The 396,161-nt window shown below is 64.5% G+C and carries 366 protein-coding genes, 3 tRNA genes, 3 pseudogenes and 1 riboswitch (1 of these 373 running past the window's edge); of the genes and pseudogenes, 184 read left to right on the forward strand and 188 right to left on the reverse strand.

Annotation, left to right across the window (positions count from 1 at the left end):
• From ACOQFP_RS18060 to ACOQFP_RS18070, 3 genes are all read left to right on the forward strand, one after another.
• On the forward strand, positions 1 to 1,066 hold the 3' portion of the coding sequence (locus ACOQFP_RS18060) for a helicase-related protein (RefSeq protein ID WP_421585082.1). Its footprint begins 875 nt before the window's first position; only the last 1,066 of its 1,941 coding nucleotides appear in the window; its start codon lies beyond the left edge, outside the window; the stop codon is at positions 1,064 to 1,066.
• Between the two features lie 103 nt (positions 1,067 to 1,169).
• The gene (locus ACOQFP_RS18065; RefSeq protein ID WP_206487274.1) at positions 1,170 to 1,325 is read left to right on the forward strand and encodes a DUF6131 family protein; all 156 of its coding nucleotides are present in this window, start codon (positions 1,170 to 1,172) and stop codon (positions 1,323 to 1,325) included.
• 424 nt (positions 1,326 to 1,749) lie between these two features.
• Entirely contained in the window at positions 1,750 to 2,508 is a 759-nt protein-coding gene (locus ACOQFP_RS18070) for a GTP pyrophosphokinase family protein (protein WP_341244545.1), read from the forward strand.
• 68 nt (positions 2,509 to 2,576) lie between these two features.
• Here the strand turns inward: ACOQFP_RS18070 and ACOQFP_RS18075 are convergent, their stop codons facing one another.
• On the reverse strand, positions 2,577 to 4,160 hold the full coding sequence (locus tag ACOQFP_RS18075; RefSeq protein ID WP_341244544.1) for an MFS transporter: 1,584 nt from the start codon (positions 4,158 to 4,160) through the stop codon (positions 2,577 to 2,579).
• 117 nt (positions 4,161 to 4,277) lie between these two features.
• Here ACOQFP_RS18075 and ACOQFP_RS18080 point away from each other — a divergent pair, with 117 nt between their 5' ends.
• Positions 4,278 to 4,844, forward strand: a complete 567-nt coding sequence (locus ACOQFP_RS18080) for a TetR family transcriptional regulator (protein ID WP_206487270.1) — start codon at positions 4,278 to 4,280, stop codon at positions 4,842 to 4,844.
• 22 nt (positions 4,845 to 4,866) lie between these two features.
• Here the strand turns inward: ACOQFP_RS18080 and ACOQFP_RS18085 are convergent, their stop codons facing one another.
• Positions 4,867 to 5,892 (reverse strand): YafY family protein, encoded by a 1,026-nt coding sequence (locus ACOQFP_RS18085; RefSeq protein ID WP_341244543.1) that lies wholly within the window; start codon positions 5,890 to 5,892, stop codon positions 4,867 to 4,869.
• A 62-nt stretch (positions 5,893 to 5,954) separates the two neighbouring features.
• Between ACOQFP_RS18085 and ACOQFP_RS18090 the strand changes: the two genes are divergently transcribed.
• Positions 5,955 to 6,383 carry a VOC family protein gene (locus tag ACOQFP_RS18090; RefSeq protein ID WP_206487266.1) on the forward strand — a complete coding sequence of 143 codons (429 nt, stop codon included), beginning with the start codon at positions 5,955 to 5,957 and terminating at the stop codon, positions 6,381 to 6,383.
• 35 nt (positions 6,384 to 6,418) lie between these two features.
• Here ACOQFP_RS18090 and ACOQFP_RS18095 read toward each other — a convergent pair whose 3' ends face one another.
• Positions 6,419 to 7,390: an NAD-dependent epimerase/dehydratase family protein gene (locus ACOQFP_RS18095; RefSeq protein WP_421585083.1), complete on the reverse strand. Its 972-nt coding sequence runs from the start codon at positions 7,388 to 7,390 to the stop codon at positions 6,419 to 6,421.
• A 126-nt stretch (positions 7,391 to 7,516) separates the two neighbouring features.
• A complete protein-coding gene (locus ACOQFP_RS18100) occupies positions 7,517 to 8,350 on the reverse strand; it encodes a DUF72 domain-containing protein (protein WP_341244551.1) in 834 nt (277 codons plus the stop codon).
• A gap of 34 nt (positions 8,351 to 8,384) precedes the next feature.
• On the opposite strand from ACOQFP_RS18100, the gene ACOQFP_RS18105 reads away from it, so the two are divergent.
• A complete protein-coding gene (locus ACOQFP_RS18105) occupies positions 8,385 to 8,771 on the forward strand; it encodes a hypothetical protein (RefSeq protein WP_421585084.1) in 387 nt (128 codons plus the stop codon).
• An 8-nt stretch (positions 8,772 to 8,779) separates the two neighbouring features.
• On the opposite strand, the gene ACOQFP_RS18110 is transcribed toward ACOQFP_RS18105, so the two are convergent.
• Positions 8,780 to 9,445 (reverse strand): LuxR C-terminal-related transcriptional regulator, encoded by a 666-nt coding sequence (locus ACOQFP_RS18110; protein ID WP_421585085.1) that lies wholly within the window; start codon positions 9,443 to 9,445, stop codon positions 8,780 to 8,782.
• A complete protein-coding gene (locus tag ACOQFP_RS18115) occupies positions 9,442 to 10,764 on the reverse strand; it encodes a sensor histidine kinase (RefSeq protein ID WP_421585086.1) in 1,323 nt (440 codons plus the stop codon). Before ACOQFP_RS18115 ends, ACOQFP_RS18110 begins: the two co-directional genes overlap by 4 nt.
• Before the next feature lie 103 nt (positions 10,765 to 10,867).
• On the opposite strand from ACOQFP_RS18115, the gene ACOQFP_RS18120 reads away from it, so the two are divergent.
• A complete protein-coding gene (locus tag ACOQFP_RS18120) occupies positions 10,868 to 11,968 on the forward strand; it encodes a S1C family serine protease (RefSeq protein ID WP_421585087.1) in 1,101 nt (366 codons plus the stop codon).
• 41 nt (positions 11,969 to 12,009) lie between these two features.
• On the opposite strand, the gene ACOQFP_RS18125 is transcribed toward ACOQFP_RS18120, so the two are convergent.
• The gene (locus ACOQFP_RS18125) at positions 12,010 to 12,390 is read right to left on the reverse strand and encodes a VOC family protein (RefSeq protein WP_421585088.1); all 381 of its coding nucleotides are present in this window, start codon (positions 12,388 to 12,390) and stop codon (positions 12,010 to 12,012) included.
• A 59-nt stretch (positions 12,391 to 12,449) separates the two neighbouring features.
• Between ACOQFP_RS18125 and ACOQFP_RS18130 the strand changes: the two genes are divergently transcribed.
• From ACOQFP_RS18130 to ACOQFP_RS18145, 4 genes are all read left to right on the forward strand, one after another.
• On the forward strand, positions 12,450 to 13,427 hold the full coding sequence (locus tag ACOQFP_RS18130) for an LLM class F420-dependent oxidoreductase (RefSeq protein ID WP_341244936.1): 978 nt from the start codon (positions 12,450 to 12,452) through the stop codon (positions 13,425 to 13,427).
• A gap of 67 nt (positions 13,428 to 13,494) precedes the next feature.
• A complete protein-coding gene (locus ACOQFP_RS18135; RefSeq protein WP_206487458.1) occupies positions 13,495 to 14,103 on the forward strand; it encodes an AIM24 family protein in 609 nt (202 codons plus the stop codon).
• Position 14,104: 1 nt separating this feature from the next.
• Complete coding sequence (locus tag ACOQFP_RS18140; protein ID WP_206487244.1) at positions 14,105 to 14,782, forward strand: AIM24 family protein; 678 nt, start codon at positions 14,105 to 14,107, stop codon at positions 14,780 to 14,782.
• Positions 14,783 to 14,791: 9 nt separating this feature from the next.
• A complete protein-coding gene (locus ACOQFP_RS18145) occupies positions 14,792 to 15,535 on the forward strand; it encodes an AIM24 family protein (protein WP_341244935.1) in 744 nt (247 codons plus the stop codon).
• Here the strand turns inward: ACOQFP_RS18145 and ACOQFP_RS18150 are convergent.
• Positions 15,524 to 16,276, reverse strand: a complete 753-nt coding sequence (locus tag ACOQFP_RS18150; protein ID WP_421585089.1) for an alpha/beta fold hydrolase — start codon at positions 16,274 to 16,276, stop codon at positions 15,524 to 15,526. The genes ACOQFP_RS18145 and ACOQFP_RS18150 overlap by 12 nt on opposite strands.
• Before the next feature lie 30 nt (positions 16,277 to 16,306).
• Between ACOQFP_RS18150 and ACOQFP_RS18155 the strand changes: the two genes are divergently transcribed.
• Positions 16,307 to 16,633 (forward strand): hypothetical protein, encoded by a 327-nt coding sequence (locus ACOQFP_RS18155; RefSeq protein WP_206487238.1) that lies wholly within the window; start codon positions 16,307 to 16,309, stop codon positions 16,631 to 16,633.
• A gap of 64 nt (positions 16,634 to 16,697) precedes the next feature.
• On the opposite strand, the gene ACOQFP_RS18160 is transcribed toward ACOQFP_RS18155, so the two are convergent.
• From ACOQFP_RS18160 to ACOQFP_RS18170, 3 genes are all read right to left on the reverse strand, one after another.
• Positions 16,698 to 17,546: an alpha/beta fold hydrolase gene (locus ACOQFP_RS18160; RefSeq protein ID WP_421585090.1), complete on the reverse strand. Its 849-nt coding sequence runs from the start codon at positions 17,544 to 17,546 to the stop codon at positions 16,698 to 16,700.
• Positions 17,547 to 17,610: 64 nt separating this feature from the next.
• Positions 17,611 to 18,759 (reverse strand): macrolide family glycosyltransferase, encoded by a 1,149-nt coding sequence (locus ACOQFP_RS18165; protein WP_421585091.1) that lies wholly within the window; start codon positions 18,757 to 18,759, stop codon positions 17,611 to 17,613.
• 33 nt (positions 18,760 to 18,792) lie between these two features.
• On the reverse strand, positions 18,793 to 19,107 hold the full coding sequence (locus tag ACOQFP_RS18170) for an ArsR/SmtB family transcription factor (RefSeq protein WP_421585092.1): 315 nt from the start codon (positions 19,105 to 19,107) through the stop codon (positions 18,793 to 18,795).
• 92 nt (positions 19,108 to 19,199) lie between these two features.
• On the opposite strand from ACOQFP_RS18170, the gene ACOQFP_RS18175 reads away from it, so the two are divergent.
• The 4 genes from ACOQFP_RS18175 to ACOQFP_RS18190 all read left to right on the forward strand — a co-directional run bounded on the left by ACOQFP_RS18175 (position 19,200) and on the right by ACOQFP_RS18190 (position 25,363).
• Positions 19,200 to 20,483, forward strand: a complete 1,284-nt coding sequence (locus ACOQFP_RS18175) for an MFS transporter (protein WP_421585093.1) — start codon at positions 19,200 to 19,202, stop codon at positions 20,481 to 20,483.
• Positions 20,452 to 21,039, forward strand: a complete 588-nt coding sequence (locus ACOQFP_RS18180) for a GNAT family N-acetyltransferase (RefSeq protein ID WP_206487228.1) — start codon at positions 20,452 to 20,454, stop codon at positions 21,037 to 21,039. Before ACOQFP_RS18175 ends, ACOQFP_RS18180 begins: the two co-directional genes overlap by 32 nt.
• Positions 21,040 to 21,048: 9 nt before the next feature.
• Positions 21,049 to 23,418, forward strand: a complete 2,370-nt coding sequence (locus tag ACOQFP_RS18185; RefSeq protein ID WP_421585094.1) for a lysylphosphatidylglycerol synthase transmembrane domain-containing protein — start codon at positions 21,049 to 21,051, stop codon at positions 23,416 to 23,418.
• An 82-nt stretch (positions 23,419 to 23,500) separates the two neighbouring features.
• Positions 23,501 to 25,363 (forward strand): EAL domain-containing protein, encoded by a 1,863-nt coding sequence (locus ACOQFP_RS18190; RefSeq protein ID WP_421585095.1) that lies wholly within the window; start codon positions 23,501 to 23,503, stop codon positions 25,361 to 25,363.
• Here ACOQFP_RS18190 and ACOQFP_RS18195 read toward each other — a convergent pair.
• A complete protein-coding gene (locus ACOQFP_RS18195) occupies positions 25,339 to 26,844 on the reverse strand; it encodes a PucR family transcriptional regulator (RefSeq protein ID WP_421585096.1) in 1,506 nt (501 codons plus the stop codon). The genes ACOQFP_RS18190 and ACOQFP_RS18195 overlap by 25 nt on opposite strands.
• Positions 26,845 to 26,990: 146 nt before the next feature.
• Between ACOQFP_RS18195 and ACOQFP_RS18200 the strand changes: the two genes are divergently transcribed.
• The 9 genes from ACOQFP_RS18200 to ACOQFP_RS18240 all read left to right on the forward strand — a co-directional run bounded on the left by ACOQFP_RS18200 (position 26,991) and on the right by ACOQFP_RS18240 (position 36,403).
• Positions 26,991 to 27,857 (forward strand): FAD binding domain-containing protein, encoded by an 867-nt coding sequence (locus tag ACOQFP_RS18200; protein WP_341244432.1) that lies wholly within the window; start codon positions 26,991 to 26,993, stop codon positions 27,855 to 27,857.
• Positions 27,858 to 27,860: 3 nt separating this feature from the next.
• Positions 27,861 to 28,334 carry a (2Fe-2S)-binding protein gene (locus ACOQFP_RS18205; RefSeq protein ID WP_421585097.1) on the forward strand — a complete coding sequence of 158 codons (474 nt, stop codon included), beginning with the start codon at positions 27,861 to 27,863 and terminating at the stop codon, positions 28,332 to 28,334.
• Positions 28,331 to 29,683 (forward strand): 8-oxoguanine deaminase, encoded by a 1,353-nt coding sequence (locus ACOQFP_RS18210; RefSeq protein WP_421585098.1) that lies wholly within the window; start codon positions 28,331 to 28,333, stop codon positions 29,681 to 29,683. Before ACOQFP_RS18205 ends, ACOQFP_RS18210 begins: the two co-directional genes overlap by 4 nt.
• Positions 29,680 to 32,004: a molybdopterin cofactor-binding domain-containing protein gene (locus tag ACOQFP_RS18215; protein ID WP_341244431.1), complete on the forward strand. Its 2,325-nt coding sequence runs from the start codon at positions 29,680 to 29,682 to the stop codon at positions 32,002 to 32,004. The genes ACOQFP_RS18210 and ACOQFP_RS18215 overlap by 4 nt, the downstream gene beginning before the upstream one ends.
• 119 nt (positions 32,005 to 32,123) lie before the next feature.
• Positions 32,124 to 33,566, forward strand: a complete 1,443-nt coding sequence (locus ACOQFP_RS18220) for an NCS2 family permease (protein ID WP_421585099.1) — start codon at positions 32,124 to 32,126, stop codon at positions 33,564 to 33,566.
• Position 33,567: 1 nt separating this feature from the next.
• Positions 33,568 to 34,650, forward strand: a complete 1,083-nt coding sequence (locus ACOQFP_RS18225) for an XdhC family protein (RefSeq protein WP_421585100.1) — start codon at positions 33,568 to 33,570, stop codon at positions 34,648 to 34,650.
• An 85-nt stretch (positions 34,651 to 34,735) separates the two neighbouring features.
• Positions 34,736 to 35,065 carry a hypothetical protein gene (locus tag ACOQFP_RS18230; protein ID WP_421585101.1) on the forward strand — a complete coding sequence of 110 codons (330 nt, stop codon included), beginning with the start codon at positions 34,736 to 34,738 and terminating at the stop codon, positions 35,063 to 35,065.
• Between the two features lie 238 nt (positions 35,066 to 35,303).
• Entirely contained in the window at positions 35,304 to 35,609 is a 306-nt protein-coding gene (locus tag ACOQFP_RS18235) for a hypothetical protein (RefSeq protein ID WP_421585102.1), read from the forward strand.
• Between the two features lie 560 nt (positions 35,610 to 36,169).
• Positions 36,170 to 36,403, forward strand: a complete 234-nt coding sequence (locus tag ACOQFP_RS18240; RefSeq protein ID WP_421585103.1) for a hypothetical protein — start codon at positions 36,170 to 36,172, stop codon at positions 36,401 to 36,403.
• A gap of 105 nt (positions 36,404 to 36,508) precedes the next feature.
• On the opposite strand, the gene allB is transcribed toward ACOQFP_RS18240, so the two are convergent.
• The 7 genes from allB to ACOQFP_RS18275 are packed head-to-tail and all read right to left on the reverse strand — an operon-like array spanning position 36,509 to position 43,930.
• Positions 36,509 to 37,834, reverse strand: a complete 1,326-nt coding sequence (allB, locus tag ACOQFP_RS18245) for an allantoinase AllB (RefSeq protein WP_421585104.1) — start codon at positions 37,832 to 37,834, stop codon at positions 36,509 to 36,511.
• Positions 37,824 to 38,867 (reverse strand): allantoicase, encoded by a 1,044-nt coding sequence (gene alc / locus ACOQFP_RS18250; RefSeq protein WP_421585105.1) that lies wholly within the window; start codon positions 38,865 to 38,867, stop codon positions 37,824 to 37,826. Before alc ends, allB begins: the two co-directional genes overlap by 11 nt.
• Complete coding sequence (locus ACOQFP_RS18255) at positions 38,864 to 39,997, reverse strand: glycerate kinase (protein ID WP_421585106.1); 1,134 nt, start codon at positions 39,995 to 39,997, stop codon at positions 38,864 to 38,866. The genes alc and ACOQFP_RS18255 overlap by 4 nt, the downstream gene beginning before the upstream one ends.
• A 2-nt stretch (positions 39,998 to 39,999) precedes the next feature.
• Positions 40,000 to 41,799, reverse strand: coding sequence for a glyoxylate carboligase (gene gcl, locus ACOQFP_RS18260; protein ID WP_421585107.1), 1,800 nt, complete (start codon positions 41,797 to 41,799; stop codon positions 40,000 to 40,002).
• Position 41,800: 1 nt separating this feature from the next.
• Positions 41,801 to 42,682: a 2-hydroxy-3-oxopropionate reductase gene (locus ACOQFP_RS18265; protein ID WP_206487193.1), complete on the reverse strand. Its 882-nt coding sequence runs from the start codon at positions 42,680 to 42,682 to the stop codon at positions 41,801 to 41,803.
• A 9-nt stretch (positions 42,683 to 42,691) separates the two neighbouring features.
• Entirely contained in the window at positions 42,692 to 43,522 is an 831-nt protein-coding gene (locus ACOQFP_RS18270) for a TIM barrel protein (protein ID WP_341243508.1), read from the reverse strand.
• A 12-nt stretch (positions 43,523 to 43,534) separates the two neighbouring features.
• Positions 43,535 to 43,930, reverse strand: coding sequence for an allophanate hydrolase-related protein (locus ACOQFP_RS18275; protein WP_206487447.1), 396 nt, complete (start codon positions 43,928 to 43,930; stop codon positions 43,535 to 43,537).
• A 220-nt stretch (positions 43,931 to 44,150) separates the two neighbouring features.
• On the opposite strand from ACOQFP_RS18275, the gene uraD reads away from it, so the two are divergent.
• From uraD to ACOQFP_RS18300, 5 genes are read left to right on the forward strand one after another with little or no spacing between them, the layout of a single operon-like run.
• The gene (gene uraD, locus ACOQFP_RS18280; protein WP_421585108.1) at positions 44,151 to 44,690 is read left to right on the forward strand and encodes a 2-oxo-4-hydroxy-4-carboxy-5-ureidoimidazoline decarboxylase; all 540 of its coding nucleotides are present in this window, start codon (positions 44,151 to 44,153) and stop codon (positions 44,688 to 44,690) included.
• A complete protein-coding gene (uraH, locus tag ACOQFP_RS18285; protein WP_206487182.1) occupies positions 44,687 to 45,016 on the forward strand; it encodes a hydroxyisourate hydrolase in 330 nt (109 codons plus the stop codon). The genes uraD and uraH overlap by 4 nt, the downstream gene beginning before the upstream one ends.
• A 5-nt stretch (positions 45,017 to 45,021) precedes the next feature.
• A complete protein-coding gene (pucL, locus tag ACOQFP_RS18290) occupies positions 45,022 to 45,921 on the forward strand; it encodes a factor-independent urate hydroxylase (protein WP_421585109.1) in 900 nt (299 codons plus the stop codon).
• Between the two features lie 11 nt (positions 45,922 to 45,932).
• Positions 45,933 to 47,336, forward strand: a complete 1,404-nt coding sequence (locus ACOQFP_RS18295; RefSeq protein ID WP_206487178.1) for a nucleobase:cation symporter-2 family protein — start codon at positions 45,933 to 45,935, stop codon at positions 47,334 to 47,336.
• Between the two features lie 44 nt (positions 47,337 to 47,380).
• Positions 47,381 to 48,142, forward strand: a complete 762-nt coding sequence (locus ACOQFP_RS18300) for an IclR family transcriptional regulator (RefSeq protein WP_206487177.1) — start codon at positions 47,381 to 47,383, stop codon at positions 48,140 to 48,142.
• On the opposite strand, the gene ACOQFP_RS18305 is transcribed toward ACOQFP_RS18300, so the two are convergent.
• The 3 genes from ACOQFP_RS18305 to ACOQFP_RS18315 are packed head-to-tail and all read right to left on the reverse strand — an operon-like array spanning position 48,139 to position 50,097.
• Positions 48,139 to 48,957, reverse strand: a complete 819-nt coding sequence (locus ACOQFP_RS18305; protein WP_421585110.1) for a spermidine synthase — start codon at positions 48,955 to 48,957, stop codon at positions 48,139 to 48,141. The two genes, ACOQFP_RS18300 and ACOQFP_RS18305, sit on opposite strands and share 4 nt — an antisense overlap.
• Positions 48,950 to 49,399, reverse strand: coding sequence for a cupin domain-containing protein (locus tag ACOQFP_RS18310; RefSeq protein WP_421585111.1), 450 nt, complete (start codon positions 49,397 to 49,399; stop codon positions 48,950 to 48,952). Before ACOQFP_RS18310 ends, ACOQFP_RS18305 begins: the two co-directional genes overlap by 8 nt.
• Positions 49,396 to 50,097: a TetR/AcrR family transcriptional regulator gene (locus ACOQFP_RS18315; protein ID WP_421585112.1), complete on the reverse strand. Its 702-nt coding sequence runs from the start codon at positions 50,095 to 50,097 to the stop codon at positions 49,396 to 49,398. Before ACOQFP_RS18315 ends, ACOQFP_RS18310 begins: the two co-directional genes overlap by 4 nt.
• A gap of 187 nt (positions 50,098 to 50,284) precedes the next feature.
• Between ACOQFP_RS18315 and ACOQFP_RS18320 the strand changes: the two genes are divergently transcribed.
• Genes ACOQFP_RS18320 through atzF form a run of 5 tightly spaced genes read left to right on the forward strand, consistent with a single transcriptional unit; the run spans position 50,285 to position 57,009 of the window.
• Positions 50,285 to 51,832 carry an amino acid permease gene (locus tag ACOQFP_RS18320; RefSeq protein WP_206487166.1) on the forward strand — a complete coding sequence of 516 codons (1,548 nt, stop codon included), beginning with the start codon at positions 50,285 to 50,287 and terminating at the stop codon, positions 51,830 to 51,832.
• A 6-nt stretch (positions 51,833 to 51,838) separates the two neighbouring features.
• Entirely contained in the window at positions 51,839 to 52,630 is a 792-nt protein-coding gene (locus ACOQFP_RS18325; RefSeq protein WP_421585113.1) for an urea amidolyase associated protein UAAP1, read from the forward strand.
• The gene (locus tag ACOQFP_RS18330; protein WP_421585114.1) at positions 52,627 to 53,265 is read left to right on the forward strand and encodes an urea amidolyase associated protein UAAP2; all 639 of its coding nucleotides are present in this window, start codon (positions 52,627 to 52,629) and stop codon (positions 53,263 to 53,265) included. The genes ACOQFP_RS18325 and ACOQFP_RS18330 overlap by 4 nt, the downstream gene beginning before the upstream one ends.
• Positions 53,262 to 55,274 (forward strand): 5-oxoprolinase/urea amidolyase family protein, encoded by a 2,013-nt coding sequence (locus ACOQFP_RS18335; protein ID WP_341243512.1) that lies wholly within the window; start codon positions 53,262 to 53,264, stop codon positions 55,272 to 55,274. The genes ACOQFP_RS18330 and ACOQFP_RS18335 overlap by 4 nt, the downstream gene beginning before the upstream one ends.
• Positions 55,264 to 57,009 (forward strand): allophanate hydrolase, encoded by a 1,746-nt coding sequence (atzF, locus tag ACOQFP_RS18340; protein ID WP_421585115.1) that lies wholly within the window; start codon positions 55,264 to 55,266, stop codon positions 57,007 to 57,009. Before ACOQFP_RS18335 ends, atzF begins: the two co-directional genes overlap by 11 nt.
• On the opposite strand, the gene ACOQFP_RS18345 is transcribed toward atzF, so the two are convergent.
• Both ACOQFP_RS18345 and ACOQFP_RS18350 read right to left on the reverse strand, forming a co-directional pair.
• The gene (locus ACOQFP_RS18345) at positions 56,943 to 57,575 is read right to left on the reverse strand and encodes a LysE family translocator (protein WP_206487146.1); all 633 of its coding nucleotides are present in this window, start codon (positions 57,573 to 57,575) and stop codon (positions 56,943 to 56,945) included. The genes atzF and ACOQFP_RS18345 overlap by 67 nt on opposite strands.
• An 81-nt stretch (positions 57,576 to 57,656) precedes the next feature.
• Positions 57,657 to 58,541: an SGNH/GDSL hydrolase family protein gene (locus ACOQFP_RS18350; protein ID WP_421585116.1), complete on the reverse strand. Its 885-nt coding sequence runs from the start codon at positions 58,539 to 58,541 to the stop codon at positions 57,657 to 57,659.
• Between the two features lie 253 nt (positions 58,542 to 58,794).
• On the opposite strand from ACOQFP_RS18350, the gene ACOQFP_RS18355 reads away from it, so the two are divergent.
• The gene (locus tag ACOQFP_RS18355; protein WP_206487140.1) at positions 58,795 to 58,953 is read left to right on the forward strand and encodes a hypothetical protein; all 159 of its coding nucleotides are present in this window, start codon (positions 58,795 to 58,797) and stop codon (positions 58,951 to 58,953) included.
• On the opposite strand, the gene ACOQFP_RS18360 is transcribed toward ACOQFP_RS18355, so the two are convergent.
• Positions 58,950 to 59,192: a hypothetical protein gene (locus ACOQFP_RS18360; RefSeq protein ID WP_206487138.1), complete on the reverse strand. Its 243-nt coding sequence runs from the start codon at positions 59,190 to 59,192 to the stop codon at positions 58,950 to 58,952. The two genes, ACOQFP_RS18355 and ACOQFP_RS18360, sit on opposite strands and share 4 nt — an antisense overlap.
• A 238-nt stretch (positions 59,193 to 59,430) precedes the next feature.
• Here ACOQFP_RS18360 and ACOQFP_RS18365 point away from each other — a divergent pair, with 238 nt between their 5' ends.
• Positions 59,431 to 60,405: an NAD(P)/FAD-dependent oxidoreductase gene (locus ACOQFP_RS18365; RefSeq protein ID WP_421585117.1), complete on the forward strand. Its 975-nt coding sequence runs from the start codon at positions 59,431 to 59,433 to the stop codon at positions 60,403 to 60,405.
• A gap of 19 nt (positions 60,406 to 60,424) precedes the next feature.
• On the opposite strand, the gene ACOQFP_RS18370 is transcribed toward ACOQFP_RS18365, so the two are convergent.
• Positions 60,425 to 61,144 carry a Clp protease N-terminal domain-containing protein gene (locus ACOQFP_RS18370; RefSeq protein ID WP_421585118.1) on the reverse strand — a complete coding sequence of 240 codons (720 nt, stop codon included), beginning with the start codon at positions 61,142 to 61,144 and terminating at the stop codon, positions 60,425 to 60,427.
• A 198-nt stretch (positions 61,145 to 61,342) separates the two neighbouring features.
• On the opposite strand from ACOQFP_RS18370, the gene ACOQFP_RS18375 reads away from it, so the two are divergent.
• The gene (locus ACOQFP_RS18375; protein WP_421585119.1) at positions 61,343 to 63,565 is read left to right on the forward strand and encodes a putative bifunctional diguanylate cyclase/phosphodiesterase; all 2,223 of its coding nucleotides are present in this window, start codon (positions 61,343 to 61,345) and stop codon (positions 63,563 to 63,565) included.
• A 36-nt stretch (positions 63,566 to 63,601) separates the two neighbouring features.
• Positions 63,602 to 65,524 carry a gamma-glutamyltransferase gene (gene ggt, locus ACOQFP_RS18380; protein WP_374222343.1) on the forward strand — a complete coding sequence of 641 codons (1,923 nt, stop codon included), beginning with the start codon at positions 63,602 to 63,604 and terminating at the stop codon, positions 65,522 to 65,524.
• 3 nt (positions 65,525 to 65,527) lie between these two features.
• On the opposite strand, the gene ACOQFP_RS18385 is transcribed toward ggt, so the two are convergent.
• Positions 65,528 to 66,907, reverse strand: a complete 1,380-nt coding sequence (locus ACOQFP_RS18385) for a PLP-dependent aminotransferase family protein (RefSeq protein WP_421585120.1) — start codon at positions 66,905 to 66,907, stop codon at positions 65,528 to 65,530.
• A gap of 47 nt (positions 66,908 to 66,954) precedes the next feature.
• Between ACOQFP_RS18385 and ACOQFP_RS18390 the strand changes: the two genes are divergently transcribed.
• Positions 66,955 to 67,413, forward strand: coding sequence for a carboxymuconolactone decarboxylase family protein (locus tag ACOQFP_RS18390; RefSeq protein ID WP_421585121.1), 459 nt, complete (start codon positions 66,955 to 66,957; stop codon positions 67,411 to 67,413).
• Here the strand turns inward: ACOQFP_RS18390 and ACOQFP_RS18395 are convergent.
• The 8 genes from ACOQFP_RS18395 to ACOQFP_RS18430 form a co-directional block, all read right to left on the reverse strand.
• Entirely contained in the window at positions 67,395 to 68,072 is a 678-nt protein-coding gene (locus ACOQFP_RS18395; RefSeq protein WP_421585122.1) for a response regulator, read from the reverse strand. The genes ACOQFP_RS18390 and ACOQFP_RS18395 overlap by 19 nt on opposite strands.
• Positions 68,069 to 70,522, reverse strand: a complete 2,454-nt coding sequence (locus ACOQFP_RS18400) for a DUF4118 domain-containing protein (protein WP_421585123.1) — start codon at positions 70,520 to 70,522, stop codon at positions 68,069 to 68,071. The genes ACOQFP_RS18395 and ACOQFP_RS18400 overlap by 4 nt, the downstream gene beginning before the upstream one ends.
• Positions 70,506 to 71,129: a potassium-transporting ATPase subunit C gene (locus ACOQFP_RS18405; protein WP_341243515.1), complete on the reverse strand. Its 624-nt coding sequence runs from the start codon at positions 71,127 to 71,129 to the stop codon at positions 70,506 to 70,508. Before ACOQFP_RS18405 ends, ACOQFP_RS18400 begins: the two co-directional genes overlap by 17 nt.
• Positions 71,130 to 71,131: 2 nt before the next feature.
• Positions 71,132 to 73,129, reverse strand: coding sequence for a potassium-transporting ATPase subunit KdpB (gene kdpB / locus ACOQFP_RS18410; protein WP_421585124.1), 1,998 nt, complete (start codon positions 73,127 to 73,129; stop codon positions 71,132 to 71,134).
• Positions 73,126 to 74,790 (reverse strand): potassium-transporting ATPase subunit KdpA, encoded by a 1,665-nt coding sequence (gene kdpA / locus ACOQFP_RS18415; protein WP_421585125.1) that lies wholly within the window; start codon positions 74,788 to 74,790, stop codon positions 73,126 to 73,128. Before kdpA ends, kdpB begins: the two co-directional genes overlap by 4 nt.
• A 7-nt stretch (positions 74,791 to 74,797) precedes the next feature.
• On the reverse strand, positions 74,798 to 74,881 hold the full coding sequence (locus ACOQFP_RS18420) for a potassium-transporting ATPase subunit F (RefSeq protein WP_082898670.1): 84 nt from the start codon (positions 74,879 to 74,881) through the stop codon (positions 74,798 to 74,800).
• An 89-nt stretch (positions 74,882 to 74,970) separates the two neighbouring features.
• Complete coding sequence (locus ACOQFP_RS18425) at positions 74,971 to 75,429, reverse strand: hypothetical protein (RefSeq protein WP_421585126.1); 459 nt, start codon at positions 75,427 to 75,429, stop codon at positions 74,971 to 74,973.
• The gene (locus ACOQFP_RS18430) at positions 75,414 to 75,971 is read right to left on the reverse strand and encodes an RNA polymerase sigma factor (protein ID WP_206487105.1); all 558 of its coding nucleotides are present in this window, start codon (positions 75,969 to 75,971) and stop codon (positions 75,414 to 75,416) included. Before ACOQFP_RS18430 ends, ACOQFP_RS18425 begins: the two co-directional genes overlap by 16 nt.
• A gap of 120 nt (positions 75,972 to 76,091) precedes the next feature.
• Here ACOQFP_RS18430 and ACOQFP_RS18435 point away from each other — a divergent pair, with 120 nt between their 5' ends.
• The 7 genes from ACOQFP_RS18435 to ACOQFP_RS18465 are packed head-to-tail and all read left to right on the forward strand — an operon-like array spanning position 76,092 to position 78,892.
• Positions 76,092 to 76,580: an Asp23/Gls24 family envelope stress response protein gene (locus ACOQFP_RS18435; protein WP_206487103.1), complete on the forward strand. Its 489-nt coding sequence runs from the start codon at positions 76,092 to 76,094 to the stop codon at positions 76,578 to 76,580.
• Positions 76,577 to 76,867, forward strand: a complete 291-nt coding sequence (locus tag ACOQFP_RS18440) for an Asp23/Gls24 family envelope stress response protein (protein WP_206487101.1) — start codon at positions 76,577 to 76,579, stop codon at positions 76,865 to 76,867. The genes ACOQFP_RS18435 and ACOQFP_RS18440 overlap by 4 nt, the downstream gene beginning before the upstream one ends.
• A 4-nt stretch (positions 76,868 to 76,871) precedes the next feature.
• On the forward strand, positions 76,872 to 77,156 hold the full coding sequence (locus tag ACOQFP_RS18445) for a hypothetical protein (RefSeq protein WP_206487477.1): 285 nt from the start codon (positions 76,872 to 76,874) through the stop codon (positions 77,154 to 77,156).
• A 51-nt stretch (positions 77,157 to 77,207) separates the two neighbouring features.
• Entirely contained in the window at positions 77,208 to 77,387 is a 180-nt protein-coding gene (locus tag ACOQFP_RS18450; protein ID WP_008711278.1) for a hypothetical protein, read from the forward strand.
• A complete protein-coding gene (locus ACOQFP_RS18455) occupies positions 77,380 to 77,763 on the forward strand; it encodes an Asp23/Gls24 family envelope stress response protein (protein ID WP_421585127.1) in 384 nt (127 codons plus the stop codon). The genes ACOQFP_RS18450 and ACOQFP_RS18455 overlap by 8 nt, the downstream gene beginning before the upstream one ends.
• The gene (locus ACOQFP_RS18460) at positions 77,760 to 78,317 is read left to right on the forward strand and encodes a DUF6286 domain-containing protein (protein WP_341243519.1); all 558 of its coding nucleotides are present in this window, start codon (positions 77,760 to 77,762) and stop codon (positions 78,315 to 78,317) included. The genes ACOQFP_RS18455 and ACOQFP_RS18460 overlap by 4 nt, the downstream gene beginning before the upstream one ends.
• Positions 78,314 to 78,892 (forward strand): hypothetical protein, encoded by a 579-nt coding sequence (locus tag ACOQFP_RS18465; protein ID WP_421585128.1) that lies wholly within the window; start codon positions 78,314 to 78,316, stop codon positions 78,890 to 78,892. Before ACOQFP_RS18460 ends, ACOQFP_RS18465 begins: the two co-directional genes overlap by 4 nt.
• A 17-nt stretch (positions 78,893 to 78,909) precedes the next feature.
• Here ACOQFP_RS18465 and ACOQFP_RS18470 read toward each other — a convergent pair whose 3' ends face one another.
• Genes ACOQFP_RS18470 through ACOQFP_RS18480 form a run of 3 tightly spaced genes read right to left on the reverse strand, consistent with a single transcriptional unit; the run spans position 78,910 to position 82,525 of the window.
• Complete coding sequence (locus ACOQFP_RS18470) at positions 78,910 to 79,824, reverse strand: endonuclease/exonuclease/phosphatase family protein (RefSeq protein WP_421585308.1); 915 nt, start codon at positions 79,822 to 79,824, stop codon at positions 78,910 to 78,912.
• A gap of 59 nt (positions 79,825 to 79,883) precedes the next feature.
• Positions 79,884 to 81,182 (reverse strand): lipase family protein, encoded by a 1,299-nt coding sequence (locus ACOQFP_RS18475; protein WP_421585129.1) that lies wholly within the window; start codon positions 81,180 to 81,182, stop codon positions 79,884 to 79,886.
• Positions 81,183 to 81,241: 59 nt separating this feature from the next.
• The gene (locus ACOQFP_RS18480) at positions 81,242 to 82,525 is read right to left on the reverse strand and encodes an HNH endonuclease (RefSeq protein ID WP_421585130.1); all 1,284 of its coding nucleotides are present in this window, start codon (positions 82,523 to 82,525) and stop codon (positions 81,242 to 81,244) included.
• A gap of 151 nt (positions 82,526 to 82,676) precedes the next feature.
• On the opposite strand from ACOQFP_RS18480, the gene ACOQFP_RS18485 reads away from it, so the two are divergent.
• A complete protein-coding gene (locus tag ACOQFP_RS18485) occupies positions 82,677 to 83,909 on the forward strand; it encodes a molybdopterin-dependent oxidoreductase (protein ID WP_206487434.1) in 1,233 nt (410 codons plus the stop codon).
• A gap of 32 nt (positions 83,910 to 83,941) precedes the next feature.
• On the opposite strand, the gene ACOQFP_RS18490 is transcribed toward ACOQFP_RS18485, so the two are convergent.
• Genes ACOQFP_RS18490 through ACOQFP_RS18500 form a run of 3 tightly spaced genes read right to left on the reverse strand, consistent with a single transcriptional unit; the run spans position 83,942 to position 86,148 of the window.
• Entirely contained in the window at positions 83,942 to 84,703 is a 762-nt protein-coding gene (locus tag ACOQFP_RS18490; RefSeq protein ID WP_421585131.1) for a class I SAM-dependent methyltransferase, read from the reverse strand.
• A gap of 27 nt (positions 84,704 to 84,730) precedes the next feature.
• Positions 84,731 to 85,180, reverse strand: coding sequence for an SRPBCC family protein (locus ACOQFP_RS18495; RefSeq protein WP_206487085.1), 450 nt, complete (start codon positions 85,178 to 85,180; stop codon positions 84,731 to 84,733).
• A 53-nt stretch (positions 85,181 to 85,233) separates the two neighbouring features.
• A complete protein-coding gene (locus tag ACOQFP_RS18500) occupies positions 85,234 to 86,148 on the reverse strand; it encodes a D-2-hydroxyacid dehydrogenase (RefSeq protein WP_421585132.1) in 915 nt (304 codons plus the stop codon).
• Positions 86,149 to 86,216: 68 nt separating this feature from the next.
• Here ACOQFP_RS18500 and ACOQFP_RS18505 point away from each other — a divergent pair, with 68 nt between their 5' ends.
• Together ACOQFP_RS18505 and ACOQFP_RS18510 are read left to right on the forward strand one after the other, a co-directional pair.
• Positions 86,217 to 86,723: a GNAT family N-acetyltransferase gene (locus ACOQFP_RS18505; protein WP_421585133.1), complete on the forward strand. Its 507-nt coding sequence runs from the start codon at positions 86,217 to 86,219 to the stop codon at positions 86,721 to 86,723.
• A gap of 11 nt (positions 86,724 to 86,734) precedes the next feature.
• Positions 86,735 to 87,295 carry a sugar O-acetyltransferase gene (locus tag ACOQFP_RS18510; RefSeq protein ID WP_421585134.1) on the forward strand — a complete coding sequence of 187 codons (561 nt, stop codon included), beginning with the start codon at positions 86,735 to 86,737 and terminating at the stop codon, positions 87,293 to 87,295.
• Here the strand turns inward: ACOQFP_RS18510 and ACOQFP_RS18515 are convergent.
• Positions 87,287 to 88,870: an ABC transporter permease gene (locus ACOQFP_RS18515; protein ID WP_421585135.1), complete on the reverse strand. Its 1,584-nt coding sequence runs from the start codon at positions 88,868 to 88,870 to the stop codon at positions 87,287 to 87,289. The genes ACOQFP_RS18510 and ACOQFP_RS18515 overlap by 9 nt on opposite strands.
• Complete coding sequence (locus tag ACOQFP_RS18520; protein WP_421585136.1) at positions 88,867 to 89,667, reverse strand: ABC transporter ATP-binding protein; 801 nt, start codon at positions 89,665 to 89,667, stop codon at positions 88,867 to 88,869. The genes ACOQFP_RS18515 and ACOQFP_RS18520 overlap by 4 nt, the downstream gene beginning before the upstream one ends.
• Before the next feature lie 34 nt (positions 89,668 to 89,701).
• Here ACOQFP_RS18520 and ACOQFP_RS18525 point away from each other — a divergent pair, with 34 nt between their 5' ends.
• The gene (locus ACOQFP_RS18525) at positions 89,702 to 90,505 is read left to right on the forward strand and encodes an SDR family oxidoreductase (protein WP_206487075.1); all 804 of its coding nucleotides are present in this window, start codon (positions 89,702 to 89,704) and stop codon (positions 90,503 to 90,505) included.
• Between the two features lie 6 nt (positions 90,506 to 90,511).
• On the opposite strand, the gene ACOQFP_RS18530 is transcribed toward ACOQFP_RS18525, so the two are convergent.
• The gene (locus ACOQFP_RS18530; RefSeq protein ID WP_421585137.1) at positions 90,512 to 91,294 is read right to left on the reverse strand and encodes a pirin family protein; all 783 of its coding nucleotides are present in this window, start codon (positions 91,292 to 91,294) and stop codon (positions 90,512 to 90,514) included.
• A gap of 29 nt (positions 91,295 to 91,323) precedes the next feature.
• Positions 91,324 to 91,815: a VOC family protein gene (locus tag ACOQFP_RS18535; protein ID WP_206487065.1), complete on the reverse strand. Its 492-nt coding sequence runs from the start codon at positions 91,813 to 91,815 to the stop codon at positions 91,324 to 91,326.
• A gap of 86 nt (positions 91,816 to 91,901) precedes the next feature.
• Here ACOQFP_RS18535 and ACOQFP_RS18540 point away from each other — a divergent pair, with 86 nt between their 5' ends.
• The 5 genes from ACOQFP_RS18540 to ACOQFP_RS18560 all read left to right on the forward strand — a co-directional run bounded on the left by ACOQFP_RS18540 (position 91,902) and on the right by ACOQFP_RS18560 (position 94,820).
• Positions 91,902 to 92,354, forward strand: a complete 453-nt coding sequence (locus ACOQFP_RS18540) for a MarR family winged helix-turn-helix transcriptional regulator (protein ID WP_206487058.1) — start codon at positions 91,902 to 91,904, stop codon at positions 92,352 to 92,354.
• Positions 92,351 to 93,073 carry a pirin family protein gene (locus ACOQFP_RS18545; protein WP_421585138.1) on the forward strand — a complete coding sequence of 241 codons (723 nt, stop codon included), beginning with the start codon at positions 92,351 to 92,353 and terminating at the stop codon, positions 93,071 to 93,073. The genes ACOQFP_RS18540 and ACOQFP_RS18545 overlap by 4 nt, the downstream gene beginning before the upstream one ends.
• 13 nt (positions 93,074 to 93,086) lie before the next feature.
• Positions 93,087 to 93,896 (forward strand): alpha/beta fold hydrolase, encoded by an 810-nt coding sequence (locus ACOQFP_RS18550; RefSeq protein WP_421585139.1) that lies wholly within the window; start codon positions 93,087 to 93,089, stop codon positions 93,894 to 93,896.
• Between the two features lie 115 nt (positions 93,897 to 94,011).
• Complete coding sequence (locus ACOQFP_RS18555; RefSeq protein WP_421585140.1) at positions 94,012 to 94,599, forward strand: ArsR/SmtB family transcription factor; 588 nt, start codon at positions 94,012 to 94,014, stop codon at positions 94,597 to 94,599.
• A gap of 8 nt (positions 94,600 to 94,607) precedes the next feature.
• Positions 94,608 to 94,820, forward strand: a complete 213-nt coding sequence (locus ACOQFP_RS18560) for a hypothetical protein (protein ID WP_421585141.1) — start codon at positions 94,608 to 94,610, stop codon at positions 94,818 to 94,820.
• A gap of 93 nt (positions 94,821 to 94,913) precedes the next feature.
• Here ACOQFP_RS18560 and ACOQFP_RS18565 read toward each other — a convergent pair whose 3' ends face one another.
• Entirely contained in the window at positions 94,914 to 95,855 is a 942-nt protein-coding gene (locus ACOQFP_RS18565) for a DUF808 domain-containing protein (RefSeq protein WP_206487046.1), read from the reverse strand.
• 183 nt (positions 95,856 to 96,038) lie between these two features.
• On the opposite strand from ACOQFP_RS18565, the gene ACOQFP_RS18570 reads away from it, so the two are divergent.
• Positions 96,039 to 96,446, forward strand: coding sequence for a hypothetical protein (locus ACOQFP_RS18570; RefSeq protein WP_421585142.1), 408 nt, complete (start codon positions 96,039 to 96,041; stop codon positions 96,444 to 96,446).
• Positions 96,443 to 96,640, forward strand: coding sequence for a helix-turn-helix transcriptional regulator (locus tag ACOQFP_RS18575; protein WP_206487044.1), 198 nt, complete (start codon positions 96,443 to 96,445; stop codon positions 96,638 to 96,640). Before ACOQFP_RS18570 ends, ACOQFP_RS18575 begins: the two co-directional genes overlap by 4 nt.
• A 3-nt stretch (positions 96,641 to 96,643) precedes the next feature.
• Here the strand turns inward: ACOQFP_RS18575 and ACOQFP_RS18580 are convergent, their stop codons facing one another.
• Both ACOQFP_RS18580 and ACOQFP_RS18585 read right to left on the reverse strand, forming a co-directional pair.
• Entirely contained in the window at positions 96,644 to 97,864 is a 1,221-nt protein-coding gene (locus ACOQFP_RS18580) for a pyridoxal phosphate-dependent aminotransferase (RefSeq protein ID WP_421585143.1), read from the reverse strand.
• A complete protein-coding gene (locus tag ACOQFP_RS18585; RefSeq protein ID WP_421585144.1) occupies positions 97,861 to 98,802 on the reverse strand; it encodes a DMT family transporter in 942 nt (313 codons plus the stop codon). The genes ACOQFP_RS18580 and ACOQFP_RS18585 overlap by 4 nt, the downstream gene beginning before the upstream one ends.
• On the opposite strand from ACOQFP_RS18585, the gene ACOQFP_RS18590 reads away from it, so the two are divergent.
• Positions 98,801 to 100,195 (forward strand): PLP-dependent aminotransferase family protein, encoded by a 1,395-nt coding sequence (locus ACOQFP_RS18590; protein ID WP_421585145.1) that lies wholly within the window; start codon positions 98,801 to 98,803, stop codon positions 100,193 to 100,195. The genes ACOQFP_RS18585 and ACOQFP_RS18590 overlap by 2 nt on opposite strands.
• Here ACOQFP_RS18590 and ACOQFP_RS18595 read toward each other — a convergent pair.
• Positions 100,188 to 100,475, reverse strand: a complete 288-nt coding sequence (locus ACOQFP_RS18595; protein ID WP_241256229.1) for a PLD nuclease N-terminal domain-containing protein — start codon at positions 100,473 to 100,475, stop codon at positions 100,188 to 100,190. The genes ACOQFP_RS18590 and ACOQFP_RS18595 overlap by 8 nt on opposite strands.
• A 151-nt stretch (positions 100,476 to 100,626) precedes the next feature.
• Between ACOQFP_RS18595 and ACOQFP_RS18600 the strand changes: the two genes are divergently transcribed.
• Together ACOQFP_RS18600 and ACOQFP_RS18605 are read left to right on the forward strand one after the other, a co-directional pair.
• Positions 100,627 to 101,250, forward strand: a complete 624-nt coding sequence (locus ACOQFP_RS18600) for a hypothetical protein (RefSeq protein ID WP_341244598.1) — start codon at positions 100,627 to 100,629, stop codon at positions 101,248 to 101,250.
• Between the two features lie 62 nt (positions 101,251 to 101,312).
• Positions 101,313 to 101,774, forward strand: a complete 462-nt coding sequence (locus tag ACOQFP_RS18605; RefSeq protein WP_421585146.1) for a DUF6194 family protein — start codon at positions 101,313 to 101,315, stop codon at positions 101,772 to 101,774.
• Here ACOQFP_RS18605 and ACOQFP_RS18610 read toward each other — a convergent pair whose 3' ends face one another.
• The 3 genes from ACOQFP_RS18610 to ACOQFP_RS18620 are packed head-to-tail and all read right to left on the reverse strand — an operon-like array spanning position 101,775 to position 103,995.
• Positions 101,775 to 102,674 (reverse strand): transketolase family protein, encoded by a 900-nt coding sequence (locus ACOQFP_RS18610; RefSeq protein ID WP_421585147.1) that lies wholly within the window; start codon positions 102,672 to 102,674, stop codon positions 101,775 to 101,777.
• On the reverse strand, positions 102,674 to 103,354 hold the full coding sequence (locus ACOQFP_RS18615; protein ID WP_421585148.1) for a thiamine pyrophosphate-dependent enzyme: 681 nt from the start codon (positions 103,352 to 103,354) through the stop codon (positions 102,674 to 102,676). Before ACOQFP_RS18615 ends, ACOQFP_RS18610 begins: the two co-directional genes overlap by 1 nt.
• Before the next feature lie 47 nt (positions 103,355 to 103,401).
• The gene (locus tag ACOQFP_RS18620) at positions 103,402 to 103,995 is read right to left on the reverse strand and encodes a TIGR03086 family metal-binding protein (RefSeq protein ID WP_421585149.1); all 594 of its coding nucleotides are present in this window, start codon (positions 103,993 to 103,995) and stop codon (positions 103,402 to 103,404) included.
• Positions 103,996 to 104,098: 103 nt separating this feature from the next.
• On the opposite strand from ACOQFP_RS18620, the gene ACOQFP_RS18625 reads away from it, so the two are divergent.
• From ACOQFP_RS18625 to ACOQFP_RS18660, 8 genes are all read left to right on the forward strand, one after another.
• Positions 104,099 to 105,031, forward strand: a complete 933-nt coding sequence (locus ACOQFP_RS18625) for a helix-turn-helix transcriptional regulator (RefSeq protein ID WP_421585150.1) — start codon at positions 104,099 to 104,101, stop codon at positions 105,029 to 105,031.
• Between the two features lie 117 nt (positions 105,032 to 105,148).
• Positions 105,149 to 105,520: a VOC family protein gene (locus ACOQFP_RS18630; RefSeq protein WP_421585151.1), complete on the forward strand. Its 372-nt coding sequence runs from the start codon at positions 105,149 to 105,151 to the stop codon at positions 105,518 to 105,520.
• Between the two features lie 126 nt (positions 105,521 to 105,646).
• Entirely contained in the window at positions 105,647 to 105,982 is a 336-nt protein-coding gene (locus ACOQFP_RS18635; RefSeq protein WP_206487015.1) for a hypothetical protein, read from the forward strand.
• A gap of 12 nt (positions 105,983 to 105,994) precedes the next feature.
• A complete protein-coding gene (locus ACOQFP_RS18640; protein ID WP_341245249.1) occupies positions 105,995 to 106,468 on the forward strand; it encodes a GNAT family N-acetyltransferase in 474 nt (157 codons plus the stop codon).
• A gap of 131 nt (positions 106,469 to 106,599) precedes the next feature.
• The gene (locus ACOQFP_RS18645) at positions 106,600 to 106,884 is read left to right on the forward strand and encodes a DUF1490 family protein (RefSeq protein WP_421585152.1); all 285 of its coding nucleotides are present in this window, start codon (positions 106,600 to 106,602) and stop codon (positions 106,882 to 106,884) included.
• A 19-nt stretch (positions 106,885 to 106,903) separates the two neighbouring features.
• Positions 106,904 to 109,084 (forward strand): heavy metal translocating P-type ATPase, encoded by a 2,181-nt coding sequence (locus ACOQFP_RS18650; protein WP_421585153.1) that lies wholly within the window; start codon positions 106,904 to 106,906, stop codon positions 109,082 to 109,084.
• 99 nt (positions 109,085 to 109,183) lie between these two features.
• Positions 109,184 to 110,176 (forward strand): aldo/keto reductase, encoded by a 993-nt coding sequence (locus ACOQFP_RS18655; RefSeq protein ID WP_421585154.1) that lies wholly within the window; start codon positions 109,184 to 109,186, stop codon positions 110,174 to 110,176.
• Position 110,177: 1 nt separating this feature from the next.
• Positions 110,178 to 110,660 carry a cysteine hydrolase family protein gene (locus ACOQFP_RS18660; protein WP_421585155.1) on the forward strand — a complete coding sequence of 161 codons (483 nt, stop codon included), beginning with the start codon at positions 110,178 to 110,180 and terminating at the stop codon, positions 110,658 to 110,660.
• A gap of 17 nt (positions 110,661 to 110,677) precedes the next feature.
• On the opposite strand, the gene ACOQFP_RS18665 is transcribed toward ACOQFP_RS18660, so the two are convergent.
• The 7 genes from ACOQFP_RS18665 to rpsF form a co-directional block, all read right to left on the reverse strand.
• Positions 110,678 to 110,935, reverse strand: a complete 258-nt coding sequence (locus ACOQFP_RS18665) for a DUF3297 family protein (protein ID WP_206486991.1) — start codon at positions 110,933 to 110,935, stop codon at positions 110,678 to 110,680.
• Positions 110,936 to 111,024: 89 nt separating this feature from the next.
• Positions 111,025 to 112,419: a replicative DNA helicase gene (gene dnaB, locus ACOQFP_RS18670; RefSeq protein ID WP_421585156.1), complete on the reverse strand. Its 1,395-nt coding sequence runs from the start codon at positions 112,417 to 112,419 to the stop codon at positions 111,025 to 111,027.
• A 522-nt stretch (positions 112,420 to 112,941) separates the two neighbouring features.
• The gene (locus ACOQFP_RS18675; RefSeq protein WP_341244193.1) at positions 112,942 to 115,182 is read right to left on the reverse strand and encodes a SulP family inorganic anion transporter; all 2,241 of its coding nucleotides are present in this window, start codon (positions 115,180 to 115,182) and stop codon (positions 112,942 to 112,944) included.
• Positions 115,183 to 115,457: 275 nt separating this feature from the next.
• Positions 115,458 to 115,913, reverse strand: coding sequence for a 50S ribosomal protein L9 (gene rplI / locus ACOQFP_RS18680; RefSeq protein WP_206486987.1), 456 nt, complete (start codon positions 115,911 to 115,913; stop codon positions 115,458 to 115,460).
• A gap of 15 nt (positions 115,914 to 115,928) precedes the next feature.
• Positions 115,929 to 116,171 (reverse strand): 30S ribosomal protein S18, encoded by a 243-nt coding sequence (rpsR, locus tag ACOQFP_RS18685; protein ID WP_008711381.1) that lies wholly within the window; start codon positions 116,169 to 116,171, stop codon positions 115,929 to 115,931.
• 42 nt (positions 116,172 to 116,213) lie between these two features.
• Positions 116,214 to 116,759 (reverse strand): single-stranded DNA-binding protein, encoded by a 546-nt coding sequence (locus ACOQFP_RS18690; protein WP_206486983.1) that lies wholly within the window; start codon positions 116,757 to 116,759, stop codon positions 116,214 to 116,216.
• A gap of 58 nt (positions 116,760 to 116,817) precedes the next feature.
• Complete coding sequence (gene rpsF / locus ACOQFP_RS18695) at positions 116,818 to 117,105, reverse strand: 30S ribosomal protein S6 (protein ID WP_206486981.1); 288 nt, start codon at positions 117,103 to 117,105, stop codon at positions 116,818 to 116,820.
• A 161-nt stretch (positions 117,106 to 117,266) separates the two neighbouring features.
• Here rpsF and ACOQFP_RS18700 point away from each other — a divergent pair, with 161 nt between their 5' ends.
• The 3 genes from ACOQFP_RS18700 (at position 117,267) to ACOQFP_RS18710 (ending at position 119,901) form a co-directional block, all read left to right on the forward strand.
• Positions 117,267 to 118,670 carry a hypothetical protein gene (locus ACOQFP_RS18700; RefSeq protein WP_421585157.1) on the forward strand — a complete coding sequence of 468 codons (1,404 nt, stop codon included), beginning with the start codon at positions 117,267 to 117,269 and terminating at the stop codon, positions 118,668 to 118,670.
• 23 nt (positions 118,671 to 118,693) lie between these two features.
• Positions 118,694 to 119,392, forward strand: a complete 699-nt coding sequence (locus tag ACOQFP_RS18705) for a response regulator (protein ID WP_206486978.1) — start codon at positions 118,694 to 118,696, stop codon at positions 119,390 to 119,392.
• A 173-nt stretch (positions 119,393 to 119,565) separates the two neighbouring features.
• The gene (locus ACOQFP_RS18710; RefSeq protein WP_206486976.1) at positions 119,566 to 119,901 is read left to right on the forward strand and encodes a response regulator transcription factor; all 336 of its coding nucleotides are present in this window, start codon (positions 119,566 to 119,568) and stop codon (positions 119,899 to 119,901) included.
• 18 nt (positions 119,902 to 119,919) lie between these two features.
• Here the strand turns inward: ACOQFP_RS18710 and ACOQFP_RS18715 are convergent, their stop codons facing one another.
• A complete protein-coding gene (locus ACOQFP_RS18715; protein ID WP_421585158.1) occupies positions 119,920 to 121,017 on the reverse strand; it encodes a DUF475 domain-containing protein in 1,098 nt (365 codons plus the stop codon).
• A 91-nt stretch (positions 121,018 to 121,108) separates the two neighbouring features.
• Complete coding sequence (locus ACOQFP_RS18720) at positions 121,109 to 121,684, reverse strand: TerD family protein (RefSeq protein WP_206486972.1); 576 nt, start codon at positions 121,682 to 121,684, stop codon at positions 121,109 to 121,111.
• 220 nt (positions 121,685 to 121,904) lie between these two features.
• On the opposite strand from ACOQFP_RS18720, the gene ACOQFP_RS18725 reads away from it, so the two are divergent.
• The 9 genes from ACOQFP_RS18725 to ACOQFP_RS18765 all read left to right on the forward strand — a co-directional run bounded on the left by ACOQFP_RS18725 (position 121,905) and on the right by ACOQFP_RS18765 (position 131,687).
• Positions 121,905 to 122,990, forward strand: a complete 1,086-nt coding sequence (locus tag ACOQFP_RS18725) for a hypothetical protein (RefSeq protein WP_421585309.1) — start codon at positions 121,905 to 121,907, stop codon at positions 122,988 to 122,990.
• A 24-nt stretch (positions 122,991 to 123,014) separates the two neighbouring features.
• A complete protein-coding gene (locus ACOQFP_RS18730) occupies positions 123,015 to 124,163 on the forward strand; it encodes an HpcH/HpaI aldolase/citrate lyase family protein (RefSeq protein ID WP_421585310.1) in 1,149 nt (382 codons plus the stop codon).
• Positions 124,160 to 126,493: a phosphoribosyltransferase gene (locus ACOQFP_RS18735; protein ID WP_421585159.1), complete on the forward strand. Its 2,334-nt coding sequence runs from the start codon at positions 124,160 to 124,162 to the stop codon at positions 126,491 to 126,493. The genes ACOQFP_RS18730 and ACOQFP_RS18735 overlap by 4 nt, the downstream gene beginning before the upstream one ends.
• Positions 126,490 to 127,293, forward strand: a complete 804-nt coding sequence (locus ACOQFP_RS18740) for an HAD family hydrolase (protein ID WP_421585160.1) — start codon at positions 126,490 to 126,492, stop codon at positions 127,291 to 127,293. The genes ACOQFP_RS18735 and ACOQFP_RS18740 overlap by 4 nt, the downstream gene beginning before the upstream one ends.
• A gap of 39 nt (positions 127,294 to 127,332) precedes the next feature.
• Positions 127,333 to 128,706, forward strand: a complete 1,374-nt coding sequence (locus tag ACOQFP_RS18745) for a WXG100 family type VII secretion target (RefSeq protein WP_421585161.1) — start codon at positions 127,333 to 127,335, stop codon at positions 128,704 to 128,706.
• A 2-nt stretch (positions 128,707 to 128,708) separates the two neighbouring features.
• On the forward strand, positions 128,709 to 129,455 hold the full coding sequence (locus tag ACOQFP_RS18750) for an ESX secretion-associated protein EspG (RefSeq protein WP_421585162.1): 747 nt from the start codon (positions 128,709 to 128,711) through the stop codon (positions 129,453 to 129,455).
• A gap of 85 nt (positions 129,456 to 129,540) precedes the next feature.
• Positions 129,541 to 130,140 carry a hypothetical protein gene (locus ACOQFP_RS18755; RefSeq protein WP_421585163.1) on the forward strand — a complete coding sequence of 200 codons (600 nt, stop codon included), beginning with the start codon at positions 129,541 to 129,543 and terminating at the stop codon, positions 130,138 to 130,140.
• The gene (locus ACOQFP_RS18760) at positions 130,140 to 130,367 is read left to right on the forward strand and encodes a helix-turn-helix domain-containing protein (protein WP_421585164.1); all 228 of its coding nucleotides are present in this window, start codon (positions 130,140 to 130,142) and stop codon (positions 130,365 to 130,367) included. Before ACOQFP_RS18755 ends, ACOQFP_RS18760 begins: the two co-directional genes overlap by 1 nt.
• A gap of 90 nt (positions 130,368 to 130,457) precedes the next feature.
• Positions 130,458 to 131,687 (forward strand): TerD family protein, encoded by a 1,230-nt coding sequence (locus ACOQFP_RS18765; protein ID WP_421585165.1) that lies wholly within the window; start codon positions 130,458 to 130,460, stop codon positions 131,685 to 131,687.
• Here the strand turns inward: ACOQFP_RS18765 and ACOQFP_RS18770 are convergent.
• The 4 genes from ACOQFP_RS18770 to ACOQFP_RS18785 all read right to left on the reverse strand — a co-directional run bounded on the left by ACOQFP_RS18770 (position 131,662) and on the right by ACOQFP_RS18785 (position 138,441).
• Positions 131,662 to 133,125 carry a glycosyltransferase family 87 protein gene (locus ACOQFP_RS18770; protein ID WP_341244195.1) on the reverse strand — a complete coding sequence of 488 codons (1,464 nt, stop codon included), beginning with the start codon at positions 133,123 to 133,125 and terminating at the stop codon, positions 131,662 to 131,664. The two genes, ACOQFP_RS18765 and ACOQFP_RS18770, sit on opposite strands and share 26 nt — an antisense overlap.
• Positions 133,126 to 133,238: 113 nt before the next feature.
• Positions 133,239 to 135,833 carry a transglycosylase domain-containing protein gene (locus ACOQFP_RS18775; RefSeq protein WP_421585311.1) on the reverse strand — a complete coding sequence of 865 codons (2,595 nt, stop codon included), beginning with the start codon at positions 135,831 to 135,833 and terminating at the stop codon, positions 133,239 to 133,241.
• A gap of 234 nt (positions 135,834 to 136,067) precedes the next feature.
• The gene (locus ACOQFP_RS18780) at positions 136,068 to 136,499 is read right to left on the reverse strand and encodes a DUF5318 domain-containing protein (RefSeq protein WP_206486843.1); all 432 of its coding nucleotides are present in this window, start codon (positions 136,497 to 136,499) and stop codon (positions 136,068 to 136,070) included.
• Positions 136,500 to 136,908: 409 nt separating this feature from the next.
• Positions 136,909 to 138,441 (reverse strand): class I adenylate-forming enzyme family protein, encoded by a 1,533-nt coding sequence (locus ACOQFP_RS18785; protein ID WP_421585166.1) that lies wholly within the window; start codon positions 138,439 to 138,441, stop codon positions 136,909 to 136,911.
• 188 nt (positions 138,442 to 138,629) lie between these two features.
• Here ACOQFP_RS18785 and ACOQFP_RS18790 point away from each other — a divergent pair, with 188 nt between their 5' ends.
• From ACOQFP_RS18790 to ACOQFP_RS18825, 8 genes are all read left to right on the forward strand, one after another.
• Entirely contained in the window at positions 138,630 to 139,580 is a 951-nt protein-coding gene (locus ACOQFP_RS18790; protein WP_421585167.1) for a helix-turn-helix domain-containing protein, read from the forward strand.
• A 193-nt stretch (positions 139,581 to 139,773) separates the two neighbouring features.
• Positions 139,774 to 140,067 (forward strand): hypothetical protein, encoded by a 294-nt coding sequence (locus ACOQFP_RS18795; protein WP_421585168.1) that lies wholly within the window; start codon positions 139,774 to 139,776, stop codon positions 140,065 to 140,067.
• On the forward strand, positions 140,060 to 141,133 hold the full coding sequence (locus ACOQFP_RS18800) for an alpha/beta fold hydrolase (RefSeq protein ID WP_421585169.1): 1,074 nt from the start codon (positions 140,060 to 140,062) through the stop codon (positions 141,131 to 141,133). Before ACOQFP_RS18795 ends, ACOQFP_RS18800 begins: the two co-directional genes overlap by 8 nt.
• Positions 141,130 to 141,657, forward strand: a complete 528-nt coding sequence (locus ACOQFP_RS18805) for a GNAT family N-acetyltransferase (RefSeq protein WP_421585170.1) — start codon at positions 141,130 to 141,132, stop codon at positions 141,655 to 141,657. Before ACOQFP_RS18800 ends, ACOQFP_RS18805 begins: the two co-directional genes overlap by 4 nt.
• 14 nt (positions 141,658 to 141,671) lie before the next feature.
• A complete protein-coding gene (locus tag ACOQFP_RS18810) occupies positions 141,672 to 142,493 on the forward strand; it encodes a lipase family alpha/beta hydrolase (RefSeq protein ID WP_421585171.1) in 822 nt (273 codons plus the stop codon).
• A 57-nt stretch (positions 142,494 to 142,550) separates the two neighbouring features.
• The gene (locus ACOQFP_RS18815) at positions 142,551 to 143,429 is read left to right on the forward strand and encodes an SMP-30/gluconolactonase/LRE family protein (protein WP_421585172.1); all 879 of its coding nucleotides are present in this window, start codon (positions 142,551 to 142,553) and stop codon (positions 143,427 to 143,429) included.
• Between the two features lie 268 nt (positions 143,430 to 143,697).
• Positions 143,698 to 144,288 (forward strand): PadR family transcriptional regulator, encoded by a 591-nt coding sequence (locus ACOQFP_RS18820; RefSeq protein ID WP_206486836.1) that lies wholly within the window; start codon positions 143,698 to 143,700, stop codon positions 144,286 to 144,288.
• Positions 144,281 to 145,363 (forward strand): inositol-3-phosphate synthase, encoded by a 1,083-nt coding sequence (locus ACOQFP_RS18825; RefSeq protein WP_206486835.1) that lies wholly within the window; start codon positions 144,281 to 144,283, stop codon positions 145,361 to 145,363. Before ACOQFP_RS18820 ends, ACOQFP_RS18825 begins: the two co-directional genes overlap by 8 nt.
• 99 nt (positions 145,364 to 145,462) lie before the next feature.
• Here ACOQFP_RS18825 and ACOQFP_RS18830 read toward each other — a convergent pair whose 3' ends face one another.
• Complete coding sequence (locus ACOQFP_RS18830; RefSeq protein WP_206486834.1) at positions 145,463 to 145,813, reverse strand: nuclear transport factor 2 family protein; 351 nt, start codon at positions 145,811 to 145,813, stop codon at positions 145,463 to 145,465.
• Between the two features lie 103 nt (positions 145,814 to 145,916).
• Between ACOQFP_RS18830 and ACOQFP_RS18835 the strand changes: the two genes are divergently transcribed.
• Together ACOQFP_RS18835 and ACOQFP_RS18840 are read left to right on the forward strand one after the other, a co-directional pair.
• Positions 145,917 to 146,336, forward strand: a complete 420-nt coding sequence (locus tag ACOQFP_RS18835; protein ID WP_421585173.1) for an MmcQ/YjbR family DNA-binding protein — start codon at positions 145,917 to 145,919, stop codon at positions 146,334 to 146,336.
• Positions 146,327 to 147,208, forward strand: a complete 882-nt coding sequence (locus ACOQFP_RS18840) for a LysR family transcriptional regulator (RefSeq protein ID WP_421585174.1) — start codon at positions 146,327 to 146,329, stop codon at positions 147,206 to 147,208. Before ACOQFP_RS18835 ends, ACOQFP_RS18840 begins: the two co-directional genes overlap by 10 nt.
• A 79-nt stretch (positions 147,209 to 147,287) precedes the next feature.
• On the opposite strand, the gene ACOQFP_RS18845 is transcribed toward ACOQFP_RS18840, so the two are convergent.
• The 4 genes from ACOQFP_RS18845 to ACOQFP_RS18860 are packed head-to-tail and all read right to left on the reverse strand — an operon-like array spanning position 147,288 to position 150,617.
• Entirely contained in the window at positions 147,288 to 147,461 is a 174-nt protein-coding gene (locus ACOQFP_RS18845; RefSeq protein ID WP_206486830.1) for a hypothetical protein, read from the reverse strand.
• Complete coding sequence (locus ACOQFP_RS18850) at positions 147,458 to 148,279, reverse strand: carbohydrate ABC transporter permease (RefSeq protein ID WP_206486829.1); 822 nt, start codon at positions 148,277 to 148,279, stop codon at positions 147,458 to 147,460. The genes ACOQFP_RS18845 and ACOQFP_RS18850 overlap by 4 nt, the downstream gene beginning before the upstream one ends.
• The gene (locus tag ACOQFP_RS18855; protein WP_421585175.1) at positions 148,276 to 149,322 is read right to left on the reverse strand and encodes a carbohydrate ABC transporter permease; all 1,047 of its coding nucleotides are present in this window, start codon (positions 149,320 to 149,322) and stop codon (positions 148,276 to 148,278) included. Before ACOQFP_RS18855 ends, ACOQFP_RS18850 begins: the two co-directional genes overlap by 4 nt.
• 14 nt (positions 149,323 to 149,336) lie before the next feature.
• Positions 149,337 to 150,617, reverse strand: a complete 1,281-nt coding sequence (locus ACOQFP_RS18860; protein WP_206486827.1) for an ABC transporter substrate-binding protein — start codon at positions 150,615 to 150,617, stop codon at positions 149,337 to 149,339.
• A gap of 186 nt (positions 150,618 to 150,803) precedes the next feature.
• On the opposite strand from ACOQFP_RS18860, the gene ACOQFP_RS18865 reads away from it, so the two are divergent.
• Positions 150,804 to 151,622, forward strand: a complete 819-nt coding sequence (locus tag ACOQFP_RS18865) for a DUF2786 domain-containing protein (protein WP_421585177.1) — start codon at positions 150,804 to 150,806, stop codon at positions 151,620 to 151,622.
• Here the strand turns inward: ACOQFP_RS18865 and ACOQFP_RS18870 are convergent, their stop codons facing one another.
• Positions 151,623 to 152,435, reverse strand: coding sequence for a MerR family transcriptional regulator (locus tag ACOQFP_RS18870; protein ID WP_421585178.1), 813 nt, complete (start codon positions 152,433 to 152,435; stop codon positions 151,623 to 151,625).
• A 70-nt stretch (positions 152,436 to 152,505) separates the two neighbouring features.
• On the opposite strand from ACOQFP_RS18870, the gene ACOQFP_RS18875 reads away from it, so the two are divergent.
• Positions 152,506 to 152,823, forward strand: coding sequence for a nuclear transport factor 2 family protein (locus tag ACOQFP_RS18875; protein ID WP_421585179.1), 318 nt, complete (start codon positions 152,506 to 152,508; stop codon positions 152,821 to 152,823).
• Positions 152,824 to 152,998: 175 nt separating this feature from the next.
• Here ACOQFP_RS18875 and ACOQFP_RS18880 read toward each other — a convergent pair whose 3' ends face one another.
• From ACOQFP_RS18880 to ACOQFP_RS18900, 5 genes are read right to left on the reverse strand one after another with little or no spacing between them, the layout of a single operon-like run.
• Positions 152,999 to 154,264, reverse strand: coding sequence for an MDR family MFS transporter (locus tag ACOQFP_RS18880; protein ID WP_421585180.1), 1,266 nt, complete (start codon positions 154,262 to 154,264; stop codon positions 152,999 to 153,001).
• The gene (locus tag ACOQFP_RS18885; protein WP_421585181.1) at positions 154,245 to 156,008 is read right to left on the reverse strand and encodes an ABC transporter permease subunit; all 1,764 of its coding nucleotides are present in this window, start codon (positions 156,006 to 156,008) and stop codon (positions 154,245 to 154,247) included. The genes ACOQFP_RS18880 and ACOQFP_RS18885 overlap by 20 nt, the downstream gene beginning before the upstream one ends.
• A 3-nt stretch (positions 156,009 to 156,011) precedes the next feature.
• Entirely contained in the window at positions 156,012 to 157,493 is a 1,482-nt protein-coding gene (locus ACOQFP_RS18890; RefSeq protein WP_421585182.1) for an ABC transporter substrate-binding protein, read from the reverse strand.
• 17 nt (positions 157,494 to 157,510) lie between these two features.
• Positions 157,511 to 158,260, reverse strand: coding sequence for an ABC transporter ATP-binding protein (locus tag ACOQFP_RS18895; protein ID WP_421585183.1), 750 nt, complete (start codon positions 158,258 to 158,260; stop codon positions 157,511 to 157,513).
• Positions 158,257 to 158,982 (reverse strand): ATP-binding cassette domain-containing protein, encoded by a 726-nt coding sequence (locus ACOQFP_RS18900; protein WP_421585184.1) that lies wholly within the window; start codon positions 158,980 to 158,982, stop codon positions 158,257 to 158,259. Before ACOQFP_RS18900 ends, ACOQFP_RS18895 begins: the two co-directional genes overlap by 4 nt.
• 108 nt (positions 158,983 to 159,090) lie before the next feature.
• Between ACOQFP_RS18900 and ACOQFP_RS18905 the strand changes: the two genes are divergently transcribed.
• The 4 genes from ACOQFP_RS18905 to ACOQFP_RS18920 all read left to right on the forward strand — a co-directional run bounded on the left by ACOQFP_RS18905 (position 159,091) and on the right by ACOQFP_RS18920 (position 163,034).
• Positions 159,091 to 159,600, forward strand: a complete 510-nt coding sequence (locus ACOQFP_RS18905; protein WP_421585185.1) for a TIGR04338 family metallohydrolase — start codon at positions 159,091 to 159,093, stop codon at positions 159,598 to 159,600.
• A gap of 53 nt (positions 159,601 to 159,653) precedes the next feature.
• Positions 159,654 to 160,418 (forward strand): LLM class F420-dependent oxidoreductase, encoded by a 765-nt coding sequence (locus tag ACOQFP_RS18910; RefSeq protein ID WP_421585186.1) that lies wholly within the window; start codon positions 159,654 to 159,656, stop codon positions 160,416 to 160,418.
• A gap of 77 nt (positions 160,419 to 160,495) precedes the next feature.
• Positions 160,496 to 162,304, forward strand: a complete 1,809-nt coding sequence (locus ACOQFP_RS18915; protein ID WP_421585187.1) for an ABC transporter substrate-binding protein/permease — start codon at positions 160,496 to 160,498, stop codon at positions 162,302 to 162,304.
• Position 162,305: 1 nt separating this feature from the next.
• Complete coding sequence (locus ACOQFP_RS18920; RefSeq protein WP_421585188.1) at positions 162,306 to 163,034, forward strand: amino acid ABC transporter ATP-binding protein; 729 nt, start codon at positions 162,306 to 162,308, stop codon at positions 163,032 to 163,034.
• A gap of 9 nt (positions 163,035 to 163,043) precedes the next feature.
• Here ACOQFP_RS18920 and ACOQFP_RS18925 read toward each other — a convergent pair whose 3' ends face one another.
• Genes ACOQFP_RS18925 through ACOQFP_RS18940 form a run of 4 tightly spaced genes read right to left on the reverse strand, consistent with a single transcriptional unit; the run spans position 163,044 to position 169,652 of the window.
• Complete coding sequence (locus ACOQFP_RS18925) at positions 163,044 to 164,690, reverse strand: ABC transporter (RefSeq protein WP_421585189.1); 1,647 nt, start codon at positions 164,688 to 164,690, stop codon at positions 163,044 to 163,046.
• Positions 164,687 to 166,195: a glycosyltransferase gene (locus ACOQFP_RS18930; protein ID WP_421585190.1), complete on the reverse strand. Its 1,509-nt coding sequence runs from the start codon at positions 166,193 to 166,195 to the stop codon at positions 164,687 to 164,689. The genes ACOQFP_RS18925 and ACOQFP_RS18930 overlap by 4 nt, the downstream gene beginning before the upstream one ends.
• On the reverse strand, positions 166,192 to 167,700 hold the full coding sequence (locus tag ACOQFP_RS18935) for a hypothetical protein (RefSeq protein ID WP_421585192.1): 1,509 nt from the start codon (positions 167,698 to 167,700) through the stop codon (positions 166,192 to 166,194). Before ACOQFP_RS18935 ends, ACOQFP_RS18930 begins: the two co-directional genes overlap by 4 nt.
• Entirely contained in the window at positions 167,697 to 169,652 is a 1,956-nt protein-coding gene (locus ACOQFP_RS18940) for a hypothetical protein (RefSeq protein WP_421585193.1), read from the reverse strand. Before ACOQFP_RS18940 ends, ACOQFP_RS18935 begins: the two co-directional genes overlap by 4 nt.
• A 325-nt stretch (positions 169,653 to 169,977) precedes the next feature.
• On the opposite strand from ACOQFP_RS18940, the gene ACOQFP_RS18945 reads away from it, so the two are divergent.
• From ACOQFP_RS18945 to ACOQFP_RS18960, 4 genes are all read left to right on the forward strand, one after another.
• Complete coding sequence (locus tag ACOQFP_RS18945; protein WP_241257279.1) at positions 169,978 to 171,084, forward strand: beta-mannosidase; 1,107 nt, start codon at positions 169,978 to 169,980, stop codon at positions 171,082 to 171,084.
• A 72-nt stretch (positions 171,085 to 171,156) separates the two neighbouring features.
• The gene (locus ACOQFP_RS18950) at positions 171,157 to 173,208 is read left to right on the forward strand and encodes a PhoX family protein (protein WP_421585194.1); all 2,052 of its coding nucleotides are present in this window, start codon (positions 171,157 to 171,159) and stop codon (positions 173,206 to 173,208) included.
• A gap of 348 nt (positions 173,209 to 173,556) precedes the next feature.
• A complete protein-coding gene (locus ACOQFP_RS18955; RefSeq protein WP_421585195.1) occupies positions 173,557 to 188,160 on the forward strand; it encodes an amino acid adenylation domain-containing protein in 14,604 nt (4,867 codons plus the stop codon).
• The gene (locus ACOQFP_RS18960) at positions 188,157 to 189,170 is read left to right on the forward strand and encodes an alpha/beta hydrolase (RefSeq protein ID WP_421585196.1); all 1,014 of its coding nucleotides are present in this window, start codon (positions 188,157 to 188,159) and stop codon (positions 189,168 to 189,170) included. The genes ACOQFP_RS18955 and ACOQFP_RS18960 overlap by 4 nt, the downstream gene beginning before the upstream one ends.
• Positions 189,171 to 189,191: 21 nt before the next feature.
• Here the strand turns inward: ACOQFP_RS18960 and ACOQFP_RS18965 are convergent, their stop codons facing one another.
• A complete protein-coding gene (locus ACOQFP_RS18965; protein ID WP_341244339.1) occupies positions 189,192 to 189,866 on the reverse strand; it encodes a glycoside hydrolase family 25 protein in 675 nt (224 codons plus the stop codon).
• Between the two features lie 229 nt (positions 189,867 to 190,095).
• Between ACOQFP_RS18965 and ACOQFP_RS18970 the strand changes: the two genes are divergently transcribed.
• Entirely contained in the window at positions 190,096 to 190,782 is a 687-nt protein-coding gene (locus ACOQFP_RS18970; RefSeq protein ID WP_206491497.1) for a thioesterase domain-containing protein, read from the forward strand.
• Between the two features lie 10 nt (positions 190,783 to 190,792).
• Here the strand turns inward: ACOQFP_RS18970 and ggh are convergent, their stop codons facing one another.
• Positions 190,793 to 192,130 carry a glucosylglycerate hydrolase gene (gene ggh / locus ACOQFP_RS18975; protein WP_206491498.1) on the reverse strand — a complete coding sequence of 446 codons (1,338 nt, stop codon included), beginning with the start codon at positions 192,128 to 192,130 and terminating at the stop codon, positions 190,793 to 190,795.
• A 107-nt stretch (positions 192,131 to 192,237) separates the two neighbouring features.
• On the opposite strand from ggh, the gene ACOQFP_RS18980 reads away from it, so the two are divergent.
• Positions 192,238 to 192,753: a DinB family protein gene (locus ACOQFP_RS18980; RefSeq protein WP_421585197.1), complete on the forward strand. Its 516-nt coding sequence runs from the start codon at positions 192,238 to 192,240 to the stop codon at positions 192,751 to 192,753.
• On the opposite strand, the gene ACOQFP_RS18985 is transcribed toward ACOQFP_RS18980, so the two are convergent.
• The 7 genes from ACOQFP_RS18985 to ACOQFP_RS19015 all read right to left on the reverse strand — a co-directional run bounded on the left by ACOQFP_RS18985 (position 192,750) and on the right by ACOQFP_RS19015 (position 200,333).
• Positions 192,750 to 194,003, reverse strand: a complete 1,254-nt coding sequence (locus ACOQFP_RS18985) for an allantoate amidohydrolase (protein WP_421585198.1) — start codon at positions 194,001 to 194,003, stop codon at positions 192,750 to 192,752. The genes ACOQFP_RS18980 and ACOQFP_RS18985 overlap by 4 nt on opposite strands.
• Before the next feature lie 51 nt (positions 194,004 to 194,054).
• Positions 194,055 to 195,371 carry an FMN-binding glutamate synthase family protein gene (locus ACOQFP_RS18990; protein ID WP_206491502.1) on the reverse strand — a complete coding sequence of 439 codons (1,317 nt, stop codon included), beginning with the start codon at positions 195,369 to 195,371 and terminating at the stop codon, positions 194,055 to 194,057.
• Between the two features lie 9 nt (positions 195,372 to 195,380).
• The gene (locus ACOQFP_RS18995; protein WP_421585199.1) at positions 195,381 to 196,091 is read right to left on the reverse strand and encodes a protein glxC; all 711 of its coding nucleotides are present in this window, start codon (positions 196,089 to 196,091) and stop codon (positions 195,381 to 195,383) included.
• Positions 196,076 to 196,975 carry a class II glutamine amidotransferase gene (locus ACOQFP_RS19000; protein ID WP_206491507.1) on the reverse strand — a complete coding sequence of 300 codons (900 nt, stop codon included), beginning with the start codon at positions 196,973 to 196,975 and terminating at the stop codon, positions 196,076 to 196,078. Before ACOQFP_RS19000 ends, ACOQFP_RS18995 begins: the two co-directional genes overlap by 16 nt.
• Positions 196,976 to 197,002: 27 nt before the next feature.
• Positions 197,003 to 198,358 (reverse strand): type III glutamate--ammonia ligase, encoded by a 1,356-nt coding sequence (glnT, locus tag ACOQFP_RS19005; RefSeq protein ID WP_421585312.1) that lies wholly within the window; start codon positions 198,356 to 198,358, stop codon positions 197,003 to 197,005.
• Positions 198,359 to 198,393: 35 nt separating this feature from the next.
• Positions 198,394 to 199,584, reverse strand: coding sequence for an NAD(P)/FAD-dependent oxidoreductase (locus ACOQFP_RS19010; RefSeq protein ID WP_421585200.1), 1,191 nt, complete (start codon positions 199,582 to 199,584; stop codon positions 198,394 to 198,396).
• Between the two features lie 149 nt (positions 199,585 to 199,733).
• On the reverse strand, positions 199,734 to 200,333 hold the full coding sequence (locus tag ACOQFP_RS19015; RefSeq protein WP_421585201.1) for a HutD family protein: 600 nt from the start codon (positions 200,331 to 200,333) through the stop codon (positions 199,734 to 199,736).
• Between the two features lie 152 nt (positions 200,334 to 200,485).
• Here ACOQFP_RS19015 and ACOQFP_RS19020 point away from each other — a divergent pair, with 152 nt between their 5' ends.
• Positions 200,486 to 201,841, forward strand: a complete 1,356-nt coding sequence (locus tag ACOQFP_RS19020) for an ammonium transporter (RefSeq protein WP_421585202.1) — start codon at positions 200,486 to 200,488, stop codon at positions 201,839 to 201,841.
• A gap of 66 nt (positions 201,842 to 201,907) precedes the next feature.
• Here ACOQFP_RS19020 and ACOQFP_RS19025 read toward each other — a convergent pair whose 3' ends face one another.
• Positions 201,908 to 202,573: a helix-turn-helix domain-containing protein gene (locus ACOQFP_RS19025; RefSeq protein ID WP_206491516.1), complete on the reverse strand. Its 666-nt coding sequence runs from the start codon at positions 202,571 to 202,573 to the stop codon at positions 201,908 to 201,910.
• Between the two features lie 85 nt (positions 202,574 to 202,658).
• Here ACOQFP_RS19025 and ACOQFP_RS19030 point away from each other — a divergent pair, with 85 nt between their 5' ends.
• The 4 genes from ACOQFP_RS19030 to ACOQFP_RS19045 all read left to right on the forward strand — a co-directional run bounded on the left by ACOQFP_RS19030 (position 202,659) and on the right by ACOQFP_RS19045 (position 208,127).
• Positions 202,659 to 203,330 (forward strand): SDR family oxidoreductase, encoded by a 672-nt coding sequence (locus tag ACOQFP_RS19030; protein WP_341244330.1) that lies wholly within the window; start codon positions 202,659 to 202,661, stop codon positions 203,328 to 203,330.
• 879 nt (positions 203,331 to 204,209) lie between these two features.
• Entirely contained in the window at positions 204,210 to 204,629 is a 420-nt protein-coding gene (locus ACOQFP_RS19035; protein WP_421585203.1) for a tyrosine-type recombinase/integrase, read from the forward strand.
• A 208-nt stretch (positions 204,630 to 204,837) separates the two neighbouring features.
• Positions 204,838 to 206,457 carry an ATP-dependent nuclease gene (locus tag ACOQFP_RS19040; protein WP_421585204.1) on the forward strand — a complete coding sequence of 540 codons (1,620 nt, stop codon included), beginning with the start codon at positions 204,838 to 204,840 and terminating at the stop codon, positions 206,455 to 206,457.
• Positions 206,454 to 208,127 carry a UvrD-helicase domain-containing protein gene (locus ACOQFP_RS19045; protein ID WP_421585205.1) on the forward strand — a complete coding sequence of 558 codons (1,674 nt, stop codon included), beginning with the start codon at positions 206,454 to 206,456 and terminating at the stop codon, positions 208,125 to 208,127. The genes ACOQFP_RS19040 and ACOQFP_RS19045 overlap by 4 nt, the downstream gene beginning before the upstream one ends.
• A gap of 207 nt (positions 208,128 to 208,334) precedes the next feature.
• On the opposite strand, the pseudogene ACOQFP_RS19050 reads toward ACOQFP_RS19045, so the two are convergent.
• Positions 208,335 to 208,466, reverse strand: a pseudogene (locus tag ACOQFP_RS19050) (ATP-binding protein); the annotation flags it as partial.
• A 166-nt stretch (positions 208,467 to 208,632) separates the two neighbouring features.
• Here ACOQFP_RS19050 and istA point away from each other — a divergent pair.
• Together istA and istB (ACOQFP_RS19060) are read left to right on the forward strand one after the other, a co-directional pair.
• Positions 208,633 to 210,150 (forward strand): IS21 family transposase, encoded by a 1,518-nt coding sequence (gene istA / locus ACOQFP_RS19055; RefSeq protein ID WP_421585206.1) that lies wholly within the window; start codon positions 208,633 to 208,635, stop codon positions 210,148 to 210,150.
• Entirely contained in the window at positions 210,147 to 210,959 is an 813-nt protein-coding gene (gene istB, locus ACOQFP_RS19060) for an IS21-like element helper ATPase IstB (protein WP_421585207.1), read from the forward strand. The genes istA and istB (ACOQFP_RS19060) overlap by 4 nt, the downstream gene beginning before the upstream one ends.
• Before the next feature lie 33 nt (positions 210,960 to 210,992).
• On the opposite strand, the gene istB (ACOQFP_RS19065) is transcribed toward istB (ACOQFP_RS19060), so the two are convergent.
• The 4 genes from istB (ACOQFP_RS19065) to ACOQFP_RS19080 form a co-directional block, all read right to left on the reverse strand.
• Positions 210,993 to 211,748, reverse strand: a complete 756-nt coding sequence (istB, locus tag ACOQFP_RS19065; RefSeq protein WP_421585208.1) for an IS21-like element helper ATPase IstB — start codon at positions 211,746 to 211,748, stop codon at positions 210,993 to 210,995.
• On the reverse strand, positions 211,748 to 213,136 hold the full coding sequence (locus ACOQFP_RS19070; RefSeq protein ID WP_421585209.1) for an IS21/IS408/IS1162 family transposase: 1,389 nt from the start codon (positions 213,134 to 213,136) through the stop codon (positions 211,748 to 211,750). Before ACOQFP_RS19070 ends, istB (ACOQFP_RS19065) begins: the two co-directional genes overlap by 1 nt.
• Positions 213,137 to 213,289: 153 nt before the next feature.
• Complete coding sequence (locus tag ACOQFP_RS19075; protein WP_421585210.1) at positions 213,290 to 214,123, reverse strand: hypothetical protein; 834 nt, start codon at positions 214,121 to 214,123, stop codon at positions 213,290 to 213,292.
• Positions 214,101 to 215,177: a type IV toxin-antitoxin system AbiEi family antitoxin gene (locus tag ACOQFP_RS19080; protein ID WP_421585211.1), complete on the reverse strand. Its 1,077-nt coding sequence runs from the start codon at positions 215,175 to 215,177 to the stop codon at positions 214,101 to 214,103. Before ACOQFP_RS19080 ends, ACOQFP_RS19075 begins: the two co-directional genes overlap by 23 nt.
• Before the next feature lie 353 nt (positions 215,178 to 215,530).
• Here ACOQFP_RS19080 and ACOQFP_RS19085 point away from each other — a divergent pair, with 353 nt between their 5' ends.
• Positions 215,531 to 217,876, forward strand: a complete 2,346-nt coding sequence (locus ACOQFP_RS19085; RefSeq protein WP_421585212.1) for an AAA family ATPase — start codon at positions 215,531 to 215,533, stop codon at positions 217,874 to 217,876.
• Between the two features lie 236 nt (positions 217,877 to 218,112).
• Here ACOQFP_RS19085 and ACOQFP_RS19090 read toward each other — a convergent pair whose 3' ends face one another.
• Positions 218,113 to 218,508 carry a LuxR C-terminal-related transcriptional regulator gene (locus ACOQFP_RS19090; protein WP_206491526.1) on the reverse strand — a complete coding sequence of 132 codons (396 nt, stop codon included), beginning with the start codon at positions 218,506 to 218,508 and terminating at the stop codon, positions 218,113 to 218,115.
• A gap of 173 nt (positions 218,509 to 218,681) precedes the next feature.
• Here ACOQFP_RS19090 and ACOQFP_RS19095 point away from each other — a divergent pair, with 173 nt between their 5' ends.
• The 3 genes from ACOQFP_RS19095 (at position 218,682) to ACOQFP_RS19105 (ending at position 223,379) form a co-directional block, all read left to right on the forward strand.
• On the forward strand, positions 218,682 to 219,938 hold the full coding sequence (locus ACOQFP_RS19095; RefSeq protein ID WP_421585213.1) for a TetR/AcrR family transcriptional regulator: 1,257 nt from the start codon (positions 218,682 to 218,684) through the stop codon (positions 219,936 to 219,938).
• 46 nt (positions 219,939 to 219,984) lie between these two features.
• Positions 219,985 to 221,877 carry a hypothetical protein gene (locus ACOQFP_RS19100; RefSeq protein ID WP_421585214.1) on the forward strand — a complete coding sequence of 631 codons (1,893 nt, stop codon included), beginning with the start codon at positions 219,985 to 219,987 and terminating at the stop codon, positions 221,875 to 221,877.
• A 77-nt stretch (positions 221,878 to 221,954) separates the two neighbouring features.
• Positions 221,955 to 223,379, forward strand: coding sequence for a phenylacetate--CoA ligase family protein (locus ACOQFP_RS19105; protein WP_421585215.1), 1,425 nt, complete (start codon positions 221,955 to 221,957; stop codon positions 223,377 to 223,379).
• A gap of 32 nt (positions 223,380 to 223,411) precedes the next feature.
• On the opposite strand, the gene ACOQFP_RS19110 is transcribed toward ACOQFP_RS19105, so the two are convergent.
• From ACOQFP_RS19110 to ACOQFP_RS19160, 11 genes are all read right to left on the reverse strand, one after another.
• On the reverse strand, positions 223,412 to 224,017 hold the full coding sequence (locus ACOQFP_RS19110) for a cytochrome b/b6 domain-containing protein (protein ID WP_421585216.1): 606 nt from the start codon (positions 224,015 to 224,017) through the stop codon (positions 223,412 to 223,414).
• The gene (locus ACOQFP_RS19115) at positions 224,001 to 224,726 is read right to left on the reverse strand and encodes a molybdopterin-dependent oxidoreductase (RefSeq protein WP_341244652.1); all 726 of its coding nucleotides are present in this window, start codon (positions 224,724 to 224,726) and stop codon (positions 224,001 to 224,003) included. The genes ACOQFP_RS19110 and ACOQFP_RS19115 overlap by 17 nt, the downstream gene beginning before the upstream one ends.
• 46 nt (positions 224,727 to 224,772) lie before the next feature.
• The gene (locus ACOQFP_RS19120) at positions 224,773 to 226,131 is read right to left on the reverse strand and encodes an aminotransferase class III-fold pyridoxal phosphate-dependent enzyme (RefSeq protein WP_341244653.1); all 1,359 of its coding nucleotides are present in this window, start codon (positions 226,129 to 226,131) and stop codon (positions 224,773 to 224,775) included.
• A 63-nt stretch (positions 226,132 to 226,194) separates the two neighbouring features.
• Positions 226,195 to 227,502, reverse strand: a complete 1,308-nt coding sequence (locus ACOQFP_RS19125) for a M20 family metallo-hydrolase (RefSeq protein ID WP_421585217.1) — start codon at positions 227,500 to 227,502, stop codon at positions 226,195 to 226,197.
• A gap of 37 nt (positions 227,503 to 227,539) precedes the next feature.
• Positions 227,540 to 228,562: a TIGR03842 family LLM class F420-dependent oxidoreductase gene (locus ACOQFP_RS19130; protein ID WP_341244655.1), complete on the reverse strand. Its 1,023-nt coding sequence runs from the start codon at positions 228,560 to 228,562 to the stop codon at positions 227,540 to 227,542.
• A 33-nt stretch (positions 228,563 to 228,595) separates the two neighbouring features.
• Entirely contained in the window at positions 228,596 to 230,017 is a 1,422-nt protein-coding gene (gene hydA, locus ACOQFP_RS19135) for a dihydropyrimidinase (protein ID WP_206491540.1), read from the reverse strand.
• The gene (locus ACOQFP_RS19140; protein ID WP_206491541.1) at positions 230,017 to 231,327 is read right to left on the reverse strand and encodes a uracil-xanthine permease family protein; all 1,311 of its coding nucleotides are present in this window, start codon (positions 231,325 to 231,327) and stop codon (positions 230,017 to 230,019) included. The genes hydA and ACOQFP_RS19140 overlap by 1 nt, the downstream gene beginning before the upstream one ends.
• Before the next feature lie 80 nt (positions 231,328 to 231,407).
• Positions 231,408 to 231,812 (reverse strand): VOC family protein, encoded by a 405-nt coding sequence (locus ACOQFP_RS19145; protein ID WP_206491542.1) that lies wholly within the window; start codon positions 231,810 to 231,812, stop codon positions 231,408 to 231,410.
• Between the two features lie 20 nt (positions 231,813 to 231,832).
• On the reverse strand, positions 231,833 to 232,123 hold the full coding sequence (locus tag ACOQFP_RS19150) for a 2Fe-2S iron-sulfur cluster-binding protein (RefSeq protein ID WP_206491543.1): 291 nt from the start codon (positions 232,121 to 232,123) through the stop codon (positions 231,833 to 231,835).
• A complete protein-coding gene (locus ACOQFP_RS19155; protein ID WP_206491544.1) occupies positions 232,120 to 233,112 on the reverse strand; it encodes an isopenicillin N synthase family dioxygenase in 993 nt (330 codons plus the stop codon). The genes ACOQFP_RS19150 and ACOQFP_RS19155 overlap by 4 nt, the downstream gene beginning before the upstream one ends.
• A 195-nt stretch (positions 233,113 to 233,307) precedes the next feature.
• Positions 233,308 to 234,285 carry a 2-oxoglutarate and iron-dependent oxygenase domain-containing protein gene (locus ACOQFP_RS19160; RefSeq protein WP_341244657.1) on the reverse strand — a complete coding sequence of 326 codons (978 nt, stop codon included), beginning with the start codon at positions 234,283 to 234,285 and terminating at the stop codon, positions 233,308 to 233,310.
• Positions 234,286 to 234,336: 51 nt separating this feature from the next.
• Between ACOQFP_RS19160 and ACOQFP_RS19165 the strand changes: the two genes are divergently transcribed.
• On the forward strand, positions 234,337 to 235,794 hold the full coding sequence (locus ACOQFP_RS19165; protein ID WP_341244658.1) for a helix-turn-helix domain-containing protein: 1,458 nt from the start codon (positions 234,337 to 234,339) through the stop codon (positions 235,792 to 235,794).
• A 17-nt stretch (positions 235,795 to 235,811) separates the two neighbouring features.
• Here ACOQFP_RS19165 and leuS read toward each other — a convergent pair whose 3' ends face one another.
• Positions 235,812 to 238,634: a leucine--tRNA ligase gene (leuS, locus tag ACOQFP_RS19170; protein ID WP_206491547.1), complete on the reverse strand. Its 2,823-nt coding sequence runs from the start codon at positions 238,632 to 238,634 to the stop codon at positions 235,812 to 235,814.
• A 68-nt stretch (positions 238,635 to 238,702) separates the two neighbouring features.
• Between leuS and ACOQFP_RS19175 the strand changes: the two genes are divergently transcribed.
• From ACOQFP_RS19175 to ACOQFP_RS19190, 4 genes are read left to right on the forward strand one after another with little or no spacing between them, the layout of a single operon-like run.
• Positions 238,703 to 239,107, forward strand: coding sequence for an SdpI family protein (locus tag ACOQFP_RS19175; protein WP_421585218.1), 405 nt, complete (start codon positions 238,703 to 238,705; stop codon positions 239,105 to 239,107).
• Positions 239,108 to 239,113: 6 nt separating this feature from the next.
• On the forward strand, positions 239,114 to 240,091 hold the full coding sequence (locus ACOQFP_RS19180) for a DUF1648 domain-containing protein (protein WP_341244458.1): 978 nt from the start codon (positions 239,114 to 239,116) through the stop codon (positions 240,089 to 240,091).
• Between the two features lie 9 nt (positions 240,092 to 240,100).
• Positions 240,101 to 241,090 (forward strand): bile acid:sodium symporter family protein, encoded by a 990-nt coding sequence (locus ACOQFP_RS19185; protein WP_206491550.1) that lies wholly within the window; start codon positions 240,101 to 240,103, stop codon positions 241,088 to 241,090.
• 34 nt (positions 241,091 to 241,124) lie between these two features.
• Positions 241,125 to 242,486 (forward strand): glutamate decarboxylase, encoded by a 1,362-nt coding sequence (locus ACOQFP_RS19190; protein ID WP_421585219.1) that lies wholly within the window; start codon positions 241,125 to 241,127, stop codon positions 242,484 to 242,486.
• Positions 242,487 to 242,553: 67 nt separating this feature from the next.
• Here the strand turns inward: ACOQFP_RS19190 and ACOQFP_RS19195 are convergent, their stop codons facing one another.
• Both ACOQFP_RS19195 and ACOQFP_RS19200 read right to left on the reverse strand, forming a co-directional pair.
• The gene (locus tag ACOQFP_RS19195; protein ID WP_206491552.1) at positions 242,554 to 243,171 is read right to left on the reverse strand and encodes a YqgE/AlgH family protein; all 618 of its coding nucleotides are present in this window, start codon (positions 243,169 to 243,171) and stop codon (positions 242,554 to 242,556) included.
• A gap of 80 nt (positions 243,172 to 243,251) precedes the next feature.
• A complete protein-coding gene (locus tag ACOQFP_RS19200; protein WP_341244460.1) occupies positions 243,252 to 243,947 on the reverse strand; it encodes a WHG domain-containing protein in 696 nt (231 codons plus the stop codon).
• A gap of 117 nt (positions 243,948 to 244,064) precedes the next feature.
• Here ACOQFP_RS19200 and ACOQFP_RS19205 point away from each other — a divergent pair, with 117 nt between their 5' ends.
• Genes ACOQFP_RS19205 through ACOQFP_RS19215 form a run of 3 tightly spaced genes read left to right on the forward strand, consistent with a single transcriptional unit; the run spans position 244,065 to position 247,858 of the window.
• Positions 244,065 to 245,003 (forward strand): NAD-dependent epimerase/dehydratase family protein, encoded by a 939-nt coding sequence (locus ACOQFP_RS19205; RefSeq protein WP_421585220.1) that lies wholly within the window; start codon positions 244,065 to 244,067, stop codon positions 245,001 to 245,003.
• 10 nt (positions 245,004 to 245,013) lie between these two features.
• A complete protein-coding gene (locus ACOQFP_RS19210) occupies positions 245,014 to 246,300 on the forward strand; it encodes an MFS transporter (RefSeq protein ID WP_341244462.1) in 1,287 nt (428 codons plus the stop codon).
• 55 nt (positions 246,301 to 246,355) lie between these two features.
• Positions 246,356 to 247,858 (forward strand): DUF4185 domain-containing protein, encoded by a 1,503-nt coding sequence (locus tag ACOQFP_RS19215; protein ID WP_421585221.1) that lies wholly within the window; start codon positions 246,356 to 246,358, stop codon positions 247,856 to 247,858.
• A 20-nt stretch (positions 247,859 to 247,878) separates the two neighbouring features.
• On the opposite strand, the gene ACOQFP_RS19220 is transcribed toward ACOQFP_RS19215, so the two are convergent.
• A complete protein-coding gene (locus ACOQFP_RS19220) occupies positions 247,879 to 249,345 on the reverse strand; it encodes a CCA tRNA nucleotidyltransferase (protein ID WP_307830889.1) in 1,467 nt (488 codons plus the stop codon).
• A gap of 96 nt (positions 249,346 to 249,441) precedes the next feature.
• Here ACOQFP_RS19220 and ACOQFP_RS19225 point away from each other — a divergent pair, with 96 nt between their 5' ends.
• The 8 genes from ACOQFP_RS19225 to ACOQFP_RS19260 all read left to right on the forward strand — a co-directional run bounded on the left by ACOQFP_RS19225 (position 249,442) and on the right by ACOQFP_RS19260 (position 261,008).
• Positions 249,442 to 250,047 (forward strand): NUDIX hydrolase, encoded by a 606-nt coding sequence (locus ACOQFP_RS19225; protein ID WP_206491561.1) that lies wholly within the window; start codon positions 249,442 to 249,444, stop codon positions 250,045 to 250,047.
• Positions 250,044 to 252,425, forward strand: coding sequence for a glycoprotein (locus ACOQFP_RS19230; protein ID WP_421585222.1), 2,382 nt, complete (start codon positions 250,044 to 250,046; stop codon positions 252,423 to 252,425). The genes ACOQFP_RS19225 and ACOQFP_RS19230 overlap by 4 nt, the downstream gene beginning before the upstream one ends.
• Entirely contained in the window at positions 252,422 to 256,702 is a 4,281-nt protein-coding gene (locus ACOQFP_RS19235) for a lipid II flippase MurJ (protein WP_421585223.1), read from the forward strand. Before ACOQFP_RS19230 ends, ACOQFP_RS19235 begins: the two co-directional genes overlap by 4 nt.
• A gap of 99 nt (positions 256,703 to 256,801) precedes the next feature.
• A complete protein-coding gene (sigM, locus tag ACOQFP_RS19240) occupies positions 256,802 to 257,383 on the forward strand; it encodes an RNA polymerase sigma factor SigM (RefSeq protein WP_421585224.1) in 582 nt (193 codons plus the stop codon).
• Between the two features lie 59 nt (positions 257,384 to 257,442).
• Positions 257,443 to 258,180, forward strand: a complete 738-nt coding sequence (locus ACOQFP_RS19245) for a hypothetical protein (RefSeq protein ID WP_421585225.1) — start codon at positions 257,443 to 257,445, stop codon at positions 258,178 to 258,180.
• A gap of 127 nt (positions 258,181 to 258,307) precedes the next feature.
• On the forward strand, positions 258,308 to 259,297 hold the full coding sequence (trxB, locus tag ACOQFP_RS19250) for a thioredoxin-disulfide reductase (protein WP_421585226.1): 990 nt from the start codon (positions 258,308 to 258,310) through the stop codon (positions 259,295 to 259,297).
• 47 nt (positions 259,298 to 259,344) lie between these two features.
• A complete protein-coding gene (gene trxA / locus ACOQFP_RS19255) occupies positions 259,345 to 259,677 on the forward strand; it encodes a thioredoxin (RefSeq protein WP_008711582.1) in 333 nt (110 codons plus the stop codon).
• 137 nt (positions 259,678 to 259,814) lie between these two features.
• A complete protein-coding gene (locus ACOQFP_RS19260; RefSeq protein WP_206491585.1) occupies positions 259,815 to 261,008 on the forward strand; it encodes an N-acetylmuramoyl-L-alanine amidase in 1,194 nt (397 codons plus the stop codon).
• A 25-nt stretch (positions 261,009 to 261,033) separates the two neighbouring features.
• Here the strand turns inward: ACOQFP_RS19260 and ACOQFP_RS19265 are convergent, their stop codons facing one another.
• The 9 genes from ACOQFP_RS19265 to rpmH form a co-directional block, all read right to left on the reverse strand.
• Positions 261,034 to 261,714 (reverse strand): GNAT family N-acetyltransferase, encoded by a 681-nt coding sequence (locus tag ACOQFP_RS19265; protein ID WP_421585227.1) that lies wholly within the window; start codon positions 261,712 to 261,714, stop codon positions 261,034 to 261,036.
• 224 nt (positions 261,715 to 261,938) lie between these two features.
• A complete protein-coding gene (locus ACOQFP_RS19270) occupies positions 261,939 to 263,015 on the reverse strand; it encodes a ParB/RepB/Spo0J family partition protein (protein ID WP_421585228.1) in 1,077 nt (358 codons plus the stop codon).
• A 4-nt stretch (positions 263,016 to 263,019) separates the two neighbouring features.
• Complete coding sequence (locus ACOQFP_RS19275) at positions 263,020 to 264,030, reverse strand: ParA family protein (protein ID WP_241257287.1); 1,011 nt, start codon at positions 264,028 to 264,030, stop codon at positions 263,020 to 263,022.
• Between the two features lie 82 nt (positions 264,031 to 264,112).
• Positions 264,113 to 264,790 carry a 16S rRNA (guanine(527)-N(7))-methyltransferase RsmG gene (gene rsmG / locus ACOQFP_RS19280; protein ID WP_206491570.1) on the reverse strand — a complete coding sequence of 226 codons (678 nt, stop codon included), beginning with the start codon at positions 264,788 to 264,790 and terminating at the stop codon, positions 264,113 to 264,115.
• 2,991 nt (positions 264,791 to 267,781) lie between these two features.
• Complete coding sequence (locus ACOQFP_RS19285) at positions 267,782 to 268,480, reverse strand: protein jag (RefSeq protein ID WP_241257156.1); 699 nt, start codon at positions 268,478 to 268,480, stop codon at positions 267,782 to 267,784.
• 25 nt (positions 268,481 to 268,505) lie between these two features.
• A complete protein-coding gene (gene yidC, locus ACOQFP_RS19290) occupies positions 268,506 to 269,594 on the reverse strand; it encodes a membrane protein insertase YidC (RefSeq protein WP_421585229.1) in 1,089 nt (362 codons plus the stop codon).
• 4 nt (positions 269,595 to 269,598) lie between these two features.
• A complete protein-coding gene (yidD, locus tag ACOQFP_RS19295) occupies positions 269,599 to 269,928 on the reverse strand; it encodes a membrane protein insertion efficiency factor YidD (protein ID WP_206491365.1) in 330 nt (109 codons plus the stop codon).
• Complete coding sequence (gene rnpA / locus ACOQFP_RS19300; RefSeq protein WP_421585230.1) at positions 269,925 to 270,305, reverse strand: ribonuclease P protein component; 381 nt, start codon at positions 270,303 to 270,305, stop codon at positions 269,925 to 269,927. Before rnpA ends, yidD begins: the two co-directional genes overlap by 4 nt.
• Positions 270,306 to 270,335: 30 nt before the next feature.
• Complete coding sequence (gene rpmH / locus ACOQFP_RS19305; protein ID WP_026347786.1) at positions 270,336 to 270,479, reverse strand: 50S ribosomal protein L34; 144 nt, start codon at positions 270,477 to 270,479, stop codon at positions 270,336 to 270,338.
• A gap of 611 nt (positions 270,480 to 271,090) precedes the next feature.
• Here rpmH and dnaA point away from each other — a divergent pair.
• The 15 genes from dnaA to ACOQFP_RS19380 all read left to right on the forward strand — a co-directional run bounded on the left by dnaA (position 271,091) and on the right by ACOQFP_RS19380 (position 290,482).
• Positions 271,091 to 272,623 carry a chromosomal replication initiator protein DnaA gene (gene dnaA / locus ACOQFP_RS19310; RefSeq protein ID WP_206491361.1) on the forward strand — a complete coding sequence of 511 codons (1,533 nt, stop codon included), beginning with the start codon at positions 271,091 to 271,093 and terminating at the stop codon, positions 272,621 to 272,623.
• Between the two features lie 596 nt (positions 272,624 to 273,219).
• Positions 273,220 to 274,404 (forward strand): DNA polymerase III subunit beta, encoded by a 1,185-nt coding sequence (gene dnaN / locus ACOQFP_RS19315; RefSeq protein ID WP_206491359.1) that lies wholly within the window; start codon positions 273,220 to 273,222, stop codon positions 274,402 to 274,404.
• Positions 274,405 to 274,500: 96 nt separating this feature from the next.
• Complete coding sequence (gene gnd / locus ACOQFP_RS19320; protein WP_206491357.1) at positions 274,501 to 275,427, forward strand: phosphogluconate dehydrogenase (NAD(+)-dependent, decarboxylating); 927 nt, start codon at positions 274,501 to 274,503, stop codon at positions 275,425 to 275,427.
• Positions 275,428 to 276,678 (forward strand): DNA replication/repair protein RecF, encoded by a 1,251-nt coding sequence (recF, locus tag ACOQFP_RS19325; protein ID WP_206491355.1) that lies wholly within the window; start codon positions 275,428 to 275,430, stop codon positions 276,676 to 276,678. It abuts the gene before it with no gap.
• Positions 276,675 to 277,235, forward strand: a complete 561-nt coding sequence (locus ACOQFP_RS19330; RefSeq protein WP_206491354.1) for a DUF721 family protein — start codon at positions 276,675 to 276,677, stop codon at positions 277,233 to 277,235. Before recF ends, ACOQFP_RS19330 begins: the two co-directional genes overlap by 4 nt.
• Before the next feature lie 168 nt (positions 277,236 to 277,403).
• The gene (locus ACOQFP_RS19335) at positions 277,404 to 278,321 is read left to right on the forward strand and encodes a metal-dependent hydrolase (protein ID WP_341244575.1); all 918 of its coding nucleotides are present in this window, start codon (positions 277,404 to 277,406) and stop codon (positions 278,319 to 278,321) included.
• Positions 278,318 to 279,451: a PDR/VanB family oxidoreductase gene (locus tag ACOQFP_RS19340; RefSeq protein WP_421585231.1), complete on the forward strand. Its 1,134-nt coding sequence runs from the start codon at positions 278,318 to 278,320 to the stop codon at positions 279,449 to 279,451. Before ACOQFP_RS19335 ends, ACOQFP_RS19340 begins: the two co-directional genes overlap by 4 nt.
• A 254-nt stretch (positions 279,452 to 279,705) precedes the next feature.
• Entirely contained in the window at positions 279,706 to 281,751 is a 2,046-nt protein-coding gene (gene gyrB / locus ACOQFP_RS19345; protein ID WP_421585232.1) for a DNA topoisomerase (ATP-hydrolyzing) subunit B, read from the forward strand.
• Positions 281,752 to 281,818: 67 nt separating this feature from the next.
• Entirely contained in the window at positions 281,819 to 284,362 is a 2,544-nt protein-coding gene (gene gyrA / locus ACOQFP_RS19350) for a DNA gyrase subunit A (protein ID WP_206491349.1), read from the forward strand.
• A gap of 591 nt (positions 284,363 to 284,953) precedes the next feature.
• A complete protein-coding gene (locus ACOQFP_RS19355) occupies positions 284,954 to 285,721 on the forward strand; it encodes a DUF3566 domain-containing protein (protein ID WP_421585233.1) in 768 nt (255 codons plus the stop codon).
• Positions 285,722 to 285,830: 109 nt separating this feature from the next.
• A tRNA-Ile gene (locus ACOQFP_RS19360) sits at positions 285,831 to 285,904 on the forward strand.
• Positions 285,905 to 286,094: 190 nt separating this feature from the next.
• Positions 286,095 to 286,167, forward strand: a tRNA-Ala gene (locus ACOQFP_RS19365).
• 400 nt (positions 286,168 to 286,567) lie between these two features.
• Positions 286,568 to 287,518 carry an acyl-ACP desaturase gene (locus ACOQFP_RS19370; protein ID WP_206491347.1) on the forward strand — a complete coding sequence of 317 codons (951 nt, stop codon included), beginning with the start codon at positions 286,568 to 286,570 and terminating at the stop codon, positions 287,516 to 287,518.
• Between the two features lie 203 nt (positions 287,519 to 287,721).
• A complete protein-coding gene (locus tag ACOQFP_RS19375) occupies positions 287,722 to 288,732 on the forward strand; it encodes a GGDEF domain-containing protein (RefSeq protein ID WP_307830879.1) in 1,011 nt (336 codons plus the stop codon).
• Positions 288,733 to 288,850: 118 nt separating this feature from the next.
• Positions 288,851 to 290,482, forward strand: coding sequence for an alpha/beta hydrolase (locus tag ACOQFP_RS19380; RefSeq protein ID WP_421585234.1), 1,632 nt, complete (start codon positions 288,851 to 288,853; stop codon positions 290,480 to 290,482).
• Between the two features lie 10 nt (positions 290,483 to 290,492).
• Here the strand turns inward: ACOQFP_RS19380 and ACOQFP_RS19385 are convergent, their stop codons facing one another.
• A complete protein-coding gene (locus ACOQFP_RS19385; RefSeq protein WP_206491345.1) occupies positions 290,493 to 290,864 on the reverse strand; it encodes a hypothetical protein in 372 nt (123 codons plus the stop codon).
• Positions 290,865 to 290,960: 96 nt separating this feature from the next.
• Between ACOQFP_RS19385 and ACOQFP_RS19390 the strand changes: the two genes are divergently transcribed.
• On the forward strand, positions 290,961 to 291,497 hold the full coding sequence (locus ACOQFP_RS19390) for a peptidylprolyl isomerase (protein WP_341244397.1): 537 nt from the start codon (positions 290,961 to 290,963) through the stop codon (positions 291,495 to 291,497).
• A gap of 25 nt (positions 291,498 to 291,522) precedes the next feature.
• Positions 291,523 to 292,449: a rhomboid family intramembrane serine protease gene (locus ACOQFP_RS19395; protein WP_421585235.1), complete on the forward strand. Its 927-nt coding sequence runs from the start codon at positions 291,523 to 291,525 to the stop codon at positions 292,447 to 292,449.
• A 76-nt stretch (positions 292,450 to 292,525) separates the two neighbouring features.
• Here the strand turns inward: ACOQFP_RS19395 and ACOQFP_RS19400 are convergent, their stop codons facing one another.
• Positions 292,526 to 293,011, reverse strand: coding sequence for a PH domain-containing protein (locus tag ACOQFP_RS19400; RefSeq protein ID WP_421585236.1), 486 nt, complete (start codon positions 293,009 to 293,011; stop codon positions 292,526 to 292,528).
• Between the two features lie 36 nt (positions 293,012 to 293,047).
• Positions 293,048 to 293,311, reverse strand: a complete 264-nt coding sequence (gene crgA, locus ACOQFP_RS19405; protein WP_206491338.1) for a cell division protein CrgA — start codon at positions 293,309 to 293,311, stop codon at positions 293,048 to 293,050.
• A gap of 201 nt (positions 293,312 to 293,512) precedes the next feature.
• Here crgA and ACOQFP_RS19410 point away from each other — a divergent pair, with 201 nt between their 5' ends.
• Positions 293,513 to 294,259 carry a DUF881 domain-containing protein gene (locus ACOQFP_RS19410; RefSeq protein WP_341244394.1) on the forward strand — a complete coding sequence of 249 codons (747 nt, stop codon included), beginning with the start codon at positions 293,513 to 293,515 and terminating at the stop codon, positions 294,257 to 294,259.
• 13 nt (positions 294,260 to 294,272) lie between these two features.
• Positions 294,273 to 294,914: an aminodeoxychorismate/anthranilate synthase component II gene (locus ACOQFP_RS19415; RefSeq protein WP_421585237.1), complete on the forward strand. Its 642-nt coding sequence runs from the start codon at positions 294,273 to 294,275 to the stop codon at positions 294,912 to 294,914.
• Positions 294,915 to 294,923: 9 nt separating this feature from the next.
• On the opposite strand, the gene pknB is transcribed toward ACOQFP_RS19415, so the two are convergent.
• From pknB to ACOQFP_RS19450, 7 genes are all read right to left on the reverse strand, one after another.
• Positions 294,924 to 296,861 (reverse strand): Stk1 family PASTA domain-containing Ser/Thr kinase, encoded by a 1,938-nt coding sequence (gene pknB / locus ACOQFP_RS19420; protein ID WP_421585238.1) that lies wholly within the window; start codon positions 296,859 to 296,861, stop codon positions 294,924 to 294,926.
• Positions 296,858 to 298,231 carry a serine/threonine-protein kinase gene (locus ACOQFP_RS19425; protein WP_421585239.1) on the reverse strand — a complete coding sequence of 458 codons (1,374 nt, stop codon included), beginning with the start codon at positions 298,229 to 298,231 and terminating at the stop codon, positions 296,858 to 296,860. Before ACOQFP_RS19425 ends, pknB begins: the two co-directional genes overlap by 4 nt.
• A 5-nt stretch (positions 298,232 to 298,236) precedes the next feature.
• Positions 298,237 to 299,721, reverse strand: coding sequence for a peptidoglycan D,D-transpeptidase FtsI family protein (locus tag ACOQFP_RS19430; protein WP_206491329.1), 1,485 nt, complete (start codon positions 299,719 to 299,721; stop codon positions 298,237 to 298,239).
• Positions 299,718 to 301,175: an FtsW/RodA/SpoVE family cell cycle protein gene (locus ACOQFP_RS19435; protein ID WP_341245350.1), complete on the reverse strand. Its 1,458-nt coding sequence runs from the start codon at positions 301,173 to 301,175 to the stop codon at positions 299,718 to 299,720. The genes ACOQFP_RS19430 and ACOQFP_RS19435 overlap by 4 nt, the downstream gene beginning before the upstream one ends.
• The gene (locus ACOQFP_RS19440) at positions 301,172 to 302,614 is read right to left on the reverse strand and encodes a PP2C family serine/threonine-protein phosphatase (RefSeq protein ID WP_341245349.1); all 1,443 of its coding nucleotides are present in this window, start codon (positions 302,612 to 302,614) and stop codon (positions 301,172 to 301,174) included. Before ACOQFP_RS19440 ends, ACOQFP_RS19435 begins: the two co-directional genes overlap by 4 nt.
• Positions 302,611 to 303,075, reverse strand: a complete 465-nt coding sequence (locus ACOQFP_RS19445; RefSeq protein WP_027494977.1) for an FHA domain-containing protein FhaB/FipA — start codon at positions 303,073 to 303,075, stop codon at positions 302,611 to 302,613. Before ACOQFP_RS19445 ends, ACOQFP_RS19440 begins: the two co-directional genes overlap by 4 nt.
• Before the next feature lie 202 nt (positions 303,076 to 303,277).
• Entirely contained in the window at positions 303,278 to 304,702 is a 1,425-nt protein-coding gene (locus ACOQFP_RS19450) for an FhaA domain-containing protein (protein ID WP_421585240.1), read from the reverse strand.
• A gap of 207 nt (positions 304,703 to 304,909) precedes the next feature.
• On the opposite strand from ACOQFP_RS19450, the gene ACOQFP_RS19455 reads away from it, so the two are divergent.
• The 4 genes from ACOQFP_RS19455 to ACOQFP_RS19470 all read left to right on the forward strand — a co-directional run bounded on the left by ACOQFP_RS19455 (position 304,910) and on the right by ACOQFP_RS19470 (position 312,536).
• Positions 304,910 to 304,995: transfer RNA gene (locus tag ACOQFP_RS19455), tRNA-Leu, on the forward strand.
• Positions 304,996 to 305,398: 403 nt separating this feature from the next.
• Positions 305,399 to 309,988, forward strand: a complete 4,590-nt coding sequence (gltB, locus tag ACOQFP_RS19460; protein WP_421585241.1) for a glutamate synthase large subunit — start codon at positions 305,399 to 305,401, stop codon at positions 309,986 to 309,988.
• Entirely contained in the window at positions 309,981 to 311,432 is a 1,452-nt protein-coding gene (locus tag ACOQFP_RS19465; protein ID WP_341244902.1) for a glutamate synthase subunit beta, read from the forward strand. The genes gltB and ACOQFP_RS19465 overlap by 8 nt, the downstream gene beginning before the upstream one ends.
• Positions 311,433 to 311,630: 198 nt before the next feature.
• Complete coding sequence (locus ACOQFP_RS19470; protein ID WP_421585242.1) at positions 311,631 to 312,536, forward strand: cutinase family protein; 906 nt, start codon at positions 311,631 to 311,633, stop codon at positions 312,534 to 312,536.
• Here the strand turns inward: ACOQFP_RS19470 and ACOQFP_RS19475 are convergent.
• Positions 312,515 to 314,041 (reverse strand): MFS transporter, encoded by a 1,527-nt coding sequence (locus ACOQFP_RS19475; RefSeq protein WP_421585243.1) that lies wholly within the window; start codon positions 314,039 to 314,041, stop codon positions 312,515 to 312,517. The genes ACOQFP_RS19470 and ACOQFP_RS19475 overlap by 22 nt on opposite strands.
• Before the next feature lie 97 nt (positions 314,042 to 314,138).
• On the opposite strand from ACOQFP_RS19475, the gene ACOQFP_RS19480 reads away from it, so the two are divergent.
• A complete protein-coding gene (locus ACOQFP_RS19480; RefSeq protein ID WP_421585244.1) occupies positions 314,139 to 314,435 on the forward strand; it encodes a putative quinol monooxygenase in 297 nt (98 codons plus the stop codon).
• Here the strand turns inward: ACOQFP_RS19480 and ACOQFP_RS19485 are convergent.
• The 3 genes from ACOQFP_RS19485 to ACOQFP_RS19495 form a co-directional block, all read right to left on the reverse strand.
• On the reverse strand, positions 314,370 to 315,881 hold the full coding sequence (locus ACOQFP_RS19485) for a phage infection protein (RefSeq protein ID WP_421585245.1): 1,512 nt from the start codon (positions 315,879 to 315,881) through the stop codon (positions 314,370 to 314,372). The two genes, ACOQFP_RS19480 and ACOQFP_RS19485, sit on opposite strands and share 66 nt — an antisense overlap.
• Positions 315,882 to 315,968: 87 nt before the next feature.
• Positions 315,969 to 316,583, reverse strand: a complete 615-nt coding sequence (locus ACOQFP_RS19490; RefSeq protein ID WP_421585246.1) for a histidine phosphatase family protein — start codon at positions 316,581 to 316,583, stop codon at positions 315,969 to 315,971.
• Positions 316,584 to 316,587: 4 nt separating this feature from the next.
• Positions 316,588 to 317,499, reverse strand: a complete 912-nt coding sequence (locus ACOQFP_RS19495; RefSeq protein ID WP_341244903.1) for a LysR family transcriptional regulator — start codon at positions 317,497 to 317,499, stop codon at positions 316,588 to 316,590.
• An 82-nt stretch (positions 317,500 to 317,581) separates the two neighbouring features.
• On the opposite strand from ACOQFP_RS19495, the gene ACOQFP_RS19500 reads away from it, so the two are divergent.
• A complete protein-coding gene (locus tag ACOQFP_RS19500; RefSeq protein WP_421585247.1) occupies positions 317,582 to 318,823 on the forward strand; it encodes an MFS transporter in 1,242 nt (413 codons plus the stop codon).
• A gap of 33 nt (positions 318,824 to 318,856) precedes the next feature.
• Here ACOQFP_RS19500 and ACOQFP_RS19505 read toward each other — a convergent pair whose 3' ends face one another.
• The 5 genes from ACOQFP_RS19505 to lysX form a co-directional block, all read right to left on the reverse strand.
• Positions 318,857 to 319,294: a DUF4190 domain-containing protein gene (locus tag ACOQFP_RS19505; RefSeq protein WP_206491308.1), complete on the reverse strand. Its 438-nt coding sequence runs from the start codon at positions 319,292 to 319,294 to the stop codon at positions 318,857 to 318,859.
• Between the two features lie 51 nt (positions 319,295 to 319,345).
• Complete coding sequence (locus ACOQFP_RS19510) at positions 319,346 to 319,747, reverse strand: PPOX class F420-dependent oxidoreductase (RefSeq protein WP_421585248.1); 402 nt, start codon at positions 319,745 to 319,747, stop codon at positions 319,346 to 319,348.
• A gap of 174 nt (positions 319,748 to 319,921) precedes the next feature.
• Positions 319,922 to 320,926: a beta-ketoacyl-ACP synthase III gene (locus ACOQFP_RS19515; protein ID WP_421585249.1), complete on the reverse strand. Its 1,005-nt coding sequence runs from the start codon at positions 320,924 to 320,926 to the stop codon at positions 319,922 to 319,924.
• Positions 320,927 to 321,026: 100 nt separating this feature from the next.
• Complete coding sequence (locus tag ACOQFP_RS19520) at positions 321,027 to 321,890, reverse strand: alpha/beta fold hydrolase (RefSeq protein ID WP_421585250.1); 864 nt, start codon at positions 321,888 to 321,890, stop codon at positions 321,027 to 321,029.
• A gap of 102 nt (positions 321,891 to 321,992) precedes the next feature.
• Complete coding sequence (gene lysX / locus ACOQFP_RS19525) at positions 321,993 to 325,304, reverse strand: bifunctional lysylphosphatidylglycerol synthetase/lysine--tRNA ligase LysX (protein WP_421585251.1); 3,312 nt, start codon at positions 325,302 to 325,304, stop codon at positions 321,993 to 321,995.
• Between the two features lie 303 nt (positions 325,305 to 325,607).
• On the opposite strand from lysX, the gene ACOQFP_RS19530 reads away from it, so the two are divergent.
• Positions 325,608 to 326,591, forward strand: a complete 984-nt coding sequence (locus ACOQFP_RS19530) for a hypothetical protein (RefSeq protein ID WP_421585252.1) — start codon at positions 325,608 to 325,610, stop codon at positions 326,589 to 326,591.
• On the opposite strand, the gene ACOQFP_RS19535 is transcribed toward ACOQFP_RS19530, so the two are convergent.
• The 4 genes from ACOQFP_RS19535 to ACOQFP_RS19550 form a co-directional block, all read right to left on the reverse strand.
• Positions 326,573 to 327,127, reverse strand: coding sequence for a GNAT family N-acetyltransferase (locus ACOQFP_RS19535; RefSeq protein ID WP_421585253.1), 555 nt, complete (start codon positions 327,125 to 327,127; stop codon positions 326,573 to 326,575). The two genes, ACOQFP_RS19530 and ACOQFP_RS19535, sit on opposite strands and share 19 nt — an antisense overlap.
• A gap of 171 nt (positions 327,128 to 327,298) precedes the next feature.
• Positions 327,299 to 327,718 (reverse strand): TIGR03668 family PPOX class F420-dependent oxidoreductase, encoded by a 420-nt coding sequence (locus tag ACOQFP_RS19540; RefSeq protein ID WP_421585254.1) that lies wholly within the window; start codon positions 327,716 to 327,718, stop codon positions 327,299 to 327,301.
• A gap of 14 nt (positions 327,719 to 327,732) precedes the next feature.
• Positions 327,733 to 329,091, reverse strand: a complete 1,359-nt coding sequence (locus ACOQFP_RS19545; RefSeq protein WP_421585255.1) for a putative bifunctional diguanylate cyclase/phosphodiesterase — start codon at positions 329,089 to 329,091, stop codon at positions 327,733 to 327,735.
• Between the two features lie 93 nt (positions 329,092 to 329,184).
• Complete coding sequence (locus tag ACOQFP_RS19550; protein WP_421585256.1) at positions 329,185 to 330,249, reverse strand: substrate-binding domain-containing protein; 1,065 nt, start codon at positions 330,247 to 330,249, stop codon at positions 329,185 to 329,187.
• A gap of 47 nt (positions 330,250 to 330,296) precedes the next feature.
• On the opposite strand from ACOQFP_RS19550, the gene ACOQFP_RS19555 reads away from it, so the two are divergent.
• The 4 genes from ACOQFP_RS19555 (at position 330,297) to ACOQFP_RS19570 (ending at position 334,476) form a co-directional block, all read left to right on the forward strand.
• On the forward strand, positions 330,297 to 331,496 hold the full coding sequence (locus ACOQFP_RS19555) for an MFS transporter (RefSeq protein WP_421585257.1): 1,200 nt from the start codon (positions 330,297 to 330,299) through the stop codon (positions 331,494 to 331,496).
• Between the two features lie 45 nt (positions 331,497 to 331,541).
• Positions 331,542 to 331,664: riboswitch (cobalamin riboswitch) on the forward strand.
• 6 nt (positions 331,665 to 331,670) lie between these two features.
• Positions 331,671 to 332,699 carry an ABC transporter substrate-binding protein gene (locus ACOQFP_RS19560; RefSeq protein ID WP_206491296.1) on the forward strand — a complete coding sequence of 343 codons (1,029 nt, stop codon included), beginning with the start codon at positions 331,671 to 331,673 and terminating at the stop codon, positions 332,697 to 332,699.
• A complete protein-coding gene (locus ACOQFP_RS19565; protein ID WP_206491295.1) occupies positions 332,696 to 333,721 on the forward strand; it encodes a FecCD family ABC transporter permease in 1,026 nt (341 codons plus the stop codon). The genes ACOQFP_RS19560 and ACOQFP_RS19565 overlap by 4 nt, the downstream gene beginning before the upstream one ends.
• Entirely contained in the window at positions 333,718 to 334,476 is a 759-nt protein-coding gene (locus tag ACOQFP_RS19570; RefSeq protein ID WP_421585258.1) for an ABC transporter ATP-binding protein, read from the forward strand. Before ACOQFP_RS19565 ends, ACOQFP_RS19570 begins: the two co-directional genes overlap by 4 nt.
• Before the next feature lie 140 nt (positions 334,477 to 334,616).
• On the opposite strand, the gene ACOQFP_RS19575 is transcribed toward ACOQFP_RS19570, so the two are convergent.
• Complete coding sequence (locus tag ACOQFP_RS19575; RefSeq protein ID WP_421585259.1) at positions 334,617 to 335,093, reverse strand: nuclear transport factor 2 family protein; 477 nt, start codon at positions 335,091 to 335,093, stop codon at positions 334,617 to 334,619.
• Between the two features lie 54 nt (positions 335,094 to 335,147).
• On the opposite strand from ACOQFP_RS19575, the gene ACOQFP_RS19580 reads away from it, so the two are divergent.
• The 3 genes from ACOQFP_RS19580 to ACOQFP_RS19590 all read left to right on the forward strand — a co-directional run bounded on the left by ACOQFP_RS19580 (position 335,148) and on the right by ACOQFP_RS19590 (position 336,640).
• Entirely contained in the window at positions 335,148 to 335,513 is a 366-nt protein-coding gene (locus ACOQFP_RS19580) for a glyoxalase (protein ID WP_421585260.1), read from the forward strand.
• Positions 335,514 to 335,637: 124 nt separating this feature from the next.
• On the forward strand, positions 335,638 to 336,123 hold the full coding sequence (locus ACOQFP_RS19585; RefSeq protein ID WP_206491292.1) for a tetratricopeptide repeat protein: 486 nt from the start codon (positions 335,638 to 335,640) through the stop codon (positions 336,121 to 336,123).
• 85 nt (positions 336,124 to 336,208) lie between these two features.
• Positions 336,209 to 336,640 (forward strand): PPOX class F420-dependent oxidoreductase, encoded by a 432-nt coding sequence (locus ACOQFP_RS19590; RefSeq protein WP_206491291.1) that lies wholly within the window; start codon positions 336,209 to 336,211, stop codon positions 336,638 to 336,640.
• 109 nt (positions 336,641 to 336,749) lie between these two features.
• Here the strand turns inward: ACOQFP_RS19590 and ACOQFP_RS19595 are convergent, their stop codons facing one another.
• Both ACOQFP_RS19595 and ACOQFP_RS19600 read right to left on the reverse strand, forming a co-directional pair.
• Positions 336,750 to 337,619 (reverse strand): AraC family transcriptional regulator, encoded by an 870-nt coding sequence (locus ACOQFP_RS19595; protein ID WP_421585261.1) that lies wholly within the window; start codon positions 337,617 to 337,619, stop codon positions 336,750 to 336,752.
• Positions 337,620 to 337,707: 88 nt separating this feature from the next.
• Entirely contained in the window at positions 337,708 to 338,577 is an 870-nt protein-coding gene (locus tag ACOQFP_RS19600; protein WP_307830876.1) for a helix-turn-helix transcriptional regulator, read from the reverse strand.
• Between the two features lie 129 nt (positions 338,578 to 338,706).
• Between ACOQFP_RS19600 and ACOQFP_RS19605 the strand changes: the two genes are divergently transcribed.
• Complete coding sequence (locus ACOQFP_RS19605; RefSeq protein ID WP_421585262.1) at positions 338,707 to 339,780, forward strand: aldo/keto reductase; 1,074 nt, start codon at positions 338,707 to 338,709, stop codon at positions 339,778 to 339,780.
• 84 nt (positions 339,781 to 339,864) lie between these two features.
• Here the strand turns inward: ACOQFP_RS19605 and ACOQFP_RS19610 are convergent, their stop codons facing one another.
• On the reverse strand, positions 339,865 to 340,239 hold the full coding sequence (locus tag ACOQFP_RS19610; RefSeq protein WP_421585263.1) for a cupin domain-containing protein: 375 nt from the start codon (positions 340,237 to 340,239) through the stop codon (positions 339,865 to 339,867).
• Between the two features lie 253 nt (positions 340,240 to 340,492).
• Here ACOQFP_RS19610 and ACOQFP_RS19615 point away from each other — a divergent pair, with 253 nt between their 5' ends.
• A complete protein-coding gene (locus tag ACOQFP_RS19615) occupies positions 340,493 to 341,218 on the forward strand; it encodes an HAD-IA family hydrolase (RefSeq protein WP_341244537.1) in 726 nt (241 codons plus the stop codon).
• Positions 341,219 to 341,273: 55 nt separating this feature from the next.
• Here ACOQFP_RS19615 and ACOQFP_RS19620 read toward each other — a convergent pair whose 3' ends face one another.
• The 5 genes from ACOQFP_RS19620 to ACOQFP_RS19640 form a co-directional block, all read right to left on the reverse strand.
• On the reverse strand, positions 341,274 to 341,714 hold the full coding sequence (locus tag ACOQFP_RS19620; RefSeq protein ID WP_421585264.1) for a hypothetical protein: 441 nt from the start codon (positions 341,712 to 341,714) through the stop codon (positions 341,274 to 341,276).
• A gap of 50 nt (positions 341,715 to 341,764) precedes the next feature.
• Positions 341,765 to 342,214, reverse strand: coding sequence for a MarR family winged helix-turn-helix transcriptional regulator (locus tag ACOQFP_RS19625; RefSeq protein WP_421585265.1), 450 nt, complete (start codon positions 342,212 to 342,214; stop codon positions 341,765 to 341,767).
• 114 nt (positions 342,215 to 342,328) lie between these two features.
• Positions 342,329 to 342,541, reverse strand: a complete 213-nt coding sequence (locus tag ACOQFP_RS19630) for an oxidoreductase (protein WP_206491284.1) — start codon at positions 342,539 to 342,541, stop codon at positions 342,329 to 342,331.
• Positions 342,542 to 342,557: 16 nt separating this feature from the next.
• Complete coding sequence (gene mraY, locus ACOQFP_RS19635; RefSeq protein ID WP_421585266.1) at positions 342,558 to 343,628, reverse strand: phospho-N-acetylmuramoyl-pentapeptide-transferase; 1,071 nt, start codon at positions 343,626 to 343,628, stop codon at positions 342,558 to 342,560.
• A 115-nt stretch (positions 343,629 to 343,743) separates the two neighbouring features.
• Positions 343,744 to 344,568, reverse strand: a complete 825-nt coding sequence (locus ACOQFP_RS19640) for a DUF6597 domain-containing transcriptional factor (protein WP_421585267.1) — start codon at positions 344,566 to 344,568, stop codon at positions 343,744 to 343,746.
• A 51-nt stretch (positions 344,569 to 344,619) separates the two neighbouring features.
• Between ACOQFP_RS19640 and ACOQFP_RS19645 the strand changes: the two genes are divergently transcribed.
• Together ACOQFP_RS19645 and ACOQFP_RS19650 are read left to right on the forward strand one after the other, a co-directional pair.
• Complete coding sequence (locus ACOQFP_RS19645; RefSeq protein WP_341244247.1) at positions 344,620 to 344,997, forward strand: VOC family protein; 378 nt, start codon at positions 344,620 to 344,622, stop codon at positions 344,995 to 344,997.
• Positions 344,978 to 345,403 (forward strand): VOC family protein, encoded by a 426-nt coding sequence (locus ACOQFP_RS19650; RefSeq protein WP_421585268.1) that lies wholly within the window; start codon positions 344,978 to 344,980, stop codon positions 345,401 to 345,403. The genes ACOQFP_RS19645 and ACOQFP_RS19650 overlap by 20 nt, the downstream gene beginning before the upstream one ends.
• Positions 345,404 to 345,407: 4 nt before the next feature.
• Here ACOQFP_RS19650 and ACOQFP_RS19655 read toward each other — a convergent pair whose 3' ends face one another.
• The 4 genes from ACOQFP_RS19655 to ACOQFP_RS19670 form a co-directional block, all read right to left on the reverse strand.
• Positions 345,408 to 345,800 carry a VOC family protein gene (locus ACOQFP_RS19655; protein WP_341244249.1) on the reverse strand — a complete coding sequence of 131 codons (393 nt, stop codon included), beginning with the start codon at positions 345,798 to 345,800 and terminating at the stop codon, positions 345,408 to 345,410.
• Entirely contained in the window at positions 345,797 to 346,318 is a 522-nt protein-coding gene (locus ACOQFP_RS19660) for a DUF664 domain-containing protein (RefSeq protein ID WP_421585269.1), read from the reverse strand. The genes ACOQFP_RS19655 and ACOQFP_RS19660 overlap by 4 nt, the downstream gene beginning before the upstream one ends.
• Positions 346,319 to 346,355: 37 nt before the next feature.
• The gene (locus tag ACOQFP_RS19665) at positions 346,356 to 346,709 is read right to left on the reverse strand and encodes a PLD nuclease N-terminal domain-containing protein (RefSeq protein WP_421585270.1); all 354 of its coding nucleotides are present in this window, start codon (positions 346,707 to 346,709) and stop codon (positions 346,356 to 346,358) included.
• Between the two features lie 94 nt (positions 346,710 to 346,803).
• Entirely contained in the window at positions 346,804 to 347,421 is a 618-nt protein-coding gene (locus tag ACOQFP_RS19670; protein ID WP_206491277.1) for a LysE/ArgO family amino acid transporter, read from the reverse strand.
• 75 nt (positions 347,422 to 347,496) lie between these two features.
• Here ACOQFP_RS19670 and ACOQFP_RS19675 point away from each other — a divergent pair, with 75 nt between their 5' ends.
• Positions 347,497 to 348,351: a LysR family transcriptional regulator ArgP gene (locus tag ACOQFP_RS19675; protein WP_421585271.1), complete on the forward strand. Its 855-nt coding sequence runs from the start codon at positions 347,497 to 347,499 to the stop codon at positions 348,349 to 348,351.
• Between the two features lies 1 nt (position 348,352).
• On the opposite strand, the gene ACOQFP_RS19680 is transcribed toward ACOQFP_RS19675, so the two are convergent.
• Together ACOQFP_RS19680 and lat are read right to left on the reverse strand one after the other, a co-directional pair.
• Entirely contained in the window at positions 348,353 to 348,757 is a 405-nt protein-coding gene (locus tag ACOQFP_RS19680) for a hypothetical protein (protein WP_421585272.1), read from the reverse strand.
• A gap of 69 nt (positions 348,758 to 348,826) precedes the next feature.
• Positions 348,827 to 350,155: an L-lysine 6-transaminase gene (gene lat, locus ACOQFP_RS19685; RefSeq protein WP_421585273.1), complete on the reverse strand. Its 1,329-nt coding sequence runs from the start codon at positions 350,153 to 350,155 to the stop codon at positions 348,827 to 348,829.
• A gap of 124 nt (positions 350,156 to 350,279) precedes the next feature.
• On the opposite strand from lat, the gene ACOQFP_RS19690 reads away from it, so the two are divergent.
• The 5 genes from ACOQFP_RS19690 to ACOQFP_RS19710 all read left to right on the forward strand — a co-directional run bounded on the left by ACOQFP_RS19690 (position 350,280) and on the right by ACOQFP_RS19710 (position 355,020).
• Positions 350,280 to 351,815: an aldehyde dehydrogenase family protein gene (locus ACOQFP_RS19690; protein ID WP_206491273.1), complete on the forward strand. Its 1,536-nt coding sequence runs from the start codon at positions 350,280 to 350,282 to the stop codon at positions 351,813 to 351,815.
• Between the two features lie 16 nt (positions 351,816 to 351,831).
• The gene (locus ACOQFP_RS19695; protein WP_421585274.1) at positions 351,832 to 353,040 is read left to right on the forward strand and encodes a hypothetical protein; all 1,209 of its coding nucleotides are present in this window, start codon (positions 351,832 to 351,834) and stop codon (positions 353,038 to 353,040) included.
• A gap of 193 nt (positions 353,041 to 353,233) precedes the next feature.
• On the forward strand, positions 353,234 to 353,482 hold the full coding sequence (locus ACOQFP_RS19700) for a hypothetical protein (protein ID WP_206491271.1): 249 nt from the start codon (positions 353,234 to 353,236) through the stop codon (positions 353,480 to 353,482).
• Entirely contained in the window at positions 353,482 to 353,913 is a 432-nt protein-coding gene (locus ACOQFP_RS19705) for a hypothetical protein (protein ID WP_341244254.1), read from the forward strand. Before ACOQFP_RS19700 ends, ACOQFP_RS19705 begins: the two co-directional genes overlap by 1 nt.
• Positions 353,914 to 354,021: 108 nt before the next feature.
• Positions 354,022 to 355,020, forward strand: a complete 999-nt coding sequence (locus ACOQFP_RS19710) for a GAF domain-containing protein (protein WP_421585275.1) — start codon at positions 354,022 to 354,024, stop codon at positions 355,018 to 355,020.
• Between the two features lie 138 nt (positions 355,021 to 355,158).
• Here ACOQFP_RS19710 and ACOQFP_RS19715 read toward each other — a convergent pair whose 3' ends face one another.
• Positions 355,159 to 356,841, reverse strand: coding sequence for a cutinase family protein (locus tag ACOQFP_RS19715; protein WP_421585276.1), 1,683 nt, complete (start codon positions 356,839 to 356,841; stop codon positions 355,159 to 355,161).
• 264 nt (positions 356,842 to 357,105) lie between these two features.
• Between ACOQFP_RS19715 and ACOQFP_RS19720 the strand changes: the two genes are divergently transcribed.
• The 5 genes from ACOQFP_RS19720 to ACOQFP_RS19740 are packed head-to-tail and all read left to right on the forward strand — an operon-like array spanning position 357,106 to position 362,290.
• Positions 357,106 to 359,313 (forward strand): heavy metal translocating P-type ATPase, encoded by a 2,208-nt coding sequence (locus ACOQFP_RS19720; protein WP_421585277.1) that lies wholly within the window; start codon positions 357,106 to 357,108, stop codon positions 359,311 to 359,313.
• A gap of 43 nt (positions 359,314 to 359,356) precedes the next feature.
• Positions 359,357 to 359,590 (forward strand): RNA-binding S4 domain-containing protein, encoded by a 234-nt coding sequence (locus ACOQFP_RS19725; protein WP_032397061.1) that lies wholly within the window; start codon positions 359,357 to 359,359, stop codon positions 359,588 to 359,590.
• Positions 359,587 to 360,324 carry a class I SAM-dependent methyltransferase gene (locus ACOQFP_RS19730; RefSeq protein WP_421585278.1) on the forward strand — a complete coding sequence of 246 codons (738 nt, stop codon included), beginning with the start codon at positions 359,587 to 359,589 and terminating at the stop codon, positions 360,322 to 360,324. The genes ACOQFP_RS19725 and ACOQFP_RS19730 overlap by 4 nt, the downstream gene beginning before the upstream one ends.
• Entirely contained in the window at positions 360,321 to 361,838 is a 1,518-nt protein-coding gene (locus ACOQFP_RS19735) for an FAD-dependent oxidoreductase (protein ID WP_421585279.1), read from the forward strand. The genes ACOQFP_RS19730 and ACOQFP_RS19735 overlap by 4 nt, the downstream gene beginning before the upstream one ends.
• A 5-nt stretch (positions 361,839 to 361,843) precedes the next feature.
• On the forward strand, positions 361,844 to 362,290 hold the full coding sequence (locus ACOQFP_RS19740; RefSeq protein WP_421585280.1) for a GNAT family N-acetyltransferase: 447 nt from the start codon (positions 361,844 to 361,846) through the stop codon (positions 362,288 to 362,290).
• 51 nt (positions 362,291 to 362,341) lie between these two features.
• Here ACOQFP_RS19740 and ACOQFP_RS19745 read toward each other — a convergent pair whose 3' ends face one another.
• Positions 362,342 to 362,515: a hypothetical protein gene (locus tag ACOQFP_RS19745; RefSeq protein WP_206491265.1), complete on the reverse strand. Its 174-nt coding sequence runs from the start codon at positions 362,513 to 362,515 to the stop codon at positions 362,342 to 362,344.
• Positions 362,516 to 362,553: 38 nt separating this feature from the next.
• The gene (locus ACOQFP_RS19750; RefSeq protein WP_421585281.1) at positions 362,554 to 363,003 is read right to left on the reverse strand and encodes an Hsp20/alpha crystallin family protein; all 450 of its coding nucleotides are present in this window, start codon (positions 363,001 to 363,003) and stop codon (positions 362,554 to 362,556) included.
• A gap of 228 nt (positions 363,004 to 363,231) precedes the next feature.
• Between ACOQFP_RS19750 and ACOQFP_RS19755 the strand changes: the two genes are divergently transcribed.
• The 3 genes and pseudogenes from ACOQFP_RS19755 to ACOQFP_RS19765 all read left to right on the forward strand — a co-directional run bounded on the left by ACOQFP_RS19755 (position 363,232) and on the right by ACOQFP_RS19765 (position 364,508).
• Complete coding sequence (locus tag ACOQFP_RS19755) at positions 363,232 to 363,726, forward strand: GNAT family N-acetyltransferase (RefSeq protein WP_421585282.1); 495 nt, start codon at positions 363,232 to 363,234, stop codon at positions 363,724 to 363,726.
• Between the two features lie 22 nt (positions 363,727 to 363,748).
• Positions 363,749 to 364,015: pseudogene (locus ACOQFP_RS19760) on the forward strand (ArsR/SmtB family transcription factor); the annotation flags it as partial.
• A gap of 6 nt (positions 364,016 to 364,021) precedes the next feature.
• A pseudogene (locus ACOQFP_RS19765) lies at positions 364,022 to 364,508 on the forward strand (SRPBCC family protein).
• On the opposite strand, the gene ACOQFP_RS19770 reads toward ACOQFP_RS19765, so the two are convergent.
• From ACOQFP_RS19770 to ACOQFP_RS19785, 4 genes are all read right to left on the reverse strand, one after another.
• On the reverse strand, positions 364,492 to 364,896 hold the full coding sequence (locus tag ACOQFP_RS19770) for a VOC family protein (RefSeq protein ID WP_421585283.1): 405 nt from the start codon (positions 364,894 to 364,896) through the stop codon (positions 364,492 to 364,494). The pseudogene ACOQFP_RS19765 and the gene ACOQFP_RS19770 overlap by 17 nt on opposite strands.
• Positions 364,897 to 365,916: a DUF5914 domain-containing protein gene (locus ACOQFP_RS19775; RefSeq protein ID WP_421585284.1), complete on the reverse strand. Its 1,020-nt coding sequence runs from the start codon at positions 365,914 to 365,916 to the stop codon at positions 364,897 to 364,899.
• 522 nt (positions 365,917 to 366,438) lie between these two features.
• The gene (locus tag ACOQFP_RS19780; RefSeq protein WP_421585285.1) at positions 366,439 to 366,750 is read right to left on the reverse strand and encodes an AzlD domain-containing protein; all 312 of its coding nucleotides are present in this window, start codon (positions 366,748 to 366,750) and stop codon (positions 366,439 to 366,441) included.
• Entirely contained in the window at positions 366,747 to 367,445 is a 699-nt protein-coding gene (locus ACOQFP_RS19785) for an AzlC family ABC transporter permease (protein WP_421585286.1), read from the reverse strand. The genes ACOQFP_RS19780 and ACOQFP_RS19785 overlap by 4 nt, the downstream gene beginning before the upstream one ends.
• 66 nt (positions 367,446 to 367,511) lie before the next feature.
• On the opposite strand from ACOQFP_RS19785, the gene ACOQFP_RS19790 reads away from it, so the two are divergent.
• Entirely contained in the window at positions 367,512 to 368,069 is a 558-nt protein-coding gene (locus tag ACOQFP_RS19790) for a helix-turn-helix domain-containing protein (protein WP_421585287.1), read from the forward strand.
• 167 nt (positions 368,070 to 368,236) lie between these two features.
• On the forward strand, positions 368,237 to 369,064 hold the full coding sequence (locus tag ACOQFP_RS19795) for an SDR family oxidoreductase (RefSeq protein ID WP_421585288.1): 828 nt from the start codon (positions 368,237 to 368,239) through the stop codon (positions 369,062 to 369,064).
• Between the two features lie 19 nt (positions 369,065 to 369,083).
• Here ACOQFP_RS19795 and ACOQFP_RS19800 read toward each other — a convergent pair whose 3' ends face one another.
• The 21 genes from ACOQFP_RS19800 to ACOQFP_RS19900 form a co-directional block, all read right to left on the reverse strand.
• Positions 369,084 to 369,692 (reverse strand): response regulator, encoded by a 609-nt coding sequence (locus tag ACOQFP_RS19800; protein WP_421585289.1) that lies wholly within the window; start codon positions 369,690 to 369,692, stop codon positions 369,084 to 369,086.
• Entirely contained in the window at positions 369,693 to 370,829 is a 1,137-nt protein-coding gene (locus ACOQFP_RS19805) for a sensor histidine kinase (protein WP_421585290.1), read from the reverse strand.
• Between the two features lie 346 nt (positions 370,830 to 371,175).
• Complete coding sequence (locus ACOQFP_RS19810) at positions 371,176 to 373,569, reverse strand: phosphotransferase (RefSeq protein ID WP_421585291.1); 2,394 nt, start codon at positions 373,567 to 373,569, stop codon at positions 371,176 to 371,178.
• Between the two features lie 60 nt (positions 373,570 to 373,629).
• Positions 373,630 to 375,057 (reverse strand): DHA2 family efflux MFS transporter permease subunit, encoded by a 1,428-nt coding sequence (locus tag ACOQFP_RS19815; RefSeq protein WP_421585292.1) that lies wholly within the window; start codon positions 375,055 to 375,057, stop codon positions 373,630 to 373,632.
• Positions 375,054 to 376,298, reverse strand: a complete 1,245-nt coding sequence (locus ACOQFP_RS19820; protein WP_421585293.1) for a hypothetical protein — start codon at positions 376,296 to 376,298, stop codon at positions 375,054 to 375,056. The genes ACOQFP_RS19815 and ACOQFP_RS19820 overlap by 4 nt, the downstream gene beginning before the upstream one ends.
• The gene (locus ACOQFP_RS19825) at positions 376,295 to 376,876 is read right to left on the reverse strand and encodes a hypothetical protein (protein WP_421585294.1); all 582 of its coding nucleotides are present in this window, start codon (positions 376,874 to 376,876) and stop codon (positions 376,295 to 376,297) included. Before ACOQFP_RS19825 ends, ACOQFP_RS19820 begins: the two co-directional genes overlap by 4 nt.
• Entirely contained in the window at positions 376,873 to 379,218 is a 2,346-nt protein-coding gene (locus ACOQFP_RS19830; RefSeq protein WP_421585295.1) for a beta-ketoacyl synthase N-terminal-like domain-containing protein, read from the reverse strand. Before ACOQFP_RS19830 ends, ACOQFP_RS19825 begins: the two co-directional genes overlap by 4 nt.
• Before the next feature lie 34 nt (positions 379,219 to 379,252).
• Positions 379,253 to 380,248, reverse strand: coding sequence for an aminomethyltransferase family protein (locus ACOQFP_RS19835; protein WP_206492778.1), 996 nt, complete (start codon positions 380,246 to 380,248; stop codon positions 379,253 to 379,255).
• 60 nt (positions 380,249 to 380,308) lie between these two features.
• Entirely contained in the window at positions 380,309 to 382,396 is a 2,088-nt protein-coding gene (locus ACOQFP_RS19840; protein WP_421585296.1) for a GNAT family N-acetyltransferase, read from the reverse strand.
• A 1-nt stretch (position 382,397) separates the two neighbouring features.
• Positions 382,398 to 382,913 carry a 3-hydroxyacyl-ACP dehydratase FabZ gene (gene fabZ / locus ACOQFP_RS19845; RefSeq protein ID WP_206492780.1) on the reverse strand — a complete coding sequence of 172 codons (516 nt, stop codon included), beginning with the start codon at positions 382,911 to 382,913 and terminating at the stop codon, positions 382,398 to 382,400.
• Positions 382,913 to 383,203 (reverse strand): acyl carrier protein, encoded by a 291-nt coding sequence (locus ACOQFP_RS19850; protein ID WP_206492781.1) that lies wholly within the window; start codon positions 383,201 to 383,203, stop codon positions 382,913 to 382,915. Before ACOQFP_RS19850 ends, fabZ begins: the two co-directional genes overlap by 1 nt.
• Before the next feature lie 52 nt (positions 383,204 to 383,255).
• A complete protein-coding gene (gene fabG, locus ACOQFP_RS19855) occupies positions 383,256 to 384,014 on the reverse strand; it encodes a 3-oxoacyl-ACP reductase FabG (protein WP_421585297.1) in 759 nt (252 codons plus the stop codon).
• Positions 384,011 to 385,051: a 2,3-diaminopropionate biosynthesis protein SbnB gene (locus ACOQFP_RS19860; RefSeq protein WP_421585298.1), complete on the reverse strand. Its 1,041-nt coding sequence runs from the start codon at positions 385,049 to 385,051 to the stop codon at positions 384,011 to 384,013. The genes fabG and ACOQFP_RS19860 overlap by 4 nt, the downstream gene beginning before the upstream one ends.
• A complete protein-coding gene (gene sbnA, locus ACOQFP_RS19865; RefSeq protein ID WP_206492784.1) occupies positions 385,048 to 386,106 on the reverse strand; it encodes a 2,3-diaminopropionate biosynthesis protein SbnA in 1,059 nt (352 codons plus the stop codon). Before sbnA ends, ACOQFP_RS19860 begins: the two co-directional genes overlap by 4 nt.
• Positions 386,103 to 388,397, reverse strand: coding sequence for a lantibiotic dehydratase (locus ACOQFP_RS19870; protein ID WP_421585299.1), 2,295 nt, complete (start codon positions 388,395 to 388,397; stop codon positions 386,103 to 386,105). The genes sbnA and ACOQFP_RS19870 overlap by 4 nt, the downstream gene beginning before the upstream one ends.
• Complete coding sequence (locus tag ACOQFP_RS19875) at positions 388,394 to 389,629, reverse strand: PLP-dependent aminotransferase family protein (protein WP_421585300.1); 1,236 nt, start codon at positions 389,627 to 389,629, stop codon at positions 388,394 to 388,396. Before ACOQFP_RS19875 ends, ACOQFP_RS19870 begins: the two co-directional genes overlap by 4 nt.
• A 44-nt stretch (positions 389,630 to 389,673) precedes the next feature.
• Positions 389,674 to 389,904, reverse strand: a complete 231-nt coding sequence (locus ACOQFP_RS19880) for a phosphopantetheine-binding protein (protein WP_206492787.1) — start codon at positions 389,902 to 389,904, stop codon at positions 389,674 to 389,676.
• Positions 389,885 to 391,375 carry a class I adenylate-forming enzyme family protein gene (locus tag ACOQFP_RS19885; RefSeq protein WP_421585301.1) on the reverse strand — a complete coding sequence of 497 codons (1,491 nt, stop codon included), beginning with the start codon at positions 391,373 to 391,375 and terminating at the stop codon, positions 389,885 to 389,887. Before ACOQFP_RS19885 ends, ACOQFP_RS19880 begins: the two co-directional genes overlap by 20 nt.
• The gene (locus tag ACOQFP_RS19890) at positions 391,362 to 392,303 is read right to left on the reverse strand and encodes an ACP S-malonyltransferase (protein WP_421585302.1); all 942 of its coding nucleotides are present in this window, start codon (positions 392,301 to 392,303) and stop codon (positions 391,362 to 391,364) included. Before ACOQFP_RS19890 ends, ACOQFP_RS19885 begins: the two co-directional genes overlap by 14 nt.
• 100 nt (positions 392,304 to 392,403) lie before the next feature.
• A complete protein-coding gene (locus ACOQFP_RS19895) occupies positions 392,404 to 393,186 on the reverse strand; it encodes an ABC transporter permease (protein ID WP_206492790.1) in 783 nt (260 codons plus the stop codon).
• Positions 393,187 to 393,195: 9 nt separating this feature from the next.
• On the reverse strand, positions 393,196 to 394,143 hold the full coding sequence (locus tag ACOQFP_RS19900; RefSeq protein WP_206492791.1) for an ABC transporter ATP-binding protein: 948 nt from the start codon (positions 394,141 to 394,143) through the stop codon (positions 393,196 to 393,198).
• A gap of 204 nt (positions 394,144 to 394,347) precedes the next feature.
• Here ACOQFP_RS19900 and ACOQFP_RS19905 point away from each other — a divergent pair, with 204 nt between their 5' ends.
• Positions 394,348 to 394,887 (forward strand): hypothetical protein, encoded by a 540-nt coding sequence (locus tag ACOQFP_RS19905; protein WP_421585303.1) that lies wholly within the window; start codon positions 394,348 to 394,350, stop codon positions 394,885 to 394,887.
• Here ACOQFP_RS19905 and ACOQFP_RS19910 read toward each other — a convergent pair.
• Entirely contained in the window at positions 394,862 to 395,248 is a 387-nt protein-coding gene (locus tag ACOQFP_RS19910; RefSeq protein WP_421585304.1) for a hypothetical protein, read from the reverse strand. The genes ACOQFP_RS19905 and ACOQFP_RS19910 overlap by 26 nt on opposite strands.
• Positions 395,249 to 395,275: 27 nt before the next feature.
• A complete protein-coding gene (locus ACOQFP_RS19915; RefSeq protein ID WP_421585305.1) occupies positions 395,276 to 395,809 on the reverse strand; it encodes a DUF3558 family protein in 534 nt (177 codons plus the stop codon).
• Positions 395,810 to 396,161 lie beyond the last annotated feature (352 nt).

Raw genomic sequence — 396,161 nt, forward strand, 5'->3', positions numbered from 1 at the left:
GTGGCGCTACCAGGAGGCGGCGCGGTCGGTGGTGTGGATGTCTGCCACTCCCGGGTACCAGCCGTTGCACTTCGCGTACATGGCTCGGGCGGTGGAGCGCAGTCTCGGTGTCGAGATCCTCGGCGAGGACGACTATCTCGGTTACGCGGTCACGATGAAGTGGGCGGAGTTCCTCATCGAATCCGGGTTCGCGGTCAAGGCAGGTAAGGCATCTACCGGCTTGACGACGTGGCGCTGGGAGCCCGAGGACGTTGCCCGACGCGAACGCGATATCGCCACCGTGCACAGATGGCTCTCGGGAGGTGCTGCAGCGTGGTCGATTTCGCGGCCGTCCCCGCCGACACCTCGGGAGCCACTCGGCCAGGAACTCACCGCCACACAGAAGCGGTTGTACAACTCGGCGTGGGTGGACTACCGCAAGGAATTGGGTCTACCGATCTGGAAGGCCGTCGGTGGGAAGCGCGTGTTGCAGAAGAACCCGAGTACCCGTGCGGCAACCTTGCGTTTCCGCCAGAAATGTTCTTACCTGCGCATTCCCGCGTCGGCCGATCAGGTGCGCACGTGGGTCAAGGCGGGCAATCAGGTGTTCGTCTCGATGTTCTACCGCGAGTCGGTCGCGGCCCTTGCCCAGACGCTGCGAGATGAGGGACTCGATGTCGCCGTGGTCGACGGCAGTATGAGCAGCCCCGAGCAGGAGGAGTCCATCCGGCGTTTTCAGACCGGGAAAGTTTCGGTCATCGTCTCGACCACCACCAGCGCGATCAACCTGCACACCAACGAGTTACTGCTGCCCGAAGGCACCGTCTCCACACTCGCACCGCGGGTGACGCTGATTCACGATCCGCGGTGGACGCCCATCGACATTCGGCAGATCGAGGGGCGTGCGAACCGTATCGACAAGGATCACAACCACACGACTTCGACCTGCTATTACGGGTACGCCGAGGGCACCGTCGAGGAGGAGATGGTGCTCACCGGGATCGAGCGCATCGCGGATCTGGGATCGATCGTCGGGCAGTCTGATCTCATCGACCCGGAGGCTTTCCTCGCAGCGCTGGCGCAGTGACGAGAACATTGAACAATCGTGACCAATCTGCCACCTGACGGGCGTAACTTCGGTGGTACCGGCATCCGCCGTTATCGGGCTCGTCTCGACGCCAGGAGTGGTCATGATCGTTCTCGGATTGATTCTCGCCATCATCGGATACTTCGCAAGTATCCAGATCTTGTGGGTTCTCGGCATCATTCTCGTGGTCGTCGGGGCCGTATTGGCACTACTGGGTAGCACCGGACGCGCGATCGGTGGCCGCAAACACTGGTACTGACCCCCTCCGACAGGAATAGAACATACGTTCGATTTTCTGCTAGTCTGATCCGGCCCTCGAAGTTGGCGATGCGGCCAGCGGAGCCACTTCGGGCGGTCCAGAGCGGACTCGGTGGATTCTCGAAGGCGGTCGCGCGTGATGACAGTCGGAGGGGACGAACCGACGGCTGGGTCGCTGTATCGCGTCGGGGACCGATGGGCCGAGAGAGCACCGAGGCGGTGTGGCAACGGTCATCGGCTCGTCGCCGGTTCGGTTCTCGTCGGTTCACGAGCGTGTTCGTGTGAACTGGGGCATCACCGCACGCATCAGTGCCAGTCCTGTGGCGTCGTGATATTCACTCCCGAACTCGGCCCGTCGTGCAGTGATGCGAGCTTCGATTCGCGCGCCGCGCGGGCCCGACCTGCCGTCGTGGACAATCGTGATCATGAACGAGGTCATGAAGAACGGTGAGACTGCGGTCGATCTGGGACGGCTGAGACACGATTTCACGCGATTCATGATGAGTTACAAGTTCGGGATCGACGAGCTGATCACCAAGATCAACATCCTGAAGCAGGAATTCACTCACATTCACCGCTACAGCCCCATCGAACACGTCTCGTCGAGGTTGAAGACGCCCGAGAGCATCATCGACAAGGCCCAGCGCAAGAAGTGCGCGCTGAACCTCGATGCGATCCGGGAGAACATCCTCGACGTCGCAGGGGTCCGCATCACCTGCAGTTTCATCTCCGACACGTACCGCATCGCGGACATGCTCAGCAGTCAGACCGACATTCGGGTCGTCGAGATCAAGGACTACATCGCGAACCCGAAACCCAACGGCTACAAGAGTTTGCACCTGATCGTCGAGATTCCGGTGTTCATGTCCGACGGCGTCCAGCCGGTGCTCGTCGAACTGCAGATCCGAACCATTGCAATGGACTTCTGGGCAAGCTTGGAACACAAGATCTTCTACAAGTACCGCAAGCAGATTCCGCCGACTCTGCTGGCCGAACTGACCGAGGCAGCCGAGAGCGCGAACAAGCTCGACGAGAAGATGGAAAGACTGCACGACGAGGTGACGGAGCTGAACGGCGATGCCGAGAACTCCATCACCCTCGGTTCGATGCCACCGTTGGCTCTACCTCCCGAGTTGCTGCACATGCTGCTCACCGCGCAGGCCGATGCCATCGATCCGGACTGACAGGGCCTCGAGAACGAAGAACCCCGCTGCTCGACGGCTGAGCAGCGGGGTTCTTCGTTTCGCGAGGACTATCCGATGTGGACCGGAGTGTCCCCGACGGGCAGGTCGTCCTTCTTCGCGCGGACGAGCCCGAGCACGACCGGGCACACCAACGCGACCAGGATCGCAGCGGTGCCGAAGGCCCAGGCGTAGCCCGACACCTCGGCTGCGAAGGCGTGATCGATGGTCGCCAGAACGAACTCTCGGATCGGCTCCGGCAGCGCGGCCAGTACCTCGTCGCTCGGGATCTGCTGGCCGGCGAGGGCCTCGGCTGGAACTCCTGCGGGTGGAGTCGGGGCGGGGTTGTCGGCAAGGTACGACGTCTTGGACGAGGTGTACACCGTGGTGAACACTGCTGCGCCGAGTGCACCGCCGACCTGCAGGGTGGCGTTGATCAGAGCGGATGCGGCACCTGCGTCGTGATCCGGGACGCCGATGAGCGCGACGTTCTGCATCGGCACCATCAACAGGCCCAGGCCGAGGCCGAGCAGCACGACGCCGGGAAGGACGTGTGTCCAGTAGGAGGTGTCGACGCCGATCTGCGTCAGCAGGAGCAGACCGATCGCCGAGACGACGGGTCCGACGGCCATCAGTGGCTTGGGCCCGATCCTCGGAACGAGAGCGGACGCGATCGCGGCAGTGATCAGGATTCCGCCGGTCATCGGCAGTGATGCGACGCCGGCGATCACCGGGCTCATCTCGAGCACGATCTGGAAGTAGAAGGTGAGGTACAACGTGCCGCCCAGCAATGCGGCACCGATCACGGCCGATCCGATGTACGCCGCACCGCGGTCACGATCCAGTAGCACACTCATCGGAAGCAGCGGGTTGTCGGACTTGGTCTCGACGACGACGAACGCGGCGAGCAGAGCCAGGCCGAGCACGATGAAGGAGATGGTGGGTACCGTCGCCCAGCCGTCTTCGGCTTCGGTGAAGCCGTAGACCAGCGACGCCAGTCCGAGTGCTACGAGGATCGCGCCGGGCAGGTCGTAGCGAGTGTCTCCGTGCGCCTTGCTTTCCTTGACCAGCGGAACAGCGGCCGCAATGGCAACGATCGCAACGGGGATGTTGACGAGCAGGCACCAGCGCCAGTTCGCGTATTCGGTGAGTACTCCACCGAGGAGCAAGCCGACGGCTGCGCCGCCTCCGGCAATGGCTCCGAACACACCGAATGCTTTGGCGCGTTCCTTGGTGTCGGTGAACGTGACGGTCAGGATGGCCAGTGCTGCAGGTGCGAGCAGCGCGGCGAAGACTCCTTGGCCTGCGCGTGCGATGAACAGCTGCCACCCCTCTTGGGCGAGTCCGCCGACTGCGGAGGCGACGGCGAAGCCGGCCATGCCGACGATGAACGAGCGCTTGCGTCCCCAGTAGTCGGCGATGCGTCCGCCGAGCAGCAGGAGTGCGCCGAACGACAACGCGTAGGCGGTGATGACCCAGGCGCGGCTGCTGTCACTGATACCCAGGTCCAGCTGAGCCTGCGGCAGCGCAATGTTGACGATGGTGCCGTCCAGCACGATCGTGAGCTGCGTGATGGCGACGATGCAGAGCACCAACCACCTGCGCTCGTAGTTCGGATTCGGATCCGACGCTTCGCGCTCGGAGACCTGCGACATGTTTCTACCCCACTCGTACTCGTTGATTCTCGGGCCCGAAAGATGTCCCGACGAAAACCTAAGCGACGCCGCACCGAGAGTCAAACGAACTAGTTGGTAGGAGGTATGGTGGCCGATATGAAGCCAGACGCCAGCGCAACCCGCGCCCGCATCGTCGTCGCCGCACGCGCAGAGTTCTCCGAGCACGGACTGGCCGGGGCACGGGTGGACCGCATCGCGGTCTCGGCGAAGGCGAGCAAGGAACGCCTGTACGCATACTTCGGAGACAAGGAAGCACTGTTCCGGGCCGTTGTGGAAGACGGATTCGCACGCTTTCTGGAGGCGGTTCCCTTCACCGTCGATGATCTCGGTGAATACGCCGCACGCGAATATCTGCACCTCGCAGCCAATCCCCAGGAACACCGACTGCTGCTGTGGACGCAGCTTCAAGGCGGCACGGCGGTCGCAGGTGCCGACGACATCCATGCGGTGATCGCCGAGCGGCGAAATGTCATGGCAGCCGCGCAGCAGGACGGATTGATATCCGACGCCTTCACCGTCGACGATCTGTTCACCATGATCTTCGGCATCACCTCGTCCTGGATGACAGCTCCCGGTAGCGACTGCGGCCCGATCGACGACGCGGAACACCAGCGTCGGGCATCGATCATCGAGGGCGCGGTACGACGACTTTGCGCTCCGTAGCGTTTTCTATCGTTCTCTAGCGTCAGGTCGAGAGTGGATCTCCAGGCGGAAGCGGGTCGTCACCGCACGCAGCAAGCAAACGCCCGGCCAGAATCCGGACCTGCTCTCGAAGCTCGCCTGGTTCTTCGATGAACAGGTCGCGGCCGAGTCCGGCGAAATACGGGACCACCCAGTCGAGGCGCTCGGCGCGCAGGCGAACGCGGGTCCACGGCTCCGTGTCGACGGACGCGGCCGGCTCCAGCGTCGCCAGGCCGGCGGGAAACTGCGAGCGTAGGTCGTCGATGGTGCCGGCTACGCGGACCGATACCCGATAGCGCCACGGGGTGGCGGCCAGGCTCGCCAGAACGATCGCGCTCGCGTCGAAGTCGCCGGGAACGTTGAACGATCCGGGCAACGCCACAGGGTTGGTGATCCGATCGACACGGAAGGTCCGGACCTCACCGGTAGCCGACTCGTGGCCTGTGACGTACCAGCGTCCGGAGCGGGCGACGATGCCGTAGGGGAGGATCGTGCGCCGGCTGGCTTGCCCGTCCTTGCGGGTGTAGCCGATCTCGACGGGGTGGCGATCGCGGGTGGCCTCGGCGATGACCATCAACACCTTCGGATCGGTGTCACCGACAGTGTCCGTGCTCCTGCTTCCGAGCGGACCGAGGAGCGCCAGGTCCGCGGAGGACAGCAGCGCGTCCAGCCGTGCCGCCGTTCCTCGCGGTAGGACGCGCCGCAACTTGCCGACAGCGCTCTCCACGGTCTCGCTGTCGATCGGCAACCCGCCGCCACGGCTGCCCACGACCAGCCCCAAGAGCAGCGTGAGTGCCTCCTCGTCGGTCAACATCAGCGGTGGCATCCGGTAGCCGCGCGCCAAGCGGTAACCACCGTGCCGCCCGCGGATCGACTCGACCGGCACCTCCATCTCGACCAGCTGCGCGACATAGCGGCGCACGGTCCGCTCGTCGACGCCCAGCCGGGTGGCGAGAGTGGCGACCGACTGAATCCCTCCGGACTGGAGAGACTCCAGGAGGGTCAACACACGAGCAGTCGAGCGGGCCACGTGAACAGATTCCCACGAATACCGGGCGGATTCAGCCCTGTATCGGCCATATCGTCACAGCCATGACCAACTCACATGCCACCGCATTCGTCTCGACCCGCGTCATCACCGACAACCTCGACGCGATGGTCGAGTTCTACGAGAAGCTCACCGGCACCACCGCCGTACGCCCCGCGCCGGTCTTCGCCGAGATCCTCACCCCGACCGCGACCCTCGCGATCGGCAGCACCGCCACGGTGCCGATGTTCGCACCCGGCTCTGCCGAGGCAGCCGCCAACCGGTCGGCGATCTTCGAGTTCCTCGTCGACGACGTCGACGCCGAGTACGCCCGCCTGACCGCCCTGGGCGCGGAGTTCGTCGCCGAGCCGGCACTCATGCCGTGGGGCAACCGGGTCTTCTTCCTTCGTGACCCCGACCAGAACCTCGTTGGCGTGTTCAGCCCGGTGAGCGCGGAGGCGATCGACCGCTTCTCCGGCCGCTACGACCGCTGAGAGCGCGGGGCACACGCCCCGGACCGTCTGCCGAGTCACCGACCCGCCAGAATTGCCGCCTCCCGATCAGCCGGGAGCCCGACGGGCGGCCGATCACCCCTGATGGGCGTCCGCCCGTTCAGCGATTGCAGCCACTTCCACGTGTCCACGACGGTCTCCTGAATCGGACGTGTCCGAAGCCCTGCGGCCGATGCCTTCGACACGTCGGATGCGTGCAGCGAATCATGATCCGCACCAGGCGGAATCCAGATCGGTAGCTCCGTCCACGGCTGCACGCCCGCAGCGCTGAGAACGTCCGGTTCCACCCAGCACAAGCGAGCCTCGGATTCGGTCGCGGCGATGCAGCACTGCAGCAGTTCGCCCATCGTCGCGTGACCGGGCCGGCTCACCACGTCGTACGCCCCGCCCAGCCCTCGCGCCGCTGCATCGAGACTCCACGCGACGAGATCGCGGACATCGATGTACTGCAGTGCCAGGACGGCGGGACCGGGTGCCAGCACGTCACCCGCCCGATCGATTCTGTTCAGCCACCAGGGAAGTCGGCCGATATTTTCGTACGGCCCGAGGATCAGCCCCGCCCGCACCAGTAGTGCTCGATCGCCGAATGCCGCGTGGGCGGCCTGCTCACCGCCGAGCTTGCATCGGGCATAGTCCTCGCCCGGCCCCTGCACCGTCGGCCAGGTTTCGCTCGCTCCCTCCGTCGGCGCGTCGTACACCGATCGGCTCGAGACATAGACGTAGCTGCCCACTCGATCGGCGAGCGCAGCAGCCGAACGCTCCACCACGCCAGGTTCCCAGGACCAGGTATCGAACACGATGTCCCAGCTGCCTTCTCGAATGGAATCCAGCCCATCGGCCGCACGCCGGTCTCCCCGAAGTCGGGTGACACGCGCATCCGATGGTGCCGTTCCACGATTGAGCACCGTGACGTCCCACTGCAGCGCAAGGGCATGTTCGACGGCAGTGCGCCCGACGAAGTCGCCGCCGCCGAGAACAAGTAGTTTCATGAACCCAGTGTGCCGGTGAACGGGCTGCCATCGCAGCGGATCGACAGTGGTCCGCTCCGCTCACAGCAGCGAGACCCGCTAGCGTTCACTAGCGCCGTATTCGTCACACGCTAGAGAGCCGAATATCTATCTACCGACTCGCTCGATCAGTTTCATTGCATCGGACGGCGCGTAACCTTTGACATCGTTGTCGAAGTACACGTAGACGTCGCGTCCCGTCGACGTCCAGTCCGCGATCTTCTCGGCCCATCGATCCAGGGCGGCGTCTGTGTACCCGCTGGCATACAGCTCCTGATCGCCGTGCAACCTGGCATACATGAAATCGGCTGTCGCAGTCTCGACATAGGGATACTTGCCCGCGGTATCGGCGACAACAAACGCAACATCGTTGCGCCGCAACAACTCCACCGCGTCATCGGAGGCGAAGCTGGCATGCCTGGCTTCGACACAGTGCCGCAACGGCCTCGCCGAAGCATCAGGTAACAACACTCGATCCTCCGCCAACTTGTCATCGCGCGATTGCGCCAGAGTCACTGCAGCAGTGACGGTTCGAGGCAGCAGAGCACAGAAGTCCGCCACCTTCTGCGCGTCGAACTCGAGGTTCGGCGGCAACTGCCACAGAAACGGCCCCAGCTTGTCGCCCAAGGTCAGCACTCCGGTGGCGAAGAAGTTCGCGAGTGCACTCTCGACACCCACCAGGCGCTTGATGTGCGTGACGTAGCGGCCACCCTTGATGGAGAAAACGAACTCGTCCGGCGTCTCCTCGCGCCACTTGGTGAAGCTCGACGGCTTCTGCATCGCGTAGAACGTCCCGTTGATCTCGATCGACGTCACATGCTCCGAGGCGTACTCGAGCTCCTTGCGGTGCGCCAGGCCCGCCGGATAGAAATCGCCGCGCCACGGCGCGTAGGTCCAGCCGGAAATACCGATCAGAACTCGGGGGCGATGAGGCGCGGGCATGAGCAGACTGTAGACGGCGCGTACCGTCGTTTCCGTGCGATCCGCCCCACGGCACGTCCACGTGCTGACGTACCTGTTCACAGCGGTGTTCGCGTACGGCACGGCCGTGCATCTTGTACAGCTGATCGGCGGCGCAGGGCATCCCTATCCAGGCACACCTGCAGTAATCGCATGGTTTTTCGTCGCCCTCGTCGTACTCGATCCGCTCGCGGCGGTGCTCATCGCGCGACGCAGGCGAATCGGACTACTGCTCGGTACCACGACCCTGATCCTCGATGCGGCAGCCAACGCCGTGGTGAACTACCCACCTCACGATCCGGCCGGCGGTGTGACGGCAGCACGCGTCGGCCAGGCCGTGGTCACTGTTCTGGCACTCCTGCTGGTGACGGTGGCACCACGGTTATGGCGTTGGTATCGGTGATCGTGAAGTCACGGCGAGGTCGAGCTCGACGGGCGACCGAGATAGTGCAGGACCGCCATCACGCGCCGGTGATTGATGTCCGACGGTGGTAGCCCGAGCTTGCCGAAGATGTTTCCCACGTGCTTCTCGATCGCTCGTTCCGAAACGTGCAGCGCCGCAGCGAGAGCAGCGTTCGTCAAACCCTGGGCCATCAGGTCCAGCACCTCCTTTTCGCGGGTCGTCAGCGTGTTCAGAATCGCGCGTCGAGCACTCGACCCGACCCACTGCGCCACCACCTCCGGATCCAGCGCAGTACCACCCGAGGCGACGCGGGTCAGGGCCTCGACGAACTCGGCCACATCGGCCACTCGATCCTTGAGCAGGTAGCCCACCCCGGATGCACTTCCGGACAAAAGCTCAGCGGCATAACGGGTTTCGATCCACTGAGAGAACACCATGACTCCCACGTCCGGATGGCGACGCCGCAGCTGTACCGCTGCGACCAGCCCCTCGTCCGTGAAGCTCGGCGGCATTCGCACATCGACGATCGCAACGTCCGGCGACAATTCCTCGACGGCAACCCCGAGCGCTTCGGCGTCGCCCACCGAGGCGGCCACCTCGTGACCACGGTCGATCAGCAACTGTGCCAATCCATCTCGAAGAATCACACTGTCTTCGGCAATGACGACCTTCACAATCGACTTCCTTCCGAGGTCATCGGCAGCTGCACCGTCACCACCGTCGGCCCGCCCAGCGGGCTGTCCACACGCAGTGTGCCGTCGACGGATCCGGCTCTGGCCAGCAGACCCGTCAGACCCGTCCCGCCACCGATTTTTGCGCCTCCGATACCGTTGTCTCGCACCGTGATCACCATCGTCGTACCGTCGGCGTGGACGTCGACCCAGATCGACGACGCGCTCGCATGCTTGGCCACGTTGGTCAGCAACTCGGCCACGGTGAAATATGCGATGGTCTCGATACTCTGGCCGGGTCGATACGGTAGCAACACCGACAGTTCCACCGGCACGGTACTGCGCGAGCACAGGGTCTGCAGCGCGGCCTCGATACCCACATCCAGTGCAGGAGGGTGAATACCGCGAACCACCTCACGTAGATCGGCCAACGCCTCCTTCGCTGTGCCGTGTGCCGCCGCCACCAACTCCGACGCGTCCTCCCCCCGTGCGATCTTCTCCTCGGCGCGGCCCAACGCCATCGCCATCGTGACCAATCGCGCCTGCGCACCGTCGTGCAGATCCCGTTCGACACGGCGCAGCGTGGCCGCGGAATCGTCGACGAAGGCCGCGCGTGAGGATTCCAGGTGCTCCACCCTCGCATCGTCCTCGGTAGCTCCGAGGAGCGCACCGATCAGAAATCGTTCCACCGAAGCCAGTGCCCGAACAGGCCACGGCGCAAAGAACAGACCGACAATGCCCACCACCGCCAGCGCCGACATTTGCGGAAGCGTGTCGAAGTAGACCGAGCCGATCTGCATCACCGACTGGTGTGCGACGCCGTCGGAGTCGTAGTTGATCGGCGCAACCACCAGCCACACGACCGGCGACACGACAAGGAATGCAGGAAACGCGACAAAGGTGAGGATCACGAGGGCACTGACCCACGACAGAACCGATTCGATGGCCAGAAAGATCAGCGCACGCCAGCCGGCTCGATCCGACAGGCCCGATCGCACGACACCGAACATCCCACCGGCCCGAAACTGCGGCGGCGGCGGCACCGGGGAGCGCAGCATCGACTCCGACAGCGCCCGATACAGAGCCCCCCAACTACGCCCGCCGACGATCACCAGGGCGAGAAGAGGTATCCCCACCAGGACCACCACCAGGGAAAGACCGGTGACGAACCCGAGGAGGAGGTACATCGCGCCGAGGAACCCCACCATCGAACTGACCATCAGATAGCAGCCCTCGCGCCAGGTTCGCGCCTCGAACGGTGCCCGCAGGATCGCGTTCCACACCTTGTCCTCCGTGTACCCGGTACGTTCGATGAAAGCCATACGTGAAGTTTGTCGGTCCCAGCGCGGCAAATCGATGGTGCCAACCCTTCGATTCGCCGGTGTAGCTGGCACCACCATCGTCATCGGACCATAATCGATTGCTATGCGGTCGGGCGGACGGGCGGTGATGCTGACGCTGGTCGCCGCCGGACTGGCGCTGTTCACGGCCCCGACGCTCGGCCCAGGAACAGCGGACTTCGCTGCCGCGCCGACACCCGTGGCTCCCGTCGTCGAACCGCCGCCGCTGACACTCGACGAACTCTCGGCTCGGGTCGATCCAGCCGTCGTCACCCTCTCCGCGTCGGCCGGCTTCTCCGGAGTCGCCGGCACCGGTTTCGTCGTGGCACCCGACGGAATCGTGCTCACCAACTTCCACGTCGTCGAGCATGCCACCGACATCAGCGCAGTACACATGGGCAACGGACTCATATACGACGCCACCGTGTTGGGTTACGACAAATCCCGCGACGTGGCGGTCGTGCAGTTGATCACCGCGGCCGACCTGCCGGTGGTCGAGCTTGCCCCGGACGCACTTCCCGAGGTGGGTGATGCGGTGACCGCCATCGGGAATGCCTCGGGCGCAGGGGTGCTGGTGCCTGCGCCCGGTGCAGTGACTGCACTCGACCAGCGGGTGCTCACCCGCAGTTCTGTGGACGGCTCGCGGAACACTCTCGAACGGATGATTCGGGTCGATGCCGATGTGCGAGCCGGGGATTCGGGCGGCCCACTGTTCGACGCCTGGGGCCGGGTGATCGGGGTGAACACCGCGGGTCTGTCGGAGGACGCGCGCAACGGCACCGAGTACTCACCGCCACAGGCACCCGAAGCGTATGCCGTTCCCATCGCCGAGGCCGTCGCCGTGCTCGATCAGGTTGTCTCCGGAAGATCGGGTGGCACAGTACATGTGGGTCCGACGCCGTACTTCGGAGTGTCCGTGCGTGATGTATCGGTCTTCGAGAACAAGCCTGCACTCGGCGCGGCAGTCGTATCGGTCGCCCCTGATTCCCCGGCCCAGACGTTGGGATTGTCGAGCACAGACATCATCGTGAAGTTCGACGGCACCGATGTCCGATCCGCCTCGGACCTGTCGGAAGCACTCATCGGCCGCGTGCCGGGCGAATCGGCCGCCGTCGAATGGGTGGACGACAGCGGCATCAGAAGTTCCGGCACAGTCACTCTGGCGCAAGGAATGCCGTCAGCCTAGGGTCGTTCCGCAGGCTCCACTCCCGCAGCCTGAGGGCTCGCTCAGCCCTCCAGCACCGACAACACGTTCCCTGCCGGATCCGTGAACCAGGCGATCAACGGGCCGCCGTGTCGAAACACTCCCTTCTCATCGGTGCCCATGTCCGGATACTGCTGAAAAACAATTCCTTTCGCGACCAACGCGTCGACTGCGGTCTCGATATCGGCAACCGGAAAGTTCAAGATCGTGTACTGCGCTGGTACATGTCCGGGCCTCGGATAGATCAGCACGATCGCCCCGGTCCCCAGGTGCAACTCCAGCATGCCCATGTCGTTCTCGGCGACCGTCAGTCCGAGCGTCTCGGCGTAGAAGGCGCGCGCCGCCGGGAGATCGTCGACGGCAAATCCGGAGAACGGTGCCCTGGTCAGGTCCATGATTGTCATCGTCGAATTATCGTCCTCTCACACGCAGCACGGGCCGAAATCCGAGTAGCGTGGATCAGGTGACTATTCGCCTCGGTTACCAGATGCCCAACTTCAGCTACGACGGTTCGGTCGCGGAACTCTTTCCCCAGGTCATCGCGCAAGCGCGCGAGGCCGAAGCGGCCGGGTTCGACACCGCGTTCGTGATGGATCACTTCTACCAACTTCCCGGAATCGGCAAGCCCGACGAGCCGATGCTCGAGGCCTACTCTGCCCTGTCCGCTCTCGCCACGGCCACCGACACCATCCAGCTCTCTGCCCTGGTCACCGGCAACACCTACCGGAACCCCGCGATCCTGGCCAAGACCGTCACCACGCTCGACGTCGTCAGCGGCGGTCGCGCGATTCTCGGCATCGGAGCGGGATGGTTCGAGCTCGAACATCAGAGCTTCGGACTCGAGTTCGGCACGTTCACCGACCGATTCGAGCGGCTCGACGAGGCCCTGCAGATCATCGAACCGATGCTGCGCGGCCAGCGCCCCACGTTCGACGGCCTCTGGTACCAGGTCGAGAACGCGATGAACGAGCCGCGCGTCCGTGACGATCTGCCGATCATGCTCGGCGGCGGCGGCGAGAAGAAGACCTTCGGCCTGGCTGCACAGTTCGCCGATCATCTCAACATCATCTGCGATGCAACCGAATTGCCGCGCAAGATCGCTGCCGTCCAGGCACGCTGCGAGGAGGTCGACCGCGACCCGAAGGACCTCGAGACCAGTTTCCTCGCCTTCGTCATCATCGACGAGGACGGCGACAAGGCCAAGGAACTGCAACGCGAGTTCGTGCTGAAGCAGGGTCTCGATCTGACGAACCTCTCGGACGAGGATGCGGCGAAAGCAACCGATCGCCATTTCTGCGGAACACCCGATGACGTCGCCGAGCAGGTCCAGCGGCGCGTCCTCGATCGGGGCGTCGACGGCATCATCATCAACCTCGTCGCCAACGGACATCAGCCCGGTGTCGTCGAACTCGCAGGTAAGGCACTGAAGCCGCTCGTCTAGATTTTTTCTCCAGCAGTAGCCGCGGGGGCGCGAGCGGTGGCATAGTTCCCCCGTGGCTCAGCTGAGGATGAACGGGCACCGCGTCTTGGTCGCAGACCTGACCGGAGATTCCCTGCGCGCGCTGTCGGGTTCAATGGTCGCGTACGAGGGCGACGTGACCTTCAAGAACGCAGGGGTGGGTGGCGGCGGCGGTTTTCGTGCCGCACTCAAGCAGAAGGTGACCGGCGAATCACTGTCGCTGATGGACGTGTCCGGTAAGGGCACTGTCTACTTCGCCGTCGACGCCCAGGACATCACTCTCGTCGAGGTGCAGGGCGACAACCTCCACGTCGAGTCCTCTCAGCTGCTCGCTCTCGCAGGCCAACTGCGCACCGATATCAAATTCTCCGGCCTACGCGGTGCAACCTCGGGCCAGGGCTTGTTCACTACCGTGGTCGGCGGATCGGGCACGGTGGCGCTGCTGTCCAAAGGTGGGCCCCTCATCGCCCTCGCCGTCGATCCGCAGTACCCCCTCGTCGTCGATCCCGACGCATTCGTCGCCCACCGCGGACAGCTCAACCAGAGTTTCGTCACCGATGTCACGTGGCGTTCGGCCATCGGCGGCGGCAGCGGCGAGGCGTTCTCCCTCCGCTTCGACGGCCAGGGCGTCGTCTACATCCAACCCGAGGAGCGCTGACGTGCCGCTCGAACTCGTCAACAGCAAAGTCGTCAAATCCGTTCTGGCACCGCATCAGAACGTGCTGGCACGTCGTGGATCGATGCTGTATTACACCGGCGACGTCCGGTTCGTTCCGCAGTCGATGGGCGGAAGCGCCGGGGCCATGCCGGGTGTGGGCGGCGTTGCCGGGATGGCCGGACGAATGATGGCAGGCGAACACGTCGCCATGATGGCAGCCGAGGGGCAGGGCGAGGTCTTCTACGGGCACGCCGGCCTGTATGTCGAGGTGATCGAACTCGACGGTTCCTCGATGCTCACTGTCGAAGCCGACCGCCTGTTGGTGCACGACGGGTACCTGCAGAGTTCCATCGTGGCGCTGACCTCTCAGGGTGGAGTCCGCGGAGCGGTGCGCGGCGCGATGACGGGCCAAGGTTTGTTCACCACCCAACTCACCGGGCAGGGCAGCGTCGCCGTGCTGTCGCATGGGGGAGCGATTGCGCTGCAAGTGGGCCCCGATCACCCTCAGGTGGTGGTGGATCCGCAGGCGTACGTCTGCCATATCGGCAACATCGCCGTCGAGATCTCCGCCAACGTCGGATGGCGGGACGCCGTCGGCAGAGGCAGCGGCGAGGCAATCCAGTTGAAGATGACCGGCATGGGCACGGTGTGGGTCCAGGCGTCCGAGCAGAAGTTCTGAGGAGCAGCGATGAGCCTGGACATTCATACCCCGTACACCCTGCCTGCCGACGAGAACGTCCCCGGCAACGACTACGCGTTCTGCGTCGAACTGTCCGGCCAGCCGTGGTTCACCTCGAAGGGCGCGATGATCGCGTACTACGGCAATGTTCGCTTCGAGCCGCTCGGGCAGACATCCATGCCTGCCATCGTGGCGGCGCGGTTCTCGTCACCGCTGTATTCCAACGACTGGGTGCTCGCGCAAGGACAGGGAAAGCTGATTCTGGGCGACCGCGGATTCAACATCAACAGCTACGACCTCGACGACGGCAACCTCACCATCCGGGCCGCGAACCTTCTTGCGTTCGAGCCGACTCTGGATCTCAAGCAGTCCATCGTGCCGGGATTCCTGACCCTGCTCGGCACCGGAAAGTTCCTGGCGTCATCCAACGGCCCCGTGATGTTCGCCGAGCCGCCGCTTCGTATCGACCCGGAAGCCCTTGTGGGATGGGCAGATTGCCCCTCACCGTCCCATCACTTCGATGCAGACTGGATGCAGAACTTCCTCGGAGCGGCGCGCGGATTTCTCGGGGCGAACAGCGGCGAGGAGCGGCAGTTCGATTTCACCGGCGCCGGCACGGTGCTGATCCAGTCGAGCGAAAAGGTGCTCAACGATTCGCACCTGTTGCGCTACATAGAATCCCAGACGGTCTCGCTCGGACAGAACTCACTGCGGGCACTGCACACCACCATCGGCTCACGCCTACAGCAGTAGCCCTGCTCGCAGTGCCTCCACGACGCCTTCGCGATTATCGGCCATCATGACGTGCCCGGCATCGGCGATCCATGCGAAATGCACTCCGGCCGAGGCCAATCGGTGCTCCTGACTCGGCGCGCCGGTGCGCTCCCCGTAGACGAACGATCGCGGTACGGTCAGCGACTCCAGCATGGACTGCACCGTCGGCTCCGGCCCGACGCACAGTCCGACGGCGGTGCGATGCAGCGCAACGGGGTCGGTGATGCGCAGCGTGGACGCCCACTCGGGATCGGCGTCGGCGATGAGCGCGGCGAGTCCGGATTGGACGAACCGGGCCTCGGACTGCCGGGCGATGTCGACACTCGCAGTACCGTCCCACGGCAGCAGATTGGGTTCGAGCACGATCAGCCGTCCCACCAAATCAGGTCGACGGTATGCGAGCACGACGGCGATCGAACCACCCAGGCTGTGGCCGACCAGATCGACGGAGGTCAAGTGCTGTCGATCGAGTAGGTCTGCCACGGCAGCGGCATGGTCGTCGAGCGAATAGCCGAGATGATGTGGACGGTCGCTGTAACCGCAGCCGAGCAGGTCCGGCAGTACCCGCGTTCGCCCCTCGAACGCGGGGTCGACGGCGAGGGCACCGAATGCCGGGACCCCCGCCGAGCCGAGTCCGTGAAGAAACACCAGGGCCGGGTCGGAGTTGCCCGGCACCACGAACGTGCGAAGCCGCGGCGGCTGTTCGGAGAAAACGCGCATACTGGAGTATCACCTTCAGGAGGTACTGCCATGGCCAACCAAGGACCCTTCGGCTTCGGATCCGACGACTTCGACAAGTTCGCCCGGGAAGCGACCGAGGGCTTACGCGAGGTGGTCGGGTCACTGTTCGCCGCCAACGTCGGGGCACCCAAAGCGCCGCCGGAGCCCGAAACCACAGGTCAGAGGGGTGACGGAGTCTGGGCGATCTACAGCGTCGACGATGCTGGGTCACCGCAGGTCGACCAGCTCTACGCCACCGAACTCGATGCGCTCCGCGCGCACAAGGACAACACCGACCCGCACCGACGCGTCCGCTTCCTGCCCTATGGCGTGAGCGTCAGCGTTCTGGAGGACTGAATCGGGTGCAGCTGCCCGCGCTGAGCGCGGCTGGCTGCACCCGATTTCGCACATGTGCCTGCGGTCAGGCGAGCACTTCCCGCAGAGCGGCCGCGAACTCCTCCGCCCGCTCCCCTGAGAAATCGGCGTGACCGCCCGGAAAGACCACGGCATCCGTGCCCAGCAGCTCGGCGACGGCGTACGCGGAGCGAGCGGCCAGTTCGCCGTCCGAGGGCCCGCCGGAATCCGCGCCGACCGCGACCACCGTTCGGGTCCTCGCAGCTTTCACGGCCTCGACATCGGGTACGAATTCCACGACGCCGCCGCGCATGTTTGCCATCAGCGGGTCCGTGCGATCGCCGTCGTCCTCGGTGGGAAGACCGAATGCCGACGGGTCTGGTACCGGGCGCGCGAGGTACTCCGAGTCGAGTTCGCCCCTGTGCATCACCAGGGCGATGAACTGCGCCATGGCCGGTCCCAGTCCCGAGGAGTTGTAGGTCGATACCATCGCCGAGCACACCGATTCGAGTGCGGCTCGATCCGCAAGCGCGCCTCCCGCAGGGGGTTCGTGGGCAACGAGTACACGAAGATCGTCTGGATAGCGCGCGACCAATTCGAGGGCGTTCACTGCTCCGCCGCTGGAGGCGAACATGTCGACCGGTCCAGAACCCAGTGCCCCCAACAGCGCATGCAGGTCATCCGCGTGCTGGGCTACGGTGACCGCCGCCGTCGGATCGTCCCGCGTGCTGCGGCCGGTGTTGCGCGGGTCGTAGGTGACCACCGTCCGATCCGGGAAGTGCGCGGCAAGGGTGGCGAAGCCGCCTGCGTCCATCGGTGACCCGATCAACAACAGCGGTATCGAGCCGGCCGTCAGCTCACCGTGGATGTCGTAGGTGATGGATGCGCCGGGAACATTCTTCGTGAAGGTGCTCATGCAGGTACCGACTACTCACGCACCGGAATCTCACCGGCACCTGGACGCCTCTCGGCAGTACTCGTCACGCGAGAAATGCCTCGACCGCATCGGCTGCCGATTCGACGCCCCCGTGCGCTCGCACCTCGGCGCTCACCGCCGTTGCGCGCGGAGTCGATTCACGAGCGGCTGCGACGGCCTCGAGGAGCCTGTCCGCAGTCACGTTCTCGCAGTCCAGATGAACGCCGACCCCGAGTTCGGCGAGCATCGCGGCGTTGCCGAATTGATCGACTGCTTGCGGCACCGCCACGGTCGGCACGCCGAACCACAGGGCCTCGACGGCGCTGCCCATCCCGGCGTGGGTGATGAAGACCTCGGCAGAGGCCAGCACGCTGAGTTGCGGAACATGTTCGTGTACTTCGATATTCGCGGGTATCTCACCGAGCACCGCCGGGTCGACGCGTGCACCGATGGACATCACCACATGCCAGTCGGTATCGCCGAAGGTCTCGATACAGAGCCGGTAGAACTCGGGGCGATCGTTGTATCCGGTACCGAGCGAGATATACAGATTCGACGCATCGGGTGCGGTCCAACTGCGGTCGTTCAGACGTACGGGGTCCAGGCACGGTCCGACGAACTGCACGGAGTCGGCCACTCGATCGGCATTCGGTTGCATCTGCCGAGGAATCAGCGAAAGGCAGTGCGCCGGATACGTGATCCACTCCCACGGATCGGCGTCGATGTCGTTGTTTCGCAACCAGGTTGCGTAGGCCTGCCGGTACGCGACGCCGGTGGGTGACTGTCGAATGGCCGTCATCGCATCACCGAGATCGTCGGCGTATCCGTCCCAGGCCACGTATGTCGGCGAGAGTTGCACGGCAGGCACCCCGTAACGCACACCGAGGACGGGTGCGGTCATGCCGCCGATGTCGTACAGGAACAGGTCCGGCTGGTCATCGTCGTAGAACGCGGTGAGCCGTGGAAACGACCGGATCGCCTCGTCGAGGAACACGTGCATCGACGCTGCCGGATCGTCCGGCCACGAAGCCTCGCCGTCCGGCAGCATCGACTCGAACGAGACCACCTCCACCCCTGCGGGTTCCACCAGATGCGACATCGATTTCCCGACTGCGTAGGTGACGCGATGCCCTCTGCGCACCAAGTCGGCGATCACGGCCAGTGATGGGTAGATGTGGCTGGGAGCCGTCGTTCCGATCATGGCGATGTGCATGGACCCACCGTATGACGGATGCTCCGCGCTGGGCTAGCGGATTTCGTTTGCTATCAGATCGAGCAGGCCGGGAAAGCGTTGCTCGAGTTCGTGGCGTCGCAGCCTGACCTTACGACTGTTGCCGCGATCGACCTGAAACACCAGGCCCGACTCTCGTAGCACTCGAAAGTGATGCGTCAGAGTTGATTTGGTGACGCCGAGCTCGAACGACATGCAGGTCCGTTCGGCACCGTCGTCCTCGCCGACCAGCTCGGTGACCACTTTGCGGCGCAGTGGATCGGCCAGGGCAGACATCACCGCACCGAGTTGCATTTCCGCGGGCTCGGGATGCCCGTGCTCGTCCGCCATGTGTTCCTCCCGGCACAAGGTACGACTTGCATCGTACCTCCGAATCTGTTTTAGTACGAAAATCATCGTACCTACTGTGTGCAGGGGGATTCATGAGGGCAGTACTACCGGTCGTACTCGCAGCGCAGTTCGTGGTGCCGATGTCCATCTCGGGCACCGCCATCGCGCTCCCGGTGATCGCGGCGGACCTCGGCTCGGATCCAGCGCCGCTGCAGTGGGTCGTCAACGGCTTCAATCTCGCGTTCGCCCTGTTCACCGTCGTCTGGGGTGCAGTATCCGATCGCATCGGGCACCGCGCGTCATTCCGTAGCGGTGTAGTGCTCGCCGCCGCAGCCAGCGTGATCAGCGCGTCCGCGCCGTCGCTGCTGTGGCTCGACGCGGCACGGGTGTTCGCAGGCATCGGTGCCGCTGCGGTCCTGGTGGGTTCCACCTCGATTCTGTCGCTGCATTTTCAGGGGACCGAACGGGCCACGGCATTCGCCCTGTTCGGCACCGTGAACGGTCTCGGGTTGGCGCTCGGGCCCACGATCTCCGGGTTGCTCGTCGCAGCATTCGATTGGCGCGGAGTATTCGCCGCCCATGCACTCGTCCTGGCCCTCGCGGCCATCGGCACTGCGGCCCTGCCTGTACTCCGGGCAGAATCCACCTCCGACCGCCTCCTGGATTTCACGCTGCTGCGCAACCGCCGGTTCCTCGCGCTGTGCCTGGTCCCGGTCGCCGGAGCCCTCGGATTCGTCACACTGCTCACCTACCTGCCCGCAGCCCTCAGCGGCGTTGCGTCCCTGAGTCCCGGACGAGCCGGACTGTTCATGCTGGCGATGACCATCCCGGTTCTGCTCGCCCCGCTCACTGTCGCTCGACTGAGCAGCAGGTTCGACACCCTGACCCCCGACCGCGTCATCCTTACGAGCCTCGGCTGCCTCGTACTCGGCAACCTCGGCATGCTGTTCCTGCAGCCCGGGCTCCCTTTGCCTGCTCTGGTGATCCCGATGATCCTGGTGGGGCTCGGGTTCGGGCTCCCCATCGGTTTGGTCGACGGCCAGGCGCTTGCCGCGGTGCCTGCGCACAGCAACGGCACCGCCGCCGGGGTGCTCAACCTGTTCCGCATCGGCAGCGAGGCCGCTGCAGTCGCCGGTTATGCCTGGCTACTGACTCTCCTGGTCCGGCGTCAGGTTCCGGACGGAGCCGACGCAGACGCCGCCGCATCCGGCCAACCTGGATTCGCCGACGCCTATGCCCACGCTTTCTCCGAGGTCATCGCCCTCGTGGCCGTGTCCGTCGCCGTCACCGCTGCCGTCATCATCGTGCTTTCCCGGACGGCACGATCCAACGTATCGTCTGCGAATGCCCTTTCTGCAACAGGTGACCCTCGCTGACGATCTCGTGACCCTCGAGCCGCTGAGCCACGACCATCTCGAAGGACTGTGCGACGCCGCCCGCGATGGCGAGCTGTGGAACCTCTGGTACACCAGCGTGCCGAAACCCGAGGACATGGCGGCCGAGATCGATCGACGGCTCGGCCTGCTCGAGGCAGGCACCATGCTTCCGTTCACTCTGCGCCGCAACGACACCGGCCAGATCATCGGCGCGACGACGTTCTGCAACGTGGATCCGAACAACCGGCGCGTCGAGATCGGCTACACCTTCAATGCCCGTTCCGCGCACGGAACCGGCACCAACGCCGCGAGCAAACTGCTCCTGCTGACGCATGCCTTCGAAACGCTCGGCTGCATCGCCGTCGAGTTCCGCACCCACTGGATGAACCTGCAGTCGCGGACGGCCATCGCAAAGCTCGGGGCCAAGCAGGACGGCATTCTGCGCAATCATCAACGGATGCCCGACGGTTCACTGCGCGACACCGTGGTGTTCTCGATCATCGAATCCGAATGGCCCGCCGTCCGCAACGAGCTCCGCAGGCGTACCGCACGGTAGGTTGACCCCATGCGTGTGGATGGGCGGGACATTCCCGTAGCGGGAAACCTGCTTCAACCGCTGGTCCGAAGAACCAGCGACATCGTCCGGGTCGTAGCGGCATCGGTACTGCTGGGCGTGGTCGTTGCCGGTTCGCTGATCACCAGGAATCAGTGGGATGCGCTCGAGCAATCGGTGTCGAACATCGTCGGCGTGCTCAGCCCCGACCAGTCCAATGCCGTGTACATCGTCTACGGCGTCGCCATCCTCGCGTTGCCCTTCGGCGTACTGATCGGACTCGTCGCCGGCCGCAAATGGAAGCTGCTTGCAGGCTACGCGGCAGCAGCGTTGCTGGCGGCATTGGCGCTCTCGATCACCGGCACCGGAATCTCCACTCCCACCTGGGACCTCGACGTTCCCGAACGACTCGACACATTCCTGTCGCAATTCCTCGACGACTCGCGATGGATCGCCATGTTGGCCGCGGCACTGACGGTGTCCGGCCCGGGCCTGCCCGCGCGGTGGCGTCGGGCATGGTGGACGCTGTTGCTCGCGTTCGTACCGATCCACCTCGTCGTCTCCACCGTCGTCCCGGCCCGCTCGATGCTCGGGCTTGCTGCGGGGTGGCTCGTCGGAGCGGTCATCGTGTTGTTGGTCGGCACGCCTGCGCTCGAAGTTCCATTGGACGCGGCGGTACGCATGTTCCGTGGTCGAGGCGTCACCGTCGCCAGCTTCACCGTCGTCCGGCCGGCGGGCCCGGGCCCGCTGGTGCTCAACGCACACACGCCCGACGGCGACGTGGTGGTCGAGTTGTACGGCCAGAATCAGCGTAGCGGCGGCGCGCTGAGACAGTTCTGGCGCTGGATCACGATGCGCGGCAGCGAGACTGCGCCACTGCACGCATCCATGCGCAGAGCCGTCGAGCATCGTGCGTTGATGGGTCTGGCCATCGAGGGTCTGGGTGCGGCAGGCAGTCATCCGCTGGCAGTCGCGGCACTCGATCGAGGGTGGACCCTGTACGCCCACAGCCCGCCACTGGGCGAGCCGATCGAGGCCGAACACGACGACGCCACCCTCAGCGCGCTGTGGACCTCGCTGGCGACGCTGCACGAGAACCGGATCTCCCACGGCGATCTGCGTCGAGACGAGCTCCGAATCCTCGACGGCCGAGCCTTGTTCTGTGGCTACGTCCATGCCGAACTCGGGGCCTCGGATGCCCAGATGCAGTCCGACGTGGCGCAGTTGTTGCTCACCACGGCACACCTTTTCGGCCCCACGCGCGCGGTGGCCACTGCGATCGAGGTTCTCGGTTTCGATGTTGTGATCGCGGCGTCGGGTCGATTGACCAAGTCCGCCATCGAGCCTCGCGTTCGACAGTCGGTTCCGGATGCGCGCTCGATCATGAAAGAGGTTCGACTCGAGGTTCTCGATCAGACCGGTGCCGCCAAGATCGAAGCCGAACAGGTCACCCGGTTCAGCCGGAACCAGATCATCTCGCTCGTCCTGCTGATCGGGTTGGTCTACGTTGCATACCCGTTCATCAGCGCAGTGCCGGCATTCGTCACCGAACTCGGTTCGGCCAATTGGTGGTGGGCGCTGCTCGGTCTGGCGGTCTCCGCCCTGACGTACATCGGTGCCGGAGCCGCGTTGTGGGCATGCGCGTTCGGCAAGGTCAGTTTCTGGAATCTGACGGTCATGCAGGTAGCCAACACTTTTGCGGCGACAACGACTCCAGCGGGTGTCGGCGGTCTCGCGCTGAGCGTGCGATTCCTGCAGAAGGGCGGGTTGGGCGCCATTCGTGCGACCGCAGCCGTGGCGTTGCAGCAGTCGGTCCAGGTGATCACGCATGTGAGCCTGTTGATCTTCTTCAGCGTCGTCGCCGGCACCTCCTCCGGATTGTCGAACATGGTGCCCGGCAACACTGTGCTGTATCTGATTGCCGGTGCCGCATTCGGCGTGGTCGGGACGTTCATGTTCGTTCCCAAGCTCCGACGGTGGCTCCGAGTCGCTGTGCGACCGCAGATCAAGGAGGTCCTCACCGAACTCGGAGAGCTCGCCCGAGATCCCAAACGCTTCTCCGTCATCATCCTCGGTTGTGCAGCAACGACATTGGGCGCGGCTCTCGCCCTGTGGGCGAGTATCGAGGCCTTCGGCGGCGGAACCACGTTCGTGACGGTGACCGTCGTGACGATGATCGGTGGCACGTTGGCTTCCGCCGCGCCGACTCCCGGCGGCGTCGGTGCCGTGGAGGCCGCCCTGATCGGTGGTCTCGCCGCATTCGGCCTGCCAGCCTCGATCGCCGTGCCGTCGGTGTTGCTCTACCGGGTCCTGACCTGCTGGTTGCCGGTATTTCTCGGGTGGCCGACGCTGCGCTGGCTGACCCGCAAAGACATGGTCTGAGCGGAGCGTCCATCCGATTCCGACTCCGATCTCGGCGGCACTGGTAGCGTTCGTGGTGGCCGGGGACCTGCCCACGAGAGGTATGCCCATTTCCGATCCGGGGATCGTTCCGGCGGCCGAGGGCCGTACGCGTTACAGACCTGGGCTCGACGCCCCGCACGAGGACGCCGCGGACGATCACACCTTCTTCGCCAATACCACCCGCGAGCGTTGGGTGCGCTACTTCATCGGATGTCTGACACTGCTGTTCGGCCTGTCCGGGGTGTTGATGGCACCGAGCGGCATCTACTACGGCGGTGTGCCCGTCTTCGTTCTGATCGGCTCACTGACGGCGATTCCGGTAGCCATTGCCTGGTTCGTGCGGCCGTGGCCCTCGCCGCCGCTGGCCAACGCCTTCGTGCTCTATGCCGACGTCAGCATCGTGGCCATCCTGTTCAGCAGCGTCGACAGCTTCGTCCCATTGACCGGATGCATGATGTTCACGATCGTGGGCGTGTTCACCGTCATCGCCAGCTCCAGCCGAGTGATGTGGACCCACCTGGCCGTATCCGTGGCGACGGTGCTCACGCTCGGTGTCCTTGCGGTGCGGCAGGGAACGAACCCGTGGCTGGTGAGCGCAACCGCAGTCACCGTGGCCACGTTGTATCTCACCCCGCTGATGATGCGAACCTACCTTCGGTACCTGCGCTCTCGGGCATCGGGCGCGGTCATCGATTCGCTGACGGGCCTGTACAACCGGCGCGGATTGCTCGAAGCAATCGACGGCGTCAACGACGCGTACGCCGACACCACAACCGATCGAACCATCGGAGTGACGGTTCTCGACGTCGACCGATTCAAGGACATCAACGACCGCTTCGGTCATCCCACCGGCGACGCGGTGCTGATCGATATCGCCTCGCGGCTCGTCTCGGCCGTTCCGGAGACCTCCGTGGTCTCGCGCCTGAGCGGAGACGAGTTCGTCATCGTGCACATCGGTTCCGCCGAGCAGATCGCGTCGAGCGACCACAGGATCCGAGTCGGCCTCGACGAGAGCTACTCGGGGCCGCCTTACACCGCCAGTGTCGGATCTGCCTCCGAGTTTCTCGCCGGGGAACCCGTCACTCCGGCCGTGGTTCGCAAGCTGATCGCGCTGGCAGACATCGAGATGTACCGCAGCAAGTCTCGACTGTCCGAGGACGATGGCAGATCCCGCGGTAGCACCACCGGAACCCGAGCCGATGTGCGAACGCGCATCGAGGGCTTGATCTCGGCAGGCGGACCGGACGTGGTGTTCCAACCCATATGCGACACCGTCACCAGAGAGGTCGTCGGCTACGAGGCACTCTCACGCTTTCCGTTCGGCTACGGCTCACCGACGATGTGGTTCCGCGATGCGACCAATGCCGGAATCGGGCCGCTTCTCGAAGTCGCCGCCATCGACCGTGCACTTGCCGCTTCCGAGTCACTTCCCGCCGGGACCTTTCTCTCCCTCAACGCATCGGCGAACACCATCCGCAGTACCGATCTGCCTACCAAACTTCGCCCGTTCCAGAAGGATCGACAGTTTCACCTCGAGATCACCGAGCACGAGCGGGTCGACGACTATCGTGCGGTCACCCGAAGCATCGAATCCTTGCGCGCGGTAGGAATCTTCATCTCCGTCGACGACGTGGGTGCCGGTTTCGCCGGACTTCGTCAGGTGGTCGAATTGCGGCCCGACACACTCAAGGTCGATTACGCGCTGGTGCACGGAATCGACACCGACCCGGTCCGCAGGGCCGCTGCCGCGTCGGTGATCGAATTCGCTCACGAGATCGGGTCGAGGGTCATCATGGAGGGCATCGAGACCGAGGCGGAACTGCGTGTGGCCGTAGAACTCGGAGCAGACATGGTGCAGGGCTTCCTCACCGGGCGACCTGGTGCATCCACCCGGACCGGTCATCTCAAGCGCAGAGCGACGTAGAACTCGATTCTGTCCTCCAGACGAGACAGATCTCGCCCGGTCAGTTCCTCGACCCGCTGGATGCGGTAGCGGACGGAGTTGACGTGCATGTGCAGTTGCTCGGCGCATCGCGTCCAGGCCCCGTTGGTGTCGAGGTACATCGACAGCGTGGCGATGAGATCGCTGTGGTGCTGTGCGTCGTATTCGGCGAGAGGAGTGAGTAGGCGAGAGGTGAACATGCGTCGAACGTCGTCGGGAACGTTTGCCAGAAGTATTGTGAGCGTTGCTAGTTCATCATGACCGACGACGTTGCAGTCCGCGCCTCGCCCCTCGGCGAGCCTGCGGGCGTAGCGCGCTTCCTCGATCGCGCTTCTGATGTCCGCGGGTGCGGTGGGAGCACTGACTCCTATCGAGGTGCCACTGCCGATCAATCCGGGGGCCAGCGATCTGACCGCGTTCCGAACGGAGTCGGTCTTGTCGGTACGAGCCGGCACCAACGCGATGGCCTCGGTGCCGACCACTCCGAGCGTGATCTCGAGCGGTGCCAACACTTCTCGCAGAAGTGGGCGCAGCTCACCGAGCCGTAGAGTCTCTCCCGAGGTGGCGGCGACGACGGCCGCGTAGTGCGCATCGGTATCGAGTCCGATGACCTGCATCTGTGCCAGTATGTCGTTCGGCGTGGCACCGCCGGCGATCGAGCGGAAGAATTCCTGTGCCAGGATGCCCGATCCGGACACTCGGTCGTCGACTCGACTGCGCTCGACGGCGACGATGGACGCCAGCTGCCCAGCAAGCGACAGTCTCGGTGAATCCCATGTCTGCCAATCGCTTTCGAAGGCCAGAAACCAGTCGACGACGCGTGGTGAGGCCTCGCCGTCGACCGGGAAGATCGACACTCGCTGAGCCCTGCAGTATCGCGGCAGGTGCGGCGAGGTCAGGAACTCCCGTCCGATCGCCTCGGTATCGGTCAGATCCTCGGAGCCGGCGAGGACCCGCCCCGAGGCGGAGATCACCCAGCAGTTCATGCCCAGATCAGAGCTCACCATCTCCAGCAGCGCCCCCAGACCGCCTCCCGGGCCTGCGCTCGCCACCAGCCGTCGATGCCGATCCAGCACGAGGCTCAGATCGGACGCACGCGCCGAGGACAGTTGCCGAACGACACTCTCGGTCACCGTGGCGAAGGCGACGTCGGCGGGAACCCGGAAGAGCGGTAGTCCGTGTTCGCGGCAGGCCTCGATCAGATCGTCCGGCACCACACCGCCATCGGAGGCCGCGAGCGCCGATATGCCCGCCTTGGACACCGCGTGCACGAAGGTGCTCGAGTCCTCCGGGCCTGTTCGCCACATCAGACCGGTCAAGACCAGTTCTCCCCCACTGAGGTAGCGGCTCGGATCGAGCATGTCGGTGGTCACGACCCATCTGATGGACGGATCGAAATGCTCGGGTGTCACCATCGGCTGCAGTTTCAAGTCGGGAAGATCGGCCAGATCACGTAGTCGCACGGTGCATCGACCTCCTCTTCGTAGGATCCTCCAAAACCTACACTGTGATCGGCGTCATACTTCGTCGTTCCTGTCTCTCGTTCGCGGTGCGCCCGGCGGCTGTACTGGGTGAACACAGAACATGAACAGCGAGCGGAGCACCGAACATGGACTTTCTGCGACCACAGACCTGGAGCGACGCGTTGGCCGCAAAGGCCGACGATGTCGACGTGGTGCCCATCCAGGGCGGCACCGACGTCATGGTCGAGATGAACTTCGATCTGCACCGGCCGGGCGCATTGCTCGATCTGAACCCGATCACCGAACTGACCGAATGGGAACAGCTGCCCGACGGGACACTGCGGGTCGGTGCCGGTGTGCCCTACGTCCGCATCATCGCCGAGCTCGGAGATGCGCTTCCCGGCATCGCCCAGGCGTCCCGCACCGTCGGCTCACCGCAGATCCGCAACCGGGGCACCGTCGGCGGCAATCTCGGTGGGGCATCACCAGCAGGTGATCTACATGCGCCCTTGCTCGCGGCGGGTGCGACCGTGGAGGTCGAATCGGCCGAGCGCGGTGCCCGCATGATTCCCGCGACCGAGTTCTACCTCGGCGTCAAGCGAAACTCCTGTCTACCGGACGAACTCATCCGCGCCTTCCACGTCGCACCGGCAGCGGGACCGCAGTACTTCTCGAAGATCGGCACGCGCAACGCGATGGTCATCGCCGTCTGCTCGTTCTCGCTCGCACTGTTCCCGCAGGAAGGTCGCGTCGGTACCGGTCTCGGTTCCGCTGCACCGACGCCGCGCCGGGCTTACGATGCCGAGAACTACCTCGCGGCCGAACTCGACTGGGACGGTGCCCTCGATCCGCGGGTGTCGGAGGAATTCGGCCGATTGGTCAGTGCAGCAGCGAGTCCCATCGACGACGTACGGGGCACAGCCGACTACCGGAAACACGCCCTGTCCGTCATGGCCCGCCGCACGCTCGGCTGGGCATGGCGAGACCTCACAGCCGCACGGAAGGTGGCCTGACACATGCGAGTGAACTGCACCGTCAACGGAAAGAACATGGAAGCCGACGACGTCTGGGAGGGCGAGAGTCTGCTGTATCTGTTGCGTGAGCGTCTGGGACTTCCTGGATCGAAGAACGCCTGCGAGCAGGGTGAATGCGGTTCGTGCACGGTGTATCTCGACGGTATCCCGGCGTGCGCCTGCCTGGTGGCCGCCGGCCAGGTCGAGGGCCGCGAGATCCGTACGGTCGAGGGCCTCGCCGAGGGCGAGAAGCTGGACCCCATGCAAGAAGCGTTCGTCGAGTGTGGAGCCGTTCAATGCGGATTCTGCACCCCTGGGCTCGTGGTGCAAGCGCACGATCTGATCGAGCGCGTTCCCAACCCGTCCGATGTGGAGATTCGCGAATCTCTCGCTGGAAACCTCTGCCGCTGTACCGGATACGAAAAGATCCTCGATGCCGTCCGGCTGGCAGCAACTCGAAAGGCCGAAGCCAAATGACCACGGTGATCTCGGGTGCCTACATCGCACCCATCGTCGGTGCCGAGATCCCCGACGGATATCTCGTCGTCGAGGGCACCACCATCAGCGCCATCGGATCGGGCCCGGCCCCTGTCATCGACGGGGCGCAGACGATCGACGCGTCCGGCTGCCTCGTCACCCCCGGACTGGTGAACACCCACCACCACCTGTACCAATGGGCCTCACAGGGCCTCGCCAAGGACAACACCCTGTTCGAATGGCTTGTTGCACTGTACAAGCCGTGGTCCAAGATGGATGCCGAGGTGGTCGGGGGTGCCGCTGCGGCAGGGCTCGGTTGGCTCGCCAAGTCGGGCTGCACCACCAGCACCGATCACCACTACATCTTCCCCAAGGGCCGGGGCGATCTGTTCGCGGCCGAGATCGACGCGGCACGGCGCATCGGAGTCCGATTCCAGCCGTGTCGTGGCTCGATGGACCGGGGCGTGTCCGACGGCGGTCTGCCACCGGATGAGGTCGTCGAGTCGCTCGACGACATCCTCACCGCCACAGCAGAGGCCATCGACAGCTACCACGACGGATCCTTCGGTTCGATGCTGCGCATCGCGGTCGCTCCCTGTTCGCCGTTCTCCATCAGCAAGGAGCTGCTCGTCGAATCCGCCGCGCTCGCTCGCGCGAAAGGCGTTCGGCTGCACAGCCACCTGGCCGAAACTCTGGACGAGGAAGAGCACTGCCTCGCTCAGATGAACTGCACCCCGGTCGAATACATGGAACAGGTCGGCTGGCTGGGTGACGATGTGTGGTTCGCGCACGCGGTTCACCTGCACGATTCCGATATCGCGAAGATGGCGGCCACCGGCACCGGCACCGCCCACTGCCCGAGCTCCAATGCTCGCCTCGGCGCGGGAATCGCTCGAATCTCGGACCTGCTGTCCGCCGGCGCTCCCGTCGGCCTCGGAGTCGACGGCTCGGCCTCGGCAGAGATGGTGCCACTTGCAGGTGAGGTTCGTCAGGCGATGTACATGCAGCGCGCCAAGTACGGGCCGACCGCACTGACGGCGCGTCAAGCCCTCGAGATCGGAACCCTCGGCGGAGCAACGGTACTCGGACGACAGAGCGAGATCGGATCGCTCGAGGTCGGCAAGCTGGCAGACATCGCGATCTGGCGGACGGACGGCTTCTACTCGGCCGTGGACGACCCGGTCGTGGCCTTCGCCTACGGGCAGACCCCGCCGCTCGCTCGCTTGATGGTGGGCGGTCGAACGATCGTCGAGAACGACATCTTGACCAGTGCACCGCAGGACGAAATAGGTCGCGCCGGAGCCGATGCGCACCGTCGCCTGATGAAACTCGCAGAGGACGTATTGTGAGCACACCGACCACCACCCCCAGGCAAGTTCCGGTCGATACTCCGGCTCCCGGTCGCGGACGCGTCGGAGACAGCCCGCTGCGGCCGGACGGCACGCTGAAAGTGAAAGGCGAGTTCGCCTATTCCTCGGACCTGTTCATCGACGGAATGCTCTGGGGCGCAACGCTCCGCAGTCCGCACCCTCGCGCGAAGATCGTCTCGGTCGACATCTCGCAGGCGCTCGCCACACCGGGAGTAGAAGCTGTACTCACCCACGAGGACGTGCCAGGACGCAAGTGCTTCGGACTCGATCACACCTGGGATCAACCGGTACTCGCCTTCGACGAGGTGCGGCACGAGGGTGAGCCGATCGCATTGATCGCCGCAGATCATCCCGAGACAGCCCGCCGCGCAATGGAAAAGATCGTCGTGATCTACGACGTACTCGAGCCCCTCACCGATGCGCGACGCGCAGCCCTCGACCCGGACTACCCGAAAGTGCAGGAACGCGGCGGAGTGGCGCGGCATCAGCCGGTACGGGTCGGCAACGTCGCCGCTGCCCGCGCGAGTGCAGAGGTGATCGTCAGCAGCGATTTCACCGTCGGTATTCAGGACCAGGCCTTTCTCGGGCCCGAGTCCGGGTTGGCCGTACCCGCCGAGGACGGCGGCATCGACCTCTACGTCGCTACTCAGTGGATGCACAACGACCTCGCACAGATCGGCCCGTGCCTCGGCCTGCCCGAGGAGAAGATTCGGATGACCCTCGCCGGTGTCGGTGGAGCGTTCGGCGGCCGGGAGGACCTGTCCATGCAGATCCACGCGGCGATGCTGGCGATGCACACCGGCAAACCGGTCAAGATCGTCTACAACCGCTACGAGTCGTTCTTCGGGCACGTTCACCGCCATCCCGCACAGATGCACTACGAATACGGTGCCACCCGCGACGGCAAGTTGGTGTTCGCAGATGTGGAGATCATCCTCGACGGCGGTGCGTACACCTCCGCCACTCTCAATGTCGTCGGCAACGCCGCATCGCTCGGCGTCGGACCGTATGTCATTCCCAACATCGAGATCGACGCCTACGGGGTGTACACCAACAATCCACCGTGCGGTGCGATGCGTGGATTCGGCGCTGTACAAGCCTGTTTCGCGTACGAATCGATGATGGACAAACTCGGCGAGGCCTGCGGCATCGGCCCGGTTGCGATCCGGCAGATCAACGCCGTCAGTCAGGGATCCGTCCTGGCGACCGGCCAGGTCATCGAGGCTCCGGCACCGCTCGCCGAGATGCTCGCCCGAGCCGAAGCGATGGAACTGCCTGCCCCCATGGACGCGTCGGACATCCGAAACCTGCCCGGCGGTGCCTCGCAGACCACGCACGGCGAGGGCGTCGTACGTGGGATCGGTTACGGCGTCGGCATCAAGAACATCTGCTTCTCCGAGAACTACGACGACTACTCCACTGCTCGCGTCCGGCTCGAAGTCATCGGCGGTGAGGCAACGGTATTGGTACATACCGCTGCCGCCGAGGTGGGCCAGGGGCTGGTGACACTGGAGGCACAGATCGCGCGCACCGAACTCGGTGTCACAAAGGTGGTCATCCACCCCGCCGACACCAAGGTCGGCAACGCCGGGTCGTCCTCGGCCTCGCGGCAGTCGTACATGACCGGCGGCGCCGTCAAGGCCGCCTGCGAGGCCGTTCGGGAGGCGGTGTTCGTGCTGGCGGGCCTGTACCTCGGCCGAGCCGTGGCCGATCTGAGCCTCGACGGCGGCAAGATCGTCTCGGCCACCGATGGCGTCCTGGCCACGATCGAGGACGTGCTCGGCGATCGCGTCGTCGAGCAGACCCGCGAGTTCCACCATCGTCCCACCAGCGGAATGGATCCGGTGACCGGTCAGGGAGCGAGCCACACCCAGCTCGCCCTGTGTGTCCATCGCGCCGTGGTGGATGTCGATGTCGATCTCGGGCTGGTGAAAGTGGTCGAGATGGCCGCTGTTCAGGACGTCGGAAAGATCCTCAACCGCCTGTCCCTGGAGGGCCAGATCCACGGCGGCACAGCCCAAGGGCTCGGTCTCGCGGTGATGGAGGAGATCGTCGTCGTGGACGGCTTGGTGAAGAATCCGTCGTTCACCGACTACCTGATCCCGACGATTCTCGATATGCCGCCCATGAAGCTGGACATCCTCGAGAATCCGGATCCATTGGCACCCTACGGCCTTCGTGGCGCTGGCGAACCACCCACTTTGTCGTCCACGCCCGCCGTCATCGCTGCCATCCGCAATGCCACCGGCCTCGCGTTGACGCGGGTGCCGGTTCGCCCCGAACACATCGTCAACAGCTAGACCATCTCATTCCCACTCGACGAAACCCTCTCCCGCACAGCGGTACCTGACGCCAACTCCCCCGGCACGGTCACCGTCGACGCTCGAGACAGGTTGATCACGCCCTGGGAGGGCCGATCATGACCGATGTACGCACGACAAGCACAGATCGACGAGGACGCGGTCGATCCCAGATCGACAGGTTCTTCGACATCACCGGCCGTGGCTCCACGGTATCGCGTGAGATACGCGGTGGTGTCACCACATTCGTGGCCATGGCATACCTGATCGTCCTCATCCCGCTCATCATCGGCGATGCCCGTGACGTCACTGGTGCCACCCTCGATCCGGCTCAGTTGTCGACCATGGTGGCGCTGTCCGCCGGCCTGACGACGATACTGATGGGTGTGGTCGGCAACGCCCCGCTCGCCATGGCGGCGGGCCTGGGGGTGACGCCGATCGTGGTGTTCCAGGCCGCTCCGTTCATGACCTGGCCGCAGGCGATGGGTCTGGTGGTCCTCGAGGGTGTCGTCATCGTCGTCTTCGCACTCACCGGCATTCGGCAGCTCATCATGGATGCGATTCCGCTGGTGCTCAAGCAGGCCATCGGCGTCGGCATCGGCGCGTTCATCGCTCTCATCGGACTGGTCGACGCCGGTTTCGTCGGCCACCACGAGGCGGCATCGACCGCAGTGACCCTCGGTACGTTCGGCAAACTCGCAGGGTGGCCGGTGTTCGTCTTCTGCGTCGGACTCGTCCTGATGATCATGCTGTTCGTCCGAAAAGTTCCGGGCGCGATGCTGATCGGGATCTTCGTCGCCACCAATCTCGCGATCACCGTGAACTCGGTGTTCGAAGTCGACCCGAAAGCGTGGGGACCGGTGGTACCGAAAGTCCCCGATTCCATCGTCGCCACACCACAATTCGATCTGCTGTTCAATGTCGATCTGTTCGGTGGATTCGCCCGTGCAGGGGTGGTGACAGCCTCGGTCGTGCTGTTCACACTCGTACTCTCCGGCTTCTTCGACGCCATGGGCACCATCCTCGGCGTCGGTGAAGAGGCAGGTCTGGTCGACAAGCAGGGCAAGATGCCAGGGCTGAGCCGTATCCTCACCGTCGACGGCATCGGTGCCATCGTCGGAGGCGCGATCAACGGCTCTGCCAATACAGCGGTGGTCGAATCGGCGGCAGGCGTCACCGAAGGTGCCCGAACCGGTCTGGCCAGCATCGTCACCGGCGGATTACTGACCAGCCTGATCTTCTTCACACCGTTGGCCGGGGTGGTTCCGGTGGGAGCTGCAGCACCGGCGCTGGTCCTGGTCGGGGCGCTGATGATGACGCACGTGCGCAAGATCGACTGGCAGAACACCGATATCGCGATACCTGCCTTCCTCACCATCGTGCTGATGCCGTTCACCTATTCGATCACCGTCGGCGTTGCCGCGGGCGTGATCTCCTACACGATCGTTCGCCTCGCCAAAGGCAAAGCACGCCAGACGCATTGGCTGCTGTACCTGATGACGAGCATCTTCCTGATCTACTTCGCCCTGCACCCCATCGAAGAAGCTTTGGGAATCTCGTAACGTGAAAGACATCGTCGACCGTCTCTCGGCCTGGGACCAGTCAGGCATTCCCTATGCGGTAGCGACCGTCATCGCGGTATCCGGAAGCGCTCCAAGGCTTCCGGGTGCCGCCATGGCGGTCTGCGCTGACGGTGAAGCCGTCGGCAGCGTCTCCGGCGGGTGCGTCGAAGGCGCGGTGTACGAACTGTGTCGCGAGGTCCTCGAGTCCGGTAGGTCCACGCGGGAATCGTTCGGGTACAGCGACGTCGACGCATTCGCGGTCGGCTTGACCTGCGGAGGGGTGATTGAGGTGTTCGTACGGCCCGGCCCGCCGAGGGCAGTGCTCGCGGCCATCGCGTCGGACACTGCGGTGGCGACGGTGACGGTCCTCGACGACGCAGGGCAGTCGCTCGCCGTCTCGTCCTCGACAACGATGGGTACTACCGAATTCGCGGACGTGGATTCAGCGGTCGTCGGAGAGGCGTTGGCGATGCTGGACTCCGGCGGCACCGGCATCAGGTCGCTGCGGTGCCGGCCAGAACTCGAGATCTTCGTACAGTCGTACGCCACCGCCCCGCGGCTGCTGATCTTCGGGGCAATCGACTACGCCGGCGCGCTCGCCCGCGTAGGCAAATTCCTGGGATACCACGTGACGGTTTGTGATGCACGGCCGGTATTCGCCACTGCTGCACGGTTTCCCGACGCCGATGAGGTGGTCACCGAATGGCCGCACTCCTACTTGGCACGGACGACGGTCGATGCCCGCTCGGTGATCTGCGTACTCACCCATGACGCCAAATTCGATGTACCGCTGCTCGAGGTCGCCCTGCGGTTGCCCGTGGCCTTCGTGGGGGCCATGGGATCGCGTAGGACCCACGACGATCGCGCGGCACGGTTGCGCGAGGTGGGGTTGACCGAGCAGGAGCTCGCACGCTTGAAGTCGCCGATCGGCCTGGACCTGGGTGCGAGAACTCCAGAGGAAACTGCGTTGGCGATCGCTGCGGAATTCGTGGCTGTGCGACGTGGGGGTAGCGCGCTGCCACTGACTCGCACCGCCGGCCCGATCCACCACGACGGGGCTACGGCGGAGTCGAAATACGCATAGGTACCCTGGTTCTCGAGACATCGTCCGCATCAGCGAAGGAGTTCAGTTGATTCGCGGCCTACCTCGGTACCGGCAACTGAACCTGGTGAGCATTGCGCTTCTGAGCGCCATGGCTGCTGTCGCCACACTCCAGGGTCTCGATCCATCCGATAGTGCACGTACCGCTGGGCACTTACTGGTCCTGGTGTCCGTGGCTGCGGTCGCTGTGTTCGGCATTCGCCGGAGCGCCTGCAAGCCAACGTGGTTGCTACCGCGGATGACGCTGGCCTGCTACGCGCTGGGTTCCGTGGCGTCACTGGTCGCAGGCAACTACGTAGTAGCAGCGTCCGGCGCACTCACGGCCGCCATCCTTCCACTGTTCTTGACAGACGAACGGTGGAACACGCTGTTCAGGTACGGCATCCACACAGCCTGACGTCTGCACTTCCGACACCGAATCCCCAGTTCAACTCGGTAGTTTCACGGCATTGGATTCCCGTCCACCGTTTGTGTCGGTGGCGTCGTCTACTCTCACCATCAGTTCGAGCATATGTTCTAGTTCGGTTCACTGGGGGGTGACGATCATGGCGGTACCGACGGTGTCGTTGCAGGCGTTGACCGCTGCCGCGCGGGTGAGGCCTGCGCAGCATCAACGAGCATGACATGGTGGCGTGGTGGCGGAGAAGAACGGTTGGTTGCTTATCGATGTGATCGAGCCGCGGCAGATGTCGGTGGTGATGGTCGGAGGCCGTGTGAGATCCGGTGTGGCGCTGTCTTCGGTGGTGGCCAAGAATCCGATTTCTCACTGTCGATGGTGGGTACGAGCCCATCGACCTGTCGGCGTCGATGATCGACCTCGACGCCGGACAGTCCGCTTTGCTGGTCGTGATGACCGTGAAGTAAACGACTTCTCGAATACGAGCATGCACTATGCCGGGCTGTTTGGTAACTTTCGTATCAATACACCTCGGTGTATGTGAAGACTTATATTCCTGGTCCACGTCGGGACGGTCTTCCTCCGACCCACCACCGTGTGGGTTGATGGGCACACTCCGACCCGAGCGTGCCACGTTCCGATCAACTCGGCCCCGGTGACTTGCTCGCAGCGAGCCCCGGGTCTCAGTCTTGCCTGAATCGAACGTCTCCTCGCCAGAGCGAGGGACATTGAGCACTGGAGTGAGAACCATCCGCGTAATAGATGTTCTTGTGTCCTCAGGATTGCCTGCCGCGATCACATTGACAATGTTCGCAGTGCCCGCGACTGCTCACCCGAGCGAAGGCTCGGCACCCACGCCGGGTGCGGCTCGAGACGAACCCGTGGACAAGGATCGCATCGAGCAGATCGATGCGCTGTCAGTTGCGCCGGAGGAATTATTTGGGAGTACATCTGATGAGTGAGCCCCTACTGAAGGCCGATCGGCGTACGAGAGAGTTCTTCGGCGGCCCCGGCCTTGGGGTGATTGCCCTCGTAGTTGTTGCGGCGGTAGTTATTCCGGTTTCAGTCTCAGCATCTGGATGGTCAACATTCAGCGCTGCTGCGGTGCTGTATTCAGTCGCTATCGCAGCAGTAGTTATCGCTGTCAGCGTCCGTAACCATGCCGTACGGGCGGGTAAAGTCGCCGCAGCGGGAAGCGTCGCGGTATTGATTCTGTTCGTCGTCGGCGGCACCGGAATCTTTACCATGTCCGATAGCTTTCGGTGGTCTGGGTTGAGCGCGGCCACGGGGATGGCCCTCGGATCCCTGGCGCTGGGCGCACTGATCCGCCGAGCCTGACCTAGCCAGACATCCAGTGCACCACCAGAGCACAGTGTGATCAACCCCAGAGACAGTCAGCTTCAGAACACGACCCAACCCCGATGACACAACGACACCACCGTTTTAGTCGCGCGTCAGCAGACGTCCCGTCGAGGATTCCGATCCTGCGATCCACGACCGCCGCACCACACCCGACAGGCCGAGTCGATCGTATGCAGTGACCGGGTTGCGGTGGTACAGCTGTGCCACGTCGACGGTGAACTGCTCGTCGGGGGCGAACACCACCAGATCTGCAGCGCAACCGACCTCGATGCGCCCTCGCTCGGCCATTCCCACCTGGTCGGCCGTATTCGTTGCCATCCACCGCACGATGTCGGCCAGTGCACAGCCGCGAGCCCGCGCCTCGGTCCACACCGCGGCCAACGAAACCTGCAGCGACGCGATCCCACCCCAGGCCTCACCGAAGTCCCCGGTGTCGAATCGCTTCAGATCCGGCGTACACGGGGAGTGGTCGGTGACAATGGTATCGATCGTGCCGTCGAGCAACCCCTGCCACAGTGCCTCTCGGTTGCCGGCCTCGCGGATCGGCGGGCAGCACTTGAACTGAGTCGCCCCCGCGGGCACGGCCTCGGCGTCGAAACACAGGTAATGCGGGCAGGTTTCGACCGTCACCCGCACGCCGTCGCGTTTCGCCGCTGCGATCATCGGCAGAGCATCCGCGCTCGAGAGATGCAGAATGTGCACTCGGCACCCCGTCTGGCGGGACAACGCGATCACCTGCTCGATGGCTTTGTTCTCGGCCGCACGCGGACGCGATTCCAGGAACCCCGCGTACTCACGGCCCTCCGCAGACGGTGCCTCGGCGATCAGCTCCGCGTTCTCGGCATGGACGATCATCAAACCGTCGAACGATGCGATCTCGACCAGGGCCTTCTCCAATTCCGGCACCGTCAGCGGCGGAAACTCGTCCACCCCCGACGCGAGCAGAAAGCATTTGAAGCCGAAGACACCGGCATCGTGCAACGGCCGCAGCTGATCGACATTTCCGGGGACCGCCCCGCCCCAGAATCCGATGTTGACCACCGACTGGTCGGCCGCCACCCGGCGCTTGACGTCCAGCGCCGCAACATCGACCGTCGGCGGAATACTGTTGAGCGGCATATCGACAATGGTCGTGATACCACCCGCGGCGGCAGCCCGGGTTGCGCTGGCAAACCCTTCCCACTCGGTGCGCCCTGGCTCGTTGACGTGGACGTGGGTGTCGACGAGCCCGGGTAGCAACACCTCGTCGGCACCGAGCACGATCTCGGTTTCGGCGCGCACCGCCGCATCGGGCGGGTCGATCGCCACGATCCGGCCGTCGACCACAGAAACGGACGCGGACACCTCACGCCCACCGATCACCGCACGAGACGCCCGAACGACCAGGTCGACCGAATCAGACTGCACTGGAAACACTCTCCAGCTCGGACGCCCTCCACGCGATGTCCGCCGAATCGAGCGCCGCGGCATCGAGTTCGCCGAACAGCCGCAATCGTGACAGTCCGCCGTCGGGGTACACATCCAGCCGCAGATGGGTGTACGCCTGCGACTCGTTCAAGAGAAAACGGTGTCGGGTATCGGGCTGCACCGCGGTGCGGGGAAGAATCTCGGTCCACGCTGTCGGGTCGGCGAGGTGTCGATGACGAGAATCCACGGCGCTGAGCCGAATCCAGCCCGGTGCGTTTCCGACGTAGTAGCTCGTGTCCACTTCCACGTGGCGTGGTGCACCGGGGGCCGCCAGAGCGAAGACGGCGAAGTCGTTGCCCCCGCCTCGGCGACGGGAGTTCTCCCAGCCCTCGCCCATGTTTCTGGCGCGCCCGGGCAGGATGATGTTGGCGGGCGAGGAGTAGAACGCATCGGAACAATCGGTCAGTCGTGCGCCGTTCTCGGCCGCGAGCAGATCGATGGTGCCGGCCAGAAAATGCGGATCCTGCACCACCTGGCCGTGCACCCGGAACCGAGCGACGCCGCCGTCGGGATAGATGGACAGGCGCACGTGCGTCCACCGGTGTCGGTCTGCCACCTCGTAGGTGTTCGCAGTATCTCCCTGTGCCGCAGCCTTGTCGACAATGGTGTGCCACTGCGCATTCAGTACGTCCTCGATGGACGGATAGCCCTCGATCGACGCAGCTTCGACGGAGACGAACGGCGGATAGTTGCCGGTGAAGTGAGCGGTGTCCACGACGACACCGTGCACGATTCCCGGAGCTCCGAGTCGCACGATCGCCCAGTCGTGACCACCCTCGTCACGGCGACGCCGCGTCTCCCACCCGTCGTACACCTTTCCCTTGTGGCCGAAGTCGGCGGGATCGAACAGCGGCGCATCGGGCTTGATCAGGTTCTCTCGCTGGGCGAACAGTTCGTCGTTGGCCGCGGACACGCTACCGCCGAGAGACCTCGACGCGAGGTCGGTGAGTGCTCGAAAATCTGTACTGGTCATGACGTTCCTTCCAAAATGTGTGTGGTGGCGATTGTTCGGCCGACCTCGCGCAGCAGTCCGGCTGCGTCGCGCATGGAGATTCGGGGGTCCGGCTCGAGATCGGACAGCGCGTAGGAGGCAACGATCCCGTGCGTGCGCAATCGGTCGATGCCGACGGCGCTTCGACCCGCGACGGTGATCACCGGCACCCCCGCCGCGCGCGCGGCGTGCGCGACTCCGATGGGTGCCTTGCCGTAGAGGCTTTGCTCATCGAGTGATCCCTCGCCGGTGAGAACCAGATCGGCCGACTCCAGAGCGCTGTCGAAATCGATGAGCCCGAGCACCGTGCCGATACCCGGTTTCGCGACGGCACCCAGTACAGCCATGGCTCCGAAGGCGGTGCCACCTGCGGCCCCGGTACCGGCCACGCCGCTGACGTCACGACCGATTGCGTTGCGCACCACATGCGCCCACTGCCGCATCCCGTGTTCGAGGTACAGCAACTCCTGCGGTCCCGCGCCTTTCTGTGGGCCGTAGACGGCCGCGGCCCCGGTGACACCGAGCAACGGGTTGTCCACATCGCAGGCCAACTCGAACTCGGCAGCCCTCGCCGCCGGCAGCAGGCCGGACAGGTCCAGGCGCACCGCACCGCGCATTGCACCACCGCCGGGCGCGACATCGTCACCGTCCGCATCGAGCACACGCACACCGAGCGCCACGAGCATGCCCGCTCCGCCATCGGTGGAAGCGCTGCCTCCGAGTCCGATGACGATACGCTCCGCACCGGCCTCCAGCGCATGCGCGATGACCGTACCCAAGCCGAAGGTGCTCGCCCCCAACGCATCCAATTCTCCGCCGGGCAACAGCTCGAGCCCCACCGCCGACGCCAACTCCACGACCGCGTCGTTGCCGCGGCGAGCGTACGAGGTCTCCACCGGTTCACCGGTCGGTCCCGAGCAGGTCACCGCCACTCGGTCCCAACCGGCGGTGACGGCGGCATCGACGGTGCCGTCACCTCCGTCGGCGACAGGAAGGCTCACCGTCTCGAGCGAACGATCGACCGAGGCCATCCCCGAGGCCAACGCCCGAGCGACCTCCGCCGCCGACAGCGAGCCCTTGAACTTGTCGGGAGCGAGCAGTATGCGCGTCATCTCTAGTCCAGCAGTAGCAACGCGGTGGGTGCGTCGGCCGAGGTGGTTGCCAGCTCCTCGAATTCACCGACGTTGTCGATTTCGGTGCCCATCGAGATGTTCGTGACCCGCTCGAGGATGATCTCGACGACCACGGGAACCTTGTGCTCGTTGGCGAGGGTCCGGGCGCGAACGAGCGCCTCGCCGATGAGCTCCGGCTCGGTGACCCGAAGTGCCTTGCAGCCCAGACCTTCTGCCACCTGAACGTGGTCGACGCCGTAGCCCTTGGGGATGCCGGGTTGGGTGTCCTGCGCCTCCTGGGTGTTGATGTTGTCGAATCCCAGCTGCACACAGAAGTCCATGTCGAAGGCGCGTTGCGCCTGCCGGATCAATCCGAGGTACGAGTTGTTCACCACCACATGCACGTACGGCAGATTGAATTGTGCACCGACGGCCAACTCCTCGATCATGAACTGGAAGTCGTAATCACCGGACAGAGCAACGACATTCGCGCTCGGATCCGCCGCCGCCGCGCCCAGGGCCGAGGGTATGGTCCAGCCGAGCGGGCCGGCCTGGCCGCAGTTGATCCAGTTGCGAGGTGAGTAGACGTGCAAGAACTGCCCACCCGCGATCTGCGAGAGTCCGATGGTGCTGACGTAGCGGGTGTCGCGGTCGAAGACCTTGTTCATCTCCTCGTAGACGCGCTGCGGCTTGATCGGCACGTTGTCGAAATGGGTACGGCGATGCATAGTGCGCTTGCGCGTCGCGCAGTCCTCGACCCAGCCGGACAGGTCACGCAGAGTCCCTGCCGCGCGCCGCTCCTCGGCGACGGCCACGAACTGCTCGAGCGCTGCCTTGGCGTCGGAGATGATGCCGTAGTCCGGTGCGAAGACGCGTCCGATCTGGGTCGGTTCGATGTCGACGTGAACGAACTTGCGACCCTTCCGGTACGTCTCGAGCCCACCGGTATGCCGGTTGGCCCAACGGTTTCCGATGCCGAGCACGAAGTCCGAGGCCAACAGGGTCGCGTTGCCGTAGCGATGCGCGGTCTGCAAACCGACCATTCCCGCCGCGAGGCGGTGATCGTCCGGGATGGTGCCCCAGCCCATCAGCGTCGGGATGACCGGTACATCGAGGATCTCGGCGAGCTGCACCAGCAAGTCGGAGGCATCGGCATTGATGATGCCGCCGCCGGCGACGATCAACGGACGCTCCGACGCGAGCAGCATGTCGATGGCCTTCTCTGCCTGAGCGCGGGAGGCGACGGGCTTGTGAACCGGCAGCGACTGGTACGTCTCGGGGTCGAACTCGATCTCGGCCATCTGCACGTCGATGGGCAGATCGATCAGAACCGGGCCGGGTCGACCGGACCTCATCAGATGAAAGGCCTGCGCGAACGCACCGGGAACCTGGGCGGGTTCGAGCACCGTCATCGCCATTTTGGTGACCGGGGCAGCGATCGACGCGATGTCGACGGCCTGGAAGTCCTCCTTGTGCAACCGCGCGACCGGGGCCTGACCGGTGATGGCGAGGATCGGGATCGAGTCGGCCATGGCCGAATACAGACCGGTGATCATGTCGGTTCCGGCGGGACCGGAGGTGCCGATGCAGACGCCGATGTTGCCCGGTGCGGCGCGGGTGAAGCCTTCCGCCATATGCGAGGCACCTTCGACGTGCCGGGCCAGCACGTGCCGGATGCCCCCGTGGTTGCGCATCGCCGCGTAGAACGGGTTGATCGCCGCGCCGGGGAGTCCGAATGCGGTTGTCGCGCCTTCGAGTTCGAGGATCTTGACTGCGGCATCGGCCGCGCGCATCGTCGCCACGTCAGTTCTCCTTGCCCGAGAGCCGGGCCACGCCGCGGTACAGTGCCGAATGGTCCAGTCCTCCATCGCCATTGGCTCGCGCGGAGGCCATGAGCTGGCCCAGCACCGCGCCCATGGGGATCACCACTCCTGCCTCACGTGCGGCCGAGGTGACGATGCCGAGATCCTTGTGATGCAGATCGATACGGAATCCCGGCTCGAACGAGCGATCCAACATCTTCTGCGCCTTCTGGTTCAGTACTGCCGAGCCCGCGAGACCCCCGCCCAGAACCTCGACGGAGGCCGCAAGATCGACACCGTAGGCCTCGAGGAACGCGATCGCCTCGGCGAGCACCTGAATGTTGCCTGCGACGATCAGCTGATTGGCAGCCTTGACCGTCTGACCGGAACCGTTGGGGCCCACGTGCACGACTGTCTTACCGACGACATCGAGAATCGGCTTGGCACTGGCGAAGTCCTCGGCGCTACCGCCGACCATGATCGACAGGGTCGCGTTCTCGGCTCCGGCCTGGCCGCCGGAGACCGGGGCGTCGAGGATGCGGAAGCCGCGTGAGGCGGCGTCGGCAGCCAACGTGGCGGTGACGTCGGGACGGATGCTGGAGAAGTCGATGATCAGCGCGTCGCGTCGCGCATTGTCGAACACCCCGCCCTCACCGGTGAGGACGTCCTGCACGTCCGGTGAGTCCGGGACCATGATCGCGACGATGTCGGCGTCGTGCACTGCCTTGGCGATGGAGTCGGCCGCGGTGCCGCCCGCCTCCACGAGGGGGCCGGTGCGATCGGGTGTCAGGTTGTAGCCGACCACGTGGTGGCCCGCCTTGGCGAGGTGGACGGACATGGGGCTGCCCATGATTCCGAGTCCGATGAATGCAATGGTGCTCATGAAGATTCCCTACTTGGTAGTGGTGACGCGGTCCGACTGGAGCCAGTCGAACGTGTCCTGGCGGGTGGCCTTGTATTCGAGTCCGACATAGCCGTCGTAACCCCGTGCCGAGAGTGCGGCGAGCTGCCCGCCCAGGTCGAGTGTTCCGGTTCCTGGTTCGCCGCGGCCCGGGGAGTCGGCGATCTGTACGTGCCCGATCAGATCGTGGTGTGCATCGAGTACCGCGGGCACGTCGTCTCCATTGACGGCGAGGTGATAGAGATCGGCGAGCAGACGAAGGTTGTGTACGTCCTGCTCACGCGCTACGCGTCGGATGGTGGCGACGGCACCGGCGGCGGTCGTGATCGGGTATGCGGGCGCGCCGCTGACCGGCTCGAGCAGTACGACGCCACCGATCCTCGCTGCTGCTCTCCCTGCTGCGGCAAGGTTCTCGATTGCGACGTCGTCCTGTTGCATCGGGTCCACTCCGTCGAGCCGGTTGCCGTACAGAGCGTTGAAGGCTTTGGTGCCCAACTGTTCTCCGATTGCGACAGCGACATCGATGTTGTCTCGGAAGGCCCGAACCTGCGCAGGGTCGGAAAGTATGCCGCGATCACCGGCGGGCATATCGCCGGCGGCGAAGTTCAGTCCTGTCAGCTGCACCCCGGCATCGCGAATCGCGGACACGAAGGTATCGATCTCGGCGTCGGAGGGGACCGGTGTCGAGAACGGCCACCAGAACTCGACGGCCTCGAAGCCTGCGTCTTTGGCCCGTTGCGGCCGATCGAGCAAGGGAACGTCGGCGAAGAGAATGGAGCAGTTGACGGTGTAGTTGACATGTGTGTCAGCAATATTGTTCATGCACATGACCTTTCAGTTCTGCGGTGCTGGAAGTCCGCGGTACCGACGCCAGCTGCCGGTGTAGGTGATGTCGGTGAGCTCGCCTGGCCGGGCCTCGAGCACTCCTGGCCGTAGTCCGACACCGAGGACGGATCGTCCGTCGTCGAGTGCGACTACCGTCAGCTCCAGCTCCGGCGGTTCGTCCGGCAGGAACGTGGTCCGGATGGCGTCGAGGGGGATGTCGTACAACTCGCCTTCGATCGCCGCGCCTGCGGTGTGGTCGAGCAGCAGCGCGGGGAATTCGTCCCGCACCGAATAGAAGCGGTAATGCGGGGTGGTGCGCACCGTGCCCACGAATGGGTGTGACGAGACGTTGTGGTGCAGGCTTCCGCCGCGCATGGCACCACCGTTACAGAAGAGCTCCGCCATGAAGTCGTTCCTCTCGGGGTCGAGCATACCGGTCAAAGTCCGTATTATGGAATCGGTATTCCGTTGGATGGATCGAGTGTGGCGTGCGCCACGGAGTCCTGTCAAGACCCGATCCGTCTTGCATGCCGAATCATCCTTCGCCGCAACGCTGGAACATCGGACGCACAGTCGACGCCAATCCACCCTTGACAGTTGTTGTGATCGGTGTCACGCTCGATTGGTGGAATCATCATTTCGTATTGCGGAATCACACATCGGCGGCGATGTCGTCGCCGAATTGAATGCGGCCTCCGAGGTCGACGCGGCTCGAATGCTCTCGCACTGCCTGGACGTTCCCCGCTGGATCGAGGAGGTTCTCCAGCACAGACCCTTCACCGACGCCCAGTCCCTGCGTCGAACGATCGCGCACGCTGCCGCTCCGCTGACCGAGGACGAGATACGCCGTGCACTCGCGGTGCATCCTCGCATCGGGGAACGCCCGAGCGGCGAGGATCTCGCTGCGCGCCACGCGAGCGCCGAACAATCCGGCGTCGACATCTCGGTCGAGGGCATCGAGCAACGCCTGCGAGCAGGGAACCTGGCCTACGAGAACCGGTTCGGGCAGGTTTTTCTGATCCGAGCAGCAGGCAGGAACGCCGAGGACGTGCTGCGCGCCCTGGGCGACCGCCTCGGCAACGATCGGCAGACCGAAGCTGCGGTCGTCGAGCACGAGCTGCGTGAGATCGCCGCCGTGCGGGCAACGGGAAGCCTGGAACCATGACCAGCCACGTCACCGCGCACGTTCTCGATGCAGCGAGAGGCATCCCTGCACAAGGTCTCTCGATCGAACTCAGCGATGCGGACGGCAATGCGATAGCACGGTCCACTACCGACGAACAGGGCCGCGTCTCCTCGCTCGGCCCGGAGGAACTGACGCCGGGAACCTATCGCCTCATCTTCGCCACCGGTGCGTACTTCGCGGCCCAGCACACCGAGTGTTTTCACCCCGAAGTAGTCGTCACCTTCGCGATCACCGCATCCGATCAGCACTATCACATCCCACTTCTGTTGAGCCCGTTCGCTTTCACCACCTATCGAGGGAGCTAGAAACCATGACCATCGTGCTCGGAGCAAACCAGTACGGCAAGGCCGAATGCAGACTCGTCCGCATCGACCGCGAGACCCCACGGCACCGGATCACCGACGTCAACGTCAGCTCACAGCTGCGCGGAGATCTCGACGCCGTACACGCAGAGGGCGACAACGCCCACGTCGTTCCCACCGACACCCAGAAGAACACCGTGTACGCCTTCGCTCGGGACGGCATCGGGGCCATCGAGCATTTCGCGCTCCGCCTCGGCGCTCACTTCACCGAGAGCTTCGATTGGATCACCGGCGGCCGTTGGGAGGTCGAGCAATACCAGTGGTCCCGCATCGGAAGCAACGGTACGCCCGGCGACGGCTACGACCACTCGTTCGTCAAATCGAGCGACGAGAAGCGAAACACGATCGTCACCGTCGACGGCGACGACATCTCCATCGTCTCGGGAATCAGCGACCTCGTGGTGCTCAATTCGACGGCCTCCGAGTTCTGGGGCTACCCGAAAGACCGGTACACCACGTTGCAGGAGACGACGGACCGAATCTTGGCCACGTCGGTCAGCGCCCGCTGGCGGTACCTTTCCACCGATCTCGACTTCGACAAGACCTTCGACGACGTCCGTTCCATCATGCTCGACGCCTTCGCGACCACTCACTCTCTCGCGTTGCAGCAGAGCCTGTTCCAGATGGGCAAGCAAGTACTCGAGGCGCATCCGGAGATTGCCGAGATCAAATTCTCGATGCCCAATATCCACCACTTCCTCGTCGATCTCGAGCCATTCGGACTCGACAATCCCGGTGAGGTCTTCTTCGTCGCCGACCGCCCCTACGGTCTGATCGAGGCGACGGTGGAGCGCGACGACGCCCCGGACGCGGGTCGCGCCTGGGATACCGTGCCCGGATTCTGCTAGGGGAGGCGGCCATGAAGCTGACGACTTCGAAGCTCACGAAGCGAGCCACCACGCCGCACGATCCCGCCCGTCCCGAGGACGAGCGGTTGTCGATCGGCCGGTCGTACGTCTACGGGTTGCAGCACATCCTGACGATGTACGGCGGCGTCATCGCCCCACCCCTGATCGTCGGGGGCGCGGCCGGATTGAGCGGCACCGAGATCGCACTGCTGGTCTCGGCAGCGTTGTTCGTCAGCGGAGCGGCCACCTTGCTGCAGACCCTGGGACTGCCGTACTTCGGCGCAAAATTGCCGTTGGTACAGGGAATCTCGTTTGCGTCGGTGTCGACGATGGTGGCGATCGCGAGCGGTCCTGGTGGATTGAACTCGGTGTTCGGGGCCATCATCGCCGCCGGTGCCATCGGTATTCTCATCACCCCGTTCTTCAGCAAGATCGTGCGCTTCTTCCCTCCCGTGGTGACCGGAACGATCATCACGGTCATCGGCATCTCGCTCCTGCCGGTTGCGGTTCGGTGGGCGATGGGCGGCGATCAACAGGCCACCGACTGGGGCTCGATGTCCAATATCGGACTCGCAGCATTCAGCCTGTTCATCGTGCTCCTCGTCAGCAGGCTGGTGCAGGGCACGCTCTCGCGCCTGTCGATTCTGATCGGCATCGTCGTCGGCACGCTCTTCGCCATCCTGATCGGCAAGGCCGATTTCTCCGAGGTCGGGAACGGCGCCGTCTTCAGGTTCCCCGAGCCGTTCGCCTTCGGCGCGCCGACATTTCAGATCGCGGCGATCATGTCGATGGTTGTGGTCATCCTCGTGATCATGACCGAGACCACCGCGGACATCCTGGCCGTCGGTGAGATCGTGGGCACCGACGTCGATGCGCGACGCGTCGGTGACGGACTGCGCGCAGACATGGTTGCCACCACCATCGCTCCCGTGTTCGGCACGTTCCCGGCCAGTGCCTTCGCACAGAACGTCGGGCTCGTGGCCGTGACCGGGATCAAGAGTCGCTACGTCGTCGCGGCCGGCGGCTCGGTGTTGCTCTTCCTCGGTCTGTTTCCCATCCTCGGGCTCGTCGTGGCTTCGGTTCCGCTTCCAGTGCTCGGCGGCGCGGGCATCGTATTGTTCGGCTCGGTGGCGGCGAGCGGTATCCGGACGCTGTCCAAGGTGGAATTCGAGGGCAATCTGAACCTCGTCATCGTGGCGGTGGCCATCGGATTCGGCGTCATCCCCATCGCTGTGCCTGGCTTCTACGCGGCCTTCCCCGATTGGGTCCATGTGGTGCTGGACTCGGGCATCAGTGCGGCGAGCATCGTCGCCGTCCTGCTGAACATCGCGTTCAACGTGATCACGCGAGGCCAGAAACCCTCGCCCTCGGTGGTGACCGCGGCACCGCCGGTGGCAACCCGGCATCACCAGTAGAGTTCTCCGGGAGAGACGGCGACTACGAAGGTGCGAGGTGGACTGTGGCGGCAGGTGGCGGTGTGCAGTCCGTGGAACGTGCGTTCGAGTTGCTCGACATCATGGCCGCGTCGGGCGGGTCCATCGGAATCAGCGAACTGGCCGAGGCCACCGATCTGCCGATGCCGACCGTGCACCGACTGATCGGAACCCTGGTCTCTCTCGGCTACGTCCGCCGGTTGCCGTCACGTCGATATGCTCTGGGTACCAAGCTCATTCGATTGGGCGACAGCGCATCCAAGCTGATCGGCGGATGGGCGAAGCCCTATCTGGCCGAGCTCGTCCGGATCACGCACGAGACCTCGAACATGGCGTTTCTCGAGGACGACATGGCGGTCTACGTCGCGCAGGTGCCGTCGGAGCACGCTATGCGGATGTTCAACGAGGTGGGCCAGCGCGTGCTGCCGCACTCGACCGGCGTCGGCAAGGCCCTGCTCGCGCAGTTGGACGACGATGCCGTCCGTGCCATCGTCGATCGGCTCGGCATGGCGCCCCGCACCGTCCACACCCTCACCACTCTCGATGCGTTGCTCGCGGATCTCGCGCTGACCCGCGAACGCGGTTACGCCGTGGACGACGGTGAACAGGAAGTGGGAGTGCGATGCTTCGCCGTGCCGGTGCTCGGTGCCCCGACGCTCACGGCGATGTCGATTGCCGGGCCAACCGCCCGAGTCACCGCCGAGTCGGCCGAGCAATTCGTGCCGTTGTTGATCTCGGCCGCCGAGCGACTGTCCAAGGATCTCGCGAGCAACGTTCCGGCACCTTAGTCTCGCAACACTTTCGCGTCTTTCGAGAACGTCTTCACCTGGTCGGTCAGCCACACGTGCGCCGGGACTGCGCCGCCGAGCAGCTCGCGAGCCAATGACGGGGATTCCCCGATCGGGACGTCACTGCCGGCGATGATGATGTTTCCGTAGCGTCTGCCTTTGAGCATCGCCGGATCGGCGACGATCGCCGTGTGTGGGAACACACTGCGAATGGTCGACGCCTCCTGCTTCGCGAGCGAGAGGTCGCGCCGGTCACCACAGTTGACGACGTACATACCGCCGGGTGAGAGGACGCGTCGAACATGCGCGGTGAACTCGGCGGTGAGTAGCGACGCGGGAGTTGTGGCTCCGGCGAAGACATCTCGCACGATCAGGTCACGGCTGTTCTCGCTGAGTGTTTCGGTGACCGCTCGCGCCTCGCCGACGCGGATCCGCAGCAGCGGTGCCCGCGGTAGATCGAACCACTCGCGAACCAGTTCCGAGAGCCTGCCGTCGAGTTCCACGACCACCTGACGGGCACCGGGAAACTCGGTGGTGAACGATCGGGCCAGCGTGCAGGCCCCGCCCCCGAGATGCAGAGCCCTCAGCGCGAAGCTCGAATCCCACTGCGCTCGAACCAGTCCCGATATCCACCGCATGTATTCGAACTCGAGGACGGTGGGGTCGCTCATGTCGATGTGTGAGCTGGGCACATCGTTGACGTTGACGATCCAGCCGTCGCCGGAGAACGTATCGCGAACCAATTCGCAGGTGCCCGAGTCGATCTCGAACACCCCGGGTTGCAGCCCGCCCGCCGGTGCCCGCTTCCTACCCATGGCCGATCTCGAGCTTGAAGTCTTCGAAATCGAATCCCGGAGTGACGACGCAGCTGACGAGGCTCGGCTCGTCACCCACCGGCCGCGCCCGCTGCCACTGCGACGGTGGCACGATCTGCTGCGGGGAATCGGCGCTCACCAGCAGCGAGGTCACCGCCCCCGGCTCGGCGTCGGCACCACCGAGGTCGAGTTGCACCGGGCTACCGCGGTGGTAGAGCCACATCTCGGTACCCCTCACGGTGTGCCAGGCCGATTGTTGGCCGGGCATGAGCAGGAACAGTATTGCCGTACCGGCTGCGCGTGGACCGGGGTACCCCTCGGGCAGCCCCGCCTGGGCGATGGTGATCTCGCTGCGCCAGGTCTCGCGGAACCACCCACCTTCCGGGTGGGGCTCGAGGTCGAGGCTCTGGGCCCAGTCGGGCAGTGACGTCCTGGAAGTCATGGTCGGTCCAATGGCTGAGCATCGACTGCTATTCCGGCGACCGCCTCGAGCAGGGCCTCCGCGTCCTCGTGCACGGGCCCGAGATCCCCGGTCCAGCCGAGCACTCGCACCGCGGCTGCCGCGATCCCTGCTGCATCCGCTGTCGGGTCGTGGCGTCCGTTCTCGACATCGGCCCGAGCGTTCACCACGGTCTCGACCAGACGAAACGGCAGATCTTCGGTGCCCGGCCTGCGCTCGGAACCGAGTTGGACGAGGGTGTCCGAGGCGATGGCCGCGTACAGCCGCATCAGTCGGTAGCGATGGTCACGGAAGGTCTCGAAACGCTCGCTGCGCAGTTCGGGCAGCAGATAGAGCGCGCCCAGATTCCACGTCGATGCACCCAGTTGCCCCGCGTCGAAGTAGGCCAGCGCGTACATCTGGGTGGCGGGGTCGGCCCGCGAGTCCCGAATCCGCTGCGCAACGGCGAGCGGTTCGTCGACGGTGCCGCTGAGCAGCGCGTCGAGGATGTCGTCCTTGGTGGCGAAGTGGTGGTAGAGCGAGGCCTGACGCAACCCGACGGCCTCGGCGATGACGCGGGTCGAGGTGTTGGTGAATCCGCGGGTGGTGAAGAGCTCGGCCGAGGCGTCGAGTATCTCCTCGCGTGCGGTGTCGCCGGGCCGCTTCTTCGTGCTCAGTCTCGGTCTGCCTGCGCCGGTCATGTCCTCATCCTGTCAGGTCTGCATGCGGGTGAGATTTCTGTCATCTGATCGAAATAGAGGAAACGAGTTCGTTGCACGACGGTCACCGACAGGGAACGACGGTGCCGAAAACTATCAACTGACAGAAACCCGCCTCGGCGATGCAGCGGGTGATCGCTCACCACCCACCTCGCCCGGAGGAGACCTCATGAGCTCGACGACATTGCCTGCCCCCGGTACCGGTTCCGAACCGGGTCACCCCTCGGACCATTCGGATCTCGCTGCCCTCGGTTACGACCAGCAACTGCACCGAAGCCTCGGCAAGTACGCATCCTTCGCCGCCGGCTTCTCGTTCGTCTCGATTCTCACCACCATCTTCCAACTCTTCGGCCTCGGCTTCAGCTTCGGCGGACCCGCCTTCTTCCTCACCTGGCCACTGGTGTTTCTCGGTCAGTTCATGGTGGCGCTCAACTTCGCCGAACTCGCTGCCCGCTATCCCATCTCGGGTGCCATCTATCACTGGTCCCGCCGCATGGGCGGTGAACTGGTCGGATGGTTCGCCGGATGGTTCATGATCATCGCGCAGATCGTCACCGCCTCCGCGGCGGCGATCGCCCTCCAGGTCGTGCTGCCCAGCATCTGGAGCGGGTTCCAGATGATCGGCGAGGACACCGCACTCACCTCGCCCAGCGGTGCCGCGAATGCCGTTGTGCTCGGCTCGATTCTGTTGGTGCTCACCACCACCATCAACTGCATCGGCGTCGACTGGATGTCGCGCATCAACAGCATCGGCGTCACCTGCGAGATCGTCGGCGTCATCGCCCTGGTCCTGGTGTTCTTCACCCACGCCGAGCGCGGACCCCAGGTGGTCCTCGATACCGGCAGCGCCGGTGCCGAGCCCGGATACATCGGGGCATGGATCGTCTCCGGCCTGATGGCCGCCTACGTCATGGTCGGCTTCGGCTCGGCGGGCGAACTCGCCGAGGAAACCCGCAATCCCCGACGCGTCGCACCTCGCACCATCCGACTCGCTCTCTCCGCCTCGGCGCTGGGCGGCGGACTGATGATCGTCGGCGCATTGATGGCCGCGCCGAGCCTCACCGACGGCCAGTTGGCAACGCAGGGCCTGCCGTACGTGATCGACTCGATCCTCACCTCTCCGTGGGGCACGATCCTGCTGATCGACGTCTCGATCGCCGTGTTCATCTGCACCCTCGCGATCCAGACCGCGGCTTCGCGGCTGATGTTCTCGATGGCCCGCGACGGTCGACTGCCTGCCTCCGCAGCTCTCGCAAAGGTCAACTCGCGCACCGGCACCCCTATCGCCCCCTCGGTACTGATCGGCCTCGCCTGCATCGCGATCCTGGCCGTCAACGTCGGCAACTCCGCGATATTCACCACGCTGTCCAGCGTCTGCATCGTGTTGATCTACCTCGCCTACATGATGGTGACCGTCCCGCTGCTGATCCAGCGGCTCAAAGGCTGGCCGCGCGGTGGAGTGCAGCACGACGCGGACGGGCAGAAGCTGTTCACCCTCGGCCGCCTCGGCGTGCCCGTCAACATCGCCGCAGTTCTGTACGGCGGGCTGATGGTGATCAACCTGTCGTGGCCGCGGGCCGAGATCTTCGACCCCACCGGCGAATTCCCACTGCTGCGATGGGCAGCACCCCTGACCGTCCTCGCCGTGATCCTCGTGGGAATTGCCTGCCTTCCGCACGGAAAAGCCCACCCGAAGCCCGTCACGATCGGAGCCTGAACCCACATGAGCTCAGCAACCGCAACCACGCAATCGGCCAAAGCGCACGCCCGATCTCAGGCGACCGTCGCGCCCGCACCCACCGCACCGGAGGGGATATCGGAGCTCACCTGGGCAGAGTCGGTACCCGGCGGCAGCTACACCTCCGCGGTCCTCGCCCGCGGAACCCGGCTCCGGCTACTCGACGTCGACGGCAGCGCCTGCGCGCATCTGCTGCTCTACCGCGCCGAAGCACCGTGGGAACGACTCAACACCGCAGATACCGTGAAGGTTCCGTGGCAGGCGTACCTCGGTGCAGGCCACCCGCTCCTCTCGGATCAAGGCCGCGTTCTGGCCACCATCGTCGACGACACCTCCGGTCGTCACGACGCACTGTGCGGCACGACGTCCACCTCGACCAACACCGCGAAATACGGAGTCAGCGGACCACATTCGGCCGCGCCGGCGGGGCGCGAGCTGTTCACGCTCGCCGCGGCAAAGCACGGACTCCAACCGCGGGACGTCGCGCCGTCCCTGTCGTTCTTCCACGGCGTCACGGTCGGAGCAGATGGCGCGCTCACCAGTACCGGTTCGGCCGGGCCGGGGCGATCGGTGGATCTACTCATCCACCTGCCGGTGATCGTGTTGCTCGCCAACACCGCTCATCCACTCGATCCGCGCCCCGAGTACCCCACGACATCCCTCGACGTGCTCGCCTGGCGAGCAACGGAGGAACTGCTCCAGCTGACCAACACCGAGCCGGAATATCAACGCGCAGTGACGAACACCGAGAACGCATGGAAGGCAGCAGCACAATGACCACCAGCACCCTCGAGAGCACGATCGTGCGGGACGAGATCGCCCCTGCGTTCGGCCCCTGGTCCGCCGTCGTCGAAGTGGGAGATGTTCTGACCATCGTCGACCTGTGCGGCAATCAAGCAGTCGACACCCTGCTGTACAGCGCACACGACCACTCGATTCGCTACTCGGCCGCCTCGACGATCGCCGCGCAGCAGAACCTGTTCCTGACCACCGGAACCGTTCTGCGCAGCGATGATTCAACACCACTGATGACGATCGTCCGGGACGAGGTGGGTAACCACGACACCGTCGGCGGGGCGTGCTCGAAGGAATCGAACACCCTGCGCTACGGCCACCACACCCGGCATCAGCACGCCTGCGTCGAGAACTTCCTCATCGAGGGCTCCAAGTGGGGACTCGGCAAACGAGACCTGGCCCCCAACATCAACTTCTTCATGAACGTCCCCGTCGACTCCGACGGCACTCTCGGCATCGTCGACGGTCTGTCGGCTCCCGGCAAGACGCTCTCGCTGCGTGCCGAGATCGACACCCTGGTACTGGTGTCGAACTGCCCGCAGATCAACAACCCCTGCAACGGATTCGACCCCACCGCAGTGCGCATGATCGTGACGCGAGAGTCGGCTCCGGCATGAACGCGACCAAGATGACCGTGCAGCGGCCCGGGATGCTCACCACGGTGCAGGACTGGCCGGGACGCATCGGGTACTGGAAGGTGGGCGTACCGCCGTCCGGACCGATGGACGATCTGTCGTTCCGTCTCGGCAACACCGCGCTGGGCAATGCGGAGGGCGCACCGGGACTCGAATCCACCATGGCCGGTCCGGCATTGACCTTCGATGCCGATACCTACGTCTGTGTCACCGGTGCCGCGGTGCCGGTGACGATCGACGCAATACCTGCCCCGCAGTGGCGGCCGGTGCTGGTTCCCGCCGGGTCGACCCTGGACGTCGGCACCACCACCGGGCATGGCCTCCGGGTCTACGTTCTGATCCAGGGCAGCCTCGAGGTCGAGGACTATCTGGGTAGCGCAGCGACGTTCACGCTCGGCAAGTTCGGCGGACATCGCGGCGGCACCCTCGGTGAGGGCGACGTGATCGGGCTGGCAGGGCGCTCGGACGACCCCGGCATTCTCGGGCCGATCCCGATGGAACACCTACCGGTACTGACGTCGAGCTGGGACATCGCCGTCACCGAGGGGCCGCACGGGGCCCCGGAGTTCTTCACCCGCGCCGATATCGACACCCTCTACGCCACGCGCTACGAGGTGCATTTCAACTCCGACCGCACCGGTGTCCGGTTGATCGGACCGAAGCCGCAATGGGCCAGGACCGACGGCGGTGAAGCCGGGCTGCATCCGTCCAACATCCACGACAACGCCTACAGCGTCGGCGCACTCGATTTCACCGGCGACACCCCGATCCTGCTCGGCCCCGACGGCCCGAGTCTCGGCGGATTCGTCTGCCCCGTCACCGTGGTTGCCGCCGAACGCTGGAAGCTCGGCCAACTCCGGCCCGGGGACACCATCCGATTCGTTCCGGTCCGGGCCGCGGCGACCGCACCGCTCGGCTCGCTGGGTCTGGCCCGACGCGCGTCACTACCTGCCGTCTTCTCCGCAGGCGGCGACGGTGACGACGGGGTCATCGCCCGCCGCGACGCCGACACCTGCGTCACCTATCGGCGCTCGGGAGACGACAACGTTCTCGTCGAGTACGGCGATATGAAACTCGATCTGTCCCTGCGCGCGCGGGTGCACGCCCTGCATCAGCGCATCGAGGCGATCGCACCGCGCGGGCTGGTGGACCTGACCCCCGGCATCCGTTCGTTGCAGGTGAAGGTGAATCCCGATGTCCTGTCGATCGACTCGTTGATGGGGCTGCTCGCCGAGGTCGAGGACGATCTGCCCGCCGCCTCCGAGCTGATCGTCCCCAGTCGCCGGGTTCGGCTGCCGCTGTCCTGGGACGACCCGTCGACGAGGGAGGCCATCGCGCGATACATGCACGGGGTGCGCGCCGACGCCCCCTGGTGCCCGTGGAACATCGAGTTCATCCGGCGCATGAACGGCCTCGATTCCGTGGCCGAGGTGTTCGACACCGTCTTCGCCGCCGACTACATGGTGCTCGGGCTGGGGGATGTGTATCTGGGCGCACCGGTGGCGACCCCGCTCGATCCACGACACCGACTGGTGACGACCAAGTACAACCCCGCTCGCACGTGGACACCGGAGAATGCCGTCGGCATCGGCGGGGCCTACCTGTGCATCTACGGTATGGAAGGCCCCGGCGGCTACCAGTTCGTCGGCCGCACGACGCAGGTGTGGAACCACAGCGCCACCTACAGCGGTGGACCGTTCGAGGAGGGCACCCCGTGGTTGCTCCGGTTCTTCGACCGCATCTCCTGGTACTCGGTCGAACCCGAGGAGCTGATGGACCTGCGCGCAGATCTGGCCGCCGGACGCGGCGGCGGAGTGCAGATCACCGACGGTGAGTTCTCCCTCGCCGAACACGAGAGCTTCCTCGAGACCAACGCCGACTCGATCGCCCGATTCCGCGCGACACAGGCCGTGGCCTTCGGAGCCGAGCGGGACGCATGGTCGGCAGCAGGAGAATTCGACACGAAGAAGGGCAGAACCGATGCGGCCTGAGGTACGAGAGCGAGTTCTACAGGCGTACAAGCGTATTGCCGAAGTGGACCGCCCCGAGGTGTGGATCACGCTCCGCGACGAGGACGAGGTGCTGGCCGAGGCCGTCACGATCGACGAGGCGATCGCGGCCGGTGCGGAGCTACCGCTCGCGGGCACACTGGTCGCGGTCAAGGACAACATCGACGTGGCGGGGCTGCCCACTACCGCTGCCTGCCCCGAATTCGCCTACACACCCGAGGTATCCGCGGCTGCGGTCGAACGGCTGACCAGCCGCGGCGCGCTGGTGCTCGGCAAGACCAACCTGGATCAGTTCGCCACCGGACTGGTCGGCACCCGCAGCCCCTACGGAGCGGTGCGTTGCGCCTGGGACCCCACCTTGATCGCGGGCGGTTCGAGTTCGGGCTCCGCAGCCGCCGTGGCCCTGGGAATAGTCGACATCGGAATCGGCACCGACACAGCCGGTTCGGGTCGAGTTCCGGCCGCGTTCCACGGCCTGGTAGGCATCAAGAGCACGCTGGGGATCGTACCGACCAGCGGGGTCGTGCCCGCCTGCGCCGACTACGATTGCGTCACCGTACTGGCCCAGGACCTCGACAGTGCCACTGCAGCAATGAAAGTCATGAGCGGACCTGCTGTCACCGACCCCAGGAGCCGATCCTGGCCGAGCGACGTCCGGCTGGCTGCCGCACCGCAGCCACGCCTCGCCGTCCCCCGAGCCGGGGATCTCGCATCGTTGAGCCCGGCGTACCGTCGGGCATTCGCCGATACTGTCGCGGGTCTGGCCGACAAGGGCTTCACCCACGTCGAGGTCGACATCGCCGCCCTGCTCGACGCGGCAACACTGCTGTACGACGGAGCTATTGTGGCGCAGCGCTATTCGGCGGTGGGGCCGTTTCTCGACTCGGCACCGGCCGGAGCAGATCCCACGGTCGCCGCGATCGTCGGAGCTGCGGCCGAACCCTCCGCGCACCGCTACGTGGACGATCTCGACGCTCTTGCACGAGCGAAAACCGCTGCGCGGGAACTCCTGTGCGATACCGACGGTCTGCTTCTGCCCACCACCACCGAGCATCCCACCATCGCGGCGGTGCAGTCCGATCCGATCGGAATCAATCGCCGTCTGGGTACCTTCACCAACTTCTGCAATCTGCTCGATATGGCGGCGGTGGCTGTTCCCGGTGCCGCGACGGCCGACGGCGCTCCGTTCGGAGTGATGTTCGTCGTGCCCGCCTTCGAGGATCAGGTCGCGATCGATCTCGCCGCGCGACTGATCGGCACATCGTCACCCGCACTGATCGACGACGGCATCGAGGTGCTCGCCGTGGGGGCGCACCTGCGCGGCTTCCCGGTGCACCGTCAGTTGATCGATCGCGGTGCCCGGTTCAGTGGAGAGGTGACCACGTCTGCGGACTATCGGCTGGTCGATCTGCACACCACCCCGCCCAAGCCGGGCCTGGTACGGCGGTCGGGCGGCGGCGCGCCAATCGCCGGAGAGCTGTATCGAATGTCTGCCGCAGCGCTCGGCACCTTCCTGGCAGAGTTGCCCGCTCCGATGGGGCTGGGTCCGGTCGAGTTGTCCGACGGTAGATGGGTCACCGGATTCTGCTGCGCGCACGACGCAGCGGAACGGGGTACCGACATCACCGAGTACGGCGGCTGGCGTGCGTATCAGGGCCTACCGCCATCGGCGGCGACCCGCACAGCGAGGAACCCGAGCACCGTACCCATGACGTAGCGCTGCACCTTCAGCCACGTCGGTCGCAGGGCGAGAAAGCGGGCGATCGATCCGGCCAGCACCACGATCGCCAGATTGATCGCCACCGCGACGACGATCTGCACCCCGCCGAGTGTGAAGCCCTGCAGCACAAGGTGTCCGGCTGCAGGGTCGACGAACTGCGGGATGACCGAGATGTACATGATCGCTATTTTCGGATTGAGCAGATTCGTCACCAAGCCCATGGTGAACAGTCGACCGGTCGAATCCTGTTGCAGTTCGGCCGGTTCGAATGCCGAGACCGTCCCCCGCAGCGCCTGCACCGCCAGCCAGGCGAGGTAGGCGGCCCCGGCCAGCTTGACCGCTGTGTACAGCGCAGGAACGGCGGTGAACACCGCGGCCAAGCCCAGATTGGTGGCCGTGAGATAGATCAGGAACCCGAGTGCGACGCCGGCCAACGACACCATTCCCGCGCGCCTGCCTTGCGAGATGCTGCGCGAGACGAGGTAGATCATGTTGGGTCCCGGGGTCAGCACCAACGCGAGAGCTACAGCGAACACGCCGATCACAGCGGAATACGAGACCATGCGGTCGAGACTTCACGACGACCCGACCGCGTGAGAAGAGCCAGTTCCCGGCTGATGGCCTCTACTGGTCGGTTGTTCGGCTCAGTTCCCTCGCACGACGAGGGCGACACCGTCTGCGATCGCTGCCATCCCCGCCGCCGTCGGGTGCAGTGGCGCAGCAGGATTCTGCGGGATGACTCCTTCGAAGTAGCGCTGGTCAGGAGCTGCGCAGACATCATGGCCGATGCTCAATGGTTCGGTGTCGACGAACTCGGCACCGTGCTCGTTCGCCTGCATCTTCAGAGCCTCGTTCATCGCGGTGATGCTGCTCTGGATGTAGTCGGCATCCTCGGGCAACATCGGCTGCGTGGGAAAGCAGCCACCGTCGGGCAAGTAGGTGCCGTAGCCGACGACGAGGATCCTCGCGTCGGGCGCGCGCTCTGCCACCGCGTCGAGCATCGCTCCCCAGGTCGGTGCGTGCTCGGCGATGGCGGCGGCGACCGAGTCGACCCCGCCGGCAGTGAGCCGGTCCTTGCAGACGTTGGTCGCCGAGGTGCTCGTGAAGGTCAGGCACTGTACGGCCGTCGACACCAGCCCGATGTCGTTTCCGCCGATCGTGACCGTCACCAGGTCGGTGTCGGCACTCAGCGCGTCGAGCTGCACGGGGACCTCGCCACTGGACGTGCCTTGCGGAGCGGAGACGATGTTCTCGGTGACGGCCCCCGAACAGGTGACGTCGACGAACGAGGCGGCCGCCAGTTCCTGTGCGAGAACATGCGGGTAGTTGGAGTCCGACCGCTGGCATCCCGGTTCGCCCACCTGATCGGGGATACGTGGTCCCGACGCAGCGGAGTCTCCGAGCGCAACGTAGTTCAGCGGTGCGGGAGGAGCGGTCGCGAGGGCTTCCTGCGCTGGAGAATCCGTGCTGCAGGCCGTGAGCACACCGGCGATGACAGCGAGACCGACGCCGATTCGATGTCTTCTCACAGCTTCGACGCTACCGGTACCGGTAATCTCGACCGGGTTGTCCAGAGAAATGCATCTACACCACGAAGGCAGGCACAATTCATGATCACCAATTTCATCAACGCGATCCTCAGCGGCTTCGGTTCGATCTCTGCCGGCAGCAGCGGCTTCGAGCTGGCACCGGGCACGCTGCCCTTCGGGCTGTAGAGACCGCACGCAGCTCACCCGTGCGGTGCCGACGGTTCGATCGGCTCCGCACGGGTAACCCGCAAGCATGACTACCCCGAACAACGACAGCACATCGTCCCCCGACGCCAAGGAAGACGTTCAGTCGGATCCGGCTGCGGCTCCCGAGGGCAACGATTGGTCGAGCGAAGGCGGAGCAACCAAAGCCGGCCCCGCTACCGACGACGAGCGAACCGACAACGGCTAGCCGATCCGACGGCGGGGAGCGGCACGCAGTATGCGGACATCGTCCGCCGTGACGATGTGTTCGACCGACTCCCCGCGGTCCGGCTTCGATGCGCCGACGGCGAAGTTCACTCGCGCGTCACCGAGCCAATCGACTCCGACGACGACGCCCACGGTTCCCCTCGGGATGCCGCTTCGCCATCGCACGCGCCCAAGATCGCGAACCGCAATGACGGTCGCTCCGATCTCGAAGTGCCCCATGAGCCCCCCTGGCTTGATTTTTACCGACCAGTAGACCTCGAATGAACACCCTGTTCAAGCGGTAGATCCGCGCTTATCGAGGCCATTGCCGACCCCGAAGTCGGCCGTCGGGAAACTAAATCGGATCTCGCCCCGCTATCGCGTCCGAGAATCTTCCGACGGTATTTTCAGTGTCTAACATTTGCCGATATCGCAAACTTTCTTGTCGTTTTCTCGGCAGTCGTCGCACACTCTCCGCATGACTTCACTCACTTCTCAGCAGGCACCGGTCGAGGTGATCATCGTCGGCGGCGGCGTCGCCGGACTCAGCGCTGCGGTGGCCCTCGGCCGCTCCCGGCGATCCGTAGTCGTCATCGACGCCGGCGACCCGCGCAATGCGCCCGCTGCACATTCGCACAACTACCTCACCCGCGATGGCGAGTCGCCGCTGGAACTGGTTCGGCTCGGCCGTGCCGAGGCGCAGCACTACGGCGCGCACATTCTCGAGGGCACTGCCCGGTCGGCATCCAGGACCGAAACAGGTTTCGAGGTGACACTCGCGGACGGTTCCACCGTCGAAGGCCGCCGCCTGCTGGTCACCACCGGCCTGACGGACGTCCTGCCGAGCATCCCCGGCCTCTCCGAGCGTTGGGGCCGCGATGTGTTGCACTGCCCGTACTGTCACGGATGGGAAGTGCGAGACCGCGCGATCGGGATCATCGGCAGCGCCATGACCGCGCACCAGGCGCAGATGTGGCGTCAGCTCACGGACCGCGTCACGGTGTTCTCCCACACCGCACCGGAGTTCACCGCGGAACAAACGCAGAGATTCACCGCACGCGGTATCGAGGTCGTCGACGAGGCGATCGCGCGCGTGGACGTCGAGAACGACGCCATCGTCGGCGTCACGCTGGGCAGTGGGCGCCAGGTTCGACTGGAGGCGCTGGTCGTGGGACCCGCCTTCAGCTCACGCGCGGACATCCTGGTCTCACTCGGGCTCGACACCACCGAGATGGTGATGAACGACCATGTTCTCGGCACGTACATCGAGGCCGACCCCGTCGGTGCCACCTCGGTGCCCGGCGTCTGGGTCGCAGGTAATGTCGCGACACCGATGGACACCGTGGTCGCAGCATCTGCAGCGGGAGTCAAAGCAGGTGCCGCGATCAACGGCGATCTGATCGAGGAGGAGGTGCGCGCAGCCGTGGAGTCGGCGAGAGCCACGGTGCGTTGACCTTCCAGCGTTCAGGTGCTCAGTTGCCCAGGTTGTTCAGCGCCGCCGCCAGGCCTTCCTCGACCATTTCCTTGCGGACTCCGAGCGAGAGCAGAGTTGCGTCCTCGTTCTCCAGCAACGCCAGCAGGATATGTTCGGTTCCGATGTAGTTGTGCCCCAATCGCAGGGCCTCCCGGAAGGTCAGCTCCAAGGCCTTCTTGGCACCGGCGTCGAACGGGATGAGGGCGGGTAGCTCGGCAGCCGGTTCCGGTAGCGATGCCGTCGCCGCCGCGCGGATCTGTTCGGCAGTCAGCCCGTGGGCAACCAGGAGCTTCGCCCCGATCCCCTCTGGTTCACCGAGCAATCCCAGGATCAGATGCGCGCTGGTGATCTGATCCTGTCCGGTCGCGCGCGCCTCGTTCTGCGCTCCCACCACCACATTGCGCGCCCGCGGGGTGAAGCGCGAGAAGCCCTGACTGGCATCGAGATCTGCGGGGCCGTCGCCGCCCTTGGCGACGAATCGTTTCTGCACTGCCTGCTTGCTCACACCCATCGATGCACCGATGTCGGTCCACGACGCTCCTGACCGTCGTGCGCGGTCGACGAAATGGCCGATCAGATGATCGGCGATCTCACCGAGAGAGTCGGCGGCGATCACCGCATCGGACAGTTGATCGAGTGCATCGGTATGCACTTTCTCGATCGCCTCGATGAGGTCGTCGAGTCGGACGGGGTTCGTCATTTTCTTCGGTTCGATCATTCGTCAACCGTAGGTTGACGAACCCTGGTCGTCAACCCCAGGTTGACGCATTCGTGCGGCGCAACATCCGTTGTGAAATCTGCATCTCCACATCGAACTTGGTCACCGTGCGCAGTGCTGCAAGACGTATATTCACCGGTGGAGGCACCGCCGAGAATCCGCGCGGACGCCGCGAGCGAGAAGGAAGTGGGTCCTTCGATGAACACGAAGGTCGCTGCGCCCTTTGCCATGCACACGACACGGACCACACTGCTGGCCGCCGTGGTCGTGATCGTGTCCACTGTCTTCCTTCTCGGTGACGCCGCAGTAAGGACGGGCGTCATGGCCACCGTCGCCATCGGCTCCGTTCTGGTCATCAGCTTCGCGATTCGCAGATACCGGCCCGATGACTCACGCTGCTGGTGGGCACTGTTCGGAGCCTCCGTCGTGTTCATTTTCGGAGTTTCGCTACGCAGCGATCCCAGCGCACTGGCCCATTCCTTTCCGCTACTGCCGGACGTCTTCACCCTCACCGGCTACGGACTCGTCACCTACGCCCTGTCTCGGTGGATCCGAGATCGCAAGTCGATCGACGACATCACTCCACTGGTCGACGCGGGGCTGATCTTCCTCGGCTCGCTGTTTCTGTCCTGGTTGCTGTTCATCTCCCCGGCCCTCGAATCGCCACGCTCGTCGGCATCGACGGTGATGAACGGCGTGTATCCCGCCATCGACGCCGCTCTGATCACCCTCACCACCTATCTGGTCTTCTCGTCCAAACCGCGCACGCCTGCGCTGCAATGGGCCCTCGCCGCGCTCATCGCAACGCTCGTCGGCGACGTCTCGTATGCCTTCGCTGCCACGACCGACGACGCGCCGTCCTCGGGCCTGCTCGACGGCATCTACCTCTTCGCCTACCTCTCCCTGGCAATGGCAGCACTCGATCCATCGATGCGTACCGTTTCGCACCGGCAGCCGCCGGCACCGGCCCACAGCAACCGCCGGGTCGTGTTCGTGGTGCTGCTGCTGGTGGTGTGCGGAACCGTGCCGCTGCTGGGCTCCGCGGGCTCCACCGGCGACCTGGTCGTGCGTTCGCTGTTACTCGCGTCGATCCTGGTGGGCGCATTCCTGCGCGGCGAAAGTGCTCTCGCCAGGGTGCAGACCGGCAAAGATCAGGCCAAGTACCGAGCTGCACACGATCTGTTGACCGGGCTACCGAATCGAACGATGCTCGACGAGGAATTCGCGCGGCACGAGCACTCGCAGGCTCCGGGGCGCACCTGCGTCCTGTTCGTCGATCTCGACAATTTCAAGATGGTCAACGACTCGTACGGCCACCGCGTCGGCGACGAGCTGATCACCGCTGCCGCGCGCCGCATCCGGGCGGCCGTCGGTGCCGCCGACTCCGTCATTCGATACGCGGGCGACGAATTCATCGTGTTGACCCGGCGCGATCGGGCAGGCGCCGAGGCGTTGGCCTGCCGCATCATCGATCGAATGAACGAGCCGTTCCCGCTCAGTGCCGCAACGGCATACGTCACTGCCTCGGTCGGCATCGCCGATGCGGACCGGTTGCACGATGCCATTCGCGAGTCGGACACCGCGATGTATCACGCCAAGTCTCTCGGAGCGGCACGCTACGCGTTCTTCGACGAATCCTTGCGCGCGCGTGCAACGTCTGCGATCGAGACCGCCACCGCCCTGCGCGGCGCGATTCGACGCGGTGAGCTCGAGGTCTACTACCAGCCGATCGTCGACACCGCATCGCGCACCACCGTCGTCTACGAGGCACTCGTTCGCTGGAACTGGCAGGGCCGGGTGCGCGCCCCCAACGAGTTCATCCCGATTGCAGAATCGACCAATCTCATCAAGGAGATCGGCGAATGGGTGTTGCGCACTGCAATCGCGGACCTGGTGACGCTGCGCGCGAACGGGCAGAACGTCACGATGTCGGTGAACGTGTCCCCGATGCAGTTGCGCGACGAGTCACTGCCCGTGGTCGTGGAAGGACTGCTCGCGAGGTACGGCATCGCCGGCTCGGATCTGGCTCTCGAGATCACCGAGAGCGACCTGATCGACGACATCGGCACCGCGAAGACCGTTCTCGACCGACTCGCTGCAATGGGCGTGCTCATCGTTCTCGACGACTTCGGCATCGGCTACTCCTCGTTGAGCAGGCTGCGTGCGATGCCGATCGCGCTACTGAAGATCGACAAGTCCTTCGTGCACGAGATCGGCCGTTCCGAGTCCGACACCCAGTTCATCGCCGCAATCGTCGCCATGGCGTCAGCGCTTCCGGTCACCACGGTCGCCGAGGGCGTCGAGACCGAAGAACAAGCCGCCGTCGTCGAGGCACTCGAATGCCGCTTCGCGCAGGGCTTTCTGTTCGGCCGACCCGCCCCCATCGCACACTGGCTCCTCGAATCGGCGCGCCGACGGTGATCGCGGTGTTAGCGTCGGTCGGTGTCTGCACTCGCGCTGCGCCCAGTCCGCTCCACCGCTCTTGCCTGCGCCCTGCTGCTGGTACCGCTGACTGCGTGCAGCAGCACCGACAGCACCGGCACCGACTCCGCCGCCGCGAACAGCTGCGTGCTCGGTGCCAGTGGCGGCACCCCGGTAGGTACGACGGCCGGCACCGGCTCAGGGGATATCTCCACCAATCCGGAAGTGGCGACCGGATATCGATCGGACATGACCCCGGTGGAGACGCCCTCGTACTCGGTCTCGACGGCCAATCCGGTCTCCACCGAGGCAGCCTGCGAGGTGCTGCGCGAGGGCGGCACAGCTGCCGATGCGCTCATCGTTGCGCAGACGGTGCTCGGCCTCGTCGAACCACAATCCTCGGGCATCGGCGGCGGGGCCTTCCTGATGTACTACGACGCCGCCACCGGCGAAGTGCAGGCCTACGACGGGCGTGAGAAAGCCCCCATGAGCGCCACCGGTGACTACCTTCGATACATCGATGACGTCAACCGCACTGTGCCGCAACCCGATGCGCGTTCGAGCGGTAGATCGATCGGCGTCCCCGGTGTGCTGCGCATGCTCGAGCAGGCCCACGCCGATCACGGCACCGAGCAGTGGGGCGAGCTCTTCCGACCCGCAATCGATCTCGCCGACAACGGAATCGAGATCAGCCCCCGCATGGCCTCGTCCATCTCCGACTCGGCCCCGAAGCTCGCCCTCGATCCGGCATCCAAGGACTACTTCCTCCAGCCGGACGGTTCCGGCAAGCCTGCCGGAACGGTGTTGACCAACCCGGCGATGTCGAAGACGTTGTCGACCATCGCAACCGACGGTGCCGACGCGTTCTACACCGGTGACATAGCGCAGGCGATCGTCGACGCAACAGCCGACACCACCGCCGGGCGCACCGCCGGACAGATCACTCTCGACGACCTCGCCGCGTACCGACCGAAGATCCGAACGGCAGTGTGCACGCAGTACCGCGATCACGACATCTGCGGTATGCCGGGGCCGTCCTCGGGCGGTATCGCGGTGGCATCAGCGATGGGCATTCTGTCGAACTTCGATCTCGCGCAGTACGCGCCCACGGGCATGGACGCCAACGGCGGAACCCCGACGGCCGAGGGGGTGCACCTGATCTCGGAGGCCGAGCGCCTCGCCTACGCCGATCGCGACAAGTACGTGGCCGATCCGGATTTCGTGCCACTGCCCGGCGGTTCCCCCGACGCCCTGCTCGACCCCGAATATCTCAGTGAGCGAGCCGGACTGATCGACGAGTCCACGTCGATGGGCACCGCCGAGCCCGGCGACTTCGGTCCGGTGCAGTTCGCATCGTCCACCGATCCCGAGCACGGCACCAGCCACATCTCCATCGTCGACAGCGAGGGCAATGCGGCCTCGATGACCACCACCGTCGAGTCGGCCTTCGGCTCGTTCCACATGGTCGACGGCTTCCTGCTCAACAATCAGCTCACCGACTTCTCGGCTTCTCCGGTGGACGAGGACGGGACGCCGGTGGCCAATCGCGTCGAACCGGGCAAGCGTCCGCGCAGCTCGATGGCACCGACCCTGGTCTTCGACCGCGACGACGACGGTGCGCGTGGAGATCTGGTACTCGTCACCGGCTCGCCCGGCGGTTCGGTGATCATTCAGTTCGTGATCAAAACACTGGTAGGACTTCTCGATTGGGGCATGGATCCACAGCAGGCCGTCTCGATGGTCGATTTCGGTGCAGCCAACACTCCGTCGACCAATTACGGGGGCGAGCATCCGAACGTCTCGGGCGAGAACGATCCTGTCGTGGTGCGGCTCCGCGAGATGGGGCATCAGGTTTCGGTCAAAGACCAGTCCAGTGGCCTGAGTGCGCTGCAGCGCACCGACGGGGGTTGGATCGGGGGAGCGGACCCCCGCCGCGAGGGTGAAGTATTGGGCGGTTAGCGCTCAGCTCAGCACCGAGACGAGCGCACGGATCGTCTCGGGGTATGCGTGCTCGGTCGGTGCCGAGAACCCGACGACGAGACCGTCGTAGACCGCATCCTCGGCGGCCGGGTGTCGAAAGGTCGAGAGCCCTTCCATGGCCAGTCCGATCCGTGCCGCCCTGGCCGACACCTCGGCTTCACGCCCGGGTGGCAGCGCGAGCACGGCCTGCAGCCCGGCATCGATTCCGGTGATGACCACCTCTGGTCTGTGCTGGGTAAGGCTGCGCTGCAGAAGGTCTCGCCGCGCCCGATAGCGCATTCGCATCGTACGGACGTGCCGGTCGTACCGACCCGACACGATCATCTCTGCCAGCGTCAACTGGTCGCCGGTCGACACCGTCGCCTCACGGACCCCCTTTACCGCGATCACCGCGTCGAGCAGACGCTCCGGGACCACCATCCACCCGATACGTACTGCAGGAGAGAGGCTTTTGGACACCGACCCCACATACATCACCCGTTCCGGGTCCAGCCCCTGCATCGCCCCGATCGGCTTTCGGTCGTAGCGAAACTCTCCGTCGTAATCGTCCTCGATCACCGTGCCACCGGTGTCACGGGCCCACTGGACTGCCGCAGTCCGACGCGCCGGATTCAACACCACCCCGGTGGGAAACTGATGGCTCGGCGTCAGGATCGCCACCGAGGCCGCAGTGGAATCGAGTTCGTCTGCGACGCAACCCTCGTCGTCGACGCCGAGTGCCACCGTCGTCCGAGATCGCTCGATGATGCTGCGATGGAACGGTAGCCCGAAGGATTCGAGCGCAACCGGCCCTGCCGGCGCAGTATAGGACAGCATCGTCAGCGCCTGGGAAAAGCCCGAACACACCACGATTCGCTGCGGATCTGCTCGCACGCCGCGGGCCCGCGCGAGATAGTCCGACAATGCCGTCCTCAGTTCGATCCGGCCGCGCGGATCGCCGGGGCCGAAGGCATCCGATGGGGCAGCGTTGATCGCGCGCCGAGCCGAGGCCAACCAGACCGACCGTGGGAACGAGGTCGGATCGGGTCGGCCGGGCCGCAGATCGAACGCCGGTCGAGGGTCCGCCTCCCTCGACGCGCCGGCGACCGGGGCGGGCTGGGCCCGATGTGCGACGCGCGTCGCCGATCCACGCCGCGCGGTCAGCCAGCCTTCGGCGACCAGCTCCGCGTAGGTCTCGGCGACAGTGTTTCTGGCCAGTCCCAGGTCGGCCGAGAGCGCGCGGTAGGACGGGAGCGCCACACCCGGCTCCAGTCTCCCGCTGCGCACGGCGTCCCGCAGCGCCGTCGACAGCGCAGCTCGGCGGGAACCCGATGGATCCAGATCGAGATGCAGATCGACCGAAGTGACCCTGTGAAGTGCCATGAAAGTGAACCCTAGACCGGTTCGCCTGGACTCATACAGTGGACGGCATGACACGAATCCTCATGCAGAAAGCAGCTCCAGCCACCTACAAGGCGCTGATAGCACTGGACACTGCCGTTCGCGACGGTATCGATCCCGCTCTTGCGGAACTGATTCGAATCCGAGCATCCCAGCTGAACGGATGCGCCTATTGCTTGCAGCGCCACACAGCGGACGCCCGCGCCGCAGGCGAAAGCGAGGAACGGCTGACCCTGCTCTCGGTGTGGCACGACGCTCCGAACTACTTCACCGAGGCCGAGCGGGCCGTACTCGCCCTCACCGAGGCCGTCACGACACTGCCGCCCGGCGGCATCCCGGACGAGATCTACGACCGCGTCGCAGACCACTTCGACGAGTACCGCACCGGGCAGCTGATCGGGCTCATCTTCACCATCAATGCCTGGAACCGCATCGGCGTCGCCACCGGTCGAGTTCCCGAATCGGCGGGTCAGCTCACGAATCGATAACCCATCCCGGTTTCGGTGATCAGGTGAACCGGGGTCGCCGGGTCCGGCTCGAGCTTCTGCCGCAATTGGCCGAGATATATTCGTAGATAGTGTGTTTCGCGCTCGTGGCCGGGTCCCCAGACGGTGCGCAGGATCTCCTTCTGCGACACGAGCTTGCCCTCGTTGCGCACGAGCAGTTCCAGAACTCCCCATTCGGTACGTGTCAGATGCACGCTCTCACCGCCTCGCACAACGGTTTTGGAAGCAAGATCGACGGTGAAGTCCGCGGTCTCGACGATGGGGTCGGCCACCGCCTGCGGGCCTCGTCGTAGGGCTGCGCGTAGTCGGGCCAGCAGTTCGTCCATGCCGAAGGGCTTGGTGACGAAGTCGTCGGCACCGGCGTCGAGCGCCTCGACCGTATCGGCCGAGTCGGTTCGTGCCGAGAGCACCAGAATCGGTACCTCGGTCCAGCCTCGCAGTCCCGCGATGACGTCGATACCGTCGATATCGGGGAGACCGAGGTCGAGAACGACGATGTCGGGATGAAAGTTCGCGGCCACCCGCAGCGCCTCACCGCCACTCGACGCGCTGACCACCTCGAAACCGCGCACGTTGAGATTGATCCGCAGCGCCCGCACGATCTGTGGCTCGTCGTCGACGACGAGCACCCGCACCTTCACCTGCCCGCCGCCTTCAACTCGACCGTCATCGTCAACCCTCCGCCGACGGTATTCGACGCCGTGACGGTGCCGCCCATCGCCCGCACGAACCCCCGCACCACCGACAGACCCAATCCGACGCCTACCGAGTTGTCACGATCGCCGAGACGTTGGAACGCATCGAAGACGGTCTCCTCTGCTCCCTCGCCGATGCCAGGACCGTGGTCGGAAACAGAGATCGTCGCCCGCTCGCCGTGTAGCGCGGCACTGACGGTGATATCCCCGGTGGGAGCGTATCGGGCACTGTTGTTCACCAGGTTCGCCAGCACACGCTCGAGCAGCCCTGGGTCGGCGAGTACCTCGACATCACCGACCTCGACGCGCACCCGGTCATCGGTCCCGACCAACGCGCCGCCGAGCACATCGTCGACGTACACCGGACGCAGGCTCGGTTGGACCACGCCGGCCTGCAGCCGCGAGGAGTCGAGCAGATTGCTCACCAGGGCAGTCAGCTGATCGGCCGATTCGTCGATGGTGGCCAGCAACTCCTCGGTGTCCTCGGGTGAGAACTGGACGTCGGTGCTGCGCAGCGACGAGGACGCCGCCTTGACCGCAGACAACGGAGTCCGCAGATCGTGGCTGACGGCCGAGAGCAATGCTCGACGCAACGCGTCGGCCTCGGCGAGTGCATTCGCTCGACTGGCTTCCTCGGCGAGCCGGGTCTGACGAACCATGCCTGCGGCCTGATTGGCTACCGCCGCCAGTACCCGACGATCGTGTGCGCGGGTGCGTTCACCGACGAGCAGCAGCGTGAAGTCACCGGCGTCGATCTCGGTATCCGCCTCGGAGCGGTCGGTCGGTACGTGGACCCCCGCGCTACCGACCGTGGCCGCCGCCTCGTTGTCCCACAGCGCCACCGAACTCTGCCGGTAGGTCTCGCGAGCGCGTTCGAGCAACGCGGTCAGATCCGCTCCGCGGAGCACCGATCCGGCGAACAACGTCAGCAGCTCCGCTTCCTGGGTTGCTCGGCGTGCCTGACGCGTCCGCCGGGCAGCGGCGTCGACGAGCGCGGCGACCGCCACGGCCACCAGGAGCAGCACGACGGTGACGACGAAGTTCTCGGGCTCGGCGATGGTCAGGCTGTAGCGCGGTGTCGTGAAGAAGTAGTTGAGCAGAAATCCCGCGATCAGCGCCGAGAGTGCCGCCGGCGCAACACCTCCCAGCAGTGCGACGCAGAGCACCACCATGAAGAACAGTGCGCTTTCGCCGCTGGAGTCGAACTTCGGCCCCACCGTGCTCAATACGGCGGCGGCTAGGCACGGCACCAGCACGGCGGCGACCCAGGCGAGGATCCGACGCCGTCCCGAGCCGACCTGCACTCCCCATCGACGGGCCTGCTCGGCGTGGGTGACCATGTGCACGTCGATCTTTCCCGAGTTCTGCACCACCGCCGCGCCGATTCCCTCGTCCAGGATTCGGGCGGCACGCGAGCGCCGCGAGGTTCCGATCACCAGCTGCGTCGCATTCACCCCGCGCGCGAAGTCGAGCAGAGTCGACGGCACATCGTCGCCGACGACGCTGTGCACGCTGGCGCCGAGGCCGGCCGCGAGCTTCCGTACCGCACCCATCTGCGGTGCCGAGACACCCATCAGACCGTCACCGCGGACGATGTGCAACACCATCAGCTCCGCACTGGACTTCGAGGCGATCCGACTGGCGCGGCGCAGCAGAGTCTCCGACTCCGGGCCGCCGGTCACCGCCACCACCACACGCTCGCGCGCTTCCCAGGTCTCGGTGATGCGATTGTCCTTGCGGTACTTCACCAGTGCCGCATCGACCTGATCGGCGATCCACAGCAGCGCCAGCTCACGCAGAGCCGTCAGGTTGCCGCCGCGAAAGTAGTTGCTCAGCGCCGCGTCGACCTTCTCGGCGGAATAGACATAGCCGTGCCGAAGTCTGCTGCGCAGCGCCTCCGGAGTGATGTCGACCAATTCGACCTCGTCGGCAGCTCGAACCACACTGTCGGGCACGGTCTCTCGTTGAGGTACACCGGTGATCTGCTGCACCACGTCGTTGAGGGACTCGAGATGCTGAACGTTGAGGGTGGAGATGACATCGATGCCGGCGTCGAGCAGCACCTCGACATCCTGCCACCGCTTACCGTGCACACTGCCGGGAGTGTTGGTGTGCGCCAGTTCGTCGACGAGCACCACCTCCGGCCTTCGCGCCAGGACGGCATCGAGGTCGATTTCCTGGGCCGAGGATCCTCGGTAGTCGACCGTCGCCATCGGCAACATTTCGATACCGTCGAGTGCTTCGATCGTCCGCGCGCGACCGTGCGTCTCGACCACCGCGGCCACGACATCGCAGCCTCGGCCGCGCAGTCTGTGCGCCTCGCCGAGCATCGCAAAGGTCTTGCCGACGCCGGGTGCCGCGCCGAGATAGATCCGCAGCTCACCCCTGTCCGCCACAGCCCGTCTCCTCACCCGGCCGGTATGTGTCCCGCAGTGCCAGGTTCAACTCCGGGACGTTCACCGCTTCGGCACCGAGTACACCGTACTGCGGCCCGTGGGTGTACCGGGCGACCAGCGCCTGAACGTCGCTTACCGGCACGCCGTTGACCCGCGCTACCCGCGCCACCTGGATGGCTGCGTAGGCCGGGCTGATATCGGGATCGACCCCCGAGCCGGACCCGGTGACTGCATCGGGCGGTACCGCCGAGGGGTCGACGTTCTCGCGGGCGGCGATGACGGCACGGCGCTGCTCGACGGTGGCGGCCAACACCTCGCTCGACGGCCCGAGATTGCTGGGTACCGCGGCGGCGGGGTCCGCACCGGCGCGGTTGTGGAAGAACGGATCCGGATCTCCCGGATCGACCTGCGGGTCGACGCCGATCAGCGCGCTTCCCACGACGCATCCCTGTGCGTCGCGCAGCGGGCTGCCCTCTGCGGAGTGGGCATCGATCCGGCTGATCCCCCAGACCACGGCCGGGTAGCCGATCCCGAGAACGACCGTCAGCGCCAGCAGCACTGCGAAGCCGGCCACGACCTGTCGAAGAAACCCTTGTACGTAGCGCATGGTCAGCCTATCCCTGGAATGTGCCGAACGAGTAGATCGATGAGCCAGATTCCGACGAACGGACTGATGACGCCGCCGACGCCGTAAACCAGCAGGTTTCGCCGCAGCAATGCTGCCGCCGATGCCGGGGTGTATCGAACACCTTTGAGCGCCAACGGAATCAAGGCAACTATCACGAGTGCATTGAAGATCACCGCGGACAGGATCGCAGATTGCGGAGTCGCCAGGTGCATGATGTTGAGCCCACCGAGCTGGGGATAGACGGTGGAGAACATCGCCGGCAGAATCGCGAAGTACTTCGCCAGATCGTTTGCCAGCGAGAAGGTCGTCAGTGCTCCGCGGGTGATGAGCAACTGCTTGCCGATCTCGACGATCTCGATCAGTTTGGTGGGATCCGAGTCGAGATCGACCATGTTTCCGGCTTCCTTGGCCGCCGAGGTTCCGGTGTTCATGGCGACACCGACATCGGCCTGCGCCAGCGCCGGAGCATCGTTGGTGCCGTCACCGGTCATCGCCACCAGCCTGCCGCCCTCCTGCTCCTGCCGGATGAGCGTCAGCTTGTCTTCCGGCGTCGCCTCGGCCAGATAGTCGTCCACCCCGGCTTCGGCGGCGATGGCCTTGGCAGTGAGGGGATTGTCACCGGTCACCATCACCGTCCGAATTCCCATGGCGCGCAGCTGAGCAAATCGCTCCGCGATCCCCGGCTTCACCACATCGGACAACTCCACGACGCCGAGAGCCCTGGCAGCGGAATCTGTTTCGCATACGGCCACCACCAGCGGAGTACCGCCGTTCTGTGCGATGTCATCGACGGTGCCGCCCAGATCTGCGGTGCCGCCACCTGCCCGGATCCATTCGTACACCGAATCCGCTGCACCCTTGCGGATCTCGACGCCCGGTAGATCGAGTCCGCTCATCCGGGTCTGCGCGGTGAAGGCCACGAACTCGCCGCGAGCATCCGGCTCCGCCGCGGCATCTGCGAAATCGCGCTCGACCAGCTCGACGATACTGCGGCCTTCGGGAGTGCCGTCGGCGAGCGAGGACGCCCTGGCAGCACGAGCCAACTCCACGGCGTCGACACCGGTCGCCGGGTGCAGTCCGGTGGCACGACGGTTACCGAACGTGATGGTTCCGGTCTTGTCCATCAGCAGCGTATCGATATCGCCCGCGGCCTCGACGGCACGCCCGGACATCGCCAGTACGTTTCGTTGTACAAGCCTGTCCATGCCCGCAATACCGATCGCGGAGAGCAGCGCGCCGATCGTGGTGGGTATCAGGCAAACGAGCAGCGCGATCAACTGGATCGGATCCTGTTGCCGACCTGCGTAGTTCGACATCGGACCGATAGCCACCACCGCGAAGAGGAATACGATCGTCAGGGACGCCAGCAGGATATTGAGAGCGATCTCGTTGGGTGTCTTCTGCCGAGCGGCACCCTCCACCAGGGCGATCATTCGGTCCACGAACGTCTCACCCTGGGCCGCAGTAATTTTGACGACCACCTCGTCGGAGAGCACGATCGTGCCGCCGGTGACCGCGGAACGGTCACCGCCCGATTCGCGCACCACAGGAGCCGACTCACCGGTGATCGCCGACTCGTCGACCGTCGCGATTCCCTCGATGACGTCGCCGTCACCGGGTATGACCTCGCCCGCCGAGACGACCACCTCATCACCGACCTGCAATTCGGCACCGGCCACGGCCTCGATTCCGCCGCTCGTCCGGCGTCGGGCAACAGTGTCCTGCTTCACCTTTCGCAGGCTGGCGGCCTGAGCCTTGCCTCGACCCTCGGCAACGGATTCGGCGAGATTGGCGAACAACACCGTGAACCAGAGCCATCCGGTGACGAACCAGGCGAACACCGACGGCTGAGCGATCGACAGAACAGTCGTGACAACAGAGCCGAGAAAGACGACGAACATCACCGGGTTGCGGGCGAGGTGCCGCGGATCGAGTTTGCGGAACGCGCCGGGGACGGCCGTGGACAGTGACAGGTTCATTGCATGGCCTCTGCTATGGGTCCGAGAGCGAGTGCGGGAAAGAAGGTCAGGGCCGCAACCAGGGTCGAGGTACCGATCAGCAAAGCGGCGAACAAGGGTCCGTCGGTGGGGAGGGTGCCTGCGTTCGGTGCGCTGCGCTTCGTCGTTGCCAGCGACCCGGCCAGCGCCAGCACGAAGACGATCGGCAGGAAGCGGCCGAGGAGCATCGCCACGCCGAGGGAGATCTGGAACCAGTCACTGGTCACCGTCAATCCACCGAATGCGCTGCCGTTGTTGTTCGACGCCGATGCGTAGGCATACAGCACCTCGGTGAAACCGTGGATTCCCGGATTGCCCTGATAGCCGGTCGTCGACTTCAGCAGCACGGTCACCGAGGTGCCGACGAGCACGAGGATGGGCATCACCAGTACCGACAGCGCTGCCATCGTGATGGCCCGTCGGCCCAGCTTCTTGCCGAGAAACTCCGGTGTTCGGCCCACGAGCAGCCCTCCGACGAACACCGCGACAACGGCCAGTACCAGCAGTCCGTACAGGCCGGTACCGACGCCGCCGGGTGCGATCTCGCCGAACAACATGTTCAGCAACACCGTTCCGCCGCCCAGAGCCGACATACTGTCGTGCGCGGAATTGACTGCACCGGTTGATGTTCCGGTCGTGGACACGGCGAACAGCACCGACCCTGGGATGCCGAAGCGAACCTCCTTGCCCTCCATCATCGCACCCGCAGCCGTAGCCGCGACTCCGCGAGTCCTGGACTCGGCGAACAACGTCACCGCCAACATCGTTGCCCACAGCGTTGCCATGACCGCGAGCAGCGTCAGCCCCTGCTTGCGGTTGCCGATCATCGTTCCGAACGTGCGCGTGAGCGCCACCGGGATGAGGAGCAGTGAGATGATCTCGACGACATTGGACAACGGTGTCGGATTCTCGAACGGGTGCGCCGAGTTGGCCGCGAGGATGCCCCCACCATTGGTACCGATCTCCTTGATCGCCTCCTGGGAGGCAACGGGCGCAAGAGCATTGGTGACGGTCTGGCCGTCGAGACCGGTCGAGACGAAACCGGAGGACAACGACATCACCACGCCCTGCGTCAGCAGGATGATCGCAACGAGCAAGGACAGTGGAAGCAGGATGCGCAGCGTTCCACGGATCAGGTCGACCCAGAAGTTGCCCAGTTCGCCGCCGGTGGACACGCGAACGAAGCCGCGGATGACCGCTATCGCCACTGCGATACCCACTGCGGCAGAGAGGAAGTTCTGCACGGCCAGTCCCAGCGGCTGCGTCAGATTGGACATCGTCGTCTCCGGTACGTACGACTGCCAATTGGTGTTCGTCACGAACGAGGCCGCAGTGTTGAATGCCATTGCGGGACTGACACCCGACAGGCCATCGTTCAGCGGCAGGACACCTTGAATGCGCTGCAGCACGAACAGCAGCACCACTCCTGCGAACGAGAACCCGAGCAGGCTCATCGTGTAGCCGACCCAGGTCTGCTCGGATTCGGGATCGACCCTCGCGATCCGATACAGAATTCGTTCCACACTCGAGTCCCGGGTGCGGGTGTACACCCGAGCCATGTAGTCACCGAGCGGCACGTACACCGCCGCCAGCACCACGATCACGGTGGCGATCTGAAGACCGGCCAGCAGAGCAGGATTCATAGCGGCGTCAGAACCTCTCCGGATCGAGGAGAGCGACGAACAGGTACACCGCGACGCATGCGGCCACCACGAGACAGAGCAATTCGGTCATTGCTCGATCCTGCGACCGGCTACCGAGCCGAACCGCGTTCCTTACGCTTTCTTACGCCAGTGACCAGCGGTTATGACGGATTTTTTACGCTAACGCTCCTCGATGTCGTCGACGCGTACGTCGACGGCCTCCCGATCGAGGGTGACTGCCAGCAGGTCAGACAGGACACCGATCGCAATGGTCGCCAGTTCGTCTCCCGCAGCTTGCAGATCGTCGCCGTAGACGCCGATCACCGCGATCGACATTCCGATGCAGGCGTGGTCGTCGAGGTCGAGGTCGATCTCGGTGGGCTGCGCGCCGCGGACCCCCGCGAGCGCACGCCGCACCGTCGTCTTGACGATGTGGTCGCTGATGCGCAGCGTGTCCGCACGGCCGGATCCGGAGCCACTGGGAAATGCACTGTCCAAGGGCCAGGTACGCCTGGTGGTGTTCCGCACCTTGGACAGGATGGACGAGCTGATGTCCACCCAGTTCGTCTCCTGCGGTGCGCCCCGAAGTTCGGTGGCAGCACGCGCGAGAACCGAATTCGGCTCTACTGGGTTCGCCATGTTGCCAACCTTTCGCTCAATGTTGCTCGTGCTCTTGTCAACTGACCACGTACCGCTCCTGCCGACAAGGTCATGATCTGGCCGATCTCGGGGTGCGTCATACCCTCGACCTCACGGAGCAGCCAGCAGGCCCGCTGCCGGTAAGGCAGCTCGGCGAGTGCAGCCCCCAGCTCGGTCATGAAACTGTCGGCCTCCACATCGGCCTCCGGGTCACTGCCCGCGCCGGTGCTCTTGCGCTCGAACACCCAATCTTCTGCAGGTGGAACGCTACGCCGACGTCGATGGTCGATCACCTTGTGCGAAACCATCGAGAACAACCAGGTCCGCAGCGCCGAATCGCCGCGGAAGTGGTCGAGCCCCTTCCAGGCTGCCACGAACGCGTCCTGCACCACTTCCTCTGCGGCACCCTGATCGGACAACATGTTCCGCGCGTACCGAAACATCTCCGGACCGTACCGCCGGACGATCTCCTCGAACGCATCGGTCTCGCCGAGCGCAGCAGCGCCGACGAGAACTCGGTCCGACGCGTCAACCCACTGCATCGAGCCCCCAGACATATTGTATGACATAGATCACTTTGTTCGGGCGTACGTTTCACCGATCGAGCTACGACCAACTCCTGACACACACTCTGCACCACAACTCAACGAGGAGAGGTATCCATGAGCACCACGACGGACAACAAGTCGACCGTAACCACCTCGGGCGAAGGAAAGACCGACATCGCAAGCAAGTCGGATTCCGTACTGCTCAGCTCGCAGGGCCGCACCACCATCGCCGATACCGTCGTCTCCAAGATCGCCGGCATCGCCACCCGTGAGGTCCAGGGCGTTCATGCCGTCGGCGGCGGAGCCAGCCGCGCGATCGGTGCACTGCGCGAGCGCATCCCCGGTGCCCGCGTCAACCAGTCGCAGGGCGTCTCGGTCGAGGTCGGCGAGCGTCAGGCAGCGGTCGACATCGACATCGTCGCCGACTACGGCGTCTCGATCGGAGACCTCGCCGCAGGCATCCGACGCAACGTCATCAATGCCGTCGAGCGTATGACGGGCCTCGAGGTCACCGAGGTCAACATCGTCGTCCACGACATCTACCTCGATGACGGTTCGGACGACGAGGAGACCACCGAGGCCCCCTCCACCCGAGTGCAGTGACCGACCCGAACACGACGGACCGTGACCAGTCCGAGGACATCGCGGACGCCGTTCTGGCGATCGACGGTGTCGTCGGGCTGCACGGCGGCATGTTCGGTGAAGCCGCTACGTATCTGCCCGGGCGCCGAGTCGCCGGCATCCGCGTCGGTGACGGTGGAACCGAGGTACACGTCACACTGCAGTTCGGGGTCTCCGTCCGGGAGACAGCCGACGCCGTGCGTAACACCGTTGCCGCCATGATCGACGGACCTGTGCACGTCACCGTCGAGGACATTGTGCGAGTCTGACCAGGTGGACCATCACTCAGCGCACGACCGAGCCGCCGCCTACAAGGCGGCTCGGCGCGCGGTGGCGCGAGAACATCATCCCGACATCGGCGGCGATCCGGCCCGGTACATGGCCGAGCTCGCCGCGGTCGAACGACGGTTCTCCGTTCTGCCTTCTGCTCCGAACAATGCGGCCAGTGCGCCGACCGCCTTCCGAGCCTCGTCTGTGCCGGCCACCCTGCGCGCGCTGCCCAGAAAAATCGCACGCATGCGCAGACGCGTCACGCAGCGCAACTACTTCGACATCTGACGCCTCTGAATCTGACACCTCTGAATCTGACTCTGACTGGAGATCAAGACAATGACCACTGCAACCATCGGATTGTTCGTGGGACTCCTGCTCGCCATCGCGGCGGCCGCCGGCGGTTTCACCGGCTTCCTCATCGCCATCGTTCTCGGCGGACTCGGGTTCTTCGTCGGGCGTTACCTCGACGGCGAGCTGGACCTGAACTCGATCATGCGTGGTCGCGGTCGTGACTGACACAGCAGCCGAGGCCGACGCACTGAACGACCCGGGCCAACGTGGCTCGCTGGAGATCAAGCACAAGGCCGTCGAGCACCTGGCCGTACTCGCGGCGCGCAGCACTGACTCGGTCACCGACCGCCATCCGGGCCTGCGGGTCCTCGGCGGGCGTGATCTGCCCAAGGCAGATGTGACGGTCAACGGCTCACGCGTCCGCGCGCAGGTCGTTGTGGCTGTCACCTGGCCGTCCCCGCTGGCGAAGGTCGCCGCCGAGGTCCGCGCCGCGGTGGCCCGAGACCTGTCCGAACTGGGCCTGTACTCAGTCGACCGCGTCGATGTCACCGTCGAATGCGTCTCTGCCGAAGCCGCCGAAGAAGAAGGGAGAGTGCAGTGACCGCACCCGCAGTGACCGAAAAGCCCAGCAAGAAGCCGGTAGCAAACCCGACAGCGGCCGTGCCGGCCGTGCTGTTCGCACTCGTTCTGATCGGGGCCGGCGTAGTCCTCGGCCGGGAGGCACTGCTCGATCTCGGTGCGATCGACGGACCGGATTGGGTAGGACCTGCAGCTCGGCATCTGGATGGACTCACCGCGCAGCAGTGGATGCTGCCTGCGGGCATCGCCGCAGTCGTCGTCGGGTTCATCCTGGTGTTCGTCGCCGTTCGCCCACGCCGCCGTACCCATCGCGCCCTCACCGAACAGGACGTGTGGCTGCGCAAGGATGATGTCGTCGCCGTCGCGCGCGCCGCGGCCCTCGACAATGTCGGCGTCGATTCCGCGTCGGCAAAAGCCAGCAACAAGAAAGTCACGGTGTCCGTGTCGGCCGTCTACGGTACCGACACCACCGCCCTGAAATCCTCACTCGTCGGCTCCGTGGACGACGCCCTCCGCCCACTCGCGTCGGCCCCGAAAGTCCGCACCCGAGTGCGCACGACAGGACAGGCCTCATGAAACGCGCTACCGCTTCCGTCGATCGCACCAGCACAGCCGTTGTCGGGCTCGCCCTGATCGCCCTCGGTGGCGGAGCCATCGCGTGGGAGCGCGGCAAATTCCCGGGCCGCGAACGCATCGATGCCGCCTTCGTCGACACCGCCGTCGACGCCGGTTGGTGGCCATGGGCTCTGGCCGCGGCCGCGATCCTGCTCGTCCTGCTCGGACTCTGGTGGCTTCTCGCGCACCTACCCCGCCGTTCGATCGGCACCGTCGCCTTCGCATCCACCCCGGATGCCGACGTCGACGGCAGGCTCAGTGTCGATCTGAGCACCGCGGCTCGAAGTGCCGCGAAGTCTCTCGCCGCCCACGACGGTGTCGTGTCCGCATCCGGGCGCTCGGTGTCCGACCGCGGACAGCGCGTTGTCGAGATCACCGCGACTGTCGACCCCTCCGTGACGTCCCTCGACAAGGTTGCCGACGCGGCAGCGCACACGCGCAGCGACGTCGTGACCTCGCTGGAGGGATCGCCGACCGCAGTCCGAATCTTGCTGCAATGCGGTAAGTCTCGGAAGGAATCCGCTCGGGTGAACTGACCGGTCGTCCCCGATGCTCAGGAGAACTCGATCTCCCCGATCAGGCCGTGATGGTCCGATCCGGGGAGATCGATCCTCTCCAACGATCGCGCGTGACCACTGTTGGTGAGGATATGGTCGATTCCGACCACTGCGGGTGTGCCCTTGTCCGTGGGATACGTCGGTATCAGACCTTTCCCCAATTGTGCTGCGGCATCGGAGTATCCGGCATCGAGCAGGTTGCGGAACTTCTTGTGTGAATAGGTCGTGTTGAAGTCGCCACTGACTATCACAGGGCCCGTTCCGGCTGCGGCGGCGAGATCGTCACGTAGCGTGTCCAATTCAGCGGTCCAGGTATCTGCCGGCGTGATGTACGCCGGAACCGGATGGACAGCCAGCAGCGAGATCGGCTCGAAATCGGGCACCTCGACCTTGGTTGCCAAGTTCACCGGACCATAACCGTCGAGTTCGCGGTTGTCGGATATCGGTAACCGGCTGTAGATACCGGCACCGCCACCGCCACCCGCGTACGGCCGCAGATAGCGGTACGGGAAAAGCTGTTCCATGCCGGCGTTCCGCAAACCGATCACCGCCTCGTCGGTGAGTTCCTGCACGGTGACGACGTCGACGGAGTTCTCGCGTGCCTGGCCGGCCACCGCCGTCGGGTCGGCTTGTCCGACCATCAGATTTGCCTGCATCACCCGTAGCCGAACACCGTCGGAGTTCGGAGCGGCGTCCGCGACGTAGAGCGGTGCGTAGGAGAACGCGCCGACCGCCAGTACGACGGCCGAGACGCCGGCCAGAATCCAGCGTCGCCCGATCAGCGCCACGAGAGCGCCCACCGCGACCGCGAGAAACATCAGTGGGACGAACGACGCCAACCCGATCAGCACGTTGACTCGGGTGTCGGTGTAGAAGGCGCCCAGACCCACCAGCCCGGTGACAATCCCCATCGTGGCGATGGCGCCGGTCAAGATCCGTATCCAGGTTCGCTGCACCCGCCCGAGGATAGCTACACCCGCACGCCGATGGTGAGCGCCCGGATGGTCGTCCAGGTCAAGGACGCCACACCGCGTACAGCAGCGAGCGAGAAGGCGGTGGACCACACCGTCCGAATCGAGGGTTCGGGTACCGGAATGCCTTCGAAGCGATCTGCCAACCAGTCCAACGTCGTGGGCGCGCTGAGCGGGTGCAAAGACAAGTGTTCGCTCAGTCGATCCCGCAGATAGGTCACGTGAGCGCCTGCCTCGACATACCGATCTACCTGGCCGTCCACGTCGTCGATGGCAATGATCTGATCGTGCACCGACTGGATCACCAGCAGCGGCATCGACGGTGCCGTGCGTCCCGGCTGAATGTCGCGAAAGATCTCCACGATCTCGGGCAATGCCAGTAGATCGGCCAACGGAACGTCGATGTAGTCGTCCAGATCATGGCGCGCCAGCCGGGCGACCGCACGGACGGTCGTCATCGACTCGACGGAATCGAGGATGCGCATTCCGTCCTCGTTGACGTACTGGCGAACGATGCGATCGAGCTCCGGATATGTACGCCGCAGACCGGCCACCACCAAGGTGGGCAATGCCGCGTGCAGCGTCGCATTGAGCCGAGTGAACGCCGAGCCCGGATCTCCAACGGGCGAACCGAGCGCAGCACCGACCAGTTCGAGCTCCGGTGCGTAATCCTGAGCCATCTCCGCTGCCCAGGACGTCGCGAGACCGCCACCCGAGTACCCCCAGAGTGCGACCGGCGTGTGTGCATGCAGCGCCAACGGCTCGAACGACAGCGCCGCACGGATGCCGTCGAGCGTGCAGAATCCGGGTTCCTGCGGAGAACCCCAGTGCCCGTCGGGGCCCTCGTGATCGGGAATCGAGATGGTCCATCCGCGCCGCAGGGCATGCAGAACCAGCAAGAACTCGAATTGCGGAACGGCACCGAACGCCCGCGCGCCGCGGCGAAGCGCGTACGACGGGAAACATGAGGACGCGACACCGTCGATCGCACATTGGTAGGACAGCAGTACCGGTTCCGCATTGTGTGGACGCAACACAGTGGTGACGCCGGCCTGTGCGAACCCGCCGAGATCGGTGGTGCGATAGAGCAGTTGCCAGGCATCGACTTGCTGTCGGAGGCGACCGAACATTGCGATTTCAACCGGCCGGACCCTGAGAATCGTTCCCGGCGGAACCGCTTCGTAACCCGATGGTGCAGCGTAGAAAGGATCGTCTTCGGGTCTGATCGCGTCGACCCGCCCAGGTGCCTGCTCTACAGGCCAGGGCTGTTGGTCCCCCGTTGATCTGTCGACGCTCATATTCACCGCTTCTTGTCCGAGTCTCCTCGTCACACTAACTTGCCCTCGATGACGGCATGTCATGCAGCCTGCTGCCAGTTGGTGATCAGGACGTCGGTCGCGTAGCTCAGGTCGAGGCCTTCCCCACCCCAGTCGGGGACGATGGCGTCGCGCTCGACCTCGCTGTGCCGTCGTCGAAGATCTTCGGCATCTCCGGCTGTCGCAGGCGCATGCAGAACCTTGGCACCCGACGGATGAAAGAACGAGAATCGTTGATCCCCAAGGGCTTCGATCACAAAGTAGCCGTCGTGCAGTGCCCGATGATGTTCGCCACAGAGCAGTACCAGGTTGTCGAGCGAGGTCTCGCCGCCACGAGAGCGATACGTGACGTGATGCGCATGCAAGAATCGCGTGCGCCCGCATCCGGGCACCGTGCAGCAGCGATCTCGAATGATCAACTGCCGCATCTGAGTTCGGCACGGACTACTGGACGTGGTACTCCATCGCACAGTCTTGCCCAGACGACCGTGCCCGACAGTTCGCATCACTGCCGAACAGAGCACCTGAGCCAACGTCTCGTCGTCGAGCCCGGGCCCGTCGTCGAAATGAGCATGATCACCGCCAGCTTCTTCGCTGTCTCCGACATGCACCAGCACCTCCGCCGCGGGTGAGACCACCGGAGATTTCACGGCGTCGCACACCATCTCCGCCATCGCAATCATCGCCGGCACGGGATCGGCGGGAGCAGGCGCGGCCCTATCGGCAACCGCGTCATCATCGGTTCGGGTGCGCTCGTACTCCGCCCTGGTCAGCGCGGCCAGCAATCGCTTACCGTCCTCCGGACGCAGCCGGGCACTGATGACGAGGGAACCGTCTTGTTCGTCCCAGCGCCAACGCCCGACGCATGGATCGACGTCCACACCATTTCGCCGACTCGGACGCATAGCCTTCTTCAGTCCACGGCACAGGCGCTCGACGTGCGCCGCGGGCGCATCGAGCGCTTTCTGCAGCAATGACGCCTCGTTCGCGGCCGTGGCCACCCGAGTCATCGCCCGCACCTTGGAATACGAGACCGTTCCGCTCAGATACGCCGAAGTGATCAACGGTAGTTCTCGCATCGCCTTGGCCACTCGCACCTGCTCACGAGCGGTGTGCAGATCGACTCCCGCTCGCCAGGACAACCAGTGCGCACAGGAACACACCTCCCAGCCGGCCCAACCGCGTCGCACGTCGAACTCACCCACCAGAATCAGATACTGCGCCGACGCCGCCGCGATCTGACCGGCCAGCGCGCAGATCTCGGACTCGATTTCTCCTGTCTCGATCCGCCCCGCCTCGGATCCCAGCTCTGCCATATCGATCATGAACGCCCCCGCTCGTCGAATATCTGTTCGACAAACGTAGGCCACGGCACCGACAAGATCGTTTGGGACCGGCCACGCGTCCCCGCGGGGACGCACATTCTCGCTGGCTGGGGGAGTCGCCATGACACATCCGGCACCGAGTGGGCTGCGAATGTTCTACATGGCCGATGCACCCAACCCCCTCGCGCGCTTTCGCAGTCCGGTGCGCAGCACGTGGTTGACGTCGCTGTTCGGCGCAGTCCTTCTCGTCGCGCTACCGATCATCATCGTGACCGGCCTGCTCTCCTACATCGCGTACGGACCACAGTTCGGTCAGGCCAGGCCGGGGTCCGTCGGGTGGCTGCGGTTGCCGTTCTTCGATTGGCCGACAAATCCTGCGTGGCTGTATCAGCTCACTCAGGGCCTGCACGTCGGGTTGGGTTTGATCATCGTGCCGCTCGTCATCGCCAAACTGTGGTCGGTGATGCCCAAGCTCGTCGAACTACCACCCGTGCGATCTCCTGCGCATGCCCTCGAACGTCTTTCACTCCTCGCTCTCGTGGGCGGTCTTCTCTTCGAGATCGTCACCGGTGTTCTCAACATCCAGTACGACTACGTCTTCGGTTTCGATTTCTACGCAGCACACTATTTCGGTGCCTGGGTGTTCATCGCGGGATTTCTGGTGCACCTCGGTCTCAAGGTTCCGCTGATGTGGCGAACCTTGCGATCGGAGTCGTTGATGGATGTACTGCACGCCCGCAACGAAGCTGCGGAACAGACGCCGTCGGCGACCATGACTCGACGCGGTGCGATCGGACTGGTCGCTGCAGGAATGGGTTTCGTTGCCGTCTTGACCGCCGGCCAGACCATCGGTGGAGTCCTGCGCAAGGCCGCCATTCTTCTTCCTCGTGGACGCTCCTACGGCAACGGCCCCAACGACTTTCAGGTCAACCGAACTGCCGAAGCGGCAGGGATCACCGAGGCGCAGACCGGTGCAGACTGGCAGCTGACGATCAGCAGCGCAGCCGACGATGCCACCGCGGTGGTGTTGTCGCGCGGCCGGCTGCTGTCGATGACGCAACGCACTGCCGATCTTCCGATCGCCTGCGTCGAAGGATGGTCGACGACGCAGACCTGGACGGGCGTTCCGCTGGCCGAACTGGCTGCCCTTGCCGGTGTGCCTACACCACGCTCGGCCGAGGTGATCTCGCTCGAACGGAACGGTGCCTTCGGCCGCGCGGTCCTGCAGGGCAATCAAGCGGCGCATCCGGACTCGTTGTTGGCGTTGAGCGTCAACGGCGCAGAGCTCTCACCCGATCACGGGTATCCGGCGCGGGTGATCGTGCCTGCACTGCCAGGCGTCCACAACACGAAGTGGGTCGAGCGCATCGTGTTCCGTTCCTGAGCCGCCCGCGCAGATCAGATCGAGCACAGTCTCTACTCGAGCTGCGCTGTCATCATCTGTGTGACGTAGCGGTATTCGAGGTACCCATGGTCGGTGATCGCCGCATGCACGGCGGCGAGGACCTCTGCGCGGCGCACGTCGCCGAGGACGAGGTGGCTCGAATACGTTGCGGCCATTGCGCAGAATTCATCGGCTGTGTAGCGCTGCACCCAGTCGTAGGTCGTTGTCGCCCATGGGCCGAAGCCGTCGGCCGCAGGCATGACTGTGTCCGGTTGCGCGCCCAGCGATTGCGCCAGCAGGGGTGCCGCTCCCGGTTCCGTTGCCGAGTAAGCGGCTCGCACTGCCTCCCATGCCGCACCGTCGAGGTCGCCCGGCATGTTCCACCACAGCCGAAGAAGACCGCCGGGGACCAACGCGCGCGACGCCACCGCGACCCCCAGCTCATGGTCCACCCAGTGCCACGCTTGTGCGGCGACGACGACGTCGAAGGACGACGGCGGGACGACGCAGTCCTCGAACCGAGACACCTGCACCTCGACGTCGAATTCCTCGGTTCGACGCCGAACGATCCGAGCCATCCCTGGATCCGGTTCCACCGCAACAACCGACGCGCCGCGTTCTGCCAATGCCACCGTGGCTTTGCCGGTGCCTGCTCCGGCCTCGAGCACTCGCAGTCTGCGGCCGGTCGCGATATCGGCGTACAACTCGGCCGGGTAACCCGGTCGGGCTCGGTCGTAGTTCTCGGCGACCCGCCCGAAACTCAATGCTCGGGGTGGTTTCGCGTCGTCGGCCACGTCGGCCAGACTACCGACCTGGCCACGCTACCGCCCCTGAGCCGCTTCCAGCTGGGACCGAAGGGCCGACTCGGTATGACGAATCGCTTGTCCGACGACGGGTTCCACGACGGCTCCGAGCAGTTTGCCTGCCATGCCACCGGGCAGGCTGTAGCGGAATACGACGTCGAGGCGGGTCTGCCCATCGGGGGTGTCGGCAAGAGACCACGTGGACGAGTTCGACAGGCCCTCCACCGACTCCAGCGTCAGTCTCTCGTCGGGAACCCACTCGGTTACGTGCACAACCGATGTGAGTGCCTTCGGGCCGATCTGCATGGTCGCGTCGTACGTGGCACCGAGACCGGATGTGGCCTCCGTCCTCGGCTCGAACCGGGTGATGCCGAACATCCATTTGGGCACGTTCCGGTAGTCGTCGAGATAGGCGAAAGCGGCCTCGCGGCTGGTGGACGCGATCGCCGAACGATTGATTTCACGCACCACCACACCCTAGTACACGCTACGTCGTGTTACACACACTTTCTCTCATCGGCTCACCGGCGAACGTAACCCAGCTGCTTGTCGACCACATTGACCAGCGCCAATCCTTGCAAGTACCGCTGCAGATTGTCCTCGAACAACTGCCACAAGCGTTCGGCGAAATCGTCGGCGTCACCGGCCAGATGCGCGGTCACTATCACGTTGTCCATGCCCCACAGCGGGCTCGATTCCGGCAGCGGCTCCACCTCGAACACGTCGAGCACCGCCCACCCGATCGCACCAGCGGCCAAGGCAGCGCACAGCGCAGCTTCGTCGACGACGGGTCCGCGGGAAATGTTGACCAGGCCCGCGTCCGAATGCATAGCCTCGAGCACCTCGGCGTCGACGAGACCGCGAGTTCGTTCGGTCAACGGGGCGGCGAGAACGATCACGTCGTATTCCCCTGCGTACGAGGGCAATCGACCCACGTCGCGGATACGCGCGAACTCGGCATCGCCCGGACGCTCGGACGTTGCCGACGCATCGACGCTCATACCGAGTGCGCCGAGCACCCCACCGATCGCACGTCCGATAGAGCCCGGTCCGACGACGAGAGCGTGTCGACCGTGTACTCCGCTGGTGCCTCGATGTTCCCAGACCCGCTCGCGCTGTCGACGGATCGCCTGGGGCAGCTTCTTGACCGACGCCAGAATTCCGGCGGCGACGTATTCGGCTATCGCACGGTCGAGGATGCCGCCGGAGTTGGTGAGTAGCCAGTCACTCTCGCGCAGAGCCGGATCAAGGATTCGGTCCACTCCCGCGCTCGAGGCGTGGATCCATCGGAGGTTCGTGGCATTCGGCCACACGGACCGCAGGTCCACGGTCTCGAACGTTCGAAACAACAGCACCTCCGCCCACGAGACCGCGTCGGCGAGTTCGGCGATGACGCAACTCCGAAAGTGCACCCCTTGCACAGCGGGAAAGGACATACGATCCGAATCACTCTCGACCACAAGCACGTTCACCACTACGATCACCACCTCCGTAATATGGACTCGTGCTCACCGTTGAACTCGCATCCGCCGCCGACGCAGCAACGATACTCGGCCTCCGTCACGCCGCCGAGGACTGGCTGGCAGCGCGGGAAATAGACCAGTGGACTCCGCGCGAGGTTCCCCTGTCCACCATCACCGCTCAAGTCGAAGCAGGCGAGTTCTACATCGCTCGACGCGAACCCGGTGGCCCCATTGTCGCTGCGCTGCGGCTGATCTGGTCCGATCCGACCATCTGGCCCGAACGGAGCGAACCAGCCGGTTACGTGCACGGATTGGTGGTCGACCGGGCCGCTGCAGGCACCGGAGTCGGAGCCTCGATGCTCGCGTGGGCAGCGGAGAGGACTCGTGGGGAAGGGCGAGCGCTGCTACGACTCGATTGCGCAGAGTCCAACTCCGCCCTGTGTAGCTACTACCTGCGGCAGGGGTTTCGCCACGTCGGACGCCACGAATTCGCCGACGGTAGTTCGTGGTTCAGCGTCGCACTGTTCGAGAGGTCGACCGGCTTGTAGCGTGTTCGCCCATGGGCGAGAATCGAGACCGAATGCTGCGCGGCGAACTCTACCGAGACAGTGACCCCGACCTGGTGGCGTCTCGAATCTCCTGCGGAAAGCTACTCGACAGATTCAACGCGATCGAGGCCGACCGGGCCGAGGAACGACGCGACCTGCTCGGCGAGTTGCTCGGCTCCATCGGAGCGGATTCGTGGATCATGCCCCGATTCCAATGTGACTACGGCACATACATCTCCATCGGATCCAACAGCTTTCTCAACTACGACGCGATTCTCCTGGACTGCGCACCCATCACCATCGGCGACGACGTATCGATAGGACCACGGGCGCAACTGCTGACAGCTCTGCATCCGATGGAGGACCATCAGGCACGCCGAACACGCTGGGAGAGCGCTCAGCCCATCACCATCGGCAACAACGTCTGGTTGGGCGGGGGTGTGATCGTCTGCCCGGGAGTCACCATCGGCGAGAACTCGGTGATCGGTGCCGGGAGCGTCGTCACTCGCGACGTGCCGCCGCACACCTTCGCCGCCGGCAACCCGTGTCGGACCATTCGCGCCCTACCGTGAAATCACCGCGTTCAAGATCTTGTCGGAGTCGCGGACCAGCGTGGTGACTGCCTTTCTGGCTCCCCACCACATTCCCAGCCAGCCGATTGCGATGGCCACGAGAATCGACAGGTATGCGAACGCACCGGGAAGGAGCAGCGCGAGTAGCAGACCAGGCAGGACCGACACTGCCAGAAGAACGATCCCGATCAGAAAGTACGCGAATGCACCGCCGGTGAACGATCCCCGTGTGTTCATCGAGAATGCCTTGGTAGCTTCGGGCACCGGGTAGGCCGCGCATACGGAGTTCACCGCTGTGAGCCCGGCGCTCACTCCGAGCATCGAGATCGTCACTGCGATAGGGATCTGCAGTCGGTCGAGCCCGAGGTCGCCGAACACTCGAACCACCAGGACAGGCACTATCGCGAAGGGTGCCGCGACGAGCAGCCAGGCGATCTGACGACCACGGATGTCGTCCGAGAGGGCCTGCGGAATCATCACCAGGTGCCACATCGAACTACCGTCGAGACCGTAGAAATTCGATCCAGCAACCATCGCCATGAGGATGACGATCCATGCGCCCCAGGCCGCATCGAACGGAATCGAATCCGACACCAACGGTCCGATTCCGCCGAGTACGGCGAAGATCAGGGCCGACAGCAGCTGACTTCGACGACGCATGTCACCGCGCCACAAGGACAGCTCTCGGGTCACCACCGCGCCGACCCGCGTTGTCCGCCACCCCGTCGCTCCGTCGCGGCCGTTGGCTGTCGTCTGCTTGCGCGATGCCCCCGACGAGGCGGACACCCGTCCCTCGAACAGCCGCAGCACCAGTCGCTGCCACGCCCACACCAACACGCCGTCGATCAGCAGCAATCCGGCCACTGCGCCGACAGCTAGTAGCCAATTGCCCTCCAGCGCAGCGTCTACGCTCGTGATGCCCCAGCTGAACGGAATGGAATGCGCCAACGTGAGCGGCCATGTCACCTCACCGGACAGCACTCGCCCGAAGTTCTGGGTGATAGGAAATTGAAGAAAGTACAGGCCGCCGAAGATCGCACTGAAGGCCAGCAGCGCCAACTCGCGGCTACGCCGACTCTTGAGAAGCTGTGACATCGCCAGCGTCATAACTCTGGACAACGACACGAACAGCACCACCGTGGCGGGCCACGCCACCAATGCCAAGGGGAATGCGGCGATGGAACGAGAGAGCGCGTATATCGGGATGGACGCGGCCGCGATCGTGGTCAGCGGTACCACGATGCCGAGAGCCGAGGTGCTCAGCAGAGCCCGGGCCAGCCCACGGGGTTCGACCGACAACAACTGAAAGTGCCGGGGCTGAATATTGTCGTCCGAGATGCCCGAGAGCACCGGAAACAGCACCCAACTCAGACCCAGCAGGGTCAGCCCGAGACTCGCCGTGCCGCCGACCAGCACCGACGATGCGTCGCCCTGCGCCGCCATCACACAGGCGAGCACTGCGAGAATCAGTCCCAGCAATCCGAACACGATCTTCACTGCCGCGCGTCCGCCACTGAATTGCCTGCGGTAGAGAGTGATTCGCATCTGCAGGACCGTCCGGCCAAGGGAGGTCACGAGCGCATCCACGACAGACCGTCCGGGTTCTGCGCCCGGGTTCCGACGAGTCGAACGAAGGCGTCGTCGAGGGTTCCGCCACCACGCACCTCGTCGACCGTTCCGGCCGCCACGACGCGGCCGCCGGTGATGACGCCGACGTGGGTGCACAGTTGCTCGACGAGCGCCATGACGTGGCTCGACAGAATCACCGATCCGCCGGACCGGACGAACTGAACGAGGATGGTGCGAATGGTGGTGGAGGAGATGGGATCGACGGCCTCGAAAGGCTCGTCCAACACCAGTAGCCGTGGCCCGTGCAGCAGTGCCGAAGCAAGTCCGATCTTCTTGGTCATTCCGGCGGAGTAATCGGCGATGACGGTTCCTCCGGCGTCGGTCAGATCCAACGCATCCAGCAGCTCGTCTCGACGCTGCGCGATGACGTCCTCCGGCATCGCGCGCAGTCGCCCGAAGTAGGTGAGGAGCTCGTGGCCGGTGAATTGCGAGGGCAACGTCAGCCCGTCGGGGAGCACCCCGAGTAACTCCTTCGCCGCGACCGGATCGGCCCAGACGTCTCTCCCGAACACCATGCTTCGCCCATACTGTGGCCGAAGTAGTCCCACTGCCATGGACAACGAGGTCGTCTTTCCCGCGCCGTTGGGTCCGACCAACCCGAACATCGAGCCTGGGGGGACGGTCAAGGACAGGTCGTCGACGGCGATCTTGGGGCCGAAGGCCATGCACAGGTGCTCGAGCAGCAGGGCGGCAGGATTCGTATGCACAGGTAACAGACTATCCGGTATGGGCCGTTTCGTCATCCGTCCGGATCGGGCACCCCGGTACCATCTGGGCATGAATCGCACCGCAGTGGTTACCGGAGCATCATCGGGAATTGGACGCGCCGTTGCGGCGGTATTGGTCGCCCGCGGCTACCGAGTCATCGGCACCTCGCGCAATCCGGATTCGATGACCGACGCTCAGCGGCTGACAGGGGTCGAATATCGAGCACTCGACCTGACCGAGACCGCGTCGATCAGCAGCTTCGTGGCCGAACTCGGCGACGTCGATGTCCTGGTCAACAACGCAGGCGAGAGTCAGTCAGGGCCGTTCGAGGAGCTGCCGACCGAAGCCATCGAACGCCTCTTCCAACTCAACGTCTTCGGCGCAGTAACGCTGTCGCAGAGCGTCATTCCAGGTATGCGCGAGCGTGGGTACGGCCGCATCGTCATGGTCGGCTCGATGCTGGCGAGCTTCCCCCTCGCCTACCGATCGTCGTACGCGTCGACGAAAGCAGCGATCAAAGGCTTCTCCGACGCTGCCCGACTGGAACTCTCGCCCTTCGGTGTGTGGATGACCACCGTCGAGCCAGGGTCGATCAACACCGGAATCAGCGAGCGCCGAAGCAAATACATCGCGCCGGATTCGATACACCGAGAAGACTTCCACACCACGATCTCTTCCTTGGATCGCAAGGAAGGAAGCGGCATCTCCGCCGAGGAAGTCGCTGAGGTGGTACTGAAGGCCATCGAGGCGGACAAGCCGAAACCCTTGTACGCCAGAGGAAGCAATGCACCGGTGGTGTTCCTCGCTCGCCGGTTGTTGCCTGCGACCTTCATGGAGAAGACAATCGCGAAGATGTTCGGGCTGAAGAGGTAGTCGACCTCAGCCGGCGATCGCGGCGTGCATCTCCCAGACGATCACTTCGGCACCGGCGACGGTGCTCAGCTTCTGCCCGCCGCCTCCGGAGATGCGCACGGCGTCGCCCTCGCCGAGTACGCCGACACCCTCGAGCATCGCTTCGCCCTCGGCGACGAACACGTGCAGGAACGGGGCGTCGGGAAGATCGACTGGGGCTTGTCCGGGACGCAGACGTGCAGCATGCATGGCGGCGTACTTGTTCTTGATACGGATCGCCGCATGGTCGCAGTGGTGAGCCATCCCTGATGCCACGGGAACCAGACCACCACCGAGCAACTCGTCGTCGATCTCGAGCTGTTCGTAGCCCGGGGTGATGCCCTGCTCGTCGGGGACGACCCACATCTGGACGAACCGAACGGGATCACCGTGCCTGCCCGAGTACGAGCCGGCGGTCTCGCCGAGCCGCCACGAGTCGTTCTTCTCCGAGTGCAGGATGCCGGTGCCTGCACTCATGCGCTGCGCGAGACCGGGATAGATGACGCCGGAGTGGCCCATCGAATCCTGGTGTACCAGCGAACCCTGCAGCACCCAGGTGACGATCTCCATGTCGCGGTGCGGGTGAGTGTCGAATCCCTGCCCAGGAGTGACGATGTCGTCGTTGTTGACCATCAGGACGCCGTGATGGGTGTTGCCACGATCGAAGTGGTTGCCGAACGAGAAAGAGTGCTTGGAGTCCAGCCAGCCGATGCGCGTCGTGAAGCGGTCTGCGGCCCGTCGGACGTCGAGAGTGGTTGCTGCAGCAGCCATGTCATTGCCTCTAATCGCGAAGTATGTGGTCATAGGACGTGCGAGCCGTACATCTCACCGAGTGGATCGGCGATCAGTTCGAGGCGCGCACCGTCGGGGTCGCGGAAGTACAGCGAGACCTCGCTGTGCTCGATCAGTTCGACTCCGGCGTCGATCAGCTTGGTACGCAGGTGTTCCCATCGGTCGGGCTCGACACTGATCGCCACATGGTGGAGGCCGCCGAGCACCTCTGCATACGGCCCGACGTCGAGTCCGGGAAAGTCGAAGAATGCCAACAGGTTGCTGTTGCCTATGTCGAAGAAGAAGTGCGAAGACCCAGGGTAGTCACGGTTCTCGATGAGCTCGGTGAGCGGGAACTCGAGCAGATCCTGATAGAAGCGAACCGTCGCCTCTACGTCGCTGCTGACCAACGCGGTGTGATGGAGACCGCGAGCCGATGACGCCGGGCGCTCCTCGGCCGGCTTCAGGTGCTCGGCGCGGATCCGGTCACGCGCGACGGTGTGCTGATCTACCTCGGTCATCGCTTTACCCTCCGGTCAAGTAGTTGCTTCGTCAACTACAAGCTCACAGTACACCTAGTAGTTGCGCTGTCAACTACCATGGGTGCATGGAAAATCCACGGTGGCTCAACCAGGAAGAACAGCTGGCCTGGCGCGCATACCTCGACGCCACGCGGCTGCTGCTTCGCGATCTCGACAACCAACTCACGCGCGATTCCGGAATCTCGTTCACCGACTTCGAGCTGCTCGTGGTGCTGTCCGAATCTTCCGATCGCCGACGCCGCATGAGCGAACTCGCCGACGCCGTCACCACCACTCGCAGCGGAGTGACGAGGGCCATCAGCCGGCTGGTCGAGTGCGGTTGGGTTCGGCGCGTCAAATGCGACGACGACAAACGGGGCATGTCCGCCGAACTCACCGACTCCGGTCTGCGCACCCTCGCCGAGGCCAGTCCTCAGCATGTGGACGCGGTGCGACGGAACATGTTCGATCTGGTGGACCCGAACGATCTCGCGGCCCTCACCCGCACGTTCTCGGCAATGCGAAACCACGCGTCGTGACTGTCACCCACATTCCCGGCGATCGACGGCATCACTGGTGGAACGAATGGCTCGATTCCAAGCAATCGTTTCCCGCCACCGGCAACTACGATCTCGCAGCGAACGCACACGGGCTGCTGATGGTGCACAACGAGGACACCGTCTCTCCCGGCGAAGGATTCGATTCGCACGAGCACCGGAACATGGAGATCCTCACCTGGGTACTCGAGGGCACGCTCGAACACACCGATTCCCAGGGCCACAGTGGGCTGATCCGCCCGGGACTGATCCAGCGCATGAGTGCGGGCACGGGCATTCGCCACACCGAACGAAATGCATCGAGCCGTACCAGCCGCGACACGCTACGCGTCGTGCAGATGTGGATTCCGCCCGATGCCGACGGACGGGTGCCCTCGTACGCCGAACTGGACGTGCGCGACGAGTTGGCGTCCGGTGAACTCGTCTGCGTGGCATCAGGCATGCCGGGTGGAGGTGGAGTGCGCATCGGCAATCGGTATGCAGCACTGCACGTTGCACGGCTCGCACCGGGACAATCCATAGCCGTTCCCGACGCGCCTTTCGGTCATGTCTTCGTGGCCGACGGTTCCGCTGCGTTCGAGGATGTCGGCGATCTCGCCCAGGGTGACGCGGTGCGACTGACCTCCACCGGCGGACACCGTGTGACAGCATCGACTGCCAGCGAGATCATGATCTGGGAAATGCACGCCACCTTCGCCTGAGGGAGTTACAGCCATGCCGACTGTCATCACCGACGATGCCGTCACCCTGAATTATCTCGACGAGGGCACCGGTCCGGCTGTAGTCCTCATCGCCGGTTTCTGTGCGCCCGCGACAACCTGGGTACTGCAGCAGAAAGTGTTGGTGCACGCCGGATATCGGGTACTGGCGCTCGATCGACGAGGACACGGGGCCTCGGAGGCTCCGACGTACGGGGCGTCCATGGAGCGGCACGGACGCGATGTTGCCGACTTCCTCGCGGCCGTGGGCGTCACGGACGCCGTCCTGATCGGTGGTTCGATGGGAGCGAGCACCATCTGGTCGTACGTTTCTCAATTCGGCACCGAGCACGTGCGAGCCATCGTATCGGTCGATCAGACTCCGAAGATGGTCAACAGCGACGACTGGTCCAACGGTTTCTACGGTCTCACCGAGGACAACCGAGGGACATTCTTCGACAACGGAATACCCGATACCGGACACGGCCTCCCCAAGTGGAAGTCCGTGCCCTCGCTACTCAAGCTCGCACTCGCACTACGCGCGATGCCGAAAATGGCGTCGCCCGACACCCCACCGATGAAGGCTCTGCTGGCCGATCATGCGGCGCAGGATTGGCGCGCAACCATTGCCGGTACCGACAATCCGTACCTGATGGTCGCCGGGCGCGACAGCCAGTTCTGGCCTGCTGCACACGCTTTCGAGTCCGTCGAAAACAATCCTCGCGGTCGATCGGTGGTGTTGGAACAGTGCGGTCACGCCGCGAACATGGACCGTCCGAACGAGTTCAACACGGCGATGCTGGAGTTCCTCGAATCGGTCTGGTGAGGTCACGACTTCGGGGGTCACCGACGTCGAGGTTCGATCGGAAGGACTGACACCCACCCCAATCCAAATCCGAAAGAACTATTGCGAAATATTTGTTTCGGGTTATGGTTACTGCATGAGCCCACCACCGCCCGATACGACGCCCCGGAAGCTGACGGACATGTCAGAGCTCAAGGCGCTGACGCATCCCATTCGACTGCGATTGCTGTACGCGCTGCGCGCCAACAAGTCGATGACAGCCACCCAGCTCGGCGATCTCGTGGACGAATCGCCCGCGTCGGTGAGCTATCACCTGCGCAAACTCGCCGAACACGGGTTCGTCAAGGAGGTCGAGAACGGCTCGGACAGGCGTCAGCGCTGGTGGTCGGAGGCCAACGAGAACGGGTTCAGCTGGTCCGAGAACGACTTCTCCAACTCACCCGAATCGCTGCAGGTGGCGAAAGCCTCCAAGAATTCCTGGCTGGCGCACCAGTGGTCTCGACTGAGCGACTTCGATCGAACATCCGAATCCTGGGGACCGGAGTGGATAGCCGCGGCGTTCAGCTCGGACGATGTCCTGCGGCTCACTGCCGAGGAAACGGAGGCCATGGGCAAGGAAATGCTCGCCGTTGTCGACAAATGGCGTCGGCACGGCGAGAACGCGACCTCAGGGGAGCGTGAACACGTGATGGTACTGATGCACGGATTTCCCACCACACCTTAGGAGTTGGCATGTATCCGTTCGACCCGCACACGTACCTGTTCCTTACCCGGCACGAGCGCGAACTGCGCTCACTGCGGGCCGACCGCCGCAGACTCGCTGCTGCTCAACGCCGTCTGCGCCGCGACGAACTCCGAGTACAGCGAGCTTGGGACGAGTTGACGACGTCGCTCGCCGACGTCTCGGCATCGGAACGTCGTGTACTCGAACTGGCCACGCGATGACTCAGATCAGAGACTTCTTGAGCCAGACCTGCGCGTAGGGTTCGTCGTTGAACGCGGGCACCTCTCGGTAGCCGAGCTTGGCCGGAACAGCCATTATTTCGCGGCAGCCCGCCTCGCGAAAACCTTCGAGATTCCCAGCTGTGCAGCGACGATGATGCCACCCACGATCGCACCGATGACCGCCGACGCGAGGGTGTTGACGATCCAGGCCAGGACTCCGCCGACGCCTGCGACCCCGCGCACTGCGTCTTCGCCATGGTGAACCAGTTCGTAGATGGGATGAAATCCGAGCTCGTCGATGCCGACGAGCAGGATATGTCCGCCGACCCACAACATCGCTGCAGTCCCGACGACCGACAGCACCGACATGACCTTGGGCATGGCCCTGACCAGCCCCCGGCCGAATTTCTCGATGAAGCCGGTGGAGCCGTCGGCCAATTTCAGACCGATGTCGTCCATCTTGACGATCAGTGCGACGACTCCGTAGACGACTACAGTGATGACAACGGCAACGACCGCGAGGATGATCAGCCGGCTCCAGAAACCCTCTGCAGCAATGGTGTCCAGTGCGATGACCATGATTTCGGCGGACAGAATCAGATCGGTGCGCACTGCGCCGGATACAACGGTGTCCTCGTCGCGCGGCTCGTCTTCGGCGGCGGCGTGATGCTCGCCGTGGCCGAACAGTGCACCCCAGATCTTGTGTGCGGCCTCGTAGCTCAGGTAGCAGCCGCCGAGCATCAAAATAGGCGTCAACAGCCACGGTACGAACTGACTGAGCAGCAACGCGATGGGAAGAATGATCAGCAGCTTGTTCCGCAGCGAGCCCACCGCGATGCGCTTGATGATCGGGAGTTCACGTTCGGCCGCGAGACCGCGGACGTATTGGGGCGTCACCGCAGCGTCGTCGATGACGACACCAGCCGCTTTGGCAGTCGCCCGCCCGGTCGCGGCACCGATGTCGTCGATCGATGCGGCAGCCAGACGCGACAGCGCTGCCACGTCGTCGAGCAGAGCTACGAGTCCGCCTGCCATCACAGACCTCCGAGTGAAGACGAGTGCACGGGCAGGCTCCTTGGTCTCGGTACGACGCCGAATCCCGACGATCTACGCATCGAAACCATACCGCCAGAGCGGCGACTACCACCACACACGACCACAGGACGATGTATGGTTTCCTATACGTATAGTCACCTATACCTCAGAACGGAGTTGCTCATGACGATCAAATGGCTGTTGGCGGCCGCCGTCGGGCTCGCCGCCGCAGCGACGACGGCAGTGCTGGCCTGGCTCGTCTCGCCCGTCGCACCAGGTGTTTCGGCGGCGGTGTTCGGTTTCATCGCCCTTCCGTTCGGGGCAACGCTGGGCTGGATTCTCTTCGTCGCCCCTGCCACGGCGGACCAGGCCTACGCCTCGGATGAGAGCGTCGAGAGCCACTGGGCAACAGCTGCATCGAGTGGCACGGCCACCGATCTGGTGACTGTCCTGGGTCTGACTCTGGCCGTGGTATCCATCGCCCGCGTCGATCCTCCGGCCACAGTGCTGCTGACCGGCCTCTTGCTGGCCGCGTTCGCGTCGTTCACCACGCGGTACGCCCTCGCACGCCGCCGGGCATTGTCCGAGTGAAGAACAATGTTCGACGGCGTCGCACCGAAATGGGTTGGTCTCAACAGGAACTGGCCGAGCGCATCGAGGTCACCCGTCTGACCATCATCTCCATCGAGAAGGAGCGATTCGACCCGAGCCTGCCGGTCGCCTTCCGCCTCGCGGCGGCCTTCGACTGCTCCATCGAGGAGCTGTTCGTGCCGGACCGGACCTGATCGCTACTGCGTGTACGAACTCAGAAAATTGCCGAGTCGTTCGAGCGCTGTCGCCAGATCGTCGACATTGGGCAGCGTGACGAGACGAAAGTGATCAGGTACATCCCAATTGAACGCGCGACCGTGACTGACGAGGATCTTCTCCGATTCGAGGAGATCGAGCACGAACTTTTCGTCGTCGACGATCCCGAAACGTTCGGTGTCGAGTTTCGGGAACATGTAGAGCGCGCCCGCTGCCTGCACGCAACTGACTCCGTCGATGGAATTGAGCACGCGATGCGCCAGATCACGCTGCGCCGTCAGTCTTCCCGAGGGCAGCAGCAGATCCTCGATCGACTGCCTGCCACCGAGCGCCGTCTGAATAGCGTGTTGCGCCGGCACATTTGCGCACATACGCATGTTGGACAGCAAGGTGATGCCCTCGATGAAACTCGCCGCGCGACGACGCGGCCCGGTGATCGCCAGCCAGCCGGCGCGAAATCCACACACTCGGTATGCCTTGGACAGACCCGAATAGGTCAAGCACAGAACATCTTTGCCGGCCAGCGTCGCAAGATTCGTCATGACCGCACCCTCGTAGACGATCTTCTCGTAAATTTCGTCGGCGAGCAGCGCCAGATCGTGCTGACGCGCCAGATCGACGAACCGCTGCAGCGCCTCCCGTGGGTACACCGCCCCGGTCGGATTGTTCGGATTGATCACCACGATCGCGCGGGTCCTGGGCGTGATCTTCGATTCGAGATCATCGAAGTCCGGTGCCCAGCCCTGATTCTCGTCTGCAAGATAGTGAACGGGGGTACCACCGGCGAGTGCCACCGAGCCCGTCCACAACGGGTAATCGGGCGAGGGAATCAGAATCTCGTCTTCCGGATTGCACAGAGCCTGCATCGTCATCGTGATCAGTTCCGATACCCCGTTGCCGAGGTAGACGTCGCCGACGTCGAGATCGGTCAGTCCTTTGGTCTGGTAGTACTGCACCACCGCCGTCCGGGCCGAGAACAGCCCCCGCGAATCGGAATATCCCTGCGCCGTCGGCAGATTGCGAATCATCGCCATCATGATCTCGTCCGGTGCCTCGAAGCCGAAGGGTGCCGGATTGCCGACGTTGAGGCGCAGAATCGCGTGGCCCTGCTCCTCGAGCTCCTCGGTCTTGTCCAGAATTCGGCCACGAATGTCGTAGCGAACATTCTCGAGCTTGCGCGCCTGATCGATCGATCTCGTCATGATGAGAGTTCCTCCTGTCGGACGGACGGCGACATCCGGGTTCGGACCGCCACTGTTGCACACACGATCACCGCCGCTCCACCCACCACCACCGGCAACGTCAACCCTTCGCGGAGGATCATCGCGGCCCAGCACATGGTCAAGACCGGTTGGATCAGCTGAATCTGACTGACACTCGACATCGGGCCGATGGCAAGGCCCCGATACCAGGCGAAGAAGCCCAGATACATGCTCACCACCGACAGGTAGGCGAAGGCGGCCCACTCGGATACACCCGCGGAGGACGGCTGCTGCCACCATGCGAACCCCGCCAGCGCACCGGTCACCGGAACGGACACCACCAGCGCCCAGGAGACCGTCTGCCAAGCACCGAGTTCGCGCGCCATCAGGCCGCCCTCGGCGTATCCGATGGCTGCGGCGAGTACTGCTCCGAGCAGCAACAGATCCGACCACTGCAACCCGATCAGCTGTCCGCCTTGCAGGGCAGCGAACCCGACGGCGACGACAGCTCCCATTGCCGCGACCAGCCAGAACATCGGCCGAACCGGTTGCCGTTCGCGGACAACCGCGGTGGCGGCGGTGGCAGCCGGAAGCAAGGCGATGACGACGGCGCTGTGTCCCGCCGATGCGGTGGTGAGGGCGTACGAGGTGAGAACCGGAAAGCCGACGACGACACCGGCCGCGATCACCGCGAGCCGAATCCACTGCCGCCCCCGCGGGAGCCGTTGCCCGGTAGCGGCGAGCGCTACCGCAGCCAGCGCGGCGGCGACCACAGCTCGTCCGCAGCCGACGAAGAGCGGGGACAGACCTCCGGTGACTGCGACGCGGGTCAGTGGCACTGTGAACGAGAAGGCCGTGACGCCCGCAACTCCCCAGAGCAGTCCTGCGCGGGATAGCAGACCCACGTCAGTCCGAGTAGCGCTACTATGCTGTGTCATGTCCGACGATAGCAGTTCCCGAATTGTGGCTGCACTGAGATCATGGATCGACACCGCGCCACCCGAGGCCAGGCTGCCGTCCACCCGGACCCTTGTCGCCGAGCATTCCGCCAGTCCGGTCACCGTGCAGAAAGCACTGCGCACCCTGATCGCGCAGGGTGTCATCGAAAGCAGACCCGGCGTCGGCACTTTCGTCCGTACTGTGCGCACGGCCCGCCCCAACGACTACGGCTGGCAGACTGCAGCATTGGGGGCACCGAACAATCGACTGCAACTCCCGGCGGCTCTTCAGTCGACCTCCAGCGACGTGATCGCCTTGCATTCCGGCTACCCAGCCCGAGAGTTGTTGCCAGAAAAGCTTGTTCACGCCGCCTTCACCCGCGCCGCCCGCACCGACTCGGTGATCGCCCGACCACCGACAGCAGGCCTGCCGGAATTACGCGCATGGTTCGCGGCCGAGTTGGGGGCGTCGACGCCGTTGGGCATCACACCACCGTCAGCCAGTGACGTCGTCATCATCCCCGGCAGCCAGACCGGACTCAGCACAGCATTTCGAGCGCTCGTCGGTGCCGGTCGGCCGTTGCTCATGGAGTCCCCGACGTACTGGGGCGCGATCCTGGCTGCCACGCAGGCAGGGGTGGACGTCGTGCCGATACCCAGCGGCGTCGACGGCCCTGATCCCGACGGACTCGCCCGCGCATTCGCGCACACCGGCGCTCGGGCGTTCTATGCGCAACCGACCTTCGCGAGCCCCACCGGGGCACAGTGGTCGCACGCTCTGTCCGAGCAGGTCCTCGCCACCGTTCGACGCCACGGCGCGTTTCTGATCGAGGACGACTCTGCCCACGATTTCGGCATCACCGCCGAGCCGAGCCCGCTGGCAGCACAGGACGATGCCGGGCACGTCGTATATCTCCGATCGCTCACCAAGACGGTGTCACCTTCGGTTCGGTTGGCGGGCTTGATCGCTCGCGGTCCCGCTCACGAGCGGATTCTCGCCGATACCGGTGCCGAATCCATGTACGTCAGCGGCATCCTGCAGGCAGTAGCCCTCGATGTGGTGACGCAACCTGCCTGGCGAACTCATCTTCGCCGTCTACGTACACAACTGTCCTCGCGTCGAGACTTGTTGGCGAACAGCCTGATCGAGTTCGCGCCCCGGGGGCACCTCGATGCGGTACCACGCGGTGGACTCAATTTGTGGATGCGTCTGCGTGACGATGCCGATCTGGAAGACATTGTTCGGCAGTGCAGATCGGCTGGTGTGATCGTCGGGGCAGGGGACGACTACTTCCCGGCCGAACCCACCGGAAAGTACCTTCGCTTGAACTATGCGGGTCCCAACCCAGGTGAGTTCCCCGATGCAGCACGCACGATCGGTTCGATCATCTGAGGCCGTTGGAGACATCTGCGGCGAACGAGGACTTACGTCCCACGATGAACCACACCAGGGGACCGAGGAACGGGAACGCCAGGACGACGAAGATCCACACTGCGCGGCCGGCAACGCTGTAGTTGGGCGAGCGAACGATACTGACCACGGCGGCGACGAACAGAAGTACCGCACCGAACGTCACCACGAGCGCGATCACCAGGCCCAGGGTTCCCAATCCGATCCCGAGCACCTGCTCGGCGGTCGACTGCTGCTGAGACAGGATTGTTGCGACGTCCATGACGGTCCTTCCGCGTGTGCCGTTTCGTTGACCCTCACCACGCTACGAAGCGTCGGCCCGGACCACATCGGCCTACACGGGTAGTTCGGCATACATCGCGAGATGTACGACAGGCCTACCGCCGAGGCCCACCGACAGCTACGTTGATCGGGTGCGAAAGGTCAAGAACGACTACGCCGCGTGGATGGCCCTGGGGCCGGGAGGACTTCCAGCAAACATCGGAGGATGGCTGATCGCAACCGCCTTGCGTCCCTTTGCTCGAGCCGACCCGTTGACTGTCGGCGGCGCGGACCACCCCGGTCTGCACTGGCACCTCGAGCATCGACGTGGACCTCGCCCGACGATCGCGCCGTACCCGATACCCCACCGTCAACTCACCGATCGCGGACACTCGACGCTGATCGAGCGATTGAATGACGCCGTCGCCGCCGAAGCCCGACCGGACGGGCCGTTTCACATGGAGCGCAGCCACTTCGAGCGCAGAGGCGACGCCTTGTACGTCACGGATATCAGTACTGCGGCACCGTGGATTGCCCGGACCAAGGGCGAGATTCTGCACGTGCACGAGAGCGAAGGTTCGCTGCACGTGGTGCTGCAACCGGACGACGCTCAGACCGTCATCTCCGCGGGGTGGGGAGAGCTGCACCCGCTGGCCGGACGCCCCCTACTCGCGCTACCCGAGACCTACGTCTTCCTGTACGCCCCACGAGATACCGACGACGCCGACCGTATCGAACAGATCATCCACCGCGCAGTCTCTACCGCGAGAACGTGAACAGTTGCGTGTAGATCGGCTGAAGTCTGGGCAGACGCTGCCGAACATGTGACCATCGATGCATGACACTCGACGACATCGTAGATCTGGTCGGCAGCTTCGAGGGCACGGTGGCGCAGCGCCCCCGAGAGGGTGACGGAACTCCGGAGCTCGCCTGGGGCGACGTGTTCTTCTACTACTCGCCCGACGGGACCATCCCGACCACTGTTCAGCCGTTCGCAACCATCGTGACCAAGAACTATCCGGGCGACGAGCTGTCCCGATTGGAACGGTCCGACGCCTTCCGTGTCAATGTCGTTGCAAGCAAGCAGGATTTCGAGCAGCTTCTGGGCGTTCCTCCGCGCGAGGCTGCTCGCGCACCTCAGGCCGACGCCGACGACACCCTTGCCTCCCATCCCCAGTACGGCACTGCGGGGTGGATCTGCGTGGTCAACCCGGCTTCGCAGACCCAATCGCAGGTCCGGGAACTACTCGCGTCTGCGTATGCCGTCGCCAAAGGCAGGTACGAACGCCATCAGCCCTGATCAGCCGAAGAACTCCGCCATGGATCGCGCCAGCCCTTCGACATCCAGGCCGTTGGCGTGGTCGTGTTCGGCCACTGTGCCGTACTTACGCCGTTCTCCTGCCTCGACCCCGACTCCCAGCACCCGGTGTCGCACATCGGCCAAGGCCCGATCGACCTGCGGCACCGAGGTTCCGGCGAGATACGGTTCGACGAGCATCACGTCGGGCTCGGAGAGGGTCTCGCGCAGCGTGTGGATGTCGAAGGGCCTGATTGTCGACGCGTGCAACACCGTCACGTCACGACCTTCCGCCGCGGCAAGGACGCGATCCGTCATCGGTCCGACGCTGACCACCGTTCCCGAATCACCCTCCTGCAGAACAGTCATCGACCCGCCGGGGTGCGCGTAGGATCGGTCGTTCGAGACGCCGTCGAGCCTGATGTACACGCGGTCCTCGGACGACGCCGCGCTGCGCAGCATCCACTCGACCTCCTCCACGTGCCCGGGCACGTGAACCGTCCACCCGTCGAGAGTGTCCAGCAGCGCGACATCCCGCTGGCCGAAGTGCGTCTCGCCGCCTTGTGGCCAACCGTACGAGCCACCGGAGCTGACGAGGACCGCCCCGACATCCTGATGCCCCAGGTCGAGCTTCACCTGCTCGAAAGGCCGCTCGATCAGGAACGGCGGGAAGGTGTGCACGATCGGACGCAGACCGGCGAGCGCCAGGCCGCCCGCGACACCTATCATCGCCTGCTCGCGAATTCCTACGTTGATCACCCGCGGCTCGATATCCGGAGTGAGATGAGGTTCGAGATAGGCCACGCCGATCTCGGCCAATACCAGCGCAATTCGTTCGTCCTGCGCCAACAACTCGGGCACCAGGCGATAGAAGCATTCGCGTTGGTCCACGGTCCCGTTCATCAGCTCTCCTTCGTTTCGACGTGCGCGACCACCACGTGCGGCCGCTCGGCGTGGTCGAGACGAAACGCGCCCCTGAGCGCGCTGTGATCTCGGCCGTCGACATCGGATGTCGACCACCCCTCGACCGCGAACCGCACCGAGATACCGCCGGGCCACCCCAGACCGGCAGAATCGTTGTCGATCACCACAGCGGTCAGGTTGCCGAGCTGCGATCGCGCAGCGAATTGAATGGCTTCCATATTGCTGCCCTCGTCGAGTTCCGCGTCGCCGATCAGCACGAAGACTCGGGCAGTGCTCTGCTGAATACGCAGCGCAGCAGCAGTTCCGGCGGCCAGCGCCATACCGTGTCCGAGCGATCCCGATCCGATATCGACACCGCGGACCAATGTTCGGTCCGGATGACTGCCCAGGGCCGAGTCGTAACTGCCGAAGGATTCGAGATCGCTGCGCGTCAAGAACCCCCGTGCCGCGAGCACCGCGTAGTACGCCATGGGGCCGTGCCCTTTGGAGAGGTAGAACCGATCACGTTCGGGGTCTTCGGGATTGGCCACATCGAGCCGAAGTATGTCGGAGTATAACACCCACAACACATCGAGCGTGGATGTGGCACTCGCACCGTGCTTTTCGTCGCCCGTCATCAGGGTCATGAGCTGAGGCAGCTCGCCGTATGTCATCTGCATGCTGCCAGCCTGCAACCTCGAGTGCACTCGAGGTCAAGTGGCAGACGCTATACCCAACCATCCGAGGAACGCCCGGAGAAATTCGCAAGTCGTTCCAACGCTCCCGCCTCTGGACGCGGTTCCACGACGGCACCGAACGGCACTCCCGGAACCCGGGCGTCCGGCGGGAGCATCGCCCGGAATTCCTCGGCCACGGGTTCGACCAGTGCGGGATCGACGTCGGCCGGCTGTCCCGTCGCCACAGCAAGGTCCCATCCGTGCAGCAACAGCTCCCGGGCGTACCCCCACACCGCGGATCGGCCAGGGACCGCGCCCCACGGAACCACGACCGGGGCGTCGAGCGCTGCGTCGTCGGCCCACGCTGCACGCGCCTGCTCTACGAGTGCGTCGAAAGAGCCCGCATCGTGAACCGAGGACCAGGGCGAGACCGAATCCGGACTTCCGAGTTCGGCAATCGCGATCAGCCGACGGACCGTCGAGACGAGGTGTCCCGCGAGGTGTAGGACGTCCAACTCGTCGCAGGGGGTAGGTAGTTCGAGCTGCTCGGGACGGACCCCGCCGAGAAGTGCGCTCACCCATGTTGCGGCCGTGAAATACACAGTCCGAGGATCCGTCTGCTGTGCGCTGTCTGTGGTGGTCATGGAGGAGCCTTCCGTTCTACGACCACCCGTCGTGGCCTGCTGCACTGAAGTAAACCGCTTGAACATGACACCTTCTGTCATGTTTTGGCGAGACACTTTTCGGGTGCGCGCAGACCGGTTGCTGTCCATCGTCATGCTGCTCCAACACCGGGGCAGACTGAACGCTGCCGACATCGCCGCACAACTCGAAGTGTCGACCCGGACGGTATTGCGCGATATCGAAGCGCTGTCCGCGGCAGGGGTGCCGGTGTACACCGACCGGGGTCGCGGCGGCGGGATCAGCCTGCTGCCCGGCTACCGCACCGAGTTGACCGGTCTGACATCGGAGGAGGCGACGGCGCTGCTTGCCTCCGGATCCGGGCGCGTGGCCACCCCCGCCTACGCCAGTGCCATGCGCAAGGTCGCCGCCGCGATACCGGATGCACACCGAGCAGTCGCGAGCACTGCATCACAGCGAATCCTGGTGCGGCCCGAGGGTTTCGCCTTTCCACGCGAACCCGAGTTGCACCTGGTGACGTTGCACCGGGCCGTCATCGACGCTCTGCGAATACACGTGTCGTATCGCAATCGCGCAGGCGCGGCGGCCGATCGAATCCTCGACCCCATCGGGCTCGTGTACGCCGGCGATCACTGGTACCTGCTCGCCGCGCGCGACGGCAACGAACGTGTCTACCGAGTCTCACGAATCGACAGCCTGGAGGTATTGGAGGAGTCCGCGCGGCGCAGCGCGGTAGTGGACCTCGAAGCGGCATTCACTGCGCACTGGAAATCTTTCCGCGCGACCTTGGACCAGCTCGACGTCACCTGCCTCGTGGACCAATCATCGTGGCTCTCGTTGACGAAGAACGCAATTCGGGTGATCAGTGACGACGTGCAGCGCGACGGGCGGCACCTGGCAACCATCACGTTCTCCGGCCGCAATCATGCGACGGGCGTGATATGGCAATGCGGTCCAGGAGTAACAGTGCTGCAGCCGAACATGATTCGAGACGAGCTGGCCGCGCGTGCCAGCGCGACTGCGCGGTTGTACTCGTGAGATCTGCGCCCGGGCGGCAGTCCCCTCAGCGTCCACTATTTCCACGCCGACACGCTTTCCCGATTCTCGAGCTCAATTGTGGACACTGAGAGCACCACCTGACCGTATTGTCATGACATGCCGCGAACACACCTCGCTGTAGCGGGGACGTCCATCGACTGCGCGGACCCGGGGGAACTCGCGCAGTTCTATCTCGCGCTTCTCGGCGGTGAGTTGTTGTGGGAGAACTCCGAAAGCGTTGGACTGCGCACACAATCCGGCCTGAACATCGTTGCGCAGACGGTTGAGAACTACATCCCTCCCGTCTGGCCATCGACATCCATCGTGCATTTCGACGTGGATGCGGGAGGAGACCTTGCCGGAGCTGTCGCCTACGCAGTCGAATGCGGTGCCAGGGAAGCAGCAGAGCAACCGGACCACCGATGGCGAGTTCTCCTCGACCCCGCCGGCCACCCCTTCTGCATCACCACGGAGGTGTACGACGGTTGAGGAGGGCAGTAACCCCGTGTGCACAGTGCCCGGCGCGCGAAGTTCGGCGCGGTCCTGGTTCAACTCGATACTGAATTACGACGCTGAACCGTTGCCCCGATCAGAGCCCGCTGACAGCATGGACGTATGAAGGCCGAAGAACGCCCCTGGAAGCGTTACGGGTATGCCGCGTTGCTGGCCATTCTCGCGTTCCTGACGATCAGCGACCTGGTGTCCGATCCTTCTGCGTGGAACTGGTCGAAGCTGGTAGTACTGGCATTGGCCGCTCTGCTCTTCTTGTACGGAGAGAGCCGAACCCAGAACTCTCCCGAGAAGATCGAGCCCGAGGCCGTACCCGCCGCGGATGTCGACGCGGTTGTCGCAGAACTCGGCAGAACTGTTCGCGCCATCAAGGCGCTACGAGAGATGCATCCCGGTCTCGGACTGCGCGACGCCAAGGATCTCGTTCAACCGAATCACTGACTGGAGGAGTCGATGACATCGGTCAGCGGTACACGCGCCGTCCAGGATCCCGCCGAATTCACCGAAGCCGCAACTCTGTTGGTCGATTTCAATCGCGAGTACAACTATCCCGCACCTGAGCCGGATTGGCTTGCAACACATCTCGACACTCTGGTGAAGTCCGGCGACACCAGCGTGCTGATATTCGGCACGCCCGCCACCGGCGTTGCCGTTCTTCGATTTCGGATCGGTACGCTGACCGCAGACACCGAGGCCTACCTCGCCGAGTTCTACATCGAGCCCGGATCACGCGGGAAGGGGCACGGCACAATTTTTCTCGACGAGATCATCGAGCACGCACGCAGTAGGGGTGCCACCTACATGGATCTCAATACATCCGAGGACGACGAGGCGGCCCGGCACGTGTACGAGAAGCGTGGCTTCGATTGCCACGAAGGGCACGGAGAGGGACCGAAAGCGATCTATTACGAACTCGAACTGGACTGATCCGGACCGAGCGTTCCGCACCACGAAGCCGATCCGGTGACACTTCCCGCGCGCATGGAAGTCGCCACAGCCGAGCAAAACGAATATGATTCCCAATAAGTGGGTACAGGTTCGAATCGAGGAGCTACAACATGGCATTTCCGGTCATCGTCGCGAAGGCAATATCGACGGTCGTGACGGGCGCAGTCGGCGTCGCCGCATACAACGGTGCCAAGAAGCTGTACGACAAGGCCCCCGTGCGCAAGGCTGCGGTATCGGCAACCGAACTCGGTCTTCGCGCCGCACGCAAGGCCGAGATCCAAGCCGAGTCCGCGCGTCTGGCCATGTCGGATGTCGTCGCCGAGGCACGCGATCGGCTCGGCGAAGAAGTACCGCCGCCGTCGGCCACCGAAGTCGGCCACGGTCACTCGCACTGATCACGGCAGTCGACCGCACATGACGACCCTCGTCGAACACTCCCTCGACACGATTCCCGGCCGCACGGATGGCATCGAGATCCTGTCCGATGCCGCCGGCCGCATGCGGCTTCGCGTCGACTGGCTGCGCTCGAGTCCGGGCCGAGCGGTCGCGGTCGAAGACCATGTGGACAAGATCCGCGGCGTCCGGGCTGTCCACGCGTATCCCCGTACCGCATCGGTGGTGGTCTGGTACTCCCGTACCCGCATCGACCGGGACGAACTGTTCGACGCTGTGAACGCCGGGCGCACGACCGACTGGGCATCGATACCCGTTCGTAGCCCACGGTCTGCGGACGTCACCAACGGTGACGTCCTCCGTATGACGATCGGCGGGGCGGCACTGGTCCTGCTCGGCTTCCGTCGCTATGCCTTCCGACGGCCACCCCTTCTCGGCCCCACCAGCAGAGTGGTCGCCACCGGGGTCACCATCTTCACCGGCTACCCGTTCCTGAAGGGAGCGCTGCGCTCCCTCGCTGGAAACCGATCCGCCGGCACCGACGCGCTCGTCAGCGCCGCCACTGTGGCAAGCCTCGTCCTTCGCGAGAATGTCGTGGCCCTGACCGTGCTGTGGCTGCTCAACATCGGCGAGTACCTGCAGGAGCTGACGCTCAAGCGCACTCGTCGCGCAATCTCCGACCTACTGTCCGGCACGCAGGACACCGCGTGGATTCGGCTTCCAGACGGTTCCGAGATCTCCGTCGACGTCGATCGGTTGGAGATCGGCGACGAGGTCGTCGTGCACGATCACGTCGGGGTGCCGGTGGACGGGATCGTCGTCGACGGTGACGCGGTGGTCGACCAGTCGGCGATCACCGGTGAGACATTGCCGGTGTCGATCGTCGCAGGTGACCGGATCCACGCCGGATCCGTCGTGGTCCGTGGACGCATCGTCATCCGCGCGTCCGCGGTGGGCCGCGATACGACGATCGGACGCATCATTTCCCGCGTCGAGGAGGCACAGGAGGATCGCGCCCCGATTCAGACTGTGGGAGAGAACTTCTCACGACGCTTCGTACCGGCGTCGTTCATCCTCTCGGCCCTCACCCTCTTCGTCACCCGCGATGTCCGACGAGCGATGACCATGCTGCTCGTCGCATGCCCGTGCGCGGTGGGTCTGTCGACTCCGACGGCCATCAGCGCCGCCATCGGAAACGGTGCTCGCCGTGGGATTCTGATCAAGGGTGGCTCGCACCTGGAACAGGCAGGCAGAGTCGATGCCTTCGTGTTCGACAAGACCGGGACACTCACCGTCGGGCGTCCCGTCGTCACCAATGTCGTGTCCTTCCACGACGACTGGGAGCCGGAGCAGGTATTGGCGTATGCGGCCAGCTCCGAGATTCACTCGCGACATCCGTTGGCCGAGGCCGTCATTCGTAGTACCGAGGAACGCCACATCGTCATTCCTCCCCACGAGGAGTGCGAGGTCCTCGTCGGTCTCGGCATGCGTACCGTCGCGGACGGCCGGACCTTGCTGCTGGGCAGTCCTTCGCTGCTGCGCAGTGAGGACGTCGATGTTTCCGACCATGCGGCCGAATGGGTTTCCCGACTGCAGCGTCAGGCCGAGACCCCGTTGTTGCTCGCCGTCGACGGGGTATTGGTCGGGTTGATCAGTCTGCGCGACGAGGTCCGCTCGAACGCTCGGGAGGTATTGAATGCCCTTCGCGCCGACGGTGTGGAGCGCATCGTCATGCTCACCGGAGATCACCCCGAGACCGCCGCGGCCGTAGCCGCCGAACTGGACATCGCCGAGTGGAGAGCCGAGGTGATGCCCGATGACAAACTCGAAGCCGTGCGCACGCTTCAACAGCAGGGGTATGTCGTTGCGATGGTCGGAGACGGCACCAACGACGCTCCCGCCCTCGCCGTCGCCGATATCGGCATCGCAATGGGGTTGGCGGGCACCGATGTTGCCGTCGAAACGGCGGACGTTGCCCTGGCCAGCGACGACCTGACACGGCTGCTCGACGTTCGCGATCTCGGCCGACACTCGGTGGCCGTCATCCGGCAGAACTACGGAATGTCGATCGCGGTCAATGCCCTCGGCCTCGTGGTCAGCGCTGGCGGAGCACTCTCTCCTGTGCTCGCCGCGATTCTGCACAACGCGTCCTCGGTCGCGGTGGTCGGCAACAGCTCGCGACTGATCCGATACCGGATCTGAGCAACGCCAGGCCGAACGCGGCGATCTCGGCTTGCGTTGGAGTGCGCTCGAAGGCATACCTTCTGATCCATGCCTCATCCAACGAGCTCAGGAGCGTCCATGTCGATTCCCACGCGTCACGTCCCGGCCCTGGGACGCACTGTCGGTGCCATCGGTCTCGGTTGCATGGGTATCAGCTGGGCCTACAGCGGTGCCGATACCTCCTCGGACACAGCCGGGGCACCCATCCTGGCGCACGCACTCGCGTCGGGCATCGACTTCTTCGACACCAGCGACGCGTACGCAGCCGGACACAACGAGAGGGTCGTCGGACGCGCCCTGGCCGGGACCGATGCCGTGATCGCCACGAAAGCCGGGTTGATCGGCAACGACGACGGCGGCGGCCCTGTCCTGACTCGCAACGGCACCCCGGAACACCTGGCGCAGGCCTGCGATTCGAGCCTGCGGAACCTTGGGGTGGACACCATCGACCTCTATTACCTGCACCGCGTCGACGACCAGGTACCCATCGAGGATTCGTGGGGAGCGCTGTCCGAGTTGGTGGCGGCAGGCAAGGTGCGCGCGCTGGGTCTGAGCGAGGTCACCGTCGAGCAGGCACGGGTGGCCCACAGTATTCATCCGGTCGCTGCGGTGCAGTCCGAATTGTCCCTGTGGACTCGAAACGCGTTGGGGCAGGGCACCACACACGACGGTGAACCGGTAGGAAACATGGTGGAGTGGACGGGTGAGAACGACGCGGTGTTCGTGCCGTTCTCCCCGCTGGGTCGAGGATTCCTCACCGGTTCACTCGACCCCACCGCACTTCCGGCGACGGACATGCGGTCGGCACTTCCCAGATTCTCCGGAGCTGCGGCCGAACAGAACCGGTCGATCGTCGAGGTCGTCTCTGCGGTTGCATCGAGGCACAACTCCACCCCTGCCGCAGTGGCACTGGCATGGGTGCTCGCCCAAGGTCCCCACGTGATTCCCATTCCCGGCACCACCGACATCGGGCACTTCGACGCCAACCTCGCCGCACTCGGGCTCTCGCTCACCGAGGAGGATCTCACCTCGCTCGAAGCTGCACCCGCCGCAGTGGGAACTCGATACTGATATGCCGCGTACGGCTTTGTTGGAGATCGACTTTCAGCCCTGGATAATCGAACTCGGGCATGATTCCGGCACCCTGGCTCGCGCCGGGTCGGTTCGTGAAGCTCAGCGCTCCGCCGGAGCTCTGGTGGTGTGCACTCGCTATCTGAGCCGGGATTCGGCCGACCCGCTGCGTTCCGACCCGGCCGGTGTCGGTGCTCGGTTCCATCCGGCGATGGCACCTCTGCCGGGGGACCTCATTGCCACGAAGTTCGACCGGGACATCTGGTCCAATCCCGATCTGCATGCCCAACTCGGACTCATCGGGGTCGACCGGTTGGTGATCACCGGGTACCTCACGGACTTCGGGGTTCGGATTGCCGCGGAGCGTGCCTGCTCACTGGGCTATCACGTCACGGTACCCTCGGCCGCGTGCGCGGGATCGACCGAGGACGAGCACCGCCTCGCCCTCGAATCGATGGTGGCGGCCGGTGTCAGGGTCGACTAGGCCCCGGGCGACGTCCGCTATTTCGCGCCGCGGAAATACGGTTCGACCGTGCCCTTGAGCTTGACGAGCATCGGATTGCCGTAGCGGTCCTTGGCGGTGGGCACCTCTACGCGTACCCAACCCTCGTCCACGTTGTATTCACGGACACTGTTCTTCTCGACGCCATTGAAGCGAATGCCCACGTCCCGCTGAAGAACCTCTTCGTCGTAGAAGGCGCTGCGTGGATCGATCGAGAGGTGATTCGGTGGGACGTCTTGGTTCTGATCCTCGGGCATGATTACTTTCGTCGGATGCTGCGTCGAATGCTCTGGTTGATTCGTGAAGAATATACGTGACCGCGTACTGGTGGGCCAGCGCCCGTGCCCTACCCTCGCGCCATATCGACGAACCTGGACAGGTGAAGCTGGTGTGCCACAGTGATTGTCGCGGTCGGGCCGTTACGGTGCTTACCGAGAATCAAGTCTGCCTCACCGCCGCGGGGGTCGTCGCGCTCGATTGCGTCGGGGCGATGCAGCAGGATCACCATGTCGGCGTCCTGCTCGAGTGAGCCGGACTCACGGAGGTCGGACACCATCGGCTTCTTGTCGGTTCGCTGCTCAGGACCACGGTTGAGCTGGCAGACCGCGACCACCGGGCATTCGAGTTCCTTGGCAAGAAGCTTGAGCTGACGCGAGAAGTCGGAGACCTCCTGCTGACGCGATTCGACCTTCTTACCGGACGACATCAGCTGAAGGTAGTCCACCACAATGAGTTTGAGTCCGTTGCGCTGCTTCAGTCGACGCGCCTTGGCGCGGATCTCCATCATCGTCAGGTTCGGGGAATCGTCGACGAACAGCGGTGCCTCGCTGATCTCACTCATGCGCCGGGCCAGCTTGGTCCAGTCGTCGTCGGTCATCTTTCCCGAACGCATGTCGCCGAGCTTGATCTTGGCCTCGGCGGACAGAAGGCGCATGACGATCTCGGTACGACTCATCTCCAGAGAGAAGATGACGCTGGGCATGCCGTGCTTGATGGAGCACGAACGCATGAAATCCATACTTAGGGTCGACTTACCCACGCCAGGCCTTGCCGCCACGATGATCATCTGGCCCGGGTGCAACCCGTTGGTGATTTCGTCGAGCTCGGCGAATCCTGTTGGTACACCGAGGGAAATACCGCCTCGGCTGGCGATGGAGTCGATTTCGTCCATCGTGGGCTGCAGCAACTCTTCGAGGGGAAGGAAGTCCTCGGAGGTGCGGCGCTCGGTGACCTCGTACACCTCGGCCTGCGCTCGATCGACGACCTCGGCGACGTCCTGCCCGTCGGAGCCGGCGTAACCGAACTGAACGATGCGGGTGCCTGCCTGCACGAGCCGACGCAGAATCGACTTCTCGGCAACGATCTCGGCGTAATACCCGGCGTTGGCTGCCGTTGGCGTCGTCTGGGTGAGCGTGATCAGGTACGGAGGTCCTCCGATCCGCTTGAGTTCGCCGCGTCGATCCAACTCGGCCGAGACGGTCACCGGGTCGGCGGGCTCGCCGCGACTGTAGAGATCCAGGATCGCGTCGTACACGTTCTGGTGGGCGGGCCGATAGAAGTCACCCGGGCGGAGCACCTCGAGCACATCGGCGATGGCGTCCTTGCTCAGCAACATGCCACCCAGTACGGACTGCTCGGCGGCCATGTCCTGCGGTGGCTGGCGACCGAAATCCTCACCCGGGCCCTCCCCGGACGGGGAGCCGGAGTAGTCGGACTGTCCTCGATCGTCCACAACTGCCACGTGACTCGGCCGTCCTCTCCCCATCGCGGTGCGCACGGCCGAGTACCACCCAACCGTGCGGTGTAGCAAGTTCTACCCCCGGGCACCGACAAGTTCTGTTCGGCACCGGATCCGTCCCGTCGCGACGCCGCAGAGCGGCATCGAGAGAGACGCTGCAGGGACGTTAAGCGGTATCGGACGGAGTCACAACACGGCCTGTGCATGGATCTGTGGAAGGAATGTGTATGGGCTTGAACAACAGTGTTGACCACCTGTGGACAACCTGGGTATAAGTTCCACAGTTTTGACCGTTTCGCCAGGTCAAAGGGTGTACATAGAAATTTCTTCCTGTGCATTGTTTCTGAATCGGCGTGTCGGCCGAGTTGACAGCTCGGGCGTGTTGAGTAAATACGAGGTGAAGTCCAGGGTGAATTGGGTCACAATGGCTGGGATCGGTCACATAAACAGACCACCCTCCCGTTTCGATGCCAAGGGCCCGATCCTCGGCTGGGAATCGGGCCCCTGGTCCGCGGCGTCCGAGGCTCAGGCGTCGACGGTCTGCGGGCAATCCGCAGGGTCGAGCACAGTGATCTCTCTGGTGCCGATCTGCAGCACTCTGGCGGTCGGGATGTCGAAGAACAGCCCGGTGATGCGCAAGCGGCCCTCGGCATTGGCGCGGCCGACCACCCGGTGGCGCGTGAGCGTCTGCAATTGCACCGCCACATTCACCATCGCGAGCTGATCGGCCTCACAGAAGCCGAGTTCTGCCGCCTGACGGCCGACGACGTGACCGCTGCGGTACGCCTCCAGGCTCGCCACCGCATGACCGAGCCATTCCTCCACGGACTCGTCTGCGGCGTTCTCCGGGCCACTGAGAACTGCCTTCATCGCTCCACAACCCGAGTGCCCACACACCACCACCGACGAGGTGCCCAGCTGATCGACACCGAACGCCAGCGCCGCCTCCACCGAGCAGTCCTGGCCCTGGACCGGCACGAGGTTGCCCATGTTGCGGACGGTGAACAGATCTCCCGGGCCGCTGCTGGTGATCGTGTTCGGCATGACTCGCGAATCCACACAGCAGAGGAAGAGAGTGTCCGGATCCTGGAACTCGGTCAGACCCTCGAGGTGCGGGCGAATACTGGACGCATGGGTGCGGTGGTATTCGGCCACACCGCTCAACACCGCACGCAGAGCCACGGGCGAATCCTCCTGCGCGTCATGGTTCTTGAGCTGCCATGCGCGCCACGGAGCCAGCGAACTGCGCACGGTCGCAGATCCACGCTTGGGCGGACCCTCGGCGGCAGCGGCCATCGATGCCGTACCTGCTTCCACGACTTTCACAGTGCCGCCGCCGAGTTCGTGCTGACGGATCCACTCGTTGAGCGCATCGTGCACGGCGTGATCGAGGAAATCCACTTCCAGGTGAACCGCGACGGCCGTACCGGCCGGGACGGTGGAGAGCACATGCGTCAATCGCGGTAGCGCGAGGAAGCTCAATGACCCCTCGGTGGTCACCCGCCAGGTACCGTCGACCGTCTCCTCCGCGCGAACCTTGGCCCACACCACTCGGCGAAGCACCAGGATGATCGACAATGCCAAGCCGATGAGGACACCCTCGAGCAGATTGAGGGCCACCACGCCGACGACCGTGACCGCGTAGACCGCGATGTCTCCCGTCTTGTTCGCAATCTTGATGTCCGCCAACTTGACCAACTGCACGCCGATCATCACCAGCAGACCGGCCAGTGCCGCGAAGGGAACCAGTTCGACGATCGAGATGAACAGAACCGAGAAGATCAGAATCCACACTCCGTGCAGAATCGCCGACGCACGAGACTTGGCACCGACCTTGACGTTGGTGGCGCTGCGGACGATCACGCCGGTGATCGGCAGTCCGCCGATGGCGCCGGATGCCATGTTGCCCGCGCCCTGAGCCATCAATTCGCGGTCGAAGTTGGTGCGCTCCCCGCTGTGCATCTTGTCGACGGCCACCGCGGAAAGCAGACTCTCGACACTGGCGATCAACGCGATCGTGATGACGCCGGTGACGAAGGCGCTCCATTGCCCATCCGGCATGATCGGGAAGCTCAGCGACTCGATCAGGTTGCCCGGCAGGTTGATTCGCTCGACGTCGAGGGAGAAGAAGATCGAGACGGCGGTGGCGGCGACGACCGCAACGAGTGCGGCAGGCACCTTGGTCACCTTCGCCAGCACTCCGGAGAACTGAGCCAATCTCGGCCAGACGATCATGAGAGCGACCACGATGCCGCCGACGACGACGGACGGCCACTGACCGTTCGCCACGGATGTGGGGATCGACAGGAGATTGCGCACAGCCGAACTCTCGGACTCACCACCGAGCAGGACGTGAATCTGCTGCAGCGCAATGGTGATACCGATTCCGGCGAGCATGGCGTGGACCACCACCGGGGAGATGGCCAACGCGCTACGCGCAATTCGACTCATCCCCAACAGGATCTGTACTGCACCCGCAAGAACGGTGATGGCACACGTTATGCCCCAACCGAATTGATTGACCAGCTCGGCAACGACCACTGTCAGCCCGGCGGCCGGACCGCTGACCTGTAGCGGTGATCCGCCGAGAATTCCGGCGAGAATTCCGCCGACGACCGCGGCGATGAGGCCGGCCATGATCGGCGCTCCGGATGCGACGGCGATGCCGATCGACAGTGGCACGGCCACCAGGAACACGACCAGGGAGGCCGGTACGTCGTACTTCAGGATCGACCCGACTCGAGACGGCTGCTCGGGTCGGGTCATAGTGCTGTGGTCCGAATCGGGTTCTGCAGTGGTGGTCACGGCAGCGTTCCTCCAGAATCTTAGTAATCGGGTCGGTCGGTCTTTTTTTGCGATGCTCTTCTGTGTCGCTCCCCAACTAAAGAGTACGCAAAGCTCCGGCTATCTCGCCGCCAAGAGAGATCCTTCACAATTCGGAACCCTTTGCGGCCGTTCATCATTGTGAGAAAGCACGAAAAAGCCCCACGAACCGAGATTCGTGGGGCTTTTTCGTAGCCGTACCGGGCCGAAAGGCCGGATCAGCTACCGACGACCTCCAGCTTGAACTTGGCGGTCACGTCGGGGTGCAGGTTCACGACGATGTCGTGCTGCCCCGTGTTCTTCACGTGCGCCTTCGGCAGATCGATGCTGCGCTTGTCGACGACCGGTCCACCGGCAGCCTTGAGGGCAGAAGCGACGTCCGACGCGGTGACCGAGCCGAACAGCTTGCCCGAGTCGCCCGCGGTCTTGACGGATAGCGTGACGCTCTCGAGGCCTTCGATGGCCTGCTTGAGCTCGTTGGCGTGCTCGAGTCCGCGAACGGCACGAGCTTCCTGAGCGCGGCGAATGCCGTCGACCTGCTTCTGAGCTCCACGGGTGGCCTGGATGGCCAGTCCGCGGGGCAGCAGGAAGTTACGGCCGTAGCCGTCCTTGACCTCCACGGTGTCGCCAGGCGCACCGAGGTTGTCCACATCAGCGGTGAGGATCAGTTTCATACCAATCGCCCCTTTCTATCGAGCCGTCGCGGCGTAAGGCAGCAGTGCTACCTCACGCGAGTTCTTCACGGCAACGGCCACGTCACGCTGATGCTGGACGCAGTTGCCGGTGACACGGCGAGCACGGATCTTTCCGCGATCGCTGACGTACTTACGCAGCAACGTCGTGTCCTTGTAATCGATCGACGCGTTCTTTTCCTTGCAGAAGGAACACGCTTTCTTCTTGAGCACCTTGTCGCGCAATGGCGGTTTGGGCATGGGTCTTTCTCCGTTACATCTGGATGTTCTCGATCGAAGGATCTAGAACGGTGGCTCTTCGTCTCCGCCACGCCCACCGAAGGAGCCCGAGGCCGCCGGGGCACTGCCCCAGGGATCGTCTCCGCCGGAACCGGCGTTGGAATTGGAGTTCGAGCGGCCGCCGCCCGATCCACCTGAGGAACCAGAACCGGAGTTGAAGCCTCCGCCTCCACCTCCGCCGCCGCGGTTGGCCTTGTTGACCTTCGCAGTGGCGTAGCGCAGAGAAGGCCCGATCTCGTCGACCTCGAGTTCGACGACAGTCCGCTTCTCGCCTTCACGCGTTTCGTACGAACGCTGCCTGAGCCTGCCGCTCACGATCACTCGTGCGCCGCGGGTCAAACTCTCGGCCACGTTCTCCGCAGCTTCACGCCAGATGTTGCAGCGCATGAAGAGTGCGTCGCCGTCTTTCCATTCGTTGGTCTGACGGTCGAACGTGCGCGGAGTGGACGCAACGGTGAAGTTGGCCACAGCCGCACCGGCCGGGGTGAAGCGAAGTTCTGGATCTGCCGTCAAGTTCCCGACGACGGTGATGACGGTCTCGCCTGCCATGGTTCCTCTTTCAGTAGTAAGTCTTTGTTGATGCCAGCCTAGAGGCGAGCAACGACAATTACTTGCCCTGTCGCAGGACCTTCGTGCGCAGCACGGACTCGTTGAGCCCGAGCTGACGATCCAGCTCGCTGACGGTGGCAGGCTCGGCGTTGATGTTCACAACGGCGTAGATGCCCTCGGCGTGCTTGAGGATTTCGTAGGCCAGACGACGCTTGCCCCACACATCGACCTTGTCGACGGTGCCGCCGTCCTTGCGAACGACGTTGAGGAACGTATCGAGCGACGGAGCGACAGTGCGCTCGTCCAGATTGGGGTCGAGAATGACCATCAATTCGTAATGACGCATAAGACCTCATCACCTCCTGTGGACTAGTGAAAACGGCCACGGACTATCCGTGGCAGGAGGGTCGTTGCGTCAGCAACCCCTCGAAGATACACGACAGGGCGCTGACCTGCTAATTCCCGTCGGAGGTACGGTCGACGGCACGCGCGTCATAGTCTTGCATCATGCGATCCGCGGTCCGCACCAATCCGACGACGGTGATCGTGGTCGTCGCGATGGCTGCAATAGGACTGATTCTGGGGTATCTGAACAAGGCTCGCTGCGCCGTCGCGCCGTTCGACGCTTCCGGTCGCAGCACGGTGTTCGACGCGATCAAGGACTCCTCGGTCTGCTACTCCGACATCCAATTCCTCTGGCTCGGTCGAGACATCGACAATCACATCTTCCCGTACATCCACGGAGCGATCACCAGCGACGGAATCCTCACCGGCGGGACTGTGGAGTACCCCGTTCTCAGTGGATTGCTGATGTGGCTCGGTGCCATCCCCGCGCACACCGACGCACAGTTTCTGCTGACCTCGGCACTGATCCTCGCGCCCTTCGGCCTGCTCACCGCCTGGATGCTCGGCCGACTGGCCGGTTGGCCGGCACTGCTGTGGTCGATCGGCCCACCACTGGTGATGTACGCCTTCCACAACTGGGAACTACCGGTCGTGGCATCGGCCGTCGGCGCGATCTTCGTCATGACGTTGCCGATGCCCCTGCGCCGACGCGCGATGCTCGCATCGGTCCTGCTGGCAGTCGGCTTCTGTCTCAAGATCTATCCCGGAGCTTTCGTACTGCCCCTGATCGCGTACGTGGTCACCGGCGGGATCGGCGGCCGCGAATCCGCCGATTCCGGACGAGGTCGCTACGACATCCTCGGCGGGCTGATGGTCGCAGGTACCGCGATCGCCACGGCTGTTGCGGTGAACCTGCCGTTCGCCGTCCTCGGCTACGAAGGTTGGCGCGCGTCGTTCACGTTCCAGTCGATGCGGCAGGCAGATCTGACGACCAACTCCATCTGGTACTGGGGCCTGCGCCACTTCTACATCACCGACCAGATGACCCCCGACGCCTACACCGAAGCCGAGGCGAACTTCCAGGACGTGGTGGACATCGCGTCGCCGCTGCTGGTGTTCGCCGCCTTCCTGCTGGCTCTGTGGCTGGGTTGGCGTCGCGCGGCGGTGGTCGGAACCTATCCGTGGGTGGCGGTGAGCGGGTCGATGCTGTGCGGCTTCATGCTGCTGCACAAAGTGCATTCGCCGCAGTACACCCTGTGGCTGCTGCCGTTCCTGGTGCTGCTTCGCGTTCCGTGGAGCGTGGTCGGTGCCTATCTCGTGGTCGATCTGTCGATGGGAATCGGCGTCTTCAAGTATTTCGCAGCCCTCGCCTCCGGCGCCGATGCCAGCGACGAGGAGTTCTTCGTCCTGGTCGGAGTGTGGGGCAGAGCCCTGTTGCTGGTGGTGCTGTTCGTGCTGTTCCTCAGGGCTCGGATGCGCGTCCCGTTCCCGGGCGACACAGACCGCGCTGATACACCATCGCGCCGACCAGCGGCGACATCTCTGACAGCATCATCGGGGCAGTAGGACCTGAGAGCGAGGCGGGGGACATGACACAGGTGCCGCAATCTCCGGAGAGCTCAGCACAGGAGAGCACCTCGATACGACGCATCGGCCTGGTCGAAGACCACGAGTCGGTGGCACTGGGGCTCGCGGCCATGCTCGCCGACGAACCCGACCTGGACCTGGTGTCGATGGCCGCCACGGTCGGCGAACTGTTGGAACGGCAGCAGGCACTCGATCTGGTGGTCCTCGACCTTCGACTGGGAGACGGCTCGTCTCCTCGCTCGAACGTGGAACAACTGCATGCAGCCGGCACCCGGGTGCTGGTGTACACCGGTGCCGAGAACCCGTTTCTGGTTCGCTCCGCGGCCCGCGCAGGGGTACTGGGCGTGGTGCGCAAGTCCGCACCTGCCGCGGCGATCGTCTCGGCGATCAGGCGCGCCGCGAGCGGCGGTCAGGTCGTCACGACGGACTGGGCTGCTGCGATCGACGGCGATCCGCAGCTTCCCGACGTCGGCCTCAGCCCACGCCAACGCGAGGTCCTCGCGCTGTACGCATCGGGCGAGAAGGCCGGACGCGTTGCCCGCCTGGCGGGCCTGTCCGAGCAGACGGTCAACGACTACCTCGTCCGCATCCGGCACAAGTACGCCGAGGCCGGGCGCCCCGCACCGACCAAAACCGATCTGTACAAGCGTGCGGTCGAAGACGGGTGGCTGCCGATGCCGGAACCACCGCCACAGCAGTGACACCGTGCCACTGTGCTCTCACCGAACTCTGTCGTAGCGCCATGGCATCCTGAGCACCGAGTTGACGGTTCAATGCCCATGGAATTCAGGGCAGAAATCCGCGGCCGTGCCTGTGAGAATTACTCGGACTGGTGCGGCCGATCTCGCCCACCTTCGGCACCCCGGGAGATGTGATGTCTGCACTGCTCGAACCTTTGCCCTCTGCACACGAGTCGGCGGCACCGGTGACGCGTCGTTCACGCGGGCCCATCAGCCTGGTGCCTCCTGCGAGCGCGTTTCCCACGCGGCCTGGCCTCACCGAGCGCGAGATCGAGGTGCTGCTCTGCTGGATTCGACAGGACTCCAAGACCGAGGTGGCCAAGTCCTTGTTTCTCTCACTCGGCACCGTCAACACACACCTCACTCGGATCCGGGCCAAGTACACCTCGGTCGGCCGCCCCGCACCGACCAAGGCCGGCCTGGTCGCGCGGGCCCTGCAGGACGGCCTGATCGATATCGAGGATCTCTGAACCTGCCGACACCTCGGGTCAGACGGTCATTTCGGTCTCCACACCCCGCTCTTCGAGGCGCTTGTTTCGCCGGAGACTGCTCAGGAATGCCGCTCCGATGAACAAGATGCCGACGAAACCGGTGATCAGCTCGTTGATGTGCACTCCGATCGAGACCAGCAGAATGACCGACAACGCGCCGATCGCCCAGTGCGCCCCGTGTTCGAGGTAGACGTAATCGGACAACGTTCCCTTGCGCACCAGGAAGACCGTGATCGACCGGACGAACATCGCCCCGATGAAGCCGAGACCGAGCGCGATGATGATCGGGTCCGCCGTGATTGCGAATGCCCCGATGACGCCGTCGAACGAGAACGACGCGTCGAGCACCTCGAGGTAGAGGAACAGGAAGAAGCCTGCCTTACCGGTCGCCTTGGCGAGATCGCTCGGACCGCCGGAGGGTTCTTCGCCTTCTTCCTCGATGTGGAAGAGCTCGCCGAGCCCGTTGACGGCGATGTAGGTGATCATGCCGAGCACGCCGGACACCATCACCGTGGAGATCTTGTCGTCGGCGGCGAGGAATTCCGCGCTGAGTACCAGCAGCAGACCTGCCACGACCACCGAGAGCTGATCGAGCTTGCCGATCCGTGCAAGCGGCTTCTCGAGCCAGCTGAGCCAGGTGATCTCTCGGTCCTCGAAGATGAACCCGAGGAACAGCATCAGCAGGAACATGCCTCCGAATGCCGCGATCTGTGGATGCGCGTCGGTCAGCAACGTCTCGTAGCTCGGATCACCGTTGGGGAAGTAGGCAGCGCCGTCCGCAGGAGGATTGAGCGCGAGGTCGATGGCCGCGACGGGCCCCTTGCCTGACGCGGCCCAGACGATGACGAGCGGGAACAGCAGGCGCATGCCGAACACGGCGATGACGATGCCGATGGTGAGAAATATCTTCTGCCAGAACTCGCTCATGCGGCGGAGCACTGTGGCGTTGATGACGGCGTTGTCGAAGGACAGAGACACTTCGAGGACACCCAGTATGAGAACGAGGATCATTGCCTCGAGCCCGCCGTACAGGAACGCAACGATGACGGCGACGATGGTGACCGCGATCGACCATCCGAAGATCTTCACAACCACAGACGTGGCCCTTCTCGAGACAGATACGGAAAAACCCCCGCCCATCATGAATGACGAGGCGGGGGTATCCCCAATCTTGAGAACGTCTTTACTAGACGTTGACTCCGAAGTCGCGAGCGATTCCGGCGAGGCCCGATGCGTAGCCCTGGCCGACGGCGCGGAACTTCCACTCTGCGCCGTTGCGGTACAGCTCGCCGAAGACCATGGCGGTCTCGGTCGATGCGTCCTCGCTGAGGTCGTAGCGAGCGAGTTCGGAGTTGTCGGCCTGGTTGACCACGCGGATGAACGCGTTGCGGACCTGACCGAACGACTGCGAACGTGCGTCCGCATCGTAGATCGACACGGGAAACACGATGGTCTCGATCTCCGGCGGCACGGCAGCGAGATCGACCTTGATCGCCTCGTCGTCACCGTCGCCCTCACCGGTCAGGTTGTCGCCTGTGTGCTCGATGGAGCCATCGGGGGACTTGAGGTTGTTGAAGAACACGAAGTGCGTGTCGCTCAGAGCCTTCTTCGTCGAATTCAGGGCGATGGCGCTGGCATCGAGATCGAAGTCGGTACCGGTCGTCGTGCGGATGTCCCACCCGAGTCCTACCGTGACCGCGGTCAGGTTCGGAGCTGCCTTGGTGAGCGAGACATTGCCACCCTTGCTGAGGCTGACGCCCATGGAGAGGTCCTTTCGCAAATGGTTTCCCGTTACGGCTACAACCGTAGTGGGAATGTCCGGTTTCTGGACGTACTCGACCAACGAGCGCGGCATCGCCAGGGTTCCCGCCAGTACTATCGAGCAGGTGACAAGTCGCTGGCCTGGGGTGTTCCGCCGGGGTGCCGAATCGGACGCCGCCGCGCGTCGTTCCCAGGACAACGCCGTCGCTGCTTTTCTCGATATGGACAAGCGTCAATCGATCGCCTCCGCAGGCGTCGAGGCCTCGACGGCACTGCGCCCGGGCGATCGACTCGCGTCGCAGTGGACCCAGACCGAAAAGCAATGTTTCGACGCCGGGGCGACGTATCTCGCCGCTGTCGATCAGTACGACGGAATCACCACCGCTGCCGCCAGATCGGCCTTCGATCGCGCAACCGCGCAGCTACACGACGCCAGCGTGGCCGTCGATAGGTTCTACGACGCCCATCGTCAGAGCCTCGAGCATGCGTCCGCTCAATTCGCCGCAACACCGCGCCTGGTCCAGGACGCGCTCGGCGAGGCCGATGCCGCCCGATCCACCGTCGACGAGCAATACGCAGGCTATCCGTCACTCCGCCGGGCGTGGCACGAACTCGACGCAGCCACAACGACATTGCAGAACGACCAACGCGATCCCCTGCGCGCCCGTGAGCATGCTGCCCTGGTCCGTGAACGCGCTGCGACGCTGCGCGCCGCCGTGGAGTCGGCCCCGGGAAAGCTCCGCGAAGCCCACACAGCGCTGTCCTCGGTGCGCACCAGAATGCAAGCCGTGCGAACGCGATCGGAGGGTATCGCGCCCGCCTTCTCGGCTTTGCTCCGCGAGTTCAATGCCAAGAGCTCGGCGGATCTGTCGCACAACGAACGATCGAGTGCTCGCCACATCGAGCAGGCCGACGAGGATCTGCGGGCGGCGCGCTCGGCCCTCGACGCGGGAAACCCCGAGCAAGCACTGGAGTTGGTGGGCCAGGCGCGCAGTCACCTCGGCGACGCCGAACACTTGGTCGACGCGGTCACCGACCGAGTTCGGCTGCTCCGCGCAGTGAAGGCAGATCCGAAAGAGACCGAGAACAAGGTGCGGTTCACGCTCCGGGACGCGCAACAACTCGCGGTCAATCGGGGTCTGGTTGCCGAATGGGGCTCGGTGTTGGATGCTCAGCTCGCCCGGATCGACAGGGCGGGCAGCGCTTTGACCGGTGCCCACCCCGACTACTGGTCATACTTGCAGGATCTCGATGCCATCTCGGACTTCATCGCAGGCGTGATCGAACGCATGCGCAGCTCGCACTGACTCACAAACACACAAAGGACAGTGGTGCAACACTTTCGCCATCTCGACGCAGACACCCGTGAACGAGTGTTCTTCCTGCAGCCGGAAGACATCGAGACGAGCGACGAAAACAACGTTCTGGCAACAGCTCTCGGCGCAACACTGTACATCCCAGCGACCCGACCCGATCTGACCGCGACGGTGAACAAACGAACCGACGAGGGGGTGCGATCGGTCGTCGTCGATCTCGAAGACGCTGTGGCAGACGGCGATGTGGATGCGGCATTGGCCAACACCGTACAAACTCTCAATGAACTCTCGGGTTCGAGATCGCTCGTGTTCGTGCGGGCCCGCACGGCCGCCCACATCCGCGCCATCTGCGCGGGACTCGACCCCGGTGCGAACGGGCTCAACGGATTCGTGGTGCCGAAATTCACCGCAGCCGGCGGAGGCGAGTTCCTCGAAGAGATCGTCTCGGCATCGCGCCGACACGGCACCCGGCTGTTCGCGATGCCGGTCCTCGAATCGCCCGAGGTGGTGCACCGCGAGACGCGCGACGCAGAGCTGATCGCCATCCGCGAACTACTCGGCAACTACCACGACACCGTGCTCGCAGTACGTATCGGAGCCACCGACATGTGCGCGACCTTCGGCATCCGCCGAGACCGCGATCTGACGATCTACGACGTCCGCGTCGTCGCCGACGCCATCAGCGCGATCGTCAACCACCTCGGCCGCTACGACGGTTCCGGGTACATCATCACCGGACCGGTATGGGAGTACTTCGCAGACCACGAACGCATGTTTCGTCCACTGCTGCGGCAAACTCCGTTCGCCGATCAGGACGCGGTGCGCTTCCGTCAGCAGCTGGTGAGCAGTGACCTCGACGCACTACTGCGTGAAGTTGCCCTCGACCGCGCCAACGGCATCCAAGGCAAGACCGTCATCCACCCCTCGCACGTCCCCGCCGTGCATGCACTGTCTGCCGTGACACACGAGGAGTACCACGACGCTCTCGATATATTGTCCTCCGACCAGGGCGGCGTGCAGGCGTCCGGGTACCGCAACAAGATGAACGAGCTGGGACCCCACCGCAATTGGGCCAAGCAGACACTGGTCCGCGCCAGGGCGTTCGGCGTCACCAACGAAGGAATCACGTTCGTGGATCTATTGACTGCGCTGGCACAGCGATGACCGACAATCCGGCCGACGGTGTCGTCTTGACCGACACCGGCTCGTCGTCCTCCTGGACGGCCACACAGTTGGTTCGACCCGGCCTGCGCCGCAATCCCCGCCGCGCGCACCTACTGGTATCGACAGTGCTCGGCAAACACATACCCGTCGACCCCGATGTCGTCCTCTCGGCAGGACAGGAACTGGCGGCCCTCGTCGCGAACGCGGTGGACGGCTCCGACGTCGACGTACTCGGATTCGCCGAGACGGCAACAGGATTGGGGCACACCGTTGCGGCTGCGCTGGGGGCACGCTGCTATCTGCACTCCACGCGGCGCACAGTCCCGGGGATGACCGTGTACGGCCAGTTCCAGGAAGGCCACTCTCACGCCACCGATCACCTCCTGATGCCCACCTCGCCCGATCTCCTCGGCGGCCACCTGCCGTTGATTCTGGTGGACGACGAGATCTCCACTGGAGCTACAGCGCTCGATGCGCTGCGGCAGATCCACTCTTCGGCCGACCGCACGCACTACGTCATCGCGTCCCTGGTCGACATGCGCACCGCCGAGCACCTCGATGCCGCCGAGTCGGTGGCCACCGAGCTCGGTATCCGGATCGACAATGTGAGTCTTGCGCAGGGATCGGTGCAGCTCGCTGCCGGCCTGACGGAGACGGTACTCGGCCTTCCCGATCCGAGGTTCAATCCCCGTGCAGCACAACCGGGTTCTGTTGAACGAGTCGATGCACGATGGCCTGCGGCTCTGCCCGACGGCGGCCGCCACGGCTTTCTGCGTTCGGATTCTGCCGGTTTCGACGCGGCGATCGACGCCGTCGCCGCAACCGTCGATTCCGCTCTCGAAGCATCGGGTCCCGTGGTGGTCGTCGGTCACGAGGAACTGATGTATCTGCCGTTGAGGCTGGCTGCGGCCCTGCAGAACCTGGGCCACCCCGCACTGTTCCAGACCACCACCAGGTCGCCCACCTACGTCCTCGACGTGCCGGGCTATCCGCTGCGGCGCGGTTTCGAGTTCACCGCACCCGAGGACGAATCGGCAGTGCGGTACCTCTACAACGCATCCGCACCGAACGACGCGACACTGGTTCTGGTCGCCGATGCCCCCGCCGACACCGATGCTCTCGCAGCAGCCGCCGAAACGTTCGCCGCGTCGGGCACCGACGTTCTGACGGTCGTCGTATCCGGTGCCGACCCGGCGGCGCTCGAGATCGCTCGGCGCGCGCGTCCACTGCGGGGTCCCGAATTCGGTTCTTATGCACCCGATGAAGTCACCTGGTTGCTCAAAGATCTCTCGGCGGTATCGCTCGAGGCCGATATCGACGAGCGTGAGAAGGCGATTCAGGCCGGCACAGCGCACTACGCGGAGTCACTGCCGGTCGAGTATCAACCGGATCTCGCCTACCGTGAACTGTTCGAGAAAGTACTGCAGGAGAGCGCGTCACGGCTGGCGGTCGCGGTCGGAACCGTCACCGAGATCGTCCTGGCCGAGCGCGGACACGACATCGCACTCGCATCGTTGGCCCGCGCAGGCACACCAGTGGGAATCCTGATGCGCCGCTGGGCATCGGCCGCCCATGGCCTCGAGATCCCGCATTACGCAGTCTCGATCGTTCGCGACAGAGGTATCGACAGTGTGGCGCTGCGGTATCTCGCCGAGCATCACGACCCGCGCTCGGTGGTGTTCGTCGATGGCTGGACCGGAAAGGGCGCGATAGCTCGTGAACTCACCGCAGCCTTGCGAGACTTTCCGGAAGCGGAATTCGACGACGATCTGGCCGTACTGGCAGATCCGGGCAACTGTGCTCGCACGTACGGCACCCGAGACGACTTTCTGATCGCGTCGGCATGCCTGAACTCGACGGTCTCGGGGCTGGTGTCGCGAACCGTGCTCAACGACAGTCTGATTCGCCCCGGCGACTTTCACGGCGCGAAGTACTACGCCGACCTCGCTCCCGCCGACGTCTCCCGCCACCTGCTCGATACCGTCGCCGCACGTTTCGACAACGTGCGCGGGGACGTCGATGCCTCGGTGGCCGCAGTGCGCGGCTCCGACCGAACCCCCACCTGGTCCGGCTGGGCGTCGGTGGAGAAAGTCCGCCGTGAGTACGGCATCTCGCACGTCAACTTCGTCAAACCCGGGGTCGGTGAAACCACCCGGGTGCTGCTTCGGCGCGTTCCGTGGCGGGTGCTGGTGCGCGACGGGGATGCGCCCGAACACGAACACATCAGAATGCTCGCTGCGGCCAGGGGGGTGCCGGTGGACGTGGTACCCGACCTCGCCTACTCGTGCATGGGACTGATCAAGAACGTCTCCGACGGGCATGCGTCGTGAACACTCAGATTGCCGTCGACCTCGACCGCACGATGATCTACTCCGAGGGCGCACTGGGGGTGTCGCTGGACGAGACGTTCGAGTGCGTGGAGATGTACGAGGGAAAGCCGTTGTCGTACATGAGCGCTCGATCCGTCTCGCTACTACGCGAGCTGACCGAGACCGCAGCCGTCGTACCGACCACGACGCGCACCATCGAGCAGTTCCAGCGCATCTCACTACCAGGAGCCCCGTGGCGCTACGCCATTACCAGCAACGGTGGCAACATCCTCGTCGATGGCATTCCGGATACCCGGTGGCGCAATGGTTTCGATGTCGATCTGGCCGGTGTCGGTGCCGAGCTGAGATCGCGAATTTCCGAGGAATGGGTCCTCAAGTACCGCGAGGCGGACGGACTGTTCTGCTACCTGGTGGTGAACACGGCCGCCGTGCCGAAGAACTTCGTCACCGAATGGTCGCAGTGGTGCGCCGCCCACGGCTGGAACGTCTCGCAGCAGGGTCGCAAGATCTACACGATGCCCAACGCTGTGTGCAAGAGCGCTGCGGTGGCCGAGGTTCGCGCCAGGCTGATCCAGGACGGCACCCTCGACACCGAGGCTCATCTGCTCGCCGCCGGTGACGGAGCCCTCGACGCCGAGATGCTCATCGCCGCCGACGCAGCGATCCGGCCACGACACGGCGAGCTCGAACTCATCCGATTCGCCCGCCCCTGGTTGACGGTCACCGATACTTCCGGCGTCCGGGCCGGCGAGGAGATACTCGAGTGGTTGCGGAACCGAACCGCCGTGCGCCGCGTCTAACTTGTCGTCGGGGAGACAGACGCAGGGCAAGGGGTGGGTATGGCGGATCCGTACGAGGAACTTCAACAGCAGGTACAGGCCATCATCGAACACGGTCCTGAGGCCGGGTTCGGTCCCGAGGCCGTCAACTCGTTGATCGAGAACACGTTCTCCAAGAAGAACGGTTCGTACGGCTACGCGGGCGAGTACGAGCCGAACGAGGTGGTGGTCACCGAGCCGTTCGAGGTGATGAAGCACGCGGACATCATCGCGAAGGTCAACACACTGGCGTCCGAGTCGATCTCGACGTCCTCGCAGAACTGGAACGACCTGGCCGCAGCAGCCGCCGAGGGATCCGAGAGCTTCAGAACCGGAATCGAATCCGCGTTCGATGCCGGGTGGTCGGGGCCCACCGCCACCGCCGTTCAGGCCGGGGTGGCCGACTACACGTCCTCGGCGACCGCGCTGTCCACCGCGATGACGATGATCAGCAACAAACTCCTCGAAGCGCATGCAGGATTCACCCAGACCAGGGCGGCAGTACCGCCGATCGTGGACTTCGGTCTCGGTGCCGACATGCTCGCCTCGACGTTTCCGAGCGGGCTGCCGTTCGCCGACGCTGTCAAGGAGATAGCGCGCCTGCACGACGAGCAGGAAGAGCAGGCGCGACTGGTCATGCGCTCGGTGTACGTGCCGGGGGTCTTGCAATCCGATGCGCGGGTTCCGGTGCTGCCGGCCGCACACAACCCCGTCAGCGACGGCGGCGGTTCCGTCACGAATTCGGGACTCGGTAGCGGCGGGACCTCAGGTCTCGGTGGGGCCGGCGCGCCGGGCGGTGCATCCGATCCGGCCTCGGAGGCGGCAGCCGCACAGACGCAGCCCGGTGGCCCGGACCACGCCGGAACCGGGCAGGCCGATGCACGATCAGGCAGCTCCGGCTCGGGTGGATCCGGCGTGTCGCCGGACGCCGACGGTGCCGGTGCGACCCGCGCGGCCTCGGTATCCGGGCCCGGATACGCCAGCGGTGGTACCGGTACGGGATCCGGAAGTGGCCACGGTGGGTCCGGCACCGGCGGTTTGGGCTACGGCGGTGCCGGTTCGGCGGGTGGGTCGGGTTACGGCGCGGGCTCGGCCGGTGGATCGGGCGGCGGTTCCGGCGCGGCCTACGGCGGGTCTGTTCTCGGACCACCGATCGGCGGCAACGGGACGACCGGGGGCGGCGGCCTCGGCGGCGGTGCTGCTGCCGCGTCGACTGCAGGACGTGCGGGTGCGCACGGTTTGCCGGGGATGGGCGGCGTCGGCGCAGGAGGGGCTCGCGGAGCAGGCGACAACGACGGTGAACATGCCACCCCCGGCTATCTGGTCGATGTGAGCAACGGCAGCGAACTGATCGGCGAGCTGCCGCTCGTCGCACCACCGGTGTTGGGCGGCTGAGGATGACGAGCTGGACCATGGCCGGAATCGACTTCATGCTGCTGTGCAGTCGATTCGGTCGAGACAGACTGCCGTATCCCCTCGTCGTTGCCATCGATGTCGATACCGAGGACCAACACCAACGCGTACGTCGGGAGGCGTCGGCGAGGATCGATGCGCTGATGGACGACGACCTCGGTGCGGCGATGCGCACGCTCGTCGACCCGATAGCGCGAATCGAATGTCGAGGTGACGCACGTGATCCGCGCTACCGGGCCATCCGCGCCCATGCTGCGGTCCGGCACGACATGGCGGTGGTACTGATACAGGAGCCCGGTCCCGACGCGACGTCCGGCGGGGCGGTCACGATCGAGTTGACCGATCCGTCCCTCGCGCCCGCACGTGTCCTCGCGTCCATGCCTGCCGACACGGCGGGGAACCTACCGGCGACACGACTCGAACGTGCCGGTACGCCGGCACTATCGGGTGGATCTCACCTGTCCACCGCGACGCGAGGAGCAACGGAGTCCGAAAAGTTCCGAACCTTCTTCGAGCGCCCCCGGTCGGCGGTGGGGGAGATCATCGTTGCGCGCGGTAAGACCTACGACAACCGACGCGACACCGATGCCGTCGCGTTCTTCTGGATGGACTTCGAAAGAGACGGCCGGTACATCGTCTACTCCGAGGATTCCATCGACATCCTGCCCGCCGATACTGCCGGTCTCGCATCGGAGATCGGTCAGCACATGGCGGTCGCGCTCCGCAGGTGAGGATGGATCGCCGGTTGACACCATATCGATTTTCGATATCCTATCGATATTCGTTGTTATCGACTATCGATATGGAGGCGGCGGGATGGGACACGGGCTGGGCTCTGCACGAGCCAACGCATGGTTGATGGCATATTTCGCGGTGATCGCCGCAGTGTGGTCCGGGATCCGACTGTGGCGATACCACTCGTCGGACTACGTCATGGCCACGGTGGTGCCGCTGGAGAACACCCCGCCCCGAGAGCTTTTCGGGGGACAGTTGAAGCCAGGCAACGTCATCGAACTCAGTGTCGCCAAGAGCGATGTCCACAGACTCATCGGGATGATCGACTTCATGAGGTACGGCGAGATCATCTCCGGCGGAATCCTCCTTCTGGTGGGAATCTTCTTCGCGCACCGATTCTTCCGAAACGTCATCGAGGAGACCCCGTTCAGCACAAGTGCCAGTATCGATCTGGCCGTCGTTGCCCTCTGCCTGGTTCTGTACCCGGTGGTCACCGGAGGCCTCCGAGTGATGAGTACCAACGCCATCCAGGGCGCGCTGGAGACGACCGAGCTCACCGACACGGCACGCAGTCTCGGATCCTTCTGGCTGGCCGTCATCGTTGCGATAGTTCTCCAGTTCGTCTATGCAGTTCTCCGTCAAGGCTCGAAGCTTGCTCGCGACGCCGACGGGCTGGTCTGATGGCGGATGAGTTCGTCGACCACCTCGTGGTCTGCCATCTAGGAGCCATTCTCGATGCCCGCGGCATGACGCTGGCCGAGCTTTCGCGTCTCGCCGGCGTCAGCGTCGTCAACCTGTCGGTACTCAAGAACGACCGGGCCAAGGCCATCCGGTTCTCGACGCTCACAGCGGTATGCCGCGCCCTCGGGTGTTCGCCGGGCGAGCTGTTCACACTGCGCCAGATCTGACCGGCCTCGACCGCGCGGCCGCCCAGCCGGACAAATCGAACAAGTACATTGGATGACGGTAACCAGCACTTCGAGAGAGAGTCCATCACATTGTCTGCTCCGGCCGGTCAACCGTTGTCCAAGGGCCAGAACGGCCCCCTCACCGCCGGTGACGTCCTCGTCTCCATCGCGCTGGCTGCACCCGCGGACCTGTCTGCGCTGCTGGTCACCGCCGCCGGCAAGGTACGCACGGATGCCGACTTCGTGTTCTTCAACCAGCCCACCGGCCCCGGCGTGCGACTCGAGCCCGCCCAGGGTGGACCGGCTCGGCTGGCCGTCTCCCTCGCCGCCGTCCCCGCCGATATCGAGCAGATCCGTGCGGTGATCACCCTCGACGACGCGTCGAGCAACTTCGGTCGATCCGCAGCTCCCGTCGCGCGAATCAGCGACACTGCAGGAAATGTGTTGTACGAGTACACGATCGACGGATTGTCCTCGGAGTCCATCGTGATCGCGCTCGAGATCTACCGCCGGCAGGGCAGCTGGAAGGTCCGAGCCGTCGGGCAGGGTTATGCAGGCGGATTCGCCGCACTGGTGACCGATCACGGCGTGTCCGTGGACGATGCACCGGCTGCCGCGCCGACGCCGCCCCCGGCTGCGCCGGCAATGCCACCGGCTGCGCCGGCAACCCCGCCCCCACCTCCCGCCCCGTCCGTACGCACCGAGGCACCCGAGGTCAGTCTCACCAAGTCCAAGCCCGTCAGCCTCACCAAGGGCCAGAAGGTCACCCTCCGCAAGGACGGCGGCGTGGCGTTGACGGTCATTCGCATGGGACTGGGCTGGGACCCGGTGACCACACCGAAAAGGGGTGGACTGTTCGGCGGCGGCGGCCGGGCGACGAACATCGACTTGGACGCGTCGGCGATCATGCTGGCCGATCGCAGCGTCAACGACGTCGTCTACTACGGGCAGCTCAAAGCCAAAGACGGTTCGATTCTGCACCAGGGCGACAACCTCACCGGTGAGGGCGAGGGCGATGACGAGGTGATCGTGGTCGACCTGACGCGAGTGCCACAGCACGTCACCGGCATCATCTTCACGGTCACCTCGTACCGCGGGCAGACGTTCGAACAGGTGGACAACGCATTCTGCCGGTTGGTGGACAACACCACCAACACCGAACTGGCCCGCTTCACCCTCCAAGGCGGAATGCCCTTCACCGGCTTGGTGATGGCCAAGGTGTATCGCCAGGGCAGTGAATGGAAGCTGCAGGCCATCGGCGACGGCATTCAGGCCAAGCACGCCGGTGAAGCCGTCAAACAGCTCGGCCGCTATATGTGACCTTGCGGGCCGGGGCCTTTCGAGCCGGGGCCCGATCTGCAGCGCCGTCGAGTACGCCACCGAGCGGATCGACGGCGCTGCCGTTTCGAATGAGATCCTCGGACGGGCGATAGATCTGCCGAACAATCAACGCGCACAACCCGATCACGGCGATATCGCGCAACACGACGGCCGCGGTGAACCACTGCTCGGGCACGCCCTTGTTCTCCACCCCCAGGTAGTAGTACATCCGCGGAAACCAGACGAACGCGTCGATTGCCATCCACGCCAACAGGATTCGGCGGTGCGGAAGTGCAAGCACGGCCAGCGGAACCAACCACAGCGAGTACTGCGGACTCCACACCTTGTTGGTGAGCAAGAATCCGGCCACCACCAGGAACACCAATTGCGCCAGGCGTGGCCGCGTCGGAGCCGTCGTGCCGATGTACGCGATCACCGCACACACGATGGCGAACAGCACCAGCGTCACGGCATTGAGGATCAACGGCTTGTCGCCGGGGTAGAGCGGACCGTCGAAGCCTGACCAACCGGTGAACGACGAGACGACGTTGTACAGCGAATCCGGGTCGGCACCACGCTCGGAGTTGAGCCTGAAGAACTCGTACCAACCCGACGGATAGAGCAGGGCGAGAGGAAGATTGACCGCCAGCCAGGCTCCGAGCGCACCACCTGCTGTGAGCCCCCACTCCCGCATCCGGCCGGTGCGCCAGCACAGCACCAACAGCGGTCCGAGGAACAACAGGGGGTAGAGCTTGGTGGCACCGCCGAGGCCGATCAGCACACCGGCGAGCACCGGCCGTTTCTTGGCCCACGCCAGCAGTCCGGTAAGCGCGAATGCTGTTGCGAGGGCATCGAAATTAGTGAAACCGTGCACGATCACCAACGGTGATGCTGCCACCAGGGCCGCATCCCAGATTCGGCGTCCGGCAGCTATCGCCGTCGCCCAGACGGTGACCAACCAGGCCACCGCCAACCCAAGGGCGACCACATTGAAGTAGACGACGACGGGCAGCGCCTGCGGTAGGAAACTCACCGAGTTCCACATCTTGCCGACCACCATCGAGCCGTACTGGTACAGACCCGCGAGCACCGGGTATTCCATGTAGCGAACCTGGCTCGACCCATCGGCCTTGGTCTCTTCCCAGGACTTCTTGTACGGGAATGCACCTTGATCGAGTCTTTCGGCACCGTAGAGCGGCACGGTGTCCGAGTAGCACATCGCCACGTACTGGCGGCTGCCGCTCCAGTCCAAGCCCAGCTCACCGTTGGCCCCGACCGGTGCCTGTTGAATGCACGCGGCTTTCGCGAACCAACCGAAGCTCAGGAAGATCACCGCAAGCAACAAGATCACTCGCAGCGCCGTGAACCAGCGCTGCCGTCCGATCAACGCGTGCCGTCCGACCGGACCACCGATGACCGAGGACAGTTCCCCGGTCATCGGATCGGTCCGGCTGGGGGCATCGCGATCCGCTGCGCCTGCCGTGTCGAGGCGACCAGGGCTCGCCAGCGCGCGACCTGTGCGCTCGGGTTCGGTCGTCACCGGTGAAGTCGCTACTGGCCGGGTGTCGCCGGTTCAGGCGCTGCCGGTGCTGGAGCTGGCGCCGGCTCGGCCGGAGCCAATCCCGGAAGTGGAATGGTGACTCCGGGCAGAATCTCGACCTGACGCGGGGTGATGACGACCGGCGGTGAGATCTCCGTCGGAATCGGCAGGGTTATCGGCGGCGGAGCGGTGGTCGGGGCCACCGTTGCAGTCGGTGCGGGCGCGGTGTACTGCGGCACGCCTGCCTGACCGGCGATGGCCTCGGGCGTCGGGAAGCTCTCGTTCGAGGTGCCTTGCAGCGCCCCGTCCATCGTCGCCTTCCAGATGTCCGACGGTATGCCGGATCCGTAGATCTGCCCGCCGTAGCTGTTCTCCAGCGCCACGCCCTGTTCGGTGCCGACCCAGACGGCCGTGGACAGCGACGGCGTGTAGCCGACCATCCAGGCGTCCTTGTTCTCGCCGGTATCGCCGAGCTGCGCGGTACCGGTCTTGGCCGCGGACTGGCGGCCGCCTGCGAGGTTGTGACCGTTGGAGTATCCCGCGATCGGACGCATCGCCGAGGTCACGTTGTCTGCGACTGCGGCCGAGACCACCTGCTGGCCCGCATCGGGCGCTCGATCGAGCAGCACAGTGCCGTCGGCGGTGACGACTTTCTGCACGAAGTGCGGTGCGTGATAGACCCCGGACGCCGCGAGCGTCGCATAGGCCGAGGCCATGTCGATGACGCGGGACTGGTACTGGCCGAGCACGATTCCGTAGTTCGGGCCGGCGTTGTCGGGCTCGGTGAGAGTGGGCCCGACCCCCGGGATCTCCTCCGGGATACCGAGCTTGTGCGCCATGTCCGCGATGGCCTGCGGACCATCGTCCATGCCGAGCATCATGCGGTAGAAGCTCGTGTTGAGCGAGCGCTTGAGTGCCTCGGCGATGGTGCAGGTGCCGCAGGACTCGCCTTCGACGTTGCTGATCTGGATGCCGTTGACGTCGAGCGGGGAGCTGTCGTACATCTTCGACAGCGGAATGCCCTGATCGAGCGCAGCGGCCAGCCCGAACACCTTGAACGACGATCCGGTCTGGAGGCCGGACTGCGCGAAGTCGAATCCACGCCCGTCCGCTCCGCCGTAGTACGAACGGACCGCGCCGGTACGCGGATCGATCGACACCGAGGCCGTCCGCAGATCCGAGGGCTCACCTTCGAGACTGTTGTTCACGGCATCGACGGCCGCGGCCTGAGCCTTCGGGTCGATGGTGGTGGTGATCTGCAGCCCCTCGGTGTTGAGGTCCTGATCGCTGACCCCGACCGCCGAGAGCTCCTTGAGCACCTGGGACTTGATCAGGCCGTTGGGGCCGGCATCGTCGGCATCTCCCGAGTCGATCTGCGAGGTGGGAATCCAGGCCGGGTACTGCATCGTGGCGCGCTGGGCGGGATCGAGAGTGCCCTGCGACACCATGCCGTCGAGCACGTAGTCCCACCGGGCCCGCGCACCGGTCGGATTGTTCTCGGGATCCAAACCGGAGGGCTGCTGGATGGTCGCAGCGAGAACTGCACCCTCCTCGATCGAGAGCTGATCGACGGACTTTCCGAAATACGCTTTCGACGCGGCAGCGATGCCGTAGGCACCGCGACCGAAGTAGATGGTGTTGAGGTAGGCCGCCAGGATGTCGTCCTTGGACCACTGCCGCGCCATCTTCGAGGAGATGACGAGCTCGCGCATCTTTCGCGTCAGGGTCCGATCGGTACCGACCAGTGCGTTCTTCACGTACTGCTGGGTGATGGTCGAGCCGCCACCTGCGCTGTCACGTCCGAGCATGTTGTCGCGCAGGGCTCGGCCGAATCCGGTGACCGAGAATCCGGGATTGGAATAGAAGTCACGGTCCTCGGCCGAGAGCACCGCATCGCGCACGTGCACAGGAATCTGGTCGATCGTCACGTCGGTCCTGTTGCCCTCGGGGGGTACGACCTTGCCGAGCACAGTCGAACCGTCGGACGCGAAGATCGTCGCAACCTGGTTCGTTCTGAGGTCACCCGGCCGCGGGACGTCCACCAACGTGTACGCCACCATGAATCCCAGAATCGGCACGATCATGCCCAGGGCGATGAACGCGTAGAGCGTGCGTCGGACGACCCGCCACTTGGACCTCTTCTTCGTATTCGCGGCGGTACCTCTCTCGGGTGGCTCGGGCGGTTCACTGCCCGAGTAGCTGACTGATGGATCGTTCGGTTCGTCCGGTGGTGGCACAGAGCCGGACCGAGTGACACCCGACGCGGCCGCAGTCCGTGCTGCGGGCGTGATCGGCGGCTCGCCGTAGCGGCGTTCGCCGTAGGGGCGGTCGGCGACGGGACGTCCGGTGGCCGGATCCACCGGGGGTCTGCCCTGTGGTGGTCTGCCCTGTGTGGGTCGACCCTGCGGCGGCATCGGCCGCTGACCGGGAGGAGGTCCAGGGCGTTGGCCGGGGGGAGGTCCAGGGCGTTGGCCGGGCGGAGGCCCAGGACGCTGACCAGGGGGAGGTCCAGGGCGTTGGCCGGGAGGGGGACCCGGCCGTTGGCCCGGGGGAGGGCCGGGTCGCTGCCCGGGGGGCGGCATCGGCGGACGGCCCTGCGGCGGCATCGGTCGCTGACCAGGAGGAGGCCCTGGACGCTGACCGGGCGGGGGGCCGGGCCGACGCCCGGGGGGATCGGAGTGTCGACTGCCACGTGGAGTCTCGGGTACGTCGGGACGCCGTCCGGAGTCGCTACGGCCAGGTTCGTTGCTACCCGGGTTGTCGTCGTAGGAACTCACGTACAAATCTCCAGTAATTTCGGCGGCCGCGTCTCACGCGAGGGCATCAGAAGAGCGATTGTGTCATTCACTCGCGGTTCGACGGTTCGGTTGGCGGGAACCCGATCGGGAACGACGGGGTTGCTTCGGTGCGGGGACGGCCCCGAGGACATACGACTGGACGAGATGGTTCCAGCTGCACGAGCGGCAGACCTCGACCACATGGACCGAGAACTCCTCCTGGGTCGACGCGAGACGGACCAGTTCGTCGGCCGTTCTCGCTGACCCGGACAGCGGACCGAGCTTCTCCCCGAAAACCCAAGAAACCAGGGTGAGCTGCTCTTTGCGACAGATGGGGCACACCAGATCGCTACCGCGTCCGTGGAACTTGGCAGCGCGGAGCAGATAGGGGTCTGCATCGCAGACCGCTGCGACGCCGGTCCTACCGGAGTAGACCTCGGCCAGCAGCGACCGACGCTGAAGGGCGTAGTCCACCACCTGTCGCTGAAGTCGCACGAGAACCAGAGTACGTGCGCCCCTTTCGGCGGGACTCTGCGAACCCCCGCCTCGCGGGCGAAGGCGGTCCGTTTCGACACCGGGAAACTGACCTTCACCTGCGCCGACGTGGTCTTCCCCTCGACACGGGCGAGAGACACAAATCGCACGCCGGCCGCACTGCGGGCTCGGTCTCGAACACTCTCGGCTCGGCTGCAGGAGGTGCAGTCGGCAACTACCACGGACCGATCAAGCGATGACCGCACAGCTCGGGGCCCCGTACGAGCCGCCGATCTACTCGGCAGGCAACCGACCACAGAGCACGTTCGTGTTCGGACTGCCGACGAAGGTCATCGCCTCCAACGGCCGAACCCTCTACGAGAGAGAACAACTGAGCAATGCATCGGCTTTCGAACCAATCGAGTCCGGCTCAACGCGGCAACTCGCTCCAGGCATCCGAACGGCGGAGTTCGGCCTTGAGTAGCTTTCCACCCGCATTACGCGGAAGGGGCTGCGCCAGGATCCGCACGAACTGAGGCACTTTGTAGTCGGCGAGCACCGTTCGACAGTGCGCGATCACGTCGTCGAGCACTATGTGACCACTGTCCGCATACAGAACTGCGCCCACTTTCTCGCCCATGACCTCGTCGGGCACCGCGATGGCTGCCGCGTCCGCGACCCCGGGTGCGCTCAGCAAAGCGGCCTCGACTTCGAGGCTGGAGATGTTCTCGCCGCCCCGAATGATGATGTCCTTGTTCCGATCGATGATGTGCACGCGTCCCGCCTCGTCGACCCGCACGACGTCTCCGGTATGCAGCCAGCCGTCGACAAAGGTCTCGCGGTTGGCCTCGGGACGGTTCCAGTAGCCGGCGGTCACGTTGGCACCTCGGGCGACCAGCTCACCGGTCATCGGGTCGTCGTCGCTCAGCGGGATCACGCCGAGTTCGATCGAGGGCACCGCGTAGCCGATCGAGTCGGCGTGCTCGATCGAATCCTCGTGCGGCAGGACCGTCATCAGCGAGGCCGACTCGGTCATCCCGTAGCCGTTGAAAACCCTGGCATCGGGGAATCCTCGCTGGATCTGGGCGACCAGGGCCGGAGCAACCGGAGCGCCGCCATAGCCCACCCATCGGACGCGGGAAACATCGGTGGCGGCAAAGTTCGGGTTGCGCAGGATCAGCGCGTAGATCGCCGGCACCGACACCATGAAGGTGATCTGCTCGGTGACGAGCGTGTCGAGGAGCAGGCTCTGATCGAACGTCGGCAGGATCACCGCGGTGCCACCGACATAGAGGGCGGCGAGCAGCTGCGTGTTGCACCCGGTGACGTGGAAGAGTGGCACCGAGATCAGCGTCCGCATCTCCGCGCCGGAGTCGGCCGGGATACCGATGCAGCGAGAGACGTTGACGGCGTTGGTGAGAAAGGCCGCATGGGTCGTCGGCACGGCCTTGGGGTGCCCGGTTGTTCCCGAGGTGTAGAAGAAGGCCGCGACGTCGTTGTTCCCCAGGCTTTCTTCCACGTGGGCAGGCCCATCGGGCAGCGACGAGTCGGCCGCGAGATCGAGCTTCACCCCGGCGTCCTCGAGCATGAAGGCCGTCTCCGGCTCCGAGGAGCGGATGTTGGTCGCGACGACGATTGCGCCGGCCATCAGCGTTCCCCAGAACGCGAGCACCCAGTTGGTCCCAGCGGGGTAGCGGACGCCGACCCGGTCCCCCCGCGTGATCCCTGCGTGGCGCAGGCCACCGGCGACGCGGGACGCACGGTCCCACAGCTGGCTGTAGGTCATTCGCTCGCCGCCGATCTCCGCGACCGCCTCCACGTCGGGGGTCTGCTCGGCCCGCGTCCTGAGCAGCTCGACCAGCGAGGCGGGCAGCGCGTCGTAATACGGCCCCGACTGGTCGGTGCTGACGCCGTGGCGGACGAATGGGTTGTGCGTGCGGGGGATCTCGATGATCGCGGTCATGGACGGGTTCCTCTCGGCTGTGGTCGACGGGAGTCGTACGACAAGTTCACGGCCGAGGACCCACGGCGGTCTGCCTGCCGAGCGCACTGCACTGTCGCCAACGCGCACAGGCTGACCGCGGGAGTCCGTCTCATCGATGATGGTGACTGGCGTCACTCTCTAAGGTAGTTTCACCGCCAAGGAGACACATGTACCAGCTCGACACCTTCACGGCGCAGGCATCGGACGCCCAGTCGATAGACGCGTGGCGCGAGTGGTGCTCCAGTATCCACGGAGCACTGCAGATCTCCTTCGGCGATCAGGCCTTCGAAGGGCACACAACCCGGCAGCGCACGGACACCTACGAGTTGGTGAACTGGTGCAGCGGCGAGGAGGTCGTCGCTCGCTCGCGTCGCCACATCCGCACCGACGAGCGTGGACACTACGAACTCCTGGTGCCACTGCACGGAGACCAGCACGTCGGCTCAGCGAACCCCGAGCAGCAGCTGACACCCGGGACCATCGCGCTGCTGCCGATCGACTCCCCGTTCCATCTCGCCCACCGCAGGGGTGCATCGGCGCTCACCCTGATCGTTCCGGCGTCCCGCCTGGACGATCGACTCTCTCGCTCCCATTGCCAGACCGATCTGAGGATCCTGGGGGACAGCGGTTTGCCGCGCGTGTGCCGCGACCTCCTGGTCAGCCTCAACACCTCCCGCGAGGAGATCTCGGCCAGTCAGTTCGACCTGATCTGCGACCAAGTCGTCGACCTTGCCAGCATCGCGATGACAGGCGAGCTCGACATCGCTGAAGAGACCGGCACCGAGGCCGTCTTCCAGGCCGTACGCCGCCACATCCGCGAGAACGTCACCGACCCGGATCTGTCCGTCGCGACACTGGCAACGGCCGTCAACTGGTCGGGCCGCTACATCCAGGCCGCGCTCACCCGTCACGGCACCACCGCCACCGAGCTGATCCGCACCGAACGCCTGGAGCTGGCCCGGATCCGGCTGACGAGCGCCTCGTTCTCGGGCCACAACGTCGCAGCCGTTGGTGCCTCTGTCGGATTCGGTTCTGCCAGCGCTTTCGCGGCTGCCTTCCGCCGCCAGTTCGGTGTCAGCCCCCGCGACGTACGCGCCGGCACCTCCAACTCTGCGTAGCCCACCCGTCGTACCGGGCGGACGGAGCGCACTCGGTACATATGCGCGTCCGCGACAGTCGTGTGCGCATCCGCGCGAGACGGCGAACCTCGCGGTGGGATCAACTTGATCCATCGCGCCGACGATGGTCGTCAGCCACTCCGGCCGACCCGATGACCATCGATCCGCGCTGAGGAGAGAGGAGATCGCAACAATGCCGCGACTGTCGCCCTTTGCTCTCTACTCGACCATCGAGCAACACGTGAACCCGCGTCTGCAAGACGCCCTCGACACCGACGAGTTCGCGCAGGCCCTGCGCGTCGTCCACACGTGCAGGAGGACCGTCCGCCGGATAGTCGGCAATGCCAATACCTGGGCCCTGCACGCCGTGAACATGCCGGCGAGATCCGACATCAGCCGCCTGACCCGACACGTCGGCGAGCTCGACCGCGAGGTCAGGAAGCTACGCCTCGCGCTCTCTACCCGGGAGGACGGTTCCCATGTCTGAACAGGAATCGACCCTCGACCGCGTGCGCCGTGAGATCGAGCGCACAGGGCAGCGTGCCCGCAACGGGATCCGTTTGGTCACGGGCGGGGCGACCACCCCCACCGGACAGACACCGAAGACCACCGTGTGGACCTTCGGTCGTGCTGAGCTGTGGCACTACAGCGGCAATGCGCAGTACGGCACCCCGATCCTGATCGTGCCGAGCCTGGTGAGCCGGAGCTACCTCATCGACCTCACTCCGGGCAACAGCTTCATCGAGTCGCTGGTCGACGCCGGCCTCGACGTCTACATGCTCGACTGGGGCGTTCCCGACGAGCGTGACGCAGCCAATCGCCTCGAGGACTACGTGGACCTCGCCATTCCTGGTGCCTTGGAGCAGATCCGTCGCCGCTCTCGGGCGGAGAGCGTCAACCTGCTGGGCTACTGCTTCGGCGGGGTGCTGACGCTGCTGCACGCAGCGCACCATCCCGAGTCCCCGCTGCGCAGCCTCTCCGTCATCGCCTGCCCCGTGGATTTCACTCGACTCGGGCCGCTGGTGGACATCATGGGCCGCACGGAACTCGACGTCGACGAGCTTGTCGGCGAGGACGGGAACGTCCCCGCAAGCGTCATCCGCCAGGGGTTTCGCTCACTCTCGCCAATGGGTGACCTGACCAACTACGTCAACCTGCTGGACCGAATGTGGTGCGCTGACTTCGTTGCGGCCCACCAGATGATGACTCGCTGGGCGACCGATCACATCCCCTTCCCCGGGTCCACGATGCGTCAGGCCCACACGATGCTGGTCCGCGACAACGGGCTCATGAACGACAGGATCGAACTCGGCGGCGACCGAGTGACCCTTCGCGACATCACGGTGCCGTTCCTCGCAGTGCTCGGCACCCGGGACACGATCATCCCCGAGACCGCGACCGCTCCCGTGATGGAACTCGTGGGCTCGAAGGAGAAGGAACTCCTGCGGCTCGACGGCGGCCACGTGGGGCTCATCGTCGGCAAGAGTGCCCAGAGGAAAACCATCCCGACCATTGTCGATTTTCTGAAACAGCGAAGCGAGACCCACTCATGAGCATCCGGCCTCTCGGCCCGGCCGACGCCGACCACTTGAGAGCGTTCTTCGCGACATTGTCCGCGCGGGACCTGACCTTGATCCGCGAGGAGCTGTCCGACCCGAGAACGGTCGAGGATCTGATCCGAGGTGGGTCCTGCTGGGTCGCGGTCGACGAGTCCGCGCACATCACCGGCTACGTCGGTGTGGCTCGGTTGCCCGGATGGTCGGATCACGTCGGTGAGCTGCGGTTGGTCGTGGGGCCCTCCCACCGAGGCCAGGGGCTCGGAAGGTCCCTCGCCCAGCATGCGCTGACGCGCAGCCTCGCGCGCGGCATCAGCAAGGTCGTCATCGAGCTGGCAGTCGACCAGGAGGGCGCGGCAAGCATGTTCGCGAACCTCGGTTTCACCGGCGAGGCTCTCCTGCAAGGTCACATCCGCGACCGCGACGGGCGACTTCACGACGTCATCGTGCTCGCCCACCACGCACATGACACCTGGTCCGCCATAGATGCCGTCGGAATAGCCGACGCGCTTCAACCGTGATGGGAATTCCTGATATGACATCGAGCTCCACTCTGCGCGATCCTTCGCCCGTCACCGCACCCGACAGGGCGCCCGGGAAGCTCCTGCTCGGCACCGACTTCCTCAGGGGCCTCGCCGATCTCGGCTCGATGTCGGTGACTTGGCCAGTGCTGCTGAGCGCGCCGCGCGGCGATGGTCAACCCGTCCTCGTCATCCCCGGCCTGGGGACCGGCGACGTGTCCACCATGGCGCTGCGCAATTATCTGACCGTCCTGGGCTACGACGCGTACGGCTGGGGCCTCGGCGTCAATGTCGGACCCACCGCGAAGATCGCCGAAGGAGCCCCGACCAAGCTGCGAGCGATTCACGACAAGCATGGCCGGCCGGTCACCCTCATCGGCTGGAGCCTGGGCGGGCTCATCGCGCGCCGGCTTGCCCGAGAGATGCCCGAGATGGTCCGTCAAGTGATCACCCTGGGCAGCCCGATCCGAATCCGAACCCACGATCACAGCCACGGTCGCCGTCTGTACGCGATGTTCGGCAAGCGCCACGTCGAGCAGTTCGACATGCCGCTCGAGGAGGGGCTGCCGCCGCTTCCGATGCCGACCACGTCGATCTACAGCCGCCTCGACGGCATCGTCTCCTGGCACGCCTGCCTGGACGTCGTGACCCAGCGGTCGGAGAACATCGAGGTCCACGCCGCACACCTCGGCCTCGGTTACCAGCCGGCGGCTCTGTATGCCGTCGCCGATCGACTGGCGCAGCCCGAGGGCGGCTGGACTCCGTTCGTCCCCCCTCGTTGGGCTCGCGCCGCCTATCCGCGGCCGACAGTGCGCATCGCGCCGACCCCCGACTGAACCCCGGTCACAGCACATCCCGCAAGACAACCTCAACCCGAAAGGCGCATGATCACCATGGCCACACGCGAGTTCACCACCGTCGTCACCGACCAGTCGTTCACCGAAGGGCCACGCTGGCGAGACGGAAGACTGTGGTTCTCCGATTTCTACACCAACCGAACGATGTCCGTCTTCGAAGATGGCTCCGACCTGCGGGTCGAGGCCGAGGTTCCGGGCCAACCGTCCGGACTCGGATGGCTGCCCGACGGTCGCCTGCTGATTGCCTCGCAGCACGACCGCCTCGTCGTACGACGTGAAAGCGATGGCTCCCTCGCGACCCACGCAGATCTCTCCGACCTGTTCTCGCATCACGTCAACGACATGGTCGTCGACGACCGTGGCCGGGCCTTCGTCGGCAACTTCGGCTTCGATCTCATGGCCGGGGACTCCGTGACCTCGACCAACCTGGTGCGGGTCGATACCGACGGCAGCGCCACCGAGGTTGCCGACAACCTGTGGTTCCCCAACGGCATGGTCGTGACCACCGACGGTCGTCTGCTGGTCGGGGAGTCCTTCGGTAACCGGGTGACCTCCTTCGACATCGCCGAGGACGGGTCGCTCTCCAACCGTACGAACTGGGCAACCTTCGGCCCGGATCCGGTCGCGGACGCGCTCGAACCGGCCATGGCGCGCCTCGTGATTGCTCCCGACGGTTGCGACCTCGAGGCCGACGGCACCCTGTGGATCGCCGACGCCATCGGCGCGAGGGTCGTGCACGTCGCCGAGGGTGGCGAGATTATCGAAGAGATCGCCACCCCCACAGGTGTTTTCGCTTGCGCGCTGGGTGGAGAGGACGGTCGAACCCTGTTCCTGTGCACGGCCCCCGACTTCTCCGAGTCCAACCGCCGGCCGGTGCGCGAGGCCCAGATACTCTCCACGCGTCTCGACGCGTAGCTCCCGAAACACACGCTGAGCTACTGCGGCTGACGTTCGCTGCCCATCAGTCCGGCTCGCCCATGCCACGCATGGGGGAGCCGGACTTTTTGGTTGGCGCGCACCGCCGCTACTGACGACCTCGCCCCCGAACAGCCACCTTCCGGTCGATTCCCCGTGGGCTGTCGGACACCGGTTTGTCACACAATGTATCGGCGCGATACATTGTTCGATAGTGTGGTCAATCGCATCGCATGGATGCGATCCGGATTCGAGAAGGGGGAGTTGCATGCTCGAGCTCGCAATTCTCGGTTTGCTTCTCGAATCACCCATGCACGGCTACGAGCTCCGCAAGAGGCTGACCGGCCTACTCGGTGCTTTCAGAGCGTTTTCGTACGGATCGCTGTACCCGGCACTCCGTCGACTCCAGAACGACGGCCTCATCGCCGAGGACGCCGGGCCCGATTTACTCGTGAAAAGACGAGCGAAACGGGTGTACGAACTCACCCCACTCGGCAGGGAACGATTTGCCGAATTGGTGGCCGACACCGGACCGCAGAACTACACCGACGACGGATTCGGCGTACATCTCGCCTTCTTCAGTCGTACCCCGGCAGAAGCTCGGGTTCGCATTCTCGAAGGCAGACGTCGCCAGGTCGAGGAGCGCCGCGAAGGCCTCCGCGACGCTGTGGCCAAGGCGAACGGGACTCTCGACCGCTACACCCGACAGCTACACCAGCTCGGTCTCGAATCGAGTGAACGCGAGGTGCGGTGGCTCAACGAAGTCATCGCAGCCGAGCAGGCCGACCCCAACCCAGCACCGTCCAACACAGCACCAAACAGGACAGTCAAGACAGAAGGAGAACCCGACCATGGGTGAGAACAACAACGCAATCCGCGTGGCCATCGTGGGTGTGGGCAACTGCGCCTCATCTTTGGTCCAGGGTGTCGAGTACTACAAGGACGCGGACGAGAACGCCAACGTTCCCGGCCTCATGCACGTCACGTTCGGCCAGTACCACGTCCGCGACGTCGAGTTCGTCGCCGCGTTCGACGTGGACGCCAAGAAGGTCGGCTTCGATCTCTCCGAGGCCATCTTCTCCAGCGAGAACAACACCATCAAGATCGCCGACGTACCCCCGTCCGACGTGACCGTTCAGCGCGGCCCGACCCTCGACGGCCTCGGCAAGTACTACCGCGAGACCATCACCGAGGCCGACGGTGACGCAGTCGACGTAGCGCAGGCCCTGCGTGACGCCAAGGTGGACGTGCTCGTGTCCTACCTGCCCGTCGGATCCGAAGAAGCCGACAAGTTCTACGCACAGGCCTCCATCGACGCAGGCGTCGCCTTCGTCAACGCCCTGCCCGTCTTCATCGCATCGGACCCCGTCTGGGCCAAGAAGTTCGAGGACGCAGGCGTCCCCATCGTCGGCGACGACATCAAGAGCCAGGTCGGAGCCACCATCACCCACCGCGTCATGGCCAAGCTCTTCGAAGACCGCGGCGTGCAGCTCGACCGCACCATGCAGCTCAACGTCGGCGGCAACATGGACTTCCTCAACATGCTCGAGCGCACCCGCCTCGAGTCCAAGAAGATCTCCAAGACCCAGGCCGTCACGTCGAACCTCCAGAAGGAGTTCAACGCCAAGGACGTCCACATCGGACCGTCCGACCACGTCGGCTGGCTCGACGACCGCAAGTGGGCCTACGTCCGCCTCGAAGGCCGCGCCTTCGGTGACGTTCCCCTCAACCTCGAATACAAGCTCGAGGTCTGGGACTCCCCCAACTCCGCCGGCGTCATCATCGACGCAGTGCGCGCCGCCAAGATCGCCAAGGACCGCGGCATCGGTGGACCGGTCATCCCGGCCTCGGCATACCTGATGAAGAGCCCGCCGAAGCAGCTCGCGGACGACGTCGCTCGTGAGCAGCTCGAAGCGTTCATCATCGACGCGTAGTCCCGCAGGGCCCGCAACAACGCCCGCCGGTCCACTCGATGTGACATTGACCCCCTAAAAGGCCACCAAATGTCACATTGAGTACCGGCGGGCGTTCGCTTATCCGGCCGCGAGGATCTCTCGCGGATCGAATGTCACCTTGATCTCCACAATTTTGCCGTTCTCGATTCGCTGCCAGTTCGCGGTGCTCGCGGGCGGTGCAATCGACGTGTGCAGGTCGAACCACGTCAGTACGTTCTCGCCGTCCACGAACACGTGCGCGATATCGATGTCGGTGATGATCTGCGACATTCCTTTCAGCCCGGCCACGCATTCCGCCCCGCTGGCCGCGGTGCCGAGTGGTCCCCGAAACGTCGCGTTCTCGTCCAGGATCGAGGCCAATGTGTCGAAGTCCTTGCCTTTCCAGGCCTCGAAGTAGGTCGCTGCAATGTCTTTCGGTGTCTGTGTCATGACATCGAGTCTCGAACCCGCGTCGCCAGAAGTCCAACAGCTGGTTCAGATCGGCTCTACAACTTTTGCTGATAGTCGCAGCGTGTAGCGCTACCCTGTGTGGGTGGCCATCGACCCCACCTCGAAGCATCCCTGCCTCGAACGCGTCCGCGCGCTCGCGTTCGCCTATCCCCAGGTCTCCGAAAAGATCTCCCATGGCCGGCCGACCTTCCGCACGGCCTCGGTGTTCGTCTACTTCGGCGGTGGCGTCAAGGGCGGCGAGCAGTACGACCTGTCGATTCTCGTCAAATGCGAGAACGCCGAGGAGCAGCGCGCCTGCGAGCTCGAACCCCGCTACTTCCACCCCGCCTACCTCGGACCGGCCGGTTGGGTGGGCTTCGATCTCTCCGATGCCGACGACGATGTCTGGGCCGAGGCGGCAGAGTTGATCGACTGCAGCTACCGCGTCACCGCCCCGAGGCGTGCCGTGGCACGCCTCGACGCCGGCGAAGGCCCGAATATCGGTGTTCAGCAGTGGAATTGAGACAGCTCGAGTACTTCGTCGCCGTCGCGGAAGAAGCAAACTTCACCCGCGCCGCAGCCCGAGTGCACATCAGCCAATCCGGTGTCAGCGCCCAGATCCGCGCCCTCGAACGCGAACTCGGTGCCGAACTGATCGACAGATCAGGCGGCACAGCAACATTGACCACCGCGGGCCAGGCCGCGCTGGCCCAAGCGCGGGCGACTCTCGCGGCAGCAGGTTCGGTTCGACAATCCGTCGACGACGTCACTGGGCTTCTGCGCGGATCGCTGCGAGTCGGCATGGTCACCGCATGCACCGTCCCACAATTGTTCGACGCGTTGGCGGGGTTCCATTCGAGACATCCCGGCATCGAACTTTCTCTGCAGGAGGGCAATTCGGACTCGCTGGTCGACAAAGTCCGCACCGGGGTGCTCGATCTCGCGCTCGTCGGCGTCGCAGCCCGTGCCCCCGACGGACTGACGTCGATGGTGGTGATCGATGAGCGGATCGTTGCAGCCGTACCGCCTGAGCATCCGCTGGTGTCACAGAAACGGGTGACGCTCGAGCAGGTCAACGAATACCCCATCGTCTCCCTTCCCGTGGGCACAGGAGTGCGGACGGTGTTCGATCGCGACTGCGGCGGCGTCGGGATCACCCCGTCGATCGCGTTGGAGGCCAGCGCTCCGGACGCTGTTGCAGATCTCGCTGCTCGCGGTGTCGGCGTCGCAATCCTCAGCGCATCGATGCTCGGTGCCTACCGGAATCGGTTGACCGCTGTGGAACTGACGGACTCGACTACGTCGGCCCTGCTGGCTCTCGTCTGGGCACCGAACCCGAGCGCCGCGTCGGCGAGATTGGTGTCGATGGCGCAGAGGGCCTTCGGATTGGCCTGATCGAGACACCGAAGCCTGCCGACGCGTTCGACGCTGCGGGGCCGGTCGACGGCAGGCTGTTCCGACACCATGCCGAGCCTCAGCGAATCCTCTTGACCGTGAACCACAATGCGACGAGCAGACCGAGCAGGGCCACCGACGGCACCACGCCGGGATCACCTCCGATGATCCCGGCGACGGCAAAGCCGAGCGCTACGAGCGCAAAGAAACCCAGAATGCCTGCCAGCAACTGGAGATGATCCTGCGCCGTCACGACTTGACACCACCAGCGGTGAGGCCGGAGATGATTCGGCGCTGGAACAGCAGCACCATGATCACCAGCGGAATGGCAACGATCGTTCCCGCTGCCATGATCGCCGCATACGGCACCACGTGTGGGTCGTTACCGGAGAATCGAGCAATGGCCACTGTCACCGGCTCGGTCTTGTCGCTCGAGAGCTGACTTGCGAGCAAGTATTCGTTCACGGCCGCGATGAAGGCGAGGATGGCGGTGGTGAACAAGGCAGGCGCAGCCAGTGGCAACATCACCAGACGGAACGCCTGGAAGCGTCCGGCCCCGTCGATTCGTGCGGCTTCTTCCAGCTCCCAGGGCAATTCGGCAAAAAATGCCGCCAGCGTGTAGATCGTCAGAGGCAGGACGAAAGAGATGTTCGGAATGATCATCGCCTGGTAGCCGCCGATCCAGCCGATATTGGTGAAGAACTGGAACAGCGGAGTCACCAACGCCACGACCGGGAACATCGAGGCTCCGAGAATGACGCCTGTCACCACGTACTTGAAACGAAAGTCGATGCGCGAGAGTGCATACGCGGTGAAGATACCGATCACCAACGCGATCAGAGTCGTCGCTCCGCCCACGATGAGACTGTTACCGACCGCCCGAAGGAAATTGTTGCCGTTCGCGGTCGAGAGAGCGTTGTCGAAGTTCTCCCACGTGACATGCGTCGGCCACGGCGTCGTATCGAAGGTGTAGCGCGGGTCACGGAACGCGGTGACGACCATCCAATAGAACGGTGCCAAGCCCCAGACGAGGATGACGACGACACCGAGATAGATGCGGGCCTGCTTCATCGACCGGCCCCCTTACGCTGATCCTCCTGCGTGGCAACGGCATTGGCACCGAGGAATTTAACCAGGATGAACGCCACGACGAAGATCATGACGAACGAGATCGTCGACAGCGAGGCAGCACTGTTGAAGCCCTGCCGGATCTGCTCGACCACCAGGATCGACACGGTGCGCGTCGCGGGGTTGCCCTCGGTGAGGATGGCCGGCAGGTCGTACATGCGCAGCGCATCCATCGTGCGAAACAGAATCGCCACCATCAGCGCAGGCTTGACCAGTGGCAACGTGATCTTGGTGAAGCGCTGCCACGCCGATGCGCCGTCGACCCGCGCCGCCTCGTAGACGTCGGCGGGAATCATCTGCAGACCGGCCAGTATCAGCAGCGCCATGAACGGCGTCGTCTTCCATACGTCGGCGATGATGACTGCGAATCGCGCGGGCCACGCGTCGCCGGTCCACAGAATGTTCGTTCCCAGAAGGCGATTGGCGATGCCGTCGTACGCGAAGATGAAGTACCACAGCTTGGCGGTGACCGCTGTGGGGATGGCCCAGGGGATCAGGATCGCGGCGCGCAGCAGAGCGCGTCCAGCGAAGGTCTTGCCCATGATCACTGCCATACCGAAGCCGATGACCACCTCGATGGACACCGTCACGACGGTGAAGAACGCGGTGTTCCCGACTGCGCCCCAGAACTGGGACCCGAGCGTCCCCGGCGGGCAGGGCACCAATGTGCCCGACGCCGAGGTGCACTGTTGCAGGATCCAGTGCAAGTAGTTGTCGAAACCTGCTGAGCCACCCGAGACGAACATTCCGGTATCGGGGTCGAGACCGGGATCCTTGGAGAAAGACATCACCAGCGCTCGGATCACTGGGTAGACGATGACGATCGCGAGGATCACCAACGTCGGTGCGATCAGCAGCCAAGCCCTACCCGGCGTCAGGCCGAATCGCTTGTTCTTGGACCGCACATGCCGACCGCGGCCGGGGGACGAGCCCCCGGCCGCGGTGGTTGCGCCGGCCCCACTGGTTTTCCCAGCAGGTACAGCCATTGGTTCTCCCGATATCAGTTGGCGCCGGCGGTTTCGATACCGGCCTGCATGTCAGAGATCGCCTGATCCACGTTCTTCTCGCCCTTGATGGCAGCAAAAACGTTGTCCTGCACAGCCTTCGACACAGCCGGGTAGAACGGAGTGACGGGACGCGGAATTGCGTTCTCGATGGACGACTTCAACGCGGGAAGGTACGGCATCTCTGCGATCAGCGTGGGATCGTCGTACAGCGAGGACAGGACGGGCGGCAGTGCACCCTCGGCGATGATGCGCTGAGCCTGCTCACTCTGCAGGAACCGCAGGAAGTCGGCAGCAGTTGCCTTGTGCTCGGAGTACGCGCTGATCGCGGCGTTGTAGCCGCCGAGCGTCGAGGTTCCGACGCCGGTCGATCCGGGAAGCGGTGCGACGGAGTACTTGCCCACCACCTCGGAGCCTTCCTGGGAGGCGGTGCCGTAGACGTACGGCCAGTTGCGCAGGAACAGAACCTTGCCGTCCTCGAAGGCCTGCTGGCTCTCGGGCTCCTTGAACGTGGTGTCCTGGGCCGGGATGACGCCGGTCTCGAAGGCGGTGACCAGAGTCTGCAGTCCGGCCTTGGCCTCGGGGCTGTCGACGGTGGGGGTCTTACCGTCCTCGGCGACGAACGATCCGCCGTAGGCGTTGATGATCTCCGACGCGTTGACGGTCAAGCCCTCGTAGGACGCGAACTGTCCGGCGTAGCAATCGATGTTGTTCTCGGTCGCGACCTGGCAGTCTTCGGTCAGCTCGGACCAGGTGGTCGGGGCCTCGGGGATCAGATCGCTGCGGTAGAACAGCAGGCCACCGTTGGTGTTCTTCGGTGCGGCGTACTGCTTGCCGTTGTACGTGGCGCTGGCGACGGTCGCGGGCAGAATGCCCGAGTTGTCGAGGGCGAACTCGCCCTCGAGCGGCACGAGCCAGCCTTTCGCCGCGAACTCTGCGGTCCAGATGACGTCGAGCGCCATCACGTCGTAGTTGCTCTGCTGAGCCTGGAGCTGCTGGACGAAGTCGTCGTGCGCCTGATCGGCGTCGTTGGACTGCTCCTTGAAGGTGACCTGCTCATCCGGGTGGGTGGAGTTCCACTCCGCCACGATCTGCTGGACGACCCCGGTCTCGGTGGTGTCCTTGCCCTCGACGTACGTGATGGGCCCGCGGCCGTCGGCGGATTCGGATGCGCCACCGGAATCGCCGCTCGTTCCGCTGTCGCTCGAACATCCGGTGAGCGTCAGCAGCGTGGCCGCCGTTGCAACCACCGCCACCTTCGTGATCAAAGACGCCATGTGTTCTCTCCACTACTTCTACGCGGTTGTATGCGCCCGGAGATCAGCATGCAGAAACGTGCAACGAACCCCCCGACACATATGTCGCTGCGTACTGTGGCACACAACTCACCCCACCGTGGCCATTATCGCGTTCCTGAATCGGTCAACCCGGACACGTCGGAGGCTGCCGGTAGCCTCTCGCTCATGAGTTCGGACAAGATGCTGACGCGGATCGGCGGGTTGTTGCGCCAGGCCGAGTCCACCGACAATCCACACGAGGCCGAGGCCTTCATGGAGGCGGCTCAGCGGTTGGCCACGTCGGCATCGGTCGATCTCGCGGTGGCGCGCTCGCACAGCGCATCACGGGAGCGCCAGGCCACGCCGAGCCAGAAGGTGATCCCCATCGGAGAGCCGGGCAAGCGCGGGCTCAAGACCTACGTGCAGTTGTTCGTGTCCATCGCACACGCCAACGACGTTCAGTGCGATGTCGCCCGATCATCGACGCAGGTGTTCGCCTACGGTTTCGACTCCGACATCGAGACCACCGAGGCGCTCTACTCCTCCCTGCTCATCCAGATGGTGCGAGCATCGGATGCGTACATCAAATCCGGTGCCTACAAATCGGAGACCGCGATCCGAACCGTGACCGAGGTCAAGAATCGCCGACGCTACACACGACGCGAGGAAGTTCCCGTCGCTGCCGTGACCGCGCGGCTGAACTTTCAGACCGCATTCGCGTCGCGCATCGGTGTACGACTGAGCGAGGTCAAGAAGGAGACCGAAGCCAAGGCGATCGAACAGGAGCAGCAGGGGGCAGGGACGGCGCTGGTGCTGCGCAACAAAGAGATCGAGCTCCGTGACTACTACCGACAGACATCGACGGCCCGCGGACACTGGCGGAGTCAGAGCGCGAACGCCGGGTACTCGGAGGGAGCCCGTAAGGCCGGAGATCGTGCCGGGCGAAACGCGAAGATCGGCGCACACGCCGAAATCGACGGAGCAAGCAGGCAGCTGGGTCGCTGACTATTGACTGTTCGGTGATGCCGCGAACACCGGCCACCCGATTTCCGTGCGCCACAGCGTCGAGTTCTCGGTATCGCGCGGACCGACGGCGTAGACCTCCTGTACCGGACCCGCGATCGCCAAGCCATTTGTTTCGACATACACCCCGAGTGCGCCGTACGTGACATCGATATCGTCGTGCGGGCCATCATGGACTGTGACCGCAAGCTCTGTGGGTGGCAGCGTCATCGGTCGAATCCTGTTGCTTGACGGCACATCTGTGGTGGGTACGTACACAGTCATGACACCGCGACCCTCCGTGAACAACTCGTTGTCGTACAGACCACCCGGCGGTCCGGTGGTTTCGGGAACCGCGGAGTCGATCTCGGCCATCGCATCGGAGTACCACCCCAGCACATCGGACGCATCGACCACCTCGGACATCGCTGCTACAGAACACTGTTGGGTGAGAACGCGTCGAACCTCGATGTTCGACGGGGTTGGATCGAGTAGGCGACGCAGCGCAGTCACCGCAGATCGAGTGTCATCCAACTGACGCTCGAGTCGGGCCAGATGTTCGGTGATCAACCGGGCTCGTGCGTCGGGGTCCGGGGTGTGCACGATCGCCCGCACCTCACGCTCGGGCATCTGCATGCCTCGAAATCGGCTGATGATCTGCGCGGTCGCGACCTGATCTGTGCAGTAGTACCGGTAGCCGGAAAATCCGTCGACTGTCGCAGGCTCGAGCAGACCGGACTCGTGATAGCGCCGCAGCGTCTTCACCGACAGGTGCGTGATGCGGGAGAACTCGCCGATCGTCAGCAATCCGTTCATGTCGACATTCTGACCCCTCCCCCTGGGGGAGACTGGACTCTCCCTCTGGGGGAGGGGTGACGCTGAGTTCATGAACGAATCACAGATCATCGAACGCTACTTCGAGCTCGCAACCCTGGCGGACTCCGAGCCCTACTTCGCCCAGTTCACACCCGACGCCGTCGTCGAGGATGAAGGGCGCGAGCACCACGGCATCGACGAGATCCGTCGCTGGCGAACCGAGGTGCCGCAGGTGCACTACGACGTGCTCTCCACCGTCGAATCTGGGCCCGGACGGGTGGCGACGGCGGAGATCTCGGGTGACTTTCCCGGCAGCCCGGTGAACCTGAGCTACTACTTCGAGACAGCTGAGGACGGGCGGATCTCGGTGCTGCGCATCAGGGTGTAGCCCGCGGCGGGTCACAAACGCGCGCGCACTTGCCAGGTGCGCGCGGAATCGCCCCGAATCGAGAGCGAATCTGCGCGCGTATGACGAACGCGCGCGCGTTTGCGGGGCGGGGGCAGGGGAAACCGGGGCGGGGCGGGGGAAACCGGGCCTGGCGGCGGGGGAAACCGGGCGGCACTCAGTCGAGGCGGGCGAGCACCACGCGAAGACCGAGAACACTGGCGATGGGGAACAGCGCAGCGACCAGCCATGGGATGGCCGCACCCCAGCCCGTGTCGGGTGAGGCATCGATGACGGCACCGAGGGCGATGGATCCGATGAGGACTCCGATGCCGCCGAGCGAGGCCATGAAGCCGTAGTAGGACCCCAGTCGACGTTCGGCTGCCATCCGCGGCACCAGATCCCTGGCCTGGGGCATGGCGATCATTTGTCCCAGCGCGAGCAGGAGCACGAACAGTGCGGCCGGGATCAACCCGACCAGGCCTTCCAACTCCAAGGGACTGAAGACCGCCACCAGGACGAAAGATGCTGCCATGACGGCGAATCCGACGGGAAGCGTGATGCGTGGTGCCACATTCGCGATGCGTCGGGTGATCGGCATTTGGGTCGAGACCACCAGTACTGCCGAGATCGCGAAAAACCAACCGAGCACCGTCTGCGATCCCCAGGCGCGCTCCACTTCGAGGGGAAGCAGCAGATACAGCTGGTTGTAGGCCACCAGTTGCGCGCTCATCGCCACGGCGAACAGCACGAAGGTTCTGTTGCGCACCACGTCGGTCCAGCCCGAAAGCCAGGGGTCGTCACGATGCTCACCGGGTTCGCGCGGCAACCACACCGCGTGGGCGAGGATGACCAGGACGAAGATCGCGGCAGCGACCAGGCACGCGACGCGAAAGTCGGCCAGCAGCAACATCGATCCGACGAGGGGGCCGGTGAACGAGCCGATCTGACTGCACACCGAGAGCAGCGCGAACGACTCCACCCGCGTCGGCCCGCCGTCACGTTCGCTCTTGCCTGCTTCGATCGCTACGGCGGATTCGACTGCGGGAGAGAACAATGCCGCCGCAAATCCCACCAGCACGGTGGCCGCCAGGACGCCGGCAAGAGAATCGAACACCGCCAATCCGAGAAATCCCAGCACCCGCAACACACAGCCGACGAGGACGACCGGTTTGATACCCCACCGATCGGCGAGGGTGCCACCGACGAAGAACAGTCCCTGCTGCGAGAAGGTCCTGATTCCGAGGACCACCCCGACGAGCGCGGCCCCGAGGCCGAGATCGCTCGTCAGATGCACGGACAGGTACGGCAACACCATGAAAAAGCCGATGTTGAAGGTCATCTGGGTGAGTACGAGCAGCCGGACGGTGGGAGTGGCCCGCCTCAGATCGACGAGAAACGACCACCGCCATCGCGTCGGCGATTCATCGGTTCTCGTGCTCATGTACTGCGTCCTCCCGCGTCGACTGTCTCGATGACGGTACCTGTCGCGTCTGCCCCGAGGTGGCCGCGGAGAGCGATACCGCGAGAACAGCGAGCGCGATCAGCGATGCGAGCGGAGCCGCCGTCACCCAGGGCGCGCGTTCGACGGCGGATACCCCGTCGGACAGGATCAAGCCCCAATCTGCCGTGGGCGGCTGCGGACCGAGACCGAGGAAACCGAGCGCCGCAAGAGCCAGTGCAACACCGGGCAGTCGAATCATGGCGTGCCGCAGTACTACCGGAAGGACGCTGGGCACGATGGAGCCGAACAGAATGCGCGCATTGCTGGCACCGAGCGTCGGCAGGATCGAAATGTACGGCCGCGCCCGAGCCTCCTCGACGAGCGCGGCGGTGTGCGCGGCCAGCGGAGCCCACGTCACGATCAGTACGGCGACGGCGGCACCGCCCGCCGACGGTCCCCAGACGGCGGCGATGAGGATGCCGGTCACCACGGGAGGTGCCGCGTTGGTGACCTCGACCAAACCCCGCGACGCTTTCGGTGCCAGTCCCAACAGCACCCCGACGAACAGTGCCGCAACAGTCACGGCGAGGGACAACCCGATCGAGCGCAGCGCACCGTCGGCGACCCTGGCCAACAGATCCCGCCCCGAGGCGTCCGTGCCGAAGAGGTGGGTCAGGGAGGGTGCGGCGAACTTCTCTCGCCTCGTCACCTGCCCGTCCCGCGGAAGACCGACGAGGACGACGATCACCAGCACCGATGCTGCGGCACTCGGCACCACCCAGCGTCGCGGTGACCGGTGGAAGACCCCGGCCGGGATCGGCATGGCCTTCTCGCGCAGCGCGCTGCCCAGCAGCAGGCGCCGGACGAGTTCGGCCGCGATGCCGAGGGCTGCACTGACGGCCAGCAGGAGCAGGATGTCGATCTGCAGGGCCGGCAGGTCCTGCGATTGCGCATCACCGAGGGTGGTGCGCCCCAATCCCGGTATGGCGAAAACCTTTTCGACGGCGACCGCGCCACCGGTGATGGCCACCATGATCAGTCCGATCTGCGACGCGATGCCGGTGAGGGCTCGGCGCAACACCGCGGCGGCGATCTGCGCTCGGGTGAATCCGGCGACGGTCCACGTGGTGACCCATCCCTCGGTGAACGTGACGGCGACGGCGTCGGCGAGCAACCGCCCGATCAACCCTCCGGCTGGAAGTCCGAGAGCAAGTGCAGGCAGCACTGCGTACTCGGGGCCGTTCCAGCCGTAGGCAGGGAACGACAGCCAGACCGCGCCGAGCACAACGAGTACCGAGGCGAGTAGGAACTCCGGCAACGAGGTGAGCGCGGCCGCGACACCGCCCGCGGTGCGCTTGGGGGTACCGCGCAATCCGGCACGCATGCTGGGCAGCACCACCAATCCGGCCGTCAGGATCGCAACCGCCATTGCGAAACCCATCAGCGTCAGCGATACCGCCAATGCGTCGAGTGCCCCGGGAAGTACCGGTTTTCCGGTGTTCCAGGACGTTCCGGGATTGCCCGACGCGATCCCGGTGAGCCAGTCCCAGAACATCCGGATCGGGCCTGCGTCGAGGCCCAGATCGCGTCGAATCGCGTCGAGGGCCTCCGGGGTCGGCTCCTGCTCGGCCGAACGAGCCCGCAGAATGCTCAGTGCGGGATCGCGATTGGACAACCACGGCAGCATCCCGACCACGAATACGACCCCACAGACCGCGAGCAGACGTGAGGCGGTTGTTCGCATCGATTACTCGAAGGAGGTCTGGTTGGTGATGAGTATCCGCTCCCGCGGGTCCCGTGCGACACCGGTGATGGCCTCGGATTCACCTTGAACGACGCGCTCGTGCAGCATCGGGATGGCGGCATCGCGTTCGAGAATCAGCTTCTCGGCGGCGAGGATCGCGGCGCGGCGCTCGTTCCCCGGCTCGGTTGCCGAGGCGTCGTCCAGAGCTGCGTCCACCTGCGGGTCGCAGAACTGGGAGATGTTGAACGACCCGTCGCAGGCGAAGTCGGAATACATGTACGCCACCGGATCGCCGGAATCGAGCACCGTTGCGCGGGAGAGGATGAAGGCATCGAATGCGCCACTGAGCGCATCGGTTTCGATGAACTGATACTCCCGCACCACCTGGTTGACGACGAAGCCCTTCGCTTCGAGTTCCTGCTGCAGCAGTACCGCGACCTCGGGGAGTTCGGCCCGGTCGGTGAAGGTGGCCAACGTGATCGTCTTGCCGGTGGCATCGCCCGCTGGGGTTTCGGTGCGTGCGGGGCGATCCGCGGCCCAGGGCAGCGCTGGTCCGAGCAGACCGTTCGCGATGTCGGCCCGGCCCTCGTAGACCTGGTCGACCAGACGATCCTCGTCCACCGCCTCTCGGGCGACGGCGCGCATGGCCGGGTCGCGGAACACGCCGGACGCCGTGTTCAGGTACAGGGTGTTGGTGCGCGGCATCGGCACCTCGTGCACCAGCGATCGGTCGATGTTGTCGGCTTGCGAGACCGGAATGGCCTCCACCACATCGGCGGTCCCGTTGCGTAGCGCGGCAGCGCGGGCGGTTCCGTCGGGCACGAAATCGACATCGATGCCCGAGAGTTTCGCCGGTTCGCCCCAGTAGTCGTCGTTGCGATCGAGGGTGGCCCCGGAGGTGCCGTCCACGGCGGTGAGGACGAAGGGCCCGGTGCCGGTGCCGACGGGGTCGCTGCCGCCGCCGGAGTACGCCTCGGGGGCAAGGATGGACAGCTGCGGGCTCGACAGTCGCTGTGGCACCAGCGGATCGATGTCTTTGGTGGAGACGGCTACGGTGTCGTCGTCGGTGGCGGAGACGGTCAGCTCGACGCCGTCGAGGATGCGCGGTTTGGGCGCGGACGTGGTGGCTGCGGTGAGCGCGGTGACGACTGCGGAAGCATCGAGTGGCGTCCCGTTGTGGAATCTGACGTCGGGTCGGAGGTCGAAGCTCCAGGTGCGATCGTCGACGCGATTCCAGCCGGTGGCGAGACCGGGTTCGGCGTCGCCGAGGTCGTCGAGGGTGATCAGAGTTTCGGCTGTCGACCATCGTGAGAGTTTGAAGGCGTCGTCGCTGAACTGCGACAGTCCCGAGCGCGGCGGTTGCAGCATCGCCACGCGCGCGCGGTTCTCGGTGTCGCCGGAGGCCGCTCCGGAGGAGAAGCAGGCGGTGAGGGTCAATGTTCCTACTGCCGCCAGCGCGCCGAGGCGAAAGGTGTTCGTGGTCAAGACAACTCCTGTGGGTTTCATGCAAGCCGGGGGATGGCGTCGATCAGGTCTCGGGTGTGTTCGTGTTGTGGTTCGGTGAGAATGCCCTGAGCACTTCCGGTTTCGATGATCCGGCCGTCGTGCATCATCAGGACTTCGGTGCACAGCCGCACCACGGCGGACAGGTCGTGGCTGACCATCAGAACGGCGCTCGGCAGCGCTGCCAGCACCGAGAGGATCTGTTCTCGCAGGTCCGGGTCGAGCCCACTGACCGGCTCGTCCGCCAGGAGATACTGCGGTTCGCACGCGAGCGCTCGGGCAATGGCGACCCGCTGATTCTGGCCGCCGGACAGTTCGGTGGGTCGACGTTCCAGGTACCGCGCATCCAGTCCGACGGCCGTCAGTGCGGCGCTCGCCTTGGCTCGATGATCGCCGTCGACGCCGAGCAGGCGCAACGGCGTCGCCACCGAGTCCAGCACACTGCGGCGCGGATCGAGGCTGGTCGCGGGGTCCTGCGGCACGTACTGCACCCGCCGCCGAAACCACCGCAACGATCGCGTCGAACCGGGACGCACTGTGCGACCGTCGAGTTGGACGGTCCCGCCACTGACCTCGGTCAAAGCCAACAGCACCCGAAGCAGAGTTGTTTTTCCCGAACCGGACTCACCCACCAGGCCGATCCGACCGCTCGGGGACAGGGCGACGCTCACGCCGTCCACTGCGGTTCGCGCGGAGCCGTGGAGGTCGTGCCGCCGGGTGACGTTCGAGCACACGAGGCCCGCAGTCATCGCATGACCACCTGACGGAACGGATCTGCCGCCCGGGCCGCGTCGATCATCCGTCTCGTTCGATCCGATACGGGGTTGTCGAGCACCGTTGCGGTGGAACCGGATTCGATTATGCGGCCGGAATCGATGATCAGCAGGTGGTCGCACAGGTGCGCGGCGACGGCGATGTCGTGGGTGATGAACAGCAGCGACGCCGCCTCACGAAGCGCATCGAGCACGCGAGCCTGACTGATCACGTCCAGGGCGGTTGTCGGCTCGTCCGCGATCACCAGTGAACTCTCGCGGGCCAATGCCAATGCAATACAGACACGTTGGCGCTGCCCGCCCGAGAGTTCGAGTGGATGCGAGGCCAGGATGCGGGCGGAATCTCGCAGTCCGACTCGCTCGAGCAGCGCGGGTGCGTCCGGTGTGCGCAGCTGCCGCCCGACGGTGACCATCGGATTCAGGGCCGTTGCCGAATCCTGGAAAACCATTGCCGGACGGGCTGAACGTGGACGCCGAGGTGTCGGAACTCCGGCGACCTCGTGACCGTCGACGAGGACACGGCCGGTGCAGGTGATACCCGGGGGCAGCTGCCCGACGAGGGCGGATGCGATCAGCGACTTACCCGATCCCGACGCCCCCAGCAGGCCGAGGCGTCGTCCATCAGGGATCTCGAAGCAGGCGTGATCGACGATGCGGGTGCGGCCGGCATCGATGCTGAGGTCATCGACGACGAGCACGGAAACTCCTGAACACATAGAAAATGGCAATGACTTCGACAACCGTTGTCGATAGGACAGTAGGCGAGTCGGACAATCGGCACAACTTCGCCCCCTTAAGCTGACTGTGTGGGCAAGGCGAGGGATGCACAGCGATCGGCGGTGTACGACGCCGAACACTGGGTGCGCACCATGTTCGACCGCGCCGAGGAACGCGACATCCGCGTCGTGCACGTAGCGGGCTCGCAGATCACGCTGCCGATAGAGCGCAAATTCGCCTCACTCGAGTCGGTCCAGCGGTATGTCGATGCAGTGCTGGCTCTGGACTGGGTCAGAGCAATGTGGCCCGATGCAGGCCGCACGATCACCGTCCGGGCTCGGTCGGGTGCGGGCGCGGCCCACTACGAACGCGACACCGCCACCATTGCCGTGCCACTGCATCGCGGAAACACCGCGTGGGCGTTACGCGAACTGGTGGTGTTGCACGAGCTGGCACACCACTTCGGAGACGAGGTCGAGCCGCAGCACGGCGGCGCATTCGTCGATCGCTACATCACCCTCGTCGGTGAGATCGTCGGCTCCGAGGCGGCCTTCGTCCTGCGGGCCACGATGGCCGAGAGCGGCGTCCGAATCGGCTGACTCCGAGTGAGGTGCATCATGGGAGAGACAGCCCACTCGACGAGGAGACGCGCATGACCGTCAAGATCGGTGTTCAGCTTCAGCCCCAGCACGCACCCGACTACCAGTTGATCCGTGACGCGGTGCTGCGCTCGGAGGACGCGGGCGTCGACATCGTCTTCAACTGGGACCACTTCTACCCGCTGTACGGCGATCTCGACGGTGCGCATTTCGAGTGTTGGACCATGCTCGGTGCCTGGGCCGAGCAGACCTCGAACGTCGAAATCGGTGCCCTCGTCACCGGCGGCGGCTACCGCAACCCCGACCTGCTGGCCGATATGGCGCGCACCGTCGACCACATCAGCGGCGGTCGATTGATCCTCGGAATCGGTGCCGGCTGGAACGAGAAGGACTACGAGAACTTCGGCTACGAATTCGGCACAGCAGGTTCCCGTCTGGCATTGCTGAAAGAGAGCCTCGCCAGAATCAGGCATCGCCTCGACGTCGGCAACCCGGCACCCACCCGCGACATCCCGATCCTCATCGGCGGAGGCGGCGAGAAGAAGACACTGAAAATGGTGGCCGAGTACGCACACATCTGGCACAGCTTCGCCGATCTCGAGGCGTTGAAGCGCAAGTCGGAGATCCTCGCCGAGCACGGCACCACCGTCGGCCGCGACGTCTCGGTCATCACCAGATCGGTCTCGTGGCCGGGGGCCGACACTGCTGCGGATTTCGTCGACGCCGGAGCCACCCTGTTCACCGTCGGCGTCAACGGCCCCGAGTACGACCTGACCGAACTGAATCAGGCCATCGCGTGGCGGGACACACACAAGTAGTAGCCAGTTCGATGAGCGAAACCCTTGCGTGACGGTCGTTTGGGTGAGTGGGCCCCGGTCCGCTTAGGGTTTCGTCCATGGTTGCCGTACGCGCTTCACGCGCGCTCGTGGTTCTCGTTCTCGGACTGTTGATGGCTCTCACACTCGCATCGTGTGGCACGTCCTCCTCCGACGATCAGGCGTCCGCAGGTCCGACCGACCTGTGCTCACCTCCGGGAGTCGACAGCGCCTCGTCCACACCGACGAACTTCGACGCCGCCGGTGCCGCGGCAACAGAGGACAAGTACACGACGGCGAACGTCACCCCGCTGGACCGGATCGACACGAGCACACTGGGCTTGGTGACGCCGGGGGTGCTGACCGTCGGCACCCTGTCCGACGCCCCGCCCAGCATCTGCTTGGATGCATCCGGCCAGTACACCGGATACGACAACGAACTGTTGAAGGCCGTCGCCGCGAAACTGGGGCTGCAGATCAACTTCTCGGGCACCGAGTTCTCGGGTCTGCTCGCCCAGGTCGCCGGGCACCGCTTCGACGTCGGATCGTCCTCGATCACGACGACGGACGAGCGCCGCAACACCGTCGGGTTCACCAACGGTTACGACTTCGGCTACTTCTCCCTCGTGGCCACTGCCGGCGGTCCGATCACCACGTTCGAGGATCTGAACGCTAGCACCAGAATCGGCGTCGTTCAGGGCACTGTGCAGGACGACTACGTGGTGAACACCCTCGGCCTGGACCCCGTGAAATTCCCTGACTACAACACCGCGTACGCCAATCTGCGTACCGGTCAGATCGACGCATGGGTGGCTCCGTCGCAGCAGGCCGAGGGTTTGGTCAAGGCCGAGGACGGGACCGCGATCACGCAGAACACGTTCTCGCTGAACAACTTCATCGGCTGGGCCGTCGCCCGCGACAATCAACCGCTGATCGACGCCTTGAACTCCGGTCTCGACGCGGTGATCGCAGACGGCACCTGGGCAAACCTGTACTCAGACTGGGTTCCTCGCGAGTTGCCCGAGGGCTTCGAGCCGGGCAGCAAGGCCGCCCCCGAGCCGACACTGCCGGACTTCGCCGCCATTGCGGCCGAGAACGACTCGAATTCCACCGAAGCGGTTGCTCCGCAACAGAAGTCGACCCTCGCTCAACTCGGCGACACGTTCTTCGACTGGTCGCTGTACAAGGCGGCCATCCCCGACCTGCTCCGGGTGGGCCTGCCGAACACGCTGATTCTGGCATTGGCGTCGGGCATCATCGGCACTGTGCTGGGCATGTTGCTGGCCTTGGCCGGTCTGTCTCGCACGCGATGGCTACGCTGGCCCGCCCGGGTGTACACCGACATCTTCCGCGGGTTGCCCGCGGTGGTGGTCATTCTGATCATCGGGCTCGGCATCGGTCCGGTGGTGCAGAGTGTGACCGGAGGCAATCCGTACTGGCTGGGTGCGGCGGCACTGTCGCTGCTGGCCGCGGCGTACATCGGTGAGATCTTCCGATCCGGCATCCAGAGCGTGGAGGCCGGGCAGATGGAAGCCGCACGGGCACTGGGCTTCAGCCGTCGTCGCTCGATGAACCTCGTGGTCGTTCCCCAGGGTGTCAGACGCGTGCTGCCTGCGCTGATGAACCAGTTCATCTCACTGATCAAGGACTCGTCGTTGATCTACTTCCTCGGACTGCTCGCCACCCAGCGTGAACTGTTCGCAGTCGGCCGAGACCTCAACGCACAGACCGGAAACCTGTCGCCACTCGTCGCGGCGGGACTGTTCTATCTCGCGTTGACCGTGCCGCTCACCCATCTTGTGAACTACATCGACAAGCGATTGCGCACCGGTAAGGCCGAGCAAACGCTGGACCCGGTGGAGCAGGCTACCGTCGTGGAAAGAGGCTGACATGAGTTCTGTTTCATTGCAAGGCAGGGACATTCATCTCTCGTTCGGCACCAACAAGGTGTTGCGCGGGGTGAGCATCGACGTTCCGGCAGGAACGACGACGACGGTCATCGGGCCCTCGGGCTCGGGCAAGTCCACCTTGCTGCGGGCTCTCAATCGACTGCACGAGCCGGAACAGGGTGACATCCTGCTCGACGGCAAGTCGGTCCTGAAGGACAACCCGGACGTGCTGCGTCAGCGCATCGGCATGGTGTTCCAGCAGTTCAACCTGTTCCCGCACAAGAGCGTCGCCGACAACATCGCGCTCGGTCCACACAAGTTGCTCGGTCTGTCCAAGGACTCGGCGCGAGCTGCGGCGCTGGAGCAACTCGAGCTGGTCGGCTTGGCCGACAAGGCTGATTCGCGGCCGGGCAACCTCTCCGGTGGACAGCAGCAGCGCGTGGCCATCGCCCGCGCACTCGCGATGAAGCCGGAGGTGATGTTCTTCGACGAGGCGACCTCCGCGCTCGATCCCGAGCTGGTCAAGGGCGTGTTGGCGCTGATGGCCGACCTCGCACAGGGCGGCATGACCATGGTCGTGGTGACCCACGAAATGGGCTTCGCGCGATCGGTGTCGAACAAGGTGCTGTTCATGGACCACGGCAGCGCAGTCGAAACCGGAACGCCGGAGCAGTTGTTCGACGATCCGCACACCGATCGACTCAAAACGTTCCTTTCCCAGGTGCTCTGAGGAACTTCCTCAGGAGGGCACCCGGTACAGACGCCAATCCGGTTGGTCGGCACCGGTGTTGGGTACCTCGAGTTCCAACGGGTACAGCTGCGCACCGTTGTCGTAGATCGTGGGGTATCGCCGGTTGATGGCATCCGATACTCCGCGCCCTTCGTTGGGCACCGTCAACAGGTACCGAACCCCGGCCGCCGCTGGATCGTTGAGGATCTGTGTGAAGTCCAGATCCGATGGAATCACGAAGCGTCTCGGATACTCCGAAGCGGCCAGAACGGCGAATCCGTAGACGGAGTCGACCAGTATCGAACCGTCGGGAAGTGCCTGTCCGTCGAGATACGCCGCGAGTTCCCTTTCGGTGGCGAAGGAGTCGATCACTCGCCGTGCCGTCGTGGCCTCCGAGTCGGCCGCGGAGGGATCCCCCGCGAGCAGGTAGCCGAGGGCGTACTGCTGACTGGACAACGAGGGCTGCAGCATCGCCCAGGCCGTGACCGGCAGCGCGGATACGCACAGTACCGCCGCGGCCACTGCCGCCGCGGTACGCATCGGCGGGCACGACGGACGATGTCTGCGGTATGCGCCTGCGCGCCGGGTCGGCAGATCCCCCGCTGCGGGAAACAACTGCACGACGACGACGGCGGCCAGCGGAATGGCACAGATGAAGAACCGCAGGAATCCGAAGGTCGAGCCGGTGATGTAGCTGCCGGCCTGGAACGCCAGCACGCCGCCGAACAGCAAGGGAGCCACCACGAACTCGAGATCTCGCCGACGCGTGGCCAGTACCACCGCGAGCGGAAATGTCACCAGCAACGTCGGCCCCAATGCGATGAAGGCACCGAGTGAGAACGCGGTGGTCTGCACCAGATCACCGCTCGCCCCACCGGACTGCGTCAGAATCGCGGTGTTTCCGTAGCTCGACGACAATTGGGCGAGCGCCTCACCGGTGATCAACCAACTGGTGGTGATCCACACCAGGAACATCGCCGTCCCCGGGCCGGAGATGAGCACGGCATCGAGAACAGCTCTGCGCCGCATGTCTTTCCAGTGCTCGCGTCCCCGGCGACATGCGGTGACGACCGCCACCAGCACCGCTGCCAGCGCGATGGGGACCACGCCCTCGTAGCGGGCCAGGAAGGCCAGGCCCAGCGCAATACCGGCCAGCAGCAGATCGTGGACGTCGTCGGTGCCGACCCAGCGAATCAATCTCCTCACGGCCCAACAGAGCAGGAACAGGAAGCCTGCCTCGCTCATCCCGTTGGCACCGTAGAAGACGATCATCGGGTTGATCGCGAACACGACGGTGATCAGGATCCTGTATCGACCGGGCAGTCCGCGATCGCGGCAGATGCCGTGCACCATCACCACGGCACCGGCCATGAACGCCGCAGAAACGGTGATGCCGGAGATGTTCCACCGGGTGATCGCCGGCCACCACGACGCGAACGCAACCATGGGGAGTTGGGCCAGGCCGGTCAACGGGGTGAAGATGAAGCCGATCGCCGATACGTGCGGATCACGGCTGAGCAGCACCGCCTGCGCCGCTGCGGTACGCGAGAGCGCGTCGCCCAGGATGAAGCCGAAACGCAGGCTCAGCGTGATGCCGACGGCCAGGTATCCCGCCAGAGCACTGCCGAACACGATCCACGGTGCCCGCGAGCTCATGTGGCTTCGTCCTCGGCCGGCTCGGCAGCTACCGCAGGCCCGGACAACCCGTGAAAGGTCTTCTCCCAGTACGACGGGTTGCGCACGAGCTGCCAGCAGCCCTTGATGGATGCCACACTCATCATCACCCAGTACAGCGGCATCGTCAGGCTCGGAACCAGGAGGTAGGCGTTGTCGCTCTCCCTACTGGCGATCAGATACATGTAGACCGTGGCGATGTTGCCGACCACCAGTGACAACAGCGAGAAGTAGTAGATGTACGGCGGAAAGAGCTGAGCGATCAACCCGGGCTGGCCGAGAATCCATGCCGCCGTGGTGAACCAGAAAATCATGTTGATGCAGGCGGTGACGGGCGTCCCGGCAAGGAGCAAGGTGAAGCGATAGGTGCCGACCGGGCCGAGGGCACGAACGGTCACCATCGGCCTGCGCATATGCACCAGCCAGGTCTGCAGGTATCCCTTGTACCAGCGGGACCGCTGGCGCACCCAGTTGATCGGATCGCTGTTGGCCTCCTCGAGAGTCGTGGAGTCCAGCACGGCCGTCGAGTAGCCGGATGCTGCGATGCGCACACCGAGATCTGCGTCCTCGGTGACATTGAAGCCGTCCCAGGCACCTACTTGGTCGATCACGTCGCGGCGCAGATGATTGGAGGTTCCACCGAGTGGGATCGGTGACGTGCTCGCCATCAACCCTGGAAGTAGGTAGCCGAACCACAGTGCGTAGTCCGCGGTGAACCACCCGGTGAGCAAGTTCTGAGATCCATTGTGAAAGGCCAACTTCGCCTGGACACACGCGACCGTGTCCGGCAACCTGGCGAAGGCGGCCACGACGCGTCGGAGTTGCAGCTTCTCGGGGAGGTCCTCGGCATCGAAGATCGTCACGATCGTCCCGGTCGCGAAATGCAGTCCGTAGTTGCACGCCTTCGGCTTGGTGCGTGGATCACCGGCGGGCACCAGGACCACGTCCACCAGATCACTGACGCCGCTCTGCGCTGCCGCTTCGATGGTGACCTCGTCGTCCTCTTCGAGCAACAGCAGAACCTGCAACTTCTCGGAGGGATAGTCCAGGCCGGTCATCGCCGCGATGAGATCGCCGACCACCTCGGGTTCGTCGTAGGCCGGAACCAGGATCGTATAGAGCGGCAACAGGTCATCGGGGATCGAGAGCGCCTGCTCGTCGGTGACCGTGACGATCGCCGATGCGTCCAGCCCTCGGGAGAACAGCAACACGCGGTCGATCATCGCGAGGAGGTATCCGACGGTGCAGACGACGGTGACCGCCAGCAGCGTCCCGACGGGGACGACGACCGCGCACGCAAGCAGTAGCAGGGCGCTGCCGATCGCCGTGTACTTCTGCCAGGGTACGAAGGCAACGGCCGCCGAGGCCAACGGGTTTCGGTCGGCCAGCCCGTTGATGGCGTCATCGAGCGCAGCTGCTCGAAACTCTGCGGACTCGGTACCGACCCGCGGCGGATGCGGTCTCCGGCCTGCCGGAGTTGCGGTCATCGTCTCGAACCGTTCGTGAGATCCCATTGCTCGCGAACGAGCCCTTTTCCGAAGCTCGTCAGCAGTTCGCGATCCTTGTACTCCGGGTCCCCGTCGATGGAAATGGCGTTGCCGCGCAGGAAGGTACCGATCGCCGTACCGAGGTTCGACGCCATGGACGGCATCGGTTGTGGAAACGCCGCATCCGCATCGTGGTTGTCGACGCTGATGATCGTCACTCGCTGAGTGAATTCTCCGCGCTGCCAGACGAATACCAGTTTGGTCCAGGTCACCAGCAGAGCGTCGCTCACCGATGTGTAGAGCGAACCGGTCACGCCACGGCCGAGGTCCACGGGCAACGAACGACTCGTTCGGGTATCGGACAGACGGTAGAGCGTGCTCTCCGGATACACGGCAAGACTGGCCCGATTCGTGGTGGACAACACATCGACCACCACCGTCCGCGGGCGCGCCCGGACGTCCCACGCCGAATTACCCTCGTCGGCGCGCATGGTTTGCCGCACCAGTGTGGCCCTGGTGCCGAAGAAGGCACGGACCCAATCGAACTCCACGATTCCGGTGCTGCTGAATCCGGCCGGAGCCGCGAACGGCGTCGATACAGATCCCGTCGGCCCCATCACAGTCGGCAGTTCAGGACGGTCGGGAAGCGGGATGAAGAACAGGACCACTGCGGCCGCGACCGCGACGAGGACCGAGCTCGGCGACCACTTCGCCGATGGGGCAGCAAGACGATGTGGACGGCGCGGCTCCCATCGGCCACGACGGGCAACGAGATAGAACACGCTGCCGGTGACCGCCGCAGCGCCGACGGTCGGAACGAGTTGGAGCCAGACGATATCGATCTGCGGCGACAGTTGCAGCATGATCTCTGCGACGAGTAGTCCGGTCAGGACCGTGCATCCGAAACCAAGCCACCCCCGGCGTGCTGTTCGGCCGACGGCGATAGCGCCCGCGACGCCCGCCAACAGCACCATCACCGAGGCGTAGGCCAATCGGCTGCCGCCGAGTCCGACAGCGACGAGTCGATAACCCAACGGACTCAGGGCGATCAGCAGTAGCCAGACCGACCAGAAACGGCCGACCGGCCGAAGACCGAACATCAGGATGGAACCACCGAAGAAGAAGGTCAATGCTGCAAGCACGTCCAGGTGCGAGAGTTCGTACTGATCGGCGTATCGAGGCAGCCACAGCGCCTTGACCGCGAACGAGATCAGCAAGAAGATGCCGCCGACGATGTTGTCGGTCTGGCGATCGTGGATCGGCAACTCGTCGGCTCGTCGACGGGCTACGCCTTGCGCCGCCACGACAGCAAGCAGCGGAAGCACGAAGATGTACGCGGTGATCGCGCCGTCCGCCGACTCCTGCGCCAAACGCACCCAGGTCGGGAAGAACGCGAGGGCGACTCCGCCGAGGAGAACCACCCAGCGCACCGTCAGAATGCCGGCCGGGTGGCGTGACTGCTTCCAGCGAGCGAGCGCCTGCGTCGGCTCGGTGGCCACGGTCATTGTGCGCCGGTGTGCCGACTGGGAGCGCGCGCTGAACGGCGCGATCGAATCGCGAACACGAGGGCGGCCGCCACCGCGAGAGCCAGGACGACCAGGCCCGCACCGACGAGCGCTGCCGTCGAACGGTCGGAGCTCCCGTCTTCGGTGGCGGCAGCGGAGTCCGCGGCCCCCGACAGAACCGAGCTGGACAACGAGACGGGGTCGGTGTTCGGCGCGGCGAACAGGATGTCGCCGTCGAGTGCGAACCATCGGGCGGGGTCGGCGTCGAGCCACGCCAGCATCGTGTCCACCGTCTCGGGTGCCGAGTTCCACGACGCAACGACGACGGCCTTGTTCTGCACCGATGTCACTTGGAGGGTTGCGAAGGGTTGGGCGGTGTCTACGGTGAGTTCGGTTGCCTCGGTGTCGTTCTCGGGGTCGTTGATACGGAAGGTCGTCTCGTCGTACGAGGACAGCGGCAGGGTCATCGCGTCCGGGAGATCTGCCACCGGTGCAATCACCACTGCCGGGGTCGAACCGTCGAGAGCTCGATCCATGGACACGACCTCGGGCAGGAGTGGCCGACTGGACAAACGCTGCAGTCCGGCCACCATCGTGACCGCCCGGACGGCACCGGCGTAGGACTCGTCGGTGAGGGCAATATCGAACTGCGGCATCAGTGCCTGCGGTATCGACCGCATACCGAGCGGTGCCGGTGTCGAGGAATCGGCCGAGCGCACGAGCGTCGAACCGTCCACGGTCACGGTGAAAGCGGCTGCGGACGAGCAGCCACCGGTGGTCGTCGACGGATGGTCGACGGAGACCTCGAGCGTGTCGATTCGAGACAGAGCCGAATTCGGAATATCGATCCACTGGTCGAGCCGGCCGCTCTCCTCCGCCGGCCAGACCGCGACCGGCGATCCGTTCACGGTGGCCCGGACCGATCCGACCCCTGGGGTGTAGCTGCCGATCAGGTGCACGGACAGATTCGAGGCAGAGCGGCCGAGCCGCGTCTGATCGATCGGGACGGAGGCTGTTGCCGTCCTGGCGCCCGTTCCGGTCACCGTTCCGATGCCGAGCTCGTCGAGTGTGGCCGAATCGGGGGCGAGCTGGGCTTTGGGTGCAGATGGCCCGGCAACGGCCGCGGTGGCGACAGCGATATCGGCGAGGTTGCTGGTGATCAGACGAGCCTGATCGGTCAGGTCGGATCCGGTCCCGGTGAGGTACATCCGTGGCGGAGCCGGTTCCACCGGATAGATCAGCTCGGCACCGGCGTCGGAGTTCTCGGCCAGCACGACCGACCGCTCGAACGGACCGTCGGGTGCGGCTCCTTGAAGTGCACTGTCCGGCTGTACTCGAACCTGAACCGGCTGCGACCCGTAGTGATGCACCACCGACGTCGCGACAAGTGTGGCTGCAGTGATCGTCTCGCGGTCCGGCTCGGCTGGAACGAACACCGTCAGCGCGCGCAGCACGGCCGGGAGGAACTCCGCGATGGTGGAGGGCACGGTCGGTTCGCCGCGATAGTCGACTGTTGCATCGATCAGTCGAACCGCACCGGCGTCCGGATCCGGGCAGAACCGATCGTCGGGTATCAGCGAGGGAATCAGATCGAGGCCGATCGCCCCGTCGACGGTCGGTGCAGCATCGAGTGGAATCGAGACCGGAGTCGTCGACGCGGCGTTGTCGAGGGAAATGCGGGCAATTGGCCGTCCGCCGGATTCGACATCGACCCAGCCGCGGTCGAGCCAGGCGGGCGTGGTCAGCACTCCCGTCAGCATTGCGGGCACGGAACCGGCGGGTGATGGCACGGTCACCCGCGTACGCGGTCCGGTCAGGTCGATGGTGGTGGAGTCGCCGAGACCCAGCTGCGCGAACGTGAAGCGATCGGGCTCGGCGGTGTCCGAGGACTGTGGTCGCTCCGGATCGCTCGGCTGCGCCGAGGCCACCGAAGCCGACAGCACGAGCGTCACGAGAAGAAGAGCTGCACAGGGAACAACACGCTCGGTCCGCATAGGGAATTGACCAACCTTCTCTTCTCGAACTGACACTCGGACAATAGCGTGAGTTTCACTGCACCATTCCCCTTGCTGCACAGAAATGAAACCGTCCGGCTATTTCGCTCGGGAGTAAACCAACTGCACGACAGGAAAACTCACGAATTGCTCCCCATAATTCTGTACCAGCGGCTTTCATCGATCGATTTTTTGTTCGGGCGCGCATTTCGTTCTTTTCGCCGGGTCGGTGACGTGAGAACAACGTCTCGACTCACGGCCCCCGGCGTCTACCATTGCTCGAATGCCGAGTGTCTCGAAATTCTTGTGTCGCGCTCTCGCTGTGGTGGCACTCCTGGCGTCGAGTGCCGGCATTCCCTCGGCTGTTGCGGCCTCGGACGACGGGGCTCGCGTGACCGCGGGGGCGGACGGGTTGGCCCTCGACGGCGAGCCCTGGTGGCCAACCGGTTTCAATGCCTACCAGCTCGCAACCGATTGGTCGGTCAATGCCGGCTGCGGTGCGATGGTCGATCTCGACAGCTATTTCGGGGCACTCCCTCCCCATTCGCTGACCCGATTCGATGCTTTCCAGGCGTTGGCGATCAATCGATTCACCGGTCTACTCGATTTCGGACCGATGGATGCGGTGTTCGCGGCGGCTGCGGCGCACGATCAGCTACTCGTCCCGGTGCTGTCCCCACAGGACGGAGCATGCGAGGGCAACGTGTTCAAGGACCGGCAGTGGTACGTCGACGGTTGGACGACGCCTCCTGCCGTCCCCAGCGCCAACGCCGTGATCAGTTTTCGGCAGTGGATGCTCACTGCGGTGACGCGATGGAAGGACTCGCCTGCGCTGGCCGCATGGGAGTTGGTCGGCGAGCCCGAAACCAGCACGTGTACCGATACCTCGTGCTCGTGGACCACCCGTACCTGCGCGGCCGGTGCCGCACAGGTGTTGCGCGAGTTCTTCGACACCGCTGGGGAACAGCTCCGCGCGATCGATCCCCGCACCCTGATCACCGCCGGCCTGACGGGCGGCGGGCAGTGCGGAAGCCAGGGCGAGGAATACGAGTATCTCGCCGGATCACCGTTCGTCGACGTCGTGCAATATCACGACTACGGTGCCGACGGCGTGCCCCTCCCCGGCGACCAATGGAACGGGCTGCAGCGCCGCATCACTCAGGCCGCCGAGGTGGGCAAGCCGCTGCTGGTCGGGGAGATCGGCGAGTTGGCCGGTTCCTGCGGCGACCTCGGCGCTCGCGCGGGCAGTATCGGGACGAAGATCGACGGCCAGCGAGCTGCCGGCACCGCGGGGGCCCTCCTGTGGGCTTTCGTCCCGGATCCTCGTCCCGGTGAGTGCACCTACGACATCGGGCCCGCGGATCCGCTGTGGCAGACGATCGGATCTTAGGACAACCTCGTTATCCCCAACTTCATCTGAACGTTCCTTTACTTTCGCTTTTGGGTGACACCGTGCCGTGTCATGAAGCCACTACCCTTGTTCGCCGTCCACGACGGAAGCTCCAAGCGATCAGCACTGACGTGCAAGTACAAGTGCGGTGATGCGTGCTTCCACGAAATCCCCAATACCTCGACGGGCGAGTACTTCGGCGACATCGTCAAGACCGCGATGTCGCGGCGAGGCGTCATCAAGGGCGGTGCCATGGCAGTGCTCGCCGTTGGCGCCGGTAGCGCTTTGGCGGCGTGCTCCACCGACGAACCCGCCAGCACCGGAGCTTCCGGCACCTCGGGCACGGACGCTCCGACCGTCGACGGAGTGGATTTCGTTGCGGTGGAACCGAACACCGAAGACGCCGTGGTGATCCCCGAGGGCTACGAGCAGGCAATCGTCATCCGCTGGGGCGACGCGGTAGTCGACGGAGCCCCGGAGTTCGACTTCGACAATCAGTCCGCTGCCGCGCAGGCGAAGCAGTTCGGCTTCAACAACGACTTCGCCGGCCTGTTGGCGATCGACGGCACACCCAATGCGCACCTGCTGGTGGTCAACCACGAGTACACCACCGAACCGGCCATGTTCAAGGGCTACGACGCCGAGAACCCCACCCGCGAGCAGTTCGACGTTGCCCTTGCTGCACATGGCCTTTCGGTGGTACAGGTCCAGGGCGAGTCGGGTACGGGCAAGTTGACCCCGGCGATGGGTGAGTACAACCGCCGCATCACCGGCACCACCGAGTTCGTCGTCACCGGCCCGGCCGCGGGAAGTGACTTGCTCAAGACGAGCGTCGACCCCACCGGAACCAAGGTGTTCGGCACGTTCAACAACTGCTCGGGCGGCCTGACGCCGTGGGGCACCGTGCTCTCCGGCGAGGAGAACTTCAACCAGTACTTCGGTAACGCAGAATCCATCACCGATCCCACTGCGGCCGAGCGGCTTTCGCGCTACGGCGTCAAGGGTGCCGCGAGCGAACGCCTGTGGGAACGCTTCGACAAGCGCTTCGACCTGGCGCAGGAGCCCAACGAGGTCAACCGCTTCGGTTATGTCGTCGAGGTGAACCCGTGGGACGCGCAGTCGACCCCCATCAAGCACACCGCGCTCGGACGATTCAAGCACGAGGCGGCGACGATCTACGTCACCGACGACGGCACCGTGGTGGCGTACAGCGGCGACGACGAGCGCTTCGACTACCTGTACAAGTTCGTGTCGAGCCGAAAGATGATGCCCGGGACCGGCCAGGCCGCGATGCGCCACAACCTGACGTTGCTGGACGCAGGAACGTTGTACGTTGCCACCCTCACCGGTGATTCCCCCGACGAGATCGACGGCTCGGGCACCCTGCCCTCCAATGGTGAGTTCCGCGGCACCGGCACGTGGATCCCGCTGCTCGAGACGGGTGAGGACGGCCGAGGAAGGTCGCTGGTGGACGGCATGTCCGCCGAGGAAGTCGCGGTGTTCACCCGCCAGGCAGGCGACAAGGTGGGCGCTACCAAGATGGACCGCCCGGAGGACTTCGAGCCCAACCCGGTCACCGGCAAGGTCTACGTTGCGCTGACCAACAACTCCAATCGCGGCACCGAGGGCAAACCGGCAGCCGACGAGGCCAATCCCCGCAACACCAACAAGAACGGGCAGGTGCTCGAGCTCGACGACGACCACGCGGGCACGTCGTTCACCTGGAACCTGCTGTTGGTCTGTGGTGATCCGAACGAAGCCGACACGTACTTCGGCGGCTTCGACAAGACACAGGTCAGTCCGATCTCGTGCCCGGACAATCTCGCGTTCGACTCCAAGGGCAACCTGTGGATCTCCACCGACGGAAATGCCCTCGATTCCAACGACGGCCTGTTCGCCGTGGTACTCGACGGCGCGCGCCGTGGAGAGACCCGGCAGTTCCTGACGGTTCCCGCCGGTGCCGAGACCTGCGGCCCGATCATCAGCGACGATCGCGTCACGGTGTGTGTACAGCACCCGGGTGAGAGCGACGATGCGACGGCCGATGCACCGGTTTCACATTGGCCCGACGGTGGCGACACCCAGCCGCGCCCCTCCGTGGTTGCGGTCTGGAAGTCCGCATAGAGCGGAAATCTGCGTAGCCGTTGCTCTTTCGCTCAACCGAGGCGCTCATAGTCGATGCAGGTCGACTGTGAGCGCCTTTCGGCGTTGTCAGATGTCATGACATGATCGGCGCCGATTCTGGGTATTCACAGGGCCCTCTGCGAATACCGCACGGCCGGTTGACCCGTCGATGAGGGATGTGCAAACCTACCTCGATACGCCGGTATCCGGAACTCCATGGCGGGCATTGCCCCGAGATGGAGGACGTGTCGGGGCAACGTCGAATTCCATTCACCGCAGCACGATGTACCGTTACTCGCTCCCTCGAGTGCACGAAGAGGCCAGTCATTGGAATCCGTTGATTCACTGATGATTCGGGAAGAGACGCTAGATCGGACGTCCATCGCGGACACCGAGCCTTTTCCCCTCACACCGGCCCAACGCGGACTCTGGTTTGCTCAACATTTGTTGAGTTCCGTGCCGATCACGATCGCGAATTACCTCGATATTCGCGGTGCCGTGGATTTCGATCTGATGCGGTACGCCGGCCGCCGCACCGCGCGCGAGTTCGGAGCGGGTTCACTGAGACTGCTCGAGATCGACGGAGAACCGCACCAGTACATCGACGTCGAGCAGGGCGACGACACCCTCGTGCTCGATTTCCGTCGCGAGGCCGATCCCGAGGCCGCCGCGCACGCATGGATGCGCGAGGCCTACAGCACCGCCATCGATCTGACCCACGGACGCCTGATCAAGGGCGCGGTGCTTCGCATCGACGACGACCGGACGTTCTGGTACTCCCACGTCCACCACATCGTGCTCGACGGTTACGGCGCCGTGCAGTTCATGCGACGCGTCGCGTCGATCTACACCGAGGTCAGCGCGGGCCGCGAGCCCACCCCGTCCCGAGCCGGCTCGCTCGCGGAGGTCTACGCCGCAGAGGCACACTATCGGCAGTCCCCACGATTGGCGAAGGACCGCCAGTACTGGCAGGACAAGACGACCGACCTACCGCCGCCGCCGTCCATCACCGGCGTTGTCGCGCCCCCAGCGGCTCGGGCCCACCTGTGCGGTGGGTACCTACCGGAGAACATCGAACGCGCCGTGGACGAAGCGACGCGCCGGCTCGGCTCGGCCTTCGCTCCGCTCGCGATCGCTGCCGTGGCCACCTTTCTGGCACGGATGACCGGAACCACCGACCTGGTGCTGAGTCTGCCGGTGGCCGGCCGCACGACAGCGGTGCTGCGCCGATCCGGCGGCATGGTCTCCAATGTGCTCCCCATCCGGGTGCGCATCACCCCGCAGTGCACGCTCGAGACGCTGGTGAACGACGTCCAGTTGGAGCTGACCGGTGCCCTTCGGCACCAGCGTTATCGAGCCGAGGACATTCGCCGCGACGCCGGGCGCGGCGGCGATACCCGCGGATTCTTCGGCCCGGCGATCAACATCATGGCCTACGAAACCGAGGTTCCGTTCGGTCAGCTGACGGGTGAGTTCAACGTGCTCTCCACCGGGCCGGTGGAGGATCTGTCGATCAACATCTACCCGGCGGCGGACGGGTCCCGCTCCCGCTTGGAGTTCGAAGGCAATCCCAATATCTACGGCAGCGAGCAGTTCGCCGTTCTGCACCGACGGTTTCTGACGTTGTTCGAGCGCTTTCTCACCACCGCATCCGACGCACCGGTTCTGGGTCTCGACGTACTCGACGCCATCGAGCGGTCGACGCTCGTACCGCTGTCCGGCCCCGATGCCGTTGTTCCCGAGCTCTTTCCGAATCTGCTTCGCCGCGGCGTGGACACGGCACCAGGCAACGTAGCGGTCGAATTCGGTGAGGAATCGCTGACCTACCGCGAACTCGACGACCGCGCCAACGCCCTCGCACGGGCACTGATCGCGCGGGGAGCCGGGCCGGGACGCGTGGTGGCCGTGGCGCTACCCCGAGGAGCGGCATCCATCCTGGCGCTGTGGGCCGTCGCCGCATCCGGTGCCACCTTCTTGCCGATCGATCCGGAATATCCGTCCGAGCGCATCACGCACATGCTCCTCGACTCCGCCGTGACGATCGGAATCAGCGAACACGAATTTTCGCACAGGCTTCCGCAGCGAGTGCACTGGCTCGAACTCGACGACGCAGACCTCCGCGAGGAATGTGCCGCCCGATCCAGCGCACCCGTCACCGATGCCGATCGACGCCTCGACCTCACCGAACAACACGCCGCGTACATGATCTACACCTCCGGCTCCACCGGTACTCCCAAGGGGGTACTGGTCACCCATGCCGGACTCGCGACGTTCGCCGCCGACGCGAGAGCCGAACTGCACGTTCGCAGCTCGTCCCGAGTGCTGCGGTTCTCGTCCGCGAGTTTCGACGCATCACTGTTCGAGATGATCCAGGCGTTCAGCGCGGGAGCGACGATGGTTCTCGCCCCGCCCGCCGTCATCGGCGGCACCGAGCTCACCCGTTTCCTGCGGGAGCGGAGCGTCACCCACATCATCTGCGCACCCGCGCTGCTGACCACCGTCGATGCAACCGAGCTCGCGCAGCTCGAGGCCGTCGTCGTGGGCGGGGACGTCATGCCGCCCGATCTGGTCACCCGCTTCGGCTCGAAAGCACTGCTGTTCAACAGCTACGGGCCCACCGAGACGACCATCGTGGTGACCGTGACGGCGCCGCAGACCGATCCGCGGGCCATCACGATCGGCCGGCCGGTGCAGGGCTCCCACGTTCTGGTGCTCGATCGGCTGCTGCGACCGGTTCCGCCCGGCTCGGCAGGCGAGCTCTACCTGGGCGGACCTGGCCTGGCCCGCGGTTATCACCGGCGGCACGGTTTGACCGCGGCGCGCTTCGTCGCCGATCCGTTCGGCCACGGGCAGCGGCTCTATCGCACCGGAGACATCGTGCGGTGGACGGGCCCGCTCGACTCCGCCGAGCTCGAGTTTCTCGGCCGCAGCGACTTTCAGGTGCAAGTCCACGGCCAGCGCATCGAACTCGGCGAGATCGACGCGGTCCTGTCGCGACACGAGTCCGTCGACTTCGCGGTATCGGTGGTCCATCACCGCGGCGATGCCGCGATCCTGGTCTCGTACGTCAAACCGGCGCATGCCGTCGATCACAATGCGTTGCGCACCTTCGCTTCCGGATTCCTTCCCACCCATATGGTGCCGGGAATGTTCGTCGAACTCGACGCCATCCCACTGACTCCCACCGGCAAAGTCGATCGATCCGCACTGCCGGAGCCGTCGTTCGAGTCCGACACCACCGCCTACCGGGCCCCGGTCACACCGGTCGAGAAGAGCCTCGCCGACGCGATGGCCGCGGTCCTGCAACGTGACTCGGTGGGCGTCGACGACTCGTTCTTCGCGCTCGGCGGCGACAGCATCGTCGCCATCGCGCTGGTCGCTCGTGCGAAATCGCTCGGCGTCGTGATCACCGCTCGCGACGTGTTCGAGCGTCGCACCGTGGCGGGGCTGGCGGAAGTGGCGACGGACACCGCGCACCAGAAGACCCTCGACGAGTTGCCGGGTGGCGGCGTCGGCGATATGCCGTTGACCCCCATCATGCGTCAGACCGTGCAATCGCAGATCCTGGCCGACGGCATCGATGCGTTTCACCAGACCATGGTGTTGACAGCACCCGTCGATCTCGAACTCGACGGGCTGCGGCGGACGGTGGCAGCACTACTGGACCATCATGACGCGTTGCGCTCGGTCCTGACCGAGGACGGCCTGAATATTCGGCCCATCGGAAGCGTGGATCTCGACGAGGTCGTCACCCGAGTGTCGACGGCCAGCAAGCCCGGAAGCCGCGAATTCGCCTCTGTGCTCTCCGAATCCGCTCGAGTTTTCGCGAGGCGGCTACGGCCACGTGCGGGCGTCATGCTGCAGGTGGTCTGGGTGGCCCCCGACACCGGCCGTCCCGAGATCATCGACACCCACGGCATCGGGCGCATCATCGTCATCGCACACCATCTGGTGATCGACGGGGTCTCGTGGCGGATTCTGGTTCCCGACCTGGCTGCGGCATGGCATCAGGTGCAGGCGAAGTCCGCGGTGGTCCTGCAGCCGGTGGCGACCTCGATGCGCCGCTGGGCCCATGGACTGGTCGAGGTATCCGCTGCGGCCGAATCGGAATTGGCCAGTTGGACAGCACTTCTGGACGGTCCCCACGATCTTGTCGGTTCTCGCCCGCTCGATCCGAGCATCGACGTCGGTGCGACCCGTGATCAGGTGGAGGTCGAGCTCACCGCCGAGATCACCGAGGCGTTGATCGGTCCGTTGACACGCGCCTACCGAGGCACCGTCAACGACGTTCTGCTCACCGCTCTGGCGCTCGCGATCTGGACCGAACGACCGTCCTCGTTCCTCGTATCGATCGAAAGTCACGGCCGCGACGAGGATCTCGTGCCCGGAGCCGATCTGTCGCGGACGGTCGGCTGGTTCACCTCGACGCATCCGGTACGGCTGTCACTCGACGGAATCGATGCCGACCGCATCCTCGCAGGCGAGGCGACGGTGAGCGAGGCGATCAAGCGGATCAAGGAACAGCTGCGCGCGATACCGGGCGCGGGCTCCGGCTTCGGTCTGCTGCGATACCTGAACGACAGCACCGCCGCCGTACTCGCCGAGTGCAACAGTCCTCAGATCAGCGTCAACTATCTGGGTCGGATCGACACCGACATTCCCGATGCCCTGCGCGGACGCGGCTGGATACCGGACGCATCGACGCAGATCGGGCAGGGCAGTGGCGATCGACTGCCGGTTCCGGTGGCACTGGACATCAACGCGGTCGTCACCAACGGACAGCTGCGTGCGACGTTCGCATTCCCGCGGGGCGTGCTCGATCACGACGCCGTCGGCGACATTGCCGAACGGTGGACCACCGCACTGACTCTTCTGGCCGAGCACGCAGGTGCCGCGGACGCGGGTGGACTGACACCGAGCGACGTTCCGTTGGTCCGCATCGATCAGGACCAGATCGGTCGGTGGGAGCGGTCCTTCGGCGAACTCGAGGACATCTGGCCGCTGTCTCCGCTGCAGCAGGGGTTGATGTTCCACTCCGAACTCGTGCGTGGGCACGTCGATGTCTACACCGCCCAGCTGGTGTTCGATCTCGGCGGCGATATCGATACCGCCCGCTTGCACCGAGCGGCGCGCCGACTCCTCTCCCGGCACGACAGCCTGCGCACGGCGTTCGTTCGAGACAACCAGGGTGCTCCGGCGCAACTGGTGCTCACCGATCCCGAACTACCCTGGCGCACCGTCGATGCCGATGCGGATGACGTCCCGGCCATCGCCCACGCCGAACGGACCGCGGCATTCGATCTGGCGGCGCCGCCCCTGCTGCGATTCGTACTGGTCAACACCGAGGACGGGGCATCGCTGGTGGTCACCAACCACCACATCCTGTTCGACGGGTGGTCGATGCCGATCTTCGTCAAAGAACTGCTGGTGCTCTACGCCGCCGATCAACCCATCCCGGTACCGGCGCGGACGTACCGGGACTATCTCGAGTGGCTCGGCTCACGCGATCACGAAGGCGCACTGGACAAATGGGCGCAGGCCTTGGAGGGCCTCGACGAAGCAACCCTGCTCGCACCCGGCCACGGCGCAGAGCACGATCTGCCGGTCGAGCTGCCGGTGCCTTTCGATGACGACGCCGTCGCGGCACTGAAGGACGCCGCACGGAGCCTCTCGGTCACCGTCAACACCATCGTCGAGACGGCGTGGTCGCTGGTGCTCGCCGCCGAACTCGGCAGGCACGACGTCGTGTTCGGCGCGACGGTATCGGGCCGACCGGCCGACCTGACTGGCGTCGAGGACACCCTCGGTCTGTTCATCAACACCGTTCCGGTGCGGGTGCGGATCCACCGGGACGACACCGTCGCCTCGATCCTGACCCGTGTACAGGCCCACAGCGTGGATCTGCTGGACGCCCATCACGTGGGTCTGCCCGAGGTTCGCTCCCGAGTGGGCAGCGGGGCCGGATTCGACACGCTGACGGTGTTCGAGTCCTATCCGGTAGACCACTCCGCACTCGACCGCGATACCGACATAGCCGGGATGCGCGTGCGCGATCTCCGCGTCGCCGATGCCACCCACTACCCACTGACGCTGATCACCGTCCTCGAACCGAGGATGAGCCTGACCGTGAAGTACGCGGCCGCCGCGATCGATTCGCATCGAGCGGCCGCGATCACCGAACGTGTCGCCGCGGCGCTGAACGCACTGATCGGTGATCCGCAAACGCCGGTGGCGCGCCTCGACCTGCTGTCCGAGGACGAGCATTCGCGTCGGGCAGCCTGGAATCGCACCGAACACCCGGTGGCCGAGCACAATCTCGTGGACCTGCTCGCGGCAGCAGCAGTCGAGCATGCCGCGGCCACCGCTGTGGTCTTCGAGGACAAGAGTCTGACGTACGAGAACTTCTGGGCCAGAGTGCGATGCCTGGCGCGGTACCTGCGCCACACCGGAGTCGGGCCCGAGAACGTGGTGGGTGTGGCGATGGATCGCTCACTCGATCAACTCGTCGCCGTGCATGCGGTGGTGGCCGCAGGCGGTGTCTACCTCCCGATCGACGCCTCGATGCCACGTGCGCGCATCGCTCACCTGGTTCGCACCGCATCACCGTCGCTGATTCTCGGCACGCTGGCCGACGCTCCGGTGCAGGTGGTCGATCCCGCGGAGCTGGACCTGAGGAAGTTCAGCACCGCACCTCTCGGCCCGCCGCCAGGGCTACGGCCGGACCACGGCGCGTACCTGCTGTTCACCTCCGGCTCCACCGGACAGCCCAAGGGCGTCACCGTCTCCCACCGTGCGATCGTCAACCGACTGCTGTGGATGCAACACCAGTATCCACTCGGCACCCGAGACGTCGTGCTGTACAAAACTCCGGCCACGTTCGACGTCTCGGTGTGGGAATTGTTCTGGCCGCTGATGACCGGGGCCCGCACAGTCGTCGCCGAGCCGGTCGGCCATCGCGACCCGATGTACCTGTCGTCCCTGGTACGCGAACACCGCATCACGACAGCGCATTTCGTGCCGTCGATGCTGGAGCTGTTCCTCACCTACGGCGCACCCGAGTTCTGCACCTCACTGCAGCAGGTCTTCGTCAGCGGCGAGGCACTGCCCCGAGCCGTCGCCGACCGGTTCCACGGCGTGATCGATGCCGAGTTGCACAATCTCTACGGACCGACCGAGGCAGCTGTCGACGTCACGTACCACCGCACCGGTGCCGGCGAGCCGGGTCCTGTCCCGATCGGCGTCCCGGTGTGGAACACCACTGTGCACGTACTCGATTCGCTGCTTCGCCCCGTCCCCGTCGGCGTCCGCGGCGAGCTCTACCTCGGCGGCGTGCAGTTGGCCCGTGGCTACGCCGCCCGCCCAGACCTCACGGCCGCCCGGTTCGTCGCGGCGGACGCGGGCAGCCGGCTGTACCGCACCGGAGACCTCGTCCGATGGTCCGAGGATGGATCTCTACACTACCTGGGCCGCAACGATTTCCAGGTCAAACTCCGTGGCCAGCGCCTCGAACTCGGAGAAGTGGAAGCCGCGCTGCTCGCGGCCGACGGCGTGCAGTCAGCGGTGGCAGTGGTGCGCTCGGATCGCTTGATCGCCTACATCGTCGGCACCGCGAGCTCCGAATCGGTGACGGCACAGGCGGTGCGCACCCTGCCCGAGTACATGGTGCCGTCGAGCATCCTCGTGCTCGACGCGATGCCACTGGGTACCACCGGGAAGCTCGATCGCACCGCTCTCCCGGAACCGTTCGAGTCCGCCGAGGAGTTCGTCGAACCTACCGGGGACGCCGAACAGGCAGTTGCACAGATATTTTCCGATGTCCTCGGCGTCCAACGGGTGAGCGTGACCCGGTCGTGGTTCGGCCTCGGCGGCGACTCACTGACCGCCACCCAGGTGATCGCGCGGATCAACGCAGAACTCGACTCCGACCTCGGCGTCCGAGACCTGTTCGAGGCCCCGACGGTCCGGGCACTGACAGATCGTCTCGGGCGCGGGGGAGGTAGTCGGATCGTCCTCGCCGGCCCTCGCCCCCCACGGATTCCGCTGTCCCCGGCTCAACATCGGATGTGGCTGCTCAACAGATTCGACCCCGCGTCGGGCGCGTACAACATCGCGGGTGCCTTCCGCATCGCCGGAGCCCTCGACGTCGACGCGTTGCGGGCCGCAGTGGTCGATGTCGTCGAGCGTCACGAGATCCTGCGTACCGTGTATCCCGACGGTCCGGACGGTCCCGAGCAGGTCGTCACCACGCAGTACCCGGACGTGACCCTCGGCCACACCACCGAACCGATGCTCGACGGTGCCCTGTATTCCCTCGCAGCACAGGGTTTCGAGGTGACCGCGACCCCGCCGCTGCGCGTGGCAGTGCTCGAGATCTCCGCCGAGGACCACGTACTGGTCGTGGTGGCCCACCACATCGCCGCCGACGGGTGGTCGATGACCCCGTTGGCCCGCGATGTCATGATCGCCTACCAATCGCGTTCCGCGGGCCGCCCGCCGCAGTGGACGCCGCTTCCGGTGCAGTACGCCGACTACACGCTGTGGACCCTCGATCGTCTCGGCGACGAGGACGATGCGGATTCGGTTGCTTCTCAACAGATCCGATACTGGAAGGCGATTCTCGGTGACACCCCCGAGCGGCTCGCGCTGCCGACCGATCGTCCCCATCCACCGGTGGCCTCCCATCGCGGTGACCGTCTGTCGATCGATCTGGACGCCGGAACCGTCGCAGCGCTGACTGCTCTGGCCGAGCGCACCGGAACCACCCGTTTCATGATCGTGCACGCGGCCCTGGCGGTGACGCTCGCCCGTGTCTCGGGCAGTGCCGACATCACCGTCGGCACACCGATAGCCGGACGCGGGCAACGCGCCCTCGACGACCTCGTCGGCATGTTCGTCGGCACGTTGGTGCTGCGTACTCCGATCGACCCGTCACAGACGTTCACCGAGGTGCTGGGCTCGGTGCGTGAGCGCGATCTCGACGCGTACGCCAACGCCGACATACCCTTCGAGCGGCTCGTCGAGATCCTCGCGCCACCGCGTTCGACGGCGTATCACCCGCTCTTCCAGGTGATGCTGTCGTTCGAGGATGCCAGGCCACCGTCGGTGGAGCTGGCGAACCTGTCCATCCGCCCCCTCGACACCTCACATGTGGCGGCAAAATTCGATCTGCACGTCACCGTCTACTCGTCACCGGACGGGGGATCTATCGAGTTCGTCTATGCGACGGACATATTCGATGCCCGAACTGTCACCGATCTCGCGGAGCGGTATCGCACCGTGCTCGACTCTGCCGTGGCGGAGCCGAATCGGCCGGTCGGCGATATTGCGATTCTCACCGCGAGCGAGACACCACGACTGCACGGTGCACCCGAGCTCGGTCATCGCACCCTGCCCGATCTGCTGATCGGTGCGGTGATGAGTGCAGGTGGCAGCGCCGTCGCCGTCGAGGCCGGTAGCGCACGGTGGACCTACTCGGAGTTCGATGATGCGGCAACCATGTTGGCGCGCAGCCTGATTCGACGCGGCATCGGACCGGAGCAGTACGTGGCGGTGGCACTGCACCGAGGTATCACCTCGATGCTCGCGACCTGGGCAGTGGCCAAGACCGGGGCTGCATTCGTTCCGATCGACCCGACCTATCCGGCCGACCGCATCGCGTACATGCTGGCGGATTCGGGGGTGACACTGGGCATCACGGACCACCGGCATCTGGATGCGCTACCGCCCGGACCGACCTGGATCTGCATCGACGACGCCTCCGCGTCGGACGGCGAATGCACTCCGGTGGGCGACCTCGAGCGCACCGAGATGCTCCGGCCCGATCACCCCGCCTACATGATCTACACCTCCGGCACCACCGGGCAACCGAAGGGCGTCGTGGTCTCGCACCGCGGGTTGGTCAATCTCGTTGCCGACCTGGTGGATCGCTTCGATCTCGACAACTCCTCCCGCACCTTGCATTTCGCATCGCCGAGCTTCGATGCCTCGGTGCTCGAGCTGCTCCTGGCCGTCGGCGCTGGATCGACGATGGTGATCGCCGACTCGGACGTTCTCGGCGGCACCGAGCTCGCGGCCGTTCTGCAGACCATCACCCACGCCTTCGTCACCCCAGCCGCCCTGGCGACCGTCGACCCGACCGATATTGCGGAGTCGACCACGATCGTCGTCGGCGGGGAGGCCTGCCCACCGACCCTCGCCGATGCATGGGCCGGGCACCTGCGACTGTTCAACGGCTACGGCCCCACCGAGACGACCATCTTCGCCACCATCGACGGCCCCCTCGAGCCCCACGCTCCCATCTCGATCGGGGGTCCCGTCCGGGGTGCCGAGTCGGTGATTCTCGACGATCGACTCCACCCGGTGCCGACCGGAACGGTCGGAGAGCTCTATCTCACGGGAGATGGCGTCGCACGCGGGTATCACCGTCGATTCGGGCTGACCGCATCACGTTTCGTCGCCGACCACCGCGGCCGCAGGCTGTATCGCACCGGCGATCTCGTTCGCCGTACCGGGGAACGGTACGAGTACATCGGACGCCGTGACGCACAGGTCAAGGTGCGCGGATTCCGGATCGAGCTCGGCGAGATCGACGCGGTAGTCGCCGGTTGCGATGGTGTCGCCCAGGCAGTGACGGCGGTCCACGACAATCGGGTGGTCGGTTATGTGGTCCCCGCCGCAGGCCGAGTACTCGACCCGGAACTGATTCGACACCATGCTCGGGGCTTCCTGCCCACCCACATGGTGCCGCAGACGGTCATGATCCTCGACGCTCTACCACGGAACGGAAACGGCAAGCTCGACAGAGCGGCACTGCCTACCCCGACGCTGTCCACACCGGAATTCGCCGAACCCGCAACGGACACCGAACGTCTCGTCGCCGAGGCCTTCGCTGTGGCGCTCGATACCGCTGCTGTCGGTGCAGGGGACGACTTCTTCGCGCTCGGCGGCACGTCACTGTCGGCGACCCGGGTGATCGCCCACATCAACGACGCCGCAGGCACCGCGCTTCCGGTGCGTTCGGTGTTCGAGTCGTCGACGGTACGGTCGCTGGCCGTGGTGGTCGACGCCGCAGAACGTTCCGCCCTGCCGCGGTTGGTGGCCGGCCCGCGCCCGTCGGTGATACCGCTGTCGTTCGCACAGATGCGGATGTGGTTGCTCAACCGTGTCGACCCGGCATCGGCGGCGTACAACATCGCGTTCGCGGTCCAGCTGAACGGTTCCGTCGACGTCGAGGCGCTACAACTCGCAGTCGACGACGTACTCGCGCGCCATGAATCGTTGCGGACCTACTTCCCGGTGGTCGACGATGGCCCGGTACAGGTGATCGTCGACGACGTCCCACTCGACCTGCACCCCGTCGACGTCGACGACAGCGAGGTGCTGGCACGGGTGGCGGCGGTGATCGGGCGCGGGTTCGACGTCACGGCCGCGGTCCCGGTGCGCGGGGCGCTGCTACGGACGAATCCGAGCGCACATGTGCTCGTCCTCGTCGTGCACCACATCAGTGCCGACGGACTCTCGATGATGCCGCTCGCGCGAGACGTGGCGATTGCCTACGGGGCTCGGCTGCACGGCACCACACCGCAGTGGTCGCCGTTGCCGGTGCAGTACGCCGACTTCGCCGTATGGCAGCGCACTGTTCTCGGCAACGACGAGGATTCGGCATCGGTTCTGTCGCAGCAGCTTCGGTACTGGAGGCGAACGCTGGCCGATCTGCCTGCCGTTCTCGAACTACCCACCGATCGGCCACGGCCGGCGGTGGCCTCCAAACGTGGCCGGGCAGTGCAGTTCTCACTGTCGCAGCAGACCACGACAGAGGTGCGCTCGCTGGCACGGCGTACCGGCTCCTCGGTGTTCATGGTGCTGCATGCGGCCTACAGCGCTCTGCTGGCGCGGCTGACCGGGAGTTCGGACATCCCGGTCGGCACTCCGGTATCGGGCCGGGGATCGGGTGCGCTGGACGAGGTCGTGGGAATGTTCGTCAACACCCTCGTCCTGCGACTGAGCGTCGATCCTTCTCGGTCGTTCACCGATCTGGTGGCGCAGGCCCGCACCGTCGATCTCGCGGCGATGGAACACTCGGACGTTCCGTTCGAGCAGGTGGTGGAGGCACTGGCACCGGCGCGATCGACCGCTCACTCGCCGCTGTTCCAAGCGCTGATCGCGCTCGAGACCGAACGGCCGAAGGACCTGACGTTGCCCGGGCTCGACATCACGCCGTTCCCGTACGAATCCGAGGTCACCCGCTTCGATGTGGCGCTGACCTTCACGGACTCCGACAGTCTCGACGGATCGCTGCGCTACGCGACCGATCTTTTCGATCACGACACCGCTGCACGATTCGTCGACGAGTTCACCGCCCTGCTGGGTGCCGCCTTGGCTGATCCGGCGGCTCCGATAGGTGACCTCGCCCCGGCCCGCGACGGCGTGCTCCACGGCCCGGCCGATACTCCCGTCCGAACCCTCGGCCAGCTCATCGACGCCGCCGTGGCCGCCCGACCCGATGCACCTGCCCTGCGCTGGAACGGGATCGACTACACCTATCGACAGGCCAACGCGTACGCGAACCGCGTGGCTCGGGTACTGCTCGGATACGGTGTTGGACCCGAGAACGTGGTCGCGGTGGCGCTCTCGCGTTCGGCCGAGTCGGTGCTGTGCACCTGGGCCGTCACCCGAACCGGTGCCGCCTACCTCCCGGTCGATCCCGCCTATCCGGCCGATCGCATCGCGCACATGATCGCCGACTCCGGTGCCGTGCTCGGGATCACCGAGTCCGGCTCGCGGGGCTGTCTGCCCTCGGACGTACCCTGGGTCGTACTCGACGACCCGGAATCGGTCATCGAGTTCGAGCAGGCGGACGAAACAGCCATTGCGGCAACCGAACTGGCCGGTCCGGTGCTCGACTCCAGCTCCGCGTACGTGATCTACACCTCCGGATCGACCGGGCGACCCAAAGGCGTCGTGGTCGGTCACCGAGGACTGGCCAACCTGGCGGCATCGCGCAAGCAACTGCACCGTGTGGAGCCCTCGACGCGTTTTCTGCACAATACGTCCCCGAGTTTCGACATGGCCGTCGGAGAGATGATCTCTGCGCTCTCCGCCGCAGCGACACTGGTGATCTCACCATCGACCGTGCTGGGCGGATCCGAGCTGGCGGCGTTCATCCGCGACGAGCAGATCACCCACGCCGTGCTCACGCCCTCGGCGCTGTCGACACTCGACCCCGAAGGGCTGGACTGCCTCGAGGTTCTGTGTGTCGGCGGCGAGGCCTGCAGCACCGAACTGGTCGCTCGGTGGAGTCGAGGACGGCTCATGCTCAACGGATACGGCCCCACCGAGGCCACCGACATCTCCACGCTCGGACAAGTGCGGGCCGGCGAGCCGATCACCATCGGCACACCGTTGCACGGTCTGCGCGCACTGGTCCTCGACGCGCGCCTGCGGCCCGTCCCGGTAGGAGTACGCGGCGAGCTGTACATCGCCGGTCCCGCGGTTGCACGCGGATACCTTCGCCAACCAGGCCTGACCGCAACACGATTCGTCGCCGATCCCAGCTGCCCGGAAACCCGGATGTACCGCACCGGAGATCTGGTGCGGCGAACCGCCGACGGACGATTGCTCTACTGCGGCCGCAGCGATCAGCAGGTCAAGATTCGCGGGTTCCGCATCGAACCGGGAGAAGTGGACGCTGTGCTCACCGCACACGCCGGAGTCGGTACCGCGGTGACGCTGGCTGTGCCCGGACCGACAGGAGAGAAGACACTGGTCTCCTACATCACCGGTACCGCAACACCGGAGGTGGTCCGCGAGCATGCTCGACGCTCGTTGCCCGCCCACATGGTGCCCGCCGCCGTCACCGTGATCGCCCAGGTTCCGCGTACCGGGACGGGCAAGCTCGACGTTGCCGCACTACCGACTCCGGTGTTCGCCGCCACCGCCTATCGGCCCGCCCGTACGACGGCGGAGATCGCCGTCGTCGAGGCATTCGAATCCGTCCTCGGCGCACAGCGAATCGGATTGGACGACAACTTCTTCGATCTGGGCGGCAGTTCACTGTCTGCGATGCGGGTGATCGGCGAGCTGCGTGCCCGCTCCTACGAGATCGGCATGCAGTCGCTGCTGATGGATGCGACGGTGACCGCTGTCGCCGAACGAATCTCGTCCGGCCGCTCCGACACCGAGGAACTGGCCGTGTTGGTCCCGCTGCAGCAGAGCGGCCAGGGCGCACCGGTCTTCTGCATCCATCCGATACTCGGATTGTCCTGGTGCTACACCGGATTGGGCACCTACATCGACAATCCGCTGTACGGGCTGCAGACCCCGGCCCCAGAGGAGTTGCCGAGGACGTTGGTGCAGTTGGCCGCTCGCTATCTCGAGCAGATCATCCGCGTCGCACCCGAGGGGCCGGTGCACCTACTCGGTTGGTCGCTGGGAGGCGTCATCGCGCACGAGATGGCGAGGCAGCTGGTCGCGTCCGGCCGTACCGTGGCCTCGCTGATACTGCTCGACGCTCACCACGGCGACCACGGGGCCTGGGCGGACGCGCTACCGGTGACAGACCTGATGTCCGGGCTCGGCCTCGATCTCGCCGTGCCCGACGGCCAGATGGTCTCCCTCGACACCGCGGGCGAACTGCTCGACGCGGTCGACACCGGCGGAATCCTCGACCGAACCGACATCGAGCGACTCATCGGAGCAGCACAGCACAACCACCAACTGCTGCAACAACATCGACCCGGGGTCTACCCCGGCGATGTCCTGTACGTCGATGCCGGACTCGAGCGCCGCCATGGCGTCGGGCAGTGGTATCCGCATATCGCGGGCAACGTCACGGTCATCTCCGCGCGAGCCACGCACTGGCAGATGTGTGCGCCTGCCACCCTCGCGGCCATCGGCCCACGCATCGCCCACGAACTTCGCTCCACCGAGAAGAGAGAACCGAAGAATCGATGAAAGCTCCACGTCTGACGGCCATCCTGGTGGCCGCGGGGCTGCTGTTCGGCCTACCCGCAGTCGCGGCCGCGGATCCTGTGTCCCCAGCTGCCGAACAAGCCCGAGGACCCGTGGGAGCGGTCCGGGGCATCGACAAGATCGACGACGTCCGCTGGGATGTGTACGTCTACTCGCCGTCGATGGACACCGACATCAAGATTCAGGTGATCAGGCCCGCCGACACCTCGGTGCCGCGCCCGACGCTGTACATGCTCAACGGTGCCGGTGCGGGCGTCGACGGTGCCAACTGGCTGGCCAAGACCGATATCGTGGACTTCTTCGCGGACAAGAACGTCAACGTCGCGATGCCCGTCGGTGGGTACCTGAGCTACTACACCGACTGGGAGCGTGACGATCCGAAGCTCGGCCGCAACAAGTGGCAGACCTTCCTCACCCACGAGCTACCGCCGGTCCTCGACGAGGCGTTGGGTGCCAACGGCGTCAACGCCATCGGTGGGCTGTCGATGTCTGCGGGCTCGGTGCTCGATCTCGCGATCCACGCGCCGGGACTGTATCGCGGCGTGGCGTCGTACAGCGGTTGCGCGCAGACCAGTGATCCGGTGACCCGCACCTTCATTCGTGCGTTGGTGGCGCTGCGCGGCGGCGGCAACACCGACAACATGTGGGGTCCGGACGGTGATCCGCGCTGGGTGGAACACGACCCGCTCGTCAACGCCGACGAACTCCGCGGGCTCGAACTGTTCGTCTCCAACGCCAGCGGTCTGCCCGGGCCGTACGAGATGCCCGGCGCCGACCGGCCGGCCGGATCCCCGCCGCTGGCGGACCAGATCGTGCTGGGCGGACTGATCGAGGCCGGAGCCAACACCTGCGCTCACAATCTGGTGAATCGTCTCGGCGAGCTCGACATCCCCGTGACGACGGACTTCCGTCCCTCCGGAACACATTCGTGGCAGTACTGGCAGGACGCGCTGCGGACCTCGTGGCCGACCCTGGAGCGGGCGCTGAGCTGAGGGTCGCTGCCCTCAGCGGCGTCACCAGCGAGCGAGAGCCCGCAGCGATTCCGGAGTACCGGAGTAGTGGTTGATGTCGGTGCCCCCGTCGATTCCGGGGATGGTGCCACGATCGGTGTACTGCCAGAACAGCCAGTTGCTCCAGCCGCCGGGCAGCGGTCCGAGCTCGTCGTTGTAGTCGGCGATCCACAGCGGGTAGTTGTTGAACTCGTGCGTATCGGCCATGGCCGTCCGCCAGAAGTGCGGATACGTGTAGATGATCGGCTGGCGTCCGGTCAGGGTCTGGACGGTGTTCAGGTAGCGATGCGTCCAGTCGATCAACTCGGCTGGGGATTTGCCCTTGGCGTCCTCGAGATCGAGCACGGGCGGCAGATCGCCCGGGCCGTTGATGCCCAATACCAGCGCGGAGTAGTACGCACCCTGCAATTCGGGGGAGAGCGTCACGTCGGCGTAGTGGTAGGCCCCGCGCGCCACGGAGGCCGTGCGCATCACGATCGAATCCTCCACGAAGTACGGGTTGACGTAGTCCAACCCCTCGGTCGCCTTGACCATGGCGAAACCGTGGCCTGCCGCCTTGACGGCGTGCCAATCGATGGCGGTGCCGTCGATGTGCTGCCAGGACGAGACATCGGGGCCCTGTGGAACAGCCGAGGCGACCGCCGGCATGGCGACTGCCATGACGCCGACCGAGAGCATTCCGAACAGGGCACGGACGGTGCGAGAGAAGACCACCCGGCTGAGATTATGGCCCCGGACCTGGGCACTCAATGGTGAACAGTCACTAATGCGTTCTGTTCGCAGACGTGGTTGAGTCTTCGATAATGAGACGTGGGTAACACTCACGCTGCCGCTGGCGACATACCCACAGTCGGCACGAACAAACAATTTCAACACGAACTACATCTCTCGGCTCGGAGGCGCACCCATGACTGTCGTGAACGATCTTTCGAATCTGGCTCTCACGGACCTCGACCCGTCCGATTACGCCGTCCCGACCGTCGCGCCGATCCGCACCGCGGGGAACCTCCACCCGGTGTTCTGCATCCACCCGCTGGTGGGATTGATCGATTGCTACTCGACCCTGGCAGCGCACGTCGACGACGCCCGACCCATCTACGGGATCCAGGTACCGGCATCCGGTGCGCGTGCCGAGTCCTTCGCGGCGCTGGCAGCGCAGTACGCCGACGACATCGTTCGTATCCAGACCGACGGCCCTGTGCACCTGCTCGGCCACCAGTTCGGCGGAGTACTCGCCCACGCCATCGCCGTGGAACTGCAGAGCCGTGGCATCACCGTCGGCACCCTGACGCTGCTCGACAGCGACCCCGTCCGGGCCCTCACCGAGGGCGCAGATCTGCTGGCAACCATGGGCGAGGAGATCGATCGCAGTCACGCCGAGGAGCTGCTGGCCGTCGCGTCGCACAACGACGAACTGATCAAGCGTCACCTGCCCGGCATCTACTTCGGCGACATCGTGGCCGTCTCGTCCACGGGAACCGACTCCGGGTCTGCCTGGCATCCCTTCGTGTGCGGCACCGTGGCCAAGTACCTCGTGCCCGACGCCACCGCGTTCGAGCTCGTCGGACCGCTGGTCGAGAGCTACCTGAGCTGAGTTTCTCGGGTTATCCCAGCCAGTCCAGCACCGCCGCGGCCGTCCACGATTGCTGCATGCTGCCGAGCGGCTTGCCGGTGAACGGCTCGTAGTACTCGGCAAAGCTGCCGTCGCTGGCCTGTCGCAATCCTTCGTCTCGCAGCGACAAAGACCGCTCCGACCATCCGCGACGTGCGAAGGCCCACGAGAACAACCACGTCATCACCGGCCACACCGGCCCACGCCAGTACTCACGAGCGCGGAAATCTTTCGAGACCGGGGACGTCGAGGGCGGCACCGCGTACCGCAGATCAGGATGCCCGCAGAATCGCGTGCCCTCGAAGATTCGAAGCAAGTTGCGTTCCTGCTCACGGGGCAAGCCGCCGCACAGCAACGGCGCGAACATCGCGATGGTCTCGGTCCCGATCCATTGGCCGGTGCGTAGATCGAAATCGCGAGCTCCACCCGAACGCGCGTCCGTCGTCGCGATGACGCCTGTGCGGAATTTCTCCGCCCAGGAACGCAACTCCCGAACATCGGAGTGCGGACGCGAATGATCTTCACCGATGGTGGCCAGTACGTCGCAGGCCACCGCGAAAATGGCGCTGACGAACACGTCCTCGACGGCGAAGCTCATCTTGGTCTTGAGCGCGTCGTCGTCGTAACCGACCTGCTTCATCTCCTCCACCAACCAGATGTAGCGGTCGTACTCGAGGTTGCTGGGACGCTGGGAGGCGTCGGTGATGACGGCCTTGTCCTCGCGGAAGTACGGGTCCATGTCTCCGGGCACCACATTGGCGTAGGCCGAGTCCCATCGCGGCGAGTTGTCCATGCCCGACTCCCAGCCGTGGAACACCGCGATGCGTCCGTTGTCGTCGACATCGCGGGCCTGAGCGAGCCAACGATGCCACCGCACCAGATCCTCCCAGCGTCGATCGAGAAACTCCTCGGCGACGGCGCGCGTCGTACGTCCGTGGCGCTTGGAGTGATCGAGGATGCGTTGCACGGCGATCGCGTGCACCGGGGGCTGCGTGATGCCCGAGGTCTGCGGACTCATCGGAGCGTGCGGGGCGAGCGTGCCAGTGGCCCACCGAGCCGGCCCGGGGAAGTAACCGTCGACCCCGTTGGCGAACACGATGTGCGGAATCATCCCGTTCTTCCACTGCGCGGAGAGCAGCGTATCCATCTCCACCACGGCACGCTCGACGCTCAACGGAGCCAGCCCCACCGAGACGAACGCCGCGTCCCAGCTCCACATGTGCGGATACAACCGCGGGGCTGCGCTGGTCATCGAACCCAGATCGTTGCCCCTGAGCAAATATGCAGCGCGTGCCGCCAGCTGCGTGGAAGTGAAACCTCGATCGCCCATGGAGATAGTTTGCGTCCGCTCGTCCGATTTCGCTCGTTTCGATTGCGGACCGAAACTGTCCGCATTGCTCGTTAGTGTCCTTTTCACCAGCCGACACAGGAGGAAGAATGGCCACCGAGAACGCAGACATCACCAGGATGCTCGACGAACAGCGCGCGAACTTCCTCATCACCGTCCGGGGAATCACCGACGAACAAGCCCGCATGCGCACCACCTCGAGCGAACTCACTCTCGGCGGGCTGCTGCATCACGTCATCAACAACGAGCGGCACTGGATGACGGTGATCGCGGAGCTCGACGAAACGGCCGAGTTCGACATGGCATCCGCGGGCGGGGAGTACGTCATGGCGGACGGCGAAACAGTGGCAGGGTTGATCGCCGAGTGGGAAGGGGTTGCTCGATCCACCTCGGCCGCGCTCGAGTCCTTGGACCTCGACCTGTCGGTCCCGGTCCCGACGGCACCCTGGGCCCCCGAGCGCATCTGGCAAAGCGCACGATTCACGGTGTTGCACATACTGCGCGAGATCTCCCAGCACGCCGGACATGCCGACATCATTCGCGAGGAACTCGACGGTGCGAACACCACCCGAACCTGGGCCTCCGAGGCAGGGATGAGCTTCTAGCCGTCGACGTTCCGGTCGGCCGGCTCGGCCGAGACCCACTCGGCCATGACATCGGCAAGTGCCCTGGCTCCGATGATGCAGTCCTCGCGCTCGGCGAACTCGTCGGGCGAGTGGGAGACACCGGTCGGATTCCGTACGAACAACATCGCCGTGGGAACCTTCGCGGAGAGAATTCCGGCGTCGTGCCCCGCGGCGGTGGGGAGCACAGGAATGTCGCCGAGGTGGCGCAGTGCCCTGCGCAGCCGCTCCCGCGGTTCCGCAGGAAACTCGACGATGGGAGTGATGGACTCGGCGAGTACTTCGAGTTCGATCCGGTCGTTCGAGCAGTGGGCGCGCGCTTCGGCTTCGATGGCCGCGACGAGCGTGCTCAGTGTGGCCTCGTCGGCAGCGCGTGCGTCGAGCCAGGCTTTGATCCGAGAGGGTATGGCATTGGCCCCGTTGGGAAGTACGTGAACCTTCCCGAAGGTCGCCACGCTCTCGTGCGCGCATGCGGCGGCGCGCGCGCTGTGGACCGAGGATGCGAACGCGAGCATCGGGTCGCGGCGATCCACCAGCCTCGTGGCCCCGGCGTGGTTGGCTTCACCATCGAAGGTGAACTCCCAACGCCCATGCGGCCAGATCGAGGACGCAACCGCGAGCGGCCTGTCCACCAGGTCCAGGGCTCGCCCCTGCTCCACGTGCAATTCCACATACACCCCGACGCGATCGGCCAGCGCCGGATCGGCACCGATGTGTGTGGGCGTGCGACCGGCCTTGGTCATCGCCTCGGCCAGAGTGATCCCGTCACCGTCTCGCAATGCGAGAGCGCGTTCGGGAGCCAGCGCACCCGTCGTCAATTGGCTGCCCACGCAGGCGACGCCGAAGCGGGCACCTTCCTCGTCGGAGAAGGCAGTGACAGCAACCGGAATGGTCGGCTCCACGCCGCGATCACGCAGGATGTCCACCGCAGCGAAGGCGGACACGACACCGAGGGGGCCGTCGAACGCGCCACCGTCGGGCACCGAGTCGAGGTGCGATCCGGTGACGAACGCTCCGGTGGGTTCGCCCACCCATCCTGACGGAAGCCACCACGCCCACAGATTCCCGTTGCGATCCTCCTCCACGTCCATGCCACGGGCCGCTGCCTCGCCCGTGAACCATTCGCGCAGGGTCAGATCGGCGTCTCCCCAGGCGAATCGACGGTAGCCGCCTGTGGAATGGTGCTGTCCGACATCGAGAATCGACGTCCACAGGCTGTCGAAGGAGGTCATGGCGAGGTGTTGCCCTTTCGAAAGTGAAGCGATCGTGTGCCTCGGCCCCGGTCAGTAACGGCCGGGGATCCAGTTGGTTCCGGCGAGTGGAACGCGTGCCATCGCCGATGCTTCGACGGTGAGTGCCACGAGATCCTCGGGTTCGAGGTTGCGCAGATGCGATTTGCCGCAGGCACGGGCAAGTGTCTGCGCTTCCATCGTCAGCACCCGCAGGTAGTTCGCCAGTCGCCGTCCACCAGCAACGGGGTCGAGGTTCTTCGACAGCTCCGGATCCTGAGTGGTGATTCCTGCCGGGTCGCGTCCGGCTTGGAAGTCGTCGTAGAACCCGGCGGCCGATCCGAGTTCCTCGTACTGCTCGGCATAGCGAGGACTGTTGTCTCCCAGTGCAATCAGTGCGGCAGTACCGATGGCGACCGCATCGGCTCCGAGCGCCATGGCCTTGGCGACGTCCGCGCCGCTGCGAATGCCGCCCGAGACGATGAGTTGCACCTTGCGGTGCACACCCATTTCTTGAAGGGCCTGCACTGCCTGCGGAATCGCGGCGAGCGTCGGGATTCCGACGTGCTCGATGAACACGTCCTGGGTGGCCGCGGTGCCGCCCTGCATACCGTCGACGACCACGACGTCGGCGCCTGCCTTCACTGCCAGTTTGACGTCGTAGTAGGTACGAGTGGCCCCGACCTTGATGTAGATGGGCTTCTCCCAGTTGGTGATCTCGCGCAGTTCGATGATCTTGATCGCGAGATCGTCCGGCCCGGTCCAGTCCGGATGACGGCAGGCCGAGCGTTGATCGACCCCCATCGGCAGTGTTCGCATCCGGGCCACCCGCTCGGTGATCTTCTGCCCCAACAGCATGCCGCCGCCGCCCGGCTTCGCGCCCTGGCCGAGCACGATCTCGATGGCGTCGGCCTTGCGGAGATCGTCCGGGTTCATGCCGTACCGGGACGGAAGATATTGGTAAACAAGGTTCTTCGACTGGCCGCGTTCCTCGGGCGTCATCCCGCCGTCGCCGGTGGTGGTGGAGGTTCCGACCTCGCTCGCGCCCCGCCCGAGAGCCTCCTTGGCTTGACCGGACAATGCGCCGAAGCTCATGCCCGCGATCGTGATCGGAATGTCCAGGTGGAGGGGGAATTTCGCGTGGGTGTCACCCAGGACGACGTCGGTTTCGCATTTCTCGCGGTAGCCCTCGAGCGGGTAGCGCGACATCGATGCGCCGAGGAAGAGCAGGTCGTCGAAGTGGGGGAGCTTGCGCTTGGCACCCCAACCGCGGATGTCGTAGATGCCGGTCTCGGCGGCGCGTTGGATTTCGGCGATGACTCCGCGGTCGAAGGTCGCCGACTCACGCAGGCGGGTGTTCGGTGTGGTCATGACGAGCTCCTAGTACGCGCTGGCGTTGTCGACGTGGAAGTTGTACAGCTGACGGGCCGAGCCGTAACGGGTGAATTCGCTCGGTTCGTGTTTCAGCCCTGCGGCATCGAGCAGTTCTGCGAGTTCTGCCAGGTGCTCCTCGCGCATGTCCTTCTTGACGCAGTCGGCCCCGAGGGACGCAACGCTGCCTCGTACGTAGATGCGTGCCTCGTAGATCGAATCACCCAGTGCCTCACCGGCGTCACCGCAGACGACCAGCCGTCCGGCCTGGCCCATGAAGGCACTCATGTGCCCGATGTTGCCGCCGACGACGATGTCGACGCCCTTCATCGAGATACCGCAGCGCGCAGCTGCGTTGCCGTCGATGACGAGGAGGCCGCCGTGCGCCGTCGCGCCGGCCGATTGCGAGGCATCGCCCTTGATGTGAACGCGCCCGGACATCATGTTCTCGGCGACGCCGACTCCGGCGTTGCCGTTGACGGTGACCGTGGCCTTCTGGTTCACCCCGGCGCAGTAGTAACCGACGTGCCCGTCGATCACGACGTCGATGGTCGAGTCGAGTCCGCAGGCCAGCGCATGCGCACCCTGCGGATCGGTCACTCGCACTCGCGCCGGAGCCTCGGGGGAGGTGAGCATCTCGTTGACTGCGCGGGTGCTCGAAGACTGCAGATCGACAGTGGTCTCGGCGGTGTCCTGTGTGGTGATCACTGACGGTGCCATACGTACACCTCTTCCGGTTCGGGCTCGAAGATTCGGGCTGTGTCGATGCCTGGCAGGTGCGCCAGTGCTCGGTACTCCGAGGCCATGGCCACCCAGCGGTCCGTTTCGGCGATGATCGCCGGCTTGCACGAGATGGCATCGCGGACAACGGCGAACGAGTCGCTGTTGGAGACGAGCAGGGTGTAGAAGCCGTCGAACGTCTCGTTGAGCATCAACAGCGCCTTCTCGAGGTCGACACCTTCGGCGAGCTGCTTTGCGACGAATCGCGCACCCACTTCGGTGTCGTTCTCGCTGTCGAAGCTCACGCCCTCGCGTTCGAGTTCGTGCTTGATCGACATGTGGTTGGAGAAGGATCCGTTGTGCACCAAGCACTGATCCGGCCCGACGGCGAACGGATGCGACCCTTCCGCAGTGACCGCCGATTCGGTGGCCATCCGGGTATGCGCGACGCCTTGCCAGCCGCTGGCCTGCGGTAGGCCGAATCGATGAGCGAGCTCGGTCGGGTTTCCCATGCCCTTGAGTACCGTCAGGTCGTCACCGAATCCGATGATTCGAGCAGCGGGTACTACCTCACGGACCGCGGCCGTGATCGCATCGGCAGAGGCGGGACCATGCAGGACGATGGTCGGATCCAGATCGATTCCGGTGACCGTGACCCCCAGCGCCGCACCGACCTTCTCGGCCAGTTCACCGGCAGGAACGATCGAATCGAGAAGCGAGACAGTCGCTTCACCCTCCGGTGACCAGTGCGGGTCGCCGTAGACGGCCATACCAGCGGAGTCGGGGCCTCGATCGCACATGGCGTCGAGCATGTCCGTCAACAGTGCACCGAGTTGTGGATAGAGCGTGGCGTCACGTAGATGAAGCCCGACTATTCCGCACATGCAAGTTCCTTTCCGAACGTTCGGGTGTTAGAAGGCGGTGAGGTAGTGGTCGATTTCCCAGGCGCTGACGGTGTTGTGCCAGGCGAAGAATTCCTCGCGTTTGGTCTTGGCGAAGTACTCGGCGACGCCGGGGCCGACAGCATCGAGTGCGTCGATCAGTACCTGGTCCGCTTCGAGTGCATCCATGGCGTGCAGCAAGGTCATCGGCAACATTTCGCTGGGCGAGTCTCCGCTTCCCGGTGCGCCCGGGTGCAGGTTACGGCGCACCCCGTCCAGGCCTGCTGCCACCGCTCCTGCCGCGGCCAGATACGGGTTGGCCGAGCCGTCGCCACCGCGGAGTTCGACTCGATTCTTGTCCGGGATGCGGAGGTAGTGGGTTCGGTCGTTTCCGCCGTAGGTTGCGAACCGGGGCGACCACGTCGCTCCGCTCGCGGTAGCCGTCGCACCGGTTCGCTTGTACGAGTTGACAGTCGGCGCGATCAGGCCCTGTAGCGCGCACGCATGCTCGAGAATTCCCGCGACGAACGAGTACGCGGTGGCCGAGAGACCGAGACCGAGGGCGTCGTCTGCATCCGGAAACACCGGGCCCGCGTCGTTCCACAGCGACAGGTGCATGTGGAGCCCGCTGCCGGTGCGGGTCGTGAACGGCTTCGGCATGAATGTTGCTTGCATGCCGCGCTTCTCGGCAATGACCGACAGAAGGTATCGCAATGTGACGACACGATCGGCGGTGGTCATGGCATCCGCGTAGTCGAAGTTCTGCTCGAACTGGCCGTTGCCGTCCTCGTGATCGTTGGCGTAGTTGCCCCAGCCGAGGGTGTTCATCGCGTCGGCGACCTCGGTGAGATGGTCGTACATACGGGTGACGTCTCGGGCGTCGTAGCAGGGGTTGCTGCTGGTGTCGCCGCGGTCTGCGGTGACGAGCTGCCCGTCGACCCGGTTGACCAGGAAGTATTCGATCTCCGCACCGACATTGACGGTCAGGCCGAGCTCCGCGGCCGTGCGCAGTTGCTTTTTCAGGATGACTCTCGGCGCGTACGGCCAGGGTTTCCCGTTCACGTGTGGATCGCAGTGCACGATCGCCAGACCGGGCTTGATGAAGGGGATGGGGGTGAACGAGTCGACATCGGGAATCGCGACGAGGTCGGAGTCCTTGGGCTCCTGTCCCATGTTGCCTGCGGCGTAGCCGGCGAACCCGACGCCGTCCTCCTCCAACTGTGTGACGGCCTGGATCGGGACGAGTTTGGCGCAGGGCTTGCCGGACAGGGTCACGAACATCGCGAGGATGAACGTGGTGCCACTGGCTCGGGCGACCTCGGTCAGCGTCTGTGTGCGGTCGTGTGAATCGGTGACGGGGGCTGCTTCCGCGGCGTCTACGGCCATGGCGTGGTCCTTCGGGAGTCGGGTATCGGCGAGGGTCATCGCATTTCTCCTGCGCCCTCGTACGGATTGAGGCTGAAGAGGAGGTCTCCTTCGGCAAAGCGCGAGTAGCGGAAGTCGTCGGGGTCGACGCCCGGAAGCGCTGTTCGTCCATCGACGAGTAGATCGGCGACGAGCTTGCCCACGGCAGGCGAGATCTTGAATCCGTGGCCGGAGAATCCGGTTGCGAGAAACAGGCCGTCCACCGGGGAGGGCCCGATGATCGGGTTGTAGTCCGGGGTGACGTCGTACGCCCCGACGTAGGAGCTGGTGATGCGTGGATCAGGCATATCGGGCAGACGATGTCCGAGCTTGACGATGTTCTTCTCGATCGCCGCGTCGTCGGCGCGATTGACGTAGTTGTCGGGATCTATGTACTCGGGTGCCTGGTGGTCGGAGTTGCCGACGAGTAGCTCGCCGTTGGGCTCTCGGCAGATGTACTGCAGGCCGGCGAGATCGGACAGCACCGGAACCTCGGGGGTCGGTGCGCCCTGGTCGACCAGCACCAGTTGAGCGCGTTGCGCCGAGACGTCGAGTTGTACCCCGACGCCCTCGGCCAGTGCCGGGGCCCACGGCCCGGTCGCGAGGATCACGTGGTCGGCATGCACCTGCGAGCCGTCTTTCAGTGTGACCCCGTGGACCGCGCCTGCCGCGTTACGTAGCAGAGACATCACTGGGGTGCTCTGCCTGATCTTGACGCCCATCTTCCGGGCGGTCGCGGCGAATGCCATCCCGGCCATGTATGCCTCGCCGCGGCCGCCGAGCGGTTCGTAGGCGAACAGCGCGAAATCGTCGAGACGGAGCCCGGGCCACAGTTCGGCCATCTTGTCGTGGGCGATGAATTCCGTTGCAATGCCGAGCGACTGCATCATCGCGATGTTCGCCTCGAGCGGTTTGACGTTGTTCTCGCCGACGCCGACGACGTACCCACATTGACGAAAGGCCATGTCGTCGTCGAAGAGTTCTGTTGCGCGAGTGAAGATATCGACGCCGTACCAACTCATGGCAGCCAGCGACGGCGTGCCGTAGTGGCAGCGAACGACGCCGCTGGATTTTCCGGTCATTCCGGAGCACAGGGTGTCCCGCTCGAGCACGAGGACATCGGTTTCCCCGCGTTCGGCGAGTGAATAGGCGATGGCCAGCCCTTCCAATCCACCGCCGATGATCAAGAACTTGGCTGTGTCTGTCACGTGTCGTTTCCTTCGAGAGGCCCCGGTGCAATGCGCGGCCGTGGGCGGCCTCGATCACTGCGATGGTTTCCTATAGTGAATCTCTGTCTTCCGTTATGAAACTCCCGAAATGTGTCGGTCAGGTTACACGGCCGTCAGCTCGAGGTGAACTACTCGGCCCCGATGGCTTCACCCGTGCCTTGCTTCACCCGTGCCACCAGAACGCGGGCGTCCCCGGACACCTCCGCAGGTGAGCCCTCGATGAGAAGGCAACAGCCGGCGGTGGCGGTCGAGGATCCGGCCGACGCGGTGCCGGAGCAGACGAGAACGAGCGTCACCGCCTGGACCTCTGTCACCACCGGACCGCTCGAAAGCTCGTGCACGAACACGCTCGCCGACGCCCGCACCGCATCGACCATCACGTTGAGGGCCTTCGTTGCAGAATCGGGAGTGCACACCACATCGGCGGAACCCGAGAATGGAAGCGGCCGGAGCGGATTCACCCGGCTACTTCCTGCCGGAAAGGCGAGGCGGACGCCCGCCTCGCCGATGACGGTGAACACCCGGTTCGTGCCGGCAAAGGTCGAGAACCGCGTGGTGACATCGTCGAGGGTGGCAATACTGAACCGCCACAGCGCAATCCCGTTCACACGCGGTCCGGCAGCAAGCTCGACGGTGGTGCCCGCGCCGTTCTTCCACGGCTCGGGCACCAACTCGTCGGGTCGAACGAGAGCGATCGAGTCGATCGCATCAGTCGAGTCGGTGGACATCGGCCTCCTTCTGTATTTACACACAGTTCACGCGCAGCCGAGCGTCGACCACCTCCGTCTTGGTTTACTGTGCGTGAACCAAGACTACTCGCATGAATCGCGGTAGTCGGGTCCGCTCGACCACACTCCTTCCTGAGACAAGGTGAACTCCTATGAACGAAGCAGTCGCGGCAGCCGACACGGCGTGGATGCTCGCAGCGTTCGCGGCAGTGGCGCTGATGGTGCCCGGGCTCGCGCTTTTCTATGGCGGCATGGTGAGCATCAAGAGCACCCTGAACATGGCGATGATGACGTTCGGAGCGTTCGCCGTCGTCGGAATACTCTGGATCCTGTTCGGCTACTCCGCCGTACTCGGCAATTCGATCGGCGGTGCCGGACTCCTGGGTGACCCAGCCGAGTTCTTCGGCTCGAGTTCCTTGCTGGATGCCCCCGCCGAACCCGGACTGCCACCGGCGCTGGTGTCCGCCTTTCAGCTGTTGTTCGCGGGCATCACCGTCGCGCTGATCTCCGGGGCCGTCGCGGACCGGATGAAGTTCGGGTCATGGATGGTGTTCGCCGGGCTCTGGGCCACGTTGGTGTACTTCCCCGTCGCCCATTGGGTCTTCGCGTTCGACTCGGAGGACGGTTCGGTCACCGGCGGCTGGATCGCCAACAAGTTGGGTGCCATCGACTTCGCCGGCGGAACTGCCGTACACATCAACGCGGGCGTCGGAGCGCTGGCGCTCGTCCTGGTCCTGGGGCGTCGCAGGTCCTTCTCCAATCCACCTCGGCCGCACAGCCTTCCGCTGACGATGCTCGGCTCTGGCATCCTGCTGTTCGGGTGGTTCGGCTTCAACGGAGGCTCCGCACTCGCGGCCGGTAACAGCGCGGCGGTGGTCGTGCTCAACACCGTCGCGGCGGCGTGCGCCGGAATCCTCGCCTGGCTCGCCGTCGAGAAACTTCGGCAGGGCCACGCCACCTCGCTCGGTGCGTCCTCCGGTCTGATCGCGGCTCTGGTCGCCATCACCCCTGCCTGCGGTGCCGTCTCACCTCTCGGGGCGCTGATCATCGGCGGGCTCGCCGGAGCAGTCTGCTGCGTGGCCGTGTCGCTGAAATACCGCCTGGGTTACGACGACGCCCTCGACGTGGTCGGCGTCCACATGGTCGGGGGAATCCTCGGCACGGTGCTGGTCGGCTTCTTGGCAACCGAGGCCGCACCGAACGGCGTCGCCGGACTGTTCTACGGCGGCGGCCTCGATCTGGCGTGGCGTCAGACGGTGGCCGTGGTCGCGGTGCTCGGGTACACCTTCGTCGTCACGTGGATCATCGCCACCGTCATGTCGATGGTCACCGGCATCCGCCTCGATCCCGAGACCGAGCACGAGGGCGTCGATGTGGCAGTGCACGGCGAAAGCGCGTACGTGTTCGACACACCTGGACCGACTAGTCGGCCGGTCGCATCCACCGACGCCGTCACGACAGCCGAAGGTATCACCGAGTCGGCCACGACCGAACGCGCTACGACCTGATCGAACGTCGCGTTCGACTTTCCGGGCGGTACGGTGGCACACCCGGTGCGACCGCACCGCCCGGCGTCATTCGGTGTGCTGGTCCGGGTAGGCGGTGATCGCCAAGAAGCGGATCGGCAGCCGAACCAGGTCGTGTGGGCCGTGCAGGCCCTCGCCGTCGAGCAGAAGCGAATCACCGGGCCGCAGAGTGTATTCCGACTCGCCGTGTCCGTACACCATCACGCCCTCGAGCATGTACAACATCTCGGTGCCGGCATGCTGGAACAACGGAAACACCTCACTGGCGTCGGTGAGCGTGACCAACACCGGCTCCAACCGTTTGTGTTGCCCCCGAAGCGAACCCAACAACTCGTAGTGATGCCCGATGCGTGTGCCACGGCCGACGATCACCGCGCCGTGGCCCGCCTCGACGTACACCGCCTCCCGGGCCGAATCGGCACCACGGAACAACGACGTCACCGGCACATCGAGACCGGCGGCCAACCGTGCCAACGTGTTCAAGCTGCACGAGGTCTGAGCATTCTCGATCTTGGACAGCATCGCCTTGGAGATGCCGACCTTCGCCGCCATGTCGCCGACGGACAATCCCGTCGCCCGACGAAGGGCGCGCACCTGGGTCGCGATCACCCGTTCCAGGTCCGGGCCCGTCGCCGTGCCCTCCGGTACCTCCCGCTGAACCGGTGCCGGGTCGCCGGTGTCCCGATGAGTCTTCGGCCGCGCATTGGACGTCACACGTCGATGTTAACCATCGTCCACTGCCAGTGGACGATGGAGTGGCCGGAACCGCGCATTCAGCCGCTCTGGCTACTCTGGCTATATGACTCGTACTGCGTTGGTGACCGGAGCAAGCCGCGGCCTCGGTGCCCATATCGCCAGGCTGCTCGCCCCCGATCACCACGTACTGCTCGGCGGCCGATCCACCGAATCTCTCGAGCCGATCGCGTCGGAACTGGACGGAGCTACCCCGTGGCCGGTGGAACTGACCGACCCCGACGCGGTTGCGGCGGCCGCGTCGAACATCGATTCTCTGGACGTGTTGGTGCACAACGCAGGAGTGGCGGCGCTCGGGACGATCGAGGAGTCGACGGCCGAGGACTGGCGTCGGCAATACGAGGTGAACGTCATCGCAGTCGTCGAGCTGACTCGGCTACTACTGCCCGCACTGCGAAAAGCGAATGGGCATGTTGTGCTCATCAATTCAGGTGCCGGCATCCGGGCCAACCCGGGTTGGGGCGGGTATGCGGCAAGCAAGTTCGCGCTGCGCGCTTTCGGTGACGCACTACGACAAGAGGAGCCGACGTTGCGCGTGACGTCCGTGCATCCCGGCCGCATCGATACCGAGATGCAGCAGCAAATCGTCGCACACGAGGGTGGGGAGTACGACGGCTCGAAGTTCTTGCAGCCCAGCACCGTTGCGCGTGCCGTACGCAATGCCATCGATACTCCGGCAGATGCACATCCCACCGAGTTGGTGCTGCGAACCGGGTAAGTGAGAGTTGGTGTTAGGGTCGAATTTCTCTACACAACAGGATCTTTGGCGTGCATTTGGTGGTCCTTCCTCTCGATCAACCGGTGCGGGCTGTCGGCTGGGTAAATTCAGCACGGCGATGCTCGTCACCCCATCCTCATCCAGGCCGAATCCCCACGTCGAGCGATGCCGAAGGTTCACTGGGCGTGGAGAGCCGGTGGCAGTCGGGCCGGAGATTCCGCACCCGGTTGCGAAGTGGATCGTTAGCGCCGTGCAGTCACCCCGCTCCGACTGAACGCGCAAGACCTATGCGGCGGCGTGGAGGCGCTTCTCCACCTGGGGCGAGAAGAATGGTCACTTGACGCTTTCGGCGCACCCGATCACCGTCGCGGCCTACCTTGTCGATGCCGCTGACATCCGGGCCGAGTCGGGGGAGCGGGCCTACGCCGTCGCCACCTTCGGCACCTGGATTGCCGCGATCAATCACCAACACCGCACCACAGGACATCTTTCCTCGTCAGCGCACGAGATCGTCACCGTGACCTTATCGGGAATCCGGCGCGACTACGTCGCAACATTTACCGACCCGCCGGCCCCGAGACCCGCTGTTGGTCGACGACATCAAGCTGCTCGCGCAGGCACCCCGGGCTCGGTGCCGCGGGTGGGCCGACGACGTCCTCGAACGCCGCGATTCGACAATCCGCCTCCTCGGTTTCGCCGGTGCCTACCGGCGCAGCGAGTTGTCGAATCTACTTGGGTGTCACATCGTTGCATCGCCACGATGGCCTGCATGTCCGACCCCCAAGTCGAAGACCGACCAGGAGGGGAGGGGAGCGATGAAAGCCCCGCCGTACACCGACTCTCACGAGACCTGCCCGCCCCTGCGCGTACGTCCGCTGGGTGCAGGTGGTCGCCGCGTTCGATGTCGGTGGCCGTCCGTCTGTTATCCGACTACTCAGGAAGCGGGAACCGTTCGACGCTCACGTGTGTCGTGGGGGAGTACCGCGCACCGCCGCTCGCGAACCGCTGCTCCGGGCGATCGCCAAGAACGGCAACCTCGGCGACACCGCATTGTCCGTGGCATCGATTCACCAGACCATTCGTCGTCGCGCCACACAAGCCGGATTCGACCCCACCGCGCTGGCTAAACTCAGCGGTCACTCGTTGCGCGCCGGCTTCGTCACTCAGGGCACCCGCAACGGTGCCGACGGATCCTCGATCGCGCGGCAGACCGGACACGCCAGCCTGGACTCGGTCGAGGTGTACCGCCGCGAACATGCGTATTTGATTGGGAACGCGGTTATTAACATCGGGCTGTGAGCGTTGAGCTAGGCGGATTTGCGTTGCCCGATGGCGCTGGTACGAAGCGAGGGGGTCGAGAATACGGCAACAATGGTTCCAGTCTTACGAGCAACCGGTGCCGGGTTATCAATACGCCGGTAACGACTCGACCAGACCAGATGGTTCAATAATCTCGCACGGTGCACATGGGAGCAGTGCCTTCGCTCCAAAACCTGAGGGGGCGGCCATGCGCCTGACCAGAATCGAAATTTCGAATTACAGCCGGATCCAGGACCTCAACCTCGAAGTGCGAAGGCATGCGGTCATAGTCGGCGCAAACGATGTGGGGAAGTCGTCGATACTGCGCATGTTGAACTTGCTGCTGGGAACTAGTACCGCAGCGATCTACCAGGCCCTTAAGCTAAGCGATCTGCGAGACGTTGAACAACCACTGGTGGTCAATGCCTGGTGGTCGGAGTTCACAGACACAAACCGTCGTCCCTTCCCCTCGGAGATCAGCATCGCTGACGATCAGGTCAGCGAGTACCTCTGGGTCCAGATGATCGTCGAGCCAGACCCTGAAGACGACCAGACGGTGACGATTCGGCGGTGGTTTCCGGAAAGCGGGCATGAGAAGGGGCCAAGCCGCGAACAGCTCGAGGTGTTTGGTTGGCGTTACCTCAAGGCGACGCGTGGGCCGTCGCTGATGGAGGGTGCCCACAGCCCAGTCCGGACGCTCCTCGCAGCCGCCGAACTCGGATCGAACGAAGAAGCTTTGAAGGGCCTGTTAGAACAGTTCAATGAGAAGATTGCTGGCAACGAGTCCGTCGCCAATCTACTCGGACGCGTAGCTGAACATCTCAGTCGTTCGATGCCACGCGCACTCGCCAAAGATGACTTCTCGGTTCGGACGGTGACCGACCCATCCAGTGACGTATTGCAGGATGTCACGATGTTCCTCAACCGAGGCGGCACCCATATTCCGTTGATAGAGCAGTCCGACGGCGTCCGCCAGCTCATGTCGATGACGCTTTTTGACCTCGCCGAGGGAACGGCCAACATCCTCGCAATAGACGAGCCAGAGATCCATCTGCATCCGACCAGCCAGCGGACAGCAGCGGACCTACTGAGCGGCGGCGGAAATCAGAAGATCATCGTTACCCACTCGCCATACATCCTGCACCGGTTCGAGCCCGAGGAGGTTATCGCAGTCGACCGGGATGGCAAGTGCCACCAGGTGGGAAAGACTGAGCTGTCAAAGGTTGACAAGGCGAGAGCGCACTGGTGGTCGCCGCGGCTCCTGGAGGCGCTGACCGCTCGCTTCGTAGTAGTTGTCGAGGGTACTGCCGATCGAATAATTGTTGAATCGGTGGCCCAGCATTTGGGCGTCGACTTCGATCGCCTTGGTGCGGTGGTTATCGAACTTGATGGCGCCGAAAAGTTCAAGAACGTTTTTCCACTCCTTGGACCCGGCGGTTTCGGTCCCACGCTGCTAGGACTAGTCGACGAAGCCGAGAGCGGCTCGTGGGTGGGCGCTTTCGGCGGCAGGCCCCGCGACGTCATCGATAAAAAGGTATTCGTCTCGGCAGCCGATCTTGAGGACGAGTACACCGCCGCTCTCGGCGGCCCAGCCGCGGCGAACGCACTCATCGATGGAAAGTTCTGTCACCTCCAAGCGCTACTGCAGTCCACCGGCGCCGAGACAATCGATACTATCGAGGCCACAGCAGTAGCGAAATTTTGCAGAAGCAAAGGCAAAGTGGACGCTGCAACCTGCATCGCTGAAGCCATGACACCGGACACAGCGAAAGAAATCGGCAGCGTGGCGCGTCTCGTGAGTGTTCTACGCGAACTGAGCAGCCAGTGAATGGGTTTTCGCTCAGTAAAGAACAGCTCGATGCGGCCACGTCATCCAAGAGCCATTTACTAATCATTGCCCCGCCGGGTTGCGGAAAGACAGAGGTTCTGGCTCACCGTGCCGCTCACCAGATCGGCCACCTTGAGCGAAACCAGCGAGTGTTAGCACTGACCTTCACCAAGCGGGCTCGTTCGAACCTCGAAGAGCGACTTCGGTCAGTTCTCGGCCATACGAAGGCACGCCGCCAGATCGTGGTTCACAATCTGCATGGGTTCGCGACGCAGGTTGTCCTCGGACATGGCAGGACGATCGGCCTCGACATGAACGAATTGGTACTTCCGAAAACGAGCACCATGCGGCGGGCCATGGAAGCAGCGGGTCGCGGGTCCGCTATGTACGAGGCCGAGCGAGTCCTGAGCGAAATTAAACGGGCTCCGCTCTCGGACGCCGAGGTGTTGACAGCCATTCGGCAGCGAGTTCCCACGCAGGCAATCGAACTTGCGGAGAGAGTCGAAAGATCGCGGCAGGAGACTAACCAGCTGCACTACGACGACCTACTTCGACACGCGCAGCGCCTGCTCCGCATTCCCGCAATCGCGCGGCTTTATCAGGCGCACTTTAACGCCGTTCTGATCGACGAGTTTCAAGACCTTTCAATGCAACAACTAGATCTCGCGCTACTGAGTTGCACGTCAAGACGTACTTTTGCCGGAGATCCTCTGCAGGGCATCTACTCGTGGGCAGGGGCCGCGCCGGCAGAGGTTGAGGCGGAAGTTCAAAGAACTTGCGGTCAGCCAATTAGGTTGCGCGAATCTTATCGGTCTTCGCCGAAAGTGCTGGATGTGGTCAACGCCGTGAGCGAGCAGGTATATCCAGGTTCCAGTCTGGTGTCCGCGCAATCGCAGCTGTGGCCAGGCGGCGGATACTCCGCGGCTCTCGTGCTCTCGGACGGCGCTGCGGAGGCGGAAGTACTGCGGCGCGTCGCAAGATCGATTATGGAACGGGCCCCCGAGGCATCCATCGGAATCATTACCCGGGCGGGATGGCGCCGCAAGAACATTGACTCGGCGTTCGCCGAGGAGACAGCATTCCTTGTCCGTCGTTGGGACCTTGCGATCGATGACCCCGGAATAGTGGCGCTGATTCAGTCCACCGTTGCAACCCTGCCGCACGGGTCAAGCATCGGTAACGCCAGACTGGCGGTGCTAAAGTCCCTGGACCCTGCCGACGTCGACGCGCGTGAGCTGGTCGATGACGCTTTCGACACCCTGGAACAGGGCGAGGCCGCTTCAGCGAAGGTCGCCGTAAAATCAATCAAATCGTTCGATCCCAAACAATCGGTAGGTCCCGGCGTCCACCTGCTCAACGCGCACACCGGTAAAGGCCAGCAGTTCGATTGGGTGTTCGCAATCGGCTTGGAGGAAGGGCATCTGCCAGGCAGGCGAAACAGTGCGGGAGACGCGCTAGCAGAGGAGCAGCGCGTCCTGCTAGTTATGCTCTCCAGGGCTCGTCACGGCCTAGTCGTCACAGGGACACGAATGACCGACGGTGCCTACGGGCCGTACCAAGCCACGCCTAGCAGGTGGTGGTCCGGGCTCGGGTTACAGCACTCTTCCACTGCATCGGATATCGAAGCTCACCTCGACGCAGATCTAACAGCCGCGGCACCGAAGACGTAGCGGCTGCCGATTTCAAAATTCAATGGCAAGCAGGCTCCCCTCCGCTCTTAGAGTGGCGAGTGTTGCGCATCGACCAACGGACAGGAATCCCCGACAAAGTTCCGGATGACGAGAGTTCCATCGGCTCGCGTCGACATCGGCAAGCTGACGAGGCTCAGCGAAGTTCCCCAACCGCGCTCACCGAAATTCCCCACTCGTGAGCGGTCTTCACTGTAGTGGTTGGCGGGTTCCGGTGGTGGCTTTGCGGAGCTTCTCCGATCTGGCGTTGTGGTCTCGTAGCCGGTAGGAATCGCCGTCGAGGTTGAGCACGACGGAGCGATGCAGGAGCCGGTCGAGCATGGTGTCCGTGGCCATGAAAAAGTACCCACTGGTGGCCAGGTCGTGGTCCCCACTGGTGGCCAACTGAAAGTCCCCACCCCGTGTTCGTCGTGTCGATCAGGAACTCGTGGCCCGAGCGGTGACGGTGAAGGTGCCAACCACACACCGCACCGCCCGGGGAGTTCCATTGAAGTCTGCGAAGGAACGCATGGACATCATTTCCGCTTACCGCGAAGTCGGGTCGTACCGAGGAGCCGCCGAACTCGTCGGCACCACCCACAAGACCGTCAAACGCACCATTGAGAAGTTCGAAGCCGACCAGGCCGGCCAATCACTACCGCAGCGGGCCGAGCGTGAACGCAACTACGCCGCCGTCGCCGACCTGGTAGCCGAACGGGTCGACAAATCTCAGGGCAGAATCTCCGCGAAACGGATCCTGCCGATCGCCCGCAAGGCCGGCTACACCGGTTCAGACCGCAACTTCCGCCGCCTGGTGGCCGAGGAGAAGCAACGCTGGCGCACCGACCATCACCGCGGCCGCCGGCCCGCGGTATGGGCACCGGGCGACTACCTGATCATCGACTGGGCCACAGTGGGCGGACTGCACCTGTTCTGCGCCGTCATGGCGTACTCGCGGTGGCGGTTCGCTGCATTCGCCACCGACGAGAAAGCAACCACCACAATGGCATTGATTGCCGAAGCGTTGGCTGCTGTCGGGGGCGTCCCGCGCAAGGTCCTCGCCGACCGCATGGCATGCCTCAAGGGCGGCGTCGTCGCGAACCTCGTCATCCCCACCCCGGACTACGTCCGCTTCGCTGCTCATTACGGGTTCGCACCGGACTTCTGCCACGCGAACGACCCACAATCGAAAGGGGTGGTGGAAAACCTCGTCGGCTACGCCCAACGCGATCTCGCTGTCCCGTTGCTCACCGAAGCGGCCGTCGCCGGCACCGCTGTCGATGTCCATGTCGCCAACGCCGCCGCCAGGGTGTGGTGCACAGAAGTCAACGCCCGCATCCATTCGGAGATATGCGCGGTCCCGAACGACAAACTCGATCAAGAGCGAGAGTTGCTGTCTCCGTTGCCATCACTACGACTGGAGATCGGTCCACCACCGGTGACCCGCAAAGTCGACCGTCTGTCCTGCGTGCGGTTCGCGTCCGCGCGCTACTCGGTGCCCGTCCGGTTGATCGGCGCGACCGTCACTCTCGTCCAGACCGAGGGACGGTTGGTGGTCGTCGAACCGGCTACCGGTGAGGTCGTCGCCGAACACGACCTGGGCCAGCCGGGCACCGCGTCGGTACTCGATGCCCACTACGGCGGTGCCCGACCCGCGCCCCATCGCGGCCCCAGACCGAGAACCATTGTTGAGCAACAGTTCTGCGCACTCGGACCCGAAGCGGAAGCATTCCTTGTCGGTGCCGCCGCGATCGGCAACACCAGGCTCGGATCCGAACTCGAGATCCTGCTGGCACTCGGTGCGGCGCACGGCACCGCGCAGTTGGTGGCAGCGTTGACCCGGGCGGTGGCCTTTCAGCGCTTCCGGGCCGCCGATGTTCGCTCGATTCTCGCTGCCGGTGCCGGAGCGCCGCAGCCTAGGCCTGCCGGGGACGCGTTGATCCTGGACCTGCCGACCGCACCGACACGCTCACTCGATGCCTACGCCATCCGGACCCCTGCCGCCGATACGCAGGTGCCGTCATGACCGACACCGCCACAACCGCAGCGACGAAGCCTCCGAAGATTGCTGCGCCCCAGCATGTTCCCGAACTCGCAGCCGATCTCGACGCCGGACTGCGGCGCCTCAAACTGGCTGCGATCCGCCGGAACGCACCGGAGGTGTTGATCACCGCGAAAACGCAACGCTGGACCCCGGAAGAAGTGCTGCGGACGCTCATCGAGTCCGAACTCGCAGCACGCGATGCCTCCAACATCGTCAACCGACTCAAAGCGGCCGCGTTCCCGGTGACGAAAACGTTGGAGTCCTTCGACGTCGCCGCGTCGTCGATCCAACCGAAAGTGTTCGACTACCTCTCCAGCCTGGAATGGGTTCGGACACAGTCGAACCTGGCCATGATCGGACCCGCCGGGACTGGCAAGTCGCATACCTTGATCGGACTCGGTGTCGCCGCCGTCCACGCCGGCCACAAGGTCCGCTACTTCACCGCCGCTGATCTCGTCGAAACCCTGTATCGCGGCTTGGCCGACAACACCGTCGGCAAGATCATCGAATCACTGCTGCGGGTCGACCTGATCATCATCGACGAAATGGGCTTCGCCCCGCTCGACGACACCGGCACCCAGTTGCTGTTCCGTCTCGTCGCCGGTGCCTACGAACGCCGCTCGTTGGCGATCGGATCCCACTGGCCGTTCGAGCAATGGGGACGGTTCCTGCCCGAGCACACCACCGCCGCCTCGATCCTCGACCGACTTCTGCACCACGCCACCATCGTCGTCACCGACGGTGAGTCCTACCGCATGAAAGACGCACAACACCGAAAGGACCGCCCCTGAAAAACCGGAAACATCAACACGGGCCGGGGACTTTCACCTGGCCACCAGCGGGGACATCAACTTGGCCATTGACAGCATGGCTGCTGCGACGGTGTTGTCACCGAGCACTTCACCCCACGATCCGACACCGCGGTTGGTCGTCATCACGATGCTGGTCTTCATATACCGTTGCGAGACAACCTGAAACAGTGCCGACGCTGCCTCGCCGGGCAGTGGTAGGTAGCCGAGTTCGTCGATCACCAACAGGGTCGGTCCGGCATAGAACCGCATCGTCGTCGCCCACCGACCCTCCAACGCTGCCCGGTGGCAGCGGGCAGCGAGATCGGCCGCGGTGGTGAAATACGTCCGGTAGCCGGCATGCGCCGCCGCTCTCGCGAGCCCGACCGACAGATGTGTTTTCCCGACCCCGGGCGGGCCGATGAGCAGCACATTCGTCGCGGTCTCCAAGTATCGGCAGGTCGCGAGCTCGTCGATGAGCTTGCGGTCGACACCGGCTGCGGCGTCGTAGTCGAAGTCCTCGAGCGACGCCGGAGTCGGCAAACATGCGAACCGCAGTCGTCCGGTCAGCCGGCGTGCTTCGGTGGCCTCGACTTCGATCGAGAGCAGCCGGTCCAACGCCGCGGTCATCGACAGGTCCTCGGCTGCTGCTTGGTCGAGGACCGAGGGCAACGCTTCGGCGGCGTCGTGGAGTTTGAGGACCGCGAGATGGCCACGCAGACGCTGGTAGAGACTCGCTGCTTCGGCGGTGTTCGGTGCCGGCATCCGGTCGCCTGTTTTCTTGTCGGCCATCAGAGGGTGTTCCTTCCGCGGGAGGCCCGTTCGTAGATCGACAGGTCGTAGACGATCGCACCTTCGGTGCCGGATTCTGTTGCAGCACTGACTTGTTCGGGAGCATTCAGGGAAGCGGGATGTGTTGTGCCGGTGACGGTTCGGAGTGTGTTCGCTTCGGCGAGGGCGTCGGGTCCGGGTGGGATCCGTTCTTTGCGGCGGTGCGGGCGGCCGGTGTTCGCGCCCGCCATCGCTACTTGTTCGAGGGCGTAGATGTGTCCGTGGTCGCGAACCATGACGCCGGTCCCATCGGCCGCGAGGTGGTGTCGGGCGATGGTGATCCCCGAGGTGGTGACGATGTCGATGACATCGGCGCCCAGAACATGCGTCACTGTCACAGCGGCACAGGCGAGTTCGGGTGGTACCGAGTACCGGTTGCCGCGATAGGACACCAACGCTTGGCGCGAGACGGCCCGGTCGGTGGTCAAGATCGCCGGATACGCGGCCTCCGGCATCGAATGCAACCCCTCGGTGGTGGCGATCGTCGCCACCGACGCCTTCCCGTCCTTCGTGGGCCGCAACCGGGTGTCGCCGCGCAGGCTGCAGAACCGATCCAGGCTCGCTTGGGCTTGCTCGACGGTCAGTTCGTCCGAGAGAGTGCGCCACCAGCGCTGCGCTGCAGTGTGATTGGACTTCTCCACCGCGCCTTTGCGGTTGCCGCGGCGGGGTGGGCAGATCGCAACGGAGACGCCGTAATGTTTCGCGACGCCGGCGAAGCTCGCTGTGACGCGGCCGGAGTCGGGGTGGCAGACCGTCGCCATCCGATCGAACCGCCACACCCGACTGACTCCGCCGAGACCTCGGCAGATGCGGTCGAGCCCGTCTACGACGTGCGGTTGGGTCATGTTCGGGGCGAGGACCCCTCGCCATTTGCCCGAGCACGCCAACGTTCCGACGAACAGATGCGCCATCGATCCCCACCCCCAGGAGGCGGGTGGGTTGGGTAGATCGACCCAATCCCATTGCGTCTCCTCACCGGGCGGGTGATCGATCACTGCGTTGGGTCGCTCGGTGGCGGTCAGGCACGCCTGGCAGATCGGGCGGAGTTTGAGCTCTCGGATCTTGCGGTGCAACGTTTGATACGACATCAAATATCCGAGGTCTTCGAGCTCGTCGCACAGGGTGCGGACCCACAGGTGCGGGTCGTCGATCAGGCGTGCGGTGACGTAGGCCAGGAACACCTCGAAGGGGTCCGCGATGGAGCGTTTACGCACTCCGGGGGTGGTGGTCCCATTGAGGTAGGACCGGATGGTCTTGCGGTCGCGGCCGGTATGTCTCGCGATGTCGGCGATCTTCCAGCCTCGTTGACGCAGGGCGTGTATTTCCACGTCTTCCTCCCGTGTAAGCATGAGGAGCGGGTCTCCTTCGGGTAGCTGGTGCGTGGTCAGAGACCATCAGCATTCGGGGAGACCCGCCCTCGTTGGCGGTGCCACACGGGTGGGGAATTTCAGTGAGCGTCAGTGGGGAATTTCGATGAGCGCCGTCAAAGCCTCGCCTCGCGGTCAGATGGAGGTTGACCAACCTTGTTGCATGGCATCGAGGAGTGAACTTCGTCGGCGGGGGTTTGGACTCCATACCGGCGGCGAACCTGGGATGTTCATCCACCGCGGCAGCTCGTCGGCACGCGGTCCAGGCCACCTGAGACTGAGCTCGCCAACTCGTTTGACGCCAATATGCTCTGCAATGTCTCTTCCGAGGAGGAAAGCCGCGCCTAGGGATTCGTCCATCTCGAACTGGTAGAGGACCTCGCGTCCATCGTTGTACAAGCGTTCGGTGACCTTACTGGAACTGGTGTACCAGAAAAGCGCAGTGGCGATGTCGCCAGCATCCTTGTACTCGTATCGCATGCTTCTATCGAGCCAGGCGGCGAGCTTGAGCGCACAATACCCTGGGACTGCGGGGATCTTGATTGGTCCGACGGAGGGCAGGGGGAGTGTGTGAGCCCCATCGAAGACCTCCTGGAAAGCCCAAACACTGAGGTCTCGGTCAGGCGGGTCGGGTACCACCCCAATCGGGTCCTCGATGCCGCCGAACGGAACGAGGTCCGTTGGGACACCATCCACTTCATACCTGATTCCCGTGTCACCAAGCTTGGGAAGACCATGAACAATTTCCGCGTACGTTCCCCAGCCCGCAATCGCGAACGCAATGTCCAGGTCTTCCGTGGCTCGCAGCAAGAATTGATGGCCCAAGGAATCGTGAAGCAGGTTTCGGCTATGGGCACCGAGAAGCATCAGATCGGCCGGACGCAAGTGATCGGTTTGGGCTAGCAGCTGTGCACTGACGCGGTCGACTATCTCAAGCAGCTGGGGATCACACTTTTCCGGGTTGAACATTTTGGTCTCTCCATGTTGCAGCTACTTGGGCCAGCCTCGGGTCGTTGGCTGCGAGCAAGTCAGCGTAGACGAGCGGCCAAGGCGCGTTGGAGGGCCCTCCAGCTCCTCGGTGGTCATCCTTTTGACCACCCTCTGGATCTCGCCAAAACTGTTGGAGAACAGTGACATTAGGCGATCTTTCAGGGTCGTTTCGCCATCTGTTGTCGAACGCCATTTTGCGGTCGTAATGGTCTAAGTACACGGTCAGGGTGGCTGGGCGGTAAATCCCGACGCCATCTGCGGATTCACCACTGAGGTACGCCTCTTGAGGCTGCCGAAAGCCGATAACCGTCGGGTCGTCTGAGTGGAAGGTGGCGATTACGAGCTTTCTCCGCAGACCTCGCGAGTACTCCGCCGCCCATGGCTCGAGTAGATCTAGCGTCTGTCGATGGCGTAGGGGAGAACCTCTGTAAATCAATCCCGCATCATCAAGCAGTGCGAGGACGTTATGAGCCTGGCCCAACGACACGCCTGCAACTGTTGCCACGTCTTGAACTCTTGCCATTGCAAGATGTGGCCACGACAGGAGTGCGAAGATCACCTGCGAGCGACGGGGACTGAAAAGGTTCCTCGGCGCAACTCGAAGTTGGGACTCGCTAGCAGGACGGAGAGCAACGCCTCGTTCTCTATCTCGAATGCTAGCTCGTCTACCCCGGATATCGATGTAGACGTCGCCGAATTCGAGGTAGGTGTTGCCTAGACCATCCACGTACTGGATTCGTAGGTCGCGTAAGGAAGTTGCGCTCCGTTCAGTGATCCTCTCACCGATGGCCAGCACCGGCGTCTGTTCGTCATACAGTCGGAGGTTAGAAAGTCCCGCGTAGGTCAACGACGGAGCGTAGACGACTCGATACCTCTGCAGGTTGTCGTTTCGGACCAGCATGACGATAGCGTCAAACCCCTGGTCAGGGGCGTCGGCCCAGCTGAGGCTGCTAATCGAGATCCCAACATCGGACAGGCTGTGCAGGGTTTCTTCGAGCCAGTTTCGTTCTAGTGAGTTCACTTCGGATGCCAATCTAAAATTTTCAACTTATTGTGCTTTTCATTCTAAATGAAAAGCTGGTAGAACTGAAAGTTCAGCGAAAACTCATCCGGGATACTTGAAGAAGCAACGCAAAATCGTCCCAGAGCTGCGGACGCCTGCCGTCGAACTTCGGACGGTTATAGGCCTAACGTCGTGGGCGGCAGTGCTACCAGTGTCGGCATGTCCACAAGCGCAGTCGCGGCATCCGGTGCCGGTGTCCCGGTCAGATGTCGGTAGTCCACCGTAGGCTACTGCCAGCACGAAGACACGTTCGACTGCACCTTTCTTGGCCCGGCTCTAAGCCACCGTCCACCGTTCCAAAGACGCCTCGCAGGAGCCTCCCAGTGAAGATCAAGACCCTCTACGTCCGGTTCTACAAGTCGTTCAACTACGACTACCTCCGCAAAAGCCATCCGAAGGCCGTACCGGACGAGTGGGACCGACTGCCAGAGTCTGGGTTGTTCTACCCGTTCGTGCGCGTCGCCATGGAGCCAGGGATCACTACGGTGGTCGGCGCGAACGAGTCCGGGAAGAGCCAGCTGCTCGGCGCCATCAAGTGTTTGCTGACCGGCGAGGACATCGAGCGCCGCGACTTCTGCCGCTACTCACAGTTCTTCACCGTCGGAGGCGAGATGAAGAGGCCAGAGTTCGGTGGTGAATTCACCGACCTCAGCGAGGAGCAGGTCGCCGCGGTCCGGTCGATCGCGAGCCTAGGTGAGTCTGTCTTGGTCGAAACGTTCCACTTTTTTCGCATGAACATCGGTCCTGTTGTGTACGTGAAGAACGGGACCGACTGGACTGAGGTGAAGGTCAAAGCGGCCGAGATCAGATCTTTGGGCCTACCGGCCTTCTTCCTGATTGATGCGAACACACCACTGCCCGACAGCGTCCCGCTGGCCTACCTAACCGCGACAGACAAGGCGAAGAAGGCAAGGCCACGCAAGAAGATGCTGCGCTGGATCGAGAACATGATCACAAATCCCGATTGGTTCGGCAGCAAGGAGACGATCGATAAGGCGACACCGCAACTCATCGAGGACTACACCGCATTCAATACTGTCGACGAGGTCGACGACAAGCATCTAATGAAGCGCCTCGAACTGGCCGAGAAGCTGCTCGTTCAGGTCGCAGGCATCGGCAAAGACGCGTTCGAACAACTGAAGACCGCCGTGAAGAACCACGACGGTTACGCCAACGGAATTGTCAAAAAGATGAACGAGGACCTGGCAAAAGCGCTCAACTTTCCCAAGTGGTGGTCCCAGGACTCCGAGTTCTCACTGACGTTAACTCTGCGCGACTTCGACCTAGTCTTTACGGTCCGCGACCGCACCGGCAGCGAGTACGCCTTCAGCGAGCGCAGTGGCGGGATGAGCTATTTCCTGTCCTACTTCGTTCAGTACCTCTCACATGCCCCGACTGGGGCGCAGGAGATCCTGCTGATGGACGAGCCGGACGCGTACCTATCGATGCTCGGCCAGCAGGACCTGTTGCGGATCTTCGCATCATTTGCCGAACCGACGGACAAGTCGGTGCAGCCGATCCAGGTTGTTTACGTGACGCACTCGCCGTTCCTCATCGACAAGAACCACAGCGAACGGATCCGCGTCCTTGAGAAAGGGGATGGCGACGAAGGCACCCGCCTGGTCGCAAACGCGGGCCGCAATCACTACGAGCCTCTCCGTTCAGCCTTTGGTGCCTTCGTTGCCGAAACGACCTTCATCAGCAACTGCAACCTAATGCTCGAAGGTCAGGCCGACCAGGTTCTGCTCGCTGGCATCAGTTCACTAGCCCGTCGCGCCGAGAGCACTGGAGCCACTCTCAATCTGAACAGCTTGTCCCTAGTTCCATCGGGATCGGCTGAGCACATCCCATACATGGTCTACCTCGCCCGGGGCCGCGACGTCGACACCCCGGCTGTCGTGGTCCTGCTGGACGGCGACGACGAGGCCGACGGCATCCGCCAAGAACTGAAGAAGGGCTATCGCGACAAGAAATACGTGGACGATGAGTTCGTGATCCAGTCCAGCGACCTAGATATCAACAATGTGTCGGTGGCATCCGACTCGATCCGCGAGATCGAGGACCTCATCCCAGTCGACCTAGTCGTCATGGCTATACGACACTACGCAGCCGAAGTCCTGTCACCAGAAGAGGCCGCCGAAGTTGCCGCGGACGTCACGACCGTGCCCGTTGCGGCAGGCCAAAAAGTGTTCAAAGCAGCTGAAGCCGCATGCAAAAAAGCAGGAACCAAATTGCGGCTCGACAAGGTCGGGTTCGCGCGGGCTGTCCTGCACTGCTTAGAACACGAAGCAGACCAAGACCTGCAGGCGCTCACCACAGCGAATTTCGAGCAGTTGTTCGCTCGCATCAATAGGGCGCAACGCCAGGCCGTCCGCGTGAATGGTCGTGAGCGCGTCCGTAAGACTCTAATCCGTCACAAGGACGCGTTCCTGCGAGATCACAAGACGTCAGCCCTGCGACGCGACGTAGAGGGTCTCTTGGAAGATATCGAGCACCAGCTGACTGAAGTCACCGACGAGACCGAGCGAGTTCGTAAGGACATACGTCTGATCCGCAGGGACTTCGACCTAGCCTCGGAACCCGGCGCCGTTGTCGGCAACTACGACGACTTCAAAGAGCGGCTCGGAGCGCTCCCCTATGGCGGAGTGCAGGCGGTCCAGGCCCGCTGACCGGCTGAGCCTTCACGGCCGACACCCCGAGGTGTATATGTCATCTAGAGAGCCTCGTGACGGAAGAGTAGTCCAGGCGGCACTGCAGACGGACTGTGCGACGAATGCCTATTCACCGCAGGCTGTCAGCAAAACCAACGACGCGTCAACATGTCTTGACGGTGCGGTAACTGTCTTTGAGCGCACCGTTGGCTCCCGACCCGCCCTCGACACAACCCACAAATCAACCCCGCCGATCAGAGGTCGTCGAGTCTCACGATGCCGTCTTGCAGTGCCCTCGCGACCAGTGCCGCTTTTGTCGGCGCTGCTCGACCGACGCGGGAGTACTTGTCCCGGATTCTGGTGAGGTGGGTGTTGACGGTGCCCAACGCGATGTGGAGACGGGCCCCGACTTCGACTTTGGAGTCGCAGTCCAACCAGACTTTCATGACTGCGATCTCACGCTCGGTCAGTCCGGGTGAGGCGTACACCGGCACCGGTCGCGGTCGTGGGCTCTTGTCCTGCGCAGGCCGTGGTCCGAGTGGGCTGCGCGCGGTTGCGGGTGCCGACACTCGCCTTTGCGTGTGGGGTCGATGACCGATCAACACCATGTTGGCCTCCTCCACGTAATCGGCCATATGGCCGTTTAGCATCTGACCACGATCGTCGAATTTCCTGCAACACAAAGTAATTCGAGTTCGTTATCGATTATCGTGGTCGAACTACACGGTGATGTAGTTCGAACTACATTTCGGCAGGCAGAACGGCACCTTGCTATAGTTGCCTGTCCACACAGGCGCTCTGAAGTCCAATAAGGCGGTGTACGTTGAACTCCAGGCCGGTTCCGCGTGAACAGTTTCTGCAGGCCGGGCATCGACTACTCGGCGAAGTGGACATGACCGATCTCGCTCGATCCCTGTCCATCTCGGCAGTGGTCGACAGTGCCGGACTGTCACAACAGACCTTCCACAACACCTACCCCGGCAACTCTCGTGGCGGCGGTTCCGGTGGCAAGGAAGCGTTCGTGGAGGACCTCCTCGACAACCTCACCGTGAACTACGGCGGAATCGCAACCACCGCCCCACCTGCGGGGGTTCGGGATGCCGCCGAACCGGTAGCCGCATTGTTCGAGGACCTCACCTCGGGACTGATGCGACGCCGGATCACCGCGATCCTGCTGGCCTCCGATCACCAGGGAGCCCGTAAGTCCGTCACACCCGAATTCGAGCGGCTCGATGCCGATTTGCGTGCAATGGTCGGTCAGGCAATCCAGGCTCAGGGCGGTTCCGTGCGTCAACCGATGTCGCTGACATCCCTGACGACCGTTCTCGGAGCCATGCTCGACGGTTTGGCACTGCGCCAGATGCTCACCCCCGGTTCGATCACCGCAAGCGAGATAGCCCAACTGAGCACAACGATCCTTCAGTGCGCGATCGATCCGGTGCACTCGGACCGCGCGGCCACCGAACCACTGCCCGATGAAGCAGCCGACAGCTCCGCATTCCTACGCCCCGACCTCGAGGCCGACGTCATTGCCGCCACCGAAGCCCTGTTCGTCGACCACGGGTACTTCCTCGTCACTCTCGCCGACATCGCAGCGGGCGCACGGCTGCGCGTGGACGACCTTCGACGGCTGTTTCCGAGCAAGGTGGACATCATCGTTGCCGCACTCAAGCCAGAATTCGAGCGCGTTCTTCGGTTGCGCCGCGCCGACGAGCGACTCGGCGTCGAGCCCGCAATCGCGCTGCGACGCACACTGATCGCACTGGGCGAGTTCGTCATCGACAACCGAGCAATGAGCTCGGGAATGCTGCTGGCTCTGAGCTTCGAGCAGTTCCAACAGCCCAACACCGTGACCACCGTTCTCGAGCACCTCTACCTTCCGTCCTCCGTTCAGCCGATCCTCGAACGTGGACGCGAAGCAGGGTTGTTCAGCGACGATGCGCCGTCACTCGATGTGGCAATCATGCTGACCAACAACGTCCTGTTCCGTTGCCTGACGCGACCGAAGGAATCCGCCGTCGAGGTCGTCGACGGTGTACTGCGAGTGCTGATGCCCGGTGTGACGACACGGGCGCGGTGAGCACCCCGCACCACCGCGTTCAGGTCCGCTGCGTGGCGAGGTGAGTGTGACCGAGAAGAGTTCGATGCTGTGGGACCGGCTGGCCCGGCAGTCCCGACAACTGCTGGGCGACATCGAAGTCGGCTCCGGGGACGACGGCTCCTGGTATGTCCGTCGCGATATCGAACTCGACCTGCTTCGACGCACGATCGTGGGCTCCGAACCGCAGATCATCGTCGGCGAGGCCGGGCACGGAAAGTCGACCCTGCTGTGGTCGCTGCACCGCTCGCTACGCGAGCAAGGACTGCACCCGCTGCTGGTCTCGGCCACCTGGCTTCAGCCCGGTGACGACGGACTCCGCACCGCCAGAGCCGACGACATCATCGCGGCCGTCACCTCCAGACCAGGATCGATTCTCCTGCTCGACACCGTAGACCTTTTGTTGCACAGCCGATCTGCACGCCAGGACATCATCGATCTGATCACCGTCCTCGCACGAATACCGGTGCCCGTTGTCCTGACGACCAGACCGCTCGAGGGCCACAGCCTTCCGGCACACCTCGGCCGCAAGATCTCGCTCGGACCGTTCTCGCCCGACTCCGAACTACCGACCGCGATACAAGCGCTCACCGTCGAATTCATCGCCGGCGACTCGGTGAAGCCCTCCAGTCCGGTATCGGCGATTCAATCTGCCCGGGCGCGTGGCGCTCTCGTCGACGACGTCTGCACCAGCCCCCTGCTGCTGCGCCTGCTGTTCTCGTTGTCGGCACCACACTTCCCGCAACTCGAACTCGACGTGACCGGCCTCTACAACCTGTTCTGGTCACGCCGCATCGTGAGCGATCACCGCTCCGGGCCCGACGTTCCGGCCGAGGATTCCGACGATCTGTCCTCCACCGCCGGATTCCTGGCGATCGCCATGCTCGCATTGGGAACCCCCGAACCACCCGTCGACGTCCTCGTTCGACGCGCCGCCCAAGTCGCCGCATCGGCGGATCACTCCTACGACGACATCGTCCTCCGTCGGCACGTACGCGCTCTGACCAGGCGCGGCGTGCTGACCACAACGGACAACCGAGCCCGGTTCCTGCATCAGACGTTCTTCGAGTTCGCCGCCGCCAAGGGACTCGCCAACCGGGGTGCCGAAAACGAGCTGCCCAGATTGATCGCTCGCGTGGCACAGACACCCGATGATCTGTTCGTCGGCGCCGTGGTCGAACAAACCCTGATCATCCTGGGAGCCGACGTGCTGGCTCGGCCCGCCGTCCGAGCCAGTTGTCACACCCTCATCCGGACGGGCCTTCCGTACCCCATCTCGATTGCCATGACCGTCTGGGCACATCATCCAGCGATACTCGAGCTCACCGCCGACATGATCGCCCCCGTCTCCGACCGTCGGCTGCGCCGCTTCCTGCAGACCCTGCCCTCGCTGGACTCGCGGCGATTCGCCGAGCAGGCGAAAGAATTCGGTCACCAGCTCCACATCGTGCCCCGGGTGCTCGGGACCGACACATTTCACGAAATCCTCTCTCCTCACGACAGTTCCACACATTCACCCGATGCTCACCCATCGACCGAGCTCACCACGTACCAACAACGCCTCGTCCGCGCTCTACACCGAGCCGAGGAGCGGCGCAGAGACCTCGAACGCGCGACCGACCAGGCCTATCGCGCGATCAGACGCACCGCCGACAGCAGAGACGACGACCACCTGGGCCGAACCCTGTTCAACATTTCCAGGTCAGCGTTCTATCGATTGAAAGCCGGTTCGAGTTGGAGTGCACCGGGACGCAAGCTCTGCACCGACATCGACGCCCACGCCGAAACACTGGGTGAGCGCTACGCCCTCACACCGTTGTACGACGCGTACATGGCCGCGATTCAGGAGGCGGACGATGCCCGCCATGCCAGGGCCGGACATTCGCAGCCGCAGGTCAACGATGTTCATCGTCAGTTCTGAATTTCTCGAACAGTCGAACATCACCGCCGCGCGATCGGATCACACCGTCCCCCACTGTGATTCCGGAAGGCCAGGCCATGAACCAGGCAGATCTGCACGACCCGACAACCACCGCTCTACGACTCGTCCAGTCCATCGCCCTCTCGGTTCCCGCCTATCGCCGATTTCTCGACCGACACGGAATCGAGATCAACACGATCGCCGCGATGACCGACCTCGGTCAGCTACCGACCACCTCGAAGGAGACCTACCGGCGGCCGAATGCCCTCGCCGATCTGCACGCCGGTCGGCCGGAGGACGTCGAGACCATCGCCAGTAGCGCCGGTTCCTCGGGAGCTCCCACGTTCTGGTCGCGCGGGCAGCGCAGCACCGACCACGGAGCGGCGATGTTCGGACAGGTGCTGCGTGAATGTGCGGACACCGAGCGCACAGCCACGCTCGCCCTGGTCACCTTCCCACTCGGGCCGTACATCGGAGGCGCATTCATGTATGCCATGCTGCTCGAACTCCGCCAGCGTGGTCACCGGCTGTCGATCGCAACTCCCGGTATGGATCCCGACGTCATCGCCCAGGTCGTCTCCGAGGCCGCCGACGGCTATCAGCAGATCGTGATCTTCGCGTATCCGCCGATCGCCCGCGACCTGCTCGACACCCACGGCGACCTGCTTCGACGGCACCGCGTCATCGTCATCGTCGGCGGTGAACCCGTCAGCGAAGCGTGGCGCACCCTCGTCCACGGCATGCTCGGCGACCGAGACGGGGACCGGGTCCGCGTGGTGTACGGGGCAACAGACGTCGGTTTCGTCGGCTACGAGACAGCCGCCACTGTCGCGATACGCTCAGCGGCAGCACATGATTCGACGTTGAACCGCGCCGTGTTCGGCATCGACCACAACGACGGTGACGTTGTGCAACAGCCCGCCTTCGTGCAGTACCATCCGGAATTCACCTACATCGAAGTCGATTCCGACGGCTATCTTCTGTTCACCGTCGGTGGAGTTCTGCCGCTCGTACGCTACCGAGTCAACGACAGAGGAGAGACGCTGCTGGGCAGCGCCGTCCGGCACCGACTCCTCGACGCCGGCTATCCCGGCCTCGCCGCCGATATCGACCCGAATGCCCACTACCTGTTCGTGTTCGGCAGAACCGACGTCGCCGCGATTTACAGTGCCGTCAACATCTACCCCGACTACTTCCGCCCGGCCGTCGAACACATCTCCTTGGCAACGCGATTGACCGGACGGTTCATCGCGCGCTGTGAGACCGACAGTGAGCAACGCCAAACTCTGACGCTCGATGTCGAGCTTCGTCCCGGGCAACAGCCCGACCCCGAGACGGCCGAACAGGTCCGGCAACTCTCCGTCGCAAGCCTGCGCCAACTGAGCGCGGAATACCGCATCGTGCACGATCAGAAAGGTCCGGATGCAGAACCCGTCGTGCGGCTGAAGCCTTTTCGCTCGGAGGGATTCGTCACTGGGGGCAAACAGAAGTCGATCGACTAGCGTGCGGAGCCGCGAATCAGGAACGGCGCGAATCAGGGACGCTCGTCCAACCATTCCGGATGCTCGCGCCGGGCCCATTCTCGCGTGACGACGCCCTCCGTCATTCCGCGCATCGCCTCGGTGTCCTTCCACGCGTAGGTGATGTGCCCGATGACCAGCAGACCGAATCCCAGTGCGAACCAGTCGTGGACGAACGTCGCGCCGATACGCCAGTTCAGCGGACTCCAGTTCTGGAAATACATCACCGCGCCGGTGAGCAGTAACACCAGAATCGAGCCACCGCTGAGCGCGGCGTTGAGCTTCTGTCCGGCGTTGAACTTACCGACGCCGATCGCTCCGATGCGTCGAGCCTTGGAACGCAACCACTTCCAGTCGTCGGCGACAAATCGGTTGAGGCGCTCCAGATCCAGTCGATACCCCTTCGACACCGCGCCGAGGACGAGCGGAATCGGCAGCAGAAATCCGGACCACACGTGCACGAACTCGACGACCGGACGATTGCCGATGAGTACCGCAAGCGAGCCGATGTAGAGGATTGCGGCGGTGACCATGCAGACGATCACCAACAGCCCCACGGCCCAGTGCACGTACCGTTCGACGCGGCCGAAGCGATGGGCGTCCTCAGCTGGTCGGGTCATCGTTGCGTCCGTTCGATTCGCCGACGTACGCATCGATGTCGTAGCCACGATTCTCCCAATAGCCCGGCACCACATTGTCGGTGAGCTCGATGCCGCCGAGCCACTTGATGCTCTTGTAGCCGTACATCGAGGCCACGAACAGCCGAACCGGCCCACCGTGATCATGTGTCACCGGGGCGTCGAGCATGGTCAGCGCGATGATCACGTCATCGCTGCGGGCCTGGTCGAGCGTCAGACTCTCGGTGTACGTGCCGTCGAACGAGGTGAAGCGAACCGCCGTGGCCGACGCCGTGGGTTCGACGGCATCGAGAACATCCGCCAAACGCACTCCGCTCCAGGGCACTTCGGGAACACGCCACCCGGTGACGCACTGGAAGTCACGCACCAGAGACGTCTGCGGCATCGCGCGCAGATCCTGCAGGCTGAAGGTCCGAGCCGCATCGACGGACCCACTGACCGCCAACCCATAGGAGTTCTCGTCTTTCCGCGGCGCACCCTGCGTCACCGAGTAGAACCGAAAGTTGTTCCCTACGGGAATCAGCCCGATCAACCCGGTCGGATCATGGTTTCCGATCGGTCCGAGTATCGACGCGAGGCCCTTCTGGATCGCGCCCCCACCGACGATCCCTGCCGCACCGGCAACCACCAGGCCGAGCACGACGCGGCGACCCACGGGTCTGCCTGGGATCTCTCGTTCGTCGATCGGCATCCCTCCACTGTCCACGCTCGACGCCGATCCGTCACCTGAACAGCGGTCAGCCGACTCCCATGTGCTTCGCCGCGTCCCGCAGCACATCTTCGAGACCTGCAACGATCTCGTCGAGCAGCCCAGCATCACTGATCAAGGGCGGTGCAATCTGCAACACGGCATCGCCGCGATCGTCGCAACGGGCAATGAGTCCCGCTTCACGCAGCCTGCCGGGCAGGAAGCCGCGCAGTAGGTCATCCCGCTCGGCCTGACCGAATCGCGTGTTGTCCTCGTCCTTGACGAGCTCCATGGCCCAGAAGAATCCGGCACCCCTGACGTCTCCGACGATAGGTAGATCGAGCAAGCGCACCAATCGCTCTCGAAGCGGTGCTTCGTGCGAACGGACGTTCTCGAGCACTCGATCCCGTTCGATGATCTCGATGCTCTTCAACGCGATGGCAGCGCTGACCGGATGGCCTCCGAACGTGATTCCGTGCCGGTAGACACGTCGACCCTCCACCAACGGCTCGACTACCCGCGAGCGAGCGAGGACTGCGCCCATCGGCGCGTAGGCAGACGTCAAACCCTTGGCGACGCTGATGAGGTCAGGTGCCACCTGTTCGCGTGAGATGGCGAACCACTCACCGATTCGACCGAACCCGGTGATCACCTCGTCCGCCATGAGCAGAGCACCATATTTGTCGGCGAGCGCCCGTAGTCCGGCCCAGTAACCGGCCGGTGGGGTGAGGCATCCACCCGCGTTCTGCACCGGCTCGGCGATGATCAGCGCCACCTCGTCTGCGCCCGCGGCCACGATTGCCGCTTCCATCTCGGTGAGCAGTCGGCGGGTCGCTGCGGCCGGGTCGGCATCGGATGCTCGGAAGGCATTGGTGTTCGCTACGTGACTCACCTCGATGGGAGGGGTACCGAACCCGTCCTTGTATCCCGGCACTCCGGTGAACGACAACGCCCCCAACGTCACTCCGTGATAAGCAACCTTGCGGGCAATTGCCTTGGTGCGCTCCGGTTGTCCGATCGCGATGAAGTGCTCCCGTGCGAGCTTCCACGCCGATTCCACCGACTCGGATCCACCGCCGGTGAAGAACACTCGGTAGTCGTCCGCCGGAGCGAGTGCACTGATGCGCTCGGCCAGTTCGATGGCAGGTGGATGCGCGGTTCCCCAGTTGGTGTTGAATGCCAACGTTCGCAACTGACCCGAGGCAGCGTCGGCCATCTCGGCTCCGTAGGAATAGCCGAGCTGCGCGCAGAACAAACTCGACAGAGCGTCGATGTACCGACGACCCTGAGTGTCGAACACGTAGGGTCCTTCACCACGCTCGAGCACGAGGAGATCGTCGACCTCTTGCTTGGAGAAATGGAGGATCAGGCTCTCGCGTGCAGACCGTTGCAGTTGATCGTGAATCATGTTCTGGTACTCCATCTTCGATACTTCGGTAGTCGAACGGTCAGCAACGCGCCTGTCGAGAGGTCACGGATCGATTTCGCCTTCCACCATGCGGGCGAGTGTCTCGGTGAGAACGTCGACACCACTGATCAGGTCTTTGTCATGGGTGTACTCGTTCTCGGCATGAGAGACGCCATCGACGCTCGGTACGAACAGCATCACCGTCGGGACCACATCCTTCATGTTCGTCGAATCGTGTCCCGCGCGAGTGCGCACGTTCTGCCTGCTCAGTCCGAGATCATCGATCACCCGCCCTGCGAGTTCGACGCCCTCAGGGGTATAGGTGTGCCCCTTCCACCGATGCGCGAACTTCCGTTGAATCTCGACATCGGCCTTGAGTTCGATATCGGCGAAGGCCTTGCTCAGAGCCGCGTCGGCCTCGTCGAGCAGATCGTCCGAGGGGGAGCGCAGGTCGAGATGCATGCGGACCTCACGAGCAACCACCACCGGCGAGTTCGGATACACCGTCAATTGACCGCACGAGGTATGCAGTTCGTCCCCGTATTCATCGGCGAGATCACGCAGGGCCACCACCGCGAGCGAAGCACCGTACAGCGCGTCCTGACGATCGGCGATAGCGGTGGCACCGGTATGCGCTTGCGAGCCCACCACCGAGATCTCGTACTTGTTTGCACCCCAGGTGGAATCGACGACACCCATGACCACACCGGCCTTGTCGAGTTCACGACCCTGCTCGATGTGGATCTCGGCGTACGATGCCACCCCCAGTCCACCCGAAAGATGATGATCACCGACGGTGAACACATCCGATGTCCCCAGCATGTCCAGCTCCAGCAGTGCCTGTTCGACAGTGATGCCCTCGGAATCCGTTGTTGCGCGGGCGCTGTCGAGTTCGATCTTTCCTGTGAACACCCCCGACCCCTGCATCGACGGCTTGAACCGCGAACCTTCCTCGTTGAACCAATTGACCACCGCCAGGTTGTACCGAGCGGTCGACGGGTGACGCAGGTAGTGATCGCGCAACCGGTCCATCGCGTGTGCGGCAGCGAGAACACCGTAGGCACCGTCGTACCGGCCACCCCGAGGCTGCGAGTCGAGGTGGGACCCGGCCAACACATAAGGCGCTCCCGGCACGAGCTCGTAGAGCCCGAACATGTTGCCGATTCTGTCGTACGCGACGGTGAAGCCGCGCTCGACGAGCCAGCCGGCGAGCCATCGACGATTCTCCCCATCGGCCAGGGTGGCGGCTTGGCGTTCGACTCCTCCGGCCGGCGTGGCACCGAACGTGGACATGGTGACGAAGTCACTGATCAGATCGTGATCGGCTGCGGCATCGGCCGGTACGCGGATTCGGTCGGTATTGGTTGTCATGTGAAGACCTCGGGTCGGAGGAACGGAAGCGGGACTTTCAGTCGACTCGCGCAGCAACCAACGGCTGCATCGCGGGAATGACGGTTTCGCCATATGCCTCGAGCGTGGCATCTTTACCGTCGTGCTGTAGGTAAACGCCGAACTGGTCGACTCCGAGAGACCGCAGTTCTTCGAGCCGTTCGACGTGGTGGCTCGGCGGACCCAGAATGCAGAACCGGTCGATGATCTCGTCGGGAACGAACTCGGTATGAGAGTTGCCCGCCCTGCCGTGTTCGTTGTAGTCGTAACCCTGCCGTCCGGCGATGTAGTCGGTCAAAGCCTGGGGGACCCCGGAGCCGTCGGTTCCGTATCGACCCACGAGGTCGGCCACGTGATTGCCGACCATGCCGCCGAACCATCGACACTGTTCGCGCTGATGCGCGATATCGTCGCCGACGTACGCCGGTGCCGCCACCACGATTTTGACCGATGCCGGATCCCGCCCGGCGTCGGAGGCTGCGCTGCGAACCCGATCGATGGTCCACTTCGCTATTGCCGGGTCCGCCAACTGCAGGATGAATCCATCGGCGTACTTGCCGGTCAGCTCCAACGCTTTCGGACCGTACCCGGCCACGTACACATCCAGCGTCGACTTCGACGCCCACGGAAAACGCACCGAGGTGCCGTTGACCGTGGCGCTCCGTCCGCTTCCGAGTTCGCGAATGACCTCGACGCTGTCTTTCAGAATGGCCAGCGTCGACGGTTTCCCCGACACGACGCGAACGGCAGAGTCTCCGCGCCCTATTCCACACACCGTCCGGTTTCCGAACATGGCGTTGAGCGTTGCAAACGTCGACGCAGTGACGGTCGCATCGCGCGTCAAGGGATTGGTCACCATCGGACCGACCACCACATTCCTCGTCGCAGCGAGGATCTGCGAGTAGATCACGTAGGGCTCCTGCCAGAGCACGTGCGAGTCGAAGGTCCAGACGTGAGAGAACCCGCGGTTCTCCGCGGCGACTGCCAGATCGACAACGCGCGACGCGGGTGGGTTGCATTGCAGCACCAGGCCGAATTCCATGTGGGTAGCACACCAATCTCTTCGAAGTAGCGGTCAGATCAAGTTCTGCGAGAGACCGCGTTTGACGAACCGGCCGTGTCTCTTGACGCCGAGATACTCACCGCGCGAGGCGATGACGGCTCCTCTGCTCAGCACCGTGTCGACGGCACCGTCGATCTCGTAGCCTTCCCAGGCCGAATAGTCCATGTTCATGTTGTGGGTTCTGCCCACACCGATACTCGTGTGTCCGCGCGGATCGTAGATGACGACGTCAGCGTCGGCACCCGGAGCGATGATGCCCTTGCGTGGGTACATTCCGAACATGCGTGCCGGTGTCGTCGAACAGACCTCCACCCACCTCTCGAGGGTGATTCGTCCATCCGCGACGCCCTGATACATCAAGTCCATACGGTGCTCGACGCCGCCTATTCCATTGGGAATCTTCGAGAAATCATCGAGGCCGAGTTCCTTTTGACCTTTCATGCAGAACGGGCAGTGGTCGGTGGCAACTCCTGCGACATCACCGGTCCGAATGAACTTCCACAGCTCGTCCTGGTGCCCTTCGGCCCGCGAACGCAGCGGTGTCGAACACACCCACTTGGCACCCTCGAAGCCCGGGGCTCCCAGCTGTTCCTCGAGCGAGAGATACAGGTACTGCGGGCAGGTCTCGCCGAACACGTTCTGGCCGCGCCCGCGTGCCCACGCTATCTGCTCGAGCGCCTGCTTCGCCGAAACGTGGACGACATACAGCGGGGCCCCGGTGACCTCCGCCAGCATGATCGCTCGGTGGGTCGCTTCTTCCTCGAGCTGCCACGGTCGTGAAGCGCCGTGAAAGTAGGGCGAGGTCTCACCACGTGCGATGTGCTGCTTGACGAGTTCGTCGATGGCGATCCCGTTCTCGGCGTGCATCATCATCAACGCGCCGGTTCGAGACGCCTCCTGCATCGCGCGCAAGATCTGTCCGTCGGTCGAGTAGTAGACGCCCGGATAGGCCATGAACAGCTTGAAGGACGAGACCCCCTCCGATATCAGTTCACCCATCGCAGAGAGGGCATCGTCGTCGACGTCACCGATGATCTGATGGAACCCGTAGTCGACCGCACAGTTGCCCGAGGCCTTCTCGTGCCACGCGGCCATCGTGTCCTGAAGTCGCTGACCGGGAGTTTGAACGGCGAAGTCGACGATCGTCGTCGTACCCCCGAGTGCAGCTGCGCGCGTGCCGGTCTCGAAAGAGTCGGAGGCCGTAGTTCCGCCGAAAGGCATCTCCATATGTGTGTGCGCATCGACACCACCGGGAACCACGTACTTTCCGGTGGCGTCGACCACACGGTCGACGCCGGCCGCGAGATCGACCCCGAAGGTCGCCGCCCCCGGCGACAGCAGTGCCACGATCTTCTCGCCGTCGATCAGGACATCGATGAGTTGTCGCCCGGTCGGGGACACGACGGTGCCCCCACTGATCAGCGTGGTCGTCATCAGGTCGCCAGCTTCCCGGTCGGCTCGTGCACTGGACCGGTGAGGTCTGCAGGCAGGCGCTCGTCTACCACGACTGTGCCTCGCCACGTGCCCACGAGCCGCATCACGTGATAGATCACGACTGCAGATACAGCACCCAGGGCGATGCCCCCGAAGCTCAAACTCCCTACGTTCCAGGAGAAGTCGGCGATGCCGATGACGAGCGCAACCGCAGCGGTGAACTGATTGATCGGCTTGGAGAAGTCGACCTTGTTGGTGACCCAGATGTGAACGCCGAGAATTCCGACCAATCCGTACAGCGCAATGGTCACACCGCCCAGAACTCCCGGCGGGATCGATGCGATGACCGCACCCACCTTGGGCGATAGTCCGAGCAAGATCGCGGCCCCACCGGCAACCCAGTATGCGGCAGTGGAATACACCTTTGTCGCGGCCATGACACCGATGTTCTCGGCATATGTGGTGGTCGCCGACCCACCCCCGCTGCCGGCCAGTACGGTCGCGAGACCATCAGCGGCCAAAGCTTTTCCGATGCGGCGATCGTTGTTGATGCCCGTCATGGTGCTGATCGACTTCACGTGCCCGATGTTCTCTACGACGAGTACCAACACAACGGGAATGAACATCGGCAGTACCGATAGATGGAACGTCGGAGTAGTGAACTCGGGCATTCCGATCCAGCTGGCCGCGCCGATCGAGCTGGTGTCGACCTCGCCGCGAGCCAACGCGACGAAGTAGCCGATGACCACGCTCAGGAAAATAGCGAGCCGGCCGATCAGACCACGGAACAACACCAACGACATCAGCAGCAGCACGAGAACGATGAATGCGGTCACCGCACCTTGCTCGAAGTTGACCTTGGCGGTCGGTGCCAGATTGAAGCCGACCAGCGCGACTATCGCACCGGTGACCACCGGCGGCATGAGCGATTCGATCCACCCGACCCCGGTGAAATTGACTACTACTCCGATGATCAGCAGCAGCAGTCCGACTGTGACGATGCCGCCAAGAGCGCCGCCCATTCCGTACGAGGTCGAGGCGGCAATCGTCGGGGCGATGACGGCGAAACTCGATCCCAAGTAACTCGGAAGTCGGTTTCGGGTGATCAGGAGGAACAATATGGTCCCGATACCCGAGAACAGCAAGGTCGTCGCCGGTGGGAATCCGGTCAGTACCGGGACGAGAAATGTGGCTCCGAACATGGCGACGACATGTTGCAGGCCGATCCCCACCGTTCGCGGCCAACTCAGCCTTTCGTACGGTGCCACCACGGCGTAACCAGTCTTCAACTGCCAATCGAAAATCGACACGTGTTTTTCCTTTCGGTTCCCGCGAGTAGTGGAGCAACGCTGCGGTTGTGGGGTCGACGCGACTGCGAGATCAGGAAAGATCAGTGAGCTTGCAGAAGCAGGTGATTGATGCGGAAGGCGTTGCCCTCGGGGTCGAGAAGGACCGACTGCCAGGCCCCGTAATAAGTGCGTGCCGGTGGCGTCAGACAGGTGCCGCCCGCAGCGACGGCGATCGCGGTCAGCGAATCGACCTGGGCGTCACTGTCGGCTTCGAATGTCAGGAAAGAACGGACGCCGGGACCGAGATGCTCGGGAGCCTCGAGATTGAGCATGCCGTACGCCGTGTGGGCGCTGAATCCGAGGATGGTGTCACCGACCCGCATTCCGCGAAAGTGCTCGGAACGTAATTCGGTCACCTCATCGAACCCGAAGACCCGACGATAGAAATGGCTGAGCGATTCGATGTCGCCGGCGAACACGCTGGCGAAGGACAGACCTACTGACATGAGTACACCGATCCTCGATCCTAGAGATCAATGACGAGACGACGAGTGAGAGAACGACTGACACAGAGAATGATTCGCTTCCCCGCTGCTTTGGCACGGTCGGACAACACCGTGTCCCGATGATCGGGTACGCCGGCGAGAACCGTCACCACACAGGCACCGCATTCGCCCTTCGCACAGTCGAACTCGGCGTCGGGAACCCGCTCCATCACCACCTCCAGAGCCGAACGGTCGGCCGGCACGGTCACCACCGAACCCGTTCGACGCAACTCGATCTCGAAGGACGCTGCGTTGTTCTCAGGCACCGTCATGTCGTGAGCGCAATGGTTTTGGCGAACTTCGATGTCAAATGATCACCGGAGCTGATCGGTGCGTACTTCGGCTCGCTGCCCTCGTCGACGCAAGTGGGCAAGCATTCGATCATGGCGTCGTAATTGGGCTGATGGAAGAACACGAGCGACATGCGCTGGGTATCGCCCTTCACATCGGAACGGGGCGTGCGCACCCGGTGCCGCGTCGAAGTCCATCGGTCGTTCGTCCACTGCGCCATCAGATCTCCGATGTTGACCACCAGGGCACCCTGCACCACCGGAACCGGCACCCAATCGCCGTCCTTGGTGAACACCTCGAGCCCGCCGGGTGCCTCCTCCTGACGAACGATGGTCAGGCTGCCGTAGTCGGTGTGTGAGCCTGCGCGCATCTGCCCGGGCTGCGGCGCGTCCGTCAGATGTGGATAGTTGATAGCACGCAGCATGCTGATGTCTCTGTCGATGGCGTCGTCGAAGTAGTTCGGGTTCAGCCCCAGACCACGAGCGAAGGCGCTCATGATCTTTCGCGACAAGTCGTTCATCGCACGGTAGTAAGTGGTCCAGGCTTGTTCCATCGTTGCCGGATCCGTCGGCCATTGGTTCGGCAGAAAGTGCGGCCCGGCCACCTCTGCGGAGAAGTACGGATCGGCAGCGTCGAAGTCGACCGGACCGACATCGAACTTCTCGTGCAGGTCACGCGGCTGATGAACATCCTCGCTGTACGAGAACGCCTGCTCGCCGAGCGACGAGTAACCGCGGACGGTGTCCGGACTCGGCTGCAAGACCCTGCGCTTGACGGATTCGGGCTGAGCGAAGAACGCCTTCGACGTTCGGTACATCGCGTCGATGACATCGGTTGACACGCCGTGATTCTCGATCTGGAAGAACCCGATCTCGCGACAAGCGCGGTCGAGCTCGGCGGCGACGGCGGACTTGGCCTCGTCGTCATCGCCGTGCAAAGCCGAAATATCGATGATGGGCACCACAGACATCGTGTTCATCTCCTTGTTCGTCGTCTGTGCCAAGTCTGTGTGCGCCGTCGACGGTCGACAAGGGCCCGGTCGTCCAGCAGATCCACGCGACCGCTGTCATGTCACGTGAACAGAAACATCTGCGTAACACGGCATTACGCAACCGACTTCGACGGTGCTCTGGTGTTAACAGCCGGAGGGAGTCGACACCCGAGCTCACCTTCGGGGGCGGCGGCCGAATGTCGTCTGGCGCAAGTATTTGTCCGTGAGATGCCGACCGGCGATGAGCGCGTCGTTGGACTGCTGCTCGCCGCCCAGCAACGGAGACACCGCGACGTCAGCGTTGGGATGTTGGTAGAAGCTGAACTCGAGGCGCGAACTGTCGAGAGCCAGCGATCGGTGGGGATTGACAGTCCGGTTCAGGGTCGCCGGCCAGTGGTCGTCGGTCCACTCCGCAAGTAGATCGCCGACCAACACGACGAGCGTCGCCGGGGTGGTCATCACTTCGTGCCATTCGCCGTGCCGCCCCAATATCTCCAGGCCACCCGGGGTCGACTCACCGGAGGTCACCGTGAACGCGCCGTAGTCGGTATGGATACCCGCCCGCGACTGATGCGGCATCGGCGGCTCCGGCTGCGCTGGATAGTAGAGCGCACGCAGCATGCTCAGTTCGGTGTCGAAGTCACCGACGAAGTGATCGGCAGACAGACCGAACAGCTCCGCGGTGAGCGACATCAATGCGTCCCCGATCCGCTGCATGTGCCGGTAGTACTGCTCCCACACGGGCCTGAACCCGGTGGGAAGCGTCGGCCACAGATTCGGGTAGGCCATCGACCCGGCACCCGCTTCGCCCAGCACAGGCGCGTCGACCGGACCGATGTCCATCTTCTCTTTCAAGTCGCCGTGAGATTCCTCCCCCAACGAGTACGACATCCCCTCCGACCCCAGCCCTGACCACCCCCGCACCTGTTCCGGGGCCGGCTGAGCCACGGCGGATTTGGTGCTGTCGGGCAGCAGAAAGAACTGTCTCGACACCGAGTACAACTCCGTCAGCAACGCGGTCGGTATGCCGTGGCCGACAAGGTACGCGTGTCCTCTACGCGCACAAGCGGTGTCGAGAAGCTCGATCTGGCGTGCCCGAGCACGGGAGCCGAGAGAAATCTCGGAGAGATCGACCGGCGGGATGGATAACACCCGACTACTGTGCCTGACAGACGGGTCTCCCGCGCGCGGAGGAGGATTGTTGTGACCAGCCCGGGCTCCACGGTCGCAGATCTTGCGCTCGCGACCGGACTCCAGATCGCCACGGCCCCGACCACCTGGGACGCCGTTGTGACGTCGGTGATCGACGCCGACCGAGCCGAGGAGATGCTCTCCCTCGACGGTGCCTTGGTCCTCGCATCCTGGCAACCGACCCGCCCCAATGGACCGCTGCCCGACCTACCGTCGTTGCTCGAACCACTGATCAGGAAGCACCCGGCGGCGATAGTCGTCACTCCGTCCCGTCAGGTCAACGCTCCGAGACAAGCGGTGTCACGCGCAGAGCAAGCGCGCGTCTGTCTGATCTGGAATACCGACCACGCGGTCGCCACCGATCTGGTCGGCACCCTCGCACGGCTGGTGGCGAAAACGCAGACACCACCTGCACAATCACCTGCCCGATCCGCGGTGCTCGACGTTCTGCACAGAGCAGATGACCTCGACGAGATGCTGCAAGCGATGGGCCAGGCCCTGCGAGCGACAGTGCGACTGAGCGAGTCCCACTCCTCAGCGGCGACCGAGCACGCCGAGGAGTTTGCCCTGTCCGGAATCACCGGAACACTGCCCGCACTGGAGATCACCCGCGCTGACCCCTTGCGAGCGGACGAGGCGGCAATGGTCGAGGGCCTGCTCGCCGTCATCCGGCTGCACAAGAAGCTGCGGGATTCACACGTCGACGACCACGCACTGGAGAGTGCCCGCAACCTCAAGAACATTCTGAGCGAGGACCTGACCCAGCGAGAGGCCAGCCTGCGGAGGAGTCGGCGGCTGTCCCTGTTTCCCAGGCACCCTGTGGTGTTCCTGGTACTCGAACCGTTCGGCGTATCGGTCGATATCAGCGGGCTGCACGACCTCTGCACCGCTCTGGCACCGGTTGCATCGAGATTCGATCCGGCCGCAATCACGATCGTCAACGAAGGAGCTCTCGTCGTGGTGATCACGTCCTCGACGGATCTCGATACCCTCGCGCGGTCCCTGTATCGAGGGGTGCAGGTACCTCTCGCGGTAGGTGTGAGCGATCCGGTGGACGATCCACGTAGCTATCCGGAGGCGTTTCGGCAGGCCGCACGCGCGGTAGCCGTGGGGCGCCGAGTCGGCGCGATCAACCGAGTGACGCGGTATCGCGATCTGGGAGTACTCGGTCTGCTGTACCAGCTGCCCGAGCATGCTCGGCGCAACTTCGTCAACGAGACACTAGGTTCGGTTGCGGACGAGACCCCCGATGGCCTCGACCAGCGACGCATTCTCCAGGTCCTACGGTCGACGGACTGCAACATTGCAGAATCGGCCCGCGAACTGTTCGTTCATCCCAACACCCTGCGCAGCCGAATAGCGAAAATCGAAACGGTCACCGGCAAGTTCATGAACGAGCCCGACCGCAGACTCACCATTTTCACCGCATTGTCGATGTTCTCTCTCGACAGCAACGTCGAAGGCGACTGACACATCGAGCCCGCAGGCTACTTCAGGACGACGTTCACCATCTTGCCCGGAATCACGATGACCTTCGTCGGAGCCTTACCCTCGAGCAGCGCCACAATCTTCTCGTCCGCCACTGCGGCTTTCTCCACATCGTCCTTGGTCGCGTCGGCGGGAACGGTGATGCGGCTGCGCACCTTTCCGTTGACCTGAATGGGATAGTCGACGGTATCGGCGACCAGCCACTTCTTCTCCACCCGCGGGAAAGGCCCGTGCGCCAACGACTTCTCGTGCCCGAGCTTGCCCCACAGTTCCTCGCACAGGTGCGGGGCCAGGGGAGCGAGCATCAGGATCAACGGCTCGACGACTCCACGCGGCGCGCCGTCCGGGTAGGACTTGGTGATGTGGTTGGTCAGCTCGATCAGCTTGGCACCGGCCGTGTTGTCGCGCAGTGCAGCGTAATCCGCATGCACTCCGTCGATCACCCGGTTGAGTACACGCAACGTGTCCTCGGTGGGCTTGGCATCGGTGACGCGAACCTCACCGGTCGTCTCGTCGAGCACCAGCCGCCAGACGCGCTGCAGGAATCGCTGCGCACCGACGACGTCCTTCGTGGCCCACGGCCGCGAGGTGTCCAGCGGACCCATCGACATCTCGTAGACACGCAGGGTGTCGGCACCGTATTCGGCGAAGATCTCGTCGGGGGAGACCGAATTCTTCAGCGACTTACCCATTTTGCCGTATTCACGGTTGACGGGCTGGTCCTGATAGAAGTAACCGCCGTCGCGCTCGACGACCTCGGCCGCGGGCACGTAGACCCCACGCGCGTCCGTGTAGGCATAAGCCTGGATGTAGCCCTGGTTGTACAACCGTCGGTACGGCTCGCTCGAGCTGACGTGCCCCAGATCGAAGAGCACCTTGTGCCAGAACCGCGAGTACAGCAGGTGCAGCACCGCATGCTCGACGCCACCGACGTAGAGATCGACGCCGCCGGGATCGTGGGGCCCGTGGATCTCCGGACGCGGCCCGACCCAGTACTTCTCGTTCTCCGGGTCGGCGAAGGCCTCGGAGTTGGTCGGGTCGACGTAGCGCAGTTGGTACCAGGAGCTGCCGGCCCACTGCGGCATGACGTTGGTGTCGCGGGTGTACGTCTGCAGGCCGTCGCCCAGATCGAGCTCGACGTTGACCCAAGCATCGGCCTTGGCCAGTGGTGGGGACGGCTCGGAGGCAGCGTCGTCCGGGTCGAACGAGACCGGAGCGTAGTTCTCGATCTCCGGAAGTTCCACCGGCAGAGCAGAATCCGGAAGACCGTGCGGGTTGCCCTCGGCGTCCCAGACTATCGGGAACGGCTCGCCCCAGTAGCGCTGGCGAGCGAACAGCCAGTCGCGCAGCTTGTACTGGATGGTGCCGCGGCCCGTGCCCTCGGCTTCGAGTCGCGCGATGACGGCCGCTTTGGCCTCCTCGACGGGCAGGCCGTCGAGGAAGCCGGAGTTGACCAGTGCACCGTCGCCGACATAGGCGGCCTCGGTGACGTCGCCGCCGGAGATGACCTCGCGGACGGGCAAACCGAAGGCCGTCGCGAATTCCCAGTCGCGGGCGTCGTGCCCGGGAACGGCCATGATGGCGCCGGTGCCGTAGCCGGTGAGCACGTAGTCGGCGATGAACACCGGCACCTGCTCACCGTTGACCGGGTTCTCGGCGTACGCACCGATGAAGACGCCGGTCTTCTCCTTGTTCTCCTGACGCTCCAGATCGGACTTCGCGGCGATCGACGCGCGGTACGCCGCGACGGCTTCCGCGGGGGTGTCGGCTCCGCCGGTCCACTTGCTCGACACATCGGAAGGCCACTCGGGAGCAACCAAGCCGTCGACCATCTCGTGCTCGGGGGCGAGCACCACATAGCTCGCGCCGAACAAGGTGTCGGGCCGGGTGGTGAACACCTCGATGCCGGAGAACGAGACCTGCGCGCCACGTGAGCGCCCGATCCAGTTGCGCTGCATGGTCTTGACCTTCTCCGGCCAATCCAGGTACTCGAGGTCGTCGACCAGGCGATCGGAGTACGCGGTGATGCGCATCATCCACTGCCTCAGGTTCTTTCGGAACACCGGGAAGTTTCCGCGGTCACTGCGTCCGTCCGCGGTGACCTCCTCGTTGGCCAGCACCGTTCCGAGACCGGGGCACCAGTTGACCATCGAGTTGGACTCGTACACCAGACGGAAACCGTCGATCACCTCGCGGCGTTCACCGACGGTGAGCGAATCCCAGCTTCGGCCGTCCTCGAGCGTGCGCTCACCCGAGGCGAACTCGGCCTCCAGTTCCGAGACGGGTCGCGCCTTACCGAGATCGGCGTCGAACCAGGCATTGAAGATCTGCAGAAAGATCCACTGCGTCCAGTGGTAGAAGTCGACGTCCGTCGTCGCCAGGGATCGCCGCCGGTCGTGACCGAGGCCGAGGCGGCGCAGTTGGCGTCGCATGTTGACGATGTTGTCCTCGGTGGTGCTACGCGGATGCGTGCCCGTCTGCACGGCGTACTGCTCGGCAGGCAGACCGAACGCGTCGTAGCCGAGGGCATGCAACACGTTGCGACCCTGCATGCGGTGGTACCGCGCGAAGACGTCGGTGGCGATGTATCCGAGGGGATGGCCGACGTGCAGCCCACTGCCCGACGGATACGGGAACATGTCCTGGACGAACAGCTTGTCCTTCGGGACGTCTCCGGCGAGTGTGCCGACCGGGTTGGGCGCGTCGAACGTGCCCTGGGCTTCCCACAGGTCCTGCCACTGCTCCTCGATGCGCCCGGCGAGTTCAGCGGTGTAGCGGTACTCGTGTGCGGCGTCGGTGGATGCGTCAACGGAATCGGTCACACCCACCAGCCTAAAGTGTGACGCGGCCCGCCTGATACCAGGACCTCGCTGCGCCGTATCCTGACCACGTGGTCATCGTCTCGGTTGTGTTGTTCGTGCTCGCCCTCGTCGTCGGCGCTGTCGCGCTCGCGTCGCTGCTGGGGCGGCTCCCACGCAACCGCTTCGCCGGTGTTCGCACGGCCGAGGCCATGCGTGACGACGAGACCTTCACCCTCGCCAACCGCGTCGCCGCGCCCACCACCGCCGCGTCGGCGCTGGTCCTGGCGCTCGGCGCGGTGGCCGCTCTCGCACTGAGCGGCATATCCGCCGTCGTCGCGGTCGTCGTGGCTCTGGTGGCCGCACTGTTCATTGCCGCTGCAGGCGGGTCGATCGGAGCCCGCGCCGCAGCGGCCGTCCCTGCGCCCGCCGAGGCCGACGGATGTGGACAGTCCTGCATCTCGTGCAGCCTCAAGGACGCCTGCCAGCCGAGCTGACCCGCCATGAAGCCGAAGTCCGTGCGCACCTTCGATCCTGTCGGGGTGCTGTTCGGCGTAGTGGTCCCGCTCGCCGTGGCCGCACTCGGACCCGTCTTGGCCCACCTGTGGCACAGTCGACTACCCGAGCAGGTCGCCACGCACTTCAGTGGCACCGATCCGGACGACTTCTCCAATCCGATCTCGAGCACCTGGACCCTCGCAATCGTGATCGTGCTGGTCGGCGGCGGCTGCAGTGCGGTCGCATCGCTGGCCCGGGTCCTGCTCATCATGCGCCGGACGATGCTGATCATCGGGCTGACCGTCGTCGGAGTGATCGGCGTCCTGCAGATCGCCACCCTGGTCCGGGAGTTGGATCTGGCGTCCGGTCAGAGTGTCACCATCCCCGGTTGGGCGATCGCGGCGGGCAGCGTCGTCGGCTTCGCCGCCGGGTTGTTCGGCGCTTCCAGGTTGCGAGACCACCGCGAACACGTGCTCGCCACGTCCCCGCCACACTCCGATCTACCTCGCTGCGGCGCCGAGTTACCTCTGGTCGTCCGCGTCGGTGCCAGCCGTCTCGCGGGTATCACCGTAGTGGCGGTAGCCCTGGCCGCCGCGGCTCTGACGTGTTACCTGTCCGGCTCACTGTGGCCGATCTTCCTGTTCGCTCCGTTGACGATTCTGACGCTGTCGCTGCTGCGCTTCACCGTGCACATCGACAGTGACGGGCTCTACGTCTCCAGCCTCGGCATGGCCGCATTCGACTACGACATCGACGAGATCACCGGGGCCTCGGTGCGGACGGTGCATCCGGCCAAGGACTTCGGCGGATGGGGCCTGCGGGTCAAGGGGCGCGGAAACTACGCCGTGGCCACCGAAACCGGCCCCGCGGCATTCGTCACGTTCGCCAACGGTGACCGCCTCACCATCGGTACCGCCGAAGCCGACACGATCGCAGGCACACTCAACACCCTGACCGCACGAACGCGCACAGCACTGGATTAAATTAGCCGAGTGAAGTTGTTGCGCGATACCGTGCTCGATCCGTTTCTGTTGGGCATCGTCACGGTCGCCGTGCTGGCCAGTCTCTTCCCGGCAACGGGCACGGCCGAGGACGTTCTCACCTGGGTCACCCGCATCGCCATCGGACTGCTGTTCCTCATCTACGGCGCGCGACTGTCCCCGCGCGACGCGTGGGAAGGTCTCAAGCACTGGCGCCTGCACGCGGTGATCCTGGCGTCGACGTATCTGCTGTTCCCCGCGCTCGGGCTGGCACTGCGCATACTGAAACCGGGCCTGCTCAGCGATGACCTCTACACCGGGGTGTTGTTCCTGTGCCTGGTTCCCTCGACCGTGCAGTCCTCCATCGCCTTCACCTCCATCGCCCGCGGCAACGTGGCCGGTGCCGTGGTGAGCGCATCGTTCTCCAATATCCTCGGAGTCTTCGTCACCCCGCTGCTGGTGATCGCACTGATGACCACCACCGGCTCGGCCGGCATCGAGCCGAGTTCCATCCTCCGGATCATCGCCCAACTGCTGCTGCCCTTCGTCCTCGGTCAGCTGATACGCCCCTGGGTGACGGGATGGCTCACCCGCCACAGTGCGCCCACCAAGCTCGTCGACCGCGGCTCGATCCTGCTGGTCGTCTTCGCTGCCTTCAGTGAGGCGCAGAACCAGCACGTGTGGTCCTCGATGGCGGTGTGGCGCATCGGCGTCGTCCTCGCAGTCTGTGTGGTTCTACTCGCCCTCGTGCTGACGATCACCTGGTACGTGGGCCTGTTGGCACGCTTTCCGCTCGAGGATCGGCTGGTGCTGCTGTTCTGCGGGTCCAAGAAGAGCCTGGCCAGCGGGCTGCCGATGGCCGCAGTGCTCTTCGTCGGTCAACCGGTCGGATTGATCGTCCTGCCGCTGCTGCTGTTCCACCAGATCCAGTTGATGGTGTGCACGGTGATTGCTCAGCATGTCGCGCGGCGACCCGACGCAGTGGTGAGCGCCGCGAGCTAGATTGGATGGCAGTCGAGGCAACAGGGAGAAAACGATGACGAGGAACGCGCACACCGACGGTGTCGTATCTGCGGCCTACACGGGACGGTTGGGCACCGATCCCGTTCCGGCACTGCGGCTTCCCGAAAACCAGATCGACCCCGATGCCGCCTACCGCTTCATCCACGACGAACTGATGCTCGACGGCAGCTCACGCCTCAATCTCGCGACCTTCGTCACCACCTGGATGGATCCGCAGGCCGAGAAGCTGATGGCGGAGACATTCGACAAGAACATGATCGACAAGGACGAGTACCCGTCCACCGCCGCCATCGAGCAGCGATGCGTCAACATGGTCGCCGATCTGTTCCACGCACCCGGTCTCGATCCGAACGATTCGGCCTCGGCAACCGGCGTCTCGACCATCGGATCCAGTGAGGCCGTGATGCTGGCCGGCTTGGCCCTCAAGTGGCGCTGGCGGGCGAAAGGTGCCGGGACAAGTACCCCGAATCTGGTGTTGGGCAGCAACGTTCAGGTGGTGTGGGAGAAGTTCTGCCGCTACTTCGACGTCGAACCGAAATACCTGCCGGTCGAACGCGGCCGCTACGTCATCACCGCCGAGCAGGTTCGAGAGGCAGTGGACGAGAACACCATCGGAGTCGTCGCCATCCTCGGCACCACGTTCACCGGGGAGCTCGAACCGGTGCAGGAGATCTGCACCACCTTGGACGAGCTGGCCACCTCGGGTGGACCGGACGTACCGGTGCACGTGGACGCCGCCAGCGGCGGTTTCGTCGTGCCGTTCCTCGACCCGGACCTGGAATGGGACTTCCGGTTGCCGCGCGTCAAGTCCATCAACGCCAGTGGCCACAAGTACGGATTGACTTATCCCGGAATCGGATTCGCGGTCTGGCGGACCAAGGAGGACCTACCGGACGACCTGGTGTTCCGGGTGAACTACCTCGGCGGCGACATGCCGACATTCACGCTGAACTTCTCGCGGCCGGGCAACCAGGTGATCGGTCAGTACTACAACTTCCTCAGGCTCGGCAGGGCCGGATACACCGGCATCATGACGGCGTTGCGTGACACCGCCGTTCGCGTCAGCGCACATCTGGACACACATCCCGACGTCGAGGTGATCACCGACGGCTCGGCCATCCCGGTGCTCTCGTTCATGCTGAAGGAGCACTGCGACTTCACCGTCTTCGACGTCTCCCACGAACTACGAGCCCGCGGCTGGCAGGTACCGGCATACACGATGCCGGACAACGCAACCGACGTCGCCGTGCTCAGAATCGTGGTGCGAGAGGGTTTCAGCGCGGACCTGGGCCGAATGCTGTGCGATGCCATCGACGAGGTGATCGACGGACTGAAATCAGGCGGGCACTCGAGCGCGAGGGCCTTCTCTCACTGAGCGTGCCCATGTGAGCGGAAGTTCGACCCCTGCTACGAATTTCCACTCACATGCGGCGCAGCCGCTTTCAGTTCCGGTCGACGTCGATCGGATGGGACGCGAGCAGCGCCAACGGCATCGGCTGCCGACGTAGTACATGCGCCCACAGATCGATCCGCGGTGGCCCCATCACATCGGATGCCAAGGCAGACAGCACGATCCAATCCTCGCGGTCGAGTTCGCCTTCGAGTTGTCCGAACGTCCAGCCCGAATACCCGGCAAAGATGCGCACGCCCTCGACCAATGGCTCGATATCCGCGGGATCGGAATCGAGATCGACCATCACCACTCGACCGTCGACGCGGCGCAGTCCGGGAACTCCGTCGATCGACACGCCGGTGCGCAGCGTCGCCAGGCACAGCGCCGAATCGCGCTTGACCGGCCCACCGACGTACAGCGCCCGCGGCGTGGCCGCCAACTCGGACCAGTTGGGCAACACGTTGTGCACCGCCGTCTCGCTCGGCCGGTTGATCACCACGCCGAGGCTGCCCGCGTCGTTGTGTTCGATGATGTAGATGACGGTGCGCCGAAACGTGGGCTCGACCAGTTCGGTGGACGACACCAACAGACTGCCTGGACGGACATCGCGCAAGGCCGATGCCGTCTGGTCCTCGGGTTCCTCCGCATGCGTTGCCACGCTAGCCATTGTGGCACCGAGCACCGCCGGATGTGGCGCAAGTGATCCGGCCAGTTCCTACGCGTCGTTCCGCAGGCTCCACTCTCGCCCTACTCCCAATCGAGGCCGGCGATCTTCGTCAGAAGTCCCAACTGATACTCGAACAGATCGTCCCTGTTGGCGAAGGTCGTGGCACCGTATTGATCGAAGACGTCGAAGCTGATCGCTCCGAACAGCGACGCCCACACCATCACTCCCAAGGCGATGAGCTCGTCGGACTGATCCAACTCCATCTGTTCTCGGATCTCCTCGAAGCTGTCGTGCAGTGACGCCAATCCCGGCAGATCGGGCGCCACCTCCGGTCGGCGAACATTCCAGGCCGAGTGCAGTACGCCCACCAACGTGGTGATCACCCTGGTGCCCGGACCGGTGGTCTGCTCGGCCGGCGCGTGGTAGCCGGGCACCGGGCTGCCGAACAGCAACGCATACCGGGCAGGCTCGCGCAATCCCCACTGCCGCACCGTCCGACCGAGTGCCAGGAACTTCTCCCTCGGCCCCTCGGCGGCATCCACCGCTGCGTCGACGGTGTCGCCGAGTTCGGTATACCCGTCGACGACGAGCAGTGTCAGCAGCTCGTCCCGACTCGCGACGTATCGGTACACCGCGGAGGACACGACCCCGAGATCGCGCGCGACGGCACGCAGCGACAGGGCCGCGGCACCGTCGGCGGCCAGATGTTCGCGTCCGATGCGGGTGATGTCGGCCAGGGTCTGAGCGCGGGCTCGGGTGCGGGGGGTGCTCGCCATGACTCACACAGTAACGGCCGCTCTTGTTCGAGAGCACTGCTCTTGCTTTCTTCTCGTAACCGGTACACACTGGGAGTAACAGAGAGCACCGCTCTCGTTATCGGAAAGGGAGTAGCCATGACCCAACTACACGTCGTCACCGGAGCCGGACCCGTCGGATGGACCGTCGCCGAACAACTTGCCGAACAGGGCCATTCGGTGCGAATGCTGACCCGCTCCGGCAGCGGCCCCGAGCACCCGATGATCGAGCGTCGCTCGGTGGACATCGAGTCCGACGATCTGCACCCACACCTCGACGGCGCCACCGCTGTCTACCACTGCACCCACGTCGCCTACACGAACAGCGCGTGGCGAGCCAAACTCGAGGCAATGGAACAGCGCGTGCTCGACGCGGCCGCGGGCACCGTCGTCGTCTTTCCCGAAAGTCTGTACGCCTACGGCCGAATCGACGGCCCCATTCGCGAGGACTCGCCCCGGAAGGCCACCTTCCGCAAACTGGGCGTGCGCACGCAACTGTTGGACGCCAGGGACCGCCACGCGACTCCCACCGTCAGCGTCGCGGCCTCGGACTTCTACGGGCCCCGCGTCATGACCTCGCACATGGGCGAGCGCGTGATCGCGAACATTCTGGCCGGCAAGCCGATCCGCGTCATCGCAGCTGCTGACCTCCCGCACTCGTTCACCTACGTACCAGACCTCGCCGCCGCGATGATCACCGCCGCCGCGTCGCCGTCGATGTGGAACACCGTCCTGCATGCACCGACAGCTCCTGCGGTCTCGCAGCGGGCGATGATCGAGATGTACTCCGCCGCAGCCGGGTTGCCCACCCCGAAGGTCGGCGTCATCGCGCCCTGGCTGATGCGGGCACTGAGCGTCGTGCCCGGACCGACGAGAGAACTCGGCGACACCCTCTACCAGTTCCGCTACCCGTACGTCCTCGACTCGACCCGTAGCGAGGCGATTCTGGGGCTCGAACCGACCTCCCTGGCCGAGGGCACCGCCGCCACGATGGATTGGTGGACGGCTGCGCATCGGGCGGTAGCCACCGGCAACTAGAGTTCCCTCGGTGAACGACGACTCCTTCCGCACCCGACTGCGCCAGTCGCCGGGAGTCGGCAAGCTCACCACCGTGCGGTTCGCCGGTCAGTTCGGCGACGGACTGTTTCAGGCCGCGCTCAGCGGCGCGATTCTGTTCAATCCCGAGCGCGCAACGAATCCGGCCGAGATCGCGGCGGGATTCGCCGTGCTGCTCGTGCCCTACTCCCTGGTCGGACCGTTCGCCGGTGCATTACTGGACCGCTGGGATCGAAGAGCGGTCCTGTTGTGGGCCAATATCATTCGCATCGTGTTGATCCTGGTGACGGCAATCATGCTGTTCGCCGGAGTGCCCGCAACACCGTTGCTGCTACTGGCACTGGCCACCGTGGGGCTGAGCAGGTTCGTTCTCGCTGGTGCCTCGGCGTCGCTGCCGCACGTGGTTCGGCCGTCGTGGTTGGTGCCGATGAACTCGGTACTGGCCACCGTCGGGTCCGGTTTCGCTGCCGCCGGTGCCGGCCTCGCCGTCGCGGTGATCGGCGTCGTCGGGGCCGGTGACGCGGCTTCGGCGCTTGCGGTCGGTCTCGCCGCCACCGGATCGATCGTCGGGGCGCTCGCCGCCGCACGCTTCAGCCCCCGGTCACTCGGGCCGGGCGGCGAAAGCCGGACCGACAACCCGGTCAAGGACGTGGCCGCCGGATTGGCATCGGGAGCGCTGGCCGTGTGGCGTTCGCCCGGTGTGACGGCTGCGATGCTCGGCATCGGGACCCATCGCGTCGTCTTCGGCATCAACACCCTGATCATGGTGTTGATCCTGCGCGAGAACACCGAAAGCTCGCTGCCCGGCGGCCTCGCCGGTTTCGGTATTGCCGTCGGAGCCACCGCCACGGGAATGTTCCTCGCGGCCGTGATCACTCCCTTCGTACTTCCGCGGTGGGGACGCACCCCCACGATTGCGCTCGCGCTCGTGTTCGCCATCGTGGCCCAGCTCGCCGCCGTATCGGGCCTGACCCAGAACAGCTTGTCGATCGGGGCCTTCCTACTGGGGATCGCCGGGCAGACGGTCAAACTCAGCGGCGACGCCGCGATGCAGATCGACATCGACGACACCCACCGCGGACGCGTCTTCGCGCTGCAGGACACCGTGTTCAACATCGCGTTCGTCGCCGCCCTGGCCGGAGCAGCGTTCGCCGTCGGCCCCGCCACCACCGATCTGAGTCGTGACCCCACCGCGCACATGCTGGTGTTCCTCGGAGCGGGCCTCTACGCCCTCGGATTGGCTGCGGTGGCCGTCAACACCAGGCGCGCAGCTCCCTGAGGTGGTGTATCTTCCTTTCCGGACCGGCAGGTCTCGGTAGAAATGGGGGCACCGGATGTACGGCCGTACGACATCGCTCGGTTGCGTACTTGCAGTTACTGCAGGCACCGCCGTCCTTGCCGCGCCCCCGGCGTTCGCCGCTCCGCCGCCACCGGTGAACTCCTGCGGTGAAACAGGATTCGATCCCAAGTTCTACCCACCCGAGCCCATCGGCCCGGGAAGTCTGCCGCAGCTGCCACCGCTACCGGACCGACTGGTGGTACCCGTTCCGTATCCGTCCCTCGAACTGGTACCGGTACCGGACCCGCCACCGAACAACACCCGCGTCCAGGCCGAGCCGCTGACCGATCCGTGCGCAGACCCGTGCCCCGATCTCACCGGTACCGACGACCCACCCGCAGCCGGTACCGGATCTGCGGGCCACCTGCCCTTCCCGCGAATCGAGATCGAACCGCAGCCCGAAACGATCCCCATCCCGATTCCCGGTCCTGGTGGTGTCCCGGGAACACCGCCTCCGGCCCCCGTCGTCACCTCCGCAGAGTCGGGCCCGAAGACTCCGCTGCCCCCGGCACCTGCCGTCGGCGAGGTCGGGGTGGTCTCGCAGCTGACCGGTCCGGGTTCGCAGAACCGCACCGACAAGCGCTGGCAGGTCGACGGCACCGACCTCGGCATCATGTGGGAGAGCAAGCCCGGCGAGGTCGCGATCGCCTTCGGCGATTCGTTCGGAAAGGGCTGGGAATTCGGCGTCGTGGGCGGCGAGGACTGGCGCTCCAACGCGCTGGGCCACAGCACCGACGCCGACCTCTCCGACGGCATGACCCTGGACTCGATGGTGCAGGATTCACGTTGTCACGCAGCTGAATTGCTGCCTTCACGCAAGATCGAGAACTGGGAGACGACGGTCATTCCCACCTCCGGATTCGCGATCGACGACCGCCAGTACATGTCGTACATGTCCATTCGGCGCTGGAGCATCGTCCCCGGAATGTGGTGGACCAACTACGGCGGTATCGCCTATTCCGACGACGACGGTTCCACCTGGGTCAAGGACGAGCATGCCAAGTGGCACAACGGATTCGGCCTATCCGAGTTCCAGGTCTCGACGATGGTCCCCGCCGGTGAGTACGTCTACATGTTCGGCACCGTCAACGGACGCGTCGGACAGATCGCTCTCGCTCGGGTCGCGAAGGACCAGGTGCTGAACAAGACCGCCTACCAGTACTGGGTGAACGGCACCTGGGCTCCCGTCGGATCGAACGAGGCCACCCCCATCGCCGACGGTATGGCCGGGGAACTGTCGGTTCGTCACGACGAGTCCCGGGGAATCTGGCAGATGACCTACCTCGACCCGATTCGGGGAAGAATCGTTCTACGAGAAGCGAATTCACCGCAGGGGGAGTGGACCGAACCGACCACTCTGATCGACACGGCCGAGTACCCGAAGACCTACGGCGGCTTCATCCACCCGTGGTCGACGCCGAACGAGCTGTACTTCACCGTCTCGGAGTGGGACAGCTACAACGTCTACCTCGTCAAGGCCGAGCTTCGCTCGTCGTGAGTGCACGTGCGCGGGACGCGCTATCGGGTCTGCCACCACTCGAGCAATGCGGCTTCGGCCTCTTCACGGGAGAGCGGTCCGCGGTCGAGCCGCAGCTCCTTGAGGTATTTCCAGGCCTTGCCCACCTCGGGTCCTGCCGGGATGCCGAGCAGTTCCATGATGGCGTTGCCGTCCAGATCGGGGCGGACCCGCGCCAGGTCCTCCTGCTCGGCGATTCGGGCGATGCGCTCTTCGAGGTCGTCGTAGGTTGCCTGCAGCGCGGCAGCGCGGCGCTTGTTCCTGGTGGTCGAATCGGCCCGAACCAGCTTGTGCAACGTGGGGAGTAGCTCGCCGGCGTCGGTGGCGTAACGGCGGACGGCCGAATCGGTCCACTGCCCCTTGCCGTAGCCGTGAAAGCGCAGATGCAGGAACACCAGATGCGAGACGTCCTCGATCATCTTCTTGGAGTACTTCAGTGCGCGCATCCGCTTTCGCACCAGCTTGGCACCGACGACCTCGTGGTGGTGAAAGCTGACTCCGCCGCCGGGCTCGTTGCGTTTGGTGTCGGGCTTGCCGATGTCGTGCAGCAGCGCGGCCCACCGCAAGACGAGGTCCGGATCGCCGTCCTCGAGGTCGATGGCCTGCTTCAGGACCGTCAACGAATGCCAGTAGACGTCCTTGTGCTGGTGATGCTCGTCGATCTCGAGTTTCATGTCGGGCACTTCGGGAATGATGCGCTGAGCCAGGCCGGTCTCGCACATCACGTCGATTCCGTCGATCGGGTGCGCACCGAGGATCAACTTGTCCAGCTCGACCTGGATGCGTTCGGCGGTGATGCGATCGATCTGCTCTGCCATCTCCACCATGGCGCGGTGCACCCGCGGCAGGAGCGCGAAGCCGAGCTGGGAGACGAACCGGGCGGCACGCAACATCCGCAGCGGATCGTCACCGAACGAGACCTCCGGCTCCGCCGGCGTGTCGAGAACACCCTCGAGCAGCGCATCCATGCCGCCGAGCGGGTCGACGAACTCCTGGGCACCGTCGGCGCCGAGGCGGACGGCCATGGCATTGACGGTGAAATCACGTCGCACGAGATCTTCTTCGAGGCTGTTGCCGTACTGCACCTCGGGATTGCGGGAGACCTGATCGTAGGAGTCGGCGCGGAAGGTGGTGATCTCGATCTGCTGGCCGTCCTTGGCCGCGCTGATCGTGCCGAACGCGATGCCCGTGTCCCACTGATGATCGGCCCAGCCCGAGAGCAGCGATTGCACCTCCTCGGGTCTGGCGTCGGTGGTGAAATCCAGATCGGTGCCGAGTCGACCGAGAACAGCATCGCGGACCGTCCCGCCGACGAGGTACAGCTCGTGCCCGGCAGCGGCGAAGAGTGCGCCCAGCGGAGTCAACACCGGAGCGAGCTCGCGCAGCGTCACCGCAGCTCCGGCCAGCAACCTTTCCCGGCGGGCATCGGTGTGCTCGGCGGAAACGGAGGACAAGGACTGATCGGCCACGGTGGAAGAGCCTACTGGCGCTACGACGAAGGGATTGTCTGGGCCACTGGGTGCGGCACGGCAGAACAGTGCCCGCAGGCAACTAGTATCGATTGGGTGTCTGCTGCCGAACGATCGAACAGGAGCCGCCGCAACCCGCGGCGGCGTCAGACACGCGCCGACACCGAACCACCCAAACTGCGCACCGTCCGAGAGACCTCAGCGGGCGGCCTGGTGGTCGCCGGCCTCGACGGTCCACCCGCCACCCGCTGCGCCGCCCTGATCGGCCGCACCGACCGTCGCGGTCGCCTGCTCTGGTCCCTGCCCAAGGGACACATCGAGCACGGTGAAACCGCCGAACAGACGGCCATGCGTGAGGTTGCCGAGGAAACCGGAATCCGCGGAACCGTCCTGGCCTCGTTGGGCAGCATCGACTACTGGTTCGTCACCGAGGGCCGACGCGTCCACAAGACCGTTCACCACTACCTGCTGCGATTTCTCGGCGGCGAACTCTCCGACGAGGACCTCGAAGTCACCGAGGTCGCCTGGGTGCCGCTCAGCGAGCTGCCGTCTCGGCTCGCCTACGCGGACGAACGCAAACTGGCCGCCATCGCCGACCGCCTCATCGCACACATGAACAACGGTGACATCGACGACGGTGACATCGACGACGGCACCACCACCAGCGGAAAACCGAGCGCACCCACCCCCGGCGGGAAGTGATCGTGCGGGCCCGGAAGGTCACTGCCGCCGCACTGACCTCGATTTTTCTTGCCGCAGCACCAGCGGTCGGCATGGCGACGATGCTCCCCGGGCAGCTTCCCGATGCCGCCGCCCAGCCCGATACGTCCACTGGCGAGACCAGCACCTTTCCCGACACTCCCAGGACGCAGGCAGGTAACCCCTTCCTCACGCTCAGCATCGACACCGTCGCGCCCTCCACTGTCACCACCACCAGCGACCCGTTCGTCACGGTCCGCGCGACCGTCACCAACACCGGAGACCGATCCGTCGAGGACGTCGGCGTCCGCATGCAGGCCGCCGCCGCGATAGACACCACCGCAGGACTACGCACCTCGCTGACCCTCGACCAGGACAGCTTCGACCGCGTCGGCGAGTTCGTCACGGTCGCCGACGCCTTGGAGGAGGGCGAGAGCCGCCAGTTCGACATGTCGATGCCGCTGCGCAGCACCACCGAGGCCTCGCTCGGAATCGACGCGCCCGGCGTCTACCCGCTGCTGCTCAACGTCAACGGCACACCCGAATACGGCGGAACGGCCCGCCTTGACGACGCCCGCTTCCTGCTTCCGGTCGTGGGACTGCCCCGAAACCCCGGTGAGCAGGATCCCCTGGCACCCGACGCGACGCCACTACCGCCGAACACCCGAAACCCCGTCGCGATGACGGTGCTGTGGCCACTCGCCGACAAACCCCGCCTCGCCGCCGGATCACCCGGTTCGGTCGACGAGCGAGTTCGACTGATCGACGACGACCTGGCCGGCGAGCTCGCCGAAGGCGGACGACTCGACACCCTGCTCAAAGCTGTGGAGTTCGCGACGAAGCCGGCCCTTGACCCGGGTGGCAATCTGGCCTCCAGCCTGTGTCTCGGCATCGACCCCGACCTGCTGGTCACGGTCTCGAACATGACCCGCGGCTATCTCGTGGTCGACAATCCGGCCGATCCGGCCAGCACCGCTCGTGAAGGCACGGGCAGCGCCGCCGCAGCCCAGTGGCTCGCACGCCTGGAAACGCTCGCATCGAACACCTGCGTGACGGCACTGCCGTTCGCGCAAACCGACCTGGGCGCGGTGGCCGACATCGACGACGCCGCCCTGCGCAGCGGCGCGATCGCCGCTCCGGCGGACATCGTCGACGGCATCCTCGGAATCACCTCGACCCGAGGCTTCACCTGGAGCACCACCGGCGGCGTCGACGCCGACACCGCCGAGGCCCTTCGAACCGCGGGCACCAACACCGTGCTGGTGGCCGACAACAGCGTCAGCCCGCCCTCCGCGGCACCGATGTCGCTGCTCGACCCGACGACCGCACCCACGTCGACGCTGGCCGCCACCCAGTACGACGCCGCCACCGCAGCGGCGCTGGCAGGCGTCGGTTCCACACCGTCCACTCCACCGCTGACTCCCGCCGAACAACGCTTCGACCTCGACACGGACTCACGCACAGCACGTCTGCAGGACGCACTCGGGGCCGTCAACTTCCATGCGCTCGTCGGTACCGACCGGCCGGGCCGAACCGTCACCGTCGCGCCGCCGCAGTACTGGACCGCGGGGGCAGACGAGCCCTCGGCCATTCTGTCCTCGATGTCCTCGCTGCTGCGTTCGGGATTGGCGACGCCGCGGCCACTGTCCGCGCTACTGGCCGAGCCCGCCTCGGGACCACCGGTGACCGGTATCGATGCGGGGACCGAGTTCGACGCCGGCACCATCGAGCTGGTCCGATCGCAGAGCGCTCGGGTCGAGACCTTGATGCAGTCGCTCGTCGAAGATCCCCAGTCGCCGCTGACCCCACGCCTGTACGCCGCACCATTGCGTGAGGACATGCTCCGCGCGCTGACGACCGCCGGTCGAGCCAGTTCGGCCGACGACGACGCACGAAACGCTGCGCGCACCCGACTCGCCGCCACCCGAATCGGCCTCGACACCATCTACGGATCGGTCACCGTCCTGGCTCCTGGCGGTGTGTACACCCTCGCCTCCGAGCAGAGCCCCCTGCTACTCGTCGCCCGCAACGACCTTCCTATCCCCGTCAACGTGCTGCTCCGAGTCGACGCGCCGCCGGAAATGACGATCAGCGACGTCGGCGTCACCCAGCTCCCGGCCCGTGGATCACGGACCATCACCGTCCCGGCCGAGGTCGACGACACCCGAAACCTGTCCGTCGATTTCTCCGTCACCACCCTCGACGGCACCAGGCTCGGCGAGGTGTCGACAGTGTCCGTACGGTCGAACGCATACGGCCAGGCCCTGGCCATAATTACCGCTTGCGCCGGTGCTCTCCTACTGTTGCTTGCAGGTCGACGACTGTGGCATCGATTCAGAGGGCAACCCGACCCGGCCGACGAAGGGTACGAGAGACCATGACAGGCAACGTCCCGTACGACGGCGACCTGCCGCGGTCACGCATGCCCGCAGCACAGGTCTTCCGGCGCACGACCGCGCCCCGGTCCGCGCCCTGGGAACGGCGGGCGCAGCCGGAGCTGCGCTCGTACCCGGCGCCGCCGCCGCTCGACGGTCAGCCCGCCGCCGACGACACCATCACCCAGCTGATTCCGCGGTTTCGTGACGAGGATTACCCGCAGGCACCGTCCGGAACGGTTCCACCGACGAAGATCCCGCCGGGCGGGTCCGAGCCGTCACCGCAGCCCGAACCCGCACCGCAGAAGTCCCTACTGGCAGCGTCGGGTTCGATCGCCGTAGCGACCCTGGTCAGCCGCATCACCGGGTTCGCCAAGCAGGTCGCCATGACGGCCACCCTCGGTCCGGCGCTGGCCAGTGCGTTCACCGTCTCGACGATCCTGCCGAACATGATCTCCGAGCTCGTCCTCGGCGCAGTCCTCGGAGCCATCGTCGTTCCGGTGTTGGTCCGAGCCGAGCAGGAGGACGCCGACGGCGGACGGGCATTCGTTCGACGCCTGTTCACCCTCGCGGTGGCGCTGCTCGGAACCGTGGCGCTGGCGGCAACGATCGCGGCCCCGCTGCTGGCGCGGCTGATGCTCGACGGTGATCCGAAGGTCAACGAGGACCTGACCATCGCGTTCACCTATCTGGTGCTGCCCGCGCTGATGTTCTACGGCCTGTCCGGCCTGCTCACGGCCGTGCTCAACACCCGGCAGAACTTCAAGCCCGGAGCCTGGGCACCGGTGTTCAACAACCTGATCGTGCTCGCGGTCTTCGCCCTGTACCCCTTCGTTCCGGGCGAGATCACTCTGAACACGATCGAGATGAGCAACCCCAAAATCCTCGTCCTCGGCCTCGGCGTCACCGCCGGTGTCATCACCCAGGTCGCTGCGCTGATCCCGGCTCTGCGGCGCGAACGCATCGACCTGCGCCCGCTGTGGGGATTCGACGAACGACTGAAGAAGTTCGGCGCGATGGCCGCCGCGATCGTGCTCTACGTCGTCATCAGCCAGATCGGACTGATCGTGGCCACCAGGATCGCGTCGGGCACCGACGATGCCAGCAACGTGATCTACTCACAAGCCTGGATCGTGCTGCAGCTGCCCTACGGCATCCTCGGCGTGACCGTCCTGACGGCCATCATGCCCAGGCTCAGCCGCAACGCCGCGAACGGTGACACACCCTCGGTCGTCGACGATCTCTCGGTCGCCACTCGGCTGACGATGGTCGCGCTGGTACCGATCGTGGTGTTCCTGACCTTCGCGGGGCCGTGGGTGGGCCAGGCGCTGTACGGCTTCGGCCGGTTCGCCGACGTCGCACCCAGGCTCGGCGAGGCCGTGAGCTGGTCGGCGTTCTCCCTCATCCCGTACGCCCTCGTCCTGATCCACCTCCGCGTGTTCTACGCCCGCGAGAAGGCCTGGACACCGACCTGGATCATCCTCGGCATCACGGCCGTCAAGATCGGGCTCTCCCTGCTTGCCCCGATCCTCGCGTCCTCGCCCGAGCAGGTGGTGCTGCTGCTCGGCGCAGCGACCGGCCTGGGCTACACCATCGGCGCGATCATCGGCGGATACCTGCTGCACAAGAGCCTGGGCAGCCTGCGGATGGCCAACGTCGGCAAGACCGTCTGGCTGGTTCTGATCGCCTCACTGGCCGGTGGCGCAGCCATGCTCGCGATCGATCAGGTCCTCGGCCTCGACGGGGCGATGAACGGCTGGCTGGGCAACTTCCTGCGCGTCGCGATCGACGCCGTTGTAATGCTCGGCATCACGTTCTCGATACTCTGGTTCGGGAAGATCCCCGAAGTACTCGCGGTCACCGTGGCGCTGAGCCGCATCGTTCGCAGATTCCGCGGTGCGCACGCTCGGCAGGACGCAGATCCGGCCTCGGCAGAAACCGGCGTTATTCCGGTTATTCGAACCGAGGCCACAAGGGACACTGCGCGGGATCGGCTCCCGTACCCTGGTCATCGGCGCCCGGGGGCACAAGCCAACGAAGGTCGACCGTTTGCAGAACAACACGGGGCATATACGCCTGAAGGAGTGACAGTGACCGACGACGATGTTGCTGGGGGGCCGGCGCAGTCTCCAGCAAACGAAGCCGACCGAACGAGCGGCGGAGTCGAAGTCGACACCCAGAACCGCGCCGACTCCGAAGCAGGTGAGGCTGCGTCTGCTTCCAAGACCCCGTCCTCGTCCACGACACCAGCTTCCTCGAAGGATGCGGCACCCTCGAAGACGACTGCACCCCCGAAGACGCCTGCGCCCGAGAAGCCACAGAGCGCCGCCGAGAAGCCCGAACAGGGCACCGAGAACTCGGGCGAGAAGACCACCTCCGACAAGCGGCCTCCGAAGCCCGTCGACAAGACGATTGCCATTTCCAAGGCCACGCTGGCCTCGCGCCCGACCGACAAGACGATCTCGATTTCCAAGGCACAACTGCCGCCCGAGACTGCAGCCGACGAGAAGGCAGCGAAGGACTCGAAGACAGAGTCTGCCTCCTCGAGCGAGCCCCGCACCGAATCCGAGCCCGCAGCCGATTCTGCGACGAAGGCGGCAACGGACAAACCGGCAGAGTTCGCCGACAAGGCAAGCACTTCCGACAAGGCAAGCAAGGTCGACAAGGCAGGCAAAGCCGAGGACGCCGACAAGGCAGACCAGCCGGCCACCCCCGAGGACGCGTCCGAGCGCACTCTGCGCGGACCCACCCTCATTCCTGGTGCCTCCGTCGCCGGTGGCCGGTATCGACTACTGGTGCCGCACGGCGGCGCGCGTGGCCTCAAATTCTGGCAAGCCCACGACGTCAAACTCGATCGCGAGGTCGCGCTGACGTTCGTCGATGCCGAACAGCAGTCCACCGCGTCACCCAACGACCGCACCGAGGGGCCACAGGCCATCCTCTCGCGCACGCTACGGCTGGGCCGAATCAACTCACCCGGCCTCGCACGCGTGCTCGACGTGGTGCGCGGCAGCTCGGGTGGCATCGTCGTGGCGGAATGGACTCCCGGCCGATCGCTACGCGAAATGGCCGACACCGTGCCGTCACCCACCGGTGCTGCTCGCGCGATCAAGGTCCTCGCTGCGGCAGCCGAGGCGGCACACCGCAGTGGTGGTGCATTGTCGATCGATCATCCCGATCGTGTGCGCATCAGCTCCAGTGGCAACGCTGTGTTGGCATTCCCGGCGACCTTGGCCGACGCCGATCCCAGCTCGGATGTACGCGGGCTCGGCGCGATGCTCTATGCACTGATCACGGCCAGATGGCCGCTGTCCGACGCCACCGGCGCAGCCGTCGTATCCGGCGAGGGCAGCCCGGCTCGCAGCGTCGGCGGCATGCGTCCGGCCGACCGCGACGACGAGGGCACCCCGCTCGAGCCGAGACAGGTTCGTCCGGATGTTCCGTTCGAGATTTCCGCCGTCGCCGTGCGGGCGCTGGAGCAGAACAGTGGTATCCGCACCGCCGCCACCGTGCAGCACGTCCTCGACCAGGCGGCCGTCGTCAACGACAAGACCGATCTGATGCCGGCTCTTCGGTTGGGACAACGCGCACCGGGTGCCAGCGGCCACTCTCTTGCCGACCCCGAGGAAATCGCCGCCGAAAAGGCGAAATCGACCCGTACGAACATCGCCATCGCAGTTCTCGGCGCGCTGACGGTGGTCATTCTCGCGTTCGCCGGCTACTGGTTGTTCACCTCGATCGCCGGTGACAGCAACGACACGCCCCTCGACACCCAGGAGTTCGGTCTGACCACTCCGGCCGAGGCACCGCCCACGGGCGATACCGCTGCGCCGCCCGCACCGGAAGCGACGGGTGGCCCGGTTGCCCTCGACGGAGTCAGTGTCTTCTCTCCGCAGGGATCTGCCGACAACCCCGGCTCGGCCGGCAATGCGATCGACAACGACCCTGCCACTGCGTGGACCACCGACAGCTACTTCCAGCAGTTCCCGGCCCTCAAGAACGGCGTCGGCCTGCTCGTCTCCATCCCGTCGACCCAGCTGAAGAACGCGTGGATCGAGTCGACATCGCCGGGAACTGTCGTCGAGATCAGGTCGGCACCCAACGGCTCTCCCAGCCTGAGCGACACCACCCTGCTCGGTGAAGCCACCCTGCAGAACGGCAGAACCGATATCGCTCTCGACGACGTGGAGCCCACCGCCGACGTACTCGTCTGGATCACCAAACTCGGAGAGCAGGGCGGCCGCATCGCCACCTCGATCTCCGAGATCGGTTTCGACTCCTGAACCCAACGACCGGTCCGCAATTCGGGCTTGTTTCGTACTTCATGGTCTTCATGGCCTAGGCTCCCCCCAGTGCGTTAACACGGGGGGAGCCGTTTTCGTATGACCGAACGTATCGATTCGGCGCCAGGGGAGCGCACGGATGCGGATCTGCTGGCTGCTCATGCGGCCGGGGAGCCGAACGCATTTGCGACATTGATCTACCGGCACCACGAACATCTGTGGCTGACGGCTCGGCGAACGAGTTACACGTCCGAGGACGCGTCCGACGCGTTGCAGGAGGCGCTGCTCTCCGCACATCGCACTGCCGGATCGTTTCGGGCGGACGCCGCAGTGCGCAGCTGGTTGCACAAGATCGTCGTCAATGCCTGCCTGGACCGCATCCGGCGGAACAAAGCACGACCCTCGGTTCCGCTGAGCGAGAACGAAAGTCATGAGCCGGCCTCTCCGAGGGATCACATCTCCGAGACCGAAACCACCATCGTGGTCCGGCAGGCGCTGATGGCGTTGCCACCCGATCAGCGTGCAGCCGTCGTCATCGTGGACATGGAGGGATACTCGGTGGCCGACGCCGCCACATTGCTCGGGGTGCCCATCGGTACCGTCAAGAGTCGATGCGCGCGTGGTCGACTCAAGCTCTCGTCCCAGCTCGCTTACTTGAAAGACGCAGGGAACCGAATCTAGCGCGCTCGCGTCTATACCGTGTGAGAGCGAAAGTAGATTCGGTGAGGGGAGGCAACACCATGTCGTCGGACACCGACGTCGAGCACGCTGCCCCGTTCTCGCCCGAACTACTTGCCGAACTGCACGCGGACGCGCTGCCCGAGGACGTCAGCAGCCGGCTGTGGCCACTGGTCCTCCGCGACGAGGAGTCGATGCGTGTACTCGCCGGTCTCGACGCCGTGACGGCTCGATTGCACGAGGTGGGCGAGGACACACGGGGGACGCTGCCCGTTCCGCCCGAGGTCGCCGAGCAGATCGGTCGAACGATCTGCGGCGTCGAACTCACCACTCGGCCGGAGGACCACTCCGTCGTGGTTCCGCTCCGCTCACGCAGACGCTACGCCGTGCTCGGAAGTGCCGCTGCCGCAGCGCTTCTCATCGGTGGTTCCATCGCCTTCGCTGCACTGTGGAACAACCAGGCCACCCAGGACTCCGTTGTTGCCGGCCCTGTGGCTGCTCCCGACGGGTCACTGACGATCGATTCGGCGGACGTGGACTCCGGTGTCGCGTTCAGCATCATCGGCAAACACGATTCCGGCGTCCTCTCCGATCCAGCCGATCTCACTGCGTGCCTGGCGGCCAACGACCTCGACCCCGCGACCACGGTGCTCGGTTCGACTCAGGTCCGGATCGACGGCCGAAGCGGAACCCTGCTCGTCCTCGCCGGTCCGCAACCAGCCCAGCTCATCGCTCTGGCTGTCGGCAACGACTGCAGTGCGACCAACCCGGACGTACTGACGCGGCGCGATATCGGCTGACACACCGCTCACCGGGGAACAACTGCCTCTAGGGTGGTGTTGATCAGGTGTACGTCGACCGACGTGTGCAGTGCGCACTCGGCTGTCGGCACCCCAGTACACGCCGCACAAGATCGGAAGGTCTGCATTGAGTACCCCCAAGGTTCACGATCTCATCATCGTCGGTTCGGGACCGGCCGGATACACCGCCGGTGTCTACGCGGCCCGCGCCGAACTCGAACCGATCCTGTTCGAGGGAACGCAGTTCGGCGGTGCGCTCATGACGACGACCGAGGTCGAGAATTTCCCGGGGTTCCGCGAGGGCATCATGGGCCCGGATCTGATGGAACAGATGCGCGAGCAGGCCGCACGCTTCGGTGCCGACATCCGCACCGAGGACGTCGAAGAACTCGACCTGACCGGCCCGATCAAGACCGTCTCGGCGGGCGGCGAAACGTACCAGGCGCGCGCGATCATCCTCGCGATGGGCGCAGCCGCTCGCTACCTGTCCGTTCCGGGTGAGGAGAAGTTGCTCGGCCGCGGCGTCAGCGCCTGTGCCACCTGCGACGGTTTCTTCTTCCGCGACCAGGACATCGCCGTCATCGGCGGCGGCGACTCGGCGATGGAGGAGGCGACGTTCCTCACTCGATTCGCTCGTAGTGTCACGATCGTGCACCGCCGCAGTGAGTTCCGCGCCTCGCGCATCATGCTCGAGCGCGCCAAGAACAACGACAAGATCCGATTCCTCACCGACACCAAGGTGCTCGAGGTCCTGGGCGAGACGAGCGTCACCGGAATTTCGCTCGAGCACGCGGAAACCGGAGAGAAGTCGACCCTGGACGTGACCGGAATGTTCGTCGCGATCGGGCACGATCCCCGCAGCGAACTGGTCAAGGGCCAGGTCGAACTCGACGACGCCGGTTACGTCAAAGTCTCTTCGCCGACCGCGGCCACCTCGGTCGAGGGCGTTTTCGCGGCGGGCGACCTCGTCGATCACGTGTATCAGCAGGCCATCACCGCTGCCGGTACAGGTTGTACCGCCTCGATCGACGCGGAGCGTTGGCTGGCCGAGCAGGGCGACATCACCACCAACACGCTCGCCAACGCCGACCGACCGGTCGACGCCGTCACCGCCTGATCAAGTCCGCATTTCACATCCAGTTTTCATACCGCGAGGAGATAGACATGTCCGACGACAAGAGCACAGTCACCATCACCGATGCATCGTTCGTCGATGATGTATTGACCAGCGAAAAGCCCGTCTTGGTCGACTTCTGGGCCACCTGGTGCGGCCCGTGCAAGATGGTTGCTCCGGTTCTCGAGGAGATTGCTGCCGAGCACAAGGACAAGCTCACCATCGCCAAGCTCGACATCGACGCCAACCCGCAGGCCGCACGTGACTTCAAGGTCATGTCCATTCCAACGCTCATCCTGTTCCAGGGTGGCAAGCCGGTGAAGCAGATCGTGGGCGCCAAGGGCAAGGCCGCGCTGCTCAAGGACCTCGAAGGCGTTATCTGATTCACTTCGCCAGCATGTGGATTGCAGCGGAAGGCAGTCTTTCTGCGACAATCATCTGATGTGCCGATGCTCAGCGTCGGCACATCAGCCGCATCAACATGTGGTTTCAGTCGCAACGATGGAGAGGCGTGTCGAGGATGCAGGAGCTCAGTCACGGCGATTCCGGTCCCGCCGTCGCCGAGGTTCGTGGCACGCTCTCGGCGCTCGGCTTTCTCCATGAAGCTGTGGTTCCCCCCGGCCCGATGGACGACGGTCACTGGACCGCCCCCGGTTCGGTCTTCGACGGTGCCCTCGGCGGGGCCGTCCGCGCCTTCCAACAACACCGCGGTCTGTTGGTCGACGGGGTAGTCGGTCCGGCCACATATCGCGCATTGAAGGAAGCGTCGTACCACCTCGGTGCGAGAACCCTCATCTACCAGTTGTCGGCTCCGCTGTACGGAGACGATGTCGCGTCCTTGCAGACGCGACTTCAGGACCTCGGTTTCTACAGCGACCGTGTCGACGGCTTCTTCGGTCCCCGGACTCACGAGGGCCTGTCCTCGTTCCAGCGTGAGATCGGACTCGCGCCGGATGGGATCTGCGGACCGGCCACGCTCCGTTCCCTCGATCTGCTCGGTACCCGCGTCACCGGCGGATCACCGCACGCCATGAGCGAAGAGGAACTCGTCCGCAAGTCCGGCCCGCAGCTGACCGGCAAGCGCATCGTCATCGATCCCGATCTCGGCGGCGCCGACACCGGCCGCATCGTCGACGGTTCTCTGGGGCGAGTGTCCGAATCGGAGATCCTGTGGGACTTGGCGAGTCGCCTCGAAGGACGAATGGCTGCGACGGGAATGGAGACCTTCCTCTCGCGCGCCCGCGGCAGCAATCCCTCGGTGGCCGATCGAGCCGAGACGGCCAATGCATGGGGTGCCGATCTGATGATCTCGTTGCGGTGCGCATCGAGTTCCAGCCCGGTTGCCAATGGTGTCGCGAGCTTCCACTTCGGAAATTCGCATGGTTCCACGTCCATGATCGGCCAGGTTCTCACCAGCTACGTGCAGCGTGAGATCGTCGCTCGCACACCGTTACTCGACTGCCGCAGTCATGGCCGAACCTGGGATCTGTTGCGGCTGACCAACATGCCGACCATTCAGATCGATCTGGGATACCTCACCAACGAATCCGACGTCGAGGTGCTGAGCGATCCCCGGTACCGCGACATCATCGCCGAGGCAATCCTGATTGCCGTCAAGCGTCTGTACCTTCTGGGTCAGGACGACCAGCCGACCGGAACGTTCACCTTCGCCGAGTTGCTCGCCGAGGAACTCGCCGCCGCCGACCGTCCCTGAACCCGGACGATGTGACCGCCCGCTCTCAGCGGGCGCCCACGGTGGATTTCTGTTCGATATCGACGACGGAAATGCTGGCCGCGATGAGCAACTGCTCGAGCGCAGATTCGACGTCCTGTTTCCAACCGTGATCGCGATCGAGTTCGAGCCGCAGTCGCGGAAATCTCTGGTGGGGTGCAATCACTTCGAAGCCGACCTTTTCGAGGAAGTCCGCTTCGATCATGCAGGTCGACGCCGAGCATGTGAGATGGGCAGTGGCGTTCGGAACCGCCGGTGCCGCGTCGTCGGCATTGTGCCGAATGCCGAATGCTTCGAGCGCGCGAACTCCTCGATTGACGAGGTCGCCCACGACCGCCTGAATCAGGGTGGCCGAGTGCACATCGGGATTGTCTGCGGAATCGATCCGCAACTGCGTCAGCAGAACCGCGTCGTGACTGACGGGCGATGTCGGGAAGGTCGATGCTCGCGGGACCGCACGGGGAGGGCAATAGAGCGCGCATCCGATCGTCTTGCCGTCGGCCGACAACAGCTGCCCACACGAGCCCCACTCGAGCATGATGGTCGACAGCCACACTTCGTTCTCGAATTCGAGGTCGACCGAGGAATTGTCCGACGCCGGATCGAGTACCCAGAAGCTGCACCGCCGCGAATGCGCCGGCAAATGTTCGAACGATCCGAGCGTCACTCCGGTCACCATCGCCGACACCGCGTACCTCTGCCTTCGTGCACTCGTTCCAACCCGAGAATTCTCCATCGGAGCCGACACTCTCCTCGACAAGGATAGGTGACTCCGCGGCCCACTCCACCGGGCGGACCCGGTAGCCGAAATACATTGCATAACAACATATTTCGACCGAAACTCAAACTTTCGCGACCAGCTACGTCACAGTGACGTTTCGGCCGCGTATGACTGGTCCTGAAAAATCGCGGCTACTTTTTCTTCTGTGCTTCCATCATCTCGACGATCCTCTCGAGGTCGTCCACCGACCCGAATTCGACGACGATCTTGCCTTTTCGCTTACCCAGACTGACGGTGACCCGTGTGTCGAAGGAATCCGAAAGCCGATCGGCGACGTCCTGGAGGCCCGGCATCTGAATCGGCTTACGCCGGGGTGCCGGTTCCGGGCTCTTGCCGTCTTCCCTGTTGATGAGAGTGACGGCTTCTTCCGTCGCGCGGACCGAGAGACCCTCGGCCACGATGCGTGCCGCCAAGGTTTCCTGGGCATCCGATCCGGCGTCCAACGACAGCAGTGCGCGGGCGTGCCCGGCCGAGAGAACGCCTGCTGCCACTCGCCGTTGCACCGGAATCGGCAGTCTCAACAACCGGATCATGTTGGTGACGACCGGACGTGATCGACCGATTTTCGCCGCCAACTCCTCGTGCGTGACGTCGAATTCCTCGAGCAGCTGCTGATATGCGGCTGCTTCTTCGAGCGGATTGAGCTGTACCCGATGGATGTTCTCGAGCAATGCATCGCGCAGCATTGCGTCGTCCGTCGTCTCGCGGACGATCGCCGGGATCGATTCGAGGCCCGCTTCCTGGCTCGCGCGCCACCGACGCTCACCCATGACGAGCTGATATTGCGCGTCTCCGGCGGCTGCCGAACCCGACACCAGGCGAACGACAATGGGCTGCATGAGCCCGAATTCGCGGATCGAGTGCACCAGTTCGCCGAGCGATTCATCATCGAAGACGTGTCGCGGCTGCTTGGGATTGGCTTCGATTCGGTCCGGTGCGATCTCGCGGTACACGGCACCGACAGGGGAGAGGTCCTCACCGCTGAGCACCGGTGGGGTCGGCGTAGGTGCCGTCGCGGTCTCGGTTGTATCGTCCGCCGAGGCAGTCTGCTTGGACTTGGTGGAGGTGTCCGGTCGATCCGGTGCGTGGCGGTCGGCACCGATGATCACGTCCGCGGCAGCGTTGCCCAGACGCGGACCGGCATCGGGGCCGGTCGGGATGAGCGAGGCCAGACCACGACCGAGGCCACCTTTGCGCGTTTGACTCATCTGGTTACTTCTTTCGTGCTTGTTCGATGCCGGCCGAGCGGGCGGCCATTTCGCGTCCCGCGTCCAAGTAACTCATGGCACCTCGTGAACCGGGGTCGTAATCGAGCACCGTCATGCCGTAGCCGGGCGCCTCGGAGACCTTGACGCTCCGCGGGATGACGGCCCGCAGGACGGCATCGCCGAAGTGCTTGCGGACCTCTTCCGCTACCTGATCCGCCAATTTCGTACGACCGTCGTACATCGTCAGGATCACCGTGGACACGTGCAGTTCGGGATTCAAATGGGACTGCACCAGCTCGATATTGCGGAGCAGCTGACCCACACCTTCGAGGGCGTAGTACTCGCACTGAATCGGAATCAGCACCTCGGTCGCAGCGACGAGTGCGTTGACCGTCAACAGACCGAGCGAGGGTGGGCAGTCGATGAGGATGAAATCTGCGTCGATTCCTGCGAGCTCCTCGACCGACAACGCCGTCTTGAGGCGCCCTTCGCGAGCGACCATCGACACCAGTTCGATCTCGGCCCCGGCAAGATCGATGGTTGCCGGGATGCAGTACAGGCGCTCGCTGTGTGGGCTCTGCTGCACCGCGTCCTTGGCGCTCACTTCACCGATGAGGACCTCGTAGCTCGACGGCACACCGGAGTGATGCTCGACGCCCAGAGCGGTGCTGGCGTTGCCCTGCGGGTCCAGATCGACCACCAGGACCGTCAGTCCCTGGAGCGCCAGAGCGGCAGCCAGGTTCACAGCGGTGGTGGTCTTGCCGACCCCACCCTTCTGATTGGCGATCGTCAGCATTCGTCGTTTCGCCGGCTTGGGGAGCGATACAGATCCGGGATGCAAAACCTGACTGGCCCGATGGGCGGCGGCACCGATCGGAGTGTCGTTCGGTGAGATCGCGTTGGTGTACTCGAACCCGGAACTCGACTTCACCTCCGAACCGCCTTCGGACGAACTCGTAGTGTTCTGCTTGGATGCTGTTTCACGTGAAACAGCGGGATCGGACCCACCCGACATATGTGCTCCTTAGTGCGGAACTGACTGTGTTCAATACGGTCGATAGGAACGAGCGCGGGATGTGCGGACCCACGATCGATATTCAATGACGACTCAGTCTCCGCGGCTGACGCACCGCTCTGACGACGATGGTGGGAGTGGGCAACAGGCCCACTCCGCACTCCACTACCTCCAGCTTGCCAGCACCCATCCGAGTCAGGGAAGCCCGGTCTCGTTCGATCTCTTCTCCGGCGCTCGATCCCTTCAGAGCCAACATCCGCCCGTTCTCGTGAACGAGAGGAAGTGACCACTTGGCAAGCTTCTCCAACGGTGCCACGGCTCTCGACGTGACGACGTCTGCACCGCCTGCTTCCTTCTTGACCCCCGGTTGTTCGGCGCGGCCGCGAACGACCAACACGTCCAGATCATGCTCGTCGATGAACTCGGCGAGATACACCGTCCGGCGAAGAAGCGGCTCGACGAGCGTCACGCGCAGATCGGGTCGGGCAATCGCCAACGGGATCCCGGGCAACCCCGCACCGCTTCCGATATCCACCACGGTCTCACCTTCGTCGATGAGCTCACCGATCGCGGCACAGTTGAGGATGTGACGCTCCCACAATCGTGGGACTTCACGCGGTCCGATGAGTCCCCGCTCGACACCAGCTGTCGCGAGCGAGTCGTGATATCTCCGCGCCAACTCGAGCCGATCCCCGAAAACCTGCTCCGCGACGGCCATCAGCTGGTTGCTATCCGAGGGTTCTTGTTCCACGTGAAACATCTTCCCGTGCCCAGACTCGGATCGCCAAACGACAACGCTGTAACACCGGCGCGCCGTCCCATTTCTGCCGCCGAACGGCGATGCCGGTGCACCAGAGAGTCCACGACGGATGACCGGTTCGGTCGGCCGGCGACGAGACCGGTCCTCGTACGCAATCAGCCACTCGCGCTCGAACAGACACAGAGTCGGCGCCGCCGGGCAACGAGCTTCCGACCAACGGGATCCAACCAACCGCCCATCCCAAGGGGTCGAGACACGGACCCGGATCCAACACGCACACGATGGGGCACTACCCACAGTCGGTCATGTGGTTCGGAGTCTGGGCACTTGTTTCACGTGAAACCGAACGACGCGATCCTCGACAACGGATCGACGCCGGCGGACCGAACCCGGGGATGAGAACAAAGCTCTGGGGCACCGATTGTTCGGCGTCCGTCCGACGCGAACCAGTCGACGGGGGACCGGATGACGGCAACGCCGTTGCCCCGCCCGTGCCAGCGTTCTGATCGCCGCTCCACTCGACGTTCACTCGGTGTCGAGCGTCGCTCTCTCGATCGATTCTGGAACTCTGCATCGGCTACGGGCTCGATTGGACGGCCACCGGTCTGTTGCCGGTCCGCGCACAACTCCGCATCGTCTGCCTCCGAGAAACTCGGCAGTGTCGCGTTGGAGCTTGACCGTCCCGGTCAACGTTTCACGTGAAACGTAGCGGACCGGGAAAGCCATGTCGCCCGGCTGCCAGACCGACTCGCGTTAGATCGCTGTCCGCCGGGCGAGGACCGACGTCCTGCGGTCACGGAATCGCAGCCGATTGATCCGATCACCACCCCACGGCGGAACACTGTTTCACGTGAAACCGACGTCCACCGGAGAGCACCAGAAGTCGACACGCGTCCACGGTCGACAGGTGCCGGTCGAAAGGAACCAAGCCGAACAGGAACCAGCCGATGAAGGTGCTGTCGAACCGGGCGGGTCGATCGAGGCGTTGGGCCGTTCCTCGGTCACATCAAGTACGAGTCGGCACTTACTCCCTATTCCGGTGATCGAGAAGTCCAGATGCCGACACCAGATCCGACCTAGCGCTCACAGGTGTCTTATCACCCAGGCACAAGTTGCAGACCCGATCGTCGATCTCCACGGATCCGCCGCCACGCCCGGATTCTGGGTTCCACGTTGCTCCGCGCGCTAGGTCTGGTGACCGACGTCTTCGCCTCACTGTCACGGTCGTCCCTCCGTGAACGTCTGAACGCAGCAGGCTCTGAGAAGAGTTTCGGCATCAGGGGTTATGAGTGGGAGACGGGTTGATCGCCGGCGAAGTCGACCCGGAACGGCCTCGCTATCGGATGACCACTGGCGCCACCCCCGCGTCGCGACGCGATACAGCACGGGCGGCTTGCTGGGCTCTACTGAAGCTGGAGTGCGGTGGACCGACCGACCCGACTCCAAGCACGTCCGAGTCCGGGCGCATCCGACTCCGGGCACCTCGAACCCCGATCTCCTCCGACCGTGTCTTCATCCGGCTATGCACGACTGAACGGATTCCTGTGCGTCGACGCCGAGACCGCGTACCCCCGCCTAGCCGTCTGCCGTTGTTTCACGTGAAACTTCGTCCGACCCGCTCGGCAACGGCGTCCCACTTCTGAACTCGAGACCGGCCTGGCTACCGTGACCGCGCGCCCACACAAAACTTGGCCGCCACCACCGGACAGCACACACACGTCCTGTCAGAATCGCCGAACTGCGAGTCCACACACCAGCCCCCCTCGAGTCGCTCGCCGATGCAATGCGAGCCACCTTCCCCGAGCAGATCCACGTCGCCGGGGAGACGAGCCGAGGTCCTCGGTCAGCGTCGAATCCCCACAGCGGGATGGCCGCATCCCGCGTGGCATCGCGCACGGGATTGTGGCGTTGGAACCACAACGTCGAACAACACAGCAGCCAAAGAACACAGCACCCGGGCATCACCCGCGCAGGCATCACCACACTGCCGGTTCAGCTCAATTCTTGCGCGCACCCCCAGCAACGGATAGCTCTCCAGAACCTCGCGCCACAGGTACAACGGAGAACCGCGTCCCGCACCACGTGAACCCAATCTAAACCGAGCCGCGCCCGCTCACACAGCTTGGCATCCTGCCGATCGAGACTCAGGCGACCAACAGATTCGTTCATAGCGTCCAACCGAAATCCGTCGGGATCCACCGTGCAGCGGGTCCGTTCGCGTCCGTCGACAGTTCTGGTGTTTCACGTGAAACAACCGATCACGTACATCGGGTGAAACAGAAAATCAGGGGAAAAATGACGTCACAGTGACGAAAGACCCTACTATTCGCATGTCCCGCGAATTCGGGCCGAACAGAACAACATGAATGTAATTTTGCCCGGGCAGTGAACTCCCGAAACAGCAAACAAATCCACCATGACCCCGTCGAAGCGGCCTGGCAGCCGAGAGTGGAACCGCCCGGACGGCTCGGTAGCGGGTGCCCGTTTCGAGAGGATTTTGAAAGTCTGCACCCGTTGCGACGCTGAGCGTCGCACAGTCCCCGACGGAACGTGATGCGTCGAGTGCACGAGGTCATCGTCTCGGCTGCTCCTGAGTTAAGGCCGCGCATCTGGTACGGAATGCCTGCCTACGCCAAGTCAGCGAGTACGCCGGCACTGATCTCGTTGCGCAACGACGAACTGATGAATCTGAGCGTCACAGAAAAAGCGGCATTCGAGCCGGCCGGTTGGCCCAGATGGCCTTCTTTCGCCGGCAGCGTGGTATCTCGACCACCTCGACGAGACCACCGAAGCACGCATCAGTGAGATCGTTCGCTCCGCGGTGCGATAGCACCGTTGCGGGCTGTGTTCGGGGTTCACCGAGCACACACCGGGGCAGCCCCTCATACAACTGCTCCCCGGGAGTCGAGACTGTATCCACAGTCCAACTTCCGGGGAGCAGTTCGCAGTGAGGTCCGCCGACTTCAGAACACCACCGACTTCAGAACACCGTCACGCCTTGACGACGACGACCCGTCGGGATGGCTCGACGCCGGTGCTCTCGCTCGCGACGCCGTCGATCTTGGCGACCGCGTCGTGCACGATCTTCCGCTCGAAAGGAGTCATCGGAGTCAGCTCTTCGCGCTCACCCGATTCCAGCACACGCCGCGCGGCTTCCGCACCGAGGTTGCCGAGCTCGGTGCGCCGGCTCGCACGCCATCCCGCGACATCGAGCATCAGTTTGCTGCGCTCACCGGTCGACTGCTGAACGGCCAAACGGGTCAGTTCCTGCAGCGCATCGAGAACCTCGCCTTTGCGTCCGACGAGTTTGGCGAGATCGTCCCCGCCGTCGATGCTGACGATCGCCCGATCACCCTCCACATCGAGATCGATGTCTCCGTCGAAATCGAGGACGTCGAGCAGCTGCTCGAGGTAATCCCCGGCGATCTCACCTTCTTCGACCAGATAGTCCTCGTCGTCCTCGTCGTCGTCATCATCATCATCGGACGCCTGCACGCCGGCCTTCTGTCCGGTACTGGAGTCCGCAGCGACTGCAGCTGGTTCCTCGACCACGGAACTCTCGTCCGAATCCGCGTCGACCGCACTGAGCTGACCGGTCTCGACCATCACGTCATTCACTCCATCCCCGGAAACCGCATCGCCTGTGTTCTGTGCTTCGTCGTTCTGAGCTTCTTCTACGTCCGCTGCCATGTTCGTCCTTCTCTCGACGTGTCGGTCAGCGCCGCTTGCGCTTGGTCGACTTGTTCCGGTTCCCCTGCGGTCTCGGCTTGACCGGGGACGACGCGCCGCTGGAAGCACCCGAGGTGTCGCCACCGCCGGCCTTCGTGGCCTCGTCCGCCGGTGCCATCTTGGACAGCTTGGGGCGGGCACCCGGCTTCGGCTTGGCGGTCGATACCGGCTTCACACCGGGCTTCGGCGCATTTTCGGAACGCTTCTCGACTGCAGCGGCAGCCTTGGCTGCTTCCTCCCTGTCGATCTTTCCGAAGACCAAGTGCTGCTGAGCGTAGGTCCAGGTGTTGTTGCTCACCCAGTACAGCAGGATTGCGATCGGCAGAAGGGCACCGAACACCAGTACGCCGAGCGGGAACACGTACAGAGCCAGCTTGTTCATGATCGCGGACTGTGGGTTCGCCGCAGCAGCCGCGCTCTGGCGAGCCACGGAGGCACGCGAGTTCAGGTGGGTCATGATCGCGGCAATGATCATCAGTGGGATCGACACAGCGGCGATGACCCACGTTTGCGGAATGGATGCGTTCGGGCCCACCGCGAAGGCGTCCAGCTGCTGCTGAGGCATGGTGATCCACGCCGAGATCGGGGCGCCGAACAGTCGCGCGTCCAGGAACGACTGCACATCCGAGACATCGAAGGCGTAGTTGGCCAGCTGGCGGTTCTCCTCCGGGGTCAACCCCAGCTGACCGATACCGGTACCGGTCCGGTTGAACGACCGCAGCACATGGAACAAGCCGATGAACACAGGTGCCTGGGCCAACACCGGGAGGCAACCCATCAGGGGGTTGAACCCGTGTTCCTTCTGCAGCTTCTGCATCTCGACGGCCATTTTTTGCTTGTCTTTGCCGTACTTCTTCTGCAGCGCCTTGATCTGCGGCTGCAACTCCTGCATCTGCCGAGTGGTGCGCACCTGCTTGACGAAGGGCTTGTAGAGAATCAAGCGGAGCGTGAAGACGAGGAAGACGACGGACAGCGCCCAGGCGAAGCCGTTGCTGGGATCCTGGAACACAAAGCCGAACACCTTGTGCCACACCCAGAGAATCCAGGCAACCGGGTAGTAAATGAAGTCGAGCACGGCTCTATGTACTCCTCTGTTCTTCCACTCGCGCGAGATCGTGGTGTTGTTCAGGTTCGGTCAGCTCGGTGACGGTCGCGCGCCACCTACCGGGCTCGGGCACGGGGTCCCACCCTCCAGAGTGCCAGGGGGCACATTTGAGGAGACGGACGACTGCCAGCAACGAGCCCTTCACAATCCCATGTGCCTGCAGAGCATCGATGGCGTACTCACTGCAGGTGGGGAAGAAACGGCAGGTGGGAGGGCGCATCGGGGACACGTATGTCCGGTACAACCCGATGCAGCGGATGAGTGTACGAGCAGGGATGGAACGAAGGTTGCCCATGAATGTCATGACGGCGGACCCTTCGGAGCTTCGAGAAGACCGAGCTTCTTCATTCCTGATCGCAATTGAACGAGTAACTGTGCCGAAGTCGCGTGCGCGGCGCCTGGCAGGGCACGAATCACTATGTCGGTGGACTCGGGGAGCTCACCGATGACCTCGCTACAGATATGCCGAAGCCGGCGCGCAACTCGATGACGAGTTACGGCCGGCCCGACTGCCTTGCTGACGATCAATCCGAAGCGTGGACCCCGAATGGTCGATGCAATATCCGGTTCGTCACGCACAACGGCGTGGACGACCAGATCCGATCGACCCATTCGGCGTCCTCGACGCACCGCGACGGAGAAATCACGTGCTCGGTGTAGTCGATTCGGCTCAGGAAGCATCCCGAGCTCCAAGCTTCGGACGAACGGATATCAGGCTGTGAGTTCTTTACGGCCCTTGCCGCGACGTGCGGAAACGATTGCACGACCCGCACGGGTACGCATACGAAGACGGAAGCCATGAACGCGCGCGCGGCGGCGATTGTTCGGCTGGAACGTCCGCTTGCCCTTGGCCACGGTCAACACTCCTCGAGATTCGACGACGCCGATCGGTCGGCGCCTGCTGTAAAGGTTCTTCAGCGAGTTCGGATGAACTTGCTAGCCTCCCGAGCGAGTAATCCGAGTGAACACAGACTGTAAGCAGCCAGCAAGCATCGGCCACCTCGCTATTGGGTGACTGTTCGAGAGTACTGATCGAGCCATCGGTGGTCAAACTCGCTCCGCACCGGTCCACGTCGTCGTTCATGCACAGGCTTCGCCGATCGCCTCGCACCCGGAACGTCGAATCGATTGCGATGGGTCCATGGCACGCAGTCACGTCCTCCGATCACAGGACAGACAATTGCCATCGGTGCAGGTCAGACTCATGGGATCGCGGTAGCACGGAGGGTCGAGCGAGGCGGCGTCACATCGGTGTCGTTTATCCACACCTGTGGATAATTGTGTGGAAACACAGTTCAGGTGGCATATTCGTACCTTGCGGGGTCCACCCACGGGCCCTGGTCTCGGCCGCAGCGACGCACGATCGACGACGTTATCCGAGAACGCGACGACGCGGGTGAAAACGGATGCGCGATATTCGTGCGTCGTGCCGCACGAGACCAACGCTTTACTACGGAGGAATCGACGTGAACGACGATCCAGATGCGCTCACGCGCATCTGGCCCGAGGTGGTCGCGGAACTCACATCCGACCGACACAGTGGGTCTCCGCTGACCAAGGGCCAGAAGGCTTGGCTCGCCCTGGTCGAACCTCTGACGTTGACGCAGGGATTCGCCTTGCTGGCGGTACCGTCGACCTTCGCTCAGGAAGCGATCGAACGAGACCTGCGAGAGCCGATTCTCGGTGCTCTCGGACGACACCTCGGCCAGGGTGTCGAGGGTCTCGGTGTCCGCATCTCCGCTCCCGAGGACGAGAAGGCCGATTCCGAGCGGTCCGCCTACCCCGACGCGGTCAGCTCGCCCACGTACCGGCGGCGCATCCTGACCAGCCGAGACGACGAGCCTTCGGACTCCGAGACTGCCGATTACGAGGAAGTCGACGACGAGCGCGAAGCACTGGCCAGCGTCCAGAACTCGTGGCCCACCTACTTCACCAAGCCGCCCGAGTCCTCGCCGCCGTCGTCCGGCGCCAACAGCTTGAACGCGAAATACACCTTCGACACCTTCGTCATCGGTGCCTCCAATCGCTTCGCTCACGCCGCCGCGGTGGCCATCGCCGAAGCACCTGCTCGCGCCTACAACCCACTGTTCGTGTGGGGTGCATCGGGGCTGGGCAAGACGCACCTGCTGCACGCGGCGGGACACTATGCCCAGCGTCTGTTCCCGGGTATGCGGGTCAAGTACGTCTCCACCGAGGAGTTCACGAACGACTTCATCAACAGTCTTCGTGACGACCGCAAGGTGGCATTCAAACGCCGCTACCGCGAGACCGATGTGTTGCTCGTCGACGACATTCAGTTCATCGAAGGCAAGGAAGGCATCCAGGAGGAGTTCTTCCACACCTTCAACACCCTGCACAACGCGAACAAGCAGATCGTCGTCTCCTCCGATCGGCCCCCGAAACAGTTGGCGACGCTGGAGGAGCGGCTCCGCACGCGCTTCGAGTGGGGTCTGATCACCGATGTGCAACCACCCGAGCTCGAGACGCGTATCGCGATCCTGAGCAAGAAGGCTCGGATGGATCGACTCGATGTGCCCCATGATGTTCTCGAACTGATCGCCAGCCGCATCGAACGCAACATCCGTGAGCTCGAGGGCGCCCTCATTCGTGTGACGGCGTTCGCATCACTCAACGGCCAAGCTCTCGACCTGACGCTGGCGGAGGTGGTACTGCGTGATCTCATTCCCGATTCGTCGAGCCTCGACATCAACGCGGCCACGATCATGGCTGTAACGGCCGAGTACTTCAACACCTCCATCGAGGACCTCTGCGGCCCGGGAAAGGCCAGGGCATTGGCCATGGCCAGGCAGATAGCGATGTATCTCTGCCGCGAACTGACCGACCTGTCGTTGCCGAAGATCGGGCAGACGTTCGGTCGCGATCACACCACGGTGATGTACGCGGACAAGAAGATCCGCAAGGAGATGACCGAACGCCGTAAGGTCTACGACCAGGTTCAGGAGCTCACCGCACGGATCAAGCAGCGCTCCAAACGGTAGGGCTGATCGGCACCCCCACCGAGTGGACACGGCACCGAAACCCATCGCGGGTTCGGTGCCGTTGTGCGTTCACGGACGCGATCGCCGCCGATCTCCGGGACGATGTCGACCGCGATTTTTCAGGCACCGACCATTGATGCACACCTGTGGATAAGCATGTGGACAACATCGAAGTTCTGGGGATGGAGTGTGGGCGCCTGTGCACCGATGCGATTCGTCCACAGGCAGCCGGTTGTCAACCGCACATTGGTCCCGAGTTCATCCCCACGACACCACGCCCGGCCACCAGCACAGGACATGGTCCGTGCACAGATTCCACAGGACCTACTAATACTTCTGTTTTCTCCTTGAAAGAACTTCTTTGAAAACAGGTGTTGGGGAACGATCCGTTCACAGGCTCTGCCGGATCCCCGAATTGCAGGTTCCGCGGATGCTGCGAGCTCGTGCCCGAGCTTTCAACTTCGCTTCCGAGGGCATACGGTGTGCTTGCGCTGGATGTGCCAGACTCGTCGTTGCATCGGTTCGAGCCGCAACGATCGAGGTTGCACGGCTGGCCGTGAAGACCGACGCCACCGAACGAGAGGAAATGCCGAGCGATGGAGCTTGGAAGTTTGAAGTTTCGCGTTGCTCGTGAAGATTTTTCCGATTCCGTGGCGTGGGTGGCCCGTAGCCTGCCCTCTCGCCCGCCCGTTCCTGTCCTCGGTGGAGTTCTTCTCGCTGCCGACGAGCAGGGGCTGACGGTTTCGGGATTCGACTACGAGGTGTCCGCGCAGGTCAAAGTATCGGCCGAAGTCGCCACCGCGGGCCGAGTCCTGGTCTCGGGCAAGCTACTTGCCGATATCACCAAGTCGCTGCCGAACAAGCCGGTCGACGTGACGGTCGATGGAACTCGGGTTCTGATCAACTGCGGGAGCGCGAAATTCTCGCTGCCGACGATGCCGGTCGAGGACTATCCGCAGCTCCCCGAGTTGCCCAGCCAAACCGGTTCGCTGGCAGGTGACGTGTTCTCGGAGGCCATCGCCCAGGTCGCCATCGCCGCAGGCAAGGACGACACGCTTCCGATGCTGACCGGTATCCGCGTCGAGATCGAGGGCACCAACGTCGTTCTCGCGGCCACCGATCGCTTCCGCCTGGCCGTTCGCCAGGTGGACTGGACCCCCGCTGGTGCCGACACGACCACCGCGGTGCTGATTCCGGCCAAGACCCTGTCCGAGTCGGCGAAGACTCTCGGCGGCAACGCCGGCTCGCCCGTCGAGCTCGCTCTCGGTTCGGGATCGTCCATCGGCAGCGACGGCCTGCTCGGCATCGTCAGCGACGGGCGCCGTACCACCACCCGCCTGCTCGACGCCGAATTCCCGAAGTTTCGTCAGTTGCTGCCCGCCGAGCACACCGCGGTGGCCACTCTCGAGATCGCGCCGCTCGTCGAGGCGATCAAGCGTGTTGCCCTCGTCGCCGAGCGCGGTGCCCAGGTGCGCCTCGAATTCAACTCCGAAGGGGTTCTGCTCTCCGCAGGCGGTGACGACGCAGGTCGCGCCGAGGAGGCTCTGCCGGCCGATTTCCAGGGCGAAGCACTGACCATCGCCTTCAACCCGGGATATCTGATCGACGGCCTGTCTTCGCTGCACAGCGACAAGGTCACCTTCGGGTTCACCACTCCGAGTCGGCCCGCCGTGTTGCGTCCGACCTCGGACGTCGAGCTCGTGGCCGACGATGCGGGCAAGTTCGCGGCGCCGGAATCGGAATACACCTACCTGCTGATGCCGGTCAGGCTGCCGGGCTGATCCCTTCCTGGTTACTGTTGAACGGGCGGGAGTTCCGCACCGGGTTCGTGGGGCACACCGCGAATCCCCACCTGACACAGACAAGGACGCCTCATCATGCAGCTGGGCTTGGTCGGTCTCGGAAAAATGGGCTTCAACATGCGCGAGAGGCTGCGCGAGCACGGGCACGAGGTGATCGGCTACGATCCGCGTCCCGAAGTGACGGACACTCCGTCGCTGGCAGGCCTGGCCGAGGCGCTCACGGCGCCTCGGGTGGTGTGGGTGATGGTTCCCTCCGGCAAGATCACTCGCGACACCGTGAATGGACTCGCCGATGTGCTCGAGCCGGGAGATCTGGTCATCGATGGCGGAAACTCGCGATTCACCGATGACAAGCCCAACGCAGAGCTGTTGGACGCCAAAGGAATCGGCTACATCGATGCCGGTGTGTCCGGTGGCGTCTGGGGACTGAAGAACGGCTACGGGTTGATGGTGGGTGGTCAGGACGATCACGTCGCCCGCGCGATGCCGATCTTCGACGCCTTGCGTCCCGAGGGTGAGCGCGCCGACGGTTTCGTCCACGCGGGGCCCGTCGGTGCCGGTCACTACTCGAAGATGGTGCACAACGGCATCGAATACGGATTGATGCAGGCATACGCCGAGGGATACGAGATCCTCGAGGCCGAAGAATTGGTGCAGGACGTGCAGGGAGTGCTGCGGGCCTGGAGCAAGGGCACGGTCGTGCGGTCGTGGCTACTCGATCTTCTGGTCGAAGCCCTCGGTCAGGATCCCGAGTTCAGTGAGATCTCCGGATACACCGAGGATTCCGGTGAGGGCCGGTGGACCGTCGAGGAAGCAATTCGGCATGCTGTTCCGGCTCCGGTGATCTCGGCGGCATTGTTCGCGAGATTCGCTTCCCGACAAGAGGATTCGCCCGCCATGAAGGCCGTTTCCGCGTTGCGCAATCAGTTCGGTGGTCACGCGGTCAAGAAGGCGGACGCGGACGAGACCCTGCGCGCGCCCGCGCCGAAGCACACCGAGTAAGTGTTCGTTCGTTCGCTGCAGCTCCACGATTTCCGATCCTGGGACGACGTCACGGTCGATCTGGGACCGGGATCGACCGTGTTCGTCGGACCGAACGGACACGGCAAGACGAACTTGCTCGAGTCGCTGAACTATCTGTCGACGCTGTCCTCGCACCGCGTGTCGACCGATGGGCCGATGATTCGGGCGGGTGCGTCGAACGCGGTGATCGGTAGCGCGGTGGTCAACCACGGCCGCGAGCTGATCATCGACGTGGAACTGCTCGACGGCAAGGCGAACAAGGCTCGGATGAATCGCTCGCCGGTGCGCCGTCCGCGCGAGATTCTGGGCGTGCTGCAGAGTGTGTTGTTCGCGCCGGAGGACCTGTCGTTGGTGCGCGGTGACCCCGGCGAGCGTCGCCGGTATCTGGACGAGTTGCTCACCACCCGGATACCTCGAATGGCTACTGTCCGTGCCGATTACGACAAAGTTCTCCGGCAGCGATCGGCATTGCTCAAGACCGCGAGTGGGTCTCTGCGGAGAGGTTCGGCATCGAGTGACGGTGCCAGTGCCCTCGCAACTCTCGATGTCTGGGATGGCCACCTGGCGGGGCATGGAGCTCGATTGCTCGCTGCGAGAATAGGTTTGGTGCACGAGCTGCTTCCCTTCGTGCAACAGGCCTACAGTTCGATCGCCCCGCAGTCCCGGCCGGCAGGTTTCGCTTATCGCTGCAGCCTTGCCGAGGCGCTACCACCGGAGTTCTCCGATCCGGATCGGGCGCCTGAGCCCGACGATATCGAGGTTCTGGAAGCTGCTTTCTTGCACCGGCTTTCGGTGATGCGGCAGCGTGAGATCGAGCGCGGAGTGTGTCTGGTCGGCCCGCATCGGGACGATCTCGAGTTGATGCTCGGTGATCAGCCGACGAAAGGCTTTGCCAGTCATGGCGAATCGTGGTCCTACGCATTGTCGTTGCGACTCGGATCGTTCGGGTTGTTGCGGGAGGACGGCACCGACCCTGTTCTGATGCTCGACGACGTGTTCGCCGAGCTGGATCGGAAACGGCGTGCCGCGTTGGCCACAGTTGCCGCCGGCGCCGAGCAGGTGCTGATCACCGCTGCGGTACCGGAGGACGTCCCACCCGAGCTCGAGGCGCGTCGCTACGGCGTCGAAGCCCAACAGGGATCGGAATCCGGTGCTGCAGGACGTATCTCGCGCATCACGGATCTGTCGAACAGCACCGTCGGTGCGCTGTCCGAGGGCGAGGGCCGATGAACGACGAGATGGAGCCGGCAGAGCCGGAACAGACCCAGGAACTGAAAGGTGTCGATCTGGCGCGCCGTGCACTCGAGGATGCGCGTGCCGCGGCCAAGGCCAGTGGTAAGTCGGTGGGGCAGGGACGGTCCTCGCCCACAGGTGGGGTGCGTGCACTGCGGGGGCGTCGCCGACGGGGTTGGTCGGGAGCGGGTCCCGACGACCGGGATCCGCAGGCGCTGGGTGCGCTGGCGAACTCCATCGCGTCCAAGCGGGGTTGGTCGGCGAAGGTCTCCGAGGGTGCGGTGCTGGGGCGCTGGTCGAGTGTCGTCGGTGAGGACATTTCCGCCCATGCCGAACCCACGGGTCTGTCCGACGGAGTACTGAGCATCTCTGCGGAGTCCACCGCGTGGGCGACGCAGCTGAGACTGATGCAATCTCAGATCCTCGCCAAGATCGCCGCGGCGGTCGGTCACGGTGTGGTGACGTCACTACGGATCACCGGACCGACGACTCAGAGCTGGAGGAAGGGTGAGCGTCATATTCGAGGAAGGGGCCCGCGGGATACGTACGGATAGTGACACGTACCAATGTCCTGTTCGCATACCAGCTGGTCCAGGTGATCCTCAACAGACGTTGCGTGCTGTGTTGCTGTGAGATGGTCTATGTGCGTAGCGTGATTCCCGACACGTAACGGTCCGGGGGACCGATTACCTGTTCGGCGTGCCATCGACGAGGAGATTTCAGTGTCTGCACCCACGAAGAAGACTTCGACAGCAGCCGTCGACGTCGACGGAACCCCCGAAGACAGAGTCGTTCTGCATGCTCGCAACGTCGAATTCGACTGGAACTCGCTGCCGCTGCACTACATGGACGGCAATCCTCTCGCGACCCATCTGATCAACGTGATGCACCTACTTCTTCCCGAAGGGGAGGAGTGGTTCGTGCGTACGTTCAAAGAAGCGCTGCCGCTCATTCACGACGACCAGCTCCGCGACGATGTCATCGGTTTCATCGGTCAGGAAGCCATGCACGCGCAAGCACACACCGAGGTCCACGATCAGCTCCGAGCACACGGCATCGATGTCGATCCGTACGTCGACCAGATGAAGTTTCTCTTCGGCCGAGCTCTCGGAAACAGATCCGGCCACGGCCAGAACAGCCTCGTCGAACGGCTCGCACTGATCGCCGCCGCCGAACATCTGACGGCGTTTCTGGGCGATTGGGTGCTCAATGCCACCGAATTGGACGAGGCCGACGTCGATCCGGCCATGTTGGACCTGTTGCGTTGGCACGGTGCCGAGGAGGTCGAACATCGTTCGGTCGCCTACGAGGTGATGCGGTATTTCGATGTTCGCCCGACCCGCCGAATCCGCACGTACGTCGTCATCGCACCGACTCTCGTGTGGTTCTGGGGACGTGGTGTTCGATTCCTCATGGATCGAGATCCGACGTTGGCGCACCTGTCTGCCAAGCAGCGCAAGCCGTCGTTCCGGGAATTTCGGAAGGTGACCAAGGCTGGGCTGTTTCCGAAGCCGATGGCGATCACGAAGGCCTCGTTGCGCTATTTCAAGAGCACGTACCACCCCTCCCAGGAAGGTTCGACGGCTCAGGCTGTGCGCTACCTGGCCACCTCGCCGGCAGCTCGGTCCGCCGATCGATGACCAAACGTGGGTTGCGCAGCAGGCTCGGCACCATGTCGAAGATGGTGGAGTCGTTTCGGGTCGGGCGCACCATTCCGAGGAACCTGTACGGCAGGGACGAGCCGGACCAGACCGTGTCTCTGGTGACCGATGCATTGGACAAGTGGTTCGCTCTCCTCGACGACGGCGACTACGACCCGTCGTTCGCGGCGCCTCCGGTGGTACGCACTCATGCGGCGACACTGATCTCGCGTGAGGTGCTGTGCGCCGACGAGGAAGTGGTGAAACTGACGTTCGCAGCCGTCGACGGTTCGGCTCTTCCGGCGTGGGCGCCAGGAATGCACCTGGATTTCTATCTGCCGTCCGGACGTCGTCGGCAGTACTCGTTGTGCGGCGAACCCGATGCCGATACCTATTCCATCGCTGTCCGTCTGGTGCGCGACGGCGGCGGCGGATCGCCCGAGATGCACAACCTGCAAATCGGTGACGAAGTGGCAATTCGGGGTCCGCGCAACGGTTTTCCTTTCGTACCCTCCGAACATGCCGTGTTCGTGGCCGGCGGAATCGGGATCACCGCCATCATCTCGATGGTGCGTCGCGCCCGAGAGTGCGGGATGGACTGGCATCTCGTCTACTGCGGCCGCACCCGTGAATCGATGCCGTTCCTCGACGAGATCGAGAGCTGGGAACCCGATTGCGTCACCATAAGGACCGACGATGTGGACGGCATGCCGTCGAGCATGGATCTGCTCGGTAACGCCGTCTCGGGTGGTTCGGTGTACGTGTGTGGGCCACCCCCGATGATCGATCTGGTTCGGGCGTCGTTCGACTCGCTTCCGGCCACTCATCTGCATTTCGAGCGCTTCTCGCCACCGCCGGTGAAGAACGGTCGAGAATTCGAAGTGCAGCTCGTGGACTCCGGAGACATCATCACGGTCGGTTCGGAAGAGACTGCGCTACATGCCATTCGGCGTCTCAAGCCGGACATCGCGTATTCCTGTCAGCAGGGCTTCTGCGGTACCTGTCGGGTTCGAGTGCTGAGCGGAACACCGCAGCACCGCGAGAATCGACTCACGGCCGAGGAACAACGTCACGAGATGCTGATCTGCGTATCCCGTTCCGAAGGCGAACGGATTGTGCTCGATCTCTAGCCGAGCCGCAGGTTTTACCCTCCATATTTGTCGTCCAGCATCGAAAAAATGCGTCTGTGGAGCATTCAGGGGCCTTTTAGGGGTGTCATCGTGCCCATGCTGTCAGTGGCAACCAGTACTATGGACCGGTACGAGAGAAGCCCGGAAAAACGCACGGACTCGGACTCGGTCGAGACGACCGTGCCCGCTCCTGCGGTAGCACCCTCAGGGGTGTGAGCGGGGTAGTGGACGCGTAGAAGGAGAACCAGCTAACCGTGGCTGCCCAGAAGTCAGGTAACGACGAGAACAGCAAGGACTACGGCGCTTCGTCCATCACGGTCCTCGAGGGACTGGAAGCAGTTCGTAAGAGGCCTGGTATGTACATCGGTTCCACCGGTGAGCGAGGCCTGCATCACCTGATCTGGGAGGTCGTCGACAACTCCGTGGACGAGGCCATGGCCGGCTACGCCTCCACCGTGGATGTGACCATCCACGAGGACGGAAGCGTCGAGGTCAAGGACGACGGTCGAGGAATTCCCGTCGCACTCCATGCCTCCGGAGTTCCCACCGTCGAGGTCGTCATGACCCAGCTCCACGCGGGCGGCAAGTTCGACTCCGACTCCTACGCGGTGTCCGGTGGCCTGCACGGTGTCGGTATCTCGGTGGTGAACGCGCTCTCGACCAAGGTCGAACTGACGATCTTGCCGCGCGACGGCAATGTGTATCAGCAGACGTACGACTACGCGAAGCCCGGCCCGTTGGAGATCGTGGGCAAAACGGAGGGCCAGGGCACCACCGTTCGCTTCTGGCCGGACGGCAAGATCTTCGAGACACTCGACTTCAGCTTCGAGACCGTCCACCGCCGGTTGCAGGAGATGGCGTTCCTGAACAAGGGACTGACGATCAACTTCACCGACGAGCGGGTCGCAGCGACCGACGCGACCGAGGAAGAACTCGCCGAGACCGCCGAGGCACCCAAGACGGCCGAGGAGGAGCAGGCCGACGCGGCCGCCGCCAAGCCCGCCAAGGTCCGCAAGCGGACCTACCACTATCCCGACGGTCTGGTCGACTACGTCAAGCACATCAACCGAACCAAGACCGCTATCCACAACTCGGTCGTCGGGTTCACCGGTAAGGGTGAAGGCCACGAGGTCGAGATCGCCATGCAGTGGAATGCCGGCTACTCCGAGTCGGTGCACACCTTCGCCAACACCATCAACACCCACGAGGGCGGTACCCACGAAGAGGGCTTCCGTACCGCGTTGACCTCCACGGTGAACAAGTACGCGATCGAGAAGAAGCTGGTGAAGGAAAAGGACGTCAAACTCACCGGCGACGACATCCGCGAGGGCCTGGCCGCAGTCATCTCCGTGCGCGTGGGCGAGCCACAGTTCGAGGGCCAGACCAAGACCAAACTCGGTAACACCGAGATCCGCTCGTTCGTCCTCAAGGCGTGCAACGAGCATCTCTCGCACTGGTTCGAGTCGAACCCGGCCGACGCCAAGACCATCATCAACAAGGCGGTGTCCTCCGCACAGGCTCGGATGGCCGCGCGTAAGGCACGAGAGATGGTGCGCCGCAAGAGCGCAACCGATATCGGTGGACTGCCCGGCAAGCTCGCCGATTGCCGCTCAAACGACCCGAGCAAATCCGAGATCTACATCGTGGAGGGCGACTCCGCAGGCGGTTCGGCCAAGTCGGGTCGAGACTCGATGTTCCAGGCGATCCTGCCGCTGCGCGGAAAGATCATCAACGTCGAGAAGGCCCGGATCGACCGTGTCCTCAAGAACAACGAGGTCCAGGCCATCATCACGGCCTTCGGCACCGGCATCCACGACGAATTCGACATCACCAAGCTGCGCTATCACAAGATCGTGCTGATGGCCGATGCCGATGTCGACGGTCAGCACATCTCGACGCTGCTGATGACGTTGCTCTTCCGATTCATGCGACCGTTGATCGAGAACGGCCACGTGTACCTGGCCATGCCGCCGCTGTACAAGCTCAAGTGGAGCCGCGGCGAACCGGACTTCGCATACTCCGATCGTGAGCGCGACGGGTTGCTCGAGGCCGGCCTGGCCAACAAGCGCAAGATCAACGTCGAAGACGGCGTCCAGCGCTACAAGGGCCTCGGTGAGATGAATGCCAAGGAGCTGTGGGAAACCACCATGGACCCGTCCGTGCGAGTGCTTCGGCTGGTGACGCTCGACGATGCGGCCGCTGCGGACGAACTGTTCAGCGTGCTGATGGGCGAGGACGTGTCCGCACGCCGCAGCTTCATCGCGCGCAATGCGAAAGATGTTCGCTTTCTTGACGTTTAGTTACTTCCCGGGCGCATCGACGTGTTCTCTCGGTGTGCCCCGGTGACCGTTTCTCGAGGAGATTTGTATGTCTGACATCACCGAACCGCCGGTAGGACCCCCGCCGGGTTCGACCACCAACGCCGAGGGTGGAGATCGGATCGATCCGGTCGACATCCAGCAGGAAATGCAGCGCAGTTACATCGACTACGCGATGAGCGTCATCGTCGGGCGCGCCCTGCCCGAGGTTCGTGACGGCCTCAAGCCGGTGCACCGTCGGGTGCTCTACGCGATGTACGACTCGGGATTCCGTCCCGACCGCAGTTACGTCAAATCCGCACGCCCCGTTGCCGAAACGATGGGTAACTACCATCCCCACGGCGACACCTCGATCTACGACGCACTGGTGCGTCTGGCACAGCCGTGGTCGATGCGGTACCCACTGGTCGACGGCCAGGGCAACTTCGGCTCGCGCGGCAACGACGGTGCAGCAGCCATGCGATACACCGAGGCGCGGTTGACCCCGCTCGCCATGGAGATGTTGCGCGATATCGACGAGGAAACAGTCGACTTCATCCCCAACTACGACGGCAAAACCCAAGAGCCGACAGTACTTCCGTCGCGGGTACCGAACCTGTTGATGAACGGCTCCAACGGTATCGCCGTCGGTATGGCCACCAACATTCCTCCGCACAACCTGCGCGAACTCGGCGACGCGGTGGTCTGGGCTCTCGACAACTTCGAGGCCGACGAGGAAGCCACCCTGGCGGCCTGCATGGAACGCGTCAAGGGCCCCGATTTCCCGACCCACGGACTCATCGTCGGAAGCCAGGGCATTCAGGACGCGTACTCCACCGGTCGCGGGTCCATCCGGATGCGTGGCGTCGTCGAGATCGAAGAAGATTCCAACGGCCGCACCACGATCGTCATCACCGAACTGCCGTACCAGGTCAACCCGGACAACCTGATCACCTCCATCGCCGAGCAGGTCCGCGACGGCAAACTCTCCGGAATCTCGAAGATCGACGACGAGTCCTCCGATCGCGTCGGCATGCGGATCGTGGTGACGATCAAGCGCGATGCCGTCGCCAAGGTGGTGCTCAACAACCTCTACAAGCACTCGCAGCTGCAGACGAGCTTCGGTGCCAACATGCTCTCGATCGTCGACGGTGTTCCTCGAACGCTGCGGCTCGATCAGATGATCCGCCTCTACGTCGCCCATCAACTCGACGTGATCGTGCGCCGCACCAGGTACCGGTTGCGCAGAGCAGAGGAACGGGCCCACATTCTGCGGGGTCTGGTCAAGGCGCTCGACGCCCTGGACGAGGTCATCGCCTTGATCCGGGCATCTCCGACGGTCGACGACGCACGGCAGGGCTTGATCTCGTTGCTCGAGATCGACGAGATCCAGGCTCAGGCGATCCTCGACATGCAGCTGCGGCGCCTCGCCGCCCTGGAGCGTCAGAAGATCATCGACGAGTTGGCCGAACTCGAACGCACGATTGCCGATTTGCAGGACATTCTGGCCAAGCCCGAGCGGCAGCGGCAGATCGTTCGGGACGAGCTGTCCGAGATCGTCGAGAAATTCGGCGACGACCGTCGTACCCGCATCATCGCCGCCGACGGGGACGTCAACGACGAGGATCTGATCGCCCGCGAGAACGTGGTCGTCACGATCACCGAGACCGGATACGCCAAGCGCACCAAGACCGATCTCTACCGATCGCAGAAACGCGGCGGCAAAGGCGTGATGGGGGCCGGCCTCAAGCAGGACGACATCGTCAGCAAGTTCTTCGTCTGCTCGACGCACGACTGGATCCTGTTCTTCACCACCAAGGGCCGCGTCTACCGAGCCAAGGCGTACGAGCTGCCCGAGGCGAACCGAACCGCACGCGGACAGCATGTCGCGAACCTGCTCGCCTTCCAGCCCGACGAACGCATCGCGCAGGTCATTCAGATCAAGACCTACGAGGCCGCTCCCTACCTGGTGCTCGCCACCAAGGGTGGTCTGGTCAAGAAGTCGCGACTGACCGATTTCGACTCCAACCGCAGTGGCGGCATCGTTGCCGTCAACCTGCGCGGCGAGGACGAACTGGTCGGTGCGGTTCTGGCGTCCTCCGAGGACGATCTGCTGCTCGTGTCGGCGCAGGGTCAATCCATCCGGTTCTCCGCCACCGACGAGGTACTGCGACCGATGGGCCGTGCTACATCCGGTGTGCAGGGCATGCGATTCAACGGTGAGGACGAACTGCTCTCCCTCAACGTCGTCAGTGAGAACAAGTTCCTGCTGGTCGCGACGTCGGGTGGCTACGCCAAGCGCACTGCGATGGAGGATTACCCGCAGCAGGGCCGCGGCGGAAAGGGAGTACTGACGATCCAGTACGACCCGAAGCGTGGCACGCTTGTGGGAGCTCTCATCGTCGACGACGAGGACGAGCTGTACGCCATCACCTCCAGCGGTGGCGTAATCCGGACCGCTGCCAAGCAGGTTCGGAAGGCCGGCCGACAGACCAAGGGCGTGCGGTTGATGAATCTCGGTGAAGGCGACACACTGCTCGCAATCGCGCGCAATGCCGACGAGATCGAGCCGGATGCCGTGGGCACCGAAGACGATGCATCGAAGGAGTCGTAAGTGAGCACTCCCAATCGGCCTGGCAGCAGGCCAGCCCCCAGCGGCGGAACGGATGATCGGGACGCCACGCGGGCCGAGCAGCCTGCGCGTCCCGCGCCGCCCGAGGGAACTCGTCCGGGTGCCCGCCCACAGCCCGCCAGTCGACCGGCACCGGCTGCGGGTCGCGGATCGGCTCCGCAAGGGAGCCCTCGTCCGCCGGTTCGGCCTGCGCAGGGTGCTCCCAACGGACCGGCGCGGCCGGCTCAGGGGCCGCCCCCGCCGCGGCCACCAGCTCCCAGTGGTCCGCCGTCCTCGTCGGGTCAGGGTGGCGCCAAGCAGGGCCCGCCTGCCCCTCGCCCCGGTCAGGCCGGACCCCCACAGGCTCAGCCAGGGGCGGGTCAACCCGATGGCGGTCGACAAGCGAGCGGCCAGCCTCCGCAGCGGCAGCCGGCCGCCGGTCCGCCACCGTCTCGCCCCGCACCACCGCGTCCCGCTGCACCCGACGAGACCACACGCACGCCGGAAGGATCGAGCGAGCAAGCTCGTCCGGCACAGCCCGAATCTGCGCCGGATCGTGCTCGCGAGACTGCGAACCCCGCGGCTACTCAGGCGATGCCCGCTCAGCAGCGCGACGCTCCACAGAGTGATTCCGGGACTCCGCCGTGGCAGCGGGGTGCCGGCCAGCGACCTGTGTCGCAGGGCACGGACGACCGGAAGCAGCCTCAGAATCAGCCGCAGACCAATCTCTCCGGCCGGGGCGCAGCGCTCCCTACGAACGCGGAGTTCGACCGCTCGGCGCACACCACGGCCGAGCCGAGCCAACGCGAGGCACCCGAGGACAAGACCGAGCGGCGTGAAGCGGCTCGATCGAAAGCTGCGGGCATAGACGGACCGACTCGCCATATCGAACGCAAGGATCTGGCGAAGGACATGCCCGATCTGTCCGCCGTTCGGCATCCCGAGCCCGCCCAGTCCGACCGCGCAGTGCCCACCGCCATCGGGGCGATGTCCCATGGGGACGACACTCCGCTTCGTGCGACCGTCCAGATCCGCAAGATCGACCCGTGGTCGACGCTCAAGATCGCGCTCGTCATCGCGGTGTCACTGTTCTTCGTGTGGATGGTGGGAGTCGGGCTGCTGTACGCAGTGCTCGACGGCATGGGCGTCTGGGACCGGCTCAACAGTGCCTTCACCGAGATCGTCAACGAGTCGGGCGACGGCGGCCTCGTCAGCGCCGGGCAGGTGTTCGGCTACGCCGCGGTGATCGGTGTGATCAATGTCGTACTCTTCACTGCTCTCACCACCATCGGGGCGTTCATCTACAACCTGTCGTCGGACCTGGTCGGTGGCGTCGAAGTGACACTGGCAGACCGCGACTGACCTGCATCGGCGAGAGCCGTATCGGGCCGTTTTGGAAGACAGCGACCCGATACGGTAATCTCATCCCTCGGTTCGAGGAGAGAAAATCTTCGAGCCGAAGCAGTGATGAGGGCCTATAGCTCAGGCGGTTAGAGCGCTTCCCTGATAAGGAAGAGGTCGGAGGTTCAAGTCCTCCTAGGCCCACACCGAACGAACGAAAAGAGGCAGGACGTGAAAATCCTTCTTCTCGTCGCATCGGCGGTGATCGCAGTGCTGACAGTATCCAAGGTGCGCTCCACGCGCAGCTCGGACGGCGTCTGGCACAGCATCCCCACCGCGTGACAATCGCTCGGAGTGGACGTGTAGAGTTCGTCCACGATCACCCGCAACACCCGGGGCCTTAGCTCAGTTGGTAGAGCGCTGCCTTTGCAAGGCAGATGTCAGGAGTTCGAATCTCCTAGGCTCCACAATAAAAAGGACGTCCACTTCGGTGGGCGTCCTTTTTCGTTCCCTCCCCGGGTACCCAAGTCCACTAGATGTGACATCGACCCCCGAAAAGTCCACTCGATGTGACATTGAGTGCCCACCGGAGACGGCGGGCGAGCGACGACAGCCTTGTGACCACACCCAAGGCGCGCTGCCCTTCGGCGCCCATATGTACAGACCCTCGACTGTTCTGTTCGCATTCAGGACGTGGGTCCCTAGTTTTACCGGAGTGCAGGAACGTCGGTCCGCGGATCGATGTGAACGGTCGCGACGGCGCACCGCAGGGGGGTGTGCCGTCGTCAGATCTCGGCGAGCAAGGTTCGCCACCGTCTCGAATCGGTTGGCGGTTCGGGCACCCACAGGTTTGAAGGAGCCCCGCAGATGACCCGTGTTCTCAACCACGAAGAGCTGTTGACCGAACTCGACGGCACCTTGGAGACCAACTTGAATCGCCATCTGTCGATGGCGAAGGAATGGCATCCGCACGACTATGTTCCGTGGGATCTGGGTCGGAACTTCGCGGCGATGGGTGGGGAGGACTGGTCGCTCGAACAGTCGTCGTTGTCGGAGCTGGCTCGCACGGCGATGATCACCAATTTGCTCACCGAGGACAATCTTCCGTCGTACCACCGCGGGCTGGCAGACAATTTCTCGCTGGACGGTGCCTGGGGCACATGGGTGGGTCGTTGGACTGCGGAGGAGAACCGCCACGGGATCGTGATGCGCGACTATCTCGTCGTCACCCGAGCGGTGGATCCCGTGGAGTTGGAGCGGGCCCGGATGCACCACATGACGGTGGGTGTCGATGCTCCGATGGACGGGGCGAACTTTCTGCATTCGGTGGCGTATGTGACGTTCCAGGAGCTCGCGACCCGGGTCTCGCATCGGAATACGGGCTTGGCATGCGGCGATCCGGTGGCGGATCGAATGTTGGCTCGTGTTGCCGCTGACGAGAATCTGCACATGATCTTCTATCGGAACCTGGGTGAGGCCTCGTTGGATCTGGTGCCCGATCAGATGGTCCGTGCCATCACCGACGTCGCTACCGACTTTCAGATGCCCGGGTTGAACATGCCCAATTTCCGTAAGAACGCGATGACTCTGGCCAAGCACGGCATCTACGATCTCCGTCAGCATCTGGACGAGGTGCTGATGCCGGTACTACGAAAGTGGAAGATTTTCGAGCGCAACGATTTCACCGGCGAGGGCGAGCGTGACCGCGATCGTCTTGCCGCGTTCGTCGAGGATCTGGCAGCCAAGGCCACCAAGTTCGAAGAGTCGCGGGATCGTTTGCTCGCCCGGGAAGCCGAACGCGCCGACAAGGCATCCTGACCTGTACTTCGTCCCTCCAGAGAGTCGTGGTCGCAGCTCGAAGGTGTTAGAGTCCGGGCATCGTTGGGTCATATGCGGCATGGCTGTAGTGCTTGGGGAGGGCCGATGGTGCCTGGGGGGTATCAGGTGAGTGGTGAGGTCTCGTTCGGTGCACGTCACCTCGAGGCGGCGCAGTCCTTTGCCTGCGCGGCTGGCCTCGACTTGTGATCAAGCCCAGGTTCGACGAGTCCGGGCGCATGCTGGCCGTGTTCGCGGCCGTCACCACCGTTCTCTACGCGGCAAGTGCCGTGGCATCGTGGTCGAGTCTGTCCGGTGCTCGGCAAGTGCTTGCGGCTCTGGCATTGGTGTTGGGTCCGTTGGCGATCGTGGTGTTGGCGAGGGCGGGTGTGCCCAGTCCCAAACGCGCGGTGGGGTTGTCGACGGCGTTGTCGGTAGTGGCCCTGGCGTGTGCTCTGGGCAGCAGCGACACGTTGCCCGCCTTCTTGATCTGTGTGCAGGCTGCGATGTTCCTGGGGATGCACATCGGTGCCTTCTGGTCTGAACGGAACGCGGGCATATGGGTTGCAGTGCTTGCTGTTTCGGCAGTGATCGGGGCCGCTGTCGCTCCGTACGGAACTCCGTTCATCAGCTACATCCTCGTCGCTCTCGGCATCGTCGGTGCAACCGAGGTGTTCGGCGTCTTCGCACGTCGGATGCGATATTTTTCGACCCACGATGCGTTGACCGGTCTGCTCAACCGCTTCGGGTTCGAGTCGAAGATCGAGAAGATGCTGCCCGCCTGCGCGGCGCGCGGCCTGTCGGTGAGCCTGGCAGTACTCGATTTGGACAATTTCAAGGAAATCAACGACGAGTACGGCCACATTGCCGGCGACGTTCTCCTGACCCGGGTCTCGAAGGCGTGGAAGAGCCAACTGACCAAACGCGATGTTCTCGGTCGGCTCGGCGGGGACGAGTTCGTGCTGTTCATGCCGGGTGTGCTCGAAAAAGAAGCTCTCCTGATCATCGACCGACTCCGCCGCGCTCATCGTGCCGAATGGAGCGTCGGATTGGTGTGCATGCCTGCCACTCGCCGCTGGGGCGAGATCTACCGGGCCGCAGACGCGGATCTGTATCGGGCGAAGCGGAGCAGACCACCGCGGACCAACGGTCCGTCCAACCCAGGGTTCAATCCGGGAACCGGTTACAGCGATCCTGTTCGCAGAATCGCTCGGTGATGTTCGCATTCCGCAGCATCTACCCCCAGTTTTCATCCACAGGCTGGGGATAGATTCCACAGTTCTTCGTCGCCCACGCATTGAATAGTCGAATACGACAATTCTGCGGGGGAACGCGATGGTCACACTCGATGACGTCAGGTCATGGGACAGTCGTACGCTGACTGCCGCGTCCGAGGACCTGACGCGGCGGTGGCGCGAACTGATCGCCGTCCACGCGTCCTCGACGGAGGACGTGATCGGCGAAGGGTGGGTCGGACCCGCAGCCGACGCGGCACGCCAGGCCATGAGACGTATCCGATCTGATCTCGGTGCTGTCTCGAACGAGTTGCTTCGGGTCGCGACGTGCCTCGGCGAGGCCGCGATCGACATGGCAGGTCTGATAAACGCACTCCGTGCTGTGGAGCAGGACGCCACCGATGCCCGCTTCACCGTCGGATCCGACGGTTCGGTCGTCGACACGGCCGTGTCGTATTCGGTTGCACGTGAGGACGTGTGGTCGACGGTGCGAGATCGACGGCGCCTGCATGAGGAACTGGCCGAGCGGCTGACGCAGCTGTTGTGCACAGCCACGGCATTCGACGAGGCCCTGGCCCTCCGCCTCGTCGGGGAGGTCCCCGCGACGTTCGTCGCAGCGGCAGTGGCGGATTCGATCCCCCGCGATGCGACGCCGGCCGCGAACGCAGCGTTCTGGAGTGCCCTCTCGCCGGCCGCACGGACACGGCTGTTGGTCGAGCAGCCGGGGCTGATCGGCAATCTCGATGGGCTGCCCGCCCGTGTGCGTGACAGTGCGAACAGGCGGGTTCTGGCCGCCGAGCGTGTTCGTTTGCGCGAGGTCGAGGCCGAGCTCCGAAAGGAGTTGGAGGCCAATCTTTTCGGAGGGATGTTCAGCAACGCAGATGCCGGCCTGGAGCAGACACGCACTCGGATAGCAGCCCTCGATGCGATCGAGGCGACGTTGGCGAAGGGGGCTAGACAGCTCCTGGTACTCGACAACGCGTCGTACGAGGAGACGACGGCGGCAATCGCGGTGGGAGATGTCGACACGGCCACACACGTGGCCGTGTTCGTGCCGGGCCTCGGATCCACCGTGGCCGGAGACCTCGATAGATACGACAGCGACATGGACGGCCTCGAAACGGTTGCCCGACAGATGCTTCCGGCTGGTGCGGGTCCGAGCGTCGCCGTCGTGACGTGGATGGACTACCAGGCCCCGCAGCTCGGCTGGAGTTTGTTGGATCCAGACCGAAGCGTGGCCTCAGAGTGGGCTGCGCGGGCGGGGGCGGATCGGCTGGTTCCGTTTCTGGACGGCCTCGATGCCGCGAGGGCCGAGGACCCGCACTTGTCTGTCCTTGCGCATTCCTACGGATCGCTCACCGCCGCGTACGCGCTTCGGCAGGGCACAGGGGTGGACGAGTTCGTGGCGCTCGGATCACCGGGACTGGGCACACCGGCCGTCGCGGACCTTCGAGTGCCGTCGGGACACGTGTTCGTCGCCGAAGCCGAAGGCGATCTCGTGGCCGACCTCGGTGCATTCGGCCGCGATCCGGGTGTGCTGGACTCGGTCACGCTGCTCTCCACCGAGGGATCGGACGGTCGGAGCAGTTCGATCGGTCACGGCGACTACCTCGCCGAGGGGTCGACCAGTCGATACAACGCCGCGCTGGTGATCGCCGACCGCAGCGAGGACGCCGTGATCAGGACCAGGCCGGCGTTGTTCGATCTGATCCAGAAGCTGCTGTATCTCTGACCGACCCTGGTTATGCCGTGCTGCCCTCGTAGTCGGCCAGGCTCGGCGGCGCATCGGCAGGCGGTGCAACCTCCTTGCGGCGGCGGCTCAGAACGAACACCGCTCCGGCGACGATGGTGGCAGCGCCCCCGATCAGCACGATTCGACGAGTCCTGTGCGATTGCGACGGGGCCCGCAACAGTGCTCTGGTGCGGTTCGACTCGGCGATTCGTTCCACCGTCGCAGCGCGTCGTCTCACGGCCTGCTTGTGTGCCAGCTCGTAACCCTTCTTGGCCATCATCAGACCGGCTCCGGCCGGTCCCTTGCTCGCGGCAGCGAAGAGCGCGGACGCCGCGGTGCCGGTGGTCGACCGAACCCGGTCGGACTTCGTTGTGCTCGTCATGGTCATCACTGTTCCACACAGTGGCCCTCCGATCAGTGCCGATAGGTCCACCTCCGCGCACCGCCCGTGAACTGCTCGATCGCCCGGGATGGCACGATGGTGGGCGTGACTTCACCTAACAAGACCCAAACGGCCACGCTGCATACCAACCGCGGCGATATCGTCATCGAACTGTTCGGCAATCACGCCCCCAAGACCGTCGCGAACTTCGTCGGCCTCGCGGACGGATCGAAGGAGTACACGACGCAGAACGCGTCGGGCACCAAGGCCGGACCGTTCTACGACGGCGCAGTGTTCCACCGCGTCATCGACGGTTTCATGATCCAGGGTGGCGACCCGACCGGCACCGGCGCAGGTGGACCGGGCTACAAGTTCGAGGACGAGTTCCACCCCGAGCTCTCTTTCGACCGCCCGTACCTGCTGGCCATGGCGAACGCCGGCCCCGGAACGAACGGCTCGCAGTTCTTCATCACCACCGGCAAGACCCCGCACCTCAACCGCAAGCACACGATCTTCGGTGAGGTCACCGACGAGGCCTCGAAGAAGGTCGTCGACGCGATCTCGAGCACCCCGGTCGGCCGCGGCGACCGTCCGGTGGACGAGGTTGTCATCGACAGCGTCACCCTCGCCTGATTCGGCCTCGTAGGAGAATTTCACGATGACGACCCCCGGCTGGGGTGGCCCGCACGGCAACCAACCCAACCCACCCCAGTCGGTGTGCGTCCGACATCCCGATCGCCCCACCGGTCTGGCGTGCTCGCGATGTGGCCGTCCCGCATGCCCACAATGTCTGCAGGCAGCGGCGGTAGGGCAACACTGTGTCGATTGCGTCCGGCAGGGCAACAAGAACGTCCGCACAGCTCAGACCATTGCGGGCGCACCCGTGGCACGATCGGCCAAGACACCGTTGACGTTCGCGCTGATCGCAGTCAACGTCGTGGTCTTCGGAATCACTGCTGCGCAGGCCGGCAGCGTGATGAGCAACTTCGATTCACCGCTGGCCAGTGATTGGGCCCTCAACAGCTTGCTCGTGGCGAACGGCGACCTGTTCAGGCTCATCGGTAGCGGCTTCGTCCACATCGGACCGATCCACCTCCTGGTCAACATGTTCGCGCTCTTCCTCATCGGACGCGACGTCGAACTGATCCTCGGCCGCAGCCGGTATCTCGCCGTCTACTTCCTGTCGCTACTCGGTGGCAGCGCCTCGGTGATGGTGCTCGAGAATCCGCTGGTTTCCACGGCGGGCGCATCCGGTGCGGTCTTCGGCCTGCTCGGTGCTCAGGCCGTCATCCTGCTCAGGCTCAAGCGCAGCCCGGCACCGGTGTTCATCGTGATCGCCTTGAACATCTTCATCAGCATCTCGATCCCCAGCATCTCGCTCTGGGGACACATGGGCGGACTCGTCGCCGGTGCGGCTGCCACCGCCGGATTGGTGTTTCTCCCCAACCGACGAACTGGGCCGGGAGGGACGCCAGCCCCGGCCGGAGTGTCCCTGGCTTGGCTGTCCGTCGCGGCCGTCGCCGTGGTATCCGTGGCGATCATCGCACTCCGCGTGCTGGACCTCCGCGCCCAGATGGGCCTCTGACAAGTCCACTCGATGTGCCATTGACCCCCAAAAAGTCCACTCAACGTCACATTGAGTACCGACGGGCCCCGAGCGATCAGGAGTCGCGCGGCACCAGACCATGCGCCTCGAGGGCATCGAACACGTCCTGAGGGTTGGTGCCGAGGTCCCATCTGCCGAAGATGATCAACCGATCGTCGTCCTCTCCGGGCGGGCGGAGGTCGAGTTCGAGCATGGGGACGCGTCGGCCGAGTCGGGGGTATCGCACTATTTTGGCGCGGACGATGTCGGTGCGGGCGTACGTGCGGATGCCGGTGAGGCGTTTCATCACCAGTGAACCGTCGTGTGTGATGGCCAGGCGTGGGCGCTGCACTGCGGCGAGGGCTGCGATTATCCACATCCCGACGGCGGCCAGTCCGACGAGGAATGCGCCGGCTGCGTCGGTGGAGGTGAATGCGGCGCCGATTCCGAGCGCGATTCCTCCGACCACCAGGGCTCCGATGGCGACGACCGGCGTCGCCCACTGCTGTCGATACACACCCTGTGGATTGTTCGAGAAGTTATCCACAGGGTCTATCCACATTGGGGATGAATGACATCGATGTAACTCGACCGTCGCTCAGCGCCACCGCATGGTCATCACGAGCCCGACGACCATGAAGCCGAAGCCGATCAGAAAGTTGTAGGCACCGAGGTTTCCGATGAAGGCGATGTCGTCGGCAGCGAGGTAGTAGACGATCAGCCACAGCAGCCCGACCACCATGAAACCCAGCATGAGCACGACGTACCAGGCCGGTGACGGCCCCGCGTTGACCTTGACCGGCGTCCGGTTTGCCGGGTTGATCGTGTAGTCGTTCTTCTTCCGTACCTTGGACTTCGGCATTGCTTCCTCTTCGCGTTCGTGACGGTCATCGGCCCTGCGGCCGTACCTGTGGACAACTGACGACGGAACCTGTGAATCGGCGGGATCGTGCATCCCCAGGCTAGTGTCTCCCCAAGGACCGTGGCCTTTACCGCTCAGGTTTCTGTACACGCTAACCCAGGTGGGCCCAGCACCGGCCCACCGGACAAATCGAGAGCACCCGTGAGACGACCTTCGACCAGTTCCGCCGAGACCCGCTGGTGGGTCCTCGCCGTCGCGGTCTGTGCTGTCGTCGGCTTGCTGCTCGGTACTACCAGACATGCATCGGACGGCACCGAGTTGCGCGGCGGGGACACCACTCGACTCGCCGATCTCGTCGAGGCGGCTCAGAGCAGCAGTGAGGATGCCCAGCGCCGGAGAGACTCGCTCGAACAGCAGGTCGATATCAGTCAGCAGCGCACTGCCGAAGGCGACAGCGATGTCGCCGACGCATTGGCTCGCATCGACGCGCTCGCGGACGCGGCCGGGCGGGAGGCCGCGTCGGGAGTGGGCGTGACAGTCACGATGGCCGATGCTCCCCGCGGACCGGACGGTGCGTACGCCTCCGATGCGGCCCCCGACGATCTGGTGGTCCATCAGGTCGATGTGCAGAGCGTGCTCAACGCTCTGTGGACGGGCGGGGCGTCGGCGATCTCGATGCAGGATCAACGGCTGGTGGCGTCGTCGGCACCGCGCTGCATCGGCAACACATTGTTGCTCGGTGGTCGGACGTACAGTCCGCCGTACGTGATGAAGGCGATCGGTGACCAGGACCGACTGCGTGCGGCGCTGAAGAACGAGCCGGGTGTGCGCCTGTACGAGCAGTACGCGGTGCGCTACGGACTGCGCTACGACGTCGCGAACTCCCAGGACATCTCTGTCCCCGCCTATGCCGAATCGGTGCGCATGAGGTTCGCGCAGCCGAGCTGAGTACGCTGTCGACATGCGCATTCTCGTCGTCGACAACTACGACAGCTTCGTGTTCAACCTCGTCCAGTACCTGGGCCAGCTGAACGCCGATGTCGAAGTCTGGCGCAACGACGACGAGCGACTCACCGACCGCGATGCCGTAGCGGCCCGATTCGACGGGATTCTGCTCAGCCCCGGCCCGGGTACACCGCAGCGGGCTGGCGCCTCGATGGATCTGGTCTCGGCCTGCGCCAGGGCGAAGACCCCGCTCCTCGGCGTATGCCTCGGCCACCAGGCCATCGGTGCTGTCTTCGGTGCCACCGTCGAGAAGGCCCCGGAGTTGCTGCACGGCAAGACCAGTTCGGTGCAGCATTCGGGCGTCGGAGTTCTCGAGGGGATGCAGGACCCCTTCACCGCGACGCGGTACCACTCCCTGACAGTCCGGGCCGATACGATTCCACCCGAGCTGGAGGTGATCGGTCGCACCGAATCCGGTTTGGTGATGGCGATGAGGCACATCGACCTACCGATCCACGGAGTGCAGTTCCACCCGGAATCCATCCTCACCGAAGGTGGTCACCGCATGCTGGCCAATTGGCTCGCCGTGTGCGGCATGCCGGTCGACCCGGGTCTCGTCGCCAAGCTCGAAGCTCAGGTCGCCGAAGCGTTCGCCTGAGCTTCGACGCTAGCGCCCGCTGGGTAGCCCCAACACCCCGATACGCACGGAGATGGTGTCGGTCTTGCTGATCTCCGAACCCGCCGGCTGCTCTTGTTCGACGATTCGGCCGACCATCAGTGGGTCCAACTGCGATTGGCTCGACGTCGACAGATCCGACCGGGTTCCGGTCCAGCCGGCCGCTTCCAACTCCGAGAGCGCCTGAGTTTCGGTGAGACCGGACAGGTCCGGCATCGGGATCTTGTCGCCGTTGGAAATTCGCAGCGTGACGACGGAGTTCTCGGCGACGTTGGTGCCACCTGTGGGGTCGGTGGACACGACCTGACCCACAGGTTGCATCGAGTCGATGCTCTGAACCTGGACGCGCAGTCCGGCTCCCTCGACGTTCGGCTGAGCCACGTCGACGGACTGTCCGACGACGTTGGGCATGCGTACCTGCGCGGGTCCCGAGCCGAGCGTGATGCGAACCTGCGAGCTGGCGTTCATGCTCACGCCCGACGACGGGTTCTGTTCGACGACCTTGTCCAGGTTCTCGGGAGTCGACGGGGCGCGGGCGATCGTGGGGTCGAGCTCGAGCCCTACCTCGGCGAGGATGTCGGATGCTTCCTGTTGCGTTTTTCCGGTCAGGCGCGGCACCTGCACCTGTTGGGGTCCGGAAGACACGTCGAGCTGAATTCCCCCGGGCGATTCGGTTTGTGATCCGGCGGCGGGGTTGGTGCCGATAGCCGACCCTTCCGGGATCGATGCGTCGGGCTTCTCCTGCACCGTGACGCGCAGGCCGGAGTTCTCGAGCTGCCGCTGTGCCTCGTCGGCGGCCAGTCCGACGACGGTCGGCACGGTGACCGTCTTGGGGGCCGCACCGGGCCCGAGCGACCACAGGAATGCGCCGACGATGGCGACGACGACAACGGACGCGATGGAGATGAGCGCGATCTTCAGGCCACGGCGACTGCGTTCCGGCTCGGGTTCGCCGTGCCGCGATCGCCGGGGTGGCTCGCCGACCGAGGCGGGTTTGTCCTTGCCGGAGAAGTCGGCTTGCCGGGCGTCGACCGAGCCGAGAATGGTGGTTCGGTCCTCGTCGTTCATCACCATCGGTGCGCTCGGGCGTTGCCCGCCGAGGACGCGAACCAGATCGGTGCGCATCTCGGCTGCGCTCTGATAGCGGTTGGCCGGGTTCTTGGCCATGGCCTTGAGGATGATCGAATCGAGTTCGCGCGGGACGGTGTCGTTGACCAGCGACGGCAGCTGAGGATCCTCGCGTACGTGCTGGTAGGCGACGGCGACCGGAGAATCACCGGTGAAGGGCGGCTCGCCGGTGAGGATCTCGAACAGCACACAGCCGAGTGAGTAGACGTCCGATCGGGCGTCGACCTGCTCGCCGCGGGCCTGTTCGGGAGAGAGATATTGGGCGGTTCCGATGACGGCCGCAGTCTGGGTCATCGGCGACGAGGAATCGGCGATGGCCCGGGCGATGCCGAAGTCCATCACCTTCACTGCGCCGGCGTGGTTGATCATGATGTTGGCGGGCTTGACGTCGCGGTGCACGATGCCGTTGCGGTGGCTGAAATCGAGTGCAGCGCAGACGTCGGCGATGACCTCCATGGCTCGACGCGGCGCCATGGGTCCCTCTGCGCGCACGATGTCTCGCAGGGTGTCACCGTCGACGTATTCCATGACGATGAACGGGAGCGGACCTGCTTCGGTCTCTGCTTCCCCGGTGTCGTACACGGCGACGATGGCGGGGTGGTTCAAGGCTGCGGCGTTCTGGGCTTCGCGTCGGAACCTCAGATAGAACGTGGGGTCGCGAGCGAGGTCGGCGCGCAGAACCTTGATGGCGACGTCGCGGTCGAGCCGAGTGTCGCGTGCCAGGTGAACCTCGGACATGCCTCCGAAACCGAGTATCTCGCCCAGCTCGTAGCGAGAGGACAGCGTACGGGGAGTCGTCATTGTTGTCCTTGTGGCTCTTGCTGGAACGGAATCTGGATCAGCGGCCGTCTCGTCGTCTGCGTGGGCTCCTCCGAGGTTGTCGTCGGCTCCTCGGTTGTCGTCGGTTCCTGGGTGGTCGTCGTCGTCGTGGTCGTGGTGGTTTCTTCGGTGGTGGTGGTTTCTTCGGTGGTCGTCGTCGGTTCGGTCGTCGTGGTCGTGGTGGTGGTGGTCGGCTGCGTGGTGGTTGTCGTCGGCGGCACGAACGGCGTCGGTGTGTCGTCCCTGCCCCCGGTGAAGAGCACGTAGCCGCCGATGAGCAGGGCCAGAAGCAGCAGCCCGGCACCGCCCCAGGCGAGGGCCTTCTGCGCCGAGGACATTCCGGTGGGCACCGGCGTGGCCGCTGCAGCCGTTCCGGTGGCAGGGCCGCGATACTCGCGTTGCGAAGTCGGCATCATCTGGGTGCTCGACGGCCGATCCGGTTGCGGACTCGGAACGACTCCGGGAACCATCACCCGGCCGGTGCCCGTGCCTCGGGAGTTGCCGGGTGTCGGCGGTCGACGGCCTGCTCGGACCGCGGCGACGGCGTCCGCGAATTCGCCGCCGTCGGCGTAGCGGGCAGCGGGGTCCTTGACCATCGTGATCTCGATGAGTTCGCGGACGGCGGGCGGCAGATCGACCGGCATGGGTGCCGGTGCCTCCCGAACGTGCTTCATGGCGACGGTCAGGGCGCCGTCACCGACGAAGGGTCGCGAGCCTGCCAGCGCCTCGTATCCGACCACGCCGAGCGAGTAGACATCGGAGGCCGAGGTGGCCTCCTCGCCGAGAGCTTGTTCGGGCGCGATGTACTGCGCGGTGCCCATCACCATTCCGGTCTTGGTCACCGGGGAGGCGTCGACTGCCTTGGCGATGCCGAAGTCGGTGATCTTGACCTGCCCGGTGGGGGTGATCAAGATGTTGCCGGGTTTGACGTCGCGGTGCACGACGCCTGCGGTGTGGGCGATCTGCAGGGAACGGCCGGTCTGCTCGAGCATGTCAAGGGCATGGCCGAGCGGCAGCCGGGACATCCGTCCCAGCACGGCGTTGAGCGGCTCGCCGTTGACCAGTTCCATCACGAGGTAGGCCAGTGATTCGCCTGCGCCGTCGCGGGTTTCGCCGTAGTCGTAGACCCCGGCGATGCCGGGGTAGTTGAGCTGCGCTGTCGTTCGGGCCTCGAACCTGAAGCGCTGCAGAAACTCCGGGTCCTCGGAGAATTCGGCTTTGAGTACCTTCACCGCTACCCGGCGATCCAGACGATTGTCCATCGCTTCCCACACTTGCCCCATACCGCCGGTGGCGATGAGGCGCAGTAGTCGATAGCGCTGAGCGATGACTGCCCCGTTGCTCAATGGCACCTATCTCACCTCCCCTGCAATGCCGCTGCGATGACGGCGCGTCCGACGGGTGCGGCCACGGATCCACCGGTGGCTGCCAGTGCCCGGTCGCCACCGTTCTCGACGATCACCGCGATGGCGACCTTGGGGTCCTTCGCGGGTGCGAATGCGATGTACCAGGCATGCGGAGGAGTGTTGCGTGGATCGGAACCGTGTTCTGCCGTACCGGTTTTCGAGGCGATCTGCACGCCGGGGATCTTGCCTTCGCCGCTGGTGTCGTTCTCGGCACCGATCATCAGATCGGTCAGAGTTGCAGCGGTCTCCGGGCTGATGGCCGCTCCCATGGCTTTGGGCTGATAGTTCGACAGATCGGACAGATCAGGAGACTGCAACTGCTGCACCAGGTTCGGGGCCATACGCACACCGCCGTTGGCGACGGTTGCGGCGATGACGGCATCCTGCAGGGGGGTCAGTGCTACGTCGCGCTGGCCGATGCTGGACTGGCCCAATGCCGCGTCGTCGTCGATCGGCCCGATGGTGCTGTCGGCCACCGGAAGTGGAATCGTGATGTCCTCACCGATACCGAACGCGGCGGCGGCGTCGCGCATCTTGTCCACCCCGGTGTCGATGCCGAGTTCGACGAACGCGGTGTTGCACGAGCGCGCGAACGCTTCACGCAACGACGCGGTCTGGCCGCTGCCACACGTCGAACCGTTGTAGTTCTCGAGCGTCGTCGAGGTGCCCGGCAGCGTGATGTTCGACGCGGCCGTCAGCTGATCGTCCGGCGTTGCGCCCGCCTCGAGAGCGGCCGCGGTGGTGATCACCTTGAAGGTGGATCCGGGCGGGTAGGTCTGCGAGATGGCGCGGTTGACCATCGGCTTGTCGGGATCGTTGCTGAGGTCCTCCCACGCTGTCGTCGTGGTGACACCGTCATGGCTGGCGAGCAGGTTGGGGTCGTAGCTCGGGGTGCTGGCCATGGCGAGGATGTTGCCGGTGGCGGGGTCGAGGGCCACGACCGAACCGGTGTATCCCTTGGCTGTGAGCTGGTCGTATGCGACCTGCTGAACGACGGGGTCGATGGTGGTGACCACGTTGCCGCCGCGGGGATCCCGGCCGGAGATGAGGTCGAACAGGCGTCCGCCGAAGAGACGGTCGTCGGAACCGTTGAGGACCGGGTCCTCGGCGCGTTCGAGTCCGCTGCTCGAGTACAGCATCGAGTAGTAGCCGGTGACCGGCGCGTTGGCCTCGGGGCTCGATGGCGAGATCGAATTCTGCGGGTAGGTGCGCAGGTACTTGTACCGGTCGTCGGTGGCGACGGAGGACGCGAGTACCTGGCCGCCTGCCGAGATCTGACCGCGTTGGCGGGAGTACTCGTCGAGCAGGACCCGTGAGTTTCTCGGGTCGGTACGCAAACTGTCGGCCTTGATGACCTGAACGTAGGTGGCGTTGGCGAGCAGGGCGACCACCATCACCATGATGGCGATGGAGACGCGGCGTAGGGGAGTGTTCATGCGCGCTTCACCATTTCGGTCGGCGCCTCGGCGATCGGGGTGGCGACAGCGGGCTTCTTCTTGGGTGTCGCAGGTTCACGGGCGGCGTCGGAGATCTTGATCAGCAACGCCACCAACAGGTAGTTCGCCAGCAGCGAGGATCCGCCGTAGGACATGTACGGGGTGGTCAGTCCGGTCAGTGGAATCAGCTTGGTCACACCGCCGACGACGACGAACAGCTGGATGGCGACCGTGAACGACAGGCCGGCCGCCAGCAACTTACCGAAGCTGTCTCGCACGGCGAGAGCGGTTCGCATGCCTCGAATGATGAACAGCAGGTACAGGATCAGGACTGCGGCCAGCCCGATGAGGCCGAGCTCTTCCCCGACGGTGGCGATGATGAAGTCGGTTTTGGGGAACGGCACCTGGGACGGTCGGCCGCTACCGAGCCCGGTGCCGGCGAGGCCGCCGGTGGCGAGCCCGAACAGCGATTGGGAAATCTGATATCCGGTGTTGTTGTAATCGGCGAACGGATCCAGCCAGGTCAACGTGCGCACGCGAACGTGACTGAACGCCTGGTAGGCGAAGAAGAACCCCACGAGCAACATCCCGCTACCGATGATGATCCAGCCCACGCGTTCGGTGGCGATGTAGATCATCACCAGCACGGTGCTGAAGATCAGCAGCGACGTACCGAGGTCCTTCTCGAACACCAACACCGCAACAGAGACGAGCCAGACGACGATGACGGGTCCGAGATCGCGCGCACGAGGAAAGTCCATCCCGAGCCAGTGCTTGCCCGCCGTGGTGAACAGTTCGCGCTTGGACACCAGCAGTGACGCGAAGAAGATCAACAGCAGAATCTTGGCGAACTCACCGGGCTGCAAACTGAAGCCGGGCAACCGAATCCAGATCTTCGAGCCGTTGACCTCGGAGAACGCCGAGGGCAGCATCGCCGGGATGGCCAGCAGCACCAGGCCGGCGAGGCCGAGGGTGTAGCCGTAACGTGCCAGCGTCCGATAATCGCGCAGCAGCACCAGCAGTGCCACGAAACCGGCGATCGCGAGCGTCGTCCAGAGCACCTGCTGGGTGGCGTCGGGTGACGGAATCGGGTTGCCGAGATACAGCGCCTGCTGTTGGTCGGCCAGATCGAGGCGGTGAATGAGCACCAGGCCCAGTCCGTTGAGCAGCGCGACGATCGGCAGCAGCAGCGGATCGGCGTAGGGCGCGAAGCGTCGTACTGCCAGGTGCGCCACCGTCATCAGCGCGAGATACGCGACGGCGTACTTGGCGAGGTCCCAGGTGATGGTTTGTTCCTGGCTCGCCTCGACCAACACCAGCGAGATCGTCGTGATCAGGACCGCGGCACCGAGCAGAAGTAGTTCGACGCCGCGCCGATTCGATTGGACCGGTGCGGGAGCGAATCCTCCGGGCGGACTCGGAAAGGACCCTCCCGTAGAAGCAGTGGAGCTCATTGAGTACCGGTCCTGCAGTTCTGGCCGGGAATCTGGGGAACCGTCGGGGTCGGCACCGCGGTGGTGGTCGGTGCGAGGTCCGGTACCGGCTCCTGTTCGGCCTGGGGCAGAGGCACTCCGGGCGGCGGGATGATCGTCGTCGGGGTCGGTTCGACGGTGGTGGTGACGACCGGCTCGGTCTCGCAGACCTGCAGCAGATCTCCGGACGCCAAGCGCTCGATCTGTCCGCGCGCATCCTCGAGGGATCCCGAGGGCAGTCCGGTGGTGACCTGCTCGCGCGCCGCAGGCAGGAGGTCGTCGATCTCGAACGGATTGCAGTCTGCGGGAACTGCATCGGGGCCGCTGAGTGTGACGGTGCCGTCGTCTGCGAGGCAGCCGGTCAGTTCCACACTCTGCAACGAGTATCCCAGGACCGAGCCGGGTAGACCGCGCAGCACGGTGACCTTACCGTTGTCGGCGCCGACGTAGTAGTTGCCCTTGATGATCGAATTGGCCACGAACACACCGATTCCCGCCAACACAACCAGGGTCAGGGCGATCAAACTCCAGCGCAGTTTGTGTGACTTCTTCTCGGGCGCGACCACCGGGGCGGTGACTCGTTTGGGCGTCGACCGTGGTGGCCGCATCGCGGCGGCCCGTCCTGCTGCGGTGTTGGGCGGAGGTGCGTCCTCCTCGTCCTCGGTGCTGGCAGCGCCGCCGAGGATCGGGTGGCTCTGTCCGTAATCGAGGTCGATGACGTCGGCGACGACGACCGTCACGTTGTCCGGCCCGCCGCTACGCAGGGCGAGTTCGATGAGTCGATCGGCGCAGGGACCGGTTTCGCCCTCGCTCATGGTGTTCTCGATGGTCTCGTCGCTGACGACGTCCGAGAGGCCGTCGGAGCACAGCAGATAACGATCACCTGCCCGTACTTCCCGAACGGTGAGCGTCGGCTCGATCTCGTTGCCGGTGAGGGCCCGCATGATCAGCGAACGCTGCGGATGGGTGTGTGCCTGCTCGGCGGTGATGCGGCCCTCGTCGACGAGTGACTGAACGAAGGTGTCGTCGCGGGTGATCTGGGTGAGCGATCCGTCGCGCAGCATGTACGCGCGTGAGTCGCCGATGTGGACCAGTCCGATTCGTTTGCCCGCGAACAAGATTGCGGTGAGCGTCGTGCCCATACCGTCGAGCTCGGGTTCGTCCTCGACCTGATCCGCGATGGAGGCGTTGCCCTCACGGGTAGCTGCTTCGAGCTTGCCCAGCAAGTCGTCACCGGGTTCGTCGTCGTCGAGGTGAGCCAGGGCGGCGATCATCAACTGCGACGCCACTTCACCGGCAGCGTGCCCGCCCATGCCGTCGGCCAGGGCCAGTAGCCGAGCCCCGGCATACACGGAGTCCTCGTTGTTCGATCGAACGAGACCGCGATCACTGCGGGCGGCATAGCGTAGGACGAGGGTCACGGGCGCAACTCGATCACGGTCTTGCCGACACGGACAGGGGTTCCCAGCGGGACGCGAACAGCGGTGGTCACCTTCGCTCGGTCGAGGTAGGTGCCATTGGTCGAACCGAGGTCCTCGACGTACCAGTCGCCGCCGCGTGGCGACAGACGAGCATGTCGTGTCGACGAATAGTCATCTGTCAGAACGAGAGTCGAGTCGTCTGCGCGCCCGATCAAGACGGGTTGGGTGCCCAGCGATATGCGCGTTCCGGCGAGACCGCCCTGGGTCACCACGAGGTACTTGGCCACCTTCTGCTTGTTGAACGACGGGAGAACCTTCGAGCCACCGGAGTAGCGAGCGGGCACGCGCATGCCTGCAGCGGCGTAGATGTCGCTGCGGAGGGTGCGAAGGACGGCCCAGACGAAGAACCACAACAGAAGCAGAAAACCTGCCCTGGTCAGCTGCAGAATCAATCCCTGCACGACGATTCACCTCCTCCTTCGCGATCGGACCGGCATCTCACACACTCGAATACTGCGGCGCGGCAGACATGGCTGCCTCGCAGCATCATAGGGTGAAGCCGCTCGTGTGGACGACATACGGGTGGACGAGTACGAAAGTCGACGAAACGAACATCGCCGCGGCTCCCCGCAGGCTCTACTCGCTCCCAGCCCACGCCGAGCGTCAGACGATCCGGACCAGAATTTCGGAGTGACCGGCTCTGATGACGTCGCCGTCCGCCAATTGCCAATCCTGCACCGGAGCTCCGTTCACGGTGGTGCCGTTCGTGGAACCGAGGTCGGAGAGCATGGCGACGCGGCCGTCCCAGCGAATCTCGATGTGCCGCCGCGAGACACCGGTATCGGGCAGTCGGAACTGTGCGTCCTGACCACGGCCGATGATGTTCTGACCGTCTCGGAGCTGGAAGTAGCGGCCACTGCCGTCTTCGAGCTGGAGCGTGGCAGCGAGCGCCTGACCCTGACCGGAGTAGGCGGCGGGCTGCTCGTAGCCGTACCCGTCTCCTCGAGGGGATCCGCCCTGCGGGTAGCCGCGACCGTAGGCAGGCTGTGCGGGCGGGTAGTCGTAACCGGGCTGCTGGTAACCGGCGGCGCGGGGATCGGCGTACTGTCCGGCCGGCTCGCTGTATGCCTGCTCCTGATAGGGGGCCTCGGAGTAGGCACCACCTTGCTCGGCACCGTTGTAGTCGTAGCCCTGACCGTTGTAGCCCTGCGCGTCGTAACCCTGAGCGTCGTAACCCTGGGAGTTGTACGCCTGATCCTGGCCGTAGGGGTGGTGGTCGTAACCCTGATCGCGGCCGCCTGCGGCGCTGTACGCCTGACCCTGGTCGGCGTACGGCTGTTCGTCGTAGCCCTGACCGTTGTAGGGCTGCTGATCGTAGGCCTGACCGTTGTAGGGCTGCTGGTCGTACTCGCCGGGCGCGTAGGCCTGCGCGTCGTAGCCGTTCTGCTCACGTCCGGCGTAGCGCGGATCCTGGCCACCGGCATAACCATTGCGAGCGCGCGGATCGGGACGATGACCGTCCGCGGGATCGCGCTGCGGGTCGTAGCCTGGGTTCTGCGTCATGTGGCCGGCTCCTGGTATCGACATCGGTGGGGCAGACGGTCGCTGCGTAGCTGAAGGGATGGGACGGGGTGCTGGCGGAGCCGATACGTTCTGCTGGGCCGACGCGCCTTGCCGCGCGGACGTGTTCCGTGCAGCAGTCGCCGATCGTCCCACATCGGGATCGACCGAGCCAGTGGCGCGGAACTGTCCGGTGTGAAGAGTGGGGGACGGCTCGAAGCGAACCACCACGTCACCGTAGGTCTGCCACCCTTGATCTCGGATGTAGTCATCGAGGTGGCGAGAAAATGCCTTGACGGTGAGTTCTCGATCGCCGGCCAGTTCCTCGTGGTCGGAGCTGTTGATGGTGATCACGAAGCTGTTGGGAGCCAGATTGTGGCCGCCGTCGAGGGGACGGACCAGATCCGAGGCTTCCTGTTGCAGCGCTGCTTCCACCTCCGCCGGTACGACGCCCCCGCCGAACACGCGGGCGAAGACGTCGCCGACAGCACCCTGGAGCTTGCGTTCGAACCGCGCAACGATGCCCATCGTGACCCCTCCTCTCACTGTCTCGAGCCACCGTACGGTGCCTGCGGGTACACAGGGAGCGACGACCGCGTGTCATCACGAAGTCGCGCTGCAAGCATGATATACGTTGCCGCCGACGTGGACCGAGTCCCGCCGCTCGCTTCGGGCACCCCGAGGCCGCGATTTTCGGGCGCGGCAGGGTGCGTGTTAGTGTTCTCGCCGTCACCCGGGCGGGTGGCGGAATGGCAGACGCGCTGGCTTCAGGTGCCAGTGTCCTTCGGGACGTGGGGGTTCAAGTCCCCCTCCGCCCACCACGCTGGCCGCAGCTGACTCGAATCGCTGCGGCCAGTTTTTTTACTTCCGAATGTCTTACACGCGTGTGCTTCTCGGGTGACGTGGCCCGCCCGTCACACATCGTGGCCGAAATGTCGACCTGTATAGGGAAATTCCCAGGTGAAACGCAATATTAGGCATGCCTTATTTGCGGGGGTACCCAGGTGCTGACTTATCGTTCGTAGTTGGATCGGCCTCACCACGGCCGAATCCGTCGAGACCTCACTTTTCTACCACGCGCTCACCTGCCCGTGCAGAGGAAAGCGTCGACCATCGACAGGTGCTGCTTCAACGGCGAGGACGCACCGAATGCCGTTCGTGCACGCGGTTACAACAAGACCGGCACCGACGAGTTTCAAGGCTGGACTTATCCGAAGGCTAGGTATGAAGCACACTCCGGGCCCGCAAGGCCTCTACGATCCCGTCAACGAGCACGACTCCTGTGGTGTCGCGTTCGTGGTGGACATGCACGGTCGTCGCAGTCGCGACATCGTCGAGAAGGCGATCACCGCACTGGTCAACCTCGAGCACCGCGGAGCCGCCGGCTCCGAACCGAACACCGGTGACGGTGCCGGAATTCTGATCCAGGTACCGGACGCATTCTTCCGCGCGGTCGTGGACTTCGAGCTTCCCGCTGCGGGCGCGTATGCCACCGGAGTTGCATTTCTCCCGCAAGGCCGCAACGACGCCGCACGCGCCTGCGAGGGTGTCGAGAAGATCGTCGTCGGCGAGGGCATGACCGTCCTCGGATGGCGTGATGTTCCCACCGACGACTCCTCTCTCGGGGCGCTCGCGCGCGATGCGATGCCGACCTTCCGTCAGCTGTTCTTCGCCGCACCCGACAGCTCCGTTACCGATCTCGATCTCGAGCGCGTCGCTTTCGTCATCCGCAAGCGCGTCGAGCACGAACTCGGTGAGGAAGGCGCAGGCAAGGACGGCCCCGGTCGCGAAACCGTGTACTTCCCGTCGTTGTCCTCGCAGACCTTCGTCTACAAGGGCATGCTGACCACCCCGCAGCTCAAGGGTTTCTACCTCGACCTGCAGGACGAGCGAGTCGACAGTGCACTCGGACTCGTGCATTCGCGCTTCTCGACCAACACCTTCCCGTCGTGGCCGCTGGCGCATCCGTTCCGACGCGTCGCTCACAACGGCGAGATCAACACCGCCACCGGCAACGAGAACTGGATGCGGGCCCGTGAGGCACTCATCACCTCGGACGTCTTCGGTGGCCCCGATGCGCTCGAGAAGATCTTCCCCGTCGTCACCCACGGAGCGAGCGACACGGCACGCTTCGACGAGGTGCTCGAGTTGCTGCATCTCGGCGGACGCAGCCTGCCGCACGCCGTGCTGATGATGATCCCCGAGGCCTGGGAACGGCACGAGTCGATGGACCCCGCTCGTCGGGCGTTCTACAAGTACCACTCCTCGTTGATGGAGCCCTGGGACGGGCCGGCCTCGGTGTGCTTCACCGACGGCACCGTCATCGGAGCCGTGTTGGACCGCAACGGCCTGCGCCCGAGCCGGCTGTGGGTCACCGACGACGGCCTGGTCGTCATGGCCTCCGAGGTCGGCGTTCTCGACATCGACCCGTCGAAGGTCGTCCGGAAGGTGCGCCTGCAGCCGGGCCGGATGTTCCTCGTGGACACCGCACAGGGCCGGATCGTCTCCGACGACGAGATCAAGGACGAACTCGCCGCCGAACATCCGTACCAGCAGTGGCTCGACGAAGGCCTGACCTCGATCGACGATCTGCCCGAGCGTCCACACGTGCACATGCCGCACGATCGGGTTCTCATCCGGCAGCAGATCTTCGGGTACACCACCGAGGAACTGAACGTGTTGATCTCGCCCATGGCGAAGTCCGGGGCCGAGGCCATCGGGTCGATGGGCACCGATACTCCGATCGCCGTCCTGTCGGCTCGGCCGCGGATGCTGTTCGACTACTTCTCGCAGCTGTTCGCTCAGGTCACCAACCCCCCGCTGGACGCGATCCGCGAAGAGATCGTCACCAGCCTCGGCGGCACCATCGGCCCTGAGGGCGATCTGCTGAACCCGGGTGCCGACGGCTGCAAGCAGATCGTGCTGCCGCAGCCGATCCTGCACAACGACGATCTCGCCAAGCTCGTACACATCAACGACGAAGGTACCCAGGAGGGTCTTCGGTCGGTGGTCGTGCGCGGCCTCTACCCGGTCGCAGAGGGCGGCGAAGGTCTCCGAAAGTCGTTGGAAGCCATCCGCGCTCAGGTCTCTGCTGCCATCTCCGGCGGTGCGCGGATCATCGTGCTCTCGGACCGCGAGTCGAGTGAGAAGCTCGCTCCGATTCCGTCTCTGCTGCTCACCTCCGCAGTGCACCATCACCTGGTTCGGGAGAAGACCCGCACCAAGGTCGGTCTGATCATCGAGGCCGGTGACGCCCGCGAGGTGCACCACATGGCGTTGCTGATCGGTTTCGGTGCCGCAGCGGTCAATCCGTACATGGCCTTCGAATCGATCGAGGACATGATCGAGCGCGGAGCCCTCACCGACATCGATTTCGACAAGGCCGTCGCGAACTACATCAAGGCCGCCGGCAAGGGCGTGCTGAAGGTGATGTCCAAGATGGGCATATCGACACTGGCGTCGTACACCGGTGCTCAGCTGTTCCAGGTGATCGGCCTCTCGCAGGAACTGGTCGACGAGTACTTCACCGGGCACAACAGTCATCTCGGCGGTATCGACCTCGACCAGATCGCCGACGATGTCGCAGCGCGGCACGCGGTGGCCTACCTCGAGAACCGTCAGGAACGAGCACATCGCGAGCTCGAGACCGGCGGCGAGTACCAGTGGCGTCGTGAGGGGGAGTACCACCTGTTCAACCCCGACACGGTGTTCAAACTGCAGCACTCCACCCGCACCGGTCAGTACGACATCTTCAAGGAATACACGAAGATGGTCGACGACCAGTCCGAGCGGCTTGCGTCCCTGCGTGGACTGTTCCGATTCAAGACCGAAGAGCGGCAAGCGATCTCGATCGACGAGGTCGAGCCGGCCAGCGAGATCGTCAAGCGCTTCTCCACCGGTGCGATGAGCTACGGCTCCATCTCGGCCGAGGCGCACGAGACCTTGGCCATCGCCATGAATCGTCTCGGCGGACGCTCGAACTCGGGTGAGGGCGGCGAGGACGTCTCGCGGTTCGAGCCGGACGAGAACGGCGACTGGCGACGCAGTGCCATCAAGCAGGTCGCGTCGGGACGTTTCGGCGTCACCTCGCACTACCTGACCAACTGCACCGACATTCAGATCAAGATGGCGCAGGGAGCCAAGCCCGGTGAGGGCGGCCAGCTTCCGGCCCACAAGGTCTACCCGTGGGTCGCCGAGGTGCGGCATTCGACGCCTGGCGTCGGACTGATCTCGCCGCCGCCGCACCACGACATCTACTCGATCGAGGATCTCGCGCAGCTGATCCACGACCTGAAGAATGCCAACCCGCAGGCCCGCATCCACGTGAAGCTGGTCTCCGAGGTCGGTGTCGGAACCGTCGCGGCCGGTGTATCGAAGGCCCACGCCGATGTGGTGCTCATCTCGGGCCACGACGGCGGCACCGGTGCCACGCCGTTGACCTCGGTCAAGCACGCAGGTGGACCGTGGGAGCTCGGCCTGGCCGAGACGCAACAGACGTTGCTGCTCAACGGTCTTCGCGATCGCATCGTCGTTCAGGTCGACGGCCAGCTCAAGACCGGCCGTGACGTGATGGTTGCTGCCCTGCTCGGCGGTGAGGAGTTCGGTTTCGCCACCGCTCCGCTCGTGGTCTCGGGCTGCATCATGATGCGCGTCTGCCACCTCGATACCTGCCCCGTCGGAGTTGCCACGCAGAACCCCTTGCTGCGCAAGCGTTTCGCAGGTAAGCCGGAATTCGTCGAGAACTTCTTCATGTTCATCGCCGAAGAGGTCCGCGAGCTCATGGCCGAGCTCGGGTTCCGCACCCTCGACGAGGCCGTCGGCCAGGTGGGTCTGTTGGACACCACTGCAGCCAAGGAGCACTGGAAGGCGTCCAAGCTGGACCTGGCGCCCATCCTCGAAGAGGTCGAATCGGCCTTCATGAATCAGAACCTCTACAACACCGGGGTTCAGGATCACGGCCTGGACAAGGCCCTCGATCAGCAGCTCATCGTGGCCAGCCGCAATGCGTTGGACAAGGGCGAGAAGGTCGTCTTCGAGTCCAAGATCACCAACGTCAACCGGACCGTCGGCACGATGCTCGGACACGAGGTCACCAAGGCATACGGCGGTGTCGGGCTCCCGGACGACACCATCGACATCACGTTCACCGGTTCGGCCGGTAACAGCTTCGGTGCTTTCGTTCCATCCGGCATGACATTGCGTCTGCACGGCGATGCCAACGACTTCGTCGGCAAGGGACTGTCCGGTGGACATCTCGTGCTGCGTCCGTCGTTGGAGGCACCCAAGGGATTCGTCGCCGAGGACAACATCATCGGCGGCAACGTCTTCCTCTTCGGCGCCACCAGCGGCGAGGCCTTGATCCGTGGTGTCGTCGGTGAGCGATTCGCCGTACGCAACTCCGGTGCCGAGGCCGTCGTCGAGGGCGTCGGTGATCACGGATGCGAATACATGACGGGCGGCAAGGTCGTCATCCTCGGCGCGACGGGCCGCAACTTCGGTGCCGGCATGTCCGGGGGCGTCGCGTTCATCTTCGATCCGGACAAGACGTTCGAGGCCAACCTCAACACCGAGCTGGTCGACATCGAGGAGCTCGAGGGTGACGAGTTCACCTGGCTCCGCGGCATTGTCACCCGTCACCAGGAGCAGACCGGCTCCGAGGTGGCCGAGCGGATCCTCGCGGACTGGTCACAGCAGGTGAACCATTTCGTGAAGGTCATGCCTCGCGACTACAAGAAGGTACTGCTGGCCATTTCCGAGGCCGAGAAGAACGGCGCGGACGTGGACGAAGCGATCATGGAGGCAGCTCGTGGGTGACCCACAAGGATTTCTGAAGAACACCGTTCGCGAAGTACCCAAGCGGCGGCCCGTCGACCTGCGTCTGATGGACTGGAAAGAGGTCTACGAGGACTTCTCGAAAGACACGCTGCGCACTCAGGCGAGCCGATGCATGGACTGCGGTATTCCGTTCTGCCACAACGGTTGCCCACTGGGAAACCTGATCCCCGAGTGGAACGACCTGGTGTTCAAGGATCGTTGGCGTGACAGCATCGATCGGTTGCACGCCACCAACAACTTCCCGGAGTTCACCGGGCGGTTGTGCCCCGCTCCGTGCGAGGCGTCGTGTGTGCTGGGCATCAACCAGGACCCGGTCACCATCAAGCAGGTCGAGGTCGAGATCATCGACAAGGCCTTCGAAGAGGGCTGGGTCACCCCGGTGTATCCGACGCATCTGACCGGTAAGACCGTAGCCGTCGTCGGTTCGGGACCCGCCGGACTTGCAGCAGCACAGCAGCTCACCCGCGCCGGCCACACCGTGACGGTCTTCGAGCGTGCCGATCGCATCGGCGGACTGCTGCGCTACGGCATCCCCGAATTCAAGATGGAGAAGCGCCACATCGATCGGCGCCTGGCGCAGATGGAAGCCGAAGGTACCGTCTTCCGCACCAATGTCGATGTGGGCGTGGACATCTCGGCAGACGAACTGCGTGAGCAGTTCGACGCCGTCGTCCTCTCCGGCGGTGCCACCGCGTGGCGCGACCTGCCCATCGAGGGCCGAGAACTCGATGGCATCTACCAGGCGATGGAATTCCTGCCGCACGCCAATCGCGTCCAGCAGGGCGACATGGACGAGCCACCGGTCAGTGCACACGGCAAGAAGGTCGTCATCATCGGCGGCGGCGACACCGGTGCCGACTGCCTGGGCACCTCGCACCGTCAGGGTGCGGAAAGCGTCCACCAGTTCGAGATCATGGCCCGGCCCCCCGAGGAGCGGGCGACGTCCACCCCGTGGCCGACGTACCCGCTGATGTACCGGGTCGCCTCGGCCCACGAAGAGGGCGGCGAGCGCGTCTTCTCCGTCAACACCGAGCGTTTCGTCGGCGAAGACGGCAAGGTCACCGCACTCGAAGCCTGCGAGGTCGAATTCAAGGCAGGCAAGTTCGAGAAGATCGAAGGTAGCGAGTTCACCCTCGAAGCCGATCTCGTGCTCCTGGCGATGGGATTCGTCGGACCTGCCAAGGGCGGTCTGCTGACCGATCTGGGCGTCGACTTCAACCAGCGAGGCAACGTCGAGCGCACCAGCGAGTGGGTCACCAACGTTCCCGGCGTCTTCGTCGCAGGCGACATGGGCCGTGGCCAGTCGCTGATCGTATGGGCGATCGCCGAGGGTCGCTCGTGCGCGGCTGCTGTCGATACCTTCCTGCAGGGAAAGACGGCGTTGCCCGCACCGATCGTGCCCACCCAGGCGCCGCAGCGGTAAGTCACTTTTTCGCCGAGCTCGAAGTTATGGATGGATTACGGTCCGATCCCGTCCATAACTTCGAGCTCGGCTGCGTTTCATGACCTCGCGGACGCTGTTACGTCCGTTAACCATGTAGGCATCTGATGGTCACAGGCCCCTGGCACTGTGAATCTCGAACAGCGCTCGTTCGACTTTCACCAGTGAGGCCCCCTCCCCATGAGTGTCAAGAAGTTCTGCGCCGGTATCGGCGTCATCGCAGCTCTCGCGTCCGGCGTCGTCCTCGGCGCCGCATCACCCGCGATCGCCGATCCCGGCGACTGCCCCTCGATGTACGTGGTGGCCATTCCGGGAACGTGGGAGACCAGCTCGGGTGCGGCCCCGAAGCCGGGAATGCTCACCGATGTCACCGATCGTCTCGGCGGAGATATACGCACCGACTACGTCTCCTACCCCGCCACCGCGTTCCCGTGGGAGGGCGAGGTGTACGGGCAGTCTCGGGCGGTCGCCGTCACCAACGCGGGCGGCATGCTCAAGGCCATGGCAGACCGCTGCGGCGCAACGAAACTCGCGATCATCGGATACAGCCAGGGCGCCGATGCGGCCGGCGATCTCGCCGCGGCGATCGGGACCGGAGCTGGCATCGTGCCTGCGGACAGAATCGCCGCAGTGGGTCTGATCTCCGATCCGAAGCGCTCCGACACCGACGCTCTGGTGGGCCCCGCCGTGGTGGGTACCGGAGTCGGTGGCCCCCGTGTCGGCGGATTCGGTCACGTCAGTCCGGTGGTGCGGACCTTCTGTGCCGTCGGCGATCTGTACTGCTCGACGCCGAAAGACGATTACGTGGCCCGGCTGGCCGGATTCCTCGCTGTGTCCTCCAGCCCCGAGCCCGATGTCGCGGATCAGTACTCGCAGGAAGCACAGTCGTTGCTCGCCGACCTCACGGCAGCCGGTGGCCTCCCCGTACTGCAGGGGCAGCTTACCGATCAGGCAAACGACCAGCGTCGGCGAGAGATCGAAGCGTTCTACCGGTCGGGAATTCACCAGGAATACCAGAGCTACGAGGTCCAGGACGGTCGATCTGCAACCAGTTGGCTGGCGGGTTACCTCACTGCCGCGGTCTGACGTCGTAGCAACAGGAAGACAGCCAGCGCACTGACGGCCATCAGGACAGCGCTGGTACCGGCCGCGAGTTCGAAGCCGTCGATGAACGACGAGTCGGCGACTTCGGTCAACTGCGAGGCAAACGGCTCGGGCAGGTAATCGGCGACGGCAATGGCACCTCCGATGGTTTCGCGCGCTGGGTCGGCGATATCGGCCGGTGTCCCGGCGGGGATGGCGTCGGACATGCGGTTGCGGTAGACGGTGCTGCCGATGGTTCCGAGGATGGCGATGCCCACGGCACCGCCCAGTTCGGCACCGGTCTCGGACAGGGCCGACGCAGCGCCTGCCTTCTCGGGAGCGGCTGCCGTGAGCACGATGTCGGAGTTGAGGGTCGACGCTGCACCGATGCCGAACGTCAGCAGGGCCATTCCGGTCAGGAGCAGGGGTAGCCCGGAGTCGACGGCGACGAAGAACATTGCTACGCAACCGAACGCGATGAACAGCAGGCCGCCCGCAATGATGGTGCCGGTGCTGATCACCTTGCTCAGCGTCGGTGCCAGGACGGCACCGGCGGCCGCGGCGACGGCGGGAATCAGCAACCACAGCCCGGCCTGGAGAGGCCCGAGGCCGACGACGAGTTGCAGGTACTGCGAGGCGAACAGGCTGAATCCTGTCATCGCGAAGATGACGAGGAACTGCACGACGACGGCGGCGCTGAAGGCACGTTCGGCGAACAGGGTCACGTCGATCAGGGGGTTCGCAGCCCTGCGTTGTCGGATGACGAAGACCGTACCGAGAGCGAATCCGACGACCGCGGTGGTGATGGTGGCTGCGTCGATGCCTTCCTGCGCACCGTGTTTGATGGCGTAGACGATGGAGAGCATCGAGGAGATCGCGAGGACCACGCTGATCGGGTCGAACTTGCCGGGGTCGGCGTCCTTGAACTCCGGCACGAGCAGAGGGGCCGCGACGAACAGCAGCACCATGATCGGGATGTTGATCAGAAACACCGAGCCCCACCAGAAGTGCTCGAGCAGCACGCCTCCGATGACGGGTCCGACGGCCGCTCCACCTGCGAATCCGGCCGTCCACAGACCGATGGCTTCCTTGCGCTGAGCCGGATCGTGAAACATGTTGCGGATCAACGACAGTGTGCTCGGCGCGATGGTGGCTCCGCCGACTCCCAGCAATGCACGCGCCACCAGCAGCATCTCGGGAGAAGTGGAGAACGTTGCAAGCAGAGATGCGATACCGAACACGACCGCGCCGATCATCAGCAGAGTGCGTCGGCCGATCCGATCGCCGAGGGAGCCCATGGTGATGAGCAGCCCGGCGAGCAGAAAGCCGTAGATGTCGAGGATCCACAGGGTCTGATTGCTGCTGGGCTCGAGGTCGGCGGTCATGAACGGCAACGCGAGATACAGCACCGACATGTCCATCGAGACGACGAGAATGGGCACGACCAGTACGGCGAGACCGAGCCAGTCCTTCTTCGTGGCCAGTTGCTCGGCCGCCCTATGGGTCACTGTTGCTTCCCTTCCGCGTAGTCACCTCAGCTTAGGTGGCGCGGGAGTACGTTCGGTGAGGACAGTGTGTCTCGCCGAACGAAGGAACCAATTCATCATGAGCAACGATCTCGAGGTAGTCGCGACGATCACCGCCAAGCCCGACGCCGTGGACGCCGTGCGGGACGGATTGTCCGCCTTGGTCGCCGAATCACGAAAGGAAGACGGAAACGTCTCCTACAAGCTGTTCGAGTCCGCAGTCGAACCGGGCACCTTCATCACCATCGAGGTCTGGAAGTCGCAGGAGGACCTCGATGCACACATGCAGACTCCGCATCTGCAGAAGGCGCTAAGCGAGTTCGGTCCCCATCTCGCGGCCGCGCCCGCTATCCACCCGCTCCGGCCCGTCGGCTGAGTCGCCCCGCGCACTCGCGTACACCAGTGCCGAGACGGCCAACAAGGCGACAGTGGCACCGATCGCGAGCCAGCCGGTCCCGCTCATCTCGCCCGACGCGATGATGCGGGCACCGGCCGCGGTGTAGCTCATCGGCATGAACGCGGCGAGATCGCCCCAGATCGACGCGGTAGACGCGTACGCGAAGCCGCAGACGACGACCTGCACCGCCAGAGCAACGATATTGACGATCTGGCCGACGACGGCACCGAGAACACGTTGAATCGCCCCTGCAGCGGCGAGATACGCAGCGGCGGAGACGACCAAGAACGCACCTGCTCCGAGCACCGGCCCGATGGCGGCTTCGGTGGCGAATGCGAACGCGAGTGCGGCGCTGATGCCCACTGCGGCCACGGCTGCTCCGATGGCGAGCCACCGCGGCGTGCTGTCCCGGCCGAGCACCCGCACCAGGCTGACGCAGCCGAGGGCGCCGAGTGCCACCAGGGCCGCGATCAGGTACGGGGTGGCCCCGGTACCGGTGGACGTCGAGGCGGCCGCGGTGCTCTGGGCGGACGTCGTCCCGTCCGTAGCTGCGGCGGCGGTGCCCGGCGGAAGTGCGGCGGAGGCGTCGCGCACGTTGGTGGCGATCCCGCTGACGATCCCCTCGACCGGCCCGACAGCCGTCACGAGTTGATCGGTACCCGCCTTGAGCTGCTGTCCGCCGTCGTCGAGTTGACCGAGTCCGTCGCGCAACTGCACCGTGGCGTCGCCGAGCTGGGAGGTGGCACCGAGGAATTGACTGTTCGGGTCGTTGAGCTCTCCGGAGAGCTGCCGAGCACCGTCCTTGAGGGTCTGCAGCTGCGCGAGCGTGTCGGGTCCGAAGGCCTGCGTGTTCAGGGTGTCGATCACCCCGCGGATCTCACCGGAGATGGCGTCGGAACCCGGGTGCGGGAAGCGGTCGACCTGATCAGCGGTTGCGGCCAGTTTCGCGGTGAAGTCGGCCTGAAGGGCACCGAATCCGGCGAGCTGGTCGACCACCTGGTCGACACCACCACTGATCTGTGATGCACCGTCGCCGAGCTCACCGATCCCGTCCCGGTACTGCCCGAAGCCGTCGGCGAGTTGGATCGTGCCGTCGTGAGCCTGGCTGATGCCGTCGGCGAGCTGCCCGACGCCGTCGTTGAGCTGCGTTCCGCCGTCGGTCAGCTGGCCGATGCCACTGGAGAGGAACGTGATGGGAAGCGATGCGCTGTTGAGGCTGCTGCGGGCCTTCGCGAGCGGATCTGCCGTCGGCTGGTCGGAGGCCGGTGCCTGGTCGGTGTCCGCTACCACGGTTGTGGTCTCCGTGGCGGGCTCTGCGCCGAGGTCGTAGCCGGTGCCGAGCGCGAATGCACCCACCGCTACCAGAGGAAACGCCAAAGCGGTGAGAGCAACGGCCGGACGTCGGAAGATACGCAATTCACCCATGATGAGTTCGAGGCTATCTGGCCCGGGACCCCCGGCCGACCGACGACCGACCGCGAACGCCGTGTTCGACCGCGCTGAGCTGGGAATTTAAGAGGTCTCTGTGGATTGTCGGTTGCGGGGAAGCAGGTCCCATACATGCTCGGTCTCGTTCACCGAGGAGACCGATCTCGCGCCGCTTCGGGAGAACAGGACGCGCGTCACCGAGCAGTAGTCGATCGGAAACCCCAGCGCCTTCGGGGTCTGCAAAATATCCTGCAGCACGATGTTGATGACGCCGCCGTGGGCGAAGAGTGCGACGGAGTCGGAGTGCGCGCTCGCCGACACGATATCGCTGACCCCCGCCAGGACGCGTCGGCGAAAGGCCTGCTCGTCGACCTGGTCGGGAAGCTGCCCGGCCTTGATGCGATCGAAGGCTGCACGGAATTCGGTCTTGGCCGCCTCGATGGGCACGTAGCCACCGAAATCGCGATCGTATTCGGTCAAGCGGTCGTCCGGCTCGATCTGCACGCCGAGCCGCTCGGCCAGTGGTTGCGCGGTCTCGAGTGCGCGCAACTGCGAACTCGCAACGACCCGGGAGATCGGGAACCGGGCCATCGCGGCGGGTACCCGCAACGATTGCTCGACGCCGAGTTCGGAGAGAGCGGGGTTGGCGGAGGTCTCCGATCGTTGTGGCAGCGCATGCCGCACCAGAACCAGTTGCATCGACTCACCTAATCACGAGTGTTCGACCGCTGCGCTGAACCATCGACCGGAACGCCGCAACCTGACGCGGCGAATCGGCTCGAGGGTTCCACACCATTCCGATGCGTCGCCGGGCAGCGGGCTGGGTGAGCCCGATGTCGACGGTTCCGCCGTCGCCGCCGTGCGCGCGGATCCGCGGCAGGATGGAGATCCCGAGGCCGGCACCGACGAGCCCGCGCACGGTGTGGGTGTCCTGGCCCTCGAACGCGATGCGCGGGGTGAAGCCGGCGGCGGCCCACAGCTCGTCACAGATCGACCGCATCCCGAAGCCGTGGCCCATCGCGATGTAGTTCTCGTCGACGGTGTCGGCGAGATCGACCGATCTACGCGAGGCCAGGCGATGATCGGCCGGGACCACCAACATCAGCCTCTCGTCGTAGAGCTGGAACGAGTTGTCGTCGGTGTGTTCGGCGCTGAGCGAGACGAACGCCAAGTCCGACGTTCCGTCCGCGAGGCGGTTCAGACAGCGGGCGCGTGCGCCCTGGTCCAGATCGAATGTCACGGCCGGATGGTCGACGCGGAACTGGCGAATCAGCGTGGGAACGACGTCCTCGCCCAAGGTGTTCTGAAACGCCACGGCGATGCGACCCCTGGCACGGGCGTCGTGCTCGGTGATGGCGTCGATACCGGCATCTATATCGCTCAGCGCTCGCTGCAGGTACGGGATGAGTACTCGACCGGTGCTGGTGAGGACGATGCCGCGGCCGCGTCGTTCCATCAGTTCGACGCCGAGGATCGCCGATGCACGCGCCATCTGACGACTGACGGTGGGCTGCGGCACGCCCAGTACGTGGGCGGCGTCGGTGATGTGTTCGGTGTCGGCCACCGCCACGAGGGTCGGCAGCAGAGGAAGCAGATCAGTGGTCTCCTCACGCATCCCCGAATCATACCGCTGAGGTATCGATTTGCAACGTCTCATGCATTGGACGAATGCTGTGAGCCCTCCTAACGTAATCCGTGTGACTTCGACGCAGCCGGCCGTCCTCCCATGGGAGGGGCATCCGCGGGGATCGAGTCAGTACCGACGCCTCGTACTGGCTCTGTTGTTCGCCGGGATCGCAACATTCGCGCAGCTGTACTCGGTGCAGGGAATCCTGCCGCTGATCGCCGCCGATCTCGACATCACGCCCTCGCAGTCCTCGCTGACCGTCGGTCTCGGGACCGTCGGAGTTGCGGTGTCGGTCATTCCGTGGTCGGTCGCAGCGGACCGCATCGGTCGCGTCCGAGCGATGACCATCTCGATCCTCACTGCGACGACGCTGGGTCTACTGTTGCCGCTCGCCCCCTCGTTCGAGGTGCTGCTGGCAGTGCGGTTCCTCGAAGGTGCTGCCATGGGCGGACTCCCGGCCATCGCAATGGCCTACCTCAGTGAAGAAGTGAACCGCAATCACACCGCCGTCGCCGCAGCGACGTACGTGTCCGGCACGACGCTGGGCGGACTGCTGGGCCGCATCGTCGCCGGACCCGTTGCCGAGTACACCAATTGGCGCATCGGCACCTTGACGGTGTCGATGATCGCGGCACTGGCAGCGGCCCTGTTCGTGTGGCTGGCCCCGAAGCCGCGAACGGCGCTCGTGCACAGCGAGATCCGTGAGCTACCAGGACGACTGTGGGTGAACCTACGAGAACCGGGAATGGCTGCCCTGTACGGCCAGGCCTTCCTCCTGATGGGCGGATTCGTCGCCATCTACAACTTCCTCGGATTCCGTTTGGAAGCGGTGCCCTTCGGACTCCCACAATCGCTGATCAGCATGATCTTCGTGGCATACCTCAGCGGTACTGCCTCGTCACGCATTGCAGGCAAGCTGGCGACCAAGCACGGGAGGTCGGTGGTGCTCGCCGGAGCAACCGCAACGATGATCGCCGGAGTCGCGTTGACCATGGCGGCGAACCTCGCCGTCATCCTGATCGGCCTGGTGGTCCTGACCATGGGATTCTTTGCCGCCCACGCCATTGCATCGGGATGGACGGGTCAACGCGCCGTCCACGGCCGTGCCCAGGCGACCTCGCTGTACAACCTGTTCTACTACGGCGGCTCGTCCGTCGTCGGCTGGATCGGCGGAGTCGTCTTCCAGACACTGGGATGGAACGCACTGGCACTGTTCGTCATCGCATTGGCCGTGACCTCGGGCGTGTGGGCGATGTGCCTGAAAGACCGCCTTGCGCAACCCGTCTCAGTAGGTCTCAGTAGGTCTCCGTAGGTCTCCGTAGGTCTCGGTAGGTCTCGGTAGGTCTCAGTAGGTCGATGACGTCGAGGCCGCAACTGCGAACAGAATGATCCCAGCCACGATGATGACGAACAGCGCGATCGACACGTAACCGATGACGAGGCCCGCCGTCGCAAGGCCGGACCCGCCTTCACCGGTGCGTTTGATCTGACCACGCGAGATATGGCCGCACACCACCGCACAAATCGATGCGAGCAGCGGCAGGAACGTCAACCCCAGAATGGCCAACACCAGCGAGACGATCGCCAACGTATTGGTGGGCGTCGGTGCCTGGTAGCCCGCACCCGCATAGGGATACTGGGGATTCTGGTACTGGGGGTTTTGGTATTGCGGGTTTTGGTATTGCGGGTTCTGGTACTGGGGATACTGCTGCTGTCCCTCGTACGGCTGCCCCTTGTCGGATTCGCCGAACTGATCGCTGCCCTCGCCCTGCGGATTCACCATTGCGGGAGTCTGACACCTCGAGACAGCCCCTGCAAGAGTTGAACCCCGACCCTACGAGCCGAGCTTGCCCCAGCCGACATACGCATCCACAGTCACATACCCGGTCACGCGCGGCTGATCCCGAACCGGATACGGATTGCCCGTGTAATGCGTCGAAATGCGATCGATGTCCACCAAATCCGGGTCGTCGCGCAACTCGATCGAGCCGTGCACCGTCACATGCGTGTACCAACTCGCCTCGTCCAACACCGAAATCGACACCTTCGGATTCGCCCGAATGTGCTCGAGGCGCTTGCGCGACGCATCGAAATTGAGCACTACCTGCCCGCCCTCCCACAAATACCAGGTAGGTGCAGTGATCGGCGTTCCATCAGCACGAACCACAGCCATGACTGCGGGATTCGCCTTCTTCAACAACTCGACAGCAGCATCGGGTAACGGGGGCTTCGGCATACGACAACCCTACGACTCGGCCGCAGTCTTGGCCGCGATTCCGCCGACACCTGCCCCCGAGTCCACTCGATGTGACATTGACTGCCGAAAAGGCCACTAGATGTCACATCGAGTGCACTGGGGGCTCCGGGCGCATGCGTCGATGTGCGTGCAGGTCAGCCGTTAACCAGCTACTTACAGCTTCGGGAGCTTGACGACCTGCCCGGCGTAGGACAGTCCAGCTCCGAATGCGAGCAGCAGCGCCGTATCTCCTGCTTGTGCTTTGCCGGTGCGCAGGAGTTCTTCCATTGCCAGTGGGATCGATGCGGCCGAGGTGTTGCCGGTTTCCGCGATGTCGTTGGCGACGGGGGTTTCCTCGTCGAGGTTGAGGCTTTTGGCGAGCAGTTCGGTGATGCGACTGTTCGCCTGGTGGGGGATGAAGGCGTGCAGTTCGTCTGCTTTGATTCCGGCGACGTCGAGTACCTTCTGCGCGGCCTTGCCCATTTCGAACGCTGCCCAGCGGAAGACGGAGATTCCGTTCATCCGGATCCAGGGGCGTTCCATGTCGGCTTTGGTGATGTAGTCGTACCAGTCGATGGTCTGCACGATCGCGTCGGATTGCGAGCCGTCCGAGCCCCATACGGCAGTTCCGATTTCGGTTTCGTCGCTCTGTCCGACGACGACGGCACCTGCGCCGTCGGCGAAGATGAAGCGTGTGGTGCGGTCGTAGGGGTCGGTGGTGACGCTGAGTTGCTCGGCTCCGATGACCAGTACGTACTTCGAGGTGCCGGCCTTGACCAGGTCCGACGCGACGGCCAGGGAGTAGCAGAAGCCTGCGCATCCGGCGCAGATATCGAATGCGGCGGGTCCTTTGGTGCCGAGGCCGTGCGCTACTTTCGCGGCTGCTTGGGGGGTCAGCTCGAGATGTGTCGAGGTGGCCACGATGACGGTGTCGACCTGGTCGGCGGTGATTCCGCTGGCCTCGATGGCTTTGCGTCCTGCCGAGATCGACATCTGCACGACGTTTTCCTCGGGGTCGGCGAAGCGCCGATTCTTGATGCCCGATCGCGACTGAATCCATTCGTCGCTGGAGTCGATGAACTCGCAGATCTCGTCGTTGGTCACGACCCGTTCGGGACGGTGGACGCCCAGACCGAGCATCTTCGACTGTCGACCTTGCGTTGTGCTGATCGCACCCATCTTCAATTTCCTCTCGTGCTACCGCGCCATCGCCGAGCTTCGGCTCGGGTCTTGGGCTGCGGGCTCGGTGACACACGTTACGTGCGTCGATTCGAGAAGCTCACACCAGTTCGGTGATGAGGGCTGCGACCTCGACGGGCTTGTCGATCATGGCGTGGTGATGTGCGGGTGCGACGACGGTGAAGTCGGCTCGGAGGTACTCGGCGAGTCTGCGTTGGGTTCGAATCCATCGGGCACCCCAGGGCGATGGCCGGCCGGTGTGCGCGACGGCAACGGTGACGGGAACGTCGAGCTCGAATCGGGTGCGGATGCGCTCGAGTTCGTCGACGAGATCCGGATAGACCAGGTCCTCGACCAGCGCGGCAGTGAGATAGCTGGGCCGTCGGTAGATTTCGTCCACCCAGTCGAGTGTCTCCTGCGGTGTGCCGTTCGGTGGGATCGCCTGGTTGAGCACCCTGCGCACGTGTGGTCCGAGGAGTCGCTGTACGCCCGTTCGACTCAGCGCAGCGGAGATGAGGTGTGCCGCACGGACGCGCACCGATGCCGGGATGATGCGTCGGGGGTCGGAGTCGGCGCTGGAATCGAGGAGCAGCACACCTCGGATGCGCGACGGGTACATCCGGGCGACGGCTTCGGTGTAGAAGCCGGCAATCGAGTGGCCGACGACGACGGCTGTTTCCGTGATGTCGAGTTCGTCGAGAACTGCGATGATGCGGTCGGCTTCGCCGCGCACCGTGGGGGCGGCACCGGTGGGAAGCGGATCGCTGAGTCCGAATCCGGGCCGGTCGAGGACGACGACGCGGTGATCGGCGGCGAGAATGTCGACGGTGTCCTGCCAGTCGAACCAATTGCTGCCGAGACCGCCGCACAACACGATCGGCGGTCCGTCGCCGCGGACGTACACATGCAATCGCTGACCGTCTACCTCGACGAACCGGCCCGGTGGATGTTTCACGGGAAACAATGTCCTACTGCGTGATGGTCGACGGCGTAACGGCCTTCGACGGTTCCACTCGGTAGGCGATCGCGTCCACGCGGACCGGTTCCTGCCGCGGCTGCTGTCCAGTCACTGCCGAGGTTTGGCGAGTGGGAACGCCAGAGTCTCGCGAATACTGCCACCGGTGATGAGCATGACGACGCGGTCCACGCCCATGCCGAGGCCGCCGGTCGGCGGCATTCCGTGTTCGAGCGCCTGCAGGAAGTCCTCGTCCAAGCTCATTGCCTCCTCATCACCGCCTGCCGCCAGCAGGGATTGCTCGGTGAGTCGGTTGCGCTGATCGACGGGGTCGGTCAACTCGCTGTATGCGGTGCCCAGTTCCACACCCCAAGCCACGAGGTCCCACTTCTCCGCCACTCCCGGGATGCTGCGGTGCGGCCTCGTCAGGGGCGACATCGACGTCGGGAAGTCCTTGTAGAAGGTAGGGAATTCGGTGAAGTCCTCGACCAGATGCTCGTACATACCCTGAGCGACTGCCCCTGCGTCCCATGATTTCTCGTAGGGAATCTCGTTCTCGTCGCACAGGCGCTGCAGTTCTTCCAGAGGAGTCGACGGCTCGACGGCCACACCCAACTTCTCGGCGACGGCACCGTGCAGCGTCTTGACCGGCCATTCGCCGGAGATGTCGATCTCGATCATCTCGCCGTTCGGACCGTCGGGACGAAGGATGATCTCGCGACCGTGCGCTGCGACCGCAGCTCGCTGAATCAGTTCACGGCACAGCACCATTGCGCGCTCGTAGTCGCTGTGAGCCTCGTAGGCCTCGAGGATCGTGAATTCGGGATTGTGTTTGAAGTCCGCCCCCTCGTTGCGGAACACTCGGCCGATCTCGAACACTTTCTCCATACCGCCCACGCACAGGCGCTTGAGATACAGCTCCGGCGCGATGCGTAGGTACAGATCCAAGTTGTAGGCGTTGATGTGGGTGACGAACGGTGCCGCGTTCGCCCCACCGTGGACCTGCTGCAGGATCGGGGTCTCGACTTCCATGTAGCCGCGCTCTCCCAGCGAATCACGCAAGGACTTCACGACGTTGGAGCGTGCGATGAGCAGCGAACGGGCGTCGCGATTGATGGCCAGGTCGACGTATCGCTGTCGAACTCGGGCTTCCGGATCGGTCAGTCCGCGGTACTTGTCCGGCAGCGGATGCAGACATTTGGCGTTCATCCGCCAATCGGCCGCGAGCAGCGAGAGCTCTCCGCGTTTGCTGCGCCCGATCGTGCCGCTGACCTCGATGAGATCACCGAGATCGAAATCGGCGTCGAAGGATTCGATCGAGGGCCCGACGCGTTCGCGGTCGAAGAGGACCTGCATATCGGCCGACCAATCCCGCACTACGGCGAATGCCACCCCGCCGTAGTCCCGGATTCGAAGAATGCGTCCGGCGATCCGCACCGTGGTGCCCTGCGGCGACGCCACCGCGTCCTCGATGGTGTGCGTCGGCGGATACGCGACGGGGTAGCCCTCGATCCCGTCGTGGTGGAGGCGATCGAGCTTGGACATGCGTACGCGCACCTGGTCAGGGCGCTTCGGGCCCGGGGTCTGTTCGTCCGGATCACTGTCGGGACCACTGCCGTCGGGATGGATGTCGTCCCCGTTGGCCAGAGCGGCGGGGACTGCGACATGGGATCCGGTGTGCTTCGAGGCCCGTCGGAACGTCGGCAGCGTCAGGAAGCCCTCCGCGATGGCCGATGCGACGCCGACCTTGGGCAACACCCGATTGTCCGCGAAGCACAGGTAGCGCGGCTCCCACTCGGGCAGATACTTCACGTTCGAGCGATACAGGGCCTCGAGCTGCCACCACCGAGAGAAGAACACCAGCACACTGCGCCAAATCCGCAGTACCGGCCCCGCTCCGATCCGGCTGCCCTCCTCGAACGCCGCGCGGAACACTGCGAAGTTCAGCGAGATCTTGCTGACGCCGAAATGATCCGCACCGGTGGTGAGCTCGGTCACCATCAGCTCGATCACCCCATTGGGCGACGCCGGATCACGGCGCATCAGATCCAATGACGCGCCGGTACGACCCCACGGCACCAACGACAGCACACCGATCACCTTCTCGCCCTGAACTGCCTGAACCAGAAGGCAGTCGCCATCGAGCGGATCACCCAACCGGCCCAACGCCATCGAGAAACCACGCTCGGTCTCGGTATCGCGCCAGGCGTCCGCGCAGGAAATGATCTCCGACATCTCCTGCGACGAAATATCGCGATGACGACGCACGGTGACCTCGACACCCGCTTTGCGAGCCCGCGTCACCGCCTGACGCACCGGGCGCATCTCGCGTCCATTGAGGTTGAAATCTTTGGTTCTCAAGATTGCTTCGTCGCCGAGTTCGAGGACGCTGAGGCCGGCCCGCTTGTACGCGGTAGCTCCGATCTCGCTCGCCCCCATGACCGCCGGAGTCCAGCCGTACTTCTCGGCCAGGTCGAGCCACTCCGAGATCGCGTGTGGCCAGGCCTCGGGATTGCCGATCGGGTCCCCGCTCGCCAGACACACCCCGACCTCGACCCGGTACGTCACCGCCGCCTTGCCGCTGGCGGCGAAGATGACGCCCTTGTCGCGGCGGGTTGCGAAGTAGCCCAGGGAATCCTCGGCACCCCACTTGTCGAGCAGACCGCGAATGGCCGACTCGTCCCGGCCGGTGAGCGCATTGCTCGACCGCTGCGAACGGAACAGCGTCACCACCGCACCCAGCAACGCCAGAGCACCGAACAATCCCAGCGCTGTGTTGACGAAACCGTTGGGCCTGCCGTCGAACTGCTCGTTGTCCACGGTCGCCAACGCAGTGACCCGGTTGAACGACCACAGAAGCGTCTGCCCCTCCTGCAACGAACCAGGGAACAACGCCACCAGAGCCCAACCGACGATCGTCCCGACCGCTGCCCCGAGCACCAGCACCCCCAGTGCCTTCCACACCGCACCGCGGCGAACCCGGGTGTAGAACTCCTTGCGCGCCGCAATCAACACCCCCGCCACCACTACATGCACAGCCAGCGCGACCCACGAGTTGACGTTCTTGTCCTGGATGCCTTCGACGACATTGGTCAGGGCCAACAACACGAGATAGATCGTCAGCAACCACCACGCAATGCGCTTGCGACTCGCCAACGCCGCCGCCAACAGCCCCACAACCAGAGCCCACGACAAACTCGTATCCGGTGCATCGAAGTAATACCTGTCCACGTACTCGCGCGGAGCGTGAATCAAATAGCGAAGAGTGGGCGACAGACTCCACAGGAACAACAGCACGGCGAACACACCGAGCACCAGACCCGCGATATGCGGAACCTCACTCAACCGACCGCGCACGGGTGGAACGAACGACCGCGGAGTCGCGGAACCGGACCGATCCGTGGGAACTGCTGTCGCCGTCATGTCTCACTCCCGAAGTCAGAATGCACCTATGCAACGTAGACGGTATCCCCGTCACCCCGACTCGGTTCACCATTGCCCGCACCCCGGCTCACTCAATGTGACCGACAGTGGCCTTTTCGACGGTCGATGTCACATCGAGTGGACCTCGTGGGTTCTCGGCGGGCGATCGACAGCGCGTGCGTTCGGCCGCTGAGTCAGCGCTGGATTCGGGATTCGTCCACAGGGCACGAGTTGTCCACAGGTCAGTCTGTTCTGCGTCGACCTGTCCGCATCGTGTCGTGTCGGCAGCGCATCATCGTGTGCATGAAACGGGGCGGTGGACGAATCGATGCCAAGGCGATCGCGGCCGCGTCGGATCGCGGTTTGGTGAGAACGGCGCATTTGCTTGCGTTGGGGGTGGCATCGAAGACGATCGTTCGACGCACATTGCCTGGTGGCGTCTGGGCACGTGCGCTTCCCGGGTTGGTGTTTCTGAAGAACCGGTCGTTGACGCCGATCGAACGTGCGACTGCGGTCTCGATCTATTGCGGACGCGACGCGGTGATCAGTGGCCGGGCAGGGCTGGCGCTGCATGGCCTGGGCGCATCGGGATCCTTCGAGGAGACGTTCGCACTCATTCCGGAGTCGCAGCATCGCAAGTCGGTGGGTTTCGCAGCTGTAGAACGTACGTGGAGGATGCCCACCCCGGAGATCAAGTCCGGACTGCGCGTCGCGCCTGTCGTTCGCTGCCTGTGTGATGCGGTCCGACGGATGAAGAACACCGAACAGTGCATGGCGTTGATTGCGAGCGTCGTGCAACGGGGCGGGGCGACGGTGGACGCGATCATGAAAGAACTGGACGCCGGCAGTACTCGTGGAACTGCGATGCCTCGTCGAGTGCTGAGAGAATTGGCTGCGGGCGCACACTCCGTGGCCGAAGCGCAGGCGCAGAAGCTGTACGGGCGCAGCGGACTTCCGCCGATGCAACACAACGTTGCCGTGTACGACGAGCGCGGCAAGTTTCTGTTGATCGCGGACAATTGGCTCGACGACGTCGCATTGGACTGGGAAATCGATTCCCTCGAATATCACCTGTCACCCGCGGATCATCGAGCGACCGTTGCGCGGCGCGAGCGAGCACAGAACGCAGGGCTCATCGTCGTGACGCACTTGCCGAGCGATGTTCGTGACGATCCGGAGCGTGTGCTCGCCGATCTCCGAGCGCGCTACGACCAGGCCAGGGCGCGAGCTCGACCGAACGTCACGGTGCGGCCCTTGGCGGATCGGGACTACCGACAATCCGGCTGATACACCCACACCATGTGGCGGCCGGTTTCGGACGCAGCAGCGATGGGCCGATTCTCGACTCGGTCGAGAACAAAGCCGAGCCTCTTGGGTACGGCCTGACTCCTGAGATTTGCTTCATCGCAATGGATTTCGACTCGGTCGATATCGTCGAGCTTCAGCGCGACCGTCGTGAGCGCCGCGGTGGCCTCGGTCATGACCCCGCGACCCTCGGCATCGGCATCGAGCCAATATCCCAATTCGATTCCGCGCGGGCCGATTCTGCGGTGCATACCGATCTTGCCCATGAACGACCCGTCGGAGGGATTGAAAATTCCGAAATCGAACGTCTGCCCGCTGGCCCACTGCTCGCCCGCCTCCGCGATGCGGGCGACCTGCGTCGTGACCTCGGTAGCCTGATCCGTCACCCACCTCATCCACGGAAGTAACCGAGCACGATTGCGGGCAATGGCATCGGCGACGACCGCAGCATCGTCCATCGACTCCCGACGAAGCACGAGCCGATCGGTTTCGATGCACTCAGGAGGTACAGAAGCCATGCACACCAGTGTGGCGGCCCGCCGGTGCGTTGGCGAACGAATTTGGTCCGGACTCACCCCGCCGCCAGTCCACTCGATGTGACATCGACGGTCGAAAAGGCCACTCGACGTCACATTGAGTGAACGTGAGGACAGGTGAGCGGGAGGGCAGGAGGGCCGGGGGAGCGGAAGTCAGGAAGCCGACCAGGATCTCCAGGCCAGCTTGTCGATGATGATCACCGGACCCCCAGGTCTGTTGTCTTGATACTGACTGTATTTCGCAACGAGGGCATCGATGGCTGCTGTGCCTTCGTCGCTGGAGGCGTCGGCGATGTGTGCGTTTCCGTCGGCGCGGATCCACCACAGTTGTGACCAGTCGTCGCTGTAGTGGTCGACGATGAGGCTGACGGCCGGGTCGGCTCGGATGTTGTCCAGTCGTTGGAGTTTCCGGGTTGTTTTGGGTTTCCAGTCGATGGCGGTGACGATGCGGTCGCCGGTGGGTGCGACGGCGAACACGATGGGTACCAGGTGCGGTGTGCCGTCGGGGTTGATGGTGGACAGTTGTGCTCGGGGCGCGTCGGTGAAGCGTTGAACTTCGTTGTCGATCTTCACGTTCGGTCCTCGGTTCAGGCTGATTCGCTGTGGGTGCTGTGTCGGGCGATGAACTGTTCGAGGGCGGCGGTGGACATGGGCCGGCCGAGCAGGTGTCCTTGGCCGAAGGTTACGCCCATGTCGGTGCAGATCTGGAGTTGTTCGGGGGTTTCGATTCCTTCGATGACGGTGTCTTTGCCCAGTGTGGTGGTGACTTCTACCAGGGCTGCGCAGAGCGTGGTCATGGCTCGGCGTCGGTGGAGGTTGTCGCTGTCGAGGTGTTGGGTGAGTGATTTGTCGATCTTGAGTATGTCGACGGGGAGGGTGGCGAGTCGTTCGAGGGAGGAGAATCCGGAGCCGAAGTCGTCGATGGCGATGAGGACACCGTGGCGTTGGACGTCGCGGAGTTGGTAGTGGACGGCGTCGAGATCGTGCAGTGTTTGTGATTCGGCGAGTTCGAGTGCCAGGCAACCGGGTTCGATGCGGTAGGTGTCGACGATATCGATGACGTCGGTGGCGAGGGTGCCGGTGGCGAAGTGTGCAGGGCTGACGTTGACGCCGATTTGGAGGTGGATGCCCCTGGCTTGCCAGTCGGCGATGGTGTGCGCAACTTCGGCGATGATCCACATGCTCAGCGGGACGATGAGATCGGCGTCTTCGGCGAGCGGTATGAATGCGTCGGGCATCAGCAGGCCCAGTTCGGGGTGGTTCCAGCGGATGAGGGCTTCTGCGCCGACGACGTGTCCTGTCTTGAGTTCGACGATGGGCTGGTACACCATCGTGAGTTCGCGTTCGACCATGGCGATGCCGCGTAGCCGTTCGATGAGGTCGAATCGGATTCGGTTGGTGTGGTGCAGTTGGTCGGTGAAGACGTGGTGATTGTTGCGGCCGACGGCTTTGGCGGCGTGCATGGCTGCGGTGGCGTTGTGGACCAGTTGTGTTGCGCTGATGTCTGCGTCGGTGCTGGAGGCGACTCCGACGCTGGCAGTGAGGGTCAGCTGCCGGTCGCCCAGTTCGAAGGCGGGTTCGAAGACGCTTGCGAAGCCTGCAGCCATGGCGCGAGCGGCGATGGAGTGGCATCGCCGGGCGATGACGACGAATTCGTCTCCTGCGAGTCGGCCGATGGTGTCGCCTGGCCGGAGTGATGAGGTGAGTCGGTCGGCGATCAGACGCAGTAGGTCGTCGCCGGTGGCGGGTCCGAGTGCGTCGTTGAATTCTCGGAATCCGTCGATGTCGACCAGCAGCACACTGCAGTGGCTGTCTGCGCTGCGGTTGTCGAGTTCGGCGGTGATGAGGGCCAGGATTTCGTCGCGGCTCGGCAGGCCGGTGAGGGCGTCGTAGCGGGTTGTTGCGTCAGGGACATGACGGGGCGGCGCACCATGCTCTCGGCTCACTGTTCCCCCTCGTGGCCGGACAGCCATGAGTCATAGTAGCCCAAGAGATTGCTTTTGCGCTATAAACAGGGAACATGCCCTTTTTAGCGCCTATTAGACCATGTTGGTCTCGGTTTGTGGGCCGTTTCGGCGACCTGTGGACACGCGCTCCTCGATACTCCAGGCCGCGGAGTCGATCGCGGCACTGAGTCCGAGTACCCACCGTGCGGCCGAGCGGCCCTGGTCGAACAACGACTGCGCGACGGTGGTCAGCCCTGCAGACGCTGCAACGGTGGAGTCGTCCCACCCGGTGATGGCGAGTTGCGTCGGAATGTCGACTCCGGTTGCGGCAGCGGCGTCGAGTACCCCGAGGGCGAGTTCGTCGCTCATCACCAACAAGGTGTCGACGACGTCGTCTTGCAGCAACAGTCGCGCAGCTCTGTCGCCTTCTGCGCGTGCGTTGTGGGTGGTGAACAGGGTGGGAACTGCCGCCCAGTCGAGACCCAGACGGACGCAGGCGTCGCGGTAGCCCTCGAGTCGGGCTCGGGTCACCGGCATCGAGATGTCCGACGGTTCCGCGCCGTGCAGGGTGGTCGATTCGCGTCGGGAATCAGGTCGAAGTGCCACGACCGCGGGGCGTGCGTGCTCGGTCATTGCCGCGGTGGCGACTGCATCTGCCGCTGCTCGGTCGTCGATGCCGATCCACTCGACTCCGGGGTGGTGGGGCCCGCCTTGAATGCAGGTCGGACGGCCGGTGCCGACCAGCACGTCGAGGAGGGGGTCGTCGATCTCGGTGGTCCACAGGACGTATCCGTCGACCTGTGCGTCTCGGATCCGCGCGTTGTCGTTGTCGCTGTGCAGGTTCGGCAGCATCACCAGTGCGGTGTTCGCCTCGAGGCAGGCGTCGGCGATGCCCGTCAGAAAGCGTCGGGCCTGTGGATCCTCGAAGGCATACGTGAGGTTTTCTCCGAGTACGACGCCGATGCTGTTGTGCTTGCCGTTTCGTAGCGAGCGGGCTGCTCGGTTGGGTCCGGTGTATCCGAGCTGGGTCGCCGCCGCGTGGACGCGATCTCTCGTGGCCGACGAGACGCGGCTCGGTTGGTTGTAGGTATAGGACACGCTCATGGTGGATACGCCCGCGGCCGCTGCAACTTCCGCCATGGTCACCCGAGTGTTCACGGGCCAACTGTAGCGCGACACCTCGATGTTGTGTAACGTTACACAACATGTCCTCGCCCATGCCGAAGCTGCTCGTCCTCGCCGCGGCCGCCTTCATCTACGTCACCGCGGAAACGCTGCCCGTCGGGTTGCTCCCCGAGATATCGAGCGACCTGGGCGTCAGCGAATCTGCCGTCGGACTGCTGCTGACCTTCTACGCCTACGGTGTCGCTGCGATGACGATTCCGCTGATCAGAGTCGTGCAAGAGTGGCCGCGCCGACGCGTCATGGTCATCACCGTCGCCGCATTGGCACTGTCGCAGCTACTGTCGGCAGTGTCGGTCGGCTACCCCATGCTGGTGATCTCACGAATGCTTTGTGCCGCAACGCACGGCATCTTCTGGGCCGTCGTCGCACCCGTCGCAGCCTCGCTTGCGTTGCCCGGTAAGCAAGGCAAGGCCATAGCCACCGTCTACGTCGGTACCTCGCTGGCACTGGTTGCGGGGAATCCACTCACCGCGGCGATGGGTCAATGGCTCGGATGGCGAATGGCTGCAACAATTCTCGGAGTCGTTGCAACTGCTATCGCGGTGGCACTGTACTTCGTACTCCCGCCGCTGCCGACCAGCCGAGCCGATGAGGTACGGAAAAAGACACCGCGAGTGCTCGACGGCACCCTGGCCATCTTGTGTGGCGTGACTTTCCTGGCGGTCCTGGGCCACTTCGTCGCCTACACGTATTTCTCACTCATCGTCGATCGTGCGATCGGTTCAGCCGGAACGACGCTGACCCTGATGTTGATGCTGTACGGCCTGTTCGGGGTCATCGGTATATGGGTGATCGGCCGAACCTACGACCGGTGGCCGCGGTACTCCACCATCGCGGCCTTGGGCGCAGTCGCCGCTGCGGTCGCGATCTTGTGGTGCACGCTGATCGGAGCGCCGGGTGGGCTGGCCGTGTTCGCCGTCGGGGCCATTGCATTGTGGGGAATGGCGTTCACCACGATCCCGGTGTGTCTACAGTCCGCCGTGGTCAGGGCAGCCTCGGAAGATACCGACAAGGCGTCGGCGATCTATGTCGTGGCCTTCCAGTTGGCGATTGCCACGGGTGCACTGGTGGGCGGCGCCTTCATCGACCTCAGTGGCATCGTGACGGTCACTGCCGCCGCTACTGTTCTGGTCGCCGCTTCGCTGGCCGTGGTCGTGCTGGCGCGCAGTACTTTTCCTCGCAGTGTCCCACTCGAGCCGGAGTCGGCAGCAGCACGCTGACCTTTCGGGTACCGCACACGATAAGGTCAGCACGCGACGAACGAGGGAATCCGGTGCAATTCCGGAGCTGGCGCGCAACGGTGACGGGCGAGAGCTCGAAGTCCGAATGCTCGGGCGTCGTGGTTCACCCCACCCGCGGCTCCGCGACACGAGCCCCAAGCAGGAAGCTCTTCGATGCGTACCACTCTCGCCGTACTAGGCGCTGTCTCCGTTCTTGCCGTGGCCGGCTGCTCCTCCCCACCGCCCACTGCCGCCGTCTCCGTCACCAACGCCGACTACCCGCTGACCATCGAGAACTGTGGACGCGCGGTCACCGTCGATGCGCCTCCGCAGCGCGCGGTGTCTCTGAACCAGAGTTCGACGGAGATCCTGCTGTCACTGGGCTTGGCCGACCGCATGGTCGGAACGGCCACCTGGACGGACCCGGTCCGCTCGAATCTCGAATCGGAGAATTCCACAGTACCGAGGTTGGCGGACAACAAGCCGTCCCTGGAGGTGGTGTTGGATACCGAGCCCGACTTCGTCTCGGCGTCCTTCAGCGGAACCCTCGGGCCGGGAGGCGTCGCCGATCGGGATCAGTTCGAGCAGCTCGGTGTGCCGAACTATCTCTCTCCCACAGACTGTGACGGAAAGACCGACGACAGTGTCAATTCCGACGGCGCACGCACCACGCCGCTCGAGATCGACACCGTGTATCGGGAGATCCGCGATCTGGCGGCAATCTTCGACGTGCGTGATCGCGGGGAACGCTTCGTCGCGCAATTGCAGGACCGTTTCTCGCAGGCCTCCGGTGCCGTCGACGCATCGGGTGTGCGCTTGGCGTACTGGTTCGCCGACACCGACACCCCGTACATGGCGGGATGCTGTGGCTCCTCGGGCATCATCACCGATTCGGTCGGTGCCGACAACATCTATGCGGACACGACCGACGAATGGCCACAGGTTAACTGGGAGAGCGTTGCAGATCGCAATCCCACCGCGCTCGTGCTGGCGGATCTGAGTCGGCGCAGCATCGCCGGGGACGCACTCGGCAGCAAGATCGAATTCCTCGAATCGAATCCCGTCACGAGCCGACTGACCGCCGTCGAGGACAAGCGCTACATCGTGGTCAACGGAGCCGATCTCAACCCATCGATTCGCACCATCGACGGAGTCGAGAAAGTTGCTGCCGCTCTACAGAATTGGGGCCTGACCACCCGATGAACCGCACCGATCGGGGATTGTTGATCCCGCTTCTGCTCGGTGGCGGTGTGGTGTTGGTGCTCTCGATCGCAGTGGCCGTGACGATCGGACCGGCCAGCGTATCCGTCACCGATGTCTACCGAGTGATCCTGGCGCACATCGGGATCGGCTCGGCGCAGGTGAGTCGCATTCAGGACGGCATAGTCTGGGAGCTGCGGCTGCCGCGAACCCTGCTGGCATCGATCTGCGGTGCCGGCCTGGCGCTGTGTGGGGCCATCATGCAGTCACTGCTGCGTAATCCGCTGGCCGATCCGTTCGTGCTGGGGATCTCGTCCGGAGCTTCGACCGGCGCAGTCGTGATTGCCGTGCTCGGGGTCGGCGGCGGAGCTCTCTCGCTGTCGACCGGAGCATTCGCGGGCGCACTGCTGTCCTTTCTGCTCGTGATGCTTCTCGCCGCCGGTGCCGGCGGCGGCAACGACCGCGTCGTACTCGCGGGAGTTGCCGGTACCCAACTGTTCTCGGCCCTGACGTCGTTCATCGTCATTTCCTCGGCCGATGCCGAACAAACCCGCGGCGTGCTGTTCTGGTTGCTCGGCTCCCTGAGCGGTGCCGACTGGAGCGATGTGGCTCTGTGCGGCACGGTCGCGCTCCTCGGAATGGTGGTGTGCCTGCTCAACACCTCCGCCCTCGATGCGTTCACCTTCGGCCACGACGCGGCCGCATCACTCGGCGTGCCGGTCAAAGGGGTGCGAATACTGTTGCTCGTCATCACCGCACTGATCACTGCCGCCCTCGTCAGTGCCGCCGGAGCCATCGGATTCGTGGGACTGGTGCTCCCACACGCCGCCCGCTTCCTCGTGGGAGCGCGGCACCGAAGACTGCTCCCGACGACGGTTCTGATCGGCGCCATCTTCATGGTCTGGGTCGACACCATCGCCCGAACTGTGTTCGCACCACAGGAGATTCCCGTCGGCGTCGTCACGGCACTCATCGGTGTGCCAGCCTTCGCACTCATTCTGTTCCGGCTCAGGAGATCCCGATGACACTGCACGCCGTGGACATACGCTGGACCCGTGGCGGCCACCCGATCTTGAACGGCATCAGCTTCGAACCCGACGCGGGCGAGACCATCGGTCTGATCGGCCCCAACGGCTCGGGCAAATCCTCGCTCCTGCGCATCCTCGCCGGCATCGTCGCCCCCGACAGCGGCGACGTGCTGCTGAGCGGGCACAGTCTCGGAACCCTGCGTCGCCGACGCATCGCACGGCGCGTGGCGATGGTCGACCAACACTCCGACACCGACGTCGACATCAGCGTCCGCGACGTCGTCCGTCTCGGCCGCATCCCGCACCACGGCATCTTCGGCGGCGACACATCCGACGACGACACCGCCATCGCCCGAGCACTCGAAGACACCGGCATGACATCGAAAGCCACCCGCCGCTGGCACACACTCTCCGGCGGCGAACGCCAACGCGTCCACATCGCACGCGCCCTCGCCCAACAGCCCACCGAACTACTGCTCGACGAACCGACCAACCACCTCGACATCCAACATCAACTCGATATCCTGACGCTCGTCGCCGGACTACCCCTGAGCAGCTACATCGCCCTACACGACCTCAACCTCGCCGCCATGTTCTGCGACCGCATCATCGTGCTGAACAACGGCACCATCGTGGCATCGGGAACCCCGGACGACGTGATCACCGAACACCTGGTGCGCACGGTGTACAACGTGCACGCCACCGTCACCACCACCGAGACCTATCCGCAGGTGACCTACCGACGTCCGTGACCGCCCAGTCGACGGCGGTCGACCCACCCCACTCCCCTCGACCGAAGTCCACTCGATGTGACATCGACCCCCGAAAAGGCCACCGAATGTCACATCGAGTACCGGCAAAGGCGGCGGATCGAGGCGATTGGAGCACGAATTCAGAGTTGCCGAAGCTTCGTCTCGAAGGCGTCGATGCGTGTTGTGTCCTCGAAGAAGTCTTCCTGGGAGACGATTTTTCCCCAGCTCGTGCGGACCAGGAGCACGGTGCGGTTGCTGTAGATCTGGGTACCGTCGGCCGCGTGGGCTTGGTCGTCGAAGCGCACGAGCAGGGTCATGCGCCATGGTGCGCCGCCGCTGTATATCTCTGTGATCTGGCCTTTGATTCCGGCCGCGACGAAGTCCTGGAAGAATCTCTCGATGGCTGCGCGGCCGCGGTGGGTACCCGAGCAGCGGCTGTCTCCATCAGCGAATTTGAGCACCGCGTCTCGGTGGAAGGACGACAGTAGCGGGCGGTAGTTGCCCTTGTTCAGTGCGTCGATGTCTCGCTGCAGCTTGAGTGTCAGCGCTCGCATCAGCAGGAGCTTGAATGCGAAGGCCGTCGAGATGCCGGCCAGAAATCTCAGTTGCATGCTCATACGTTTGCCTACCGTTCACCGGCGTGTCAATCGAGTCGGCGGTACGTTCTGACGATGATCCATCATGTGCAGGTCGCGTGTCCGGTGGGCGGCGAGAACCTCGAGCGTGCGTTCTACTCAGAAGCCTTGGGCTGGGAGGAGATCCCGAAGCCCCCGCTGCTGGCCGGACGCGGAGGCTGTTGGTTTCGAGTGCCGGGTGTCGGTGGTCCTGACGGCGAGCTACATGTCGGTATCGACGATGACTTCATTCCGGCAGTGAAGGCGCACCCCGCATTTGTCGCCGACGTCGACGCGACCGCTGTGGCGTTGCAATCTGCCGGCTACCCGGTGGAGTGGGCCGACCCTGAGCAGATACCGGGTCGACGACGGTTTCATACCCGCGACGGGGTGGGCAACCGAATCGAATTCGTAGGCCGGTAGTCGGCGGGTGTTGTTGTTAGGAGGGGGAGTCGGACACGTCGCCCTCTCCGTGTCCCGATGACAATGCACGTGGGGACAGACCCAACGGTGGCGTCGGCCCGCAGCATCGTGCACGATCGATTCCATGCTGAGTTGGGAAGAGCGGATAGCGGAATTCTGGCGCGACGCGGACGATGCCGATCCCGATCGCATGCGGATCCAGATCAACCAAATACTGTCCGTTGGAGAGTGTTCCGACGCTCGTGGACTGTTCGAGAGAGCGTCCTTGGAAGACTTCCTGGGTGAGGAATCCGCGGCCGTTCCGCTGTACGAGGCATCGTTGTCCGAGGGGCTCGATGTCGACAGGGAGAACCAGGCTCGCCTTCAACTGGCTAGTTCGCTCCGCAATCTGGGTCGACAGGACGACGCGTTGCGAGTGCTGAACGAGTTCGAGTTCGCGGACGAATACTCCTCTGCGCGTGACGCATTCGCAGCACTCGCCCTCTGGGACAAGGGCGACGGTGCGCAGGCGTTGCTCAATGCACTGCATGCCGCAGATCCGGCGCTGGGGAGGTACCGTCGAGCAATCGGGGCCTACGCGGCGGAGCTGACCGACGACAGACAACCGTGAGGTCGGAACGGAACAAAGGCGTCTTCGACGACGTTCCCTGTTGAAAGTTCGTGCACGCTTGTTTCGACGACCAAATGGGGACACCATGACCGGAACTACCTACGATCCACATGCGCTTCTCGAGCAGAGCCGAATCGGTGTGCTCGCCACCATCAAAGCGAGCGGAATGCCGCAGCTCTCACCGGTGACGCCGTTCTACGACCGTGCAGCGGGCACCATCACCATCTCGGTCACCGAAGGGCGAGCGAAAACGACGAATCTACGCCGAGACCCTCGCGCCGCGCTCGAGGTGACCAGCGCCGACGGAACAGCATGGGCGACGGCGGAAGGAACCGTCACCCTCACCGGGCCGGGATCGTCACCCGAGAGCCCCGAGGTCGACGCCTTGGTGGACTACTTCCGCGCCGCCGCCGGTGAACACCCCGATTGGAACGAATACCGCGCAGTCATGGTCGCCGATCGACGAGTGCTGATCACCATCTCGGTGACACGTGTGTACGGCCAATCGATCGCCTGACACCGAGGGCGAGTCCACTCGATGTGACATTGACCCCCGAAAAGGCCACTGAACGTCACATCGAGTGGTCATGGCGAGCCGCAACGGGAGGGGACGGGGTCAGCTACGATTATCGACTTCGTTGGACTGGAATCCAGAGCTCTCCCGCTCCCGAGGTCCAGTCGAGGGAGGTTTCGGTGACGGTCAGGATTTCCGGTCCCGGAATTGTTTCGTAGGGGTTGGATGGGAACCATTCGCTGAAGGCGTCGGCCCAGAGTTGTTGGAGTGCGGGGGCGAGTGCGGTGTCGCTGTTCGTCTCGAACACTGCCCATGTCGATGCGGCTACGGCAAGGGTGTCCCATTCGGGTGGTGCGGGTGATGTGGTGGCAACGGCGAAGTAGTAGTCGAACAGGCTGCCGTCTTCTCGTTCGGGTTCGAAGCCGTCGCTGACGAAGAGGATGTCTGGGAGTTCGGCCAGGTCGGCCAATCCTCGTAGTTTTTCGCCTGTTCCTGGGGTGAGGCTTCGGTGGAATTCGGTCATGGCGGTATTCTCGCCGTGAAACCGGAGTGGGATTCGGGTGGTCTTGCCGACGATGTGAAATGCCGGCAGTTCGGTGATGCGGTACCGCATGGTGCTTCGTCCTTCGATTGTCAGGTGAAATGTCACGGCTTGTCTGGAACGAAGGGTGGTTCCGGGTCGGCGTGCTTGAGATGGTGTGACGCCGTGCAGGTCTCGGAAGGCGCGGGTGAAGGCGTCTGCGGTGTAGCCGTATTTGCCGGCTACGTCGAGTATGTTCTGTCCGTCGAGAATGTCCGCTGCTGCCAACGTCATTCGGCGTTGCCGGATGTAGTGCGACAGCGGCATTCCTGCCAGTGCCGAGAACACGCGTCGAAAGTGATATTCCGATGTGAGGGTGATCCGAGCGAGCTCGATGGGGTCGATCTCGCGGTCGAGATTGTTCTCGATGTAGTCGAGTGCTGCGTTCCATCGTTCGAGCATGTGCCGGTGACCTTCCTATGTTCTGCCCGAAACGATAGGAGCACTGCGTCGATGGAGTCTCGATTTTTCGTGCCGCGAAAGGTCGGTTTCAGATCGTGCGGAGGTGTCGCTGTCTTCGCTGAGAACGCGACCGGCCGAGCTCGTCGAGGGCACAACGAGATTGTGGGTCCGCGGGCCGGTAGACGATCAACCGTAGGTCGGGGTCGCCGAGTGGTGTGAGGACATCGAATGTCACGGTCACCGGCCCGACGAGTGGGTGCCGCATGGGTTTGTCTCCTCGGCTGCGCACCGATACCTCGCGGGACTGCCAATAGCGCGAAAATTCTGCGCTGCCTCGTTCCAGTTCGTCGATCAAGGCTGCGAGTTCCTCGTCGTGTGAATGGTTCACCCAGGCGGCACGAAGATCGGCGACCGCGCCGCGGACGACGTCGTCGCGAGCGTCGTAGAAACCGTCGAATCGACTGTCCAGAAAGCACATTCGTAGTACATTCCGCTCCGACGACGGTCGTTTGTCGATGTCGAGCAGTAGCGCGGCCATCATCTCGTTGGTGGCGAGTATGTCGAGTCGGTGGTTGAGCACCATCGCGGGGAGTGGGCCGATGTCCTCGATCAACTGTCCGATGCCGTCTGGCACCTTCTGGGTGGTGGCTCGCTCGGGTGCGCGATGCCCGGCGAGGGTGAACAGGTAGCCGGTCTGATCAGTGGACAGCCCGAGTGCATTCGACAGTGACTGCACCACCTGAGCGGAGGGCCGGACATCACGGGCCTGCTCGAGCCGTACGAGATAGTCGACGCTCACCCCGGCGAGCGTTGCGACCTCCTCACGCCTCAAACCGGGTGTGCGCGACGCTCCGATCCGCGGTGGCAGGCCGACGTCCGTCGGCGCGAGCGCCTCGCGTCGGGCACGCAGAAATGCGGCAAGCTCGTGCCGACCTCGCCGCGGTGGCGTCGTGTTCACCCGTCCAAGGTAGGGCAGTTCAGCGCACGCGGCCTGGTATCGCGCGTCCCAGGATGACCGCATCCTTCCCGCTGCTCGACGCATCTGTGACGGTGATCGAGGTAGCTGAACCGAGGAGAGGGACCGGACATGACGCGTATGGAGGACTATCGATTGCTCGGACGCTCGGGATTGCGGGTGTCACCGTTGTCGTTGGGAACGATGACATTCGGTGAAGCCTGGGGGTGGGGTGCCGACAGGAAGGACTCGAAACGCATCTTCGACGCGTATCTCGATGCAGGGGGCAACCTGGTCGATACCGCGAACATCTACACCGACGGGGAATCGGAACGCTATCTCGGCGAGTTTCTCCGCGGACGACGTGACTCGGTTGTCGTAGCGACCAAGTACGCGGCGACTCGTGATCCTTTGGATCCGAATGCCGGTGGGGGTGGCAGGAAGAGTCTTCGAGGGTCCGTCGAAGCGAGTCTGAAGAACCTCGGTACGGACTACATCGATCTGCTGTATCTGCATGCGTGGGACGGTATGACGCCGAGCGACGAGGTCATCGCATCGCTGGCAGACCTGGTTCGCTCGGGAAAGGTTCTTTACCTTGGTATTTCGGATACGCCGGCATGGGAGGTCGCGCGCATGCAGACCATTGCCGACATCCGGGGCTGGCCGTCGTTCGCGGCGCTGCAGGTGGAATACAGTCTGATCGAGCGGACCACCGAGCGGGACCTGATACCGATGGCGAACGAATTGGGTATCGGTGTCATTCCGTGGTCTCCGCTGGGCGGTGGGGTGTTGACGGGCAAATACTCTGCTGCTGACCTGGGAGCGGGCGGTTCCGACAGTCCGGTGGGTACCCGTCGCGATCACGCGCGGGCGAGCGGGACGCTCACCGTGCGGGGTCTCGAGATCGCGGAGGCCGTCGTCGATGTCGCTCGTGAACTCGGCGTGACTGCTGCTCAGGTGGCTCTCGCGTGGACGCTCGAGAATCCGGCTGTTGCCAGCTCGCTGATCGGTGCGCGAACCGTGGAACAGTTGCAGCAGAACATCTCTGCACTCGATGTCACCTTCGACGCATCCCACCTCGAGACACTGCAGGCCGCCAGCGCTGTGGACCTGGGTTTTCCGCACGAGTTTCTGATGCGGCCCATGGTCCGAGGCGTCACGACCGGCCACTCCACTGTTCGGCCCCGCCCGAGCAGGACATGGTGAGCTGGGCCGTCATGTTGTCGAAGAGCCCGAACCGGAACCGGAGGTGCGCCTCGTTTTCTACGCTGTGGCTCAACAGAATCGGTGTCACAACTCGTGGACCTGAGAGGTCAGGTCCCCGCCTGCATCACCGGTATTGACGGTGCCTGACCGCTCGAACAGCAGAGCCGACACCTCCTCGTCCGCTCTGGGGCAGTGCTCGACTCCCGCCGGGACGACGAAGACGTCACCCGGCCCGAGCACCACGTCGCGGTCGCGAAGTTGGATGATGAGTTCTCCGCTGTGGACGAAGAACATCTCGTCCGTATCCGGGTGTGTGTGCCAGACGAATTCGCCGAGAAGTTTGACCACTTTGACGTCGTAGTCGTTGATGCTGACCAGTCGGTGTGGTTGCCAGGGCTCGTCGATCCTGCTCAGCGCGTCGACGACATTGCGTACGTGGTCGTTCTTGCTCGTGGTCATGCGTGCCGTCCTTCGTCGCCTGTCGATTCGACTGTCACAGAATCCTACCTGCCGGACGGCTTCTCGACGGAGCTGCTCGATATGCTCTGTCGCGCAACAGGTGTGACCCTCGATCGTCGCGCATCCGTCGTGCGATCGCAGAGACATCCGGACGGCCAAGGGCAGACGCAAGGCAGTAGGCTGCTCAGGAGATGTAGGCGTGTTCGACACGAGCAGTCGGCCGCCACCGAATTTCGTGAGGAGTACCCGCCGGATGAATCTTGCCGACTACGACGTACTGAGCTTCGATTGCTACGGAACGCTGATCGACTGGGAAGCGGGAATATTGGGCGTTCTCGGTCCGTGGGCGGAGCAGTCCGGTTCGTCGCTGTCCGGGGACGAGCTACTGGCCGCCTATGCCGTCAACGAGGCGAGGGTGCAACTGGATTCACCTGCCACGCTCTATCCCGATGTGCTCGCCGAGGCATTCCGCCGGACCGGGGATGCGCTGGGAATTACGGTGTCGGAAAACTGGGCGAGCAGACTCGGATCGTCCGTCCCCGATTGGCCGGCGTTCCCGGACTCGGCCGAGGCATTGGCGGCACTCGCCGAGAACTACAAGCTCGTCATCCTCTCCAATGTCCACCGCGACGGCTTCGCGGGTAGCAATCTGCGTCTCGGCGTCCAGTTCGACGCCATCGTCACCGCCGAGGATGTAGGGGCGTACAAGCCGGCCGACAATCACTTCGACGCCGTTGATGGAGTCCTCGAGGACCTCGGCGTGCCCCGGTCGCGACTGCTCCACGTTGCGCAGAGTCTGTTCCACGATCATGTGCCCGCCAAGCGTCACGACATCCCGTCGGTGTGGATCGACCGCCGTGAGGACCGGCCGGGTTGGGGCGCGACTCCAGAACCCAACGGCGAGTACAGCTACGACATGAGATTCTCGAGCATGGCTGCATTCGCAGCGGCTGCCTGTGAAGCCCGCTCGGGCACGTGAAGTCCCGAGTCGTTCATGCATTCGTCATCGACGATTAGAGGTTCTCGGATGGGGATCAGTCCTCGGATTCGCTGTGGGCGCTCCGATTTCGAGGGCGAGCATGACGACGGCGAAACATGAGCACACCGAGTCCCGCCACTACGGCAAGTTGCCCCAGCAGAATTGGCGCTGGAACAAGCAGCAGATCCCATCCCGACGCCGTTGCCCGCGTCGACCATATGACGACGGCGGCTACGCCAGCGCTGGCCGCGACGTGCCCGACGGTCATGAGCATGAAGGGGGAATTCCGGCTCGAGCGACGGATCAGCGTGCCGAGACCGACCAGTGCACCGAGAAGCGAGGTCACGACGGCGGCCACGGCCGGTAGGACGACCATGATCTCGAAAAGCGGGCCCGTCTCTATGATTCCGGTCGTCGCCAGGTGAGCCGCGGCGTACAACACGATCGACGCCGAGCACACGACCGAGATCGTCGAGAGACCGACGAGTGCTCGCACAGCCGACATCCTCGCACACGAGGGCCGAGGTGACGTGACGTACCTGATTGTCACCAATGCCAGGCGTCGCCTCCCACGTTCTTGATGGTTCGTTGCAGGACTTCGATGGTGGTGACGAAGTCGGCCTCACTGATGCCGCTCATGCGCTCGTTCTGCAGCATGTTCTGCAGATCGGCCGCCCGCCGAAAGGTGTCGAGACCTTCTGGTGTGAACTTCATGCGTGAGTTCGACTCCACGATCCAGCCTTCGGCGCGCGCGGATTCGATGGCCTCGACTATTGCTTCGGGGGTGTCGTTGTGGCCGATCTTCTCGATCGTCTCGGCGCGATCAGCCCCTGCGGGATGCAGTGAAATCTGGTGCAGGAGCCACCATTGGGGTTGTGTGACGCCGATATCATGGAGTGCCCCACGGGTCCGTGCTCGAATGGCTTCCCCTGCGCGGGCGGTCCAGAACCCGATGGGCTGACGCTCGGGCGGTTGCATCGGTCGGTTGGTTGTCATGAAAGCGAGCCTAAAACCTCAACCAAACTTCAGGTCAAGAGAATTCAGGTTGTCGCTGAGGGACTTCCGACTGACCGTGGTGTCGCGCTCGGACTGGGACCCTGCGTAGCCGCTCTACTCGTCTGAGCGCAATCGATCGACCAGTGTGAACAGACGCTCCAGGTAGTCGCTGTGGAACACCTCGGTCGCGCGGATTTTGGCGTCTCCGTCGAGACCGAATTGCAGGTTGACCAGCTCGACTCCGATGGCGACGCGTCGAGCATCGAGTTGTTCCAGTTCGGCGGCGAGGGCGTCGACTTTGGCCACCGGGGACAGTTCGTCGGTCATCTCCGAAGCGTAGAGGTCAGCCGACGGCTGCGAGGAATTCGCTGTAGAACAGCCCGAGCCCCAGCGCCGACGCGATGGCCGCGAACAGCCATAGCCGGATGATGACCGTTGTTTCTGCCCAGCCGGCCAACTCGAAGTGGTGGTGAATCGGGGCCATTCGGAACGGCCGTTTGCCGGTGGTCTTGAACGAGGCGACCTGGATGACGACGGAGGCAGTCTCGGCGACGAAGAGCGCGCCGAAGACGACGGCGATCAGTTCGGTCTTGCTCACGATCGACAGTCCCGCGAGCAGGCCGCCGAGTGCGAGGGAGCCGGTGTCGCCCATGAAGATTTTCGCCGGAGCTGCGTTCCACCAGAGGAATCCGATGCAGGCTCCCGCGGCTGCGGCGCAGACCACGGCGAGGTCGAGTGGATCGCGTACCTGGTAGCACCCGGCGACGTCGTTGGTCGCGCACGATTGCCGGTACTGCCAGAACGTCATCACCGTGTAGGCACCGAGGACGAGGGTCATCGAACCGGCGGCCAAACCGTCGAGTCCATCGGTGAGATTGACGGCGTTGGACCATGCGATGACGAGGAACACACAGAACAGGACGAATACGATCGGGGCCATCGTGAAGAACGTGGATTGCCGGACGAGCGAGAGTTCGGTGTTTCCCGGAGTCATGCCGTTTCCGTTGCGAAACTGCAGAGCCAGGACCGCGAAGATCACCGCTGCACTGATCTGTCCGACGTATTTTCCGGTCGCTTTGAGGCCGAGGTTCCGCTTCATGCGGAGCTTGATGTAGTCGTCGAGAAATCCGACGCCGCCGAGCGCCGTGGCGAGGCCGAGGATCAGCAGCGCGGACGCCGACGGACCGTCGCCCCCCATCGCGACGAGGTGGGAGCCCAGGTAGCCGGCCCACAGGCCCACGATGATGGCGACTCCGCCCATCGTCGGCGTTCCTCGTTTGGATTGGTGACTTTGCGGGCCTTCGACGCGAATCTCCTGGCCGAAGCCCTGCCGGGTGAACAGTGCGATGAGAAATGGCGTCAACAGAATCGAGACCGCCAATGCGATACCACCGGCAACGAGAATGTTGATCATGCGTCCGAGCCCACTCTTCCTCTGTGCTGCTGTGCCCCGCCCGGTGCTGATGAGCACCGCGGGATACTGTGCCAAACGAACAGGCAAAAGTCCCAATGCGTGACGAAGGTGTTACTCACCGTGAATACGAACCGGGCGGCGTACCGACCAGTTCGGTGAACTCGCGGGTGAAGTGCGCCTGGTCGAACCAGCCGTAGCGTGCTGCGAGGTCCGCCAGGGGACCCGAGTAGCCGGCGTCGAGCTCACTGAGTGCATCGTGGATCCGATACCGGGCCAGAACCCATTTCGGCGTCGCGCCGACGTAGTGCTCGAACAGGCGCTGCAGCCGACGTGTCCCGATGCCGCATCTCTCTTCGACCTGGGCGACGCGAATCAATGTCCGATCCCGCAGCATCGTGGAGATGACGTCGAGAACGATCTCGTAGTCCGCATCCACGTCTCGGGCGTAGGGCGCGAGAACGGAGTCGACGACGGTTCGGCAGTGGTCGGCGTCGAGGTGATCGCCCAGTTCGGCGAGTGCTTCGACGGTCTCGGCGCGAAAAGCCGCGGGCTGTGCGGCCGGGACGTCTCGCAGCGTTCGCGCGACGGTTCCGGTGAGGGCCGCGTACCCGCCGGGCCGAAACTTGACGCCGAACACCCACCCGGATTCGGCGAGCACGACGTCGAAGCGGCGCGTGAGCACTCCCGTCACGACCACAGGATCGATGACGCCTTCGCGGGTCCAGCCGTGTTCGACGCTCAGAGTGCAGGCCGGGTGCGGAAGCGTCGAGCTGCGATGGACGGTCCCGGACGGCAGATCCCAACGCAGTAGCCAGTAGTTCTCGACCCAGGGGTCCAACGACTGCGAGCAGGGCAGTCGTTGGAGGTCGACGTGCTGTGCCAGCTGTTCGGGTCGCAGAACGCCGGCCTGGGTGGCTGTCGCGTTTTTCCTATCCGGCACGCGGGTCAGTGTAGGAGTCTGGTCCGACATCCACTCAGGAGGAGGAACACCATGACCGATACCCCCGTCGCCACGCTGAAGATGGTCACACTGGATTGCGCAGACCCCGAGGCCAGCGCGAGCTTCTGGTCGTCGTTGTTGGGCTGGAGCGTCGTACATGCGGAGAAGGACTACGCGATGCTGCAGGGTCCCAGTAGTGCACTCGGCTTCGGTCGTGTGCCGGACTATCAGCAACCGTCATGGCCGAACTCCCACGGCAGCAAGCAGTTTCACTTCGATCTGGCGGTCGAGGACCTCGACGCTGCGGCGGCGGCAGCGGTGCGCCTGGGTGCAACGTTGCCCGAGGATCAGCCGGGTGAGACCTGGCGAGTGTTGCTGGATCCTGCTGGGCATCCCTTCTGCCTGACGAATGCCGCGAACTGGGGCTGACCGGTCTACTGTGTTCCGTGTGACACCGCGCCTGGCAGGAATCGAAATCGTCGTCGCCGATATGGCTGTGGCGCTGGCCTTCTACCGCCTACTGGGGCTCGATATCCCAGCGGCTGCGGACGCCGAACAGCATGTGGAGGTCGACCTCGGTGGAGTGCGGCTGCTGTTCGACCTACCGTCGACCATTACCTCGTTCGATCCGTCGTGGACCCCACCGAGCGGTGGTCACCGCGTAGCGCTGGCCTTCGACTGCGGGACGCCCGACGGGGTCGACGCGACGTGGAAGGCCGTGACCGAGGCCGGGTACCCAGGGCACCTCGAACCCTGGGATGCGTTCTGGGGGCAGCGTTATGCCGTCGTACACGACCCCGACGGCACCACCGTCGATCTGTACGCGAACCGCTGAGGCATCAGCTCGCGGGTGCGATGATCTGAATGAGATTGCCGCAGGTGTCGTCGAACACCGCTGAGATCACCGGACCCATCTCGGTCGGTTGCTGGGTGAACCGTACGCCGAGTCCGCTGAGCCGATCATGTTCTGCTGCAACGTCGTCGACTGCGAACTGAGTGAAGGGAATGCCGTCGGCGAACAGCGCATTCTTGAACGGGCCGGTCGCGGGATGCCCGCTGGGCTCTAGTAGCAGTTCGGTGCCGTCGACCTCCTGTGGCGATACGACGGTGAGCCAGCGGTCCGTCCCGCCCATCGGAATGTCGTGCTTGACGACGAATCCCAATATGTCGGTGTAGAAGGTCAGCGCCTTGTCCTGATCGTCGACGAAGACGCTGGTGATGTTGATTCTCATGCCGGTCCTTCCCCTGTCGGTCCGCCTGCCAGCTCGACGGCAACGTCGAGGTGGCCGAGGTGGCGTGCGTATTCCTGAAGCACGTGGAAGCAAATCCAGATCAGCGTCGGCTGCTCCTCGGTGAATCGTCCACCCAAGGTGGCCAATTCGTCCATCCGATGCGAGCGAAGCACCTCCTCGGTGAGTCGGGCACCGTCCTCGAGCCTCGCCAGAAGATTTTCGGTATCGATGTCGGCCGGTACGTCCCAGCGCCCGTCCTTCTGGTCTCCCCAGGGTGCGTCCACCGCCCTGCCGAGGAATCCCCAGACGAACCAGCGCTGCTCCATGTGCACCAGATGGGTCAGCATCTGCAGGGGAGTCCACTCCGAGGGGACGGACGAGGCGGTGAGGTCATCGCCTCTGAGCGCGGTGATTCGCCGAGCCAGCTCACTCCGGTAGAAGCGCAGGTACTCCCGAAGAAGTTCGGCGGGATCGGACAGTGCCGAGTCGGGTTCGGGAAATGTCGTCAGCTTGGTCACGGCGTCCCCGTTCTTCGTGCATCGAGAGCGGTCGGTCTCATTCGCTACTGCGCTGCTCACGAGCGATGCGGCGCTGTTCCTCGGCACGTTCGCGGCAACGGCGTAGGTACTCCTCGGCAGTTTCCTGCGTCGGAGGGAGTGGCCGGCCGCGATCGGCATCGCGTCGGGGATATGCGGACGCAGTCCGTGGCGCTCCGCTGCCACCCCAGATTCCGCCACCCTCGGGTCGTCCGACGACGAGCCACGCGATGGACCCTGCAAGCGGCACAACGATGACGAGCAACAACCACACCATCTTCGGGAGGTGGCGGATGCCGGAGTCGTCGGCGGTGATGACGTCGATCAAGCAGAAGATCGACAGCAGCATGATCAGTAGGCCGAGGTACGGCACGGGAAATCCTCCAGGGTTGTCAGACCGTGCGGTCGGTCGTCGCGACTATCAGATCACTCGTTGTACCGTCGATCAAGCCCATGTACTCGGCCCTTCAGCCGAACACCAGTAGTGCCGCCAGTGTCAGCATCATCACTCCGATGCCGAGGTCGAGAATGCGCCAGGCCGACGGTCTCGCGAACAGGGGGCTGAGCAGGCGCGATCCGTACCCGAGCGCGACGAACCACACGACGCTGCCGAGCACGGCACCGAGCGCGAACCACCACCGCAGTTCGCCCGGCTGACGGTTGCCGATCGAGCCGAGGAACACGACGGTGTCGAGGTAGACGTGAGGATTGAGCCAGGTCAGAGCAAGGCACGTGGCGATGGCGGCGATCAGCGAACCGCCTCCGGTCATCTCGGCGGTCAGGGCGGCGGGATTTCGGGCGCGGTTGAGCGCCATCAGTCCGTAGACGAGTAGGAACAGGGCGCCGAGGACGGTCACGACACCGAGGGCGACGGGGAACCGATCGACGAGAACGCCGATTCCCGCGATCCCGGCCGTGATGAGCACCGCGTCGGAGAGAGCGCAGACCGCCACTACCGGCAGCACGTGAGTGCGTTGCAGCCCCTTGCGCAGCACGAACGCGTTTTGCGCACCGATGGCAACGATCAGGGACAGGCCGACGCCCAAGCCGGTGAGGGTCGATTGCGCGGCGGCCAGAGAGGTCATGCCGATAACGCTAGGAGTGCGTGCTGATTAGGTCCAGCGAATGTATTTCAGTATCGATTAGCGTACATTCATCTAATGGAGATCGAGCAGCTCAGAGCATTGAGGGCAGTGGTCGACGGCGGCACATTCGAGGCGGCGGCCCGCGCTCTGCATGTGACTCCCTCAGCGGTGAGCCAGCGGATCAAGTCGCTCGAGCAGTCGCTGGGCCGAACACTCGTCCAGCGAAGCAAACCGGTGGTTGCTACCCAGTCCGGCATCGCGGTGCTGCGCCTGGCCCGTCAGATCGACACCTTGACCGACCAGACTCGGGCCGAGCTGAGCGACGACGGTGTGGCTGCTCCCATTTCGATTGCCGTCAATGCAGATTCGTTGGCTACCTGGGTGTTGCCAGCACTCGCCGGGCTTGCCGGGGCGACGACTTTCGACCTGCATCGGCAAGATCAGGACCGTACCGCGCAACTGCTGCACGACGGGGTCGTCTCCGCCGCAATCACATCGGTCGAAGACCCGGTGCGTGGCTGCTCCGTTCGACGCCTCGGTGCGATGCGGTACCGGCCTTCTGCCACCCCGGACTTCATTGCGCGTTGGTTCGCTGCAGGTCCGAGTGCCGACGCACTGCGCAGCGCCCCGGTGGTCGTCTTCGACGCCGATGATCGATTGCAAGACAACTACCTACAGCGTTTCGGCATCGACCCGCACGAGCCGCCGCGGCACCTCGTCCCGGCGTCCGCCGACTACGCGCGGGCCGTCGATCTGGGTTTCGGCTGGGGCATGATCCCGGATCTCCAGGCGCGGGAGCCGTTGACCTGCTTCGACGACAACGGAATCGAGGACGTGCTGCTGTATTGGCAGCAATGGTCGCTCTCGTCACCCGCACTCCACCGTGCGGCCGATGCGGTGGCAGCACATGCGAGTCGGGTGCTGCTGTAGTTCAGGCCCGGCTGTCGTTCGGGACGATCGCGGGCAGCCCATCGCCGACCGGGTCGAGTATCGCTGTGGATCGTGCGCCCCACCGCTCGTGCGCAGACTGCCGCGACATGCCCACTGCTGTGCCGATAGTCGCCCACGTTGCACCTTGAACGCGCAGCACCACAACGGTTTCGATGCCGTCCAACCCTGCGGCCAGCTGTACGCGCAGGCTCAGCAGGTGCCATGCGAGGCTCCGTCTTGCCGGCATATCGGTCGACTGTTCGGCCTCCCATTCCGGTGTTCCGGGTAGGGGACCGGTGCCGATGATCTCGTCGGCAATGCGTCCGGCCTCGGTGGCCGCTGCCGTCACGACCGCCCGTGTTGCAGTGTCGATGTTCGCCTCGGTGGCGAGGGTGATGGGATCCACGACCGACCTCCTGATGTCAGGAAAAGCCTGACACCGAGAGGTCGGCTTGTCAAGCCAAGCCTGACAACCCTAGAGCCTGCCCAACACCCGATCGATGGCCTCGACAGCCTGGGTCAGTTCGGCCGCGGTGATGGTCAGAGCCGGTCGGAATCGCACTGCCGCTGTGCCACATCCGAGGGCGAGCACGTGTTCCTCGGTGCGCAACATCTCGATCACGCGGTCGCGGGTGGCGGCGTCGGGCAGGGAGAAGGCGCACATGAGGCCACGTCCGCGTACCTCGGAGACCATGGTGTGTCGAGTTGCCAACTCCTGCAGCATCGTCAGCAGTGTCGTACCCAGTTCTCCGGCCCGATCGATAAGTTTCTCCGATTCGACCACTTCCAGGATTCGACGCGATCGCACCATGTCGGTGAGGTTGCCACCCCACGTCGAGTTGATGCGAGAGCTGACGGCGAAGACGTTGTCGTCGATGTCGTCGACGCGACCGCCTGCCATGACGCCGCAGACCTGAACCTTCTTGCCGAAGGCGACCACGTCCGGTACCACGTCGAGCTGCTGGAAAGCCCATGCGGTACCGGTCATTCCGGCACCGGTCTGCACCTCGTCCATGACGAACAAGGCGTCGAACTCGTGGCAGAGGTCGCGTAGTTTCTGTAGAAAGCGGGGCCGGAAGTGGTGATCGCCACCCTCGCCTTGGATGGGTTCGATGATGGCGCAGGCGATGTCGTGCGGGTTGGCCTCGAACGCCGCCCGAGCCGCAGCCAACGACGCGTCCTCTCGCTCGTCCATGTTCACATCGGACCTGATGAACGGGGATGGGATTCGCGGCCAGTCGAACTTCGGGAACCGCGCAACCTTGTTCGGGTCGGTGTTGGTGAGCGACATCGTGTATCCGGAGCGCCCGTGAAACGCGTGCTCGAAATGCATCACTTGGGAGCCGAGCGATGGGTCCAGGCCGCGCCTTTCGTTCCATCGGGACTTCCAGTCGAATGCGACCTTCAAAGCGTTCTCCACAGCCAGCGCGCCACCCTCGACGAAGAACAGGTGGGGGAGCCGATCGTCGCCCAGTACCCGGGCGAACGTGTCGACGAATCGGGCCATGGGGACGGTGTAGATATCGGAGTTGCTCGGCTTGTTCATTGCCGCCTGCATCAGATCGGCCCGGAATTCCGAGTCGTCGACCAGGGCGGGATGGTTCATGCCGAGCGCATTGGACGCGAAGAATGTGAACAGGTCGAGGTAGCGGGAGCCGTCCCTGGCGTCGACCAGGGTGGATCCGGTCGAGGCGTCGAGGTCGAGGACCAACTCGAACCCGTCGGCCAGCAGGTGGCTGCCGATCACCTCGCGAACGGTGGAGGCATCGATGCGTGCTCCTGTGCGCTGTAATACTTGCGTCATGAACTCGAAGATACCCATAAAAATTCCGTAAGCAAGTCGGTAGAGCAGGAAATAATACTGTTCTGGTGCTTCTCGGTAGGCTGATCTCCGACAGTTCGGTTCTCTTCACGAAAGGTGTACGCGCATGTCTGCATCCATCACCCACGACGAGTTGAGTGTGCGCACTCGCGCGATCCTCGACCGGATGGGTGCGACGATCGCGCTCGACGCGCCCGCCGGACCGGACGCGATCATCGCGCGCTCGCCCATCACCGGTGGGAACCTGGCGTCGTTGACCTGTGCTTCGGCCGACGACGTCGACGGTGTCATCGCCGATGCGCACGCCGCGTTCGTGTCGTGGTCGCAGGTGCCTGCCCCGGCCAGGGGGCAGGTGATCCGAGAACTCGGGGAACTGCTGCGTGTACACAAGGAGGATCTGGGCGCTCTGGTGTCCATCGAGGCAGGGAAGATCGTCTCGGAGGGGCTCGGCGAAGTGCAGGAGATGATCGATATCTGCGACTTCGCGGTGGGGCTCTCGCGTCAGCTGTACGGCAACACGATTGCCACCGAGCGCCCAGGGCATCGGATGATGGAGCAGTGGCACCCCCTCGGTGTCGTCGGAGTCATCACCGCCTTCAATTTCCCTGTTGCCGTATGGAGTTGGAATACGGCCCTGGCGCTCGTCGCGGGAGACACCGTCATCTGGAAGCCTTCCGAGAAGACTCCGCTCACGGCCATCGGGGTGCAGGCGCTGTTCGAGCGTGCCGCCGCTGCAGCCGGAGTGGACCCCAAGATCGCGCAGCTGGTGATCGGTGATCGCGCGTCCGGCGAAGCGCTGGTGGACGATTCGCGGGTCGCACTCGTGTCGGCCACCGGTTCGACGAGGATGGGCCGTGCGGTGGCGCCGCGTGTTGCCGAACGGTTCGGCAGGGTGCTGCTCGAGCTCGGCGGAAACAACGCAGCGATCGTGACGCCGTCGGCCGATCTCGATCTGACGACGCGCGGTCTGGTGTTCTCGGCAGCAGGCACCGCCGGTCAGCGCTGCACCTCGCTGCGACGGGTCATCGTGCATTCCTCGGTCGCAGACGAATTGGTGGCCAAGCTGGTTTCGGCGTACGAGTCGCTCTCGATCGGATCGCCCTTGGCCAGTGACACTTTGGTGGGCCCGCTCATCGACGCCACCGCATTCGCGGGGTATCAGAAGGCGCTCGAGACCGCGGTGTCGGACGGCGGAACCGTCGTCGTCGGTGGTGAGCGGGTGAACGTGGTGGACGAGTACTCGTTCTATGTTCAGCCCGCGATCGTGACGATGCCCTCGCAGTCCGACATCGTCAAGCACGAGACCTTTGCGCCGATTCTCTACGTCTTGACCTACGAAACCCTCGACGAGGCCATCGCACTGCACAACGATGTGCCGCAGGGTCTTTCGTCGTCGATCTTCACCACCGACCTGCGCGAGGCGGAGCGCTTCCTGTCCACCCTCGGCTCGGACTGCGGCATCGCGAACGTCAACATCGGACCCTCCGGAGCCGAGATCGGCGGTGCGTTCGGCGGCGAGAAGGAAACCGGCGGCGGACGCGAATCCGGTTCCGACGCCTGGAAGGCCTACATGCGCCGAGCCACGAACACCGTCAACTACTCGAACGAACTGCCCCTGGCACAGGGAGTGAAGTTCGGCTGACGGCATGATCGACAGTATGAAAGTTCTGTCGATGCTCCTGGCCGGCCTCACCGTCGGCTACGCCATCAGTGATATTCGGCCGTCCTACTCCTTGTTGAGCAGGACGGCCGAGTTCGGATCGTTCTGGGCAATTGTCAACGGGCTGACCGTCGTTGCCCTGGCCGCGTGCGCGGCCGCGGTCGCGCTGGCCCGCGCGAGTGCACGAGCCGTGACCGTCGTGGCGATCGCCGCTGTACTCGTGGTCGTGTTTCAGACCGTGGGAACGGTGCCCGGCATGGTGGGCGACTGGGCCGTCGCGGTGGGCGCTGGGGCGCTGCTCGGTTCGGCCGCTGTGCTGTCGGGACAGCATCGCGCTGCTCAGGCGACGTTGAGTGTCGCTGTTCTCGGTGCGGGACTACTCGGTGGTGCGTTGGATGCGGTACTGCAGGCGAACGACGGTCCGGTGTTCGTCTGGGATGTGGTCGGTGCCGAGGACGATGTCCGTCCGCAGCGGGCGATAGCGATGGTGATCATCGCATCGGTTGCAGCGATCGCGCTGTTCCTGGCCCAACGCAACCAGGTGTTGCAGCCACACGAGCCCCGAAAAGTCCTGCTCGTCGGCCTTCCGCTGCCCATCGCGGCCGGTGTCCTGAGTTGGATTGCTGCAGGTCACGAACCGCGGAGCGCCGAGTGGCTCGGTGCATTCGCCGGTATGACGGTTCTTGCCCTGATTGCGGCGTTCGCTCTGCCGGGGCGGGATGGACGCGTGCTACTGGCGCTCTTCGCGGGATCGGCGGCTGCCCTTGGGTCGTTCGGCTTGGCCGCCGGCGACAGCGCGCAGCTGGCTGCGAGTGTGGGCCTGCTGATCGTCGGGGCAGGCATCGGCTACCGGTGGCCGCAGCTGTACGTCGGGCTGGGCGGACTGTTCGTCATCGCGGTGGCCAAAGTGCTCGAGAGTCAGTTCGATCTGCCCGAGAGTGCGCAGTTCGTGCTGCCGCTCGTCACCGCGTACGTGCTGGTGTCCGCACTCTCGACCGCACCGGGATCTCTGGCACTCTCGCTGCCCGCTCTGTTCACCATGGCACTACCGGTGACGGTGATCTCCGCCGGCTACATACCGTCACTTTCCTCGGACGTTGCTGTCGCCGCGCGCACGACCGAGCCCGACCACCTGGTGTTGTCGGTGGCCGGGCTCGTTGTCGTTGTGGTGGTGACGGGTGCCTGCGCTCTGCTGCGGCGCAGATAGCCAGGAAGCCCCTTTTCGGCCGGTCGATTTCTGGTAACTTCTTCGCGTAGCGCATATCGCGCGAGCTGAGGGCGCATCCCTGTACACGTCGGGAGCACCTTCTCCCGGCCATGTTGGCCGAAGGAATTGCCGCCCCAACATGTGGAGCGGTGGGCGAGGTTTCGACTCCGACAACTCACCTACAGGGATACCCATGTCTTCTCGCACTCTTTCTCACGCCTTCATCACCGGTCGCGTCCGCGCCGCCTCGGCGCTCGTCACCGCAGAAATCGGAATCGGCGCGGCCGGACTGTCGCCGATGATCGCGAACGCCGCTCCGTCTGGTACACAGGCCCCGGCCGTCGTCCGCAACGGTTCGTTCCCGGCCAACGCTTCCGAGGAGGTCGCCGATCTCCTCATCGGCTTGTCCGGTGTGGGCAGCTCGGCCTCGGCGTGCATCTGATGTCCGATCATGGCGAGAACACAGATCTGCCCGACGACGTCTCCGATGTGACCTTGGGGTTCTTCGTCGCCGTCGCTATGTTCGTACCTTCGTATTTCGGTGCGACACTCATCACCGACGCGGTGCTGGGCAGGGCAGGACTGCCGCTGTCTCCGCTGATGTGGCTGATCGCGGCGGTACCACTGGCAATTGCCATGGTGCATCTGGAGGACCGGGTCAAGAGTCGTTCCGACTGGGAGCGAGTCAAGGGGTACTGGTACGGCGGAGGCGTCGGCGCACTCACCTTGCCGCCGCTGGCGCTGGCGCTGCTCGCGCCACTTCCGACGCTGACGGGTCTTGACCGTGGCGGTCCGTCGATGGTGGTGTTCGTGGCTGTGGCGCTGTCGATCGTGGGCATCGTGGTCCGGGGGAAGCTACGCGGGACGGCCTGAACCACGACCGTCGGTCGGACGGATTCGCACTGTGCCTACATTCGCGTCACCGCATGCTCGACTGCGGGCCGTTCCCCCTCGCACCCTCGGGTGTGGGACGGTTCGGTGGTGACAGACAACAACGGTTGGTTGCTTCTGGACGTCCTTGACCGTCGCCATCCCGGAGTAGTGATGGTCGGCAACAGAGTCAAACAAGGCGTGTCCTGGCGATCGGTTGTCCGCCGTAACCACGACGAAATTTTGGCAACGGTGCTTCGTTCGTGTCGCACCAAGACAGCAACCACGGTGCAGACTGCTCGATCTCGACAGATATCCGCAGTGCCGGTGGTGGAACGCGTTCACGCTCTCGTGCACGGCGTCTGGGTCTGCACTCATGAACCGTCGACACCACCGCCTGCCCACCCTCCGACGTGGGCGTTCCTGTGGGACCTGGACGACGGCAGCGCCGTGCGCAGCGAAGCAGTCGGTGTTGATTGGCACTGGGCAGATATCGGCGTACCGGTACGGCGGCCGATCGCCGACGCGATGCGTCAGGTGGATCTGGAGCAGATGACAACGAAAGCGCTGGCCCTGTTGGCGAGCAAGCTGGACGGTTCGGTTCACCGTCAGACCGTTGTAGAGCATCGCCCCGACGGTGACCACAAGGTGCATTTTGTTGCCCGCATGATGAAGTCCGGAACTCAGCACGATTGCGCTGCCCGCTTCGTTCGTGGTCTCTCCGTCGACCTCGGTAGGCCACAATCCGTTCCAGAACCATCGACCAACCTCGGCGATCGGATCGCCGACGCCCTGACGCCGCAGTTGCAGTACCGCGCGATAGCAGATCCGGTATCGCTGAATTTGTTGTACTGGCATGGTCCACCAGCCCCACGCATTGCCTGGATGGCAGGCAACACCGCGCAGAAACCGGTGCTGCACCCACAGGACATGCCGGCAGCATTGGCAGCCGCCCAATCCTTGATCGGTGCCGGCCCCGCAAAGACAGTAGAACTGACTGCACGTTTCTTGACCCTCGACGACGAGTACGAGCCGATACACATGACTGCGTCTCTGATCGACCTCGACTCCGGGGCGAGAGCACTACTGGTAGTTCTCTGCGTCGAGTAGCACTACCTCGGTCTTGCCCCGTTGGCTGACAGACTCGGCTGGTCACTGAATTCTACTGTCGCACAATCGATGCGAAACCACGCGAGCCCGCCCACCCGATGACTGCGGTGGACGGGCTCGTGAGCGTTCTGCACTGGACTACGGCGCAGGCACAACCTCGGTGGTCGTTGGAACGACTGTCTCGGTTGCCGACTCGGCAGCCGTTTCGGTCGGGGTGACGCAGACCGGCGGTGCTCCCTCGGCGGGGGTCTCACCCTCGACGGGGACGGTGCACTCGGGGGTCGTCGTGACGGTGGCGGGTGCCGGAGTCTCGACAGCGGGAGGCGTCGTGGCCGGGACTGCGGTTGTCGTGACCGGGCTGGTGGTGACAGGTGCGGTCGTCGTCGGCGTCGGCGTCGGGGTTGCCGTCGCCGAGGTGGTCACCGGTGCCGTGATGGCCTCGACAGCGGCACGTCCCGCCTTCTCCTGGACCTCCTTGGACTTGACCGGCTCGCCCTTGTTGGCCTGCTCGGCCAGCTGCGTCAGCCACGCTGCGGCGTACTGCACCGAGGTCAGCGGCTTGCCGTTGGCTGCATCGGCGTCACGCCAGTAGTCGAAGTGATGTCCCGATCCCGGGCCGAGCGTGAGGCCGTACGGATCGTTCATGATCACCGGAACGGTGTTCTGGTTGGAGGCGATGAATCCGGTGATCTCGCGGAAGATCTTCTGCGGCAGGTACACCAGGTCGACCATCTGACCGGCCTCGATGGGTTCCTGTTCGCCGTCGACCTTCGCGGCGACTGGTGTGGTCGCTGCACCGGGCTTGTAGCCGGGCTCCGACACCTTGATCAGCACGTCGAGGAACGTCTCGTCGCTCTGCATCCAATTGGGCTGCGAAGCAATGTCGTTGAAGGCATTGACGGCGATGCGACCCAATGCCAGTGCCAGATCGGCTCCGGTGGCCGGTGTCAGCTGCTCGTTCTGCAACGCGTCGGCATTGACCTGGCGACCGACATTGGCGGCCAGATGAATCAGTGACGTGTTCTCGGGTAGTGCGCAGGTGAGGTCTCCGTCGGAGCAGAAGGACGCCACGCGGCCGTCGAGCGCGCCGAATCCACCGGAGGTGCCGGGCAGTGCGCCCTGGCCGGGAATCGGGGTGTTGCCGTTCTGGTACTTGGTGTCGAAACCGTCCGGGTTGCTGAACGGGTTCTCGGCTCCCGGGAACGGTCCCTCTCCTGCGACGCGGCCCGCGTCGGCGAAGATCACGACGCCGACCACCTGTGAGGGATCGACGATGCCGTACTTGCCGTCGCCATCGGCAACCTGGTTGCCGACCTCCATGGCGGTGCGGCGGGCAACGTCTGCGCCTTCGCTGTAGCCGACGATGGCGAAGCGAGTGTTGGGGCAGGACGACGAGATCGACTTCATGATGGTCTGGGAGTTGGTGACACCGGTCTGCACGGCGTTCTCGTAGCTCGCGAGATCGGCCGGGTACTCGACGTACACGGCGGCGTAGGAGTCGGGGACCACATTGCCGTTGTTGGGTGCACGCACGGCCTGGTCGATCCAGTCGCTGGAGTAGTCACCGGACATCGCGGCGGGCAGGCGGTCGCCGTCAGGGGTGGTGAGCCACTTGACGCCCTCGCGTGGGGTATCGCCGCGTCCGCCGATCGCGATGCTGACCATGTCGTAGCACGTCGCCGTCGACACCAGTTCGATGGACGCTTCGGTGCTGGTTGTCGATGTCGACCACGGTGCGGCCACGACCACTCCGGCACCGAGTGCTCCGATCGCGAAGGCGCTCAACGCGACGCGCGCTCGCTTCGACTTGCCAAAGTCCATGTTTCAGATCCCCATCGCTCACGGCCCGACACCGATTTTCCCGACTGCAGTTGCCAGTGGGTTACCCGGCATTTCGTCGGCGGGATCGTTCGCGTTACACAGCACAGGATTCGGCCTGGTGCGCACGACATTTCCACCGTGAATCACATCGATGGGATTCGACGGCCCTTCGGCGTGACCCGTTCGGCGTATCCGTCTGCTGTGGGAGAACCGGCCTGCTTTCGGAACTGGCACGTAGATACCCTGGGGGGGTAGGGTAAGGGAATGAAGCAGGGACGGAACGCGAGCCAGGACACCGAACTGATTCTGGGCGGAATGACATGCGCGTCGTGCGCCAACCGCATCGAGCGCAAACTCAACAAGCTCGACGGAGTCTCGGCGACGGTCAACTACGCCACCGAGAAGGCCCGCGTCACCAGTGCCGGGGTGGCCACGGAGGATTTGATCGCCGCCGTCGAAGCCGCCGGATACACCGCATCGTTGCCCGCCGTCGAGCCCGCCGAGGCAGAGCAGACCACCGATCCGCTGAAGCAGCGGCTGCTCGTCTCGGCAGTGCTCAGCATCCCGGTGATCGCGATGTCCATGATCCCCGCCCTGCAGTTCACCAACTGGCAATGGCTCTCACTCACACTGGCTGCTCCCGTCGTCGTGTGGGGAGCTCTACCCTTCCACCGAGCCGCCTGGACCAACCTGCGGCACGGCACCGCAACCATGGACACCCTCGTCAGCATGGGAACCCTCGCAGCGCTGGGATGGTCGCTGTACGCACTGTTCTTCGGACACGCCGGGATGCCCGGGATGACGCATCCGTTCGAGTTCACGATCGAGCGGAGCGACGGTGCCGACAACATCTACCTCGAGGCCGCGGCAGGGGTCACCACCTTCATCCTTGCCGGCCGCTGGTTCGAGAGCCGATCCAAGCGGCAAGCCGGAGCAGCGTTGCGCGCCCTGATGGACCTCGGTGCCAAAACCGTCGCGCTACTGAAAGATGGCCGGGAACAACAGATCCCAGTCGAACAGCTGGCCGTCGGCGACCTCTTCGTCGTTCGACCCGGCGAGAAGATCGCCACCGACGGCACCGTCGAGAACGGGTCCACTGCCGTCGACCGATCGATGCTCACCGGCGAATCGGTACCGGAGGAAGTCGGCGTCGGCGACGCGGTGGTCGGTGCCACCATGAACGTCGGTGGCCGAATCACGGTGCGGGCGAGCAGAGTCGGTGCAGACACCCAGCTCGCGCAGATGGCGAAAGCAGTGGAGGACGCGCAGACAGGCAAGGCGCAGGCACAACGCCTGGCTGATCGCATCTCCGGAATCTTCGTACCGATCGTCATCGCAATATCCATCGCGACACTCGGATTCTGGCTCCTGACAGGCAATTCCGGAGCCGCCGCGTTCACTGCTGCAGTCGCGGTACTCATCATTGCCTGCCCCTGCGCGCTCGGATTGGCCACTCCAACCGCGCTGATGGTCGGGACCGGACGGGCAGCGCAACTCGGGATTCTGATCAAGGGCCCGGAGATTCTCGAATCCACCCGCCGCGTCGATACCGTCGTGCTGGACAAAACCGGAACCGTCACCACGGGCCAGATGACTCTGCACTCGGTGCGGGTGGCGGACGGTGAGAACGAGGACACCGTCCGCGCGGTCGCTGCTGCCCTCGAGTCCGGCTCGGAGCATCCGATCGCGCGGGCCATCGCCGCGTCGACCCCCTCGAAGGCGGTCGAGGACTTCACCAGCCTCGACGGTCTCGGCGTACAGGGCGTCGTGGACGGCCGGACGGCGGTCATCGGCCGTCGCTCATTGCTGGCCGATCGGTCGATGCCCCTGCCTGTCGAACTCGCCGACGCGTTCGACGCAGCCGAACGCCAGGGACGCACCGCCGTCGCACTCGGGTGGGACGGCAAGGCCCGCGGCGTGCTGGTGGTCGCCGATGCCGTGAAGCCGACCTCGAAGCAGGCTGTCGCCGAATTGCGCGCACTCGGCCTGACGCCGGTGATGCTCACCGGTGACAACGAGGCCGCTGCCCGGGCGATTGCCGACGAGGTGGGGATAGATCAGGTCATCGCAGGCGTACTGCCCTCGGGAAAGGTCGACGCCGTCCGAGAGTTGCAGGCCTCGGGCAAGGTCGTGGCGATGGTCGGCGACGGCATCAACGACGCGGCGGCGCTGGCCACCGCCGATCTCGGGCTCTCGATGGGCACCGGCACCGATGTGGCGATCGAGGCAGGCGATCTCACGCTGGTGCGCGGTGACCTGCGAGCCGTCGTCGATGCCATCCGGCTCTCGCGGCGCACCCTGAGCACCATCAAAGGCAACCTCTTCTGGGCCTTCGCATACAACGTCGCGGCGATCCCACTCGCCGCTGCCGGCCTGCTCAACCCCATGCTCGCGGGTGCGGCGATGGCGCTGTCCTCGGTGTTCGTGGTGAGCAACAGCCTTCGACTGCGCAGGTTCCGTTCCGCGATGTGACTCGTTGGTAGCAGCAAGCGGCTCGCTAGTACAGGATGGAGACATGTCCGACGCACATGATGTCCCCATCCGCGACGAATCGATCAGGCTGGGCCAATTCCTGAAACTCGCCAACCTCATCGAATCCGGTGCCGAGGCCAAGGGTGTCATCGCCGACGGTTTGGTGAGCGTCAACGGGGACGTGGACGTGCGGCGTGGACGGCAATTGCAGCACGGTGACGTCGTGTCTGTGCAGGGTGGGCCCTCGGCCCGCGTGAGCAAGGAAGAGGCACTGTGAAGGTCGGCAAGCGCGGACTGCCGCGCAACGAAGTTCCCGGAGCATTCGACGTCGGTGCCAAGGCTTACGACCGACTCGTCGGAGCCAACCCCGGCTATCACGAACACTTGATCAAGTCGGCCCAGCGGCTGCGGATCCCCGATCTCGGTGCGGGCCTTCGCCTACTCGATATCGGTTGCGGTACTGGCGCATCCACTGCCGCTCTGCTCGAAGCAGCTCCGCACGCGGAGATCGTCGCCGCCGACGCGTCCGCCGAAATGCTCGAGGTTGCTCGTGGCAAGGACTGGCCGTCCAATGTGACGTTCGTACATTCGCGCGTCGAGGATCTGGCGATCAACGGCGTCGACGGACCGTTCGACGCGATTCTGGCCGCGTACCTGATCAGGAACGTCGATGAGCCCGACACCGAATTGACATCGCTACTGGCGCTGCTGCGTCCGGGATCGACCATCGCCTTTCACGAGTACTCGGTACACGATTCGCTGCGAGCCAGGATCTCTTGGAACGTGGTGAGCTGGGGAATCATCATCCCGTTGGGCTGGCTCGCCACCCGCGACGCGACCCTGTACCGGCACCTGTGGCGGAGCGTCGTCACCTTCGACGGCGCGTCGGCGTTCATGCGACGTATGCAACGCGCAGGCTACACCGGCGTCGCCAGAGAAACGATGACCGGATGGCAGAACGGTGTGGTACACACCTTCCTCGGCTCTCGTCCCGCGGAGGAAAAGCGTTGACCGATTCCAAGAAGGTCACTCATGCTGCGCCACAGGGATATTCCGACGCGCGTCAGTTGGCGGACATACCGCACGTGGTGGTGGTAGGGGGCGGTATCGCAGGTCTGAGCGCTGCGACCGCGCTGGCCGAGCGTGGTGTGAAGGTGCACCTGATCGAACGGGAGAGCTACCTCGGCGGCCGCGTCGGCGGGTGGGATACGACGCTCGACGACGGATCGCCCGCGACGATGAGCCGTGGATTCCACGCATTCTTTCGGCAGTACTACAATCTGCGAAACCTGCTGCGTCGCACCGATCCCGGGTTGGTCAGGTTGCGTCCGGTCGACGACTACCCGCTGATCGACGGTAGCGGCAGGATCGACGGATTCAAGGGGCTGCCCGATACACCGCCGCTGAACGCCTTCGCCTTCGTCAAGCGCAGCCCGACGTTCCGGTGGAAGGATCTCACGAAGCTCAACGGTGTCGCCGCCCTACCGTTGATGACGGTGAGCGTGCCCAAGACGTTCGAGCAGCTCGATACCACCCCGGCTGCAGAGTTTCTGCGTAACATCAACTTTCCCGATGCCGCTCGGCACCTGGCATTCGGGGTGTTCTCGCGTAGCTTCTTCGCAGATCCCGAGGAGATGTCTGCCGCGGAGCTGGCGATGATGTTCCACATCTACTTCCTCGGCTCCTCCGAGGGCCTGATCTTCGATGTACCACGTGACCCCTACCCCCAAGCTCTGTGGAACCCGCTGGGGGAGTATCTGACCGGACTCGGAGTCGACATCAGAACCTCTACTCGGTGCGGCGAGATCAGCCGCGGCGGGCTGCGAAGGTTCCGCGTCGACGCGGGCAGAATCATCGACGCCGACGCGGTGGTCCTCGCCACCGACATCGCCGGATTACAGACCGTGCTCGAGCAGTCACCCGAGCTGGGATCGTCCACGTGGCGTGAACAGGTTGCGACGCTGCAGAACACGCCACCGTTCCTGGTACACCGAGTGTGGCTGAGCAAGCCCGTCAACGCAGACCGCCCCGCATTCATCGGCACCGGCGGAATGCCGCCGATCGACAACATCAGCGTGCTCGAACGATTCGAGGACGAGGCGGCGCAGTGGGCGGCGCGCACCGGCGGCTCCGTCGTCGAACTGCACGCCTACGCCGCAGAGGAATCAGAGGAGATCACCCGCGCGCAGCTGATGGACCTGATGCACGAGATCTACCCGGAAACTGCCGCCGCAGAGGTGATTGCCGAGCGATCCGAGTGGCGCAACGACTGCCCCATGTTCGGCCTCGGAGCGTTCGCCGAGCGGCCGACGGTCCGCACACCGGAGCCGGGGCTGGTACTCGCGGGCGACGGAATCCGGATCGACCTACCCGTGGCTCTGATGGAACGCGCGGCCACCACCGGATTACACGCTGCGAACACGCTGCTGTCGAGCTGGGGCGTCGCCGGCCACGACATCGAAACAGTGCCGATAAGCGGACGATTCACGATGTTCGACGCTATCGAGAAGCTGCTGAACAGGTGAAGATCGTGGTCGATGATCTCACCCGGCCAGCAGTACACGCCCTGCTCGCCGAGCATCTGTCGGACATGCACGCCACCTCGCCTGCCGAGAGCGTGCACGCCCTCGATCTATCCGACTTGCGCGGATCAGATGTCACCGTATGGACCGCCTGGGATGCACACGTGTTGCTGGGAATTGCTGCCCTGAAGCAGCTTTCGGCCGATCACGGGGAGCTGAAATCGATGCGTACCTCGGCGATGTCGCGGGGCCGCGGGGTGGCGTCGAGCATGCTCGTCCACGTTCTCGACGATGCGCGTCGACGCGGGTACGCGCGGTTGAGCCTCGAAACAGGAACGCAGGACTACTTCGCAGCTGCCCGTCGCCTGTACGTGCGGCACGGATTCGTCGAGTGCCCGCCGTTCGCTGACTACGTGCGGGATCCGTCGAGCACGTTCTATTCGTTGTCGCTGTAGAGACTTCGAGAACGTGGACCGGCACCGAGTGCTCGGTGCCGGCCCATCTCGTCAGGCTGCGTGCGGTGTGTGCGGGTAGAGATCGTCGTCGACGGGCTCGACTCGACACTGGTCCAGCACATCCGCCGCGGAGCATTCGCTCATGCTCGTCTCGACGCCTACAACCGTGCGCCACCACTGCTCACGGTCCGTCGACTCCGTCCACACCACCGCATCGGATTCCATTGCGCATCAACCCCACTGCCGTGTCATGGTCGGTTTCGTCAGGCCGGCTCGGGTTCGATGGACTTCTGCTCGCTGGTCGACTCGGAGCGAGCGATGTCGATCTTTCGTGGTTTCGCACGCTCCGCGAGCGGAATCGTCACCGACAGAACGCCGTTGTCGTACGACGCTGCGATACGCTCGGTGTCGACACCGTCACCGAGTGAGACCTGGCGACGATAGGTTCCGGCGAAACGCTCCGAGGAAATCCACTGCACGCCCGAACTTTCCGGTACCGAGCGATGTGCGGTGAGCGTCAAGGTGCCGCGATCGACGTCGACGTCGATTGATCCCGGATCGATGCCTGGCAGATCTGCGCTGAGTACGTAGTGATCGTCGACCTTGTACAGATCCATCGGCATGAATCGTGGAGCGCGGTCCGAACCGGAAGAGACACCCAACATCGCCGAGGCAAGTGAATCGACGTCACGGAACGGATCGAAACGAAGCACAGCAACCACCTCCTGTACCCAGATGCGCTCACCCCTGTGGTGAGTCGCTCCTCGAACTGTGCAGAACAAAAATTAGCACTCTCCTGTGCCGAGTGCCAAGTGTCTTTCGGCAATTTTTCAGGAAATTTTCAGCTCCAATAGTGCTGCGGCGCAGTGGGGTCGAGCTCGCGGCCGCGTCGAGCTGAAAACGACAGGAAGCGGCCTCCGTCACCGCTTACACTCGCGTCCGTGACGACCATCGTGCCGTACGTCGAGTACTACCGAGCCGAGGTGCTCGCGCTGTCGCTTCGCGCGTGGGAACCGGTGTTCCCTCTCGTGCAACAGGCTGTCCCTCCGTTCGTGTACGACTGTTTCTATCCGGCGGGTTGGCGGACTCGACAATACGAAGATCTCGCGGCCGTCCTCGACGACGAGCCCGAGAACGTGGACGTTGCTCTGCGCGGTGACCAGCCGATCGGCTGGGTCTGCACCCGACTGCACCCCGACGACAACATGGGTGAGGTGTATGTACTCGTCGTAGATCCGGCCTGGCAGCGAGCGGGTGTCGGACGAGCGCTCATGAAGCGATCGTTCGAGAGGGTGAGGGTGGCCGGACTTCGGATGATCATGGTCGAGACCGGTGATGATCCAGGTCACGCCCCAGCGCGAGCAGCATACGAGGCGAACGGTTTTCAGCGATGGCCCGTTGCTCGGTACTTCAAGGATCTCGCCGACGGTACATAGTGCGGGCCGGTCGGTCCTCGACGTGTTCCAGGCATTGGCCGATCCGACGCGACGCGCCATTCTCGGTCGGCTCGGGTCGGGACCGGCCACTGTGGGAGAGCTCGCCGAACCGTTCGACATGACGTTGCCGTCGTTCATGAAGCACATCCGACTGCTCGAACGACGTGGATGGACAAGCACGCGTAAGGTCGGCCGAGTGCGCGCATGCACGATCGAACGAGCCAACCTCGATACGGCAGGCCACTGGCTGCAGGAACAGCGGGCCCTCTGGGAATCCCGCACCGATCGCAGCGCAATGACACCCATCGATCCTGACCTGGACCTGACCATCTCCCGCGTCATCAGGGCTCCGCGCGCCGCCGTATGGGACGCATGGACAGACCCGTCCAAATTCGAGAAGTGGTATTCCGGCACCAGCGCTGTGCCGCGTCGACGCCTGGGATCCGAAACCCGGTGGCGCATTCCGCACACTGATCAGCGAATCAGGCGGGCAGTACGAGCCCCACATCGACGGTTGCTTCCTTGCCGTCGACGACGGTGAACGCATCGTCTTCACGAACTCCCTCGTCGAGGGATGGCGACCCGCACCGCAGTTGTTCATGACCGCGGTGATCACGTTCACCGACCACCCCGACGGAACGGACTACCGAGCCCACGTGATGCACCGCAACGTCGAAGACCGAAAGATGCACGAGGATTTGGGTTTCTACGACGGTCGGGGAACCGTCATCGGGCAACTCGCCGAGTTCGTCGAGGATCGGGTGGTCAGAGTTCCCACGTAGTGCGGAAGCCCGGTTCGGCCAAGCGGTCCACCAGTTCGATGTCCGCTCCGATGGTGTCGATCCGGTGATAGCTGAACGGCCGGCCCAGTGGGCAGGCGTCGAACACAGTTTTTCCGACGCCGTCCAGGGCCGTCCGGTCCAAGTCCATGTCGTCGGACCAGAACCCGAGGTGGTGGAATCGCGGGCCCTTTGTGCAGTCCCATGGACTTCCTGATGGTCCCTCGATCAACTCGAAATGTGGAGCTGCGATGGAGAACACGATGCGATACGTCCACTCGCCCAGCGTGCCTGTACGGGGCGCTCGCCAACGTGCACCGGTCGTCGCCGATAGGTCCGACATTGCCGCAGAGAGATCGCGCACGGCGAAGCAAACGTGGTAGAGCTGCACTTAGGCCCGCCCCGTCGAACGCAGTTCGTAACGGCGTTCGGCGTACTCGAGATCGTCCTTCCACAAGCGGGCGGCGGTGAAGTTCATCGCCGGACGCAACAGTCCGGACACCTTGCGCGCCATCTGGAACCCAGTGCGATCCGAGGCTGCGATCGTCGCCTCGATGACCGCGGTGCGCGGGGTTCCGTCGGACGCCGGAGAAAGCGGAGTCGCATGCGTCTCCACGACGCTGCCAACCCCTTCGCCGTCGAGAATGCGCATCACGATGGTGCGCGGACCGGGGCAGACGAACTCGGCCCGTACCGGCACCCCGACTCCTCGGCTGACGCGGAAGGTCACGTCGACGAGAAAACGATCGTCTTCCTCTGCTACATCGATCTCGGTCGGCTCGCTGACCACCTTCAATCTCGCGAACGAATACGGATGAAACCACGCACCGTGCCAGGGATCGAGCCGGTTGGCGATGATGTCATCGGGCTCGCACTTCCCGACCAGAGTGACCACACCGGCGATGGCAGTCGACGCAGGCGGTCGGATCGGGACCACCGGCACGGGCGTCGGCTCCTCACCGCCGAGCTCATCGAGCCGAACCCACACCAGAACCCCGTCGTCGAACGCGGGAACCGGACGCCAACCAGCCTTGCCCTTCGGCCCGAGAGCCAATCCATGCCAGCGACAGACCAATGCATCGCACTCGATCTTCGCGGTGTCCAACGCAGCGCCGAGATGCGGGCACGCACCCGGGCCGATGTGCACCTTGCCCGACGAGTCGCGCCACGCCACGAGTTCGGTGGTGCCCACATAACGGCCGAACGGCTTGTCGGCCTTCACATCGCGACTGGCGGCGAACACGAACCAATTGCCCGACGTCCGCGTCTTCGCACGCTTCAGCGCAGACTCGATGACCTGGGGATTCGCACCCTTCCAGGTGGGCTCCTGCTTCGCCCACGACTCCGACGGCAACGGCTGCAGAGGCATCGTCTTCGGCCACCGTCGGCGTATCTCATCCAGCGCGGTCATTGCTGCTCCCAAAGTCGACAGTCGTTTCCGTGTTCCCCTCACCATTGTTCCCGTTTGTCGGTACTCAATGTGACATCTGGTGGCCTTTTCGGGGGTCAATGTCACATCGAGTGGACTTGGGGAGGCGGTGAACGGGCAGGGTGATCTCACAGGGCCTGCTCGCGGGCGTCTGCGCTTCACCAGTTGACTGTGGTCGATGTCCACAATTTGGCGCGAGGAACGGAATGCCGTCGCGGCAGGGAAATAGTGGACGCTCAGATCAGTAGTTCGACGTATCGGTCACCTGGCGACGCAGCGTGTCGATGGATCCACGAGACGATCGCCAGTTCGGCGCACCGGGTGTTCGGAGTCGGTGGTGCGCGACGAGTTCGGCGTCGGTGCCACCAGTCAGCCCATTTCGCTGCAGTCAATGTGACATCTAGTGGCCTTTTAGGGGGTCAATGTCACATCGAGTGGACTCGGGGGTCCGCGGGTGGGGTGGGGGATTCGGTAGCGCCGACCACTGCACCTCTGCCGCCGATGTCAAGGGACACCGAACCATCGCAGGGTTGCGGTTGTTGCTGCTGCTGCGATCACGATGACGACGAAGGGCGCTTGTCGCCACGCGAGGATTCCGGCTACGGCGACGCCTACTGGTAGTGCGAATCCTGCGAAGTTCTTCTCGGTGAGGAGGGTGGAGGTGGCGACGATTGCTACGAAGATGACGGCGACTGCTGTGGTTGTGAGTGTGTCGATGCGCGGGGAGAGGGTGACTCGGGTTCGCAGTGCCGGGCCGGCGATGCGGAGGGCGAAGGTGCCGATGACGAGTGCGATCAGGGGGACGGTGAGGTTCATGCGGGTTCTTTCGGTGCGACGGTGGCGGTGGAGAGGACGGCCGGTATCACGGCGATCAGGGCCAGGAGTACGGGTAGGCCGCTGGGTAGGAACATCGATGCGATGAGGGCGATTGCTGCTCCGATGAATGCGGCGTTGCGGGTGGCTCGGTCGCGGAGCGCTGGCATGATCAGGCCCAGCAGGATGGCCGGGAATGCGGCGTCGAGGCCTAGTGCGGCGGTGTCGTTGATTGCGCCACCTCCGAGTGTGCCGACCAGGACGCCGATGTTCCAGGTGGCGAACAGTCCGATTCCGCAGAGCCAGAACGCTGTTCGACGGCTTTTGGTATCGGCTTCGGCGACGCTGAAGGCGACGGCTTCGTCGGTGATCAGGTGGCTGCCGAGTAGACGCCGCAGCGGTGGCACGTTCTCGAACACTGTGCCGATGGAGAAGCCGAGCGGTACCAGTCGGGTGTTGGCGAGTAGTGCGCTCGCCACGGCGGCGATGGGATTGCCCCCGGCGGCCAGGATGCCGACGAAGATGAATTGTGACGAGCCGGCGAAGACCACCACCGACATCACCACCGGCAGCCACAGGGGCAGTCCCGCGGCCACCGAGATGGCTCCGAAGGAGGCCCCTACCAGTGCGTCGGCCAGGCAGACCAGCGCGATATCTCGAAAGTTGACTCCCTGAAGAGTTCGCCATGTCGAACGCATGGTCGTTATATTGGACGATGTTATTCTGTTCGTCAAATCAAACGAACGTACCGATGGAGTGAACGAATGGCGGATGCCGGCCCACCGATTGCGGCGATCGCCGCCGCCCTGCAGCAGGAAAGGCGGCGCGTCGGCCTCTCGCTCGCCGAAGTGGCCCGTCGCGCAGGTATTGCGAAATCGACACTCTCGCAACTCGAATCGGGAACCGGAAACCCGAGTCTGGAAACCCTGTGGGCGCTCAGCGTCACCCTGGGCGTGCCGTTCTCCCGCCTGGTCGAGCCCGCAAAGCAGTCGGTCCGGCTCATCCGTGCGGGCGACGGGCCGAGATTCGCCTCGGACCGGGCGGACTACACAGCGACGCTGCTGGCCTCGTCGCCGCCGAACGCTCGACGGGACATCTACCTGATCAGCGCCGATGTCGGCGAGCCGAGGCGCTCGGACCCGCACTCACCAGGAGTTGTAGAACACGTGGTGCTCAGCGCCGGGCGCGCCATGGTGGGGCCGATGGGCGAGGCAGTCGAACTGGCCCCGGGTGACTACGTTGCCTATCCCGGCGATGTGCCGCACATCTTCGAGGCCCTCGAGCCGAACACCATGGCCGTGATGATCACCGAACACAGCTGAGGTGCGGGGAATAGCCGGGGCCGATGCCTCGTTGGACTCTGCTGACGGCGTCCGCTCGGCAAGCCCCGGGCCTCACCCCATTTGTCGCTACGAGCGACCACTCGCCGAGAGGCGTTTGCAGCGGGCGTCGTCCCTACTCTTGTCTTCGCAGTGAAGGGACGGATCCAGTGGCAGTAAAGACATGGTTCATCACCGGCACATCCAAGGGCTTCGGACGCGAATGGGCGATCGCGGCCTTGGAACGCGGAGATCGTGTGGCAGCGACAGCCCGCAACACCGATACCTTGAAAGACCTCGTCGAGCAGTACGGCGACGCGATTGTGCCGATCGAACTGGACGTGAACGATCGCGCAGCCGACTTCGCGGCCGTACAGCACGCTCACGAGAAGCTCGGCTCACTCGACATCGTCGTCAACAACGCCGGGTACGGCCAGTTCGGCATGATCGAGGAGCTCTCCGAGGAAGATGCCCGCGCGCAGATCGAGACCAACGTCTTCGGTGCGCTGTGGGTGACGCAGGCGGCGTTGCCGTTCATGCGCGCGCAGGGCAGTGGCCACATTCTGCAGGTCTCGTCCATCGGCGGTATTTCCGCGTTCCCGAATGTCGGTGCGTACCACGCATCCAAGTGGGCACTCGAGGGTTTCAGCCAGGCTCTCGCTCAGGAGGTGGCCGACTTCGGCATCCATGTGACGCTGATCGAGCCGGGTGGGTTCTCCACCGACTGGTCCGGTCCGTCGGCGAAGAAGTCCACCGAGATCGCTGCGTACGATTCGATTCGGGACAAGGCGGCGAAACTCAGGAGCTCGAGGCAGTCGACCCCCGGTGATCCGACTGCAACACGATCGGCACTTCTGAAGGTGGTGGACGCCGAAAAGCCACCGCTACGAGTCTTTTTCGGTGATGCTCCGCTGCAGATCGCCACGAAGGACTACCAGTCTCGACTGGAGAGCTGGCGCGAATGGCAGCCCGTTGCGGTCGAAGCGCACGGCGGCTGACCGCATCGTCGGGTTCGGCCTAGAGCCATCCGTTCTCGCGTGCGGTGCGGATGGCCTCGAGGCGACTGTTGGAACCCAGTGTGGTGATGGCACTGGAGAGATAGTTGCGCACGGTGCCCGGGCTGAGAAACAGGCGTTCGGCGATGGACTTGGTCGACAGTCCCTCGTCGACCAAGCGCAGTACGTCGAGTTCGCGGTCGCGCAACGGATTCGGACCGGCGCGGAGCGCCTCGGCAGCCAGCGCCGGGTCGATGACGGTGTGTTTGGAGACGACGGCTTTGATGCCGTCGAGCAGATGCTGTGCATCGGTCGACTTGAGCAGATATCCGTTGGCCCCGGCGGCGAGCGCGTCGTGCACGTGGCCGCTTCCGGGTAGTGCGGTCAGCAGCAGGACCGGGGTCGCGACGCCGGCCCGACGCAGGTCGGCGGTGGCCTCGATCCCTGTCATCCCTGGCATGTCGATGTCCATCAGGATGATGTCCGGACTCAGCTCGGTTGCGGCTGGACGTACCTCGTCGCCGCGCGCAACTCGGCCGACGACCTCGATATCCGGGTCGGTGGAAAGCAATACCTCGAAGGCTTCGGCGAGCAGCGCCACGTCCTCGGCCAACAACAGCCTGATCGCCACTTACACTCCCTTGCTCAGCGGTATTCGAGCCAGCACCACGAATTCTCCGTCAGAGCTGTAGTCCGCGGTGAGGTGCCCCCCGAGTTGGGTCACCTGATCGGTCAGGTCCGCAAGTCCCGTTCCTGACTCGACTGCTCCTCGATGCGTGATGCCGTCGTTGGCGAATTCCAGGACATGTGCCTGCGACTCGAGAGCGACGCGCACCGAGCAACGACGCGGATGCGCATGCTTGAGCATGTTGGTCGACGCCTCCCGGACGATCGCCGCGAACACCCGGTCGATGTCCTCGTCCTCCGGCGGCTCGACTGCCGAGTGGCACACGATGTCCAGCCGTGCGCACATCGCCTCGACGGTGGCGAACTCGGCCGCGAAGTCGGCCAGGATCGGTCCGGTCGTCAAGCGTCGGAGATCCGCCTGCCCGGCGCTGAGCACCTGATGCACGTGGTCCAGTTGCTCGCGGGCACGATCCGGGTCGATGCTGAACAACTGGATCGCAGCTTGATTGCGGAGCAGGGCGGTGACGAGAGTCCGCCCGATGACGTCGTGCAGATCCCGCGATATTCGGTGACGCTCGGCGTCGACCTGCAATCTGGCCACCTCCTCCCGTGATGCATGTAGTGCAATGAGTGACCGAGCGAGTTCGGAGAAGGCGATCAGAACCACGGCCAGGCCTGCGGTCCCCAACAGGATCCCGAACGCCTCGACGCCGTCGTCCCGGTCCGCGTTGACGGTGGCTGCAATGACGAGCAGACATACGGCACCGATCGTGATGGGTGCGCGACTGCCCCGCACCAACGTCGCGGCGATTGCAATGGAAATGCAGCAGGTTTCCCAGGTTTCCGACAGCGGGATGTTGAGGATTCCGAGCGGAATCGCGACCCAACCGGCAATCCTCAACTTCGGTCCGATGTAGTTGTGGGCCAGCGCGTGCTGAGCCAACGCCAGGATGGTTCCGACGGACACGACGATTGCCGCAGCCACCACGGCGACCGGTATGCCGGTGTCGATCCGACGATCGAAGATGTTGGTGAGGCCGAGGAAAGAAATGAGTGCGACGACGAGCCACGTCGCAGCGAACGCGAGCGACTCGCTCGGGTATCTGTCGCGGGAACGGGTATTGCCGGTCGGCGCTGTCACTGAAACCGCTTTCTCGAGAATCGACTCACCTTATCCATCGATGGGTCGTCCCGCAGGCTCGATTCCTCGGTGGTGCGAGGACGTCGAGTGGCCGTATCAGCGCAGCAGGGCGGGTCGGTCAGAGACACCAACCGTTGACCGACACGGCACTCATGGCAGCGACGATGTCGATGGAGTCGGAGGTCTTGTCGATGGTGAGATCGTGCAGTTCGGCGATGTTCATGATCGGGTCCCTCGTTCGTGTGGATGTGACACCGGAAATATTGCCGAAGCGGGCCCCGTGATCGGCAGTACCTGCGATCACGTGTTCTGCGTGACGCTGTGGCTACCGAGAACATGACACCCGTCATGCCGAAAACCCGCAGCTCGACGCGAATGCGGTCACCGGATCCTGTGCCAGAGCGATCAGCGCCCCGGCGGCTCCGGTCGCGAGATCCGTTGTGTAACGGGCATTCTGGTCACCCTTGAAAGCGAGACTGCCATCGACGCTGCCGACGGACCAGCACAGCCGTCGGGTCAGCTCGGGCAGGTACGGATGCGCCCCGTCGGAGATCGCGTGTGCGGCGACGGCCAACCCGGCTCGGCCCTCGTACAACCCGCCGAACGCCACGATCGGTGTCGCTGCTGCGGCGGCGAGTCCGGCAACCGCGTCGGCGTCGAGTTCGATCCCGCACAGCTTCGCGGCCACTGCGAGGCCGCCGCTGCCGCGTCCGAGGTACGGCAGCAGCACCGTGTCCTGGCGGCCGTAGAGTCCATCGGACCGCCGCTCGCACGTCTGCAGGTCCCAGTCGAGTGCCGTGGTTGCGGCGGTCGAGGTATCGCCGCCCAGCAGCAGCCCGAGAGCATGTGCGGCGCAGGCGACTCCAGCGCCGCCGAACCCGATGCCGGGGATGTGGCCGACCGGGCGGGTGCGCGTTCTCGGCAGGGACTCGGTGAGGGCAAGCGCCCGGTCGCGGAGATCCTCTCGTCCGGTCGCACGAGCGATGTGGGCGTACGCGAGAGCGATTCCGGCGGTGCCGTTGCGCCACCAGGGCCCTGCTGGCTCGGGGCGACCGTCGTCCAGACGCTCCAGTACTTGCTCGGCCGACGCATGATCTCCGAGTGCGGCAAGCGCCCAGGCAATTCCATGCCCGCCGTCACCGAACCCGGACGGCAGTGGCGGCGCAGCGAGTGCTGCTTTCGCCAGCCACGTCGCTCCGGCGTCGAGCAGGGCTCGATCCGCACCGCAGCGGTGCAGTTCGACGAGCACACCTGCCGTGCCCCACAGCAACGACAATCCGGCACCCGGTACGTGAAATCGGCGGTGGTCCACCGGGAACAGGGAATCCGGCGCGTCGAATGTGGTTGTCCGTCGGATTCCGTCGGCGATTGCGGCCGCTGTCGGTCCAGGGAGCCGATTCGAGTGCGGGGCCAACCCGAGATCGGCCCTGGCACCTGCGAGCATGTCCGCGCGCACGGCCGCCGACACCGCGTTCGCTGCAGCCGGGTGCAGCAGGGCGTCGGCGATGTTGTCCACGGCTGCCAGGTCGCCCGCCGGCGTGGGAGGTCCACCGTTCGAGTAGCCGGCTGCCGCGATCCCGCGGGAACACGCGACGCCGTCGATCGAACACGACTCGAAATCGATCAGCGTCGCCGAACCGTGTTCTTGTATCACGACATTGGCCGGGTGAACGTCGCCGTGTGCAACACCTGCGGTGTGCATGACGGCCAAGGCGCGGCGGACCGCGTCGAGTACGTCGTCGATCCACCGGGCGTACCCCGAGGCCTGCACGTCGATGCCAGGGATGACGGCCGGATGACGGCGCGCTTGGTGATGAACCAGCGTGGCCACCCCGACGTCCTCCATGGCGAGGAAATCGCTGGGGCCGATGGTTCCGTACCAGATCGGCTCGGGTTCAACACCGAGTCCTGAGAGTCGTTGCAGCGCAGCATGTTCGTGAGCCAGCCGGACCGGTGCCGCGATCCGGTCGAGATCGAGCCCCGCTCGATGCCGAGCTTCCTTGACGATGACTGCGCGACCGTCCTCCCACGTCCCGCGGTAGACACCACCGGCGTTGGTGCGGTGGATCAGCCGCGCGTCTCGCAACGGGAGCGTGGCTGCGGTGAGGGTTCTGCGATAGTCGTCGACCACCGCATCGGCATAGGGATGCGATCGGCAGTGGTCCCCGCTACCGCGTCGATCCTGCTCGAGCTCCCCATCGCACCGCATCGCGGGTACGACGCCGTCATCGGTCACCATCCACTCGCCCGAGAACGCGCCGTAGCGCAGGTAGACGGGCGAGGTCCCGATTCTGGGCTCACCGACGATATCCGGTCCTTCGATACCGCTGAGTGCCTCGACCAGGCCGGAGCAGAGATCCTCCAGGGTGTCCGGCTCGGGATAACACACCACGACCTTGCCGCTGTGGGCCGTGGGAGCGAACTTCATCTGCAGCGCATGGGCCAGCCCCGACGAGCGCAGGTGTTTGAAGGCGACGCCGTGATCGACGCACACCCGTGCCGTGTGCTCGACCGCTCTGGCCGCGTGGTCGGGATGCGCCGAGACGTGGACCTTCCACCCGGAGGGCGACAGCGGGCTTGCCGGTCGATGCGACCGCCACGGCCCGCTGTCGCTCGAGATCCACCCGTCGGGGACTGCCGGATCGGAGAAATGGCCCCTCAGCCAGGGTGAACCCTCCGCCCAGGGCGGCGCGAAGTACTGCGCGTGGCCCAGTGCGAAGAATCCCCAATCGACCCCCATGCGGTCATCGTTACCCGTGCAGAAGAGTTTCGCAACAGCAACAGGGCCAGTTGGTCGGTATCAGGCAGCGGTGCGAACCTCGGCCCTGGCCAGTGCAAGGGCAGGCACCAGCGTCACAGCGGCAGCACCGACGAGCCACCAGCTGGTCTGCGCAAACGCGCCGGAGACCAGGCCGCCGTGCTCGGTTGCGGCGTGCGCGAGGACGAACGAGACGACAGCCGCTGCCAGCGCCCCGCCGATGCGTTGCAGCAGGTTGAGCTGAGCGGCCGCGTCGGCGATCGAGTCGGCCGGGCTCGACTGGTATGCCTTGGTCATCACCGCGACGACGGCGAGGCCGATCCCTGCTCCGCGAACGACGAGCAGCCCACACAGCAACGGATACGACGTGTCGTCGGACAGCGTGACGAGCGGGACGGTGGCGAGGAACGTAGCGACGATCCCGAGGATCATCGTGCGCCCGGCTCCCCAGCGACGCATCAGCCGCGGGCACAGAATTCCCGAGATCACCACGCCCAGTCCGGCGGTGGAGAGCAGGAGCCCCGTCGTGACGCTGGATTCGCCGCGCGCTGCCGAGAAATAGAGAGGGATGACGACCATCGGTGCGTAGAGCAGAAATCCGAGCAGGAAGACGTTGACCGAGGCACGCGCGAAGATGCGGTGTCGCATCAGACCGAGATCGAGCAGGGGGTGTTCGGTTCGATTTTCTCGCAGCACGAACAGTGTCAGGGCGAGCGCACTGATCAGTGCGAGTGCGAGGACCCGTACCCACCTGAGCGAATCGTTCTGCGACAGAGCGGAGATGGCCGACACGGCGCAGACTGTGGCCGTGGCACCGGTGAGCAATCCGAGGACGTCGAGCGGGCGAGGGTGTCCGGTGGGTTTCGGCCCCGCGATGAACGCTCCGGCGCACGCGATGGCGGCACACACGGGGACGTTGAGCCAGAACACTGCCGGCCATCCGCCTGCGTCGATGAGCAGTCCACCGACCGTCGGTCCCAGTAGCGGCCCGATGAGTTGAATGCTGCCGTTGAGCGCCTGCACTCGCGCGAATTGCTCGCGGGAGACATCTCGCGCAACCATGACGGTGGCCAGCGGAATGATGATTCCGGCGGCGGCGCCCGAGAGCGCACGCGAGGCGACCAGCAGCTCGAGAGACGGGCTGATCGCACACAGCGCAGATCCCGTCCCGAACAACGCGATGGCACCGATGTACGCCCGGCCTGCGCCGATGCGGGCAGCCAACCACCCGGCCAGCGGCATCGTCGCGACGAGTGCCAGCAAGTACCCGGTGACGATCCACTGCACCTTGTCGATGGTGCCGAACCGCTCGGTCACCGAGTGCAGCGCGACGTTGACGACGGTGGTGTCCAGCGTCGCCAGCAGGGTTCCGGCCAGTGCGCAGGCAATGGTCATCCGGGCACGGCGGGTGGGCTCGATCTCCGCCGGTGCGGTAGGCGAGCGGTCGATGTCGACGGTACGGGTGGTCATCGGATACTTCCTCGATCGGCGGGGCCGCCGCCCGGAAGGGCCGCGGCGTTCGCAGCTCCTCCGAGGGCAACCGAGGCGGAGTTCAGCAGATTCAGGCACAGTGCGGGGTCGTCGTCGCGTCGGCAGCCGAGGGTCAGCACGGTCGCCCGAGAGGTCGTGACGGCACTGACGAACATCGAGGCGTGCGGCACGACCATCGGCAGTGTGCTGATCGTCAGCGGCTCGAAGGACGCGGTGCTGAAACGCCTTTCGTCGATGACGCCATGATCGGAGATGATCGCCGTGACGGGATGTCCACCGTCGGAGTCGGTGCCGAGAGCAGAGTCGAGTGACCGGGCGAAGCCGTTGGACGCGCGGTAGTCGCTGCGATACGGATCGAGTTCTCGGCCGCGCATCAGGGCCATCAGCACGGTGCTCTGTGCCGACCGAGCGTCGGTGTCGCGGGTGATCGAGAGTGCGACGGGCGAGGAGAGGTTTGCCGTCGACCGGATGCCGGGCGAGTGTCTGCGCAGATCGACCGGAATCGACACGCTACCGGTGTCCGAGCGCAGCGACCCGGCTACTGCTGCAACGATATGTCCGACAACGGGTTCGGTGACGGGTGGCAGTTCTGCTCGATACCAGCACGCGGTCGTCTCGGTGCTGACTCCGCTGCGACGAAGCGGGGATGGCCTGGGTTCCGGCGTCGGCGTCGGCGCACTCCGCTTGCCGAATTTCGGTGCCCGACGCGCGAGGTCGATGTCGGCGTCTTCCGAGGGGAAACCATGGGCCTGCTCGCCTCGTAGCTCGCGGAACACATCGGCGAGCCAGGCGGTGAAACCGTGTCCATCGGTCACTGCGTGATCGACGACGGCGGCTATGCGGGTACGTGGGCGGGCCGCGTCGGCCGGATCGGAATGCCCGACGGCGAGGCGAACGACGGGACCCTCGGTGACATCTATCGGATCGTGAAAGAACGCTGCATCGCAGTGCAATCGGTCGATGGGTAGGTGAGCGACCACCGGTGCGGGCCCACCCCCGTGCCAGGTCGCGCCGCGGCGTCGCACCGACAGTCCAGGGGCTACCGAGGACGCCGCTGCGACCGCGGCGTCGAACGCTGCGGGCTCGATCGATCCCACGCCGTCGACCACCAGTCGAATCAGGGTGTTCGCGCCGAGCGTGCGTGCGTTGACATAGGTCCGCTCGACACGCGAGAGCTTGCGCCGGTACCGCCGGTCCACTGCTGCAGTTGCGGAGCTCACGCTGCCTCCTTCAGGACGTTCGAATCTTCGGCAGTGCTGTAGCGCAACGGCATCGGTTCGGTGGTGACGACGGCCACTGCACTTCCGTCGGGCTGCACCGCCGTGTGGACCCAGTAGCCGGCGTGTATGGGCCGCCATCCGGGTGCCGGGTCGGGCAGCCGCACTCCGCGGAATGTCTCCTTGGTCAGATGCGAGGCCTTGATGAGCGCCTCGCATTCGGCGAACTGGGCGATGGTGCACGGACCGGGTAGTGCGACCAGTTCCCCGAGCCACGCGAGCGCCAACGGGCGTGGGCGACAATCCTGCAGGTCGACTCCCACCGGGGCACTCGGGTGCAATGCCACGACGGCATCGGCAGCGCAATGCGCCACCGAGGCGTGCAGTCCGCGATCGGCTACGGTCCACCGACGCAACGCGTCCGTGCGAATCGACCGCCGATCCGGTGCTACGCCGTCACGGCACTGCACCGCTGCCGCGATCAACCCTTTACCGTGCAAACGCACCGGATACCCGGCTCGATCTCGTGGAAGTGAGCGGCGTCGGGTGGAGATCAGGTCGATGGCGTCCGGCGTGCTCACGACAGCCTCCGAGCAACGGCTGCGGCGTAGCTGCCGCCGTATGCCTGCGCCGACACCAACACTCGGGACGGTCCCTCGCTCGCAGACAGGGCACTGACCAGACCGATTGCGGATGCGGAACCGAACGTCTCACCGGTGGTGTTCTTGAATCGGTGCTGCATTGCCTCGGCCAGACCTGTCGCCGACAGGGCCGCCCGTTCGGCGCGGTCGAGCAGGGCACTACCGACTGCCGACGGAACCACGAGGTCGATATCGGTGGCCTCGATTCCGGCCTGCCGCAACGCGGTCGACATCGCTGCGCCCCACTGTGCTCCGTCGGGGTCGATGCGGCCGACACCGCCGGTGTCGCCCGCCGCACCGAACCCTTCCAGCTCAGCCACCGGCCGAACTCCGCGCGCTGTCGCTGATTCCTCGGACTCGACCAGGAAGGCCGCGCATCCTTCGCTGAGCACCATGCCGTCTCCACTGCCGGCTTCTTCGACGCCGCGATATCCGGGGAACCCGGCCACGGTGCGAGCGGCCATCTCGGGAAACTCGTCCGCGAGGACGACGAGAATGCGTCGTGCTGCGCCTCGCTCGATGACTCGGTTGGCGAGGTGCAGTGCTGCGATTGCGCTCGTTCCCCCGGTCGAGATCGTGGCCGTGTAGCCGCGAAAGCGGTTGAGCATGGCCAGGTGTCCGGCTGCGGCATTGACGACGGTGTTGGGGAACACGAGGGCGTTCGCCCCTGCTGCTCCGTGCTCGACGATGCCGCGGTGAAAGTCCGATACCGCTGTCGTCGGTCCGTACCCGGTCGCGAAGATCACCCCGGTCTCCTCGGCCTCGGCGCGAGTGAGCTTGCCGAACTTCTTCAGAAGCTCGTTGGTGGCGGCCGCGGCGAGGACACTCAGCGGGTCCATCCGGCGGAGTTTGGCCGGATTGATGCCCTTGGACAACCCGCGAATATTGGCCTTGCCGAACAGCATCGACTTGCCGTCGGATTCCTGCGTCGGGTCGCACGGTCCACTCCCGCCCGAGCCGATGCGCTCGATGCCGAACAACGGCGTTCCCGACGCCACCGCGGTCACCGTCTCCTCGGTGGAGGTGGCGGTGCCCGCGATCGCGGACATCCCGGTGATGACGGCTCGTGCACCGACTCGCCGCGCCGCAACCGACTCGTCGCGTGCCTGTCCGGCGCGGGTGATGACGAGTGAGGCATTGTTGCCGCCGAAGGCGAACGAATTCGACAGCACCACATCGGTCTGTGCGCTGCGCCCGACGTCCGGGACGATGTCGAGTCCCGTTGCCGATTCGAGCCCGCGAGTGTTCACGGTCGGCGGCTGAAGGTCGGTGGCGATGGCCAGGATGCAGCACACCGCCTCGACGGCTCCGGCCGCGCCGAGGGTGTGCCCGATCATCGATTTCGTCGTGCTGGCAGGCGGGGCAGCCTTACCGAACACGGCCCGAATTGCCTTGGGCTCCACCACATCGTTGGTCGGTGTTCCGGTGCCGTGCAGATTGACGTAGTCGATATCGTCCGCGTGCAGTCCCGCCGTACGAAGCGCCTCGGTGATCGAGCGGGCCGCTCCCTCGCCGGTGGGGTCGGGTGCGGTCTGGTGATAGCCGTCGAGCGTCAGACCGTACCCGGCTACTTCGGCGATGACGCGGGCTCCGCGATCGGCCGCCTCCCCGGTGCGTTCGAGGATCATGAAGCCCGCACCCTCGCCGAGCGATATTCCCGTGGACGCAGCCATGGGTGAGCACGGCTGCGGATCGAGCGCACCGAGGCAGGTGAATCCGTGTGCCGACAGGGACGCGAGGGGGTCGACTCCACCGCAGAGCACGACGTCGACCTCGTCGTTCCACAGCAGCTCGGCGGCGTAGCCGACGGCGACGGCACTGGCGGCGCAGGCATTCGATGTCACGATGCGGGGTCCGGAGATGCCGAATTCGCCTGCGATCCAGTCGGCAACGCAGTGCAACTGCGAGTTGGCCACGGCCGTGTGGTCGAAACCGGAGGTCTCCACGAAACGGCGATGCTCGGCCTCGAGGGTCGGCATGGCCCCCAGGCTGCTGCCGACGACCACGGCGACGCGACGATCCGATCGCGCCGGGTCGAAGTCGGCACCGGCGAAGGCCTCGCGGATCGCGCGTTCGGCGAGGGCGTAGCACCGGTCCAGGTCCTGACGTAGCGGCGCTCGAACCATGCCGGCCCATTCGGTCCGCAGTTGGGAGGTGTCGAACAGGGTGTTGATTCGGATGCCGGACCGGCCGTTCGAGATGGCATCCCAGCATTCTTCGGTGGTGTCACCTGCGGCCGTGATGAGCCCGACGCCGGTGACGGCGATTTCCTGACGTGTCATGTCATCTCCTCGAGGTTCGGCGATCTCTCGGCGATCAGGCCGATGCGCCTGCGCTCGAGCGCGAGAGCACTCGGGGCAGGGTGACGGTGACGGCGGAGATCTCGTCGACCGAGACCTCGAGGGCCGGGACGACGAACGGGTCGTCGAGCAGTGCGAAGGCGAGTTCCTCGGTGGCATTGCCCGCCGCTGCGGTCCAGACGACGGTGCCGATGCGCTCGCCGTCTGCGTGCACCGGAGCGCCCGCGGTGACCGGGCTGCCGGGGGCGGTGACGATCGGGGTCAGCTTGGGCGAGGTGGCGGTGGGGCGGACGAGCTCGTCCGAGCCCAGAAATTCACCGATGCGTTCCCAGTCGACAATCCACGACAGATCTGCCTCGGCCACGGTCATTGCACCGAATCCGTGGTCGTAGTAGGGCATTCCGGCCTCGGCCCGAACCCGAGCCAATCCCTCGCCGCTGACGATGCCGCCGTCGACGGCTGCGGCCAGTTCCTCGAAACGTGCCAGATCAGCCGGCCCGTCGGTGGTGAGCAGCAGGTAGCCGTACTCGCCTGTGGTTCCCACCCGAGCCAGTCGGCTGGCGCCGTCGGCGGAGTCGCACTCGACGTCGACCACAGAGTGCAGCAGCAGGTCCTCGATATCACCGTCGACGAAGTGCTCGGCGACGCGCGGTGCCAGCGGGCCCTCGACCGCGATCGCCGACCAGCCCTCGGGTGCGACCGAGACGGTGACGCCCGCAGGCACCTCCAGCTCGTCGACGTAGGCGCTGATCTCGGCGGCGGTGGTGGGGGTCCGCGGGATCAGCCAGGTGTCCTCATCGCCCTCGACCTGCAGTACCAAGGCGAACGGTGATCCGTCGCTGCGCAGCGCGAGTGCTTCGCGGGTGGTGTCCGGATCGGCGAAATCCGATGACTTGGACAGGAAGGTGTCGAGCAGCTCGAGCCGATCGTCGCCTTCGAGATGAATCAGCGGCGAGGTGATCGGGTAGACGGCTGCAGCTTCACGAATGATGCGGTAATCGTTGGTGTTCATGATGGTTGGCCTTTCGTTGCGGCGGTTGGATGGGTGAGATGATCTGTCCGGCGAGAGGATCTAGCCGGCGAGGGAGAGGGTCGACACGGTGTCGGTGCAGTCGAATTCCCACAGGGCGGGGAGATCGGCTGCGGCGGTGACGCATCCGACGAGAAGTCCGGACGAGGTTGCGCGAACGAGAATTTCCGGGTGATGACCGGTGATGTTGCTGATCCGCAGAGTGACACCCGCTGCGGTGGGGACCGAGAGCTCGTCGGTCCAGACTTCGAACCGGCGGTCGACGTCGAGCATGGTCTCGGGGCCGGCTCCGTCGCGGACTCCGATCCGAGCGCCGCGAGCGAGGGTCGGTGTGGACCAGACGACCACGTCGCCGTGGCCACCGCCCTCGACCTCGACGGCGAGGATTTCGTGAACGGAATCGGTGTGGTGACGTGCCGACCACCGAACGAGGCCGCCGTGGCCTTCGAGCCATTCGCTGTTCCGGGTCCAGCTTGTCGATTGCGCTGCGCCCCAGCCTATTCCATGATCACGATCGGCGCGACCCGGTTCGGGGGTCACCCACAGGCCACCTGATCGAGCAGGATTGGGGCCGATCGCCGATGTTCTCGGCCAGGGGGTGGACAACACGCGGTGGCCGTCCCGACGCCACCGCGCCAGGACACCGCGGTCCACGTCCAGTGCAAGTGCGGAGTTCGGAACCGTCTCGACCGGTTTCGCGGCCTCGATGTGATCCGAGATACTTTGGCGCACAGTGTGTTGCGGCGTGAGATCGACAGTGACATCGACGGTCTGCGTGCCCGGTCCCACTCGATGTGCGAGCAGCGTGCCGGTCACCAGTCCGCCCGCCTGCATTCCGGAGCATCCCAGGCGAACTCCGCGCGAGGCGTCCTCCCAGATCAGTCCGGTGGTCGAGTCGATCGGCACTGCCGCCGAGGGCATCTCGGAGCAATCACGCAGATCCACCCCGGATGCGGTCGAGACCGGTCCGTCACCGATATCGACGGTGCCGTGCCGAAGACCGACCGTGTCGTACAGCTCGCCCGTCCACTGGGGCGGACGATCACCGGCGACGTCGAGGGAGTACGTGCGCCGCACTCCACCGAGACCGATCTCGAACTCGGCACGCAGTGAGACGTCCTCGCTGTGTTCGATTACCACGATGGCATCTCCCACGGTGTGCACATCGAGTACGCGAGGTTGCGAGTCACGCCAACCCGAGAGTCGATCCTCGTGCAGATTCGGCAGGGTCGCGGTCAGCAGTGGGCCCACGACGTCGGCTCGGTCGTCGAACACTCGTAAGAGACCGTCACGGGTGTCGACCGTCGCCCTGATCGATCCGACAGCCAGTTCGACGAACTGGGGCCCGACCGGCTGCTGGTGCCCCCGAATCGGAAGGTCCAGTGCGTGATCGATGCCGTTCGGATCGGTCAGGACCGCCCGATCGACGACGTTGTGCAGGGGATCAACGACGGCCTCGACCGAGTACCCGCCGAACCGCAGTCGATATCGTACGACGGGCTTTCCGTCCTCGATCTCGAGGTCCTCGCTCAGGTCCGCACCGCGGGGAGCGGTCACCGAACCGAAGGACGTGATCCCTCGCAGTGCCGCCCGCGCGGTGTCGTCGAGGTGGGGCGCGACGGCACGCAGGACGAGCGGCACATGGTTGACGAGCTCGACGTTGCCGTCGGCCCCCGCGGTCGTGTGCCGCAGGCAGACGCTGCCGACGCGGCGGTAGAGCGAGAACGCCGTGGTGTTGGCAGGGTTCACGGTCAACCGCAGGACGTCGTAGCCGGCGTCGAACACCGCTTCGAGGGAGGCGGCGAAGAGCCGGCCGGTGGCCGTACCGCCGCGTCGCCCGGGTGCCAGGTAGAACATGTCGGCGATGACCTCGCGGGGCGCGGTGGTTCGTCGACCGGACGTGCGGAACAATCCGAGCGTGCCGTAGAGCTCGGGGACCTCGCCCGAGGTGTCCTCTGCCACGAAAAAAGCTACTGTGCGGCGTAATTGGAGTTCTCGAAGGACATCCTCGGCGGTGATACCACCGGTGACACGGTTGGGTGAGTCCGCACGGGCGGTGAGCAGGGTGGCCACCTGATCCGCATCACTCGGGGTGAACGGCCTGATGGTGGTGTGCGACCCGGTACTCATCTCACCCCCGCCCCTCGGTCACCACGAGTGAGCCCGCGGCCACCGCTTTCCCGTCCACGGAGGCCGTGACCTCCACCGAGCGCAGTCCGCCCAGCCGGGCACCGAGTCGTGCGCCCAGCTCGAGCATGTCGCCGGGTACGACGAGGCGGTTGAACTTCATGTTGCGGATCGAACCGAGGTATCCGACGCCGTCGGCCGGGTTCTGCGCACCGGTGGTGGTCTCGAGTGCTTCCGCGACGTAGACGACGGCAACCAGCTGAGCCATGGCCTCGACGATCATCACGCCCGGCATGATCGAGTGCCCGGGGTAGTGGCCTGCGAAATAGGGCTCGTTCACCGACACGGCCTTGATGCCGCGGCCGGACTTGCCGGGCACGACGTCGAAGGCCCGGTCGATCATCAACATCGGCCACCGATGCGGCAGCATGCGCGAGATGTCGTCGATGCCGAAACTCAGTGTTCCGGTCTTGTGGATCGAGGGCTCGCTGGACGTGGAATCGATGGTGGGTGCACTCATCACTGCGTCCGATCGACGATGTGATCGACCATCGCGTTGATGGAACCGAAGGCCTTGGTGTCGTCGTCGGTGATGTCGACCTCGAACTCGGCGGCCACGGCCACGACGAGCTCGAGGGTGTCCAACGAGTCGAGTTCGATGCCGCGGCCGAAGAGGGGTTGGTTGTCCGACACCAGCTCCGGTGAGGTCTGCAGACCCAGGCGGTCGATGATGAGTTCCTTGAGTCGATTGTTCAGAGCGAGGCGTTCGGTGGCTGCGGCGCGAGTGGAGGTGGGGGTTGCGGTGGTCATGACGTTCCTTCCGGTTGTGTGTGGTGTTCGAGGGGATCTGTGGGGGTCCGGCTCAGGCGGCGATCATTCCGCCGTCCACGGTGAGGACCTTGCCGGTGATGTAGGACGAGGTGGGCATGCCGAGAAAGACGACTGCCTGTGCCACCTCTGCAGCAGTCCCGAAGCGCTGCAGGGGAATTGCGTCGCGAGCGATCTCACGCATGGCCTTCGGGACCGCGCGGACCATATCGGTCTCGATGAACCCGGGGGCCACGACGTTGACGCGAATGCCTCGGTTGGCGACCTCGGCCGCGAGTGACTTGGCCATCGAGATGATGCCGCCCTTGCTGGCGGCGTAGTTGCCCTGCCCGGCCCTGCCTGCAACGCCACTGGTGGAGCTGATCATCACGATCGCTCCGCCGGTGGAGAACATCAGTTTCGTGGACTCGCGAGCCGTCAGGAATGTGCCGGTCAGGTTGGTGGCGATGACCGAGCTCCATTTGCGGGCGCTCATCGTCGCGAAGTGTCCGTCGGCGGTGATCCCGGAATTGAGTACCGCGACGTCGAGTCGGCCGAAGCGAGAGCGGATCTCGCGGAACATCGCGAGGACGGCATCCTCGTCGGCGACGTCGGCAGCGATGATGGTGGCTTCGCGGCCGCGTTCTCGGACCGATTGGGCCACCTTCTCGGCGTCGACGGAACTGCTGCGGTAGTTGATGATCACGTCGCATCCGGCCTCGGCGAGTGCGATCGCCACGGCAGCTCCGATGCCGCGCGATCCTCCCGTCACGAGTGCGACGGGCGGACGATCGGCCACTGGGGTGTCGGTCATGAGCGTGCTCCTGTCGAGTCGATGATGGTTCCCGCCACGACGTGTTCGGGCGGGTCGAAGCCGGGGACCTCGGTTCCCAGGCCGAGGCTGCTGGACCTGTCGAGAACCAGCGCGGCGACGGCGAGGTCGAGAATGCCGAGGCCGAACGGAGAGAACACGACTCCCGCCGGGTCCGGCAGGTATTTGCCGGCTCGCAGAATCGAGCCGAGGGTTCCCTGTACGAACGACAGATCGGGTTGCTGTCGTGCGGCCAACGAGATCGAGGTGTTCTCCCGATTGACGTGCTCGACGTCGTCGACGACGTTGCGTGCGGCCAGAATCGACGCCGTGGTGAGGTCTCGAAGCGAGACGTGCAGCAGCACCTGCCCTGCGGGTCTTCCGGACGAGGGCAGGGTCAGCCAGGGTGCCGGTGCCGTGGTGGTGACGGCGACGGTGTCCGCACCCTCGACCACCCGCTCGGCGCGGTCGACGATCGTCGGTGTCAGCTGGGGGAATTCGCGGGCGATGACGTCGCCGAACTGCCGTGCGCGCTGAGGGTCGTGGTCGAACAGCAGGGCCGTGCGCGACTCGGGGTGGGCGACCCGGAGGAATCGGACCTGCTCGAGCGCGATGGTCCCGCACCCAATCACTCCGATCACCATGACGGGGTTGCCTGCTCGAAGGGTCATGCTGGCCAGTGCCGCCGAGGCCGCCGTGCGCCAGGCGTTGATCCTGCTGCCCTCCACGATTGCGCGCGGGTAGCCGGTATCGAGGCCCGACAGCAGCACCAGAGACGAGGCACGTTGGCGGCCGGTGTCGACGTTGTGCGGAAACGACGACACCCATTTGACGCCTGCGAGTGGGTGGTCGCCCCCGAGGTAGGCAGGCAACGCGATGAAGCGCGTGCTCGGTTGATCGATCGGCCGCACGAAGGCCGAGAACGGCAGATCGGACTGCCCCAGATCATGTGCGATGTAAGCGGATTGGACGGCGCGCAGCACGGCCACCTCGGAGTCGACCAGTGCCCGGTGCACATCGTCGGCGGTCAGCAGTTTCATCGTCGAAGCAACTCCTCGAGTCGGGTGGATGCGGCATGGACTGCCGGCAGTCCGATGTGGTTGTGGACCCACACGTCGTCGTAGATCGAATGCAGGTATCGGTCCCCGCCGTCGGGAAGGATCGTCACGACGGTGCTGCCGACGGGTACCTGAGGCAGATACGCAGCTATGGCTGCGATCACAGCACCCGAGGATCCGCCGGCGAGAATCGCTTCCCGCTCGGCGAGCAGACGGCACGCTGCCACGCACTCGGCGTCGGTCACGAACAGCGCGTCGTCGGCCAGATCGTCACGAAAGTGGCCGGGAACGATGGTGGACCCGTGCCCAGGGAGGGTGCGGCCGTAGTCCGGGGCGGGCGGTGCCATCGAGCCGAAAATGGCACTGCCACAGGCGTCGACGGCGACGATGCGGGTGTGAGCTCCGCTGCTGCGAAGATGATCGGCGATTCCGCGTAGCGAGCCACACGATCCCGCCGCGATGAACAGCAGGTCCGGTTCACCTGTGGCGTCGAGGATTTCGCGTGCCGTCCGCCGATGTGCGGCAGCACCACTGGGATTGCTGTACTGGTCGAGGCACAGCGCGCCGGGTATCGAGGCGAGCAATTCCTGGACGCGCCGTAGCCTGGTCGGTAAGAACTCGCCGGTGGCGGGATCACGGTCGGTGACGATGTCGACCTGCGCGCCGAGCGCCCGCATGATCGCCAGGTTGGTGTGCGAGGCCTTCGGATCGGTCACCACATGGAGACCGAGTCGGTGATACGCGCACACCAGCGCCAGCGCGACACCCAGGTTGCCCGAACTCGATTCGACGATGGTGGTGACGCCCGGAACCGCGCGGCCCTCGGCCAAGGCGGCTTCGACCATCTCACGTGCCGGTCGATCCTTGGTGCTGCCACCGGGATTGACTCGCTCGACCTTCGCGAGCACCGTCGAACCCGCGGTGCGGAACAGCCGGTCCAGTCGAACGATGGGGGTGGAGCCGATGGCGGCGACGATGCCGTCGTGCACAGGGCTGATCGGATGTCGGGTTGCGGTGCCGTCCAGAATTACGGTCATGATGGCTCTCCGGTTCTCGGGGGAGATGTGGCCGGCAGCATCTGCAGGCGAATCTCGCTGACGTAACGGCGCCCGGCGGCATCGGCGAGCCATGAATTCCTCGGTTCGGGCAGGCACTCGGTGACGACGATCGGACCGAGCCGGTCCGGCTGTATCCGTCCCTGCGCTCGCCGAACCTGGTGGACGAACGCGGCGACGAGCGTCGGGCTGTCGAGGTCGAGATACAGCGGCTTGGTTTCACCTGGCACCTTCGCGTACACCCGATCGGGCAGGCGCAGGCTTTCTCGCCACCGAGTCACTGCCTGAAAGTCCTGCCAAGCAGCTGTTTTGGTGGGTAGGTCGAGTTCGGTGCAGGGGCTGCGCCAGGTCTGCCGAAACACCACGGTGTTGTCGACCTCGAGCCGAGGGGTGTGGGGACCGGCGAGGCCCGCTTTGAATCCGTCTGCTGCGACGATCGACAGCGGTACCGCGAAGGCTTCGGCGAGCGTGAAGCGGCGTCCGTCGGGCAGCACCGCGAACGTGCGGCCCTCGGTGCGCTCGAACCGAATGTCCGACGCTGCCACCACCGAGCGCGGTTCGCGGGCAGCAGCATTGGTGAAACCGATCGACGTCTCCTCGTGACCACACGTGGTGGGAACGAAGCGACCGGTGTTTCGCTCCCATGTCGAGGGCAGCAGCGGGACGAGCCTGCGGATCCCGGAGACGGCGTTGATGGTGTCCCTGAAGTCGTCGGCGTCGCCGAGGTTCCACGTGAACACAGGCACATCGAGTGAGACCAGGGCGGCGTGCATCTCGCCGAGAATTGCGGTCGACTCGCCGGCCGACAGCGCTTCGGCATCCGCCGCTACGAATTGCAGATCCGGGCTGTGCGGTAGGTCTACCGCGGTGCCGGTCAGATCCGAGAACCTCGCCCGTGATGCCAGTTCCGCTGAGTTGCGGTGTATGACAGCACCACCGCGCTCGTGTGGTTCGAGATCGATCACCTCCGACCACCGATCGGCGAGGTCGCGGCGGGCTCGATCGACGCCGTTCCCGTCACCCCAGAACACCGTCATGGTGCGAGGCCAGACCTCGGCAAGAGTGATCGAGGCAAGGTCTCCGCGAGCCGCTCGGTCGATGATCGCGTCGATCTCGCCGACGACGTAGTGGGCGAGCCGGTCGGTGAACCACCGCGACGCATCGGCGATCAGCGCAAGGGCGTCGGCATGTGGTGCGAGTGCAGCACTGCCGATGGTCATCGTCACATCGCGGGCGGAGTCCTCGAAGCAGATGCTGCGGGCGGCGTACGACTTGGCTTCGCCGCGTTGCGCTTTGACCTCGGTGATGCGCTCGAAGTCGGCCGACAGCGCAGTCAGGGCCGCATCGAGCGTACCCGGTGTCTCCGCCTCCGAGACTGCCCGCAGGCCACCGTCGATGTCCGCGAGATCACGGAGGCACCGGGCTGCCACGGAGGCGTCGGCGATGGGAAGTACGCGAGAGGAGAGAATGCGATGAGCGTCGGCGGTCGTCGGAATGCGGGCATCCCAGTTCAGCACCTTCCGGCGAACGAGTCTGGCCACGGTTGCTTCCACCGCCGACGCGTCGAGTGCCAAGGCTTGAGCGATCCGCTCGATGGTGTCGTGCCCGTCGCACCGAAGCACGATGCGCAGATCGTCCCCGGCCAGCCGAATGCGTCTCGACCCCGTCCTGGCCTGCGACCGGTTCGGGTCGACCGCGACATCCGGTCGCAGATACGGCGGGAACCAGCGCCGGATCTGTTCGTCGCGGGACCAGGCGGCACCGATGGCCGCGGCGGCCCAGGCCTCGAGGAAGGTACGGCGTTCACGGATCAGCTGCGGTCCGTGCCGAAAGTCGCCGTGCGGCTCGTCGAGAAGTTCCACCCAGGCTCCGGGACCGAAATAGCCGATGGTCTCGGCCTTTCCGCAATAGCGCTGCCAGTACAGGGCAATCGAGCGAAGGCGCTGGCGTCGCTTCGACGGTGATCCACAGAACGGGCTGGAGATCTGACGCCACGCGCCGCGGTTCTGCCAGACCAGTGCGGTGACGAAGTCCGTGCGTTCGACCAGGCCGGTGAGCCGCGCTTCCTCGTCCTCGCGTGAAGCTATGAACTCCGCTTCGGTGGTCGCGGACGGTCCGCCGAACACCTCGAGGCCGTCGGCGGAGAACCCGGCGCTGCGCAGATTGGCGGTTCGCCACAGATTCCAATCGGTCGTACCGAGGGCGAGAGTTCGGCTGAAGGGCGGGTCGGCCAGCACGGCTGCGGTGGCAGGCGGCAGCTCGGTGGCGGTCACGAGGCTGCCCTCGATACCTGCGGTGTGTTCGGCGTATCCGCTGCGGTGAGGCCCGCCGCGAACCTGCTCACCGCGTCGACCACCGAGCCGTCCGGAACGTGGGAGAAGCTGAGGCGAATGCCGTCGGCGTGCTCGTTCGCGAGTGAGAAGTGAGTACCACCGACGACGCTGACGCCCTGTGCGGCTGCCTGTTCGACGACCGGCGTCGTCGACTGTCCGTCGCGCCGACGCAACCAGATGTAGAACCCACCGCGGGGGGATTGCCATTGCCACTCGCCGCGGTCGAGGCGGGCGGAGAGTTCGGCGTCCATCAGGGCGGCGCGGCGCGCGTAGGCGGTGCGGAAGGCGTCCACCAGATCGTGCCAGCCGTGCTTGGCGTAGTAACGACCGATGGCGGCCTGGGACAGGGGCGCGGGCGAGAGGGTGGTGATCTCGGCGACGGTGCGTAGCTCGTCGGCCAGTGCCGCAGGCGATTCGATCCAGCCGCAGCGCAGTCCGGGAGCGAGGATCTTCGAGAATGTCCCCAGGTGGATCACGCGTTCGGGGGCGAGACTGCGCAGTGTCGGAGCGGTGGCGGCGTCGATCGTGACTCCCGGAAAGCTCAGCAGCGCATAGGGGTCGTCCTCGATGACGGTCAACCCGGCCGCGGCCGCCGCCTCGACGATCTCGCCGCGTCGAGTGGCCGACAACGATCGGCCGGTCGGGTTGTGAAACGTCGGGTTGGTGTAGAGCAGTACCGGAGTTCGACCCTGATCTCTCAGGTCGGCGGCGGCGGTGCGGATGGACTCGGGACTGGGTCCATCGCCGTCGGATTCGATTGCGGTGGTGTGCAGTCCGGCAGTACGAAAGGCTGCGGCCGCGCCCGGATAGATGGGGGTCTCGCACAGCACTGTTGCACCGCCTCCGGCGAATGCCAGTGCAATGGTGAGCAATCCGTTCTGTGAACCACCGGTCGGGATGAGCTGCGCCGGGTCGGTCTGTGCTCCGCGGAACTCCATCGCACCCGCGATTGCTGCGGCCAGTGCGTCGGGTACTCGGTAGGTGGAGTACTGCAGCAGGGTTCGACCGCCGAGTCGCAGCATGCTGCGCATGGCATCGCTGAGGTCGCTGCTGGGAAACAGTTGTGGATCGGGAAGTCCACCTGCGAGATTGATGGTGTCTGCCACGGTGTCGAACAGTCGCGGTAGCGCCGAGTGGTTCGGCTGTGTCGGTGGCGGTGTAGTGGTGAGCATGGTGAATCCGTCCTCGAAGAGTCGGGTACGAAGCACGTCTGCAGCTACGCTGCTGCGAGGTTCGATACGGTGTCGAACAGGACGTCCGGGCTCAGTGCAGCTCCGGCGGTGAGGGATTGCTCGTCGAACTCGACTCCGAAGGCATCCTCGATCGCGACGAGAATGTTCACCACTCCGAGGGAGTCGATCGAGGACTGTGAGAACGGGCGGTCGGGCATCTCGACCGACTCGGGGGCGAGGGCGGCGAGAACGGAATCAAACTGCGAGCGCTGCATTGTGGTCTCCTGGAAGGATCGTCGGGGTGGTGTCGATCTCGGCGCGGAGTGCACGTCGATCGGGTTTTCCGTTGGCGGTGAGGGGAATTCGGGAGCGGTGAATCACGTCGCTGGGATGCCGAACCGGATCGAGCTCGGCTCGTAGTTGCCGGCGGACCCAGGTTGGATCGGCGGCCCCGGTGACCACCAGACGCAAGGCACCGTCCTCGGCGAGAAAAGCAACGGCCTCGTCCACGGAGTCGAGAGATTCGGCGCAGGATTCGATTTCGAGCAGTGAGATGCGGACTCCGTTGCGTTTGACGACGTCGTCGTCGCGTCCCACGAAATAGAGACGCCCGCCGTCGTCGAGAAAGCCGCGGTCACCGGTGTGCAACTCCATACCTCGGGGACCGGCTCGAAACCTCTTCTGGGCGTTCATGGGAACGTTCCAGTACCCGGCCATGACCGTGGCACCGGACACGACTATTTCACCGGTCGTTCCCGCAGGCACGGGCCATCCAGCTGCCGAGACGATGCGGATGTCGTCGCCGGCGATGGGGTAGCCGACGGAATCGGGGTGATCGTCGAATTCCTCGGGCGGCAGTATCGAGATGCGTTTGCATTCGGTCATGCCGTACATGGAGGCGTAGCGCGATCCCGGGAACGATGTCAGCAGCGCCCGAGCGAGTTCGGGTGCCAGCCGGGCACCGGTGTTGGTGAACAGGCGGACGGTGGTGATCGTGGTGTTGCGACGGGCGACTATGCGCAGGATCTGAGCCAGGGCGGGCACCAGAGGAATGACGGTGACCGAGCGGCGTTCGACCAAGTCGAGTATCCGTAGATCCTGGATGCCTTCGGCAATCACCACCGAAGCACCGACCGCGAAGGTCAGAAACACCTGGTAAAGGCCATAATCGAACGACAGTGGAAGTCGGCACAACACGACGTCCTCGCGACGGTATGCCAGGCCGGCTCCGATGGCACCGACTGCGGCAGAGACTGCACCGTGTGGACACACCACACCCTTCGGATTGCCGGTGGTTCCCGATGTGTAGATCAGCAGTGCGATGTCCTCGGCCCGAACTGCCGTGGTCGTGGGTGCGGCGGACCGGTAGTTGTCGATCGCGGAAGTGACGTCGTCGACGGCGACCACCTGCACCGGGCTGCCGGTGTGACGATCGGGATGGTCGGTGACGACGATCCGGCAGCCGCTGTCGCGAACGATATGGGCTGCCTGACTCGCCGTGAGTTCGTTGTTGATCGGTACGAACACCGCTCCTGCACAGACGGTTCCGAACAGCAGCTCGACGAATGCGGCACTGGACCGACCGTGGTGCACGACGCGGTCTCCGGGGCGGATGCCGTTGTCGACCAACCATGCCGTCACGCGGGCAACGCGCTCTCGTAGCGATCCGTACGTCAGTTCGTTGTCGCCATCGATGACGGCCGGGTCCGATTCGCGGCCCTGAGAAAGGAGTTCAGGCAGCAGCATCGGACCGGCCGCCCTTCACCTTGGTGGACAGCTTCGCGAACTCGCGCGGCGAACTGATGCGCACTACGGTGGCGGCCGGCAATGTCCGGGAGGCGATTCCGGCCAGAACGTCGGCCGGCGGCAAGCAGATCGCGCTGGTGATGTCGGCAGCACGGAAGGCCCCCAGGCACAGATCCCATCGCACCGGTGCGGTGATCTGCGCGATCAGACGCTCACCCAGCTGCGTTGCGTCCCGCACGACAGTGCCGTCTGCGTTGGACACGATATCGATGCCGGCATCACGCATGGGGACGGTGGCGATGGCCTCGGCGAACGGGGCGGTGGCCGACCGCATGGCAGGGCTGTGGAAGGCCCCTGCCACCTGCAGGCGGCGTACTGCGGTTCCGGCGGGTGGTGCGGAGAGGAACGACTCGATCGCGTCGATCGGTCCGGCGGCAACCACTTGCCCCGGTCCGTTGTGATTGGCGACGGTCAGTCCCGCCGATTCTATTGCGGTAGTGACGAGTTCGGGATCGCCGCCGAGCACGGCCGTCATCGATCCGGAAGTGGCGGCACAGGCCGCGGCCATCGCCCGGCCTCGTACGGCGGCCAGGTACACCGCGTCGGCCGGATCGAGTGCGCCTGCCAGCGCCGCCGCGGCCAGTTCACCGACCGAATGGCCAGCCACTGTGGCGCAGACCAGGCCGGCGTCGGCGAGGGCGTCGAGCACCGGAAGCCCGGCGAGGAGTGCGGCGGTGACGAGTAGCGGTTGGGCGTTCTCGGTTCGGGCGATCTCGTCCTTGCCTGCGGTGGTTCCGAGTCCGATCAGATCGATGTCGGCACGCTCGGACCAGTTCTGTATCAGTCTGCGTCGGTCGGGATCTTTGAGCCACGGCGTCAGCATCCGTGGGGTCTGTACTCCTTGTCCGGGAGCGAGAAGGGTGATCATGGCGGTCCTCGTGCTCGTAGATTTCGGGCAGGTGTGTGCACGCGGCGGCCGTGGTGGCCGATGCGTTGGGTGCGTCGGGAGGAGGGAAAGTGCACGTGAGTCACTGTCGGCCGGTGGCCCCGGCGAATCGGCGAATGGCGGCGAACGAGAATCCGGCGAACCAGGCTGCGACGTTGATGAGCGCACCTGCGAGCGAGGCGTGCGATCCGTCGAGGTTGTAGCCGTCCGTCAGTGCATAGCGGGCCAACGTCGCCACCCCGTACAGGGGTGTGACCTGTGCGATCGCGAGCATTCCGCCCGAGAGTGGGATGAAGATGTTGCCCAGGAAGGCGAGGCCGGTCATCACTACGCCGGGAACGTGGGTGACCACCTCGGGTGGCAGCAGCATGCCCAAGACCAGGCCGAGGGCGGAGAAGATGGCCGATCCGATCCAGGCCACCAGGAGACCGGTGATCCAGACGATCGCGTCGGCGCGGGCCCCGGTGAGTGCTCCGAGAATGCCGACGACGATGACCGGGATCGCCGCATACACCTGGCACGCGATGATGCGTGAGGCGACGTAGCCGCCGGCACCCAAGGGAGACAAGCGAATTGTCCGCAGCCAGCCGTTGGCCTTCTCGTTCGAGATGCCTGCCGCGCGGGAGATGGTTCCGATCGACGCGCCGTAGACGGCGATACCGATCATCATCCAGGCCTGAAAGTTGCCGTGCGGCAGATTCACTCCCGCGCTGGGCTCGACGACGTCGAACAGTGCGAGGTACAGCACTGCGGGGAGAGCGACGGTGAAGATCAGGTTCTGTGGGGTGATCTGCCTGCGGACGTCGTGCAGTACGAAGGTGGGGTGCAGTCCGCGGCGCGGGCGTAGTGAGGTCGTGGTTGTCATCGGATGTCCTCAGTTCTGGTCGGTACGGTCGGTCAGCGCGGAGAATGCTTCGTCGAGTGAGGCCGAGACGACGGCGATATCGGTCGCGGAGCTCGTCGTGCTCAGCGCGCGCACTACGGTGTCGGTGTCGGTGCAGACGAAGCGGAACCGGCCACTGGCCAATTCTTGTAACCGCGAACCAGTTTGTGTAGCAACAGCTTCGGCTTCACTCCTCGGGAGGTTGGCGTCGACGGTCCGATTGGAGACGGTGGCCTTGATCTGGGCTACGGTGCCGTCTGCGACGAGAGCACCGTCGACGATGACAACGATGCGATCCGCGAAGTTCTGTGCCTCTTCGAGGTAGTGGGTTGCAAACATGACGGTGGTGCCGTTGGCCGCCTGGGCGCGCATTGCCTGCCAGAAGTGTTTGCGGGCAGTGACATCCATGCCTGCGGTCGGCTCGTCCAGCAGGAGGAGTTCAGGGTTGGACAGCAGCGCCAAGGCGAACCGCACCTTCTGCTGTTCGCCTCCCGAGCACTTCGATACGCGTCGATTCGTCAGATCGCCGAGTCCGGCGCGGGTGATGGCAGCGGCGGGGTCGGCTCCGATGTACAGCGAACCCATCATGTCCACGAGTGCGCCGACGGTGACGTCCGGCAGCAGTCCGCCGGACTGGAGTACCGCGGCGCTGCGTCCTGTCGAAGCTGCGGTCAGCGGATCGGTTCCGAGCACCTCGATGGTGCCGCCGTCCGGCTCGGTGAGCCCGAGGATCATGTCGATCGTGGTGCTCTTGCCTGCACCGTTCGGTCCGAGGAACGCTACGACCTGCCCGCGCGGGATCGACAGATTCAGCTCGCGAACGGCGCGGAACTTCGACCCCGTGGAGTCGCTGAACGACTTGTGGACACCGGTGGCGTGCACCGCTAGTGCAGTCTCGGTACTCACCGCCTCGGTGCGAGTTGAACTCTGGGTGGTCATCTGCATTTCCCTTCGCTGTTTCGTCAGTGGTTCTTCGGCCGTGTTCCTTGGCGACACATCAGACTCTTCACCCAGGAGAAACCCCAGGTCAACGCGAAATGAGACGTCGTTTCCGACGTCATGACGAACTGCTGACAACTGTCATGTGCAACTACGGACCAGATGTCACGTAAGTGGGTCGATGCTGGGATCTATCGTGGCGGGATGGAGTTCGGATTCGAGGCGGGTTCGTACGCAGTCCGTGAGGTCGACGGTGGTGATAGCCCCGAGGACTTCCTGCCGGTGTTCAACAGCAATCCCGGGTTTCTCGACGCGAGTACGTTGCACACCGGAGTCACCGCCTTCACCGAGGAAGAGGTGGAGAAGTTCCTCTGGCACAACACGGCGATGGAGAATTCACACTGCTTGGTGATTCGCTCGGCCGAACGAGTGGTGGGTGTGATGGCGTTGTTGGTTCCGCATCCGCGCGAGGGGCAACCGTGGGTGGGGAGTCTGATCGTCGACGCCGAGGAAGGCCATGAGCGGGTGGCGAATCCGGTGCTGGCGGAACTCGAGCGCAGTCTTGCGGCACAGGGGTGGACTGATGTGTTCGTGGGTCCGATGGTGAGCATGGTCGAGAGCATCGGATGGTGGCGTTCCCGCGGGTACGAGTCCATTGAACGGCGTCTGGACAACGACAAGCGAGAGGTCGATGTTCACCGAAAAAGGCTGCGTCGGTTCAGTTTCCCGGATCGAGCGCGGTGATATTCGCGGATGTCCGCGTATCGGTGTCGGCGGTCTCGTCGAAATAGCGACGGAAGAGCATCCGCATCGATTCGATGACCTCGATGTGCTGCTGAAGAATGACGTCCAGAGAGCGGTCGGTGCCGGTGACGAGACGCGCGAACCGAGCCTGCAGGTCCTGTGCGGACTTCATGTCGCCCCAACTCTTCGTCTCGGTCAGTGCGCGTGCGTCAGCCTGCATTTTCGATAGGTGTGCCAGGTAGGTGACGCAGGCTGCGTCGCACCGCGCGGCGACGTCGGCGGGAATGGTGATGGTGCCGGCGTCGGCTCGAGCGTTGAGGTCTTGCCAATGTGTGATGAGGTTCGGCTGGGCGTCGGTCACGGTTCGGTATCTCTCGATCGGTGGGAACTAGCTGGGAAGTTCGGAATCAAGGGCGGCGACTACCGTGCTGAGTTCTGTACAAGGGTCATACGAAGGTTGTTGGACGAGTGCGCTCGTAATCAGGGTTGCCCTGATCAATTCGGGCCCGGCGGTGAACGCGACGCCGCAGTCGCGAGACGCGTCCGCAGACAGTTGCTGATAGCGAAGTGCATCGCGGGTCCCCACCCGTACAGGCTGGAGTCGATCGAAATAGCTGGGATCGTCGACGAAGTCGAGAGACTCGAATCCGACGAAAATTCGAAGGAAATATTCGTCGTCGGGCGGGCTGCTCTCCCAGCCGCAGATCTTGAATCCGTTCTGGTCGCGTCCGAAGATTCCCGACTCTTTGGTGCTGGCGTTCAGTCCCGCTCGCTCGATGGCCTCGTCGGGGATGGTGCAGGGATCCCAGGGCGTTGTCGGGGCTGCGGCAGAAGTGGAGGTCGAGGTGTCATCGGCCAGTGCATCGCCGTCGACGGCCGTCGAGCATCCCAGCACCAGGAGTAGTCCACATCCGATTGGCACCCATCGGCCTGTACGACGCATCTGCTCGGTCCCATCTTCAGAGTTCACTGAAGGGTTGGACGCAGCGGCATGGTTGATGGTTCCACTGGACGGGCTCGAACTCGGGTGCTCACCGAGAGGTGCACGAATCCGGCATCGTTGATACCCCCGGGGGTACCGTGCTACGGTTCGGCCACCTACCCGATCTGTAAGGACACGATGTGAGTTACACCGATATTCGATCCGACGAGAGTTCGGCCGACAGTTCGCCGCCGGACATCACCGGCGGGCCGTTGGCGCGGTTCGGTGCGCGCATGGCCGGCAATTTCACGTGGGTGGTGACCGCGTGGCTGGTGGTGATCATCGGACTGGG

Origin of the sequence: Rhodococcus sp. MALMAid1271 (assembly GCF_049195265.1) — a bacterium.
In the GTDB taxonomy this organism is placed as follows: Bacteria; Actinomycetota; Actinomycetes; order Mycobacteriales; family Mycobacteriaceae; genus Rhodococcoides.

Bases quoted from the DNA above. Each gene is read 5' to 3' on its own strand.
- ACOQFP_RS18620 (WP_421585149.1), bottom strand. From the start codon at position 103,995: ATGACCACCACAGACAGCGCACAGCAGACGGATCCTCGGACTGTGTAT.
- ACOQFP_RS18510 (WP_421585134.1), top strand. From the start codon at position 86,735: ATGGGCGAGAATCGAGACCGAATGCTGCGCGGCGAACTCTACCGAGAC.
- ACOQFP_RS18720 (WP_206486972.1), bottom strand. From the start codon at position 121,684: ATGGGCGTCAGCCTCAGCAAGGGTGGCAATGTCTCGCTCACCAAGGCA.
- ACOQFP_RS19235 (WP_421585223.1), top strand. From the start codon at position 252,422: ATGACAGGCAACGTCCCGTACGACGGCGACCTGCCGCGGTCACGCATG.
- ACOQFP_RS18355 (WP_206487140.1), top strand. From the start codon at position 58,795: ATGACTACCCCGAACAACGACAGCACATCGTCCCCCGACGCCAAGGAA.
- ACOQFP_RS19370 (WP_206491347.1), top strand. From the start codon at position 286,568: ATGACCCGTGTTCTCAACCACGAAGAGCTGTTGACCGAACTCGACGGC.
- ACOQFP_RS19205 (WP_421585220.1), top strand. From the start codon at position 244,065: ATGACCCAACTACACGTCGTCACCGGAGCCGGACCCGTCGGATGGACC.
- ACOQFP_RS18655 (WP_421585154.1), top strand. From the start codon at position 109,184: ATGTCGATTCCCACGCGTCACGTCCCGGCCCTGGGACGCACTGTCGGT.
- rpsR (WP_008711381.1), bottom strand. From the start codon at position 116,171: ATGCCCAAACCGCCATTGCGCGACAAGGTGCTCAAGAAGAAAGCGTGT.
- ACOQFP_RS19110 (WP_421585216.1), bottom strand. From the start codon at position 224,017: ATGACCCGACCAGCTGAGGACGCCCATCGCTTCGGCCGCGTCGAACGG.
- ACOQFP_RS18185 (WP_421585094.1), top strand. From the start codon at position 21,049: ATGCGTGTGGATGGGCGGGACATTCCCGTAGCGGGAAACCTGCTTCAA.
- ACOQFP_RS19590 (WP_206491291.1), top strand. From the start codon at position 336,209: ATGACCGGAACTACCTACGATCCACATGCGCTTCTCGAGCAGAGCCGA.
- ACOQFP_RS18775 (WP_421585311.1), bottom strand. From the start codon at position 135,833: ATGCCGCCGCAGGGCCGTCCGCCGATGCCGCCCCCCGGGCAGCGACCC.
- glnT (WP_421585312.1), bottom strand. From the start codon at position 198,358: ATGGCCGTAGACGCCGCGGAAGCAGCCCCCGTCACCGATTCACACGAC.
- ACOQFP_RS19510 (WP_421585248.1), bottom strand. From the start codon at position 319,747: ATGCCGAAGCCCCCGTTACCCGATGCTGCTGTCGAGTTGTTGAAGAAG.
- ACOQFP_RS18210 (WP_421585098.1), top strand. From the start codon at position 28,331: ATGACCACGGTGATCTCGGGTGCCTACATCGCACCCATCGTCGGTGCC.
- ACOQFP_RS19575 (WP_421585259.1), bottom strand. From the start codon at position 335,093: ATGAGCATGCAACTGAGATTTCTGGCCGGCATCTCGACGGCCTTCGCA.
- ACOQFP_RS18150 (WP_421585089.1), bottom strand. From the start codon at position 16,276: ATGCGCGTTTTCTCCGAACAGCCGCCGCGGCTTCGCACGTTCGTGGTG.
- ACOQFP_RS19200 (WP_341244460.1), bottom strand. From the start codon at position 243,947: ATGGCGAGCACCCCCCGCACCCGAGCCCGCGCTCAGACCCTGGCCGAC.
- ACOQFP_RS18880 (WP_421585180.1), bottom strand. From the start codon at position 154,264: ATGAGCACGAGAACCGATGAATCGCCGACGCGATGGCGGTGGTCGTTT.
- fabZ (WP_206492780.1), bottom strand. From the start codon at position 382,913: ATGAGTGCACCCACCATCGATTCCACGTCCAGCGAGCCCTCGATCCAC.
- gltB (WP_421585241.1), top strand. From the start codon at position 305,399: ATGAAGCACACTCCGGGCCCGCAAGGCCTCTACGATCCCGTCAACGAG.
- ACOQFP_RS18375 (WP_421585119.1), top strand. From the start codon at position 61,343: ATGAACACGAAGGTCGCTGCGCCCTTTGCCATGCACACGACACGGACC.
- ACOQFP_RS18220 (WP_421585099.1), top strand. From the start codon at position 32,124: ATGACCGATGTACGCACGACAAGCACAGATCGACGAGGACGCGGTCGA.
- ACOQFP_RS18315 (WP_421585112.1), bottom strand. From the start codon at position 50,097: ATGACCGGCGCAGGCAGACCGAGACTGAGCACGAAGAAGCGGCCCGGC.
- ACOQFP_RS18865 (WP_421585177.1), top strand. From the start codon at position 150,804: ATGAGTTCGGACAAGATGCTGACGCGGATCGGCGGGTTGTTGCGCCAG.
- ACOQFP_RS19745 (WP_206491265.1), bottom strand. From the start codon at position 362,515: ATGGAATCCGATGCGGTGGTGTGGACGGAGTCGACGGACCGTGAGCAG.
- ACOQFP_RS18615 (WP_421585148.1), bottom strand. From the start codon at position 103,354: ATGCAGATGACATACGGCGAGCTGCCTCAGCTCATGACCCTGATGACG.
- sigM (WP_421585224.1), top strand. From the start codon at position 256,802: ATGACCGAACGTATCGATTCGGCGCCAGGGGAGCGCACGGATGCGGAT.
- ACOQFP_RS18065 (WP_206487274.1), top strand. From the start codon at position 1,170: ATGATCGTTCTCGGATTGATTCTCGCCATCATCGGATACTTCGCAAGT.
- ACOQFP_RS18425 (WP_421585126.1), bottom strand. From the start codon at position 75,429: ATGGCGAACCCAGTAGAGCCGAATTCGGTTCTCGCGCGTGCTGCCACC.
- ACOQFP_RS18430 (WP_206487105.1), bottom strand. From the start codon at position 75,971: ATGCAGTGGGTTGACGCGTCGGACCGAGTTCTCGTCGGCGCTGCTGCG.
- ACOQFP_RS19490 (WP_421585246.1), bottom strand. From the start codon at position 316,583: ATGCAACTGGTTCTGGTGCGGCATGCGCTGCCACAACGATCGGAGACC.
- ACOQFP_RS18870 (WP_421585178.1), bottom strand. From the start codon at position 152,435: ATGAACGGATTGCTGACGATCGGCGAGTTCTCCCGCATCACGCACCTG.
- ACOQFP_RS18390 (WP_421585121.1), top strand. From the start codon at position 66,955: ATGACACGAATCCTCATGCAGAAAGCAGCTCCAGCCACCTACAAGGCG.
- ACOQFP_RS19275 (WP_241257287.1), bottom strand. From the start codon at position 264,030: ATGTCGGGTGGGTCCGATCCCGCTGTTTCACGTGAAACAGCATCCAAG.
- ACOQFP_RS19530 (WP_421585252.1), top strand. From the start codon at position 325,608: ATGAAACGGGGCGGTGGACGAATCGATGCCAAGGCGATCGCGGCCGCG.
- rpsF (WP_206486981.1), bottom strand. From the start codon at position 117,105: ATGCGTCATTACGAATTGATGGTCATTCTCGACCCCAATCTGGACGAG.
- ACOQFP_RS18605 (WP_421585146.1), top strand. From the start codon at position 101,313: ATGACACTCGACGACATCGTAGATCTGGTCGGCAGCTTCGAGGGCACG.
- ACOQFP_RS19775 (WP_421585284.1), bottom strand. From the start codon at position 365,916: ATGACCGCGCTGGATGAGATACGCCGACGGTGGCCGAAGACGATGCCT.
- ACOQFP_RS19565 (WP_206491295.1), top strand. From the start codon at position 332,696: ATGAACCGCACCGATCGGGGATTGTTGATCCCGCTTCTGCTCGGTGGC.
- hydA (WP_206491540.1), bottom strand. From the start codon at position 230,017: ATGACGACCACGCTGATCAGTGGGGGCACCGTCGTGTCCCCGACCGGG.
- ACOQFP_RS18525 (WP_206487075.1), top strand. From the start codon at position 89,702: ATGAATCGCACCGCAGTGGTTACCGGAGCATCATCGGGAATTGGACGC.
- ACOQFP_RS19090 (WP_206491526.1), bottom strand. From the start codon at position 218,508: ATGCTAAACGGCCATATGGCCGATTACGTGGAGGAGGCCAACATGGTG.
- ACOQFP_RS18985 (WP_421585198.1), bottom strand. From the start codon at position 194,003: ATGACCTCCTTCGACAGCCTGTGGACGTCGATTCTCGATGTCGGACAG.
- ACOQFP_RS19105 (WP_421585215.1), top strand. From the start codon at position 221,955: ATGAACCAGGCAGATCTGCACGACCCGACAACCACCGCTCTACGACTC.
- ACOQFP_RS18120 (WP_421585087.1), top strand. From the start codon at position 10,868: ATGCGGTCGGGCGGACGGGCGGTGATGCTGACGCTGGTCGCCGCCGGA.
- ACOQFP_RS19470 (WP_421585242.1), top strand. From the start codon at position 311,631: ATGAGTGTCAAGAAGTTCTGCGCCGGTATCGGCGTCATCGCAGCTCTC.
- ACOQFP_RS19340 (WP_421585231.1), top strand. From the start codon at position 278,318: ATGACCAAACGTGGGTTGCGCAGCAGGCTCGGCACCATGTCGAAGATG.
- ACOQFP_RS19285 (WP_241257156.1), bottom strand. From the start codon at position 268,480: ATGGCAGCGGACGTAGAAGAAGCTCAGAACGACGAAGCACAGAACACA.
- ACOQFP_RS19145 (WP_206491542.1), bottom strand. From the start codon at position 231,812: ATGTCAGTAGGTCTGTCCTTCGCCAGCGTGTTCGCCGGCGACATCGAA.
- ACOQFP_RS18075 (WP_341244544.1), bottom strand. From the start codon at position 4,160: ATGTCGCAGGTCTCCGAGCGCGAAGCGTCGGATCCGAATCCGAACTAC.
- ACOQFP_RS18540 (WP_206487058.1), top strand. From the start codon at position 91,902: ATGGAAAATCCACGGTGGCTCAACCAGGAAGAACAGCTGGCCTGGCGC.
- ACOQFP_RS18725 (WP_421585309.1), top strand. From the start codon at position 121,905: ATGGACAAGCGTCAATCGATCGCCTCCGCAGGCGTCGAGGCCTCGACG.
- ACOQFP_RS19115 (WP_341244652.1), bottom strand. From the start codon at position 224,726: ATGCCGATCGACGAACGAGAGATCCCAGGCAGACCCGTGGGTCGCCGC.
- ACOQFP_RS19890 (WP_421585302.1), bottom strand. From the start codon at position 392,303: ATGATCACCCTTCTCGCTCCCGGACAAGGAGTACAGACCCCACGGATG.
- ACOQFP_RS18950 (WP_421585194.1), top strand. From the start codon at position 171,157: ATGAAGCCACTACCCTTGTTCGCCGTCCACGACGGAAGCTCCAAGCGA.
- ACOQFP_RS18535 (WP_206487065.1), bottom strand. From the start codon at position 91,815: ATGACCGAGGTAGATCAGCACACCGTCGCGCGTGACCGGATCCGCGCC.
- ACOQFP_RS19390 (WP_341244397.1), top strand. From the start codon at position 290,961: ATGGTGGGCGTGACTTCACCTAACAAGACCCAAACGGCCACGCTGCAT.
- ACOQFP_RS18820 (WP_206486836.1), top strand. From the start codon at position 143,698: ATGCTCGAGCTCGCAATTCTCGGTTTGCTTCTCGAATCACCCATGCAC.
- uraH (WP_206487182.1), top strand. From the start codon at position 44,687: ATGACCAGCCACGTCACCGCGCACGTTCTCGATGCAGCGAGAGGCATC.
- ACOQFP_RS18470 (WP_421585308.1), bottom strand. From the start codon at position 79,824: ATGGGGATTGTCACCGGGCTGGTGGGTCTGGGCGCCTTCTACACCGAC.
- ACOQFP_RS18850 (WP_206486829.1), bottom strand. From the start codon at position 148,279: ATGAAGCAGGCCCGCATCTATCTCGGTGTCGTCGTCATCCTCGTCTGG.
- ACOQFP_RS19705 (WP_341244254.1), top strand. From the start codon at position 353,482: ATGTCCGATCATGGCGAGAACACAGATCTGCCCGACGACGTCTCCGAT.
- ACOQFP_RS18705 (WP_206486978.1), top strand. From the start codon at position 118,694: ATGACACAGGTGCCGCAATCTCCGGAGAGCTCAGCACAGGAGAGCACC.
- ACOQFP_RS18650 (WP_421585153.1), top strand. From the start codon at position 106,904: ATGACGACCCTCGTCGAACACTCCCTCGACACGATTCCCGGCCGCACG.
- atzF (WP_421585115.1), top strand. From the start codon at position 55,264: ATGCGGCCTGAGGTACGAGAGCGAGTTCTACAGGCGTACAAGCGTATT.
- ACOQFP_RS19485 (WP_421585245.1), bottom strand. From the start codon at position 315,881: ATGGGTGAATTGCGTATCTTCCGACGTCCGGCCGTTGCTCTCACCGCT.
- ACOQFP_RS18700 (WP_421585157.1), top strand. From the start codon at position 117,267: ATGCGATCCGCGGTCCGCACCAATCCGACGACGGTGATCGTGGTCGTC.
- ACOQFP_RS19695 (WP_421585274.1), top strand. From the start codon at position 351,832: ATGAAAGTTCTGTCGATGCTCCTGGCCGGCCTCACCGTCGGCTACGCC.
- ACOQFP_RS18550 (WP_421585139.1), top strand. From the start codon at position 93,087: ATGCCGACTGTCATCACCGACGATGCCGTCACCCTGAATTATCTCGAC.
- ACOQFP_RS19720 (WP_421585277.1), top strand. From the start codon at position 357,106: ATGAAGCAGGGACGGAACGCGAGCCAGGACACCGAACTGATTCTGGGC.
- ACOQFP_RS19480 (WP_421585244.1), top strand. From the start codon at position 314,139: ATGAGCAACGATCTCGAGGTAGTCGCGACGATCACCGCCAAGCCCGAC.
- ACOQFP_RS19835 (WP_206492778.1), bottom strand. From the start codon at position 380,248: ATGAACACCAACGATTACCGCATCATTCGTGAAGCTGCAGCCGTCTAC.
- ACOQFP_RS19725 (WP_032397061.1), top strand. From the start codon at position 359,357: ATGTCCGACGCACATGATGTCCCCATCCGCGACGAATCGATCAGGCTG.
- ACOQFP_RS19180 (WP_341244458.1), top strand. From the start codon at position 239,114: ATGAAGCCGAAGTCCGTGCGCACCTTCGATCCTGTCGGGGTGCTGTTC.
- ACOQFP_RS18305 (WP_421585110.1), bottom strand. From the start codon at position 48,957: ATGGGTAGGAAGCGGGCACCGGCGGGCGGGCTGCAACCCGGGGTGTTC.
- ACOQFP_RS19560 (WP_206491296.1), top strand. From the start codon at position 331,671: ATGCGTACCACTCTCGCCGTACTAGGCGCTGTCTCCGTTCTTGCCGTG.
- ACOQFP_RS18310 (WP_421585111.1), bottom strand. From the start codon at position 49,399: ATGACTTCCAGGACGTCACTGCCCGACTGGGCCCAGAGCCTCGACCTC.
- ACOQFP_RS18935 (WP_421585192.1), bottom strand. From the start codon at position 167,700: ATGACCGTGGCCACCGAGCCGACGCAGGCGCTCGCTCGCTGGAAGCAG.
- ACOQFP_RS18145 (WP_341244935.1), top strand. From the start codon at position 14,792: ATGAGCCTGGACATTCATACCCCGTACACCCTGCCTGCCGACGAGAAC.
- ACOQFP_RS19430 (WP_206491329.1), bottom strand. From the start codon at position 299,721: ATGAACACTCCCCTACGCCGCGTCTCCATCGCCATCATGGTGATGGTG.
- ACOQFP_RS18155 (WP_206487238.1), top strand. From the start codon at position 16,307: ATGGCCAACCAAGGACCCTTCGGCTTCGGATCCGACGACTTCGACAAG.
- ACOQFP_RS19495 (WP_341244903.1), bottom strand. From the start codon at position 317,499: ATGCGTGAGGAGACCACTGATCTGCTTCCTCTGCTGCCGACCCTCGTG.
- ACOQFP_RS18895 (WP_421585183.1), bottom strand. From the start codon at position 158,260: ATGACTGCGGGCCTCGTGTGCTCGAACGTCACCCGGCGGCACGACCTC.
- gyrA (WP_206491349.1), top strand. From the start codon at position 281,819: ATGTCTGACATCACCGAACCGCCGGTAGGACCCCCGCCGGGTTCGACC.
- ACOQFP_RS18405 (WP_341243515.1), bottom strand. From the start codon at position 71,129: ATGCGCTACGTACAAGGGTTTCTTCGACAGGTCGTGGCCGGCTTCGCA.
- ACOQFP_RS19130 (WP_341244655.1), bottom strand. From the start codon at position 228,562: ATGGAATTCGGCCTGGTGCTGCAATGCAACCCACCCGCGTCGCGCGTT.
- ACOQFP_RS19435 (WP_341245350.1), bottom strand. From the start codon at position 301,175: ATGAGCTCCACTGCTTCTACGGGAGGGTCCTTTCCGAGTCCGCCCGGA.
- ACOQFP_RS18945 (WP_241257279.1), top strand. From the start codon at position 169,978: ATGCCGAGTGTCTCGAAATTCTTGTGTCGCGCTCTCGCTGTGGTGGCA.
- ACOQFP_RS18710 (WP_206486976.1), top strand. From the start codon at position 119,566: ATGTCTGCACTGCTCGAACCTTTGCCCTCTGCACACGAGTCGGCGGCA.
- istB (WP_421585208.1), bottom strand. From the start codon at position 211,748: ATGGCCGACAAGAAAACAGGCGACCGGATGCCGGCACCGAACACCGCC.
- ACOQFP_RS18805 (WP_421585170.1), top strand. From the start codon at position 141,130: ATGAGCATCCGGCCTCTCGGCCCGGCCGACGCCGACCACTTGAGAGCG.
- istB (WP_421585207.1), top strand. From the start codon at position 210,147: ATGACCGACACCGCCACAACCGCAGCGACGAAGCCTCCGAAGATTGCT.
- sbnA (WP_206492784.1), bottom strand. From the start codon at position 386,106: ATGACCGTAATTCTGGACGGCACCGCAACCCGACATCCGATCAGCCCT.
- ACOQFP_RS18270 (WP_341243508.1), bottom strand. From the start codon at position 43,522: ATGAACAATATTGCTGACACACATGTCAACTACACCGTCAACTGCTCC.
- ACOQFP_RS18450 (WP_008711278.1), top strand. From the start codon at position 77,208: ATGACCACTGCAACCATCGGATTGTTCGTGGGACTCCTGCTCGCCATC.
- ACOQFP_RS19400 (WP_421585236.1), bottom strand. From the start codon at position 293,011: ATGTGGATAGACCCTGTGGATAACTTCTCGAACAATCCACAGGGTGTG.
- ACOQFP_RS19450 (WP_421585240.1), bottom strand. From the start codon at position 304,702: ATGGGCATCGTTGCGCGGTTCGAACGCAAGCTCCAGGGTGCTGTCGGC.
- ACOQFP_RS18420 (WP_082898670.1), bottom strand. From the start codon at position 74,881: ATGACCGAATTGCTCTGTCTCGTGGTGGCCGCATGCGTCGCGGTGTAC.
- ACOQFP_RS19815 (WP_421585292.1), bottom strand. From the start codon at position 375,057: ATGACCACCCGTACCGTCGACATCGACCGCTCGCCTACCGCACCGGCG.
- ACOQFP_RS19700 (WP_206491271.1), top strand. From the start codon at position 353,234: ATGTCTTCTCGCACTCTTTCTCACGCCTTCATCACCGGTCGCGTCCGC.
- ACOQFP_RS18855 (WP_421585175.1), bottom strand. From the start codon at position 149,322: ATGGCTGTACCTGCTGGGAAAACCAGTGGGGCCGGCGCAACCACCGCG.
- rnpA (WP_421585230.1), bottom strand. From the start codon at position 270,305: ATGCTTCCTGAGCCGAATCGACTACACCGAGCACGTGATTTCTCCGTC.
- ACOQFP_RS18800 (WP_421585169.1), top strand. From the start codon at position 140,060: ATGTCTGAACAGGAATCGACCCTCGACCGCGTGCGCCGTGAGATCGAG.
- lat (WP_421585273.1), bottom strand. From the start codon at position 350,155: ATGACGCAAGTATTACAGCGCACAGGAGCACGCATCGATGCCTCCACC.
- ACOQFP_RS18640 (WP_341245249.1), top strand. From the start codon at position 105,995: ATGACATCGGTCAGCGGTACACGCGCCGTCCAGGATCCCGCCGAATTC.
- ACOQFP_RS19015 (WP_421585201.1), bottom strand. From the start codon at position 200,333: ATGTCCACCGACTCGACTGATGCGATCGACTCGATCGCTCTCGTTCGA.
- ACOQFP_RS18475 (WP_421585129.1), bottom strand. From the start codon at position 81,182: ATGAGCGTCGACAGATCAACGGGGGACCAACAGCCCTGGCCTGTAGAG.
- ACOQFP_RS18980 (WP_421585197.1), top strand. From the start codon at position 192,238: ATGGCCACCGAGAACGCAGACATCACCAGGATGCTCGACGAACAGCGC.
- ACOQFP_RS18480 (WP_421585130.1), bottom strand. From the start codon at position 82,525: ATGATCGATATGGCAGAGCTGGGATCCGAGGCGGGGCGGATCGAGACA.
- ACOQFP_RS18795 (WP_421585168.1), top strand. From the start codon at position 139,774: ATGCCGCGACTGTCGCCCTTTGCTCTCTACTCGACCATCGAGCAACAC.
- ACOQFP_RS18465 (WP_421585128.1), top strand. From the start codon at position 78,314: ATGAAACGCGCTACCGCTTCCGTCGATCGCACCAGCACAGCCGTTGTC.
- ACOQFP_RS19330 (WP_206491354.1), top strand. From the start codon at position 276,675: ATGAACGACGAGATGGAGCCGGCAGAGCCGGAACAGACCCAGGAACTG.
- ACOQFP_RS18970 (WP_206491497.1), top strand. From the start codon at position 190,096: ATGACTGTCGTGAACGATCTTTCGAATCTGGCTCTCACGGACCTCGAC.
- ACOQFP_RS18265 (WP_206487193.1), bottom strand. From the start codon at position 42,682: ATGAGCACCATTGCATTCATCGGACTCGGAATCATGGGCAGCCCCATG.
- ACOQFP_RS18810 (WP_421585171.1), top strand. From the start codon at position 141,672: ATGACATCGAGCTCCACTCTGCGCGATCCTTCGCCCGTCACCGCACCC.
- ACOQFP_RS18320 (WP_206487166.1), top strand. From the start codon at position 50,285: ATGAGCTCGACGACATTGCCTGCCCCCGGTACCGGTTCCGAACCGGGT.
- ACOQFP_RS18930 (WP_421585190.1), bottom strand. From the start codon at position 166,195: ATGACCGCAACTCCGGCAGGCCGGAGACCGCATCCGCCGCGGGTCGGT.
- ACOQFP_RS18385 (WP_421585120.1), bottom strand. From the start codon at position 66,907: ATGGCACTTCACAGGGTCACTTCGGTCGATCTGCATCTCGATCTGGAT.
- ACOQFP_RS18745 (WP_421585161.1), top strand. From the start codon at position 127,333: ATGGCGGATCCGTACGAGGAACTTCAACAGCAGGTACAGGCCATCATC.
- ACOQFP_RS19810 (WP_421585291.1), bottom strand. From the start codon at position 373,569: ATGGGGGTCGATTGGGGATTCTTCGCACTGGGCCACGCGCAGTACTTC.
- ACOQFP_RS18920 (WP_421585188.1), top strand. From the start codon at position 162,306: ATGAGTTCTGTTTCATTGCAAGGCAGGGACATTCATCTCTCGTTCGGC.
- ACOQFP_RS19895 (WP_206492790.1), bottom strand. From the start codon at position 393,186: ATGACAACCACGACCTCACTACGCCCGCGCCGCGGACTGCACCCCACC.
- ACOQFP_RS18910 (WP_421585186.1), top strand. From the start codon at position 159,654: ATGACCGTCAAGATCGGTGTTCAGCTTCAGCCCCAGCACGCACCCGAC.
- ACOQFP_RS19885 (WP_421585301.1), bottom strand. From the start codon at position 391,375: ATGCTGCTGCCTGAACTCCTTTCTCAGGGCCGCGAATCGGACCCGGCC.
- ACOQFP_RS18080 (WP_206487270.1), top strand. From the start codon at position 4,278: ATGAAGCCAGACGCCAGCGCAACCCGCGCCCGCATCGTCGTCGCCGCA.
- ACOQFP_RS19150 (WP_206491543.1), bottom strand. From the start codon at position 232,123: ATGACGGTGCCTGAGAACAACGCAGCGTCCTTCGAGATCGAGTTGCGT.
- ACOQFP_RS18365 (WP_421585117.1), top strand. From the start codon at position 59,431: ATGACTTCACTCACTTCTCAGCAGGCACCGGTCGAGGTGATCATCGTC.
- ACOQFP_RS18790 (WP_421585167.1), top strand. From the start codon at position 138,630: ATGTACCAGCTCGACACCTTCACGGCGCAGGCATCGGACGCCCAGTCG.
- ACOQFP_RS19790 (WP_421585287.1), top strand. From the start codon at position 367,512: ATGGCGGATGCCGGCCCACCGATTGCGGCGATCGCCGCCGCCCTGCAG.
- ACOQFP_RS18580 (WP_421585143.1), bottom strand. From the start codon at position 97,864: ATGACGAGATCGATCGATCAGGCGCGCAAGCTCGAGAATGTTCGCTAC.
- ACOQFP_RS18675 (WP_341244193.1), bottom strand. From the start codon at position 115,182: ATGACCCGACCCGAGCAGCCGTCTCGAGTCGGGTCGATCCTGAAGTAC.
- ACOQFP_RS18070 (WP_341244545.1), top strand. From the start codon at position 1,750: ATGAACGAGGTCATGAAGAACGGTGAGACTGCGGTCGATCTGGGACGG.
- ACOQFP_RS18370 (WP_421585118.1), bottom strand. From the start codon at position 61,144: ATGATCGAACCGAAGAAAATGACGAACCCCGTCCGACTCGACGACCTC.
- ACOQFP_RS18665 (WP_206486991.1), bottom strand. From the start codon at position 110,935: ATGCCCGAGGATCAGAACCAAGACGTCCCACCGAATCACCTCTCGATC.
- ACOQFP_RS19070 (WP_421585209.1), bottom strand. From the start codon at position 213,136: ATGCTTACACGGGAGGAAGACGTGGAAATACACGCCCTGCGTCAACGA.
- ACOQFP_RS18330 (WP_421585114.1), top strand. From the start codon at position 52,627: ATGACCACCAGCACCCTCGAGAGCACGATCGTGCGGGACGAGATCGCC.
- ACOQFP_RS18760 (WP_421585164.1), top strand. From the start codon at position 130,140: ATGGCGGATGAGTTCGTCGACCACCTCGTGGTCTGCCATCTAGGAGCC.
- kdpA (WP_421585125.1), bottom strand. From the start codon at position 74,790: ATGAATCCTGCTCTGCTGGCCGGTCTTCAGATCGCCACCGTGATCGTG.
- ACOQFP_RS19570 (WP_421585258.1), top strand. From the start codon at position 333,718: ATGACACTGCACGCCGTGGACATACGCTGGACCCGTGGCGGCCACCCG.
- ACOQFP_RS18360 (WP_206487138.1), bottom strand. From the start codon at position 59,192: ATGGGGCACTTCGAGATCGGAGCGACCGTCATTGCGGTTCGCGATCTT.
- ACOQFP_RS19195 (WP_206491552.1), bottom strand. From the start codon at position 243,171: ATGGCTAGCGTGGCAACGCATGCGGAGGAACCCGAGGACCAGACGGCA.
- ACOQFP_RS18090 (WP_206487266.1), top strand. From the start codon at position 5,955: ATGACCAACTCACATGCCACCGCATTCGTCTCGACCCGCGTCATCACC.
- ACOQFP_RS19630 (WP_206491284.1), bottom strand. From the start codon at position 342,541: ATGACCGACGAACTGTCCCCGGTGGCCAAAGTCGACGCCCTCGCCGCC.
- ACOQFP_RS18560 (WP_421585141.1), top strand. From the start codon at position 94,608: ATGTATCCGTTCGACCCGCACACGTACCTGTTCCTTACCCGGCACGAG.
- ACOQFP_RS18555 (WP_421585140.1), top strand. From the start codon at position 94,012: ATGAGCCCACCACCGCCCGATACGACGCCCCGGAAGCTGACGGACATG.
- crgA (WP_206491338.1), bottom strand. From the start codon at position 293,311: ATGCCGAAGTCCAAGGTACGGAAGAAGAACGACTACACGATCAACCCG.
- ACOQFP_RS18750 (WP_421585162.1), top strand. From the start codon at position 128,709: ATGACGAGCTGGACCATGGCCGGAATCGACTTCATGCTGCTGTGCAGT.
- ACOQFP_RS19605 (WP_421585262.1), top strand. From the start codon at position 338,707: ATGACGCGTATGGAGGACTATCGATTGCTCGGACGCTCGGGATTGCGG.
- ACOQFP_RS18165 (WP_421585091.1), bottom strand. From the start codon at position 18,759: ATGCACATCGCCATGATCGGAACGACGGCTCCCAGCCACATCTACCCA.
- trxA (WP_008711582.1), top strand. From the start codon at position 259,345: ATGTCCGACGACAAGAGCACAGTCACCATCACCGATGCATCGTTCGTC.
- ACOQFP_RS18205 (WP_421585097.1), top strand. From the start codon at position 27,861: ATGCGAGTGAACTGCACCGTCAACGGAAAGAACATGGAAGCCGACGAC.
- ACOQFP_RS19040 (WP_421585204.1), top strand. From the start codon at position 204,838: ATGCGCCTGACCAGAATCGAAATTTCGAATTACAGCCGGATCCAGGAC.
- ACOQFP_RS19555 (WP_421585257.1), top strand. From the start codon at position 330,297: ATGTCCTCGCCCATGCCGAAGCTGCTCGTCCTCGCCGCGGCCGCCTTC.
- ACOQFP_RS18830 (WP_206486834.1), bottom strand. From the start codon at position 145,813: ATGACACAGACACCGAAAGACATTGCAGCGACCTACTTCGAGGCCTGG.
- ACOQFP_RS19585 (WP_206491292.1), top strand. From the start codon at position 335,638: ATGCTGAGTTGGGAAGAGCGGATAGCGGAATTCTGGCGCGACGCGGAC.
- ACOQFP_RS19155 (WP_206491544.1), bottom strand. From the start codon at position 233,112: ATGTCTGTGGTGCCCATCATCGATATTTCGGCTTTGCACGGCGATGAC.
- ACOQFP_RS19615 (WP_341244537.1), top strand. From the start codon at position 340,493: ATGAATCTTGCCGACTACGACGTACTGAGCTTCGATTGCTACGGAACG.
- ACOQFP_RS18645 (WP_421585152.1), top strand. From the start codon at position 106,600: ATGGCATTTCCGGTCATCGTCGCGAAGGCAATATCGACGGTCGTGACG.
- ACOQFP_RS18960 (WP_421585196.1), top strand. From the start codon at position 188,157: ATGAAAGCTCCACGTCTGACGGCCATCCTGGTGGCCGCGGGGCTGCTG.
- ACOQFP_RS19535 (WP_421585253.1), bottom strand. From the start codon at position 327,127: ATGGCTTCTGTACCTCCTGAGTGCATCGAAACCGATCGGCTCGTGCTT.
- ACOQFP_RS19690 (WP_206491273.1), top strand. From the start codon at position 350,280: ATGTCTGCATCCATCACCCACGACGAGTTGAGTGTGCGCACTCGCGCG.
- ACOQFP_RS19260 (WP_206491585.1), top strand. From the start codon at position 259,815: ATGCAGGAGCTCAGTCACGGCGATTCCGGTCCCGCCGTCGCCGAGGTT.
- yidD (WP_206491365.1), bottom strand. From the start codon at position 269,928: ATGACATTCATGGGCAACCTTCGTTCCATCCCTGCTCGTACACTCATC.
- ACOQFP_RS18965 (WP_341244339.1), bottom strand. From the start codon at position 189,866: ATGCTCTCGGTCGGCGTCATGGCAGTCGCCATGCCGGCGGTCGCCTCG.
- ACOQFP_RS18135 (WP_206487458.1), top strand. From the start codon at position 13,495: ATGAACGGGCACCGCGTCTTGGTCGCAGACCTGACCGGAGATTCCCTG.
- ACOQFP_RS19675 (WP_421585271.1), top strand. From the start codon at position 347,497: ATGGAGATCGAGCAGCTCAGAGCATTGAGGGCAGTGGTCGACGGCGGC.
- ACOQFP_RS18785 (WP_421585166.1), bottom strand. From the start codon at position 138,441: ATGACCGCGATCATCGAGATCCCCCGCACGCACAACCCATTCGTCCGC.
- ACOQFP_RS18160 (WP_421585090.1), bottom strand. From the start codon at position 17,546: ATGAGCACCTTCACGAAGAATGTTCCCGGCGCATCCATCACCTACGAC.
- ACOQFP_RS19860 (WP_421585298.1), bottom strand. From the start codon at position 385,051: ATGAAACTGCTGACCGCCGACGATGTGCACCGGGCACTGGTCGACTCC.
- ACOQFP_RS18995 (WP_421585199.1), bottom strand. From the start codon at position 196,091: ATGGCACCGTCAGTGATCACCACACAGGACACCGCCGAGACCACTGTC.
- ACOQFP_RS18860 (WP_206486827.1), bottom strand. From the start codon at position 150,617: ATGGCGTCTTTGATCACGAAGGTGGCGGTGGTTGCAACGGCGGCCACG.
- ACOQFP_RS19875 (WP_421585300.1), bottom strand. From the start codon at position 389,629: ATGCTCACCACTACACCGCCACCGACACAGCCGAACCACTCGGCGCTA.
- ACOQFP_RS19905 (WP_421585303.1), top strand. From the start codon at position 394,348: ATGGAGTTCGGATTCGAGGCGGGTTCGTACGCAGTCCGTGAGGTCGAC.
- ACOQFP_RS18610 (WP_421585147.1), bottom strand. From the start codon at position 102,674: ATGAACGGGACCGTGGACCAACGCGAATGCTTCTATCGCCTGGTGCCC.
- ACOQFP_RS18485 (WP_206487434.1), top strand. From the start codon at position 82,677: ATGTTCTACATGGCCGATGCACCCAACCCCCTCGCGCGCTTTCGCAGT.
- ACOQFP_RS19595 (WP_421585261.1), bottom strand. From the start codon at position 337,619: ATGCTCGAACGATGGAACGCAGCACTCGACTACATCGAGAACAATCTC.
- ACOQFP_RS19120 (WP_341244653.1), bottom strand. From the start codon at position 226,131: ATGATTCACGATCAACTGCAACGGTCTGCACGCGAGAGCCTGATCCTC.
- ACOQFP_RS19270 (WP_421585228.1), bottom strand. From the start codon at position 263,015: ATGAGTCAAACGCGCAAAGGTGGCCTCGGTCGTGGTCTGGCCTCGCTC.
- ACOQFP_RS18885 (WP_421585181.1), bottom strand. From the start codon at position 156,008: ATGCGAACAACCGCCTCACGTCTGCTCGCGGTCTGTGGGGTCGTATTC.
- ACOQFP_RS18770 (WP_341244195.1), bottom strand. From the start codon at position 133,125: ATGACCGGGGAACTGTCCTCGGTCATCGGTGGTCCGGTCGGACGGCAC.
- ACOQFP_RS19900 (WP_206492791.1), bottom strand. From the start codon at position 394,143: ATGACCACCCAGAGTTCAACTCGCACCGAGGCGGTGAGTACCGAGACT.
- ACOQFP_RS18435 (WP_206487103.1), top strand. From the start codon at position 76,092: ATGAGCACCACGACGGACAACAAGTCGACCGTAACCACCTCGGGCGAA.
- ACOQFP_RS19515 (WP_421585249.1), bottom strand. From the start codon at position 320,926: ATGGGTGCGATCAGCACAACGCAAGGTCGACAGTCGAAGATGCTCGGT.
- ACOQFP_RS18925 (WP_421585189.1), bottom strand. From the start codon at position 164,690: ATGAGCTCGCGGGCACCGTGGATCGTGTTCGGCAGTGCTCTGGCGGGA.
- mraY (WP_421585266.1), bottom strand. From the start codon at position 343,628: ATGATCAACATTCTCGTTGCCGGTGGTATCGCATTGGCGGTCTCGATT.
- ACOQFP_RS18295 (WP_206487178.1), top strand. From the start codon at position 45,933: ATGAAGCTGACGACTTCGAAGCTCACGAAGCGAGCCACCACGCCGCAC.
- ACOQFP_RS18170 (WP_421585092.1), bottom strand. From the start codon at position 19,107: ATGGCGGACGAGCACGGGCATCCCGAGCCCGCGGAAATGCAACTCGGT.
- ACOQFP_RS19610 (WP_421585263.1), bottom strand. From the start codon at position 340,239: ATGACCACGAGCAAGAACGACCACGTACGCAATGTCGTCGACGCGCTG.
- dnaN (WP_206491359.1), top strand. From the start codon at position 273,220: ATGGAGCTTGGAAGTTTGAAGTTTCGCGTTGCTCGTGAAGATTTTTCC.
- ACOQFP_RS18590 (WP_421585145.1), top strand. From the start codon at position 98,801: ATGTCCGACGATAGCAGTTCCCGAATTGTGGCTGCACTGAGATCATGG.
- ACOQFP_RS19355 (WP_421585233.1), top strand. From the start codon at position 284,954: ATGCCCGCTCAGCAGCGCGACGCTCCACAGAGTGATTCCGGGACTCCG.
- ACOQFP_RS18095 (WP_421585083.1), bottom strand. From the start codon at position 7,390: ATGAAACTACTTGTTCTCGGCGGCGGCGACTTCGTCGGGCGCACTGCC.
- ACOQFP_RS18565 (WP_206487046.1), bottom strand. From the start codon at position 95,855: ATGGCAGGCGGACTCGTAGCTCTGCTCGACGACGTGGCAGCGCTGTCG.
- ACOQFP_RS19020 (WP_421585202.1), top strand. From the start codon at position 200,486: ATGAACGAAGCAGTCGCGGCAGCCGACACGGCGTGGATGCTCGCAGCG.
- ACOQFP_RS18100 (WP_341244551.1), bottom strand. From the start codon at position 8,350: ATGCCCGCGCCTCATCGCCCCCGAGTTCTGATCGGTATTTCCGGCTGG.
- ACOQFP_RS18570 (WP_421585142.1), top strand. From the start codon at position 96,039: ATGACGATCAAATGGCTGTTGGCGGCCGCCGTCGGGCTCGCCGCCGCA.
- ACOQFP_RS18325 (WP_421585113.1), top strand. From the start codon at position 51,839: ATGAGCTCAGCAACCGCAACCACGCAATCGGCCAAAGCGCACGCCCGA.
- rplI (WP_206486987.1), bottom strand. From the start codon at position 115,913: ATGAAACTGATCCTCACCGCTGATGTGGACAACCTCGGTGCGCCTGGC.
- ACOQFP_RS18690 (WP_206486983.1), bottom strand. From the start codon at position 116,759: ATGGCAGGCGAGACCGTCATCACCGTCGTCGGGAACTTGACGGCAGAT.
- ACOQFP_RS18630 (WP_421585151.1), top strand. From the start codon at position 105,149: ATGCCGCGAACACACCTCGCTGTAGCGGGGACGTCCATCGACTGCGCG.
- ACOQFP_RS19245 (WP_421585225.1), top strand. From the start codon at position 257,443: ATGTCGTCGGACACCGACGTCGAGCACGCTGCCCCGTTCTCGCCCGAA.
- ACOQFP_RS18175 (WP_421585093.1), top strand. From the start codon at position 19,200: ATGAGGGCAGTACTACCGGTCGTACTCGCAGCGCAGTTCGTGGTGCCG.
- ACOQFP_RS18595 (WP_241256229.1), bottom strand. From the start codon at position 100,475: ATGGACGTCGCAACAATCCTGTCTCAGCAGCAGTCGACCGCCGAGCAG.
- ACOQFP_RS19125 (WP_421585217.1), bottom strand. From the start codon at position 227,502: ATGACAACCAATACCGACCGAATCCGCGTACCGGCCGATGCCGCAGCC.
- fabG (WP_421585297.1), bottom strand. From the start codon at position 384,014: ATGACCGACACCCCAGTGGCCGATCGTCCGCCCGTCGCACTCGTGACG.
- ACOQFP_RS19415 (WP_421585237.1), top strand. From the start codon at position 294,273: ATGCGCATTCTCGTCGTCGACAACTACGACAGCTTCGTGTTCAACCTC.
- ACOQFP_RS18180 (WP_206487228.1), top strand. From the start codon at position 20,452: ATGCCCTTTCTGCAACAGGTGACCCTCGCTGACGATCTCGTGACCCTC.
- ACOQFP_RS18815 (WP_421585172.1), top strand. From the start codon at position 142,551: ATGGCCACACGCGAGTTCACCACCGTCGTCACCGACCAGTCGTTCACC.
- ACOQFP_RS18520 (WP_421585136.1), bottom strand. From the start codon at position 89,667: ATGACGAAACGGCCCATACCGGATAGTCTGTTACCTGTGCATACGAAT.
- ACOQFP_RS19670 (WP_206491277.1), bottom strand. From the start codon at position 347,421: ATGACCTCTCTGGCCGCCGCGCAATCGACCCTCACCGGCTTGGGCGTC.
- ACOQFP_RS19830 (WP_421585295.1), bottom strand. From the start codon at position 379,218: ATGACACGTCAGGAAATCGCCGTCACCGGCGTCGGGCTCATCACGGCC.
- ACOQFP_RS18530 (WP_421585137.1), bottom strand. From the start codon at position 91,294: ATGGCTGCTGCAGCAACCACTCTCGACGTCCGACGGGCCGCAGACCGC.
- ACOQFP_RS18990 (WP_206491502.1), bottom strand. From the start codon at position 195,371: ATGACCACACCGAACACCCGCCTGCGTGAGTCGGCGACCTTCGACCGC.
- ACOQFP_RS19380 (WP_421585234.1), top strand. From the start codon at position 288,851: ATGGTCACACTCGATGACGTCAGGTCATGGGACAGTCGTACGCTGACT.
- ACOQFP_RS18500 (WP_421585132.1), bottom strand. From the start codon at position 86,148: ATGTCCTTTCCCGCTGTGCAAGGGGTGCACTTTCGGAGTTGCGTCATC.
- ACOQFP_RS19645 (WP_341244247.1), top strand. From the start codon at position 344,620: ATGACCGATACCCCCGTCGCCACGCTGAAGATGGTCACACTGGATTGC.
- ACOQFP_RS19215 (WP_421585221.1), top strand. From the start codon at position 246,356: ATGTACGGCCGTACGACATCGCTCGGTTGCGTACTTGCAGTTACTGCA.
- ACOQFP_RS18125 (WP_421585088.1), bottom strand. From the start codon at position 12,390: ATGACAATCATGGACCTGACCAGGGCACCGTTCTCCGGATTTGCCGTC.
- ACOQFP_RS19650 (WP_421585268.1), top strand. From the start codon at position 344,978: ATGCCGCGAACTGGGGCTGACCGGTCTACTGTGTTCCGTGTGACACCG.
- gnd (WP_206491357.1), top strand. From the start codon at position 274,501: ATGCAGCTGGGCTTGGTCGGTCTCGGAAAAATGGGCTTCAACATGCGC.
- ACOQFP_RS19030 (WP_341244330.1), top strand. From the start codon at position 202,659: ATGACTCGTACTGCGTTGGTGACCGGAGCAAGCCGCGGCCTCGGTGCC.
- ACOQFP_RS19395 (WP_421585235.1), top strand. From the start codon at position 291,523: ATGACGACCCCCGGCTGGGGTGGCCCGCACGGCAACCAACCCAACCCA.
- ACOQFP_RS19785 (WP_421585286.1), bottom strand. From the start codon at position 367,445: ATGCGTTCGACATGGCGAACTCTTCAGGGAGTCAACTTTCGAGATATC.
- ACOQFP_RS18255 (WP_421585106.1), bottom strand. From the start codon at position 39,997: ATGACGCGCATACTGCTCGCTCCCGACAAGTTCAAGGGCTCGCTGTCG.
- ACOQFP_RS18335 (WP_341243512.1), top strand. From the start codon at position 53,262: ATGAACGCGACCAAGATGACCGTGCAGCGGCCCGGGATGCTCACCACG.
- ACOQFP_RS18635 (WP_206487015.1), top strand. From the start codon at position 105,647: ATGAAGGCCGAAGAACGCCCCTGGAAGCGTTACGGGTATGCCGCGTTG.
- ACOQFP_RS19780 (WP_421585285.1), bottom strand. From the start codon at position 366,750: ATGAACCTCACCGTCCCCCTGATCGCACTCGTCATCGGCACCTTCGCC.
- lysX (WP_421585251.1), bottom strand. From the start codon at position 325,304: ATGACGGCGACAGCAGTTCCCACGGATCGGTCCGGTTCCGCGACTCCG.
- ACOQFP_RS18115 (WP_421585086.1), bottom strand. From the start codon at position 10,764: ATGGCTTTCATCGAACGTACCGGGTACACGGAGGACAAGGTGTGGAAC.
- ACOQFP_RS18755 (WP_421585163.1), top strand. From the start codon at position 129,541: ATGGGACACGGGCTGGGCTCTGCACGAGCCAACGCATGGTTGATGGCA.
- ACOQFP_RS18735 (WP_421585159.1), top strand. From the start codon at position 124,160: ATGACCGACAATCCGGCCGACGGTGTCGTCTTGACCGACACCGGCTCG.
- pknB (WP_421585238.1), bottom strand. From the start codon at position 296,861: ATGACGACTCCCCGTACGCTGTCCTCTCGCTACGAGCTGGGCGAGATA.
- ACOQFP_RS18200 (WP_341244432.1), top strand. From the start codon at position 26,991: ATGGACTTTCTGCGACCACAGACCTGGAGCGACGCGTTGGCCGCAAAG.
- ACOQFP_RS18345 (WP_206487146.1), bottom strand. From the start codon at position 57,575: ATGGTCTCGTATTCCGCTGTGATCGGCGTGTTCGCTGTAGCTCTCGCG.
- ACOQFP_RS18585 (WP_421585144.1), bottom strand. From the start codon at position 98,802: ATGACACAGCATAGTAGCGCTACTCGGACTGACGTGGGTCTGCTATCC.
- ACOQFP_RS18915 (WP_421585187.1), top strand. From the start codon at position 160,496: ATGGTTGCCGTACGCGCTTCACGCGCGCTCGTGGTTCTCGTTCTCGGA.
- ACOQFP_RS18875 (WP_421585179.1), top strand. From the start codon at position 152,506: ATGAACGAATCACAGATCATCGAACGCTACTTCGAGCTCGCAACCCTG.
- ACOQFP_RS19580 (WP_421585260.1), top strand. From the start codon at position 335,148: ATGATCCATCATGTGCAGGTCGCGTGTCCGGTGGGCGGCGAGAACCTC.
- rsmG (WP_206491570.1), bottom strand. From the start codon at position 264,790: ATGTTTCACGTGGAACAAGAACCCTCGGATAGCAACCAGCTGATGGCC.
- ACOQFP_RS19505 (WP_206491308.1), bottom strand. From the start codon at position 319,294: ATGGTGAATCCGCAGGGCGAGGGCAGCGATCAGTTCGGCGAATCCGAC.
- ACOQFP_RS18660 (WP_421585155.1), top strand. From the start codon at position 110,178: ATGCCGCGTACGGCTTTGTTGGAGATCGACTTTCAGCCCTGGATAATC.
- alc (WP_421585105.1), bottom strand. From the start codon at position 38,867: ATGACCAGTACAGATTTTCGAGCACTCACCGACCTCGCGTCGAGGTCT.
- ACOQFP_RS19000 (WP_206491507.1), bottom strand. From the start codon at position 196,975: ATGTGCGGAATAGTCGGGCTTCATCTACGTGACGCCACGCTCTATCCA.
- ACOQFP_RS19075 (WP_421585210.1), bottom strand. From the start codon at position 214,123: ATGTTCAACCCGGAAAAGTGTGATCCCCAGCTGCTTGAGATAGTCGAC.
- ACOQFP_RS19715 (WP_421585276.1), bottom strand. From the start codon at position 356,841: ATGGACTTTGGCAAGTCGAAGCGAGCGCGCGTCGCGTTGAGCGCCTTC.
- ACOQFP_RS19840 (WP_421585296.1), bottom strand. From the start codon at position 382,396: ATGAGTACCGGGTCGCACACCACCATCAGGCCGTTCACCCCGAGTGAT.
- ggh (WP_206491498.1), bottom strand. From the start codon at position 192,130: ATGGGCGATCGAGGTTTCACTTCCACGCAGCTGGCGGCACGCGCTGCA.
- ACOQFP_RS18825 (WP_206486835.1), top strand. From the start codon at position 144,281: ATGGGTGAGAACAACAACGCAATCCGCGTGGCCATCGTGGGTGTGGGC.
- ACOQFP_RS19385 (WP_206491345.1), bottom strand. From the start codon at position 290,864: ATGACGAGCACAACGAAGTCCGACCGGGTTCGGTCGACCACCGGCACC.
- ACOQFP_RS19190 (WP_421585219.1), top strand. From the start codon at position 241,125: ATGACGAGGAACGCGCACACCGACGGTGTCGTATCTGCGGCCTACACG.
- pucL (WP_421585109.1), top strand. From the start codon at position 45,022: ATGACCATCGTGCTCGGAGCAAACCAGTACGGCAAGGCCGAATGCAGA.
- ACOQFP_RS18275 (WP_206487447.1), bottom strand. From the start codon at position 43,930: ATGGCGGAGCTCTTCTGTAACGGTGGTGCCATGCGCGGCGGAAGCCTG.
- ACOQFP_RS19850 (WP_206492781.1), bottom strand. From the start codon at position 383,203: ATGACCACCGCAACCCCCACCTCCACTCGCGCCGCAGCCACCGAACGC.
- kdpB (WP_421585124.1), bottom strand. From the start codon at position 73,129: ATGAACCTGTCACTGTCCACGGCCGTCCCCGGCGCGTTCCGCAAACTC.
- ACOQFP_RS19880 (WP_206492787.1), bottom strand. From the start codon at position 389,904: ATGCAGCGCTCGCAGTTTGATTCCGTTCTCGCCGCCCTCGCCCCCGAG.
- ACOQFP_RS18190 (WP_421585095.1), top strand. From the start codon at position 23,501: ATGCCCATTTCCGATCCGGGGATCGTTCCGGCGGCCGAGGGCCGTACG.
- ACOQFP_RS19625 (WP_421585265.1), bottom strand. From the start codon at position 342,214: ATGACAACCAACCGACCGATGCAACCGCCCGAGCGTCAGCCCATCGGG.
- ACOQFP_RS18955 (WP_421585195.1), top strand. From the start codon at position 173,557: ATGATTCGGGAAGAGACGCTAGATCGGACGTCCATCGCGGACACCGAG.
- ACOQFP_RS19655 (WP_341244249.1), bottom strand. From the start codon at position 345,800: ATGAGAATCAACATCACCAGCGTCTTCGTCGACGATCAGGACAAGGCG.